We start from the raw sequence: 430,961 nt of genomic DNA on the forward strand, positions 1-430,961 counted from the left end.
ACCGAACCGGCGTGACGTGGCGGCAGACATCTCAGGCCGGCGCCCCGGCGCCACCGGGCCGTCGGCCCGGCCTCGTCTCGGTCGCGGGAGTTCCGGTCGCGCCGCCGCCGGAGCGCCCGGGGAATCCAGCAGGTCGGACAGCCGTCGCGGAGCGGAGGGGACTCCGTCGGTTCATCGCAAGGCCGTTGGGCCATCTCGCGGTTAACGGTTCTGGTACCCGGGAGGCGTCGGCGCTCGGTCGAAACGGACGGCTCGCCCGTCAGTCCCGGACCCGTCGACTCCGCGACCGCGCTGTCAGCACGCCTCACTGTGCAGTTAAGTCGTCAGCGGTCGTAGGTGTCGCCATGGTACTCGAGAACGTCACCCTGTTCGAAGTCCACCTCGACGACGCCCAGTTCACCGCCGACGCCGGCCGGGCCGACGACCGCGACGACGCCGGCGAGCGCGACCGCCCGACCGCCGCGGACGCGGAGCGAGTCGCGGATGTGGAGCGAGTCGGAGACGCGGAGGCCGCCGAGCGCGAGGGGTCGGCCGAGGGGTCGAGCGGCCCGGGCCGCTTCCTGAAGCTCACGGCGGCGAGCGTCGCTGTTTCGGTCCTGGCGACGGTCGTCGCCCGGCGGATCGCCGGGCGGGACGACGACCCGGTCGCCGTCGACCCGGCGGCCGCCGGCGAGTTCGGCGACGCCGACGACACCGACCCCTCCGAACCGGCGGTGTCCGCGAAGGCGACCGAGCGCGAGGAGTGAGCCGGTGACCCCCGTCCGAGGCCGACGCACCGGGGTGTCGGCTTCCGCCGGCCGGTTCGCCCGCGACCGTAGGCCGAAACTCAAACCCCTGTTTTAGTCACAGGAGGGGTTATGGTGGTACCGTCCCACGTATCGAGTGCGGTCGGCGCGCCCTCCACCTGGCGCGGGCGACCGCGTACCCGAAATCCCCACCCGCGACCCGACACGCCGCGGCGGTCGCCCGCCGCCGTGGCGACCCGCCCCGCCGCCCGCGGGGCGGTCGTTTCGCCCGGACGGACCCGTCGCCCGCGGGTCCGGACGCCCATTCCTGTCGTCCCCACGTCCCCGACGTGCTTTCCCGCCCAGCCCCCGATTCCGTATCCCTGCCCGATCGTACGTCGTCCAGACGCCCCGCCGGTCACACCTCGCCCAGTCGCTCGCGGAGCACCGACAGCCCGGCGTCCGGGTCGATGTCGGCGTCCTGCGCCGCCAGGGCCTCCGCCAGCGCCGGGACGAGTAGCGTCACGTTCGCCGGCCGCGCCGAGTGACCCATGCAGCCGATCCGGAAGATCTCCCCGTCCAGGTCGCCCAGCCCGGTGGCGATCTCCAGGTCGTAGCGGTCGAGCAGGTACTCGCAGACCGCGCCGTCGTCGACCCCCGCGGGCACCTCCATCGCGTTGAGGCTCGGGAGCCAGTGGGCCTCGTCGGGGTTCAGCGCGAGCCCCATCGCCGACAGCGACTCCTTCAGCGCGGCCGCGACACGACGGTGGCGCGCCCACCGCTGTTCGATGCCCTCCTCGGCGACGAGCCGCAGCGCCTCCCGGAGCGCGTAGACGTTCGTGATCGGCGCGGTGTGGTGGTAGGCCCGCTCGTCGCTCCAGTACCCCTCCAGCAAAGAGAGGTCGAGGTACCACGACCGTGCGGGCTCCTCGCGGTCGAGCACCTTCTCCATCGCCCGGTCGTTCAGCGTCAGCGGGCTCGCACCCGGCGGACAGGAGAGACACTTCTGGGGCCCCGAGTAGGCGACGTCGACGTCCCACTCGTCGACGCGTAGCTCGACCCCGCCCAGCGAGGTGACGCAGTCGGCGATCACGTAGGCGTCGTGCTCGTGGGCGATGCTCGTCAGCTCGGGCACGTCGGGCTGGCGGACGCCGGTCGAAGTCTCGGCGTGGACGAAGCCGAACACGTCGGGCTGGTACTCGGCGAAGGCCGCTTCCACGTCGGCGGGGTCGAGCGGCTCGCCCCACGGCGCGTCGACGTGGACGACCTCGCCGCCGGCGCGCTCGGCCATCGACGCCATGCGGCCGCCGAAGTAGCCGTTCGTCGGCACGAGCACGGTGTCGCCGGGTTCGACGAGGTTGCCGATGGCCGCTTCCATCGACGCCGAGCCCGTCCCGGAGACGGGGATGGTCCACTCGTTGTCCGTCCGGAACGCGTAGCGCAGTAGCTCCTGGACCTCGTCCATGATCTCGACGAACGAGGGGTCGAGGTGCCCGACCAGCGGCGTGCTCATCGCCCGGAGCACCCGCGGGTGTACGTCGCTCGGGCCGGGGCCCATCAGCGTCCGGTCCGGAACCGCGAGTTCGCCCACCTCGGGTCGTGTCATGGGTAGGCCCACCGCGCGGACGGACAAAAAGACTGCGCCGGAACCGGCCGTTCGACGCCGCTGCGGACGGTTCGCGACCGCAACAGGTTCCGCGTCCGCCGGGGCGGACTCGCAGTCCTTATTCGCCCGGCGCTCCCGGGTTCGGTCATGGAGCGCCGCCGGACGGTCGTCGCGTCGGTCATCGTCAGCACGTTCCTCGTCGGGCTCGGCGGCGGCGTCGTTTTCCCCATCCTGCCGAACCTCGGGAACGTCCTCGGCATCACGCCGTTCCTCGTCGGGTTCATCCTCAGCGCGAACCGCTTCACGCGCATCCTCGCCAACGCGCCCGCGGGCTCGCTCGTCGACCGCGTCGGCACCCGGACCCCCTTCGTCGTCGGCCTGTTCGTCGAGGGGCTGGCGACGGCCGGCTACGTCGTCGCGCTGCGCGCCCCGCTCCCGGAGGCGTGGTTCCTCCTCGCCCGGGTCCTCTGGGGGATCGGCAGCGCGCTGGTGTTCGCCACCGCCTACACCATCGCCGCCGACGTGAGCGACGGCGGCGACCGCGGCACGAACATGGGCGTCGTCCGCGCCGGCATCACGCTGGGGTTCCCCGCCGGCCTCGTCATGGGCGGGGTCGTCAGCGACGCCTACTCCGTGTTCGCCGCCTTCGCCGTCGCCGCCGGCTTCGCCCTGCTGGCCAGCGCGGTCGCCTACCGCACCATCCCGGAGACCCACGTCGACGAGGAGCGGGCCGCCGTCAAGCCCTGGGAGATCGACACCGCCCTCCCCACGCTGACGGTCGGACTCGTCAACTTCGGTCTCTTCTTCGCCTACCTCGGCGCCCTCTTCGCCACGCTCGTCCTCTTCGTCGAGGCGGAGGGCATCAGCGTCTGGGGCTACGGCCCGCAGGGGATGTCCGGCCTGCTGATGGCCGTGACCGTCCTCGCGGCGGCCGTGTTCACGCTCGCCGGCGGCAAGGTCAGCGACGACCTCGGCGCCCGCGTCCCCACGCTGCTCGTCTTCCTCGTCGTCTCCTGCGTCGGCTTCCTGGCCCTCTCGACGGCCGCCTCGCTGGAGCGACTCGTCGGCGCCTGCGTCCTCATCGGCGTCGGCCAGGGCGGCGCCAACGGCCCGCTGATGGCGCTGTTGGCCGACCTCACCCCGAACGACCGCACGGGCCGGGCGATGGCAACCAACAACGTCCTCGGCGACCTCGGCGGCGGCCTCGGCCCGATGGTCTCGCTCCCCGTCGTCGAGTCGGTCGGCTTCGCCCCCGTCTACGCCGCCTGCGCCCTGATCCCCCTCGTCGCCGGTGGCCTGCTCGTCGTCGGCGTCTACGCTCAGACCGGCAGCCTCAATCCACGGACGGCGACCATCTCCGGCGAATAGGTGTCCGAGTTCGTGACTGTTTTGTTTCCCGATCTATAATCGTGTTTTATCGAAATCCGACACAAGGGACCACGATCGGGTAAAAGCGACGATTGTGCGCATCTGAATCGTTCTTCGAGGCATCCCTACGCAATCGATACCCGAGAACAGATCGGATGCGTTATCGCGATAGATCGACGGAACCCGGATTTCGAATTGTCTGTTCGCCGCAAAACATACTTTATTTGTCTATGATACCTTCCGGATATGTATGCCTATCTGGACCGAGAATCGGAGATCGAGTCGGTTATCCGTGGGCGTCGGTGAAGACGGGTGTGACCTCCACCGAAACCGAGGATCCGGCGGATCTGGATCCCCTGACGACTGCCGCCTACCACGTCACCGTCGACGGCGGACGTGATTCCTTTTACGCGCTGAGCATCGAGCGCGAGGACAGCGACACGGCCTATCTGATGTCCGACACCGTCGTCGCGCTCGACGAGATGCGGTAGCCGACTCGAAACTATCCCGTTCTGACTAGCGTCCCAGCCACCCGCAGTTGCCCCTCCGCGGAGCCACAGATGGGTCTCGCGGACTTGCTTCAGTAGGAATGGGTTGGGGCGGAGTTGAACCGCCGACTTCCTCCGTGTGAAGGAGGTATCATAACCGGACTAGATCACCAACCCGGCCACTCGACGCTAATCCAGCACCGCCCTTAAGAATTGCTTTCCGCGGTCGTTACTGCGATCGGGCTCCGCCGTCGCGGTACTCGCCGACTGTCTCGCGCGCCTCCGCCACGGCGGTCCCGACCTCGTCCCGCGCTCGTTCCGGAACCGCCTCCAGCTCCGTCCGGACAGACTCGATCCGCCCCGGTTCGGGCTCTCGCTCCCGGCCAGTCAGCTCTCGCGCCCGATCCGCCACCGCCGCGAACTCCTCGCGCACGCCGCTTCGAGCCGTCTGACCCGCTCGCTTCAGGTAGTACAGGGTGTCTTCGAAGTGCCTGTTCATATCTGTCCCTACGAATCCAACAGATATATGCTTTCTCCCCCACCGCAACGTTTATGTTGTTTTAGGCCAACCTAAAGTACGTCGGCGCAGGGCCGAGGCGGCCCGCGCCGCTGTCTGTCCCATACTGTCAGGCCTGCACGCGACGGTGGGCATCGCCGTGTGCGGCCGCTCGTCGGGGTCGGCCGGGGGAGTCCACCCGCCACACCCTTACACTCGCGTCCTGTAGCAGGAGCCATGTTCGAACAGGTGACGGTGCCGACGCCGTTCCGGATCGGCCCCGTCAACGCCTACCTGTCCGGCCGAACGCTGGTCGACCCGGGACCCGACAGCGAGGAGGCCTGGTCGCACCTCACGGAGGCGCTGGCCGAGCGCGACCTCGCTCCCGGGGACATCGAGCAGTTGCTGGTCACTCACCCCCACCCCGACCACTTCGGCCTGGCCGAGCGCTTTCGCGACCGCGGCGCGACGGTCGTCGCCCACCCCGACGCCGCGGCGGTCCTGCGGGACTTCCCGGGCCGACTCGACGCCGAGCAGTCCTTCTTCCGCGACTTCTTCGAGCGCTGCGGGATGGCGCCCTCGACGGCCGACACGGTCACCGAACTGCCGGAGGCGTTCGTCCACTACGCGCCAAGCGTTGCCGTCGACCGGGAGGTCACGGCGGGCGACCGCGTCACCGTCGACGGCGTCGAGCTGCTGGTCGACGATCTGACGGGCCACGCCGTCGGGGAGGTCCTCTTCGCGTTCGACGGCCCCGCGGGCCGGGAGGCGCTCGTCGGGGACAACGTCCTCGCGGAGATCACGCCCAACCCGTTCCTCCAGCCGCCGCCCGACGCCGACTCCGACCGCCCGCGCGTCCTCCCGGCGTACAACGACTGTCTCACGGATCTGCGCGATGCGGGGTACGACCGATTCCATCCCGGCCACCGGGGCCGGATCGACGACCCCGCCGGGCGAATCGACGACATCCTCGCCGAGCACGACGACCGCACCGAGCGCGTCGCCGGCCTCCTGGACGAGCCCGCGACGCCGGTCGAGGTCATGACCGAGCTGTTCGGGGACCTGCCGGTCACCGAGCAGTTCCCCGGGATGAGCGAGGCCGTCGGTCACCTCGACGTGCTCGAAGCCGCCGGCCGCGCGACCGCGCGCGAACGCGACGGCGAGATCCGCTACGAGCGGAGCGAGTGACCGCCTCAGGGGAGCTTCACGGTTCAGTACGTCGGCTGTTCCTCGGGGACGCCCTCCCGCTGGTTCACTGCGCGGGCGAGCGTGAAGAGCAGGTCCGACAGGCGGTTGAGGTAGACGAGGGCGGTCTCGTTGACGCCCTCCTCGCTTTCGGCGAACGCGACCGCGCGGCGCTCGGCGCGCCGGCAGACCGCGCGCGCCCGGTGGAGCCGCCCGCCGGCTTCGGACCCGCCGGGGAGGACGAAATGTTCCAGCGGGTCGAGTTCGGCGTCGAACTCGTCGATGCTGTCCTCGACCGCCTCGACGTGGTCCTCGCGGACGCGGGGGTCGTCCTCGTCGGGGTCGGGGTTGGCGAAGTCGGCCTGTGCGACGTGGAGGTGGTTCTGCACCTCGGCCAGTAGCTCGTCCACGTCGTCGTGGCCGGTCGGGCGGACGGAGCCGACCATGGCGTTGACCTCGTCGACGGTGCCGTAGGCCTCGATTCGCGGGCTGGCCTTCGAGACCCGAGTCATGTCCCGCAGGTCGGTCTGCCCCTCGTCGCCGCGGCCGGTGTAGATCGTCATACGCGCCGCTCGGGCGGCCAGCGACTTAACTCCGGGTCCGAACGGATGAGCGGACGGGAGGGCGGCAGAAAATCGGGACGTTAAATTACCGTCGCCCGGAAGACGGGCGTATGAGCGAGGTCATCACCCACGAGTGTCCGAACTGCGACGCCGAGAAAGAGTTCTACCAGGCGGCCAGTATGCAGGTCCACATCGGCGAGAAGGTCAAGTGGCACTGCTGGGACTGCGACTACGGGTTCGTCCGCATCGACGAGACGGTCGACACGAGCAAAGCCACGGCGTAGACGGGCCGTCGGTCCCTGTTCCGGCGGGCCCGTCGTCGGCGGAGAGCGCCGCAGGAGCGGTCACGACATCACCCGCCCTCCGCGTCGGCGGGCGTCAGCGAGAGCACGACGGCGGTGCCGCCGAGGTCGCTCTCAGCGAAGCGCAGGCGGCCGCCGCAGGACTCGGCGACCCAGCGGGCGATCCAGAGGCCGAGCCCGCTGCCGTGTTCGAGCTGGGTGATCTCCGACGACTCGTCGACGACGGTCCGCTCGTAGTCGGGGATGCCGGGGCCGTCGTCGTCGACGCACAGCTCGACCCGGCCGCCAGCGCGGTCGGTCGCGACGCGGACGTGGACGCCGTCGCCGCCGTACTCGACGCTGTTCTCGACCAGTTCCGTCAGCGCGAGCTCGATCCGACCGTCGCCGACGACCCTCGCGTCGTCCACGTCGGTCTCGATGCGGGCGTCGGGGTGTTCCCGGCGGTACTCGGAGACGACGGCGTCGACGACCGAACCGACTTCGATCTCGCGGTCGCGCAGCGACCCCTCGCGCATCGTGCGGTCGAGCGAGCGGGCGCGGTCGCCGAGCGAGGCCACGTCGGAGGCCGTCTCGATGAGCGTCTCGGCCCACTCGTCGACGGTGTCGTCGTCGACGCGCGCGGCGATCATCTCCGCGTAACCCAGCACCACGTTGAGGTCGTTGCGGAGGTTGTGCCGGAGGACGCGGTTGAGCACCTGGAGCCGGCGTTCGCGCTCCTTCTGGTCGGTGATGTCGGTGTAGATACCGAAGCTGTCGACCGACCCGTCGCCGGTGTCGTAGGGGATCCCCCGGAAGAGGAAATCGCGGTAGCCGTCGGCGGTCCGGCGGCGGACCTCGCTCTGGACGGTCTCGCCCTCGGCGGCCCGCCGGTCGAGGTCGCGGCCGGCGTCGTACTCGTCGTCCGGGAGGACGAAGTCGTTGAGCGGCTCGCCGGTGAGGTCCTCGGCGTCGTAGCCGAACACCTCGGTGAACGCGTCGTTGACGGCGGTGACGACCGGCTCGCCGCCGGCGTGGGTCGCCTCGACGACCGCGTCGGGGAGGTTGTCGAAGAGGTAGGTGAACCGGTCGCGCTGGGTCTCCAGTTGCTCCCGGGTCTCGACCAGTTCCGTGCGGTCGCGGACCACTCCGACGGTCCCGGAGACGGCCTCGTCGGCCGGGAGCGACGACACCTCGACCTCCGCGGGGAGCGACGTGCCGTCGGCCCGCTCGAAGTCGGTCTCCAGCACGCGGCTGTCGGGTCCGTCGTCGCCCACCATGTCGGTTGCCGGGTCGAGGTCGCTACCGTCGTCGAGTACCGCCTCGACGGGTCGGCCGACCAGGTCCGCGCGGTCGACGCCGAGCCACGTCGCCAACGGGTCGGTCACCAGCGAGAAGCGGCCCGCCTCGTCGGCGACGTACACCATGTCCTGGACGTTCTCCATGACCGTCCGGTAGCGGGCGAGCTCCGCCTCGTAGGCGACGCGGTCGAACGCGACCGCCGCGTTCGAGGCGAGAATCTCGGCCAACTCGCGCGCCCGATCGTCGAACGCGCCCGGCTCGGTCGCGCCGATGCTCACGACCCCCTGGTCGCCCAGCGGGACGTACAGCGTCTCCACGGCCTCGCCCGGTAGCTCCGCCGGGGCGATGGCCAGCTCCTCGGGCGCGTGGCGGATCTCGCCGGCCTCGAAGGCGCGCCCGGGCCCGCCTTCCCCGACCGCGTAGTCCGGCCGGTCGTCGACCGACACCGCGTCGCTGTCGGGGGCCGCGAGCGGACGGAGCCGGTCGCCCTCGGCGTCGTAGATCCTGACGACGTTCATGTCGAACCCCAGCGTGTGCGCGACGGCGTCGACGACGATCTCGCCGACCCGCTCGGTACTGTGGGCGCCCAGCAGCGCCCGCGCGGTGTCGAGCAGTTCGGCGAACTGTTCGCGGGCCGCACGCAGTTCCCGTTCCCGTTCCTTCCGGTCGGTGATGTCGCGGATGACGCCCGCGGTCCCGGCGAACTCCCCGTCCTCGTCGGTCAGCATCACCATGTGGTCCTCGGCGTCGACCGGCTCGCCCGACTCCGGGACCAGGTCCAGCTCGAACGTCGTCTCGACGGCGTTGCCGTGGACGAGGTCCCGGAGCTTGTTCTCCGCCCGCTGGACGGTCTCGTCGTCCTTGACGATAGAAGTGTGCTCCCCGAGCAGTTCCGCCCGGTCGTAGCCCGTCAGTTCGACCAGCGCGTCGTTGACCACGTCGAACTGCCCCTCGTCGTCGAGCGCGTAGACACCGTCGTCGACCGCCTCGATGATCGACTCGTAGCGCTCGAGCTCGCGAGTCCGCTCGCGCTTGTCGGACACGTCCCGGAGCACGCCCGCGACGCCGACCACCTCGCCGCCCTCCTCGACGGCCGTCAGGTGGTCCTCGGCGGGGAACGGCTCGCCCTCGGCGGGGACGACCGTCGTCTCGACGGTCTCGGATGTCGTCTCCCCGCGGACCACCCGCCGGACCGCCGGGAAGACGCGCTCGGCGGCCGCCTCGGTCGTGATCGTCGAGACGTGCTCGCCGACGAGCGCGTCGGCGTCGCGGCCGGCCATCTCCGCCAGCGGTTCGTTGACGACGGCGAAGTTCCCCTGCAGGTCGAGCACGTAGAGCCCGTCGTCGACCGCGTCGAGCGCCGCGGCCGCTTCCCCGAGGGTCGCCGCCGAGACGCCCGCTTCCCGCGTCTCCACGCCCGTATTCTCCGGACCCTCGTCCGCGTCCCCCGTGTCGGCCGCACGACCGGTCGCCGCGGCGAACGTGTCGGATCCGCGTCCAGCCGCCGGGGCCGCTCGGTCACCCGCCTGCGCCATCTCGGGGGCGTTCGCCCGGACGCGGTCGACCAGCGATCCGTCGGTCGTCGCCCGGGGGACGTACTCCGTGACGCCGTGTCGGGTCGCGGCCGCCGCGAACTCGCCGTCGGGCTCCGCGGTGGTCAGCAGGACCGGCTGGTCGTAGCCGAGCTCGCGGACGCCGGCGAGCGCGTCGAGTGGGTCGACGGCCCCGTCGGCGTCGCCGTCGACGACGACACAGCGCACGTCCTCGGATCCCAGCGTCGAGAGCGCGGCCCGCGTCGACGCGGCCCGGGCCACGTCCCACCCGTCGGCTTCGAGTCCGTCCACCCACGGGCGGTCGCCCGCGGGACCGACCGCCAGCACCGTGCCTCCCATTCGTGACCCGGATCAAAGCGATCCCTCCATAAATCCGCTTCCCCCCGATTATCGAAACTGAGGCGCGAGCGGGAACGGCGCGCCCCGGACCGACCGCGCGCCGACTCGGTGACAGAGCAAGTAGCGCCGGTGCGGGTCAGTCGTCCAGCGCCTGCCAGGACAGGCGCGGCTCGCGGGCTGCCCGGACCTGGTCGATCCGCCGGGCCGCGGTCCGCTCGGGCGCCGCCGCCAGGGTCGCGTCGTCCTCGGCGGCGACGGCGTTGAACGCCGCCGCGAGGTCGTCGAGCGACTCCCTGGTCTCGGCCTCGGTCGGCTCGGTCATCAGCGCCTCGTCGACGATCTCCGGCCACTTGGTCGTCGGCGGGTGGACGCCGTAGTCGAGCATCCGCTTGGCCGCGTCGGCGGCGTCCTGCTCGCCCGCGCTCGCCACGAACTCGTGGTGGAAGGGCCCGTACGGCACCTCGTAGTCGATCCGACTCGCGAGGTAGTTGGCGTTGAGCACCGCCCGCGCGCTGGCGTCCGCGAGACCCTCGTCACCGAGCCGGGCGATGTAGGCGAACGCCCGCACCAGGACGAGCCAGTTGCCCGCGAAGCCGTGGACCTTGCCGATGGAGCGGGCGGGCTCGTACCGTTCGTAGCCGCTCCCGTCGGCCTGTTCGCGGACGTGGGGCGTCGGCAGGAACTCGGCCAGCCCCTCGGTGACGCCGACGGGCCCGGCGCCCGGGCCGCCGCCGCCGTGGGGCGTCGCGAACGTCTTGTGGACGTTGTAGTGCATCACGTCGAAGCCCATGTCGCCGGGCCGCGCCCGGCCGAGCAGGGCGTTGAGGTTCGCGCCGTCGTAGTACAGCAGCCCGCCCGCGTCGTGGACGATCCCGGCGATCTCCTCGATGTCGCGCTCGAAGAGTCCGAGGGTGTTGGGGTTGGTGAGCATCAGCGCCGCGGTGTCCTCGCCGACGGCGGCCTCCAGGGCGTCGACGTCGACGCGGCCGTCGTCGCCGCTGGGGAGTTCGACCACGTCGAAACCGGCCATCGCCGCCGTCGCGAAGTTCGTCCCGTGGGCGCTGTCCGGGATGACGACTTCCGTCCTGTGCTCGCCGTTGGCCTCGTGGTAGGCGGCCGCGATCCGGATGCCGGTGAACTCCCCGGCGGCCCCGGCCGGCGGCTGGAGCGTCACCGCGTCCATCCCGCCGATCCGCCCGAGGTAGTCCTGCAGTTCCGCCTGCAGTTCGAGCGTCCCCTGGACGCTCTCCTCGGAGCGGTCCGGGTGGACCGCCGCGTCGGGCAGGCCCGCCATCCGCTCGGTGAACTTGGGGTTGTACTTCATCGTACAGGAGCCGAGCGGGAACGGGCCGCTGTCGACCCCGTAGTTCATCTGCGAGAGCCGGGTGTAGTGACGGGCGAGTTCCGGCTCGGACAGATCCGGCAACTCCAGCGAGTCGCGCGTCAACTCGTCGGGTAGCGGCGCGTCGTCACCGATCTCGACCTCGGTCGTCCCCTTCTCGGCCAGCAGCGGCTCGTACTCGCCGTCCGTCGTCCAGCGGGCCTGGTCGTACAGCGTCCCCGCCTCGGGGGCGTGGTCGTCCTCACTCATCTCAGGCCACCTCCGCGACGGCGTCGACGAACCGATCGATTGCGGGTTCGTTCGCGTCGGTCACGCAGACCTGGATCCGGTGTTCGCCGACGACGTGGACGGCGAACCCCTCGTCTTCGAGGTCGCTCGCCACCGCCGCGGCGGGCTGGTCGATGTGAGCCTGGAACTCCCGGAAGTGGTGGCGGTCGTTGACGGGCGCCCGGAGCCCCGAAACCTCGTCGAGCCGAGCGGCGAGATCTCGGGCGAGGGTCACGCAGTCCTCCGCGAGCGCCACGAGGCCGTCCGGCCCGAGCGTCGCGGCGTGGATCGCCGTCCGCAACGCCAGCAGCGCCTGGTTCGTGCAGATGTTGCTCGTCGCCCGCTCCTTCCGGATGTGCTGTTCGCGGGTCTGCAACGTGAGGGTGAACGCCCGCCGGTCGGCCGCGTCCTCGCCCACCCCCACGAGCCGGCCGGGTACCTGCCGGAGGTGCTCCTCGCGAGTGGCGAAGAGCCCGGCGCCCATCCCGTAGGCGGTGCCGGCGCCGAGCGCGCTCGCCTCGCCGACGACCACGTCGGCGCCCGCGTCGGCGGGCCGCTCCAGCAACGCCAGCGCGACCGGGTCAGACCCAAGGACGAACAGCGCGTCGTGCTCGTCGGCGAGGTCACCAACGGTATCGAGTTCAGGTTCGATGGCGCCACAGGCGGTCGGGTTCTCGGCGTAGACCATCGCCGCGTCGCCGTCGAGGGCGTCGGCCAGTCCCCCGGTGTCGACGGTCCCCTCCGCGGTCGGGTACGTCTCGACCGCGAGGTCGGGGCCGTCGGCGTAGGCCTCCAGCACCTCGCGTTTGCCCTCGCGAAGCTGGTCGGGCACCAGGATCCGGTCGCCCGAGACCGACCGCACCCGCTGGGAGAGCGTCGCGGCCTCGCCCAGCGCCGTCGCGGCGTCGTACATCGAGCAGTTCGCCACGTCCAGGCCCGTCAGTTCGACCAGCATCGACTGGTACTCGAAGAGGGCCTGGAGGAAGCCCTGGGCGACCTCGGGCTGGTACTGCGTGTAGGAGGTGAGAAACTCCTGGCGGCTCGCCAGGTCGTCGACCAGCGCCGGGACGTAGTGGTCGTAGTGGCCCCGGCCCATGAACTCGGTCAGGTCGTCGTTGCGCCCCAGCGTCCGCTCGACCAGGCGGACGGCGTCGCGCTCGCTCCGCGCGTCGATGTCGAACTCGCCGTCGAAGCGGACGGATTCGGGGATGTCGAACAGCTCCTCCACGTCGTCGACACCGACCGCGTCCAGCATCGCCTCGGTGTCGGCGGCGTCGCCCGGCGCGTACGGGCTTCCGCGCGTCTCTCGTGTCATCGTCGTCCCTCGCGTGTCATAGTAGGCTCCCGTCGGGGATGGACGACCCTATCGGACGCTCGCACATGAGCCTCCCGTTTCGGTGGCTCGGTGAACAGCGCCGAACGGGTCTCCACTGACGTGCCTGGCGGAAAGCGTTTCACAGAGGCCCTCGTATCTCCGCACATGAGCGGCGGGGAACTCACGACCCCAGAGGAGGACGGGGCGCACTCGCGCGCGGCCGATGCGTTCGCCCGACGCGTTCGTACGGAGGTCGACGGCGTCGAGCGGCTCGTCCTGTTCGGATCGACGGCCCGCGGCGATGCCGCAGGACGGTCGAGCGACGTGGACTTCCTCGCCGTCGTTTCCGACGACGCGGACGGCCGATCAGCTGCGGACTCGCTCCGCGACATCGCCTACGACGTGATGCTCGAATTCGGCCCGGTCGTCGAAGTACACGTCCTGTCGCGCGCGGAGTTCGAACGGCGACGCGACCGGCCGTTCGTCCGCAGCGCGCTCGACGACGGTGAAACGTATGTCTGACGAGGTCACGTCACAGCTCCGGCAGGCGAGGGAAGCGCTCGACGACGCCACCGGGGCGCGCCAGGCGGACCTCTCGGACACGGTCGTAGTCAACCGACTCTACTACGCGTGTTTTCACGCCGCACAGGCGGTCCTGTACGACCGGGGCCACGAACCGGAGTCCCACGGTGGCGTGTTGTCTCTGTTCGGTTCCGAGGTGGTCGCCGCCGGCGACGCCGACCGCGAGCGCGGTCGCTTCCTCAACGACCTCTCGACGCTGCGGAAACAGGCCGACTACGGCTACGGCGAGATCGAGGAGGACATCGACCGACTCGTCGACGAGACGGAGGCGTTCGTCGCGGTGATGGATCGGCTCGTCGAATCGTGACGGCAGAGCCGACCGGCGTGACTCGCCAACTGCTACTGCCGGCCGTCAGGCGTCCTGCAGCCGTTCCAGCGCCTCGATGCACTCCAGCAGGGCGCGGCCGTTGTGGTAGGCGCCCTTGTACATCGCGCCTTTGCGGCCGACGGGCTCCAGGTCCTCGGTCACGCCGGAGTGCCACTCGCCGACCTCGCGGTCGACGTGGTACTCGTCGACGAAGTCGTAGGTCTCCGCGAACACGTCGGCGTAGCGGTCGTCGCCGGTCAACTCGTACATCCGGAGCGCGCTCGTCAGCGCCTCGGCCTGGACCCACCACGCCTTGATCCGGCTCGTGGCGGGCTCCTCGAAGGGACCGTAGAAGTAGAAGCCGCCGTGGTCGTCGTCGTAGCCGTACTCCAGCGAGTAGTCCCACAGCGTCTCGTACAGGTCGCGGTAGTAGGCCAGCGAGTGGTCCAGCGCATCCGCGGCGTCCATCGTCAACCAGACGTTCTCCACGTCGTGGCCGTAGGAGACGACCCGGTAGTTCTCGTCGTCGAGCAGTGGCTGCCAGTCGGGGGCGTACTTGTCAGTGCAGGCGCCCAGCTTCTTCCGGACGACGGTGTTGGTGTTGATGGTGAGCAGTTCCGAGAGCCGCTTGCCGGCCAGGTCGTGGCCGGTAGCCTGGTAGAACGTCGTGAACGCCTCCATGAGGTGGAGGTGGGTGTTCATCAGCTTCGTCGTCGGGTCGAGTTCGGCGTCCACGTCCTCCTTGGGCGACCAGTCGGGCTCGATGTTGTCGAGGTAGGTGCCGCCCTCGGTGACGGGCGTCCAGTCCGGTTCGAAGTACTCGACGTAGCCGCCGTGGTCGTCGTCGTAGGCCTCGGCCTCGAACCGGCCGAACAGGTCGACGGCGGCCTCGCGGGCGGCCTCGTCGTCGCTGGCGCGGTAGTACTCCGAGAGGCCGTAGAGGACGAACGACTGGCCGTACATGTGCTTGTTCGGCTTCACCACATCGCCGTCCCGTTCGACCTCCCAGTAGTAGCCGCCGTTGTCCTCGTCGCGCATCTCCCCGGTGAGGAAGTCGAACCCGCGTTCGGCGGCGTCGAGCAGTTCGTCGCCGTAGCCCGCCCGGTAGAGTCGGGCGGAGAACCAGAGCATTCGCGCCTGGGTGACGACCATCTTGCGGTCGTTGCCGGCGAACTCCCCCTGGGCGTCGTAGCTGGTGAGGAAGCCGCCGTGTTCGGTGTCGACCGCGCGGGGGTACCAGAAGTCGATCACCGTCTCGCGGAGGTTCTCCCGGAGTCGAGGCAGGTACGCCTCGGCGAGCGCCTCGGGGTCGCGTGTCATGATCCGCGGTTCGCCCGGCCGCTACTTGAACGCTCCCAACGCGGAAGCGAGCGGTGCGGGTCCACCGGCCCCAGCGTCGACGGCGGCCGGCGCCGATCCCCCGGCGAGCGGGAACCGCCGACTCCCTTATTTCGGTCCGGTCCCGTGTCCCGGTATGGAAGTCGTCGCGAGCGACGACCCGATGATCGACGCGGGACTGCTGGCCGAGCGACTGGGCGACGACGTGACCGTCACCGTCGCCGAAACCGGCACCGAGGAGGGGGTCCGCGAGGCCGCGAGCGGGGCCGAAGCGCTCGTCGCGAACGTGTCGACGCCGGTGACCGCCGCCGTGCTCGACGCGTGTCCGGACCTGCGGATCGTCGCGCGGGCCGGCGTCGGTATCGACACAGTCGACGTGAACGCCGCCGCCGAGCGCGGCGTGGTCGTGACGAACGTCCCCGAGTACTGCACCGAGGAGGTGGCGACCCACACCGTGTCGCTCGCGCTGGCCGCGCTGCGCTCGCTGGGGCGGTACGACCGCGACGTGAAGTCCGGCGGCTGGGACTGGCGGGCCGGCGGCGAGATCCACCGCCTGTCGGGGCTCACGCTCGGGTTCGTCTCCTACGGCCCCATCGCCCGCCGGGTCCGCGAGCTGGCCGAGGGGTTCGGGGTCGAGTTCGTCGCCTACGACCCGTACGTCGAGGCAGACGAGATGGCCGAGGACGGCGTCGAAAAGGCCGAATTCGAGGAACTGCTCGACCGGACCGAACTCCTCTCGGTGAACGCGCCGCTGACCGAGGAGACCCGCGGTCTGGTCGACGGAGCGGCCTTCGAACGGCTGGCCGACCACGCCGTCGTGGTCAACACCGGCCGCGGCGGCGTCGTCGACGAGGCGGCGCTGGTTGACGCGCTCGAACGGGACCAAGTGGCGACCGCAGGCCTCGACGTGTTCACCGAGGAGCCGCCGGAGAACTCGCCGCTGTTCGACCGCGACGACGCAATCTTGACCCCCCACGCGGCGTGGTACTCCGAGGAGGCCCGCGCGGACCTCCACGAGACCGTCGCGGCCAACGTGCGTACGGCGCTGGACGGCGAGCGGCCGCCCGACCGGATCGACCCCGACCTCGACTGGGTGTGAGACGGGCCGGCGAGCGCGGGTGAGGGACCGACGGGCGGTCGCCCGTCGGTTGTCAGACGGTTGCGCGCTACTCCTCGACCTCGATCCGCGTCCCGGGCCGGGCGTCGTCCCCGGAGACCGGGAGCCGGACGTTCAGCACGTCGTCGCGGTAGGTGGCCGTGATCCCGTCGGCGTCGATCCGCCGCGGGACCGAGACGTGGCGGTTGAACACGCGCGTCTCGCCCTCGTCGGTCCGGTGTTCGGCGGTGACGTGGAGTCGCCCGTCGTGCCAGCGCAGGTCGATGTCGGTCCGGTCGTACCCCGGCAGGTCGACGTACACCTCGTAGGCGCCCTCGTCTCTGAACAGTTCGACCTCGTGGTCCGGGTGGTGTGTCACGGGTTTCCCTCCACCTCGGACGACGGCGCCGAGCCATTTCAATCTCCACAGCGATTCCCGTCCGCCGGGAGCGAGTCACCTGCCGGTAGTCCAACCGTGGGAATTGTTGACTAACAGGTCAGTCAGTTCGGAACGTTTTTGACTGACCAGTCAGTTAAGAACGCTAATGACCGATACGACGGACAGCGCTGTGGCCGACGGCTCCACACCGGAGGCCATCATGGCGGCCACCTACCGCGCGCTGTGCGACCACGGCTACGCGGACCTGACGATGCAGGACATCGCCGACCAGTCGGACCGGAGCAAGGCGTCGCTGCACTACCACTACGATACCAAGGAGGAACTGCTGCTCGCCTTCCTCGACCACCTCTACGACGCGTTCACCGAGGACGTGAGCGATCCCGACGGCGACGACGCCGTCGCGCGGCTCGTGACGTTCGTCGACGAACTGCTCTGCCCGGCCGAGCGGGCCGACGAGCCGCGGGGCGAATCGTCGGGCGACGGGGAAGCCGTCGACGACGCGAACGACGGGACCGACGAGTTCGAGGAGTTCCAGACCGCCCTCCTGGAGATCAAGGCCCAGGGGCCCTACGTCGAGGCCTACCGCGAGCAGTTGGAGCGGGTCGACGCGTTCGTCCGCAGGCGCGTCCGCGAGATCGTCGCCGACGGGATCGACGAGGGGACGATCCGCGCCGACGTGGACCCCGACGACACCGCCGCCTTCGTCGCGACGCTCGTCGACGGCGTGAACACCCGCCGGGTCGCCCTCGGCGAGACCGACGGGAGCGTCCGCGACACCTTCCTCGCGTACGTCCGCGAGAACCTCCTCGCCCCCGACGCCGACACTGCGGTCGACCTCGGCGGCGACGCCGACGCTGAGGCGGACGGCGACACCGGGCGCGACCCGGACGAGGAGACGCGACCGGTCGCCACGGGAGGCGACGCCTGATGGCCGGCTCCCCGCTCGACCGCCTCGTCGCCGGCGTCCGCAGGCGGGTGAACATGGTGTTCAAGAGCCGCGAGGAGTTCGACCTCACCTCCGGCGACATTCCCCGCCCCCTGTTCTACCTCTCCCTGCCCATCGTCGTCACGAACCTGCTACAGACGGCGTACAACCTGGTCGACACCATCTGGCTCGGCCAGTACAGCGAGACGGCGCTGGCGGCCATCGGGATGGCGTTCCCGCTCGTCTTCTTCCTCATCTCGCTCGGGCTGGGTATCTCCATCGCCGGGAGCATTCTCGTCGCGCAGAACATCGGCGCCGGCGACGAGGACCAGGCGGAGTTCGCCGCCTCCCAGACCGTGACCTTCGCCATCGTCGCGTCGCTACTGCTCGGCGCCTTTGGCTACCTCAACGTCGGGACCCTGCTGGAGCTGATCGGCGGCCCCGACAACGTCGTCGCCGGCGCGACCGGCTACCTGCAGATCATCTCGCTCGGGATGGTGTTCATGTTCGCCTTCTTCGTGTTCATGTCGCTGATGCGCGGCTACGGCGACACGATCACGCCGATGCTGGTCATGTTCGTCACCGTCGTCGTCAACATGATCCTCGACCCGTTCCTCATCTTCGGCTGGTGGATCTTCCCCGAGTACGGCATCAACGGCGCCGCCTACGCCACCATCTTCTCGCGCGCCATGGCGACGGTCATCGGCATGGCCATCATGTTCCGGGGCAACCGCGGCGTCCAGATCCACCTCTCGGAGATGTGGCCCGACTTCGGATACCTCCGGAAGATCCTCCGGGTCGGCGTCCCCGCCTCCATCGAGAACACCGGCAACTCCATCGCCGTCGTGCTCATGCTGACCATCGTCACCCCCTTCGGCGAGACGGTCATCGCCGCCTACACCGTCGGCGTCCGGATGTTCTCGGTCATCTTCCTGCCCGCCATCGCCGTCGGCCGCGGCGTCGAGACGATGGCCGGGCAGAACATCGGCGCCGGCGAGCAGGAGCGGGCCGGCCGCGCCACCAACTTCGCCGCCAAGGCCATGTTCGGCACCCTCGCCGCCGTCGGCGTGCTCACCTGGCTCGGCGCCCCCAACATCGTCGCCATCTTCTCGGACGACGCCGAAGTCGTCGAGATCGGCCGCCTGTTCCTCCGGTACGTCGCCCCGACCTTCGGCTTCACCGGCATCTTCCACTCCTACAAGGGCGGATTCCGCGGCGCCGGCAAGACGCTCACCGCCGCCGCCATCTCGATCACCATGCTCGGCCTCGTGCGCCTCCCGGTCGCGTACTTCGCCTCCGGCGAGATGGGCTACGAGGGCATCTGGCTCGCGTTCGCCGTCTCCAACATCGCCGGCGCCGCCATCGCCTTCGCGTGGTACTCCCGGGGCACCTGGCGCGACGCCGACCTCACCGACGAGGCCCCCGGCGTCGGCCCCTCGCCCGAGCCCGACGCCGAACCCACCGACGACTGAGCCGGGACCACTCACCTGTTCTCACCCGTAAACGCGACCGCTCCGGTGCGCTCGTATCGATTCTCGATGGAGGCGGTAGCTGTTGCAGTGAGCGGTTGCGGGGCGGTCGGCGCGCGCTGGAGCGCGCGTTCATGCGCGCGACCGTAGCCGCGCGAGGGATGAGCGAGCGAGCGAAGCGAGAGAGCGAATCGGCTGGGGAGGTATGTGGCCGTCTGCGGTGCTGTGCGGGGCGGTGCTGTCCTGGTGGACTGAAAGGGCGAGGCGCGCTCGCGCCGATAGTCGCCTGAGCGGGCACTATCCGCGCGGGCGGTGCCGAGAGCGCGGATATCCCGCTCAGCGACCGCGAGCACGCCGAGGGCTTTCATCGCCTGCTGTCGAATGCAGTCGAGACAATTCAGAGCGAGCGCGCCGAGGGCTTTCAACGCTCACCGTCGAGCGCGGTCACCCAGATACGAGTTCGTTTCACGACACCACAAACAGAAACCACTGATACACTCGCAATACGAACTGAACGCGAGTCGCAGGTCCGGGAGCCAAGTAGCCTCCGGGTGAAGAACGGACACACCGTCAGCTACCCGCGGAACGAGTCGAAAAGATGCGAGGCGTTCAGTTCGAGCGATCCGCGTAGGCGTCGCGGAGCTCTTCGACGGCGGGGATGACCACCCAGAAGGTCAGCGCGCCGAAGACCGCGAACCACGCCATCACGTCCATGATAGCGACGCCGAGCTGTCCGTAGACGGTGTTGACCCCCTCGACCGGGGCGACGAGCTGGACGCCGCTCCCCTCGAAACTGGGCGTGCGATACCAGCCGGCGAGGGTCAGCCACGCCAGCCCCGCGGCCGAGAAGATCGCCATCCCTTTCGCGAATTCGTCAGCCATTGTCGGATATTTCGTCGGTTTCGTCTTTAGCGTTTCCCATTCCGTCGGCCCTGAATCGCGTCGAGAACGCGTAGGTGGCCCCGCCGACGACGATCAACCCCACGCCCGCCAGCGCGACCAGCGGCTGGACCTCCGACAGCTCCGCCGTCGCCCTGTCGGTCGCGGCGTCGAGCAGCAGGAACCCGACGACGACCGCGGCCACCGCGAACAGCGTCGAGAAGACCGTCACGCGCTTGTACACCGCGTCGGGGACGACCACTTCACGGGCGCGCGCGCCCTCCGGGTCGTCGCCGGCGGCGGACGGCTCGCCCGCCGCCTCCGACTCCCCGGACTCGCCGCTTGTGGACTCGTCAGTGGCAGACGCGGAGTCGGGGATAGAATCGGAATCGGCGTCGACGGCAGAATCGGTGTCGTCCGTCCCGTCGGCGGTCGCGTCGGCCGGGTCGCCGGGGCGGGACGGGTCGGCCATCTACTTCGGCGGCCGCAGGCGGTAGTACCGGCGGTTGAGGTTGAACATGTACCCCTCCCGCATCGTCCGGAGGACGGCGTAACTGAGGAACGCCGCCAGCACCGGGAGCAGGAAGGTCAGGTCGAAGATGAGATGGGAGTCCATCGGGATGAGGTTCTTGACCGACAGCGCGGCGATGGTGAAGGCGAAGACGACGCCGCTGACGCCGACGGCGGCCCAGAACGGTTGCTCGACCGGCCGGCGCGCGCTCCCCTTGTTGAGGAAGGGGACGATGGCGACGAAGCCGACGACGACCAGGTTGGCGATGACGCCGTACGTGCGGTCTGCCATGAGCTTCTGCCCGCCCAGCAGGCTGATGTCGGGGTTGAGCGGGCCGAGCTTCAGCAGGCCGAACGACCAGTAGAGGTACCAGTCGGGCAGGATGACCGCCGGCGTCGACGAGGAGTCGGCCGGCGGGCCGATGTGGGGCGGCAGGGCCGCCGAGAGGAAGATGATCATGCCGACGAAGAAGCTCGTCAGCGCGAGGTTGCGGATCATCTCGTGGGGCCACGTCGGGAACGCGAGCACGTCGCGTTCGACGTAGCTGGACTGCTGTCGCAGGTCCTGGTCCTCGCGCCGGGACCGCTCGAAGTACTCGTAGGTCAGCCGGGCGAGCCCCTGCTTGCGAGCCTTGCGCTCGCTCCAGGTCGGGGTCTCGTCGTCCGGCGGGACGATGCCCGTGCCGTCGGTGCGAACTTCCTCGGATTCGTTGTTCTCGCTCATGGTATCAGTGGGGTTCCGCGATGCCCTGCATCCAGACGATGCCGATGTGGACGGCGATCAGCCCCGTCGTGACGAACGGGAGCACGAACACGTGCAGGATGTACATCCGCTGTACCGTCGACTGGCTGAGGGTGAACCCGCCGAACAACAGCTGGGCCACCCACTCGCCTATCAACGGTATCGACAGGCTCATCTCGACGCCGATCTGCCCGGCCCAGAAGGCCAGCTGGTCCCACGGGAGCAGGTAGCCCGTGTACCCGAAGACCATCGTCAGCGAGATGAGCACGATGCCGATGATCCAGTTGAGCTCCCGGGGCTCCTTGTACGCGCCCGTGAAGTAGACCCGCAGCATGTGCAGGAACACGGCCGCGACCATCACCTGCGCCGACCACCGGTGGAGACTCCGGAGGAAGAAGCCGAAGTTCAGGTCGGTCATGATGAAGGTGATGGAGTTGTACGCCAGGTCCGGCGTCCCGTTGGAGGCGCCGGCGCCGGGCGCGTAGTAGAACCCGAGCAGGGCGCCGGATATCGCGGCGACGATGTACGCGATCGTCGAGAACGACCCCAGCGCGTACAGCGGGTACCAGTACCAGAACTTGTTGTCCAGGTTGTACTGCTCGGTGTGGCTCTTTGGCATCTGGAAGTTGACCTTGTAGTACATGTTCTCGAGGATCTCCAGATAGTCGACGATGCGGAGCCGTCTGTCGAGCCACAGCAGTACGGTCAGATAGATCTCCTCGATGGCCGTCAGGTCGCGACTCTCCATCCACGATTCGTGGTCGTGTTCGTCCTTGCGTTCAATGCTCATTGTTACTCATCCGGCCGCGGGCGGGCCACGAACTGCACCTGCGTCGGGCTGAACGGGTCGTAGACCGACTGGTGACACTGGCAGTACACCTCGTCCGCGGCGTTGAAGTTCGCGCTCCCTTCCAGTTGCTTGTAGCCCGGCACGCAGCAGAAGTGCGTACACTTGTTGATCCAGGCCATGAAGTCCTGCTCGGTCGCGGCGTCGATGAAGCTCTGTATCGAACTGGGGAGGTCGCTGAACTCCCCCTCGCCGTTGGCCATCTGCGAGACCTTCGGTGAGCGCAACACCTGCACCGGGATCGTCTTCGCGTCCTCACCCTGCGAGCGCCACGTGGCGCTGGCGGGCTTGCCGATGCCCTCGTTGCCGATGCCGTTGCCCCACGTCTCGTAGTCCTCGAACATGTCGACGGTGAGAACGGTGTCGCCCTCGACGTCCTGCTGCCAGTCGTAGGCGGGCGGCGGGCTCGCCGACGCGCGGATCATGTTGTCCGCGTCGGTCCCCGGCTGGACGCCCTGGTACTGTTCGAGCCCGCAGTACTGGAACCACTGCGAGGAGTAGGTCGTCCCGCCAAGGTCCATCTCGGCGACGGTCCGCTCGATGCCCTGGACCGTCTCCGTGGTCGCCTCGGGGAACAGGCCCCGCAGTTCGCCCGCGTCGGTCACCTCCAGCGGGACGATGGGCATCCCGCGCGGCGCGGGACCGTCCGTGTTCTCGATCGCGATGTACTGTGTGGGGCCGCCGCCGCCGCCCGACGCGGACGTGACCGTGTTCACGGCGGCCGCGCCGCCCGTGCCCACGCTGGCCAGCGCGGCGCTGCCGACGACGCCCTTCACGAAGCGGCGTCGGCCCGTCTCGCCCGGATACTTGTCTTCGTCCAGTGGCATTGTTATCGTTTGTAGTAGGGGTAGACAGCTCGTTTCACGCTCTCCAGCGGGTCGCCCTCCGCGAAGGAGGTCCCGTCGACGTCCTCCTCGCGGACGTACAGGTCCTCCCACTTGCGGCGCCGTTTCTTGACGATCATCACGTCCGGCAGGAACTCCTTGCGGTAGACCATCAGGATGAACGCCAGGTCAACGAAGATGATGGCGAGGATACCGCCCAGATACATGTTCCCGAGCGGGCTGTACCCCCAGCCGTTCACGAGGCCGAACGTGAACAGACCCACGAACACGACTTCGACGATGGTCAGCAGGACGAGCGCGACCGCCGCGGCCGTGCTCTCCCGGGCCGGTTCGTACCTGTGGATGTCGCCGTACGTGCTCCCTGACGAGGACATCAGTTGTTCCCTCCCTTTGCGTTGGGCGATTCACCGTACTTCAGCAGGAAGAAGGTGAACAAAAGCGAGACGACCATCATCACGATGGTCGAGATGCCGACGTAGTGAGGGTGGAAGGGCACGCCCATGTGCTCGGGGTTGAGCGGCGTCTGCCCGCCGCCGCCGACCTCCTCCGTCTCCACGTCCTCGCCGACGGCGATGGCGCCCTTCATGCCCTGGCTCTCGTGGGGGGCGCAGTTGTACGTGTACATCCCGCCGGTCTCCAGCGTGACCTCGTAGGTCTGACCCGCGGCGATCGTCGCGAACTGGCCGCCTTCCGTGCCGGCGAGGCCCCCGCCCTCGGGCTGGTCGTTGGGCTTGACGTTGTGGCCCGCCTCCACGAACTCGAAGACCACCGTCGTCCCCGAGTCGATCCAGGTGGTCGTCGGGCCGAACGCGAACCCACCGGATCCGACGCCCACCTCGATGGTCACCTCGGACTGCCCGCGCAGGTCCTCGTAGCCGGGGCCGTTCGCGTCACTCACGTAGGAGGGGAAGACCGGGCGTACGCTTCCGCCACCGCCCTCCTGTGCGGCGGCCGTGCCGGCGCCCGCGGCGACCGCGGACGCGCCGCCCGCGGCGCCGCCGGCGGTCCGCAGAAAGTCCCGTCTGTTCATACAAAGGGTGGTCGGTACCGAATTTGTATAAACCCACCGAATACGCACGCAGGCGCGCGATTAGCCCCGCGCCGGCCGGAGATATTCGGGCCGTCGTCGGGCCGACGCGGCCGGTCCGTGCGAACCGCTCTCACTCGGCTCGCGACCGCCCCGGCCCGCGACCCCCGACGCGCTCCACACGGCCGGCGGTCACGCCCCGCCGGCCGACCGCTGGTCCCCCGCCGGCCGACCGCTGGTCCGCTCAGACCTCGTCTGCCCCGCCGTCGTCGCCCTCCGACGGCCGTCCGTCCGCGCTGTCGCCCGGTTCCTCCTCCGAGGGCTCGCCCGGAATCTCCGGCGCGTCCCCGGTGGATTCCTCGTCGGGGAGGAAGTCCGGCCGCTCGCCGGGTTCGAGTTCGACCGCGCGCAGGCGGTTGCGGTACTCCTCGGCGCGGAACTTGTCCGACAGGCGGGCGTTGGCGACGACGCCGAACAGCAACAGCCCGATGGCCAGGAACACGACGCCGCCGAGCAACATCGCGACGACGTTCAGCGAGCGCACCGACCCGCCGCCCGGCGGGGAGACGATCCTAAGGAAGAACACGAACCAGCCGCCGATCAGCACGAGCCCGGCGAGCACCTGGATCCCGGCGACGACCTGCAGGACCGTGTTGCCGAACTCCCCGCTACCCTCCGGGACCTCCTGTGGTTCGGGCAGCAGTTCCTCGGGCGGCGCCTCGGGCACGTCGTACGACTCCATCGACGCGAGCGCGACCGTCGGCTTCACGTCCCGGAGGACGGTGCCGTGGCCCTCGACGGAGCCGTCGGCGTAGACGGTCGCGTACCCCTCGTCGGAGTAGGCCACGATGCGGTCGTCGTGGCGCTCGACGCGGGCGAACACCTCCCGTTCGGCGACCCGTCGCTTGAGGTCGGCCTCCGCGCGGTCGAGCAGTTCCTCGCCCGTGATCCACGACTCCGGGTCGAAGACGGCCTCCCACTCCTCGGCGGACATCGACGCCATCTCGTCCGGGCCGAAGTCGTCGAAGTCGTACTCGGCCTCGACCTGCTCGCGCAGCGCCTCGATGGACTCGGCGTCCTCGCCGGCCCCGGCACCGTCGGCCTCCGACGCCTCCTCGGCCCCGTCGACCCGTTCGTCGGCGGCGTCGCTCATTGTCGGAACTCCGGCCCCGAGGGGTAAAAGCGCCCCGACCCGGCAGCAGGCGACGGCACGCGCTCGGACGCACCCCCGGTGACGAAGGGGCGCACCCGTGTGCGCGAAGACGAACGGGAACCCCGGACCGACGATTCGAACACCACGTCGGTTCGCCCGTCGAATCCCGATCGCGATTCGGTTGAGAACTCACTCAATATCAGAACCCCACAGCTCGGGAGATTAACCCCATATCGAGACTTTAACCGACATAGATCGACCTGACGAAGTTCGACCGGAAATGTTAATTTAATACTCGTTCAACCGAACGGTGATGGCACAAGCGACCGAACGGCTCCGCCGATACCTCGACGACGAGCTCGGCGAGTGTCGGAGCGAAGATGTCGAGCGACGACTCGACGAACTCGGCACGCTCGAGGCGGCGCTCGGGACCGAGCAGGTCGAGGCGGAACTCGACGTGCTCTCGGCGCTCGCGAACGAGACGCGCTACCGGCTCGTCCGCGTGCTCGTCGCCGCGCGCGAGGAGCTGTGCGTCTGCGAACTGCACGCCGTCGTCGACGTGACCGAGAGCGGGCTCAGTCACGCCCTGTCGAAGCTCGTCGACGCGGGGCTCGTCGACGGCCGGAAGGACGGCCGCTGGAAGAAGTACCGGGCGACCAACCGCGCGGTGGCGCTGGTCACGGTCCTGGAGGGGAGCGTCAGCGACGAACTGCCGGACGGGAGCGACAGTCATGAGTAACGCCGAGGCCCACACCCACGGCCCGGACTGCGACTGCGAGTCCTGCGGCGACCCGCGGTCGATGGACTTCCTCGACAAGTACCTCACCGTCTGGATCTTCGGCGCGATGGCCGTCGGCGTCGGGCTGGGCTACGTCGCTCCCTCGGTGACCCGGCCGATCCGGGACCTGCACCTCGTCGAGATCGGGCTCGTCGCGATGATGTACCCGCCGCTGGCGAAGGCGGACTACTCGCGGCTCCCGACGGTGTTCCGCAACTTGCGGGTGCTGAGCCTGAGCCTCGTCCAGAACTGGCTGATCGGCCCGACGCTGATGTTCGGGCTGGCCGTCGTCTTCTTCGGCGGGGTCGTCCCCGGGCTGCCCGCGCGCCCGGAGTTTTTCCTCGGGCTCGTGTTCATCGGGATGGCCCGCTGTATCGCGATGGTGCTCGTCTGGAACGAACTCGCCGAGGGGTCGACCGAGTACGTCACCGGGCTGGTGGCGTTCAACAGCCTCTTCCAGATCGTCACCTACGGGGTGTACGTCTGGTTCTTCGCGCTCTTTCTGCCCCCGATTCTGGGCATGGAGACGCTCGTCGCCGGCATCTCGGCGTTCGACGTGACCCCGACGCAGGTGTTCGAGGCCATCGTCGTCTTCCTCGGGATCCCCTTCGCCGCCGGCTTCCTCACCCGGTACGTCGGCATCCGATGGAAGGACGAGGAGTGGTACGAGGACCGGCTCGTCCCGCTGATCGACCCGCTGACGCTGGTCGCGTTGCTGTTCACCGTCGTCGTGATGTTCGCGACCCAGGGCGAGAACATCGTCGCCGCGCCGGCCGACGTGCTTATCATCGCCGTCCCGCTGACGGTCTACTTCGTCGTGATGTTCCTCGTCAGCTTCGCGATGGGGAAGGGCGTCGGCGCCGACTACTCGACGACGACGGCGATCGGCTTCACCGCCGCGAGCAACAACTTCGAGCTGGCCATCGCGGTCGCCGTCGCCGTCTTCGGCGTCGGCTCCGGCGTCGCCTTCGCGACCGTCGTCGGCCCGCTCATCGAGGTGCCGGTCCTGCTCGCGCTGGTCAACGTCGCGCTGTACTTCCAGCGCAGGCTCGACTGGGGGACCGCCGCGGCGGGGAGCCCCGAACCGACCGACGACCGACCCGCGGCCAACGATTGAGACCCGAACGATGTCAACCGACTCCGACTCCACCGACCCGACCCGTATCGCCTTCGTGTGCGTCCAGAACGCCGGCCGCTCGCAGATGTCGGCCGCCTTCGCCGAGCGCGAGCGCGACCGCCGCGGCCTCGACGACCGCGTCGAGATCCTGACCGGCGGCACCCGCCCCGCCGACCGCGTCCACGGCGAGGTCGTCGACGCGATGGCCGAGGTCGGTTTCGACCTCACAGACCGGACGCCGCGGGAGATCTCGGCCGAGGAGCTGCGCGCCTGTGACTACGTCGCCACCATGGGCTGTTCGACGCTCGACCTCGGCGACGCCGAGGGGAACGTCGACGTGCGCGACTGGGCGCTCGACGACCCCGACGGCCAAGACGGCGAGCGCGTCCGCGAGATCCGCGACGAGATCGAAAAGCGGGTCCGTGCGCTGTTCGACGAGTTCAGCGACGCGGACGACGAGCCGGGCGGGTCGTAGCCGACGGACGAACGCCGAGCCGTCCACGCGGGCTTTCGGCACGTTTTAGCGCGACTGGCCGAAAGCACCGACCATGGTCACGGACAGGGTGGTCGCGACGGTCGTGCTGGTGGCCGTGACGGCGAGTTTCCCCTGTTTCGTCTACGGCGCCTGGTACATCATCGAGACCGAGCCGGTCACCTGGTCGGTGCTGATCCACCACCTGAAGTTCGTGGTGACGGGGCTGGTGCTGACGACCGTGCCGATGCTCGTCTGGATGGCGCCGCGCCTGCTGAGCCAGTTCGGGGGCTTCGCGATGGTCCACGCCTTCCTCGGCGCGCAAGCGTACGCCATGCTCGCCTTCGGCTTCACGGGGATCGTCCGCATCTTCACCGCCAAGCGGCGCCACGACCTGTACAACGACTACGACGAGGACGTGCTGCTCGACGAGATCGGCGGCGACCGGATGGACCACTGGCGGAGCCGCCTCCGGATCGGCGTGTTCGGCTACGTCTTCTTCTGGATCCTCGCCTACGGCGCCGGGTTCGCCCGCTACGTCCTCCGCTACGACGTGCTCGAACTCCTCGGGGTGTGAGACGGCATCCTCCGGCCAGCGGCCGGTTTTTTGCCCGCAGCGGTCGAACGCGCGACTATGACCGACGAGGCGACCGCCGACGCGCCCGACGTGCTGGTGTTGCGACAGAACATCCACGGCATCGCGCCCGAATCGTACGTCGCGGCCCTGCGGGACCGACTCCCCGACCGCGAGGTGGGCTACGCCGCCACTCCCGAAGAGGAGCGGGAACTGCTCCCGGAGGCGCAGGTCCTCGCCGGGTTCGAACTCGACGAGGAGCGCCTCGACCGGGCCGAGAACCTCGAGCTGTTCGCCTGCTCGTACGCCGGCGTCGACCACCTCCCCCTCGACGCCTTCCGGGAGCGCGGCGTCGCCGTCACGAACGCCTCCGGCGTCCACGGCCCCAACATCGGCGAGTACGCCCTCGGCGCGATCCTCTCGTTCACCCGCGACTTCCTCGAGTCCCGGCGCCGCCAGCGCCGCCGCGAGTGGCGCTCCCACCAGGGTCACGAACTCGCCGGCAGCACCGTCGCCGTCGTCGGCATGGGCTCGATCGGCCAGTCGGTCGTCCAGCGCCTCCAGGGGTTCGAGGTCGACACCGTCGGCGTCCGCTACTCCCCGGAGAAGGGCGGGCCGACCGACGAGGTGTACGGCTACGGCGAGATCGCCGAGGCCGTCGCCGACGCCGCCTACGTCGTCCTCGCCTGCCCGCTGACCGACGAGACCGAGGGTCTGGTCGACGAGGAGGTGTTCCTGACGATGCCGCCCGAGGCCGTCCTGGTGAACGTCGCCCGCGGCGGCGTGGTCGACACGGACGCCCTGGTCGACGCGCTCCGGTGGAACTCGATCCGCGGCGCCGCCCTGGACGTGACCGACCCCGAACCGCTCCCGGAGGACCACGAACTGTGGACCTTCGAGAACGTCCTGATCACGCCGCACAACGCCGGTCACACCCCCGAGTACTTCGAACGGCTGGCCGACATCGTCGCCGAGGCCGTCGACACCGCCGAGGAGTCCGGCGAGTGGGACGACCTCCCGAATCAGGTGGTCTGACCGGTCAGTCGCCGCTCGTCGACTCGCGGTAGCCGTCGCGAGCCTCGGCGAACAGGTAGCCGACGGCGACGGTTCCCGCGATCACCGCGAGCAGGCCGTCCGAGGAGACCGGCCCCACCGAGACCGGGTCGGTGAGAGCGACGATCGTACCGAGAACCACGACGGCCGCGACGGCGGCGACGAACCGCCAGCGGGCGGCGACCGGGACGAGGCCGTCCTCGCCGCGCCAGGCGAGATAGAGGTGTGCACCCGCGAGGACGGCGCCGTTGTAGAGGAGGTATCCGACGACCGCGACCGGACTCGTGACGTCGAACGCCTGCGAGACGAGGGCGACGCCGGCGAGCGCGAGGGCGACGACAGTCAGGTGGACCCTGGTGTCCCTGGAGACCATATCCCAGCGTCGCCCGGGCGTCGAATAAACCTTGAGGGAAGCGACGGCGCCGCGGACGGCAGGCCTCGGCGGTCGCGATTACTCGCGGTCCTCGACCGCTTCGGACCTGCTCGCCCGCGCGTCGTCGCCCTCCTTGATCGCCCGCGCCTCCTCCTCCATCGCGTCGATGTCGACCTGCGCCTCCTCGTCGATCTCCCCGATGATCTCGGCGATGTCGTCGAGGCCGAGCAGCTCGCGCGTCTCCGCGTCGAACCCCTGGCTGTCGAGGCTCCCCTGCCCGTCGGCGCCGACCGCGTCGCTCACGTCGCTGCCGGAGAGGTGCTTGCCGTAGCGGCCGACCAGCGAGGTGAGCTCCTGGGGCATGACGAACGTGGTCGACTCGCCCTGGCCGATGTTCTCGAGGGTCTCCATCCCCTTGTCGATGATGGCGCGCTCGCCCATCGACTCGGCGGATTTCGCCCGCAACACGGTCGAGATGGCGTCGCCCTGCGCTTCGAGGATCTGCGACTGCTTCTTCCCCTGGGCGCGGACGATGTCGGACTGTTTGGCCCCCTGTGCCTCCTCGATGGCCGAGCGCCGTTCGCCCTGCGCTTCGAGGATCATGGCGCGGCGCTTGCGCTCCGCGGAGGTCTGTTGCTCCATCGCCTGCTTGACGCCCGCGGCTGGGTTGACCTCGCGGACCTCGACGCTCTCGACGCGGATCCCCCACTCGTCGGTGGGTTCGTCCAGCTCCTCGCGAATGCGCTCGTTTATCATCTCCCGCCGGGAGAGCGTGTCGTCGAGTTCCATGTCGCCCAGCACGGCCCGCAGCGTCGTCTGCGCGAGGTTCGAGACGGCCCGCTTGTACTCCTCGACCTCGAGGAACGCCTTCTTGGCGTCCATGACGCGGACGTAGATGACCGCGTCCGCCGTGACGGGGGAGTTGTCGCGGGTGATCGCCTCCTGCTGGGGCACGTCGATCGTCTGGGTGCGCAGGTCGAAGGGGTACGTGCGGCTGACGAACGGCGGGATCACGTGGATCCCGGGATCAAGCAGCCTGCGGTACTCGCCGAAGACCGTCAGCGCCTCCTTCTCGTAGGCCTCGACGATCTCGACCGCCGAGTAGACGGCGGCGACGGCGAGCAGGAGGAGCAGTCCCCCGATCACCGTCAGCGGCGAGAGTCCGGGCAGCGACTGGAGGGGTGTGGCGGAGCCCGCGAGGGCGGCTCCGGCGGACGGGACACTCATACGTATGCTAGTGCGTTACAGACGGATAAGCTGTCGCACCGACGGACGTTCGGGGTGGGGTGTCGGAACAGCCGCGGCGACGGCGCGAGACCGAACGGGGCGGGGCGGATCCGTCTCCGCGGTACTCAGACCAGCGGCTCCGTCGGGTGGTCGCGCTCGTAGGTCTCCCGCATCGTCTCGGCGAAGCGGCCGCCCTTCGAGAGGGTGATCGTGACGACCGTGAACTCGCCGTCGGCGGGGTCGAGGACGAACACCTCGCGGGGTTCGGGCTCGTCGGGGCCGTCGTTGACCCGGTCGACCAGCGGTTCGATCGGACGGGCGCCGGACCGGAACTCGTCGAAGATGGCGGGCTGGCCCGAGTCGGCGAAGACGTAGCAGACGCCGTTGACCGCGTTGTCGGTGTTGTACGTCTGGGTGGCGTTCATGCCGTCGCCGGCCGCGCGGGTCTCCTCCCAGAGGCTCTCGGCGACCTCGTAGACCGGGTCGGCGTCGGCGACGTAGGTGTACAGCGTGGGCCGGTCCACCGAGAGCGTCCGGACCGCGGGCTCCTCGGACCCCCAGTCGAGGCCGGCCTCGACGAGGTAGCCGGGTCGGAGCTCCTCGACGGGCGCGTCGTGGCCCTCGCGGGCGACGGCGACCGTCTCGTAGGTGTCGCGGTCGAGAAAGCGCCAGGTCTCCTCGTCGCCGCCGGGCAACACGCGATAGGTCCCCTCGTCCATACCCGCGGTAGGGAGTCGGGCGGGATAACCTCCGTCGTTTCCGTTCGGTGGCGTCCCGAAAAGCGGCCGGACGCAGGGCACCCGAGACGACGGTCGGCCGCGAACCGTTCAGTTCGACAAAACTTATGCCGCGGGTGGACCCGATGCCGGTGTGCCCTCCCACTCGCGCAGGCAGTTCCTGGCGACCGCCGGCGCAGTCGCGCTCGCGGGCTGTGCGGTCGCCGACGGGCTCGACCTCGGCGGGACCGACTGGCCGGATACCGCCGAGGGGACGACCGAACCGCTCCCAGACGAGTCGGCGGGGTGGCCCCAGTTCGCCCGCGATACCGAGCGTTCGGGGTTCGCGCCCGAGGTCCGGATCGACGACCCGACCGAGGAGTGGGCCGTCGAGATGAGCGGCGGACTGGCGACGCCGGCGGTCGTCGGCGACCGCGTGTTCGTCTACGGGAGTACCGCCACCGAGTCCGGCGACGGAGACGGGGGATGCGTAGTCGATGCACGCCGAGCGAGCGACGGCCGCCGCGAGTGGCGGCGTCCGCTCCCCGGTTTCGGTGACGCGATCTCCGGCTGTCCGCCGCTCGTCTACCGCGGGTCGGTGTACGTCGGCAACGCCAGTCGGAGCGGTCTCTACGCCCTCGGCGCACGCGACGGGAGCCCTCGATGGGCCCACGAGACCGGAGACTCGATCAACGAGGCCGCGCTCGGCTATCGCGGCAACGTCTACGCGTCGACCGGGAGCGAGTTGCTGGCGTTCGACCAGCGGGGTCGCGAGCAGTGGACCTATCGGCTGGGCGACGACCGCCTCGCCAGCGAACCGCCGGCGGGTGCCGGCGGTCGCGTCCTCTACACCACGTCCATCATCGGGAGCGTCGTCGGGCTCGAACCCGGCGGGACCGGCTCCTCGGACTGGCGGTACGTCCGCGAGGCTTCGTTCGGAACCCCGACCGTCGCCGACGGCATCGCGTACGTGCCAACAGAATTTGAGGACCAGCGTATCCACGCCCTCGACCTCGCCGACGGCACGCATCGCTGGACGCGGTCGATCCCTCTCACGACGGGGGTCGCCACCGACGGCGACCGCCTGTACGGCGCGACCGACGGCGGCGACCTCGTCGCCCTCACCGCGGCTGAGGGGACCGAACGATGGCGGACGACGCTGGTCGAGAGCGAAAACGCGAAACTCGCCACTCGCCCGCTCGTGACCGACCGATCCGTCGTCGTCACGACGGACGCCGCCGACGCGAACGGGTCCGCGACGACCACTGCCGTCGACCGACGGACGGGAGGGGTACGCTGGACCGTCGACCATGCTGTGGACCGGGCGCTCGACGGAGCGGTCGCGGCCGGCGGACGCGTCTACGTCCCGCTGTACGCCAGCGACGGATCGACGTACCGGCTCGTCGCGCTGTCGGACCGGTAGATATCGGAGTCGCGAGATCGCCGACCGCAGAAGGCAGTTACAGGTAGCCGGAGTCGACCAGCAGTTCGCCGTTGAGCACGCTCGCGCCGGCCGCGCCGCGCAGGGTGTTGTGGGCGAGACAGTTGAACTGGAGGCCGTGGGTGGTCTCCTGAACGCCGCCGACGGAGACGGTCATGCCGTCGCCGAGGTTGCGGTCCATGCGGGGCTGGGGGCGGTCGGGCTCGTCGAAGACCTCGATGAGCCGGTCCGGCGAGGACGGCAGGTCCAGCGAAGGGTACGACTCCATCGCGTCCTCGGCCTCCGAGGGCGACAGATCCTCCTCGGTGTCGGCCCAGACGTTCTCCAGGTGGCCGTCGATGGTCGGGATGCGGTTACAGGAGGCGGCCACGTCGGCGTCGTGCCAGTGGACCTCGGCGCCGTCGAACTCGCCCAGAAGCTTGCGGGACTCGGTCTCCATCTTCCGCTCCTCCTTGCCGATGTGGGGGATGGCGTTGTCGATGATCTCCATCGAGGAGACGCCCGAATACCCCGCGCCGGAGACGGCCTGGAGGGTGGCGACCTCGATCCGTTCGAGGCCGGCGGCCTCGTCGAGGGCGGCCAGCGGCGGGACCATCGTGATCGTCGAGCAGTTGGGGTTCTTGATGAGCGCGCCGTCCCAGCCCCGTTCGTCGCGCTGGACCTCGATGAGGTCCATGTGGTCGGCGTTGACCTCCGGGATGACCAGCGGCACGTCGTCGTCGGCCCGGGCGTTCGAGGAGTTCGAGGAGACGACGTAGCCCGCCTCGCAGAAGTCGGGTTCGACGCGCTCGCCGACGCTGGAGGGCAGCGAGGAGAAGATAAGGTCCACGTCGTCCGGAACCGCATCGGGGTCGGTGGCGACGACCTCCGTCTCGGCTACCTCGTCGGGGATCGGCGTGTCGATGCGCCACTTGCTGGCCTCGCGGTAGCTCTTGCCGACGCTCGACTCGCTGGCGGTGAGCGCCTCGATCTCGAAGTCCGGATTCGGGTCGACGAGCTGGATGAGCCGCTGGCCCACGGCGCCGGTCGCGCCGAGGATGCCTACGCTGACAGTCATTGTTCCGGGATAGAGTCACCGCCATTCAAAACTGTTTGGATACGTCTACCACGGTCAGGGTCTATCATCCGCAATTCCGGAGCGGGCGCGGCCGCCGCTCGGGGCGGTCGAAGACAGAACAGAGAGAGAACGGCGCGCCGCCTATGCCTCGACGGTCTGACCCTGCTTGCGGGTGACGTAGCCGGCGATGCGGTTCCGGACGCCCTTCGACTCGACGTTCGTGAGCTCGGCGACGACGTCCTTGTTGTGCTCGAAGTCCTGGCCGAAGGCGTTCGGATACCGCTCCATCAGCAGCGTCGCCGTCTTCTTGACGTAGGCGGGTTTGATAGCCATACCGACCCGTTGACCGGTCGCGCCCTAAAAGGATTCGAATCGGCGGCGCCCGGGAGCCGCGGTCCGCTCCACGTCGGGTCACCCGCCGACTTCGACTTCTTCGAGCACCGCCGGCGTGTCGTTCGCGGGGTCGTTGACCGCCGCCGAGACGGGATAGGTCCGCATCGGTTCGTCGGGATAGGGGTCCAGCAGCGATGCGGCCTCGTCGGGGTCGCCGGTGAGCCACCGTTCTTCCTCCTCGGGGCTAAGGATCACCGCCATCCGGTGGTGCAGGTCCGCGACGGTGTCGTTCGGTTCCGTGGTGAGGACCGCGAACGTCTCGACCGGCTCGGGGTCGCCGTCGGGTTCCGACCCGCCGCCGAAGTCGCCGAGGCCGGTCTGGGTCTGTGGGGGCGTCCACCGCTCGTACAGCCCCGCCATCGCGAACAGTTCGTCGTCGCCGACGGTGACGCGGTAGGGCTGTTTGCCGCTCTCCCCGCCGAGGTCGGTCCACTCGTAGAAGCCGTCGGCGGGGACGAGACAGCGCCGCGACTCGTAGGCGTCGGCGAAGCTGCGCTTCTCTCGCACCGTCTCCGCGCGTGCGTTGATGAACTCGAACGCCGAGCGGTCGTCGGCCCACGCGGGGACCAGCCCCCACTCCATGCGCTGGATGGTCTCGGGCTCGTCGCCGGTGACGACCGGGAGTTGCTGGCTCGGCGCGGCGTTGTAGCGGGGTTCGAACGCGAAGTCGAACGTCGCGTCGAAACGCTCCTCGACGTCGTCGGGCGGGGCGAACAGGCTATAGCGGCCACACATGGGTCCGGCTACGGCCCCCACCGCAATAACGGCACAGTCCGGCGGTCGTCACTCCTCGAAGAGCGCAGCGGCGAGGATGTTGGCGTCGGCGACCACCTTGAACGCCGCGCCGACGACCCCGCCGAAGAAGAACGTGGCACCGACGAGGACGATCCCGAGTCCGATGACCTGGCGCACGATCTGCGCGAGCCCGCCGATGAAGGGCGGGTTCACGAACATCGAGAGACCGATAGGGAGCAACAGCGTCCCGACGAGATAGAGGATGATCAGCCGGCGCATCTCCGGGTGGAGCGCGTAGGCCACCGCGGAGTCGAAGTCGACGGGCGAGCGCGCGAGCGTGTCTTCCGGTTCTGCCATGGCACGGTAGTCGGTCGGAGGCCGGATAGGTGTACGGGGCCGTTCAGACGGTGCGGTCGCGGTGCCGGAGCGGTCGCGGGGTGGTCGCGGCGCGGAGCGGTGGCCGGGAGGCCGTCTCGTCGGCCGACCCGGGGAAAGGCAGGTCTACATCTCGCATCCGGCGCCGCAGGCACCGGTTCACCGGACGCGAGGGAGCGCAGCGACCGAGTCGTCCGGCTTTTTTCCCCAAGTTTTTTCGGCGGAGGATCCCCGCAGCGGCGCGAAGCGCCGCGAGGCGCTCTCCGCCGGAAAAAGTGGGTTCTAGATGGCCAGGAACTGCGTCACCAGCCACTTGGTCATGACGGCGGTGACCGAGCCGACCCAGGTGAGCGCGACGAAGTGGACGTAGGTGTTGATCTTGTGGCCGCCGTCGACGGTGCGGATCATCAGCGCCGACAGCATCGCGCCGAACATGATGATGACGATCAGCAGGAACTCGATGAGCGGGATGTTGTACACCTCGGTGTTGATGAGGCTGCCCACGTCGAAGTTGTCGGTGCCGCTCTGCAGGTCGAGGCTCATCGAGGCGAGGATGTTGACGACCTGGAGGCCGATGAAGAAGGCGAACGTGGAGGCGGCGGTGATCCCGTAGAGGAGGCCGATGAGCGTGGTGGTGGCCTGCGAGCGGCGCTGGCGCAACTGCTGGACCTCCATCATGTTCTCGGAGATGAGCTCGCCGAGCAGCTTGGGGTCGCCGCCCATCTCGCGGCCGATGAGGTACATCTCGGAGAACTTCTGGATGAGCGAGGAGCGACACTCGGCGGTGAAGTGGCGCCAGGCCTCGGTCGTCTCGATGCGCATGTTCAGCCGCTTGTAGAGGTTGTCGACGTTGTCGGTCAGCGGCCCGAAGTCCTTCCGGCGCAGGGTCTCCAGCACCGTCGAGGTGGTCGACTGCTTGGCGCCCTCGGTCGCCCCGAGTGCGCGGATGAAACTGGGGAACTCCTCGTCGCGCGCCTTGATCTTCTTCTCCTCGGCGCCGACGACGATCCCGGGGATCAGCAACGGTGTGATCGGGATGGCGGCGTAGAACGGCAGCGGGAGCGGGTCGAGGAAGAAGACCAGGTCCCCCAGCGTGACCGGCGAGAGGCCGAGCATCCCGGCCAGCGAGAAGGCCAGGAGGCCGACCGAGAGGGCGGTGCCGGCGACCGTGGCGTTGCGGATCTTCGACTCGACGGGGGAGGGCTTGTCCTCGGGGTGGTACCACAGCGGGTCGTGGGGGGCCATCGAACGGATGGCGAGGTAGAAGCCCGACTGGACGAACACGTAGAGGACGATGACGGCGCTGACGGTCATCGTCGGGTTCGTGCCCGTCAGGACCGGGAGAACGACGGCGAAGACGAGGGCGAACGTCATCGAGAGGATCATCGAAAGGTACAGGTCCTTCATGACCTCCAGGTTGTCCAGCGTGCCCTGGTAGACGGTCTTGTAGTTGGCGATGATCTGGTCCTGCTCGGAGACGAGGTAGTCGTCGAGCGCCTGGCCGGCGCCGAGCGTGTAGCCCAGGCGGTCGAAGAAGTCGGAGACGGCGTCGCTGGGGACCTGCTTGGCGCGGCGGCGGCAGGCGTCGTCGAGGCTCTGGTTCCAGGTGTCGACGAGTTCGACGACGCGGCCGATCTCGGCGGCCATCTCGCCGTACTGGTCCTGCCGGGAGAGCTGGCGGAACACCTCCATGCGGTCGATGTTCGTCGTCGAGAGGACCGTCATGTGGGTGACGACGAGGTGGAACTGGTTGTTGAGCTCCGCCTTGCGCTGGGAGAGCAGGATCTTGGGGTAGAAGACCGCAGAGGCGAGCATCAGGAATCCGAGCAGGGGGATCGGCCCGCGGATCATCAGCGGGAGGTCGAGCAGGAGTCCGACGGCGACGGTCGCGACGAAGAAGACGACGGAGGGGACGAGGATGACGCCGAGGTATCGGTTCAGCGGCATCGGCATCTGCTCGTAGGCGTCCGCGAGCCCGGCGAGGGCGGACGTGAGCGTGAGTTCGACGGTGCCAGCGGATTCGTCTGCCGACGCCATCACTCGGTCCTGTGGATGTCGAAGGGGAGGCCCTCCACGCCGTCGCGCTGGAAGTCCTCGATCAGCTCGTTGACCTCGTGGTACCCCAGGATGCCCTCTTGGATGGCGCGCTCGATGACGCTCGCCCGGAAGTTCAGGTCGTCGTAGATGTCGCGGGTGTCCTCGTAGCCGAGGAGGGTCGCGATCTGCTCCTCGAGGACGAAGGAGTTGTTCATGCCCTGGAAGACGATCTCGTCCTCGACGGGGTCCCAGTAGAAGCTCTGACGGGTGACGACCCCGTCCATCTCCTTGGAGTAGCCCTCGATCTCCTGGACGGAAGTCACCCGGCGAAGCACATCGTCGCCCTGCTTGACGCGGTTCTGGAACAGCGCCACGTCGGCCACGTCCATGAACGTCTCCGGGACGTTGATCGGTTCGCCGGTGAAGCGCTGGATCATCGAGACGATGTCGCTCGCGTGGAACGTCAGCATCACCGGGTGGCCGGTCTGTGCGGCCTGGAACGCCATGCGCCCCTCCTCGCCGCGGACCTCGCCGACGATGATGTAGTCGGGACGCGAACGGAGGGCAGCCGCGACGAGGTCGAACATGTCGACGCTGGAGCTCTCGTCGTCGCCCTCCCTGGTCAGGAGCTTCTGCCAGGTGTCGTGCGGTGGCAGGACCTCCGCGGTGTCCTCCGCGGTGTAGATCTTCGCGTCCCGGGGGATGAACGCCATGATGGAGTTGAGCGTCGTGGTCTTCCCCGAGGCCGTCTCCCCGACGACGAAGACGGTCTGTTCGTTCTCCAGGCAGAGCCAGAGGTACGCCGCCAGTTGCGGCGACAGCGTCCCCCACTTGGTGATCTGGAAGATCGACAGGGGCACCTCGTCGCCCTGGCGGATGGTCAGCGAGGGCCCCTTGACGGACACGTCGTCGGAGTAGATGAGGTTGAGACGCGAGCCGTCCGGCAGCGTGGAGTCGACGATGGGGTCGCTGTCGGAGACGGGGTCGCCGATGCGTTCGCCCATGTTCTTGAGCCACTGGTCGTACTCCTCGGGGGTGCCGAAGTCCACGGTAGTGGAAAGCATCCCGTAGACCGAGTGGTCGACGTGGCACTCGTGGGGGCCGATGACGTGGATGTCCTCGTTGGCCGGGTCGCGCATCACGGGTTCCAGCGGGCCGAGCCCGACGATGTCCCGATTCAGTCGGTAGAGGATGTTCTCGTAGGTCGACTCGGTGACCTCCACCTTCCCGAGGTTCGAGAGCTTGGAAAAGCGCGAGAGGACGCCGCGCTCGTCGCTGGCGCCGCTCTTGACCGCGGTCGACTCCTGGAGGAGTTCCTCGATGCGGTCGTCGTACTCCGTGTCGCTGGTGGGGGCGGGCTTGTTGACGCTCTTCTGGAGGAGCTTGTTGCGGACCTCCTCGAAGACGACCGACTCCTCGTCGTCGAGTTCCGGCTCGATGGCGTAGTATTTCATGTCCTGGCCGATGTCGCCGTAGATGTGACAGAAGATCGGCCCGCCGACGGGGTAGAGGACGTTCGGCCGGTCGGACTCGTAGTCGTCGTCGGCTTCCTCGATGAACGTGGGGAACTCCCCGGTGATCTGCTTGAACTTCTTCAGGTGGTCCATCAGGTGCGGCCGGCGCGACGCGACCTGCCTGAGTTCGTCCGAGGGTTTGGGTCGTCCGTGTTCTGTCATGGCTGTGCGAGTCTTTAGGCGACGCTGCGCGATTCGATCACGATGCCGGTCCCCGAGCGGACGGAGTAGCCGATGGTGTCCCCGACCTGCTCGCCCATGCCGGCGAATCGGAGGACGCTGATCTGTCGGCGCACGTCGTTGCCGACCTCGATCATCTCCAGTTCGAGGAACACGTCGGCGATCGCCCGGAAGGGGCCGATGGCCTCCTCGTCCAGCGTCGAGGGGTCGACGGTCAGCATGATGACCTTCCCCTGGGAGATGACGTCGCGGAAGAACGAAATTATCTCCAGGGCGGCCTGTCGCTCCTCGTTCTGTCGGACCAGCGCCTCGAACTTGGGGTCGTTGCGGAGGATGGCGTCGAAGGTGTCGATGATGACCACCTCCGAGTCCCACATCACCTCGGCGTCCATCAGCCGCTTGAGCAGTTCCTTCCGGTCGCCCTCCTCCTCCTGGCCGGAGAAGGTGTTCCCGTCGCCGATGTCGGCGTGGAGGAACAGGCAGTTCTCGTCGAGGAGGTGCTCGACCATGCCGTAGTCCAGCGAGTGCATCTGGTCGAGGAAGCTCCCGACCGTCAGTTCGGTCGAGAGCATCGTCACCGAGTGGCCCTCCTCGCAGAGGCCGTAGGCGAACCGCTGGCTGATGGCGGACTTGCCGGCGCCGTAGTCGCCCTCGACGAGGACGATGCTGCCCGGCGGGATCCCGCCGCCCAGCTCCTTGTTGATCCGGTCGCGCTCCTTCAGTCCCAGCGAGAACAGATCGTTGGTCGCGATGCTCATGTGCGGAACTCGAACACCTCCTCGTCGCCGTTGACGACCACTTTCACGCGGTGGTCCTCGTTGACCGGGAGGGTGTCGTCGGAGCGGTCGATCTCCAGTTTCAGGACCGACCCCGGCCCCCAGTTGGGACCCTCCCCGTACAGCGACACGCCCACGTCCGTCTCGAAGCGACCGTTGACGAAGACGTTGACCGCGCTCGGGTCGGCCGGTAACGTCTCCGAACCCGTGTTCTTGACGTGGAGCGTGATGTTGTTCGTGGTGTCGTCGTAGACGTTCGACGAGCCGCTGTCGCTGATGATCTCCACGTCGGTGCGCACGTCCTGGCTGACCTGCAGCCCCTGGTCGTCGATGGCGTTGCTCAGCTGGCCGACCGTGTCGGTGAACACGCCCGCGACGCTGGCGGCGACCAGCATCGACGCGATGAACAGGATCATGTGGGAGACGGAGACGCTAGCCACGGCGGACCACCTCCGTGCCGGCCGGTCCGGTGGCTCGGTGGGCGGGACGGACCGCGGGGCGTCGACTCGCTAGCACGCGCCGGTCACCTCCCGCGTGGCGGCGACGCCGGGGCCGGAGACCACCTTGACCGACCGGGGCGCCGCGTCGAGGTCGGACTGCTCGACGGTGAGCTGTTCGCCCGGTAGCCACAGATCCGTGTTGGGTTCCGAGCCGTTGACGGCGCCGTCGACGACGGCGTCGCCCGCCCAGCCGGTCCGGTACTGGTTGCCCAGCAACAGGTCTGTGTCGCTCAACAGGAGCTTGGTCGACCCGGTGTTGTTGACCTCGACGCGGATCCCGCAGGATGGGGTCGTGAACACGCTGACGCCGGTGATCGCGATGTCGGATCCGGCGATCCGGTCGGCGCGGTCGGCCGCGGCGTCCCGGGCCTCGGCGACCCGCTCGCCGGCGTTGGAGACGCTGCCGTAGAACGCCGACAGCGCGACGAACAGGCCCAGCAGGACCACGACCAGCGAGCCGCTGACGGAGAAGCCCATCAGGCGACCACCTCTGTGCCCGAGACGCCGTCCTCGGTGGCGAGCTTGACGCGGCTGGGCGTGGCGCCCGTGGCGATCTCGACGGTGAGCTGTTCGCCCGGGAGCCACAGATACGTCTCCTCGTCGCCGTCGACCGTGGCGTTCGCCCGCCAGTCGGTCTCGTATTCGTTGTCGACGAGGACGTCCGTCCGGTTGAGCGACAGCGCCGTCGAGCCGTCGTTGGTGGCCTCGACCGTGAGCGTCCCGTCGACGTACGTCGCGGTGAGGGCGAGCGCCGTGTTCTGCTGGTCGAGCAGGCGGTCCGCCCGGTCGCTCCGGGCCTCCGAGACCCGCTCGAAGCTGTCGGAGGCGGCGCCGTGCCACATCCCGAAGGCGATGAGCAGGCCGGCGAACACCAGCGCCGCGGAGCCGCTAACGCTGAATCCCATCGGCACCACCTCCCCGGGACCCCGCGAGTTTCGAGAGCGCGACGGACTCGGCGGCGTCGCCGTCGAGCTGGCTGATGTATCGCAGGCTCCGGGTGTGGTGGTCGATCGTGAGTCCGCCCTCGCCACCCGAGCCGTCGAACCCGCGCAGGTACGCCCGCAGGTCCTCGGCGACCGGCTCGGCCACCCAGTCGATCCGCTCGTAGTAGTCGATGGCCCGCGCCGTCTCGCGGACGCCCACCTGCTCGACGAGGTACTCCAGCCACTCGACGACCACGAGTTCGGTCGCCAGCCCCTCCGGCATCGTCTCCAGATACGGCTTGCCGTCCGAGTCGGCCCCGTCGGCCGCGGCCGTCGCGTCGGCCGCCCCGGTCGCCGCGTCCGCCCCGGTTGCGGACTCCGAATCCGTCCCGGAGTCGGCGGTCGCGGCGGCAGAATCGGTCGTCGCTTCCGGGTCGGCCGCCGCGTCCAGTTCCGCGTCGGCGTCGGGGGTAGCCGCCGAGTCGGGGTCGCCGTCGTCCTCGACTCCCTCTATCCCGTCGTCCTCGATGACCTCGTCGAAGAGGTCGTCGTCGGCCATGTCGCCGTCCGACTCCTCGTCGACGAGGTCATCGTCGGCCGTGTCGTCGTCCGACTCCCCGTCGTCCAAGAGGTCGTCGGCGTCCCCGAGGTCGTCCTCGACGTCCCCCTCGTCGTCTTCGAGTTCGTCGGCCCACTCGGCGTCGCCGGACTCGTACTCGTCTTTCAGTTCCGCGAAGGACTTGCCGCCCTCCCCGTCGGATGCGTCGCTCATGTCGTCGTTCCCTCCGTCGTTCGCGTCGTCGAAGTCGCCGTCCAGGTCCTCGTCGAGGTCGTCCATCCCGCCGAGGTCGTCGCCGTCGTCGAGCGCGCCGTCGTCGAACGTGCCGCCGTCGTCCTCGAAGCCGCCGAGGTCGTCGCCGCCACCGCCGCCCATCACGTCGTCGACGCCGTCCTCCGGGGCGCCGTCGTCCTCGACCAGGTCCTCGTCGAAGAACCCCTCCGCGTCGGCGTTGGCGATCTCGTCGTCCAGGTCCTCGTCCGCCTCTTCCTCGTCGCCGTCGTCGAACAGCCCGAAGTTCCCGCCACCGCCGCCGGCGCCCATCCCGCCGGGCTCCATGTCGTCGGCGAAGGGGTTGACCCCGCGGGTGACCATCTCGTAGATGTCCAGCAACTTCCGGACGTTCTCCTCGACGTCGTCGACGGTCTCGGCGATCTGCTCGTTCTCGTTGCGGACGGTGTTGACCGTCGAGGAGAGGCTCCCCACCTCGGTCTCCAGCTCGTCGAGGCGGTGCTCGAGCTCGTCGGTGTCGGCCCCGCCGTCGTCCATGTCGCCGAACTCGTCGTCGCCGAACTCGCCGAACTCGTCGTCGCCGTCGTCCTCGAGGCCGCCGAAGCCGCCGAGCTCCTCGTCGTCGCCCTCGTCGGCCATCAGCCCGCCGTCGGCCATGCTCTCGTCGTCCTCGTCGTCCCCGTCGCCGTCGCCGAAGATGTCGATCATCTGCCGGATGCTCATCCCGAGCACGCCGCTGGTCAACACGACCACCAGCGCGGGGAGCGCGTCCGACGCGCCCGGCACCGCCGGGACGAACGACTGAGCGACGGGACTCATTACGTGCGTAGGTCCGCTCTAACACCCTTCAATGTACCGTTTCTGATATCATTACTGATAACAAACGCGTTAATTCCGGCCTACTGGCGTTGAACTAACGGCGGAGACGCGGAAAGAAACGTCGGACGAAAATTTCCCGAGATTCGGCGGGAAAGAAGCGTGTTCCACGGAGCCCCGACCGCGCCCGCGTCGGACGGGCGTCGGACGAGCGGCCCCCATCCCGACGGCTACAGCGTGATCGGATCGCGTTTGGCACTTTTGACGATGAGATCGCCGGTCGTCGCCTCCATGCGCAGCGAGCGGCCGTGGTCGCCGCCCACGTCCTCGCCGACGACCGGGATGTCGAACTCGGCGAGGGTCTGCCGGCCCATCTCGACGTTGCGGACGCCGATGCCCGAGCCGTTCTCGGAGAAGTCGAGCATGTTGCTGCCGCCGGCGATCTTCGCCTCCATGCGCTCGCGGTCGGCCCCGTCCCGTTCCATGTCGGCGACGAGCGCGCGGATCCCCGAGTCGGCGAACTTCGCGTCGTTGCCGCCCTCCATCTCGTCGACCGAGGGCAGCATGACGTGGACGAGGCCGGCGACCGACGCCGTCCGGTCGTAGACGGCCACGCCCAGACACGACCCCAGCCCGCTGGTCGTGAGCACCGCCTCCCCGGCGGCGACCTTCGACTCGGCGATCCCGACCTTGATCCGCTCGGGGTCGGTCGCCGGTTCGCTCTCGGCCGTCGTCCCGTCGTACACTTTCATGTGTCAGAAGATCTGTTCGACGTCGGCCTCGGTCTCGTCGGCCCGTTCGACGAGCAGTTCGTCGAGCGCCTGCCGTAACTCCGTTTCGTTCGGCAGGGCGTGGATCTCGGCGCCGAAGGCGATGTCGTCGGTCCGCATCTCGGAGTCGATGATGAATGCGTGCTCCTGGTGCTGGCCGACCTGTGCGGCCAGCGGGTCGACGACCGCCCGGCCCATGTCGTGGACCAGCCGCGGGGGCGTGTGCTCGACGGAGGTCTGGAGGACGTTCGCCCAGCCGTCGACGAACCCCGAGGTCATGATGTTGCCCAGCTCCTCGATAGCGGCCTTGTGCTGGTCGGTCAGTTCGTCGGCGTCCATCTCGACCGGCATCATCGCCTCGGCGATGTGGACCGCCGAGGCCTCGTCGAAGAGCACGAGGAGGAAGCCGCTCGGGACGCCCGTGAACTCGACGACCGTCCCGACGTAGGTGTCCGTGCCGATCTGCTTTGGCACGTCCTCGATGGGCGCGAAGCTGAGCCGGGTGACCTCCGCCTCGGTCTCGATCCCGGTCATCATCTCGACGTTCTCGGCGGCCTGCTGGGTGCCGTCCTTGGTCATCTCGTTGAAGACCTCGAGCTTGTCGACCGGGATGGCGTCGTCCTCGGTGTCGGCGGTCCGGGCCATCACGTCCGCGAGCGGGTCGTACTCGGGGAACATGTAGATGTAGAAGCTCACCGACTCTCCGACCCACTCGATCTCGCTCTTGAAGACGAACACCTGGTCGCGCTCGGTGCCCTCCGGCGATTCGGGTAACATCGCCGAGCCGTCGCCGGTCACGTACTCGGGCGGGGAGTGCTCGATGGTCGTCTCCAGGAAGTCCGCCCAGCCGTCGATGAACCCGCTCATCATGATGTTGCCGATCTCCTCGACGCTGGAGCGGGCCATCGCCTCGTCGTCGGCGCCGCCGGGCACCAGCGATTCGACGATCGTCTCGCTGCCGGCCCGGTCGAACACGAGCGCCGTGTCGCCCGCGAGTTCCCCGTCGAAGGTGAACTGGACGCCGACGTACTCGCCGTCGGCCAGCTGCTCGCCCACGTCCGCGCGGTCGACGAGGGTGATCTTCGTCACGTCGACGACGGCGTCGAGCCCGGTCATCTGACACAGCGACCCGGTAGCCTGTTCGGCCCCCTCGTGAGCCAGGCGGTTGAACGTCCCGAGCGACTGGACGTCGACTTTCATGACGGGACGACGTCCTCGATGGCTTCCATGACGCTGGGCTTCTGGAACGGTTTCGTGATGTAGCCGTCCGCGCCGGCCTTGACCGCCTCCTTCATCTTCTCCTCCTGGCCGACGCTGGTGCACATGATGACGTTCGCCTCGGGGTTGGCGGACTTGATCTCGTCGGTCGCCTCGATCCCGTCGCGGATCGGCATCACGATGTCCATCATCACCAGGTCCGGCTGGGCTTCCTTGTACGTCTCGACCGCCTCGACGCCGTTCTCCACCTCCCCGACGATGTTGTGGTCCTCCTCCAGGATCTCCCGCAACAGGTTTCGCATGAACTCCGAGTCGTCGGCTATCAATACGTCTGACATGGGCCTATCACCTCTGTCGTACTGTGAAAACCCAGATAAAGCCTTCCCGTAAATTATCGGGATTGATAGCACCCGCGGCGGCGGATCCGCGGGGCTACACGCGGATCCGGGTGGGAAGTGACGGACGGCTCAGAGGCGGAAGCCGTCCTCGTCGCCGACGGCGGCGATGAGGTCCGCGATGGAGTCGTCGGGCGACAGCTCCGTCGATTCGAGCAACCGCCGGAGGCTGGCCGGCGGGTATCGGACCGGGACGTTCGCCTCCATGAGCAGGATGCCGAGCACCTCCTCGACGGGCGTCTTGCCGTCGATCTGCTGGGCGTACCAGAGGACGAGGCTCTCGAAGATCGTCACCACGTCGTTCGAGACCATCTGTCGCTGCTGGATCGACCCGTCGAACGTCGCCGTGATGTCGAAGCCGTACCGCGAGCCCGAGTCGGAGAACTGCGTCGCGAGGAACTCGTGGACGTCGTCCTCGGTCAGTTCCCGCGGGTCGGGAGCCGGCGCGGCAGTCGATTCGGCGGCCGCGTCCGGCTGTTCGGACGCCCGGTCCGTCGACGACCCGCCGGCGTCGACCGCCGGCACGTCCCCGATGGGGTCGCCCGGCGAGACGACGTACCGGCCGTCGTCGATCTCCGCGACGTGCTCGTCCTGGGTGATGTCGAGCTCGTCGGGCGAGAGGATGGGGCCGTCGTCCCCCTCGGTCGGTTCGTCGTCGCCCGTGGCCATACGGTGTTGTCCGCGATAAAAGGGTTTAATTCCGTCGAATGACGGCTCTTCGACAGGTTTAGAGCTGGACAGCTTCGGCGCCCGAGATCGTCTCGGGGACGGTCAGCTGTTCGCTCGTGGTCGCGCCGGACTTGGTGGTGATCTTGACGTTGACGGACGCCCCTTCGGGGACCTGCTCCCCGAAGTACGTCTCGCCGTCACCGCTGCCGGTGCCGGTCTGTCGACCCGCCCGCTCGGAGAGGTTCGTCAGGTCGTCGGGTTTGACGTCGTCACGGCCGAGGTCGAAGACCATGACCATGCGGTCGTCCGGGTCGTTGAGGACCGGGTGTGACTGGTCCGAGTCCTTGAACGCGACGATACCGAAGTGGCCGTCCGCACCGGCCGCCTCGACGCTCGCGTTGACCAGGTTGTAGGTGCCCGAGGGACCGACCCACTGGACGGTCGCGTTCTCGAGGTCGATGTTGCTCGCCCCCGGTGACTTCTTCAGCGTCAGGTTCACGACGCCGACCGAGGAGTCACTGAGGTTCGTCCCCGTCGCCGAGGAGACCTGCAGCCGGTTCGTCACTTGCTGCCCCGACTGCTGTCCCGTCTCTTCGGACTTCGTCTGCAGGAAGCCCGCCGTGTTGATCAGCACGCCCGCCGCGATCGCCGCCACCAGGACCATCGCGATGAACACGATGAGGGTCCCGATACCGACCTGCCCGCGGTCTCGTTCGTTGCGTTCGTTGTGTAGCATGGGATTCTCCGCCCGGGAGTCGTTGCGCGCCCCCGGACTCTACTCCGAGGATTCTACGCTTCCGTATTAAGGGTGATCCCCCAATTATCGATATTAAAATCAAGACCTACCGAAACGGGGAGCGTTTTCATCGAGGAAAAACGGCGCTTAGATAGTTTAAAACCGCTAATTTACAGATCCCAGGGCGAAGGTGGCCGGACGACGAGAAATCTAGTATTACTTGAGAATATGATAATGCTTCCGGCAACCTCACTCGTAGGTGACCAGGCTGTACATGACGAAGAGGTAGCCGAAGGTCGTCAGCCCGCTGTTGACGAGCAGTAGCGACCGCGGGCCCGCGAAGCCGGTCAGGAACGCGCTGATCATCGTCGCCGCGGCGCCGGCCACCGCCAGCGAGAACCCCAGCGAGAGGTGGAGCATCGCCTGTCGGGACGTCTGCACGTACGCGCGCATGGCCATTCCGACCATCGTCAGCCCGGCGACGACGAAGATGAGCGTCGATACGGCGTAGAGTAGTTCGATCACTGTGACCACGTTGGCTCGGGCTTCTCGATACCCTGTATTAAATCCACCCTCGAAAATATCTCTCGTGATAACAAACGCGTACCAGCGTGTGTCCGCCGGCGCGTCCGGATCGCGGAACCGGGCGAGCCGGCCGACGCCGACCAGCGGCGGACCGCGGAGTGTCGCGTGCGCGCGCGGACTAGCTCTCCGAGAGGGTCCGCCAGGCCTCGTCGAGCTTGTTCGTGACCTCCGTCCGCTCCTCGATCTCCACGGTGAGCGACTCCTCGAAGTCGATGTGGACCTGATCGACGTTTCGCCGGTACACCTTGATGCGCCGGCGGTCGTCCGAGAGGATGTTGTCGTGGAGTTCGAGCAGGTCGTGCTCGGTCAGCTCGTCGATCCGGCGATAACAGGTGGCGATCGGGATCCCGAGTTCGTCGCTCAGCTCCTGGGCGGACTGTGGCTCGTCGGTCGCGTCCAGGATCTCTGCGCTGTATTTGTTCCCCAGAGTCTGGAGGATCTCGGCTGAAGCCATCCGTTATCAAAACGTATATTCACCGCAGTATAAATCTATCGCTGCCGGTATCCGCCGGTTACTCGGTCGGCTCCCGGACCGCGAACGACGGAGGATTCCCGTCGAGACTGTTCATCGCTCGCGTTTTTCGAAGTAATAACCGATTACAATCGTGAGAACGGCCCGGTCAGAGCGGGTTGTCGTCCTCGCTCATCATCGAGAACGCGCTGGCGTTCTGGTGGACGCGGATCCCCCCGTGGGAGATCTCCATCGGGAAGATGTCGGTCTCGATGTCCTGCTTGCGCATCTTCGCCACCCAGACGTATCGGTTGACGCCCGATTCGGTCGGCGTCTGGATCAGGTAGATGTTCCCGTCGGTGAGGTAGTTCTCCAGTCCGATCTCCGTCTCCGGGAAGACGGCGCCCTGCTCGTTGGTCATCAGCGTGGTCAGCTCGTTCTCGCTGAGGATGTCCGTGAACTTCAGCAGGTAGGTGCGTTTCTCCTGCTCGGTCTCGAAGAACAGCTCGAACATCGCCAGCGAGTCGAGGACCACCCGGTCGTAGTCGTTGTCCTCGAAGTCGTCGAGCAACAGCTCCAACGACGACGAGAAGTCGTTCTCGCGCAGTAGCACCTTCTTGTCGTAGACCTTGATGTCGCCGTTGTCGACGTGTTCGCCCCAGTTGTCGAAGCCGATCGACTCGGCCGCCTCCCGCAGGTCCTCCTCGTCCTCCTCGAAGGTCAGGTAGATGCCCTTCTCGTCGAACTGCTCGACGCCATTATAGATGAACTGCAGACAGAGGATACTCTTGCCCGCCCCCGGGTTCCCGCTCACCAGGGTCGTCGAATTCTTGACAATACCACCGTTCAGGATCTCGTCCAACCCGTCGATGCCGGTTTTCGTTAGTTCGATCATGTCTTCCGTGGATCCTCGCGGAGTTCGGCTGGTGGAGCATCCGGCGGCTGTGGTAAAAAGTCTTGTTCATGCGATCACTTCCCGATCCGTGGCGAGAGGAGGACCGCGCGGTCACTGGTACGGGGCGGTTACTGGGCGGATCGGTCAGTCGGCGCCGAGCACCCGGTCAACCGGCGTGGACGGCCTTCGGGTCGACCCAGATGACGAACCCGTCGTCGCGCTTGACGACGCCGCGGATGGCGTCCGTGTCCCGCGAGGGGGAGTCGTCCACGTCGGACTCGTCGACCTGAACCACCTGATACACCTCGTCGACCAGCCAGCCGGCGGCGCCCTGGTCGTCGACGATCGCCGGGTCGAAGACGATGATCCGCCGCTCGGCGCCGCCGCCGTCGATGCCGAAGACGACCTTCGGGTCGACGATCGACGTCGTGCGCCCCCGCAAGTCCATGACGCCGCGGACGTGCGGCGGCGAGTTCGGGACCGTCGTCACCTCGCCGGCGTCGACGATCTCGGTGACGTAGTCGATGCTCGCGCAGTAGGTCTCCTCGCCCAGCGAGAACTCCAGGACCTGTCCGTCCGTCGCCGCCGTGTTCCGAGTTGATGCCATGGGTGCCGTTGCCCGAAAGAGCCCGCGACGGCGACTTAAGCGTGTCTTCCGGGTTATCAACGCTGATACGGCGGGCGGAGTCTTTATCCCGGCGCTGGCGCCACACGTGAGTAGGTATGGTGCCGGCTCCGGCTGGGTTCCGGCGACGCCGTTCGGGCCGCGCCCGAGCCGTCACCGGGGGCTCGACATGGTAGGCTCGCCGCGAGCGGTCGTCGCCGACGACTCGCACTTCATGCGGAGCGTCATCTCCGACATCCTGGAGGAGGGCGGCATCGACGTGGTCGCGGTGGCGAAAGACGGGCGGGAGGCCGTCGAGGCGGTGACCGAGACCGACCCCGACGTGGTGACGATGGACGTGGAGATGCCCGAGATGAACGGCATCGAGGCGACCGAGCGCATCATGTCGACCACGCCGACCCCGATCCTGATGCTCTCGGCTCACACCGACGAGAACGCCGACGTGACCTTCGAGGCTCTAGAGAAGGGCGCCGTCGACTTCTTCCGCAAGCCCGGCGGCGAGGTGTCGATGGAGATGTCCCGCCTGCAGGACCAGCTCGTCGAGGTCGTCGAGTCGGTCGCGGCCGTCGACCCGACCGACTCCTCGGACGTGGCCTCGGCCCGGACCGCGGGGTCCGGCGTCGGCGGGAGCGGCGGGGTCACGGACGGAACGGCCGGAGCGGACCCGGCGGGCTCCGCCGCGGAGGCCGCGGCGACGGAGTACGTCGACGACCCGACGGTCGTCATCGGCTCCTCGACGGGCGGGCCGACCGTCGTCGAGCAGGTCCTCTCGGACCTGCCGCTCGCCGCGGACCTGCGCGTGCTGGTGGTCCAGCACATGCCCGGCGGGTTCACCGGCCGGTTCGCCGAGCGGCTCGACGCCCGCAGCGAGTACGACGTCCGGGAGGCGGAAGACGGCGCCCGGATCGGCGGCGGCGAGGCGCTCATCGCCGCCGGCGACTACCACATGGAAGTGACCGGCTACCGGCGCGGCCGCCTGCGGGTCGGGCTCACGCAGGACCCGCCGGTCAACAACGTCAGGCCCGCGGTGGACGTGACGATGGAGACGGCCGCCGAGCGTATCACCGACCCCCTCGCCGGCGTCATCCTGACCGGGATGGGCGAGGACGGCGCGGCCGGTATCCGCGCCATCCACGGGGCCGGCGGCTACACCGTCGCGCAGGACGAGGCCACGTCCGCCGTCTTCGGGATGCCCAAGCGGGCCATCGAGACCGGCTGCATCGACGGCGTGGCGCCGGTCAACGACGTGGCGGCGGCGGTACTCGACGCATTCGAGGTGACCTAAATGGACGACCAGTATCTTGACGCGTTTATCCGCGAGAGTGAGGAAGCGATCACCGACCTGAACAACTCGCTGCTCGACCTGGAGTCCGACCCGGACGACCAGGCGGCGATGGACCAGATCTTCCGGACGGCCCACACGCTGAAGGGCAACTTCGGCGCCATGGGCTTCGAGGACGCCAGCGACCTGGCCCACGCCATCGAGGACCTCCTCGACGCCATGCGCCAGGACGAGATGGCGGTCACCCCCGAGCGGATGGACCTCATCTTCGCCGGCGTGGACATGATCGAGGCCATCGTCCGCGAGATCGAGGCCGAGGGCGAGTCGACGACCGACACGACGGAGACGGTCGCGCAACTCCGGGCCGTCCTCGAGGAGAGCGACTTCGACGCCGAGTCCGGCGCGACGCCCGATCCGGCGGTCGCCGGCGGCGACGCCGGCGCCGAGGACCCTGCAGGAGCGGCCGGCACGACGGACACCGACTCCGCCGCCGTCGAGGGCTTCGACGTGTCGGCCGGCGACGCAGAGGGGCGGGTCGTCCGCGCGGACGTGTCGGTCGGCGAGGGCGACATGCTCGGCGTCGACGCGATGCTCGGGCTCGACCGGATCACCGACGCGTTCGACCTGCTCGACGCCGCCCCCGACCGCGAGGCGATCGAGGACGGCGAGTTCGAGGACACCTTCGCGCTCGCGCTCGACGCGCCCGACGCCGACGCCGCCGCCGCGGAACTGGACGCCATCGGCGCCGTCGAGGGCGCCGACGTGACCGACGTGACCGAGGCGCTGGCCGGCGCTGGCTCCGACGCGGGCGCCGCCGGATCGAACGCGGACCGGACGGGGACGACCGCGGCCGGCGAGCAGGCCGGCGACGCGCAGCAGGCGGCCTCGGGCGACGAGGGGGCCTCCGTCGACGAGATCAAGTCCGTCCGGGTCGACGTGGACCAGCTGGACGACCTGCACGGGCTGGTCGAGCAGCTGGTCACCAGCCGCATCAAGCTCCGGCGGGCCGTCGAGACCGACGACCTGGCCGGCGCCTCCGAGAACCTGAACGAGCTCGACAAGATCACCGCGAACCTCCAGAACACGGTGATGGACATGCGGCTCATCCCGCTGAAGAAGGTCGTCGGCAAGTTCCCGCGGATGGTCCGGGACCTGTCGCGCGAGCTCGACAAGGACGTGGAGTTCACCATCGAGGGCGAGGACATCGAGCTCGACCGGACGATCCTCACCGAGATCTCCGACCCGCTGATGCACATCATCCGCAACTCGCTGGACCACGGGATCGAACCGCCCGCGGAGCGGGAGGCGGCCGGGAAGGACCCGACCGGCCAGGTCGAGCTGCGCGCCTCGCGGGAACGGGACCACGTCATCATCGAGGTCGAGGACGACGGCGCCGGCCTCGACGTGGAGGGCATCAAGCGCAAGGCCATCGAGAAGGGGGTCCGGTCGTCCGACGAGATCGAGGCGATGAGCGACTCGGCGGTCTACGACCTGATCTTCCACCCCGGCTTCTCGACGGCCGACGAGGTGACCGACACCAGCGGCCGCGGCGTCGGCATGGACGTGGTCCACGACACGGTCACGCAACTGGACGGGTCGGTCAGCGTCGACTCCACCCCCGGCGAGGGGACGACCGTCTCCCTGCGCCTGCCGGTGACGATGGCCATCGTCAAGGTCCTCTTCGTCGAGGTCGGGGAGGAGGAGTACGGCGTCCCGCTGAAGAACGTCGACGAGATCACCCGCACGACCGAGGTCAAGCAGATCAACGGCAACGACGTCATCAAGCACAACGACGACATCTACCCCGTGATCGACCTCGCCGAGCGCTTCGACGTGCCCGGCACCCACGCGACCGCCGAAGCCGACGGGGCCGAGACGGCCGCCACCGACGGCGGCGAGCCGACGGACGGGGCCGGCGAGTCCACCCGCGCGGCCGGCGGGACCGCGACCGAGGAGTCGACGGCGGGTAGCGACGGTGGCGCCGCGGCAGTAGCGGGCGCGGGCAGCGACGCGATGGCTGGAACAGTCGGCACGGGCGGCGACGAAGGGATGCTCGTCCGCATCCGCGAGTCCGAGCGCCAGGTCGCGCTGCGCTGCGACGCTGTAAATAGCCAGGAGGAGGTCGTCGTCAAGCCCCTGGAGGGAATCCTCAGCGGGACGCCCGGCCTCAGCGGGACCGCCGTCCTCGGCGACGGGAACATCGTCCACATCCTCGACGTGGTGACGCTTTGATGCTACTGGACCACGCAGGTATCGATATGACCGAACGCACGGGGGACACCGGGCCGGCGATGCGAACCCGACGGCGACCGCCGACCGACCGACGGACGACGACCGATCGGCGGACGACGCCGACCGGGGAGCGACCATGAGACAGGAGCGCGGCCAGGCGTTCGACGAGCTGTTGAGCTACATCGAGCGCGAACTCGACTTCGAGTCGGGCTTCTACAACGACGCCTACCTCGACCGGCGGATCAACGCGCGGATGCGCCGCACCGGCGCCGACGACTACCGGGCCTACCAGCGGCTGCTAGAGGACGACGACGGCGAGCGCGCCGAACTGCTCGACTCGCTGTCGATCAACGTCACCGGCTTCTTCCGCAACCCGGAGGCCTGGGAGTCGTTGCGCGAAGTGCTGCGCGACCTCACCGCCGAACAGCGGAGTGTCTCTATCTGGAGCGCGCCCTGCGCGGACGGCCGCGAGCCGTACTCGATCGCCATGCTCGCGCTGGACGACGACGAGATCGACGCCCGGCGGGTCGAGATCCTCGGCACCGACATCAACCGCGAGATCCTCCGGACCGCCCGCCGGGGCCGCTACGAGACCTCCCAGACGACGGACATCGAGGCGGAGCTGGAACCGCTCTCGGCCTACGAGCCGTACGTCGACCGCGAGGGCGACGTGTTCACCGTCACCGACCGCGTGTCGGACCTCGTGGAGTTCGAGCGCCACGACCTCATCAGGGGCCCGGAGAAGGGCCGGTTCGACCTCGTCTGCTGTCGGAACCTGCTCATCTACATCGACGCCGACTACAAGGTCCCGATCTTCGAGACGATCACCGGGTCGCTGTCCGAGGCGGGCTACCTGATGATCGGTATGACCGAGACCCTGCCCGCGGAGTTCCGCGACCGCTACGACCCGGTCGAGAAGAAACACCGCATCTACAGACGCGCCTGATGTCACTCTACCAGCTCGAACGGAACGGCGACGTGCAGGAACTCATCGGCGTGATGCGCCGCAGCGACAACCCGGAGCTGCGCGCCCGCGCCGCCGAGCTGCTGGGCAACTTCGACGACCACGACGACCGCGCGGACGTGGTCAACGCCCTGGTGAGCGTCGCGAGCGACGACGACAGCGCTGCGGTGACCGCCGCCGCGGTCGACTCGCTCGACCAGCTGGGCGGCGACGCCATCGAGCGGCTGATCGCGGAGATGGCCGGGATCGACATGGGCGAGGGGGCCGACTGGATGAAGGCCCAGGCGTTCGCGAAGGCGCTTGACGCCGCCGTCCCGGAGCTTCGGATGGCCGCCGCCAACGGGCTGGGCGCGCTCGAACAGGCCGACGCCGTCCCGAAGCTCGTCGAGCGGTTCGACGACGCGGACCCGCGGGTCCGGGCGCGCGCCGCCCGCGCCTGTGGACAGATCGCCGACTCCCGTGCGACCGACGGACTGGAGGGGCTGCTGACGGACTCGAACCCGAAGGTCCGCCGGGAGGCCGCCGAGGCCCTCGGCGCCGTCGGCAACCGGCAGGCGCTCTCGGCGCTGTTGCCCCTCTACGAGGACGGCGACGAGCGGGTCCGCCGGGTGGCCGTCGGCGCGTTCGGCAACTTCCCGAACGCCCGGCCCGTCGAGTACCTCGTCGCCTCGCTGACCGACGACGCCCCCGCGGTGCGCCGGACCGCCGTCTACTCGCTGGTCGAACTGCTCGCGAACGTCCCCACCGACCAGAGCCACGAGATCCGCGAGACCGTCGTCGAGCAGTTGAGCGAGACCGACGACCGCAACGTCGTCGTCCCGCTCGTCGAGATCCTGGAGGAGAGCCAGCAGGCCGCCCAACAGCGCAACACGGCGTGGCTGCTCGGGCGAGTCACGGAGGCCGAGGAGCGCGAGCGGGTCGTCGACGCGCTGGTCGAGGCGCTGGCCGCCGACGACCGGATGACGAGCCAGTTCGCGGCCACCAGCCTCGCCGAACTCGGCGGCGACGCCGTCGAGGACCGCCTGCTCGCGCTCGTCGACGACCGGGGCGCCCCCGAGGAGGCGCGCGCCCAGGCGGTGTTCACCCTCGGCAAGGTCGGCGGCGAGCGCGCCCGCCAGCGCATCGACGCGCTGCTCGACGAGACCGAGTCCGAGGCGATCCGCAAGCGGGCCTTCTCGGCCATCTCGAAGCTGGGTGGTCGGGGATGAACGGCGCCCGTCGACGCCCCCGCCCCGGGAGCCGGCCCGAGTCCGATCCGTCCGACGCGGGGGGTGACCGGCCGTGAGCGACGAGCGCGCGCTGGCGGACACCCAGGGTCGGTTCGTCCAGGTCGTCAACGAGGGCCGGAAGGTCAACGACCTGGAGTGGCTGAGCGGCCGGATCGTCCTGTCGAACAGGCGGCTCGTCCTCGCGAGCAACGAGGGCAAACGACAGATCGCGCTCGGGAAGGTCAGCACCGTCAAGAACCGCAAGAACGCCGAAGGGGCGATGGCCGCCGTCTCGGGGTACTTCTCGGTCCAGACCGGCGCGGACGTGTTCCTGGTCGCGCCGGCGGACGCCGACGCCTTCGAGGAACACCTCTACACGGCCCTGCTGGACGGCGAGGTCGTCCTCGTCAAACACCCCGCGGTCGAGGGCGGCGTCGTGCGGGAGACCGACTGGGAGAAGGGACGGGTCGACATCGAGTCCGACACGGTGGGGCTGGGCGTCGCCAGCGGCCAGTTCGTCGAGGTCGAACTCGTCGACGTGGGCGGGGTCACCGTCAGGGAGGGGACGGTCCGCGGCGACGAGCGCCGCGTCCTGGAGGTCGAGCACACCGACGAGGAGGGGACCAGCGTCCAGACCTACGTCTCCGGGACGACCCGCCACGTCTCCATCCTCGAATCGCTCGTCCGTCAGGGCGAACTCCAGAACGCGACCGACGCCGACCTGGACCAGACCGAGATGGAAGTCCTGATGGCCCTCTATTCGGGCGTCTCGCCCTTCGAAATCCCCGAATTCGTCGGGATTGACGTCGAGGAGGTCGAGGCGGTCTTCGACCGGCTCGTCGAGGAGGGTATCCTCCGCGAGAAGCGCGTCCGCCGCGACGTGCGCCTGAAGGCCCGCGGGCGCAACATCGCCAGCGACGTGATCAGCGACCAGTAGTCGTCGGCCGGCGGGGACGCGGCGACAGTTCGAGCCGCGAGCTACAGCGGCGTCCCGCCGCGCTGGCCGTCCTCGTCGGTCGCGGCGGCTGACAGCAGGTCGGTGACGGGTTCGCCGTACTCGTAGCCGGGGACGACGCTCTCGACGTAGGTCCCCTCGACGTACTCGACGAACGTCTTCGCGATCTCGACCCCCCGGGCGGCGTCGCCGTGGGCGAACTCGTAGGTGACGGTGACGGTCCCGTCGGCGGTCGTCACGTCGAACCCGTCGAGGTCGACCGAGGCGCGCGTGGCCATCGGCGCGTCTTCGAGCCGGCGTTCGAGCGTGTCGAGCCACCCCGACTGGACGGCCTCCCCGACCTCGCCGTCCTCGGTGGCAGCCCGGAGCGTCGGCACGTCGACGCGCACCCGGAAGTCCGTCGCGTAGTCGTCGCGCTCGCTCGCCGTCACCTCTGTATCGAAGACGGTCGTCGTCACGCGATAGCCCTCGTCGGCGGCCGCGAACGCGTCGTGGCCGTCGAAGGCGTCGCGGGCCTCGGTCGGGATGTCATCGGTCATCACCCGGTGTTGGGCGCTCCCCGGCAAAAGACCGTTGTGTCGCGTCGTGGGCGCGGTCGCCCCGAAGCGGTGAGCGACAGAATGCGAGGGGAGGGATTCGAACCCTCGGACCCCTTCGGGAGCGGGTCTTAAGCCCGCCGCCTTTGGCCTAGCTCAGCCACCCTCGCGCGTTCGTCCGTCGCCCCTCCGGCGGAATAGCGGTTACGGTCCGGTCGTGCGGCTCACGAATCGCGGCCGTCGGAAGGAGGGAACTGTTCGGAGGGCGCGCCGGCGGGTCAGACCTCGACGTGGATGTCGGTGAACGGGACCCGGACCATCAGGACGCGGGTCACCGGGCGGCGGCGCAGGCGGACCCGGACGATCACGGCCGTCAGCGCCCACGAGCCCGCGGCGAGCGCGACTGCGAGCGCGGCGGCGCCGGGGTACGCGACGACCAGGGCACCGACGACGACCGCGAGCGACATCGCCAGCGAGACCAGCAGGGTGCGCGCCAGGCTGTACTGCGTCGGCAGGCCGGCCGAGGCGACCGGCGGGCGGTTCGGTCTCATCACGTCTATCCCTACACCGGCCGCCACCGTAAAGGTAATCTGAAATACATTTCTGTAGGCGAGGCTACTGAACTCAGTTTCACGAGAGGCGTTGACACGGACGGTCCACAGCGCGTCCGGGCGGTCGCAGGGGGCGTCGGGTGGGGTGCCCGGAGGGACGCGACCGCCGTCGGGTCGGCCGGATGTCCGTCAGTCCCGGGTGTGTTCGGTGTTTTCGGTGATGTCGTAGGCGTAGAACTGCTCGGGTTCGGGGAAGAAGTCCGCGGGGTCGTCGTGGTGGACGGTGCCCAGTTCCGTCCCGTCGAGCGTCTTGAGGTGGGTGTACATCTCGTCGCGCTCGACGGCGGTGCGGACGAGTCCGGCGGAGAAGCGCATATCGTAGGAGCCGGCGACGAAGACGACGACCTCCTCGTCGTGGTCGATGCACTCGGTGACGACGAAGACGAACCCGCCGCTCTCCATCTGGTAGACGCCCGTCTCCTCGAAGTCGGACCGCTCGACGTACGCCTCGACGTCCTCGGCGAAGTTGTCCGGGACGACGTGGGAGAGCCCCCAGGTGTCGTCGTCGCCCATCGACGGCGAGAGCGTCGTCGTGTCGCCCGCGGGGACGGCGAGCGTCTCGTAGCCCTGGTCCTCGCGGTCCTCGGCCATCGCCTGCATGTCCTCGAGCGCCCGCTGCCAGTTGGTCTTGAGCTCCTCGCTGTGGTCGGCGACGACTTCCTTCCGGTCGACGTCGTCCGGGCTGTCGGCGTGGTGGGGCATACTCCGGTCAACGCCGTTCACACAGTAAAGGGTGATGCACCGGGCGGCGAGGGAACCGTCGACCGGAACCCCGACTCGGCCGGTCAGGGGCGGATCCCGAAGCCGAACTCCATGACGAGCGAGACGCCGAGGACGATCAGGCTGGCGGCGAAGATCTTCTTGTCGCGGCTGACCCGCTGGTCGAACGGGACCCGTTCGTCCCGCAGCGGCGGGATCTCCTGCAGCCGGGCCTCGAAGCCGGTCTGGCGCTTCGACTCCAGGGTCACCCGCTTCTCGTCCTTGTAGGATGGGGTCGGCTGGATGCCCAGGCTGCCGACCCCGAACAGGGCGACGCCGACGACGAACACGGCGTACTTGGCGGCCACGAGCGTCCCGCCGACGAGGTAGCCGACGGCGATCGCGCCCGCGGCGACGAGCCCGCCGACGGCGAGCACCCAGACGACGAACTCCGCGAGCAGGAGTCGCTTACTCGCCATCGGACCCGCGACCGAGCACCGAGTCGACGCTCTCGTACTCCCCGGAGTGGCGGTGGCAGTAGCTCAGCCGGTCGGTCTCGCCCACCGGGTACAGCTCCGGCCGCTCGGTGTCGCAGACGCCGTCGAACTGCTCGCTCATGTACTCGCGCGCCCGGTCGGGATACCCCTCCTTGACGTACTCGGCGGCCCGGTCGACGTGGTCCCGGATCTCGTCGGGGACGTCGTCGCCGAACATGTCGGCGACCGTCTCGTCGATGTCGTCGAACCGGTGGAAGGCGCCGAGCGACCGGCGGATCCGGTCGCGGACCGACAGGTCGATCCGGCTGCGCTCGCGGATCACCTCGCGGAACCGCTCGATGTCGTTCCACGTCCCGGTGTCGACGTGGTCGTACTCCTCGGGGTGGATCTTCGCCGGACAGCGGGTCGTCAGCTGACACCCCGTCGGCGGGTCCCGCGGGCTCGGCGGCGTCCCCGGCAGCGTGATCCGCTCCTTCTGGACGGTCGGGTCGGGCTCGGGGATCGCCGACAGCAACGAGTGGGTGTACGGGTTGGCGGGGTCGGTGTACAGCTCCTCGGTCGCCCCGATCTCCATGATCTTCCCGAGGTACATCACCGCGACGCGGTCACAGATGTGCCGGACCACCGAGAGGTCGTGGGCGATGAACAGGTAGGTCAGGTCGAACTCGTCCTGCAGGTCCTCAAGCAGGTTGAGGATCTTCGCCTGGACGGAGGTGTCCAGCGCCGAGACGGGCTCGTCGAGGACGACGAACTCCGGTTCCAGCGCCAGCGCGCGGGCGATCCCGATCCGCTGGCGCTGGCCGCCGGAGAACTGGTGGGGATACCGGTAGTAGTGCTCGGGCTGGAGGCCGACCTGGGCCAGCAGGTCCTTGACCTTCTCGCGGCGCTCGGCCGGCGTGCCCTCCTCGTGGACGTCCAGCGGCTCGCGGACGATCTCGCCGATGGTCATCCGGTCGTTGAGGCTGGACTCGGGGTCCTGGAAGACGATCTGGGCGTTGCGCCGCCACTGCTTGAGCCGCTTGCCGGTCAGCTCGGTCACGTCGGTGCCGTCGAACTCGACGGTCCCCTCGGTGGCCGTCTCCAGCTGGACGAGCGTCCGGCCGAGCGTCGTCTTCCCGCAGCCGGACTCGCCGACCAGCCCGAGCGTCTCGCCGCGCTGGATCTGGAAGCTCACGCCGTCGACGGCCTTGACCGGCGGGTCGGCGAAGACGCCGTCGCCGCCGTAGTACTTCTTCAGTCCCTCGACCTCGACGAGCGTCTCGCCGGTTCCCCTCGGTTCGGTTCGACTGCGTTGCTGGGTCATCTCGCTCATCGTCGGTCACCTCCGTCGGCCGCGACGTCGTCGCCGGCTGTCGCCGGTCCCGACCCTTCGTCCGCGTCCCCGCCGTCGCCGTCGGCCCCGCCCAGTCGCTCGTGGTGGGCGACGGCCTCCGGCGTCGTCATGTGTTCGGGGTAGAGCAGGCAGGCGGCCGTGTGGTCGGCCGTCTCCTCGTCGACCTCGACGAGCTCGGGGTGGACCGCCTCGCACTCCTCGAAGGCCTTCGGGCACCGCGGCGCGAACCGGCAGTGGGTCGCCGCCTCGTTTGGCGTCGGCACCTCGCCCTCGATGGTCCGCAGGCGGTCCTCGTCGGCGTGCTGGCCGGGGATCGCCTCGAGCAGCCCCTCCGTGTAGGGGTGGCGCGGGTTCGCGAACAGCTCCTCGGTCGGGGCCTTCTCGACGATCTCGCCGGCGTACATCACGTTCACGCGGTCGGTGACGTCGGCGATGACGCCCATGTCGTGGGTGATGAACAGTATCGACAGGCCGCGTTCTTCCTGCAGGTCCCGCAGGAGCTCCAGGATCTGCGCCTGGATGGTCACGTCCAGCGCGGTCGTCGGCTCGTCGCAGATCAGCACCTCGGGTTCGCAGGCGAGCATCATCGCGATGACCGCCCGCTGGCGCATTCCGCCGGAGAACTCGTGGGGGTACTCCCCCAGCCGGCGGGCCGCGTCGGGGATCTGGACCGCCTCGAGCAGCTCGATGGCTTCCTCGCGGGCGGCCTCACCGGTGATCCCGCGGTTGACCTTCAGCGCCTCCTTGATCTGGTTGCCGACGGTGAACACGGGGTTCAGCGACGACAGCGGGTCCTGGAAGATCATCCCGATGCCGCTGCCGCGCAGCTCCTGGTACTGGGCGGTGTCGTAGCCGGTGATCTCCTCGCCTTTGAACCTGATCGACGAACCGGGGAGGACCTCCCCGGGCTCCTCAACCAGGCCCATGATCGACCGGGCGGTGACGGACTTGCCCGAGCCGGACTCGCCGACGAGCCCGACCGTCTCGCCCTCGTAGAGGTCGAGGTCGATGCCGTCGACGGCGTGGATGGTCTCCCGGTCGGTCCTGAAGACCGTCCGGAGGTCCCGCACCGAGAGGACCGGCTCCTCGCCGTCCCGGTCGCGGGCCGACTCCCCGGCGCCGTCGCCCGAGTGCTGGGCGGTCATCCGGCGGCACCTCCCGCGGCCGCCTCGTCTTCGGCGTCACCTTCGCTCTCGGGGTCGATGGCGTCGCGGATCCCGTCACCGAAGGCGTTGAGCCCGGTCACGAGCACGACGATCAGTATCCCCGGGATCAGCGCGATGTGCCACGACTGGGTGGAGACGTAGTTGCGCCCCATGTCGATGGCGCGTCCCCAGGCGGGGGTCGGCGGGTTGATGCCGAGCCCGCTCCCGATGAACGACAGCGCCGCCATCGAAATGATGACGCCGCCGACGGTCATCGACCCGTAGACGAGCAGGTACGGCACCACGTACGGGAGCATGTGCTTGCGCATGGTCGTTCGCGGCCGCTGTCCGAAGCTCTTCGCGGCGTCGATCCACTCCTCCTCGGAGACCTGGAGCGCGGGGCCGCGCACCGACCGCCACAGTCCCGGGAAGAGGATGATCCCGAACGTCACCGCGTAGAGGAACCCGCCGTGGAGCACGCCCGTGAGCCAGTGACCCTGGAAGGCCATCCCGACCATCAACAGCAGGAGCAGCCCCGGTATGGAGGTGATCCCGTCCGCGAGGAGGATCGTCACCAGGTCGACGAGCCCCTTGTAGTACGCCGACGTCATCGACGCGATGACTGCGAGCAGCGACGCCAGCACGATGGACAGCCCCCCGATCATCATCGAGATCCGGGCGCCGGCCACCGAGAACGTGAACAGATCCCGGCCGTTGGTCAGAGTCCCGAACGGGTGGAACCGGCCGTAGTCGTCGTAGGTCATCGGCCCGACGTTCTGGTCGCCCTGTCCCTTCGACTTCGAGTTGAAGTTGGCGTCGCCGGCGTAGACCGTCTCGACGCTTCCGCTCTCGGCGTCGTAGTACTGGATCTCGTGGCTGTACGGCGACTGGATGTTTTGCTCGACGGTGGTCGGTCCGAGCGCCGGGGCGAACAGCGCCATCGTCACGAACACCAGGACGACGACGATACCGAACTGACCCCAGCGGTGGTCGCGCAGGCGGTCGACCACGTCGTCGCGGGGCGTCCAGTCGACCTGGCGGTAGTGGTCGCGGAAGACCAGCCAGCCGCGGTACAGCCAGTAGAACACGACCGCAGCGTACAGGTAGACGAGCACCAGCCGGATCGCCCATGCGGCCGCCGGCTGGAGCCCGAGGAACGTGCCCTCCCAGGGCCCGTTCGGCCCGGTCTTGTACCCCTCGTTGGGGATCGTCTCCCGCGACAGCAGCGTCGGGATGTTCCCGGCGGCGGTCCGGAGCCCGTCGAGGAAGCCGCTGGCCGCCTGCTGGGCGGCGTAGACCGACTCGCCGGCAGTCGGGGAGAAGGCGCCCAGCGTCACCTCGAGCAGCGCCGTGACCCCGATGAGCGCCGCGTCGAGCAGCAACAGGAGCCCGCCGGCGAGCGCGCCGAACTCGACCGCGACCAGCACGAAGGCGACCGCGCCCCACCGCAGCGCCGGCTCGGGGTTGGCCAGCACCCGGTCGCGCAGCCGCGTCTCCTCGTGCCGGTCCCGGTCGCGGGCCGAGTCGGTGATCGTCGCACACATGGTCTCAGTCCTCCCGGCCCTCCAGACCGATCCGCGGGTCGATGATCGTGTACGCCACGTCCTGCGCGATGTTGAAGAACACGAGTATCAGGATGAACACGTAGGTGAGCGCGCCGATGATCGGCACGTCCGACGCGAGGACGGCCGAGAGGAAGAGGTTCCCGAGCCCGCGGATCCCGAAGATGAGCTCGACGAGCACGGACCCGCCGATGAGCAGGTAGAACTCGCCCATGATCACCGGCAACAGCGGGATCATCGCGTTGCGCGCGACGTGTTTCCCGATGATCACCCGCTCGGAGAGCCCCTTGGCCTTGGCCGTGTCGATGTAGGGGGAGTTGAGGCTCTCGAGCACCGCGGTCCGGCCGATGCGGACCTCGTTACCCATCGACGAGGAGCCGAGTACGAGCGCGGCCGGCAGGATCCACTTGAACGCCACCGCCCAGTTGTAGGGGTCCGGGACCGGGATCCCGACCGGCCCCAGCGAGTAGCTACCGAACAGGTGGCCCAGCGCGTCCGGGGTGCCGATCACGTCGGTCGGTATCAGGAACCCCCGGTAGAACGACAGCGCCCCGCCCGCCGACAGCAGGCCGGCGAGCATCACGGCCAGCCAGAAGTTCGGCATGGCGCGCCAGACGATCCCGCCGAAGGAGGCGGTGTAGTCGCCCCAGGTGTTGGCCCGGAGGCCGGCGTACAGCCCCAGCGGGATCCCCAGCGCCAGCGCGATGACGACCGACCAGATGCCGAGCCACAGCGTCGCGGGCATGCGCTCCCAGATGAGCTGGGCGGCCGACTGGCCGCGGGTGACGACCCACGACTGGCCGAAGTTGAACGTAATCGTGTCGATCAGGAAGTCCCTGTACTGTATCCACAGGGGAACCGGCTCGCCGTTCGGGTACCGGAGGCCGAGCGAGATGGCGAGCTGTCGGGCGGTCTGGGGGTCCGCGTCGCGACCCAGGATCGCGGTCATCGGGTCGAACGGCGACAGGTAGAGGATGACGAACGTCATCGTGAGCCCGAACAGGACCACCGGCACCCCGAGGACGAGCCGTTTCGCGATATACAGGAGTTTGTTCATGGCGTGTCTCCGTTATGCGTGTAGTTGTCTCTCTGTGTGGGCCGCACCGTAATACGTTCGTCGTCTGAGCGGGGAGTTCATCGAGAGCGGCCGGGGACCGGCTCGCTTACTCGGAGCCGCCGACGTGCTCGTCGTAGGCCTCGATCCCGCCGGGGAAGATCTGCGGCGGCGTCAGGTGGTAGGCCGGCTCGAACCGGTCCTTGAACACGTTCGCCATGAACTCCGGCTGGTTGACGACGTAGGCCATCGCCTGCCGGACTGCCCTGGGCACCTGCTCCATGTTGAAGCCGACGTAGTAGGTGCCGATGTCCGGGGTGCGTGAGTAGTTGACAGTGGTCCCGTTCTCCAGGTCGTAGGTCCCCAGGTCCCGACCCAGGTCGTCGGTCTCCTCGATGTTCACGCTGTCGGCGCTGTACTGGGCCGTGGGCACGCCGCCCACGTCGGCGTTCTCGTTGAGGAAGTAGTTGTACTGGGCCTGGGTCTCGGTGAGGATCGCGGCGTCGATGCCGTCGAAGGAGGCGCCCTCGCCGTGGTAGTCGTCGTAGGCGTCCATGACGAACTCGCCGCCGTTGCCCGACTCCCAGTTGACGAACTCGAAGGGACCGGCGCCGACCGGGCTCTGGGAGAACTCCGACCACTCCATCTCGCCCTCGTAGCCCTCGAGGTCGCCGACGATTCCCTCGGGCACCGCGGAGAACGCGGAGTAGGCCAGCACGGACAGCGAGAAGGCGAACGGTTCGTCCGTCGTGATCTCCAGCGTGTAGTCGTCGACCGCCTCGACGCCGATCGAGTCGGGGATGATCCGGGTGGTCGTCTCCGGCTCGCCGGAGGCGGTGTCCGTGACGGTGTCGCCCTCGTCGTCGGTCACCGTGACCTCCTCGGTCTCGTGTTCGATCCCCATGACGCTGACCGGGAACCGCGCGTTCGTGGAGTTGTCCGAGACCATCAGCCGCTTGATGGAGTACTCGAAGTCCTGTGCGGTGACCTCCTCGCCGTTGTGGAAGGTGGCCCCCTCCTTCAGCGTGAACGTGTAGGTCCGGAAGTCCTCGCTGACCTCGTACTCCTCGGCCAGCAGGTTCTCGACCTCCGTCGTCCCGTTGGCGTAGTTCATCAGCGCGTCGAACATATCCATGATCTTGCCCCCGGAGGCCGTGTTCCCGGAGGCGATCGGGTCGAGGCTGCTGAACGTCGAGGAGATAGTGCTGAGGCGGTCCTTGCCTTCCAGGCCTGCGACGGAGTTGCTGGCCTTCGCCCGGGAGGGGCCCATCGGTCCCGGCGGGTTGTAGTCGACGTGGTCGTACCACATCGCCTCCGTGACGCCCTGGAAGATCGGGATGAGCGCGGCCTCCTGCCACATCCCTTCCTCCATCTTCACCGCGGCGTCCCCGCGGACCTCGGCGGCCTCCTCGGTGTCCTCGGGGTTGTTCGAGATCCGCTCGAACTGGTCGATCATGTACTGGCGGACCTCGGGGTCGGCCTCGGCGTCCTCCGACCAGAACAGCCGGGCGCCGTTGGCCGCCGCGTTCTCGTCGTAGACCGTGTTCCGCGGGTCGACCAGCTGGACGAAGTTCTGCGGGCCGGGGTAGTCGGCGATCCACCCGAGGGTGTACGCCTGGTGGTTGCCGTTCCGGGTGGCCTCCAGCAGCGGCGAGAACGCCGCCGAGCTCTGGTTCATATCGATGTACGCCGACTCCAGCCGGCTGGCGATCGTCGACGCCATCTCCGACCAGGTCGGGCTCTCGTACTGGAGCCAGTCGAGCTCGAAGCGGTTGTCCGGGCCGTAGCCCGCTTCCTCCATCACCCGCTGGGCCTCCCCGACCATCGTCTCGCCCACGCCGTAGGGGTACTCGCTTACCGTCACCGGGCCGGTGTCGGTTCCGGTGTCGGTCCCGGTCCCGTCGCCACCGTCGTCGCCACCGTCACCGTCGTCACCCGGCGTGGCAGTGTCGCCGCCGTCGCCACCACAGCCCGCAACTGCCGAGGTGAGCGCGGCTGCGCCGGTCGCTTTCAGAAATCGTCGTCGGCTGGTGTCCGAGTCGTCGGTATCGCGAGGCATACGTGCCCTTTACCGACCTTGATACTTAAATTGCGGTGGAACTTGCCGTAAGTTGTTTCCGAAACCGCAGTACCACGGCGGTCGAAAATTATCTTAAATTATATTCTATCCCCTGGTATTATAACGGAGAATTACAGGATCAGGGGGGATGTCCGGGACACACTAATGGCTTAAGGAAATAAAAGCGTACCGGGCAAAAGCTGCGATGAACGTCCGGTATTACCGGTGAATCTCGACCGATTCGAGCACGACCGTGTCGATCGGGCGATCACTCGGGTCGGTGTCGACCGAGCCGATGGCCTCGACCACGTCCATCCCGTCGACGACCTCGCCGAAGACGGCGTGTTTGTCGTCGAGGTGGGGCTGGGCGTCCAGCGTGATGAAGAACTGCGAGCCGTTGGTGTCGGGGCCGCGGTTGGCCATCGAGAGCTTGCCCGGTTCGTCGTGGCGGAGGTCCTCGTGGAACTCGTCGTCGAAGGTGTAGCCCGGGCCGCCCCGGCCGGTGCCGGTCGGGTCGCCGGTCTGGATCATGAAGTCGGCGATGACGCGGTGGAACTCGATGTCGTCGTACAGCGGGTCGACCCGCTTCTCGCCGCTCTCGGGGTCCTCCCAGGCGCCCTCGCCGGGGCCGACCTCGGCCGCCTCGTAGTCGGACTCGGTCGCGTGGTCGACGAACGCCTCGACGGTGTCGGGCACCCTGTCCTCGAACAGTCGCACCTCGATGTCGCCCTCGGAGGTGTGCAGCGTCGCAGTCAGGTCGTCACTCATACCCGGTCGGAAGCCCGCCGCGGAGAAAACGCTGGTGGTACCGCCCGCACAGACGGGTATCGACCGACGGCGACGACCTCCCGGCGACCCGGCCGTCCCCGCGCCCGTCCCGGTTCACATCGAGGGGCCGACCCGCGTGATCGCCGACGAGACGAGTCCGTGTTCCTCCGCGCGCACGCGCTCGCCGCCCGCCACCGCCCGCAGGCGCCCGAGCAGGTCCGCGGGGTCGGCCGCCGTCGCGTCCACGTCGATGTCGTCGCCCACGGCCGCCAGCGTCGTCCGATCGCCGGAGACCTTCACCACCGGCGCGACGGGATGGCCGGTCGCCACGCCCTCGCCGGTGACGTGGACGACGACCTGCGCCCCGGCCGCGACGAGGGCCGTCGCCGCCTCCTCGAACCGCGAGGGCGCGTCGACGACCGCCAGCCCTTCCTCGTGGGTCGCCCGCTCGCCGTAGTCCAGCACCGCCCGGACCGGCCGGTCGCCCCACGCCCGCGTCACCGCCTCGAACTCGTGGTCCCGGGCCTCGCGCCCGACCCGCGACGCCCGCGCGGGCTGGCCGCGGTGGCGCTCGGCCAGGTCGCGAAAGCCCGCGGCCGCCGCCTCGTCGCCGGCCCGCGCGGCCGCCGCTTCGGGGTGGGCCGCCACGCGCTCGCTGCCGGCGGCGACCACCCGCGCGCCCGCGTCGACGAGCTCGTCGACGACCGCACCGACCAGCGGGTCCGCCGTCTCGCGGGTCGACTCGGCGAGGTCTCCCGAGACGACGCCGACCGTCAGGTCCGAGAGGTCCGCCGTCGTCGTCCGCCGTTCGTCGCCGGTAGACTGCCCGCGCAGCGCCTCGACGGCTTCGACCCCCGCCTCGACCGTCGCGTCGGTCCCGCCGGCGTCCTGGATCGCGACCTCGCGGACGGGGACGCCCAGATCGGCGAGGTCGGCGGCCACGTCGTCGCTCTGGATCGACTCGCAGCCGAGGCCGACGACGACGGTGCCGGCGACGTTGGGGTTCGACCCGACGCCGAGGAACGCCCGCAGCGTCTGGGCCTTGTCGTCGCCGATCTGCCCGCAGCCGTGGTCGTGGGGCGCGCTGACCGCGCCCTCCACCCGGTCGGCGATCCGGTCGGCGACCTCCCGCGAGCAGATGACCGAGGGGAGCACGAGGACCTTCTCGCGGACGCCGACGCCGCGGTCGCCCCGGTCGACCGCCTCGAACCCCTGCCGCAGGCTCACACCGACTCACCTCCACCGGGTCCGTCCGCCGTCGCCTCGGCCGCCCGGTCGCCCCGCCCGCGTGTGCTCTCGCAGTTGTGGGTGTGGACCCACTCGCCGGCGGCTATCGGCTCCGTGGCCTCGCCGATCACCTCGCCGTACTTGCGGACCGGGTCGCCGGCCGCGATGTCCGCGAGCGCGACCTTGTGACCGAACGGGACTTCCTCCGCGACGGTCACCGGCGGGTCGGCGTCGGCCAGCCGGTCGCCCGCGTCGAGATCCTCAAGGGCCGTCGCCACGTTGTCCTCGGGGGCCATCACCAGCGCCGTCCCGTCGAGGACTCGCCCCTTCATCGCGGGCACCCCCGCGGCGCTCGCCCGCCAGTCATCGCTGCCCCTCCGCCGCGAGTTCGCGCGGCTGGCGCTCGTTGATCGCGAACTCCTCCAGCCGGCGGGTCTCGGCGGCCGTCTCCGCGCCGCCGGCCACGGACAGCAACGTCCGGTAGATCCGCTGGCCGGCCTCGCCGAGCGGTTCGCCGTCGATGACGGTGCTGGCGTCCACGTCCATGTTGGAGGCGAGCCGCTCGGCCGTCCGAGGGTTGCCCGTCACCTTGATCACCGGCGCGATCGGGTTGCCGGTCGTCGACCCGCGACCCGTGGTGAACGCGACGACCTGCGCGCCGCCCGCGACCTTGCCGACGACGCTCTCCACGTCGTAGCCCGGCGAGTCCATCACGGCCACGCCGCCGCCGACCGGAATTTCCTCGCCGTAGTCGACGACGTGGCGGATGTCCCGGGTGCCGGACTTGGCGAGCGCGCCGAGGCTCTTCTCCTCGATGGTGGTCAGCCCGCCCTCCTGGTTGCCCGGCGAGGGCTGGGCGCCGCGCATGTCCACGCCCATCAGGTCCGCGAGTCGCTCGCGACGGTCGACGCGGTCGAGCAGTTTCTCGCGGGTCGCCTCGTCGGCGCACCGCTCGGCGGCGACGTGCTCGGCGCCGATGAACTCCGGCGTCTCGGAGATGCAGACCGCGCCGCCGGCGTCGACCAGCCGGTCGGCGGCGTCGCCGAGCGCGGGGTTCGCCGCGATGCCGCTCGTGGCGTCGCTGCCGCCACACTCGACGGCGAAGACGAGTTCGCTCGCGTCGGCTTCCTCCCGGGGCTGGTCGCGGACTTCCTCCCAGAGGTCCGCGAGCACGTCGGCGCCGGCGTCGAGTGCGCCCGCAGTCCCGCCCGCGTCCCGGGTCGTCAGCGTCTCCACCGGCTTGCCCGACCGGGCGATGTCGTCGGCGATCTCGTCGGCGTCGATGTCCTCGGTTCCGAGTTCGACGACCAGCGCCGCGCCGACGTTCGGGTTCCGCCCGATCCCCCCGAGTACCTCGCGCGTGCGCTCGCGCCCCTCGTCGGGCTGGCTCGTCCCCATCTGGTGCGGTGTCGCGCGCGCCCATCGGCCCGCGTCGCCGGCGATCCGGTCGGCGACCGGGCTCGCCGCGACCGACGTGGGCAGGACGGCGACGTGGTTCCGGACGCCGACCCGGCCGTCCGGTCGGCGGTAACCGTCGAAGGTGTCCATGCGGAACGAATATCCTTCCACTCGCAAGAATCTGTCGCGAGCGGGGCCCGGACCGCTGGAGCCCGGCAGTCCGATCGGTCGGCCCGTTCAGAACTCCCGCAGGTCGTCCAGCACCGCCTCGGCCTCGCCGCTCTCCAGAACGTCGCGGGCCGCCTCCAGGCCCTCGTCGATCGAGTCGGCGTCCTCGCGGGCGTAGATGCGCAGCGCGGCGTTGAGCGCGACCGCGTCGGCGAACTGGTCGTCGCGCTCGCCGGCCAGGACCGCCTCGGTGATCTCGGCGGACTCCTCGGCCACGTCGTCGACGGCCAGGTCCTCGCTCTCGAAGTCCATGCCGTACTCGGCGGTCTTGATCTCGAAGTCGTCCAGTTCCTCGTCGCCCTCGTTCCACTCGCCCACGACCGTCGTCCCGGGCCGCACGTCGTCGTACCCCTCCATCCCCTGGAAGAACAGGGTGCGCGAGACGTCCTGGCTCTCGGCGGCCTTGAGCGTGTCCGTCATCTTCACCGCGAACGGCAGGTGGTAGAACGAGCCCAGGTGCACGTCGGCGTTCGCGGGGTTGGCGAGCGTCTCGACGGTGTTGACGAACGACCGGACGCCCATGTTGTCCCGCCGCTCGTACAGCGCGTGGACCCCGGGATTGGACTCGGGCTGGTAGTAGTAGCCGAAGCCGACCTCGTCGACCATGTCGGCGCTCTCGGACGGGTCGATCTCGGTCCGGACGCCGAGTTCGTCGAGCACGTGCTTGTAGCTGTCCTGTTTCTGCGTCGGCACGCGGTCCCCGCTGTGGACGACGACCGGCGTCCCCGCGGCGGCGGCGACGACGCCCGCGGCGACGCCGAGGATGGCCGAGCGGCCCTTGCCGTCGTAGTTGGCCCCGCAGTCGACGGGGTCGGCGTCCGGTTCGGCGGTGACGACCGACTCCTCGCGCATCACGTCGACGTACGCGCCCAGTTCCTCGGCGTTGTTGCGCTTCCAGCGGTTAGCGAGCCAGAACGCCCCCAGCGTCGTGTGGTCGGGTTCGCCCGCCAGGATCCGCTGGAACGCCTCGCGGGCCTGCCCGCGGGTCATGTCGTCGGCCGATTTGTGTCCCGAGCCCACGACCTCGGTCATCAGCCGCTTGAGCGGCCAGTCGCCGAATTCCTGCGTCGCTTGAGCCATGCGAAAGGGTTCGGACTGGCGATTATAAAACGCCCCGCTTCTTCCACTCCGTCAGGAGGCGACCGCGTATTTTTGTCTGTTTCGGACGTTATGGCGGCGTTTGTCGACGGTTCTGAATTTCCCTCGGAGATCCGGTCGGACGTGGCGACCGACCGGACCGCGCGACCGATTCCGGTCTCCGATCGTGCTCGGTTCTCGTTGCGACCCCACTTTTTCCAGCGGAGGATTCGCGCGCCTGCGGGAATCCTCCGCTGGAAAAACGTGGGGAAAAAGGCCGGACGGCTCGGTCGCTGTGCTCCCTCGCGTCCGGTGTCTGCGGGAGTGAGCACCGCGACCGACCGCAGGCTCGTCAGCGCTCGCTCTGACGGCGAACCGCCTCGCTCCCGCCGGTCGCTCGGCGGATGCTTGCGTGATATCTACGTCCCCTGTACTGAACACTTCCCTCTCGGTCCTCTTCCGAAGAATTGCGACCTGCGGTCACTCCGCGGTGTCGACGGGGGCTTCGAAACCGACGGCGGCGGCGTCGTCGGCGGCGCGGTCGACAGCGGCGTCGAGGTCGAACCCGCGGACCACCTCGCCGTCGCGGACGAGCGGCTGGAGGAGCGGTTCGCCGTCGTCCGGCGCGTCGGCGTCGGCCAGCCGGACGTGGTGGCCGCCGTCGTCGGTGCGGTACACCGCCTTCTTCCCGGTGAGCTTGCCGCGCTTGGCGGCGAGTTCGCCCTCGACTTCGACGATGTCCAGCGAGAAGTCCGTCGGGTCGGCGTTGCTGACGTAGCTACCGACGCCGAAGCCCGCGACGTGCTCGCGCAACTCGCGCAACTCCCGGGGGCCGAGCCCGCCGCTGACGAAGATGCCCACATCGTCGAACCCCTCGGCGTCGAGCGTCCAGCGCACCTCGCGGATGATGTGTTCGAAGTCGCCCCGCCGCGAGGAGGTGGTGTCGATCCGCACCGAGTCGAGCGCGTCGACGGCCTCGGCGGCGCGGACGGCCTCGTCGACCTCGTCGCTGTAGGTGTCGACCAGGGCGACGCGGGGCACGTCCGGGCCCACGGCCTCGTCGAAGGCCCGCCAGGCGGTCTCCTGCTCGCCGCGGCCGAAACAGATGAGCAGGGCGTGGGGCATCGTCCCGCCGGCCTCGCGGCCGATCACCTCGCCCGCGGCGACGTTCGAGAAGCCGTCGAGCCCGCCCAAAAGCGCCGACCGTTCGACCATCGCGCCGATCGAGGGGTGGACGTGCCGGGAGCCGAAACTCAGGACGGTCGAGTCGGGCGCGGCGTGGCGGGCCTCCAGCGCCGCAGTCGCGACGCCGGTCGCGTGCGAGAGAAAGCCCAGAAGCGCGGTCTCCAGTCGACAGAACTCCAGGTACGGCCCCTCGATGCGCATGACGGGACCGCCGTCGAACAGCCGCCCCTCCCGGAGCGCGTCCACGTCGACGGCCCGCCCCTCGAACAGTCGGGCGGCGTCGCTTACCCCCGCGAACAGTTCCCACTCGCCGGTGGGGAACTGGTCCGCGGTCACCTCGGCGACGATGCGGGGGTTGCGGTCGGCGTGCTCCAGCGTCTCGACCGTCCGGTCGAAGTAGGCGTCCGTGGCCCGCCCCTCCCTGATGGCCTCGGGCGGGACGATGTCGAAGCCCGACTCGTCGGTCATGAGGAGTGCTTTCGGGGCGAACGCCAAAAACCGTCCGCGTTCGGTCCGCGCGTGGCATCGCGGCCGTGACGTGTCGGCTGGCTCACTCGCTGTCCGCTACCCGGACCGGGAGTGGACGGCGTCGAGCCCGTCGACGGTGGGGGCGTTGACGATCCGGACGCGCTCGCCCGACCGGACCACGCGGAAGGCGTCGGCGAACTCGCCGTCGGGGACGACGTAGACGTTCCCGCGGGGGTTGCGGGCGTCGTGGGCGGCCAGCACGTCGAGATAGGCCTCGTGGAACTGCCGGGCGTCGCGCTCGGAGTCCCAGGCGGTCTCCCAGACGTAGGCGCCCGCGGTCCCGTTCGTGTAGGGGACGACGCTGTCGCCGCCCCAGCCGGCGGACGGGTCCGAGTCGTAGCCGTAGCGGTCCTCCGGGTCGACGGCGCCGTTGTGGACGAGCATGGCGTAGATCGAGGCCTCGCCGACGGTGTCGGCGACGGGGTCGATGTCGAAGCGGCGCCACGCCCCGTTCGAGCGGTCGGGGACCGTCACGTCGACCGGGTCCTCGTCGGGGTAGAGCTGTGGGTGAATGAGCTGTTCGGTGCTCTCCGGGCGGGCGTCGTAGAGTTCGTTGACCCCCGCCCAGCCGCTCTGGGCGCGCACCTGGTCGACGAACTGCGACCCCGCGGCGTAGGGCGTGTAGATGGTCAGGAACAGCCCGCGGTTGTAGTCACTGCCCCCGGAGCCGCCGCCGTCGCCGCTGCCGGGCGGGGGGATGCAGCGCCAGTCGCTCTCACACCGGTTCTCGTAGATGATGTCGACGTAGCTGGCGTCGCCCTCGGTGACGCCGCGGTTGGCCAGTTGCTGGTCCTGGGTCTCCCCGTCGGCGCCGAAGCCGAAGTGCTGGTCCTGCAGGGCGTGGACGAGTTCGTGAGCCAGCGTCGTCCGGTCGATGGTGGGGGTCTCGGAGTCGCTGACGAGGACGATGGCGTCCCGTCCCGGCGAGTAGTAGCCCTGGACGGTCTGACCGAGCGTGTCGTCGGAGCTGTTCGAGTACGACGAGGACTCGCCGACGATAAAGATCGACTCCCAGACCTGGTCGTTCCAGCGGGAGTGCGTCTCGTTGCCGCCGCCCCCGCTCCGGTTGGCGAGGTACTGCTCGCGGCTGACCACGTCGACCGGGACCGTCTCGTTGAACTCCAGGTCGCGGATCCGCTCGACGCGAGCCATCGTGCGCGCGACGACGGCCTCGCGCTCGCTGGCGTTGTAGCCGTCGCCCGGCGTCACGTTCACCGGGTCGTCGTACCAGTAGCCGTTCTCCCAGCCGATGCGGTCGCTTGCGGGGTCGCCCTCCGGGTGGCCGCCCGACTCCAGGGCGGTACAGCCCGCGAGGAGCGCGAGCGCGGCGACCGCCGCGAGGGCGATCCGCAGGCGGGCCGAGCCGGATCCGTGCCGCCCCATCGAGAGAGTCACTCCCTCCGGCCCGCGAGGAGGCCGGCGAGCGCGAGCGCGGCGAGCGCGCCGGCGAGCCCGAAGCCCGGACCCCCGGATGCGGTGGTCCCGTCGGGCGCGTCGGTCGCATCGCCATCACCGCCGTCGTCTCCGTCACCGCCGTCGCCCGCGCCGCCGTCGGCGGGGAGCGGCGTCCCGGTCGCCGTGTCGGTCGCGGTCTCCCCGTCGCCGGGTTCGGTGGTCGCCGTGTCGGTCGCGGTCTCCTCGTCACCGGGTTCGGTCGTCGGGTCGTCGGTCGCCGTGTCGGTGTCGGTCGGGGTCTCCGTCTCGCCGCCGCTGTCGTCGGGGCCGGCACCGGCGCGGACCTCGCTCAGCTGGTCGACCGTCGGCGCGTTGACGAGCGTCACCGTCGTCCCGGTGTGGTTGACGTGGAAGGCGTCGGCGTAGGGGCCGTCGGGGACCCGGTAGGTGTTCTCGCTGTCGTTGACGGGTTCGGCCCCGTAGTAGTCGAGCAACATTCCGTACCCCTCGACGAAGTCGGCGGCGGCGCTCTCGGAGTCCCAGACGGTCTTCCAGACGTAGCCCGTCTCGTTGGTCTCGGCGGAGTCGTCGGTGACGTAGGGGTACAGCCGGTCGCCGTCCCAGCCGTCCGTGTACTGCGTCGAGTAGTTGATCGGGTCCGTGGAGCCGCCCGTGATGAACGAGCGCGGGTCGATGACCGGCGCGGCCCGGCCGCCGGAGTCGTAGTAGGGGTAGAACAGCATCGTCGCCAGGCCCGCCTCGCCGAACTGGGCGTAGTCGACGGTGCCGTTCGCCAGGTGCGGCACGGTCCAGTTAGCCCCGGAGGTGTCCGTGAAGCTGACGTTGGTCGGCGAGTCCTCGCCGTACTTCTCGGGGTGGATCGTCTGCTCGGTGCTCGCGGGCGGGTTCTCGTAGACCTCGTTGACGCCCTCCCAGCCCTCGGACTCGTAGATGCCCTGCACGAAGGCCGGGCCGTCGCTGTAGGGCTGGTAGGTGACGAGCAGCAGTCCCTGGTGGATCGAGCCCGCGGCGCCGGCGCCGGGCTGGGTCTGGGGCATCAGGCAGTCCCACTCGCCCGCGCAGCGCTGGCTGTACAGCCGGTCGACGAAGTTCCCGTCGCCCTCGATGATGCCGTCTTTCGCGTTGTGGAGCTCCTCGGTGTACTGGTCGTACGCGGAGATGTTGTACCGCTGGTCCTGCAGCGCGTGGAACAGCTCCTGGGAGAGCGTGATCTCGTTCATCTTCGGCGAGGTGGCGTTCTCCGAGACGACGACGATCCGCTCCTCCTCGGGGCTGTAGTAGCCGCCGACGGTCGCGCCGGTGTTGGACTCCTGGACGGAGAGGGCGTCGGTGTCCTCGCCGACCATCAGCATCGCCTCCCACTTGACGTTCTGGTGGAGGCTGCCGTTCGTGGTCGCGTTGAAGCTCGTGTTCGCGCGGAACTGCTCGCGGCTGATCACGTCGACCGGGACCGTCTCGTTGAACTCCAGCTCGCGGATCTGCTCGACGCGGGCCATCGCGCGGGCGACGACGGCGTCCAGCTCCGTCTCGTTGAGCCCGTCCGAGCGGTCGACGTCGATCGACTCGTTGTACCAGCAGCCGTTCTCCCAGCCGAGCCTGTCCGCGTCGGGGTCGTCAGGCGCCGACCCGTTCGAGACGGGCGCGCAGGCGTCGTCGCCCTGGAGGGCGCCGGCGGCCGACGTGCCTGCGGTGTTGGGCGACCGATCCGTCGTCGCTGCGTCGGCCGAACCGGCGGCGCCCGCGGCGGGGACGGCGGCCACCGCGGACAACAGCACCAGCCCGGCGACGACTGCCGAGAGGGCGGAGCGCATACGTACCGGAGTCATGGGGTGGCGGACATAAAAATCGCCCCACTGCCGGCCGACGCCGGTCCGCGGACCGACGGGCTTAATCCCCGGTACCCGCTACCTGTCACCGGCAGAGGGAGCCCGGCCTCCGTGCCCCGGCCCGTGTCGACTTCGTCGGCGCGCCAGGGGCATGAGGAAAGTCCCCCCACCGTCCGGGCAGGTGACCGGGTGCAAACCCGGAGCGGGAGACCGCTGGCGCTGGAACAGAAACGAGACCCCTCTCCCCGACCGATGACGTGCGCGAACCCCGAGCGAGGCCTCGCCGAAGCGAGGGGGAGCTAACCCACAGAGGGTCGAAGGGAGAGAACGGATGGAACGGCGAATCCTCACCGGTGCAAGTCCGCGCGGCAAGGTAGCCCGGACGCGAGCGCGGACGCTCAGCCGAATGCCGGGTCGAACAGAAGGGGGCTTACTCCCCTCAGCCGTCTCCACTCGCCGAGCGGCGGCGCCGCTCTCGCGAACCCCGCAGTCACCACTCAACAGCAGTTCTCGCTGTCCGTCCGCTCGACGGCCCACTCGACCAGCGGCTCCAGTCGCTCGCCGAGCTGTTCGCCCTCGTCGCTGAGTTCGTACTCGACGCGCGGCGGGATCTCGGCGTAGCGCTCCCGCTCGACCAGCCCCGCCTCGACCAGTTCGTCCAGCCGCGTCGACAGCGTCGACGTGCTCGCCCCGGGGAGGTGGTCCTCGATCTCCCCGAACCGGACCGTCCCGTGGTTGGCGACGACGCAGACGATGTCCATCACGTACTTCCGGCCCAGCAGTTCCATCGGCTCGGCCAGCAGACAGTGACACGCCGGGTCCTCGCACGCACAGCCGTCCTCCGCCAGCGCTTCGGATCCTCCCATCGGGTTCGATACTTTGGACTTGACAGCTTAATAACTTTGGTCTCGAAAGCGTAGTCGTATGTGGCTCGAAGCAGTCGATTACGACGGAACCGAGGCGAACGGATCGGCCGAAGACGTTTCGCTCCCGGCGGACGTGGGCGAGGCGTTCGGGCGTCTCTACGGGAGCGACCCGCCGGCGACGGTCGGCGAGTGGGTCGAGACGACCCGGGCGGCGATCGAGGACGAGCGCGGCCGTGCGCCGACCGTCGACGACCTCTGTGCGACCGACGACGGCGACCACGCGTTCGTGGGCGAGGAGACCGAAGAGACGTACATCTGCGTGCTGGACCCGCTCGTCTACCCGTATCTGACCGGCGAGGCCGGGACCGTCCGCTCGACGACGCCGGTCCGCGGGGCCGAGGTCACCTTCGACGTCGGCGACGACGGCGTAGCCGTCTCCCACGACGACGCCGTCGTCTCGATCGGCGTCTCGGTGGACCCCGACCGGATCGACGAGGCGCCCGTCGAGACCGTCTACCGGGAGGTCTGCGGGTACATCCAGACCTTCGAGGACCGCGCGGAGTACGAGCGGTGGGCCGAGGGCGCCGACGCCGCGACGACCGCCGTCCCGGCGGCGGTCGGCGTGGCGATCGTGTGGGAACTGACCCAGACGCTGTTCGACGGCGGGACGAGCGACGCGCCGGAACGAGCCGACGCGAGCGACGCGGGAGAAGGGACCGGGGCGACCTGCACGGCCGAGAGCGACTGCTGTTGAGGGGTGGGTCGGTCCGTCCGGCCGTCGGCCAAGTGTAGGGGGGGCGGAGAAGCGTCGGTACCCGTGGCGTCAGCGTCCGTCGTCGCCGTTGGTGATTGTCGTGTGGGCGCCGATGAGCGCGCCGGCGAGGTCCAGGTCTTCGAGGGTGGTCTCGCGGTCGATGATCGACTCGCGGACGTCGCAGTCGCGCAGGGTCGCCCCGGGGAAGACGATGGAGTCGTCGAGGCTGGAGTCGACGACTTCGGCGTCGTCGAGGACGTGGACGTTCCCGCCGAGCGTCGAGTCCTCGACGGTGGCGCCGTCGGCGACCAGGTTCTCGCCGTCGAGGTAGTAGGCGACGGCCTCCAGGTAGCTCTCGGGCGTGCCGATGTCGAACCACGCCTCGTCGAACGCGTAGGCGTAGACCTCGTCGGTGTCGACGAGCCACTGGATGAACCAGCCGGGCTCGTCGGGGTTGTTGCCGTCCGCGAGGTACTCCTCGAAGCGGACCTGCTCGGCCGGGAAGACGTAGCAGGCGATGGAGACGAGCGTGCTCGCCGGGTCCTCGGGCTTCTCCTGGAAGTCGACGACCTCGTCGCCGTCCAGCGTGACGAGGCCGTAGGATCTGGCCTTCTCCAGCGACCCCACGTCGTAGGCCGCAAGCGTCGTCGCGCCGTTTTCCTCGTAGGCGTCGATGAAGTCGCTCACGTCGAAGCTGATGAGGTTGTCGCCGGCGATGACGAAGAGATCGTCGTCGATCCCCTCGCGGTCGACCAGCTGGCCGAGCGCGCCGACGACGCCGAACTTCTCGTCCTCGCCGGTGGTGTCCTCGACGGACAGCCGCGGCTTCTCGTAGTCGCGGTCGGCGAGGAACGACTCGAAGTCGTCGGCGAACCGCTCGTTGGTGCTGACGTACACGTCGTCGATCCGGTCGTCGGACTCCAGCTCCGAGAGCACCCGGTCGATGACGGTCGTCTCGCCGACCGGCAGCATCATCTTCGGCCGGTGGCGCGTGATCGGCCAGAGCCGCGTTGCGTAACCGCCCGCGAGTACGACAGCGTCCATACGACTCCCTGCACGGCGCCCCGTGAAGGCCTTTTTCATTGGAAAGACCGTCGACAGGACGCGTCGCCGGGCCGAGAAGCGGTCACCGGCGCCGCCGGCGGAACCGATTTGTGGGCGGTTCTCCAAGGCCCGGTATGCGCGAGGCAAGTCGGACGACCCGCCAGCGGATCGCCGACCGACTGCGGGAGGAACCGCTGCCCGCGAGCGCGCTCGCCCGCGAGTTCGACGTGCCGGCGGCGGACGCGCTCTCGCACGTCGAACACATCTCCCAGTCGCTCGAACCCACCGACGAGACGCTGCTCGTCGCGCCACCGACCTGCGAGGACTGCGGCTTCGAGGGGTTCGACGACCTCGTCAACCGCCCGGCGCGCTGTCCGGAGTGCAAGAGCGAGGCCGTCGCCGAACCCACGTTCGTCATCGAGTAGCCGCGCCCGTGTCGGGTTTCGGCCGGGTCGAGCCGACTACAGGATGACGTTCGACGAGGACGACAGGTCGTCGTCGCTCTCGACCGGGCCCTCGCCGACGTACTCGAAGTCGTCGTCGGCGAGATAGACGCCGCCGTCGGCGACCCGCACGTCGACCTCGTTCAGGAAGGCGCCCTCGCAGGGGCCGTACGTGCACTCGCCGGAGTCGGCGGCGAACAGCGCGCCGTGGTTGGCGCAGATCACCTCCCCGTCGCGGACCGGGGCGCCCGACCCCTTGTCGAGTTTGATGTGGGTCATGTGCTGGCAGTAGTTCAACCAGCAGACGACCGCCTCGGCGTCGTCGTCCTCGCCGCCCAGCTTCAGCAGGATGGCTTCCCGAACGTCGTCCTCGTCGTCCGTCATGTCGTCGGGCATCGCGATCCCGTCGTCGTTCGTCGCGGTGCCGGGAGCGGAGCCGTCGTCGGTCCCGGAAGCGGTGGCGCCGTCGGCTCCGGTCGCCGCGCCGCCGTCCGTCTCCGCGTCCGGGTCCGGGTTCTCCACGGCGTCGGCGGTCTGTTCGTCCGAGCGCAGCGCGGCGTCGCCGCTGGCGACGGCGTTTCCGTCGACCGAGCGCACGCGAAAGAGGAAGGTGTCGTCCGTCGAGAGGTCGCTCACGTCGGCGATCCGCGTCCCGTCCATACCGTCGCGTTGGTCCGTCGCCGCTTGAACGCACCGGTCGGGGCAGTTCGGGACGGATGGGTTGATCTCGGGGCGCGCGCAGTCGTCTCTGCCGCACTCAGCGGTGAGCGCTGAACGCCCTCGACGCGCTCGCTAGCTGGAGTCGGCACCGCAGTCGACGGTAAGCGGTGAACGCCCTCGACGCGCTCTCTAGCAGTAACCGCGACCGCACTCGACGGTGAGCGCTGAACGCCCTCGGCGCGCTCGCTCTGAACCGGATCGACCGCACTCGATAGCCGGTGCTGAAAGCCCTCGGCGCGCTCGCGGTCGCTGAGCGGGATATCCGCGCTCTCCGCACGGCCCGCGCGGATAGTGCCCGCTCAGACGACTAAAACGGACGCGAGCCCGCCTCGCCCTTTCAGTCCGCCAGGGACCGCACGGTACGGCACCGCAGACAGCCACGAGCCTCCCCAGCCGATTCGCGACACGCGAGTCGCGAATCCCTCGCGCGACTCCGTCGCGGCACGAGGCCGCCAACGTCAGAGCGAGCTCTGACGGCCCATCGGAATCGCGAGCGATTCCGAGACGACAGCGCGCGCCGACCGCACTCCCTGTGCCGTCTGCACCGATCCCCGTCGCGTCGGAGAGCCGAGACTTAACTGGTGGGCGTTCGTCGTCGGAGACATGACGAAGACGGCGCTGATAACGGGTTGCTCGTCGGGTATCGGGCGGGCGACCGCCGTCGACTTCCTGCGGCGGGAGTGGACGGTGTACGCGACGGCCCGGGACACCGAGGACGTGGCCGACCTCGCGGAAGCGGGCTGTGAGACGGCCGAACTCGACGTGACGAGCGACGCCGACGTCGAGCGGGTCGTCGACCGGATACTCGACGAGACGGGGCGCATCGACTGCCTGGTCAACAACGCTGGCTACGCCCAGTACGGCCCGATGGAGGACGTGCCCGTCGACGCCCTGCGCGACCAGTTCGACGTGAACGTCTACGGGCCCCACCGGCTCACACGGGCGGTGCTCCCGAACATGCGCGAGCGCGGGACGGGGACGGTCGTCAACGTCTCCAGCGTCCAGGGGCGGGTCGCCACCGGCGGGGCCGGCGCCTACAGCGGGTCGAAACACGCCCTTGAGGCGATGAGCGACGCGCTCCGCGTGGAGGTCGAGGACTTCGGGATCGACGTGGTGCTGGTCGAACCCGGTCCCGTCGCCACCGAGTTCGGCGCCCGCGCCGACGACGAGGTCGACCGCCTCGACCGCTCGGCGGGCTACGGCGACCTCTACGCCCTCTTCGAGGACACGGACGTCCTCGCCAGCGGCGGCGACTTCGGCGTCCACCCCTCGGCAGTGGCGGCGGTGATCGGCGACGCGGCCTGCGCCTCCGACCCCGACGCCCGCTACCCCGTCGGCACGCTCGCGACCGCGCTGATCGCCACTCGCCACCTCCCCGACAGCCTGCGCGACGCCGGCTACCGACTCGTCCGCTGGGTGCTCTCCTGACGATGGGTAGACCGCCTCGCGCACGACTTGGGGGACGAACGGGGGGACGCTGACGTGGTCGAGAGCGGCGTCCGCGACCGCGAGCGGCTCGCCCGCACCGACGCCCACGGGGTCGTCCTCGACTGCCTCGAAGCCGGGATCGCGGCCGCTCACCCATGTCGGGTCGTCGCGGACGCGCTCGCGCTGTCGGGCGACCAGCTCCGCATCGCCGGCGACGTGTACGACCTGGCGGCGTTCGACGAGGTCGTCGTCCTCGGCGGGGGGAAGGCGGCCGCGCAGGTCGCCGCCGCGCTCGAAGCCGTCCTGGGCGACGCCGTCGACGGCGGCGTCGTCGTCACCGACCACCCCGTCGAGACCGACCGCGTCGACGCGGTCGAGGGGACCCATCCGGTCCCGGACGAGGCCGGCCTCGCGGGCGCCGAGCGCGTCCGCGAACTGGCCGAGACCGCCGGCGAGCGGACGCTGGTCTTCGCGGTCGTGACGGGCGGTGGCAGCGCGCTCCTGCCCGCGCCGGCCGGCGACCTCGGGCTCGCGGACCTGCGGGCCGTTACCGAGGCGCTGCTGGAAGCGGGCGCCGCCATCGACGAGATCAACGCCGTCCGCAAGCACTGCTCGGCGCTCAAGGGCGGCCGGCTCGCGGCCGCGGCCGCGCCGGCGACGGTCGCCACCCTCGCGCTCAGCGACGTGGTCGGCGACGACCTCGGCGTGATCGCCAGCGGCCCGACCGCGCCGGACCCGACCACCTACGCCGACGCGCTCGCCGTGCTCGACCGCTACGACCTCGACGGTCCCGCGGCGGTCCGCGACCGCCTCGAAGCGGGCGCCGCGGGCGAGCGCCCGGAGACGCCGGCCGCCGAGGCGGCCCTCGACCACGTCCGGTATCACGTCCTCGCGAACGCGTGGACGGCCCTCGACGCCGCCCGCGAGGCGGCCGCGGACGCGGGCTACGATACGATGGTCCTGTCCTCCCGGGTGCGGGGCGAGGCCCGCGAGCAGGGGCTCGCTCACGCCGCCGTCGCCGAGGAACTCGCGGCGACCGGCAACCCCGCGGAACCGCCCGTCGTCGCCCTCTCGGGCGGCGAGACCACGGTGACCGTCCGCGGCGACGGCTCGGGCGGCCCGAACCAGGAGTTCGCGCTCCGCGCGGCGCTCGACGTGCCCGACGACGCCGTCCTGGGCGCAGTCGACACCGATGGCCGCGACGGCGGCACCGACGCCGCGGGCGCGCTCGTGGACGGCGAGACGGTCGCCGACGCCGACGACGCGGCGGCCGCGCGGGCGGCGCTGGCCGACAACGACGCCGAACCGTTCCTCGCGGACCGGGACGCGCTGGTCCGCACCGGCCGGACCGGGACGAACGTCAACGACCTGCGCGTCCTGCTGGTCGAGTGAGAGAGCGCCGGAACCGGCCTCACTCCTCCAGGCACGCCGCGACGACCCGCAACGCCCGCTCGCCGCGGACCTCGTCGGCGAAGAGGGGGACGCGGCGCACGTCGTGGCCGCGGAAGACCTCCTGGGAGCGCGACAGGGCGTCCCGTTGCACGTCCCAGCGGCGCTGGCAGAACTCGCAGTGCTCCAGGTCCGGCGAGACGAACCACTCGGCGTCCACGTCGGCCACGTCGGTCAGGTCCTGCATCACCCGGTTGACCACGACCGTTCCGACGGGCACGTCGAACTCCTCCAGCCGGCCGAGCAGCCGCTCGGATTCGAGCACCGACAGCTCCTCGGGCACCATCACGACGCGGAAGTCCGTCTGTGCGGGGTCCTGTAGCACGTCGCGCAGTTGCTCGATGCGGTCCGAGAGGACGCGCAGGTCGTCCAGCCCCTCCTCGGGATCCACCTCCTCGTCGTCGCCGCCGAACATCCCGCCGAGGTTCTCCATCATCCCGCCCATCCGCTCGCGCAGGGCGAGCATCTTCCCGACCATCGAGTCCATCACGTCGGGGAGTTCCAGCAGCCGCAGCGTGTGGCCCGTCGGGGCGGTGTCGACGATGACGCGGTCGAACCGCGGGTCGTCCATGTAGCGGATGAGCAGGCGGATCGCCGCGGCCTCGTCGGCGCCGGGCATCGACCCGCCCAGCGGGTCGACCATCTCCTCGCCCGCGCCGCCGAGCATCTCGCCCAGCCCGCCGAGCGCGCCGCCCGCGCCGCCCATCCCGCCGCCGCCCTCGGCGAAGGGGCCGTCCTCCAGCGCGGCCTCGGGGTCGATCTCCGCCGCGTAGAGCGGCACGTCCTCCCGGATCTGGGCCGGCTCGGCCGGGATCTCGGTCTCCAGCGTGTCCGACAGCGAGTGGGCCGGGTCGGTGGAGACGACGAGCGTCGCGGTGCCGTCGCGGGCGCTGGCCAGCGCCGTCGCGGCGGCCATCGTCGTCTTCCCGACGCCGCCCTTGCCCCCGTAGAGGACGTACTCCGGCGCGTCGACCCCGGACGGGACCGCCTCGTCGTCGATGTCCTCGACCGCCTCCACGTCGATCTCGCTCATGCCTCCACCTGAAGCCGGCGGGCGGATGTATCCGTCGGACCGCCGCTCGCGCTCGGACGCTCCCCTGTGGTTGTGACGGTCGTCACTCGGTGAGCGGGTGCGGTGCGGTTGGCGCGCGCTGTCGCGCGCATGAAAGCGCGCGACCGTAGCCGCGCGAGGTCTTCGCGAGCCCCGCGAGCGAAGGCTCGTCGGAGCTTGCTCCGACGGTGGATGAGGGAACGAGCGAAGCGAGTGAGCGAATCGGCTGGGGAGGTTCGTGGCCGTCTGCGGTGCAGTTGCGGTGTTGAGCGGCGCGGTTCCTGGCGGACTGAAAGGGCGAGGCGCGCTCGCGCCGATAGTCGCCTGCGCGGGCGCTATCCGCGCGGGCGGTGCCGAGAGCGCGGATATCCCGCTCAGCGACCGCGAGCGCGTCGAGGGCTTTCACCGCTTGCCGTCAACTGCGGTGCCGACTCCAGCTAGCGAGCACGCCGAGGGCTTTCACCGCTTGCCGTCGAGCACGGTCTCTCGGAATGCACAGACGAGTGCGGCAGCTATCGAACGAAGACCACACCACACGAACGGCGATCGGTCGGCCGTCCCCCCGGACGGCCGGCACGAGCGGTGGACAGGCGGGGTGCCTATGACCGCGACGACCGAGCCTCGCGCACCTCGGCGCCGTCACGGAGTTTGTCTTCGCAGAACGGACAGACGCGGGGGCCGGTGTGACCGTCGGGCGTGAATACGCGTACGTACGCCTCTGTCACGAACGACCCACAGTTCTGACACTCTGGCATCCCTTGAGTAACTGTAATCATCCGCCATATGCTTTCCGGCCGTCGACGGCGGTATAGACCGATTAACTCCCCCTCTCGACTCGGCAAGGCACCGCTTCCGACGGGTACCACCGCACTACCGGTAATACGACTGATACAACGAGCCGACCGCACGACGGCGAGCCGACAGGTCTCGGCGGGACGGTGAGCCGACAGGTGCTGGCGCGGCGGGGGGCCGACGGATCGTCGGGACGGTGGACCGACGGATCGGTGGGAGGGTGCCGGTCACCGCGGATCACTGCGGTCGCTCCAGAACCGGTCGAGTTGGCCGTCGAGGAACTCCGCGGTCATGCGGACGAACTCCTCGCGCTCGGCCGGCGAGAGGTACTCGTGGACCGAGCGGGGAGCGCCCGCCGTGTACCGCCGGTCGGCGAACACGCGGACCCCGACCTCGTCGGTCCCGCGGATGACGCGCCCGATGGCCTGGCGGGCCCGCCGGACCGCCGGGACCGTCAGCGCGTACGCGAAGGCGTTGTCCTCGCCGAACTCGTCGGCGTAGGCCCGCTGGACCGCCCGCACGCGGGGCGACCCGACGTTGACGAGAGGGACGCCGATCACGAGCGCCGCCGCCAGCTTCTCGCCGTCGTAGTCGACGCCCTCGGTGAGCGTCCCGCGGGTGCTCGTGACCAGCACCTTCCCGCCGCCGCGGAAGAAGTCGGCCTTGAGTTCCTCCGTGGCCTCGTTGCTCGAACTCTCGTCGACGAGGACGGGTTTGTCGACGGCGCCGTCGAGGTAGGCGCCGGCCCACTCGGCCTCCCGGTAGTTGGGCATGGCGACGAGGACGTTCCCCGGCGAGCGGGCGACCGACCGGAGGACGTGGGCGTACTCGTCGCGGGTGCGGTTCCAGCCGTCGCCCAGCGGGTCCATCTCCGCCGGGTTCCCGCGGTTCCGGGCGGTGAACGGCTCCGCGTCGACGACCCAGCTCGCGCGGTTCTCTTCGGGGAATCGCAGCGGGTAGCTCTTCGCCTCGACCGGCCGTCCGTGGTCGCCCTCGTCGGGCGTCGGTCCCGGGTTCGGGTCGCCCTCGCGCAGGGACTCCAGCCCCGAGACCTCGGTGAACACGTCGAGTGGCGAGAGGGTGGCGCTCATCAGCACGCCCCCGCCCAGCGAGTCGAAGATTTCCTTCAGTGACTCGGCGGGCATACAGTCGAACAGGACGAGCCCGGGGGTGTAGACGCGCTGGTAGTCCCTGTCTACGGCGTCGGCGGCCTGCCCCGTCTTGGGGGCGTACTCCAGTTCGATCTCCCGGAGGTACCGATCGTGGCCCCGCTCCCACCAGTGGCCCATCACGGCGCCGACGGCGGCGCAGACCGGCTGGCGAGCCAGTCCGAGGCCGTCGATGGCGTCCTCGACGGCGGCGCCGACGGTCGCGAGCGTCCGCCACACCTCGCCGTCGTAGCCCTGCCGCTCGGCCCACCGTGTCAGTTCGTCCGGTTCGGGCTCCTCGGGGTCTCGAAGGGGGACCTCCACGTCCCGCTCGGGGACGCTCTCGGCCGGGTCGCCGACGCGCCAGTCGCGTTCGACCTCCTCGTCGAGGTACCGCTCGACCCGCTCGTCGAGCCACCCCAGGAGGTCGTCGTAGAACTCCCGCGCCCGGTCGAGCGCCGAGAGGGGCACGTCGTGGGTCGCGAGGCGGTCGCGGACCTGCTGTTTCCGGTCCCGGCTCTCCCGCGCCCGCGAGAGGAGGTGGTTGCAGTCGTTGCGCGCCCGCTTGATCGTCGAGCGGCCCACGCGGTCGGAGAGCAGGTCCCGTACCCGCTCCTCCAGCCGGTGGGCCTCGTCGACGACGAGGAAGGTCGAGGAGTCGAGCGCGGCCGCCACGAGGGGTCGCGACCCGGGGTCGAAGACGTGGTTGTAGTTGCCGATTATCACGTCGGCGTGTTCGAGCATGACGCCCATCGCCCGGTGGGGGCAGGTCCCGCGCTCGACGCTGGCGGGCAGGTAGTCGTCGGCCGTCACGACGCGGGACTCCCCCACCGAGAAGTCGACGGGCGAGCCCTTGTTGCGGGCGAACCAGTCCGCCTCGAAGGGGCAGTAGAGGGGGTCGTCGTCGCCGGCGGTCATCGACTCCGGCGCGCTGGGCTGGCTCCGCGGGTACGGCGACTCGGCGCCCGCCGTTTCGAGTGCGCTGTCGAAGGTACGGTAGGTGTCGGCGTCCGTGCGGGCCTCCCGGACGAGGTCGCTCGCGAGGCTCGGGTCCCACCACACGTCGTCGGGGTCGGACGCCAGGGCGGCGTCGGCGGCGGGTTCGTCGCCCGACCGGCGGTCGGCTTCGACGAGGTCCGCGGTCGTCTCGCGCAGGTCCTCGCAGCGGTCGTGGGTCGAGGCGTCGTCGGGGAACGCGCCCTCCCGGCCGTACGGACAGAGGTCGCGTTTCCCGACGAGGGCGACACCGTCGAGCGGTTCGGGTCCGTCGGGGTCGGCTGCCAGCCGGGCGTTCATCGTCCGCAGGTCCTCGACGAACTGGAGCCGCTGCTGTTTGACCGGCGTGACGACCATCACGCGGTCGTACTTGCGGGTCGTCCGGACGAGCGTCGCGCCCGCGGTCAGCGCGGCCATCGTCTTGCCGGTTCCGCAGGGCCCCTCCATTGCGAAGTACCCGCCCCGCTGGCCCACCTCGATCGCCGTCTCGATCGCGTCGGTCTGACTCTCGTAGGGTTCGTCGAACCCGAACACCTCCTGCCAGGCGTCGGTCGGGTCGCCGGTCGACCACTCCTCGGAGCCGGCACTGTCCGGGGCGCCGTCGCCGGCTTCCGACTCGTCGCTACCTCCGGCGTCGGAACTGCCCGCGGCGTCGACACTCGTCGTCCCGGCGTCCCCCTTGCCGTCGCTCGCGGCCCGGTCGTCGGCCATCGTCGATCCCTGTGTCGGCCTCGCCTATGAACGCACGGATGCGTCGGCCCGACCGCGATCCGCCCCGGACCGGCCCCGGGATGTCGGTCCGACCCTCGATCCCGGTCGCAACCGCGGCGCTTCCGGCCGCCGTCGGGCGCTCACTCGCCCGACTCCGCGGGAGACTTAAGTTGGTGGAGGGTACAGTTCCGCCATCGACGGCCGATGACACGGGTTGGCAAGCGAACGCGGCGGTGGGGTCCGTGGAGGGCGGAGAGATGACGGCTTCCGACGACCCCGGCGACGGCGGATCGTCCGACGGCGAGCCGAGTGGCGGCGGGTCGGCCGGCGACGAGCCGAGCGACGGCGGCGGTCCCCCCGGCGGCGGCTCGACCGGCGGCGGCTCGACCGACGGCGGCGGGTCGACCGGCGGGACGGACGAGGGCGACGGCGACGGGCCGGTCGCCCGGATCCTGCACTTCGACCCCGACGAGACGGTGCTGTCGCGGCTGGGGACGGAGACCGCCGACGCCGAGGGAGTCGACTACGAGGGGACGAGCGACCCCGACCGCGTCCGCGAGCGCCTCGACGCCGGCGACCCGGACGTGTTCGTGGTCGAGCCCGACGCGCCGGCCGACGTGGCGGGGCTGGTCGAGGCCGCCGACGCGGCCGGCGCGGCGGTCGCCCTCTACACACGCGCGAACCCGGGCGACGTGGACCCGGGAGTGTTCGACGCGGTCGACACGCTCGTCGAGAAGTGGACGGCCGAGGAGGGGCTGGACTTCGTCGTCGAGAAGCTTCGGGGGGCGGCCCGGACGCCCGACGCGGCCTCGCGGTTCGCCCGCGCGTTCGAGCGGGTCGACCCGGACACCCAGTCGTCGACCTCGTTTCTCGTCTACGAGGACGGGACGGTCATCTGGGAGGCGACGCCGCTGGACGAGTATTTCGATCGTCGCGACGTCACCGCCGCGGTCCCGGACACGCCGAACTTCTACCGGCAGTTGACGGCCGCGCTCTCGCAGGACCCCGAGGCCATCCGGACGATCCGCGGCCCCGACGTGCCCGCCGAACCCACGGAGTTCGCCGTCCCGACCGGGGGCGGGGAGGCTCGCTTCCGCTACACGGAACACGAGTTCCCCGAGACGGTCGGGCCGCTCCGGCTGGTCCTCGTCGAGGACGTGACCTGGTCGGCCCGGTCGAGCGCCCGCCTGGAGCTGCTGGACCTGCTCGACCGGCACGTTCAGGACGGCATCTCCGTCGTCGACGCCAACGGCCGCGTCGAGTACCACAACGAGTCGTTCGCGGACCTGCTGGGCCACGACGACATGGTCGGCGAGCACACGGCGACGTTCATGACCGAGGGGGAACTCGAGGCCGGCCAGCGGACGATCCAGCAACTGCGGCGGGACGACCGCGACAGCGCCGTCATCGACATGACCTTCGAGACGGCCGACGGGGAGGAGCGGACCCTGGCCGTCCACTTCTCGGTCCGGGACGGCGAGGACGGCTACGAGGGGCTGGTCAACGTCGCCCGCGACGTGACCGACCGGCGCGACCGCGAGCGCACCCTCGAACGGTACCGCCGGCTCGTCGAGAGCGCCGGCGACCCGATGTACGTCCTCGACGACGACTCCCGGATCGAGATCTGCAACGACGCGCTCGTGGATCTGTTCGACAGCAGCCACGACGCCCTCGACGGGACGCCCCTGTCGGAGCTGCTACCCGACGCCGCCGCCGAGCGGATCGGGGAGGCGCTCGACCGCGCGACCGCGACCGGCGAGAGCGTCACCTGCGAGTTCGACCTCCCCGCGGCGGCGGGCGAGGTCCGGCAGTTCGAGGCCACCGTCGCCGGCCTCGACGCGGCCGACGACGCCGACGGCTCCGTGGGGATCCTCCACGAGGTGACCGCCCGCGAGCGCCGCGAGAGCGAGCTGGACCTGCTCAAGCAGGTGCTGACGCGCGTGCTCAGACACGACGTGCGCACGGGCCTGACCGTCGTCCGCGGCCAGGCGGAGGTGCTGGCCGAGCGCACCGACGGCGAACAGCGGCGGATGGCCGAGACCATCGTCGACCGCAGCGAGCAACTCGTCGAGACGACGGAGAAGGCCCGCGCCATCGAGCGGGTCATCGACAGCGACGAGGGGCGGGTCACGCTCGACCTCCGCTCGGTGGTCAACCGGAGCGTCGCCAACGTCGCGGCCGCGAACGGCGACGCCGAGTACGACGTGCGAATCACCGACCAGGTGCCGATACGGGTCCACCGCGCGTTCCCCTACGCCGTCGAGAACCTCGTCGAGAACGCCGTCACCCACGACGACGCGACCCCCTCGGTGACGATCACGGCGACCGACGACGACGAGGGGACCGTCGAACTCCGGATCGCCGACGACGGCCCCGGTATCTCACAGGCGGAGCTCGACGTGCTCGCCGACCGCGAGGAGACGCCGCTGAAACACGGCACCGGCGTCGGCCTCTGGCTGGTCTCGTGGGTCGTCGAGCGCTCCGGCGGCGAACTCGACTTCGACACCGGGTCGGACGGGACGACCGTCACCGTCCGCCTCGACGCGGGCGACGCCGACGACATCGAGTGAGTCCGCCGTCGGCCGGCGTCGACCCCATCGCCCCGTACGCGATCCAGTCGCTCCGCACCGCGATCCAGTCGCCCGTTCGCCCGAGGAGCGGCCGGCTCAACTCAGGTAGTCGGCCAGCCGCTCGGCCGCCTCGTCGGCGCGCGGGGTGACCAGCGCGAACCGGATCCAGTCGGCGCGCGACTCGCCGAACGCCTCGCCGGGCATCCCCGCCACGCCCGCCTCGTCGATCAGCCGCTCGACGTTGCCCATCGTCCCCGGGAACCCCTCGAAGCGGGCCATCACGTAGAAGGACCCGCCCGGCGTCGTGTACTCGGCGCCGGCCCGGTCGAGCGCCTCGGTGAACCGGTCGATGCGCTCGCGGAGCCGCTCGCGGTTGCGCTCGTAGTACTCGGGTGGCGTCTCCCGGAGCGCCCGCAACACCGCCGCCTGGGCCGGCCGGCTCCCTGTCACGTTCTGGATCATGTGTCGCGTCCGCGCCCGGTCGTGGAGGTCGCCCAGCGGCCCGTCCTCCGGGGGGAAGACGGCGTAACCCACCCGCAGGCCCGTGATCGCCAGCGTCTTCGAGAAGGAGTTGGTCGCGACGACGCGGGCCGAGTCCGTCGCGAGCGCGCTCTCGAACGCGCCGGTGAAGTCGTAGTGGTCGTACACCTCGTCGCTGACGAGCACGGCGTCGTACTCCTCGGCGATCCCCACCAGCGCCTCGATGGTCTCCGGCGGGTAGACCGCGCCCGTGGGGTTGTTCGGGGAGTTGACGACGATGGCGGCTGTCTCGTCGCCCGCGGCCGCCCGCACGTCCGCGGGGTCGAGCTGGCCGGTCTCGTCGGCGGGGACGTAGGTCGCCTCGGCGTCCAGCAGGTTCGCACGGCCGGCGTAGTAGGGATAGACCGGATCGGTCATGATCACTTCCGACCCCTCGCCCCGCTCCAGCGCGCCCGTCGTCGCGAGGTGGTTGGCCTCGCCGGCGCCGTTGGTCACGAGCACGCGCGAGCGGTCGACGCCGCGGCGCTCGGCGATCTCGGTCCGTAGCTCCGCGAGGCCGACGCTCGGGGGGTACTGGAACTCGCTCACGTCGCCGTCGGCGTAGTCGCGCAGGCCCTCGCGGAGCGCCTCGGGGGGCTCCCAGTCGGGGTTGCCGCTCACCATGTCCACCACGTCGCGGTCGGCGCGCGCCGCGTACTGCATCACCCGAAAGAACTGCGGCGTCTCGTAGTCCATCAAACAGGCACCTTGGAGTGAGACTCGGGGCAGAGAGTGGTTAATATTGTCCTCCGTCGGTACGATCGACTCACGCTGATCGAATCCTGAATCAATCGCCCACCAAGGGCGAGTTCTGAGTGGTTTCAGATCCCATCCAATTCCCTGATGTCCTCTACTGGGGAATAGTATTCGTTCTCCTCGACCCACATATCGAGCCATTCATTCGCGGTTTCGACGCTGATACACTCTTCAGAGACACAGCGTGCTAATACTCCAAGAGAGTCGGTTACACTGACTGAATAGCGTCTCGCGAGCTCTCTCGCATCCTGATCATCTGTAGCCACAGGGCGGTCCGTGATGTACCCCGTTAGAATAGCGCTCGCTTCACCACATTCAATCTCGTCTAGACAGTCTTGGACTAACTCTAACACACTCTCCCAATCGTACTCAGTCTCATACTCTTCCGAGATCAGACGTGTACTAAGTTCGATTCCTCTGAAAGATCTCGACCGATAGTCGTGCTCACTGATCGAATCGACCCGTGGAATCGTCGGATTCTCCGAACTAGATATATAACCGGCCTCGGGGAGATATTCGAGTGCATTCTGTAAAAACTCGTGTCCATCATCAACGCCGCGTTCAACTTCATTTATAACCGGATCCGTCGCCCTGACCTCCGGAAAAGCCTCACAAACAACGTCTAATGAATCGGTGTACGCAAAGTTCGAAATGACAGTGGAATCGAGGATGACGAAGTTTCGTGGTGTTCCTCCCATCCAAGTTATACGTCTAGAGCCGTATCGACTTCGTCCTGCGCGTCATCGAGGTCATTCGGGCCGACCCGAGCTTCAATAGATGTATTACTGAGAATCTCCCGGAATTCTTGCTGAGAAACATCGGCTTCCTGCGCCGCTTGCCCCAACGAGAGCTCCCCGAGCGCGTATAGTCCGATAATGGTCGCAAGGTCATTTTGGCTCTCTTTCGAAGCTGGACCGCTCATGCGACGCCCTACGCCGTGCAATTATTTGAATCTGGTCGTGTTATCATTCCGGATATCGGCTACCGTTCACCATGTCCACCACGTCGCGGTCGGCGCGCGCCGCGTACTGCATCACCCGAAAGAACTGCGGCGTCTCGTAGTCCATCGATTACCGGCCGTTGGCCGCCCGCGACGTAAACCCTGGCGCTCGACCCGTCCGGAAGGCCGGCCCCGTGGACCGGCCGCTAGCCCCCTCAGAACAACTCCGCGACCCGCCGTCGCGTCGCCGCCAGGTCCCCGGAGTTGTCGACGGTGACGTGGTCGCGTTCGAGGGGCTCGAACCGATCGCGGGCGTTCTCGTAGACCGACACGTCCGCCTCGCTGGGGTCGTCCTCGCGCTCGCGGATCCGCCGGCGAGCCACGCCGTCGTCGCAGACCACGCGGACGAGCGTCAGGTCCGCACCGATCGCGTCGGCCAGCGTCGCGACCTGGTCTCGGTGGTACCGCCGCTCGTAGGTCGCATCGAGGACGACCGGCTTCCCCGCGTCGAGCGCCGCCCGCGCCCGCTCCAGCATCGTCGTGTACACTCGCTCCTTCTCCGCGCGGTCGTACGTGGGGTCGTCGAACAGTTCCGCCCGGACCGCGTCGCTGCGGATCCGCTCGGCGTCGATCCGGTCGGCAATCTCCCTCGCCACGGTCGACTTCCCGACCCCCGGCAGCCCGCACTGGACGACGAGTCGCGGCGCCATCTACCCCCATCTCGAACCCCCCGCCTCAAGAACGTGGGTGTCCCGCCGTCGCTGTGTTTCCGGTAACGAAGGATTTTTATAGAACCGCGAACAACGATCTACCGAGCCGAGGTGAGAAGCCATGGCTCTTCCGGATCGACCAGTCAGTTCGTGGTTCCAGGGTATGGATCTGCCGAACCGGCTGTTCGAGACCGGCGGTAACGACTACGAGCTCTACGAGGAGGACGAGGAGTTCGTGTTGAGCGTCGAGCTGCCGGGGTTCGACCCCGAGGAGATCGACGTGACGTGGCACGAGGGCGTCCTGAACGTCGCCGCCGAGCACGACGACGAGACGCGCGGCACGCGCCGGACCTACCACCGGCGGTTCCGCTTCCCGAAGGGCGTCGACGACGAGGAGATCGCCGCCGAGTACCGCAACGGCATCCTCGAAGTGCGCCTGCCCATCTACGAGGGCGCCACCGCTCGCGGCACGCAGATCGAGGTCCAGACCTGACGACGGTCGGGGGACTGTCAGGCTTCCGCACGCGACCGTCGTCGGTACCGTCGCTCGCGCGGCGCGAGTTTTTTCGTGCCCCGCCCGGTATCGGCGGGTATGTCCGACGACTCGCGGACGCTCTCGCCGGACGAGGCCTTCGAGGTCCTCGGGAACGAGACACGGGTCGCCATCCTCAGGGCGCTGGGCGGCGCCGACGAGCCGGTGTCGTTCTCGGCGCTGCGCGACCGCGTCGGGACCGCCGACTCCGGACGGTTCAACTACCACCTCGACCGGCTGACCGGCCACTTCGTCCGCAAGCGCGCGGCCGGGTACGAACTCCGCAGAGCCGGCGAACGCGTCGTCGAGGCGGTCCTCTCGGGAGCGGTCACCGCGGCGCCCGTCCTCGAACGGACCGAGATCGACCACCCATGTCACTTCTGCGGTGCGCCGGTCGCCGTCCGCTTCCGCGAGGAGCGCGTCGAGGTGTTCTGCACCGACTGTCCGGGCACCTACAGCCGGACGAGTTCGCCGGCCGACAGCGGGAACGGCGATGCGGGGGACGGTGAAGACGAGGCCCGCGGTAGCGACGGGTCGGGCGACGACTGCGGGGCGGACCGCGCTGCGGCCGAGGGGTACCTCGGTTACCACCCGCTCCCGCCGGCCGGCGTCGCCGGCCGCGACCCCGAGGCGGTGTTCCGCGCGGCCTGGACCTGGGGCCACCTCGAACTGTTCGCCGCCGCTGCGGGCGTCTGTCCCCGCTGTTCGGCCGCGCTCGACCCCCGCCGCCGCGTCTGCGAGTCCCACGACGCCGACGCCCGCGACGCCGGCGCCCGTGATGCCGACGCCCGCGACGCCGGCGCCCGCCCCGACGGCGGCCTCTGCGACGACTGCGGCCGCCGCTACGCCGTCGCCGTCGACCTGGACTGCTCGAACTGCATCTACGAGGAGAGCGGCGCGGCCGTCGTCGCGCTGGCGGACTCGCCCGACCTCCTCGCCTTCCTGCTCGACCACGGCCTGAACCCGCTGGCCCCGACCGACGAGACGCTCCCGGCGCTGTCGGCCGCGTACAACGACTTCGAGGAGTCGGTCCGCTCGACCGACCCCTTCGAGGCGCGGTTCACCTTCGCCGTCGGCGACGACGAACTCGCGCTGACGGTCGACGACGACCTGCGGGTCGTCGGCGCCGAGCGACGGTGAGCGGGTCCCCTGCGTTTTTCCGGCGGCCGCCCGTCCGGTCGGTATGCGCGAATTCGCGGACGACCCGCCGGTCGAGCAACGAGTCGGCGACCTGCTGGCCGACCGCGCCGGGACCGTCGCCGTCGCCGAGACCGCGACCGGGGGACTCGTCGGGGCGCTGCTGACGAGCGTCCCCGGCGCGAGCGACTACCTCGACCGCGTCGTCGTCCCCTACGACTACGACGCGCTCCGGACCGTGCTGGCGGTCCCCCGCGAGACGCTCGACGAACACGGCGCCGTCAGCGAGCCGGTCACCCGCGACCTCGCCCGGGCGGCCCGCGACACCGCCGACGCGACCTGGGGAGTCGCCACCGCCGGCGTCGCCGGCCCGGGCGGCGGCACCGAGGAGAAACCCGTCGGCACCGGCTTCGTCGGCGTCGCCCACGCCGCCCCCTGGGAGTCGGGCGACTCGACCGCCAGCGTCTCCCGCTACGCGTTCGACGGCGACCGGGAAGCCGTCCGCGAGCGGCTCGCCCGCCGCGCGCTCCGGGACCTGGAGACCGCGGTCAGTTCACGCGACTGATCCCGTTCCCGGCGTCGCGACGCCCGCCGGGGCTTCGCCGACGGGAGCTCGCCGGTCACCGAAGGGCAACACTTGTGACCCGCGGGTCCATCGAATCGCCCCATGGACAAGCGCGGACACGTGTTGAACGCGGTCTTCCTGGCGGTGGGGCTGGGGTTCATCCTCGAACCGGCCGGCGACGTGGCGACGTTCCGGACCATCGCCGCGGTGTTCGTCCCGCTGGTGCTCGGGGCGCTGTTCCCCGACGTGGACACTCACTTCGGGAAACACCGCAAGACGCTGCACAACCTCCCGGTGCTCGGGATCGTCGCCGCCTACCCCATCTACTTCGCCAACCTCCACTGGGTGTGGCTCGGCGTGCTCACCCACTACGTCCTCGACGCGCTCGGGACGACCCGCGGGCTCGCCCTCTTCTACCCACTCTGGGACGAGGAGTTCGGCGCCCCTATCGGCGTCCCCGTCAGCAGCGACTACGCCGACGCCATGATGCTCGCCGTCACCGCCTTCGAACTCGTCGTCGCCGCCGGCCTCGTCCACGTACTCCCCGCCTACCTCCCCGAGGGCGTCGCCCTCCCGTTCTGAGTCGGTTTCGCGCCGACGCTCTCCCGGTGTGGCCGAAGGTGAACAGTGCCGCGTGCGCGGTCGGGTCGACGTGGACGCTATCGTCTACTGACCGCCGCCGGACCACGCTTAAGTTCGCACGGTTCCCACAAGCGAGGAATGCCATCCAGGCGGTCGGTGATCGCGGCCCTGCTCGGCGGGAGCGTCGGTGCGGCGACGCTCACGGACGCGCGGGGCTACCTCGACCGGTTCGCGCCGCTGTCGGGCGACGCCTGGGGCGCCGCGACCGCGGGCTCCCGCGAGCGGGTCGCCACGCCGTACGGCCGCGCGACCGTCCGCTACGACGACGCCGGGGTGCCGACGGTCCGGGGGACCGACGAGCGCTCGCTGTACTTCGCGGTCGGATACGTCCACGCGGCCGACCGGCTGTTCGAGATGGACCTGATCCGCCGGCGGATGCGCGGGACCCTCTCGGCGGCGGTCGGCGAGCGCACCGTCGACTCGGACCGCTTCCACGCGCAGATGGACTTCGCGGCCGCCGCCGAGGCCAGCTGGCGGGCCGTCCGCGACACGCCCACCGGCGACGCGATGCGGGCATACGCCGCCGGCGTCGAGGCCCAGCGGGCGAGCGAGCCGCTCCCGCTCGAATTCCGCCTGCTCGATTACGAGCCCGCCGCGTGGACGCCCGTCGACTCGATGCTCGTCGAGAAGCAGATCAGCTGGGGCCTGACCGGGAGCTTCCGGTCGCTCCGCCGGGCGGTCGCCGCCGACGCGCTCGGCGAGTCCGCCGCCGCGACGCTGTACCCCGAGCGTCTGGACCACGACGTGCCGATCCTGCGGAACGGCGCGGCCGGCGAAGGTACGAGCGCCGACTCGTCCGCAGCCGCGGTCGATTCACCGGGTGAATCCGGCCTCGCGCCGCTGTCGGCGTGGCTCGCGAGCTTCGAGTCCGACCCGGGCGTCGGCTCCAACAGCTGGCTCGTCTCGGGCGAGCACACCGCGAGCGGCCGGCCCCTGCTCGCCAACGACCCGCACCTGACGCTGATGGCGCCGCCGGTGTGGTACCAGATGCACCAGCGCCGGCCGGGGATGCGAGTCCGGGGCGTCACGTTCCCGGGCGTCCCGTTCGTCGTCATCGGCGAGAACGACGCGGGCGCCTGGGGGTTCACCAACGCCGGCGCGGACGTGCTCGACACCTACACCTACGAGACCCGCGACGGCGAGTACCGCCACGGCGACGAGTGGCGCGCGTTCGAGACCGAGGAGCGAACTATCGAGGTCGCCGGCGGCGACGACCGCTCCGTCACGGTCCGCAAGAGCGTCCACGGCCCGGTGCTCGAACGGCAGAGCCGGCGCGTCGGCGTCGCCTGGACCGGCCTCCAGGCCTCCCGGACGGCGATCGCGGTCCACGAACTCGACCGCAGCGGCGGCCGCGAGGAGGCCCTCGCCGCGCTCCGGAAGTTCGACACGCCCACGCAGAACGCCGTCTACGCCGACCGCGACGGGAACACTGCCTACTGGGTAACGGGGCTGGTCCCCGTCCGCGAGTCCGGCGGAGGTGACACGGACGACGGCGGGCCAGGTAGCGACGACGGGGACCCGGTCCGCGGCGACCGCGTCTTCGACGGCTCCGCCCGCGCGGGCGAGTGGCCGGGGTACGAGCCGTACGGCGAGCCCGACCTCGACACGGGGTGGATCCCCTTCGCGGAGAAACCGGGCGTCCGGGACCCCGACTACCTCGCCACGGCGAACCAGCGGATCGTCGACGGCCCCGACCACTATCTCGGCGAGGGGTACGCCGCGCCGTTCCGCGCCCGCAGGATCTACGACCTGCTCGATCAGCGGGCCGCGAGCGACGAACCATTCGACTTCGCGTACATGCGCCGCGTCCAGCGCGACGTGGTCGACGAGCGGGCCCGGCTGTTCGTCCCCGCCGTACTCGACGCCCGCGACGCGATGACCGAACCGGCGCGAACGGCCGCCGACCGCCTCGACGGCTGGGACTACCGGATGGACCGCGACTCGCGCGCCGCGCTCGCCTTCGAGCTGTTCGTCGGTCACTACCGCGAGCGGGTGTTCGATCCCGTCCTCGACGCCGCCGGCCTCGGGGAGGAGCACTACCCCAACGACTGGGTGTTGCTCACGCTCGGCCCCGAGAGCGAGTGGTTCGCCGACCCGCCCGTCGAGGGGGTCGACCCGCGGGCCCGCCGGGACGTGATCGCGGCGGCGATGGCCGACGCCGCGGGCGAGATCGACGACGAGGGGTACGAGACCTACGGCGACTACAACCGGACGGCCATCGACCATCCCTTCGACCTGGGATTCCTGAACTATCCGCGACTCCCGACCGACGGCTCGCCAGCGACGGTCCGCAACTTCCGAAAGGAGTCGGCGGTCGGGAGCAGTTTCCGCCTGCTCTCGCGGTTCGACGGCGAGCCCTCGCTCGGCATGATCCCCGGGGGCAACGACGGCGAGTACTTCTCCGACCACTACAGCGACCTCCTCGAACCGTGGGCCGACGCCGAGTACCGCCCGCTGGCCGCGACGACCGACGGCGACCCCGACGTGCGGTTCGAGGCAGGAGACGCCGGCGCCGCGGGAGGTACCGACGATGAGTGAATCGCTGGAGGACGCGTTCGGGACCGAGACCGACGACGCCTCGGCGGGTATCCGCGCCCGACTGTACCACGCGCAGACAGCCCCGCGCGAGCGGTGGGGGTTGACGGTCACGGCGACCGCGCTCGGGCTCGCCCTGGCGACCGTCCACTGGGCCGGCCTGCTGGTCGGCGGCGCGCTGGTCGGGTTCGCCCAGCCGACGCTCCGCCGGGCGCTCGTCGCCGGCCTCGCGTTCGGCGTCGTCGTCCTGCTCGCCGCGGCAGTCCAGTTCGCGCTCGCCGGGAGTCTCGACGCGTACCTCGCGATGGGTCAGCTGCTGGCGGTCAGCGTCGCCGTCCCGCTCGTCGCGGGCCCGCTCGGCGCCGCGGCGCGCGGGCTCGTTCCCGACGCGCCGGCCGATCACGGGTGACAACCCCGCGGTCCTGCCGGTTCACCCGTCCAGGTCCTCGATCAGCGCTTCGAGCGTCCCGATGTGTTCCTCGAACTTCTCGCGACCCAGGTCGGTGAGTTCGTAGGTGGTCTGCGGTTTGCGGTCGACGAACTGCTTCTCGACGGCGACGCAGTCGGCCTCCTCCATCTTCCCGATGTGGCTGGCGAGGTTGCCCTCGGTCACGTCAAGCGCCTCCTTGAGGTCGGGGAAACTCGTCTCGCCGTGCCGGTAGAGGTAGGCGAAGATCTGGAGTCGCGTCGGCTGGTGGACGAGTTTGTCGAAGTCCATGGGTCAGACCCGCGTCAGGTACACGTAGGCGCCTATCGCGTAGACGACGAAGAGGATGCCGAAGAGGCCGACGCCGACCCACCTGAGGACCTGGACGTAGGGGAGCCACGAGGCGTAGACGAGGATCCACGCCCCGCCGACGTAGAACACCAGCCGGTCGCGCCGGCGGACCCGATAGGCCGACAGGACGGCGCCGGTCAGCAGGAGTCCGAGCCCGACCGTCGCGATGACGAGCCCGAAGTACAGCAGCGCGCGGTCGAGCCCGCCGACCTGCCGGGCGGCCTCGCCGGCGACACCGGTCGCGGCGACGAGGAAGACCGCGAGCGACCCGAAGACCGCCCGCCAGCTCGGCGCCGTCTCCGGCGCGGTCGCGCTCGGGAGTCGCGAGGCCATCCACCAGGTCGCGACGCCGGCGACCGCGACGAACCCGAACCAGACCGCCGTGTACTCGGCGCCGCCCAGCCGCTCGTAGAGGAAAAACGTCGCCTGCGCGAGCAGCGCGGCGCCGCCGACGACGAACCCGGCGAGCAGCCACAGCCGCGCCCGGCCGGGATAGCGCTCCGCCAGCCCCATCGCGCCCTTGATCTCCGAGAGCTGGCGCTTCAGGTCGTCCGTGTCGACCTCCGGGTCCTCGACGGGGCCCGCCTCGGAGTCGTCGACCGGGTCGTCTCCCTCGTGGGCGTCGCTCACGGCGACCACCTCCGGCGGTCGCGCCGGCGGTCCGAGTCGGGGGCGGTCGCGCGTCGGTCCGGCGCCGTGGGGAGTGTGTCGGTCGTCGTCATTCGTGGTGCGCCGCGTTCGTTGCCGCGGTGTTGTCGGAGGGCCGGTAAGTCGGTTCCGGAAGCGTCGGCGGGGACGGGAGGGCTACCCCAGCTCCGCCGAGCGGAAGCGGAGGTAGCCGACGAGCGGCGCGCCCACCGTCCAGACCGCGAGGACGGCGGCGTTGAACCACACCTCGTACCCGAGGTAGTCGGGCATGTCGGCGAACTGGGCGAACACGTCGTACTCGCCGGGAGCGTCGGCCCAGACCAGTTCCGGGAGGAGGTTGAAGTAGGCGCCAGCGGGGGAGAGCGCGCCGATCACCGCACGCGTCGACTCGGGGATCGCGACGCCCGTGAGGGCGGCGACGGCGTCGAGCGCGGTGTCGAGGTTCAGGGCGGGGAGGGGGCCGATCCAGAACGCCGACAGGAGGAAGTACGCGCCGACCACGCCGACCATCGCGCGCGACCGGGAGGCGACCGAGGCGGAGACGGCGAGGAAGATCCCCACCATCGCGAGGGCGAACGCCGTCGAGAGGGCACCGAGGGCGAGGAAGCGGCCGGGGTCGGGGGCGTGCTCGTAGGTCGCGAGGGCGACGGCGACGGCGACGGCGACGCCCAGCAACGTCGTCCCGGCGGCGACGGCCGCCCGCGTGACGTACTTCCCGCGGAAGTACGCCGCTCGCGAGTTCGGCAGGCCGAGGTAGTAGGTGATCGTCCCGCGCGCGCGGTCGCCGGCGACCGCCAGGTACGCCAGCGGGGCGAGCAACAGCGGGAGGACCCAGGCGACCAGCGCCGCCAGCCCCCAGGTCGTCCGGACGGGGTGGGGGTGGACCTCGCTCGACCCGAGGAAGGCCAGCCCGACCAGCGCCGCGAACGTCGCGACCACGCCGACCACGACGTACGAGCGCCTGACGCTCCGGAAGTCCACGCCGGCGACGGTCCGCGTGCTCACGTCCCGTCACCCCCCGCGGTCGCCGCCGGGGTACCGCCGCCGCTCGCTCCGCTCGCGTCGTCGGCGTCCCGGGTCGGTTCGGTATCGCCGTCGGCACCCCGGGCGGTGTCTGGGTCGCCGTCCGCCCCTGGTCGATCGGTCGTGTAGGCCTCGAACAGGTCCTCCAGCGACGACTCCTCGATGGTCACGTCCTCGACGGTCGCGCGGTCGTCGAGCCGGCGGAGCGCCGCCATCTTCGCCCGGGGCGCCGCGCAGGACACCCGGACCGTCGAGCCGTCGGCGGACACGTCGGTGACGCCGTCGACCGCGGCGACCGGGTCGAGGTCGGGCACTTCGTCGACGGTCGCGGAGACGACCGCGCCCATCCCGAGGTCCGCGCGGAGGTTGTCGACGGAGTTGACGGCCGTCAGCTCGCCGTCCTGGAGGATCCCCACGCGGTCGGAGACCCGCTCGACCTCGTCTAAGATGTGCGAGGAGAAGAACACGGCCGCGCCGCGGTCGGCCTCCTCGCGGACGATCTCGCGGACCAGCCGGACGCCGTTGGGGTCCAGCCCCGCGGAGGGCTCGTCGAGCACCAGCAGGTCGGGTTCGCCGACGAGCGCGACCGCGAGCGCCATCCGCTGGAACATCCCCGTCGAGTAGTCGTCGGCGGGCCGGCGGGCGTCCTCGGGGTCCAGACCCACGCGGTCGAGGAGGGCGTCCGGGTCGTCGTCGGCCCGCTTGGTCTCGACCGCCGCCGCGACGTGCTCGCGCCCGGTGAGGTTCGGCACCGGCTCGAACGCCTCCGGGAGCAGTCCTACCCGGGCCTTCACCGACTGCGGGTCGGCCGTCACGTCGGTACCGAGCACAGACACTTCGCCCGCGGTCGGGTCGAGAAACCCCAGGAGGACGTTGATCGTCGTCGACTTCCCCGCGCCGTTGGGGCCGAGGAAGCCGAACACCTCGCCGCGGTCGACCGACAGCGACAGCTCCGAGACCGCGGTCACGTCGCCGAACCGCTTCGTGAGACCGTCTATCTCGATCGCGCTCATCCGCCCCGCACCTCCGCTGGGCGGGCGGCGGCGGGCGGGCTGTCCTGCTCGGCCGGAACGGGGACCGTCTCGGTCATGCCTCGATCCGAAAACTAGTTTCTACACCAATAAAGTTTGCGTAGCAAATTCCCTTTGCGTCGCAAAGTTTAGTTTGCGGCGGAAAGTGCGGTCCGGAGCGACGGGCGGCGCCGCCGGTGGGCCGACAAGGCGTGGGGTCGGCTGGGCGTGTGGTCGACCGGGAATATGGTCGCCTAGGCGTTGTGGTCGACCCGGCCGGCTCGCATCCCCGGGGCGGTGCCGGACCGACGCGAGACTTTTTGAACCCGGGCGACCGACTGTGTGGTATGACAACTTGGACCGACGACCCGTTCATGCGCCGGAGCGTGCTCATCACGCTCCTGTGGCTGCTCGCGATGCTCGTCGGGGGGGTGGTGCTGATACGCTTCGGCGACGTGATACAGAACGTCTTCGCGTAGCGACCGCCCGCGCGTCGCCGCCTGCCGGACGGGGAGCCCACGGTCCGCAGACTCGCCTGGCGATGCAGTTTCCGAGTGGGAATCGATAGATCGACGGGTCGTAGATACGTTGGCGGGTGGCAACTACCTGAAGGGTCGGTAGCAGCGACCGGATCGGAGAAAAACACATACGGGACGAGAGCGAGGGAGCGAACGATGGTAGAGATCGCGACCGACGTCAACCGGCCGTACGTGCCCGCCGGCGGGGCGACGCTGACGGCGACGGTCGACGTCGAGCCGGGGACGGCCAGCGGGTCCCACGAGCGCCACATCCTCCTCTGTCTGGACACGAGCGGCTCGATGGACGGGGCGAAACTCGACCGGGCCCGGGAGGGCGCCTCGTGGGTGTTCGGCCTCCTCGAACTCGACGACTACGTGGGCATCGTCGCCTTTGACTCCGACGCCGAGGTCGTCATGCGCCCCCAGCGGTGGGGCGATACCAGCCGCGAGGCCGCGATGCACCGCGTCGAGCAACTGGGCGCCGGCGGCGGTACCGACATGTACGACGGACTGGACTCGGCGCGCACCGCGCTGGATTCGCTGGGCTACCGCCCGGAGACCGACGACGCCGTCCGCCGGATCCTGTTGCTGTCGGACGGCAAGGACAACTCCCACGACCCCGCCGACTTCCGCGACCTCGCCGCCGACATCGACGAGTCGGGCATCCGGATCCTCTCGGCGGGGATCGGCACCGACTACGACGAGGAGACGATCCGGACGCTCGGGACGACCGCCCGCGGGGAGTGGACCCACCTCGAATCGCCCGGGGACATCGAATCGTTCTTCGGCGACGCCGTCGAGCAGGCCCAGTCGGTCGTCGCGACGGAGGCCAGCCTCGAACTCGACGCCGCCGCGGGCGTCGAGGTGAGCGAGGTCTACCGCGCCCTCCCCCAGGCCCAGGAGGTCGACGTGAACTGGTCGGGCAACACCGCAACGGTTCCGCTGCCGGATCTGGCCGAGCGGGAGAACCAGCGCGTGGTGCTGAAAGTCAACGCGCCCGCACGCGAGGATCTCGGCGAGCACTCGCTGGTGGACGTGACGCTCACGGCGTCGGGTCGGCGGGCGGGCGACCGGATCGCCGTCGAGTACACCGACGACAACGCGGCGCTGGCCGAACACAACGAGTCGGTGTCGCTCGACCACCGGCAGACGGTCGTGCGCACGGAACTCGGCAAGGGCAACGTCGAGGCCGCCGAGACGGAGGTCGAGCGGATGACCCGGATCCACGGCGAGGACACGGCCGTCGTCGAGGAGGCGAAGCGACAGACCCGCCTCGTCGACGAGGGCGGGCGAACGGAGCGCGAGAACGCGACCAGGATCGTCGACGACTCCCGGGTAGAATGACGGCCGCGCCGACGGAGGGGGATCTGGTCGTCGGTCGCTACGAACTCGGGGAAGTGGTCGGCGAGGGCGGGTTCGCCAAGGTGTTCGACGCCGTCGACACCGAGAGCGGCGAGGCCGTCGCGCTCAAGTACCCCAACTACGAGGGCAGTCAGAACGACCGCGACATCGTCCGGACCTACTTCGAGAAGGAGGCCGAGACGCTGGCGGCGATCCGCAATGCGGGCGGCCACCCCAACATCATGTCGCTGCGCGAGGTCGCGGAGGACGACGGCACGTCGGTCCTCGTCGTGGAACTCGTCGACGGCTACGAACTCGACGACGCGATCCGGCGGACGGGGCCGCTCGACGACATCGACGAGGTCCGCCAGATCGGGATCGACCTGTGCGACGCGATGAGCTTCCTCCACGAGAACGAGATCGTCTACCGCGACCTGAAGCCGGACAACGTGATGATCACCCACCGCGGGGGGACGGTGACGCCGGTGCTCATCGACTTCAACACGGCGACGGGGTTCGACGCGGCGGCCGACGCGGCCGACCAGACGACCATCGTCGGCCCGTACAAGCCCCGCGAGGTCGCCGAGGCCGACCAGACCGAGACTCGCCAGGGGCCGTGGTCGGACGTCTACTCCGTCGGGAAGATCCTGCTGTACCTGCTCAAGGGGACGGTCCCTCGCAAGGACGGGGTCGACCCGCGGGACTTCGGCGCCGACTGCGAGCCGTACCTCGCCGAGATCGTCGAGAAGGCGACCGCCTCGGACTACGAGGAGCGCTACCGCAACGCGACGGCGATGGAGCGGGTCCTCGAGGCCCGCGACCCCAGCCCGCCGCCGTCGGCGACGCTCCGCTACACCCAGGAGGGGGAGACCTACACCGTCTACCCCGGCGACACCATCGGCCGCCGGTACGCCGAGGGGCCGCGGTCGTCCATCGTGATCGAGGACGACGACGAGTACATCTCGACGGTGCAGGTGCAGTTCGACACCGACGACGACGGGGAGTGGTTCATCCGCGACCGGAGCCTCAACGGGACCTACGTCCAGACGGGCGGGGGCTGGCAGCGCGTGCTCAGCGAGGCCGGCCGCGAGCGGCTGGAACAGCGGGGCGAGGACGCGACCGACGCCGAGGGGGACGTGCCGCCGGAGCTGTACGGCCTGCGCGAGGGCGACCTGATCGCCCTCGTCCACCCGAGCTACGGCGTCACCTTCGAGTTCACCAGCGAGTAACCATGGACTACGCGACTCACTACGACGTGGGCGACCGCAAGCGCGACGGGGGTATCAACGAGGACAGCGTCGCGGTCTCCGTGTTCGAGCAGGGTCACCGCGAGGGCTTTCGCGGCTACGACTGCGAGGGTCGGGACGGCGAACGAGCGGACGATGGCCAGCCCGGCGAGGATTCGACTGGCGAGGATTCGACCGAGGATCGTCCGGACGGCCGAACGGACGGCCCGGACGACGCCACCGACGGGGACGACGCCAGCGACGACTCGCCCGAGTCGGACCGCGACCCCGACAACCGGAGCGCGGCGGTGTTCGCACTCGCCGACGGGGCGGGCGGCCACGACGCCGGCGACGCCGCCTCCTACATCGCGACGACGGCCGTCTGCGAGCGCCTCGCGGGGACCGCTGTCCGGGCGGCGCGCAGCGAGCCCGAGGGGTTCGACGTGGCCGTCGACGAGCCGCTGGCGGCCCCGCCGCGGGACGAGGACCTGGAGTCGGCGGTCGCCGAGGCGGTCGTCGCGGCCCACCGGGAGGTCCTCGAGTACGCCGCGGCCGCGGGCGAGCAGGCCCACGCGACCGTCGTCGCCGGGCTCGTCGTCGGCGGCCGCTGTCACTACGGGTGGGTCGGCGACAGCCGCGCCTACGTCGTCAACGCCGCCCGCGACGAGATCCTGCCGCTCACGACCGACCACGCCGTCGTCCAGCGGCTCCGCGAGGCCGGCGAGATCGACGACGTGGAGGCGCTGGTCCACCCGCGGGGCAACGAGATCACCCGCGCCGTCGGCGGGAGCGGCCGGGCGGACCCCGAGACCGCCACCGTCGACGTGGAGACGGCGACGGTCCCGCTGTACCGCGAGGACGTGCTGCTCGTGACCAGCGACGGCCTCCCGGACGCCCAGACGGAGGCGGCGAAGCTCTACGAGTGGTACGTCGACGCCGGCCGCGACGAGGAGATGGCCGCGGTGGTCCGCGACCGGGCGGTCACCGACGACGAGATCCGCGAGGCGGTGCTGTCTGCCCCGTCGCTGGCCGACGCGGCCGAGCGGCTGGTCGAGCTGGCCAACGACCGCGGCGGCAAGGACAATCTCTCGACGGTCCTGCTGCACGACGGGACGCTCCCGCCGACGCCCGAGGATCCGCCCGCCCGCGCGGCGGGTGCCGAGGCGCCGGTCGAGGACCGCGAGACACTCGTCGAGCACGACTGAGCGGCGGCGGACGGAGCGGGGACCGGCCGGCGGGTCGGCGACCGGCCGCGCCGCGCGGCGCCCACCGTCCGCCGCGACGACGGGACCCGGGGCAACTGTTTTGATGACCGGCCCGCATATCCCGACAGCTATGTCACACGGCACGAGCGGGACGGTCGAGTGCCCCCTCTGCGGGGAGGCGTTCGACCCGACCGCCGCGGGGGGCTGGTGTACGAACTCCGACTGCGGGGAATGGCAGTACGAGGCGGCCGCGCCCGAGGGGACGGACGGGGACGCCGAAGCGACGGACGACGGAGCGGACGCCGCGGGACCCGACGGTGCGGCGGACGCCGACCCGGCCGACGCGGACGACCCGCTGGCCGACCCCGAGGCCGGGGCCGATGACCCGACCCCGGACGCCGAGACGCTCGATACGAGCGACCGGAAGACCGACGCGCCCGCGGCTACGGACGGCGAACTCGACTCCAGTGACGAAGCGGCCGACGCCGGGGCCGACGACCGGGGTCCCGACACGGCGTCGGAGACGGCCGATACGGGACCGGCGGCAGCCGACACGGGATCGGCGGCCGACACGGCGTCGGGATCGGCCGCTGACCCGGCGGATACGGCCGACAGCGTCGCGGCCGCCGAAGCCGGCGCCGGCGTCGACACGTCGGACGCCGACGGGACGGAACCGGCCGACTCCGCGGCGGTGGACGACGGGTCCGCTGGAGTGGGAGACGACGAGCCGGCCGACGCGGGCGACGACGCGTCCGCCGAAGCGGCGGGCGACGGGCCCGAAGCCGCGGCCGAGGAGGGGGCCGACCTCGCGTGTCCGGGCTGCGGCGAGCCGGTCGACGCCGAGGACAACTTCTGCGCCAACTGCGGGGAGGACGTGTCGGCGCTGCGGCCGGGGCCGCTGACGGAGTGTCCCGCCTGCGATGCCGACGTGGACCCGGACGACAACTTCTGTGCCACCTGCGGCGAGGACCTCGACGCCCACCGAGCGGGTGACGGGACCGGAGAGGGCGGCGATGCGACGGCCGACGACGGCACAGCGGCCGACGCCGGCGGAGCGGCTGGAGACGACGCCGCAGCCAGCGACGCGGGAGCCGCCGACGCCGAGGGCGCCGGCGGCGGTGACGACCGAACGGTCGGGCGAGCCGGCGACGACGGCGGCGAGACGCCGACAGACGGAGCCGACGACGCGGCGGCCGAAGCGCCGGAATCGCTGGTGCTGGTCGTGCGCAACCGCGAGATTCAAGTGTGGGACGGGGATACCGTCGGGAAGACGATTCGCAGCATCGTGGTGAACACGGGCGGCGACGAGGAGGAAGCGCGGCAGATCCACCGCGAACACGTGCGGTTCGTCCGCGAGGACGGGCGGTTCCACCTCGTCGCGCTCGGCCGGAACCCGACGGTCGTCGACGGCGAGCCGCTCGACGAGGGCGAGCGCGTCCCCGTCTCGCCGGGCGACCGGATCGAACTCTCCGGCGTCGCCTCGATGCGCGTCGAAGCCCCCTGACCCCGCGGCACGGTCCGACGAGCGAGCATGGATACCAGAGACACGCGCCGTGAACTCGGCAGGTCGGTCCGCCTCCTCGCGGACGAGGAGCGGTGGCTGTTCGTCGGGCTGGTCGCCGGCGCCGCGGGCTACCTCATCTGGTTGGCCGGCACCGGCGTCGCCGTCTCCCAGGTCGCCGACGTGGTCGTCGGCGCCTACACCGTCGACCCCTGGTCGACCGAGGCGGCCGGCCTCGCCGCCGCCTTCGCCGTGCTCTGGGTCCTGCTCCCGTCGGCCGTCGCCGTCCGCTACGTCGTCGGCAACCTCACGAACCTGCGGGGCAACGTCGAGCAGTGTTACCGATTCGACCGGCCGCTGGTCGCGCTGGCGCCGCCGCTCGCCGTGCTGGCCGTCGCCGTCGGCGCCGGCGCGGTCCGCGGCGTCGCCACGTGGTACGTGCTCGCGCTGCTCGGGGTCGCGAACGTGCTGTTGCTCGTCCGCACGGTCGCCTACGGCTACCGGGTCTATTCCCTCTCGGCGCCGCGGCTGCTACAGGCGCTCGTGTTCGTCTCGGCGGTCGTCGCGACGACGGCGACCGTCTCGCGGGCCGCGTCGCTGGGCGGTCAGGCCGCGCTGGTCGAGGCGGCCGCCGCGCGCTACGGCGTCGGCGAACTGGTCTTCGGCGAGGTGACCCGCGCCGGGCTCACCGCGCCGCTGCTGCCGCTGGTCGCGGTCGCCACCCCGGCCGCCCTCGCGCTGGCGTACGTCTGGGTCCAGCTGTTCGCCAGCCTGCTCGTCCGGATCCGCCGGCCGGACGTGCCCCGCTCGGCGATCCGCGCCGGCCAGCGCTACCCCCAGGTCGTCCAGCCCGGCACGACCGACCGCCTGGCGATGGGCACCGCCCCCGACGACGGTTCGGACGCCGGGTCCGCCGACGGACCCGCCGACGCCGGTCCGGACGGGAGCGACCCGGGGAGCGACGAGTCCGGGTCCGCCGGGTCGGGCGAGGACCCCGTCGAGCCCGCGGGGCAGACGCGCGTGTTCACGCCGCCGGAGGACGCCGACGACGTGAGCCCCGAGGCCGCGTCGGGCGCGACCGGCGGGGCGGGCGAACGGGCGGTGAAAAACGAGTTCTGTCCCATCTGCGGGGAGACCTACGCCGCCGACGCCGACCGCACGAACTGCCCGAACTGCAACGCGGTCCTCGACCGGGACTAAGCCGCGGCCGCTACCACCGAAGGTCGCCGTCTCTGAAGTGTTGCCGGGCGAGGGCGGCTACCGCGCGTCCGCGACCTCCGCCAGCGCGTCGGGGTTCTCGATGGAGGACATGTCCCCGAGGTCCTCGCCGGTGTAGGTCCCCTCGATGGCCCGGCGGATGATCTTCCCGCTCTGGGTCTTGGGGAACTCGTCGACGAACAGCACCTCCCGCGGCCGGAACGGCTTGCCGAGTTCGTCGCCGACGAGTTCGCGGATCTCCGTCCGCAGTTCGTCGCTCTCCGCGACGCCGTCCTCGACGACGACGTAGAGGACGACCGCCGTGCCGGTGGTGTCGTCGGGGACGCCCACGGCGGCGGCCCGGTTGACCGCCTCGTGTTCGATGGCGGCGCCCTCGACCTCGGCGGGGCCGACCTTCCGGCCGGCGACGTTCAGCGCGTCGTCGGCCCGCCCGTGGAGGAACCAGAAGCCGTCCTCGTCCTTCTGGGCCCAGTCGCCGTGGTCCCACAGGCCCTCCCAGGTCGACCAGTACTCCCGGAGGTACCGCTCGTCGCCCGACCACAGCGACTTCGTCATCGACGGACAGGAGTCCCGGGCGACGAGATACCCGCGCTCGCCCGTGTCGGCAACGGTCTCCCCGTGTTCGTCGACGATGTCGACGTCCATCCCGAGGCCGGGGCCGCCGAGCGTGCAGGGCTTCAGCTCCTGGATGGGCATCGGCATGAGGAAACAGCCGCAGATCTCCGTGCCGCCGGAGATGTTGATGATCGGCGTCTCCCCGTTGCCCACCCGCTCGTAGAACCACAGCCACGACTCGGGATCCCAGGGTTCGCCGGTCGAACCGAGGATCCGCAGGCTGGAGAGGTCGTGGCCCTCCAGCCACTCGTCACCGTGTTTGCGGAGCGCCCGGATCGCGGTCGGGGAGATACCGAACTGGGTGATCCCGTGGCGGTCGATCATCGCCCAGTAGCGGTCGGGATCGGGGTAGTCCGGCGCGCCCTCGTACATGAAGACGGTGTTGCCGAAGTGATGGTTGCCGATGAGCGTCCACGGCCCCATCATCCAGCCGATGTCGGACACCCAGAAAAAGCGGTCGGCGGGCTTCAGGTCGAACCCGAAGTACAGCTCCTTGGCGCACTGGACGTTGACGCCGGCGTGGGTGTGGACGATCCCCTTCGGTTCGCCCGTCGTCCCCGACGAATAGAGGAGCATCGACTCCCGGCTCGCGTCGAGTTCGCGCGTCTCGAACTCGTCGTCGCGGGTCTCGACCGCGTCGGCCCACCAGCGGTCCCGGCCCTCGGTCCAGGGGATATCGTGGTCGCTCGAGTCCGCGTCGGCCGCGGATTCACCGTCCGTGGATCCCCCCTCCGCGTCGCCCCCGGCGCGGGTCCCCAGCCGGTCGTAGACGACGACCTCCTCGACGTGACCGGCCTCCGCGATAGCGTCGTCTGCGGTGCCCTTCAGCCGGACCTCGTCGCCGCGGCGGTAGAAGCCATCGCCGGTAAAGAGGACGGAACACTCGGCGGCGTCGATGCGGGTGGCGGTCGCGTCGACGCCGAATCCGGAGAAGATCGGGACGGCGATCGCTCCGACCTCGAAACAGCCGTAGAGGATCGAGACGACCTCGGGGACCATCGGCATGTAGAGTCCGACGGTGTCCCCCACGCCGACGCCCCGCGAGTCGAGGTAGTTCGCCACCTTGTCGGCCTGGCGGCTGAGTTCGTGGAAGGTCACCTCGCGGACCTCGGCGGCCTCGCCGTCCGGTCCCACTGGCTCGCCCTCCCAGATGCAGGCCACCTTGTTTCGCGTCTCGGCGTCGGTCGCGGCGTGACGGTCCAGCACGTTGTGCGCGATGTTCGTCGTCCCGCCGGGGCACCAGTCGGTGAACTGGGGACCCTCGCTGTCGTCGCGAACGCGGTCGTACGGCTCGAAAAAGTCCACGTCGAGGTACCCGGTCATCGTGTCCCAGAACCAGTCGACGCCCGAGGCGGGCTGGCCGGGGTCGGCCTCCGTCGTCCGGGCGATCAGCTCCTCGTAGTCGTCGATGTCGTAGGCCTGCATGAACTCCCAGACGTTCGTCGACTCGACGAACTCCGGGTCCGGCCGGTGGACCACCTCGTCGATGTCTCCGAGCGAGTCTGACGCCATACCGGCCGTTCGTCCGGTGAACCCAAAGAAGTTGCCCGGACGATCGTGTACGACCGCGCTGGCCACGGGCGTTCGGTCGCTTCCCCGCCGCGGTTCGCCACGGCGGACGCACGCGGCCCGTCGCCGCGGGTGCCCGGAGTCCGTCGCGGCGAGTGCCCGCAAGTTCTTTTCGCGTGGCCGTCCGAGAGTCGCGTATGTACGTCCGGGACGCGAAGAACCGCGACGAGGCCTGGTTGCTGGACCACATCGAGGCGATGGGGTTAGACGAGACAGCGTTCCGTTCGCGCGACTACGTGGTCGCCATCGACGAGGTGGACAACGTCAAGGCGGGCTTCGGCCGCTACCGCGTCCACAAGACCGACGACGGCGAGCACTGCGAGCTCACGAGCATCGGCGTCCTCGACGGCTGGCGCGGCCAGGGCGTCGGCGCCCACGTCGTCGAGCGGCTCGTCCGCACGGCCGCCGACGAGGGGTTCGAGACCGTCTACTCGCTGACCGACGAACCCGACTACCTCGCGCAGTTCGGCTTCGAACCCATCGAGGAGTCGGCGCTGCCCGAGCGGCTCCGCGAGCGCCTCTCCGAGAAGCGCGACGGCGTCGCGCCCGAGGCGGTCCCGATGCGCGTCGACCCCGAGGCGTTCCGCGTGCCCGACCGCCTCCGCGAGGCGTTCAAGGGCGCGGCCGCCGCCGAGACCGACGACGAGCCCGAGGAGGGGCCCGAGGACTTCGGGATCGACCCCGACGAGGCCACCTACAAGTACGACACCGGTCGCTGACCCCGTCCCCGCGGACAGCCCCGTCGCGTCGGCGACACGCTCCGGGCGCTCCCCGCCGCGGGAACGGAAGTTTAAAGACTGTATCACGGCCAGTTTCGGGACAAGAATGCTCCCGATCCCGCTCCAGCTGGTCGACGGGTTCCTGCTGAAGGTCAACTTCGGCGACGCGCTCATCGTCGGGTTCGTCCTGGGACTGTTCGCCGTGGCGACCCAGCGCTCGCGGAAACTGCTGACGCTGCATCTCATCGCGTTCGGCGCCCTGTTCCTCCTCAGCCCCGGCAGTATGTACGAGCCCGCGGAGCTGAGCCTCCTCAACAGCATCCTCCAGTACAAGCTGATCGGCCTCGTCCTGCTGGTCGTCTCGCCGGTCCTCTACACGACCGCCCAGAAGTGACCGCCCGGAAGTGACCGCCGTCCGTTCTCCCGTTCTCCGACTGTCCCCGCTCCCGACGGACCCCGCGACACTCCCCGACGCCGTCACTCTATCTTGCCGAGCGCCGCGAAGAAGTCCAGCGGCGGGCCGGCGATCCGGACCGGCCGCGCCGCGCGTTCGAGCGTCACCTGCGCGGGCACGTCGAGTTCCCGGCGCGCGCGGCCGTCGCTGACGACGAACCCGCCGTCGGCGTCCTCGACGCGGACGGTCACCGTGCTGTCGGCGTCGACCGCCAGCGGCGGCATCGACTCCTCGGCGCACATCTCCGTGAGCACGAGCGTCGACACGCTCGGGTGGACGAGCGGTCCGCCCTCGCTGAGGTTGTAGGCGGTGCTCCCCGTCGGCGTCGCCACCAGGACCCCGTCGGCGTGGCCGCTGGTGTACAGCGACCCGTCGACGCGCACCTCGACGGCCGCGCCGCCGCCGTGGCCCCTGCGCGGCCCCTGGACGACCACCTCGTTGAGCGCCGGCGGCAGCGACCACCCCTCGCCGCTCGCCTCGACGCGCGGCATGTCCCGCGTCTCGACCTCGCCCCGGTCCTGGTACTGTTCGACTTCCGCCGTGACGGCGTCGACGGCCTCCTCCGGCGGGACGGCGTTGAGAAAGCCCACCTCGCCGAGGTTGACCCCCATGATCGGCGTCGAGCCGGCCGCGCGGGCGGCGAACAGGAACGTGCCGTCCCCGCCGATGCTCACCACCAGGTCGCAGTCGGCCAGCTCGTCGACGGGGACGCCCAGCTCCGAGGGGTCGGGGTGGTCGCTCGGCCACGCCGCGGAGTCGTCCGCGGACTCCTCGTCGACCGCGACGGCCACGTCCATCCCGACCAGCCGCTCGTACAGGTCCGCGACGATCCCCGCGGCGCGGCGGTTGCCCCGCTGGCCGACGATTCCGACTCGCATTGGCCGCCGATTCGCGTTCCTCCCCAATAAACGACCCCTTCGGCGGCCGGCGGCCGCCGGCCGGACGACCGCGCGCTCTGACGGCCGGAGCGGTCGAATCAACTCCGATAGCTGGCGGACAACATTAATACCGCGGGAGACGCACCTTCACCGCATGAGTACCCCGGAGTCCGGGGAGGCGGACGGATGAGCGACGACGCGGACGACGACTGGTTCGAGGACGCGCTCCGCGACGAGGAGTCCGCGGAGACGGCCGACGGCGGGGACGAGTCGGCCGGGACCGACTCCGTCGGGGAGTCCGCCGACGACACCGCCGGGGAGTCCGCAGAGCCCGCCGCCGGCGACGATCGGTCGGCCGGAGCGTCCGAACCCGACGACCCGTTCGACGGCACCGAGAGCGGGTTCGCTGGCTCCGACGCCGAGGAGGGCTTCGACGATACCGGCGGTGCGGGCGGGTTCGGCGACGAGGGCGGGCTCGACGGGTCGGACGGCGACGGCGTCTTCGGCGGCGACACGAGCCCGTTCGGCGACAGCGGGACCGCCGGGAGCGCGTTCGGCGACACCGGGAGCGCCGACGAGGGGGCCTTCGGCGGCGGCGACGGCGGGGAGGGAGACCTCTTCGAGGACGACTTCGGCGACGCGATGGGCGGCGTGGGCGGCGGCGACGCCGACTTCGAGGACGAGGACTTCGAGTCGAACATCCCCTGCCTCGACCTGGGTATCGAGGGGCTCGACAACATGGTCCAGGGCGGCATCCCGCTGCGCCACCTCATCGTCATCGTCGGCGGCGCCGGGACCGGCAAGACCACCTTCGGCCTCCAGTTCCTCCAGCACGGCCTGGAGAAAGAGGACACCGACCGCGGCGTCTTCATCACCCTCGAACAGACCTACGACGACATCATGGCCACCGCCGAGGAGCGCGGCTGGGAGTTCGAACGCCACGAGCGGGAGGGGAACCTCGCCGTCATCGACCTCGACCCCGTCGAGATGGCCAACAGCCTCGACAACATCCGCGGCGAGCTCCCCGAGCTCATCGAGGACTTCGACGCCGACCGGTTCGTCCTCGACTCGGTCTCGCTGCTGGAGATGATGTACGACGACGTGTCCCGCCGGCGCACCGAGGTGTTCGACTTCACCCAGAGCCTGAAAGACGCCGGCGTCACCACCGTCCTCACCAGCGAGGCCAACGAGGACAACCCCTACGCCTCCCGCCACGGCATCATCGAGTACCTCACCGACGCCGTGATCCTCCTCCGGTACGTCCGCTCGGAGACCCAGGAGACCCGCCTCGCCGTCGAGATCCAGAAGATACGCAACGCCAACCACTCCCGAGAGACGAAACCCTACGAGATCACCATGAACGGTATCTCGGTGTACGAGCAGGCCAATATTTTCTGACCATCTTTTTCGACCGGGGATTCCCTCGGCGCACGGACCGCGCCTGCGGGGACTGCGTGGCGGCTACGCCGCCACGTCACTCGGTCGCGGGCACAGCCAGCGACCCGACCCCGGTGCAAAAACGTGGTGAAAAAGGCCGGACGCAAGCGAGCGAAGCGAGTGCGCCGTCCGGCGTTCTCGTGAGCGTAGCGAACGAGAACTCGTCGGAGCTTGCTCTGACGGTGTTTTCCCCCACGTTTTTGCGTCGAGGGTCCCCGCAGCGCGCCTCCGGCGCGCGAGGGACTCCCCGCTGGAAAAAGTGGATTTGCAACGCGAACTGAACACGAAACCAGAACCCAGCCAACGGCTAAGGGGCCGCCGTGCGAACACGGGGGTATGTTCGACTCCGACGACCTCGCGGCCATCCGCGAGGGCAAGGAGGAGTGGGAGGCCGAGACCCGGGGACCGACGGTCGACCGCTTCGGCGAGCGGAAGGACACGTTCGAGACCGACACCGGCGGTCAGGAGGTCGAACCCCTCTACACCCCCGCGGACGTGGCCGACCTGGACTACGAGGAGGACCTGGGCTTCCCCGGCGAGGAACCGTACACCCGCGGGGTCTACTCGACGATGTACCGCGGCCGGCTCTGGACGATGCGCCAGTACGCCGGCATGGGCACCGCCAGCGAGACCAACGAGCGCTTTCAGTATCTCATGGACGAGGGGCAGACCGGCCTCTCGATGGCGTTCGACCTGCCCACCCAGATGGGCTACGACTCCGACGCCGACATGGCCGCCGGCGAGGTGGGCAAGGCGGGCGTCGCCATCGACTCGCTGCGGGACATGGAGACGGTCTTCGACGGCATCCCATTGGACGAGGTGTCCACGTCGATGACGATCAACGCCCCCGCGAGTGTTCTGCTGGCCATGTACATCGCCATCGGCGACCAGCAGGGCGTCGACCGCGAGGAGCTCCGGGGAACGATCCAGAACGACGTGCTCAAGGAGTACATCGCCCGCAACACCTACATCTTCCCGCCCGAGCCGTCGATGCGCATCATCACGGACATCTTCGAGTTCTGTGCCGCGGAGGTCCCCAACTTCAACACCATCTCCATCTCGGGGTACCACATCCGCGAGGCCGGCTCGACGGCCGCCCAGGAGATCGCCTTCACCCTCGCCGACGGCATCGAGTACGTCGAGGCCGCACAGGACGCCGGCCTTGCCGTCGACGAGTTCGCCCCGCAACTCTCCTTTTTCTTCGCGTCCTACAACAACATCCTCGAAGAGGTCGCGAAGTTCCGCGCGGCCCGGCGGATGTGGAAGGAGATCATGGAGGAGCGGTTCGGCGCGGAGAAGCCCGAGTCCAAGCAACTGAAGTTCCACACCCAGACCGCGGGGTCGACGCTGACCGCCCAGCAGATCGAGAACAACGTCGTCCGGGTGGCCTACCAGGCGCTGGCGGCGGTGCTGGGGGGCACCCAGAGCCTCCACACCAACGGCAAGGACGAGGCGCTGTCGCTCCCGACCGAGCAGTCCGTCCGGACCGCCCTGCGGACCCAGCAGATCCTCGCCCACGAATCGGGCGTCGCAGACACCATCGACCCGCTGGGCGGCAGTTACTACGTCGAGTCGCTCACCGACGAGGTCGAGGCCGAGGCCCGGGAGATCATCGACGAGGTCGACGCCCGGGGCGGGATGGGCGAGGCCATCGAGGACGGCTGGGTCCAGCGGCAGATCCAGGACGTGGCCTACGATCGCCAGGAGGAGATCGAGAACGGGGAGCGGATCATCGTCGGCGTCAACGAGTACACCGTCGAGGAAGACGCCCAGGACCCCGAGATCGAGGAGATCTCCGAGGAACAGGAACGGGCGCAGGTCGAGCGACTGGAGTCGGTCCGGGAGGAGCGCGACGACGAGGCCGTCGACGCGGCGCTGGCGGCCCTGTCCGACGCCGCCGCGGGCGAGGAGAACCTCATGCCGTACATCGTCGACGCGGTGAAGGCGTACGCGACGACCGGCGAGATCTGCGACGCGCTGCGCGAGGAGTTCGGAGAGTACCAGCCCGGAGCGGCGATTTAGGCTGGCTTTGATACGGATTATTGCAGGTCAGTCCGGGATCGACCGCACGCAGTCGTGCGGTCGACCCGGGAAACGCTTGCAATAATCCGTATGAGTCCCCGTTCGCACGAACGTGGCCCCTCGTCCGGTCGTCATCTGGAGAGCCCGAACGTTCGATGCAGGGGAACTGTTGCGGTGAGCGGTTGCGGTGCTGTCGGCGCGCGCTGGAGCGCGCTTTCATGCGCGCGACCGTAGCCGCGCGAGGTCTTCCCGAACTCGTGAGAGAAGGCTCGTCAGAGCTTGCCTCTGACGGTGGATGAGGCGCGCAGGAGCTTGCGACGAGCAGCGAGGGACCTCCGGTCCCTCGGGCCGTGCGGGCGACGCTCGGGTCGCCCGCAGACATCGAATCGGCCGGGGAGGTTCGTGGCCCGTTGCGGTGCGGTCGCGGTGTCGTGCTGTGCTGTTCCTGGCGGACTGAACGGGCGAGACGCGCTCGCGTTCATCTCAGTCGCCTGAGCGCCCCTACCCGAGCGGAGCGAGGGTATGTCGCTCAGCGACCGCGAGCGCGTCGAGGGCTTTCACCGCCTGCTGTCTCCTGAGGTCATTCTCGCGCGACTTCATTTCACCATACGTTCGACAGAAACCACTGATACACTCGTACCCGCTCCGGACCACTACCCGAATCCGGTGCGGTCACAGTTCGCGACCGCGTAATCGAAGTTTCCAAGAGCGTCGGGCGGGTGCGTCACAGTATGAGCACGGACGACGCCGACGGAGACGGGGAACCTGCGGCCCGCACGGAGCGGTTCGCGGACGTGCCCGACCAGTACGACCCCGACGCGGTCGAGGACCGGGTGTTCGACTACTGGGACGCCGTCGACGCCTACGAGCGAACCGTAGAGCACCGCGCCGACGGCGAGGACTACTTCTTCGTCGACGGCCCGCCCTATACTTCGGGTGCGGCCCACATGGGCACCACCTGGAACAAGACGCTGAAGGACTGTTACATCCGCTACCTCCGCATGCAGGGCTACGACGTGACCGACCGGCCGGGCTACGACATGCACGGCCTGCCCATCGAGACCCGCGTCGAGGAGCGGCTGGACTTCGAGAACAAGAAGGACATCGAGGCGTTCGGCGAGGACGCCTTCATCGAGGAGTGCAAGGAGTACGCGAACGAGCAGCTGGAGGGCCTGCAGGAGGACTTCAAGTCGTTCGGCGTCTGGATGGACTGGGACGACCCCTACAAGACGGTCGAACCCGAGTACATGGAGGCGGCGTGGTGGGGCTTCGAGAAGGCCCACGGGCGCGGCCTCGTCGAGCAGGGCCAGCGCTCGATCTCCCAGTGTCCCCGCTGTGAAACCGCCATCGCGAACAACGAGGTCGAGTACGAGGACGTGGAGGACCCCTCCATCTACGTCAAGTTCGACCTCGAAGACAGGGACGGCTCGCTGGTCATCTGGACGACGACGCCGTGGACCATCCCCGCCAACACGTTCGTCGCGGTCGACGGCGAGGGGGAGTACGTCGGCGTCGACGCCGAGAAGGGCGGCGAGACCGAGCGGCTCTACGTCGCCGCGCCGAAGGTCGAGTCGGTCCTCTCAGCGGGCCGCTACGACGACTACGAGGTCGTCGAGGAACTGACCGGCGAGGATCTGGTCGGCTGGACGTACGAACACCCGCTTCGCGAGGAGGTCCCCGACGCGCCGGGCAGCGAGGGCGCGCTCGAAGTGTACACCGGCGACTACGTCGACACCGAGGGCGAGGGCACCGGCCTCGTCCACTCCGCGCCGGGCCACGGCGAGGAGGACTTCGAGCGCGGCACGGAACTGGGCCTCGACATCTTCTGTCCGGTGGGCGCCGACGGCATCTACGACGAGACGGCCGGCGAGTACGCCGGCGAGTTCGTCAAGGACGCCGACCGCGATATCATCGCGGATTTGGACGACAACGGCGCCCTGCTCGCCGAGGAGACGACGACTCACAGCTACGGTCACTGCTGGCGCTGTGACACCGGGATCATCCAGATCGTCACCGACCAGTGGTTCATCACGATCACCGACATCAAGGACGAACTGCTGGAGAACATCGAGGACAGCGAGTGGTATCCCCAGTGGGCCCGCGACAACCGCTTCCGGGACTTCGTCGAGGACGCCCCCGACTGGAACGTCTCCCGCCAGCGCTACTGGGGCATCCCGATCCCGATCTGGATCCCGGAGGACTGGTCCGGTGAGATGGACGACGCCATCGTCGTCGGCGACCGCGAGGAACTCGCCGAGCGGGTCGACCAAGACATCGACCCCGAGTCCGTCGACCTGCACAAGGACACCGTCGACGACCTGACGATCACCGAGGACGGCGTCGTATACGAGCGCGTCCCGGACGTCTTCGACGTGTGGCTGGACTCGTCGGTCGCGACGTGGGGGACCCTCGACTACCCCGAAGACCGGAGTCGCTTCGACGACCTGTGGCCGGCCGACCTCATCATGGAGGCCCACGACCAGACCCGCGGGTGGTTCTGGTCGCAACTGGGCATGGCCACCGCGGCGATGGGCGAGATCCCCTACGAGCAGGTCCTGATGCACGGCTACGCCAACATGCCCGACGGCCGCGGGATGTCCAAGTCCAAGGGCATCTTCGTCGACCCCCACGAGGTCATCGACGAGTACGGCGTCGACCCGATGCGGCTGTTCCTCCTGTCGGTGACCGCCCAGGGCGAGGACATGAACTTCTCGTGGGACGAGACCCAGGAGATGCAGCGCCGGCTCAACATCCTCTGGAACGTCGCCCGCTTCCCGCTGCCGTACATGCGTGCCGACGACTTCGATCCGGAGGCGACGACGCTCGACGACGTGGCCGACGACCTCGAACTCGTCGACGAGTGGGTGCTCTCCCGACTCCAGAGCGTCGAGGCGGAGATGACCGACGCGATGGACGACTTCGAGAACGACCGGGCGGTGAACGCGCTCATCGACTTCGTCGTCGAGGACGTGTCGCGGTTCTACATCCAGGTCGTCCGCGAGCGGATGTGGGACGAGTCCGACTCGCCGAGCAAGCGGGCCGCCTACGCCACCCTCTACACCGTCTTGGAGGAGGTCGCCGCGCTGTTCGCCCCCTTCGCTCCCTTCGTCGCCGAGGAGGTCTACGGCTCGCTCACCGGCGACGCCGGCCACCCGACGGTCCACATGTGCGACTGGCCCGAGCCCGACCGGGTGTGGCGCGACACCGCGCTGGAGCGGGACATCGAGGTCGTCCGCGAGGTCGAGGAAGCGGGGTCGAACGCCCGCCAGCAGGCCGAGCGGAAACTGCGCTGGCCGGTCCAGCGGGTCGTCGTGGACGTCGACCCCACCGGCGACGGGGGCGACGCGGCCGACGCGGCCGAGACGGTCCGGCGCCGCGCCGACCTGCTGGCCGACCGGCTCAACGCCCGCGCGGTCGAGGTCGTCGGTCCGGACGGCGAGTGGGGCGAACTCACCTACTCGGCCGAGGCCGACATGAGCCTGCTCGGCCCCGAGTTCGGCGACGACGCGGGTCGCGTCATGGGGGCGCTCAACGACGCTCGCGTCGCCGAGCCGACCGTCGGGGCGCTGGAATCCGCCGTCGCCGACGCACTCGGTGAGTCGGTCGCCCTCGACGAGGAGATGGTCGAGTTCGTCCGCCACACCCCCGACGCCGTCGCCGGCGCGGAGTTCGCCGCACTCGACAGCGAGGGGGTCGTCTACGTCGACACCACGCTCACCGAGGACATCGAGTCGGAGGGCTACGCCCGCGAGGTCGTCCGCCGCGTCCAGGAGATGCGCAAGGAACTGGAGCTGGACATGGAGGAGTCCATCCGTCTGGAGTACGCGGTCCGCGACGACCGCGTGGCCGACCTCGTGGCCGACCACGCCGACCTGATCGCCGACGAGGTCCGCGCGACCGAGGTCGGCGACGTGGCCGACGGCCACCGCAAGACCTGGGAGGTCGAGGGGGTCGAAGTGGAAATCGCGATCGCGCCCGTCGCGGCCGCGGAAGCGTCCGACTGACGCTCTCCGCCCGGAACCACGGTTCGGCGACGAACCCGACGTGAGATAGGTTCGCGTGCCGCCCAACCGCTTTTCACCCGGTGCCGAGAAACGCCGTCCATGAGACGCGACGACGTCGCCGCCGCCCTCCGCGACGACCACGAGCGCGACGGCTACCTCCGCCCCGACTACGACGGCTACTGCTTCGGCAACGTCGGCCCGACGGTGACCGACCTGTTCGGCGTCGATACCGGACGACGGCTCCCCGGGGACGTGTTCACGGGCGTCGACACCGACGTTTCCCACGTCGTCCTCCTCGTCGTCGACGGGTTCGGCCTCGACCGCTGGCGGACCGACGCCGACCGCTACGAACTCTTCGACGCGCTGGACACCCACGGGACGGTCACGCCCCTGACCTCCGTGTACCCCTCGGAGACGGGGTCGGCTATCCCCACGCTACACACGGGCCGGACGCCCGCCGAACACGGGATGCTCGGCTGGGAGTGGTACGACCCCGAAGTCGGCGCGGTCGTCCAGGGGCTCCCGTTCACCACGAAAGGCGACGGCGACTCCGCGACCGACGTGCTGGACCCGGCGGACCTGTTCACGGGCGACCCGATATACGACGCGCTCGCGGCCGACGGCGTCGGCGTCCACGCCGTCCAGCCGGAGTCCATCGCCGGCAGCCCCTCCTCGGAGGCGATGCTCGGCGCCGCCGAGGACCACCCCGCCGCCAACGCCGCCGAGATGGCGCTGGAGGTCCGCCGGACGCTCGAATCGGCGGACGGCCCGACGCTCTGCTACGCCTACTTCGGGATGGCCGACGCGGTCGCCCACTCCGCCGGCACCGACTCGGCCGACCACCGCGCGCAACTCGGCGCCGTCGCCGACGCCGTCCAGCGCCAGCTCGTCGAGGGGCTCGACCCCGAGACGGCCGCCGAGACGCTCCTGCTGGTGACCGCCGACCACGGCCTCGTCGACACCGACCCCGACGACTACGTGGACGTCTGCGCCGTCGACGGCGTGGCCGACTCGCTACGGACCGACCCCGACGGCGACCCCGTCCCGCCGGTCGGCAGCCCCCGGTCGGTCCACCTCCACCTCGACGGCGCTCCGCCCGACCGCGTCGCCGTCGCCCTCGACGAGGAACTCGACGCCTTCGTGACGACCGGGGAGGCGGCGCTCGCCGACGGCCTGTTCGGTCCGGACCCCTGCGAGCGGGCGCGCCGCCGCGCGGGCGACGTGGTCCTCAGCCACCGCGACCGCACCGCCTGGTACGACGACGAGGACCACCTGGGCCACGTCGGCAACCACGGCGGGCTCCACCCCGAGGAGATGCTCGTCCCCTTCGCCGCCGCTCGCGTCGACGCCCTCCGGTGATCGGAACGAAAACACGTCGACTGCGGCGCGACCTGTCGCCGCTGGAAGAGAATTCTTCGAGTATCGCAACCGCTTTTGGCCAGTATCGCAGACGCTCGACCAGTGACAGACACCGGGAAGCAGTTGCGCGCGCTCTACTTCACGCGGTTCGCGAGCGCGTTCGGGCTCATCACGCTGCTGACGCTGCTGTCGGACTTCATCGAACAGCTCGGCGCCGAGGGGTTCGTCCTCGGGCTGTTCGCGACGGGGTTGACCTTCGCACAGGCGGTCGGGATTGTCCCCATCTCGTGGGCGGCCGACCGCTACGACAAGCGGACGGTCCTGCTCGGCGGGATCGGGCTGGCGTCGGTCGTCTACTTCGCGTTCGCGTTCGTCGAGACGAGCTGGCAGTTCATCGGCGTCCGCGCGTTCCAGGGCATCGCGGCGACCGCCGGCGGGCTGATCGCGCTCGCGCTGGTCGGCGACCTCGCGCGGGAGTCCGAGCGGGCCAACACCATCGGGACCTCCAACTCCTGGCGGTTCGCGGCGGCCATCGGCGGGACGTTCTCGGCCGGCGCGCTCTACGACGCCTTCGGCTTCGACGCCGTCTTCGCCCTGCTGACGGCCATCTCCGGGATAGCGTTCGTCGTCGTCTGGCTCTGGGTCGAACCCGACGACACGCGGATCCGCGGCTTCCCGTTCAGCGACCTGGCGTTCAACAGGCGGCTCCTCACGATGACGAGCTTCCGGGCGCAGTACGCCGTGGCGGTGACGCTCGTCCGGACGTGGGTGCCCATCTACGCCGGGCTGGAGGCCGCCTCGGGCGGCCTCGGGTTCGAGGCGACCGTCGGCATCTCGGTCGTCATCGCCGCCGAGAAGTTCACCAACATGATCAGTCAGCCGTTCACGGGCAGCCTCTCGGACCGCTTCGGCCGGGCGCGGTTCGTCTTCGTCGGCGGGCTCTTCTACGGGGCCGTCGCCGTCGTCGTGCCGTTCACGCCGGCGATCGGCGGCGCGCTCGGGCTCCCGTCGGTCTACCCCGTCCTCGGCCACCTCTCGACGGGCTTCCTCCCGCTGGTCGCACTGAACGCCCTGCTCGGCTTCGCGGATTCGATCCGCGAGCCCGCCAGCATGGCGCTGTTCGCCGACGAGGGGAAAGGCCAGGGCGTCGCCTCCAGTTTCGGCGTGCGCGACCTGGTCTGGCGGCCCGGCTCCGTCCTCGCGCCGCTGGCCGGCGGCTGGCTGACGAGCAACGTCGGCATCGACTGGGTGTTCTTCCTCGGCGGCGCCTTCGCCTTCACCGGCGTGTTCGCCTTCCTCGGCATCCTCTCCTACAATCACGGCCGCGACGCGCTCGCTGCGTGGTGACGAGGATTCGGTAGGGCGATCGGAATCGGTACCGCGACTGCCGCTACTCCTCCCGCGAACAGCGTGAAAGCCCCCGGCCGCTCGTCGTCGGGGCGGCGACGAGCGGCCGGCCCCTTTCATTCCCGCCCGTGTCGGCCGGTCGGTCAGTCTGTGCGGGCGGGAATGAAAGGGGCCGCGCGCTGCGGGAAGACGGGCGCAGTAAGTGACGCGAGACCGAAGGTCTCGCTAATCTGAGGGCATCGCCCTCAGACACTGGAACGAGCGAAGCGAGTGAAGCGCGCAGCAAGCCCCTCGACCGCAGCGCGCGGGGGCTTTCACGCTGTTCTCGGGACCGATCACGAGAGCGCCCGAGTCGCTCGCTGCGGTCGCGACTCTGCTGTCGGAAGGTCAGATCCACAGGTCACCGACACCTACCCACGACCGCAACGTACACGGCGGCCCCCGACCACGGACACACCATGTCACCGACGGTCCACGCGCTGCGCAACGAGATCCGCGTCTCGGTCGGCCGCTTCGAACGAGAGGTCTCCAGCGCCTTCACGAAGGAGGCGCTCGCGGCCATCTGCGACGCCGTCGACGCCGATATCGACACGGACAGCCAGCCCTCGAAACCGGCGATGCGGACGGCGATCCGCGAGGCAGTCGACGGGCTGGACGGCGACGGCGAGGACAGCGGCGACTCGTTCAGGAAGGCGGACCTTCAGGCGATAGCGGAAGCGTTGCGGGACGACGAGCAGTAACCCCGCGACGGCGACGGTCGCTCAGAACTCCCGGACCATCACGAGCGCGTCCTCGCCGTTGGAGTAGTAGCCGGGGAGCCGGCCGCGGCGTTCGAAGCCGAACCCGCGGTAGAGCCGCCTGGCCGTGTCGTTGGACTCCCGGACTTCGAGTTTCACCGAGCCGACGCTCTCGGTCGCGAGGACGGTCAGCGCCCGCTGGAGCAGCCGGCGACCGACACCCTGCCCGCGACACTCCTCGGCGACGGCGATGTCCTTGATGTGCCCGAGCGAGTCGCCGTGCTCGGGGACCACGTCGGCGACGACGTAGCCGACGACGCGGCCGTCGTCGCCGACCGTCGCCGTCTCGCGGGAGTCGGCGTCGTCGCGGACCTGCGCGACCAGGAAGCCGGGCTCGTCGAGGAAGCGCTCGAACGCCGAGAACGGCCACGGCTGGGGGAACGCCTCCTGCTCGATGTGGAAGACCGCGAGCAGGTCCGCCCGCTCGGCCTCCCGGACGTGTACGTCCGAGCCCGCCTCCTCGTCCGCTGGGACGGTCGTCACTACCGCCGGGTAGGCGACGGCCCTACAAATGTCTACTGCCGGCCGACGAGTCCGCTGGCGAGGCACAGCCCGAGGGACGCCGATCCCTCACGAAAAACCACGCGACCCCGCGGTGATCAGAAAATTCTTAACCGCGACCTACCCACCGGCGAACGCACCCGCGATGGGTGCCACCCCACCCTCCCCACCCCACCCACTCTCTTTCCGTTTCCCCGGTTCGACTGATGGTTCCGACTGCCAGATCCGACTCGGGCCGACGTACCGCAATATCGCACCAGTCAGCAGGTTCGGAGGCTGTCCGGATCGGTCGTCAGGTGCTCGTAGTCTTCGACGGCCGCCTCGCGCCGGCGCTCCACCGATCGCATCTCTTCGGGATTATCGTGATGATACGTGAGCGCCCTGTACACGTCGGCTACGTCGAGGTCGTGGCGGTCGGCGACCGTCCGCGGGTCGAGCCCGCGGTCCTCGACCTGCGTCTTGACGAACCGGACGGTCGTCCGGCGGCCTTCGAGATGGGGCTCGTCGTGGAGTTCGTGGACGATCCGCCTCGTGACCTGGCTCATACCTGCTACTTGCTCGCCACCGTACTTGAACGTCCGGCTCCGCGGCGCCGCCGCTCGGCGGGTAGCGCGCGAAAGAATGCGAAGGTGTGGCGAGCCGGTCAGTCGTCGGCGGTCGCCGCGCCGTCACCGGACTGGTGCTGCTGTTTGACGTGGCTGAGCTTGCCGCCGTCGGCGAGGATCTCCCGTTCGCGCTCGGAGGCGTCCAGGTGGGCGGTGGCCTCCCAGTCGTCGTTGACGCGGACGGTGAACTCCTCCCGGCCGGAGCGGACGGCCTCGGCCAGGTCGTCGACGATCTCGACGGTGTCGCCCTGGTCGATGTCCTCGTAGGTGTCCTCGTCGATCGTCAGCGGGACGATGCCGAAGTTGAAGAGGTTCGCCTTGTGGATGCGGGCGAAGCTCTGGGCGAGGACGGCCTCGATACCGAGGTACATCGGGCACAGCGCCGCGTGCTCGCGCGAGGAACCCTGGCCGTAGTTCTCGCCGGCGAGCAGGACGCCGCCGTCGGCCTCCATGGCCCGGTCGGGGAACGTCTCGTCGACGCGGGTGAGCGTGAACTCCGAGAGTTTGGGGATGTTCGACCGGTACATCAGCACGTCGGCGTTGGCGGGGCTGATGTGGTCGGTCGTGATGTTGTCGGGCATCTTCAGCAGGATCTCGCCCGACAGGTCGGAGGCGAGCGGGTCCTTCAGCGGCACGTCGCCGATGTTGGGGCCCTTGATGAGCTCGTCGTCGACGGCCTCGTCGGGCGCGATGAGGTCGGACTCGCTGGCGCCGACGTAGTTGTCGCCCAGCTCGAAGCCGGGGTCCTCGAGGTCGCCGAGCTCGTCGGCCAGGTCGCGCGGGTCGACGATCTCGCCCTTGAGGGCGGCCGCCGTGGCGACCTCCGGCGAGCAGAGGTAGACGGAGTCGTCCTCGATGCCCGACCGGCCCTCGAAGTTGCGGTTGAAGGTGCGCAGCGACACGGAGTCGGAGGCGGGCACGTGGCCGTTGCCGATACACGCGCCGCAGGTCGCCTCGGAGAAGTTGACGCCGGCGGCCATCATCTCCGCGGTCCAGCCCTCGCGGGCCAGCATCTCGGAGGCCTGCTTGGAGCCGGGCGCGACGATCATCTCGGTCGTCTTCGCCGTGTTGCGGCCCTCCAGCATCTTCGCCGCGGGGAGGATGTCCTCGTAGGCGCCGTTCGTACAGGAGCCGATGATGACCTGGTCGACGTCCGTGCCCGCGACCTCGCGGACGGGCACGATGTTGTCGGGCATCGACGGCTCGGCGATCAGCGGCTCGAGCTCTGACAGGTCGACCGTGATCTCGTCGTGGTACTCGGCGTCCTCGTCGGGCGCGACCTCCTCGTAGTCCTCGGGGCGGCCGACGGCTTCGAGGTACTCCTCGGTCTTCTCGTCGGTCGGGAAGATCGAGGAGGTGGCACCGAGTTCGGTGCCCATGTTGGTGATGGTGGTCCGCTCGGGCACCGAGAGGCTCTCGACGCCGGGGCCGGTGTACTCGAAGATCTTGCCGACCCCGCCCTTCACGGAGAGGCGACGGAGCAGCTCGAGGATGACGTCCTTGGCGGTGGCCCACTCGGGCAGTTCACCCTCCAGGCGGACGTTGACGACCTCGGGCATGTCGATGTAGTAGGCGCCCCCGCCCATCGCGACGGCGACGTCGAGGCCGCCGGCGCCGATGGCGAGTTCGCCCAGGCCGCCGGGGGTCGGCGTGTGGCTGTCCGACCCGAGCATCGTCTTGCCCGGCGCGGCGAAGTTCTCCTTGTGGACGTTGTGGCAGATGCCGTTGCCCGGCCGCGAGAAGTGCGCGCCGAACTTGCCGGCCGCCGACCGCAGGAAGCGGTGGTCGTCCGTGTTCTTGAAGTCGAACTGGTAGGTCTGGTGGTCGCAGTACTGCGCGGCCACTTCGGTCTGGACATTGTCCAGATCGAGCGCGTCGAACTGCAGCCAGACGAGCGTTCCCGTCGTGTCCTGCGTCAGGACCTGGTCGATCTCGATCCCGATCTCCTCGCCGGGCTCGAGTTCGCCCTCGACGAGGTGGTCGTCGAGGATCTTCTCGGTGAGTGTCTGTCCCATAACGTCCCACAATGGCACACGAGCGGATATAAAACCCGCGAGTCGCCGCGAGTGTTGTCAGGTGTCACAGCCGCGCAGTCCCGCGATTTCGACCATCGTCGTTCGCAGTCACGACTACCGTCGCTGTCAGCCGTTCGGCTTCGGTGAACGCGGTCGTCAGTTCGCCGGGCGGTCCGGGGCGCCGGCGGAGGGCCGTGACCGGAGGTCCGGGTCGGCGGGATCGACGCCGAACCAGTCGCCGTCGTGGACATCTTCGGGGACGGGCGCACCCGAGATATCGCGGCCGTCGCCCGGCAGTTCCGGCACCCAGAGCGTGACGCGGGTGCCGTCGTCGGTCTCGAAGCGGACGGCGCCGCCGACCCGCGTGACGCCCCAGTGGATCGCCCACAGGCCCAGGCCGCTCCCGTGGGCGAGTTGCGTCTCGGTCCCCGCCCGCAGTACGTCGAGTTCCGCCCGCGGGATCCCGGGGCCGTCGTCCGCGACGCGGAGGAGCCAGCCGTCCGCCCGCCGGTCGGCCGACACGGCGACCCGTCCGGTCTCGTCGGTCCCATGCTCGACCGCGTTGGCGACGGCGTTCCGCACGACGAGCGAGAGCGTCCGGGGGTCGGTCCGGAGCGTCGGTCCGTCCGGCAGGTCGACGGTCGTCTCGACGACGTCGGGCGGATCGACGGCCGCCAGCGCGTCGTCGACGAGTCGCCCGACGGACACGTCGGCGGGTTCGACCGGGCGCCCCATCGCGTCCTCGATGTCGCGGACGGACTCGCTGAGGGCGACGACCTCCCGGCCCGCGTCCGCGACGGTCCGCGCCAGCTCGCGGTCCCTCTCGTCGACGCGGTCGGCCAGCATCGCCGCCGGGCCGACGACGGCGTTCATCGCGTTGCGGATGTTGTGCCGGAAGACCCGGTCGAGCACGTTCAGCCGCTGCTGGCGGCGCCGGTCCTCGGTCACGTCCCTGACGACGAGCGCGCGCCCGGTCGAGCGGTCCCGGGCGTCGCGCACGGTCGAGACCGACACCGACAGGACGCGCCGGCCCGAGCGAACGTCCGTCGTCCCGGCGTCGAGACCGTCCAGCGCCGCCGAGACCGCTGCGAGCGGCTCCCCGAGGACGGCGCCCCGCCGGCAGTCGAACAGCTCGCAGGCCCGCTCGTTGACCGCGACCACGTCGCCGTCGGTGTCGACGACGGCGACGCCCTCCCCGAGGTCGTCGAACGCCTCGGGGACGCCGATCCGCCGCGAGGCCGGCGTAAGGTCGAACAGCCGGTGTTCGAACAGGCTGTACCCGTAGCCGACGCCGAGCACCGAGAACCCGAGGGCGATGGCCGGAACCTCCGGCGGGAGGAGGTCGAGCACCGCCGGGACCAGCAGCGCGACCGGCGCGACCGACCCGAGGAGCAGGCCGGCCGCCTGCCCCGAGTAGAGCCGGTCGTGCTCCCAGAGCATCCGCGCGACCAGCCACAGGCCGGCGACCAGCAGGACGACCGCGTACGCGAGGTTGACCCACGCCAGCGGCCCCGGCGCGGCTTCGATGACGACCCCGCCGCCGTGGTCGACGAACCGGAACCGGGCGTAGTACAGATCCGTCACCGGCGAGGAGACGACCCCGAGCAGGGCCGCGCCGGGAACCGCCCACAGCGCGGCCAGCCCCCGGGCGTCGAGCAGGGTCCCGTGGCCGGTGTACTCGACGACGAAACTGAACCAGACCACCGGCACCGCGACCGCCGCGGCCGTGACCGTCAGGTGCGCGAACAGCTGGACGGGCCGGACGTGTACCAGTACCTTGACGACGGTGAGCGCCGTCCACAGCGTCGTCAACGCCATCGTTGCGACGAACCAGTCGACCCCGACCACGCGGCGGTTCCCCCACCCGGCGACCGCGAGCGCGGCCGTCGACGCGACCGAGCAGACCAGCACGACCAGCACCCACGTCGCGACTGCCATACCCCCAGAGGCGCGCCCAACCGCTTGAATGGTGGGGTCCGTCCGCCGGTCCCGGTCAGAGATCGGCCGGACCGCGCCCGGCGGCGCGCGCCCACGGGAACGAAACGGCTATGCGGGCGAGGGGTCCACGGCCCGTATGTTCAGGAGCGGGCGGTTCGTCGCCGACGCCCTCGGCGACGTGGACGACGAGCAGGTACAGCCCAACGGCGTCGACCTGCGACTGGGCGCCGTCTACGAGCAGGTCGAACCCGGACGGGTCGGCACGGACGGCAAGACGGTCGGCGAGCGCCGCGAACTCGACCCCGACGAGGCGGACGGGACCGCGGTCTACCGGCTGGACGCCGGCGGGTACGTCGTCGGCTACGCCGACACCGTCCGGGTCCCGGAGGGTCACGTCGGCTTCCTCTACCCGCGGTCGTCGCTGCTGCGCAACTCCTGTATGCTCGACACCGCCGTCTGGGACGCCGGCTACGAGGGCCGCGGCGAGGGGCTGCTGGAGGTCTACCACCCCGTCGAACTCGAAGCCGGCGCCCGGATCGCACAGCTCGTCCTCGCCGAGGCGAACCACGCCGACACCTACGACGGCGCCTACCAGCGCGAGGGGATGGACTGACCCGGTCGGATCCCGACACGGCGGCCCGCCGGCCGACACGCCATCGCCGACAGGCGGGCTGTTGCCGAACGGCGATATTTAACAGTGCATGGTCAGCCAGGCCGTAAGATTAATCGAAGCTGTGGCGAACGGTACGAACGGTGTTGGGGGGAGCCACCCGGACCGTGCCTCTGACATCCGACTTCCGGACGACGCCTCCAACACCGGTGTATCGGGGTGTCCCCCGATTTCTCTCGTGACCGGCGCCCGTCCGCGCCGTTCCCGTCGACCAGTCCTCGGTATCGGCCGGTCCGGCGGGGCGGGCGCGGGAAAAGCGGCCGCGCCAGCGAGCCGGTCGGCGGGTCGAGTCGCCGGACGGGCCGGGGCAGTTCTTTCAGAGCGTGAAACCGCAGTCGTAGTACTATATAGCGCTCCGGTGACGTACGGGGTATGCCAGCCAGCGAGGACCTGTACGTGCTCGCCCCAGGGGAGGGCGAGGACGAGAGCGACGGGTGGGTGAGTCCGCGACCGATAGACGAGGCCGTCGGGGCGGCGGTCGCCGACGCGACGGACCTCGACCCCGAGGGGATAGCCGACGCCGAATCGTACGTCGACCTCGACGACCTCGCGGCGCTGCTCGACGGCGAGGGCGAGGGCGACTCGCTGACCTTCACCGTGGAGGGCCACGAGGTCACCATCGACGGCGGCGGCCACGTCACCGTCGGCGCCGAGTGACCGCGCGACGGCGGCGTGACGGACCGACGGCGCCGGGACAGGCCTAACTCGCCGGGGCGAGAACCCCCTGTATGACGCGCCTGGCGCTGATCGCCCACGACGACGAGAAGCCCGAGATGATCGACCTCGCGGAGACCTACGAGTCGCTGCTCTCGACGTTCGATCTGGTCGGGACCGGCACCACGGGCAAGCGGGTCGCCGAGGCGACGGGCCTGCCGGTCGAGCGCAAGGAGTCGGGCCCGATCGGCGGCGACGCACAGATCGCCGCCGAGGTCGCCGAGGACCGCCTCGACGGGATCATCTTCCTGCGGGACCCGCTGACCGCCCAGCCCCACGAGCCGGACATCAGCGCGCTCCTGCGGATCTGTGACGTGCACGACACGCCGCTGGCGACGACCCGGACCTCCGCCGAGTACCTCCTCGACGGGCTGGCCGCCGACGCGGACCCCGACGCCTGAGCGGCGGCCGTCGACGACGGGAGTGCACTACGCCGAGAAGACGTAGACCGCGCCCGCGTTGGGTCCGCTCGCCTCGGTCTCGCCGTCGATCGCCCCGACGAACCCCCGGTCGGCCGACAGCCCCACGGACGTGCCGAACAGGTCGTGCGGATCGTGGTCGTCGTGGAGCAACCGCGCGTCCTGGCGCCACTCGCCGTCGTCGTCGCGCCCGAACAGGTACGCCGAGCCGGCGTTCTCGCCGTTCGAGTCGTCGTGTTCGGCGCCGACCAGCGCCCGGTCGCCCGACAGCGCCACGTCGCTGCCGAACACGTCCCGGGGGTCGCCGTCGGCGGCGGCGAGTTTCGTCTCCGGGATCCAGTCGCCGTCGACCCGCTCGAACGCGTAGACCGCGCCGCCGTAGAACCCGTTGGGCTCGCCGGCGCCCCAGGCGGCGACCAGCGCCGTCGACCCCTCGAGCGCGACCGAACTGCCGAGGTGGTCCCCGTCGCCGGGGTTCTGGTTCACCGCGGGCGCCAGCGCCGTCCGTCGGCGCCACCCGCCGCTCCCGCGCTCGAACAGGTAGGCCCGCCCGACGGTGTCGCCGTCCGCCGTCTCGTACTCCGGCGCCCCGACGAGGGCCGCGTCGCCGTCGAGCGCGACCGCGCGCCCGAAGTAATCGCTGTCCCCGGCGTCCGGAGAGAGCCGTGCCGTCCGGCGCCACTCGCCGGCCGGTCGACCGGTGGCGGTCGGTCCGTCGGCGCTCCCGCCTTCCAGACGGTCGAACACGTACACCGCTCCCGGTCGCTCGTCGCCGTCCGCTCCCCACGGCGCGCCGACCAGAACCGTTCCGCCGTCGACCGCGACTGCCCGGCCGAACGCCTCCTCGATCTCCGGCGACGCGCGGTCGGCGCGCAGCGTCGCGGTCTGCTCCCAGCCGTCGTCGCCGGCCGCGAAGACGACGGCCCCGCCTCTCGGGATGCTGTGGGGCCCGACCCGCTCCAGCGCGCCGACGACGAGCGTCCCGTCGGACACCGCGACGTCGGTCCCGAACCTGTAGTCGAAGGGGAACGACTCCGGGTCGGGCCGGAGTTTCGACCGCTGGCGCCACTCGCCGCCGGCCCGCTCGAACACGTACACCGACCCCTCCGGACCGCCGGTCTCGGAGTGGGCGTCGCCCGGCGCGGCGACGAAGAGGGCGTCCTCCGCCACCGCGAGCGCCGCCCCGAAGTGGTCGTACTCGCGTGAGTCCGAGCCCGTGAACGCCGCCACCTGTTCGCCCCGTCCGGGCGTCGCGGTGGGTGTTGGCGTCCGGGTCGGCGTTTCGGTCGGCGTCGCAGTCGGTGCAGGCGTCGCGGTCGGGGTCACCGTCGCCGTCGGTGTCGCCGACCCGGTCGCCGTCGCTCGCTCGCTCGCGGTCGGTCCGCCTGTGGGCTCCCTGTCGGTCGCCGTCCCGTCTCCCGGCTCGTCGCCGGGCCCGAGGTTACACCCGACGAGCGGGAGGGTCGCTCCCGCGGCCAGCAGGCGGAGGAGGGATCGGCGGCTTCGCATACGTCACCGGTCACACTCGTGTTACTAAAGGGGCAGGTTCCGATGCACGACCGACAGCGAACGGGGCGGAACGGAGGCAGTCGGGCGCGGCGACCGCGGGAGACGGAGCGGAGACCACCCGGAGATCGGGTGGGCGGGGACGGGGTGTGGGTGGAGGGCCGACAGCGGGGTGGGTGGGAAGGCGTCCCGTGCTACGCACCACCGTCTTAAACCCCTTCGCGAGACTCAAAGAGCCGTTGTACCTATCGACCGCCGCCCCGGACGGACGTGCTGGCGCCGTCCACCCGAGGACAGGATCCTACAGCCGGCTGCGTTCGGGTCGGACGTGAGCGATTCGTCCCTGCGGGCGCCGGCCGAGGCCGCGGCCGACGAGGTAGGCCGGGACGCCTACAACCTCGCGGAGCCGGGGATCGGCTCGAACCTCGCCGTCGAGGACCTCGTGGGGTCAGCCGCTGGACGAGACGGCCGCCGGACCGTCCACGTCGCGATCGGGGACGACCACGGCATCGGCGGCGACACCACGGCGCCCGTCCACTTCGGCGGGATCGTCACCGGCCCCACGGTCTACGCCGACGGCGAGGAGATCGAGTGCCGTCGGCCGAATAGTCTGCCGGCTAGACGCTTTCGACGCTACTTTCGGACTGTCCGCGCTCGGCGGGATAGAGCCAGTCGGTCCGGACGAACAGGACGGCCGCGACGGCGAGCCACGGGACGACGCCGACCAGGCCGACCGGCGTCGGCCCGAACACGGGGTTGGGGACGGCGGTGGCGAACAGCGTCGCGAGGCCGGCGCTGCCGTTTATCATCGCGTGGCCGACGACGGCGGGGAAGACGCTACCGCTCCGGAGGGTGACCCAGCCGAGGAACACCCCGAGTCCCACGGTCGCGACGGTCATCGCAGCCAGCCCGAGCCACGGCGCGCCCGTGTACGCCAGGCCGTAGTTGTGACCCATCGCGATGACCGGCCAGTGCCAGACGCCCCAGACGACGCCGTGGGCGAGCAGCGCGCGCCGCCATCCCAGCGGCGCGAGCTTCGGTAGCAGGTAGGCCCGCCAGCCGAACTCCTCGCCGAAGGTGGCGGCGCTGTTCAGCAGCGGCGCGGCGACGAGCGCCTGGACGAACTGGACGGCGAGAAACGCCGTCGGCGAGAGGGGGATCTCCTGGCCCGTCTGCGCCTCCAGCGCCGCGAGCAGGTCCGCGACCGCCGCCATCCCGCCGAACAGGTCCGGGTACACCAGGAAGTACAGGCCGGCGCCGACGAGGATCAGGAGGAGGGGACCGACCCACCCGACGATCCACGGGAGCGGGCGCGTCCGCACGCGGAGGAGCATCTCGCCGCGGTCGAACCCCTCGTCGGTCAGCCACCGGGTCGCGACGTGACCGACGGCCGGGCCCCACATATACGGACCGGCGAGCAGGACCAGCCACAGCGGGATCCCCAGCGCCAGCGTCGGACCGCCGTCGATCCCGCCCAGCGCGTAGATGACGGCCGCCGTCGCCCACGACACCGCGAACGTGACGCCGAGGAAAACGGCGATCCGGCGTCGCTGTAGCCGTTCCCCGCTCCCGAGGCCCTCCCCCCGACCGGACTCCGGGACCCCGGATTCAGTGTCCATGTCGCATCCGTTCGTCGTCGGGGACCGTGAACATTCGCCCGATGCCGTGGCGTCCGGGGTCGAATACGGCCGCTCTCCCGCCCGCTCCGACGGCGCGGGCCGGCCGAACGGTCCCCTGGAGCGTCGACTCAGCGGACTTTTACGCGTTCGGGGGCAACACGCGGATATGACAGAGTCCGCAGAGCGAGTCGCCGTCGCCTGCCCCTCGTGTTCGCCCTCGCTGGAGACGGTCCACGAGGTGCTCACGACGGGCGGCGGCCACGCCACGATCCGCTGTACCGAGTGCGGTCACACGCACAAGGACCAGCTGCCGTCGACCACGGAGTTCGAGCGCGAGGTGGTCGTCTCGCAGGACGGCGAGTCGTTCACCGCCACCGCCGACGTGCCCGAGGGCGAGCAACTGGCCGTCGGCGAGGAGTTCCTGCTGGAGACGGAGGAGGCGATCGTGACCGCGCGGATCACCAGCCTCGAACTCGGCGACGAGCGCCGCGCCGAGACGGCGTCCGCCGAGGAGGTCCGGACCATCTGGACCCGCGCGGTCGGCAACGTCAGCGTCGACCTGACCTTGCACCCGAAGGACGGCACGCACGACGAGACGGAGTCGGTGACCGTCCAGGTACCGGGCGACTACGAGTTCGTCGTCGGCGAGACCGAGGAGCTGGGCGACGAGGAGTTCACCGTCGAGGGGATCCACGTCCGCGACGACGCCGTCGGCTACGAGCACGACAAGCTCGACTTCGAGGGCGACAGCGCCGTCGCGAAGGACATCAAGCGGGTGTACGCGCGCGACGAGACCTCGTCGGCCTGGTCGGCGTGGTAGCATGGACTTCGCGGCCGCCCGCGAGCGGTTAGTCGAGCGACTCGACGACCGCGGCCGGGTCGACGACGAGCGCGTCCGGGAGGCGATGGCGACCGTCCCGCGCCACGAGTTCGTCCCCGAGGCCCGGCGCGAGGACGCCTACCGCGACACGCCGCTGTCCATCGGCGAGGGACAGACCATCAGCGCCCCGCACATGGTTGCGATGATGACCGACCTGCTCGACCTCTCGGCCGGCGACGACGTGCTGGAGGTCGGCACCGGCTGTGGCTACCACGCCGCCGTCACCGCGGAGGTCGTCGGTCCCGAAGGCGTCTACTCCGTCGAGTACCACGACTCGCTGGCCGAGGCGGCCCGCGAGCGACTGGACCGGCTCGGCTACGGCGCGGTGTCGGTCCGCGCGGGCGACGGCAAGGAGGGGTGGGCCGAGCACGCCCCCTACGACCGCGCGTACCTGACCTGCGCCGCTCCCGAGTTCCCCGAGAGCGTCGTCGAGCAGGTCCGCCCCGGCGGGTACGTGCTCGCCCCCATCGGCCGCCGCCAGCAGACGCTCGTCCGCGCCCGTCGCCGCGCCGACGGCTCGCTGGACCGCGAAGACCACGGCGGCGTCCGGTTCGTCGAGTTGCAGTAGCCCCCGGGTCATCTCCCGCTGCCCGCGTGCCCTCACCGCGCGAGGACGCCCGGGGGACGGGCCGGTCCGCGCCATTCATTACCGTCGAGGGCGGACGGGCGAGCATGGACCCCGCGGTGTTGCGCGACGACATGGTCGACAGCCTGGAGCACGAGAGCAAGGGCTGTCTCCGCAGCGAGGCCCTCTCGGTCGCGATGCGCGAGGTGCCCCGCGAGGCGTTCGTCGCGGAGGACCGCGGCGCCTACGCCGACCGGCCGTTCGAGCGGCTCGGGACGCGCGTGCTCGCGCCGAGCACCGTCGCGCGGTTGCTCGAAGCCCTCGATGTGCGGGAGGGCGACTCGGTGCTCGTCGTCGGCGCGGGCGTCGGCTACACCGCGGCCGTCGTCGCGGAACTGGCCGGCGCCGAGCGCGTCCACGCAATCGACATCACGCGCCGTCTGGTGATCGAGGCCCGGGGGAACCTCGCCGAGGCGGGGTACGGGGAGGTGCTCGTCGACCGCCGCGACGGCGCCGACGGGCTCCCCGAGTACGCCCCGTTCGACCGCATCCTGCTGGAGGCGGCAGCGATCAGCCCGCCCGCCGCGCTGGTCGACCAGCTCGCCGAGGGCGGCCGGCTGGTCATGCCCCACGGCGCCGGCGAGCAGGACCTCGCGGTCGTCGAGGACGGCGAGGTCATCGAGCGGCTCGGCGGCGTGGCCTTCCGGCCGATGCTCGTCGAGGGCGAGCAGGCCGACACGGTCGAGCGAAACCGCACCCGCCGCGAGGACCGCGAGTTCGCCCGCCGCAACGCCGAGGGCCGGACCGGCTGGGAACAGGAGTGGATCGACTGGGACGACGCCGTCGGGCGCTGAGCCGACGGCGGTCGCTCCGGTCGGGTGCTACCTCCGGCGTGAGCGTCCCCGGCGGTCGACCCAGTGTAGCGGCCCTATCACTTCACGACCAGCACCTCCGTGTTCCCGCGCTCGTCGGCGTACTGCCCGCCGGCGGGCGGTTTCACGTCGAACTGTATCGTCCCCTCTTGCTGGTTCGGCCCGAGCGACGGCGACAGCGACAGCGTCGCAGTGCCGTTGGCGTTCGTCCGCGCGGTCGTCACCGAGTCCAGCGTCGCGGTGCCGCCGGTGGCGACGACGGTCGCGTTGGCGACCCGGTCGCCCTGCGGTTCGACCACTTCGACGGTGATCTCGGTGCTGGCCTCGTCGATGACCTCGGGGGAGGGTTTCACGTCGAGTTCGGTGACCCCGAGGGTCTGGATGCCGCCGAGCGTGTTCATCATCACGCTGAGGCTGGCGACTCCGACGACCAGGGCGATGACGAGTCTGATGGGCAGTCCCTCGATGGCGCGTTCGTCTCCCGCGAGCGCTCGTGGCTCCATGGGCGGCCCTGGTCCCGTTACCCGGGATAAACGCTCGGACGAAGGTTCTTCACGGAGAGGCCGGCCAATCTTGCAGTCGTCGGTCCACGGTCGGCGGCGCGCGACCCGAACGGAAACACACGAGTACGAGCGGCGGGTCGGTTCGGGCGAATGAGCGACGACCGCGCGCTGACCCGACCGGAGTCGCTCGCGCTCGTCGCCGTCGGCGGGTTCGCGGGGGCGGCGCTGCGGTACGCGGTGGCGCTCGCGCTCCCCGGCGCCTTCCCCTGGGGGACGCTGGCCGCGAACGGGCTGGGGAGTTTCGCGCTCGGCGTCCTGCTGTACGAGAAACGCTTCTCCGACGCCGTGAGCGCGGAGGCGCGGCTGGTCGTCGGCACCGGCTTCCTCTCGTCGTTCACGACCTACAGCACGTTCGCCGCCGAGACGACGACGCTGGCCGGGACGGGCGGGCCGACGCTGGCTGCGGCGAACGTCGCCGCGAACTACGCGGTCGGACTCGCGGGCGTCCTCTGCGGTCGCCGGGTCGCGAGGTGGGTATCGTGAACCCGGTCGTGCTCGTCGGGCTCGGCGGCGTCGCCGGCGCGCTCGCGCGCCACCTGCTCGGGGAACGGATCGACGCGCGGACGGGCGACACGCTGGCCGTGAACGTCCTCGGGAGTCTCGCGCTCGGCGCGGTGCTGGCGGCTCCGGTCGGCGAGGGCGCGGTGCTCGCGCTCGGGACCGGCTTCTGCGGGGCGTTCACGACGTTCTCGACGTTCGCCTTCGAGACGGTGCGGCTGTTCGAGACGGGCGAGCGCCGCCGCGCGCTGGCGAACGCGACCGTCAACCTGGTCGGCGCGCTCGCGGCCGTCTGGGTCGGGTCGACGCTCGCGGCGACGGTGTGGTGACCGGTCGGAACGCGCGGGGACGAACCCCGGACCGCGCTACTCGCTGAGCGCGTAGAGGGTGCCGTCCTGGCTGCCGACGTAGACCCGGCCGCCGGCGACGACGGGGGCGGCCGTCTCGATGTTGTTGCTCGTGGCGAACGACCACTCCAGGTCGCCGCTGTCGGCGCTGACGGCGTAGACGCTACCGTCGCGGGAGCCGACGTAGACGGTGCCGTCGGCGACGACCGGCGGGGCGGTGACGCCGTCGCTGGGGTCGGTGAACCGCCAGCGCTCGCGGCCGTCGCTGGCCTCGAACGCGTACAGCGTTCCCTCGCGCGTCCCGGCGAACACCCCGTCGGCCGTCACGGCGGGCGTGGCGGCGAACGCTCCCGACCGCGAAGTCTCCCACTCGGTGCTGCCGCGTGCGTTGACCTGGGTGACGGTGTTGCTCTCGCTCGTGGCGAACAGGCGCCCCCGCCGGTGGGAGACGCCGTTGGCGCTCCCGCCGAGGTCCTTCGTCCACTCGAGGCTCCCCGAGACGCTGACGGCGTAGAGTTCGTGGTCGGCGCTGGCGGCGTAGACCGTCCCGTCGGCGTAGACCGGCGAGGCGGTGATCGCGCCGTAGGTGCTCTGGTTCCACTCCTGGCCGCCGTCGAGCGCGTCGAACTTGTAGAGGCGGCTGCTGGTCGACCCGACGTAGACGCCCCGGTCGACGACGACCGGCGCGGTGAAGTCCTCCGTCGAGCCCAGGTCCCACTCCCAGAACACCGAGCCGTCGTCGGTGTTCAGGGCGTAGAACACGCCGTTGGTCGTCCCGACGTAGGCGAACCCGCCGTCGATCGCCGCGGCGCTCGTGACCGGCGCGGCCACGTCCTTCGACCACTTCGTCTCCCCGGTGAGAGGGTCCAGCGCGTGGAACGACCCGTCGTCGTCGCCGGCCCCGCCGGCGCCGACGTACAGGGTCCCGTCGACCAGGACGGGCGTCGCGTTGACGGCGTCCTGGTCGAACTCGGCGCGCCAGTCGACCGAGACGCCGTCGTGGGGCCCGCTCGCGTCGGGATGGTGCCCCCAGTGTTCGTCGTTGCGCATGAACGTCGGCCACGCCGCGAACGACGACGCGTCCGGCGTCGCGGTCGCCGTCGACTCAGGCGTCTCGGTCGCCGTGGCGGTCGGCGTCTCCGTCGGCTCCGCGGTGGCCGTCGGCGTCGGCTCCGCTGTCGGCGTCGCCGTCGGCGTCCCCGTCTCGGTCGGCGCGTCGGTCGGCGTTGCTGTGCCCGCGTCCCCTGGAGTCGCCGTCGCGTCGCCGTCGGACCCGCAGCCGCTCAGTCCGACCGTCGACGCCCCCAGCACGGTCGCCAGGAACTGACGACGACTCGCCCGCTTCCGTGCCATGGCCGGCCTATCGGTGAACTACGCCATATGTCCTTGGGTTCGTTCGATCCGCCGCGGGCGACCGACTCGGCCTGTCTCCCCCGGTATCACCCCAGTTTCGGGTCCCGCCGGCCCGCCGTTCGTGTGCAAAGGTTTCGCATACCAATAGACCTATATGGTGGTGTGGTATAGCGTAGCACGTATGGCGTCCGCACCGAGCACCGACGACATGTTCGACGAGTTCCTGAGCGACCGTGGACACGACGTCGAGGAGGCGGGCTGGGAAGAAAACTACAACAAAAAGCAGTGCCCCGACTGCGGGGGACTCCACGACTCGGCCGCCACAGAGTGCTCGGTATGCGGCTGGTCACCGGCGTAGCATCCGCCGAACACCCGTTTTCCGTGTTCTCTCCGCCAGTAGCCCCTGCTCCGAACTCGGCCTGACTCCAGTGGCATTGTTCGGTACAGGAGGGAGCGGTTGCGGTGAGCGGTCGCGGTGCAGTTGGCGCGCGCTGGAGCGCGCGTTCATGCGCGCGACGACACCGCGCGAGGTCTTCTCGAACTCGTGAGAGAAGGCTCGTTAGAGCTTGCCTCTGACGGTGGATGAGCGAGCGAGCGAAGCGAGAGAGCGAATCGGCTGGGGAGGTATGTGGCCGTCTGCGGTGCTGTGCAGGGCGGTGCGGTTGCTGTGTGGTGCTGGTCCTGGCGGACTGAAAGGGCGAGGCGCGCTCGCGCTTGTGTAGTCGCCTGAGCGACCCCTATCCGCGCGGGCGGTGCCGAGAGCGCGGATATGTCGCTCAGCGACCGCGAGCGCGCCGAGGGCTTTCATCACTTGCTGTCGAGTGCGGTCACTCTCGCACGACTTCGGTTCACGACAGGTTCGACAGAATCACCTACTCAAATCGCACACCGAACATCACAGTCGCGCTCGTCGGGATCGCGGTCGCGCGCGTCGGCTTCCGACGCTGGCCCTCGGTGACCTCTCCGCCGTCCCGCCCGGAACGGTGCGGTACGTCTACGGTGAGGGAGGGTCCGAGAGCGTCGCTCGGTCGGGAACGCGACGCTTAACCGCGCAGGGCCAGTACGCCGGGGCAATGAGTCGCTCCGGCGAGTTCTGCCCCCGATGCGGGGACGAGATAGAGGCGAACCTCGACGCCCGGCCGGCGGCGCCGGGCGCGGCGGGGCCGCGGGACGGCGACAGCGTGCTCTGCGACGACTGTTACTTCGCGGCGTTCGACCTCGTGGACGCGCCCGACCGCATCGACGTGCGCGTCTGCTCGCGCTGCGGCGCGGTCCACCGGGGCAACCGCTGGGTCGACGTGGGCGCCGAGGACTACACCGACATCGCCGTCGAGGAGGTCTCGGAGGCGCTGGGCGTCCACCTGGAGGCCACCGACGTGAACTGGGAGGTCGCCCCCGAGCAGGTCGACGAGAACAACATCAGGATGCACTGCCAGTTCTCCGGCGTGGTCCGGGGGACGCTCGTCTCCGAGGAGGTGGTCGTCCCCGTCAAGATCGCGCGGCAGACCTGCGAGCGCTGCGGCCGGATCGCCGGCGGCTCCTACGCCGCCATCGTGCAGGTCCGCGCCGACGAGCGGACGCCGACCGACGAGGAGCAGGCGATCGCCCAGGAGGTCGCCGAGGCGTACGTCGCCGACCGGGAGGCCACCGGCGACCGCAACGCGTTCATCACGGAGGTCGACGAGGTCGACGAGGGGCTGGACATGAAGATCTCCACCAACCAGATGGGCCAGGGGATCGCGAAACGGATCGTCGACCGGCTGGGCGGCAGTTTCGAGGACTACGAGACGCTGGTCACCGAGGACGGCGACGGCAACGAGGTCTACCGGGTGACCTTCGCCGTCCGCCTGCCCCGCTACCGCGCCGGCGAGGTCATCGACCCCGAGGACGGCGACGGCCCGGTGCTGGTCCGCAGCGTCCGGGGCAACCTCAAGGGGACGCGACTCGCGACGGGCGAGGACTACGAGGCGAGCTTCGAGGACGGCGACGCCCCCGAGGCCCGCCGGCTCGGTACCCGCGAGGACGCCGCCGAGACCACCGTCGTCGCCGTCGAGGACGACAACGCCGTGCAGGTGCTCGACCCCGAGACCTACGCGGCCGAGACCGTCCCCCGGCCGGACTACTTCGACACCGACGCCGACGAGGTGCCCGTGATCAAACACCGCGAGGGCCTCCACATCCTCCCTGGGGACGCCGTCGGCGCCGACGAGGGCTGACCGCCTCCTTCTGACCGGGGAGCGGCAACTTTTTTCGTGGTTCGGCCGGTTGGCCGACGTATGCGCGAAGCCCTCCGCACGCTCGGGACCGTGACGCGCCGGTTCGTCGCGCTCCTGCCGGTGCTGATCGCCGTCGCGACGCTGCCGGTCGCCCTGCTGGCGCTGTTCAACGCCGGGGTCGTGACCGCCCTGGAGATCGCGGTGACGGGCTGGCTGTTCGCGACGCCGGTGACCGCCATCCTCGCGTGGGTCGTCCTCGACCTCTCGCCCGTGGACCTGCCGGGATCGCTCGGCGAACGCTCCGTCGACCTCCCGTCGATGCTCGACGGCGGAGCGTCGAACGGCGGGGGGTCGGCCGGCGACGACCCCGTCGAGACGCTCCGCGAGCGGTTCGCGAGCGGCGAGATCGACCAGGCCGAGTTCGAGCGGCGCCTCGACGCGCTGCTGGCGGCCGAGGACGCGACCGACGAGCGGGCAGCGGACGGCCGCCCGGGCGACGACCCGCCGGGGACCGCCGGGTCCGTCTCCGCGCGCGAGCAGGCCGACCCCGGCGGGTCACGGGTACGGTCCGGTGACCGCACGCAGGCGCCCGGCCAGGACCGCGAGCCCGAGTCGACCTGATCCCCCTCGGCCGCTCCCGACTCGAAACGGTTTCGGCCGTCGACCGTCTGGTGGCGAGTAGATGGACGAGCGCGACGAGCGACTGGCGGTGGTCGTCGACAAGTCCCGCGCGGAGGCGGTCATCGACGACCTGGAGCGGGTGGGCGTCTACGACGCCGACCGCTCGGTCCGCGAGTACGACGGGGGTAGCGTCTCGGTCCCGGTGACGGCGGTCCCCGACGCCGTCGACTACCGCGAGGTCGTGCGACAGGTGGGTGAACCACGCATCCGGGACCTGGCCGACCACCTCCGCGAGCGCGGCTGGACCGACGAGGAGGTCGACCGGGCGCCCTCGTCGTGGGCGGTGCTGGGGACGGTCGTCCTCGTCGACCCCGGCGACGCGCCCCGTCCGGAAGAACTCGGCGAGGCGCTGTTGGACCTGCACGGGGCCGCCGACACCGTCCTCGCGCGCGGGCCGATCACCGGCGCCCACCGCGAGCCCGACGTGACGGTGATCGCGGGCGAGGGCGACACCGAGACGGTCCACCGCGAGCACGGCACCGTCTACGCGATGGACCTGGCCGAGGTGATGTTCTCGCCGGGGAACAAGGCCGAGCGGGCGCGGATGGGCGAGGTCGTCTCGGAGAACGAGCGCGTCGTCGACATGTTCGCCGGGATCGGCTACTTCGCGCTCCCGATGGCCCGCGCGGGCGCCGAGGTGACCGCGGTCGAGCGCAACCCCGATTCGTTCGAGTACCTGCTGGAGAACGTCCGCCGGAACGGCGTTACCGACCGCGTCCAGCCCTATCGGGCGGACTGCCGCGACGTGCTGGAGCAGGTCGACGCGGCGACGGACGTGCGCGCCGACCGGGTCGTGATGGGGTACTACGAGGCCCACGAGTACCTCGACAGCGCGCTCGGGGCGCTGGAGCCCGGCGGCGTCGTCCACATGCACGAGGCGACCCCTGAGGCGCTGGTGCCCGACCGCCCCGTGGAACGGCTCCGGGACGCGGTCGACGAACGCGGGCGCTCGGTCGAAGTCCTCGACACGCGGCGCGTCAAGGGGTACAGCGAGGGCGTGGCCCACGTCGTCGTCGACGCGCGCGTCGAGTGACTGTCGATCCAGTGGGACCGAGCGGGTCGGTCCGGTGAGACCGCCCCGATAGCGTGGGGCGATTGCCGCTCGCCGTCACCACAGTAGTTTTTATCCCATGAGGAGGAAGGGTCGTACATGGCGCCGGGGCCGTACGAGCGGGTGCTTGAGACGCTGGAAGACCTAGACGCCCGTCTCGCCGGCCTGGAGGTCGGCTACAACGAGACCAACGCCTCGGCGGCCCGGGAACACGTCGCCGAGCTGGGCGACTTCTTCGAGAACGACCCCGACGACTTCGTCGCGCTCCGGGAGGCGGTCGAGCGGCTGGTCGAGACCGAGGACTCGACCCACGCCGCGACGGCCAAGGAACACGCCGACGCCCTGCGGGACCGCGTCGAGGCCCAGCTCGACGAGGAGTGAGTCGGGACCGAGAGACGCGACCCCGAAAGCCCTCGGCGCGCTCGCGGTCGCTGTCTCCGATTCGTTCAGTGACGAGAGAGCGAAGCTCTCTCGAACCACGAGGCGGTTCACCGGACGCGACCGCGGGGAGCGTCCGGCTTTTTCACCCATGTTTTCGGACCGGGGGCGGGTCGCGGGCACAGCCCGCGACCGAATGACGTGGCGGCGTAGCCGCCACGCAGTCCACGCAGGCGCGCTCCGCGCGCCGAGGGAACCGGCCGGGGAAAGATGGTTCGAAAGTAACAGGTTGGTGCGCTCGAACAGTCGGGCAATGACCGACTGGGGCGTCTATCTCGTCACGCAGGAGAGCCTGTCCGGGGACCGGACCACGCGGGCGGTCGTCGAGGCGGCCATCGACGGCGGCGTCGACGTGGTACAGCTGCGCGAGAAGGACCGGAGCGCCCGCGAGCGCTACCACCTGGGTCGGAAGCTCCGGGCGCTCACCCGCGAGGAGGGGGTCACCTTCGTCGTCAACGACCGGGTTGACCTCGCCGCGGCGGTCGACGCAGACGGGGTCCACCTCGGCGACGACGACCTGCCGGTCGCGGTCGCCCGCGAGCGACTGGGCGAGGAGGCCCTGGTCGGCCGGTCGGTGTCGTTCGTCGACGACGCCCGCCGCGCCGAGAGAGCGGGCGCCGACTACCTCGGCGTCGGCGCCGTCTACGCCACGGGCTCGAAGGGCGACATCGACGACGACGAGCACGAGATCGGCCCCGAGCGCGTCGGCGAGATCGCCGACGCCGTCGACATCCCGGTCGTGGGGATCGGGGGGGTCACCGCGGACAACGCCGCGCCGGTCGTCGAGGCGGGCGCCGACGGCGTCGCGGTCATCACGGCGGTCACCCGCGCCGACGACCCCGAGGCGGCGACCCGCGACCTGGCTGAGACCGTCGCCGACGCCCGCGAGGATTGACGGGTCCGATCGGGAGCAAACAGCGCCGAGGCCGACCCTAGCTATTCCCGCTCGCGGGCCGAACGGGCCGGCGTGCAGGACCCTCGCGCGGTGGGCGCGTCGCTCGCCGGACGCCGGCGGGCGCTGGTCGCGGTGCTGGCCGTCGTGTTCGTCGACCTGCTGGGGTTCGGGATCGTCGTCCCGATCCTCCCCTTCTACGTCCGCGACCTCGGCGGGACGGACGTGGTCTACGGCCTGCTCGCGGCGTCGTACTCGCTGATGCAGTTCGTCTCCGCGCCGCTGCTCGGACAGCTGTCGGACGCCCGCGGCCGGCGACCGGTCCTCATGCTCTCGCTTCTGGCGAACACCGTCGCCTGGACCGTCTTCGGGCTCGGCGGCGAGGTCGGGGCGGCCGCGGGGGCGACCGCGGCGCTGGCGACGCTCTTTCTCGCGCGGATGCTCGCCGGCGCGATGGGCGGCAACATCGCCACCGCGCAGGCGTACATCGCGGACGTGACGCCCGCCGACCGGCGGGCCGGCGCGCTCGGGCTGGTCGGCGCCGCCTTCGGCCTGGGGTTCGTCTTCGGGCCCGCGCTCGGGTCGGTGCTAGCGAGCGACGGCGTCGTCGCCGCCGCGGCGAGCGTCTTCCCGGAGTTCGTCCCGGCGACGCGCTTCTCGCTGCCGAGCTTCGGCGCGGCCGTCCTGAGCTTCGTCGCCTTCCTCGGGACGTGGGCGTTCCTGCCCGAACCCGAACGGCAGGCGCGGACGGCCGGCCCGCCGCGGATCGTCGGCCAGTTCGTCGACGCCGCCCGCGACGCCGCGCTCCGGCCGCTGGTCGGCGCCTTCCTCGTCGCCTCGGTCGCCTTCTCCGGGGTCCAGGTGGCGTTCATCCCCTACGTCGCGGACGTGTACGGTTACGACGCCTCTCAGGCGGGGCTCCTGCTCACGTACGTCGGCGCGCTCGCGGTGGTCAACCAGGGCGTCGTCGTCGGCCGGCTCGCCCGCGTGGTTCCAGCCCGGCGGCTCGCCGTCGCCGGCGCCGCGCTGCTGGTCGTCGCGCTCGCGGCGTTCCCCTTCTCTCCGGAGATCGGGCGGGCGCTACTGGGCGAGCGGGCGATCTTCGGGTTCGGCCCGCGGGTGGTCGCGCTGCTGGGCGCGCTGACGCTGCTGTCGCTCGGGAACAGCCTCCTGAACGTCTCGCTGACGACGCTGGTGTCGCTGGCGACGAGCGCCGACCGGCAGGGCGGCGCCTTCGGCGTCACGCAGGGGGCGGGCAGCCTCGGGCGGACGGTCGGCCCGCCGGTCATGACGGCGCTGTACGCCCTCGTCGTCTACTGGTCGCCGTTCGTCTTCGGCGCGGCCCTCACGGTCGGGATCGGCGCCCTGCTGACGACCGTCCGGGTCGTCGGCGACCCGGCCGAGGCGCCGGCCGAGCGGACCGACTGACGACGGACTGGTGAGCGGGTGGCGACGGGCGCCGCCCGTCTTCGTGCCACCGGACTCGTTTGGCGCCGGGCTTGAGTAGCGGGCGCCCGAACAGCGGGTATGAGCAACTGGACCGCCGCCGACGTGCCGGACCTGTCGGGGCAGACGTTCGTCGTCACCGGGGCAAACAGCGGCCTGGGCTACGAGGCGACCCGCGCCTTCGCCCGGAAGGGGGCGACCGTGGTGATGGCCTGCCGCAGCGTCGACCGCGGCGAGCGGGCGGCCGCCGAGATCCGCGACGAGGAGCGGCTCGACGGCGACTCCCTCGACGTGCGCGAGTGCGATCTGGGCGACCTCGACTCCGTCGCGTCGTTCGCGGAGGGCTTCCTGGCCGACTACGACGAACTGCACGTCCTCTGCAACAACGCGGGCGTGATGGCGATCCCGCGCTCGGAGACGGCCGACGGCTTCGAGACACAGTTCGGCGTCAACCACCTCGGCCACTTCGCGCTGACGGGCCACCTCCTCCAGCGGGTCGTCGCCACGCCCGGCGAGACGCGGGTCGTCACCCACTCCAGCGGCGCCCACCAGGGCGGGGAGATCGACTTCGCGGACATCAACCACGAGGAGTCGTACGGCAAGTGGGAGGCCTACGGGCAGTCGAAGCTGGCGAACCTCCTGTTCGCCTACGAACTCCAGCGCCGGCTCTCGGCGGCGGGGATCGACGACACGATCTCCGTGGCCTGCCACCCCGGCTACGCCGACACCTCGCTGCAGGCGCGCGGCCCGAAGGAGGAGGGGTCGACCGTGAAGCTGTACGCGATGCGGGCGATGAACGCCGTCCTCGGCCAGTCGGCCGAGATGGGGGCGCTCCCGCTAATCTATGCCGCGACGGAACCCGGCGTCGACGGCGGCGCCTACGTCGGCCCCGGCGGGCTGTTCGATATACGCGGCCACCCCGAACCCCAGCGCTCCAGCGACGCATCCTACGACACCGACCGCGCCGAACGGCTCTGGGCCCTCTCCGAGGATATGACGGGTGTCACCTACGACTTCGACGCGATCGCCGAGGCGGCAAAACCGGGGGCGGACGCCGCCCCGGGCGAAGCGAGCGACGAGGCCGCGAACGGTGCGGACTGACGGGGGAATGGGTTTCCTCCCCGTCAGTCGTCCGTCCCGTCCAGCGACCCGTTCAGGACCTTCGCCGCCGTCAGCACGGGGTCCCAGACGGGGGAGAACGGCGGCGCGTAGCCCAGATCGAGGGCCTCAACCTCGGGGACGGTGAGGTCGGCCTCCAGCGCGGTCGCGACGGTGTCGATCCGGACGGCCGCGCGGTCGGTGCCGACGATGGTACCGCCGAGCAGCCGCCCCGTCTCGCGGTCAGCCGTCAGCGTGACGACCGTCTCGGCGGCGCCGGGGTAGTAACTCGACCGCGACAGGTCGGTGATCGTCTCGCTCACGGGGTCGAAGCCGGCCGTCTCAGCCCGCTCGTGGTCGACGATCCCGGTCCGGCCGCACTCCTGGGCGAACGCCTTGACGACGGCCGTCCCGGCGACGTCGCCGGTCGGCTTCGGGTCGCCGGCCGACTTCGGGTCGCCGGCGACGGTCTGACCGATCGCGCGACCCGCGCGGTTGGCCGTCAGCCCGAGCGGCACCCAGTCGAACTCGCCGGTGACAGCGTGGCGCGCCTCGGCGCAGTCGCCCGCGGCGTAGACGCCCTCGACCGACGTGCGCCCGTGGTCATCGACCGCGACCGCGCCCGAGTCACCGAGTTCGACCGCCGTGTCGGCGACGAGTTCGACGTTCGGCCGGATCCCCACGCCGACCAGCGCCAGGTCCACGTCGAGGGCGGTCCCGCCGACACACGCCAGGCGCTCGACGCGGCCGTCGCCCGCCAGCCGTTCGACCTCGGTGTCGAGGTGGAGCGTGACGCCGCGGTCGCGCAGTTCGGTCTCGACCCGCTCGGCGACGGCCTCGCCGAAGGGGTCGAGGAGGTGGTCGCTCCGCTGGAAGACGTGTACGTCCAGGTCGCGGGCGGCGAACGCCTCAGCCATCTCGACGCCGACGTAGCCGCCGCCGACGACGGCGACCGTCTCCGGCGGTTCCCAATCGGCGTAGGGCTCGATTACGTCGGGATCGAGGAAGTCGCCGCCGCCGAGCGATTCGACGGTCGCCTCGCCCGCGGGTTCGAGCGCCGCGCGGATCGCCGCCGCGTCGTCCAGCCCGTGGAGCGACCGGACGCCGGCCAGGCCGGTACCGTCGACCGGGTCGGTCAGCGCGCGGGCGCCGGTGGCGACGAGCAGGTCGCCGTAGGGCCGTTCGCGGCGGTCGCCGTCCGGGCCGCGGACGGTCACGGTCCGGTCGTCGGTGTCGAGCCCCGTCACCTCGTGCTCGCGGCGGAGGTCGATCCCCCGCTCGTCGATGTCCTCGGGCGACAGCGACAGCAGGTCGGTCAGATCCGCGACCTCGCCTTTCACGTAGTAGGGCGTCCCGCAGTGGGCGTAGGACACCCACGGCCCCCGCTCGAAGACGACCACCTCGCGGTCGGGGTCCTCGCGGGCGCACTTGCTCGCAGCGCTCAGGCCGGCGGCGTCGCCGCCGACCACGACGAACGGCTCGGCTGTCATGGCTCGGGAATCGGCGCGGACCCACGTAGTCGTTGGCCCGTCGTGCGGCGCGCGCGGACGGGCGCTACCAGTTCCAGGGGCCGTGGTCGGGGTCGATCTCCCGGTGGCGCTCGTCGATGGAGTCGATCAGTTCGATATCTTCCTCGTCCAGTTTCAGGTCCAGCGCGGCGAGGTTCTGTGCCATGTGCTCGCGGCTGCTGGCCTTCGGGATGGCGGCGACGTTGTCGTGGGAGAGCACCCACGCCAGCGACACCTGCGCCGGCGTCGCGTCGTGTTTCTCCGCGACCTGCTCGATCTCGGGCACGTCCAGCGCTGTACCCTTCCCCAGCGGCGAGTACGCCACCAGCCGGTAGTCGTGCTCCTGAGCGTGCTCGACGAGTTCCCGCTGGGGGAGCAGCGGGTGCATCTCGACCTGGTGGGCAAAGAGGGGCGCGTCGAGCACCTCCCGGGCCTCGTCGAGCAGTTCCGGCGTGAAGTTCGACAGCCCGACGTGGCGGGTCTTCCCGGCCTCGTAGGCAGCGTCGAACGCCGGCAGGACCTCATCGTGGTCGTAGACCCCCGACGGCCAGTGGACGTACAGCAGGTCGACGGTGTCGACGCCCAGGCGGTCGAGACAGCCGTCGATCGCCTCGGGGACCTGCTCGGGCTCGGGCGGCACGTCGTGGTGGACGGTCTTGGTCGAGAGCCACACGTCGTCGCGGGCCACGTCGCTGTCGGCCAGTCCCTGGCCGACGTACCGCTCGTTCTCGTAGACCTGCGCGGTGTCGACGTGGCGAAAGCCCACGTCGAGGGCGGTCCGGACGTTCTCGCGCCACTGCTCGCGGTCGTCGTCGGAGTAGGTCCCCAGCCCGAGCTGCGGGAGGTCGTCGACTGGCATAGTCCGGCCTTGCGGCCGTCGGCGTTTGACCCTGCCGGTCGCGGAAGCCCGGGCGCGACCGACCCCGTGGTCGATCGCCGCGGTCGAGCGAAGGCGGCGCTCGCGGGGACCGCCGGCTCAGTAGATCGGCGGCACGTAGAGGTTCAGCGTCTCCAGGGGCTCGTCGCCGTCGTTCTCGATCTCGTGGGTCTCGCCGGCCTCGATGACGAGCAGATCGCCCGCCTCGAAGCGCACGTCCTCGCCGTCGACCGTCGCCCCGCCGGAGCCCGACACCACGTACAGCCACTGGTCGCTGTCGGCGTGGCGGTTGTCGGGGCCGCCGGTCGACTGGCCGGGCGAGAGCGTCATCTGGGCGGCCTGGGCGTCCTCGGTGGTCTCGCGCACGTCGAAGAAGTCCTCGAAGTCGAGGCTGGTGCGTCTCATGGTCGGCCGTTTGGCGCCGCGAGCGTTAGTTCCGGCGGTCGCGTCGGGGTCGACGGCGGTCGCGGGCGTCAGCCGTCCGCGTCGTCGCCGTCGTCCTTGCCGAACCCGGCGTCCTCGACGTTGAACTCGGCGACCGTGCGGCCGTCGACGAGCAGGTCCTCGACGACGAACTCGGCGATCCGGTCGCGCATCCGGCGGCTGGCGTGGCCGGCGCCGAGCGTCACCTGGTACATCCGGGCGCCCACGAGCGCGGTGTAGATGGTCTCGCCGACCTCCTCGGCGTCGGCCGGGCGGAAGACGCCGGCGTCGATGCCGTCGGCGATGATCTCCGCGACGGTGTCGATGTTCGTCTGGTAGTGGGTCGCGAGCTTCTCGCGGAACTGCTCGTTGTGGACGGCCTGGACGCGCAGTTCGAGCAGGGCGAGCGCGAACGTCTCGCGGTCCTCCTCGCCGGGCTCGATGACGAAGCCGTCGACGTACTCCTCCAGCCGCTCCAGGGGCTCCTCCGTGTCGGACTCGGCGAGGCGCGCGCCGACCCAGCCGACGGTGTTGTCGACGAACGCGAGCATCAGCTCCTCTTTGGTGTCGTAGTGGTAGTGCAGCAGCGAGCGGCTCTTGTCGAACTCGTCGGCGATGTCCTGCATCGTGAGGTGGGCGTAGCCGTGCTTGCACAGCGCGTGGTAGGTCGCACCCATTATCTCCCGGTGCGTGTCACCCTGCACGTCCACCTCGGAAGCCATACCCACGTGTTACCGGCCGCGGGCAAAAATCTTCCGCGCCGCTGGAACGTTCCCGCCCGACTAACAGGAGAGTCAGTCTTATCACCCCGTGGCCGATACGGGGGGATATGCCACCGGGCGGCCCCGACGACGAGGAGTTCGAGGAGTTGCGCGCCGACGAGGCCAACGCGATGGTGCGGCTGTTCGGGGAGTACGGCCGCGGCCAGCGCGCCCGGTTCGCCGTCGGCGGGTTCGCCAGCGTCTGCTCGACGCTGATGGAGCTCGTCCCGGCGTTCCTGCTCGGCGTCGCCATCGACTCCTTTCTCACCGCCGACCGGCCGTTCCGGCTGCCGTTCGTCCCGGCGGAGTGGCTCCCCGCGGCGCCGGTCGAGCAGTTCGTCCTGCTGATCGGGCTACTCGCGGGCTCGCACGTCCTCGGGGCGGGGCTGGGCTGGCTCAACTCCTGGGCGTGGAACGGCTTCGCCCAGCACTTCCAGCACGAGATGCGCGTCGACGCCTACGACGCCATGCAGCGCCGGGAACTGTCCTTCTTCGACGACAAGCAGACCGGCGAGGTCATGTCGATCCTCAACAACGACGTCAACCAGCTGGAGGGGTTCCTGACCAACAGCCTCAACCAGGGCATCGGCATCGTCTTCCGCGTCGGCGGGATGGGCCTCGCGATGCTCTTGATCAACTGGCGGCTGGGCATCGTCCCGACGGTCATCATCCCCGCGCTGGGCTACGCCAGCTACGTCTTCGTCCGGCGCATCCACCCGAAGTACCAGGAGGTCCGCTCGTCGGTGGGCAAGCTCAACTCCCAGCTGGAGAACAACCTCGGCGGCATCGAGGTGGTCAAGTCCTACACGACCGAGCGGTTCGAGACCGACCGCGTCGAGGAGTCCTCCCGGGAGTACCTCGACGCCCAGTGGGACGCCATCACGACGCGGATCGCCTTCTGGCCGACGCTACGGCTGGTGACCGCCGCCGGCTACACCGCAACCTTCCTCGTCGGCGGCTACTGGGTGATGGTCAACCGCGGGCTCGTCGCGGAGCCGCTCCCCTTCTTCAACGGCCCGCTGACGGCGGGGACGCTCGTCGTCTTCCTCTCGTACTCCCGGCGGTTCGTCTACCCGATGCGCCAGTTCGGGCAGATCATCAACGACTACCAGTACGCCGAGGCGGCGGGCGAGCGCATCGTCGGCCTGCTGGACACCCCCTCCGGCGTCACCGACCGACCGGACGCGGTCGAACTCGACGCGGTCGAGGGCCGCGTCGAGTACGACGACGTGCGCTTCGCCTACGAGACGGAGGAGGGCGAGGACGAGCAGGTCCTCGACGGCGTCTCCTTCGAGGTCGAACCCGGCGAGATGGTCGGGCTCGTCGGCCCGACCGGCGCGGGCAAGACGACGCTGATGAAGCTACTGCTCCGGCTGTACGACGTGGACGACGGCGCGGTCCGCGTCGACGGGACCGACGTGCGGGACGTGACGCTCCGCAGCCTCCGCCAGTCGGTGGGGTACGTCAGCCAGGAGCCGTACCTCTTCTACGGCACCGTCCGGGAGAACATCGCCTACGGCGTCCCGGACGCCGCCGACGAGGACATCGAGGCCGCGGCGAGGGTCGCCGGCGCCCACGAGTTCATCGCGGACCTCAAGGACGGCTACGACACGAAGGTCGGCGAGCGCGGCGTGAAGCTGTCGGGCGGCCAGCGCCAGCGCGTCTCCATCGCTCGCGCGGTGCTGAAAGACCCGGAGATCCTCGTCCTCGACGAGGCGACCAGCCACGTCGACAACGAGACCGAGGCCGTGATCCAGAACAGCCTCGACGACCTCATCGAGGACCGCACGGCCTTCGCCATCGCCCACCGCCTCTCGACGGTGCGCCACGCCGACCAGATCCTCGTCATGGACGACGGTGAACTCGTCGAGCAGGGGACCCACGAGGACCTGCTGGAAGCGGACGGCCTCTACGCGACCCTGTGGCGCGTCCAGGTCGGCGAGATCGACGCCCTGCCCCAGGAGTTCCTCGACCGGGCCGCCGGGAGTCGACCGCAACCGGGCGACCTCGACTGAGACGGGGACCGCCCGCCCGCCGACTGGCCGAGCTCGACTGAAACGTGACTGCCTGCCCGCCGACCGGCCGACCCGTCTGGACGGACGGTCGCCGGCCGACCGGCGACGCGGGACTAACACGAGAGTTAGTTATTTAAGGAGGGGGTTGCTATGCGGTGCTATGTCATGGGGTTTCTCCGGCGGGAACGACGACGCCGACGCGTTCGAGGACCTCCGTGAGTCGGCCGAGCGGCCGATGTGGCGGATATTCACGGAGTACGGGCGCGGCTACAAGGGCGAGTTCGCGCTGGGCGCGGTGGCGAGTATCGTCGCGCGCTTCTTCGAGCTGATCCCGGCGCTCATCCTGGGGATCGCCATCGACTCGCTGTTCGCGGGCACCCAGCCGTTCCGGTTGCCGCTGGTCCCCCAGTCGGCGATCCCCGCCACCACGGAGGGCCAGTTCTGGTTCGCCGTCGGCGCGGTGGCGGCCATCTACGTCCTGACGGCGACGCTGAACTGGGTCAACTCCTGGGCGTGGAACCGCTTCGCCCAGCACCTCCAGCACGAGGTGCGCGTCGACACCTACGACGTGGTCCAGCGGCTGGACATGAGCTTCTTCGACTCGAAACAGACCGGCGAGATCATGTCCATCCTCAACAACGACGTGAACCAGCTGGAGAGCTTCCTCACCAACGACCTCAACGCCGGCATCCGCATCGGCGTCCTCGTCGTCGGGACGGGTGCGCTGATGGTGTGGCTCAACGCCCAGCTGGCCGTCGTCGCCCTCCTCTCTATCCCCGTCCTCGCCGTGGCGAGCTACGTGTTCGTCCAGAAGATCGGCCCGAAGTACGGCCGCGTGCGGAGTTCCGTGGGCGCGCTGAACTCCCGGCTGGAGAACAACATCGGCGGCATCGAGGTCGTCAAGTCCTACGGCCGCGAGGGCTTCGAGCGCGACCGCGTCGAGTCCGCCTCCGAGGACTACCTCGACGCCAACTGGGACGCCATCTCGACGCGGATCAAGTTCTTCCCCTCGCTGCGGATCATCACGGGCTTCGGCTACGTGATCACCTTCCTCGTCGGCGGTTACTGGCTTCTCTTCGGCGCGCCCGGCCCGTTCTCGGGGACGCTCCAGCTCGGGACGCTCACCACGATGTTGCTGTGGTCGCGGCGGTTCCTCTGGCCGATGCGGCAGTTCGGCAACGTCGTCAACAACTACCGCTATGCGTTCGCCGCGGCCGAGCGCGTCGTCGGCCTGATGGACGACCCCGGGACGATCCACGAGGACGACGACGCGATCGACCTGGACGGCGTCGACGGGCTCGTCGAGTACGAGGACGTGCGCTTTCGCTACCCCGAGGCCGACGAGGACTCCGTCGAGGACGTGACCTTCACCGCCGAACCCGGCGACTTCGTCGGCCTGGTCGGCCCGACGGGCGCGGGCAAGACCACGCTCCTGAAGCTGTTGATGCGGCTGTACGACCCCCACGAGGGGACGATCCGGATCGACGGGACCGACGTGCGGGACCTGTCGCTGTCGAGCCTGCGGAGCCACATCGGCTACGTCAGCCAGGAGCCGTACCTCTTCCACGGCACCATCGAGGAGAACGTCGCCTACGGGCTGGAGGCGAGCGACGAGGAGATCATCGAGGCGCTGGGGATGGCCGGCGCGATGGAGTTCGTCTCCGACCTGCCCGACGGCATCGAGACGACCGTCGGCGAGCGCGGCGTGAAGCTGTCGGGCGGCCAGCGCCAGCGTATCGCCATCGCGCGGGCCATCCTCGAGGACCCCGAGATCCTCGTCCTCGACGAGGCGACCAGCCACGTCGACAACGAGACGGAGGTGCTGATCCAGCAGTCGCTGGAGAACCTGACGGCCGAGCGGACGACCTTCGCCATCGCCCACCGGCTGTCGACGGTCCGGGACGCCGACACGATCCTCGTCATGGACGACGGGGAGGTCGTCGAACAGGGGTCCCACGAGGACCTGCTGGAGGCCGACGGGCTGTACGCGAACCTCTGGAGCGTCCAGGTCGGCGAGGTCGACGCGCTCCCCGAGGAGTTCGTCGAGCGCACCGCCGAGCGCGAGCGCGCCAGCCTCGACGACGACTGATACGGATTATTGCAAGCGTTTACCGGGTCGACCGCACGACTGCGTGCGGTCGATCCCGGAATGTCTTGCAATAATCCGTATGAGCGGGCGCACGTCGGTTGCGACTCGCGGGTTCAGTCGTCCGAGACACCGACGACCGGGCGGCCGCCGTCGCCGGCGATGGGCGTCTCGACCGTCTCGACGCCGGAGAACACCACCTTCGCGCCGCCGCTCTCGCTGTCGGTCATCTCGACCGACCAGCCGTGGGCGCGGGCGATGGCCTCGACGATTGCGAGGCCCAGGCCGGTCCCGTCGTCGTCGGTCGAGTAGGCGTACTCGAAGACCTGTTCGCGCCGGTCGGGCGGGACGCCGGGGCCGTCGTCGGCGACGGCGAACCCGTCGTCGGTGCGCTCCACGGTGACCGTCACCGGCGCGCCGCCGTGGTCGATACAGTTGCGGTAGCAGTTCTCGAAGACCGACTGCAGGCGCGTCGCGTCGGCGTAGATCCGGACCGACGCGTCGGCCGCCACGTCCAGCTCGGCGTCGGCGGTGTCGACGGTGTCCCAGGCGTCGCGGGCGACCGTCGCCAGGTCGACCCGCTCCAGTTCGTCGATGGTCTGACCCTCCCGGGCGAGCGTGAGCGTGTCGTCGATGATCCCCTCGATCCGTTCGAGCGCGTCGCCGGCGGTGTCGAGGTGTTCGTCGTCGTACTGCTCGCGGGCGAGCTCGATCCGGCCGTAGGCGACGTTCAGCGGGTTCCGCAGGTCGTGGCTGAGCGTGCTCGCGAACCGCTCCAGCTGGGTCGTCTGCTGTTCGAGGTCCCGGACGTGCTGGCGTCGCTCGGTCACGTCCCGCAACACCAGCGTGTACCCCGCGACCGACCCCCGAACCTCCAGCGGCGAGACCGTCACGTCGTACTCCCGCACCTCGCCGTCCTCGAACCGCGTGAACGTCGAGACGAACGGCGAGTCCGGCGCGCCCTCCGCGGGGAGCACCGCAGTCGGCTCCCGCCCCGGCTCCGGGTTGGACGCCGCGCCGTCGACGACCCGCCGACGAGCGGCCGCCGTATCCGCCTCCCCGTCACCGTCGGCGCTGTCCCCGTCCCGTTCGGCGACCGGACAGAGCTCGGGGACGGCCCGTTCGACGGGCTCGCCCTCGTGGTCGGGGACGGCCGGAAACGTCTCGGCGGCCGCCGCGTTGTAGTCGAGCAGGCGGCGGTCGCGGTCGACGACCACGACGGCGTCGTCGAGCACTTCGAGGACCGACTCGCGGGCCAGCGGCGCCAGGTCGAACAGCTGGTGTTTGAAGACCGCCCAGGCCACGACGGCGAGGATCAGCGGCGACCCGATGACCAGCGCCCCGGTCAGCGGCCCCGGGATGGCGCCGCCGAACCACAGCGTGAAGATGGCGAACGTCGGGAGGTAGCCGACGAGCAGCGCGGCCGTCTGCTTGCGCCCGACGCTGGGCCCGACGAGGAGGTGCGCGCCCAGCAGCGCGATCGACGCGTAGTACAGCAACGTGCCCGGGAGCACGAGCGCGACCGCGAGCGCGGTCCCCTCCCCCTGGACGTACGGGAACGGCGACGCGAGGACCGTGTACTCGCTCCAGACCAGGTCGTGTATCGGGTTGGTGATCTCCAGGGCCGCGACCACGACGTTCCAGCCGACCAGCGCGTAGACGGCCGCCCGGGGGACCCGCCGGAGGTAGCCCGTGTACTCAAGGATGAACAGGAACCACAGCAGGGGGAGAAAGGCCGTGACGGCGCTCTCGAAGTTGTACGCCGCGATCATCCACATCCGCGACGGCGCCAGTAGCTCGCCGATCACCAGCAGTCCCGCCACCGCGTAGACGGCGACGATCCCCACGAACAGCCGCCCCTGCAGGTTCATCTCCTCGTCCCACAACCACCACGCGGCGACCGCCGCGATCGCCGTCGAGAGCGCGACCACCCCGACGTAGACAGTCTCCGAGACCACGATACCCTACCTGATACGCGTACTGACTAAAGAATTCTCGCCATGGAATCAAAATTGAGACTGACGGTAGAAGATGCGACGGATCATATCCGATTAATTCGCACATTCGGCGCCATAACCGAGGATATAGAACACCACAATATAATATCAAATATGATTCCGAGAATCGGAGCGGGTGCGAACGGAGGGGGGAGAGAGGCGACGGCGAACCGACGGACCCAAGCGGTCGAGGGCGGTAGGGAGGGCCGATGAACGTGCGGTTCCTGGGCGGCGCCCGCGAGGTCGGTCGGAGCGCGATACTGGTCGACGACCGCCTCCTGCTGGATTACGGGCTGTTGACCGGCAACCCGCCGCGGTTTCCCGTCGACAGCGTCGACCCCGAGGCGGTCGTGGTCAGCCACGGCCACCTCGACCACGTCGGCGCCGTCCCGTCGCTGTGCTCGGGCGACCGCCGGCCGCCGATCCACTGGACGCCGCCGACGCGGGAACTCGCCCTGACGCTCGCCCGCGACACGCTGAAGCTCCACGGCGGAACCTACGACTGTCCGTTCACCGAAACTGAGGTCAGACGGGTCACCCAGGTCTCCGAGACCCACGGCTACCGGGAGCCCTTCGAGGCCGCCGGCTACGAGGTCACCTTCTACGAGGCCGGCCACATCCCCGGCAGCGCCCACGTCCTCGTCGACGACGGCGAGACGCGACTGCTGTACACCTCCGACTTCCACACCGGCGACCAGCGCCTCGTGTCCGGCACGGCAGCTCGCCCCGATGCGGATGCCGTGATCTGCGAGTCGACCTACTCCGACGTGACCCACGAGGACCGGGCGGCCATCGAGGAGCGGTTCGCCGAGAGCGTCCGAACCACGATATGGCAGGGCGGCACCGTCGTCGTCCCCGCGTTCGCCATCGGGCGCACCCAGGAGGTCCTCCTGATATGCGAGGCCCACGACGTCGACTGCTACGTCGACGGGATGGGCAAGCGCGTGACGGAGATGCTGAGACGGCACCCCGAGTTCGTCCGCGACGCCGACGCGCTCGGGCGGGCCAAATCCAACGCTCGCTTCGTCGACGGCCGCGACGGGCAACGCCGACGCATCGCCGACGACAACACCGTCATCGTCACTACCAGCGGGATGCTCTCGGGCGGCCCGGCGATGACCTACATCCCCGCGATCCGCGGCTCGCCGACGAACAAGATCGCGATGACGGGCTACCAGGTCGAGGGGACGCCCGGCCGCGAGCTGCTGGAGACCGGGAGCGCCGAGATCGACGGCCGGCGGATGCCCGTCGCCGCGGGGGTCGAGCAGTACGACTTCTCCGCCCACGCCGACCGCGAGGGGCTGCTCGCCTTCCTCGACGAGTACCGCGACGCGGAGGTGCTGGTCAACCACGGCGACCGCTGCGAGGCCTTCGCCGCCGAACTCCGCGAGGACGGCCTCGCGGCGACGGCGCCCGCGGTGGGCGACGCCGTCGAGGTGTAACCGCTCGCAGTCACTGGTCAGCCCAGTATGCCCAGCTCGGCGAGTAGCACCAGTCCGGTGACCACGGGGAGGCTCCCGAGGATCGTGAGGAAGACGACCGTCCCGACGTAGTCGGCGGTCGAGACGGTCGCCGGCGCGCCCTCCGTCGGCCCGGTCGCAGTTCCCTCCCCGCTCGGATCGCTCGCGTCGTCGCCGAACTCGATGGAGAGCACGAGCGGGATGACCGCCGAGGGGCCGGCCGCGAGGACGACGAACGCGGCGGTCACGGCCGGGTCGCCGATGTCGACGAGTAGCGCGACCCCGACGGCGACGACCGGTGCGACGAGCAGTTTCAGCCCGACGGTCGGCAGCGTCTCCCTGACGGTGGCGGCGAGGTCCATCGCCTCGACCTGCAGGCCGAGCACGACGAGGAAGACGGGGATCGAGGCGTCGCCGACTAGCCGGAGGGTGTCCATCGCCGTGCCCCCTTCGGGCGGGACGACGCCGAGCGCGACCGCCGCGCCCGCCGCCACCAGCGCGTAGACCACGGGCTGGCGGGCGACGCGGCCGAGCGCGGCCCGGTCGCTGCCCTCCCCGCCCCGCGAGAGGAGGTAGACGCCGACGGTGTACAGGAGCAGGTTCTGGACGAGGACGAACAGGACGGCCGTCGACCGGCCGGCGGCGCCGAACGCGAACGTGGCGACGGGGATGCCGAAGTTGCCGGTGTTGGGGAAGGCGGCGGCCATCGCGGCGCCGACGACGACGGTCCCCTCCCGACCGCGCGCGCGGCTGACCGCCCACGAAAGCGCGCCCATGACCGCCGTGAATCCGACCATCGCGCCGACCGCGGCGGTGACGGTCCCGACTCCGACTTCGAGGGTGACGAGCGTCTCGAAGACCAGCGCCGGCAGGAGGACGTAGACGGTGACCGTGCTCAGCGGCTCGGTGTCGACCTCGCGGACGCGCCCGAGGAGGTAGCCCGCGAGGGCGATGGCGAGCGGCGGCGCGACCGACGAGAGGAAGACCGAGGGGATCGACCCGAGCGCGTCGAGTACCTGCACGGGTTGGTCGCCCCGTCGGTATCGCTGCCGATAACGCTATCGACTCGTCGCTGGACTGCGGCGGTCTCGGCGGGTCGCTCCCGTTTCTAAACCGTTTTCACCGTCGAGTCGAAACCCGGCGCGTGGTGTCCTGGTCCCGGTACAACCCCGTCCGCGCGCTCCTGCTGTGGGTCGGGTCCGTCGTCGCCCGCGCCGGCGTCATCGAGCGCGAGCGCGTCGAGCGGACGACCGACCTGGCGTGGCCCCGCATCGTCACCGGCCTCGCGCGGATGTCCCGCTCGACGGCCGACGTGGCGATGGTCGGCATCGCGCTCGGGTCGAACGCCATCGCCGGCGTCGGCTACGCCAGCCCCTTCTGGGGGCTGGCCTTCGCGCTGGGCGGCGGCGTCGCCGGCGGGACCATCGGCCTCGTCTCCCAGCGGTTCGGCGCCGACGCCCACGGGGAACTCGCCCGCTCGGTGAAGGTCAGCGCCCTGCTCACCGTCGCGATCACCCTCCCGCTCGTGGCCGTTTACTGGGGCCTCTCGGAGCCGCTGATCGCGCTCATCGGCTCCGGCGAGGCGGCCGTCGGCTTCGGCGCCGACTACCTCGCGGTCGTCGGCTTCGGCGTCCCGTTCGCGGCGCTGAACCTCATCGGCAGCCGCACGCTCGTCGGCGCCGACGACGCCTGGACCCCGATGGTGCTCCGCGGGGGCGGCGCCGCCCTGAACATCCTCGTCAACGCCGTGCTCATCTTCGGCCTCGGCTGGGGCGTCGTCGGCGCCGCCGTCGGGACCGTCCTCTCGAACGCCGTCGTCACGGTCGCGTTCGCGGTCGGCCTCGCTCGCGGCGGGCTCCCCGGCGTCGGGGAGTTCCCGGTGCAGATCCCGCTCTCAGGGCCCCACATCGACCGGTCGCTTCTGGGCGACCTCGTGGAGATGGCGACGCCGCTGATCGGGACCAACCTCGCCCGCAGCGGCGGCCAGTTCCCCAAGCTGTTCATCGTCGGGCTGTTCGGGTCGAACGTCGTCGCCGCCTACGTCGTCGCGATGCGGGTCCGCGCGCTGATGGACACGCCCAACTGGGGGTTCAGCATGGCCTCTTCCTCGCTCGTCGGCCAGGCGCTCGGCCAGGACGACGAGGACGACGCCGGCGCGTGGGCCCACGACATCATCCGCTTCTCGCTGGCCTGCTACGCCGTCATCGCCGTCGGCGTGTTCGTCTTCGCCCGCCCCATCGGCCGCGTGTTCGTCGACGACCCCGCGATCCTCCCGACCGTCGTCACGTTCATCCGCGTCGCCTGCTTCGGCGTCCTCTTCAGCGGCGTCTACGGCGGCTCGACCGGCCCCCTCAGGGCGAGCGGCGACACGCGCTGGCCGTTCTACGCCCAGCTCGCGGGACTGTACCTGTTCGCGCTCCCGATCGCCTACCTCGGCGTCGTCGTCCCGGAGGTCGGTCAGACGGCGCTGTACGCCGCCATCTTCGCCGAGATGGCCGTCCCCGCCTGCATCACCTACTACCGCTATCGGTCGGAGACGTGGAAGGTGGTCAGCCGCGACTACCGGCCCGACGCCGCCGCGAGCGACTGAGCGACGCGTCCGCCGTCGGCGGTCGACGACCCCCTTCCGGTTCGAACTCTCGGAACGCTGAGCCGCGAGGGCCAGTCTTTTGCGTGGGTACTCCCGAGGGCCACCTATGGAGTACACCACACTCGGCTCGACCGGGATGGAGGTCTCGAAGGTCTGTCTCGGCTGCATGAGCTTCGGCAGCGAGGAGCCCTGGATGCTAGACGAGGACGACGGCCGGGAGATCATCGAGCGCGCCATCGACCTCGGGGTCAACTTCTTCGACACCGCCAACGCCTACTCCGACGGCGAGAGCGAGGAGATCCTCGGCGACGCCATCTCCGGCTACGACACCGACGAACTCGTCGTCGCCACCAAGGTCCGGTTCCCCGTCGGCGAGGACGCGCCCAACGCCTCGGGGCTCTCGCGGAAGACCATCGAGCAGGAACTCGACGCCTCGCTCGACCGCCTCGGCCTCGACACGGTCGACCTGTACCAGACCCACCGCGTCGATCCGAACACGCCCCCCGAGACGACGCTCCGGGCGCTGACGGACGCGCGCCGCCGCGGGAAGATCCGCCACGCCGGCACCTCCTCGATGTGGACCCACCAGCTGGTCGACCAGCTCCGGACGAGCGAGCGCGAGGACCTCCTGAGTTACGAGACGATGCAGAACCACTACCACGTCGCCTACCGCGAGGAGGAGCGCGACATGCTCCCCCTCTGCGACAAGGAGGACATCGGCGTCGTCCCGTGGGGCCCGCTCGGCCAGGGCTTCCTCGCCCGGCCGTTCGACGAACTGGAGCGGACTTCTCGTGGCGACCCCGAGAACTTCCACAACCCGACGCCGGAGTACGAACGGGGCGGCGGCAAGGAGATCAACGAGCGGGTGCAGGAACTCGCGGCCGACCACGGCGTGACGATGGCCCAGATCGCGCTGGCCTGGCAGTATCAAAATGACTACGTCGACGCCCCCATCGTCGGCACCACCAGCGTCGAACACCTCGAACAGGCCGTCGAAGCGCTGGATATCGACCTCTCGGCCTCCGACGTGGCGTACCTCGAAGAGCCCTACGAACCGCAGCCGGTCATCGGCCACGAGTAGCCGGAGCCGAGTTCGGCACGGAGGCGGAACCACGCCCAACCTGTCGGCTGACCGGTGGTATTTTTTGTCACCTGAGCGATGTAGCGGTCATGGATCGACGCGCGTTCCTGGGGGGAGTGGGAGCGACGACGGCGCTGGGGGCGCTCTCGGGGCTGGGTCGGGCGGGCGGCGCTGGCAGCGAGAGCCGCCCGGACGCCACCAGCGTGGGGGACGCGGCCCGAACCGCCCCGGACTGGGCGGTCGACTGGCGCTCGCGGTGGCCGACGTTCGGCAGCGCGGGACCGTCGAGCGAGGTCAAGCCCGTCGTCGGCGACGGCCGGCTGTTTCTCACCCCGAGAGTCGCCGGCGTCCCCGGGCGCGCCGCGGAGTACGAGGGCGGAGACGCGGACTTCTTCGGGGTCGGGCTCGACACGGCGGACGGGTCGCACAGGGACGGCAACACGATCGAGATGGGTATCCTGTCGCGGATGCCCGCGGGAACGGTCCGGGCGGCCGGTCGGTTCGTCACCACCGGACTGGCGGACGAGGCCGAGCGGACGTTCGCGACCGTCGTGACGCTTCCCGACGAGCCGCGGGGGTGGACGACGAGAGTCGACGGCGTGCCGGCCGGACCGCCGGCCGCGACGGACGACACCGTGCTGGTCCCGGCGGGCGCGTCGGTGGCGGCGCTCTCCGCGAGCGACGGGAGCGTCGCGTGGACGGCGCCGTTCGACTCGCCGGTGACCGGCGTCGCCGGGGCCGACGGGACGGTCTACGCGGCGACCGAGGAGGGAGCGCTGTCGGCCGTCGACGCCGGGAGCGGTGAACCGCAGTGGACGGCCAGTCCGGTCGCGAGCGGACGGCTTCGGGGACCGGCGGTCGCTGGCGACCGCGTCCTCGCGCTCGACGGATGGGGCGGCGTCCACGCCCTCGAGACGGACGGGTCGCTCGCGTGGTCGACGGTCCCGGACGGCATCGAGATCCCCGACGAGAACGACGGCGACGAGGCCACCGACCCGCCGGGGACGGTCGGCCGGGTCGCCGCCGACGGCGACCGCTGTTACGTCACTGCGGTCCGCGGGCGGGAGGAGAACGAGCGGGCGGCGGTGACGGCGGTCTCGCTGGCCGACGGGACCGAGGCGTGGACGTACGAGTTCGCGAGCGCACCCCGAAACGACGTTCACAGCGTCCGGAACGGACCGACGCTCCAGCCGCGGGTCGTCGAGGGGAGCGTCTGGGCGGCCGGAAACCGGAGCGCGGTCGCGCTGGACGCGGCGAGCGGCGACCTGCGGCGGCGCTGGGGGTTCGGCTACCCGCTCAGGGCGACCCCGCTCCCGACGCCGGCGGCCGTCTACTTCCTCGACGGGTTCGGCGTCTATCGCCTCGACCGCTCCGGGAGCGACTGCGGCCCCTACGAGGTCTCCACGGCGGGCGTGAGCTACGAACGCGGGATGGACGGCGAGGAGTTGAGCGTCGGCGGAGGGGTGACCGCCGACGGCTGTCCGGTCGTCGGGACCGTGGACCTGCTGGTCGACGGCGAGTACCTGGCCTCGGCCGGCGGCTACGTCGCTGCCGAGGAGGGGACGACGCCGTATCTCGCCTACGGCTGGGAGGATCTCCCGGAATCGCTCGACCGCGCGACCCTGCGATTCAGGGGGACGGACGGCACCGTCGTCGACACCCGGCGCGTGGCCATCGACGACTACCGCGAGGAGCCCCCCGATTTCAGTATCCACTGTCCGTCGATGGCGACCACCAACCTCGGGGTCGGCACGGGCGTGACCGTGACCGCCGAGGTGTCCAACTCCGGGGCCGACCCCGGCTACGTGGCGACGCTCGAAGCCGACGGCTCGGTCGTCGCCCGACGGACCGGCGAGATCGCCCGGGAGTTCCACGACGACGGCGCGCCCTGCGACGGGACGATGCTCCGGCTCTCGAACCGCTTCGTCGGGTTCGAGCGGCGGGACCTCCAGGTACGGGTCGAACCGACCGCCGACGAGGGTAGCGGCGACGTGGAGGACCTCGGCACCGTCCGGTCGGGCGACCCCTACGCGCTGGGCGGCGGGGTCGCCGGGCTGGCGCTGCTGGGTACCTACGTCCGCAGAAAACTCGGCGCCGGTCCGGACTAAACCGCCGACCGGCACTTCGAGACCGCGGGCCCGACCCGCTTCGCGACGCGCTTGCTCGCCAGCCCGGAGACGATCGAGCAGGCGATGTACCAGACCGTCCAGACCTGCAGCGGGCCGACCAGCTTGGCCGTCCAGACGACCCGGCCGGCGATCGGCAGTACCTGCACAGCCGGCGTGATCGCCGCGGCGGGGTTGACCGTCAGCCACGATATCCACAGGAAGACCGGGACCGTGACCAGCATCGCGTAGACCATCGGGCGAAGCATCTGTTTCATCGCGCCCAGCTGTTCCAGCATCAGTTCCTGCTGGCGCGACTGCAGCCGTTCGACGGCCTCGTCGTCGCCGCGCTCGCGGGCCGCGTCGAGTCGCTCCTTGACCGTCTCCAGCCGCTCTTTCGCGACTTTCTGGGGGTTCCCGTCGGTCAGTCGGCGGCGGAGCGTCGTCGAGACGAGCGTCGTCGCGACCGCCAGCAGCGCGACGGTCGCGCCGAACGGCAGGGCGGCCTCGACCGGGCCGAGCAGGAGATGGGCGGTGCTCCCGACCGTATCCCGGGCCACCGGCACCTGGTAGCTGGCCATCAGTCCGAGCGCGGCGACGCCTGCGAGTTTGTCGGCGGCCGACCAGCCGCCAGTGTCGGCGTCGTCTGCGTCGGCGGGTCCGTCGTCGGAGTCGGCGGCGGCGTCGCGGTCCTCGACGGCCGCTCGGACGGCGTCGGGGTCGTCAACGACGAACCCGGCCTCCGTGGCGACCAGCAGTTCGGATTCGAGCAGTCGGCCCCACTGCTCGGCGAGGACCGCGTCGCTCACGTCCGCCCAGGAGACGGTGCCGTCGCCCGACTCCGCGCGGTCGAGGACGGTCGCGGCGGCGTCGGCGAGCGCCTCGTCGCCGTCGAGTCGCTCGCGGAGGGTCTCGTCCATGCGGGAACCTGTCAGCGCGCCTTTGTCAATCTTGCTCTCGCGGTGTCACGCTTCCGACCGTCGGAGTCGCGCGGCGGCGGGCAGGACGAGCCGGAGCGCGACGACGTGCCCGGCGATCAGGACGAGGACGGCGGCGACGATGAGAAACCCCTCGCGGACGGTCGGGAGGAGCCCGAGTGCGACGATGAGCGTGGTCGCGCACGCGGGCGGATGGACGGCGTCGAACGCGAGCATCCCGGTGCTCGTCAGGACCAGCGCGAGGACGCCGCTGGCGACGACCGCCGCGAGCGCGGGCGACCTGGGCGCGAGGTCGGCCGTGACGACGACGCCGCTCGCGAGGAGGTGGTACGCGAGGAGCCCGGCGGCGACGCCGATACCGTGGCCGGCGACGATCCGGCGGAGCCGCTCCGGGGCGAGCGGCCGCTCGCTGACGAGGACGTACGCCGTCGGGCCGAGGCTGGGGAAGACGAACGGCGTCCCGGTCAACCACGCGACGACCCCCGTCACCCCGAGGAGAATCCCGGCGTGGACTCCCGTCAGCACGGCGTGGCGGTTCACGTCCGTCCGTCCTCGTCGCCGGCCAAGAGGGTGACGTTTCGTGGACGTTCGATCAGTTCTCGGCGCTGGTCCGGTCGGTACGGCCGCCGACTCACCTCCCGCGCCGACGCCCGCAACGCCAGCGACTATGACCCCGGAGAGCGAACGGTCGGGTATGTCCGAGTACACCATCCGCTACACGGTCGACGGCGAGTTCGAGGAGACTGTCGACGCGGCCGTCGACACGCTGGGCGAGGAAGGGTTCGGCGTCCTCTGTGACATCGACGTGCAGGCGACGCTGAAGGAGAAGCTCGACGAGGACTTCCGGCAGTACCGCATCCTCGGGGCCTGCAACCCGCAACTGGCGCACGAGGCCATGGGCGAGGAGCTGGAGCTGGGAGCACTGCTCCCCTGCAACGTCATCGTCTACGAACGCGACGACGGATCCGTAGGGGTGAGCGCCGTCGACCCGGGCGTGATGCTGTCGGTCGTCGACAACCCCGAGCTAGATCCCGTCGCCGACGAGGTGGCCGACCGGCTCTCGGCGGCCGTCGAGCGGTTGCCCGGCGCGACCCGCGTGCCGGCCAGCGCGGACGACTGACGCGGGCGGCGACGAGAAGCGGCGCTACCCCGTTCGCTCGGTCTCCGCATCGCCGTCACCACGTAGTTCCCGTATCGCGACGAGCGCGACGGCGCCGACGACGAACGCGAGCGTCCCCATCGCGAGCGCCGAGACGGCCGTCAGCAGGACCGACGACCCCTCGGCCAGCGTGATGGCGTCGGGACCGAGCAGGACGGCGACGACGGCGGCGGTCGCGAGCAGTCCCGCGGTCTCCTCGCGGGACAGCGGCTCCCGGAAGGCCGATAGCTCCATGTCCCGGCGTTCGTCGGCCGGGCTGAAAATGGTTGGGACCGGGGGGCCAGCGGCTCACGGATCGCGACACGCGGACCGGCGGCTACCGGCTACGGCGTCGAAAAAATCGGATCGTGAGCGACCTTACTCGCCCTTCTCGATGGGGGCGCCGACGAGGTTGCCCCACTCCGTCCAGGAGCCGTCGTAGTTGATGGCGTCGTCGTAGCCGGCGAGCTCGTGCAGCGCGAACCAGGCGACCGACGAGCGCTCGCCGATGCGGCAGTAGGCGACGGTCGTCTCGTCGCCGTCGATGCCTTCCTCGGCGTAGAGCTCCTCGATCTCCTCGCGGCTCTTGAAGGTGCCGTCGTCGTTGGTGACGGCGGCCCACGAGATGTTCGAGGCGCCCGGGATGTGGCCGCCGCGCTGGGCGGTCTCCTGGAGTCCCGGCGGCGCGAGGACCTCGCCGGAGAACTCCTCGGGCGAGCGCACGTCGACCAGCGGCAGGCCGCGCTCGATGGCGTTCTCGACGTCCTCGCGGTAGGCGCGGATGGACTCGCGCGGGCCCGAAGCCTCGTAGTCGACCTCGGAGAACTCGGGGACCTCGTCCGTCAGCGGGTAGTCGTTCTCGACCCAGTAGTCGCGGCCGCCGTCGAGCAGTTTCACGTCGTCGTGGCCGTAGTACTTGAACTGCCAGTAGGTGTAGGCCGCGAACCAGTTGGCGTTGTCACCGTAGAGGACGACCGTCGTGTCCTCGCTGATGCCCGCCGAACCGAGCAGGGCCTCGAAGTCCTCCTTGTCGAGGATGTCGCGCTCGACCTGGTCCTGCAGGTCCGTCTCCCAGTTCCAGCCGACCGCGCCCGGCGCGTGGCTCTCGTCGTACAGCTCCGTGTCCACGTCGACCTCGACCAGCCGATAGTCGTCGTCGTCGCTCTCGAAGTCGTCGAGGTGGTCTTCGACCCAGTCCGCCGAGACGAGCACGTCTTTCGCGTAATCGCTCATGGTCATCGAACCATTGGTCCACCGACTATATACCTCTAGGACCTTCGGCATGTCCCGCCCCTTGACAACTATGGCGGAAACTGTTGCCGCTTCTAGCCGTGTCTATGGTTCTCACGGGCTCTGTCTCGCGCTCTCGCTGGACCGGCCGGACCGGGGGACGGGTGCGACCACCCGAGGCGCCCGCCGGTCGACCCGGCCTTTATGTCGCGGGTCGGCCGCTCCCGACCCGGCCAAAATTGCCCCTACCTCCGACCGGGCCGGAAGGACATCTTGAAGCGTCCGCTCTCCCGAACCCGAGACATGAGCGAGATCGTCGTCCCCGCCGGGTGGGTGGCCGACCGCCGCGACGCGGTCCGGATCGTCGACGTGCGCGACGCCTGGGAGTTCGACGGCATCGGCCACGTCCCCGGCGCGGTCAACATCCCGTTCGACGCCTTCCGCGCCGACGAACACGCCGCGGAGGGCGACGGCCCCGGGGACAGTTCGGGTGACGGCCAGGGGATGCTCCCCGGCGCCGACGCCTTCGCCGAGTTGCTGTCCGAGGCGGGGATCGCCAACGGCGACCGGATCGTCGCCTACGACGACACTCACGGCGTCTTCGCCGCCCGGTTCCTCGTGACCGCCGAGCTGTACGGCCACGACCCAGGGCGGCTACACCTGCTCGACGGCGACTTCTCGTCGTGGCGGCTCGACCACGAGACCACGAGCGAGGCCGCCGAGTTCGAACGCTCCGAGTACGTCGTCGACCCGCCAGCGGAGACGCCGCTGGTCGGGATCGACGAGGTCGCGGCGGCCACCGACGACCCCGACACCGTCGTCGTCGACACCCGCGAGGACTGGGAGTTCGCGGAGGGGCACATCCCCGGCGCGGTCCGGCTGGACTGGCGGGAACTCGTCGACGACGAGACGCGCGGGCTCAAGCCCCGCGGGGAGATCGAGTCGATCCTCGACGAGCGGGGGATCGTCCCCGACAAACGGGTCCTGCTGTACTGCAACACCGCCCGCCGGATCAGCCACACCTACACCGTCCTCCGCCACCTGGGCTACCCGGATCTCGCCTTCTACGAGGGGAGCCTCACCGAGTGGGAGGCCGCCGGGCGCGATCTGGAGACCGGCGAGTGAACGCGCGATTCTCGAACGCTGCCCGTTCGTCGACCGCTCAGTCGTCGGTCGGGTCGCCGACGGCGTCGTCGGGCGTGTCCCCGACGTGAGGGTCGGCGGCGGCGTCGTCCCCGGTATCCGCCGGCGGGCCGTCCGCGGCGGTCGCGTGTCCGTCGTCGCCGTCGCCGGATTGCGACCCCGCGAATCCGGGGTCCGGGTCGGGCGGCTCCGCGTCGCCGGAGCCGCCGTCGGGGTCGAGTGCGGTCCCGTCGAGCGTCTGCTGGACGGTCGTGCGCTCGTCGGTGACGAGTTCGACCACCTCGACGAGCATCGCGACGACCAGCGGGCCGGCGATGATGCCGACGACCCCCAGGCTGAGGGTGCCGCCGGTGAACCCGACGAAGTAGAGGCTGGCGGACATTCCGGTCGTCAGCGAGGCCAGCCGCGGGCGGATGAGCGCGTCGGGGAGGAAGCCGATCAGGACCAGGCCCGTGCTCGCCACGAGGAGCGCGGCGGTGATCTCCCCGGCCAGCGCCTGCCCGACGGCGACGGCGGCGATGAGCAGGCTCGGCCCGAGGATGGGGATGAACTGGAGGAGCCCGGAGAAGACCGACAGCGTGAACGCGCTGGGGTAGCCCAGCAGCGAGAAGACGACGTAGGCGACGGCGAAGGTACCCAGCGCCGTCGCGGCCTGCAGGACGTACAGCGCGTACAGCGTGTCGCGCACGCAGCGGTGCAGCGCGAGCACCACGTCGTGGTACTCCCCGGGGACCAGCCGCAGCGTCGCCCGGCGGACGTTCCCGGGTCGCAACAGGAGTCCGTAGACGAGGAAGACGAACAGGAACCCCTTCAGCGCCAGCACCGGCGCAGCCCCGGCGATCTCGAACCCCAGATCCACGACGGCATCCCGCGCCCGCACGATCAGCGCGCTCACGTCGATCACGTAGGTCATCCCGAACAGCGTGACCGGCTGCTCGGCCGGGATCGACCGCAGGAACTCCAGCAGTAGCTCCTGGCGGCCGTACAGCGCGTAGACGAGCGGCCCGACGATGAGCGCGACGAACAGGAACCCGACCACCGTGGCCGCGCCCGCGGCGATCCGCCGGTGGGCACCCCTGGCGACGAGCCCCCGGCGGACGGGGTAGAGCACGTACGCCACCGTGATGGCGAAAAAGACGGTGCCGAGGACCCGCGAGAGGATCAACAGCGTCAGCGCCGCCATCCCCACGAAGAGCAGGCCGAGGACCTGCTGTCGCCGCGTCAGCGCCATACTCCCCCCTGAACGCGAGGCCTACAAAACGTTTGGTACGGCCGGCCCGCGCGGACGGTCCTCCGCGGCGGACCCGCCGGCCGCGCTCGGCCGCACACGCCTCGCCCGCTCCCCGGTTCCAGTCGGTCAGGGGACCACGCCGACGGTCAGCAGCGTCCCGTGCTCGCGGTAGCGCTCGACCATCGCCTCGCGGGTCTCGAAGTCCTCGGTCGGGAACTCGTCGGCCGGCGGGATCTCCGTCTCCGTGTCGGGGATCCGGTCCTGAGCGGCGACGTGCAGGCCCGCGTCGCGGAAGCGCTCGCGGTACTCGGCCTCCGTCCAGCGGACCATCGGCACCTCCACCAGGTCGTCCCACTTGTGCGTGTGGACGCTCTCCTCCCAGTAGTTGACCGCGCAGTAGAAGATGCCGCCGGGCCGCAGGACCCGCCGCAGTTCCGCCAGCACGGCGTCGGGGTCGCGCGCGTAGAAAAAGGCCTCCATCGACCAGCAGTGGTCGACGCTGTCGTCCGCGAACGGGAGGTGCTCGAAGTCGCCGTTCAGGAACCCCGAGCGGCGGTCGTCGGTGTACGCGCGGGCGTTGCGGGCCATCTCGGGCGAGGCGTCGATACCGTAGGTGCGTGCCGCGCCCTTGGTCTCCCGGAGCGCCCGGCCGGCGTAGCCGCTGCCCGAACCCAGATCGAGGACGGTGTCGCCGTCCTCGACGGGCATCCGGGCGAGCGCGTGCTTGGCGGTGTGCCAGTGGCGTTCCTCCATGCCCTCGTCGCGGCCGTCGCGGGCCCACTCGTCGAACTCCTCGCTGACGCTCATGGTCGGGGCGTGGTGGGGCGCGAGGAAAACGGTTCTGTGTCCGGCGCGGCGACCCGGTCGACGGATCGTCGACATCGCGGACAAAGCCTATGGCCGCCGCGGCGGAACGACCTGGCCGTGCAACTCCCGCCCTTCCTGACCGAACGGCCGCTGGTCGCGGTCGCCGTCGGTCTGACCGCGCTCGTCCTCTTTGCCGACCTGTTCGTCCTCGCCTACTGGGCGCGCAGCGAAGCGCGGGCCGGGGACTCGTCGACACTCAACGTCTTCCTCTACTTCGCGACTGCCGTCGGAGCCGTCCACTACTGGTACGTCCGGTTCGTCCGCGGCGATTCGGACCCGCGCGAGGCCGCGCCCTCCCGGCGCGAGCGACTCGCCGGCACGTACGCGACGGCGGTGGTCGTCGCCTTCCTCGTCGGAGCGGTCGTCTCGCCGCCGGACCCGGTCACGCAGGTGGTGTACTTCCCGCCGCTGTTCGTCGGGTCGTTCGCGGCCGCGTGGCTGGTGAGTTCGGTCGCCGGCGACCCGCGCTCGACGGTGACGGGTTGAGCGACGGGTGACGAGTCGAACTGTCGGGGAGATATCGACCGCCGAGCACGGTCGGCGCCGCTGACCGCCGCGTCCGCCAGCGTTTTCCCGGTGCCCGGGGAACCCCGGAGCATGGCGCGGACCCCGAAGTACAGGCTCGCCGACACCGCCCAGCAGGTCGTCGGCGGATTCCTGCTCGCGGGGCCGTTCGTCGTCACCGAGGAGGTGTGGACGCTCGCGGAGCAGATGAGCTGGTTTCACACCGCCGTCACGGTCGCCATCGTCTTCGCCATCGGCTACGGCGCCCTCTACGAGGCCGACGACGACCGCGACCCCGACCGCGAGGCCGAGGTCGCCGGCGTCCCCGTCCGGTTCGTCTCGCTCATGCTCGTCTCGTTCGGCTCGGTCGCCGTCCTCGCGCTGACGCTGACCGCGCCGAGCACCTTCGTCGACGGGTCGACGGCCGAACGCGCCGAGGTCACCGCCCGCGCCGTCAGCGTCGGCGCCATCTTCAGCGTCGTCGGTGCCGCGACCGCAGACTCCGTGTTCTGACGGTCTGTCCGTCGTGCGAGTTGAGTAGTGGTTTCGAGTTGGGTCTTCGTGGAAGAAACGAGGGAGACCGCAACCGACAGCGAGCGCTGAAAGCCCTCGCCGCGCTCGCTAGCAGTGACCGTGACCGCCGGAGACAGCGAGCGCTGAAAGCCCTCGGCGCGCTCGCGGTCGCTGAGCGGGATATCCGCGCTCTCGGCACCGCCCGCGCGGATAGTGGCCCGCTCAGACGACTATCGGCGCGAGCGCGCCTCGCCCTTTCAGTCCACCAGGGACCGCACCGCCCCGCACAGCACCGCAGACGGCCACGAACCTCCCCAACCGATTCGCTCGCCGTCGGCTCCCTCATCCCTCGCGCGGCTACGGTCGCGCGCATGAACGCGCGCTCCAGCGCGCGCCGACCGCACCGCGACCGCTCACCGCAACAGCTAGGCCTGCATTGAACACTCGGGGAGCGGCCACCAAAGACTCTCCTCGCGGCGCTCGAAGTGCGGGTATGGTCGAGTGCGCGGAGGACGGCTGCGAGGCGGAGGCGGTCGTGGAGTTGCACGTCCCCTGGGCCGACAACCGGCGGGTCTGCGCCGGTCACGCGCGGGTGGCCGCGCGGCAGGACGGGGTGGTCGCGGATCCGCTGGACGGGCACGACGACGAGTGGCCCTGAACGGCCACCGGCGAGGCCGTACCCCCGGCTCAGTCCGTCGTCGAGGAGCGGTGTAGCCACTGGTCCGAGCGGTACGACTGGGCCACGTCGAGACACCGCTCGACGAGCGGGTGCGGGTCGTAGCTGACGACGCCCGCCTCGCGGTCGAACTCGACGACGCCGGCGTCGTCGAGCTTCGGGAGGTGGCGGTGGTACAGCGTCGACGCGATCGCGTCGGGATCCCCCTCGCCGTCCGCCGCGACGGCGTCGACGAGTTCCGAGAAATCGACCACCCCGCGGGGCGCCGCGCGGAGCACCTCGACGACCGCCCGCCGTCGACGGTCGGCCAACAGCTCGAACGCCGTATCGAGTTCGTCCTCGTCGTCGGCCGTCATCGACTACGACTTTGTGAGAACGCCGTATAAAAGACTACCGTGGTGACTCAGGGTCGCTCCCGGGAGCCGGCGGGACGACGACCGGCCGCCGACGAGCGGTCGGCAGGCCGACGGATTCTGCGGCCGGTCGGCCTTCGCGCCCGAACGGCTTAGACCGTCGTCGCGAGCATCACCTCGTCGAGGTACTCGCCGTCGATCTTGTAGTGGTCCTCGCGGACGGCCTCGACCTCCCAGCCGTGGGCTTCGAGGAAGTCGATGGCGCCCTCGTTGGCGTCGGGGACGCTATTGTAAATCTTCTCGTAGCCGCTGTCGCTGGCCCACTCGACGCCCCGGTCGAGGAGTTCGCTCCCGATGCCGTGGCCGCGGTACTGTTCGAGGACGCCGACCGTCAGTTCCGCCGTGTGGTCGAGCTTCTCGGTCTCGTGGGTAGTGAGGTTGACCCAGCCGACGACTTCGCCGTCGACGGTGGCGACGAAGAACACCCGGGACTGCAGTTCGTTGTGCCGCAACAGCACCTCCTCGGACTCGACCACGTCGGCGACCGTCTCGGCGTCGACGTAGGTGCCGTCGCCGATGGCCTGGCGGATCACGCCCACGAGCCCCGTCAGGTCCTCCTCGCGGGCGCGGCGGATCGTCACCTGGAGCCCGTCCGAACTGAACTCCGCCTCGAGTTCGTCGTCGTGGGCGATCCGCAACTCCCCCTCCGACTCCAGCAGGACGCCGTCCCGTTTCAGGATAGCGACGTGGTGGCCGAACGCCCGCGGATCCATGTCCAGCGCCCGCCGGACCTTCTGCGGCTTCACCGACCCGTGGCGCTCGACGTAGTCGTAGATGTCGCGCCGGTCGTCGTGGTCGAACGAAAGCTCCGCTGTGAGATCCATGGTACTCGATACCACGCCCCGATACATAATTGTTGATCACGATATTTCCCGGTCGCCCGGCCGCCCGACGAGCCGGTGGCCGGTGGGGCCGGGACCGATATCGGGAAAGAGCTCCGTCCGCACTCGGTTCCGAATACCGTCCCGCCGATCGGTCACTGCATTTATCTGCGTTCGTAGATAGGTCCCGCCAATGGACGGGAACTCGGGAGACGGGTCCGACGCGGAGGATCGAGGTGGACAGCGAGACGCCGACGCGCCCAGCGATGTCCGGGACGAGACCCCGTCGGGCGGGCCGGACGCCGGTGGGACGGCCCCCGACGCCCGCGCCGGTGCCGCTCAACCGGACGGGCGGGGGGGCCAGCGGTCGCCGGGGACCGCCGACCGACCGGCCGACAGTCCGCCGGCGCCGGGCGACGGGCGCGAGCCGCTGACGGCCGTTCTCTCGAAACGGACCACGAAGTCACAGATCAGGGTAGCACTGCTGTACTACGCGGCGATCGGCGCCGGAATCGGGCTCTCGCTGTACAGCGCGGCGAGCACGCTGGGCGGGGGACTGGTCGGGAGCGCGATGCGACGGTTCGTCACCGCCGGCGGTCTGGTGTCGGCGCTGGCGATCGGTCCCGCGGTCGGGGGCCCGCTCGGGTTCCACGTCGCCCGGCAGTTGGGGGACGAGGAGACCGACCGACAGCTGTACGCGACCGCCGGCCTCGGCGCGTTCGGCGGACACGTCGTCATGGTCGTCCTCGTCGTCGTCTTCATCGGGCTCGGCACGTCCGGTGGCGGGGGGTTCGACGTCGACCAGATCCTGGTCCCGGTCACGGTCGGCGGCCTCGGTGCGGCCGTCGCGGCCATCGGGGCGGCCTACGCGACGCTGAACGACGACGGCGCGGCCCCGCCGGGCGAGGTGCGGAACGGCCACGTTGAGGACGACTGAACCGGCGCTCCGGCCCCGGGTTCGTCCCTTCCGGCCCGCGACGGGCCGAGGCCTGCGTCGTGGCGTCGCCGGGGCCTGCGTCGACACCCGACTGCGCCGGCATATCTGTTCTCGACCGCGTACTCGCGGTCCGTCCCCCGCTCGGATACGCGCGTTCCGGCGGCCACGAGCGGTCGCGACCGGGCGGGTGCGGCGAGTGACCGGGCGGCTGGCGGGTCGCTACCTGGTCTGGGACTGCTGGCGGTACTCCGGGGCAGTGTCGCGGGTCTCGTTTCGCAGTGCGAGGAGGCCGCCGCTACCGCCGAGAACCACCGGGTACGCGACGGTGCTCAGGAAGAGGTCCTCGACGAACTCACCGACCCCCGTGAACGGAGGGATGATTGGTCGGGCCCTGGTGTTCGAGAGGACGACGCCCAGCGCGTCGCTCTCCGTCGCCGCGCTCACGACCGGGTACGCGTCGGGGATCGCCTCGACGACGAGGTAGGGGCTGGCGAACAGCGAGGCGACGGTGAAGAACACGCTCGCGACGACGACGTGCGTCGGCGCGAGCGCGGCGCCCCTGACGAACGCGTCGCCCGCGGTGTCGACTCCGGCGTCGCGGTCTACCAGCAGGAAGCCCGCGCCGGCGAACAACACCCCGAGCACGAGGTACGGAACGGCCCCCAGGCCGGACGCCCCGAGGTCGAGGGTGAACGCCCCGTGAAGGGCGAAGGTGGTGGTGATGGCTCGTCCGAGCAGTTCCTCGGCTCCCTCCGGTATCTCCTCGATCGTCACGTACGTCGACAGGAACACCAGGACCGCGGACAGGAGCCCGACGGCGAGCGCGTACAACTGCCCGACGCGGAGTTCGCCGCGCTGGTACCCCGCGGCGACGAGTCCGCCGACCGCCCCGAACGCGACCGGGTACACGATCCCGGTGCGCACCAGCGCCGAGTTCGTGTCGACCGACAGCGGGTCGGCGGGAACGAGCAGCGTTGTGACGCCCATGACGGCGAAGTACCCGACTGCGACGGTCGCGCCGGTGAGACCCCACTGGAGGAGCGAGTTGCCGCTGTTGGCGTACCGTTGGCCCAGTAGCTTCCCGCCACGGTAGAGCAACAGGATCGGAACGACGTACAGCAACCCGAGCACCGAGTTCGGGGGACGGAACTCCTCGAAGTGCTCGAACAGGACCGTCGTCAGGACGACCGATCCGGACTCGGAGTGGATCCCGACGAACTGCAGTTCGAACAGGGTCAGTATCGCCACCTCCGTCTCCGAGAACGGCTGTCGTGTCAGTATCGGTATACCCATCTCCGAGAACAACTGCAGAATGCCCTGCGGCGGGTACGCCACGGTCACCAGAAGCGCGAGCACGAGCACACAGCACCCGACACCGGCGCCCACGACCGCGCCCGCCTTCAGCGGGAGTAACCTGATCCGGTCCCCGACGCTCATTCCGCCCTGGCCCCCGCCGTGGTCGGCTCCCGCGGAGCCGCGTGGCCGTTCAGACTGTGGGGTCCGGCTCTCCGGATTCCCCGCCGGCTCCCGCGTCCCGGTGTCACCGTGTCGGTGACTCTCCACCTGCTCGCCGGTCCCCGCGTGTGCCCGCTCGTCGCCGCCTGCCGACTCGTCCGGCTCGAACGTGGCGGGGATCTGTGTCCCGCAGTCTGGACAGCGATTCACTCCGCTCGACAGCGACCGCCCACAACCCGGACACTCCATGTCGCCTGCGAGCACTCGCGTTTTTATAAAAGTACAGGCCGTTTACATCATCGGCGGCGCGGGTCCGGATTCCCCGGCGATCCGCCGAACCGCACGGTCGCGGGCCGCGGGAGGTGTCGGTTCGAGCGGGCCGGGGGCCTCGCCAGCGTGTCGGGAGTCATACGGATTATTGCAAGCGTTTACCGGGTCGACCGCACGCAGTCGTGCGGTCTATCCCGGAATGTCTTGCAATAATCCGTATCAGTCCTGGCGGGAGCCGACGCCGCCGTCCGAACGGAGCCCGTCGATCAGCGTCCCGTATCGGTCCGTGACGGTCGGCGCCTCCGGGCCGTCGCCGCCGAGTTCGACGGTTTCGGACTGCTCGCCGTCGAGGAACGCGGTCAGGTGCGTGGCGAGGCGGTCGAACGCCTCGAGGTTGTGCGTGGAGACGACGACGCCCCCGCCGGCGTCCACGTACGCGTCGAGGATGGACCGGACGCGTCGCACGGACACGTCGTCGATGTCGGTGAGCGGCTCGTCGAGCCAGAGGAACGTCGGGGCCGCCAGGAGCGCGATCGCGAGGTCCAGCTTCTTCTTGAACCCGCCGGACAGCTCCCCCGCGATCTGGTCCTCGACCCGGGAGAGACGGAGCGCGGACAGGATCGTCGTGACCCAGTCGCTCCGCGGCGAGACGCCGTCGACCCGACAGAACACGTCCACGTTCTCCCGCACCGAGAGGTCCGGGTAACACTTCGGCTGCTGGAACCCGTACCCGACCGCCCCGCGCGGGGCGGCGACCGCCCCGCGGGTCGGTCGCGTGAGCCCGACGACGAGCCGACCGAGCGTCGTCTTTCCGGAGCCGTTCGGCCCGGCCAGGCAGTGGAACTCCCCGCAACGGGCCTCGAACGTGACGTCGTTCAGCGCGACGACGTCCCCGTATCGCTTCGTCACGCCGCGGACCGCGACGGGGTCGCGGTCCGTCCGCAGCCTGTCCGCCAGCACCGACTCCAGTCCGTCGGTGACGGCCGCGCTCGACCGCCGCCGCGGCCCCGGCGGCGTATCGGTGTCACTGTCCATGGGTCTCACTCGCCTGATAGCGACGCATACTCGACCAGAACAGCAGCCCCACAGCGGCGGTAAACAGCGCCAGCAGCGCGACGCGGTGTCCGAACAGGGACAGCGGGGTGTCTTTCAGCATCGTGCTCCGGGTCAGGATCATCGAGTGGTAGGTCGGGAGGGCGGTCGCGATGCTCTTCCGGACGCCCGAGAAGTAGCCGACCGGGTAGAAGAGGCTCGAGAACGTCAGGACGCCGAGCAACAGCCCGACGTTGACGAAGGCGCCGACCTGTCTCAGCCCCGTCGAGAACATCACCGTCCCGCTCACGGCCGCCGTGTACGCGAACGTGAGGGCGATCAGGACGACCGTCGAGAGGGCGAAGTGCTCGACCCGGTACCCGAGGGAGAGACTGACCAGCTGGAACACCGAGAGCGGAACGACCAGCAGCGCTCCGTGGACCGCGAGCTTGGCGGCGACGGCGTACTCGATCCGGGATTTCAGCGCCACGCGCTCGAACACGTCCCGTTCCCGGCGCAGTTCGAGCGGGAAGTACAGAAACGAGAAGAGGACGACGATACACATCAGTATCGACGGGACGAGGTACTCCGAGAGGGTCTTCTTGACGCCGATCCGCTCGTGGTCGACGGTCACGTCGGCGGGCAGTCGGTTGTTCAGCTGCCAGGACAGGGTCGACTGCGTGTAGTTCGCCGCCTCCTGGAACGGGGTGATCCGCTGGTCGGACAGCAGCCTGACCGTCACGTCGGCCCCCTCGTCCTGCAACCCGTGCGGGACGACCAGGACCAGGTACACCTCCTCGCGGGTGAGCGCCGTCCTGGCCGCGTCGGGGGACGCGTACCGGATCGGCGACGCGTACAGGGCCGCGCCCGCCTGGACGCTCAGCAGCTCGTCCTCGGTGGTCGCGTCCGCCGCGGGGGTGACCCCGACGGGGATGTCCTCCGGTATCGTGTGCTGGAAGGTGGCGGTACTCATCGCCGCGGCGCCCGGCAGGAGGACCAGCAGGACCAGCAGCACCGCGAGGCTCCGCCGGATCTGGTACCACTCCTTCGCGAGGAAGGCGCGGAGACTCATGGGCGGAGCGGAGGACCCGTCGCGGGACCGCACCCGTCCCGGGCCGGGAACGCGTCGCTACCCGGTCGCGCCCCGGGAGCGGACGCCTCGACGAGGTCATCGAGCGCGCGGCCGTCCGAGCGGGAAAGCGCCGCGCCGATCAATGGAAGAAGTTCTCGTCGAAGTAGACGACTGCGGCGGCGGCGACTCCCGCGGGGACGGCGACGGCGATCGAGTTGATGAGCGTGGTGCCGACGTCGATCGATCCGAGGCTCATCCCCTCGATGAACTGCTCCTGGTAGCCGACGGCCGACGCGCCGGGGAGCGCCTCCTGAGCCGCGATCAGGTCGGACGCCGACGGCGTCGTCAGCGACGAGAACAGGACGACGAGGAAGACGAACGCGATCGACCCCAGGGCGACGCCGACACCCGCGCTGCCCATCTTCGCCTCGGTCGTGTCGTCCAGCCTGTACGCGACGAGCGCACCGAAGACGGGGGCCATGAGGAACGCCAGGTAGATGGCCAGTTCGTTCGCGATGTAGGCCATCACCAGCTGGTGGCTGAACGCGAGCGACTCTTCGACCCCAGCTGTCCCGGAGAACTCCTGGACGATCCCGGGGAACAGCGACCGGCCACCGAACGAGGCGATCAGATACACGGCGACGCCCAGCAAGGCGCCCATCGCGGCCATCGACCCCGCTATCCCCTTGACGTAGCTCTTCGGAAGCGGGCGCTGGACCGCATCGATCACCGATTCCTGCTGGCGGCTGGCGCCCGGCCTGTCCGGCTGAGCGGCCCCGGGCTGGCCGCCGGCCGCCTGACCCTGCTGACCGCCGGCCGCCTGGCCCTTCTGACCGCCGGCGGCCTGACCCTGCTGACCGCTGGCCGCCCGGCTCTGCTGGCCGGCGTCGGGTTGACCGCCGGCGGCCTGACCCGACTGGCCGGACGGCTGACCCTGCGGTTGTCCACCTCCCGATCGGGTCCCCGATTGCCCGGACTTCTGACCTGTTGCCCGTCGCCCGTCGCCCGTATCGTCACCTGAGTTCTCAGTCACGCCCTGACATGTCTGCCCATTGTATATAAAACTAGCTGTTCGATCGGGTGATAGACGGGATCAGATGGAACCGGGATCGATAGCGAGCTATCCGTCCTCGGCGAGATGCCGGGAGTGATACCGACGAAGCGAAGCGTACGGATTCCGACACGGGGCAGGGCGAGCCGGCGAGCGGCGGCGTCCGGTCACCGCTCGGGCACGCCGGTCAGGATCCGGGCCACGTCGGCGACGTCGTGGGTGTCGAGCAGCGCCTCGGCGGCCGTCCGGACGGAGTGGTCGGCGTCGACCTCGACGCCGTAACAGCGGGCGTACAGTTCGAGGTAGGTGTTCAGCGCCCGCTCCAGCCGGTCGAACTCCGCCTCGTCGAATCGGTCCCACTCGCCCGAGCGGGCGTCGACGTAGACGGCGACGGCCGCGCCCACGCCCTCCCGGCAGAAGGTCATCGCGCGTTCCTCGTCGGGCGGGTCGGCCGGCGGGTCGAACGACTCGCGGGCGGCCGCCGCCTCGTCGGCCAGGTCGTCGATGCGGTCGCGGTACTGTGATGGCATAGCGCGCGAGAGGGGTGGAGAGTCGGGAACGACGGTGTCAGCCCTGTTCGTACTCGACGCCCTTGCCGCCGCGGGGGTGGGTCCAGTCGGTGTCGGCGACGACGGCGCAGGTGCCACACTCGACGCAGGGCTGGGTGTCGAGGCTGACGACGTGTTCCTCGGTGCCGTTCGACCCGACGTACTCGTCGCGGTAGCAGCCACCGCCGAAGTCCTTCGCGCTGACCGGACAGGCCGTCACCGCCGTGCCGCTGGCGGCGAAGGAGTTGTCCCGCAGCTCGATGTGGGGGTTGCCCTCGTCGATGTCGTAGGTCAGGTCGCCGATGCGGTCGTCCAGCTCCGGCGGCTCGACCGTGTTGACCCCGTCGACGGGCTCGCCGAGTTCCTCCGCGATGACGGTCGGGACGGTGACGTAGCCCATCCGCGTGTCCGGGAGCATCCCCATCAGGAACGGGGAGTTGAACAGCGACTCGGCCCGATCCCCGAGCGCCGAGACGGCCGCACGGCCGACCGCGGAGTCGGCCACGGTGTTCATCGCCGAGGCGACCGGGCCGACCTCGCCGAGCTTGCCCAGGGTCTTGTACCGGGTCGGCCGGAGCTTGTCCATCACGCCCTCGTTTTCGAGCTTGCTGACGTAGCGCTCGCCCGCGGCCGACGCGTCCCCGCGGGACTTCGCGTCGACGAACGCCTCGGCGGCCAGTGCCCCCGCGGTGACGGCGTGGTTCATCCCCTTGATGATCGGCCCCTGGGCCTGCATCTGCCCGGCCGCGTCCCCCACGAGCAGGAGCCGGTCGCGATACGGGGAGGGGTGGGCCACCTTCTTCGAGTCCGGGACGAGCTTCGCCGAGTACTCCAGCTCCTCGTACTCGTCGCCGAGCCAGTCCGCCAGCAGCGGGTGGGTCAGCAGGTTGTCGAGCAGTTGCTGGGGCTCGGCCCGTTCGTCGGCGATCGAGTCGAGGTGGAACACCGTCCCGATCGACAGGGACTGGTCGTTCGTGTAGAGGAACCCGCCGCCGCGGACGTTCTGGAACAGATCGCCCGAGAACAGGTGGGCGACGCCCTCGCCCTCGTCGACGTTGAACCGGTCCTCGATGGCGCCCTCGGGCATCTCAGCGACGGCCTTGACGCCCTGGAACCACTCCTCGGGCTCCTCCCAGTCCATCAGGCCCGCGTCGCGGGCCAGCTCGGAGTTGACGCCGTCGGCCGCGATGACCACGTCCGCCTTGATCGGGTCGAGTTCGTCGCAGGTGACGCCGACGATCTCGGCGCCCTCGCGAAGCAGGCCGTTGACACGCACCTCCGTCAGGAGGCCGCCGCCGGTCTCGCGGGTCATCTCGTGGACCTCGCGGGCGAGCCACGAGTCCATCTTCCGCCGGAGGACCGAGTCGGCCCACTCGGTGTCGTGGTGGTGCAGATCGCCCAGGTCGAACGTCTTGACGTCCCGCCCCGAGATGTTGTGGATGTAGTGGTCCGTGACCTCCCGGTCGCTGGCCTCCTCGCGGAAGCCGGGGAACAACTCGTCGATCGTGTACGGCGAGGACTCCTCGGCGTAGAGCAGCCCCCCGGACACGTTCTTGGAGCCGGCGTCGACCCCCCGTTCGAGGACCAGCGTCTCGATACCGTTGCGCGCCAGCGTCGCGGCCGCCGCGGCGCCGCCGGGGCCCGCGCCGACCACCACCGCCTCGTAGTGTTCGTAGTCGTCTGTCATTGTCAGTCGTCGCTCGCCTCCGCGACCGCCGCAGCCAGTTCACCCGACTCGACCGCCTCGGTCAAGCGGGGGAGCACCTCGAACAGATCGCCCTCGATGAAGTAGTCGGAGAAGCCGCGGATGTCCGCGTCGGGGTCGGTGTTGACCGCGATGATCGTGTCCGACTCGTCCATCCCGACCTTGTGCTGGATCGCCCCGGAGATGCCCGCAGCGACGTACACGTCGGGCTCGACGACCTGTCCGGACTCGCCGATCTGTCGGTCCTCGCCGATGTAGCTCTCGACGTGGCCCTCGAAGCTGTACGAGGAGGTGATCACCCCCCGCGAGAGGCCGAACGCGGCGTCGTCGAACGCGTCCACGAGGTCGAGCCCGAGTTCGATCCCCTCGGTCGGGGCGTCGCCGATCCCGCGGCCCATCGCGACGACCACGTCGTGGCCGGTCAGGTCGACGCCCGAGTCGAGCGTGTCGAACTCCGTCACCTCGACCTGGAACCAGTCGTCGTCCAGGTCCATCTCGTACTCGACCACCTCGCCCTCCCGTTCGGGGTCGGGCTCGGGCAGGTCGAAGCTGCCCGGGATCACCGACGCGCCCTGCGGGTGGAAGTCCCGGAAGGGCTTGTCGATACAGAGGATCGTCGAGTACTCGAACCCGGAGAAGTCCGGCCGCTTCATGTGCAGGATGCGGTCGAACTCCTTGCTGTCGCCCGGTTTCCCGGTCTTCGCCGGGTTGGATATCATCGCCTCCTCGATGTACAGGCCCGAGCAGTCCGAGGCCAGCCCGGAGTCGAGTTCGCCCTGCACGAGCGCCGAGAGGTCCCGGCCGTTGTTCGTCGCCGGGAAGACCGTGTACCGGGGTTCGTCGTAGTCCTTCCAGTCGACCGCCTCGTGGCCTTCGTCGGCGACCTGCCCGCCCGCGCGGGCCATCGAGCAGAAGATCTCCGTGTACGGCTTGTGTCGGAACCGCTCCAGCCGGTCGTCTTCGAGGTAGACGACCCGGTCAGCGCCGTACTCGATGGCCTGCTCCGTGAGGTCGCTCACCTCGTCGCCGATCAGGACGGCGACCACGTCCTCGGGCTCGCCGTCCTCGTCGCCGTACTGGTCGTTGTAGTCGTCCATCAGCTGGCGGGCCTTGCCGAGCATCTCCATCGACACGTCGATGAGCTCGCCGTGCTGGGTCTCGCAGTAGACCCACATGTCGCGGTACTCGGCGTCGTCGAGGCTCTCGACCCACTGCTTGTCGTTGGTCGGGTGGTCGAGGTCCGGGTGTTTCTCCTCGGGCGGGACGTACTCCAGCTGTTCGCCCTCCTCCTCGTCGCTGCCCTCGACGGACTCGATGCGGTCCTCGATCTGTCCCTTCGCGGTCTTGCGGTCCTGCCCCTCCTTCTCCCGTTCGAGCAGGTCTTCGAGGACCTCGACGTCGTCGATGTCGCGGACCATGTTGGCGATGTCCGCGACGGTCAGGTCCTCGAGGTCGACGGACTCGGGGTCGACCTCGCCGTCGTCGCCCTCGACCTTCTCGATGCGGTCCTCGATGAGCGTCTTCACGGGAGCGCGGTCCTCGCCGTCTTCCTCCAGCTCCAGCATCTCCCGCAGCTCGTCGGCGTCGTCGATGTCCTTGATCTCCGGGCCCAGTTCGGCGATCTCGTGGTCTGTGGGGTCTATCTCGGGCATGGTCAGTCACCCGCCGCGTACGGTTCGAGTTCCTCGACGACGCTCTCCATGGCCGCGTCGTCGTCGGGGTCGACCACCGTGGCCTCCCGTTCGCTGGGGGCCTTCGGGATGGGGTCGACGCCGGCGACGATGGTCGGCGAGCCGTCGAGTCCGATGTAGTCGGGGTCGAGGTTCAGCGCCTCGTGGTCCCACATCGTGAAGCGATCCCAGTCGGTCGGGTCCAGGTCGGAGTCGTCGTCGAGGTACTCCCCGAACTCGTCGGCCCGGTCCTGCGTGGTCTCCCGCAGGTCCTTGTGTTTCAGCCGGTGTTCGGCCCGCCGATACGTGGGCTCGAACTCGGGGTCGGCGACGACGAAGGCCGGCAGCGGCGCCTCGACGGTCTCGATCTCCTCCACGTCGCCCTCGACGAGGCGCTTGGCGCGGAGCACGCCCGCCTCCTCGTCGATGTCCAGCGAGATGACGTGTGTCACGAGCGGCATGTCGAGACACCACTCGGTCTGGGGGCCGGTGTGGCCCGTCTCCCCGTCGGCGGTCTTGAAGCCCGCGAACACCAGATCCGGCGGGTCCTCCAGCTTCTGTATGCCGGTCGCGACGGTCATCGCCGTCGCCCAGGTGTCGGCGGCGCCCATCTCGCGGTCCGAGAGCAGGTACAGGTCGTCGGCGTACACGTCACGCATCCCCTCCTGCAGGACCTCCATGTAGCCGGGCGGCCCCATGCTCATCAGCGAGACGGTGCCGCCCCGCCGGACCTTCGTCTGCAGCGCCGCCCTGAGCGCGTGTCTGTCGTTCGGGTTCATCACCGTCGGCGTCTTCCCCCGCTCCAGGTGGCCGTCCTCGTCGAACGAGACCTGGCCCTCCCTGAAGTCGGGGACGCCTTTGGTCAGTACGACACTATGCATATTGATAGCACACAGTTTGGTAGCCGAGTGGACAGTGGGTAAGTTTTTCGTCCATCGAAACCCCGCAGACGGGACGCGTCTCGCATTCGTTACGGACCCGAACCGGGTTGCCGACACCGATCGGTCGCGACAGGAACGGACGGCTACTCGGCGCGGTGACGGCGAGAAGAGAACGGGGTCCGCGGGAGCGGCGGGGCGGCGGGACTGCGGTGGGACCGGTCGTCCGGAGTTAGATGCGGCCGGCGCGGCCGGGATCGACGTCGATGGCGTCGACCGGGCAGACGTCGACACAGAGCATGCAGTCGATGCACTGGTCCTCGTGAGCGGGGTCGGCCTTGATCTCGCTCTCGGGGTGACCGGGAGTGTCGACCCACTCGAACACGTCGACCGGGCAGTCCTCCAGGCAGGCGCCGTCGGCGAGGCAGATGTCGAAGTCGACGGCGACGTGCGTGCCGTGGATGCCCAGCGTCTCCGGTTCCTCGACGGGCCCCCAGACCTTGTGACCCTCGTGTTCATCGGCGATCTCGCGGTTGGTCTCGAACTCCGGGTCGATGGCCATTGGTACCTAACGACACCACGCGGTCGCACGTAAACCTTGTCCCGAAGGAACCGCACGACTGCGGCCGAATCGGCGGCGAGCGGCGCGAACGGGGCCGGTGCCGCCGTTCCCTCCGGTTCGTTCGCGGTCTCAGGTCTCGGGGGAGGTGAGGATGGTGTTGGTGACGAGCCTGACGATCGCCCGCCGGAGCCGCTCGGTGACCGCCTGGTCGGAGATGCCGAGTTCGTCGGCGAGTTCGACCGTCGTGCAGTCGCGCGGGATGTCGTAGTAGCCCTCCTCGACGGCGAGGACGATGGCCTCCCGCTGGCGCTCGGTCAGCCCGAACCACGGCCCCAGGTCCGGCTTGCTGGGGTTGTAGACGCGGATGACCTCGAAGCCGATGTCGCCCTCGCGGCACCGCTCCTGGAATGCCGACATCGCGTCGTGGGAGGGAAAGCGCAGCTCGAACCGCCAGGAGTCGTCGGTTCCGGTCGCGTTGAGGATGTAGGCGTTGACCGACCGGATCGCCCGGAAGACGGCGTCGTTCTCGACCGACCACTCGAAGGTGTAGAGGACCCGGTCGTCGTAGGTGTCGATCTGGACGAGGTCGTCGACCGAGGGCGCCTCGAAGACCGTCTCCTCGAACGCCTCGAAGTCCGCACCGTAGACCCAGAAGAAGGGGACCGCCCGCTCCCCGGTGGGAACGAGCGACTCCAGCTCGACCGTCCCGGAATCAGACACGTCCATGATACGCCCCAGCTCGAACTCCGTCGCGGGAATGCTGATCTCGGCGATGACGCTCATATAGACAACGCTTCCGTGTTACACGTCCCGCCCGAAAGCGAGTCAGCATGACACATCATGCCGCGTTATCATTCGTGATTGCCTTCGCGTCAATCGAGATCACTGTTTTATATATCAACTAGCTGTTGGGTGTGCGGGCCCGGCGTTCGACCGCTCATGCGCCCGATTTCGGTGACACTACGCCGATCACGGGTGGGCGTAGTAGGCGACGGCCGGGTCGCTGTCGAGGTCGTCGAGCCGGGCGAACCCCACCCGTTCGAACTGGACCATCTCGCCCTCGTCGTAGTCGCGGACGCCCGGTTCTGCGACGCCGGTCACGTCGCCGTCCATCGTCCGCAGGCGCAGGCGCGGCCCCTCGGCGGGCGCCCAGTGGATCACGTCCACGTCGCCCTCCCGCACCACGTCGAGGTCGTCGCCCGTCGCGACGAACGCGTCGCCCTCGTAGCGGACGGCGCCGTACCCCTTGAGCCACACGCGGTCGCCCTCGGCCGGCAGGTCGGCCGTCTCGACCACCACGCTCCCCTCCACGGGGATCGACCGGCGGCCGCGCTCCTCGTGGTTGGGGTGGACGAGCGGTTCGCCCGCCTCCGGCCCGTCTCGGACGGGCAGTTCGACGGCGCCGTCGGTGCCGGGGCCGTCCTCGCGGACGAAGAACGCGCGGTCGGTCCCCTCGTCGATCAGCTCGCGGTTGTTCGCGTAGACCGACGACATCGCCAGGTCGACGTTCGAGGAGGAGGTGCCCAGTTCGACCATCGCGTCGACGATGGCCTCGCCGCGAATGCCCCGCCGGCGCAGGCTCGCGATAGTCGGCGCGCGCGGGTCGTCCCACCCGGTGAGTTCGCCGGCCTCGATCTGCTCGATGATGGTCGAGGTGCTCATCGGCACGTCGTAGGCGTCGATCTGGACGTGGCCCCAGTGGACGACTTCGGGGTACTCCCAGCCGAAGTAGTCGTAGACGAACGCCTGCCGTTTGGCCGAGTCCTGCAGGTCGATCCCGCGGATGATGTGGGTGATCCCCGTGAGGTGGTCGTCGATCCCGCTCTGGAAGTCCAGCATCGGCCAGCAGCGGTACTCGGCGGCCGCCTCGCGCGGGTGGGGCGTGTCGATCATCCGGAACGCCACCCAGTCCCGCAGCGCGGGGTTCTTGTGCTCGATGTCGGTCTTGACCCGCAGGACCAACTCGCCGCTGTCGTACTCCCCGTCGACCATCGCCTCGAACTCCTCGCGGACCGTCTCCGGGTCCTTGTCGCGGTGGGGGCAGGGCTCGCCCGAGTTCTTCAGTTCGGAGAACTCCTCGCCCGGACACGAGCAGGTGTAGGCCCCGCCGAGGTCGATGAGTTCCCGCGCGTGGTCGTAGTAGATGTCGAGGCGATCGCTGGCCTTGATAACCTCGTCCGGCTCGAACCCGAGGTAGTCGATGGCCTCGATGATCTCGTCGTAGGCGTCGGGGTCCGGCCGCTTGGTCTCGGGGTCGGTGTCGTCGAACCGGCAGAGCATCCAGCCGTCGTACATCTCCTTGTAGGTCCCGATGACCGCGGGCATCCGCGCGCTCCCGAGGTGCCACGGCCCGTTAGGGTTCGGCGCCAGCCGCATCCGTACCTCGTCGTACTCATCTACGTTGGGCAGGTCGGGGAGCGCCTGGTCGTCCTCTTCGTCCTCGGCCTCCAGTTCCTCGACGCGCTCGGGGGCGAGTTCTTCGAGTCGCTCGCGCTTCTCGGCGGCGCTCATCCCGTTGACCCGCTCGACGACCGGCGCCACCACGCCGGCCATCTCGTCGCCGTACTCGCGGAACTCGGGGTGTTCGCCCATCAGCGGGCCCATGATGGCCCCGACCTGCGCGTCGCTGCCGTGTTTCAGCGCGTTGTAGAGGGCGTTTACCTCCGCGGCCTCCTCGGCCTGCTCGCGTACGTCGTCGTCCATTGACTGTGGATTCAGGCCCCCGCGTAAAAACCGCGTTGGGTTCGGCCGCGGGTCATACGGGTTATCGCAAGCGTGTACCGGGTCGACCGCACGCAGTCGTGCGGTCGATCCCGGAATGACTTGCAATAATCCGTATCAGTACTCGCGCTCGATGAGGTAGTCAGCGATGTCCTCCAGTCGGGCGCGAGCCTCGTTGTCGGGGAGGACCCGGAGGTTGTCCTTGCCGCTGGCGATGAGGTCCCGGGCGGTCTCGCGGGCGTACTGGATCGACCCCGCCTCCCGCAGGCGTTCGACCGCGGCCTCGATCTCGGTCTCGTCGACGGCCTCGACGGAGTCGGTCTCGACGAGGCCGTCCACGTCGACGCCCTGCTCGCGGGCGTGGAGGGTGATCAGCGTCTGCTTGCCCTCGACGAGGTCCGACCCGCGCTGTTTGCCCAGCTTCTCGCTGGGCGTCGTCAGGTCGAGCAGGTCGTCCTGGATCTGGAAGGCCCGGCCCACGTCGAGGCCGTAGCCGTGCAGCGAGTCGACGGTCCCGTCGTCGGCGCCGACGAGCATGGCCGGGATGGCCGCGCTCGCCGCGTACAGCACCGCGGTCTTGAGCTCGACCATCTCGAGGTACTCGTCGGTGGCGACTGCGTCGCGGGACTCGAAGTCGATGTCCAGCGACTGCCCCTCGCAGATCTGGGTGCAGGTGGTCGACAGCTCCATCAGCGCGGCGTTGGTGCGCTCGGGGGCGGCGCCCGTCTGGACGAGGTACTCGAAGGCCTTCGAGAAGAGGGTGTCCCCGGCGAGGATCGCCGTCGAGAGGTCGTACTCGCGGTGGACCGACGGGACGCCGCGGCGGAGGTCGTCGTCGTCCATGATGTCGTCGTGGATGAGGGTAAAGGACTGGATGACCTCGACGCCCACCGCGGCCTTGAGCACGTCGACTGTCCCGCCCTCGGCGGGGAACGACCGGTAGTCGGCGGTCTCGGGGTCGACGTCGGCGTCGGCCAGCGACTCCGCGACCAGCAGCAGGACGGTCGGGCGGAGCCGCTTCCCCCCGGCGTCGAGCAGGTACCGCGTCGCCTCGTAGAGCCGCTCGGGCTCCTCGACCGGCAACTCCTCGGGGATGGCGTCGTTGACGCGCTCGCGGCGCGCGGCGATGGCCCGCTCGACGGCCGCCTGGGACTGTCTGCTCATGCTACTCGACCAGCTGGATCAGGTTGCCGTTGCGCGTGACGTGCAGGTCCCGCCCCATCTTGTACCCCTCGCTCTCGGCCAGGTTGACGTAGTCCGAGAAGCCGGACATGTCCTGGTGAGCGGGGATGACGTTCTGGGGCTGGAGCGCGTCGAGCATCTCGTAGTGGCCCTCCTTGTTCAGGTGGCCCGAGACGTGGATGTCGTCGTAGATGCGCGCGCCCTGCATTCCCAGCAACTTCTCGGACTGGTAGCGCTGGCCCTCGTTCGTGGGTTCGGGGATGACCCGCGCCGAGAAGATGACCTTGTCGCCGTCGTCGATCTCGTAGGGGGTCTCGCCGCGACCCATCCGGGTGAGCATGGCGCGCGGCTCGCCCTGGTGGCCCGTCACGATCGGCAGGAAGTTCTCCTTGCCCTCGTTCATGATCCGCTTGAACGTCCGGTCGACGGACTTGCGGTGGCCGTACATCCCCAGGTCCTCCGGGAAGTCGACGAAGTCCAGCCGCTCGGCCGTGCCGGAGTACTTCTCCATCGACCGGCCCAGCAGGACGGGCTGGCGCCCGATGTCCTCCGCGAACTCGACCAGCGAGGTGACCCGCGCGATGTGGGAACTGAAGGTGGTGGCGACGATACCGCCGTCGTAGTCCTCCAGGGAGTACATCACGTCCTTGAGGTGGCGGCGCGCGACGGACTCGGAGGGCGTGCGGCCCTTCTTGTTGGCGTTGGTGCAGTCCTCGATGTAACAGAGGACGCCCTCGCGGCCGATCTCCCGGAACCGCTTCATGTCGATGGGGTCGCCGATCACGGGGGTGTGGTCCATGCGCTTGTCCAGCCCGTAGACGATGGCGCCCTCGGGCGTGTGCAGGACCGGGTTGATGGCGTCGATGATGGAGTGGGTGACGTTGACGAACTCCAGCTCGTTGCGCTCGCCGATCCCCATCGTCTCGCCGGCCTCCATCTTCTGGAGGTCGTTCTGGACGCCGAACTTCTCCTCGCTTTTGATCTGCTGTTTGACCAGCTCGATCGTAAAGGGCGTGCCCACGACGGGCGCGTCGTAGCGGTGGGCCAGCTTGGAGATGGCGCCGATGTGGTCGAGGTGGCCGTGGGTCGGCACGATGGCCTTCACGTCGCCCTCGAGCTCGGACATGACGCGGTCGTCGGGGATCGCGCCCATGTCGATCAGGTCGAGGCTGTGCATCCGTTCGGTCTCGACGTTGTCGTGGATGAGGACCTTCGAGAGGTTGAGGCCCATGTCGAACACCACGACGTCGTCGCCTGCGCGAACTGCCGTCATCTGGCGGCCGACTTCCTCGTAGCCGCCGATCGTTGCGATTTCGATTTCCATGGTTTGCACTCCGAGGAAGGCTCGCCCGCAGCGGCGGTGGCGACCGGCGAACAGTGGACGCTCGCGTGACTGGCCCGCTCCGGACCGTCCCGGTCCGTCGACCCGCGAGCCGTCGGGCGGTCCCGGCGGCCCCCGCGTCACCGGCACGGTCGGAGCGGCGTCCGCATCGGCGCCCGATGCGTCAGCCGGCCGCCCTCTCCGCGACCCGGGCGGCCGTATGCTCGGTTACCTCCACCTATACGGCGAGGTTTTAAAAAGCGTGCGGCTCGTCTCCGCGAGCTGTCACTCCACTTCCGCGTCCCGGTCACTCCCCGCTCACGTGGCCGGGGCCGGTCGACCAGCCGTTCCCGTCGTCGCCGTCGCCGCCGGCCTGCTCGTCTCCGTCGGCCGCGTCCCCGTCACCGCCCTCACCGCTCCCGTCTTCGTCGCTCCCGTCTCCGTCGCCCCCGGTCGGAGCCGGCGGATCGCCGGGCTCGCCCTCGTCGGCGGGAGCGTCGCCGCCGCCCGCGGCCGAGCCGTCGTCCGTGTCCGGGGCCAGCGGGTCCTCGGACTCCTCGCCATCGGTGCCCGCCAGCGGGTCGCCGGACGGGTCGCCCCCCGCGGGCGCCAGCGGGTCGTCGCCCTCGTCCGCCAACGGGTCGTCGCTCCCGCCCGGAGCCAGCGGGTCCCCGCTCTCCTCCGGCGCGGGCGAGTCGCCGCCGGACTCGTCCCCGTCGGCGGGAGGGAACGGCTCCGGCTCCTCGGCCGGGTCGTCCGGGACCGCGGCCGGCGTCCCGTCTCCGGCCTCGCCCGGGTCGTCGTCCGCACCGTCGCCGTCGGCATCGGTCTCCTCGCCCGAGGAGACCGTCCCCTCGCGGGACGGCGCCGATCCGCCGTCGTCCGCGTCGTCCCCCGCCGGCGGGTCACCGGAGTCGCCCCCGCTACCGGGCTCGACCGGGTCCCCGGACTCGTCATCGCCACCGGGGGCCAGCGGGTCGTCGCTCTCGTCGGGTGCCCCCGGATCGTCGCTCGCGTCCGGGGCCAGCGGATCCGCGGCCTCGTCGGGCGCCAGCGGGTCGGTCTCTCCGGTGTCGCCGGACGCGGCGTCGCCTGGGCCTTCCTCCGGTGTCTCCGCCCCGGCGTCCGGATCCGAACCCTCGTCCGCCCCGGTGTCGTCTGCGGACTCCCGCGCCGGGTCACCTGGCTGGCCGAAGCCGAGTTCCTCGGCGATGCCGCTCTCGCTGGCCACGTCCTCCGGCGACGCCTCCCCGTCTCCGGCAGTGTCGCCCGCCGTACCGCTCGCGCCGTCGGCGTCGCTCGGGTCGGTGGCGTCGTCAGCGTCGGCGTCGTCGGTCTCCGTCTCGGCGTCGGCGTCGTCTGTCTCCGCTACCGGCCGCTCGGCCTCGGCCGCGCCGTCGGCCGGCGACTCCCGCTCGCTCATGCTCCCGGGTGACACCCACTCGTCGGCCGTCATCTCTTCGGGCCCGTCGTCCGCGGCCGCGTCCCCAGGCTCGTCTACGCCCGCCGCCTCGCCGCTCTCGCCGGCGGTCGGGCCGTCTGAGTCCTCGCCCGTAGCGAGCGTCGGGTCCGACGCGTCGCCCGACGGCGCTTCGTCGACCCCGGACTCGCCCGGGGCGCCCGCGCCGGACGCGGCGGGCTCTCCCTCGCCGTCACCCGTTTCCGGGTCGACGCCGGGCGCCCGCTCCGAGTCGGCGTCGACACCTTCGTCCGACGGCGCGACGGCTCCGTCGCTCGGTTCGTCACGGTCCTCGTCGGTGCCGGGGCCCTCGTCGGTCGCGGCAGGGCCGGTCCGCGGCGCGGCGCTCGATCGGTCCCGCGGCTCCGGTTGCGGCGGTTCGTCGGCGCTCGCTTCGCCGCCGGCCAGCGGGTCGTCGGACGCATCGGCCGTCGCGGCGGCGGCGCCGTCCTCGTCCGTCCCGGCCGACTCCGCCGCCGCGTCCGCCTCCTCGAGCGCGTCACTCTCGGCGTCCTCCGCCGGGGCCACGGCGCCGGCGACGCCCGCCCGCGTGCCGTCGGCGACCAGCTTGTAGGCGAGGCCGGTCTGCCCGGCGCCGTAGACGAGGGCGCCGAGGACGACCGCGAAGCCGCCGGCGGCCGCCCGGGCGCCGTCGGCGGACACGTCGAGCGCCCCGAGGTTCCCGTCGGTGAGCAGCCAGGCGCCGCCGCCGACCAGGGTCGCGCAGACGGCCACCAGCACGAGCCAGTACGAGAAGAGATAGAAGCCGTATCCGAACGCCGCTCGGCGGGGAACCGGTGTCATATCACTTCCATTGCATAGCCCGGCCTAATAGGTTACGCCGGTCGACGCGGCCGCGACCGCCGGACGGCGCCCGCGGCCGGTCCGTCCCCGCTGGGGCCGCCCGCCCCCTCGCGGTCCAGCCTCACTCGCCGCCGGCGACGACGGTCCCGGGCGACCCGCCGGCGAGGAACGCTTCCAGCCCGTCCGGGCCGAAGACGTGCGCCGGCGCGTCGAGCGCGAGCAGTTTCTCCACCTTGGCGGCCATCCCGCCGGTCACGTCCGTCGCGTCGCTCCCCCCGAGCGCGTCGGCGGCGTCCGCGAACCGCTCGATCCGCCCTATCACCGCACCCTCGGCGTCGAGGACGCCCGGAACCGTCGAGCAGAGCCCGACCCGGTCGGCGTCGAGCGCCCCGTCGTCGGCCAGCGCCACGACCAGGTCGTCCCCGCTCGTGACCGTGACACCGGACCCCGACTGGACGACCCCGTCGCCGTGGAGCACCGGGACGAACCCCTCCGCCAGCATCGTCGCGACGCTCCCCGTCGGCACCGAGAGGTCGCCGCTGGCGTCGCGGCTGGCGAGCGACAGGGGTCGCACCGGCAACGCTTCGACGCCGGCCCCGTGGAGCGCGTCGAGGACCGCGGCGTTGAGCCGCCCCATCGCGTCGTGGACCGCGCGGGCGTCCGCCGCCGAGCGGGTCCCCGAGTCGGTGCCGACCCCGCGCTCGGCGGCGGCGTGGTGGCCGAAGCTCCCGCCGCCGTGGACGACGACGAGGTCGCCGTCGAAGTCGGCCACCGCCTCGGCCGCCCGGGCGAGGGCGTCGGCGTCGACCGTCTCGGGGGACTCTTTCTCGGTGACGACGCTCCCGCCGAGTTTCAGCACGGTGGTCATTCGAGGCGGACTCCCTCGGTGTCCAGCGCCGCCCGGAACGTCTCCTCGCAGCCCGGGAGGTAGCGCAGCGCCGTCTCGGTCTCCTCGGTCTCGTCGAGCGCGACGACGCAGCCGCCGCCGCCGGCGCCCGTCAGTTTCGCCCCGAGCGCGCCCGCGTCGCGGGCCGCCCACACCATCGCGTCCAGCGACCGCGAGGAGACCCCCAGCGCCGACAGTAGCCCGTGGTTGAAGTCCATCAGCTCCCCGAGTTCGTCGAGGTCGCCGGCCGAAAGCGCCGCCTCCCCGTTGCGCACCAGGTCGCCGATGGCCGCCACGGTGTCGGCGGCGAAGTCGTAGGAGTCCTTCAACTCGCGCACGCCCGCGACGAGTGCGCCCGTGTCGCCCGCGCCGCCGTCGAAGCCGACGACGAACGGGAGCTCCGGCGCGTCGAGCGAGCGGCAGTCGTCACCCTCGACGCGGACGGCGCCGCCGGTCGCCGAGCAGAACGTGTCCGCCCGGGAGGCGTTTCCCTCCTGGACCGCGAGTTCGGCCCGGTAGGCCCGGTCTGCGACCTCCGCCGGGGTCAGGTCCGTCCCCAGTTCCTCGGCAGCGGCGTAGATGCCCGCAGCGGTGACCGCTGCGGACGACCCCAGCCCGGCACCGAGGGGAATCTCGCTCTCGATGGTGATGTCGAAGCCGGCATCGGGCGCGTCGGCGGCCTCCCGCGCCTGCTCGACCGCGGCGTCGACGTAGCCGGTCGCCGCCTCGACGAGCGACCCCGGTACGTCCACGTCCGGGTCTGCGTCGGTCCGTCCGCCGTACTCGACGGTGAAGCCGTCGAGGCTGAGGTCCTCGGCGTGGACGCGGAGGTGGTCGTCGGCCCGCCGCTCGACGGTCACCCGCGCGCGGCGGTCGATGGCGCAGGGCACCGCCGGTTCGCCGTAGACGACTGCGTGCTCCCCGAAGAGATACACCTTCCCGGGGGCGCTCGCGGTAACCATGTCCGCTCATCGCACCTGCGGGGAAGTAATGGTTTCCGAAGGGCGGGGGACGGCGCCTGCCGGCCGCCCCACCCGGCTCAGAGGTCGATGTCGGTGTCGTACTTGACGTAGTTGCCGATCCAGCCGCCCAGGGCGCTCAGACCGACCGTGTAGACGAGGACGAAGAGGAAGATGATGACGACCACGAATCCCCCGACGGCGAACGGTAGCGCCTCCCCGCTCCCGAGCGAGACGAATCCGAGGAAGCTGAAGATGAGGACGGCGATCCCGACGAGCGGGATCGACGCGATGGCGCCGGAGACGGCGCCGACCTTCAGCCCGTCCGAGCGGGTCCCGCCCTGGAAGTAGCCCGAGAGCGCGCCGCCGAGTACCGGCGCGAACGGGATGAAGCTACTCGCGACGGCCGTGACGACCGCCCCCACCAGCGCGTTGACGAACGTGTTGCCTTCCTCCATGCGCCCCCGTTCTCCCACCGGCGACTTAAAAGTGCCACTCGCTCCGACAGGTCAGGGCGCCGGACGGAGCGACGGGGGCCGGGGACTGGTCACCCCGCGAGTCCAGTCACAGCGAGACGGTGACGCTGTGCCAGCCCGTCGACCCGCCGGGGTGGGCGCCCGTCTCCTCGCGCGTCTGTCGCTCGCCCGTCCCGTCGGTCGCGCGGACGACCACGTCCTTCGGCCCCGAGTCCGGCAGGTCGGCGACGTGGCGGAAGCGCCGCCACGCGTGGGGTGACGGGGGGGCTTCGAGGTCGGCGTCGGCCCACGTGTCGCCCCCGTCGAGGCTCACCTCGACGCGGTCGATCCCCCGTCGGCCGGCGTAGGCCACCCCGCCGACCGCCACGCGGTCGCCGCGACGCTGGACTCCGCGGACGTACGACAGCGTGTTGACGACCGCCTCCTCGACCCACCCGCGGACCTCCCAGTAGGCCTCGTGGTCGCCGGCGCTGACCTCGATGGTCTCGACCCACTTCGTCGACTTCATGCCGTAGCGACCGGGGATCAGGAGCCGCGCCGGGAAGCCGTGTTCCCTGGGCAGAGTCTCCCCGTCCATCCCGACGGCGAGCACGATGTCCTCGCGGTCGCGCACCGCGTCCCACGGGATCGCCTCGGTGTAGCCGTCCGCCGCGCGGGTCACGACATCACCGGCGGCGTCCGGGACGCCCGCCTCCTCCAGCAACGCGCGGACCGGCACCGCGCGCCACTCGGCGGTGCTGATCAGGTCGCCGCCGACGGAGTTGGAGATGCACGCCATCGTGACCGTCATGTCGCGTGCCTCGGGGTGGGTGACCACGTCCGAGAACGACAGCTCGTAGGACTCCTGGACCGCGCCGCGGACCGACAGCGACCACCGGCCGGCGTCGACGCTCGGGTTGGAGACGTTCTTGTCGACGACGTAGTGGTCGGCGGCGGTCCCGACCGCCGGGGGCATCCCCGCGAAGTCGTAGCCGAAGGCCGGGTCGGCGCCGGACTCGGCGACCGAGACGACGACGTTCTCGGTGGTGCTGCGGGATTCGAGGCGCTCGTCGTCCCCGGCGGGCGTCCCTGTCCGCCCGGAGTCGGGCGTCGTCGTCCCCTCGTCGCGCTTCTCGGCGACCGCGTCCAGCGACTCGCCGGGCTGGGGTCCGTCACCGGAGGTCGCCGGCCGACCGAGGCTCCGGGCGACCAGCCCGCCGCCCGCCGCCAGCCCGACCGCACCGCCGAGGTTCCGGAGCGTCCGCCGCCGTCCCACGGACGGCCGCCGCTGACCACCGACGACGCGGAGGAGCCCCGGCGGCAGCAGCGCCAGTGCCGTCGCGAGCGTCCACCGCCACAAGGCGCCGTCGGCCGCCGCGCGAAACCCCGCCGCCGTCAGGACGACCACGAGCACGGAGACGCCGGTGGCGAGATAGCGCTCCTGCGTCCGGGTCGTCCCGTACCCCTCCGCGAAAGCCGCGATCCCCGCCGCGACGGCCACGGCCGCGATGGCGATCCCGGCCATCAGCGCCGGCTGGGCGGCCGCGCCGAGCGTCTCGATGGCCAGCGTCGCCACCGCGCCGGGGGAGGCCTCGATCACGACCTGTGCGGCGACCGCCAGCGGGTGGCCGCCCACCAGCGGCGCCGCCGCGAGGATCCCGACCAGCCACGCGGCCGCAGCTACGGCCCAGCCGACTGCGGCGCGCTCCTGTCCGTCCATGCCCCGGTCTCAGGACTGGCGCCGGTAATACTTTGCGCGCCGCGGAACCGCTCGCGCGCTGTGGCCGCCGGCGCGGTCGGACCCCTCGCCCGCTACGCCGGCGCGAACTGCTCCTTGTAGGTCGCCGAGAGATAGATCAGGACCGGCGTCCCGACGACGGTCGGCCCCAGCCACCGCGCGGCGGTGGGGAGGAACCCGAAGTTGACGGTCGCGAACGCGGTCACCGTCGCGATGTAGGCGGCGCCCATCCGGGTGACGTGCTCGGGCACCCAGGCGCCGGGGTCGCGCTCGCGGCGGAACTTCAGGGCGTCCGTCCCCGCGAAGACCGCGCCGATCCCGCCGAACACCAGTGCGACCGGCCCGAACGGGTCGCCGTCGACGGCCATCACCCCGCCCATCGCGAGCAGCGCGACGCTCGCTGCCCCCACCAGCCCGACCGCGAGCCAGTCGACCGTCGCCGCCCCGTCGGCCGGCCGCTTGCGCCCCAGCACCCGGTATCCCGAAAAGGCGAAGTAGAAACTGAACACGGCCACCAGCGCGAGGAACCGCCGCAGGTCGGTCGCGTCGAAGGCGAACAGCGCCAGCGCCGACCCCGAGACGAACGCCATCGCGTAGACGTACCCGCGGCCCAGGCGGCGGTGGCGCCGTCCGCCCTTCTCCGTGAGGAACGCGCCCAGCCCCGCGAACAGCGCGACGAACCCCGCCGCGATGTGCGCCCACAGCGTCAGCTCCTCGGGTGTCATTCCCGGACCTCCGCCGGATCGTCGGCTCTCATACCTCCCCGTTGGACGACCGCCGCCTTAAATTTACTGAGTGAGTACTTACTTTGTTCCGCCGACGGGAACGTCACTCGGCCGGGACGCGTCGGGCCTCCGAGAATCCGGTCGAGCGGGGTTCAGTCGGCGAGCAGTCCGTCGACGTAGCTCGACCACCCCGTGCGGAGGTCGTCGCCCACGTCCATGCCGAGCGCGACGTGGATCCCGGTCGAGCCGTCGCCGGCCGCGAGGAGGAACGCGGCGGTCGCCTCGGGGTCGACCGGGCGGAAGACGCCGGCCTCGACGCCCTCGCGGACCGTCTCGGCGAGCACGTCCAGTTTCGCCGACTGGAGCGCGACGAGCGGTTCGCGCAGCGTCTCGTTGTGCGGCGCGTGCGAGAGCAGTTCCATCACCGCGACGTGCAGGTCCGCGCCCTCCTCGCCCGGGGAGAGAAACATCCGCTCGCACGCGGCGCGGAGCCGCGCCTCGGGGTCGGCGGCCTCGATCCCGTCCAGCTCCTCGCCGAACCGGCCGACCGCGAACTCCAGGAACGCCGCGATCATCTCGTCTTTCGCGTCGTAGTAGTAGTACAGCCCCGCCTCGCTCTTGGGGTACTGCTCGGCGATCTTGGCCGTCGTGAGCCGTTCGTAGCCGTGTTCGGCCAGCGCGTCCCGCACCGCGAGCGCGACCTCCGCCCGCGCCTCGGCCGGCACCGCCTCGTCGCTCATACCGGTGAGTGAGCGCTCACTCGTGTTCAGCGTTGTGCTACGGCTGGCCGGGGCGGGAAAACGGGTCGAAACGCGTCGAAGAACGGGTTAGATCTCGGTCTCGAAGTCGTCGAGACCGTAGCTGGGTTCGGCGCCGCGGCGGTCGAGCGTCTCGTTGGCCAGCAGCCAGTAGACGACCGACAGCGCCTTGCGCCCCTTGTTGTTCGTCGGGACGACCAGGTCCACGTTGGAGGTCTGGTTGTTGGAGTCGCACATCGCGATGACGGGGATGCCGACGGTGATGGCCTCCTTGACGGCCTGGGCGTCGCCGATGGGGTCGGTGACGACCACGACGTCGGGCTCGATGTACCCCTCGTAGTCGGGGTTGGTCAGCGTCCCCGGGATGAAGCGGCCGGTGCGGGCGCGAGCGCCCACGGCGTCGGCGAACTTCTCGGCGGGGAAGCGACCGTACTGGCGCGACGACGCCACGAGGATCTGCTCGGGGTCGTAGTTGGCCAGGAAGTCCGCCGCGGTCCGGATGCGCTTGTCCGTCATGCTCACGTCGAGCACGTACAGCCCGTCCGTCCGGACGCGGTGGATGAACCGCTCCATGTCCTTGGTCTTCTGCTGGGTACCGATGTGGACACCCGCGGCCAGGTAGTCCTCGACGGGGATGAGGAGGTCCGCCTCGTCGTCGGGCATGACGTCCTCGTCGAGGGCGGGCCCCTCGTCGGCCTCCTCGGCCGGCTCCTCGTCGGCCGCCTCGTCGGCGACCCGCTCGTCGGCCCCAGCGGCCGGTTCCTCAGTCTCTGTCTCGGCCGCCGCGCCCTCGTCGACCTCGGGGTCGACCTCGGAGTCGCTGGCGTCGAGACCTTCGTTTTCGTTTCCGCTCATACTGCGTTGTCCTCGATTCGGATGAGTTCGTTCAGCTTGGCAGTGCGCTCGCCCGCGACCGCGCCCGTCTTGATGAACGGGGCGTCCGTCGCGACTGCGAGGTGTGCGATGGTGGTGTCCTCCGTCTCGCCGCTACGATGCGAGACCACGTGTCCGTAGGCGTTCTCGACGGCCAGTTCGATGGCGTCGAACGCGTCCGACAGCGTCCCGATCTGGTTCGGCTTGATCAGGATGCTGTTGGCCGCGCCCCGCTGGATGCCGTCGCCCAGCCGGTCGGTGTTGGTCACGAACAGGTCGTCGCCGCAGACCAGCGTCCGGTCGCCGACCCGCTCCGTGAGGTCGGCGAAGCCCTCGTAGTCGTCCTCGTCGAGGGGGTCCTCGACGTACTTGAGGTCGTACTCGGCGACGAGGTCGGCGATGTACTCGACCTGCTCCTCGGTGGAGCGCACCTGGTCGCTGTACACGTAGCCGCCCTCGTCTTCGTCGTACATCTCCGCGGCGGCCACGTCCAGCCCGAAGCGGATCTCGAAGCCGACCTCGTCGGCGACGGCCTTCGTCGCCTCGTCCACGATCTCGAAGGCCTCGCCGTCGTCGATCGAGGGGGCCCACGCGCCCTCGTCGCCCTTGCCCGCGGGCTCGTCGCGCTCGATCAGGATGTCGTGGACCTTCCCGTGGACCGCGGCGTTGGCGAAGATGGCCTCCGACACGGAGGGCGCCCCGACGGGCGCCGCGAGGAACTCCTGGATGTCCGTCGCGTCGGCGGCGTGTTCGCCGCCGCCGACGATATTCCCGAGCGGGATCGGGAAGGTGTTCCCGCGGAAGGTCCCGCCGAGGTGCTGATAGAGGGGGGCGCCGGTGACGCTGGCGCCGGCCTTCGCAGCGGCCATCGAGATGGCGACCGCGCTGTTGGCGCCGACCCCCGAGAAGTCGTCGGTGCCGTCGGCGGCGTGGAGCGCCGCGTCGACCTCGCGCTGGTTGCCCGCGTGGACCTCCCCGACGAGTCGGGGCACGGCGTCCTCGCGGGCGGCGGCGATGGCCTCGGCGGCCGGCAGCTCGATGGCCTCGTACTCGCCCGTGGAGGCGCCGCTCGGCGCGGCCGCGCGGCCGAAGCCGCCCTCCTCGGTCAGCACGTCGGCCTCGACCGTCGGGTTGCCCCGCGAGTCGAGCACGCGACGGAGCCGCACGTCGGTGACGAGCGTCATCGCTCACCCCGCCGCACGGTGAAGGGGAGCGCGCCCGCGTCGTACTCCTCGGCGGCGATCAGGATGGGCTGGGTCTGCTCGGTGTCGACGAGCACGGGCGCCCCGTAGGCCACCTGCAGCGCTCGCGCGCCGATGATGCGGGCCTTCTCGTAGCGGTTGTACTGCTGGCTCATTGGTAGGGGGCGACGATGTCGACCAGGTCCTTGTGCGAGACGAGCATCCGCCGACAGCAGTGCCGCTCGACGCCCAGCTCGTCGAGGACCTTCTCGGGGTCCTCGGGGTCGTCGGCCTCGCGGGTGCGGGCCTTGAACTCCTCCCAGTGCTCGCCGACGACGTTGCCGCACGTGAAACACCGGACCGGGACCATCATGGCGAGATCACCTGTAGGACTTCTGGTAGCGGGCCCGTGCTCCGGGGCCGCCCCACTTCTTGGACTCGCTCTGACGCACGTCGTTGACGAGCAGCGAGCGGTCGAACTCCATGTAGGCGTCGCGCAGCTCGGCGTCGTTGGTGTGCTGGACCAGCCCGCGGGCGATGGCGGTGCGGGCCGCGTCGGCCTGCCCCATCACGCCGCCGCCCTGCACGTCCACCTCGACGTCGACGCCCTCGCGGAGGTCGTCGTCGGCCAGGCGGAACGGTTCGAGCATCTTCAGCTGCGCCAGCTCCGGCTCGGTCAACTCGACTGGCTGTGCGTTGATGCGCACGCGGCCCTCGCCCTCGCGGATCGTCGCGCGGGCGACGGCCGTCTTCTTCTTGCCCGATGTGTTCGTTACCATGTTTGCTTGGCTCCCAGCGCCTCGCTCACGTCGCCGAGCGAGACGAACTTGATGTTCGACAGTCGGTCCAGCGAGGTCCCGTCGAGGACTTCGCCGTCCTCGTCGTAGGGGTTGCCCACGTAGACGCGGACGTTCTCGAACGCCTCGCGGCCGCGGTCGGTCTTGTAGGGCACCATCCCGCGGATCGACCGCTTGAGGATGCCGTCCGGCCGCTTGGGGTAGGCCGGCCCCTGGTCGGAGCCGACCTCCCGGCGCGTCTCGAACGTGCCGATCACGTCGTCCTCGCTGCCGGTGACGACCGCCGCCTCGGCGTTGACCACCGCCACGCGCTCGCCGTCGAGCGCGCGCTCGGCGACCTGCGAGGCGACGCGACCGAGGATGCAGTCCCGCGCGTCGACGACCACGTCGGCCTCGAACTCGGCGAGGCTCATCGGATCACCCGCACGTTCGATCCCTCGGGATTGTCTTCGAGTACCTGTTCTAGCGGTGCCGCCTCGCCGACCTGGTCGATCTTCTTCTCGGCGGTGCCGGAGAAGTCGACCGCGGCCACGGTCACGTCCTTCTGCAGGACGCCACTGCCGAGCACCTTGCCGGGCACAACCACGGTCTCGTCCTCCTGGGCGTATCGCTCGATACGGCCCAGGTTGACTTCCGCGTGGGTGCGCCGCGGGCTCTCCAGGCGCTCGGCCACGTCGCCCCAGACGTCGCCGCCCGAGTTCCGGGCGGTCGCCTTGAGGTCGGCGATGAGGCTACTGAGTCTCGGATTGCTCTTGCTCATACGTTTCTAGAAAAGTGCAGGGAGCAGGATTTGAACCTGCGGACCCCTACGGGACAGCGCCCTGAACGCTGCGCCGTTGGCCTGACTTGGCTATCCCTGCTCGCGATTTCTACTTTCGTCGGCCCCTTCAAACCGCTTTCGATCCCGGCGCTCGCCGCGCCGGATCGACGCTCACGGCGCACTGCGCCGTTCGCTTCGAGGTGCGCCCGCCGGGCGCACCTCGCACGCCCAGTCCGCGCGTTCGCAGCCGGACGGGCGGGACGCTCGTGGCCGTCGGAACTGCTGCCCGACGACCGGATGCGAGCGCCGTGGGTCTGAAGAGGGGCGTTCATCGTTACAGTTGGACCGACTGTCGCAGTTCGTCCGCGCGGTCGCGCAGCGAGCCGACCGCCCGCGTGACGAGTTCGTCGACCGTCAGCGACCCGTCCGTCTCGACGTGGAAGACGAATGCGTTGGGCACGTCCTCCACCTCGATCTCCTTGCCTGGGTATCGCTCAGACAGGTCGTGGTCGAACTCCTCCGTGGGGACGAGTTCGCCGTCGTCCTCGATGACCCCGCGCAGGATGTTGGGCTCGTCGTCGGCGAACTCGCCCTTGTCACCGACCACGTTGACGCGCTGGAGGTGCCGGTAGCCGACGGCCACGCCGCCCTGGTGTTTGGCGTGTTCCCGACCGCGGTCCAGCACCGCGTCGGCCTCGACTTCGAGCCGCTGACCGGCCTTGAGGTCGATGATCGGGATGTTGTCGTCGGCGGGCCGCACCATCTCGTCGCTGGAGACGATGTCGCCCGAGTACGCGGTGACGGTCTCGGTCGTCTCCTCGCGGCTCGGCCCCTCCACGTCCAGCGCCAGCGTCACCTCGTCGCCGATCTCGAACTCGCCCTCGGGCGTGGTCAGCGGGACCAGCCCGAGCCGGAGTCCGATCTGCTCGTCGAACATGACGCTGGAGTTCTCCACGACCCGCAGCTGGTCGATGGAGAAGGTGGGCACGTCCGCGATCATCGCGCGGCGGATCCCGTTGGCGAACGCGGGGCTGATCCCCCGCACCAGGAACCGCGCTTCCCGGTCGCCGCGTTCGACGAACTCGACCTCGTAGTCCTCCATCGTTAGAATCCCGCGTTCTTGGGTCCGCGGGTGCCGTCGTGGGGGATCGGGGTCACGTCCTCGATGCGACCGATCTCGAGGCCGGCTCGCGCCAGCGCTCGGATGGTCGCCTGCGCGCCCGGTCCGGGGTTGGTCTGCTGGTTGCCACCCGGCCCGCGCACGCGGACGTGGACGCCCTCGACGCCCTGTGCCTGGACCTCCTCGGCGACGACCTCGGCCATCTGCATGGCCGCGTACGGCGAGGCCTCGTCGCGGTTCTGCTTCACCACTGTGCCGCCCGAGGACTTGGCGAGCGTCTCGGCGCCCGTCTCGTCGGTGATCGTGATGATCGTGTTGTTGAACGATGCGTGTACGTGGGCGATGCCCCACTTGTCGTCTTGGGTCTCGCTCATGTTATTGGTCCTCCGCGCGTTCGGGGTGGAGTTCGTCGGTCAGCGGGCTCGCCGAGTCGAACTCGATGGCGCCCTCCTCCTGGACGGTCACCTTCTTCGAGGGGCGCGTGACGCGCTGACCCTCGACGGTGATGTGGCCGTGGGAGACGAACTGGCGGGCCTGGCTCGTCGTGTTGGCCAGCCCTTTCCGGTAGACGACCGTCTGGAGCCGCCGTTCGAGGATGTCCGTCACGTCCAGCGACAGGATGTCGTCCAGCGAGTCCGTCTCGTCGAGGACGCCGATGCGCTTCAGGCGGGCGAGGAACTCCTCGGTCTCCCGGCCGGCGCCCTCGGCGTCGGTCTGCCCCAGCAGCTTCCGGGCCTCCCGGCGATAGGCGCGCAGCTCGGAGCGGGCACGCCACAGCTCCTCCTTGTTCTTGAGGCCGTACTGGCCGACGAGGCCGGACTCCTCGCTGATGCGCTCGCCCTGGTAGGGGTGGTTGGGCGTCTCGTAGAACTTGGTGTTGCTACCGAGCGCCATTACTCCTCATCCCCCTCTTCGGCGGCGGCTTCCTCGGCCTGCTCCTCCTTGATGGCCTCGACGTTGACGCCGATGGTGCCCTCGGAGCGGCCGGTGGACTTGGTTCGCTGGCCGCGGACCTTCTGCCCGCGCTTGTGTCGGACTCCCTTGTAGGAGTCGATCATCTTCATGCGGTTGATGTCCTGGCGACGGGTCAGCTCGAGGTCGTTGCCCGTCTCGTGGGTGGTCTCGCCGGCGAAGAAGTCGTTCCGGTGGTTCGCGAGCCACTCGGGCGCCTCCTCGGCGAAGCCCTCCACGAGCGAGACGACCTCGTCGATGTCCTCCTCGTCGAGTTTGCCGAAGACTGCCCGGCGGTCGATGCCGGCCTCCTCGGCGATGATGCGGGCCGCGCGATGGCCGATACCGTTCATGTCGGTGAGCGACCGCTCGACGGACTTCGTGCCGTCGAGGTCGGTCTGTCCGATGCGGACGAAGTACTGGATGTCCTCCTCCTCGTCTCCGTCCGGGTCTTGGTCTTCTGCACTCATGTGTCTGTGATTCGGGTGTGAGCGTCGTGGCGGGGATTCGAACCCCGGAGGCTGTACGCCACAGAGTTAGCAACCCTGCGCCTTGGGCCAGGCTTGGCTACCACGACACGCACTTGCCGCGTGCGGTTGTATACTGGCGCCCTCGCGTCGCGTGACCGTCGGTCACGTGCGGGACTCGGGACCCGGTGCCCCTGCACGAGCGTACCTGAATTACCTCTCCGCCCCTATTTAAACATCACGGAGTGGTCCCGACGCGGGAACCCCTGTCACGGGCCGCGGTCGGACCGACGCCACCGCTTTGTCCGTCCGCGCCCAAGCGCCCGTGTGACCGACAGCCACCCGGCGGCCGTGATCCGACCGAGCTAACACGTCGGGGGCCGACCGCCCGGCGATGACGAACTACCCGCCCGACTACTGTGGCTACTGCGGGAGCGAACTGCGCGACGCGGACCTCGCGCCCGGCGCGTACGTCTGCGAGTCCTGCGACCGCCACGTCTTCCACAGCCCCACGCCCGGCGCGAGCGTCACCGTCGTCGACGGCGAACGGGTCCTGCTCGTCCAGCGGGCGGTCGGCGACGACGCCGGCCAGTGGGGGACGCCCGCCGGCCACGTCGACTGGGGCGAGTCCCCCGACCGCGCGGCCGCGCGAGAACTTGAAGAGGAGACCGGCCTCTCGGTCGACCGCCGGGACCTGACGCTAGTGGCCGGCCGCGGGACCTGGCCCGAGGCGGGCAAGCACATGGTCGCCTTCGAGTACGCCGTCCACCGCGATGCGACCAGTGGTGTGCTGGACGCGGGTTCCGACGCGCAGGACGCCCGGTTCTGGTCGGCGGAGGAGTGGCGGACCGCCGACGAACGGATGCGCGACGTGTCTCGAAAGCGCTACGGGACGACCGACGTGGACGAGATCGTCGCGAAGACGCTCGCAGAATTGAGGGAGTGACTGGTTCGCTCTGCCCGCTCGCCAGGGGTTGCTTCAACCGTAGCCGACAGCAAGCGCTGAAAGCCCTCGGCGCGCTCGCGGTCGCTGAGGCGGGATATCCGCGCTCTCGGCACCGCCCGCGCGGATAGTGGCCCGCTCAGGCGACTAAACTGGACGCGAGCGCGCCTCGCCCTTTCAGTCCGCCAGGACGGCACCGCGACCGCCCCGCACAGCACCGCAGACAGCCACACACCTCCCCAGCCGATTGCGCTCCGCGCGCCTGCGGCGTGCGGTGCTCATCCCTCGCGCGGTTTGCGTCGCGCGCACAAGAGCGCGCGACAGCGCGCGCCACGTGGAGGGGTACCCGGGCCGACACACGTTCACGCGGAAGAGGTAGTTGTAAGAGGAGGCCGGGGGAACTCCGGGCAAGAGATGACGGGTCCGGACGAGACGGTAGACAGGAAAGACGACCACGTCAGGATCGTGCGGGAGGAGGACGTGGAGGAACCGGGGACCGGGTTCGCCGACGTGTCGCTGGTCCACGAGGCCCTCCCGGAGATCCACCGCGACGAGGTCGACCCGAGCGTCGACTTCCTCGGGCACGAACTCGCGGCGCCGGTCGTCATCGAGAGCATGACCGGCGGGCACCCGAACACGACCGAACTCAACCGGGCGCTGGCCGCTGGGGCCGAGGAGGTCGGCATCGCGATGGGCGTCGGCAGCCAGCGCGCGGGCCTGGAGGACGCGGACACCGTCGAGTCCTACTCGGTGGTGCGGGAGGCCGCGCCGACGGCCTTCCTCTACGGGAACATCGGCGCCGCCCAGCTGGCGGAGTACGGCGTCGCGGGCGTCGAGCGGGCGGTCGAGATGATCGACGCCGACGCCGTCGCCGTCCACTGCAACTTCCTGCAGGAGGCCGTCCAGCCCGAGGGCGACGTGGACGCGCGGGGCTGTCTCGACGCCATCGAGCGCGTCGCTGAGGGCCTGTCGGTCCCCGTGATCGTCAAGGAGACGGGCAACGGCTTCTCCCGAAGCACGGCCCGCAAGCTGGCGGAGGCGGGCGTCGACGCCATCGACGTGGCCGGCAAGGGCGGCACGACGTGGTCCGGCGTCGAGGCCTACCGGGCCGCCGCCAGGGACGAGCCCCGCGGCGAGCGCCTCGGCGAGCGGTTCCGCCGGTGGGGGATCCCGACGGTCGCCAGCACGCTGGAGTGTCTCGAAGTCCACGACACGGTGATCGCCAGCGGCGGCGTCCGCTCGGGCATCGACATCGCGAAGGCGGTCGCGCTCGGGGCGACCGCCGGCGGGCTCGCCAAGCCGTTCCTCTCGCCCGCGGCCCGCGGGACCGAGGCCGTCGTCGAGGCCGCCGAGGACCTGATCGCCGAGCTGGAGACCGCGATGTTCGTCACGGGGTCGCGGACGGTCGCGGACCTCCGGGACGCCGACGTGGTGGTCGGCGGACCCACGCGTGAGTACCTCGACCAGCGCGGCGTCGGCTACTGAAAGTTCGGGGCCAACGCCTGTGTGACCGCCGGGGCTGCGCCGCCACGGCCCGACCGGCGGTCGGTCGTCTGTTTCGGGTGGTCGTCAGTCGTCGGTCTCTGCGGGGGTTTCGTCGACGGTCGGGTACGCGTCGCCGGGCGAGTCGTCCAGGTACTTTTCGTTGACGACCCACTCGCCGTCCTCTTTCACCATGTACTCGCCGTAGTAGGGGACGCGCTCGGCGACCGTCTCGCGGAACGTCTCGCGGATCTCCGGGCGGGTCATCTCCCCCATCGGTCGCAGGTCGTCGTTGCGGTTGAGACAGCCCTTGAGGTACCCCTCGTGCGTGACGCGCACGCGATGACAGTTTGCGCAGAAGGTGGGGTTCTCGACGGGGTCGACGATTTCGACCATCCCCGCCTTCGACTCGTCGACCGTCCCGTCCCCGTCGAGAATATCGTCGCCGCCGAGGTCGCTCCCCTCCGGTGTGACCCAGTAGCGCCGCCGGTCGTGCATCTCGCGGCGCTCGACCCGGTCGGCCTGTTCTTCGAGCCAGTCGTGGACTCGGCCGATGTCGACCGCCCACTCCGGGTGGCCGGCGATCTCCGGCATGTACTCGATGAGTTGCAGGCGCAATCCATCGTTCTCCGCGACGTGCTCGACCATCTCCGGGACGTACCCGGCCGTCTGCTCGAAGACGACCATGTTGAGCTTGACCGGCGCGAGCCCGGCGGACAGCGCCGCGTCGACGCCGTCCATCACCGCGTCGTACGCGCCGGCCTGGGTGACCTGTTTGAACGTCTCCCGGTCCAGCGCGTCCTGTGAGACGTTGACCCGTTCGAGGCCGGCGTCGACCAGGTCCCCGGCTCGGCCCGGGAGCATCGTCCCGTTCGTGGTGAGCGAGACCTCCATCGCCTCGGGCGTGCGGGCGACGATCTCCTCCAGGTCGTCGCGCAGGAGCGGCTCGCCGCCGGTGAACTTCACCGAGTCGACGCCGAACTCGGCGGCGACCTCCAGGAACCGGACCACGTCGTCGGTGCTCATCTCGTGCTCGCGGGGCGCCATGGGGCCGCGGGTGTCGCCCAGGCCCTCGTTGTGGCAGTAGACGCAGTCGAAGTTGCACCGGTCGGTGAGCGAGACGCGCACGCCCGTCACCTCCCGGCCGAACTCGTCCGCGAGCATACCCGCACTTTCGGCCCGGCGGTAATAAGGCCGGTGCCCGTTGCAAGGTTTCTGGGGACCCGACAGCTGCGGGTAAAGCCCGACACCCGCCAGGCAGGGATCGCCGCCGGCGACAGGTTCAAACCGCCGTGGCACGCAGTCACGTGTCATGACTTCCGGGCGGCCGGACGAAGACCGAGCGTCGGACCGAAAGTCGGCGGACGGAGCCGCGACTGCCGCCGCCGACCCGAACGCGCCGGCACCCAGCGACGCCTTCGGCGCGCTGGGCGGGGAGACGCGGCTGACCGTCGTCGAGGCGCTCGACGAGGCGTCGCCGCGGACCTTCTCCGGCCTCGTCGACGCGACCGACGCGGACACCTCCGCCGGGTTCGCCTACCACCTCCGCCAGCTCACCGGCCGGTTCGTCCGCCAGCGGGCCGACGAGCGCTACGAGCTGACCGACGCCGGCCGGTCGGTCGCCCGCGCGCTCGCGGCCGGTACCTACACCGCGAGCATCGACCGCGACCCCGTCGCTCTGGAGGACCCGTGCCCGCTCTGTGACGAAGAAGACCTCGTCGCCGCCGTCGCGGACAACGTCACCGAGGTCCGCTGCGAGCGCTGCGGCGGGACGGTCCTCCGGCTCTCGCTCCCGCCGGGCGGCTACGCGGACCGAGACGCCGACGGCTTCGCCGACGCGCTCGACGCCCACCACCGCCGCCGCATCGAGACGTTCGACGACGGCGTCTGCCCCGAGTGCGCCGGGACGGTCTCGACCCGAATCGAGCCAGTCGTCGATAGCGCCGACGGCGACAGCGGTGCCGAGGAGCACCACGAACCCGACCGGGAACACGAAGACCGCGAGCACGTCCCGGCCCAGGCGGTCTACGAGTGCGACACCTGCGGGGCGGACCTCCGGTGCCCGGTCGCGCTGACGCTGCTCGACCACCCCGCCGTCGTCGCGTTCTATCACGACCACGACCGGGACGTACGCGACCGGCCCGTCTGGAACGTCGGCAGCGAGTGGCGCGAACGGGTCGTCTCCCGCGACCCCTGGTGCGTCGTCGTCAGCGTCCGCCTCGACGGCGAGGACCTCGTGTGCTACGTCGCCGGCGACGGCCGCGTCGTCGATTACCGACGAGCCTCCCACGACGGCGGTCCGGACGCGGGGGCCGGTACAGCCGACGGCGAACCCACCGACGTGACTGCCGACGCCGAGTCGGACGCGGCGACGACGGACTCCGAAGCCGTGAGCGCCGACGACACCGCTACGGAGTCCGGCACTGCCGAATCCTGACGCCCGGTCGCGATCGCCCGTCCGGCGTTACGACGCCCCGCCGAACCCGGCGTCGGCCAGCGCCGACTCGCGCTGGCCGCGGTCGAACGCGTCGAATCCCGCTTCGTCGAGCACGGCTACGTCCACTTCCTCCGGAGTCGGCGTCTCGTCGCTGCTCTCGGCCAGCGCGGTGAGCGCGAGCGAGAGGCCCGCCGGAGTGTCCAGCCCGCGCTCGTACTCGGCTTCGAGGTGGTCGCGGACGGCGTCGCTCTCGCGGCCGACCGCCGTCGCGCGCCACTCGGTCGGCGTCCCCGACGGGTCGATCTCGTAGAGCCGCGGGTCGGCATCGGTTTCGCCAGCCCCCTCCGTCGCCGGTGACGCCGCCGGAACGCCACCGACCAGGAGCGCGGCGCCGAACGGCCGCGTCCCGCCGGTCTGGGTCGACTCCTGGATCCGGTCGGCGACGGCCTTCGCCAGCGGTTCGACGCCCGGCGGTTCGCCGTAGCGCAACCGCTCGCGCTGGGCGAACTGCCGCCCGAAGTCGACCAGCCGGCGCGCGTCGGCGACGTGGCCCGCGGTCGCGACACCGAGCCGTCCGTCGAGGTCGTGGACCTTCTCGATGCTGTCGGCCTCCATCAGCGGCGACCGCGTCCGCGCGTGGGCGGCGAACACCACCGCGTCGTCGGTCGCGACGCCGACCGCGGGGCTGCCGCGCTTGACCGCCTCGCGCGCGTACTCGACCTGGTACAGCCGGCCGTCGGGCGAGAACACCGTCACCCCGCGGTCGTACGCCCGCTGGTCGTTCGACTGCATCAGGCCACCTCCCCGCCGGCGGTGTCGGCGCCGCCGGCGTCTCCCGTCTCGTCGTATCCCTCGATCTCGACCCCCTCGTCGGTCACCGTCGCCACGGTCACGCCGTTGCCGCTCGCGGTGTCGCGCTCGCTCGCCGCTTCGACCGCCGCGACGGCAGTGTCGGTCGCCCTGTCGAGTTCAGCCCCGGGGTCGAACCGGCGTTCGAGCACGCCGTAGGCGACCTGCATCCCGCTCCCGCCCGCGGCGTACTCGGTCGCCATGACGCTCCCGCCGCCGTCGAGTTCGTAGACGCGTCCGCCCTCGTCGTCGACCCCGCCGAGGATCGGCGCGACCGGTAGCCCGCGTACGAGATGCCCAGCGGTCTGCGAGAGCGCCCGCATACTCATCCGCTCGTCCCGGCGGGACTCGTAGAGGCTCGTCTCCGCGCGCAACGACCGAACGAGGTTCTGCGCCGGCCCGACCGACCCCGAGATCGCCAGCGCCGCGGTCGGGTGGACCCGCGAGATCTTCTCGGCGTTCTTGTTCGTCGTGAACTTCCCGCCGACGCTCGCTCGCTGGTCGGCCGCCATCACCACGCCGTCGGCGGCGGCGATAGCGACGATGGTCGTCCCGGTGTCGAAGGTGGGCGCGCCGTGGTCGGATCGGTTGGCTTTCGAGAGGTTGTCGTGCGACAGTTCGTGCAGTCGTTCCCCGTCCCGGGGTTCGAATTCTGGTGGCGTCATCGACAGGCTGTCGGGGCTGGCCGAGAATATATGTTATCTAAAAAATATTTTAGTCAGGTCTGAAGCAGTAATACCCTAATCCAGAGTAATCAACCAGCAGTTTGATTGTGGAGAATTACATCTTCTGTCCCATTATCTAACCAATTCACAAAATCAATCTCTTCGGAGGTCATATTTCTTTCAGTCTCCCAGTATTCTTCAGTGAATTCTACAGCATTGATCTGTCCTGTATAGTATTCCCGAGCCAACGACGTGTTAATGTAGAGTGTCTTAGGAGGGGCGCCAGTGTTGTTAATTTCCGCAATTCGAAGTCTATCTGTTATTTTCCCACCAATTTTTCCAGTATCGTGATGAGCCACCGCTTGAGCATAACCACTAGTTACGAGTGTATTTACAGCCTTGGCTCTTTTTAAATCGTCTTCTGTCTCAGCAGTCAAATTCAGAATCACTATTAGGGAGTTTCCTTCGGCTACGGTCCAAGCACGGATCCGAATTGGCGTTGCCGCATCAACCTCTGTTTCTCCGAAAACCGCACCGACGAATTCATCATACTTCTCATTGTCGTATGGACTTGAGTTCGGAGTTGAAGTTGGTGAAGATGTTGGCGATGGTACTGGCGAGGGGGTTGAAGTCGGGAACGGTGTAGATGTCTGTGAGGGGATCGAAGTTGAGAACCGCGTAGGTGTTGGAGATTGAGAAGGAGTTGATATTGCTGTTGCAGTGAAAATATGTTCCGAAGTGTGCGTTGGTGAAATATTATTCTCTGAAACAATTGCAGAAGTGGTCGTTATCGATGTATCCTCTACATCTCCTGACGTATTCTCTCCAGTAATACCGATAATACCCGGAGATAACATAGCTGCGAGGGAGATAATTGCGATTAGTCCGATTATTATCGAAACAAGCAACTTCCCTCTATGACTGCTAAAATCAGTCATTCTTCATTAGTTCTTAATTTAGATTACGGGGCTATTCAGATCTGGCGGCACGCGTACAGTTCTGGTATTTGTTCCATTACCAGTGTTACCCGTTGAACCAGATTTGTTCTTTTCCTCCTGTATCCGCTCAATTACTCTCTGAGGTATGTTATTTGTACTCTCAGATCCCTGCTCAGACGACGAGTTGGAATCTTCTTCCTCGGTCGAAGACGAAGAGGACTCTTTGGAAGAACTGTTCCCTTCAGATTTGTCTCCTGTATCTCCACCACTCCCAGAGAAGGAATTCTGATCAGCCTCTTTTTGGCTGGAATCTAAACCTTCGTCATTAACATCAGCCTCCGGATTCACGTTCACGGACTCCACCTCCAGCGCCTCTCTGTACGCCTCCTGGCTGTCGAACTCCGCGACGCCGTCGACCGAATCGTAGGACACGCCCTCGTGATTCTGCGCGAACTCCTCGTCCAGTTGGACCCCGGCCCAAGAGGTCAACCCGTCGTTGTCGGCGTCGGAGACGACGATACCGTTGCTATCCATCGTCATCCGGTCGTTGCCGCAGTAGCGGTCGTCGTCCCTGTCGTAACGCGAACACTCCGTTTCGTCGTCGTTTCCGCTCTCGCCGTCGGAACCGCCGCCGGAGTACGGTGGCCCTCCATCGGACCCGTCGCTGGGGCCGGCCGTCCCGCCACCGTCGCTGTTGTCGGGCGACGGGTCGGTGACGGTCACGTTCTTCGAGGCCGTCCGCTGGCGACCGAGTCGATCGACGGCGGTGACGCTGAGCGTGAACCGCCCGTCGCGCCTGAACGCGTGGATGTGGTCGACGGACGCGCTCGTACCCGTGAGCGTCGTCCGGTTTAGCCGCCGACCGTCCACCCTCCAGACCACCGCAGCGAGGTCGTTCGCACCGGCCGACACCGACGCCGAGAAGTCCGCCACCCCGCCCTCGACGACGCTATCGGGCCCGGAGAGCGTCACGGTCGGTCCATTCGACCGCTCGACGGACACGCGGAGCGTGTCGGTGCTCGTCGCGCCGTCGTCGTCGGTCACCTCGACCGTTGCGTTGTACGTCCCGGGCTCTCGCGGGACGAACTTCGTCCGACCGCACCGCTCGCACGACGGCGTCGTGAAGTGGCCGTCCGGGCGCTCGATCCGCCAGCGATACCCGGCGATCTCGCCGTCGGGGTCGCGCGACCCCGTCGCGTCCAGATACACCGTCGCGTTCGTCGACACGTCCCGGTCCAGTCCGGCGTCGGCCAGCGGCGCTTCGTTGTCTCCGGTCCCATCCGCACCCGCGGCGCTCGCGACCGAAACGCCGGCGAGCGCCACGCTAACCACCAGCACAGCGCCTGCCACCACCGTCGGAACTCCCTGTCCCCAGCGCATCGTTCCGTTGCCGGGACGTTCTGCCCCTCCCGCATAAAAATGTTTGTGGTAATGGACGAGTGTGGATTACTTTCTTTCAGACGACTATATCTGGGGCGGTCGCGCAGACGGTGGATGACTGGCTCCACAACCCTTTTCGCCGGGACCACCGGAGACGAGGGTATGGACGAAGACGACGTGCTGGACCTGCTCGGGACGGTCGAGGACCCGGACCTGGGAGACGATATCGTCTCGCTGGGGCTGGTCAACTCGATCGAGTTAGACGAGGAAGAGGTACGCGTCTCGCTGGCGCTGGGGGCGCCGTACTCCCCGACCGAAACCGACATCGCGGGACAGGTCCGCGAGGCGCTGTCGGGGCTGGACCGTCGGGTCGAACTCGACGCCGAGGTCGACAGCGGGCTCGTCGCCGAGGGGTCGGTGCTACCGGGCGTCGAGAACGTCATCGCGGTCGCGTCGGGGAAGGGCGGGGTCGGCAAGAGCACCATCGCGGTGAACCTCGCGGCGGGGCTGGCGCAGCTGGGCGCTCGCGTGGGGCTGTTCGACGCGGACGTGTACGGGCCGAACGTGCCGCGGATGCTCGACGCGGATCAGCAGCCCCAGGCGACCCCCGACGAGACGCTCGTCCCGCCCGAACAGTACGGGATGAAGCTGATGAGCATGGACTTCCTCGTCGGCGAGGACGACCCCGTCATCTGGCGGGGGCCGATGGTCCACAAGGTGCTCACCCAACTGTGGGAGGACGTGGAGTGGGGGAGCCTCGACTACATGGTCGTGGACCTGCCGCCGGGGACCGGCGACACCCAGCTCACCCTCCTCCAGAGCGTCCCCGTCACGGGCGCGGTCATCGTCACGACGCCCCAGGAGGTCGCCATCGACGACGCCCGGAAGGGCCTAGAGATGTTCGGCGAGCACGAGACGCCCGTGCTGGGCATCGTCGAGAACATGAGTTCGTTCCGCTGTCCGGACTGCGGCGGCGAACACGCCATCTTCGGTGAGGGGGGTGGCGAAGCCTTCGCGGAGGAGGCGCAGATGCCGTTCCTCGGCGAGATCCCGCTGGACCCCGCGGTCCGGGAGGGCGGCGACGCCGGCGAACCGATGGTGCTCGACGAGGACAGCGAGACCGGCGAGGCGTTCCGGTCGTTCGTCGAGAACGCGGCGAACAACCAGGGGATCGTCCACCGGCGGCGCCACGCCGACCGGCGCTGAGCGGCTACTCGTTCTGTCCGGGATACTCCAGCGCCTGCTGGTCGACGCGGTAGACGGTCGCGCCGTCCCACTGCCGTTCGACGGTGACGCCGTTCATCGACTCGAAGACGGCCAGGTCGTCGCTCGTGTAGGCCGACCGCTCGTTGGACCCGACGTAGACGTACTCGACCTCGTAGGCGTCGAGGTAGTAGGCCCGCTGTTCGGCGGTGCCGGTGTAGATGGTGTTCACGTCGTCGACGCGGGCGCGGTAGGCCTCGCCGCCCCGATACCCGACCTCGTGGGCCCACCCGGCCAGCGTCGGGACGCCGGTGAGACTCGCTATCGGGTTGGTCCACCGATACATATCCTGTCCGGGAGCCGACGCGATGTTGGGCTGGCCCTCCAGGTCCTCGAACCACTGGATCGCGGCGTACTCCTCGGGGTGAGTCTCGTTGATGTAGGTGAATCCGTCGAGCGTCGGGTCGTCGGGGTGGTTGTAGCGGCTGAAGTAGCCGTCGCCGGTGAAGTGGCCGCCGAGGGCCAGGGCGCCGTACAGGGACGTGGAGACGACCAGGACCACCGCGAGCGCGCGGAAGACGCCCGCCCACTGCTCGCCGGACAGCGCCAGCTCGGGCGAGTGGTTCTCGACGAGGTGGGCGAGGACGGCGCCGGCCGCGACCGCCCAGAGGACCCACACGTCCGCGTAGGTCTTGAACACGGTGTTCATCCGGCCGGGGCCGGCCTGCTCCTTGACGTAGACGAACTCGACGATGACGACGATGCCCGCGCCGGCGACGATCAGGAGCGTCTCGAACCCGACCACGTCCCGGAGTCGCTCCGGCAGTCCGGGAGCGGTGGCGTCGTCGGCCTCGGGCGTCGAGGCGGTGGCGGTCCCGCCGTCGGTGACGGCCCGGCGGGCGGTGCCGGCGGCCCGCGCGGTCGCCCGGTGGACCACGTCAGCCTGCGTCCGGAGGAGCACCCACGCGACGACGATCATCGGCCCGAAGATCGCGAGGGCGGCCGCCGACCCGCCGAGCCACGCGATCAGGACGGCGACGGCGAGCATCACGACCGCCTCGCCGACGTGTTCGCGTTCGATCTCCGGGAGCGCGTGGCGGGACAGGTGCAGCGCGAACAGCAGTACGAACACCCCGTGGGCGAATACCAGGCCGCCGAGCGAACTGCGGTCGGGGAAGAAGGCGACCGACCGGCCGCTGGCGGTCCCGAGCCAGAACGGTAGCGACCAGACGAGCCCGAGCGCGACGACGGCGACGGCGCCGCCCAGCGCGACGCCGTGGCGGGCGAGTTCACGCTGGTAGTCGTCCCGCCGGGGGATCCGGTCTGCGACCGACCCGGGGAGTAGTGTCACCGGGTCCGCCGGCGCGAGCGCGAGCGTCAGGAACGTCAGCCCGCCGGCCGTCGGGAACGACCACGTGTTGACGACGGCGAGCATCCCTGCGAGGGGCGGGACGACGGCGAGCACGAGCAGTCGCCGCCGAGTCAGGTCGGTCTCGGGCGTCCGGTAGTAACTAAAGAGGAGGGCGGCGACCAGCAGGACGAACGGCGTCGACATCATGTGAGCGTGCATATCGCCGTTGAGCCAGGCGAACAGGGGGAACTCGTTGATCGTCCCCTCGATGACGCGGCTGGCGTCCCAGTATCTGAACGCGGTCGGCCCCTCCCTGGCGACTCGACCCAGGTTCGTGCCGAAGAGCCCGGCGAAGAAGGAGGCGATCCCGTCGGGAAGCAGCCAGGCGACGAAGTACACGGGCGTCGAGGCGTTGCTCGCGAACCCGACGAAGAAGGCGCCGAACGCGCCCGCCCGGACCCGCGAGACGCCGCGGCTGGCGGCGACCGACCCGGCGAGCCCGTAGGCGGCGGTGACGACCATCCCGTAGAAGCCCGCGAGCGCGAGGTTGTAGGCGAAGCGGGGCTCGGTGCCGGTGATCTTCGTCAGCAGCGCGGCGATCAGGTGGCCGCCGTAGTAGTACTGGACCGGGCGGCCGGCGAACCACATGTCCTCCGGCGGGAGCCGGTCGGCGCGCAGTAGCGACTGCAACATCCCGAAGTCGAGGAACTTCTCGCCGAGGAACGGGTGGACGCCCGCGTCGACGGCGCGGACGGCGATCATGAGGAGGAACGCGACGGTGAACACCGCGGCGGCCTCGCCGTAGCGCCGGCGGTCGAACAGCGGGGCGCCGTCCGTCTCACTGGCGCGGTAGAGCGCGGCGCCGGCGGCGGCCGCGAGCGCGGCGAGGCCGACCAGCAGGCCGGCGGTCAGCGAGAGGTGGCCGACGAGGTAGGCCACGACCCAGAGGACGGCCAGCGCCGTCGGGAGCGCGACGCCCGCCCCGCGGTCCGCGAGGCGGGGGAACAGGGTCGCCGCCAGCGGCATCCCCACGGCCAGCAGGGCGAGGTAGGCCACGAGCCACCAGAGGACCAGACCGTACTCCATTACCAGTGTGGCCGTCTCCGGGGCCTATACCTCTTGTGGACCGTCGGACGGCACGGCCGCGCGACGGGGGACCGGGACCGCGACACCCGGGGTCGGCCCCCGGTTTCGAACGGTTTTTACTCGCCGCGGTGGTCACGGCAGACAATGAGCGCGTCCGTCGGTATCGTCGTCCCCGCCTTCCGTCCGGACGTGGACCGGCTTGCCGACTACGTCCGGGCGCTCGACGAGGAACTCGCGCCCGAGGCGATCCGGATCGAACTCGACGACGCCGACGAGCGGGTCGTCGCCGCGCTGTCGGACCTCCCGGCGACCGTCGGCGTCTCGCCGTACCGCCGCGGCAAGGGCGCCGCCGTCACCGCCGGGTTCGAGGCGCTGGAGGCCGACGTGCTCGGGTTCGTCGACGCCGACGGCTCGACCGCACCCGGCGAGTTCGCGGACGTGCTGGCCGCCATCGAGGACGGCGCGGACGTGGCCGTCGGCTCGCGGCGCCACCCCGACTCGACGATCACCAGCCACCAGACGTTCGCCCGCCGCTTTCTCGGCGACGGCTTCGCCTGGCTCGCCCGCCGGATGTTAGACGCCGATCTGTACGACTATCAGTGCGGCGCCAAGGCCATCACCGCAGAGTCCTGGGAGGCCGTCCGCCGGCACCTCTACGAGCCGGGGTTCGCCTGGGACGTGGAGCTGGTCGCGATGGCCGGCGCGCTGGAACTCGACGTGGCGGAGGTACCGATCACCTGGGAGGACAAACCCGGTTCGACCGTCTCGCCGGTGCGCACGTCGCTGCGGCTCGCCCGCGCGTTGCTCTCCTCGCGCCACCGCGCGAAACAGATCCGCAACAGCCGCGTCCACAACGCCATCGCGGCGACCCGCGAGGACCCGACGGCGCTGGTGGACAGGCATGACTGACGGCTCGGCGCGGACCCGCCTCGCGTCGCTGGTCTCGGGCATCCGGTTCGGCAAGTTCGTCTCGGTGGGCGTCGTCGGCGCAGTCTGCGACACGGCCGTGCTGGTCTTCCTCTCCGAGGTCGTCGAAGCGCCCGCGACACTCGCCTGGGCGGCCGGCGTCGAGACGGCGATCCTGATCATGTTCCTCGTGAACGAGAACTGGACGTTCGCAGACCACGGCGGCGGCGGGCGGGAGTCGTTTCTCTCGCGGCTCAAGCGCTCGCACTTGGTCCGCGCGGGCGGCGTGACGACGCAGTTCGTGGTCTGGTGGACCATCTACAATCCGCTGTACGTCGACCTGGCGTTCGGCGACGTGGAGGCCCTGTCGAACGCGGCCGGACTCGTGGGGCTGGCACCGGCGCTCGCCGGGTTGGACCTGTGGCTACTCGTCGCGAAGGGTAGCGGTGTCGCCGTCGGGATGGTCGTCAACTACGTCTTCGAGAGCCTGTTCACCTGGCAGGTCCACGAGGGCTGACCCCGGGACTAATTCACGGACGGCGAACGAATCACAACCCTTAATGGGCGGTCGGGGTTATGAACGGGTAGCGGGATGGGATAGCCAGGAGATTCCGGCGGGCTCATAACCCGCAGATCGGTAGTTCAAATCTACCTCCCGCTATGATTCTGCCGCGAACTACACGGCGAGCACCGCCTCGCGTGTGCTCCCATCGTGAGCGGCGATCATATCCGAGTAGATTTGAACTAGACGAGTCGCGCGCAGCGAATGCAATGAGCGAGCACGTCTCGACGTAGTTCAAATCTACCTCCCGCTATCATTCTGCGACGCGTTCCTCGCGAGGTGTTTTATTGCCGAGCGACCGTGAAGTCGTGATTATCGCCCGGAGTAGATTTGAACCAGGCGAGTCGCGCGTAGCGAACCCGTCGATGGATCGGTCACCAGGCATCGCCCAACGGTCAGTTCTCCAGCACGTGCCCCGAGGTCGACTTCACGGTCGATTGACGACAAGCGGAGGGTTCATAGGTCGTCGCGACACAGACACGTCACGTATGCGTCACCCGAGTCTCACCGCGCGGATGGCGATCGTGGGATCGATCCTGTTCGCGTTCTACGCCGTCGCCGCGGTCGTGGCGATGGCCGCGTTCTCGGTCCCGCTGTGGCTGGTACTGGTCGGCAGCGTCCTGTTCGTGGGCGTCCAGTACAAGATCGGCAAGTGGGCCGCGATCCGCAGTGTCGGGGCCGAAGACATGCCCGAGGAGCAGTACCCGGAGATCCACCGCCAGGTCGAGGCGCTCTCCGAGGAGATGGGCATCGACAAGCCCCGGCTCATGATCGCGCGGATGGGCGTGCCCAACGCCTTCGCCGTCGGGCGGAAGGGCGCCGGTACGGTCGTCGTCTCGCGGGAGCTGCTGGCGACGCTCGACGCCGACGAGGTCGAGGGCGTGCTCGCCCACGAGCTGGCCCACATCGCGAACCGCGACGTGGTGATGATGGTGCTCGGGCAGGGGATCGCCTCCATCGTCGCCATCGTCGCCCAGTGGGCCGTCCTGCTGACCGGCGACAACGACATCGCGGACTTCTTCCTGGCCATCGTCGTCGGGCAGATCGTCCAGATGCTCGTCATGCTGTTCGTGATGGCCATCTCGCGGTACCGCGAGTACGTCGCCGACAGCGACGCCGCGGGCGCCATCGGCTCCGGCGAACCGCTCGCACGCGCGCTGGAGAAGATCAGCCGCGGCAACGAGCGCGCCAGCGACTCGGCCATCGACGAGCAGGTCAACGCGCTGTGTATCTTCGGGGAGGAGCGCGGCCTCGCGCGGCTGTTCGCCACCCACCCGCCGATGGAGAAGCGCATCGAGAAGCTGCGGGGCTGAGATGGACTACCGCACGCTCCTGGCCGCGGTCCTCGGCGTCGGCCTCGGTGCCGTCCTGATCGCGGCGCCCGAGGCGATCGTCCGCGCGCACACGGTCGGGCGCGTCCCGGGCGACCGCGGCGGCGAGTACGGGGCCGACAGCGAGTCCGACGACCGGATCCGGCGGCTCGTCCAGGTCGTCGGCGCGGCGCTGATACTCGCGGGGCTGTACTTCGGTGCGGTCGCGGCGGGAGTCGCGTAGAACGGAGACCGAATCAGTCGTCGCCCTGTTCGTCGACGATGACGACCTCGCCGTCCTCGACGACGACGTTGATGAGCGTCTTGGCCTCGTAGCCGGCGTCGGCGAGCTTGTTCGGGCCGTCGTCCTTCTTGATGACGCAGACGATGTCGACGATGTCGGCGCCGATCTCCTCGAGGGCGCCGGTGATGCCCGAGAGGGTGCCGCCGGTCGAGAGCACGTCGTCGAGGACGAGCACGCGGTCGCCCTCGTAGACGTCGTTGACGTACATCTCCGACTCGGAGTAGCCGGTGACCTGCGAGAGCGCGACCTCCCCCTCCAGCCCGTACTGGCGCTTGCGGACGACGACGATGGGGATGTCGGTCATCAGGGAGACGGCGGTGGAGATGTGGATGCCCATCGCGGCGGGCGTGACGATCTTGTCGACGTTCTCCAGCTCGGCCTTGCGGATGATCTTGATGACGATCTCCCGCAGCAGCTCGGGGTGGAGCATCGGCACGCCGTCGCTGATCGGGTGGACGAAGTAGTGGTAGCCCTCCTTTTCGACGATGGGGGCGTCGAGCAGCGACTGCTTGAGGCGGTTCATGCCCGGGGAATGACCACGGGGGGCAAAAAGCCTGACTAGCTACGCCGACGCCAGCAGGTCGGCGAGGTAGTCGACCGCGGGGAGCGCGTACGGGCCGTACTGGAAGTAGACGAGCCCCGCGAGGACGAGCAGGTCCGTCCCGAGCGCCGCGGCGAGCCCGCCGGTCACCGCCGTCGCCCGGTCGAACCGGTCGTCGAGGGCGCTGCCGACGGCCGAGGCGGCGAAGAGCCCGCCGACGGCGAGGCCGACGACGGCGTGTAGCTGGAAGGCGCCGCCGCGGCCGAACGCGCCGACGGTGACGACCACGAACAGGAGCTGCGCGCCCAGCAGGACGCCCGCGAGGTAGCTCCACAGCGCCGTCCGGCCGCGGTCGGCGAGGACGCGGCGGGCCCACGGCTGGCGGGCCAGCGCGTAGACGCCCAGCGCGTAGACCGGCAGCAGGTAACGGACGGTCACCTGGGCGAACAGCGGCAGCCGCGGGATGTACACGAGCGTGAACAGCACGGCGGCGAGGGCGACGAACGCGTCCGTCGCGGCCGTCGGGGAGCTCCGGACGGCGCGGGCCCACCGCCGGAGCCGGTCGGCGAGCGACGGGCCGGACGACCGCCGAGCGGCGTTCGCGCGGCGGCCGCCGCTCGCGACGAGCGCGGCGACGCCCGCGAGGACGGGCGCCGATTCGAGGACCGAGAGGTTGATCGCCTGGTTGTTGTCGTGGCGGCCGATGTACCCGTCGTACCCGGCGCGGACGAAGGTCCGGTAGAGCGATTCGGGGTCCGTGACCGCCGACTTCGCGCCGGCGACGAACGGGCCGAACAGGAGAGCGAGTCGCTCCGACGCGACCGCGGCGAGGGATCTGACCATCGGTGGGAGGATGGGTTCGGAGCCCCCGTCCGCGGTCGGTCCCGCGCTCCCGCCGAACGCGGACTCGCCGACCGAGGCCCCGAACTCCGAGAGCATCCGCGGCGGCCGGACCGGGTCGCCGGAGATGAGCGCGTTCGTCAGGAAGAAGGGGACGAGCGACGCGGCGAAGGCGAGCCCGACGACGGCGAGCGTCCGGCGGTCGTTGGCCGGCGCGGTCGGCAGGTCGACGGCCGCGAGCGCGAGGAAGACGACGAACGCCTCGCCGGCGTGCACCCAGGTGTACAGGCCGACGAGGGCGTAGGCCAGCCCGCGGAAGCCGGTCGGGGAGAGCAGCGCGTCGCTCCCGTCGCCTCTTTCGCCGTCCGACCGGCTACGGTAGAAGGCGTAGACGACGCCGAGGAGGAGCGCGGTGGCGGTGACGTGGCGCTTGGGGATGGTCGCCCAGAACCCGACCGGCGTGGCGAGGACCGTCACCGCGGCCGCGGCGACGCCGACCCGTCGGTCGTGCATCCGGGCGAGCAGCCGATACGCCGTCGTCGCGACCAGTGCCGTGACCAGCACGGACCCGAGCTGGAGCGCGGCCAGCGGCAGGAGTCGCGCGGGGATCGGTTCCGCCAGTGCGGCGTGGGCGACGAACCCCGCGAGCGCGGTCGCCGCACCCGCCGACGCGCAGAGCGACTCGCGCCCGGTGAGGCGGCCGACCTGGACCGCGAAGGCGAGCACCAGCAGCGACCAGCCCGCCGCGAAGACGAGCCCGGGGTCGGCGACGGTCGTGGCCGCGCCCAGCGCCCACAGCAGCGGGACCGCGACCGCCACCTGGCCGTAGTTGCGGCCGTAGAGCCGGCCGTCGTAGGTCTTCATCCCGGGCGCTTCCAGCGACCCGTAGACCGCCTCGTCGACGACGAGGCTCCCGTCGGCGAGCGCGACCACGGCGTTGGCCAGCGTGTAGTTGTCGGTGATGAACACGCCGATCCGCCAGGTGAGGGCGACAGCGAGGACGGTCCCGAGAAAGCAGACCAGCCCGAGGCGGTCCCCGACGAGCGCGCGGACGAGTACCGTCCGCGCCCCGGCCAGTCGCTCCCGCGCGTCGGCGGGGGTGAACCCGCGAAGGCGCCCGACGCTCATCCGGTCACCTCCACCGACACCGTGCGGTTCGCGACGACGGTCCGCCCGTCGCTGTCCCGGAGGACCAGCGACAGCTGTCCGTCGTACCGCTCGGCGTCGACCGCGTCGTCGGCGAGCGTGTCCTGGCGGAGCGACAGCGAGGTCCAGCCGTCCGTCCCGTCGCGCAGGAAGTGGGTCGTCGAGCGGGAGTAGCCGAGCGCGGGGATGTCGACGCCGTAGGCGACCGTCGGTTTGCCCTCGACGGCCGCGAAGCGGACCCGCGCGTCCGGGACCGTGAGGTAGTACGACTGCGACTGGTACCCCCGGTCGAGCGCGACCGACGACGGGAGTTCGACCTCGTCGACGGCGGCCGACCCCTCGCCGAGACCGGACATGTCGTAGCGTGGCGTCGTCAGGTCGACGAGGCCGATCGCGGGACCGCTGAGGAGGGTCACGCCGAGGATGATCCCGGCGGCTGCGTAGACGGCGGCGCGGCCCCGATCCATTGGCGGATGACTGCGCCCGACCGAGATAAAGCCGACGGCCGCGGAGCGGCGACCGTCGACCCCGGTCCCGGCGGCGCTATCTTGGTTCAGCGAGAGAATCCCGCCGTTCACGGCGGGCGTGAATCGCGTAAGCCCGGTGCCCCAGTCCACGTGGGGCTGCTCAACTGAATACCCACCTCCACAATAGTTATTGAAATTGGGTGTCTGAATTTGGTAAGGCCAAATGGAGTATCACCTGCAATCCGGGTCGCATACGGTATACGCACTCCAATACCACTTCGTGACCGTCACGAAGTATCGCGCCGACATTCTCACCGACGAGCGGTTGGAGCGCGTCGCCGAAGTTGCTCACGAGATTGCAGAGGACTTCGAGGCCGACATCAAGAACGTAGACGGCGGCACCGATCACGTTCACATCTTGTTCACGACCAAACCCACCACCGACCTCACGAAGTTCATCAACTCGCTCAAAGGTGTCACCTCGCGCCGGATTCGGCAGGAGTACCCGGAGGTGAAACAGACGCTCGAAGATGCCTTCTGGCAACCGGGATATTTCCTCGCGACGACCGGCCAAGTGAGCATCGACGTGCTGATGGACTACGTGGACGACCAGTAGCATGACCGCAACAACCACGAAAACGCTGGAGGCGACGCTCGCCCCGCCGACAGCCCACAAAGAGCGCAAACTGTGCGACCTGCTCGACACCTACCGGGCAGGACTCCACGAGGCGTTCGAGGCCGGGTGCGAGACGATGACCGCCACCAGCGACGTGGTGACGCCCTACGACCTGCCGTATCAGGCGAAGGCGGCCCTGTGCAACTACGTCCCGCAACTGCACGGCACCTACGACGCACAGGCGTTGGACGACGACCATCCGGTTCGGCTCACCAACCAAGCTGCCGAGTTCGACCACTCGGCGGCGCGTGACTACGAGTTTACGTGGTGGGTGCCACAGCCCGGTCGCGGCACCAACTTCTGGATACCACTTCGGATTAATCCCGCCCAGGAGGGACTGTGGCACGACCTCGTGGACGGTGCGGCGTCGGCAGGCCAACTCCGCCTGCAACGCCACCGCACGTCGTGGACGCTCCACGTCACCGTCGAGTTCCCGGTCGAAAATCCGGGCTACGAACCCACCGACGACGATGTAACACCAGTTGGCTTCGACATCGGCGAAGCACACCTGCTCGCGGGCTGTGCCTGCAAGCAGGGCACTCCGACTGACCCACTGCTCATCACCGGTGGCCGCGCTCGTAACCTCCGCAAAGAGATGTTCACGACGCTCAAGCGGTTGCAAGAGCGCGAAGCCGCCCAGTGGCGGATTGACGAGCGATTCGATCACTACCAGAACGCACTCACAGACATCATCGAGAAGGCATCCCGACAGGCCATCGAGTACGCTCGCCGGTTCGAGAAGCCTGTGATCGTGCTGGAAGACCTCTCGGACATCCGCGAAGACCTCGATTACGGCGAGTGGATGAACCGACGCCTCCACGCATGGGCGTTCGCTCGCTTGCAGGAGCGCATCGAGGACAAAGCGCGAGAGTCTGGCATCCCGGTCGAATACGTCGAACCGTCCTACACGTCGCAGACGTGCCACGAGTGCGGCCACATCGGATATCGGGACGGCGATGAGTTCCGGTGTCAGAACGACGAGTGTTGGGTGTCGGAGTATCACGCAGACATCAACGCGGCGGTCAATGTTGCTGACCGCCACGACCCGTGGGGTGAGAGCCTGCCGCTGAAACCGGCGGGCGATGACATCCCACGGGATGGGAGCGCCTGTGACAGCGCCGCGACCCCCACCGAGCAGAGTCAACCACGACAGATGACGCTCGGAGAGGTTGGGTCGGAACCCACTGCCGGTAGTTAGCTGGTATTCCCATGCAGGGAAGCCGCGCCGTTCACGGCGCGGAGGATGTCACCGGTCGAACTCGTCGGGGACGTACTCGTCGTCGCCGAGTTGCATGTCGGCGCCGCTGTAGGTGTGGTAGGCGGCGGAGACGGTGAACGTGGCGGCGATGACGGTCGCCCACTCCAGGGGCGTCAACAGCGTGAGGGGGTAGAGCCCGGTCCACAGCGCCGCGACGATGGCACAGCTGATCGACCCGAGCGAGAGGTAGAACTCCCGCCAGGGGAACTCCGACCCGGGAACGATCTCCAGGTAGACGGTCAGTTCCTCGGTGTGGGGCGTCCGCGCGACCGTGTTGTCGTCGGTGTCGTACTCGACGATGCCGGCCTCCTCCATCCTGCAGAGGTGGGTCTGCTGGAGGGTCGTGTAGACGCGTTTCTTCTGGTCGTTGGTCACTTCCTCGACCGGCGTCTGGTACTCCCAGGCGGCGACCTGCCTGGCCAGGTCGCTCAGCTCCACCGGCTCCTCGAAGCGCTTCAGATACTCCAGGACGTAGCGGCGCCGCTGGTTCTGCAACACGTCGAATATCTCCCCTTTCGACAGCTCCTCGTCCCCGTCCGTGCCGGCCGGAAACCGTCTCGTCTCGTTGCTCATGGTGTCAGACCCGTCTTCGCGCGAGGCAAAATCCCCTGCGCGTCCGTCGATAGTGTGTGATTCTACGGGCATATGCTAAGAGCGTTTCGGAGCCGCCACTCCGGTGACACACCGCTCCATCCTGACCCGAGAAGCCTCTCCGGAGCCGTACATCCCGTTTTCGCGGATGATATCGCAGTTCAGTATCAATACGAAAAATGCGGATTCGGATCTACTACCTCCGCGAAGTGGCCGCGGTCGTCAGGCGTCCGGACCGGTCCACGTTTTCAGCGTGGACGAACTCTCGCCGGCCGAACTCTGCCAGACCAGGCTGATCTCGCCGTCGGAGCCGATCTGAGAGAGTTCAACCGACATCCCCGCCTGGACCTCCGAAGTCGGGTCGACATCGGTCTTGTAGTTGTCCCAGCTCTGACTTAGCGGCGAGGGGGAACCGCCCGCATTGTCTCCCGCCGATCCGCGAAGGTAGAGGTTCTGCGCCTGGATCGTCTCACCGCCGTCATGAGTGACAGTGAGCGGGCCGTGGTCGTCGGTATCGACCTCCCACTGGAAGCTGAACGATGCCTGCGGGGAGCTGTTGCTGACCTGGTCGCCGAGTCCGAGGACGAACGTCGCGATGACGGCCGCGAGGATCACCGTGATCGCCACCATCAGGATGACGCCGATGACCGGCGACACCGCGTCGTCGTCGTTGAGTAGTCGGTTGAGTTTCATGGGTTGTCGTCACGCCCGATACGTGGGGTTGTCCCCCGTTGCGTCGCCGTCGGTCCGAGCCATCCACGACGGGCCCGACGACGTTCGGTGCGTGTCACCTGTGAGTCTCCCGTCCCGATACATAAGCCTCACCACCGTATTATCAAAATCGCAAATTCAAGCCGCGACTTCTCCGTATCATCTTTGATTCTCGGACGTATCGCTCCGCTTGAAACGCCGCGGGGGACGGTCGCCCCCGACGGTTCGGACGTTCGGACTCGGACCGGCCATATATCGTGTCAATTTCGCTCGGACTGTCAACAGATACGCGGTTTGATTGACGGACCGGCGGCCGGAGCGGTCCGGGCGGCGACCGAAGTTGGGAAGGATTAAGTCGCGTCTCCCGACACAGACGGGTGTGCAACCGGACCGGCTCGCGCTGCTCGCCGTGGTCGCCCTCCCGTTCCTCGGTGCCGCGGTCGCACCGCTGGTCTACCGGGTCCTCGGCGAGCGGACCGCCTACTTCGCCGCCGCCGTCGCGGCCGCCTGTCTCGGGCTGGTCGGCTTCGTCGCCGACGCCGTCGGCACGGGGGGGACCGCGTACGTCGTCGAGTGGATCCCCAGCTACGGCGTCTCGCTCGCGTTCTACGTCGACGGCCTCGCCCTGCTGATCGGCACACTCGCCAGCGGCGTCGGCGTGCTCGTGTTCACCTACTCCGGCGGGTACATGCACGGCGAGCCGGGCCAGGCGAAGTACTACGCGACGCTGCTGGCGTTCATGGGCTCGATGCTCGGCGTCGCCTTCGCTGCCGACCTGATCGCCCTCTTCGTCTTCTGGGAACTCACGAGCGTCTCCTCGTTCCTGCTCATCGGCCACTACCAGGACGCCGACGCCTCCCAGTACGCCGCCCGCAAGTCGATGCTCATCACCGTCGCCGGCGGGCTGTTCATGCTCGTCGGCTTCCTCCTGCTCGCCGTCGTCGCCTCGGGAGTTCCGGGCGTCGGCTCGGCGTTCCGCCTCGCCGGCGAGGGCTCCATCCTCGCCAGCGCCGGCCCGATGGTCGACGCCCTGCGCGCCCAGGGGCTGTTTGTCCCCGTCCTCCTGCTGGTCGGCGTCGGCGCCGCCACCAAGTCCGCCCAGATCCCCTTCCACATCTGGCTCCCGAACGCGATGGAGGCGCCCACACCCGTCTCGGCCTTTCTCCACTCGGCCACGATGGTCAAGGCCGGCGTCTACCTCGTCGGCCGGTTCCGCCCGCTGCTGGTCGGTGACGAGTGGACCCTCGTCTTCGGGCTGCTCGGGCTCGCGACGATGACCGTCACCGCCGTCCTCGCCGTCGGCGCCAGCGACATCAAGGAGCTGCTGGCCTACTCGACGGCGTCGCACCTCGGGCTCATCGTCGCCGGCTACGGGATGTCCGGCTACCTCGGCGCCGAGACCGGCGCCTTCCACATCCTGAACCACGCGCTGTTCAAGGCCGCCCTGTTCCTCGTGGCCGGCATCGTCGCCCACGAGGCCGGCACCCGCGCCATCGACGAACTCGGGGGGCTCGCGAGGGACCTCCCGATAACGGCGGGGGTCACCGTCGTCGCCGCGCTCGGGATGGCCGGCGTCCCGCCGTTCAACGGCTTCTACTCCAAGGAGTTCCTCTTCCACGCCGTCTACTACACCGCCGAGCACGCCGTCGCCGACGGCGGCTCGGTCCTCTGGTGGGCGCTGCCCGTCGTCGCCGTCCTCGGCAGCGTCTTCACCTTCCTCTACTCGATACGGTTCCTGATGCTGTTCTTCGGTGACAGGCCCGACGCCCTGGGCGACGTCCACTCGCCGCCGGTGGCGATGTGGCTACCGGCGGCCGTGCTGGGCGCGCTCGCGCTCGTCGTCGGCCTCGGGGGGGTGACCGGCACGTTCGGCGTCCACCTCACGCCAGTCGAGAGCTTCGTCCGGGCGGTCATGGACAGCTCGCTGGCCCCCGCCGAGGTCGGCGAACACGAGTTCGCCTACTACCTCCCCACGGAGGTCACGCCGTGGCTGATCATGAGCGCGGCGACCATCGGCGTCGGCGCGGTCGCCTACCCCTTCTTCGACCGGATCCGCGACGGGGTTCGCGCCGTCCGGTCGGTCGATCCGCTGCGGCCCAACTGGTACTACGACGGGGTCACCGAGGGCCTGGACCGCTCGTCGGCCATCGACCTGGTCCAGACCGGGGACCTCCGCACGTACGCGGTCGCGCTCTCGCTCGCGCTCGCGGCGCTCGCGCTCGGCGCGTACGCGGCCGCCGGCGTCGCGGCGCCCGCGCTCGACCCCGCCGGGCTCGAACTCGCGCTGGTGGTCGTCCTCGCGGTCGCCGTCGTCGCCGCGCTCGCGGTGGCGGCCGCGCCCTCCCACATCGCGGGCGTGCTGACCCTCTCGATCCTCGGGTTCATGGTCGCCATCTTCTACATCCTCGGCAGCGCGCCGGACCTGGCGCTGACCCAGCTGGTCATCGAGACCCTCGTGCTGGTGATCTTCCTGCTGGTGCTCGACAAGCTGCCGGCCTTCTACGGCACGGTCGACCGGTTCCGGGCAGCCCGCGACGCCGTCGTCGCCGGCGCGGTCGGGCTCACCGTCACCGTGACGGTCCTGCTGTCGACGGCGGGGACGCCGGACGACGTGATCGCCCAGTACTTCGTCGAGCACGGCCCCGTTCCGGCCGAGCACGACCCGGTATTCGTGAACGCCGGGGGCGGGGGGAACATCGTCAACGTGATCCTCGTCGACTTCCGGGCGTTCGACACGCTCGGGGAGATCTCGGTGGTCGCGATGGCCGCGCTGTCGGTCGTCACGCTGATCGCGATGCGCGAACGAGGTGAGATCCAGTGACACAGGACAGACAGCCGACCGTCATCGCCCGCACCGTAGTCAGACTGGTCGTGCCGCTCATCCTCGTGACGGCGCTGGCGCTGCTCTTCCAGGGCCACAACCTGCCCGGCGGCGGCTTCATCGCCGGCGTGCTCACGGTGACGGCCTTCGCGCTCGTGTACATCATCTTCGGGCTCGACTACCTGGAGACGGAGCTGCTCGACCGCACCCCCGGCGTCCGGTCGGAACCGGAGTCGGGGATCGTCCGCGAGTACGGCCTGGTCTTCGCGTTCGGGCTCGCCCTCGCCGCCGGCAGCGGCATCGCCGCCATCGCCCTGGGCTATCCGTTCCTCACGCAGGCGGTCGCGTTCGTCGAGCCGCTCCCGGTCTACGGGTATCTGGAGGTGGCGTCGGCGCTCGCGTTCGACCTGGGCGTCTACGCAGTGGTCGTCGGCGCGCTGTTGACGATCCTCGCGGAGGTGGGGGCGGAATGACGCAGGTGGTCCTCGCCGTCGTCCTCGGGCTCCTGTTCGCGCTCGGGACCTTCCTGATCCTCCGGCGGGACGTGGTCCGGGTCGTCTGGGGCGTCACGATCATCAGCCAGTCGGCCAACGTCTACCTCGTCACGATGGGCGGGCTGACCGGCCGCGCGCCGGTCCTCGGCCACGGCGACGGCCACCCGGTCGCCTGTTCGGTGCCCGACGCGGGCGCCAACTGCGTCACCGACCCGCTCGTCCAGGCGCTGGTCCTGACGGCCATCGTCATCGGCTTCGGGACGACGGCCTTCGCGCTGGTGCTCACCTACCGGCTCTACGAGGAGCACGGCACGCTCGACCTGGCGGAGGTGACCGTCGAATGAGCGCCGATCTGGCCGTGACGACGACCCACGTCGTCGTCGCGCCGATGCTCGCCGCGCTCGTGACCGCCATCGCGACGCTGGCGACCCGCCGCTACGACCGCCTCCAGCGCGGGCTCAGTCTGCTCGGGATCGGCGCCTACGCCGTCTTCGTCGGCCTGCTGACCGACACCGTCCTCTCGGGCGGGCCGCTGACCTACCAGCTGTCGGCCTGGCGGGCGCCCTTCGGCATCTCGCTGGTCGCCGACGCGCTGGCCGTGTTCATGCTCTCGCTGGCCGCGCTGGTGACCGTCGCCATCCTCGTCTACTCGGTCGTCTACGTCGACGACCAGGGCCAGCGCGTCTCCTACCACCCCCTGTTCCACTTCATGCTGCTCGGGGTCTCCGGATCCTTCCTCACCGGCGACGTGTTCAACCTCTTCGTCTGGTTCGAGGTGATGCTCATGCCCAGCTACGTGTTCGTCGTCTTCTACAGCGGCCCGCGGCACACCGCCGCGGCGCTGCAGTACGCCGTCCTCAACCTCGTCGGCAGCGCGCTGATGCTCGTCGCCATCGGCGGCCTCTACGCGACGACCGGGACGCTCAACATGGCCGACATCGCCCGCCGGCTGGCCGCCCCCGCCGCGTTCGGGATCGACCCCGCGCCCGTGCTGGGCCTGTCGGCCATCCTCTTCGTCGTCTTCGCGCTGAAGGCCGGCATCGTCCCCTTCCAGTTCTGGGTGCCGCCCGCGTACCGGGCCGCGCCGGCCCCGATCTCGGCGTTCCTCGCGGGCGTCACCAAGAAGGTCGGCGTCTACGCCGTCGTCCGCCTGTACTTCACCGTCTTCGCGGTCGGCGCCGTCGACGGCGGGCTCGGCCTCCCCGGGCTGTCGGGGGCGTCGTTCCTGGCCTTCTTCGGGCCGGTGATGTTCCTGATGGCGCTGGCGAGTATGCTCGTCGGCGGGGTCGGCGCCGTCAGCCGGGAGAACTTAGACGACGTGTTCGCCTACTCCAGCATCGGCCAGGTCGGGTTCATCGTCCTGCCGCTCGCCGTGGTCGCGACGGTCGGCGACCACTCGCTGGGCGCGCCGGCCACCGACCTCCAGGTACTGGGGATCGTCGCCGCGCTGGTCTACTCGCTCAACCACGCCGTCGCCAAGTCGCTCCTGTTCCTGGTCAGCGGCGCCGTCCACGACATCGCGGGCACCATCGAGCTCGACCGGCTCGGCGGGATCACGACGCGGTTCCCCGTGCTGGCCGGCTCGTTCTTCGTCGGCTCGCTCGCGCTCGTGGGCATCCCGCCGCTGTCGGGCTTCTTCGGGAAGCTGCTCGTCTTCGACACGGGCGGGCGGGCGCTCGCCGCAGGCGCGCCCGGGGCCGGACTCGCGCTGGCGGGCGCGCTCGTGGGCGCGATCTTCACCATCGCGTACCTCTCCCGGACGTGGACGAACGCCTTCTGGGGCGGCGTCACGCCGGGCGTCGAGCACGGGAGCCGCTCGGCGGTCCTCGTCGCCGTCGTCGCCGCGCTCGCGCTCGCGGTCGTCGCCATCGGCGTCGGCTTCGACCCGGTCTACGCGTTCGCCGAGTCCGCCGCCGAGGCGGCGCTGGACACCGAGGGCTACGTCGACGCCGTCGGCCCGGAGGTGGTCTCCCGTGAGTGACGCGCCGGTCGCCCCGGACGGCGGTCCGCGGACCGTGCCCGGCGGTCCGGCGAGCCGGGAGGTGAGCCGATGAGACGCTGGATCGGCGTCGGCGCCGGCCTCGCGGTCGCCTGGCTGTTCGTCCGCGGCGTCACGCCCGACGAACTGCTCGGCGAGTTCATCATCGGCCTCGCGGTCGGGCTCCCGATCGCCTACGCGTTCCGCCGGTTCTACCTGCCGGACCTGGCCCTGGGCGACCGCCTGCGCGGGCTCCCCTACGCCGGGATCTACCTGGGCCACTTCGCGAAGGAACTCGCGACGGCGAACGTCGACGTGGCCTACCGCGTGCTCGCCCCGTCGATGCCCATCGAGCCCGACGTGTTCGAGCTCCCGCTCCGGGTCGAGACGGACCTCGCGGTCACGACCATCGCCAACAGCATCTCGCTGACGCCCGGGACGCTGTCGATGGACTACGACGCCGAGCGCAACGCCCTGTACGTCCACGCCATCGACGGCCGCGACCGCGAGTCGATCGTCGACCCGATCCGCACCTGGGAGGACCTGGCGCTGCGGATCTTCGACGAGGACCGCGACCCCGGCGACCCCGTGCCGGACCCGGACCGGACCGAGTCGGAATCGACCGGCGACCACACCGGCGAGGACAGCCCGACCGGCGCGGGCGAACAGCCGGCCGACGCGGGGGGTGAGACCGATGGCGAGTGAGGTCCCCGCGTTCGTCGAGACGGCCGTCCTCGGCGGGCTCCTGCTGGCCAGCGGCGTGACGCTGCTGGCGGGCTACCGGGTCATCCGCGGGCCGACCGTCCCCGACAGGGTGGTCGCGCTGGACACCATCGGGACGAACGTCGTCGCCATCGCCGCGCTGTTCGCGCTCCAGACCGGGCGGGGTCTGTTCGTCACGGTGAGCCTCGTGCTGGCCATCATCGGCTTCATCAGTACCATCGCTGTCGCGCGGTTCATCACCGAAGGAGACATCATAGAATGATGCCGACCGTCCAGGCCGTCGTCGTGACCGCGCTCGTCGTCGTCGGGAGCTTCTTCCTCCTCGTCGGCACGGTGGGACTGCTCCGGCTCCCGAACGTCTACAACCGGATGCACGCCACCAGCAAGGCCGCCACGCTCGGCGCCTCCTCGATACTGCTGGCCGCGACCGCCTACTACGGCCCGGTCGGCCCCGGCCTGACCTCGCTGGTCGGGATCGTCTTCCTCTTCTTCACGGCCCCGACCGGCGCGCACGTCATCTCGCGGGCCGCCGGGAAGATGGGCGTCCCGTTCGTCGAGACCGCCGACTGGCCCGGGACCGTCCCCCTGCGCGACGACGAGGGCTCGAACGACGACTGAGTCAACGAGCCCCGGGCCGGAATTTGTTACCGTCTCGCATACCGCCCCGCCCCTTTTCACGTCCGGCGTCGATCCGCCGGTATGACCCACTGGACCGAATCGGTCTACCGCGAGAACCCCGAGGTGTTCCGTCGCCACCTCGAGGGCCGCCTCGACGACGCGGCCGAGGAGACCGAGGACCTGCTCGCCCTGCTGGCCGACCGCGGGATCGAACCGGCGTCGGCGCTCGACGTGGCCTGCGGCATCGGCCGCCACGCGGTCGAACTCGCCGAGCGCGGCGTCGCGGTCCGCGGGATCGACATCTCCGAGTCGTATCTCGACCGGGCGCGCGAGCGGATCGACGAGCGCGGGGTCGGCGACGCGGTGACCGTCGAGCGCGCAGACATGCGTGACCTCGCCGGGCGGACGGACGAGTACGACCTCGTCGCCAACATCTGGACCTCCTTCGGCTACTACGACGAGGCGACGAACCGCGAGATCCTGGCCGGCATGGCGGAGCGCACCGCCGAGGGCGGCGCGCTCGTCGTCGAACTGGTCAACCGGGAGGGCGTGCTCGCGGACTTCCGACCCGCCGCCGTCCCCGAAGACGACGACGCCCTCGTCGTCGAGTCCGTCGAGTACGACCCCGAAACCGCCCGCATGGAGACGACCCGCCGCGTCTTCGCGGAGACCGACGAGGGGTACGACTACGAGGGCGAGATGGTCTACGACGTGCGGCTGTACGCGCCCGCCGAGCTCGCGACGCTGTGTCGTGACGCCGGCTTCGGGTCGGTCTCGCTGTACGCCGGCCTCGACGGCGCCCCCCTCGAACGGGAGTCGACGCGCCTGGTCGTCGTCGCCGAGCCCTGAGCGACGCCGTCCGGCGTCGCGCCCGCGGCCCTCCTGCGCCCGCGGAACCGCCCGACTGCGGTGGATCAAAGAGCCGTTTGATTCGAGAGAAGACATTCATCAGACCGGACAGTACCGGCGGATATGTCGATCCTGGGACGGCTGTGGGCGCGCCGCCGCGAGCGCCCGGCGCTGGTCGCCGTCGCCGCACTCCTCGCGGTCTCCCTGTCGGCCTACCCGGTCCTCGACTGGTGGTTGCGGGCGAACGTCGAGTTCGCCTCGGCGTTCCGGTTCGGCGACTTCGGCGCCTACACCGGCGCCGTCGACCGCTGGCGGGCCGGCGAGCCGCTCTACCGGCGGACCGAGGACGGCGGGTTCTGGGGCACGTACCTCTACCCGCCCGTGGTGGTCCTGCTGTTCTGGCCGTTCGAGGCGCTGCTGGCGTTCCGCGACGGGGCGATGGCCTGGCTGCTCGCGAGCGGCGTCTTCCTGTGGCTCGGCCTCCAGGCGCTGGTCGCGGCGCTGGGCTACGACCCCCGGTGGTACGAGCGGCTCGGGCTGGCGTGGCTCCTCGCGGGCTTCCACCCGGTCCTCCTGACCGCGAAGCTCGGGCAGACCGCGCTGTTCATGGGCGGACTGCTCTCGTTCGCCGCCGCGGCGCTGGTCCGGGACGGGCGCTCGCGCCGGAAGGCGGCCGAGGCATCCGACGCCGACCCGTGGGACCGCCCGCTCGCGCTGCTCGCCGGCGCCGCGACGGCCGCCGTCGGGGTCGTCAAGTTCGCCTACGCTCCCGTCGGCGCGCACCTCCTCCACGACCGGCGGCGGCTGGTCGGCGCGCTCCTCGCGGTCCCGCCGGTCGCCTGGCTGTCGATCCGCTTTTTCGGGGTCGGCGCGCACCTGACCTACCTCGACGTGCTGCGGTGGGGCGTTGCCCAGGGGAGCGACGGCGCCCGCTCGCCGACGCTGTGGCTCGCGCCGTACTACAAGCCGCTGGCGTGGCTCCCCGCCGCGCAGGTGTTCCGACTCGCCGCCTCCGCCGCCACCGCTGGTCTCGCCGTTCTCGCACCGCAACGGGCCCGCCGGGAGGTGTTCGCGCTCGGCGTCGCCGCCGTCCCGCTCGTTACCCCCCAGACGTACGCCTACTACTTCGTCGCCCTGCTACCCGCCGCCGTCGTCCTGCTGGCCGGCGAACTCGACGGCGACGGCTACCCCGAACTCGTCCTCCTGGGCGTCCTCCTGGTACACTTCCACTCCTACGGGCTCCGGTTCCTGGTCGTCACCGTCCCGAACGCCGTCCCCGCGTTCGAGGCGCTGCGGCCCGTCTACCTGCTCCTCCAGCCCGGCCTGTGGGGCAACGCCGTCCTCGTCGGCCTCGCGGCCGTCCGGGTCGTTCAGGCCACCGACCTCCCCGAACTCGCGGCGGACCGCCTGCCGGCCGGGGACCGCTCGACGGCCGGTCCGACGGACGGCGACTGAAACGCACTGGACCGGGCGGAAAACCGAACCGCGTCATACGGATTGCTGTAAGTCATTACCGTATCGACCGCCCGCTGTCGGGCGGTCGTCGCGGTAACAGTCACAGCAATCCGTATCAGTCGAGTTCGGCGGCGAGTTCCTCGGCGATCCGGGCGCCGAGCCCGGCCTTCTCGCCCTCGTACTCGGTCACGCCGTCGGCGCGGACGAGAAGCGCCCGGGTTCGGTCCTCGGCCATCACGCTCGCGTCGTTGCCGACGACGAAGGCCGCCCCCGCCCGCTTCAGCAACTCACGGGCCCGCGAGACGATGGCGTCGTCGTCCCCGCCGGTCTCGGCCTTGAACCCCACGATGGGGAGGTCGGGGTGCTCGTCGCGAACTGCGTCGACGAGCTTCGGCGTCGGTTCGAGTTCGAGCGTCAGCGACTCTGCGCCCGACCGGATCTTCGACTCGCGGCGCTCGACGGTGTAGTCGGAGATGGCCGCCGCCGAGACGAGCGCGTCGGCGCCGTCGGCCGCGTCGCGCGTCGCTTCGAGCATCTCCGCGGCCGACTCGACGGACTCGACGGCGGCGTAGGGCACGTCCGCCCCGTCGTGGACGAGGGTCACGTCGGCGCCGCGGACGTAGCAGGCGCGGGCGACGGCGCGGCCGGTCTTGCCCGACGCGCGGTTCGAGAGCGTGCGGATCGGGTCGATCGACTCCGTGGTGGCGCCGCTGGTGACGACGACGCGGCGGCCGGCGAGCGGGTCCGGCGTCGCCGCGCGGGCGGTCGCCAGCGCGATGGCGTCCGCCGTGGCGATCTTGGCCTTGCCCTCCTCGATTCGCGGGTCGACGAACTCGACGCCCCACGACTCGACGCGGTCGATGGCCGCCAGCACGCCCGGGTGGTCGTACATCGGCTCGTGCATCGCGGGCGCGACGACGACCGGCACGTCCGCGCCCAGGGCGGTCGTCGCGCACGTGGTGACCGGCGTGTCGTCGACCGCCGCCGCGATCTTGCCGACGGTGTTGGCCGTCGCCGGCGCGACCAGCAACACGTCGGCCCATCCCTCGCGGCCGCAGAGTTCGACGTGTTCGACGGCGCCGGTGATCTCGGTGACGACCGGCTCGTCGGTGGCGAACTCCAGCGCCCAGGGGTGGACGATCCCCTCGGCGGCGTCGGTGGTGACGGCCCTCACCTCGGCGCCGCGACGGCGCAACTCGTGGGCGAGTTCGACCGTCTTCACCGCGGCTATCGAGCCGGTCACCCCCAGCGCGACGTTGACGCCGTCCAGCATCGCCCGCACCTTCTCGCCGCCGCGACTTATAAGGGGCGGCTCGCGCGGCCGCGAAGCGGGCGAGCGCGGTCCGAGAAACCCAACGCTCGACGGGTCGAGAGACGAGAGCGGGGACCGAGAGGGGGGAGAGTGGGTGCCCGATCCGATGGGGGATGCCTCTGACACCCATCGGATAGTCGTCGCGAGCGACCTATTCAGTGTTCCGTTCGTTCACCGGCCGCGCACGACCGCGAAATCGCGGATGTCTGGCGCTCCGGGGCCGCTGCGACGCGATTCTCGGTCCCGCCGTCCCGCCGGCCCGGTCGCGGCCGCGTCACTCCTCCGTCACGCTGGGGTGCATCGTCGGCTCGTCGGGGTGGGGGTCGGCGACCGACTCGCGGATGGCCGCGCGGGCCTCGTCCTCGCGGCGGCGCCGCTCGGCCTCGTCGATCTCCTCGCAGCCCGGCGGAACCTCCCGGTCCCGGCCGGTGAAGTACCCCTCCGGGGCGACCCAGTCGTGGTAGAAGGGGCGGTCCGAGTCCTCGATGAGAGTGATCGCCACCTGGGCGCCGTGGCCGGCCGCGACGACCGCCTGGTGGTACTGCTTCGCCAGGCGGCCCGCCGCGTACAGCCCGTCGACCTCCGTCCGCCCGAGGTCGTCGACCCCGACGAACTGCTTGGACCCGCGCTGGACCAGCGACACGTCGAGTCCGTCGAGATACGACGGGTCCGACCACGACGCCGCGACGACGTAGGTGGCCGTGAGCGCGTCGCCGTCCGCCAGCGAGACGGTGAACCCCGCCACCTCGTCGGCCGGGCCGAGGTCGCCGTCCCCGGGGTAGGAGGGGTCGTCGGGGTCGAGCGGTGCGACCCGCTCGACGCGGGCGTCGGTGAACCGGACCCCGTTGCGCTCGGCCTGTTCGCGCGTCGAGTCGAGCAGCAGCCGCGGGTTGACGCCGGCGGGGAAGCCCGGGAAGTTCTCCAGGTGGGCGTTGCGCCGGAGGATCGGTTCGCCGGTCGAGACCACGCGGGTGTCCAGGCCCGCGCGGGCCGTGAACAGCGCCGCCGTCAGGCCGGCCAGGCCGCCGCCGACCACGAGCACGTCCTCGTCGGTCATGGGCGTCGGTTCCCCGGGCGTCGGGTTAAGCGATGCGGCCGCGGCTACTCCCGCAGCGCGACCGCGAAGGCGACGACCGACACCATCACCAGCGCCAGCGCGACCGTCGCCCGCTCGTCGGACACCCGGAGCGGGACCGCGAGGTACCCGACGACGAGCGCGACGGCGGTGGCCGCGACCAGCACGCCCCCGGTCGCGGTCGCGTGGACCAGTTCGGTCCGCGTCGGCGGCCGAACGCCGCCTAGGTCCCGCTCGAACCCGTCGGCGTGGACGCCCAGGTCCCAGACAGCGAGCGCGGCCGCCGCGGCTGCCACGACGACGAGCGTCGGGAGCGCGTCCGCGAGCAACGCCGTCCCGACCAGCACGAGGCCGGCCCCGACCGCGAACGCGCCCGCGCGCGGAGCGACCTTCGTCGCAGCGAGGCGCAGGCCGTGGACGAATGCCAGCGTCGCGACGAGCGCGCAGATGGCGCCGACGAGCGCGGGCACGACCACGGTGATCGAGTTCGGGACCGCGACTCTGCCGACCGGGAAGTCGACGGCGCGCGCGACGGCCGCGAGAGCGCCCCCGGCGACGGCGACGGCCACGGCCGCGAACCCGCCGGCGGCGTAGGCCACGGTGTCGCCCGGCGAGGGGCCGGTCCAGAAGACGACCGCGCGGTGGACCGCCGGCGCGGCGGCCACGCACAGCGACACCGCGGCGGCGGCCCCGAGCGCGGCGTGGACGGCGCCGCCGAGCAGGACCGCGTCGACGACCCGCGCGACCAGGGGCCGGGCGGCAAGCGCCGCGGCGACGGTCTCGCGGACGAGCGCCGACGCGCCGAACAGGCCGACGACGACCAGCGCCGCGACGTACCACCGCGGCACGTCGTCGACGGTCAGCCGGAACGCCGCTGCGAGGTCGCCCTCCGGGCCGGCACGGCCGGGCACGAGGGTCTCCAGCGCCCGCGCCGCCCGGTCGGCGGCGAGCCCGGCCGCGAGCGCGGCGACCTGGAGCCAGACCGCCGCCAGGACCGGCGTCGCGGTCGCGCCCGCGAACGCCCACGCGGCCAGCCCGGCCGCGAACCCGGTGCCGACCAGCAGGTACCACGTCACCGCCAGCCCGAGCGCGACCAGCGCGACGAACCCCGACTCCGAGGCGACCCGGGTCAGCCGACCGGGCGCGTCGCCGGCGGCGCCCGCCAGCGCCGCGACCGCGCCGGCCGCGACCCCGGCGAACAGCACCGCGTGACCGACCCGTCCCGTCGTCACTGCGAACCCGCCGACCGCCACGATCCCCGCGGACCCGACCAGGACCGCCACGCTCCCGAGGGCGAGCCGGCGGGTCCGGGAGGGGTCGAGCGCGCCGACGCCCCAGCCGAATACGAGGGCGCTCGCGACGCCGGCCGCTCCGAGCCGTGCGGGGCCGGAGAGCGCGACCGCGACCAGCGTCACGCAGGCGGCGACGGCGAGGGCGCCGCGGGCGGAGACGACGCCGGCCCGCGGTGGGTCGTCGCTCGTCGCGCTCATCGCTCCCACCTCGCGGCCGCACGGTCGACGGCGGCCTGGAGCGGTTCGTCGGGCGACCAGTCGACGACCCGCGCCCGCTCGGTCCCGGTGAGCGACCCGACCCGCTCGGCCCGCTCGATCCGCTCGACCGCGGTGCCGACCGTTCCGCGGTCGGTCAGGTCCGGGCTGACGACGGTCGTCGCGTGCTCGTGGGCGACCAGCCGCTCGACGGCCCGGACCGCGGCGTCGTCGAGCAGCGGCGAGACGAACACCACCTGCGCGCCGGCGGGCACCGCGTCGGCCAGCCGGCGGTTCGCGCCCGGGAGCCGCGGGAGCGACCGCCCCGGACGGCCGGCCGCGCCGGCGTCGCCGGTCGCCGCCGCGAACGACCGCCCGACGGTCACGTCCAGGTCGTCCACCGTGACGCCGAGTTTCGTCCGCAGTAGCGCTCGCAGGCGCAGCGACTGCTCGGTTCCGGTCGCCGGTTCCAGCGTCCCGTCGGTCCCGAACCGGCCGCCCCGGGCCGCCGAGAGGACCGACGCGCCGACCGCCGTCCCGCTGTCGAGGAGGTCGTCGGCGAGCCGGACCGCGGCGTAGCCACAGAGGTCCCGCGCGTCCGTGTCGCCCGGCGCGGCCCGCCGCTGGAGCCGGCCGTCGACGACGGCGACGACGGTCGCCGCCTTCGACTCGCGGTAGGTGACCGTCCGGAGCTCGCCCGTCGACGCGAAGCGGTTCCAGTCGACCCGGCTCGCCGGGTCGCCCGACGCGTACTCGCGGGTGGCGTAGAACTCGACGCCCTCCCCGCCGGAATCGGTCTCCACCCGGCCCGCGCCGATCCCGGTCTGGGCGGCCAGCGGCAGCGAGTCGACCGGGGTGTGACAGACCAGCGACTGCTCTGCCTCGAAGACCGTCCGCCGGACGGCCTCGCCGACCGCGCTCCGCGCGGCGACGGTCACGTCGCCGAACTCGTGTCGCCCCCGTGCGGCCGTCAGATCGTAGGTTAGAGTCGCCCGCTCGCCCGCTTCGAGCGTCGCCGCGCCGCGGGCGTCCCCGTCGACCACCGTCAGACCGGCGGGCGGGTCGTCGGCGACGCGCACGTCGGCCAGCGGCCGGTCGCCGGCGTTGCGGACCGCGACCGTCACGGCGAGGCGGTCGCCGGGGTCGGGGTCGACCGGGTCGACGCGGCGGTCGACGACCAGCGACGGCGACGGCGGCCGCGACAGCGACGCGGCGCCCGCGTACGCGAGCCCGACGACCGCGGCCAGGAACAGCCCCGTGTTCGACAGGAAGACGCCCAGCGCGACCGCCGCGAGCGCGAACGCCGCGCCCGCGGCCCAGCGGTTCTCGACGCCCGCGACCGTCGTCTCCGCCCCGGTCGTCGCCGCCAGCGTCTCGGCCGACCCGTCGTCCGCGAGCGGGGCGAACTCCCGCCCGTCGGCGTCGGCGTCGGCCGCCGCCGTCTGCGCCTCCGCGTCGGCCTCAGCCGCCCGGGCGTTGGCGTCGGCCTCCGCTGTCTGTTCGTCCGAATCGGATTCGAGTATCTGGGCGTCCGCGTCGGCGTCTGCCGCCCGCGCGTCCGGTTCGGCGTCGGCGGTCGATCCGGTGTCCGCGTCGGGTTCACCCGTGCCGGGTTCGGCCGTTCCGGACTCGGTCACCTCGGGTTCGTCGGCAACCTCGCGTCCGTCGGCGGTCGTCTCGCCGGCGTCGCTCACGCCTCGGACACCTCCGTCTCGACGCCGGTGACGGCCGCCAGCTCCGCGACGGTCGCCTCGACCCGCCGGCGGTACGGGTCGCCGCTCGCCCAGTCGGCTACCCGGACGCGCACCGGCGCCGTGACATCCTCGCCAAGGTAGGCCGCCGCGCGCGGGTCGTCGGTCCACTCGCCCGTCTCCAGCAGTTCCACCGCGTCCTCGGCGTCGGCGCCGGTCTCCGATTCGAGCACCTCGACGGCGAGCTCGCGGACCCGGTTCTCCACGTCGACGCGCTTCCAGCCGTCCCTCGACGCTTCGGGGTCGGTGAGCGCGTCGAGCGCCCCGTCGACGTCCTCGCCGACGAGGTGGTCGACGGCGTCGTCGCCGTCCCCGGGCGGGGGTAGCGTCGCGTCGCCCGACTCGGCGGCCGTCCGGCTCCGCCACAGCGACCACGCGCCGAGGACGAGCGCGAAGTGCGCGACGAAGTAGACGAGCGGACGGGCCGGCCAGACGACCGCGGCGACCGCGTCGGCGAAGCGCGGTCCGCCGACCCCCGCGACGAGCGCCAGCGCCGTCGCGAGCGCGACGACGCCGACGAATCCGGCGCCGAACCGGACCCGCCGCCCGCCGAAGTCGCGGTCGAGGTCGAAGTCGAGCTCGAACGAGGAGGGGTTCCGGTCGCGGTCGGGGCCGACGGACGGCGGGGCGTTCATTCCTCGTCCTCCCGCCGCGCGAGCACGGCCCTGGCGGCCTCGACGGCGGTCCGCGTCCGGTCGTCGGTCGCCGGCGCGCCGCCGTAGCGCACCTCCCTGAACACGTCCCTGAGCCGCTCGACGGGCTCGCTCGGGTCGCCGCGGTCGACCGCCGCCCGCGCCAGCTCGCCCGGCGTCCGCGCCTCGGGGTCGGCGACCGGGAGCGGGTCGGCGAACGCCGCCCACGCGTCCTCGACGGTCCGGATCGGGTCGTCGCCCGACTCCGGTTCGACCGCGGCGGCCGCCCGCGCGTCCGCGTCCGGTGCGCGCCCGCCCGCGACGCCCGAGCCGCCACCGCCCAGCCCGGACAGGACGCCCGACACGGACAGGAGCGACCCGCCCGAGACCGAGAACAGGCCGCTCAGCCCGGCGAACAGCCCGCCGGTCGCCGCGCGCGAGCCGTCGAGGACGGTGGCGAGCCCCGAGACCGCGTCGCTCGCCACCGAGCCGGTCGTCGACAGCAGGCGCGCCGTCCCCGTCGACGCGCCGACGAGCGCGACCATCGTCGCCTGGGGCACCCGCTTGACCAGCCCGGCGGGCGAGACGCCGCCGCCCCCGCCGAACGACCAGGGCAGGGTGAACGGGCCGAGGCTCGACCCGCCCCCGGAGCCGCCGCCCGAACCGAAGGACAGTCCGCCGAGCGCCGCCGCGCCCGCGAGTGCGACACCGACGCCGGCGATCGACCACAGCACCAGCCCGAAGCCGCCACCGCCGCCGTCGCCCCCGTCGGCGGGGACAGGCGTCGGAGAGGGCGTCGGCGTCGCGTCCGGCGTCGGGGAAGGCGTCGGTCCGTCGTCGACGACGGTCGACGGGACGGTCGTCGCGGTCTCCGGCGCGTCGTTCGCCGTCTCGGGTGCGTCGTCATTCGCCGATCCCGGCGCGTCGGTCACCGCCGGACCGGCCGCGTCGGGCGTCGTGTCGGCGACCCCGGCGGAGCCGCCGGCGCCGATCAGGTCCGTCTCGTCGGCGGGCGCCGAGCCGAACCCGGAGGCCGGGAAGAGGGCGCCGCCGAGCGCGACGGCGAGGACGGCCAGCGCTACGAGGACGGTGCGGGGACCCGTCTGCTTCACATCGGACAGTCGGGACAGCCCGTCAAAACCTTTCCGTCCGGCACACAGTTCAGCGACCGCACAGCTTTTGCCCCGCCGGCGAGTACCGGGCGGCGTGTCCCTCCCGAGCGACCGCGGGCTCGCGGTCCGAATGGCGGCGGCGCTGGCCGTCGTCGTCGCCGCGAACGCCCTGTTCGCCGGCGTCGTGCTCGTCCTGGCGGCGCCGTGGCTCGGCGCCGCCGCCGAGCGGGCCGCCCGGGCGGTCGGCGTCCCCGGCTCGGTCGCCGCGCTGTGGTGGCTCCCGCTGGCGGCCGCGCTCGTCGCCGCCAGCGTCTGGGCGCAGCTGCGCTACGTCCGCCGGGAGACGCTCGCCGCCGTCGACGCCGAACCAGTCGACCCCGGGACCTACCCGGACCTGGACAGCCGGCTCACCCGGCTGGCCGCCCAGGCGGGCGTCCCCGCGCCAGACTGCTACGTCGTCGACAGCGAGACGCCCAACAGCTTCGCGGTCGACGGCGCCGGCCCGCCCGCCGTCGTCGTCAGCACCGGCCTGCTGGCGACGCTCGACGGCGACCGGCTGGACTGCGTGCTCGCCCACGAACTCGCCCACCTCCAGCACCGCGACGCGACCGTCATGACCCTCGCCTCGTTCCTCCCGGCGCTGACCGGCGACCGCTACTCCCTCCTGGACTCGCTCGGCCCGTGGGCGCGTAGCCGCGCCGTCTGGGCCGCCGGCGTCGCCGCACTCTACCTCCTCGGCGCCGTCGCCACGGGGACGAGCCCGTTCGACCCAGGCTACGCGCTGGGGTTCGCCGGCGGACTCGCCGCCGCGATCGTCCTCGGCGGCGTCGCCCTGGGCGTCTTCGCGACGGCGACGACCGCCGTCGCCCGCCGACTGTCCCACTACCGCGAGTTCGCGGCCGACCGGGCGGCCGGCGAGCTCACCGGCGACCCCGCTGCTCTCGCCGATGCGCTCGCGACCCTGGACGACGAGACGGCCGCGGCCCCGACCGTCGACAAGCGCCTCGCCTACGACGAGGTGCGCGGGCTCTGCCTGCTCCCGGCGGGCTTCGGGACCGACGAGCCCGACCCCGACGAGTTCCACGTCGAGACGCGGTCGCACCCGCCGACCGACGAGCGGGTCGCGCGGCTCCGCGGCCTCGTCGACCGGCAGTGAGAGCGGCGGTGCGACCGCGGGCGGGCGACCGCCGAACCGTCAGGACAGGTCGAACTGCTCGGCGGCGGTCTCCATGTCCTTGTCGCCGCGGCCGCTTAGATTGACGAGAATCGTCTCGTGGTCGGTCTCCTCGGCTACCCGCTTTGCCATCGCCAGCCCGTGGGCCGTCTCCAGCGCCGGGATGATCCCCTCCTCCTCACTGAGCGCGCGGAACGCTTCGAGCGCCTCCTCGTCTGTGATCGCCCGGTACTCGGCTCGCCCCATCTCGCGGAACATGGCGTGTTCCGGGCCGACGCCGGGGTAATCGAGGCCCGCGGAGACCGAGTGGACCTCGGTGTCGTCGTCGATGACGCGGGTCTTCATCCCGTGGAGCACGTCCTCGCGGCCGTCGTCCAGCGGCGCGGCGTGGCGGCCCGAATCCGCCCCCTCCCCGCCGCCCTCGCCGCCGTAGAAGGCCACGTCGTCGTCGCGGAACGCGTGGAACAGGCCGATGGCGTTCGACCCGCCGCCGACGCAGGCGACGGCCGCGTCGGGCAACTCGCCCGTCCGCTCGCGGAACTGCTCGCGGGCCTCGCGGCCGATGACCGACTGGAACTCCCGGACCATCCGCGGGAACGGGTCCGGCCCCACCACGGAGCCGACGAGGTAGTGGGTGTCGTCGATGTTCTCGACGAAGTCCTCCAGGGCGGCGTCGACCGCCTCGGAGAGGCCCTGACCCTCGCGCTCGACCTCGTTGACCTCCGCGCCCATCAGGCGCATCCGGAAGACGTTCATCCGCTGGCGCTCGACGTCTTTCTTCCCCATGTAGATCTCGGTGTCGAGGTCGAAGAGGGCGCCGACCATCGCCGTCGCCGTGCCGTGCTGTCCGGCGCCGGTCTCTGCGATGAGCCGCGACTTGCCGGCCTTCTCCGCGAGCAGTGCCTGCCCGACGGCGTTGTTGATCTTGTGGGCGCCGCCGTGGAGCAGGTCCTCCCGCTTGAGATAGATCTCCGCGCCGTAGCGCTCGCTGAGGTTCTCCGCGTGGTAGACCGGCGTCGGCCGCCCCGCGTACTCCTCCAGGACTGACCGAAACTCCGCGCGGAACTCCTCGGTCTGTGCCACCGTCTCGAAGGCGTCGGCCAGTTGCGCCAGCGGCTCCTGCATCGGTTCCGGGACGTGTCGGCCGCCGAACTCGCCGAACTCCTCGCTGTCGCTCATACGCCCCCCTGTCCACGCTCTCGATAATAGGTCTGTCGGGCCGGCGCGGCGAGCGCGTCGGGCCGCCGCCCCCGGAGTCTCCGGGCGGCCACCGCGGGTCCCGTCCCCGTTCTCAGCGAGGGGGAACGGCCGGAGGCGATTATACCGTCGGCGGCGAACGGTCGGGTATGCACTACCTCGTCGCGACCGACGGGTCGACAGTCAGCGACCGGGCCGTCGAACACGCCGCCGACGAAGCGAGCGTCCGGGACGCGGACCTGGAGGTCGTCCACGTACTGACCCCCGAGACGAAACTGGTCGACGGGGACATCGTCCTGCCGGGCGAGGCTTCGGCCGTCGACCACGCCGAGGAGATCCTCGACGCCGCCGTCGAGACGGCCGCGGACGCCGCCGAAGGCGGTGACATCACGATCGAGACGCAACTGTTGACCGGCCGGCCGGCGACCGCGATACCCGAGTACGCCGAGAACGCCGGCGTCGACGCCATTTTCGTCGGTCACCGCGGCCGCTCCGAGACGCCGGGCGCGGTCGGGAGCGTCGCCAAGAGCGTCATCGACAGGGCGTCGGTCCCCGTGACCGTCACGCGGTGACTGCCGACGCGGCCGGACGCAGAATATCGGGCCACAGAGCTCGCAATGGGGACAAACTGGCACATAGCTTTATCGTGTGAGCGAGCGTATACTTCCTCATGGCTACGAGATCCGACTCGTTCGTCGAGCGCCGCGAGGGTGACTTCTGGGTAAACGCGCTGATCGGCGCGGTCGTGATGGTGGTCCTGTCGTGGATCCCGTTCGCGACGGTGCTGGGCGGCGGCGTCGCGGGATACCTCCAGCGGGGCACCCGCACGGAGGGCGCCAGGATCGGCGCGGTCTCCGGACTGATCGCCGCCGTGCCCGTCTTCGCGGTGCTCCTGGGAGTGTTCAGCGTGTTCAGCTTCGGCGCAGTCGCCGGCGGCGAGGCGTTCGGGGCCGCCGTCTTCGTCGCGATCGCCCTGTTCGCGCTCGCGGTCACCGCCGCGGTCGTCGCCGGGACCGGCGCCGTCGGCGGCTACCTCGGCGTCTACCTCCGGGAACGCACCGACGAGGACACCGACGACCACGGCCCGGCCGCCGTCGACCCGACCGTCGAGGCCGACCCCGAGACCGCGCCCTGAGCGGCGACAGACCCCGTTTTCCTTCCGACATCGTTCCGTGCCACCGTCGAAGCGGAGCGCCCGCCGGCGAGGCTATTAGTACCAGCGGGCCCCAGGGCGGGTGTGGACGAAGTCGAGGTCAGCACGGTCATCCACGTGCCGCCCGCGGAGGCCTACGAGTTCATCGTCGACTTCCCGCGGTACGCCGACTACTCCGAGTACCTCGAGGAGGTCCGTCGCGACGGCGACGGCTCGCCCGGTACCCGGTACGCACTGCGCTTCGCCTGGTGGAAGCTCACCTACACCGCCCACACCGAGGTGGTCGACGCCGACCCGCCCGAGCGCCTCGACTGGCGCGTCACCAGGAACATCGACGCCGACGGCCACTGGCGCGTCGAGGAGGCGGCCGGCGAGGCGCCCGACGGGGTCGAGGCGGCCTCGCGCGTCTCCCTGCGCATCGAGTACGACCCCGGCTCGGTCAACGCCGGCAGCATCGACCTCCCGCGATTCGTCTCGCTGTCGTGGGTCGTCGAGAAAGTCAAACCGCTGATCCAGAAGGAGGCCGAGCGGGTCGTCGAACGGATCGTCGCGGACATCGAGGGCCAGCCCCGCGAGGTCGACCTGACGGTCCACACCCGCCCGGACGCTATCTGAACTGCCGCCGAACGTCGACAGTCAAGAGCTGCGAGCCTACTCGTCGTACTCGCCGTAGTCGCCGCCGTACTTGATGAAGAAGTACGCGAGCCCGAGCGTCGCGGCCATCCCGAAGCCGGTGGCGATGCCCAGGGACTTCGCCGCGGCCGGGACTTCCGGGCGTGAGCCGCCGCCGCCACCCGTGTCGAGTTCCTCGGTTTCCACGTCGCTGCCGACGGCGATGGCGCCCTTCATGCCCTGGCCCTCGTGGGGAGCGCAGTTGTACGTGTACATCCCGCCGGTCTCCAGCGTGACCTCGTAGGTCTCGCCCTCGGCGATCGTCGCGAACTCGCCGCCTTCCGTGCCGGCGAGGCCGCCGCCCTCGGGCTGTTCGGTCGGCTTGACGTTGTGGCCGGGGGAGGCGAACTCGAAGACGACCGTCGTGCCCGAGTCGATCCAGATGTCGGTCGGTGCGAACGCGAAGCCGCCGGAGCCGACGCCGACCTCGACGGTCGCCTCGGACTGGCCGCGCAGGTCCTCGTAGCTGCCACCGTTCGCGTCGCTGACGTAGGATGGGAAGACGGGCTTGACGTTGCCGCCGCCACCGCCGCCGGAGTCAGTCCCCTCCTGGCCCGCGGCGGTGCCCGCCCCGGCCGCGACTGCTGTGGCGCCTGCGCCGGCGCGCAGGAACGCCCGCCGTGACACGTCCGCGCTCTGGTCGCTCATGCCCGGCCGTATGGACCCGCCCGTAGTGAATCCACCGGAACGGCGCCGGACGCACGGCGATATCTCCCGGGCCCGCTGTACACCGCAAAAGTCGTCGCTGAGGGGGTCTCAGCCTATCAGGCCTCCTCGAACTCGCCGTAGTCGCCGCCGTACTTGATGAAGAGGTACGTCAGCCCGAGCGTCGCGGCCATCGCGACGCCCGTGGCGACCCCCAGCGTCCGCGCCGCGTCGGGTACCTCCGGGATCCCCGGGCCGCCCCCGCCACCGCCGCCGGTGTCGACCGTCGGGTAGTCGGTCCCGACGACGACCGCCCCCTTCATCCCGAGCTGGACGTGCGGCTCGCAGACGTACGGGTAGATGCCGTCCTCCTCGAAGGTGTACTCGAACGGTGAGGCCCCCTCGCAGCCGGGCTCCCCGGAGTCGAAGACCTCCTCGTCCTCGACGACGTTGTGCGGACAGCCCTCCCCGGTCCACGTCCAGGTGAGCGTCGCGCCGTTCTCGACGTGGACCGCCGGCGGGCCGAACCCGAAGGCCCCGCCGTTGGCCTCGGTGCCGACCTGGACCTCCGGGTCCGACTCGCCGCGCAGGTCGACGACCTCGCCGGTGTAGTTGCCGACGCCCTCGAACCAGCCGTCGAAGTCCGGCTGGCCGCCCCCGCCACCGCCGGCGGTCCCGTCGCCCGGAGTCCCGTCCCCGCCGGCGGCAGTCCCCTCACCCGTCGCCGTGCCGGCCGCCGTCCCGCCGTCGGTCGCGGTCGCTGTTCCGTTTCCCGTCGCCGTCCCGCCGTCGTCGGTCTCGGTCTCCTGCGCGACCGCCGGTGTGGCCGCCGCTCCGGCCGCCCCGGCGCCGGCGAGACCCGTCACGAACGCCCGTCGCGTGGTCTCTCTGGTCATACCCGTGATCGGACGCCGAAGCGCGTGAGTGCGCGGCTTGCAACGCCAACCACTCCGAATACCGGGCCACCGGCGTGGTCTCGGCGGTTGCGCCCGCAGCCGTCGGTCGAAACGCCCGCGGTGCGGTGCCTTTTTGCCGAGTCACCGCCACGCTCCGGTGATGAGCGACAGTCCGCTCGTCGGCGTCGTTGGCGCCGACGCCGAGGCGGCCGTCGCGGCCGTCGAGTCCGCGGGCGGCCGGGCGACCGCCGGGGCGGCCAGCCGGGTCGTCGACGGGAGCGACGCCCTCGTCGCCGTCGGCGAACCCGCACTGCTCGCCGTCGCACGGACGGGCACGGACCGCCCGGTCCTGCCGGTCGCCGCCGGCCGCGGCGTCCGGTCGGCGCCGCGCGAGGCGCTCCGCGACGCCGTCGCGGACCTGCTGGCCGGCGACTACGAGTCCGTCCCCCACCCGCTCGTCGACGTGCGGGTCGCGGACCGGACCCGGGCGACGGCGCTGTTCGACCTGATGCTCGTCAGCGCTGAGCCCGCCCAGATATCGGAGTACGCCGTCGACAGCGGCGACGACCGGGTCGCGCGGTTCCGCGCCGACGGGGTCGCCGTCGCCACGCCAGCGGGCTCTTCGGGGTACGCCAGCGACGCCGGCGGTCCCGTCCTCGCGCCCGACACCGACGCGGTCGCCGTCGTCCCCGTCGCCCCCTTCGAGACGGACATCGACCACTGGGCCCTCCCGCCCGACGGCCTCGGCGTCACCGTCGAGCGCGACGAGACGACCGTCCACCTGCTCGCCGACGACAGGGTCGTCGGTCCGGTCGAGCCCGACGACCCCGTCCGCGTGGTCCCCGCGGGGTCGATCTCGGTCGCCGTCGTCGCGGCCGGCCGGTCGCCGTACCCGCCGGCCTGACCGGCCCCGGACTCCGCCGCGGGCAAGTCGGGGCGGTCCCGAACGGTCCCGACGCCGTTCGCACACGTTCGGCCCGCGAACGGCGACGAGACCGCGCTGGATTGGAAAAGCTCTAATGTGCGACGGACGGATCCACCGGGTATGGTTGCATACGAGCTGTTCGGACCGGTCGACGCGGTCCTCGACAGCCACATCACCGAGGAAGTGCTCGTCATCGAGGCGGTGCTCCTCGGTCTCGTGGTCCTGAACATCGCGGCGCGCGCGCTGGCGCACCGACGCCACCTCTCGCAGGCCGAGAGCGGCGACGCCGACGAACTCTCGCGACACCCCTTCCACGTCCTCACCAACGTCGCCCTGGTGCTCGGCGGCTTCTACTACCTCACCGTCGCCCACCACCCCGGCATGGTCACCTCCGTCATCGCCATCTTCGTCCTCCTGACGGACATCTTCGAGTTCGAGTCCCGCAAGGTCGAGGTCCGCCGCGACATCGAGGTCGAACGCCCCAAGGCCGCCATCGGCGCCTCCGTCGTCGCGTTGCTGTACGTCGCCTACGTCACGTTCTTCTACGGGCCCCTCGGGCAGTTCCTGTAGGTCCGCTCTCTCGGCGGTTCCCCGTTCGCCGGTCCCCACGCGGGCGTCTCACGCCACGAAACGCCCGCGGAGCGCCCCCTGTCCATCGCTTCGCTTAGGGTTTGCTCAGTACAGGCAGTAGCTGTTGCGGTTGCGGTGCGGTCGGCGCGCGCTGGAGCGCGCGTTCATGCGCGCGACCGTAGCCGCGCGAGGGATTCGCGACTCGCGTGTCGCGAATCGGCTGGGGAGGCTCGTGGCCGTCTGCGGTGCTGTGCGGGGCGGTCGCGGTGTGGTTGCGGTCCTGGTGGACTGAAAGGGCGAGGCGCGCTCGCGCTTGCGTGGTCGCCTGAGCGGGCACTATCCGCGCGGGCGGTGCCGAGAGCGCGGATATCCCGCCTCAGCGACCGCGAGCGCGCCGAGGGCTTTCAGCGCTCACCGTCGAGCGCGGTCGCGGTTACTGCTAGAGAGCGCGCCGAGGGCTTTCATCGCCTGCCGCCTCCTGCGGTCGCCCTCGCAAGATCACTTCACGACACGCTCGACAGAGACAACCGAGACATTCGCAGACGAGGTCGAACGCTCAACGCGCGAGAGCTTAAAAGGCATGGCGCCCTATCACCGGGCGAGGCGACCACATGACGGCGCGCGACCCCTCGTTCGCCATTCCGGGGCGGCCCGAGCGGCGGTTCCCCAGGGGCGGCGGCGTCGAGTACGAGGGCGAGACGGTCTTCGTCTGCACCCCGGAGGCCGACCGATCCGACGGCGAGCTCGAATCGCTCGTCGCCGACGTGCTCGACGCCGACGCCTACCGCTCGGGCGACTTCATGGAGCTGCCCATGCCGCTGTATCTCGTCCGCGACGAGGGGACCGCCGACGTGTTCCGCGTCACCGTCCGGAACCGCGCCGTCCAGTTGCACGTCCTCCCCGAGACGGAGTCCGAGGGGTTGCGGCGGTTCTACGACCGACTCGTCGAGGTTTCGGACTGCGAGTGGTCCGTGGCCTGTCGGACGGACTTCGGGTGACCGAGACGGTTACCGCCGACGGAGTCGCGAGCGGACTTCCCGCGGAGTCGCGAGCAGGCGCCCCGCGGTGCTGTCGGGAACACGAGCGCACCGTCAGCGCGCGGCCCTCCGTGGGCCGCCGGTCCGGACCGGTCGAGCGGTCGGTCCGTCAGACCCACTCGACGGCGGCGTCGAGGTCGAGGGGCACGTCGCCGTGGCGGTAGCCCTCGCAGCGGCCGTCGGGGCGGTAGCGGAAGACGACGGTGGGCCGGTAGCCGACGGAGGGGCGCTCGGCGCGGATGGGGTTCCACTCGTCGTCGCGGAAGGAGGTGCAGTCGACGAACAGGACGGCGTCGTCGTGGATGGCCAGCTGGTCGCGGGTCTTCGAGTCGACGGTGCGCCGCAGCGCGGCGATGGGGGTCCCCGCGGGGCGATTGCGAGGGGCCATCGGGCGGGTGACCTCGACGAGCCGTTCCCCGCCGGGGGTCTCGACGGCGAAATCGAGGGCGTGGCCCGAGTCCTGCTCGGACTCGGGGACGAACTGGATGTCGGCATCCGCGAGCAGCTTGGCGGCGTCGAACTCGCCCATGGTGGCGCGCATCCGGCTGAACTCGTTGCGCTCGCTGGTACCGAGCTTGGCGGCCATGGTGTAGCGGTGGTCGTCGAGGACGCCGGTCTTCAGGAACCGCTCGTAGAACTCCAGTCCCTCCTCGCGGGTGGCGTCGGGGAAGCCCGCGGCGTCGCGGTCGAAGAAGGCGCGGGTCGTCTCGCGGCCGTCCTTCGAGAAGAGGACGGGGAGGAAGAACCACGAGACGTACTCGTAGGCGGCGAGCCAGGGGGCCTGGCGCTGGAGGTCGTAGGTGAGTTCGCGCTGGGCCCAGCGGGCGACCTCGTAGGGCGCCTCGTCGAAGGTCTCCTTGTCGGTGCGCCACAGCGTCTCGGGCGTCTCGGTGTTGCCCAGCCAGTAGGCGCCGTCGTCGTTCCAGGCGAACAGGGCCAGATCGCCGTTGTCCATCTCGAGCCGGCGGGCCTCGTAGCCCTGCGGCCCGTCGATCTTCGGCGTCGTCAGTCGCGCGCCGAAGCGGTCGTCGAGCGGGGCGAGCAGGTCCCGCCTGACCCGCTGCTCGTCCCAGCGCCCGGTCGACCGCCGAAAGCGAACCGGTCCGGCCATATCGGGGGGAGGGGCGGCCAGCGGTATACACTGTTCGGACTCGCCGCCCCGGCCGACGCGACGAGGGGACCGACGCGACGAGGGAGCCGACCTGCCGGGATCGCGCACCTCGGGGCCGCTCGGTGAGGAATCGCGCCGACCGTTACATTGATAGGTGTTAACTCACAAGTGTGGGTGTGATACACAATGTCGATGGGTGCATACGACGAAGTGGAGCATGAGCGCCGCGAGCGCAAGCACAGCGAGGTCGAGGTGAGCGACGACGACCAGCGGACGGAGTACCGCGGGACGGTGGAGTACGACAGCGACGAGTCGACGGAGGAGCTACTCGACCAGTTCAAGGAGATAAATTCGTAATCGCCCCGGTTCCTTCCGTGCGACTGTAGAGGACGACCAGCGACAGCGTCGTCACGGTCGCGACCGCGAGGACGTGCCCGACCACCGCGACCAGCAGGACGGTGTGGTCCAGCAGGAACGGGACCAAAAGCAGCTGGAGGAGTCCGAAGCCCATCGTCTCCAGGTCGGCGCGGGCGAGGACGCGGGTCTGCTCGGGGGAGAAGCGGAAGCGGGCCGACCGCCACAGCGCGGCGACGCTGGCCCACCAGCCGGTGCCGATGCGGTAGCACACGTCCCACAGCACCAGGAGGGTGAGATACGTCGCGGCCAGCGGCGGCTCCGGCCCCAGCAGTTCGGTCACCAGCGGGCGCGGCGTGCGCGGGTCGACGACGAGCAGGTAAGTCAACAGGGCGACGAACGCCAGCACGCCGAGGACGACCTCGATGCTGGAGCCGAAGACGAGCCGGCGGTACGGCTCCGGTGGGTCCGCCCGGCGGACGAGCTTGCTGATCCGCAGCATCTCCAGGCTGCCGGCGGTCGCCACGAGGACGGCGACGGTCCCCGCGATGGCCCCCTCCGGAAGCCCGTAGATCGCGGCCAGCACCAGCACGCCGGCCTCGAACAGCGAGAACTGGATGACCAGCGCGAGCCGCTCGGAGATGTGGACCCCCGGGAGCGCGCCGACGATGCTCTCGTAGACCCACGTCTCCCCGTACTCCGGGACGAGCGGGTCGGTCGCGGTATCGTCGGAATCGGTGCCGTCCGGCGACGGGTCACGGGTCGCGGCCTCGTCGGGCGGCGGGTCGCGGGTCGCGGTTTCGTCGGACGGCGGATCGCGAGCTGCGTGGTCGTCCGGCGACGGGCCGCTCCCCATCAGGTCCGCCCCCCGCGCTCGCCCGCCGTCGGACTCCCGCCGGGGGCGGCCGCGGTCGTCCCCGTCTCGGGGGCGAGCGCCTTCCGGACGGCGTCGTCGAACGACGTTAGATCGACGTCGACGTGGTCGCGGATCGCGTCGTCGGTGACGACGACCGGGTTCCTCAGCCCGAGCACGAGCGGCCGGGCGACCGCCGTCGGCACGTCGGTCACGAGCCCGATCCAGTACGAGGAGAGCTTCGGCGTGAGGACCGGCACGGAGAGGACCAGCGGCCGGCGCCGGCCCATCGCCTCGGCGGTCCGGGCGAGCATCTCGCGGTAGGTCAGCACGTCGGGGCCGCCGATCCCGTAGGTCTCGCCCGCGGTCGCCGGCGCGTCGAGGACGCCCACGAGGTACGCGACCACGTCGTCGACGGCGATGGGCTGGCACTCGTTTTTGACCCACCGCGGGGTGACCATCAGCGGCAGCCGCCGGACCAGCTGGCGGACCATCCGGAAGCTGGCGCTGCCGTCGCCGACGATGACCGCCGCCCGTAGCGTCGTCAGCGCGTAGTCGGCGTCGGCGAGGATCCGCTCGACTTCGCGGCGCGACCGGAGGTGCGGCGAGAGGTCGTCGGCGTCCTCGCCGAGCCCGCCGAGATAGACGACCCGCTCGACGCCCGCATCGTCCGCGGCGGCCGCGAAGTTGCTCGCGGCCTTGCGGTCCCGCTCCTCGAAGTCGTCGCCGGCCCGCATCGAGTGGACGAGGTAGTACGCCGCGTCGACCCCATCGAAGGCGGACGCGAGCGTCCCCGGTTCGAGCAGGTCGCCCTGGACCACCTCGACGCCCGGCGGCGGGTCGTAGGCCGACGGGTCCCGGACCAGCGCCCGCACGTCGTGGCCGGCGCCGGTCAGCGCGGGGACGAGCCGCCCCCCGACGAACCCCGTCGCCCCCGTGACGAGCACGTGCATACCCGCACCAGGGACTGTATCCCCTTAACGACCCGAGCCGATCGCGCCGGTTCGGCCGGCGTTCGACGGCTCAGCCGTCCCAGCCCGGCGTCCCCGGCGCGCCGCGGTCGCCCTCGACGGTCGCGGCGGCCGCGGGGTCGGGCGGCTCGTCGCCGGCGCGGTCGGTCCACTCCTCGACGGCCCCGTCGACCCACGAGTCCGCGTCGAGCGCCCGCTCGCGGGCCCGCTCGTAGCGCTCGTCGCTGACGGCGAGCGTCCCCGGCGCCGAGGCGGCGGCGACGGCCACGAGCTCCGCGTGGTCGGCCCGCGTCGCCTCGCCCGCGGCGAGCCGCTCGACCGTCCCCTCGATCCGGTCGGCGTCGGGGTGGCCGAACACCCGCGCGCCCACCGCCCCCGGCCCCAGTACCGGGCCGGCGTCGTCGGGCGGTTCGTCGTCGAGCAGTCGCTCGCCGCCGTGGGCGCGCTCGACCCGCTCGCACTCCGTCTCGGCGTCCAGCGCGAGGTTGTCGCCCGGGTAGGTCGAGCAGGTCTCGGGATAGACCTCGCTCCCGTGGATGCGACACTGGAGCGTCTCCGGGTCGAGGAAGGCACAGGTCGGGAGCCAGCGCGGCTCGACGTCGAAGGGCTCGACGGGCTTTGGGACCTTCCGCAGGCCGACGAGGAAGGCGGGACGGCCCCGGACGGCGGCGACCTCGACGCCGCCGACGGCGACGCTCGGGCCGTCCTCGATCCGGAACAGCCGGGCGACCAGCGCGCCGGCGAGGCCCGCGTCGAGGAACGCGCGCACCTCGTCGCTCGACAGCGGCGCGAGGTTGGCGACGTCGTCGAGCGGCCGGTAGCTGCCGCGGCGCTCGTGGCCGTGGTCGGCGTCGTCGGGCGCCAGCGCGCGCCAGTCGAGACAGCAGCCGGCACACCCCTCGCAGTTCACCTCCATATCGGTCGGTTGTGCGCCGACCGGCAAAAGTCCGCGCCCGCCCCGCGTCCGGCGGCGACCGGCGACTGGCCCCGCGCCGGGTCCCGCCGCGTCAGGCGTCGCCCGCGCCGGTCCGTTCGTCCGTCGCCCCGTCGTCAGTCCCGTCCTCCGAACCCGCGTCCGGGAGGCCGTCGCCGCTCACGTCGCCGAACTCGAAGCGGGCGCCGCCCGCGTCGCCCTCCGTCACGTCCGTCTCCCAGCCGTGGGCCTCCGCGATGGTCCGGACGATGCTCAGTCCCAGCCCCGTGCCGTCGTCGTCGGTCGAGTAACCCGGGTCGAAGACGCTGTCCCGGTGGCCCTCGGGGACCCCGGGACCGTCGTCGACGACGTAGAAGCCCTGGCGCTGTCCCAGGTCGCCGACTGTGACGGTCACGTCCCGGCCGCCGTGTTCGGCCGCGTTCCTGAAGACGTTCTCCAGCAGTTGCTGGAGGCGGCTGTCGTCGGCAAGCATCGTCGCGTCGGTCTCGACGGTCAGCGTCGCCTCGTCGGTCTCGACGACGGTCCAGGCCCGGCGGGCCACGTCGGCCAGTTCGACGGGCTCGGGGTCGCTGACGGCCTCGCCCTCGCGGGCGAGCGTCAGCACGTCGTCGATCAGGTCGTCGATCCGGTGGAGCGACCGCTCGACCGCCTCGAAGTGCTCGGCGTCCCCGTCCTCGCGGGCGAACTCCAGCCGACCGAGCGCCACCTCCAGGGGGTTGCGCAGGTCGTGGGAGACGACGCTCGCGAACCGTTCGAGCCGCTCGTTCTGTCGTTCGAGCTGGTTCTCGTAGCGCTTGCGCTCGGTGATGTCCCGCGTCACGCCGACCACCCCGAGAATCGTCCCGTCCTCGTCGCGCCAGGGCGCCTTCGAGGTCGTGACGTAGGTCTCCTCGAGGTCGTCCCCGTAGGCGTGTTCGATCCGGTCGTCGATGGACTCGCCTGTCTCGACCACCTGCCGGTCGTCGGCGACCGCCTCCTCCGACAGGTCCGGCGGGTACAGGTCGAAGTCCGTCTTTCCGACGATGTCCGCGGGCGCGTGGTGGCGCTTCCCGTCGGGGCTCTCCAGGTAGGGCGGGCCGTTCAGCCGCGGCACCTCGTCGCTGACCCGGACGTGGCGGCTCCGGCGGTCCTTGACGTAGACCGACAGCGGGAGGTTCTCCAAAAGCGAGTCGAGCATCGTCGACTCGCGGCGCGCCTCGCTGCGGCGCTCGATCAGCGGCCGCAGGTCCGCCAGCGCGTCGACGCGGTCGGCGTCGGCGTCGACCTGCAGGTACGCATCGACGCCGAGGTCGGTCGCGGCCGCCGGCGGAAGCGCGCCGTCGACCGAGAACGCGACGACCGGCAGCGACGCCGAGTGGTCCCGGGCCGCCGCGACCGCCGCCCGGCCGTTGAAAGTCCCGTCGCAGTCACAGACGACAGCGTCGAACGACCCGTCGGCGAGCCGCTCCGGGAGATCGGCGTCGGGGGTCGCCCCCTGGACCGCGAGCCCGTCGCCCGGCTCCGACTCCGCCCAGGCGTCCGCGACCGCCGCCGCGTCGGTCCCGACGTACAACACGGTTGGTCGACTGTACATACGGTCAGTTCGATGTACCTGTTACTCGTTACTCGTGATAAGTGGCGGGGTCGTGTCATGCGGTGGCGGGTGTCCCGCCCGCGTCGCTTTTCCCGGTGCCCGCCCTACGGCGGGTATGACCACCCGGCCGTGCGACGGCTGTGGCGACGACGTGAGCATCACCGGCGGCATCGCGAACATCTGGACGCTGGAGAAGCGGACGACCGACGGGCTCTCCCTGGAGCTGGCCGACGGGTCCGAGCACTTCCTCTGTTACGACTGCATCGAGCGACTCCCCGACGAGCGCGAGCCGACGGCCGACGACGTGGCCGACCTGTAGGGCGGCTCCGTGGTCGCCGCCCGGCCTCCGCTCAGGCGTCCGGTCCCTCGTGGGTCGCCAGCGTCGCCGACTGGTCGGAGTCGGGCGGGCGCCAGACGACGGCTATCTCGTAGTCGCTCGCGGCGCCGACCGTGACCAGGTCGCCGGCGACCACCGAGCCGCCCTCCCCGCTGACCGATCCCTGCCAGACGCCGGGACCCCGCTGGTCGACGCCGTCGACCTCGGCGAACCCCTCCCCGCGGATCTGGACCGCCTCCCGGGGCACTGCGTCGCCGCCGTCGTGGGTGACCGTGAGGGTGCCGACGCCGTCGCCGGCGGGCTCGTACTCGAAGCCGAACGCGACGGTCGGCGGGCCGTCGGCGCCGGAGTCCCGGTCCATCTCCGGCCCGGGGTACCCGCCGGGGAACTCGGTCACGTCGCCGGTCGGCACCGTCGCCGTCGCGGTGACCGCGGAGCCGTCGGTCCGGAGCGTCACCTCGCCGCCGAGCAAGGCGTCGGTCTCGCCCGCCCACTCGGCCATCGCCGAGCGGTTCGCGCTCCCCTCGAACAGCGCGGCGGCGCGGACGCGCGTCCGGTCCTCGGCGACGTGGTAGCCCATCCCCTCGCCGAGACCCCGCTCGAAGGTCTCCCCGGTCCCGTGGGTCCGGCCTTCGAGGATGTGGGCGCTCCCGATCGAGTCGAGGAGCCGCCGGCACTCGGGGACGGCGTCGACGTAGCGGTCGGCGTTGCCCGTCCGCGCGTCGACGACGGCCTCGACGACGGGCTTCTTGTCGGCCGTGTCCTCGCTGGAGACGGCCCCGGCGGTGACCAGCATCCCGTCGCGGACCGCCGCCGCCCGCGGGTCGCCGGGGCTGAAAAGGCGGAACCCGCGGTGGGCCTCCCCCGCCTCGAAGCCGTACTGGCGCAGGCCGTCCTCGACGGCCGTGCGGTCGAACTCGCCGATCAGCACCGACACCGACCGGGCGAACCGGAACAGCGCCCGCTGGTCGCCGAGTCGGCCGACGCCCGGGATCGGGTACCGCTCGTCGAGCTGCGCCAGCGTGCCCGAGCCCAGCGCGCCCTCGAACTCGCCGAGCGCCGTCGGCGCCATGCCGAGGAAGGCGTAGCCCGAGTCCCCGGTCTGGTCGAGTAGCGACGGGTCGGGCATCCACCGCGTCAGCGTTGCGACCGGCGTCTCCGGCCGGGCCGGCGCCGGCGTCACCGTCGGCGTCCCGGTCGGCGTCGACTCGTCCTCGTCCCCGCCGTCCCCCCCGTCACCGCCCCCACCGTCGTCGTCCGAGGACCCGTCGTCGGGCGCCTCGGTCGGCGTCCCTCCGCCGAGGACGCCGCCGAGACAGCCCGACAGCGCCGACAGGGCCGCGATCGTTGCTCCCCCTCGCTTCAGTGCGTTCCGTCGCGTCTCCGGCATCGACCCCGTGTTTTCCGACCCCGTGCAAAATGGTTACGGATCTGATAGTGTCGGTGTCAGGTCGCCTCCGGCCGTCAGGCGTCCGGCCCCTCGTCGTCGCCGATCGTCGCCGACGTGTTCTCGTCCTCGGGCTCCCAGACGACGCTGATCTCGTAGTCGGCCGCGACGCCGACCTCGACGTAGTCGCCGGCCACGACCGCCGCGTCGTCGCCGCTGGCGGTCCCCTGCCACTCCCCGGCGGCGGCCTGGTCGACGCCCTCGACGTCTGCGAATCCGCTCCCGCGCACGAACAGTTCGGCCTTCGGGACGGTGTCGCCGCCCTCGTGGGTTATCTCCAGCCGTCCGACGCCGTCGCCGGTCGGCTCGTACTCGAAGCCGAACGCGACCTGCGGCGCTCGCGTCCTGCCGCGCGGCGACTCCCCGGGCATCCCCTGGCGGAACCGCTCGATGTCGGCGCTGTCGACCGTCGCCCGCGCCGTGACGACCCGGCCGTCGGCAGCCGTCTCGGGCTCCCGCCCGTAGAACGCCTCGGCGTCGGCCGCCCAGTCGGCCACCGCCGCCTCGTCGGCCTGCCCCTCGCGGAAGACCGCCGAGGTCCTGACCGCCGTCTCCGACCCCTCGACCTCGTAGGCGATGCCGCCGGCGACGGCGCCGTCGAAGGTCGCGCCGGCCCGGTAGGTCCGCCCGGCGAGGAGGTGCCCGCTCCCGAGCGCGTCGACGAGGCGAGCGCAGTCGGCCGACGCGTCGGCGTAGCGCTCGCCGTCCCCGGCCCGCGCCGCGAGGATCGCCTCGACGGTGGCGGTCGCGCGGTCGCCGTCGTTGAACGCCGGCGCGGTGACCAGCGTCGACTCGCCCAGCGCCGCCGCGCCGCCGCCCTCCCGGGCGAAGACGGCGAAGCCGTGGGCGGTCTCCGTCTCGCCGTACCCCTGGCTCCGCAGGTCCTCGGCGGCGGCGCCGCGGTCGACCCCGCCGTCGAAGACGAGCACGCCGAGGCCGAGCTGGACGAACGACGCCGCGTCGGCGTACGACTCGACCCCCGGGACCCCGGATCCGCCCCGGAAGGTCTCGACCGCGCCGTCGCCCAGTTCGGACGCGTGGTCGAGCAGCGCCGCCGGCGCGGCCGACGTGAACGCGTAGTGGTCGCGGTCGAGCGCGGCCGGCGCCGGGAGCCACGCCGCGTAGTCGGCGTTCGGCGGCCCCTCCGGGGTCGCCGTGGCCGTCTCCGTCGCCGTTGCGGTCGCCGTTTCCGTCGGCATGGGCGTCTCGGTCGGCGTGGCCGTCGCCGTTGCGGCCGCGGTGTCGGTCGACGCGCCGGCCGGTTCGTCCGTCGCGGTACTCGTATCGTCGCTCAGACAGCCGGCCGTCGCGCCAGCCAGGAGGGCGGCCGCGCTCCGTCGGAGGAAGGTCCGTCGCGGGGATGTCATCGTCCCCGCGTTTCCGACCCCGCCGGTAAATACTTGCTGTCCGACACGGTCGCCGCGCCCGGCCCCGGGCCTTCCGGCAGTTTTACGCTCCCGGGACCGGTGTCGTCTGACGTGCAACCGGGTCGGATCTCCGACGAGTTCCCGGCGCCGTCCTACCGCGGCGCCCAGGAGCGGGCCCTGGCCGACATCCGCGACGCCTTCGCGGCCGGCAACGACGTGGTCCTCGTGCGCGCACCGACCGGCAGCGGCAAGTCCCTCCTGGCGCGGGCCATCGCCGGCTGCGCCCGCACCGCCGGCGAGAGCGAGGCCGGCGAGCCCATCGACGCCTACTACACCACCCCGCAGGTCTCACAGCTCGACGACGTGGCGAGCGACGACCTCCTCGCCGACCTCAAGGTGATCCGCGGGAAGAACAACTACGACTGCATCCTCCCCGGCGAGACGGACACGCCCGTCGACCAGGCGCCCTGCGCCCGCGAGCGGATGTTCGACTGCCAGGTCCAGCATCGGTGTCCCTATTTCTCCGACCGCGCCATCGCCGCGAACAACCGCATCGCCGCGATGACGCTCGCCTACTTCATGCAGACGGCCGGCTCGGACGTGTTCGGCCAGCGCGACGTGCTCGTGATCGACGAGGCCCACGGCCTGGGCAACTGGGCCGAGATGTACGCCACCATCGACCTCGGGCCGGACACCGTGCCGGTCTGGGACGCCTGCGACCCCCCCGAGATCGACGGTCTCGACGACGCCGTCAAATACGCGGACACGCTCCACACGATGGCCGGCCGGCGGCTGACAGAGGTGCGCCAGCAGGCGGAACTCGACCCCGAGGAGGCCGCCGAGCGCGACAAACTGGTCCAGTTGCAGTCGGACCTGTCGTGGTTCGCCGAGGACTACCGCGACGACGAGAGCGCCACGACGTGGGTCGTCGACCAGGCCGACGGCGCCGGGACCAGGGTGACGATCAAGCCGATGGCGCCCGAGAAGTACCTCAAACACACCGTCTGGGACCGCGCGAGCAACTTCGCGCTGCTGTCGGCGACGATCCTCAACAAGGACGCCTTCTGCGCCAACGTCGGCCTCGCCCCCGACCGCGTGGCCCTCGTCGAGGTCCCCCACACCTTCCCCGTCGAGAACCGCCCGCTGTACGACGTGACACGGGGGAAGATGACCTACGAGGCCCGCGACGAGACCATTCCGAAAGTGGCCGAGACGCTCGTGCGGATCATGCAGGCCCATCCCGACGAGAAGGGGCTGGTCCACTGCCACTCCTACGCCATCCAGGAGCAACTACAGGGGCATCTTCGCGAGTACGGCGTCGATTCGCGCGTCCGCGCTCACGACTCGGAGGACCGCGACGCCCAGCTTTCCACGTGGAAGCGCGTCGACGACCCCGACGTGTTCCTCTCCGTCAAGATGGAGGAGGCGCTGGACCTGGAGGGCGACCTCTGTCGCTGGCAGTTGCTCTGCAAGGCCCCCTATCCGAACACCCGTGACTCCCGCGTCGCGGCGCGGCTGGAGGACGACCAGTGGGGCTGGTACTACCGGACCGCCCTCCGCACGGTGATCCAGGCCTGCGGCCGCGTGGTGCGGGCGCCCGACGACTACGGCGCGACCTACCTGGCCGACTCCTCGCTGCTGGACCTCTTCGAGCGCGCCCGCGTCGACATGCCCGACTGGTTCGCCGCACAGGTCGACCGCATGAGCGAACCCGACCTGCCCGCCGTCGATACCGCGGCCGCGACCGGGTCGAGTTCCGGCGGCGCGTCCCGTTCCCGGTCCCGGTCGGCGGGCTCGACCGACTCGGACGGATCCTCGTCGGGGTCGTCCGGCGCCTCGGCGTCGGGGTCGGGGTCCGGATCGGAGTCCGGATCGAGCGGCGACGACGGCGGTTCTCGGGGCGGTCGCCGCCGTTCCCGCCGCTCGGGGTCGAAGTCCAACCCCATCGCGGACGTGTGGGACACCGAGTGACCGCGCGCCGGGCCACCCCCGGCGCTTCCGTGCCGACCGCACGTTTTTCCAGCCCGGGCGCCCTCCCTGGGGCTATGACCTGGGGCGACCTCTTCGAGCGCGCCGCCGACCACGAGGTGACGAGCGAGGCAGTGCGGGCGGCGCTTCACGAGCGCCGGGTGGAGTCGGGTGAGGAGCCGTGACCGAGGCGAGCCCGGCCCGGGTCGTCGCGGACGCCGACGTGCTCGCGGCGGACCTCCTCGTGGGAGGCGACGCCCGCGAGGCGCTCGATCACGTCCGCTCGCACTCGTGGGTCACCCTCGTCGCGAGCGACCCGCTGCTGGGCGACGCCGAGGCGGTGGTCGCCGACCTGGCCGACCCGGACCTGGCCGCAGACTGGCGCGACCGCATCGAGGCGCTTCGCGAGCCGGTCGACCACCCCTCCGGCGACCACCCGGCGCTCGCCTCGGCATTGCACGGCGGCGCGATGCACGTTCTCAGTTTCGACGAGGACTTGCAGTCGGCGGCCGCCGGGGCGGCGATCCGGGGGCGCGTCGAGGCGAGCGTCAGGTCCCCGCGTGCGTTCGCGGCGGTCTTCGACCCCGAGTCGCTGTACGAGGCCGTCGAGGGCGGCGAGTACCCCGGTCCCGACCGGGACCCGCGGGCGTAGGAACCGCTGGACCGTGCGGTCCGCGCCGTCGTCCACTCTCGGCGTATCGCGCTCGGCGACTCACTCGGGCGTGTCGCGCTCGGCGAGCCAGTCGGCGAACTTCGCCAGGGCGCGGCCGCGGTGGGAGACGGCGTTCTTCTCGTCGGGGTCCATCTCCGCGAACGTGCGGTCGTCGTACTCGAAGATGGGGTCGTAGCCGAACCCGCCGTCGCCGCGGGGCGCGACGATCTCGCCCGGGACCACGCCGTAGAAGAGCTTGACCGGCAGGTCCCCGTCGCCGTCGTCGGTCCGGACCTGCTCGTCGGTCGTCGCCGCCGCCCGTTCGTCCGCGGCCTGGTCCTGCCCGCGGCGGTCTTCCCTGTCCACGGGCTCGGGCGTCGCCTCGAAGTCCCCGCCGTCGCAGTAGGCGACGACCCCTCGAAAGCTCGCGGCCCGATCGTCCTCCGCTTTGGCGAGCCGCCAGACGCGCTCGACGCCGACGGTGTCGTGGACGTACGAGGAGTAGGGGCCCGGGAAGCCGTCGAACGCCTCGACGAAGAGGCCGGCGTCGTCGACGAACACCGGCTCGCCGGCGTGCTCGTAGGCCGCTCGCGCCTTGTGGGCGGCGACGGCGCCCAGGTCGGCGCTCTGGATCTCCGGCGTGTCGAAGTCGAGCTGTTCGACCGGCTCCGCGAGGTACTCCCGGGCCTCGTTGACTTTCCCGGGGTTGGTCGTGACGAAGGTGACGGTCATACCCGAGGCCTGCGCTCGGGCGGCCAAAGTCGCGTCGATCCCCCGTCGACCGCCGCGCGGCGCCGTCGCTGGCGACGAAGTGAGCGGCAAAACGGCTGTCGGAACTCAGTCCTCGACGACGACTTCCACGGGCTCCTCGTCCTCGTCGTCGAACTCGGCCTCGCCGGCGCTCTGACTCCCCTGCCACCAGAGGGCGCCGGCGACGGCCAGGACGACCCACGAGCGCCAGGAGGCGAGGTTGAGCGTGTAGCCGACGCCGAACGGTTTCTCGACGAGCATCCCCTCGCCGGGCTGCCAGTGCGTCGAGAGCATCCGCTTGAGACTCGGCTGCTCGAAGTTGTACGGGATGCCGAACAGCGACCCGGAAGTGGGCTTGTCGACCATGTGCCAGGATACGGGCGGCCCCGTTAAGTCGTTTTCCACCGCAAGCGACGGGGCGAGACCGCGTCGCCGCCGAGCAGTCGTCCGCTCCTGTCAGCTTCCGCTCCGGTTCGACGGCGGGCCGCCCCGGCCCTCACTCGCGGCCGCCGTCGCCACCGTCGGGGTCGGCTCCGCCGGCCCCGTCGGCTCGAATCCGGTGCCAGGCGCCGAGGCCGAGGCCGGCGAGCGCGCCGAGAGCGCCGAAGCCGGACCCGCCGTCGGAGGTGGTTCCCTGGCTGTCGCCCGACTCCCCCGTGTCGGGCGTCCCCGACGGCGACCCGCCGGTCCCGTCGGTGTCGGCCGGCGGCGTCGCGCTCACCGATTCGCCGCCGGACGGGTCGCCGACCGCGTAGACGAAACTGTCGCTGCTGCCGACGAAGACCGCGCCCGCGGTCACCGCGGGCGAGGACAGCACCGCCTCGCCCGTCTCGACGGTGAACCGCTCCCGGCCGTTCGCGCGGTCGACCGCGTGGAGGCGTTCGTCGCTGCTCCCGACGTAGACGGTGTCGCCGGTGACCGCCGGGGAACTGAGGATCTGGTCGCCGGTCGCGTACGACCACTCGATGTCGCCGTTGCTCGCGTCCATCGCCCACAGCGTCTCGTCGAAGCTCCCGACGTAGAGGGTGCCGTCGACGACGACCGGCGAGGCGAGCACCTGCCCGCCCAGCTGGCGCCCCCAGACGAGTTCCGCCGTGCCCGTGTCGATGGCGTAGACGACGCCCGCGTAGTCGCCGAAGTAGACGACGCCGTCGCGGACCGTGGGCGAGCAGGCGACCCGGCCGCGGGCCGCGTACTCCCGGACCTCCTCGCCGCTCTCGGCGTCGAGCGCGACGACGCTGCCGGTGCGGTCGTCGTTCCAGCGGCCGACGTAGACGGTGTCGTCGACGACCGCCGCCGTCGAGTCGACGCGGTCGGCGACCGACGCGCTCCAGACCTCCTCGCCCGCGGTGTCGACCGCGTACATCGTCCCGGCCTGGCTGCCAACGTAGAGGACGCCGTCCCGGTACGTGGGCGAGGCGAAGACGGCGCCGTCGGCGTCGAAGGTCCACTGCTCCTCGCCCCCCTCGGCGTCGACCGCGTGGAGGCGGGCGTCGTGGCTCCCGACGTAGACGGTCCCGTCGACGACCGCCGGGGAGGACATCACCTCCTCTCTCGACTCCGGATCCGAGCCGGTGCCGTAGCGCCACTGCTCCTCGCCGGAGACGGCGTCGATCGCGTAGAGGTGGCCGTCGTTGCTCCCGACGTAGACGGTCCCGTCGACGACCGCCGGCGAGGAGACGACGTTGTCGGTGGGGTCGTCGGGCGGGTCGCCGGTCGGCGTGCCCGTGCCCGGAGCGGCCGCGGTCGCCTGTCCCGGCGCGCCGGTGTCGAACGTCCAGGCGGTCGACGCCTCGGTCGGGCCGAGCGTCTCGGTGTACCCGCTGTTGGTCGGGTCGGCCTGGAACTGCGGCCAGCGGCTCGGTCCCGCCGAGACGGTCGACTGCCGGTCGAGCGCGGCGGCCGGCGCCGACGAGTCGCCGGCCGGGTTGCGTTCGGAGTCCGACCGGTCGGCGACTGCGCCGCTGTCGGGGACTGTCGATGCGGCGCCGGTGCCGGCGGCGCCGAGCGTCGCCAGGGCGAGCGCGCCGGTCCCGGCGCGCCGGAGGAGGGTCCGTCGCCGCCAGGGCTGGGTGTCGTCCATCGTGTCCGGCCAGCGCGTCGGCCGGAGTAAGTCTTCCGTTAGCCGGGCAGGCGACCGTCCGTCAGCCCAGCAGGCTCGTCACCGGCCCGTCGAAGTTGAGGATGATCGACTGGACGCGGTCGCCGAAGACGGCCTTCCCCGTCGGCGAGCGCTTCTGCCCGGTGATGAACACGTGGTCGACGCTGTTGTCGTCGGCCACTTCGAGGATGCGGTCGGCCTCGCTCTCGCCGTCGCCGATCCGCGCGCCGACGATGCGGTAGTCGACGTCGTCGTCGAACAGCTCCTTGGCCGTCTCGCGGGCCTGTTTCTTCGCCGCGTCGATGACCACGCTGTCGTCGTAGGCGGTGTGTTCCTCCTTGGCGACCACGTCGAGCGCCTCGCGGGCCTCTCTGAACTCGTCGGCCGTCATCAGCGAGAGGACGATCAGCTGCGCGTCGACGCCCGCGGCGATCTCCCCCGCCTCCTCGAGCAGTTCCGTGTTCTCGTCGTCGTAGACCACAAGCGGTCGGTCCATACTGTTCGTATGTTCGCCGACTGCTATTTAAAACTCATTGGTGGCGACCGACAGGAACGCGATCCGCCGGCCCCGGTCGGGACCGGGCGCCGGCCGTTCAGTGCCGGACGCCACCGGTCACTGGTAGCGGCCCCGCCCCTCGACCGCCCGCAGGCGGTCGATGACGGCGTCTTCGCGCTCGCTTTGCTCGCGGTAGGCGTCCTCCGCAGCGGCCTGCAGTCGGTCGGCGTCGTCGGCCGTCCCAGCCAGGCTCTGGGCGAACACGTGGAGGTCCATCGCGTGGTCCTCCTCGTGGCCGGTGTGATAGCCCAGCCCGAAGTCGATGAGGAACACGCGGTCGCCCTCGGAGGTGCCCCCCTGGTCGGGGCTCCCGTCGGCGCCGCCGGTCGCCGCCACAGCCTCATCGGCGCCCGCCCGTTCGCCCGACGCGACGCGGACGTTCCGGGTCGTCGGATCGCCGTGGACGAACCCGGCGTCGTGGATCGCCGCGAGGTGGCGACCCACCGCCCGCGCCCGCCCGGCGGTCAGCCCGGCGTCGAGGTCGCGGTCGCCGACCCGCTGGAAGGTGATCGTCGACTCCGCGGTGTCCACGTCGAGTACGAGCGGCGTCGGGACGCCACAGCGCCGCGCCTCGCTGGTCAGCCGCGCCTCCGTGCGCGTCCGCTCGCGGCGCAGCCGCTCGTCGAGATCGGGGTGGCGATAGGAGCGGGGCACCCGCCGCTTGACGACGCGGTCGCCCTCGACCCGGACCGTCGCCTCCGCGCCCTGCTGTTCGGCGGCCGCGCCCGCGTCGACGCGCGTCGAGGCCGCAGGCGTCGGGTCGGGCTCGTCGGCCCGCCAGGTCACGGCCACCTCGTCGGGCCGGAAGTCGGAGTCGATGCTCGATTCCTCGACGGCGAGCGTGTCGCCCGCAGCGGCCATCTTTGCACCCAGTACCGCGATCATGCCCGCGTTGTCCCGCAGAAATCGGTCCTCCGGGACGTGTAGCTCGGCGCCGCGTTGCTCGCACATCTCCCGGAGCATCCCCTGGAGGCGCTCGTTCTGCCCGACGCCGCCCCCGAGGACGAGCTCCTCGCGGCCGGTCAGCGACAGCGCCCGCTCGCTGACCTCCGTCAGCATCGCGAAGACGGTCTCCTCCAGCCCGCGACACACGTCTTCGACGGGCGTCCCGGCGTCGTACTCGTCTTTCGCCGCGCTCATGATCCCCGAGAACGAGAAGTCCATCCCCTTGACGACGTAGGGCAGGTCGACGTACTCGCCCGATTTCGCGTGTTCCTCCACCTTCGGCCCGCCGGGGTGGGACCAGCCGACGTGGCGGGTGAACTTGTCCAGGGCGTTACCGACGCCGGTGTCCATGGTCTCGCCCAACACCCGATAGCGGCCGTTGCGGTAGGCGAGGACGTGCGCGTTGGCGCCGCTGGCGTTCAGACAGACGGGGGCCTCGAATCCCGAGTAGTGGCGGCCGATCTCCAGGTGGGCGACCATGTGGTTGACGCCGACCAGCGGCACGTCGAACCGCTGGGCGACTGCGCGGGCCGCCGTCCCGACGATCCGCAGACATGGGCCGAGCCCCGGACCCCGGGAGAACGCGACCGCGTCGATGGGGGGATCGTCGGGGCTGCGGTCCTCGTCGTCGGCCGCCCGCGCCCGGGCCTCGTCGAGCATCGTCTCGACGACGCCCGGGACGGCCTCGCTCATGTGCTCGGCGGCCTCTCGGGGGTGGATCCCGCCGCTGTCGGGCTGGTAGGGGTCGCTCTCGATGCTCACGTCGTCGGCGTCGACCTCGTAGACGGCCGCACTGGCCGCCCAGGCGGTGCCCTCGATACCGAGGACTCGCCGGATGTCGCCGTCGGCGTCGGTCGGGGACGAGGCGGGAGCCATTCGCTTGCTACCGGGTCGGCCGGCCAGCGAAAAGACGACTTCGGTCCGCGGCGGCGTCGGCGGTCTCCCCGGGGCCCCGGGCCCTCGGGCTCGATGTCGGAGACGCCTCCCGACCGACCGCGCCCTACAAGGGGTCACGTCCGGTAGCCCCGGCCGATGGAGTACGTCATGCTGGGGTGGCCCGAGGACGGGCCGACGCTGACGCTGGACTGGCGGGCGTTCAGCTACGCCGGCAAGTTCGTGATGTCGTCGACCGGGAAGGCCGTCGCCCGGACCGGCGAGGCGTCTGGCCCGCCGGTGACCGACGACGGGGAGGCGGCCGACGACGTGGTCGCCGCCGCGGCGTTCAACGAGGACCGCACGGACGCGGGGACCTGCTGGATCCGCTACATCACCGTCCGCGAGGACCGTCGCGGCGACGGGATCGGCCCCGACCTGGCCGCGTTCGTCGCCGCACGCGCCCGCGAGCGGGGTTACGACCGCGCCCGCATCGCCGTCAACAACCCGTTCGCCTACCAGGCGCTGTACCGCGCCGGGTTCCACTTCACGGGCGAGGAGACCGGCGTTGCCGAACTCGTCCTCGACCGGCCGCTCGCCGGCGGGGGCGGCACCGGAGAGCCGGCCAGCGGACCCGCCGAACCGCCCGGCGACCGCTCGCGGGCCACCTACCAGGCGGGGCTCGACGTCTACCGCGAGCGCGGCCGCTCCGAGGCGGGACCCGATCTCTCCGACGCGGAGCGCGAGTTCCTGACCGAGAAGGAGGGGGAAGATCCGCCCGATCCCGTCGACCCGCCGGCCTGAGCGCGCCCGGGCCGGAGCACGTCCGTCCCGCTCAGGCCGCGACCTCCTCGTCGTCGACGGGCGACTCGAAGACGCGGGCGCCGCAGTCGTCGCAGGTCACCGCGGCGACCGTTCGGCTGGTACAGCACGACTCGACGGTCTCGGTGCCGAACGACACCGGACTGCCACAGCCCGGACACCGTTCGAGGAAGATGCGGAGGCCGTTGCAGACCTGCCCCCGGTCCCGCGCCGACAGCGACTCCCACTCGGGGAGCCGGTCGGCGAGCAGGCTCGCCCCCGCGAGGTCGGCGCGGAAGGCCGCCCGCGACTCCCAGGTGCCGACCCGCCGGCCGTCGACGCTGACCGCGAAGGCGTCGCTCAGTTCCCTCGTCGTCACCTCGCCGTCGGCCAGGCCGAGCCCGTCGAGCCACGGACCGAGTTCGTCGCCCCCGACGGCGTCGATCTCGGCGTGCCACGCCCGCTCGAAGTCGTCGGTCAGACAGCGGTCGTCGCCGCGGCAGGGCTCGATGGCACCGGCGCGTTCGAGCAGTGGCTCGGGATCGGCCCGATCGCCCGCTTCCGGAGTCGGGTCCGATCCGGCCGCCCTGTCCCCGGTTCCCTCGCCCCCCTCGGTCGCCGCGGTCGCGCCGCTCGCGTCCGCGTCCGCGTCCCTCCCCGCTCCGGCACCGACGCCAGCGGCGACCCCCTCCGGCGACGACTCGGGCGCCTTCCCGAACGCCGCGAGGACGGGGGCGGGCAGGTACCGCTTCGTCAGCGTCGGCGTCCCGGGGACGAGGTACCCCCGCAACCAGATCGCCGCCAGCGAGGCGGCCAGGACGGCGGTGGCGACGGCCCCGGCCGCCGTCCGGTAGCCGGCCGCGACGAGCCAGGCCCCCAGCATCGTCGCCCCCACCGACGCGATCCCCACGTTGAGCACCGTACACGGCAGACAGCGGTTCTCCCCCGTGTACTCCGGGCGGCGCAACCGCGCAGCGAGTGACCGCAACATATCGCTCCCTTCGCGGCCCTCCGAATTGAATGTGCCGGGCGAGCGAGACCGCGGTCGCGAGACGCGTCCGGTCGGTCCCCGGCCGACCTCGACCGCCGCGCGGGTCGGGGGATTCAAACCGGGGGTGGACCTATCGGGGGGTGATGGGAAACGCAGACCTCCGGGACCTGGCCGCTATCGAGGAGGTGCCGTTCGACGACCTCTCGGGTTCGGTCGTCGCCGTCGACGCGCACAACTGGCTCTACCGCTACCTGACGACGACCGTCCGGTGGACGAACGACTCGATCTACACGACCGCCGACGGCGACGAGGTCGCCAACCTCGTCGGCGTGGTCCAGGGGCTCCCGAAGTTCTTCGAGCACGACATCACCCCCGTGTTCGTCTTCGACGGGAGCGTCGTCGACCTCAAGGACGACGAGGTCGAACAGCGCCGCGCCGACCGGGAGAAGCGCGAGGAGCAACTGGAACGGGCCCGCGAGGAGGGCGACGAACTCGCCGTCGCCCGGCTGGAGTCCCAGACCCAGCGGCTCACCGACACGATCCTCTCGACCACCCGCGAGGTGCTCGAACTGCTCGACGTGCCGGTGATCGAGGCGCCCGCCGAGGGCGAGGCCCAGGCCGCGCACATGGCCCGGGAGGGGAGCGTCGACTACGTCGGCACGGAGGACTACGACGCGCTCCTGCTGGGGGCGCCGCTGACGCTGCGTCAGATCACCAGCAAGGGCGACCCCGAACTGATGGACTTCGAGGCGACGCTCGACGACCACGACATCAGCTGGGAGCAACTGGTCGACGCCGCCATCCTGATGGGGACAGACTTCAACGAGGGGATCTCGGGGTACGGGCCCAAGACCGCCGTCACGGCGGTCCGCGAGCACGGCGACATCTGGGCGGTGTTCGAGGCCGAGGACGTGTACGTCGACGACGCCGACCGCATCCGCGAGTTGTTCCTGAACCCCGCCGTGACCGACGACTACGACTTCGACCGCGGGATCGAACCCGACGTGGACGCCGCGCGAGCCTTCGTCTGCGAGGAGTGGGAGGTCGACGAGAACGAGGTCGAACGCGGCTTCGAGCGGATCGAGCAGTCGGTCGTCCAGACCGGCCTCGACCGGTGGACCTGACCGCCCGGTTTCGACTCCCGATCGCCCACTGCCGACACGCGCACGCAAGGCCGCCGGGACGGAAAGCCGCCGTTACTCGCGTGAAACCGGTCTTACTCGGAGTAGCCGGCGCTACCGAGCGCTACCCCGAGGTTACCGGAAAAACGGTTTCCCCGGTTTATTGACGGGACTTCCCAACGGCCGGTTGGAGTCTCAGCGATGACAGACGAACCCACAGACCGACCAGCCACAGGTGAAACGAGCCGACGAACGTTCCTCAAGAGCGGCGCGCTGGCGACCGGCGCGCTCGCCGTCGGGACCGGGGCCGTCGTCTCCGGGCAGAGCGGCGACGACGGAGACGGCGGTACCCAGGAGACGGGCGACGGCTTCGCCTCGGTGCAGTTCGCCAACCAGACCTCCGACGGGACGAGCGTGACCGTCGACCAGGCGACGCTGTCCCAACCGGGGTACGTCTCCTTCCACGACGTGACGCTCTTCGAGGGGGAGGTGACCGAGAGCGTCGTCGGCGTCTCCGAGCGCCTCGACGCGGGCGTCCACTACGGCGTCGACACGACGCTGTTCGACGTACCGGGCGCCGACTACGAGACCGAGAGCCTGGAGGGGACCGGCGCGCTCGTCGCGATGCCCCACCGCGAGACCGGCGACGACGACACCTACGACTTCGTCGACAGCGCGGGCGAGGAGGACGGCCCGTTCGTCGAGGCCGACCTCCCCGTCGTCGACCTCGCGTTCGTCGTCGCGGACGGCGAGGAGGGGACCGCCACCGAGACGCCGGACGGGACGCCGACGGGGACGCCCGACGGGGACGAGTCGCCCGAGCAGGTGCTGTCGGGGACGCCCGACGGAACGCCGACGGGGACGCCCGGCGGGACGGACACGCCCACCGACACACCCGACGGGACGCCGACCGGGACGCCGGACGGCGAGGAGCCGGCGCCGTTCGCGACGGTCGACTTCGAGAACCAGGCGGTGACCGACGACGCCGTGACGGTCGGCGAGGCGCTGCTCTCGGAGGGCGGGTTCGTCGCGCTCCACGACGCGCGCCTGCTCACCGGCGAGGCGCTCGCGAGCGTCGTCGGCGTCTCCGAGTACCTCGACCCCGGCCGCCACCGCGCGGTCGAGGTCGCGCTCGACGACCCGGAGGGGCTCGCCGGAGTCACCTTCCCGCCCGCGCCCGCGAGGCCGCTGATCCCGATGCCCCACCTCGACACCGACGACGACGAGAGCTACGACTTCGTCGACACCGAGGGCGAGGACGACGGCCCCTACACCGCCGAGGGCCAGGCCGTCGTCGACCTCGGGTTCGTGACGACCGAGGCCGAGGGCACCGACACCGAAACCGGGACCCCCGAGGGGACCGACACCGAGACGGGAACGCCCGACGGGACGGACACGCCCACGGAAACCGGAACGCCGGACGACACCACAGACACGCCGACGGAAGCCGGTACGGACACGCCGACCGAGGCCGGCACGGAGACGCCGACCGACGCGTCCTGACGGGGCCGCCCGGGTCCTGACGGGGCCGCCCGGGTCAGTCCCGCGTGCGGGCTACCCTGGACAGCCCGCCCCCCACGTCTCCTCGTCGGGGATCGCGGGCACGTCGACCGAGAGATCCGCGCCGTAGTCGGCGAAGGTCATCTCGATCCTCGCGGTCGCCGTGTTTCCGCCCCGCGACACCTCGAACCGGACCGCCGACCGCAGCGGTCGGTAAGTCTCGGGGTCGATCCAGACGCGGACTTCGGCGTCGTCGACGCTCGGACCGCCCAGCAGCGACCGATCCCGGCGCTCCTGGTACTTCGTGAGCGCGTCCGTCGTCGGGCGGCCGACCAGCAGGACCGCCTCCCGGCCGTCGAGCGTGCGGGTGCCGTTGTGGAACAGCGACCCCGACTCCAGCAGCGCCAGCTGGCGCGCGGCGGGGGTCCCCATCCGCCAGTCGTCGGCGGTCACGTTCTCGACGCCCCACATGTCCATCCCCATCGGCCCGCCGCACTCCTGGTAGGCGGTCCCGTCTATCACGTACGACTCGTAGGTCTCGCCCCCGCGGACGGCGGTCGAGTGCATCCGGCGCTCGGCGGCGTCGACGGTGCCGTTCATATCGATCCCGACCCGTTCGGTCTCGCCGTCGGCGGTCGCGACGACCCGCAGGTCGCCGTCGAAGCGATACGTGTCGGTGTCGTTGACGGCCTCGCGGGCGTCGGCGAGCGCCGCGACGGCGCGCTCCTCGCGGGTGTGGTCCGGACCGAGGACGGAACACCCGGCGAGGAGGAGACAGGCGGCGACCGCGAGGTGCAGGGCGGGGCGGTCCATGTCGGTGAGGGACCGGCCGGGCGACAAGTGTCTTGGGGACGCTCGACCCAGTTCTCCCGAGCGCGTGGGAGACTTCGGTGGCTTTTACGCCTCTCGAATCGACGCTTCGACCATGTCAGACGAGGAATTCCGCACGGAGGAGGACAGCCTCGGCGAGATGCAGGTCCCGGCCGACGCCTACTGGGGCGCCCAGACCCAGCGCGCCGTCGGGAACTTCCCGATCAGCGAGGAGACCTTCGGGCGACGCTTCATCCGCGCGCTCGGGGTCGTCAAGAAGGCCGCCGCGCTGGCCAACGACGACCTGGGTCTCGTCGAATCGGAGAAGGTCGAGGCCATCGTCGAGGCGGCCGACGAGGTCATCGCCGGCGAGCACGACGACCAGTTCCCCGTCGACGTGTTCCAGACCGGGTCGGGCACCTCCTCGAACATGAACGCCAACGAGGTCATCGCCAACCGCGCCACCGAGATCTACGGCGCCGAGATCGGTTCTCGGACTATTCACCCGAACGACCACGTCAACTACGGCCAGTCGTCCAACGACGTGATCCCGACGGCGATGCACGTCGCCAGCCTGGAAGCGGTCGAGAACGACGTGCTCCCGGCCCTTTCGACGCTCGCCGACGCCCTCGGCGAGAAGGAGGCGGAGTTCGACGACGTGGTCAAGACCGGCCGCACTCACCTCCAGGACGCCACGCCCATCACGCTCGGCCAGGAGTTCTCGGGCTACCGCACACAGATCGAGAAGGGCATCGAGCGCGTCGAGGGCGTCCGCGACCACCTCTCGGAACTCGCCCTGGGCGGGACGGCGGTCGGTACGGGCCTGAACACCCATCCCGAGTTCCCCGCGAAGGCCGCCGAGTACATCAGCGAGGAGACGGGCATCGACTTTCGCGAGGCGGACAACCACTTCGAGGCCCAGGCCGCCCACGACGCGATGTCCGAGGCCCACGGCGCCCTGCGGACCGTCGCCGGTTCGCTGAACAAGATCGCCAACGACCTGCGGCTGCTCGCCTCCGGTCCACGGAACGGCCTCGGCGAGATCGACCAGCCGGAGAACCAGCCCGGTAGTTCGATCATGCCCGGGAAGATCAACCCGGTCGTGGCGGAGGCCGTGAATCAGGTCCACAAACAGGTCGTGGGCAACGACGCCGCCGTCTCCGCGGGCGCCGCGGAGGGGCAGATCGACCTCAACCTCTACAAGCCCATCCTGGCGAACAACTTCCTGCAGTCGGCGCGGCTGATCGCCAACGGGAGCGAAGTCTTCGCCGAGAAGTTCGTCGCGAAACTCGAAGCGGACCGGGAGCACTGCGAGGAGCGCGTCCAGCAGTCGATGGCGCTGGCGACCGCGCTGAACCCCGCCATCGGCTACGACAAGGCCAGCAAGGTCGCCAAGCAGGCCATGGCCGAGGGCAAGACCATCAAGGAGGTCGTCGTCGCGGAGGGCTACCTCAGCGAGGCGGAGGCCGACGAGGTGCTCGACCCGGCGAAGATGACCGAGCGGGTCATCCTGGGCGACGAGGAGTAGCGAGTAGAGCGGTCCCGGCGGTGGTCGCAGTTGCGGTCCCGGCACCGGTCGTCCCGCTCGCGGCGGAGTCGCTCCCGCCGCCGACGGCGGCCCGGGCCTCGGGCAGCCAGTCGGGCGGGGAGACCGAGACGTTCCCGACCCGCCGGTAGGCGTACTCGTACTCGATGCGGGTCGGCGTCCCGCGGCGCTCGGTGGTGTAGGTGACGGCGAGCCGGCGGACGAACCCCTCGGGAGTGACGACGGCGCCGACGGAGTAGTTGGCGGCGTACTCGCCGTCGACGACGCCGTCGCCGCCGCTCTCGACCCAGTAGCGCCGCTCGCCGTCGACACGCCCGACCGACACGGAGACGTTCCGGAGCGACAGGTACGACTGGACGCGGTTGGCGGCGACCAGCGCGATCGCCTGGCTGTCGTTGGTGGCGGGGCGGGCGCGGTAGACCGGCCCGTCGGTGTCCCCCTCGCGGACGTAGCGGGTGTCGCCGTCGGAGTAGCGGTCGAGCGCGGGCCGGTAGGTGAGCGTGAGCCCGGTCCAGATCACGCGCCGCGAGCGACTCCAGCGGTAGGTGCGGCCGTCCTCCAGGCGGACCGACCGGGTGCGGTTGCGCGCGACCGTCCAGTTACCGTCGCCCGTGGCCGTCAGCGTCCGCCGGCGCTCGGTCCAGACGTACGACCGCCCGGTGACCGCCCGGACGTGGGCGGTCGCGAGCGCGCTCGGACTGACGGTCCCGCGGGTCGTCACGCCAGGCGGGAGCGGCGAGGGCGCGGCCGTGTCGGTCGGCGCGGTCGTGGGTATCGGGGCGGGTGTCAGTGTGTCGGTCGGATCGGGTCCGCCGCCGTCGGCAACGACCGAACAGCCAGCGAGGGTGACGAGGGCGACGACGACCAGCGCGCGCCCGTCCATGGCCGCGGCTACGGCCCGGACCGGCAAAACACCTCGGCGCCGGGCCGGACGTGCGTCGTCCGGTCGGTCCGCTCACCGACCGAACCGGCGAACGGGGTGATGGCCGACGTAGGGGGTCACCGCACCGACGGTCGCGGCCGCGAGCAGGTAGCCAGGCGTGAACGGCTCAGACTGGCGACGACCGTCCCGGCGACCGCACCGACCGCGCCGGCCGTCTCGTCGGAGTCGGTTTCGCTCATTCGAACTCCCACCCGAAGTACCGATAGACCGGGTACACGGCCGCGAACTGGCAGGCGAGGACGAGATTGAAGAATATCATAATCTGCGGGAACTCGGCGGGGTACCCCAGCACCACGTAGATGCTGTACGCGGTCAGTATCCCCCACACCGAGGCGACGAACGTTATCAGCCGCTTCCTGATCGATTCCGGCATCGTACGGGCACGTCGGAAGTGATTCCTCGTGTGTAAATCCTTTCCGTTGACCCGTCAGTGGTTCCGTCGCGGTCGGGCGTCCCGAACGCGGGCGTCCCGGGCGATCCGATCCCGCGACCGCGGCGAACCGTCGAGACGGAGTCCTTTTTGTCCACCCGGTCGCACACACGCCCAATGAGCGACGCAGACTACGACTACGAGGACCTGGGGCTGGTGGCGGGACTCGAAATCCACCAGCAACTGGACACGGAATCGAAGCTGTTCTGCCCGTGTCCGACGGACCTCAGGGAGCCGGAAGAGTCCGAGCGGACCTTCACCCGCTATCTCCACCCGACCAAGAGCGAACTCGGCGAGATCGACGAAGCGGCGCTCGAGGAGAGCATGGTCGACCGCGAGTTCGAGTATCTGTCCTACGACACCACCTGTCTCGTCGAGGAGGACGACGAGCCGCCGGGCCGCGTGGATCGGGAGGCGATGGACGTGGCCATGGAGATCGCCCAGCTGCTCGACGCCAGCGTCGTCGACCAGGTCCACGTCATGCGGAAGATCGTCGTCGACGGGTCGAACACGACGGGCTTCCAGCGGACGATGCGCGTCGCCGGCGAAGGCGCCATCGAGACCGACGAAGGACAGGTCCGCATCGAGGACCTGATGCTCGAAGAGGAGTCCGCCCAGCGCGTCGAAGAGACCGACTCGGGCGTCCGCTACTCGCTCGACCGACTGGGCATCCCGCTGGTCGAGATCGGGACCAAGCCGGACATCCGCTCGCCCGAGCAGGCCCGCGACGCCGCCGAGCGCATCGGGATGCTGCTGCGCTCGACCGGCCAGGTCAAGCGCGGTCTCGGGACGATCCGCCAGGACGTGAACGTCTCCGTCGCCGAGGGCGCCCGCGTCGAGATCAAGGGGGTCCAGAGCCTCGACGACATCGACGACATCGTCCGCAACGAGGTCCGCCGGCAGGTCGAACTGCTGGAGATCGCCGACGAACTCGACGAGCGGGACGCTGCGGTCGGCGAGCCGCAGGACGTGACCGAGGTCTTCGCGGACACCGACTCGGGTGTCATCGGCGGCGCACTCTCCGACGGCGGGAACGTCATGGCACTCCGCCTGGCGGGCTTCGACGGGCTCGTCGGCCGGGAGATCCAGCCCGACCGGCGCCTCGGGACGGAGTTCTCCGACCACGCCAAGCGACACGGCGCCGGCGGCATCTTCCACACCGACGAACTCCCGGCCTACGGCGTGTCCGAGGCCGAAGTCGCGGACCTGCGCGAGGCGGTCGACGCCGGGGCCGGGGACGCGGTCGCGCTGGTCGCCGACGACCCGGAGACGACCGACCTCGCGATCGACGCGGTCGCCGAGCGGGCCGAGGTCGCCCTTAACGAGGTGCCCGAGGAGACCCGCGGCGCCAACGAGGACGGCACGACCCGCTACCTGCGGCCGCTGCCCGGCGCGGCGCGGATGTACCCCGAGACGGACGTGCCGCCCGTCGAGCCCGACCCCTCCGAGGTCGACCAGCCCGAACTCCTCACCGAGAAGGTCGAGCGCTATCAGGCCGAGCACGGCCTCGACTCGGGGCTGGCCGAGCAGGTCGCCTACGGCGAGTACATGCCGCTGTTCGAGCGGGTGGTCGACGAGGGGGTCGACCCGACGCTGGCCGCGGGGACGCTGGAGTCGACGCTGACGGAACTCCGCCGCGACGACGTGGCCGTCGGGAACCTGACCGACGACCACCTCGCGGACGCGCTCGCGCTGGTCGACGACGGCGAGGTCCCCCAGGAGGGGCTCGACGACCTCCTGCGGGCGCTGGCGGCCGACCCCGACCTCACGGCCGAGGCGGCCGTCGAGCGGGAGGACCTGGGCGGCGTCGGCGAGGACGAGGTGCGCGAGGCGGTCGTGCGCGTCGTCGAGCGCAACGCCGAGCAGGTCGAGGCCGAGGGCATGGGCGCGTTCTCCGGGCTGATGGGCGAGTGCATGGGGGAGCTGCGCGGGAAGGCCGACGGCGACACGGTGAGCAGCGTCCTCCGCGAGGAGATCCAGGAGCGGGCATAGATGGACGAGACCCGGCGCCGCGGGCTGGCCGCGCTCGTTGCGACGGGCCTGCTGGGAGCGGCGACGCTGGCGCTGGCGTCGGTGCCGCCGCGGCCGCTCCGGAGCGTCGTGACGCTCGTCCACTCCCTGAGCCTGCGGGTCGCGGCGGACTGGCTGGCCGTCGTCGCGCTGCTCGCGCTGGCCGAGCGGGCCGCGACCGGCGACGGGTCGGTGACGCGCGCGGGCGTCCGGCGGCTGACCGCGGCGGTGTTCGCCGGGGGAGTCGCCATCGAAGCGTCGCCGCTCGCGCGGCTGGTCGTTGCACCCGACCCCGTCGAGACCGCGGCCGTCGCCGAGGGCGCGGCGGACGCGGTCCAGAGCGGGCTGTTCGCGGCCGCCCTCGTCGCCGCGACCGCGGCGGGCGGCGCGGCGCTCCGCGAGGCGCTCGGCGACGAGGCCCGGCCGGGGCTACCGATGGCGCCGACCGAGCGGCTGCTCCCCCGGGTCGCGCCGCGGGCGGTCGTCCGGGCCGGGCGGGTGCTGGGCGTCGCCGCGGCGCTGTGGCTGGGCGTCGAACTCGCGACGCGACTGGCGCTGGGGGTCCCGTACTTCTGGTTGGCGGTCGCCGACGGCGCCGTCGCGGCGCTGGGCGGCGCCGTCGACTACGGCGTGCTGGCGGTCGCCGGCCTCGTCCTCGCGGTCGACGGCGCGGACGCTCGCACGGTCGTCGGCGGGACGGCCGTCGTCTGGCTGGCGCTCGTCGTCGCCGGTATCGCGGTCGCGGTCCTGAGCGCGGGGGTCGGCGTGGTACTCGTCGGCGCGACGGCGACGCCGATGGGCGCCGTCGAGGCCGCCGGGATGGGGCTGTGGCCCGCTCCCGATTCGTGGACGCAACTGCTCGGGACCGGGACCTTCCTCGCCGGCGCCGTCGGGCTGTCGGTCGTCCAGCGGACCGCCCCCGCCTCCGGACCCGGGACCCGCGGGGCTGAATCGCCGGTCGACGACTCGGGTTCGCCCCGATGAAGTCGGGCGCCCACGCCGCGATATCGCTGGTCGTCGCCGCCGGGGCGCTCGCCCTCACGACGCCGCCGATCCCCGCGTGGGCGGTCGTCGCCCTCGCGCTCGCCGTCGGCGTCGGGATCGACGTCGACCACTTCCTGCTGGCGTGGTACAACACCGGGAGCCTGGAGCCGGTTCGCCGCTGTCTCCGCGACCCGCGGATCGTCGTCGCCGCGCAGGAGGAGATCTTCGACGAGGGGTCGGTCGGGGCGCTGAACCGCCTGCTGAGTCACGTGGTCGTCGGCGGCCTCGTCGTGCCGCCGCTGTGGCTGTCCTCGCCGTACGTCGCCGGCCTGGTCGCTACCGCGCTGTACGCCCACGTCCTCGCCGACCTGGTCTCGACGGCGCGGTGGGGCGTGGTCGTCGAACGGGAGACCGTCGACCGCGAGCGGTGACCGACGGCCGACCGTCACCTCCCTCCTCGCGTCTCCGACTCGCCGCGGGTCCTCGCGCCTTCGTAGTCCGGTCAGTCCCCGCCGTCGTCGTCGGCTTCGAGCCGGTCGACTTTCTGCCCGGCCCGCCGGAAGATGCCCCGGAGCGTCTTCGCCTCGCGGCCGGTCGGGTGGGCCCGGCCGACGAACCGCCGCCAGAGCCGCCGCGCCTTCCCCCTCTTTTCCTCGGGGTGGTCGATGGCGTCGAGGAACTCGCCGAACTGCTCGTGCAGGCCCTCGACGGCGCGCTCGTCGGCGCGCTGGTGGTTCGACTCGGGGTGCTGGGTCTCGTCGACGGTCAGCTCCCGGAGCTCGTAGAGGACGACCGTGGCGGCCTGGCCGAGGTTGAGCACGGGGTACTCGCCGGAGGCGGGGATCGAACACACCTCGTCGAGGCGGGCGATCTCCTCGTTGGTGAGCCCGACCCGCTCGCGGCCGAAGACGACGCAGGTCTCGGCGTCGACGCTGCGGAGGCTGTCGGCCAGGTCCGCGGGCGTCCTGAACGGGTAGCGGGTGTGGCTACGCTCGTCCTCGTTGGTGACGGCCGTGCAGCCGACGGTGTGGAAGTGCTCGACCAGGTAGTCGAAGGTGACCTCGCGGGCCGACGGGAGCACGTCCTCGCGGGCGTGGCCGGCGAACCCCCACGCCTCGCTCTCGGGGCCCACGTCGGGCGGGTCGACGAGGTAGAGGTCGGTGATCCCGAAGTTCTTCATCGAGCGGGCGATGGTGCCGACGTTGCCCGAGGTCTCCGCGTCGACGACCGCGACCGAGACCGAGGGACCGCCGTCGCGGTCCGTAGCGTTCCCGTCCACCGCGTCGCCGCTCGCCGTGTCGCCGTCTCCGAGTTCCTCCCCCTCCGTCGCGCCGTCCGCCCCGGCGGGGCCGGTCGTCGCGTCGTCGGTCATCCGTCGAACTCCAGGTCCGAGAGGTCCAGATCGAGCGCGTCGAGCTCGTCCTCGTCCATCTCCTCGATCTCCTCCTCCAGGCCGGGCAGCTCCTCGTCGGGGTCGGGAGCCTCGGGCACGTCGTCGGGGTTCTCCTCGACGTGTTCGAGTTCGAACCCGTCGGGGGCGCGGCCGCCGTCCGCGAACCACTCGTGGAACCGCCCCTGCAGTTCGCGCTCGCCGGCGTAGCGCTTGCCGCCCTCCTCCTGGAACCAGTAGACGAAGTCGGCCTCGTGGTCGTCACAGAGGAGGACCTCCCCCAGCGCCTCCCCGTAGATGGCCTGTGCGGGGTTGCACCGCTGGATGGCCTCCTCGCCGTGGATCAGGTAACAGCAGTCGCAGGGCTCGCCCATCATCGCCGAGAGGCGGACGATCCGCTCGCGCGTGTCGGCGTCCATGTTGTCCAGCGGCCGGATCGTCCCGTCGTCGGCGAACACCGCCTCCTCGTCGAATCGCCAGCCGCGGAGCCCGATCGAGACCTTTCCCATGTCTCCGGGTAGACGGCCGCCCGACAAAAAGCGCCCGAGTCGGCGTCGGCTGCCCGTGAGCCGGGGAGCGGGACCCCGGCGATCAGACAATTTATAATCACGTGGCACAGAGTGTCACGCATGGTCAGTTTCGTGACCGTCATCACGTTCGCCACGCTGGCGGCGCTGGGACTGGGCTTGGTCGCGTTCCTGGGGTCGCTGCTGGTCGGGGGTGCCGGGTCGCTGTTGCCGCAGAAGGAAGCGTCGATGCCGTCCCACTACGCCAGTCTCGTCAACACGACGCCGTCGAAGTACCCGGGGTACTGCCCCGAGTGCGGGACGAACAACGACCCGGACTACACCGTCTGCCGGAACTGCTCGTCGAAGCTCCCCGAGTCGCGCTACGAGCGCGAGGAGCGGACGACGAGCACCCTCTTTGACGAGCAGTAGCGTACGTCGCGCGGAGGGACCGATCGGAAGCCGCCGGGCCGGCGCAGTCGACGAGCCGACGGGCCCCGCCGCGGGCGCATCGCACCGCTTTTGCACCCATAGTCCTCAGCCCCGCGTATGCAGAACGTCGACGCCGCGGGTCTCGGGATCGGGGACGACTATCCGCCGCGGGTCATGGGCGTGCTCAACGTCAGCGAGGAGTCGCCCTACGACCCGAGCGTCTTCGACGACCCCGCTGAGGCCGCGGCGTACGTCGACGACGAGCTGATCGACGAGGGCGCCGACATCGTCGACGTGGGCCTCGAATCCGCGAACAAGAAGTTCGACGTGCTCTCGGCCCAGGGGGAACTCGACCGGCTCGACACGGCCGTCGAGACGCTCGAATCCACGTCCGGCGACGCCGTCTGGAGCATCGAGACCCGCTACGCCGAGGTCGCCGAGGCCGCGCTGGACCGCGGGTTCGACATGGTCAACGACATCGCGGGCTTCGCCGACCCGGAGATGCCCGAGGTCTGTCGCGAGTACGACGTGGCCGTCGCGAAGATGGCGAGCCCGCCGGACATCGAGAAACCGGGGGCCGTGCGGGCGACGCCGTGGGCCGACCGGAAGTCCGAGTCGTGGGCGGAGGGAGCCGACTACGTCGACCAGGTGTACGAGGCGCTGAAACAGAACGGGCTGACGGACAAGACCATCGTCGACCCCGCCTTCGGCCGGTGGTCCGACGAGCAGACGATCGAGGACGACCGCGAGACGTTCCGCCGGCTGCGGGAGTTCCGCGGGCTCGACAGGCCGACGCTGGTCTCGATCAACCGGAAGACGTTCCTGCGGACGCTGGCCGACCGCTCGACGGAGGGCGCGCTGCCGGTCAGCCTCGCCGCCACGTCGATGGCCGTCGAGCGCGGCGCCCACGTGATCCGGACCCACGACGTGAGCGAGACGCGCGACGCCGCCCTCGTCGGCGACGCCTTCGCGCGTGAACGGGGCCGTAGCGGCGGCCGGGGAACCGACGGTGGCGGCGACATCGCCGCCGCGGAACTCGACGTGACCACGCCGGGGGAGGCGGCGCGCCACTTCGAACGGGCGGGCGTCGACGCGGACCCCGCAGCGGCGGTCGGCCGCGTCTACGCGGTCAGCGGGCTCGACGCGGCGGCCCGCGAGGCGCTGCGGTCGGCCGCCGCCGCGACGGACTGCCGGTTCGTCGCCGCCGGTGGGGAGGGGTTTTTGTGGGGGTCGACCGGCGCGCTGGCCGACCTGGCGACCAGAACCGACGTGCCACGGGCGCTCGCCCGGACCCTGCCGGGCCGACGGCGGGGTGACAGGTGAGAAAACTTATACCGGATGCGCCAAAACGGGTTGGTGACGGCCGAAAGGGCACCTGGGTAGGGGTACCTTGTACGTGCCATTTCGGCTAATCCGGTTTATTGGGGCGCAACTCGGGTAGCTACTGCCATGGAATTCCACGACTGGGAACCCGTCTACGCGGCGATCCTGGCCGACATGGGGTTCGACCGGGCCGGCGACGAACGGGCACGCGACCTGCTCGCCGACCTCGTGAGCGACGGAGTCGACGGGGGTGGAGACGCCGGCGACGGGGGCGCGCGCCCGTCAGACGCCGGCGCGGATCCGTCGTCGAGCGGCAGCCGTCGGGGCGGACCGCTCGCCCCCGCTGACCTCGACTTCACCGGCGAGGCGGTCGCCGTCGTCGGCGCGGGACCGTCGCTCGGCGACGAACTCGACGCCGTCCGGGCGGCCGACGCGGTCGTCGCGGCCTCCGACGCGGCCGCCGTCGTGCGCGAGGCCGACCTGGCCGTCGACTGCATGGTCACCGACCTGGACGAGAAGGGCGACGTGGCCCGCGAGTTGACCGTCGAGGGGACGCCCGTGGCGGTCCACGCCCACGGCGACAACCGGCCGGCACTGCGCGAGCGGGTCCCCCGTCTCGCGGTCGAGTGGGTGTTACCGACGACCCAGGCCGCCCCCGCCGGCCCCGTCGTCAACACGGGTGGGTTCACGGACGGCGACCGGGCGGCGTTCCTCGCGGACCACTGCGGCGCCGACGCCCTGGTCTTCGCCGGCTGGGACTTCGACGACCCCGACGTGGGCCCGCTGAAGGCGAAGAAACTCGACTGGGCCGAGCGACTGCTCCGCTGGCTGGAGCTGCGGCGCGGCGAGCGGTTCGCGGTGCTGGACGGTCGGCGGGAGGGGATCAACGAGTCGTCGCTGCCGGTGTGAATCGCCGGCGGGGCGGCAGTCGTTCGCGAGATAACCCGTCCGGATCCGGTTCTACTCGGACCGGGGACGTTCCACCAGGCGATCGGTGTCCCCGTGACCGACGACCCGACGCGCGGCGACCCAGGCCCCGACTCCGACGACACCGAGTACGGCGGCGTCCACGGCCGCCTGCGGGAGCGCGTGTTCCACCGGCGTCCTGAACCCGACCCCGGCCGCCCGGGCCCGGACGTAGTACGCGGGAAACAGCAGCGCGAAGTCGACGGCGAGGACGGCCCCGACGCCGAAACGGAGCGCCAGCAGCCCGACCGAGACCGCGACCAGCGAGACCTGAGCGGTCGCTCCGGCGTACCACGGTATCCCGGGAAGCGGCAGCGCCGCCCCGACGAGCGCGGAACACGCGGCGCCGAGGGCGACACCGACGACCAGCCACCGCCGCTCGTAGACCGGGTCAGACCCGATGATCGTCCGCGTATCCATCTTCGCCGTCTCCTACTCGTCGTCGGTCCGTAGTTCCTGGGTTCCCACCCCGACCGTGGCCCCGCTCGACGACCGCGGCGTCCCGTGGTATCTGTTCACACTCTCCGGACGACCGCAAACCTTCTGTCGGTCGCCAGGCGAGTGGCGGTATGGTATCCGACCCCGTCTCGCCGTCCGACCGCGAGGTGTCCGACGAGGCGGTCCGCGGGATGGTCGCCGCGATCCGACCCGAGTGGACGGTCGAATCCATCGAGCGGAGTCCCCACGGGACGGACTTCGTGGCGACGCTCGACGTGCGGACGCCTGCGGGCCCGCGCAGGGCCGTCCTGAAGGCGACGACCGCCGACCTCGTCGACCCGCCGGTCGCCCGCGCGGAGCCGCGGCTGTTCGAACTCGCGGGGCGGGAGACGAGTATCCCCGTCCCCGAAGTCTTCGGCTACTGCGACGCTCACGACGAGTTCCCCGCCCCGTTCTACCTCGCCGAGCACGTCGAGGGCGCGAATCTGGAGGACGACCCCGGCCGACTCGATCCGGCGGCCCGCGAGCGCGTGGTCCGGGAAGCGGGCCGGAACCTCGCCGAGTTGCACGAACTCGGACCGCTCCCGGCCGTCGGGACCGTCGGCGTGCAGGACGGCGAACTGACGGTGCTCGACACCGACGACCACCCGCGTGCCGAGGACTTCCGCGAGCGACTGCTCGAAGACTACGAGGGGACGCTCGACCGGCTCACCGAGGGCGGCTACTTCCCGGACCTCGCCGACGACCCCGAGCGGTTCGCCGACCTCGTCCCGGCTGTCCGCGAGCACCTGCGCGACGTGATCCCCACCCTTCCCGAGCCGGACCCGCCGACGTACAACCACTGGGACTACCGCTACGGCAACCTCCTGGTCGATCCCGAGAGCGGCGAGACGCGGGCGGTGCTCGACTGGGCGAACCTCTCGGCGGCCGAGCCCGCCTACAACCTCGCGAAGGTCGAGTTCCACCTGCTGAAGCCGGTCCGGGACGACCCCGGGCGGACGGCCGCCCTGCGGGAGACGTTCCGGGCGGCCTACGCCGAGGGCCGCGAGGAGTGGTCGTTCGACGAACCGACGCTGGAGCGGATGGCGACCTACCGGCTGGTCGACCGGCTGGACGCGATGGCCTGCCTGCCGCTGTGGTACGAGGACGCGACGCCCGCCGAGCGCGACGAGCGCGCCGCCGAACACCGGGCGTTCCTCGCCGAGCGCGTGCCCGGTGTGGAGCGGTAAGCCCGGGGCTCGTTGCCGTGCGGGTCCGCCGGCGCGCGGTCCCGGCACCGCGCGGTGCCGCTGCCGACGGAGCTAAACCCCCGCGGCCCCGCACCTCGCCCATGACCGACCTCGACTTCCTGCGCGAGGCCGTCGACCCCAACCGGGTGTCGACGGACGAGTACGCCCGCGAGGAACACGCCGGCGACTGGGGCACCCACCCCGAGGACGAGGTCCGCCCCGACGCCGTCGTCTGGCCGACGAGCACCGCGGAGGTGTCGGCGGTCCTCGCCGGCGCCCACGAGCGCGGCATCCCCGTCACGCCCTACGCCGCCGGCACCGGCCTGGAGGGCAACGCCGTTCCCGCCCACGAAGGTATCAGCCTCGACACCACCCGGATGGACGCGATCCTGGAGGTTCGGCCCGACGATCTCCAAGTCGACGTGGAGCCGGGCGTGCTGGGCAGCGCGGTCGACGAGGCCGCGGCCGAGCACGGGCTGACGTTCCCGCCGCTACCCTCGTCGGGAGACATCTCGACGGTCGGCGGGATGATCGCGACCGACGCGAGCGGGATGCAGGCGGTGAAGTACGGCGTCGTCGGCGACTGGGTGCTCGAACTCGAAGCCGTACTCGCGGACGGCACGGTCGTGACGGCGGGCAGCGGGGCCGTCAAGTCCTCGGCGGGCTACAACCTGAAGGACCTGCTCGTCGGCAGCGAGGGGACGCTGGCGGTGATCACGCGGGCGACGCTCGAACTCGCTGGACGGCCCCAGCAGGTCCGGGGCGGCCGGGCGGTGTTCGAGACGTTCGACGACGCGGCGGGCGCCATAACCGACGCCGTCCAGTCGGGCGTCGACGTGGCGAAGATCGAGCTGATGGGCTCGTTCGCGGCCGAGGTCGCCAACGAGTACGTCGGTACCGATCTGCCCGACGCGCCGATGGTCTTCGTCGAGTTCCACGCCGACCACGGGATCGAAGAGGAGATCGACTTCTGCCGGACGGTCTTCGCCGACTACGACCCGGTCTCCTTCGAGATCGCCGCCGACGAGGAGATGGCTCGGCTGTGGGAGTTGCGGCGCGAGATGGCCTACGCGCTCGACGAGTACCGCGAGGATCTCCGGCCGCTCCACCCCGGCGACGTGACGGTCCCGATCGGCTCGTTCCCGGAGATCGTCCGCGCGGCCCGCCGGGAGGCCGACACGCGGGACCTCCCGATGGCCTGCTACGGGCACGCCGGCGACGGCAACCTCCACTACGAGATCCTCGTCGACCCCGACGACGAGGGGATGGTCGAACGCGGCGAGGCGGCCTACGCGGCCGTCGTCGAGGCGGCCATCGATCTCGGTGGGACGGCGACCGGCGAGCACGGCGTCGGCCTCGGCAAGCGGCAGTTCATGGAGCCCGAACACGGCGCAGCGTCCGTCGCGGCGATGCGGTCGGTCAAGGACGCGCTGGACCCCGAGGGGATCCTGAATCCCGGGAAGGTCTTCCCGGACGAGTCCGGCTGAGCGCGGCGGGCCTCAGCGGCCACCGTCGCTCCGGGTCGCGGCGTCGTACAGCGCGAGCGCACCCAGCGGGAAGGCGAGCAGACCGAACCCCGCGGTGGCGGCGCGTCCGAGTCGCGAGTCGCGCGGCGCGAGCCAGCCGCCGACGCCGAGCAGGACCGTCCCGACGGTGACCGCGCTCCACAGCGGCGCGTAGGTCTGACAGTAGACGTAACAGACCGCGGTGACCGCGGGTTCCCACGGCGTGGGTGTCGGCTGCGGGAAGACGAGCGCGCAGTAGGCGTGGAAGCCGAGCGCGACGACGGCGGGGAGGCCGACGAGCGCGGCGCGCCGCGCTCGTTCGCCCGTCAGTTCGGCCCTGTCGGCCGCCCACAGTATCGAGAGCGGGAACGTGAACTCCCACAGCCAGAGGCCGAGCGTGTAGCTGGCCGGGTAGTGGCCGAGCGTCGGCTGGTCGGGCAGCGGCGCGACCGGGAGCGACGCCCACGGGTAGTACGGCATCGGATCGGGATCGGTGAGAAACGCCAGGCCGACGAGCAGGTTCGCCAGGACGAAGCCGACGGTCCCGACGCCGGCCGTGCGACGGATCGACGGCGGGAACGCTTCGCCCGCCCCGGTACGGCCAGTTCGGAGTGATGCGGTCCCGGACACGTCTGTTTCTTCGCCCCCCTGATTTTCCGCGATTTCGGTTACGCGATGCGACGCCGAAATCACGCCTCTACGGCACCGACGCGGCGTATTCGTCGTGCCCGACGGCGGACGAGCGCTCATCGGCTTCCCGATCCGTATCGCCCGGTGGTCGCGAGTTCGGATCGCGAACTGTCCCGTTCAAAAGGCTCGTCACTCCGGCGCGAGCGCGCGCATCGTCGCCGATATCTCGTCGGGTTCGGCACCCCGCGGGAACGACACCGAGACGGCGTCGACGCCGTCGATATCTTCCCACTCGGCGTAGCGCTCGCGACACTCCTGGGGGGTGCCGGCGATCCCGAGGTCGTCGAGCAGTTCGTCGGAGACGGCGGCCAGCGCGGCCTCCCGGTTCCCGTTGGCCCACTCGCTGGCGATCTCGACGGCCTCCTCGTCGTAGCCCTGCCGTTCGAGCGCCTCGCGGTAGAAGGTACCCATGGCACCGACGTAGAACGCCAGGTGGTTTCGCGCGAGCCGCCGCGCCCGCTCGCGGTCGTCCAGCGCGATGCAGGGCAGCGAGAGCGTCACGCGCAACTCATCGGGATCGCGGTCGCCGAGTTCCGCCCCCCGTTTCAGGTCCGCCAGCCGGTCGCGCAGTCCCGCCTTCGTGAGCATCAGCGCGTGCCAGCCGTCCGCGAACCGGCCCGCCAACTCGACGGATTTCGGTCCCATCCCGGCGGCGTCGATCCCCGGGACCGTCTCCGGCGGGTCACAGCGGAGACGCAGCCCCGAGAGCGTGAATATCTCGCCGTCGTACTCGACGGGCTCGCCCGAGAGCACGAGCCGGACGACCTCGATAGTCTCGCGGGTCCGCCGCAGCGGGCGGTCGTAGTCGACGCCGTGCCACCCCTCGACGACGGCGGGGCCGCTGGGGCCGAGACCGACGCGTAGTCGCCCGTCCGAGACCTCCTGGAGCGTGGCCGCCGTCTGACCGATCAGCGCGGGCGAGCGGGAGTAGACGTTCGCGATGGAGGTCCCGATCCCGATCTCGTCGGTGCGCTCGGCGATGGCCGTCAGCGTCGTCACGGCGTCGCGGCCCCAGGTCTCGGGGAGCCAGGCGCGCTCGTAGCCCAACTGCTCGGCCTCGCGGGCGAACTCGACGAGCTGATCGACCGACGGCTGGGCGGCGACCGGGAGGAAGGCGTCGCGGGTCGGGCCGTCGTCGGTCACGGCGGACCCTCCGTGCTATCTCGTGGCATACCCCTACTCGGGCGTGAAGGCCCAAATAGACCCGTAGCACTCGCGACAACCGGCGCGGCGTTTGAAGCTGTCGGGAGAGCGGACTTCAGTCGTCCGCCGGCTCCTCGTGACCGTAGGGGTCGACGAACTTCGGGAGGTCGGGCACGTCGGCGCCGTCGTGTTCGCCGACGGGCGGGCGGTTCACCTCGGCAGCGGGCGACTCTTCGAGATCGGTCTCGTCGTCGATGGTCTCCATCTGCCCTTCGCCCTCCTCGGCGGCCTCGCGGGCGTCCTGGTCGATGCGCATCGAGCAGAAGTCGACGCCGCACATCGAGCAGAAGCGGGCCTCCTTGTAGTTGTCGCCGGGCAGCGTCTGGTCGTGGTAGTCGCGGGCCCGCTCCGGATCCAGGGCGAGTTCGAACTGCCGGCGCCAGTCGAACTCGTAGCGCGCCTCCGAGAGCGCGTCGTCCCAGTCGCGGGCGCCGGGACGGCCGTTGGCCACGTCGGCGGCGTGGGCGGCGATCCGGTAGGCCGCGAGGCCGTCGCGCACGTCCTCGGCGTCCGGGAGCCCGAGGTGCTCCTTCGGGGTGACGTAGCAGAGCATCGCCGCGCCGGCCCGCGCCGCTTCGGTCGCGCCGATGGCGCTGGTGATGTGGTCGTAGCCCGGCGCCACGTCGGTCACGAGCGGCCCGAGCACGTAGAACGGCGCGCCGTCACAGACTTCCTGCTGGCGCTCGACGTTGTCAGCCACCTCGTCCATCGGCACGTGGCCCGGCCCCTCGACCATCACCTGGACGCCGCGGTCCCAGGCGGTGCGGGTGAGTTCACCGAGCGTGTCGAGTTCGGCGAACTGCGCCTCGTCGCTCGCGTCGGCCAGCGAGCCCGGGCGGAGCCCGTCCCCCAGGCTGAAGGTCACGTCGTGCTCTGCGAATATCTCGCAGATGTCCTCGAATTTGGTGTACAGCGGGTTCTCCATCCCGTTTTCCTCGATCCACTGGGCGAGGATCGACCCGCCCCGCGAGACGATGCCGGTCTTGCGGCCGTCCGTGAGGGGGAGATGCTCCATCTTCACGCCGGCGTGGATCGTCATGTAGTCGACGCCTTGCTCGGCCTGCTTCTCGATCACGTCCAGCAGGAGTTCGTGGGTGAGGTCGGCCACGTCGTCGACCCGCGTGACCGCCTCGTAGATGGGGACCGTCCCCACGGGCACCGGCGAGTACTCGACGTTCGCTTCCCGGATCTCGTCGAGGTCGCCCCCCGTGGAGAGGTCCATCACCGTGTCCGCGCCGTAGTGGACGGCGGTGTGGAGCTTTTCGAGTTCCTCGGCCAGGTCGCTGGTCGTCTCGCTCGCGCCGATGTTGGCGTTGACCTTCGTTCCGAACTCCCGCCCGATGACCATCGGGTCCAGCGACTCGTGCCCGTGATTGGCCGGGATCACCGCCTGCCCTTCGGCCACCTGCTCGCGGACGAACTCCGGGTCGCACTCTTCCCGCTCGGCGACCCGCTCCATCGCCTCCGTGACCGTTCCCTCCCGTGCGCGCTGTAGCTGCGTCGTCATCGATTACTAGGTTGTACTACTGGATTATAAACGCTAGTGGTCCGACGGATCGCGGCGGGACAGCGGTCGCTATCCGGGTGTCGGTGGAAGGAGAACGGAACGGAATGAGGTCGCGCGTCGCGAGCCGGTACGGTGGTCGGCGCGCTACCAGTCCAGGATGAATCTGCTGGCCGCGTCGGAGTCGTGGTCCGGGTCCTCCGAGGGCGGGACAGCGTCACGGCGGGCGACGGTCCGGAGGACGAGATAGCCGACGGCGAAGACGGCGAGGCCGGCCGCCCCTTTCCCGATACCGACGCCCGGCGCCCCCAGCACCGGCCCCTCCGCGATCAGGAGTTCGAAAGCGGTCTCGACCGTTACGGCGCCGCCGACCAGGAGTAGCGCGAGCGCGACGACCGTTCCCGCGGCCGAGACGAGCCGTCCGTCCGAGGGGAGGCGGGATCCCATACCGGCGCTTCGACTCGTCGACGTATCAACCTTGTCACGCGCCGGACCTCGCCGGACGGCGGACCGGCCGGTCGCCGGGGAGGGGACGGCAATGAGTGAGGGCTCGCCTTCGGACGGGTCGGCCGACACCGGGCGGAGAGGGGCGCTCAGGTGTCGAACTCGTAGGCGTCGGCCTTGCGGGCTTCCGAGGGCTCGACGTCGGGTTCGTCGGGGTCCGCGTCCCTGTCGAGGGTCCGCCTGAGCAGGAGATAGCCCGCGGCGCCGGCGACCAGACCGACGACGGCCAGGGGACCGACGCTGACGGGCGTTTCGAGTGCCCGCCCGGAGGCGAACAGCAGCTGGTACCCGGTGAGGCCGACCATCGCGACGCCCAGCGCCAGCAGCGCGTAGCCGAGGAGCGTGCCGCCGACCGATGCGAGTCGCTCGCGTTCGATGGAGCGCTCCATACTGTCGCTTCGGACGGGTCACATATTAGACTTGTTGTCGGGCGGACCGCTTCGGGTCGGTCGACCTCCCGGGAGCGGCGACGAGCGGTCGGCGCCGCCGCGAAAACCCTAACCGTGCCGGCGACAACCACCGGATATGAACCCCCTCGAACTGGACCGCCAGCAGGTCCTGGCGCTCATCATGGTGTTCCTGATGATCGGGTCGGCGGTCGTCTACGTGCTCGCGTACGCGCTCGGGTGACCGACCCGACCGCGGGGCACTGCCGGGTCAGTGGTCGTCGATTTCGTCGTCGCCGTCGCCGTCGCCGCCGTCGTCGCCGTTAGCTCCGTCCTCACCGTCTGCGCCGGTAGTTTCGTCCCCGTTTTCGTCGGCTTCCCGGCCGGGGTCGAAGCGGGCGACCCAGTCGTCGAGGGTCTCCAGCCGGTGGATCTCGCGGTCGGGGTCGCCGACGTTGTGGTGCTCGTCGGGATAGACGACGAGTTTCGACTCGACGCCGCGTTTCCGCAGGGTGCGGTAGAGCTGCTCGGACTGGGTGGGCGGACACCGCCAGTCGTTCCCGCCGGCGGTCAGCAGGAGCGGCGTGTCGATCCGGTCGGCGTCGGTGATCGACGAGGCCGCGTCGTAGGCCTCGGGGTTCTCCCACGGGAGGCCGAAGTCGTTCTCGATCCACCTGTGGGAGTCGTCGGTGCCGAACGCCGAGCGCATATCGTAGACGCCGTGTTCGGCGAGGCCGGCGGCGAAGCGGTCGGTCCGGGTGAGCACGTAGGCCGTGTTGACCCCGCCCTGTGAGAAGCCGCCGACGAACAGCCGGTCGGGGTCGGCCCACCCCCGGTCGACGAGGTCGTCGGTGCCCGCGAGCAGGTCCTCGACCTCGACGGTGTTCCAGGCGCCCCGCAGCGCCTCGCAGAACGCGCGGCCGTACGAGGTCGACCCGCGGTAGTTGACGTTGTAGACGAGGTAGCCGCGCGTCGTCCAGAACGTCGTCGTGAGCGCGAACTGCGGCCGGTCGTAGGCCATCGGTCCGCCGTGGATCCACAGCAGTACCGGCCGCGGCTCGGGGTCGTGAGGGTCGAACCCCGGCGGGTGGTAGGCGATCCCCTCGATTTCGGTCCCGTCGTCGCTTTCGAACGTCAGCCGGGTAGCCTCGGGGTGGTCGTAGTCGGCGACGAGGTCCGGGTTCAACTCGGTGAGCCGGCGCCGCGGGTCGGCGTCGTCCGGCCCGGCGTCGAGAGCCCCGGCGTCCATCGCGTGAACGTCGACCCCCTCCGCGGGGTCGCTGCGGACGAGCGCGACCGTCCCGCCGTCGGCGTCGAACTGCCGCAGCGTCTCGTCGCGAGGCTGGCGGTCGAAGACCCGCTCGTGGCCGCCGTCGGCGTCGACCGTCGCGAACCGGGTCCAGCCCTCGTCGGCGACCGACGCCAGCAGCCGGTCGCCGTTGAGCCACGCCGCGCTCCCCAGCAGGCCGAGCGTCCGGTCGAGCTCCCCGGTGACGACACCGTACTCGCCCGTCTCGGCGTCCGCGACGCAGAGGTCGGTCGGCGCGTACCAGTTGGTCGGGTCGCTCGCGCCGAAGGCCAGCCGGTCCCCCTCGGGGCTCCAGGCGGGGGCGGTCGCGGTGTACTCGCCGTCGGTGAGTCGCTCGGCGTCCCCGCCGTCGGCCGAGACGAGGTAGACGTCGTGGACGTACGTGTCGTCGGGGTCCTCGCCGCGGTACGCGCAGAAGGCGATCCGGTCGTCGTCGGGGTGCCAGGCGGGCTGGAGACCAACCAGCGCCTCGAAGATGCCGCCCCCGCTGGCGTCGTCGAGCCGGCGCTCCTCGCGGGTCGCCACGTCGACGACGAACAGGTAGGTCGTCACCGTGTCGAGCCACCCCTGGCCGTCCATCTTGTGCTGGAGCCGCTCGGTCTCGACGGGGCCGTCCTCGCGGCGCTGTTCGAGATACTCCCGCTCCGACTCGGTGGGGTCCCGGGCCGAGACGACGACCCGTTCGCCCTCGGGGCCCCAGTCGAAATCGCGCACGCCCTCCTCGCGGTCGGTCACCTGCCGTGCGTCGCCGCCGCGTTCGAGGTCGTACACCCAGACCTGCGGTTTCGGCTCGTCGCCGTTCGCGCCGTTCTCCTCACCGTCCTCGCCGTTCTCCTCGCCGTCAGCGTCGTCTCCGTTCTCGTCCTCGTCGCGGCCGACGCGCATATCCACGTCCTCGTCGCGGACCATGACGACGCCGAGTTTCGAGCCGTCCGACGGCCACTCGATGTTCCACGCGCCGCTGGCGCGAGTGAGCCGGTGCGGGTCGCGGCTCCCGTCGGCGGGGACGACGAACACCGATTGCAGGGTCTCGTCCTCGCCGGGGTCGGCCTCGCCGGCGGCGAACGCGACCCGGTCGCCGTCCGGCGAGACCGCGAGTTCCGTCGGTCGCGCCCGGTCGTAGACCGCGTCTGCGGGGAGTTCGTCCATGCCCCCGCGTCGGCCGGCGGTCACTTACCAGTTCGGGCAGTCCGAGTCGGGGCCACACTCGCTCCGGGCGGTCAGTCGCCGCCGGCCGCGGTCGGTGATTACTATCAGTCCCCGACGACCGGCACTTGCTCGACCCGTTCCTCCCAGAACGCGTCGTCGAGGTACCGCTCGTCGATACCGGAGTGGCCGAGCGCCCGCGCCGCGCGCCCGACCGTCGCCCAGAGCGCACGCTGGACGGGGACGGGCGCGACCGTCGTCACGGTGTCGGGATACACGTCTTCGCTGATCGGCAGCGCCGCGAGGAGTCCGGGCTCGCCGTAGTCGCCCTCGCCCCCGAACGCGCCCTCGACGTCCAGCCCCCAGACCGTGTAGAGCGAGGCGGCAGTCCGCATCGACGGCAGTTCCGCCCAGAACGCGACCGTCTCGTCGGTCTCGTTGCGGAACGCGTGGTCGACGCTGGCCCCGATCGTGACCGAATCGCCGGGACCGAGCCGGCGCACCTCGCCGTCGACATCGACGGTCAGCGTCCCCTCGACGGCCTCGAAGGTCTCGCTCACCCGGTGGTAGTGGGTCGGCGGCTCTGCGGCGTCGGGGCCGAGCCACTGGAGAAGGACGGGCCGCTCGGTCTCGCCTTCGTCCGGCCGTTCGAGCAGCGTCGCCCAGGTGCCCGCACCGGGGCTGGCGACGAGCGCCCGCGGCGACTCCGCCAGCAGTCGGGCCGCCCGTCCGTCCGGATCGAGTTCCAGCGCCGGTCCCGTCGCCGGTCGGCCGTCGTCGTCGAGCGGCCGTCCGGTCAGCCGAGTCGCTCCCCGCGATGTCTCACCCATCGTCCGAGTCGTGGCCCTCCCGTGAGGAGGGCGTTTGGTGCAGTACACTGCATAAATTTAAGTAAAACCGCGCGTCGCTTCCGTTGATGAAACGGCTCCGGGTCACTGCCGCGGTCGACGGGGAGAGCGCGCCGGCGTTCTACGGGATGCTGGCGGACTCGCCGCGCGTCGCGGAGACGCACCTGCTGGAGTGGAACACGACGAGCGAGGGCGTCGAGACAGTGCTGTTCGGCATCCGGGGGGATCCGGGGCAGTTCGCGGCCGCCGCGCCGCAAACGGACGGGATCGGGTCCGTGACACTCTCCCCGGCGAGCGGTGAGTGGACCTACGCACTGGTAGACACCCGCCCGCTGTCGACCTCGCTGTTCGCCGCCATCCACCGGGCCCGGGCCCGGCCGGGCCTGGTCGTCCGGAAACCGATCGTCTACCGCGACGGGGAGATGCACTTTCGCGTCGTCGGGGAGAGCGATGCGCTGCAAGCGGCGCTGGCGGAAGGGCCCGAGGCGATGGACGTCCGGGTCGAGTCGGTGGGGACGTTCCGCGGCGCGCTCGACCACCCCGGGACGCGACTGAGCGAGCGCCAGCGCGAGGCGCTCGCCGCCGCTCACGACCTCGGCTACTACGAACGCCCACGCGGGGCGACCCACGAGGACGTGGCCGCCGCGCTCGACTGCGCGCCCTCGACCGCGAGCCGCCACCTCCAGGCCGCCGAGGCGAAACTCGTCGACGCCGCGCTCGATGAGTTCGGCCCCGCGGTCTGAGTTCGGACACGCGCTCCGGGTCTCCGGTCCCGCTCGCCCGTTCAGACCGCCTCGGCGCTGCTGGCCCGCGCGAGCAACCGGACGGCCACGGCGCCGACGACGAGGTTCAGCGCGGCGAGGACGGCGACGGCGGGGACGACCGTGTCGGCGACGCCGCCGAACCGCGAGACCGACAGCACCGTCGACACGTCCCGGCCGAGGACCAGTGCCCGGACCGCGTCGACGCCGTAGGTGACGGGATTGAACGCCGCGACGAACTCGATGTCCTCGGACAGCGGGACGAACGCCGGCGAGAGGAAGAGGAGGGGGAACATGAACAGCATCGAGGCGGCGTTGACGACCTCGTCGTCGCGGGCCAGCAGGCCGACGACGTTCGAGACCGCCATGAACAGCAGGCCGACGAGCAGACAGACCGCGACGACCCCCGCGACGCCGGCCGCGCCGGTCTCGATCCCGGCCCCCAGCGCGACGGCGAGCCCGAGGACGACGAGCAACTGGACGACGACCCGGGCGAGTTCGGCGGCGGCTTTCCCGGCGAAGACCGCGGTCCACGACATCGGCGTGACGACCGTCTTCTCGAACATCCCGCTCTCCAGGTCGCTCACGAGCCCCATCCCCGAGGAGAACGCCGACCCCATCGTCGCCTGCATGAGCACGGCGGGCAGGAGGTAGGTGACGTACGCCACGTCGGCAAAGCCCGCTCGCGCCAGCGCGACGCTCCCCACGTCGCCGAACACGGCCGCGAAGAGGACCAGCGAGAACGTCGCGACCACGATCTCCAGCAGGAACGCGGTCGGGTTGTGGACCGCCTTGCGCGTCCACCGCTTCGCGTTGACCCAGGCGTCCCCGAGGAACGTGTTGCCCGTCTCCGGTGTCGCCGGTGCCGGCCCGCCAGCCCCCGGCGCATCCGCCGCCGAGTCCGGAGCGCTCACGCGTCCGCCTCCGGTCGCTCCCCCGACTCGGGGGCGGTCCCGCTCGTCCGGCCGGCCTCCCGGTCGGACGGGTCGTCGGCCGACTCGTCGGCGATGGCGAGGAACACGTCGTCCAGCGTCGGTTCCTCGACGGCGAAGCCCGTCACCGACAGGCCGGCATCGCGGAGCGCGACCAGCAGGTCCGGACCGACCTCCCCCGCGTCGGGCGCCGTAACGCGAACGGCGTCGTCAGTCGTCCCGACGCCGGGTTCGACCGGGGCCGGGTGCCCCGTGTCCCCGTCCGGGCCGTCGACGCCCGCCGACTCGCGGACGGCCCCGGCCACCGACTCACGGACGACTTCGGTCGTCGACTCGCGGACGACCGCCGCGGCCGATTCGACGGCGTCGGGGCCGCCGTCGATTTCGAGTTCCAGCCGCTCGCCACCGACCCGGCGTTTGAGGTCGGCGGGCGACCCGTCGGCCACGACCCGACCGCCGCGGAGCACGGCGAGTCGGTCGCAGAGGCGGTCGGCCTCTTCGAGGTACTGCGTGGTCAGGAAGACCGTCGTCCCGCGGTCGTTGATCCGCCGGAAGTAGTCCCACAGGCGGTTGCGGGCCTTCGGGTCCAGCCCGGTCGTCGGCTCGTCGAGGAAGACGAGCGCGGGGTCGTGGACCAGCGCCGTCGCCGCGTCCAGTCGCTTCTTCATCCCGCCGGAGAAGTTCCCCGCCGGCGTGTCGGCCGCGTCGGCTAACTCGACCAGGTCCAGTAGCTCGGTGATGCGGTCGGCCCGCTCGCCGCGGGGGACGCCGTAGGCGTCGCAGGCGAACGCGAGGTTCTCGCGGGCGGTGAGTTCCTCGTCGACGCTCGTCTCCTGGGCCATGTAGCCGACCGAGGCCCGCACCCGCGTGCGCTCGCCGGTCACGTCGTACCCGTTGACCCGGACTCGCCCCGCGGTGGGCTCCAGCAGCGTCGCGAACACCTTGATCGTCGTCGTCTTCCCGGCGCCGTTGGCCCCGAGAAAGCCGAAAAACTCCCCCCGCGGGACCGAGAGCGTCAGCCCCTCGACGGCCCGGGTGCCGTCGGCGTACGTGAGTCCGAGTCCCTCGGCGTCGACGGCGAGCGGTCGGTCGCCGTTCGCAGTGTCTGTGTCTCTCCCGTCCCGATGCATCCGTCGCGCTGTCTCGTCGGGCATACACCGGTGGTGTGGCGCCCCCTGGGAGGGCGTTCCGGGCGGTATAGAACCGGGATTTATTACCCCATCGCCGGACCGTTCGGACGTGAAACACGTCCGCGTCACCGCCGGGGTGGACGGCTCGCGGGCGCCGCCGCTGCTCGACCGGCTGGCGACGGCGGCGGCCGTCGACCGCGCCCGCGTCATCGATTGGAACCTCGTCGCCGAGGAGGCGACCCTCCTGCTGGCCGTCGACGGCGACCCCGCGCCGCTGGTCGACGCCGCGCCCGAGACCCCCGGCGTCGAGCGCTGGGAGGTGGTCGATTCGAGCGCGGACCTAAACGACGGGCCCGCCCGCCTTCTCCTCCACGTCGATCGGTCGACGGTGCCGGTCTTTAGCTGTCTCGCAAGCGCGCTCGAATCCGGCGGGCTGGTCGTCCGGACGCCGGTCGTGTTCCGCGACGGCGACGTCCACGCGACGGTCGTCGGTGACCCCGCCCCGCTCCAGGCCGCCTTCGAGCGCCGGGACGACGACATCGACGTGCGGATCGACGAGATCTCCTCGACGCCGGCCGCCCCCGAATCGACGGGCGGGTCGCTGACCGACCGCCAGCGGGAGGCCGTCGCGGCGGCGGACCGGCTGGGCTACTACGAGACGCCGCGAGCGGCGACCCACGCCGACGTGGCCGCCGAACTCGGCTGTTCCCCCCAGACCGCCGGCGAGCACCTCCGGCGGGCGGAGGCGAAACTCGTCGACGCCGCGCTCGACGAGGTCCGCCCCGGACGGTGAGTCGGCTGGCGGCGGGCGGGGATATAAACGACCCTCACAGTTCTCGCAGCAGCCCCACACGGGCGGCGCCCCTCGGGCGAACTGATGGCAACGGATACGACGGGATCGGCGGAGTCCGCGACTGCTCCGGTCCGGACGTGGCTCGTCCTCGCGGCGCTGTTCGGTGCGCTGGTCGGCCTCCCCGCGCTGGTGCTGGCCGAGACGGAGTTCGGCGCGCTGAGCGACGTCGGCGTCTTCGCGGCGCTGGGCGTCCCTCGCGCGCTCGCACTCGGCGCGGTCGCGCTCGTGCCCGGGTTCGCCCTCGGCGGGCTGTCGGTCGTCGCGATGACCGGCTGGGAGTGACGGCGGCCCGGGCGGGGCGCCGCGCCGGTATCGTTTTGTCGGCCGGCCGCCCATCGGCGTGCGTGAAACGCGTCCGGGTCACGCTCGATCCCCACGAGGCGGCGCGTCCGCCGGTCTACGAGCGGCTGACGGGAGGAAACGCGCTGGACTCGGTGCGGATCGAGAACTGGAACGTCGCGACCCCGCCGACGGCGTTCCTGCTGCGCCTGGCGGGCGACTACGAGGCGTTCGCCGCGACGCTAGCGAGCGACGAGGCCGTCGACGACTACGAGCTGTTCCCCCTCGCCGACCGGGCGTGTCACTGCTACCTGACCGGGCGGGTCGGCCCCGCCGCGCGGGCGCTGTTCGAGAACTTCACCCGGGGGAGCCTGCTGACGGTCCCGCCGGTCGAGTGCCACGACGACGGCAGCAGCACGTTCACCATCGTCGGCGCCGACGCGGACGTGCAGGCGGCCGTCGACGGCGCCCCCGAGGGCACGTCGGTGACCGTCGAGCGCGTCGGCGGGACGCGGGTCGCGCCCGACGGCGCCGTCGGCCGCCTCTCCGCCCGCCAGCGGGAGGCCGTCGCCGCCGCCGTCGCCCTCGGCTACTACGACGGCGAGCGGTCGGCCACCTGCGAGGCCGTCGCCGAGGAGCTGGGGTGTGCGACCGCGACCGCCGCCGAACACCTCCGCAAGGCCGAGGCGAAACTCGCCCGCGCCGCGCTCTCCGAAGTCGACCCCGACCCGTGAGTTCGAGTCCGCGTCAGCCGTCCGTCTGACGGGTCTTTACGACGGTGGACCGAGCAGTCTCACGCGGGCGCGCAGCGACGGCCTCATTCCCATCCTCCCCACCGCGCGCCCGACCCACTCCAAGGCGCCCCGCGGTCGCGACACGCGACCGCACCGCTTTCGCGACGCCGCACCGCTCGCTCAGGCAGCGGCGGCCTCGTCGCCCCGGAGGAACGCCCGGATGTCCGGCAGGTCCGCGGGCGCGGCCATCAGCGCCACGCTGTCGCCGGCCTCGATGGCGGTCTGGGGCAGCGGGATCTCCATCGGCTCGTCGCTCCGGCCGTGGGCGTAGATGTGGGCGTCGCCCTGGAGGTCGACGTCGACGACGCGCCGGCCGATCAGCGGCGACCCCTCGGGGATGGTGACCGTCGCCACGGAGAGTTCCTCCGTGAGGTCCGCGAGGACGTTGAAGTCCCCGCCCAGAAGCGCGGTCTTGGCGCCGGCGGCGCCCAGCCGCTCGGGGTAGATGATCTCGTCGACGTCCTCGGCGTACTTCTCGTAGATCTCCTGGCGGTAGTCCTCGTCGATGCGCAGGGCGGTCCGCAGGCCGTGGTGTTTGCCGAGCATACACGCCGAGAAGTTGGTGTTGAGATCGCCCGTCAGCGCGCCGACGGCGTCGGCGTCGGCGATGCCGGCCTCCTCCAGAGTGGACTCCTCGGCGCCGTCCCCCTCGACGACGGTGAACCCCTCCTCGCGGGCGCGTTCGACCTTGACCGGATCGTTGTCGACGATGACCAGGTCGTGTCCCTCGCTCCGAAGGATGCGGGCGGTCCGCATCCCGACGCGACCGAAGCCGACGATGACGAACTTCATGGGAATTCGTACCACGCCCGGCCACAAAACTGTACTCCCGTCGACTGGGGGACGCCCCGCCGGCCGCCCGCGCGGCAGGGGATACCCGGCCCGTCGCCCGCGCGGCGTGTGCCTCCGTGGGGTCCAAGGGCGTCGCGCTCCAACGTTCGGGTATGGGACAGCGGATCACCGTCACCGGCATGAGCTGCGGCGGCTGCGAACAGTCCGTCGAGGAGGCGCTGGAGGGCGTGGAGGGCGTCACCGACGCGACGGCCGACCGCGAGAGCGAGACGGCGACCGTCGAGGGCGACGCCGACGCCGACGACCTCGTCGCCGCGGTGGAGGACGCCGGCTACGAGGCGTCGGCCTGACCCGCGGACCGCCCGACCGCGTTCGGACCCGTGGGCTTGCAGCGCCCGGGCGGAGGCACTTGCTCGCCGCGCGGCTAGCCCGGCCACCATGAGCGCCATCTCGCGTCGCGAGGTACTGGCTGCGACCGGACTCGCAGCGACGGGCGGGCTCGGCGGCTGTCTGCTCCGCCAGCGCGGCCCGGGGACCGGCCACATCTACATCGAGAACACGGACGACACGAGCCACCGCGTCGCGCTGTGGGTCGCGCCGCGGTCGGTCGACGCCGAAACCCCCGGCGAGACCGGAACTGACGGGGAAACCGGGACCGGCGAGGGGACCGGCGACGCGGACCCGATCGTCGCGGCCTGGTACCGCGTCCCCGAGGGCGACGCGGTGGAGTTCCAGGACGTGATCGAACCCGACCAGGGGTACGAGGTGCGCGCGGCGCTCCCCGACGCGCCGCCCGCCGACCGGGTCACCGGCGTCGTCGACCCCTGTTCGGGCGAGGCCGCGGGCGAGCGCGTCGTGAGCGTCCGTATTCGTCCGGACGGCCTCGGGATCATCCCGTGGGGCTGCGAGGACAGCTACACGAAGGGCGACATGAACTACGTCGACGCCAGCGAGCGCCGGATCGAACCGGTCGAGGGGACGGTCGCGGCCCCCTCGACGTAGTCGCGTGGCGACGGCGACGCGAGACAGTCCGGAGCGGGAAACGACGGCGAGAACGGACGGGTCAGTCCTCGAGCGCGACCGACGCGAGCAGCGCCTCCAGCTGGATGCGCTCGTTGGCGCCGGTCGTGATCCGGTACTCGGTCTCGCCGATGCGGTCGAGCAGCCGGACCGCGGCCTCGTCTTCGAGGTCGAACTCCCAGACCGAGCGGTGCAGCTGGTCGATCACGTCGCCGCCGGCGATGCCCTCCTCGGTCAGCAGCCGGTCGAGCGTCGAGCGGGCGGCCGTGAAGTCGCCCTCCAGCGCCCGGTCGACCATCTCCCTGATCTCCTCGGGCTTGGCCGTCGAGGTCAGCGCGTAGACGGCCTCCTCGTCGACCACGTCGCCGGTCACCGAGGCCGCTTGCAGCGCGTTGATCGCCTTGCGCATATCGCCGTCGGCCGCGTACACCAGCGCGTCGAGGCCGTCCTCGGTGACCTCGATTCCCTCCTCGGCGGCGATGTGGCGCATCTCCTCGGCGACCGCCTCGTCGCTCAGCGGCGAGAAGCGAAAGACCGCACACCGGGACTGGATCGGGTCGATGATCTGACTGGAGTAGTTACACGAGAGGATAAAGCGGACGTTGTTCGAGAACTGCTCCATCGTCCGACGGAGCGCTCCTTGGGCGTCTGAGGTGAGCGCGTCTGCCTCGTCGAGAAATATGATCCGGTACTCGTAGCCGCCGAAGGAGGTCCGCGCGAACGACTTGATGCGGTCGCGCACCACGTCGATCCCCCGCTCGTCGGAGGCGTTGAGTTCGAGGAAGTTGTCCCGCCAGTCGTCGCCGTACAGTTCGCGGGCGATGGCCGTCGCACTGGTGGTCTTCCCGATACCGGCCGGCCCGCTGAACAGCATATGCGAGAGGTCGTTGCGGTCGACGTAGCTCTGGAGGCGTTCCACGATGTCCTCCTGTCCGACGATCTCGTCGAGGGTCTGGGGGCGGTACTTCTCGATCCAGACCTCCTCCCGTCCCGCCCGCGACCCAGAATCCGTGTCGGCCTCGCTCATGCCCGGAGGGAGGCGACCGCCGCCCGTAAACCTACCGAGTGGCCCCCGACCGGCGACCGGGCGAAACCGTCCAGCAATTACCTGGCTGACATCTTTATCCGCACGTCCGTCGTAGAGCGGGCCATGAGACGGATCGCAACGGGGCTCGTCGTACTGGTCGTCGTCCTGTCGGTGCTACCCGGCGTGGCCGCAGCGGCGTCGCGGACCGGCGGGACCGTCGTCGTCGGGGCGGGCGAAACCGTCGACGAGGACCTGCAGGCGTTCGGGGGGACCGTCGTCGTCCGCGGGACGGTCGACGGCGACCTGCAGGCGTTCGGCGGGTCGGTCGTCGTGGAGGGGGCCGTGACCGGCGACGTGGATGCCACGGCGGGGAGCGTCCAGATCCTCGGCAGCGTCGGCGGGGACGTGACCGCGGCGGGCGGCGCCGTCGACGTGGGCGAGGGCGCGCAGATCGGCGGGACGCTCGAAGCCGGCGCCGGGAGCATCGCGGTCGACGGGACGGTCGAGGGCGACGCGCGCCTGGGCGCCGACAGCATCAGACTCGGCGAGGACGCCCGTATCGACGGGGATCTGATCTACGACGGCGACCTCGTCCGCGCCGACGGCGCCGTCGTCGACGGGACCGTCACCCAGGACGACGGGCTGTCGGTCGGCACCGAACCGGACTTCACGATCCCCGGCGTCGTGTTCACCGTCTACGGCGTGTTCGTCGCGCTGCTCGTCGGCGCGATACTGCTGCTCGTGTTTCCCGGGACCGCCGCCGAGGTGGCCGACCGCGCGACCGGCGACCCGCTGCGGACCGGCGGGATCGGCCTGCTGGCGACGATCGGGGTCCCGATCGTCATCGGGGTCGTCGCGGTCACGATCGTCGGCATCCCGCTAGCGATCGCCGGCACGCTCGCGTTCGGTCTGCTCGCCTGGCTGGGCACCGTCTACGGCCGGTTCGTCCTCGGGACGTGGCTGCTCTCGCTGGCCGACGTCGAGAACCGCTGGGCCGCGCTGGTGGTCGGCGTCGTCACGGTCGCACTCCTGCGGTTGGTCCCCGTGGTCGGGGCGCTCACCCGCCTGGTCGTCTTCCTGCTCGGGTTCGGCGCGCTGGTCGCCGTCCTCGCCGACGCCTACCGCGACCGCCGCGGCCGCCGCGAACGGACCCCCCGCGCCCGCGACACTGATGAAACCGGGGCCGAACCCGCGGACTGAACGGACTCGGCGCCCGATGATCGGCCGGTCGTCGGGCGACACGCTCAAGCCGTCGGGGACGGATCGACCGGTATGCGCGTCACCGTCGCCGTCGCCGGCGAGGACACCCGCGAAGTCGAGGTCGACGACGGGGCGACCTACGCCGACCTGCTGGAGCCGCTGCCCTACGGCGCCCACGAGGTTTCGGTCCTCGTCGACGGCCGCCCCGTCCCCGAGGACGCCCCCGTCGAGGCCGACGAAGTGGAGGTCCTGCGGCTCGTCAAGGGCGGGTGACCGGCGGCTCGCGGGCGTCGCCCGCCGTCGGCCGCTTACGCAGTGTTCTTGAGGGCGCGGCGAGTATCGGGGGGTGATGAGCGGTACCCAGCCGGCGCCGGAGTTCGAGCTGCCCAACGTCGGGGCCGGTCCCGACCCCTGTTCGCTGGCGACGCTCTCGGGGGCCGAGTCGTTCGTCGTCCTCCTCTTTCACCACGACGACGAGTGTCACGACTGCCGCGCCCAGGCCAAGAAGGCGGGCGAGCGCTTCGCCGCGCTGCGCGCCCGCGACGCCGTCGCGGTCTCCGTCCTCCCGCGGGACCGCGAGCGGGCCGAGGACTGGCAGGAGCGGTTCGACCTCCCGCACCCGCTGCTGGTCGACCCCGAGGGGACCGCGGGGGCCGACTACGGCCAGCCAGTCCGGCTCCCGATGTTCGCGGAACTCCCGGTATTCGGCCGCCTGCCCGCGGTCGCGATCGTCGACACCCGCGGCGCCGAACCGGAGGTCGCCTGGACCTACCGCGGGCGGTCCACGTGGGACCACCCCTCGATGACGACCGTCCTCGAAGGCCTCGACAGCGTCCGGGAGTGAACTCGATGCGTCCCGAACTCCGCCGATGGCCCGCGACGTGACCGTCCGCCCGGCGACGACCGAGGACCTGACCGGCGTGCTCGGCGTCCTCGACGCCGCCGCGCTGGAGACGGACGCCGACCGCGTCCGCGCGAGCGTCGCGGGCGGCGACTCGTTCGTCGCGGTCCGGGACGGGAGCGGAGAGTCTGCCGGCGGCGGAACCGTCCTCGGTGCGCTCGTGCTGGTCGACTGTGAGGGGGCGGCCAGCGCCGAGATCGACGCGGTGGCCGTCCGGCGGCGCCGCCGCGGCCGGGGGATCGGCCGGGCGCTGGTCGCGGCAGCCGCCGACCGCTACGACCGACTGGTCGCCGAGTTCGATCCGAAGGTGCGACCGTTCTACGAGTCGCTGGGGTTCGAGATCGGCGCCGCTGAGGGCGAGCGCGACCGCTATCGAGGGGTACTGCGCGGTGCGATAGCGGACGAGGGCGGCTGAGGGGGCGTCGCCGTCTCAGACCAGTGGTTCGACCAGTTCGCGACCGGCCGCGAGCAGTTCGTCGACCCGCTCCTGTGAACTCGCCTCGGCGTAGACCCGCAGTTTGGGTTCCGTGCCACTGGGACGCATCAGCAGCCAGGTGCCGTCGGCGAGGAAGACCTTGAAGCCGTCGACGGTCGACACGTCCTCGACCGCCGAGCCGGCGAGTTCGTCGGGCAGCGCGTCCTCCAGGTCGGCCAGCACCGGCGCCTTGCGCTCGTCGGGGCAGTCGACGCTGACCCGGTCCTGGACGATGGCGCCGTGGCGCTCCAGCAGGCCGTCGACGCGGTCGTCGTACGGTTCGGCGGCGGCGACGGCCGCGGCGAGGACGGCCACCGCGACGCCGTCCTTGTTGCGGACGTGGGTCGTGATGCCGAACCCGCCGCTCTCCTCGCCGCCCATCAGCGCGTCGTTCTCGGCCATCGCCTGCGCGACCCACTTGAACCCGACCGCCGTCTCGTGGACGGACTGGCCGCCCGCCTCGGCGACGCGGTCGACGATGCTGCTGGTCGAGACCGTCCGGACCACGTCGCCCGTCGGGTCGTCGCCGGTCCCGTCGTCGACGGACCAGAACCCGCCGTCGAGCAGCGCCTCGTAGGTCGCAGCGAAGAAGAGGTTCGGGTCGAGGACGCCCCGGTCGGGCGTGACGACGGCGATCCGGTCGGCGTCGCCGTCGTTGGCGACCCCGAGGTCGGCGTCCGACTCGGCGACGCGGTCGGCCAGGTCGCCGAGGTGGGCGGCCGTCGGCTCGGGCGAGTCGCCGCCGAACTCGGGGTCCCGGTCGCAACGGATCCGCTCCACGTCCGCGCCAGCGCGTTCGAGGAGGAGGTCGGTGACGCCGCGGCCGCTGCCGTGCATCGCGTCGTACACCACGGAGAGGTCCGACAGGTCGGCGTCGACCGCGTCGAGCACGCGGTCGGTGTAGGGACTGACGAGGTCGGCCTCTTCGACGCCGCCCCACTGCGCTTCGGGGAGCGGGTCGGGCTCGGCGAGGCGGTCGGCGAGCGCGTCGGTGACCTCGGGGAGCGCTGGCGCGCCGCCCGCGGGGAGGAACTTCACGCCGTTGTACTCCGGCGGGTTGTGCGAGGCGGTCACCATCAGCCCGCCGGCGAGGTCGCGCCGGCGGACGGTCCAGGCGACGACCGGTGTCGGGCAGTCGCGAGGGGGGACGAGCACGTCGAAGCCGTTCGCGGCGAGCGCGCGGGCGAGTTCCTCGGCGAACCCGCGGGAGGTCTCGCGGGCGTCGTAGCCGACGGCGACGGTGCCGGTTCCCTCCTCGTCGGCTCCGCCGGAGTCGGCCTCCTCGCGGAGGTACGTCGCGACGGCCTGGCCGACCATGCGGACGCGCGGCTCGGTGAACTCGTCGAGCGTCGCGCGCCAGCCGTCGGTGCCGAACTCGATGGCGTCGGCGTCTGCGGTCATGCCCGGAGGGAGCGCTCCCGGCCGGAAAAAGGTGTGTGCGTGGCGTGCTATCACAGCTTGCGGTAGCAGTCGGCGGGCCCGTGCGACAGGCGGTTTATCCCGCGTCGTCGGCCAGCAGGGCCGCGGGCAGGTCGACCGACTCGGGCACGCCCCCCTCGGCGACGATGTCTTCCTTGGCGGTCCGGGAACCCTCCTTGATCTCGTACTCGCGGGACATCGCGGCCGACTGCGAGTCGAACCCCTCGACGTGGACGAGTTCGACCGGCGTCCGGCCGCGGGTGTACTTCGCGCCCGCGCCGTCGTCGTGCTCGCGGACGCGCCGCTCCACGTCGGTGGTGTAGCCCGTGTAGAAGGTGTCGTCAGCGCACCGCAGGACGTAGACGAAGTGGTCGGGGTCGGCGGTCCGCGGGTCGGTCATCGGGCTGTGCGGGGACTACGCTTCGGGGGCGCGCTCTCTCGCGACTTCCGCGATACCCGCGTTCGCCGAGCAGCTCGGACAGGCGTGGACCGCACCGCTCTCGTCGGCGAAGACGCGGGCGAACTGGTCGGAGACGTGCGCACCGCAGTGATTACACGTTGGCATTCGTTTGGCCCGGCTGTCAACCGGTACCAGTCCCTTGGCCCGCCCCGGATATAACGAGTGTACCAACGCTGTTTGGTGTCGTCCGTGTAACCAGGTGAAAGGGGCCGTACCGGCCGTCTCTCGGTCATCCGTCGCTCCGTGCGTCGTCGATGCGACGGGCGATCAGCCCCGCCTGCGCGCCGGCGGTGAACCCCGCGTCGACGTTGACGACCGAGAGGGCGGTACACGACTGGATCATGCCCGAGAGCGCGGCCTCGCCCTCGCCGGCGTGGCCGTAGCCCGTCGAGACCGGGAGACCGATGATCGGCACGTCGACCAGCCCCGCGAGCACGGTCGGGAGCGCGCCCTCGCGGCCGGCGGCGACGACGAGGGCGTCCTGCTCCCGGAGAACTTCGAGGGAGTCCACCACGCGCGCGAGCGAGGCGACGCCCACGTCGTCGACGCGCTCGACGGTCGCGCCCATCTCGCGGGCGACGGCGGCGGCCTCCCCCGCCGGGACGGCGTCGGAGGTGCCGGCCGTCACGACCCCGACGGCGGCGTCCAGGTCCGGCCGCTCGAAGTCGGGCGTCGTCGCGACGACGACGCCCGACCGGCCGTCCGCCTCGACGGTCGCTTCGGGGTGGTCGGCCGCCAGCACGTCCTCGACGGCCTCGGCGACCGCCTCGTCGGCGCGGGTCACGATCGCCCTGCCGGTCGTCTCGACGGCCGTCGACGCCAGTGCCGCCACCTCCGCGGGCGTCTTCCCGTCGGCCAGCACCGCCTCGGGGACGCCGCTGCGGGTCGTCCGGGCCGCGTCGAACCGCCCGGCCTCGCCGGTGGCGTAGCCCGCCAGCTCCGCCTCGGCCTCGGCCGGCGAGAGTTCGCCCGCCGCGACCGCCTCCAGTAGTTCGCGCATACCCCCTCTGGGCGTTCGATCCACTTGACCGTCCCCTTCCGAACCGGCGCCCGCGACCCCCGCGCTCGGCCCCGGCTGAGCGCGCGCGAGCGGTCCCACACCTCCGGAGGGACCGATTTCCGCCCGCCTCGACCCCGGCCGCCCCAAAAGATACTTAAACCCCCGTCGTTCGAAGGGGCCGACCGCGCCGGAGCGACGCTCAGACCCCCGACAAAGCCGGCGAGACTGCGCATATTTGGGAAAGTTTATAAACCATCCATTTGTTCAAGCGACTTGTATGGCAGACCTCATTGTCAAGAACTCGGTCAAGGAAGCGCTCGAAGACATGAACGTCTCCCGCGACTTTTACGACGCCCTCGACGAGGAAGTCGAGGAGCTGCTCGACGAGGCGCAGCGACGCGCCGAGGCTAACGACCGGAAGACGGTTCAGCCGCGCGACCTGTAAGGTCGCCTAACCAGCGAATTTTTTCGGGGGAGTGGCGTCACGGCTCGAAGACGGTCACGTCAGTCTCCGTCCCGACGTAGACCTCGTCGGCGAAGTCGACGAACAGTCCGTGCTCCACGACTCCCGGCAGCGCCGACAGGTCCGCCGCCAGCCCGGCCGGGTCGGGCATCGCGCCGAACTCGCAGTCGAGGATCAGGTTGCCGTTGTCCGAGACGACGGGGCCGCTCTTGCGGTCGGCCCGCCTGAGTTCCGGCCGGCCCCCCAGCCGGCGGACGGCGTCGGCGACGGTCGACCGGGCGTCCGGCAGTACCTCGACGGGCACCGGGTCGTCGAGCACGTCGACCTCCTTCGCGGGGTCGACGACGACGAGCAGCCGGTCGGCCGCGGCGTCGACGACCTTCTCGCGGGCGTGGGCGCCGCCCCCGCCCTTCACGAGGTCGGCGCCCGCGATCTGGTCGGCGCCGTCGATCGCCAGGTCCACGTCGGCCTCGTCGAGGGTCGTCAGCGGGATCTCTTCCTCGACGGCGATCTCCCGGGCCTGGAAGGACGTGGGGACGCCCTCGATATCGAGCCCCGCGTCGACCTCGCGGCCGAGCGCGCGGATGGCGTGAGCCGCCGTGCTGCCGCTCCCGAGGCCGACGACGGCCCCGTCCTCGACCGCTTCGGCCGCGCGCTCGCCGGCGCGGCGCTTGGCCGCCTCGCGCTCGCTCTGGTTCATACCCCGCCCATCGCCGGGGCGCGGCAAAAACGCTACCGACCGCAGACGGACGACGGTCGGCAGGCCCTCACCGCGGCCGCCGTACCGACGGCGGTCAGCCGCTCCAGCCGCCGCGGAGGTCGCCACCGACGCGGTCGCGCCACGTCTCGAACTTCGCCTCGCACTCGGGGCGCTCGGCCGTGTGGTCGACGAAGCCCGCGCCGGGTGACGCGAGCGCCTCGCCGCAGAACGGACACCGCTCGGGGTCGCTCCAGGTATCTGTCGCTGCCATACCTGGATCGGCCGGCTCCACTGACATAAGGTTTCCCGGAATACAATATAGGTGCATGGTGTGATGATAATACACCCTATTACAAAACACACATACGAGGAATTATCTCGGATCCGAGTCCCAGAAATACGTGAACAATCCACAATATCCCGCGAGACGGTCACACGGTTCACGACATGTGACCTTATATTCTCAAGTCGGAATAATAGGAACGCTTAAACCGGAAAACGATCTGCACTCCGGTAATGGCAACGCAACAGTACACGGCCGTCGGGGCGTATCGGTGTCCCGACTGCGACGGCGAGATCACGTTCGAACACCAGTCCTGGGAGTGCAGCGACTGCGGGCACGCGCCGCGCCACGGCGCGGACTGATCCCGGGACGACCACGGGCGCACAGCCACCCGCACGAGCGGCGACCCACTGGATACTGTCAGGCATCCACCCTCCTCCGGCGACACCGCCCCGCGAGCGGGCGGTCCGGCGGCCGAGTTTTTTGGTCCGACCCGCCGACGGGTCGAGCATGTTCGGAACCAGCGGCATCCGGGGACCGGTCGGCGACGGAGTGACTGCGGAACTGGCGCTGTCGGTCGGCCGGGCCGTCGGCGTCGACGCCGACCGCGTCGTCGTCGGCCGCGACGCCCGGGAGAGCGGACGCCTCCTGGCGGACGCGCTGGCCGCGGGGCTCCGCGAGTCCGGCGTCGACGTGGTCGACCTCGGCCTGGCCGCGACGCCCACGGTCGCCCGGAGCGTCGCCCGCGAGGACGCCGACGCCGGCGCCGTGATAACCGCTTCGCACAACCCCGCGCCCGACAACGGCATCAAGCTCTGGCAGCCCTCCGGGCAGGCCTACGACGCGGACCTGCGCGCGGAGATCGAACGACGGCTCCGCGAGGACGCCGCCGATCTCGCTGCGTGGGACGGCCTGGGCGACCGGGTCGCCCGCGACACCGCTGACGAGCGCCACGTCGACGCCCTCGTCGACGCGGTCGACGTATCGGAGCCGCTGTCGGTCGTCGTCGACGTGGGCAACGGCGCGGGAGGCGTCACCGTCGACGCCCTCCAGCGGCTGGGTTGTACGGTCGAGACGCTCAACGCCCAGCCCGACGGATCGTTCCCCGGCCGGCCCAGCGAACCGACCAGGGAGAACTGCGAGTCGCTGGCGGCGCTCGTGGCGGAGACGGACGCCGACCTCGGGATCGCCCACGACGGGGACGCCGACCGGATGCGCTGTGTCGCCGCCGACGGCACCTACGTCTCGGGCGACGTGACCCTCGCGCTGCTGGCCCGCGAGGCCGCGAGCCCGGGCGACCGCGTCGCCGCGCCCGTCGACACGAGCCTCGCCGTCGACGACCACCTCGCCGAGGTCGACGTGTCCGTCGAGCGCACGCGGGTGGGCGACGTGTACGTCGCCGAGCGGGCGGGCGAGGACGGCGTCGCCTTCGGCGGCGAGCCCAGCGGCGCCTGGATCTGGCCCGCGGAGACGCTCTGCCCGGACGGCCCGCTCGCGGCCTGCAAGGTCGCCGCCCTGGCCGCCGAGCGGCCGCTGGCTGACCGCCTGGCCGAGGTCGAGACCTACCCGATCCGCCGCGACTCCGTCGAGACCGCCGAGAAGGGCGCCGTCATGGAGCGGGTCAGCGAGCGGGTCCTCGCGGAGTACGACGACGTGACGACGCTGGACGGCGTCCGCGTCGACCTGGGCGACGCGTGGTTCCTCCTGCGGGCCAGCGGCACCCAGCCGCTCGTCCGGATCACCGCCGAGGCCCGCGACGCCGACCGCGCCGAGGCCGTCTTCGCCGAGGCGCGGGACCTGCTGGGCGACGCGCTGGACGGCTGACCGAGCGCGGGCTGTCGACCGTCGCTCGACGGAGAACGGAACAGGAGAAGCGTCCTGGCAGCGTTTCGGGCGGGTCCCCCCGAACCCGCCAGGCCGTCTCCCCCCGGTGGTTCACGACGATACAGGACCCTAGCCGCGACGGGTCGAGCGCGCCTCGCGGACGTCGGCCCCGTCGCGGATCTTGTCCTCGCACTGAGGACAGACGCGCGGCGACTCGACCCCGTTGGGCGTGAACACCCGTGCGTAGTCAGCCGTCACGAAGGAACCGCAGTTCTGGCATTCCGGCATACGGTGTACCTGTTCGGGTACTGGACCTTAATGGTTGGTGATTTGGTAGTAGGGCGCACGCCCCGACGAAGCGCGGTCTGACGGTGTCAGCGCCGGATCCGGATCCCGCCCTCGCCGGGGACGGTCCACCAGTACGGTCTCCCCCTCGCGGAACACGTCTCAGTGACACGACCGGGGCGTTCAGTCGGCGAGGGCATACTCGTCGTCGGCGGTCGGTCGCGGCGGGACCGCACCAGAACGGTACGGTTATTACCGAGAGACGGCTGGGACCGGACAACCGGACGGCGTCTCCGGAGGTCGTCGCATGGACCTGGATCTACCCGAACTCACGCGCCCGCTGGTCGCCCGCCTCTGCGTAGTGGCCCTCGTCGCGGCCCTGCTCGTCCCGTCGGGGGTCTCGGCACTCACGCACGAACCCGTCGAGCTCCAGCCGGGGGCCATCGACGAGCCCGCCAACGGCACCACCGTCATCGCCGTTCAGGGGTTCAAGGGCCGGGGGCAGAACAGCTCCAAGAAGCCCGCGCGACTCGTCGGCGTCGGCCCCGAGGGCGACCTCGAGTGGCACTACGAGCCCAAAGACGACGTGACGTGGTTCTACGACGTGGATCCGCTGGAGGACGGCACCCTGCTGGTCGTCGGCGCCCGCCGCGACGGCACGACCGTCTTCAAGTACGACCCCGACACGAACAGTCGCGTCTGGACCGAACGGCTCGACATCCACGACACCCACGACGTGGACCTGATCAACGGCGATCAGTTGCTGATCGCCAACATGCGCAACTACAACGAGACGACCGGGACGAACAACGACCGCATCTTCGTCTACAACCGGACGACCGGCGAGACGGAGTGGGAGTACCGCTTCGAGCGCATCTACGACCGCGGCGACGGCGGCGGCTACACCGGCGACTGGACCCACGTCAACGACGTGGACAAGATCGGCGAGGGCCGGTACATGGCCTCGCCGCGCAACATGGACGAGGTGGTCGTCATCAACCGTTCGACCAAGGAGGTCGAGCTGTCGCTCGGCGCGCCGGGCAACCACAGCGTCATCTACGAGCAGCACAACCCCAACTACATCGAGAGCGAGGACGGGACCCCGACCGTCGTCGTCGCCGACAGCGAGAACGACCGCGTCGTCGAGTACGAGTACGCGGGCGGCGAGGGGCGCAACGCAACCTGGGAGCGCACCTGGAACCTCGGCGTCGACGGCAACCTCAACTGGCCCCGCGACGCCGACCGGCTCCCCAACGGGAACACGCTGGTCACCGACTCCCTGAACCACCGCGTCATGGAGGTCACCCCCGAGGGGGAGGTCGTCTGGGAGTACTACGCCCCCTGGGGCACCTACGAGGCCGAGCGGGTTCACCTCGGCGACGAGCCCGGCGGTCCGACCATCGCGGACCAGAACGCCACCGGCGCCTACGCCCTGAACGGCAGCGCCGCGCTCACCCCCGGCGCGACCGAACGGGCGACCTTCGCCTCGTGGCTCCACAACACGTTCGCCGGCACCCCGATCTCGGGCCAGGTCGACTGGGTCGCCGAGCGGTGGGCCCACATCGCTCCCTGGGTCCGCCCCGTGTGGATGGACCCGTGGGCGTTCGTCGCCTTCCTCGGCGCCGGCCTGCTGACCCTCGGCTGGGTCGGCACGGAGGCCGTCTATCACCGCCGCCGGATCGCCGGCGGCCTCCGGGCGGGTTACGAGCGCGTGCGCCCCTCGGACGGCGGGTCGGCCCGCTCGGACGACTGACGGCGCCGCGGCGCCTGAAAGTATTTACCGACGCGCCGAAAGTGTCTGTGGTGATGGATATCGGACGGCGACGCGCGATCGGCGTCCTCGGTAGCGCGCTCGTCGGCGGTTGCGTGACGGGCCTCGGGTCCTCGGCCGGACCTCGCTCGCGGACGCCGGGACCGTTCGAGTGGACCGTCGAGGACGGACCGGCCGACGTGACGGCCGACCCCGACGAGCGACCGGCGCCGGGTTCGTGGCCGATGGCGGGCTACGACGCCGCCGGGACCGGGGCGGCGCCGGCCGAGAACGCACCGGAGGGGTTCCCGCTCGAACGGACGTGGATCCACACGACCGCACAGCACGTGCTGCGGGGGCCCGCCGTCGCCGGCGGAACGGTGCTCGCCCAGACCGCCTATCAGGACTCGGTGCTGTTCGCGACGGACGCCGACGGCGAGGAGCGCTGGTCGGTGACGCGCGACGACCTCGGCCACGCGGCGCCCGCGGTCGCCGGCGACACGGGGATCGTTCCGCGGGGGTACCTCGAGACCGGCGAGTACCTCGACGGGGTGTCGCTCTCCGACGGGGGCCGCCTGTGGCGTCACGAACTCCCCGAGGCCGTGTCGGCCCCGCCGGTCGTCGCGGGCGACACCGTCTTCGCCGGTCGCGGGTTCGACGCGACCGCACTCGCGATCGACGCCCGGTCGGGTGACCTCGGTGTACGACTCACGCTCTCGGAACCGAGTATCGAGGTCGTCCGCGTGGCCGCGGCCGACGGTCGCGCGTACGTGGGTGTGAAGGGATCGGACACGGACTACCCGAACCTCGGGTGGGTCCTGGCCTTCGATCCGAACGCGGGTGTAGTGGAGTGGGTGTACCCGGCGGACGCGCCGGTCGCCGACCTCGCGGTCCGCGGCGGGAGCGTCTACGTGGTGAACAGGGAGGGCCTCGCGTCGCTGAACGCGGACAGCGGCGAGGTCGAGTGGAACACACGTGACGACGAGGAGATCCGGGGCGCCGAATCGGTCGCGGTCACCGAGGACACCGTCTACGCCGGGACCACCGAACGGGTGTTCGCGTTCGAGGCCGCCTCGGGCGACCGCCGCTGGACCGCACCGGTCGGCGGGTCGAACGTCATCGCCGTCGCCGGTGATACGGTGTTCACGGGTGGCCGACGCCTCGACGCCGACACGTGGGCGTTCGCGGCCTTCGCGACCGCGGACGGCCGCGAGCGGTGGCGCTACGACCGCAACGCGAGGCCCACGGGCGGCGCCGTCGCCGCCGGGCGCTTTTTCGTCGGGACCGAACGCGGGACGCTCCACTGTTTCGGTTGAGCCCCGCTCGTTCCGTTGTCGCGCGGGCAGAACGGCGACGGTCGAACGCGGCCGCGCTCAGAACTCGGCGTCGACGGAGCCGTCCTCGGAGAGGTCGACGACGCCGTCGAACCGCGCGCGGAAGTCCGCCAGTTCCGCGTCGTCGTGGACTCCCTTCGCGAGGTGGAACAGGCCGACGGCGTCGTGTTCCTCGAGCAGTTCGAGGATGGCGTCGACGGCCTCGGCGGCCCGCTCGGCGTCGGAGTAGTACACCATCTCCGTCACCGAGTCGAGGCTGACGCGCCGCTTGCCCTCGGTCGATTCGAGGAACACCCGCGTCTCGTCGACGATGCCGTCGAGGTCGTCCGGCGCGGAGACGTACTTGACGTTCTCGGACTGGCGGCGGGTGTACCCCCGCTCGACCGACAGCGCGTCGAGGATCGTCGCGCGCTCCTCGTCGACCTCGTAGTGTTCGAGCTTCTGTCGCACCTCCCGGGCCGTGGTCCGCGTCGAGATGACCAGCATCTCGTCGGTGTCCGTGCTCAGAAACTCCGTGTCGATGCGGTCCGTCTCGCCCGTGCTCGGGTGCAACAGGAGGATGCCCGTCCCCCCGGGCACCGTGTCCGGCGTGTTCTCGATGGCGAGCTGGTAATCCATGTACACGGGAGCGGCCGGAGTCGCCTTAAGCCTGCGGGACCCGCTCCATCCGTTTCCCGTCCGGGTGTCCGCGCTCGCCTCGTCCGCACGAGTGCCCGGTACAGGTGACGGCTGTTGCAGTGTGCGGTCGCAGTGCGGTTGGCGCGTTAGAGCGCGCTTTCGTGCGCGCGGCCGAGCCGCGCGAGGTCTGCTCACGGCGCTTCGCGCCCGGTCGCACGGCCCGAGGCATCGGCGGTCCCTCGGGCCGTGCGGGCGACGCTCGGGTCGCCCGCAGACACCGAATCGGCTGGGGAGGCTCGTGGCTGTCCGCGGTGCCGTGTGGGGCGGGTGCTGTCCTGGTGGACTGAACGGGCGGGGCGCGCTCGCGCTCATGTAGTCGCCCGAGCGACCGCGAGCGCGCCGAGGGCGTTCACCGCTCACAGCTAGCAGACGTGATCGGGAAGTCCCTCGAAGGGGGAGGGGGAACGTTTTTACAGAGCGGCGGGCATCACTCGGGTATATGGCCTCCTGGGAGTGTGCGATCGACGGCGACGACGAGCAGTTCGACCGGGTCGAGGACCTGATCGTCCACCAGTCGACGGCACACGAGCGCATCGAGTGCAAGGTCTGCGGGACCGTCCTCCCGGACGGCTACTTCGCGATCCGCCACGCCTTCGACGAGCACAGCCGCGCCGAGTACGTCCGCGCCTACGACGCCACCGCCAAGGAGGTCCGGCGCCGCGAGAACGTCAAGGAGAACATCGAGGAGGAGGCGGACATCCGCGAGGTCATCGACCGGCTCGAAGGCGGCAACGGGGCTATCTGAGACGGTTCCTGCCCGCGTTCCCCGTCAGCTGTCGACCACCGATAGCGGCGGCCTCGCCGGTTGGCCTCCGAAAGAGCAGCCCGACGACGACGCCTACCTCGAGGAGAGCAGGTAGCCGCCGACGCCCAGCGAGAGGACCGCCAGCAGGACCGAGGCGAGCCGGAGCAACTGCGGGGTCGCGCCCAGCGGCGGCTCGCTCGTCTCGGTCCGCATCGCGTCGTACCGGAGAGTCGCCTCGGCCCGCTGCCGTTCCTCCTCGCTGACGTTCTCGCCCGGCGGCGGGCGGAAGTCCGGCTCGTCGGCGGGCGGGAGGTCCCCGCCCTCCTCCGGTCGCTCGATGACGACCGGCTGGACCGCGCTCGCGTTGTCGTTCTCGTAGGCCTGTCGGCGTTCGGTCTGGTTGAGGTAGCTGAACTCCGGGGCGCCCTCGCCGACCGGGACGCGGTACTCGCCGTCGTTCTCCAGGGCCTTCCGGTACAGCTCCTGGCCGCGCTCCGAGAGGTTCCCGTAGGCGATTATCTCGTGGCCCTCCTGACGGAGTTCCTCGGGGGGGCCGGTCGCGTACGAGCCGGTGTCGTGGAGGAGCATCGCCTGGACCGGGAAGACGGCGGGGACCGTGAACAGGACGGCTGCCAGGACGACCAGCGCCGTGCCGATAGTGTTGCGTCGGTTCATTCCAGATCAGCCCTCTCGAACAGCAGGTAGCCGATCAGCAGCGGAACCACCAACCAGAAGGCGAGGACGACCAGCGAGAACTGGTCCTGGAGGTACATCGGCAGCGCGTCGTTGGCCCCGGCCGGCTCGAACCGCAGGTCCTCCGGCAGGCTCGACCGGAAGACGTTCTGTCGCATCTCCGCCGGCATCACGAGGTTGACGGCCTTGCGGTAGGCCAGGTAGGGACTGGTGTACTGGACGGCGTTGTACAGGTCGGGGTTGGGGTCGGCGCCCAGTAGCGTCGTGTGGAGCCAGCGGGCGATGTCGCCGACCGACGCGACCGGGAAGACGTACAGGATGACGAGCACGAAGTACGTCCCGAACGCGCCCGCGATGGCGCGGCTCCGCGACGCGGCGGCCGAGGACATCGCCAGCGCGATGCTGACGAACGACGCCCCGTAGACCAGCGTCACCAGCAGCGTGCCGAAGACGACGGCTGCCGGGAACGCGCCGTGGCGGGTCAACGCCGTGCTGATCGCCGCGACGTACATGAACGCGACGCCGCCGGCGACGATGCCGTTGCGGCTCAGCAGTTTCCCGACGAAGACGCTCCGGCGCGTGTTCGGCAAGGAGAGCAGGAACTTGATCCCGCCGCCCTCGCGCTCGCCCGCGATGGCGAGGTAGCTCGCCACCAGCGCGACGATGGGGAGGAGCACGGCCAGTAGCATCGTCAACACCCGGAACAGCGCCCGCACCTGCTCGGCGTCCGCGCCGGGCGCGCCGCCCGAGACGTAGCCGACGAACGCGGCGATCAGTCCGAGGACGATAGCCGCCGCCCACAGCAGCTTCGACCGCCGGGCGGCCTTGAAGTCCTTCTTCGCGACGGTGACCGTGCTCATGCCGAGGCCTCCCGGGAGTCGTCCAGATCGGCCCCCTCACCGACGGACCGATCGGCGTCGCGGCCGCCGCCGGTGAACTGGTTGAACAGCTCCTCCAGCGAGGTGTTGTCCGCGAGGATGTCGACGACCTCGGCCCGGTCGTCGACCAGCCTGACCACGTCGACCTTCGCGCTCGGGTCCGAGCACTCCGCGACCAGCGTCCGCTCGGTCACGTCGACCGCGGAGACGCCCGGGATGTCGGCCACGCCGTCGACGCGGGGCGGCTCCGTACACTCCAGTTCGATGGTGGCCTGGCCGCTCGCGCTCTCGCGCAGCCCCTCGATGGAGTCGACGGCGACCAGCTCCCCCTCGTTCATCACGCCGACGCGGTCGCAGACCGCCTCGACCTCCGAGAGGATGTGACTGGAGAAGAAGACGGTCGTCCCGTCTTCCGCCCGGTCGCGGATGACCGACCGCATGTGCTGGATGCCGTTCGGATCCAGCCCCGTCGAGGGCTCGTCGAGGATCAGCAGGTCGGGGTCGTCGGCCAGCGCCATCCCGAAGGCGAGGCGCTGTTGCATCCCCTTCGAGTAGCCCGCGGCGACGCGGTCGGCGTCGTCGCGGATGCCGACGAGGTCGAGCAACTGCTCGGGGTCGTCGTCGGCATCCTTGGTCTCGATGGCCCACTCCATGTACTCGCGGCCGGTGAGGTAGTCGTCGAAGCCGTACCCTTCGGGGAGGACGCCGATGCGCTCGCGGATGGCCGCACACTCGCTCTGGGCGTCCATGCCGAACACCTGCGCCGACCCCGCGGTCGGCCGGATGAAATCGAGCAGCATGTTGATCGTCGTCGACTTCCCCGCGCCGTTGGGGCCGAGGAAGCCGAAGATCTCCCCCTCCTCGATGGTGAGGTCGAGGGAGTCGACGGCGACCACGTCCTCGCCGAAGGTCTTCGTCAGTCCGTTCGTCTGGATGGAGGGCATCTGTCGTTCTCGTCACCCGGAAGACAGGGCCGATGTAAGTGTCTTTTCGTTGGGCGAGCGCCGACGGGACGGTCCGGGCCACGCTCGAAGCTAAGTGCCTCGGCGCACAGGTCGGCGTATGCGACGGCGCCGGTCGGTCACCGCGCTCGCGCTCGCGGCGCTCGCAGTCGCGGCGGTCGCCGCGCCACTGGTCGCCGGGTCGGTCGTCGGAGCGGTCCCCGGCGGCCCGTCCGGATCGGGAACCGGGCCGTCCGTGGTGGACCCCCTCAACCGCACCTCGGCGACCCCGTCGGCGGATCGGCTGGTCTCGCCGGCCGGGGTCGAGGGCGCGGTCTGGCCGTACACGAGCAAGCGGCGGTCGACCGCCGCCCGGACGCTGGCGCTGAACGTCGTGGTCCGCGGCGACGCCGACCGCGTCCGGCGGGCCTTCGAGGACCGCTCGGGCCGCAACTGGACGGCCGTCGACGGCGAGGGGAACGTGACCGAGCCCGTCTGGGACGGGAGCGACGCCCCCGGCCCCGAGTGGGGGCGCGCCCGCGGGAGCGCCCGCTACACCTACGTCGCGGCGGCCGACGGCCGGCGGGGACGGTGGGTCGAGTCGACCTATCAGCTCGGCGTCGGCGCCTACCTCGGCCAGCGGACGCACGTCCGGGCCTACCCCGCACACGTCGGGAACTGGACGGCTCTGCAGGTCCACACGGAGTACTGGGACTGGTACCGGCTGCGCCACACCGTCACCGGCGTCGAGGCTGGCGCCGAAGTGGTCGAGCGCGACCTCCGCGACGAGCGGTTCGTCGCCGGGCTCACCCGCGAGTACCACGGGTTCGGCGGCGGCGGGAGCGACGGGTGGATCACCGTGGTCGAGTTCGTCCCGGCGGTCCTCGTCGGCGCGGCGCTCCCGGTCGCCGTCCGCCGGCGCCGGCTCCCGCTGGCCGAGACGCTGATCCCGGCCGCGCTCGCGGGGGTCGTCCTCGGGGTCCGGAGTGCCGGCGTCGCCGCGGAACTGCTGCTCCCCGCGGTCGATCCCAACCTGATCGCGGCAGCCCTGTACCCCGTCCTCGTCGCGGGACCGCCGCTCGCCGTCCGCGCGCTCGGGCGCGACCGCGACCCCGACCGGGTCGCGCTGCTCGCCGCGGGCGGCCTCGGCGCCGGCTTCCTCCTCGACTTCGGGCTCGTCAGCGTGCAGGTGGTCCCGATCCGCCTCGTCGTCCACCGGCTCGCGCTGCTGGGCGCGATCGCCGTCTTCGCCTACGGCGTCGCCCGCGACGACCGCCGGACGACCGCCGTCGGGCTCGGGACGTGGGTCCTCGGGCTCGCCGGGGCGGTGCTCGGCGTCTTCTGACCCCCGTCTCTACGCGGACGCGGCCCGGCGCCGGACCGAGCCGGGAGCCGGCGGGGTTTCGGCCGCCGTCGCGACCGCCCGCGGCTCAGCCGTCAGCTCCGCGCCCGGCGGCCCGGTAGACGACGACGCCGTCGGTCTCGTGGGCGCGCGTCCAGCCGTCGGCGACCGCGAACGAGCGTTCGAGCGTCCCGAACTGGACGACGGTCTCCCCGCGGACGGTGTACCGGCCCTTCGGGACGAGCACGTAGTCGGGGTCGGCGTCGACGGTCGCGGCGGCCGACTCGACGCAGGCGGCGCTGTTGCACGTCGAGGCGTCCTCGAACGCCGCCAGTTGCCGGTCGTACGCGCCGGCGCTGGCCCACTCGACGCCCCACGGGCCGACGGCGATCGACCGCCCCGACAGCGCGGGGAACCACTCCGCGGCGTCGCCGAGCACGAGGAACCGGGCGTCCTCGGGCGTCTCGGCGGCCGCCCACTCGGCGGCCGCGACCGACTCGTCGTCGAGGAACGAGGGCGTGGTCCCGTCGGTCGTCGAGGTCGTCTCGGCGGCGAGATACGCGCCCCCGACCGCGCTCGCGAGAACGACGAGCGCCGCCGCGGCCCCAGCCCGCCGTTGCGACGAGGAGAGCGCCGGGGGCCAGCCGCCGGCAGTGACCCGTTCGGCGACGCCGAGGCCGGCGACCGCGACGGCCAGCGCGCCGACCGCGTAGGGGAACCGGAGCTGGAAAAAGATCAGCGTCGCGGCGACGGTCCAGCCGGCGACGACGGCGTCGCGGCGGGCGGCGAGCGCCGCCGCGGCCGCCGCGAACGGGGCCAGCCGGTAGACCGAGGGGCTCTCGACGAGCTGAGCGAGCCCGCCGCCGATCCCGCCGTGGGTCCCGGCTGCGGCGGTGAACACGCCGGGACCGTGGGTCGCGACGACCCACGCGAGCCAGGGGCTCGCCAGCGCGAGCGCCCCCAGGCCGACGGCCAGTCCGCGCGCGATCCCGCGGAGCGAGCGGTCGAGCCCGGCCCAGAACACGAGGTAGCTCGCGACGACGAACAGCGCGTAGGTGGGGTGGGTGAGCCCGGTCAGCGCGACCGCGACGGCGCCCGCGAACAGCGCCCGCCGACCGTCGCCGGTGAAGACGTGGTAACCGGTGTAGACCGCGGTCAGCGCGTACAGGAAGGCGAACCCGCGGACGACGCCGCCCGCGGAGACGTGCCACTCCAGCACCTGCGGGTTCAGCGCTATCAGCGCCGCGGTCGCGGTCCCGGCCGCCCGCCAGCCGGTGTAATCCCGCCCGAGCAGGTACGCCGGCACCAGCCCCGCGACGACGGCGACGGCGGGCAACAGTCGGGTGACCGCCAGGGGACCGAGCCCCAGGTCGAGGGCGAGCGCGAAGACGTAGAACTGAAGCGGCGGGTACGCGAAGGGGACGGGGAGGGCGTAGCCCGGGACGGTCGCCGGCGGCGCGTAGCCGTTCGCGGCGATCTCTGCGGCGATCTGGGCGTACAGGCCGCCGCCGTAGGCCGGGTACGGGTTCGTCGCCAGGTAGACGGCGACGGCGACGACGCCGGGGAGGACGGCCAGTCCGAGCCAGCGCGTGTCTCGCCGGTCCAGCGGCGCGGCGCGCCGCAGTCGGCCGACGAACGCGAGCGACCGGTCGCTCTCGCGGGTACCGCTCGCCGTCATCTCCGGTCGATCTGGAAGGGGTTGCGGACCCCGACGGACACGTCCGACCAGCGGTACTCCAGGCGCGCCCAGAGCGGGACGGCGACGACCAGCGCGAGGATGGCGACGGCCTCGACGGAGCCGACCCAGCGCGGGAAGACGTAGGCGATCCCGTTTTCGACCGACGGCGGCAACGCCGCCATGACACGGCCCGACAGCGACAGGTTCGACGGATCCGGCTCGCGGTCAGGCAGGTCGAGCGCGGCCGCGCTCTCGCCGCCGGCGCTCTCCTCGCCGGTCCCCAGCCGCTCGGCCTCGTAGGGGAACCCGATGGTGGCGGTCCAGACCACCTCGCCCGACCGGTCCACCTCGAACACCCGGTCGCCGTTGGAGTCGGTGACCAGCGTGTGGCCGTTCGGCAGGCGGTCGGCGTCGCGGGGCCACTGCAGCCGCGCGTCGCTCCAGGTCCACGACCGGTTCCACGTTCCGCCCTCGCGCTGGTACTCGACGACCCGGCCGTTCTCGGAGTCGGCCACGAGCAGGGCGGGGCCGCCCCGCTCGGGCGGGATGTAGTCGGGGTTGTGCTGCTCGTAGAGGGTGTCGTGGTCGCCGTCGCTCCCGAGCGTCCACTCCTCGACCAGCCCGCGCTCAAAGTCGACGAACGCGACCTGGTCGTGGTTGCGGAGGCTGACCATCGCGGCGTCGCGGCCCTCGATCTCGACGTGCTCCACGTCGTTGAGGTGCGTCCAGTCCTCGGGGAACGGACCGCCGCTGTCGACGTCGAAGGCGGCCTGGGCGTCCCACTCCCAGGTGATCAGCTCGGTGGTCGTGTTGACGACGAACACGCGGTCGCGGTCGATGTCGGCGACGAGCAGCCGCTCGTCGTCGATCCGGTCGACGTCGTGCCACCGGGTCGAGTGCTTGCCGGGCGTGATACGGCTGTACACGTCCGTCGACTCGCCAGTGGTGAGGTTGACGCGCTCGACGCCGTTGCGCGTGCAGACCGAGCCGTCGCACTCGTCGGCGTCGAGGTGGTCGGCGTAGACGAACTCCACCGTCGAGTCGGTCCCGGCGACGGGGTCGACGTCCCAGTAGCGGGTGTGGTCGTTCTCGTGGTAGTAGATCCCCCCGTCGGTATCGAAGGCGACGAGTTCGGCCTGGGCGCGGGGGCCGTCGTTCTCGTCGCTGACGAAGGCGTTCGAGTCGGTCGCGACCACGGTGCGACCGTCGCGGGGGTCGACGACCGGCCCGCGGTCGCCCGAGCGCAGGGCCTGTTCGACCGACGGGTCGCCGGTCACCCGGTCGCTCGACCGCTCGGCCGCGACGTAGCCGACCGCGACCGTCCCCGTCGCGAGGACGACGACCGCGGCCAGCAGCAGGCGGAGCTTCACTCGGCGTGACACTGTCGGTGAATCGGGTCCGCGGTACATAGGGTGATCGTTGCACCGGGCGTCCGGGATGGTCGACGCCGCCCGCGCTCGCTGCACGAGGGTGGTCGCGACCCCCGAACGACGGTGACTGCGGCCGCCGAACGGCAGTGGGTCCCGCGTTCGCCCGACGGCGGCGTTTCCCAACAGATAATGCCGTCGGTGCCGAACTGGCGGAGAGATGGGGGATCGACCGGACGCGCCGTCCTCGAACCGGCGGCGCAGGCTGCTGGGCTCGCTCGCGGCCGGGGCCACCCTCGGGACCGCCGGGTGCATGCGCCGGCTGCGCGCGGCCACCGGCTGGGAGTCGGTGACGCCGGTGTCGGTCGGGATCAAGACGCTCCCGGCCGACGCCGACCCCTACGCCCTGCGGGTCGCCCAGTCGGTCGCCGGGTGGTTCCGGGCGGCCGGACTCGAGGTGTCGGTCACGCCGGTCGCCCCCGAGGAACTGTACCGCCAGGTACTCATCCGGAACGACTTCGACGCGTTCGTCGGGCGGATCCCCGCCCGCCTCCGCGACGGCGACGGCCTCTACCCGCTGTTGCACTCTCGCTTTGGCTCCGAGCCGGGCTGGCAGAACCCGTTCGGCTACGCGAACCTCGACGTCGACGACCGGCTGGTCGAGCAGCGCACCGCGACCGGCGAGGCCCGTATCGAGGCCCTCGCGGCCGTCCAGCGCAGCGTCGCCCGCACACAGCCGTTCTCGCTGGTCGCGTTCCCCGACGAGATCCGGGCCGTCCGCGACGGCCGCTTCGACGGGTGGCACGGGAGCGACTTCGAGTCGCCGCTGGGGTACCTCTCGCTCGGCGAGGGGTCCCGGGGGGCGGCCAGCGAGGGCGCCACCGCCACCACCACCGCGACCGCCACGCCCGGGGACGCCGCGACGCTGCGCACCGTGATCACCGACCGCCGGCCCACCGAGAACCTCAACCCGCTGGCCGCGGAGTTCCGGTGGACCGGCGTCCTCACCGGACTGCTGTACGACCCGCTGGGCTACGAGACCGACTCCGGCGGGGTCGAACCGTGGCTGGCCGACACCTGGGAGTTCGAGACCGAGGGCGACCGGCCGCGGGCGCGCGTCCGCCTCCGAGACGGCCTGACCTGGCACGACGGCGAACCGCTGACGGCCGCCGACGTGGCGCTCACCTACGCCCTGCTCTCGGACGTGACGCTCGGTCGGACGACCGGGGGGACCGACACCGCGACCGAGGACGACGCGGCGGTGGCCGCTCCCCGGTTTCGCGGGCGGAGCAGTCTCGTCGCCGACGCCGAGGCGCTCGACTCGCGGACCGTCGAGATCCGGTTCACCGACTGCACCGCCGCGGTCGCGGCGCGAGCGCTCACGGTCCCGGTCTTGCCCGAGCACGTCTGGCGCGACCGGGCGAGTCCGGCCTCCGTCGGCGGCGTCGACTTCGGCGCCACCTCCGAGGCGCTCGTGACCAACAACGTCCCGCCGGTCGGGAGCGGCCCGTTCGCCTTCGAGCGGAACGTCCCCGGCGACCGCCTCGTGTTCGAGCGCTTCGACGACCACTTCCTCGCCGACGCGTCGCCGGCGGACCTCCCCGGCGACGTGGACGGGCTTCCGCCGTACGAGCGCCTCGACGTGACCGTCGTCGGCACCGACGAGACGGCCGTCTCGATGGTCGCCAGCGGCGACGCGGACGTGACCGGGACGGCCGTCAGCGCCGGGACGATCCCGCGGATCGGCCGCTCGGAGGGGGTCGACCTGGTCGTCGGCCGGTCGCCCTCGCCGTACGTCGTCGGCTACAACGCGCGGCGGCCGCCGCTGACGAACCCGCGGTTCCGGAACACGCTCGGCCACCTGGTCGACCAGCGGGCGCTGGTCGACGACGTGTTCGACGGCTACGGCTGGCCCGCGGCGACCCTCCTCGACGGGACCGATCTGGTCCCCGCGGACCTCCGGTTCGAGGACGAACACCCGGTGACACCCTTCTTCGGGTCCGAGGGCACGGTCGACGTCGACGCCGCGCGGGCCGCGTTCCGCGAGGCCGGCTACGAGTACGACGACGGGACTCTCGTGGAGCGCGACTGATGGGACTCGTCACCGTCCTCGGGCAGGTCGCCGCCGGCGTCGTCGCCCTGCACCTGCTCGGACTCGTCGCGGTCGTCGGCCGCGACGGCCTGGCCGGCGCCCCCGGACGAGTGCGGGCGAACCTCCGCGCGGTCGCGCCGACGCTGGGCCTGCTGGTCGTCGTCCTCGCCGTCAACGGCGTCGTCCGCGACGTGGGCGTCGAGATATCCTGGCTCATCGGCGTCAACATCACCGGCGCGATCCACGCGCTGGAGGGCGGGTTCGTCGCCTGGGTCCAGTCGTTCGCCGCCCCGCCGCTGACGACCTACTTCAGCGCCGTCTACGTCTTCGGCTACGCCTTCCTGCTGACCTTCCCCGTCGTCGCCTACCTCGCCTGCCGGAACGACCGGCCGGTCCGGACGCTGCTCGTCGCCTACGCGGTCAACTACGCGCTCGGGCTCGTCTGTTACGTCCTCTTCGTCTCCTACGGGCCCCGGAACGTCACGCCCGAGGCGGTCGACTCGCTGCTGTACGCCCACTGGCCCCAGGCCCAGCTGCTGACCGGCCGGGTCAACCGCAACACGAACGTCTTCCCGTCGCTGCACACCTCGCTGTCCGTGACGGTCGCGCTCGTCGCCTACCACTACCGCGATATCTTCCCCCGCTGGTACCCCGTCGCCACCGCACTCGCCGCGTCGATCGGCGTCTCGACGATGTACCTCGGCATCCACTGGGCGACCGACGTGGTCGCCGGCGCCGCCCTGGCGGCGGTCGCCGTCGCCGTCGGCCTCCGGGTCACCGCCGACTCGCAGGAGGGGACCGTCGACCGGGCCGTCGCCCGCCTGACCGACCGGCTCACCGGGTGGATGCGGGAGTGACGCTCGGCCGGAACGGGTATCCTCGTTCGCTCCGCTCACGGTTCACTGCGTTCACCGTTCGCATCGAGGTGCTCCCTGCGGTCACACCTCGCACCGCTCACTGCGGGTACCCGCCTCGAAAAAGATGGGGCAAAAAGGCGCGACTCACGCCGTTCGTCGCGGGAACCGGCGGCTGCGCCGCCGGATGCTGGAACGCTAGCCTACCGCTCTTCGGAGTCGAGGACGCGGATCTGGTCGCCGCGGACCGTCACCGGGATGGGGACCGTCGCCTCGTACAGCTCGACGGTGACCTGGTCTTTGCCCTCGTCGATGCGCTGGACCTGGGCCTTCTCGCCCTTGAACGGGCCGGCGATGAGCTCGACGATGTCCCCCTCGGCGATGCCCTCCACGTCGGGCTTGGGCGAGAGGAAGTGCTCGACCTCGCTGAGCCCGGACTCGCCGGGGACGACCCCGCGCATGTGGGGGATCTCGTCGGAGATGCGCTCGAAGACCGCGGAGTCGTCGGCCTCGACCATGACGTAGGAGGTCAGCGAGTCCGGCGCGAGCGCGGCGTGGATCGACTCCTCCTCGCGGTTCATGATCATGTCCGCGACGGTGCGCTCCTGGCTGGCCGTGGTCTTGACGGCGAAGATACCCATCTCAGGGCCCCCCCGGCACGAAGTTCATGATCACGAAGATCAGGAAGCCGAGGATGCCGACGAGGATGATGCCGGCGCCGGCGATCTTCGCGACTTGCGAGAACTCGTCCCACGACGGCGTGCTGGCCAGTTTCAGCACGCGGACGTAGGAGCTCAGGTCGTAGGGAACGTTCATGGGCGGCAGTTGCCCCCGCGGGCTTTTCTATCTATTGATGCCGAGCGGGTCGGTCGCCGGTCCGTCGACTCGGGTCCCCCGATCCCGCCGTACGGGGCCCGCTCCGGGCGATCCGTCTCCCAGAACCGTTTTAGGGGCGAGCGGTAACCAAGCGGGTATGAACACGTGGCAGCGCCGGTCGGTCGTCTACACCGGCGTGCTCGCCCTCTCGATGTACGCCTTCGCGGTCGTCTACCAGTACGGGATGGCGGCCTTCGAGGGCGACCCAAAGACGTTCCTGGAGGCGCTGCAGTTCGTCGTCGAGACGTTCACGACGACCGGCTACGGCTCGCAGGCGGGCTGGGAGTCCGCCCCGATGCTCGCCCTCGTCATCGTCATGGACGTGACCGGGACCGTGATGATCTTCCTGGCGCTCCCGGTGGTTGCGTTCCCGGCCTTCGAGGAGGCGCTGTCGACGACCGTCCCCACGGCGGTCGAGAACGGCCACGAGGACCACGTGGTCGTCGCCACCTACACTCCCCGCGTCGAGACACTCATCGCCGAACTCGACGCCCGCGGCGTCGACTGGGTGATCGTCGAACCGGACCGCGACCGGGCGACCGACCTCTACGAGGACGGTTACGAGGTGATCCACAACGACCCCGACTCCGCCGACGGGCTCCGCGCCGCGAACTTCCCTGACGCGCGGGCGCTGGTCGCCGACGTGTCCGACCAGGTCGACGCCAGCATCGTCCTCACCGCCAAGGAGATCGACGAGTCGACGCGCGTCGTCAGCGTCGTCGAGGAGCCCGACCGCGCCCGCTACCACGAGCTGGCCGGCGCCGACGCGGTGCTGTCGCCCCGCCCGCTGCTGGGCGAGAGCCTCGCCCGGAAGGTCACCGCCAGCGTCTCGACCGACCTGGGCAGCAAGGTCGAACTCGGCGAGGACTTCGACATCGTCGAGCTGCCGGTCCACAGGGGCGCCGACGTGGCCGGGCGGACGCTGGCCGAGAGCGGGCTCCGCGAGCGGGCCGGCGTCAACGTCATCGGCGCCTGGTTCGACGGCGAGTTCGAGAGCCCGCCGACGCCGGACTCGGTCATCGAACCCGGGACCGTCCTGCTGATGACCGGCCCCGACGCGCAACTGGAGGCGCTGGCCGACCGCACCCGCTCGGAGGTGCGCCGGCACACCTCCGGCGAGACGGTCGTCGTCGGCTACGGCGAGGTCGGCCGCACGATCACCGAGGTGCTCGACGACGCAGACCTGCCGTACACTGTCGTCGACAAGGAAGAGGGTCCGGGCGTCGACGTGGTCGGTGACGCCACCGACCCAGAGGTGCTTGAGCGGGCCGGCCTGGGGGACGCGCGGTCGGTCATCCTCGCCATCCCCGACGACACCGCCGCGGAGTTCGCGACGCTGGTCGTCCGCGACGAGAGCCGGCGCGTCGAGGTCATCGCCCGCGCCGAGGAGGCCGAAGCGGTCCGGAAGATGTACCGCGCCGGCGCCGACTACGTCCTCGCGCTGGGGACCATCACCGGCCGAATGGTCGCCTCCGCGGTGCTGGAGGACGAGGACGTGATCTCGCTGGACACGCAGGTCGAGGTCGTCCGCACGAGCGCGCCGGGCCTCGTCGGCACCACGCTCGGCGAGGCGGACGTGCGCGCCCGCACCGGCGTCACCGTCGTCGCCGTCGAGCGCAACGGCGAGGTCGTGACGGATCTGGGCCCCGACTTCCGCGCCCACAGCGGCGACGAACTCATCGTCGCCGGCCCCGACGAGGCCACCAACCGGTTCACCGAAGTGTTCGGCTGACCGGTCAGCGGCGACTGCCGCGACGGGCCACCAACAGCACCGCTCCGACCAGTCCGGCCAGCGCCGCGAGTGCGCCGAAGCCGGGACCGTCGGCGGCGGTCGCCCCGCCCGTCCCGTCGGGTCTCGACGTGTCCGTGGTCGACGGGGGCGTGGGCGTCACTCCGGTGTCGACGTGGACGGTGGCCGTCGACGGCGGTGGTGCGGTCGGGTCACTCGGCGTCGCCGTCGGGGATCCGGTCGTCACCGACGGCTGGAACGGGGTCGGTGTCGCCGTGGCCGTCCCCGTCGGCGGCGAGTCGGTCGTCGAACCCGTCCGCGGGACCGTCGCGCCGACCGCTCGCATCGAGTCGGCGTACGAGCGGTCTGCCGAGGCGAAGTAGGTCCCGTCGCCGTCGGAATCGTGTGCCAGGTAGACCCGGAGGCGCGAGTCGCCGGCTGTGGCCCCCTCGCTGACCGGCACCCGGAGCCCCTCGTGGGCGCCCGCGTCGAGGTACTCGGTACTGCCGACGACCGTTCCGTCGGCCGCCCGCTCGACGGCGACGAACCCGCCGTCGGGCAGGGTCGCGCTCGCGACGCGGACGGTCCCGTTCGCCACGGGGTCGTCGGCCGACTCGACGCTCGCCCGCGGGGAGTCGACCGGCGCCCGATGCTCGTCGAAGCGGTGCTCGCCGGGGAAGTCGGGGTCGGTCGGCGCGAGCGCGAGGTCGACCTCGGTACCGGGCTCGACGCCGGAGAGGTTCAGCGACGCCCGGAAGACCCGTCTCCGGGACCCGTAGTTACCGATCTCGGCGGTCTCGCGAGTCACGACGGCGGTGGCGTTGCGCGGCGTCTCGATCCCGGTGGCGTCCGTGACGCTGACGGTCACCGCCGTCCCGGGCGCGACGGTGGTGTAGCCGGTGACCGTCTGGTTCGGCTCCGCGGCGAAGCCGGGGGTCAGACGCGCGTCCTCGCTGTGCGACAGCGTCGCCTCCGGCCAGGTGACGTGAAACTCGGCGGTCCGGTTCGGCTCGCCGATGTCCCCCGGGTTCAGCCGGCGCTCGCCGTCGACGACCAGCTGGGGCACCATCTCGTTCTCGTAGTAGTTCGGCTCGTCGGTCCGGCGCTTCCCCTCCAGGCCGTAGGAGTGGGGCACGCCCGCCAGCCGCGCGACGACGTAGTAGGTGTCTCTCTCGGGGTCTGCGACGACCGCGTCCGCCGTCGAGCCGTTCAGGTGCGAGTACTGCCGGGCCCGCATCGGCGTCGGGTGCTTGATCGCGACCCGGACCGAGGTGTTCGGCCGGTCCAGGAACGCGCGGAACCGCGTCTCGTCGCTGATCCCCGGCTCGTCGGCGACCGCGCCGGCGATCCCGGGGGCGGTCAGCCGGAGGACGAGCGCGTCCGTCTCGGCGACGCGGTCGGTCCGCGTGAGCCACCCCTCGGCCCGACCGCGCTCGACCGCGGCCCGCGAGTCGATCCGGTCGACCGCGTCGCCCGGCGCGACCATGACCGTCGCGTTCGCGAGCCCCGGGTCGGTCAGCCGCAGGTCCGCGGCGTCGGCGGGGTCGCCGTCGGTATCGTTCGCGTAGGCCGCGACGCGGTAGGAGTCGTCCGGGAGCGCGCCCGTGTCGTTCCCAACGACCGAGAGCGCGTCCCGGCCGTCGACGGCGAACACGTCGCTCGCGTTCGCGCCCGACCCCGCGCGGTAGGTGTTTATCGACAGCCCGATCCGCCCGTCGGCGATCCGGTCGGTGAGGTTCAGCCGGTGGCGGTCCCCGTCTGCGCCGTCGAGCACGAGCGTGACCGACTCGCCGCGCGGCACCGAGAGCGTGAACTCGGCCACGTCGCCGCGGGCCTGCTCGACGGTGTCCTCCTCGATTGCGACCTGGGAGTCGGCGGCCCCGCCGGCGGCGACGGTGACCGCGACGACTCCGAGCGCGACCGCGAGACCGACGGCGACCGCGACGGTGGAGGGCGAGCGGACGGTGACCATGGCCCCGGGTTCACGATCCGCTCAAAAGTGTCTTGTGGCTGTCAACGAGTGCGCGACGCCGCGGCTCCCGACCGGAGGAAAACGCGGAGAATCCCGGGAGAGATTACTCGACGTAGTCGATGTCGTCGCCGAGTTCCTTCGAGGCGCGTTCCTGCTCGGCCTCCGACTTGCCGTAGATCTGGGGGCTCTCGACGCCCGTCACCACGATCATCGTCTCCATCTTGCCCTCGAACTGCTGGTTGACGCTCGCCCCCCAGATGATGCGTGCGTCGGGGTCGATGCGGTCGTAGATTTCCTCGACGACGCCCTCGGCCTCCTCGATGGACATGTCGGGGCCGCCGACGACGTTGACCAGCGCGGAGTTGGCGCCGTCGAACTCCACGTCGAGCAGGGGCGAGCGCAGCGCCGAGCGGATGGAGTCCTGGGCCTTGTTCTCGGAGTCCGACTCGCCGAGGCCGATCATGGCGACGCCGCCGTTCTCCATGATGGTCCGAACGTCGGCGAAGTCGACGTTGACGAGGCCGGGCTTGGTGATCAGCTCGGTCATGCCCTTGACCGACCGCATCAGGACGCGGTCGCAGATCTTGAACGCGTCCTGCAGGGGCATCGACGGCGCGTAGTCGAGCAGGCGGTCGTTCGGCACGACGATGACGGTGTCCGAGACCGCTCGCAGTCGCTCCAGACCGGCGTCGGCGTTGGCGCGCCGTCGCTCGCCCTCCGCGGTGAAGGGGATAGTGACGATGGAGATGGTGAGCGCGCCCTGGTCCTGGGCGGCCTGGGCGACCACGGGGGCCGACCCCGTCCCCGTGCCGCCGCCGAGGCCGGCGGTGACGAACACCATGTCCGAGCCGTCGATGGACTGCTGGATGTCCTCGATGTTCTCCTGGGCCGCTTCCTCGCCGATCTTGGGCACCGAACCGGCGCCGCGGCCACCGGTGCGCTTGCGGCCGATGAGGATCTTCGTGTCGGCCTTGACCTCGTCGGCGAGGTGCTGGGCGTCCGTGTTGGCCGCGACGAGCTTCGCCCCGTGGATCCCCTCCTCCATCATCCGGGTGACGGTGTTGCCGCCGGCGCCCCCGCAGCCGACGACGGTGATCTTCGTCTCCAGATCCTTGACCACGTCGGCCAGTTCCTCGTCGGACATCTGCCCCGAGGTGGACATCTCGTCTGTCCCCGACGAACCCCCCGTCTCCCCCCGCTGTTGGGGCTCCTGGGGCTCCTGTCCCGCCGCCTCCTCCCGCTCGGCCTCGGCCTCGTCGATCGCGTCGTCGATTATAGAGTCCATATTTAAGTTTCCGTTGCTGGGCAACATTTATTAAGCTTCTCCCGCGCGTCAGACGCCTGACTGACGCGCGGTAGCACGCCCGTACTACACCGTTCACCCGTGTAAGCCGCCCTTACTCCCGCGGGCGGCAGTCTCGGGGGTGATCTCCAGGTGAAACGGAGGTACTGCGGGTCACGCGTCGGGTGCGTTTCGACTGGCGATCGGATACGTGCGCGGTAGTTGCGGGATCGAAACGGGGCGCGGTCGTGGGGTAGTCGCGAGGGCCGGTTGAGCGACGGACTACTCCGACAGGCCGTCGACGGGGAAGCGGTGCTCGCGCTCGACGTGGACCACCGCGGGGTCGATCTCCTCGCCGTCGACGGTCACGGGCTCGCCCTCGGCGAGTCTGCCGAGCTTCGGCCCGTCGGGGACGCCGAGCGTGCGGGCGCGCTCGGGGTCGAACGCCGACTCCCGGGCGACGACCGCCCCGTCGGCGCGCTCGACGGTCTCGTATTTCGCTTCGAGGACGGCCGCGAGTTCGTCGACCAGCGCCGCCCCGTCGCGGTCGGCGTCGACGAGCGCCCGGCCCTCCGCGCGGGTGCCGCTCTCGGTCGTCTCGAAGGCGACCGTCGCCCGCTCGACCGCCGCGCGAGCCGCCTCGTGGTCGATCCCTTGCGCCTCGCCGAGCAGATCGTCGGGCAGGGTGACTGGCTCCAGGTCCCCGCCGTCCGGGTCGCCCTCGTAGCCGGCCGCGCGCTCGCCGAACCGGACGCCCTCCTCGACGCTCCCCAGTCGGTCCTCGACGGCGGCCACCAGATCCAGCGGGACGCCCGTCGTCTCGCGGACCCAGGTCTCGCTCACGGCGCGGTAGCCGAGGTCCGCGACGACCCGTTCGAGGGCGGGGCGGTCGCCCTCGACGACGGCGTAGTCGGCGGCGCTCGCCTCGAACGCCCGGCGGACCACGTCGCGGTTGCGCTCGGGGTCGCCCATCGCGTCGAGCCCCCAGTCGGGGGCGATATGGCCGACCGCCCAGTCGGTCTCGGCGAGGATCCGCTCGAAGCGGGGGGCGTAGTGGCCGCCGCCGAACCCGACGAGGTGCCGGCGGGTGCCGTCCTCGTCGGGCGCGTCGGGGTCGGTCTCGCGGAGCGCGAGGATGGCTCGCGCGACCGCCTCGGCCGCGTCCGGGTCGTCCCACTGCGGTTCGTCGCTGCCGACCTCGACGAACATCGAGGGGACGCCCGCGTCGGTCGGGCCGTGGTGGGTCGCCTCCATCCCGACCTCGTAGCCCTCGGGGGCGTGCTCGCGCAGGGCCGCGAGGACGCGCCGGTGGGCGTTCGGGCAGGCGCGGGCGAACGCGCCCGGCTCGCCGCCGTACTCGGCGGGGCCGAAGTTGCCGGTGTGGTGGGCGGTCAGCAGCGGCCCCGTCTCGCCGGCGTGGCGGGAGGCGAAGACGAGCAGGTCCGGCTCCGCCCGTTCGGGGCCGCCGTCCACGCGGCCGAACGCGTCGGCGACGCCGTCGAGTTCCAGGTGGAGCGCGTCGAACTCGCGGAGTTCGATCGAGTCCGTGCGGTAGACGGTTCCGCCGCCCTCGGCGTCGGGGCGGGAGCCGTCGGTGTGCTCCGACCAGTCCGCGACCGCGCGCAGGCGCTCGCCGATGTGGACCGAGGCGGAGTCGTCGCGGGAGACGGCGACGGCGAGCATCTCAGTCGGCGAACTCCGGGTGGACGGGCTCGCGGCCGAGCGCGGTTCGGCCGGCGTCGGCGGCCAGTCCGAGCATCCGTTTCAGCGCCTCGCGGCGGAGAGCGAACAGCGCGGTCCCGATGAGCCCGTAGGCGGCCGCGTAGACCAGCAGGAGCTCGTAGCTGGACACCGGCATCGCGAACAGGTCGCGGATGATGACGAACTCCAGGGCCACCTGCGAGATGAAGAGGACGAAGATGGTGACTGCCTCGCGGACGCTGATCTCGAAGTTGACCAGCACCGCCAGGGCGAAGTAGCTCTGGGCGGCGGTGATCCAGATCTCGGCGGCCTGCTTCTGGTCGAACGGGAGCACGCCGTACTGGCCGTAGGCGAGCGAGAAGACGACCGAGAGCGTCCCGATGAGTAGCGTCCACTGGTTGAGCTTCGAGGAGATCAGCGCGTTGAACCCGGCGGTCGAGCGGGCCTTGTTCACGAGGACGACCACGACGATCAGCTCGGGCGATTCGCTGGCCAGCGGCGCGATCCACTGGATCATGAAGAACTCGGGGATGCCGTTGTTGACCCCGATCTGTTCGAGGCCGTGGGCGAACGGCTCGACGGCCGAGAAGATCATCGCGCCGGAGTAGCCGAAGAGGGCGAGCACGACCATCGGGCGCCAGGGGAGCGACCACGACTGGAAGTAGTTGGGGACGCCGACGTGTTCCTCCTCGGTGTCGACATCGCCGCGGATGATGATGAGGATGTAGGTGACGTAGAGGCCGACGAGCAGGGCGGTGTCGAGCGCGTCGATGCCGCCGAACAGGGGGACGAAGAAGGCCCACAGCGTCGCGAGGAAGAGGAAGGCGACCTCGGTGGCGATGCCGCGGTCGAGCGTGACGGCGTCGGCCAGCCACCCCTCGCGGTCGCGGACCGCGGGGTCGCGGGTCTTGGCGGCCCGGTAGACGGTGAAGACGGCGATGCCGGCCCAGCCGACCCCGATGAGGATGCGGTTGGCGCCGGTCATGTTCGCGACCGCGAGGTTGGCGTCGTGGCAGGCCTGCGCGAGGGTCGTCGCGCCGGCCTCGATCTCCGCCGGCGTGAGCTGGTTACAGGCCGCGGTCGTCGCGCCGCCCGACCCGGCGCTCCAGGCGTACAGCGCGTCGACGGCGTACTCGGGGGCGACCGCCAGCACCGCCAGGACGGCGATGGCGAACGCCCGGGGCACGTCCTTCTCGGCGGTCTCGGCGCCCCACGCGAGCAGGAACGAGGCGCCGAGGACGGCCACGCCGCTGACGACGACGGTCGGGACGGTTCCCAGGTCCGTGCCGGTGAGGACGGCCGCGACCCACCCGGCCGTCAGGGCGAGCGCTCCGGCGACCTGCACCAGCGGATGACTGAGGCGACTCACTGTATCGGGCCACGACACCTCCGCTTGAAACAGTTGCGAATCCCGTGCTCCCGACCGCCCTCGCATCCCCGGCCGTCCTCGCGGTCCGGGCCGGACGGGACGGACCGCGTCGCCGGTCCCCGCGGTCCTGGCCCACGTCGTCCGTCCGCGGCGGGCCGAGACGGAACACGTTTTGTCGGCGGCCCCGCTGGAGCCGGTATGGACGTCTACGGACTCATCGGCAACCCGGTGGGCCACTCGCTGTCCCCGCCGATGCACGAGGCGGGCTACGAGGCGCTCGACGTCGACGCCCGCTACGTCACGTTCGAACCGCCGAAGGACGGGGCCGCCGCGGCGGTCGAGGGCGCCGCCGACCTCGGCGTCGCCGGGCTGAACGTCACGATCCCGTTCAAACAGGACGTGCTGGCGGCGGTCGAACCGGACTCGCTCGCCCGCCGCATCGGCGCGGTCAACACCGTCGACTTCTCGGGGGGCGAGCCGACGGGCCACAACACCGACGCCGTCGGCGCGACGCGGGCGCTCCGGGCCCACGACGTGGCGCTCTCGGGGACGGCCGTCGTCGTCGGCGCCGGCGGCGCCGGCCGCGCGGTCGCGTTCGGCCTCGCCGACGAGGGGATGACGGTCCGGGTCGCCAACCGCACCGAGTCGAAGGCACACGACCTCGCCGACGAAGTTCGGGAGGCGACGGGCCACAGCCTCGACGCTCTCCCCGAGTTGCTGGCCGACGCGGACGTGCTGGTCAACGCCACCAGCGTCGGGATGGAGTCCGACGAGTCGCCGGTCCCAGCTGACGCGCTGCACGGCGACCTGGGCGTGCTCGACGCGGTGTACCGGCCGCTGGAGACGCGCCTGCTCCGCGACGCGGCCGACGCCGGCGCGACCACCGTCGACGGCGCCTGGATGCTGCTGTATCAGGGCGTCGAGGCGTTCGAGCGGTGGACCGGCCGCGAGGCGCCGGTCGACGCGATGAACGAGGCGCTACGCGAGCGGCTCTGAGTCCCGAGAGGAACCACTCACGACCCAGTCAGCGGGCCGCCGCGGCGGCCGCGGTCCAACCGACCGCCGAGCCGTCGGCGGAAACGACGGGTCCTGCCCTCCCCGGCGAGTGCAGAAAGAGGTTAAGTGATGGGGTCCGCTATTGCTCCCCATGGGGCTCATCGAGCGTATCAAGTCCGCACTCGGGCTGGGCGCGTCTTCTTCGACTTCCCAGCCGGCAGCGTCCTCCACCGACGGCCCGTCCCCGGGCGACGACCCCGGAGCGGGCGGCGGGGCGTCCGGCGACGGCGTCGACGTGACCGTCGAGCACGAACCCGCGACCGCGAGCGAGGACGCGGTCAAGGGGACCGACACCGCGACCGAACAGACTGCTTCGACCGACACCGGAGCCGAGGCGGAGGCCGACACCGAAGTCGAGACGGAGGCCGACACCGAAGTCGAGACGGAGGCCGACACCGAGGACGCTGGCGACGCCGAAGCCGAGGGTGATGACGCGGGCGACGCCCAAGCTGAGGCCGACGACGCCGAGGCGGACGCACCGACCGATCCCGCACCCGACGCGGAGCTGGAGGACATCAAGGGGATCGGGCCGACCTACGCGGAACGGCTGCGCGAGGCGGGCGTCGACGGCGTCGGCGGCCTGGCCGGGGCCGACCCCGCGGCGCTGGCCGAGGAGACGGACATCGCCGAGTCGCGCGTCGAGAACTGGGTCGAGCAGGCGAAGCTCTACTGACCGCTCCCCTTGCGGGGACCGAAAACCGATTACCTCCCCCGTGCTTCTCCCGTAGTAATGCCCAGGGTCGTGACCGACCGGGACGCCTTCGAGCGGGCCGCGGCGGACGCGCCGGCCGGCGCCCGCGTCCCCGTCGAGGTCCGCGTGTCCGTGACCGACCCGTTCGACGCCTACCGCCGCGCCCGCGACGGCCCCGGCGGGTTCCACCTCGAGACCACCGGCGGCCAGTCCGGCTGGGGCTACTTCGGCGTCGACCCCGTCGACCGCCTCACCGTCTCGGCCGACGACGCCGCGGGCGCCCCCGCCGGCGAGTCACCGAGCATCGGCGCGCTGGTCGACCGGCTCGCCGCCGAGTCGCTGGTCCGGGGCGACTGCGACGTGCCCTACCCCTGTGGCGCCGTCGGCTGGCTCTCCTACGACGTGGCCCGCGAACTCGAGGACCTGCCCGACTCCGCCGACAGCGACCGCGAGCTCCCGCGCCTGCAGGTCGGCGTCTACGACCGGATCGCCGCCTGGGAGGAACCCCGCGAGGGCGAGGAGACGACGCTCCGGGTCACGGCCTGCCCGCGGGTCGATACCGACACCGCGCCGACTGACATATACGACCGCGGCCGCGAGCGGGCGCTCGAACTCGCCAGGGCGGCCGTCGAGGGCGACCCCGAAGTGGGGGACCCGCCGGTCGCAGCCGACGAGGCCCGCTTCGAGAGCGACTGCGGCCGGGCGGCCTTCGCCGACCGCGTGCGCCGAGTCAAGGAGTACATCCGCGACGGCGACACGTTCCAGGCCAACGTCTCCCAGCGGCTCACCGCCCCGGCGGCCGTCCACCCCGTCGCCGCCTTCGACGCGCTCCGAACTGTGAACCCCGCGCCCTACTCGGCCCTGCTGGAATTTCCGGGGGTCGACCTGGTGAGCGCCAGTCCGGAACTCCTGCTGGAACGGGAGGGCGAGCGGCTCCTGACGGAGCCGATCGCCGGCACGCGCCCGCGCGGCGAGACCGACGAGGAGGACGAGTTCCTGGCCGAGGACCTGACGAGCGACGAGAAGGAACGGGCCGAGCACGCGATGCTGGTCGACCTGGAGCGCAACGACCTGGGGAAGGTCAGCGAGTACGGCTCCGTCGACGTCACCGAGTACCGCCGCGTCGACCGCTACTCGGAGGTGATGCACCTCGTCTCGCTCGTCGAGGGCCGCCTGCGCCCCGAGTTCGACCTCGGCGACGCCGTCGCGGCCGTCTTCCCCGGCGGGACCATCACCGGCGCGCCCAAGCCCCGGACGATGGAGATCATCGACGAGGTGGAGGCGACCCGCCGGGGCCCCTACACCGGGAGCGTCGGGATCTTCGGGTTCGACGGCCGCGCGACGCTGAACATCGTCATCCGGACCCTGGTGCGCTACGGCGAGGAGTACCACCTCCGGGTCGGCGCCGGGGTCGTCCACGACTCGGTTCCCGACCGGGAGTTCGAGGAGACCCTCGACAAGGGCCGGGCGCTCGTGACCGCCGTCGACGCGGCGCTGGGCGACCGCGCCGCCTTCACCGTGGAGGACCATGACTGAGCCGTCCGCGCCCGGCGTCGGGAGCGTCCCGTCGGTCGACCCCGACGCCACCGCCGACGGCGACCGTCTCGCCGCGGACGCGACTGCCGTCGACCGCGTCGAGGGGATGACGGTCCTCGTCGTCGACAACTACGACTCCTTCGCCTACAACCTCGTCCAGTACGTCGGTGAAGTTGTCACTTCACCGGGCCCTGCGACGCGGTCGCAGGACGTCGGCGAGGTCGTCACGACCGCCGACTGGCTCCCCGAGGTCACCGACGGCGAGGTCCTCGTCCGCCGCAACGACGCGGTTGACGTGGCCGAGATCCGAGAGATCGACCCCGACGCTATCGTCGTCTCCCCCGGTCCCGGCACCCCGCAGGAGGCGGGCGTCTCGATGCCGATCTTCCGCGATCTGGAGTACCCCACGCTCGGGGTCTGCCTGGGCCACCAGGCGCTGTGTGCGGTCGCCGGCGCACCCGTCGGCCACGCCGAGGCGGTCGTCCACGGCAAGCCCTCCACCGTCGGCCACGACGGCCGCGGCGTCTTCCGGGCGCTGCCCGACCGCTTCGAGGTGGGCCGCTACCACTCGCTGGCCGTCGAGCGGGCGGACCTGCCCGACTCGCTGGTCGAGACCGCGCACACGGACGACGAGGCGGGCGTCCTCATGGGCGTGCGCCACCGCGAGCGGCCCCACGTCGGCGTCCAGTTCCACCCCGAGAGCATCCTCACCGAACACGGCAAGCAGATGATAGAGACGTTCTGCCGCATGAGCCTGGAGGGATCGCTGTGAGCGACGATGAGTCTGGTAGTGGGGCCGACGACCCCCTCACCTACCACGTGAACGGCGACCTCATCCCCGCCGACGAGGCGACCGTCTCCGTCCGCGACCGGGGGTTCATGTACGGCGACGGGGCCTTCGAGACGCTGCGCGTCTACGGCGGTGAGCCCTTCGAGTGGGCGGCCCACCGCGACCGCCTCCGGCGGACCGCCGAGACGCTCGGGTTCGCCGGCGCCGTCCCCGACGACCTCCGCGAGCGGGTGGCGGAGACGCTGGCCGCCAACGAGCTCGACGACGCGTACTGCAAGGTGTCGGTGACGAGGGGCGTCCAGCCCGGCAAGCTCACGCCCGACCCCGACGTGGACCCGACGGTCGTCGTCTACGTCGCGCCGCTGGGCCGCGGCGGCGTCGACGGCGATCCCGTCTGGGACGAACCGGCGACCGTCCAGACTGTCCGGACGCGGCGCCCGCCCGCCGAGTCGGTCCCGGCCGACGCCAAGACCCACAACTACCTCCCGGGCATCCTCGCCCGCCTGGAACTCCGACGTGCCGCGACCGAGGAGTTCGCCGCCGACGAGGCCGTGATGCGGACGACCGACGACTACCTCGCCGAGGGCGCGGCGAGCAACCTCTTCTTCGTCGACGGCGGGACGCTGAAGACGCCGAGCGCCGACCTGCCGATCCTCCCCGGCGTGACGCGGTCGGTCGTCATGGAGCTGGCCGAGTCGGAGGGGTTCTCGGTGCGGACGAGCCGGTACACGCTCGACGACCTGCGCGGCGCCGACGAGGTCTTTCTCACCAACTCCACCTGGGAGGTTCGCCCCGTCACGAGCGTCGACGGCATCGAGGTCGATGTCGGCCCGATGACGCGGCTGCTCGCGCGGCTGTTCGACGAGCGCGTCGAGCGCGAGCACTACGGCGGCGACGGGAGCGAAGAAGCCGCCGATGGCGACGCGGACGACGGGTCAGCCTGACGACTCCGGTGACTCGTCGGCGGTGTTCTCGATCGGTTCGTCCGTTCGCTCGACGCCTTCGATGTCGAGGATCAGGTCCGGGCCGAAGGCGCCGGCGGGCGTCCGGAACCCGGTCGGCGCCTCGCCGTCGGCGACGCGCTCGGCGATCTCGACGGCCGTCAGTTTCGTCAGCCGGTACGTCTCGGGCGTGACGAGTCGGGAGACCGCGCGGTCGCCGTCGGCGGTCTCGACCTCGCCCCGCTCGCGGCCCTGCCGCTCGCTTCGAGGCGCTTCCGATCGTCGCGCCTCGCCCCAGACGTAGCTCTCGCCCTCGCGGCGCTCGCGCTCGTCGGGACCCTCGACGCTGGCGTCGACCAGCGAATCGAGCAGCGACCGCACGGGACCGGCGCCGGCGACCGACCCGAGGAACCGACTGACGCGGACGACCGGCGGCGCCCACGACGGGACGGCGGTGTAGACGGCGACGTTCCCGATCCCGGTCGTGTGGTAGGCGGTCGACACGTCGCCCCAGGGGATCGCCATCGCGGTCCGCTCGCCCCGGCCGAAGTCGATCCGCCGTGTCTCATCGCCGATGGGGACTGACTCGATGCGACCCGCACGCCGGACGGCGCCGCCCTCGCCGAGGCCGCGGACGGCCGTCTTCGCGGTGCCCGGGGAGATCCCGCCCGACGCCTCGAACCCCAGCGCGAGGCGGTCGGCGTCGGGTAGCCGCTCGGCGAGGTGGGCCGCGAGGCAGTCGGTGGGGACCACGTCGAAGCCGACGCCGGGGAGGACCGTGATCCCCGCGTCTTCGGCCTGTTCGCCCTCCCTCGCGAGTCGCTCGAACACCTCGATCTCGCCGGTGATGTCGAGGTAGTGGGTGCCGGTCCGCAGACACCCCTCGACCACCGGCTCGGCCGTCTCCGCGAACGGCCCCGCGCAGTTGAGGACCGCCTCGACCTCCTCCAGCGCGAGGTCGAGCAGTCGCGGCTCGTCCAGCGCGAACACGCGCTCCTCGCAGCCCCGCCGGATCGCCTGGTTCTCGACGGCGTTGCGGTCGCGGCCGGCGACGACCACGTCCAGCCCGCGGTCGGTCGCCTCCTCGACGACCAACCGCCCGGTGTAGCCGTACGAGCCGTAGACGAGGATGTCTGCCATGGGCGCAGGTTCGCCGGAGCGAGGGTTAAGGGTGGGGGTCAGTGTTCAGCGCAGGCGACGGAGTTACCCCCATCGGCCCGAGAACGTTCTGCCGTCTATCGAGACCGGTGTACCGACTACGGAGCGTACGTCGGTAACTGATCGTCCCTATCCGCCACAGTCGGACAGGGGTCGCCGCTCGTCGGGCGGTTATCGTAGCGCCCTGTAGAGGGTCGTGAGTGCGAGACCGCCGTACACGACAGCGACTGTGCCCCACAGCCCGATCGGCCGCCAGATGAGCGGGAGGAACAGCAGCGCGAAGACGAGCGCTGCGGCCAGTTGATTGCCGAATGGTCCGAAAGCGGTCCCGCCGCCGCCGTGACTGATGGGTCCTTGGCCCCCTCCTCCCCAGAGCACGAAAGCGAGCATACACCGGAACTGTCAGCGAGTCCGGGTAAGTATTTTGCCCGTCAGTCCTGACGAGTATTCGGGCGGCTGTATCGCCGATCCCGGAGCCGACGAGCCGAAAACGGTCGCTACTACGCGGAAAACCGAACACCGCTGTCGTGGCGTGCCGGGACCTATATCACCGCGCGGCCGCAACTCCGAAGCGATGGGTCACCACACGTTCCCCGCAGACGACGCCGACCGACTGGAGGACGCCGCCCGCCGGTACCGCAACTGCTCGGCGGAGGAACTCCTCTGGGCGCTCGACCCCGGGGCCGACGACGCGGTCGTCGACGTGGGGAGCGGCACGGGCTTTTTCACCGACGACGTGGCGCCCCACGCCGGCACGGTCTACGCCCTGGACGTGCAGGCGGCGATGCACGACCGCTACCGCGAGAAGGGCGTCCCGGAGAACGTCGAACTGGTCACGAGCGGCGCCGACGACCTGCCGTTCGACGACGGCGCGCTGGACGGAGCCGTCGCGACGATGACCTACCACGAACTCCCGGGCGAGGCGGTCGAGGAACTCGGCCGCGTCCTGCGACCGGGCGGCCGCGTGGCGGTCGTCGACTGGACCGCGGTGGGGCCGGGCGAACGCGGCCCACCTGTCGAAGAGCGCTACGACGCCGACCACGCCGCCGCGGCGTTCGAGGACGCGGGCTTTTCCGTCGACTTCCGGGCGACCCGCTCGGAGACGTTCCTGCTCGCCGCGACGCTCGGCGGGGAGTGACGGACCGCGCTACTCCAACTGCTCGCGGACTTCGGCCTTGACCTCGTCGGCGTAACCGTCGGCGAGCCTCGTGGGTTCGGGCAGCTTGTAGCCGGCGGCGCAGGCCAGCACGACATCGGCGGCGGTGTCGGCGCTCACGCGGTGGCCGGGGCTGACGACGAGGGGGTTGACGTACCGGTCCGAGTTCTCGAACTGGCGAGTCTGGACGGCGTCGCCGATATGCGTCCCGGGTTCGGCGGTCTCCACGTCCGCGTCGGCCTCGATGGCGACGCGGGTTCCCTGAGGGAGTTTCCGGTCGAGCGACTCGCGGGGGGTACCACAGAGCGGGTTCTTGGCGACACCCACGGTGGGCAGATCGAGCGTGACGCCGACGTGAGTCGCGATGCCGGCCTCGCGGAAGTGGATGCGGCCGCTGCCGTCGACGAGGGCGATATCCGGGTCCCGTTCCAGCGCCGCGAACGCCGAGAGGATGGCCGTCCCCTCGCGGAAGCTCAGCAGGCCCGGGATGTAGGGGATCTCGACGGGTTCGACGGCGTAGGCGCGCTCGACCACCTCGCCGCCGCGCAGGGCGACGACGGCGCTGACGGCGTGGTCGTCGACGAACGCCTGGTCGACGCCGGCGACCAGCGGGGGGTCGTCCGCAGGGCCCCCGCCTTCGGTCGCGTCGGCGTCGTCGGCGTCCGCACCGACCGCGTCGAGGCTGGCCTGTGCGTCGTCGGTGGCAGCGTCGGTGCCTCCGGCCTCCCCGCAGATCGCGGCGGGATCGACGGACAGGTCGTCCTCGAAGGCGGCGACCTCGGCGATCTCCCGCTGGAGGTCCTCCATGTCCTCCCGGGAGAGCGAGGCGTCGGGGACGAACTCTGGGCGGACGACCTCCATCAGCGGGCCTCCGTCGGAACGGCCGCCCTCAGAACGATCGCCATCGGAACGAACCTCATCAGAACGGGCCGCGGCCGCCGGGGCCGCCCGGACCACCGGGACCGCCGGGGCCGCGTCCGCCGGCGCCGAACTGTAGCTGGTCGGGGATCCGGTGGCGGCCCTTGACGTGCTGGCCGTACAGCAGACCGATCCCGAGCCCGAGGAGGTGGGCGAGCTGTGCGGTGCCGCCGGCGCCGATGCCGGCCGAGAGGATCTGGAAGACGGTGTAGCCGGTGTAGCCGACGGTCAGCAGCCACAGCGGCACGGGGAGGAGGAAGTACAGGTACACCGTGAGGTTAGGGTTGAGGACCGTGAGCACGGCCATGATAGCCAGGGCCGCGCCGCTGGCGCCGACGACCCCCGGGGCGGCCTCCGGGATCCCGCCGTACTGGTAGATCTGGAAGCCGACCTGGCCGAGGCCGGCGAGCGCGCCGCTGCCGAGGAAGAGGAGGGTGAAGTCCCGCGAGCCGACGTAGTCCTCGACGAGGCGGCCGAAGAAGTAGATCACGATGCTGTTGACGGCGATGTGGCCGAAGCCGCCGTGGGCGAAGATGGAAGTGAACCACGTCCAGACGTACTCGGGGTGAGCCGGCGAGAGCACGAAGATCGCCTCCGCGAGCCCGGGCGCGATCAGCTCGACCACGAGCTGGAGGAAGAAGGTGATCCACATCAGCCCGAGGAACACGTAGGTCATGTTCCCGCGGAAGTAGCCCAGCGGGCCGCCGGGGCCGGTGTCGATCCCGAGGCGGTCGCTCAGACCGCCCCCGCCGGCGTCGTCGGCGACGCTGTCGTCGAAGCCGCTGTCGAAGACGCCCCCGGGGTCCGACCAGTTGTCCAGCCCCGGACAGCCGTGGTTCTCGGGGAGGCGGTGTTCCGCACAGAACGTGCCGCCGCAGTGGCGACACTGGTACGGCATGTTCTCCTGCTTGCCGCACTCGTCGCACCTCGACATTACCCGGTCTTGGGAGGGTACCGGCAAAGGGATTGTGTTTGGCCCACCCTACCGCGGTCGAACCGCGCGCCGACGCTGTCGCCGCCGGCCGGGTCGGCCCGGTGACCCCGTCGACTCGGTGGTCTCGTCGACCCCGCGGTCCTGTCGGTCGGGAGACCCGAACCCGTTCGCCCCGCGCGGACCGCCGGCAGACCGCCTGAGAACCGGCGGCCGTTGGCCGACACCCACGCACTTACATAGGATCGTCGCATCAGATCGGGCCGTGAACGAGACGAGTACCGAGCCGCGGGTGCTCATCGTCGACGACGAGGCCGAGGTCGCCGACGTGTACGCGCTGCGTCTCCGCGACGAGTACGACACCGAGACGGCCTACGGGGGCGAGGAGGCGCTGGAAGCCGTCGACGAGTCGGTCGACGTGGTCCTGCTCGACCGGCGGATGCCGCAGGTGTCCGGCGACGAGGTGCTGTCGACGATCCGCGAGCGGGGCCTGGACACGCGGGTCGTCATGATCACCGCCGTCGACCCGGACTTCGACATCGTCGACATGCCCTTCGACGACTACCTCTGCAAGCCCGTCCAGAAGGACGACCTGGTCGCCGCCATCGAGCAACAGCTCACCGCCAGCCGCTACGACGACCGGCTCACCGAGTACCTGGAGGTCACCTCGAAGGTCGCCCTCCTGGAGGCGGAGAAGACCGACGCGGAACTGGACGACAGCGACGAGGTCGCCCGACTGCGCGACCGCGCCGAGTCGCTGCGCGCCGAGATGGACGACGCGCTCGCCGAGTTCGACGACTTCCAGGCCGCGTTCAACGAGATCAGCCGCCACGCCGAGTGACCTCCCTTTTCCGCCGGCCGCTCGGTCTCCCCGCCGGCTGATCGGCCCCCCGCCGCTATCGAGAACGACCCGCGCGCCTTCCGAGTTGAAACCGCCCGTCGAAGACCGTCCGGACCGAACGGCGCTCCGCCGGTTCAGCAGACGTTCGCCGTGACGAACACGTCGTTCCGTCGGGTGATCTCGACCCCGACGCCGATCTCGTCGGCGTTCGGGTAGGTCAGGCGCGGGCGGTAGGTGTCCGTCTCCCACCACGACTCGACGATGGCCCGGGCGACCGCGCTCTCGTTGCCGTTGAACTGGCGGCTCCCGTTGACTCGATGGTCCGGGTCGCCCGCGACCGTCCGGCCGACCGCCTCCAGCGCGTTGTCGTCGGCGGTCCGGAGCGTGTTGCCGTCCGGCGACGACCAGCGACAGCGGTCGTAGAGCTCGTGGTCGCGGTAGCGTTCGGCGCTGGTGACACCGTCGATCCGGTGGATCGCCTCGCCGACGTTGGCCATCTGGACGCTGTGCTCGCGCGCCATCTCGGTGAGGCGGTCGACCCCCTTGCCCTCGTTGTCGAGCGGGTCGAGCCCCTCGCTCGCCCGGCGGTCGTTGACGTACTCGCCGACCAGCCGCTCGATCTCCCGCTCGTCGAACGCCTCGGCCGGGATCTCCGTCAGGGCGGGCGTCGCAGTCGGCGTCGCTGTCGGCGTCACTGTCGGCGTGAGCGTCGGATACGCCGTCGGCGTCGCGGTCGGCGTGGGCGTCGGCGTCGCCGCGGCGGTGGCCGTCCCCCCCGCCGTCCCCGTCACCGTCGGCGCCAGCGTCGGCAGGTCCGTCGCCTCGACGGGCGTCGCGGTCTCCGGCTCCCCCGTCACCGGCGCGTTCGGCTGGCTCAGGGCGGCGCCGACGAGCACCGCGACGACCACCAGCGCCACCGCGCCGCCCCCCGCGACCAGCAGCGTCGGCTTGTTCACGTCTACGTCCATCATAGTCGGGAGTCTGTACGACCCCCATTAACTGTTGTGTCCACGAACGACGGCGATCGGCCGACGGTCGTCGCTCGGCTCCGCTCTCCGGTTGCCTCTGCCGCTCAGTCGTCGGCCGAGACCGATCCGTCGAGCGCCCGCCGGACGCCGGCCGCGACCGTCTCCGGGGTCGCTCGCACCGCGGCCTCGACCGGCGGCCGGTCGCCGCCGGGTCCCGTCCGAGGGCCCGCCGACCCGTCGTCGCGCTCACCGCCGTCTCCGGTTCGCCCACCGCTCCCCGGTCGCCCGTCGTCCGCGCCAGCGCCGTCGAGTTCCGCCGCCGCGCTCGCGGGGTCGTCGTCGGCCGCGACGCGGACCACCGGGTCGCGGTCGCGGGCGAGCGCCGCGAGCGGGGGAGCGAGCGGCTCGACGACGACGACCGCGTCGGCCGCCGCCAGGCACTCGCGGGTCGCGGCCTCCGCCTCGCCGTCCAGTCCCGCGAAGGCGGGCGCGGTCACTACCTCGGCCGCGAGTTCGCGGGCCGTCTCGGCGGCCACGTCCCCGGCCGGGAGCGCACCGGCGGTCACCGTCGCGCCCGCGGTCGCGAGCGCCGAGACCACGCGGGCCGCCCGCGGGCCGGTCCCGAGGACGTGGACCCGCCGGTCCAGCTCGCCCGGCTCCGGCAGCGCCGTCACCGCCGGCGTCCCGGTCACCGGGTTCGGCAGGACGGCGGCGTCGGTGTCGAAGGCGACCCCCAGGGTGTCGGCCGTCAGCACGTCCTCGGGCGGGCCGACCGCCAGCAGGTCGCCGTCGGCGAGGACGGCCAGCCGGTCGCAGAAGCGGGCCGCCAGGTCGAGGTCGTGGATCGCCGCCAGCGCCGCCTTGCCCTCGGCGTCGACCATGTCGGCGACGAGTTCGAGCGTCCGGACCTGGTGGTTCACGTCGAGGCTCGCCGTCGGCTCGTCGAGGACCAGGGCGGGCGTCTCCTGGGCGAGCGCGCGGGCGAGGACGACCCGCTGGCGCTCGCCGCCGCTGAGCGAGGCGACCGACCGGTCGCGGAATCGCTCGGTCTCGGTCCGTTCGAGCGCGCGGTCGACCGCTTGCCCGGCGTCGGGGTCGCCGCTGAACCGCCCGTGGTAGGGGGTCCGTCCCATCTCGACGATGTCCTCGACCGCGAAGTCGAAGGCCACGGTCGTGTCCTGGGGGACCGTCGCGACCAGCCGGCTCGCCGCCCGGGAGGACAGATCCGCGACCGTCTCCCCGCCGACGCGGACCCGCCCCGAATCCGGCGCGAGCACGCCGTTGATCGCCTGCAGGAGCGTGGTCTTCCCGGCGCCGTTCGGCCCGACGAGGCCGACGAACTCCCCCGACGCGACCGACAGCGACACGCCCGACAGGACCGACAGGTCGCCGTAGGACAGCGACACGTCCTCGACCGCCAGGAGCGGGCCGTCGGCGGCCGTCGGGTCGGTGCCGGCCGGCGTGGACTCCTCCCCCAGGCGACCCCGGCCGTCGCCGAGGAACCCGTCGAGCGCATCGGGAAGGGCCGGCGTCACAGCGAGTGCACCTCCCGGGTGCGGAGGAGATAGAGGAAGAAGGGGGCGCCGAGGACGGCGGTGACGATGCCGACGGGGACCTCGACGCTCCCCGAGCGGGCGACGGTGTCCGTGGCGACGAGGAAGGCGCCACCGGCGACGGCGCTCGTCGGCAGCAAGATCCGGTGGTCGGGGCCGACGAGCAGGCGCATCATGTGCGGGACGACGAGGCCGACGAAGCCGATGGAACCGGCGACGGCGACGGCCGCCGCGGTGGCGACGCTGGAGACCGCCAAGAGGATCCGCTTGGTGCGCTCGACCTCGATCCCCAGCGTGTGGGCGTCGGCCTCGCCGAGCAGGAGGACGTTGAGGTCCCGGCCGTAGGCGAGGAGGACGGCGAAGCAGACCGCCGCGACGGGGACGGTGACGGCCACGTCGGTCCAGACGGCGTTGCGGAGCAGGCCGCCCATCAGCCAGTACAGCGCCTGTTCGAGGCTCTCGCCGGCCCGCAGGAGGAGGTAGGAGACGACCGCGCCGAGCAGGGTCTGGATCGCGACGCCCGCGAGCAGTAGCGTCGCCGTCGGCGTCCGGCCGCCTTCCGTGGCGACGAGGTAGACGACGAACGCGCTGACGACGGCGCCGACGAACGCGGCCGTCTGTAGCGCGTACGGCCCCGAGAAGGAGAGTGCGATGGTCGCCACGGCGCCCACCGCGGCGCCGGAGGAGACGCCGATGATCGAGGGGTCGGCCATCGGGTTGCGGAAGAAGCCCTGCATCACGGTCCCGGCGGCGGCCAGCGCGAAGCCGACCGTCGCCGCCAGCGCGATCCGCGGCAGGCGGATCCGCCGGACGATGGTCTCGCTCGTCGCGTCGACCGGGAACGAGAACAGGTAGGTGTAGGAAGGGTCCGGAACCGGCACCGTCGCGGTGGCGCCGAACAGCGCGACCGTGCCGCTGCCGACGCCGAGGCCGGTGGGGACGCCGACGGCGTTGAGCGCCGCCTTCGCGACGGCCGGCAACGGGACGCTCACCGGACCGATCGTGGCGCTGACGAGCGCGACGGCCACCAGCAGGCCGGTCAGTCCCGCCGACCACCCCGCGGCCCTCCTCCGGACTGCCATGCTGACATCAAGTCTGGTTGCAGTAGGTAAATATTTATTGCAAAAGCCCGCACCGCCGGACGCCATGAGAGACGCGACGGCAGTCGTCGGTGCGGCGCTACTGGTGCTGGCGGCGGTGGGCGCGGTCCCCGCCGCGGCCGGCGCCGGCGCAGTCGCGGGTGCGTCGGAGGCGGGTGCGGCGAGCGCGGGCGCGCTCGCGGACACGCACTGCACGTACCCGATGACCGTCACCGACGCGACGGGAACGGAGGTAACGATCGACGAGGACCCCGACCGGCTCGCCGCGCTCGCGCCGAGCGCCGCCCAGATCCTCTGGAGCATCGGCGCGGACGACGAGACGGTCGCGATGCCCCAGGACTACTACCTGGGTTACCTGAACGACACCGAGGGCAAGACCGACGTGGTCAACGACGACGGCTCGATCAAGGTCGAGTCCGTGATCGGCGCCGAGCCGGACCTGGTGCTCGCGCCGAACGTCGTCCCCGACGAGACCGTCGAGACGCTGCGCGCCAGCGACCTGACGGTCTACAAGTTCGAGGGCGCGGCCTCCCTGGAGGACGTGTCCGACAAGGTCGAGCTGTACGGGCAGCTGACCGGCAACTACGAGGCGGCCGGCCAGGTCAGCGCCCGGATGCAGGGCGAGGTCCAGGCGGTTCGTGACGCCGTCAGCGGCCAGGAGAACCCCGACGTGTTCTTCCATCTCGGCGGCGGCTGGACCGCCGGCGAAGAGACGTTCGTCGGCCAGATCGTCGCCGCGGCGGGCGGGGACAACATCGCCGCCGGCGAGATCAACACCACCAACAACTACGGCACGCTCAGCAACGAGATCATCACCGAACGCGACCCCGAGTGGATCATCCAGAACGGCCAGTACGGGTCGGTCCCGAAGACACCGACGTTCAACGAGACGACCGCGGTTCAGGAGGGCAACGTCGTCCGCGTGAACCGCAACTTCATGACCCAGAACGGGCCGAAGAACGTCGAGGCGCTGAAGACGATCGCGCAGGCGCTCCACCCCGAGGCCTACGAGAGCATCGACTTCTCGGCGGTCGAGACGCCCCAGCCCGCGACGTGTACGACGCCGACGCCGACCGCGACGGCCGGGATGGACGCCGACGAGACAGTGACGGCGACGATGATGGACGCCGACCAGTCGATGTCGCCCACGGCGAGCGACACCACCGGTGTCGACGAGACCACCAGCGGCGACGGCTCCGGATTCGCCGCGGCGACGGCGCTCGTCGCCCTGCTGGCGGGTGCGCTCGTCGCTCGACGCCGGTAACGCTTCGAAACCCCTCTGATTTTTCGCGGAGTGCCCGGTGACGCGAAGGATCGGTGCGACTGGCGAGTGAACCACCGCAACCGCAGACAGCGTGAAAGCCCCGGCCGTCTTCGGTCGCGCGCCTCGCTGCGCGCTTCACTCGCTTCGCTCGTTCCAGTGCTTGCGTCGTCGGGCTTCCCGAAGACGGCCGCCCCTTTCATTCCCGCCCGTGCCAGCCGGATGGTCAGTCTGTGCGGGTGGGAATGAAAGGGGCGACGCGTTCGACGAACCCCGGAGAAGCAAGCACCGCAGGGCGAAGCCCGAGGAGCGCAGCGAACCGCGGGAGTCGAACGCGTCGGGGCTTTCACGCTGTTCGCGGCGGTTCGGTCCCTCGCTGTCGAGACCGACGTTCTCCCGCGGTCGCGGTCACGTTCCCGAGAAACACTCCACGATCGAGTAGCGACCGGAAAGACCCTTACGTAGCCGGGTTCTCACCGTCGGGTATGGTCGAGAACGTCATCTGGCCGGCGGCGCTCGACGCCACCTGCACGCGCAGCGAGGGGCGTCGGGTGGCGTCGGACCTCGCGGTGCCGGAGCCGACGGTCGACGAGATCGCACAGGCCGTCCAGCAGGTGGGCTACGACGCCGTCATCGAGCGCGAGAAGACCTACCCCCGGGAGTACGAGCCCCGCGGGCGCGTCCTCGTCAAGGACGCCGACGACGCGAGCAAGACCGACCTGCTGGGCGCCGTCGCCGCCTACCTCGGCGTCATCCGGGAGTGACCGCGGTGGAGGGATCGCGGTGAGACGCGTCGGCGAGGTCGTCCGGATCGCCCAGCACCTCGCAGTCGTCCGCGCGCCCGACGCCGACCACGTCGACATCGGGACGCCCGTCGTCGACGAGAACCTCGACGACCTGGGTCGGGTGGTCGACGTGTTCGGCCCCGTCGAGCGGCCGTACCTGGCGGTGACGACCGACGACGAGGTGCATCTCCCCGGGCTTGTGGGGTCGGCGCTGTACGCGCGCTGACTCGGGGTCCGCCTCGCTCGGCTTCGAAGCCCGATAGCTTACACGGCTGGGGATCCAACCGACGTGGCGATGCAGTTGTTTCCGAACGGGCGCGGCGTCGGGGTCACGGAGACGCTCCACGGGCTGGCCGAGTGGCCGGTCGTGGTGCTGTTCGGGCTGGTCACCCAGCTCGGCGACGGCTGGCTGCTCTTTCTCCTCGGCGGGACGCTGTTCGTCGCCGGCGAGGAGTTCCCCGTCCTGGGCGTCGACCGCCGGCGCGCGCTGTTCGTGTTCGCCCTCGCGCTGACCTACGTCGCCGTCATCGGCGCGCTGAAGGGCTTCTTCGGGCTCGGCCGCCCGCCGGGCGCGGCCGACCCGCCGGCGCTGGCGTGGGCCCCGGGGGCGCTGTCCGCCCTGCTGGAGAGCGCCACGACCGCCGACGGCCCCGGGTTCCCGAGCGGCCACGCGCTCGGGACGACGATGGTCTGGGGCGGGCTGGCGCTGGTCGTCGACTGGGGGACGGCACGCCAGCGGTTCGGCGTCGCCGCCGGAGTAATCACCCTCGTCGCGCTCTCGCGGCTCGTCCTAGGGGTCCACTACCTCGTCGACGTGGTCGTCGGGGCCGCGGTCGGCGCGGCCCTGCTCGGCACGCTCTACCGGTTCGCCGACGAGGGGACCGACCCGGGGCGCGTCCTCGGGGTCGCGGTCGCGGTCGGCCTCGTCGGCCTGCTCAACGGGTTCACGTTCGACAGCGTGGCGGCCATCGGCGGCGCCCTCGGCGGCTGGGCCGTCTGGCGGGGCGTCGCCGACTCGACGGCGGCCCACCCGACCCACCGCGGGGAGATCTTCGCCGGGTTCGGCGTCCTCCTCGTCTCGGGACTTCTGTTCGCCGCACTCGAAGCGTTCGAACCGGCGCTGGCGCTGGCGTTCGTCGGGACCGCGCTGGCGGTCGGGGGCGCCGTCGGCGCGCCGCTTCTGGGCGAGCGGCTCGCGTGACCGCAGCGTAACCCTCAAACGCGTCGTGGCCGAGGTGTCGGCATGGACCAGCGGTCGCGCGCGTACGTCGCTTCGGGGGCCGTCGTCGGGATCTTCCTGCTCGTCCAGCTGGGGGCGCTCGCGCTGGTCGGGCCGTTCCAGTCGGCGGGCTACCAGGCCACCGCCGACCCCCAGGACCCGACGAACAGCCTCGTCTACATCGGGTTCATCCTCGTGATGACCGGCGTCATGCTGGCGATCATCCGCTTCGGCGTCGACTGGCTGCTCCGGCTCCTGCTCGTGGGGACCGGCGCGTACATCGGCCTGTTCGTCCTCCGGGTGCTCGTCCCGCCGGTGGTGACGATACCCGTCGGCGGCTTCTCGCTCAACGCCATCGCGTGGGCGGGGGGACTCCTCCTGGGGGTCGCGCTGTGGGTCCACCCCGAGTGGTACGTCATCGACGCCGCGGGGATCGTGATGGGCGCCGGCGCGGCCGGCCTGTTCGGCATCAGCTTCGGGATCCTCCCGGCGCTCGTCCTCCTGACCGTGCTCGCCGTCTACGACGCCATCAGCGTCTACGGCACCGAGCACATGTTGACGCTGGCCTCCGGCGTCATGGAACTCAAGGTGCCCATCGTCCTCGTCGTCCCGCTGTCGCTATCCTACTCCTACCTCGACGCCGGGACGCCCGCAGCCGTCAGCGACGCGGACGACGACGAGGCGGCGGAGGGAGACTCCGACGGGACGCCCGAAGGAGACGGCACCGAGGGGTCGGCGACCACAGTCGCCAACGGTGGACCCGCCGACGAGTCGACGGCGGACACCGACGCGACGGAGGGGTCCGACGACGAGTTCGAACTCGACCGCGAGGCGCTGTTCATCGGCCTGGGCGACGCCGTCATCCCGACGGTGCTGGTGGCGAGCGCGGCCTTCTTCGCGCCGGCGGGCGTCCCGACGGTCGACCTGCTCGGGATCCCCGCGACGCTCCCGGCGGTCACCGCCATGGTCGGGACGACCGCCGGCCTGGTCGTCCTGCTGTGGATGGTCCTCAAGGGCCGCGCCCACGCCGGGCTCCCCCTGCTCAACGGCGGCACCATCGCCGGCTACCTCCTCGGCGCCCTCGCCAGCGGCCTCACGCTCGCGCAGGCGACCGGGATTGCCCCCTACCTGTAGTCGATACCGGCGGACATCCGTCTCTCGACGGGAGAAACGATCGATACGATCCGATAGAGAGAAAATTCGAAACGCGTATAGAGAATATTAGGGTATTCGGGGACGTATGCCCACAACGCTTTAGGTAGTGTGCGACCCGTTCACAGACAGGATGAGCGAGAGCGAACTACCGACGGCGAACGGTCCGGAACGGTCGGCCCCGCCCCGGCTCAGCTTCCGCGACGGGAGCGACCGCGGCTGTCCGCACTGTGGCGACGTGGCACTGGCGTTCGACCCGGGTACGGGCCGCGCCCGCTGCCGGAACTGCGGGGAAGCCGCCTGACGGAGGACGATCATGCGAATCGGCGACCGACTGCGTGACCGGATCGGCAACGGACTCGTCGACCGTATCGACGTTCGGCTTCCCGAACGGCGCGACTCCGACCGGCCGGGATCGTGTCGATACTGCGGCCACCCGTTCGACGGACCGCGACGCAACTGCCCCGCGTGCGGCGTCACGGTCGAGGAGGGCGGCTGAGCGGTCCCGCCGCGGACCGCTGTCACTCCTCGAAGGCCCGACTGGCGGGCAGAAACTCGATCTCCCGGCCGAGTCCGGCGTCGACGGCCCGCTCGTAGAGCAGATGGGCGGCGGCGACCGTCTCGATGGCCGTGCCGCCGCTGTCGAACAGCGTCACCTCCCCGGGGTCGGTGCGGCCGGGCTCGACGCCGGCGACGATCTCGCCGAGCTCCGCGTGGACGTGGTCGTCGTCGATCGCGCCCTCCTCGCGGGCGAGCAGGAACGCGCCGGCGTCGCGCTCGACGCGCTCGCGGAGATCCGGGACGTAGGTCGCCCGGGCGACCGTCTCGGCGTCGACCTCGCGCTTCTTCGGGTGGTACTGCCCCATGCAGGTGACGTGGGCCCCGTCGGCCAGGTCCGCGCCGTCGAACACCGGCTCCGAGGCCGTCGTGGCGGTGACGACCGCGTCGGCGCCGGCGACCGCGGCGCCGCTGGAGTCGACGGCCCTCACCGTCGGGCCGAGTTCCTCGTCCATCGCAGCGGCGAACGCCTCGCGGTGCTCGCGGGTCGGCGAGTAGACGCGGACGGTCTCGAACTCGCGGACGGTGACGGCCGCGCGGAGCTGGCCGCGGGCCTGCGAGCCGCTGCCGATCACCGCCAGTTCCGTCGCGTCCTCGCGGGCGAGCGCGTCGAGTCCGACCGCGCCGGTCGCGCCCGTCTTGAACGGGTTGAGGCTCGCGCCGTCGAAGACGGCCAGCGGCGCGCCCGTCTCGGCGTCGAACAGGGGGAGGACGAAGTGGGCGTCGCCGGAGCCGAACCCGCCGGTGTACATGTACCCGCCCATCGCGCCGGTCTCGGGCAGGATGGCCGTGTAGCCGGTGAGCATCCCCGGCGGATCGCCGCCGGTGAGGCGGGTCCTCGGGCGAGCGGGGGCGCCCTCGCCGCGCTCGCGGTATCCCTCGCGGACCGCGTCGACGTACTCGGCGGGCGTCGCGAGCCCGCGTACGTCGTCGCTTGTCAGGAACAGCGCCGTCCCGTCGGTCATACCCGCCGGTAGGGCCAGCGGCGGCTTATGCGTACGGGAACGGGAAGGAAGTGGGAGAACGTGAACCGCAGAGCGTAGACGGAGAACCGGGAGTTCAGTCGGCCGGCTGGAAGCCGCCGTCGTCGGCCGCGGTCGAGCCCGACGTCGAGTCGACGGGGCCGTTGACGAACATCGCGTGACCGATGAGGCCGACGGCCACGAGCGAGGCGACGGGGACGGCCGTCGTGAGCGCGACGCCGAAGACGGTGAGCAGGGTCGCGATACCGCCGAGCGCGAGCGGGATGAGGCCGAGGACGATGTCGTAGTATCCAGTCATAATCTATCGCAAAATACAGGGTAGTAATACATAAGCGTTTCCCAGAATGCGCGTTTCTATTCTGTGTTACCCGTGTATATTTGCTCTGTCGCCATAGCAAATATAATTCGTAACTTATGAGGAACCTATGTGACAGAACCGGTCGCGCGATCCCTCCGAGACCGACGATTTCGGTGGTTTCGTGATGTGACCACGGATCAGTCGGTCCCGTCGAACTGTGGCCGTAGCTGGGAGCCGCCCGGGAGATCAGATCGCGAAGCATACTTCGTGACGGCCCTCATCACAATATCACAGTTGAAAACCACGATGGGCGTAACGGGTCGGACACGGCCGGCCACGATAGCCGAAATCTGTGTTGATTCCCCATCTGACGCCCTGAACCCGCTATTATCCCGTGTGATACTTTGACAAGTGTACTTATAGTGGGGTATCGGGAAGGTACGGGTGGAGGGAGGCGGCGCGCGCCGGCTCTCGATACAATGACCCCAGACGCAACGGACGACCCCGAGGGACGGACCGGATCGGACGAGGAGCGGCGACGGTACGCCGAGCTCAACGTCGGCGACGAGGAGTTCGTCATCTACGACCGCGAGAACCACCAGGCGTGGATCCAGTCGACCGTCGCCGTTCCGGTCGAGGAGTCGCAGTGACGACGGACCCCGACGGGGCCGCCCGCGGCGCGGACGTGTCCCTCCGGTATCGCGAGACGAACTGACCCCCCACTGCCACACTCACCGCAGCGAACGTACCCCCCTGTGACGACCGTCGCTGTACGGTACTGTCGGGCGCGGCCGTCCGCCGCGCCTCTCTGTCTCCGACCGTCCAGCGGTGGGACCGCTCAGGAGGCGAGGACGGTCACGGCGACGCGCCACGGGACCAGCAGCGCGAGGGTGACAAACACGGAGACGGCGAAGAACGTGACGGCGGCCCCGCCCGGGACGGGAGCGGTCGCGCGCAGCGCCTGGGCGACCAGCGCCGCGCCGACCCAGGCCGGCACCGTCCGCGCGACCGCCCGCTTCGCGGAGCCGTAGGCCCCGCTCGCGTAGACCCCGGCGAGCAGCGACGTGACCGCCCAGCCGACCCCGAAGGGCAGGACCGTGACCGCGACGTGGGCGGGGTCGACCCCCGGGTCCCCGCCCCCGTGGCCGACCGTCAGGCCCAGCAGGACGAACGCCGTGATACAGGCCAGGTCCCCGAGCGCGACCAGCGCCGTGAACGGCGCGGGCTCGACGCGGCGGGACAGCGCCGTGCGGACGGATGTCATCGCTCGAAGCGAGGGGCCGTTGCCCCTTCACTGGTTCGATAGGTCGGAGCGGCGGCCGCCGTCGTCCAGCGTGACGGCCACCGACGTGCCCGCCTCGGCGAAACGGTTCGCCGCCGCTGCTCCGATACCGCCGCTCGCACCCGTTACGATCGCTGTCTTGCCGTCGAAGTCTGCCATTGGTTGTCTCCCCGTTCGACCTTCGAGCGGGGGCGGCGTGAAGGTGTCCCCGAGTGACGATGTTTTCGGGGGGAGACGCTCGGCTACGACCGGACTCGGCCGCCGAGGCCCACGACGACGCCGACGAACGCCAGTTGCGCGGCGAGGCCCGAGACGACCGCGGTTCCCAGGGTGATCCGAGCCCACCGGACGACCAACCACGAGGTGCCGTCGCCCGCCAGCAGGTCGACGACGACGGGGACGATGTAGTCGTAGCCGACGAGGACGCCGACCGGGAACAGCGCGGCGCCCGCGACGACGAGAAACGCACGAACCGTCCCGGGGAGCGGATCGCCGGGCCACCAGCGGTCGCCCAGCAGCGCGCCGCGAGCGCGGTAGCAGACCGCCTCGACAGCCAGCAACAGACCGACCGCGGCCGCGACCTGCGCCTGGGCGAGGATCACGTCCCACACCGTGGTGGCGACGACGGTCACGTCGACCAACGCTGTCAGGTCGGCCTCCAGCACCGCCCAGGCGGCGACCCTGAGCGCGTACCACGTCGTGACGCTCCCGACCAGGAACGCGGCGATCGCGGCCAGCAGCGTGACGGGGTTCCGCGCTTCGCCGAGGACGGCCCGGACGACCGACCCGCGGCCGGCCGAGCGCCGGGTGGGGGAACTGATCATTCGTGACGAAGGTCCGGCGCCACGGGTATCAACCTTCTGTGAGGATCGGCTGCGGCGCGCTCCCCGTCGGTGACGGGAAACGAGCCGCTACGCGGCGGCGAAAACGGCGGAAAAGACGGGACCTACTCCCACTCGGTGTAGCCGCACTTGCCGCAGTGCTGGCGGTCGCCGTGGTCGGCGAGGAACGTGTCGCCGCAGCGGGGGCACTGCTCGCGGTCGGTACTGCCGTCCTCGTCGTAGAACTCGTGGCGGGGCATCTACGCTTCCTCCGCCTGTTCGCCCTCGCCCTCGTCGGCGACGATCTTGTTGCGCTCGAGCATGTGGTCCTGCTCGACGTCGCGGGCGTACTCGGCGTCGTCGTAGACCTTCGCGTAGCCGACGGTCTTGCGCATCCCGAACTTGGTGTCCAGCTCGTGGACGACGACCTCCTCGGCGTCCTTGTTGAGCTTCGCCGCGAGCGAGTCCCGGACCGAGAGCCGCGAGGGGGTCGCCTCCTCGTGGGTGACCTCGAAGCGCACGTCCGTCCGATGCAACATCGGGTTCTCGTCTTCCTCGATGATGTCGATGTCCATGGTTCGTTGCCCAATACTCCCCCCGAAGCGCGTAAAAGGATTTCGAACCGGCCACCCCTCCCGGCGGGCCGTGCGACCCGTCTGATCCGGGAGTCCGGAGTGGGGTCGCCCGGCGTCCGTGCCCCGTCAGGTGTGCATCTCGCCGAGTTCAGCCAGCAGGTGCGAGACGTGGATGCGGTCGCTCGTCCCCTCGTGGAGGTCGGCGTCGATCTCGCCGGCCAGCCGGTGGACCCGGGCGAGGTCGGCGCCGGAGTACCGCGAGCGGGCGACCGCGAGCACGTCCTCCAGCACCTCCTCGCCGCTGTGGCCCTCGTCGACGAGCAGGTCGTCCAGCGTCGACCGGGCGTCGGTGAACTCGCCGGCCTCGGCGGCCGTGACCATCTCCTGGACGCGCTCGTCGGCGCCAAGCGACCCCAGCACCTCGTAGGCGGTGTTCATCGTGATCTCCCCCTCCTGTTCGTAGGTGGTCTGGGCAGCGAGGATCGCCTCACGGAGGTCGCCGTCGGCGTAGCCCGCCACGTACTCGATCCCCTCGTCGTCGTGGTCGACGCCCTCGCTCTCGACGATGTCCTCCAGCACCGCCACCGTCTCGTCGTGGGTCGGCTTGCGGACGGCGACGGGGAAACACCGCGAGCGGATCGGCGGGATCAGCGCCGAGGGCTGGCGCGTCGCGATGACGAACTGCGTCGCCTCGTAGTACTGCTCCATCACCCGCCGGAGCGCCTGCTGGAAGTCCTCGCGCACGCCCTCGGCGTTGTCCAGCAGGACCGTCTTGTAGCTGCCCGAGACGGGCTGGTAGCTCGCCGACTCCTTGAGGACGTGGTTGATGAGGTCGGCCTTCGAGGACTCGCGGCGGCGCTTGCTGTCGATGAACCGCGAGAAGCGGTCGTCCTCGCTGACCTCCTTCTTGGTCATGTCGAAGAAGTCCGCGACGTTGATCTCCACGAGGTCCGCCTCGGGGTTGTCGTGGAGTTCGTCGGCCAGCGCGCGGACCGCGGCGGTCTTGCCGGCCCCTTTCGGCCCGTGGACCAGGAGGTTCATCGGTTCGGAGACGACGCTCTCCAGGTGCTCGCGGACCTCGGACTGGGGGAGGTCGGCCAGCGCCGGCGCGTGCGTCTCGGTCCACAGCGGGCCCTCGACCGCGGCCGCCCCGTCGTCGCCGTCGTCGTCGGCCATCGCCCGCCGGTAGGTCGCCCCGGCGTATGAATCCACCTCTCTCGATCCGACACCGTACCGCGGTGTCCGCACTCCGGTCGCGCAGAAGACTTATCCCCGGGAAATCATTTTCGGGGGGTATGGACGGAGCCGGCGGAGAGGACACGGGGGAGGCGCCACACGGATCGAAAGCCACCGGCGCGAGCGCCCCGGACGCGGTCGCCAAGGGCGAAGCGGCCAGTCGATCCGAGGAGACCGAGGAGGTGTCGGGGATCACCGGCTCGTCGGTCGTCAGGACCGTCGTGGGGTTCCTCGCCGGGATCGGCGTGTTCTTCGCACTGCTGTACGCCCTGTCGATCGTTCTGAACTCGTACTGAGCGGTTCGACGCTCGCCGGCTGGAACTCCGCAGTCGCCTACCGCCCGGAGTGGGGGTCGAACAGTTCGTCGAACACCTTGCGCTGGGCCGCGCGGAGGTGCTGGTGGTAGGTCGGCCGGGAGATGTCCATCGACTCGGCGAGGTCGTCGCCGTCGACGTCGCGGGGCCACTCGAAGAAGCCGCCGAGATAGGCCGTGCGGATGGCCGTCTCCTGGCGGTCGGTGAACCGATCCGTGACCGCCTCGCGGAACTCCTGGCGGGTGCGGACCGGGCGCTCGTGTTCGTGGTATCCCACCAGGTCGGTGCCGCGGTAGCGGTCGGCGACGAGTTCGAACAGCTCCCGCGCCTCCGCCTCGTAGGGGAGTTCGATGGTGTAGCGGACGAGGCCGTCCTCGGCTGTGACCGAGCGGGTGACCGCGCCGTGGTCGGCCAGGAGTTCGACCAGCGAGTCGTCGACGACCGCCTCGAACAGCACCTCGCCGCCGTGGTCCGCGATGATACTCGACGCGGCGACCCGGTCGTCGCCATCGAGGACCGACTCGATCTCGTCGGCGTCCGCGCCGCTGGCGGTGACGTACAGCCGGAGGCTACCGTCCGACTCGTGGACCGACCCCGTCAGTTCGAAGGTCGCGTCTGTTTGCGCAGAGAGGCGGTTGAAGAGGAGATCGTCGTCCCGGACGGTGAACTCCAGCTCGACGACCCGGTCGGTCGAGAGGATGCGGCCGCTCTCGATGGCGTTGACGGCGTTGGCGACGGCCCGCCCGAGCGCGTCGAGGACGACCTGTTCGCGGTCGGCGAAGGCGTCGGGGGCCGGGGCGTAGACGCAGAGGACGCCGTAGCTGGCGTCCTTGTAGGTGAGCGGGACGGCGATCATCGAGCCGAGGCCGGCCTGGCGGGCGGCCGCGTGGACGCTCCCCTCGGGCGCGTCGCCCAAGTCGTCGACGATGTGGATGCGCTCGTCGTCGAGCGCGAGCGCGGCGGGGTCGGCGGCGTCGCGGGCGGCCGACCGATCTAGCGACAGGTCAGCGACGGCCTCGGCCAGCTCGGGCACGTCGCCGTCCCAGGCGGTGGCCTCGATGCGCTCGGCCGCGAGGTCCGGCTGACCGATCCAGGCGAACGCGTAGGGGTCGGTGGCGACGAGCTGCTCGACGACCCCGGTCTCGAGTTCCTCCCGCGTCCCCGCCTGGACGAGCACCTCGACGGTGTTCTCGATGAGACCGTTGATGCGGTCGACGAGCGTGTCGACCCGCTGGCGGGCCTCGCGGACCTCCTGTTCGCGTTTGGCGCGGTTGGCGGCGGCGGCGGCGCTGGTCGCCAGCAGCTGGGCGGCCTGGCGGTCGGTGTTCGAGAAGGCGTCGACCCGCTCGGCGCCGATGCTGACGGTCCCGTGGACGCCCATCGGGACGTGCAGCGCCGAGCGGACGATGTCGTGCGGGTAGTCGTCGTCGGCGGTCGCGGTGTCGGAGACGACGACCATCTCGCCGTCGACGAACGCCCGGCCGGGGCCGCCCTCGTCGACGTCGTAGGTCGGGGTACGGACGCCGCGCTCGGCGACCGCGTCGGTCGTCCCCGCGGGTTCGAGGCGGTCGGTCTCGCGGTCGAACAGCCGAACGGTGTTCAGCTCGAAGCCGAGCACGTCCGCGACCGCCTGGGCGGCCATCTCGGCGACCTCCTCGCGGTCGCGGGCCTGCATGAGCGACCGCGAGGAGGCGACCAGCTCCGAGAGCATCTCGCGGTGGGCCTTCTGCTCGGTCACGTCGCGGACCACGCCGACGACCCCCCTGACGGAGTCATCGCCGGTCAGGACCGTCAGGCTGTCCTCGCAGGGGACCGGCGGGCCGCGCCTGCGCTGGACGGCCGACTCGACGGTCCGCTCGGTCGCCTCGCCGGCCAGCAGCGCCTCGACCGCCTCGGCGGTCGCGTCGTCGTCCTTGACCACCGAGACGTGCTCGCCGACGAGTTCCTCGGCGTCGTAGCCGGTGATCCGGCACATCGCCGGGTTGACGAAGGTGAACTGCCCCTCCTCGTCGAGCTCGTAGACGCCGTCGTCGACCGAGCGGACGATGGTCTCGTAGCGGCCCAGCTCCCGCTCGCGCTCGCGGCGCTCGATCTCGTAGCTGACCCACTCGACGAGCAGCTCGATGAACGTCTCCTCGGCGTCGGTAAAGGGCGCCTCGCGGGCGTCGGCGGCGCCGAAACAGAGCGTCCCGTACAGCTCGCCGTCGACCAGCAGCTTCCCGCCGAGGTAACACTCCATCCCGTGGCGCTCGTAGGCGGGGTCGCCGTCCCACCCCTCCGCCCCGGCGTGTTCGAGCGCGAGCAGGCCGTCGGTCTCGACGGCTCGCCGGCAGTAGCTCTCCGCGACGGGCTGGCGTGTGCCGGGCTCGACGGCGTCGCCGTGGGCGGCGACGACGGTCTGGGTGTCGCCGTCGATACGCGTCAGGTACCCCACTGGCAGGTCGAGCCGCTCGCAGCCGACCGCCAGCGCCCGCTCCAGCTTCTCGTCGACGGACAGGTCCCGCGAGGAGGCCAGCCGCTGGAGGTCCCGCAGCGCCCGCTCGTTGCGTTCGAGTTCCGCCTCCGTCCGCTTGCGCTCGGTCACGTCGCGGACGTACACCGACAGCCCGTCGGCGGCGGGGTAGACCGACACCGCCAGCCAGCTGTCCTCCGGGTCGTAGCGGGTCTCGAACGTCCGGACCTCCTGGCTCGCCAGCGCCTCGCGGTACTCCCGCTCGAAGACGGTCCCCTCGACCTCGGGGAACGCCTCCCAGACGACCTCGCCGCGGACCGCGTCGGCCGGCTCGCCCAGCGCCTCCGCCGCCGGCTCGTTGAGGTAGGTGATCCGCCAGTCGTCGTCCAGCCCCATGACCGCGGCGTCGACGCGTTCGAGGACCCGCTCGGCGCTCGCCGCCGGCGGCGTCGCCGCCTCGACCCCGCCGCGCTCGCCGCTGCCGTCGGTCGCCGCTCGGTCCGCGGACGCGCCGTCCGTCCCTCCCGCGCCGTCGGTCTCTGTCAGCAATCGTTCGATTCGCCGGGCCAGCACCGCCGTCTGCCCCTCCCCTTCGCCCCCACGCACGACATCGGCGACGCCAGCCTCGAAGGCCGCCGCCGCGTCGAGGTTTCCGTCGTCCCCGTCACCGACAACCACGACCGGAATCCCGCCCGGTCCGCCGGCGCGCTCCACGAGCGTCCCCAGGTGGTCGGCCGTCGCCGGCCCGACCCAGACGACGCAGTCGGCGCCGTCCGGGTCGACCTCGGCGGGGTCCGCCGCGGTCGCCGCTTCGACGGTCACCCCGTCGACCGCCCCGAGGTCGTCGGCGACCGCACGGCCGTCGGCCGGCCGACCGGCTACCAGGACCTCGTCGCGCTCAGCCATTGGCGCCGTCTTTCGCTCGGAACGGCTTAAACCCAAGTATCCGGTAACCGACCGGGGAGACCCCGACGGACTGCAGGACGCCGATGAAAACGGGGGTCGATGCGCCGTCCGGGAATTGAACCGGAGGGAGACGTTCCGGGCGTGCGGTCTCACTCCGTTCGACCGTTCCGGGACTGCGACTCCCAGGGTTCAATTCCCGTGACCGCAGACACTCGGAGCAGTCCGCGGCGCGATGAAACGCGCCGCTTGGTATCTGCTCCGATAGAACTGCGCCGTCCGGGAATTGAACCCGGGCTATTAGCTTGGGAAGCTAATGTCCTACCACTGGACCAACGGCGCTCCCTTCGGGTGGAACTGGCGGTCCCGATCACTTGAACGTAGCGCTTCGGGCGAGTGGACGGACGGTCACCGATCCGGGGGGACGCGAGGGTATTAGTCGCCGCCGTTCCAACGTCCCATCATGACTGCGTCTCAGGAGATCGCGCGGGCGGAGCGGCCGCTCGACCTGTCGCTCTCGACCGAGGAACTCGACGCGCACCGCGACCACGTCACCGACTTCGTCCGCGAGCAGTACGAGGCCGCCGGCGCCGAGCAGGCGGTCATCGGCCTCTCGGGCGGTATCGACAGCACGCTCACGTCCTTCCTGCTCGTCGAGGAACTGGGTGCCGGGAACGTCCACGCGCTGGTGATGCCGAGCGAAGTCAACCGCGAGGAGAACATGAGCGACGCCGAGCGGGTCGCGAGCGAGCTGCTGGACGTGGAGTACGACGTGGTCGCGATCAACCCGCTGGTCGACGCCGTCCTCGACGAGTACCCCGCGGTCGAGGACGACACGACGGCGGTCGGGAACCTCCGGGCGCGGCTCCGCGGGGTCCTCAACTACCTGGTCGCCAACCACGAGGACGGCCTCGTGGTGGGGACGGGCAACCGCAGCGAGGCGCTGGTGGGCTACTTCACGAAGTACGGCGACGGCGCCGTCGACTGCCACCCGATCGGCAACCTCTACAAACAGCAGGTCCGCCAGCTGGCCCGCCACGTCGGCGTCCCCGAGGACCTGGCGGCCAAGCAGTCCAGCGCGGAGCTGTGGGCCGACCAGACCGACGAGGGCGAGCTCGGGATGGACTACGACACGCTCGACTCGATCCTCGCGCTCCACGTCGACGGTCCGCTGTCGGTCTCGGCGACCGCCGACCAGATCGGGGTCGACGCGGAGACCGTCGAGCGGGTCCGCGGGCTCTACGAGGCGAGCGAACACAAGCGGGCGGCGCCGCCGGGGCCCGAGCCACTGTACTGAGCTGCGAGAACGAGACCGGCGTCTTCCCCTCCGGAGCCGACCGCTATCGGACCGGGTTCTCCGGACCGCGACCGATGTACTCGGCGACGAACGCGCGGACCGCGTCGTCGTCGTACTCGTCCATCGTCATGCGCTTGGTCCAGGCGGTGAGGACGTACGCCGACTCGGGGTCGTCCTCGGGGTGGGGGACGGCGATGAAGCTCTGCCAGTTTCCGGTCTGGTTGTTCGCCCAGCCGCGCAGGTTCTCCTCGGCCTGGGGGCTCAGCTCGGCGGGGTCGTAGTAGACGACGACCGCGCCGTGTTCCAGCGAGTGGACGAGCGACTCGAGGGGCGGCTGCTCGCTGTAGAAGCCGGCGCTCTCCCACGTGCCGCCCCAGTGGGGGCCGCTGGTCGGGGGGACCCGCTCGTAGTCGATCTCCGTGCCCTGTTCGCGGTGTTCGAGCCCGTTGGACTCCTCGGTCTGGACCTCCGAGATGACCGACTGGTCGCCGCTGTCCGGCAGGCCGCTCGCCGCGGCGGTCCCGCCCGACCCGCCCATGAGGAAGGTGACGTAGACGACCAGCCCGCCGGCGAGCGCGAGCAGGCCGACGAGGATCGCCGGACCGACCGGGATCCCGCCGCCGTCGTCGCCGTCGCGCTCGGCGACGCGCCGCTCGTCGATCGGCCCCAGCTCCCCCTCGTGTTCGGCGGCGAGGTGGTCGAGGTAGGCGTCCTCGCCGTCGACGGTCGCCCCGCAGTAGTCGCAGTCCGGCATTAGCCTCCTATGAGGGGTCACCGCTCTCGAAGGTTTCGGTCGTGGTAGCTGTATCGGGTCCGTCTCGCGGCCGCGCGTCCACTACCGCTCGAAGTCGGCGTGCAGGTCGGCGAACGCCTCGGCCTCGCGGCGCTCCCGGATCGCGCGGTCGGCGCCGTCCCGGAGTCGTTCCTTGACGACGCACAGCGCCGCCGGGTCGTTGCCGGCGATCTCGTCTGCGACCGCGCGGGGGTCGTCGACGACCCGGGAGACGAGTCCCGACCGGAGCGCCTCGTCGGCGTCGAGCACCCGACCCGAGAGGGCGATGTCCATCGCCTCTCCGAGGCCGACGACCTCGGGGAGTCGGTGGGTCCCGCCCCAGGCGCCGAACAGGCCGATGGCCGCGCCCGACTCGGCGAACGTCGCCCCGGGCGTCGCGACGCGCACGTCACAGGCCAGCGCGAGTTCGACACCGCCCCCGCGGGCGGCGCCGTCCACGCCCGCGACGACGACCGACTCGCCGTCGGCGATGGTCGCCGCGACCCGCTGGCCGTGTCGCGCGAACGCCTCGGCCGCTTCGCGGTCGGGCAGGTCGGCGACCGCGTCGAGGTCGGCGCCGGCGCAGAACGCCGACCCGGCGCCGCGGAGGAGGACGACCGGCGCGTCGGCGCTCTCGACGGCGGATTCGAGGTCGTCGAGGGCCGTCGGCGTGAGCGCGTTGCGGCGGTCGGGGCGGTCGAACGTGACGACGCAGACGTCGCCGTCGGACCCGGTCTCGATCACGGACGGGCCTCCGAGTTCGGCGGGCGACTCGGCGCCTGCACGGGGTCGAACGGCCACTCGCTCGCGGTGTACGCGGTCATATCGGACGGTTCGGTGAGTCGTTTCCAAAGGTCTTTGCCCTTCCCACCGTTAGCCGACGGCAATGGAGGAAGCCGCGGCGGTCCGCGGGGCCGCGCTGGAGGCCGTGGGCGACGTCGAACCCGACCGCCTCCGCGAGCGGATCCGCGAACGCCTCGAAGACGGGTCGATGGCACCGGGCGTGTTGACGGTGTTGAGCGCCCGCGCAGTCGCCGACCGCGAGCCGGACGACCCGGCGGTCGACGCCGACGCCGTCGCCGACCGCGGGGCCGGCGTCCAGCTCATCTACGAGGGACTGCGCCTGACGCGCGCGCTCTCGCGGGACCCGCCGTGGGAGCGCGACGCCGCGCTCGCCGGCGAACCCGACGAGGAGCGCACGGACGGCGGCACGGCCGGCGGGACTGCCGCCGACAGCGACCAGCGGGAGCGGACCGACGGCGGCGACGTGGCCGTCACCGACGGCGTGACCGCCGGCCCGGCGGCGGCGACGGACGCCGACGACGCCGACATGGACATCCTCGTCGCCGACGTGATGGTCGCCCGCGGGTTCTACCTGCTCGCCCGCACCGAGGCCGCCGGCGAGGCCGTCGCCGTCGTCCGCTCGTTCGGCGGCGACCAGACCCGCCGCCGCACCACCGGCGACGACCGCCTCGACGGCAACCTGGAGGCCGACGTGTTCGAACTCGCCGCCGTCGCGGGCACGACCGCCGCCGGCGGGTCGGTCACCGAGGACCTGCGGGCCCACGTGGGCGGCCTCGCCCGGACCGACGGTCCGCTACCGCTCGCAGCGTCGCTGTTCACCGACGGGACGGCGGCCACCCTCGCCGAGCGGATCTGATACGGATTATTGGGAGCGGTTCCCGGGTCGACCGTACCAGTCGTGCGGTCGGCCCCGGAATGACTCCCAATAATCCGTATGAACGGTCGCCGCGCCGTCCCCGACTCGCCGTGCGGGCGAGCCACACGGCGGGGGTGAATCGAAACGCCTAAAGACGAATCACGGCAACTCGGAAACGCGCCTGGGTAGCTTAGAGGTAAAGCGCGTCCTTGGTAAGGACGAGAGCCCGGGTTCAAATCCCGGCCTAGGCTTCGACGCTTTTCGTACCGCCCGAACCGAGGTTCCGGCGCGAAGTCGGTTTACTTCGCAGATACTCCTTCGAGCGGGATCTATAGCCGCGCTCCCTGTGCGCGATCGATAGCGTTCAAATCCCACGACGGCGCACACTGGATCCAGAACGCGGCGCGATGAAACGCGCCGCTTGCCAGTTGGATTCAGAGAAGCGCCCGAGGCGGGATTTGAACCCGCGTCACGACCGTGACAGGGTCGTATGATGGGCCACTACACCACCCGGGCACGCATTCACCGCTTTGCCGGAGGTGAATTTAAGACTTTCCAAACGCCGCCCCCGTGGCACGTCAAGCCACGCCGCGACGTGACTCTCGCCGCTGTTGGCTCAACCACGGCCCGAACCAACCGCCGGTGATGTCACCCGAAATTTGTCGTTCACTGGTACTGAGCATACAGACGACATCTCAGTACTGATAACGCCAGCGGAACTTACTTGCGTAGCGAACACGCCTGTCTCAGGTAGCGGAGTTACGACGAACGGGCTCCGGGGACATCGCCATGAGTACGACACCCGAAGACAGCGGGAGTACAGGGACGCCGATGAACGTGTTGCTGTTGGCGCCGTCGGTCGGCAGCCACGAGGACGAGGTCTGCGGGGAGCTACTGCACGGGCCCGACGAGCGCGAGCGCGCGCTGTTGGTCACCTGCATGGAGTCCCCGGCGGACCGGATCGCGGTCTGGACGGACCACGAGGACGGACGAGCGACCGACGCGACCGTCGTCGACGTGGAGACCGCCGCCCGGTCGACGGCGGCCGCCGGGGCGGACGGGACAGTCGCCGGGGCGAACGGGGCAGCCGACGCGATGGTGGAGTCCGTCGACGCCGAGACCGACCTGGCGGGCCTCGGGGACGTGGTCGACCGGCACCTCTCGTCGCTCGCCGCCGACGGCGACACGGCGGTCTGTGTCCACTCGGTGTCGGACCTGCTGCAGCGCGGCGAGGAGGAGGCCGTGTTCAAGTTCCTGAAGGTGCTGACGAGCACGGTCGAACGCGCGGGCGCGGTGGCCCACTACCACATGAACCCGGACGTCCACGACCCGGAGACGGTCCGGACGTTCGAGGTGCTGTTCGACAGCGTCGTCGACCTCCGGACCGCCAATGTCGCCGACGAGTGAGCGACCCGGCCAGCCGCCCCAGATGAACCGGGACGAACGGACCGACGGGGCTGCGCGGCGGAACAGCCCGCGCGAGCGGCGCCTCGCCGAGCGGGTGGTACTCGTCGCCGACCGCGACCCGGCCGTCACCGACCGACTGGCCGGCGTGCTCAGAGAGCGGTTCACCGTCCGCTCGGCCTACGACAGCGCCGACGCGCTGGCGAGTCTCGACCCCGACGTGAGCGTCGCGCTGCTCGACCCGGAGATCCCGGGCCTCTCGGCGCGGCGGGTCGTCGACCGGGTCCGGACGGACGAGGCGGACTGCCAGGTCGCCGCGCTGACCGACGAACCGCTCGACGTCGAGTCGACGGCCTTCGACGACTACCTCGTCAAGCCGGTCGCGGCCGACCACCTCACCGAGACGGTCGAGCGGCTGAGCCGGCGGGCGACCTACCGGACGACCCTCGAACGGTACTACCGCCTCGCCAGCGAGCGCGCCGACGCCGACCCCGAGGAACGCGACCGACTCGACGAGCGGCTCGCCGAACTCGACGAGCGACTCGACGAGGTGGTCGGCTCGCTCGACGGTCCCGACGCCTACGACGCCGCGCTCCGCGAACTCGACGCCGACTCCTGACCGACTCCCCGGACCCGACGGGTCGGCCTTTGCATGGCAAGCCCGACCGCTATGCGCTGTCCACCCCTCTCTCTAGTCGACCTGCCCACACCCATGAGTTTCCTGCAACTCACCGAGGAGACCTGGCTCGACCTGACGGTGAACCTCATCCCGATCGGGATCCTGGCCGTCCTCGATATCATGTTCTGGGTCTACAACCCGTGGGGGTGGGACCTGTGGTTCGTCTTCTGGGCGCACGTGCTGACGTTCGTCCCGCTGGTGCTGCTGACGATCCTCACCTACGTCAGCGGCCGCGTCATCCAGCGCGACGAGCGCGCCGGACCCGGCGGCGAGGGGGCGGAGCGAGAGACGGAGGCCGCCGATGCGTGACGGGCCGACCACGCCCGCGTGGCGACCGTTCGCGCGGAGGCTCAAATCCCGGTTTGAGCGTTCGTCGACTTTTGGGGGACGCCCGTCGAAGGAGGTGTACGGATGAGCGCACCCCCCGCTACCCTCGCCGTCCGTCGGCGTCTCGGCCGCCTGGTCGCCGACGCCGCCGCCGTCGCCGAGCGCCTGGCCTTCTGGGCCGGCGTCGCCCTCCCCTGTCTCCACCTGCCGCTGCTCGCGGTCTACGGCGTCACGCCCGACACCACACCGGTGCTCCTCGCGCTCTGGGCGCTCCACGCCGCCGCCCTGCTCGCCGGTCGGCGCCACAGCCCCGAGGAGCGCCACGACCAGCGCGACCGGCGCGCTCGACGCAACGGCGCGGCGGACGACCGCCGCGACCGCCCCGAGCGGTCGACCGACCCGTAGCGGCCCCTCGGTCCGCCGGGTGCCACGCTCGTCCGTGTGGCCGCCGGGTCACCTCCCATCCGTGCGGCCCGCCGGATCACGCCCCGTCGGTGCGGCCGGGTCCGGTGCGGAGCGGTCGATTTATCCCGTCACCCGGCCCACGTCGAGGTATGGACGTGAAGTCGCGCCACCACCTCCGGGCGGACGCGATCGCCGACATCGAGGACGCCGTCGCCGACAGCCTCGGGGTCGAGATCGACGCCGACAGCTACGAGAAAGTCGAGTTCGAGGACAGCGACTGGAACGTCGTGCTCGTCGACGGCGACCCCCTCGTGCTCTATATCGAGGACGAGGCCGGCGAGGACGAACCCTTCCTCACCGTCCAGGGCGCCAACGCCTACCCGCCACAGCGCAACGTCGTCACCGTCGACGCCGGCGCCGTCTCGTTCGTCTCCGACGGCGCCGACGTGATGCGCCCCGGCATCGTCTCCGCCGACGACTCCATCGAGGCCGGCGACCTGGTCGCGATCAACGAGGAGAGCCACGGCAAGTTCCTCGCCGTCGGCCGCGCGAAGACCGACGGGTCGGACATGACCGGCGACTCCGGCAAGGTCGTCGAGTCGATCCACCACGTGGGCGACGACCTCTTCGAGTTCACGGTATAGACCTCCGTGAATCGGAGGGGGGTCGGGCGTTTCTACCCCGCGTCCTCGTCGTCGGCGTACTCCTCCTCGTATCGGGCCATCGCCATCTCGTACCCCTCGGCGGCCAGTTCGTACGTCTCGCGCAGGTCTTCGATCGGCGTCTCGGTCGCGTCGACGCGCAGGTCGTCGTAGTAGGGCGCCATCTCGCGGTCCTCGGTCGAGCGGACCAGCAGCGCCGCGCTCTGGACGTGCAGGTCCTCGCGCTTGTCGCCGCCGAGTTCGTGGCCGGCCGCGAGCGCCTCGACCAGCCGCTTGGCCAGCGGCGTCTCCGGGTCGCTCTCGGGGTCGTCCGGGTCATCGGCGGCCGTCGCCTCGTAGGCGGTCGCGACCGCCTCGACCACGTCGCCGCCGGTCAACAGGTTGCCGGCGACGGTGTAGTTGTCGCCGACGATGTCCCCGTACCAGGGCCGACACTCCTCCCCGGAGAAGGCGAACTCGCCGTCGGCGCCGACGCCGTGGAGCTGGCGCTGTGGCCGCCCGTCGTCGGCGTTGAGCAGGCCTTCCAGCGCGTCCTCGACGGCGAGGCCGTCCGCGAGGTACTCGACGCCCTTCCGCCCGAGGTCGACGTTGACCAGGCTCTGGGTGGCGACGGCCCCGTGTTCGCTGGCGAACGGACACAGCGTCCCGACGCCGGCCAGCCGCGTCGTCACCGCGACCCCATAGCGGGTCTGTGGTTCGCCCGACTCGTCGGTGTAGGCCTCCCGAACGCAGATGCTGAAGGTCACGAGCGGGGGATAGGGAGCGGGGACCGTCAGTGTTGGGCCGGGCGTCGGCCGAAGGTTCAAGTCCGAAGCCGGGGCCACCGGTCCCCGTGACGTTCGTCATCGGACGCGGGCCGGAGTCGGACGGCGACGCGCCCGCGGGTCGGCTCGGCTCGTATCGGGCCCGCGACGGCTCCAGCGGCGCGCCGCTGCACGTCGACTTCGACGGCCCCCACGCGGCGCTGGTCGTCGGCAAGCGCGGCTACGGGAAGTCCTATACGCTGGGCGTGCTCGCGGAGGGGCTCGCGCGGACCCGGGGCGTCGCGCCCGTCGTCGTCGACCCGATGGGCGTGTTCCCGACGCTGGCCCGGCCCGCCGACGGCGAGCCCGTGCCGGCCGAGGTGATCGACGACCCGCGGATCGCGGCGACGACGCTGGACCCCCGGTCGTGGTGTGCGCTGCTCGACCTGTCGCCCGAGAGCGGCGCGGGCGGGCTCGTCTGGCGGGCTGCACGGGAAGCGTCGACGCTCGCAGCGATGCGCGGGCACGTCGAGGCGGCCGACGCGCCGAGCGTCGACAGGCGCGCGGCGGTCAACCACCTTGACCTGGCCGACTCGTGGGGAATTTTCGACCCCGAGGGGCTCTCGGCGGCGGACCTCGCCGGTGGCGCGGTGACCGTCGTCGACGTGTCGGGGATAGACGCGGCGCCGATGAACGCCGTGGTCCGGGGCATCGGCGAGGCGCTGTACCGCGCCCGGGTGAACGGGACGGTCGCCCGGCTCCCCTGGTACGTGATCGACGAGGCCCACGCCTTCTTCGGGGGCGTCGGCGAGGCCGCCCTCGGAACTATCCTCACACGCGGGCGCGCCCCGGGTGTCAGTCTCGTGCTGGCGACCCAGCGACCCAGCGCCGTCTCGGCGGTCGCCGTCTCGCAGTCGGACCTCGTGGTCGCCCACCGGCTCACCTCGGAGGCCGATCTCGACGCCCTGGAGGCCGCTCGGCCGACGTATATGTCGAACTCGCTGACCGAGCGACTCCCCACGAGTCCCGGCGAGGCCGTCGTCGTCGACGACGCGACCGAGACGGTCCACGCGGCGACCGTCCGCCGGCGGGACACGCCCCACGGCGGGGACAGCCCCAGCGCCGGCGACGTGGACCTCGACGCCGACGGGGTCGCCGACGACTGATCCGCCGCCCGGGCCCGCGAGGCGTGTCCGCCCGGCGAGGGATGTCTGACGTAAAATACAAAGCCACAGCGACCGGGAGGGAGTGTATGGGACTAATGAGCAAGATCCTCGGCGAGTCCGGGGGTAGCCGGCAGAAGGAGGACTACGTCGAGATCGAGAGCGACGGCGTCGACACGGGGACGACGGCGGCCGCCCGTCAGGTTCGGATCGCGAAGATCGGCGACAAGCAGGACGTCATCGACATCAAGGACGCCGTCTACGACGGCGACGTGGTGATCGCCGACATCACGCGCCACTCGACCCAGGACCGGGAGATGGAACACATCACGGACGAACTCAAGCAGGTCGTCACCGAGGTCGGGGGCGACATCGCACAGAAGGGCGACGACCAGCTCATCATCACGCCCAACGGCGTCGCCATCAACCGCGACCCGCTCGGTCAGTAACTCGGTCGTCGGAACCGACCGCCGGCGCGCGGTGTCCCGGGACCGCACGCCGCCGCCCGCGTTCACGACCGCCGGGCGCGCAGGGGAGGGGACGACCCGGCGGTCGATGTGGATCTTTCTCCCGACGCTGTCAGGTGACGGAAAGCATTTACCGGAACCGCCGGATCCCGAGTGTGACCGCCTCGTCGGAGGTGGTCCGGACAGGAACTGTGGGTCGGCCCTACCCATGACCACAGTTCCGGCGGCTCAGGCCGGGATACTTCGTACTCGCCTCCGGGCAGGCGACGTGTGCCACTACGTCACACACGCATTTAGGTCTGCCGCGCCGGTTCGCGGCGGTGAGAACGGTCTCAGACCTGGTCGGCCTCGTCGGGGCTGTCCTCGACGGAGCGTTTCATCGAGTCGCGCCGGCTCTTGGCGTCGCGGCCGGTGGCCTCCAGCAGGAAGTCGTTTTTCGCGTCGACCGCGTCCGCGGCGGCGTCGGCGTTGCCCTCCGCGATGACGTCCTCGGCGTCGCGCTCGACGAAGTCGACCGCGAGTTTGTCTTTCTTGCCGCTGTACTCGACCGCGCCGGCCGTGATGCGCTCGAACACCGGATTGTCGGGGTCCTCGACCACGTGCAGGTCACTCCCCTTGTACTCCTCCGTGGTCGAGATGGTTCCGAAGTAGTCCTCGATCGTCGCCTCCATGTCTTCGATACGCTCGTCGAGGTGCTCTCCCCGGCGCATCTTGTACTCCCGCATGGGCGACCCTTTGCGAGCACCGTTCTTACGTTTTTCGAGCGCGCCGGAGCGTCCCGGCCGACTCCGCGACGGCGCTGCCGCTCGCGGGCGGCAGTGAGGTGCGGACCGAGGGAGCAGTGGAGCGCAGACCGAGGGAGCAGTGGAGCGCGGATCGAGGGGTGCGACCGCGCGGCCGGTCGTCACTCCTCGTCGACGGTGTCGGCGTGTTCGAGCAGCGTCCCGCGGTGGCACTCGGGACAGAAGTCGCCGGCGCGCAGCGAGGTGGCGTCGGCCTCCGTCGAGAAGTCGCAGTTCGAACACTTGAACGTCCCCTCGGGGACGGTGATCGACGGCGTCTCCTCGCCGTCGAGCGACGGGCCGGCGGCGCCGGGGTCGGTCGGCTGGTCGCGTTTCGTCTCCTCGGGCCAGTCGCCCATCGACTCGCCGGCAGCCGACGGCGTCTCCTCCTCCGGCCAGGCGCCGACGGCGTCGCCGCTCGCCCCGCCGGTCCCGCTCTCCGCGGCGTCCGCCGCCCCCGTCGCAGCCGCGTCGACGGCGGGGTCGGCCTCCGCGTCGACCGCGGCCGGTTCCCCGGACCCGGAGCGCCCGCCGCTCCCGGCGGTGTCGGCGCTCCCCTTGGTATCGGCGCTGTCGCCGTCGTCGTCCCCGAGGATCTCGACCTCCGCCGTCTCGCCGGCCCGCTCGGCCGGGTCCGAGGGCTCCTCGGGCCACTCCCCGGGGTCGCGGTCGTCACCGTCCGCCTCCGCGTCGCGGTCGTGGTCCGCCTCGTCGCTCACGCTTCCCTCGCGGTCTGTACTCCCTTCGTCGTCGTTCCCGCCATCGTCGCCCACCTCGCCGTCGGACCCGCCCGGTTCGTCGTCCTCGTCGGGCCACTCGCCGGGGTCGCGGTCGTCCCCGGCGTCGTCGATGATGACCGCGTCGTCCTCGTCGGCGCCGCCCTCGGCCGCGGGGGTCGCGTCGCCCTCGGCGTCGGGGATCGCCGTCTCGGCGCCGCGGGCCTCCGCCTGGGCCGAGGACTCGCCGCCGCCGTCGTCGTCGAGGATGACCGCGTCGGTGGCGTCGCTCCCGCCGACCGCGTCGTCGGTCGCGGCCGACTCCCCCGCGTCGGCCGTCGCGCTCGGCTCCGCCGGCTCGCTCGCCCCGGTCGCGTCGCCCCCCTCGTCGGGCTCCTCGCCCGGCGTGGCCTCGAACTCGTCGGCGCCGCCCTCGGGCGTCTCGAGGGTCGTCACTTCCTTGTTCTCGGAGACCACTCGGGTCTCGCCGCAGCGGGAACAGGTCTCCATCTCGGTGATGGTGATGACGACTTCCGTCCCCTCCTCTTCGCGCTCCCGCTCGACGGTCGTCTCGCCGAAGCTGTGTCCCAGGAGCGAACACTTGATACTCATTACCACGTGTTCGACCCGTGCGGACCATAAGCGTGCTGTTTGTCCGAACGCCGAGCAGTCGCGCGGTCCGACGGGTTCGAGCGCCGCCGCGGGGCCCCGACCGGGGGATACACGTAAGACCCGGCCAGCCGAAGGGGACGGTATGAGGGCGAAACCGGAGTACCGCGACCGCGACGAGGCCGAGGTCGCGGTCCTGGACGCGCTGGCCGACCGGCGCGAGGAGGGGATGACCGTCTTCGAACTCCGGTCCCGCGTGGACGCCGACATCGACACCCTGGAGGACGCGCTGGCCGACCTGAAGGAGGACGGCCTCATCGAGGCCCACCAGGAGGAGCGCCGCACCGTCATCGTCCCGGAGGAGGGCGTCGTCGGCCCCGTCGACCCCGACGACGACTCCGTCCTCGGTCAGATCCGCGAACGCCTCCCGTTCTGACCGTCGGTGGTCCCGCGGTCGTCCCGTGGTCGTCCCGCTCCGAGCGCCCGGTGGTTCCCCCCAGTGACACCGTCCTCGCTCCCGTCGAGCGCCGGCGTCCGCTCCCGGGGCGTCTGCTCCTGGCAGCGTCTGCTCTCAGTGGCGCCCGCTCTCGGTGGCGCCCACTCCCGGCGTCCCCTCAGTCGTCGGCCGGCGCCGCCGCGCAGTTGTTCGGCCCGAGTTCGAGTTCGAACGCCGACGCGTCGTCGGCCGACTCGCGGCCGAGGTTGACGGCGACGATCTCCGCGTGGTTGGCCGGCCGCGGCGGCGTCCGCTCGGTCACCCGCTCGACGAACTCGGCCTCGCTCAACTCGAAGACGGGCAGGTCCCGACAGTCGCCCAGCCGCGCCGTGAACGCACCGTCCTCGCCGGGCGCGGCGCCCTCGCCGTGGTGGCCCGGTGCGACCAGCGTCCCGTCGGGGAAGCGAGCGAACCGCTCGGTGAGCGTCCGGTAGAGCTCGCGGGCGAACGCGGGCGCCTCCCCGGATCCGTCCTCCAGGTCCGGCCGGGCGACCCCTGCGAGGCGGCTCCGCCGCCTCGATCCGTCGCGGTCGGCTCTGCCGACCGCGCCGTCGACGAACAGGCTGTCGCCGGTCAGTAACGCGTCGCCGACGGCGAAGGCGGTCATCCCGGTGGTGTGGCCCGGCGCGTGGACGGCTTCGACCGTCAGGTCGCCGACCGCGATCGCGTCGCCGTCGGCGACCGTCTCCACGTCGTAGGTCACGCCCCGGTCGACCGCCGGCGCCGGCATCACCGGCGTCGCGCCGGTCCGCTCGGCCAGCGCGCGCAGGCCGCTGACGTGGTCGGCGTGGACGTGCGTGTCCGCGACGGTCGTGACTTCCGCCCCCCGCTCGGCCGCGTCGGCGACGTACCGGTCTGCGAACGCCCGCAACGGGTCGACGACCGCCGCTTCCTCGCCCGAGACGAGCATATATCCGAGACAACCGCTGGACGGGCGGCGGTACTGGGCCAGCGTCGCCCCGGCCGTGCCGGGGAGCGCGCCCTCGACCTCGGTCGCGACCAGCAGCCGCGCCCACGCCTCCATCCCGCCGGTGAGGTTGCGCGCGTCGACGCCGGCGGCGGCCAGTTCCCGCGCGACCTCCGCGCTCGCCTCGCCGCGCGCGCAGACGACGGTGATTGGCCCTTCCCCGTCGACATCGGCGGCGAACCCCTCCAGGTCGCCCGTCACGGTCGCCTGGACGAAGCGGTTGTACGGCTTCCCCGTGACTGTCACGTCCGGTCCGGCGAGGCGCCACTCCTCGATCTCGTCGCGGTCGCGCAGGTCGAGCACGCGCACGGGGTCGCCGGCGTCGATCCGCCGCTGGAGCGACTCGGGCGAGACCCCCGGCGTCTCGTCGGTCATGTCGCCGGATAGGAGTCCCGTCGGGTTAAGCCCGCGGCCGACCGCGAGAGTGTACCATTCGTTTGCAAACCCACTTTTTGCGGCGGAGAGCTCCTCGCGGCCCTGCGGGCCGCTGCGGGGATCCTCCGTCTGCGTACCGTTCAGCCTAAAATCAGTTACCGGAACGCTCGCGTTTCACCGATCACCCTCTCATCATCGTTGTGACGCCAGAGTACCTTCACAACGTCAGGAAACGCTATCGGAACTTGAAGCGATTTCCCGGCGATACCATCGTCCTGATCAGATTCGTCATCATATTCGTGCCACCCAACCGTCTCAATCTGATCTTCTCGGTAATCAACAGCTACATTTGTGATATACACTTCGTTTGCAGGGAGATTATCCCCACCAATATGCTCAATTGATAGTATATCTGGATTATCATCATAGCCGTCATGCTCGAATGAAAAACAAGCGATTTCTGCATTACAGGCATCACGATTTGAGCATCCAGCACATCCCAAACCCGCAAGACAGATTCCAAGACGGAGAACTGATCGTCGCTGAACCCCCATGCATGGTAATCAACCATCAGATTTATTTAAATATTGTTGCTGAACAATCATCATTGACCTCTCTTGCAGCACCGGTTGCTACGTAGTTCTCCTCAACTTACAGACGCTGATTGAGATCCATGGTGGTGTAGATTCGCACCTCCTCGGGTGTAATGACGACTCGGTAGCCCCAAATCCGTGTACTTAGATACAGCGGGTGGTCAGAGGTCCAGTGAATGGACTCGAACACGTCAGTGTTGACCCAATCATCAAGCCGTGTCGATTTCTCAAATACATCAATGTTGGCCGCGTGGAAGGCGTTTACTATGGCCACACTCATCTCCTCTCCACTACTGAGCGAGTAGCACACCAGGAGATCGAGTTGTTTCTCGTTCAATAGCGGCAAGGAGTGCATTAGGAATTGGTATTAACTCAACAATAAAGACACCCTCGTTTTTCATTCAGTTTTTCAATTCTAATAATATCAATAGATAGCAGACAATGAGGGGCCGCTGTTGGTGAATATCTGTTGAATAGAGACTCTGTACTGAGCATCCGGCGCGGGAGACCGCGGGGAACCCGGGTGGCAGAAGGATGGTCCCGACAGTTTAAATCACGGAGCGCACTACCACGCTCGTAATGGACGTCGCGGACATCCCGGGCGTGCCCGAGTGGTTGCCCGACCACCTGCGCGGGGACGGCATCGAGTCGCTGTACCCCCCGCAGGCCGAGGCCGTGGAGGCCGGCGTCACCGAGGGCGAGAACCTCGTCGCCAGCGTCCCCACGGCCAGCGGGAAGACGCTCGTGGCGACGCTCGCCATGCTCGCCTCGGTCGAGCGCGGGGGGAAGGCGCTGTACATCGTCCCCCTGCGCGCGCTCGCCAGCGAGAAGCGCGAGGAGTTCGAACAGTTCGAGCAGTACGGACTCGACGTGGGCGTCTCGACCGGCAATTACGAATCGGAGGGCGGCTGGCTGGCGACGAAAGACATCGTCGTCGCCACCAGCGAGAAGGTCGACTCTCTCGTCAGGAACGACGCGCCGTGGCTCGACGAGTTGACCTGCGTGGTCTCCGACGAGGTCCACCTCGTCGACGACGGCGAGCGCGGCCCCACGCTGGAGGTGACGCTGGCGAAGCTGCGCCAGCTCAACCCCGACCTGCAGACGGTGGCGCTCTCCGCCACGATCGGCAACGCCGAGGCGCTCGCCGAGTGGCTCGACGCCGCGCTCGTCGACTCCGAGTGGCGGCCAATCGACCTGAAGAAGGGGGTCCACTACGGGCAGGCGCTACACCTGGAGGACGGGTCCCAGAGCGAACTCCCCGTCCGCAACTCCGAGAAACCGACCGCGGCCATCGTCCGCGACACGCTGGAGGACGAGGGGTCGACGCTGGTGTTCGTCAACTCCCGGCGCAACGCCGAGGCCGCGGCCGGGCGGCTCGCGTCGACCGTCGAACCGCACCTCACGGCCGAGGAGCGCGACCGGCTGGCCGACATCGCGGCGGAGATCCGGGAGGTGAGCGACACGGACACCAGCGACGACCTGGCCGACGCCGTCGAGAGCGGCGCCGCGTTCCACCACGCCGGCCTCGCCAGCGGGCACCGCTCGCTCGTCGAGGACGCCTTCCGCGACCGGCTCGTCAAGGTCGTCTCGGCGACGCCGACGCTCGCGGCCGGGGTCAACACCCCCTCGCGGCGCGTCGTCGTCCGGGACTGGCGCCGCTACGACGGCACCGCCGGCGGGATGCAGCCGCTGTCGGTGCTGGAGGTCCACCAGATGATGGGCCGGGCGGGCCGACCCGGCCTGGACCCCTACGGCGAGGCGCTTCTGATCGCCAACAGCCACGACGAGCTCGACGAGCTGTTCGAGCGCTACGTCTGGGCCGACCCCGAGCCCGTCGAGTCGAAGCTCGCCGCCGAACCCGCGCTGCGGACCCACATCCTCGCCACCGTCGCATCCGGGTTCGCAAACTCCCGGGAGGGGCTGCTGGAGTTCCTCGAGGGGACGCTGTACGCCTCCCAGACGACCGAGCGCGGCCGCCTGGAGCGCGTGATGGACGACATGATCGAGTACCTGGAGCGCAACGAGTTCATGGAGCGCGACGGCGGGGACCTGACCGCGACCTCGCTGGGCCACACCGTCTCGCGGCTCTACCTCGACCCGATGAGCGCCGCGGAGATCATCGACGGCCTGCGCGCCTGGAAGCGCGGCGACGGGCGAGCGCGCTCCGAGGACGGACCGAACGCGGCCGAGCGCCCGGCCGCCGGCGACGCCGAGGCCGACGCGCTCGCCGACGGCGAGGAGCCGCCGGGATTCACGACCGCGAGCGACCTCGCTGACGAGGGCGACGAGGAGGGGGCCGAGCGGCCGGACCCGACCGCGATGGGGCTGTACCACCTCGTCGCGCGCACGCCGGACATGTACGAGCTGTACCTGCGCTCGGGCGACGAGGAGGAGTACCAGATGCTGGCCTTCGAGCGCGAGGAGGAGTTCCTGGGGTCGATGCCCAGCGAGTTCGACCCCGCCTTCGAGGACTGGCTCTCGGCGCTGAAGACCGCGCGGATGCTCGAAGACTGGGCCAGCGAGGTCGACGAGGAGGAGATCACCGACCGCTACGACGTCGGCCCCGGCGACGTGCGCGGCAAGGTCGAGACCGCCCAGTGGCTGCTCGGCGCGGCTGAGTCGCTCGCGGGGGAGCTGGGCCTCGGGCTCGCGCCGGCGATCCGCGAGGCGCGCGTCCGGGCCGAGCACGGCGTCCGCGAGGAGCTGACCGACCTGGCCGGCGTCCGCGGCGTCGGGCGCAAGCGCGCCCGCCGGCTCTACCAGGCGGGTATCGAGGACCGCGCCGACCTCCGGGAGGCCGACAAGTCGGTCGTGCTGGGCGCCCTGCGCGGCCGCGAGCGCACCGCCGAGACGGTCCTGGAGAACGCCGGCCACCGCGACCCGTCGATGGACGACGTCGACCCCGACTCGGACGCCCGCCCCGACGAGGACGGCGGCGCGAGCGGCGACGGCGGGGCGGCGGACGCGGGGGTCGAACCGGCCGACGAGGAGGACCAGTCGAGCCTGGGTGACTTCTGATGGGCGGAGAGAGTGGCCCGGGTACTCCGCGGTGGGGTGAGATTCGATGGAACTGATCGAGGGGGTCGCGGCCGTCGACGACCTGGACGCGTTCGCCGCTCGGCTGGGCGAGATCGGCGACGAGCACGGCGTGACGGTCCAGGCGTTCGACGCGCGCTACGTCGTCGACCGCGCGCACCTCGCCCGGGCGGTCGAGCTGGCCGACCGGGCGCTGGCCCGCGGCGAGAACGTCGCCCGCGACCGCGCGGTGGAGATCCTGCTGTACGCCGCCGGCACGCGACAGATCGACCGCGCGCTCGAACTCGGCGTCGACGAGGGCGAGTGCCCGGCGGTCGTCCTCGTCGAGACCGACGGGGAGTCGGAAGACCCCGTAGCGGCCGAAGGGCGAGCGGCAGCGGCCGTCCGCGACCTGGACGGGCCGGGCCGGATCGAGCCCGGGGCGACGCTCGGCGAGTACGACCCTGACCGCGTCCGCGAGTACTTCGAGGTGAGCGACGCGGAGCTGGCGGCGGTCGAGGGGACGCTGGCAGACGCCGTCCGCGAGCGGGTCGCACTGCTCGACGTGGAGAAGTGAGTTCCCGGCGGGCGGGAACGGCCGCCAGCAGTTTACCTCCGGGAGCCGAACCGTCGCGCATGTACGAGGACATCCTCGTTCCGACGGACGGGAGCGCGGGCGCGAGCGCGGCGCTCGACGAGGCCATCGAACTGGCAACCCAGTTCGACGCGACGGTCCACTCGCTGTACGTCGTCGACGTGGCGTCGGTCGGCACCGAGGTCGGCACCGTCGACCTGGTCGAGTCGTTCGAGCAGATGGGCGAGGACGCGACGGAGGCGGCCGCGACGCGGGCGCGCGACGCCGGCGTCGAGGCGACGGGCTCGGTCGCTGCCGGGAGCCCCCACCGCGAGATCCTCGACTACGCCGACGACCACGGGATCGACCTGGTCGTCATGGGCACCCACGGCCGCACCGGGCTGGAGCGGTACCTCCTCGGGAGCGTCACCGAGAAGGTCGTCCGCACCGCCGACGTGCCGGTGTTGACCGTCCGGGCGGACGAGGGCGAGGGCGAGGAGGAGTCGGACGCCGAGGACACGGAGGAGGCCGGCGAGTAGCGACGGTCGGGCGCGAGCGGACCGCCCGGACAAAGGCTCAGGGCCGTCGGCCGCGTAGGACCGGGTATGCGCTTCGCAGTGGCGATAGACGGCTCGGCGGAGAGCGACCGGGCGCTCGACCACGCCGTCGAGATGGCGACCGCCGCCGGCGCCGAGCTGACGGCCGTCCACTCGGTCGACCCCGACGTGTACGACGCCGGCGGGGCCGAGCCGCCGGCCTCCGCCAGCGAGTACGACGACCGGCTGATCGTCGAGAGCGTCGACGACGCCGAGCGGCGCGGCGAGCGCCTGCTGGACGACGCCGTCGAGCGCGCGGCCGACGCCGGGCTGGAGGTCGACGCCGAGTTGCTGTACGGCGACCCGGTCGAGACGATCCCGGACTTCGCGACGGCCGAGGGCTACGACGGCGTCTTCGTCGGTCACCGCGGGCTCTCGGAGGCCCAGGAGCGCGTGCTCGGCAGCGTCGCGAAGGGGGTCGTCGAGCGGTCGTCGCTGCCGGTGACCGTCGTCCGCTGACTCACTCGGTGGCAGACCGTTCGGACCCGGCGCCGTCGCTCGCCTCCTTAGAGGGGGAAACCTCCCCGTGTTCGTCGATCTCGCCGGCGACGAGCCGGGTCGAGGAGATGCGCTCGCCGTCGGCAGCGCGGACGAACGGGACGACGAACCCCTCGATCGGGTCGAGGTCTCGACGAGCGCGCTCGGCGTTGATGTCGGCGATCTCGTGAGCGGTCTCGGGCGAGACGACCAGCGCGTCGAGCGTCGGGTCGGTCGACGCGATGCCGTGTTCGTCGTGCAGTTCCCGGATCTCCACGTCCCGTCCCCACTCGTCGAGCGCTTCGAGTTCCTGCCGGACCCGTTCGCGCCGGTCGGTGAAGTCGGGGACCGGGCGCTCGCGCTTGCCGCGGGCGAACGCGTCGCCCGTCAGCGCGACGAGGACGCCCTCGTCGCCGCGTTCGAGCGCCTTTCGGAACAGCGCGCGGTGCCCGTCGTGGATCGGTCCGAACGTGCCGGCGACTGCGACGCGCATACCCGTCCCTCGGGCGCGGGCGAGAAGTGTCTCACGCCTGCGCGGGAAACGGCGCGCGGGTGCTCACCGCCCGACGACGGCGCCGGGCGCGACGACGGTGTCGGCGATCCGTTCGAGTTCCCGGCGGACGCGACCCGGGCGGCGACGGCCGGCGAGGACCACCGCGTCGGCGTCGATCTCGGCCGCGTAGGCGGGCAGTTCCTCGTTGGGTCGCCCGTGACAGCAGCGAGTGAGGACCGTGACGCCGCGCTCGCGGCCGCGGCGGTCGACGACCGCCAGCAGGTCGTGTCCCGCGTCCTCAACGCCGTCGACGACCAGCTCCGCGCTGGACAGCGCCGGCTCGCCGTAGCGACCCGTGTCGACGACGTACAGCGCGTGGACGGTCCCGCCGCCTCGCTCGGCCAGGTCGAGCGCGTGGTCTATCGCCCGGTCGACTTTCCCCGCTCGGTCCCCCTCGGTCTCTCCTCCCCTCCCGTCCGCGGTCGCGCTCCCGTCCAGCGAGAGCAGGATGCGCTCGGTCATCGTCCGGAGGGAGTCGTATGGGCGGTAAATAGGTGCGAGACGGTTCGCGCGGCCGAGCGAACGGTAGTCACTGCCACACGCCGGGGGTAGGCTTTACTTGTCCGCTCGGCTAGCCGCGGTATGCCGACGCTCGACGACCCCGTCTCGGTCGGCGGGGTCTCGGTTCCGAACCGCCTCTACCGCGCGCCGCTGCTGGAATGCGCCGGCAACGGCCCCGACGCGGTCGACACCCTCCTCGACGAACTCGAACCCACGGCCGCGTCGGGCGTGGGGCTGATCTTCCAGGGCGCTAGCATCGTCACCGCCGAGAGCGGCTGCGCCGCCCCGAACATGACCCGCTTCCACGACCCCGCGTTCGTCGAGCGCTGCTCGCGACTCACCGACGCCGTCCACGACCACGGCGGCCGGATCTTCGTCCAGCTCGGCCACGGCGGCCTGCGGAGCCTGGCGGTCTGGCACACCGAACACCGGGCCCAGAACCCCGACCACGAGGAGCTGGCCGTCTCGCGTCCGCCCGCGCAGTTGCGCGCGCTCGACGCGCTCGGCCTCGTCGACTTCCAGCCCCGCGTCCTGACGACGGGGGAAGTGTACGATCTCGCCGAGCAGTTCGGGAAGGCGGCGGGCTACGCGGCCGACGCGGGCTACGACGGGGTCCACCTCTCCGGGGCGAACATGGGGATCGTCCAGCAGTTCTGCTCGCCGTTCTACAACCGCCGGGACGACGAGTTCGGGACGGGAGCCGACGAACCGCCGGGCAGCGGCGGGGTGCGGTTCCTCGAAGCGGTCCACGACGCCGTCCGCGAGCACGCCGGCGACCTGGCGCTGGTGACGAAGGTGCCGGCCGAAACCGCCGCACCGCGGTTCGTCCGCCGGCACCTCTCGCGGGCGGACGCCGTCCGGATCTGCGAGCGGGTGGCGGCGATCGGCTACGACGCCGTGGTTCCCGTCGAGGTCTCGACGTTCTGGGACATGAGCGTCGTCCGGGGCGCCTACCCCGAGCGGGCGTGGGAGCACGCGGACCTGCAGTCGGGCTACGCCGGGGCGTTCGGGGGCCCGCTGAAAGCGAGGGCCGTGGCCGCGCTCAACCGGCTACAGAGCCGACGGTTCCCCGAGGAACCCGGGTGGAACGCCGCGCTCTGCCGGCGGGTGCGCCGGCGGGTCGACGTGCCCGTCCTCTGCGAGGGCGGGATCCGCGAGCGGCAGACCTGCGAGGACCTGCTGGGCGGCGGGGCCGACGGCGAACCCGCCTGCGATCTGGTGGGGATGGGTCGACCGTTCTACGCCGAGCCGCGACTGGGCGCGCGGCTGCTGGGGAGGGACGCGGAACCGGGCGAGCGCGGCGACGCGCGTGCGCTCTGTGAGAGCTGTAACAACTGCACCGTGCCGCAGGTGACGGGCGCGCCCGGGGTCTGTCGGACGCCCTCGGTGGTCCGGGAGCGCGCTCGACTCGAAAGCGAGGGGGTCTACGATCTGGAGGAAACGGGCGCCTCCGAGCGCGAGGAGTGAACGGGGGGCCCGGTGGCGGAGAAACGGAGACGGTCGGCGGAAACGGAGACGGAGCGGTCGCGGCTTACTCCTCGTCGGGCAGTTCGTCGACGAGGACGACGGCCTCGCCGTCGATGATGGTCTCGCCGTCGTCGACGACGCGGGTGGTCAGGCGGTACTGGTCGTCGCCCAGGTCCTCGACGATCTCGCAGACCGCGGTCAGGCGGTCGCCGAGGCGGACGGGGTTGTGGAACTCGAGGTCCTGGGAGAGGTAGATCGTGAGCCCGGGCAGGCGCGCGAGCCCGGCGGAGATGAGGCCGCCGACGAGCGTCCCGTGGGCGATGCGGCCCCGGAAGCGCGTCTTGCTCGCGAACTCGTCGTCGAGGTGCAGCGGGTTGGTGTCGCCGCTGGCGGCGGCGAACGACTGCACGTCCCGGTCGGAGATGGTCTTGGTGAACTCGACGCGGTCGCCGACGCCCAGCCGACCGCGGTCGTGTTCCGTCAGCTCGACGTGCCACTCGGGCAGGTCCTCGTCGGCCTCGATGCGGTCGACGGCCTCGACGCCCTCCTCGTCGTCCGACGGCGTGACGCCGAAGGCCGCGAACGCCGCCCGATTGGCCGCAACGACGCTGTTGAACATGTGCGAGGACGTCTCCGCCCACGTGTCAAGCAGCGCGTTCCGGTGCGGTTGGGAACTCATCGATACCCGCGTTTAGGTTTGATGCTATTAAAACGTAGTGGTACGAGAACGTCGAAACCCGCCCATACGCGCCCTCTCGACCCTCTACGCGGGATACGCGCCGCTTACTCTCGGCAGTTTTCGCGGGGAGGGAAACCGCCGACCCTCCACCGGATCGGACCGGCCGCAGCCGGACGGTAGCACCGGGTTACCGCCACCGCTGGGTGATCGCGTCGCCGTCGCCGGCTCGCCCCGACGCACCGCCGTCCGAACCCGTCACCGGCACGCGGTGGGGTCGGTTCCGAACGGCCCCGGACCGCTTCGGACCGTCCCGGACGACTCCGCTGTCCGCACCGTCCCGGACCGTCTCGAGATGCTTCGATCCATGCAGTGGTATCGAATGGTATCTGATGGTATTGAGCGCAACCCTTATGTAACTGAGGGGTGTAGGTGTACTCGACCGATGACCGACGAGAGCGACGGTCCGACGTGGCCGCCGATGTTCAGCGGGATGCAGGAGATGAGCGAGCAGGCGATGGAGAGCCAGCAGGAGTTCATGGAGCAGATGCTACAGGCCGGTGCCGGCGGGCTGGACATGAACCAGCTCGGCGCGATGAGTCAGACGGCGACGTTCAAGACGCGCGTCCAGTCGGGCGGCCGGATATCTATCCCCGACGCCGAGCGCGAGGCGCTGGACATCGAAGAGGGCGACATCGTCCAGACCGTCGTCATCCCGGTCAAGCGGAACAGAGAGTGATACACATGGCATACACGACCCCCATCACCACGGCGTTCGAGATGCAGCGCGCGACGATCGAGCAGAGCCAGAAGGCCTTCGAGCAGACGCTGGAGCTCCAGCAGACGATGAACGAGGCCGTCGTCGACAGCTTCGACAGCCAGGAGTCGGCCCAGCGGCGCGGCGTCGAGCTGACCCAGACGCTCGTCCACAGCTACCTCGACGTGATCGAGTCCTCGGTGCCCGGCGCCGCCGGCACCGTCGACGAGGTCCGCGCGGCCGTCGACGAGCAGTACGACTTCCTGCTGGAGAACCACGCGGAGGTCTTCGAGACCGTCGCCGGCGAGTACGAACAGGGCGCCGACGCCTACGACGAGCTGACCGAGGACTACGTCGAGGCCGTCGACGAGCAGGTCGCGATGCTGGTCGAGGCCCACGAGGAGCTGGAGGCCCAGTCGGTCGACGTGGCCGAGGAGTGGGGCGACCAGCTCGAGGAGCTGCAGGGCCAGGTCGAGGACCTGCAGGACCAGGTCAGCGACGTGCAGGAGCGGGCCGCGGCCGCCGTCGACGCGTAGGAACACGGTTTTTCTTTCAGTACACACGAGACATACCCATGAGCAACACAAACGAGATACAGGAGCAGTGGACGGAGATGGTCGAGGAGATGAACGACGCGGTCGCCGACTCCCTCGAACAGAACATGAAGGCCCAGGCCGCCTTCGTCGAGTCGTGGGCCGAGGCCGTCGAGGACTCGGTGCCCGAGGACGAGGCGATGGCCGAGGGCATCCAGGGGTACAACCGCGCCTACGAGGTGTGGATGGACGCCGCCGAGCAGATGTTCGAGCGGACCACCGACGCCGCCCAGGGCGAGGACGTGGCCCCCTCGGAGTACCGCGACATCTGGCTGCAGTCGGCCAACGAGGCGTTCAAGGAGGTCATGTCCACGAGCGCGTTCGCCGCCGCCAACGGCCAGCTCGTCGAGCGCATGATGGAGATGCGCCGCGAGGCCGACGACGTGAGCCAGGAGACCATCGCCCAGCTGGGTTTCCCCACGCGCGACGACGTGGACGAGGTCGGCGAGCGACTGGTCGAGCTGGAGCGGCGCCAGCACGAGGTCGAACAGAAGCTCGACCGCATCCTCGAGCACCTGGAGGAGTAACATGGCCAGCGAACGCGGAGACCCATTCAACCCCATCTCGCTCGCACTGGACGCCCAGCGCACCGCCCTGGAGACGATGACTGACGCGACCGAGCAGAACGCCGAACTCCCCGAGGCGCTCGCGACCGTCGAGAGCGTCGACGTGGGGGGGACCCCCAGCGAGGTCGTCTACGAGGAGAACAAGCTGGAACTGTTGCACTACCAGCCCGAAGAGGCCGGCATCGAGCCCGAGGAGACCCACGACGTGCCGATCCTCATCGTCTACGCGCTGATCAACAAGCCGTACATCCTCGACCTGCAGGAGGAGCGGTCGGTGGTGCGTCGCCTGCTGGAGGCGGGCCACGACGTCTACCTCATCGACTGGAACGAGCCCTCGCGGCTGGACCAGCACCTCACGCTGGACGACTACGTCAACCGCTACATCGAGAACTGCGTCGACGAAGTCCGCGAGCGCTCCGGCCAGGACAAGATCAACGTCCTCGGCTACTGCATGGGCGGCACGATGTCGGCCATGTACGCCGCCTTGCACCCCGAGAAGGTCAACGCGCTGGGCCTGATGGCCGCGGGCCTCTGTTTCCAGGGGACCGGCGGCGTCCTCGAACAGTGGGGGTCCGACGAGTACTACGACCCCGAGGAGGTCACCGACACGTTCGGCAACGTCCCGGCGGAGTTCCTCGACGTGGGCTTCGCGCTGATGGACCCCGTCGACAACTACGTCTCGAAGTACGTCCGGTTCTACGAGAACCTCGACAACGAGGACTTCGTCGAGAACTTCGGCCGCATGGAGCGGTGGCTCTCCGAGGGCATCGACGTGGCCGGCGAGGCCTACGACCAGTTCCTCACCGACCTCTACCAGGAGAACAAGCTCTACAACAACGAGATGGAACTGGGCGGCGAGCACGTCGACATCGAGAACATCGACATGCCCGTCCTGCAGATCATGGGCGAGTACGACCACCTCATCCCGGCCGACGCCTCGAAGCCGTTCAACGAGGTCGTCGGCAGCGACGACGTGACTACCATCGAGTACTCGACGGGCCACATCGGCCTCTCGGTGTCCTCGTCGTCCCACAAGGAGGTCTGGCCCGAGGTCTGCGAGTGGTACGCCGACCGCTCGGAAACCGCCGAGGAAGAAGCCGAAGGGGCCGCCGACGCGGCCGACCCCGACGACGTGACCGCGGCCGAGGAGGCCGTGGAGGAAGACGCCGCCGAGGACGGCCCGGCCGCCGAGGAGGAGGCCGTCGCCGAGACGACCGCGGAGGGCGAGCCCGACAGTCCCGACATCGAGGGCGTCGACGGCATCGGTCCGACCTACGCCGACCGCCTGCGCGACGCCGGCATCGAGACGGTCGCGGACCTGACGGCCAGCGACGTCGAGGAAGTCGCCGAGGTCACCGGCGCGCCCGTCTCGCGCGTCGAGGACTGGTTCGAGCAGGTCGAGTAACTCGCTCTCCGTTTCGTTTTTTCCCGCGATTCGGTGGACTCGCTCAGACGAAGTCGACGTCGAGTAGCTCGTCGATCCCCTCGACGTCGAAGTCGGAGTCGGCGACCGCGAGCGGTTCGCCGAGGTGTTTCGCCGTTCCGGCGACGAACGCGTCGCGAGCGGCGAGCAGGTCGCCGCAGTCGTGAAGTTCGTCCTGCAGTTCCGCGGCCGCGCGAGCGATTCCGGACGGGTCCTCGACGACCGAGAGCCAACCGAGCGCGTCGTCGACCGCGTCGAAATCGGGAGTGCCCGATTTGAATAACTCTCCCTGATACACCTCGAACAGCACCAGTTGCGGTGCGATCGCACGCTTATCCTGTCGGCGCTCGACGTAGTCGACCGCCTCGTCCTCGCCGGCGAGGTAGTCGATGAGGACGCTGCTGTCGTAGACGGTCATCGGTCGCCGACAGCGCGTTTCATCTCCTCTCTCGCCTCGCGCGCTCTCTCGGCAGCGTCGGTGCCCTCCCAGAGGCCGGCGCCCTCCCGAACGCGCTCCCGTCGATCCTCGATGAGGCGCGAGAGCACGTCGTCGAACGTCTCGTCGTCCCCTTTTAGCGCCGCGAGCGCCGCGTGGGTCTCCTCGTCGACGCGGATGCTCTTGCTCATGCCCTACTGTATACAGACGCGTATACAAGTTCGTTGCGACGGACTGTCCCTGATATTCACTGCACGTCCGAAAGGCGCGCCGCCGCGAACGGGAGCGACTTAGGTAACTCCGCGCGCCACTCTCCGGTATGCGAGTCAGCGTCATCGGCGGCGGACGGGTCACCGACGAGGAGGCGGCCACGGCGGAAGAACTCGGCCGGGAACTCGCCGAGCGGGGCCACGAAGTTGTCTGCGGCGGCCTCGGCGGCGTGATGGCGGCGGCCTGTCGCGGCGCGAGCGAGGCCGGCGGCCACACCATCGGGATCCTCCCGACGGAGCGGCGCGCGGACGCCAACGACTACGTCGACACGGCCGTCGCGACCGGAATGGGCAACGCCCGCAACGTCCTCGTCGTCATGAACGGCGACGCCGTGATCGCGGTCGACGGCGGCACGGGCACGCTCTCGGAACTCGGTCACGCGCTGGATGTCGACAGGCCGGTCGCCGGTATCGGGACTCACAGAATCGACGGCGTCGAGGGTATCGACCACGTCGAGACGGCCGAAGCGGCAGTCGAGTCGGTCGAGCGGCGCGCCTGAGAAAGCGAACCGACCGCCCCGGAAACCGCACGTGGGCGGCGACGGCGCGGCTACGCGGCGTCGAGCGCGGCCAGCGCCTCGTCGACGGCGGCGGGGACGGCGCCGGCGATCACCTCGATCTCGAGGTAGAGAGCGATCTCGTCGGCGACCCACTCGAGTTCGATCGGGTCGTCGCCGGCCGACCGGTCGATGTCGCGGGCCGCGTAGTCGAACCAGCCCGCGAGCGATGCGAGTTCCGTCCGCGCCAGCCGCTCGTCGGCGCTGTCGGCCAGTGCGTCCTCGACGGCCGTCACGGCCGCATCGCGCAACTCGCTCACGTCGTCGACGCTCTCGACCGTCCGGTGCTCGTCGGCCGCGATCCGGTCCCGGAGCGTCTCGAAGGCGCCGATCCCCGCGAGCGTCTCGACCTGCCGGAGGAGTTGCCCGGGCAGGTCGGTCTCCGGGACGAACTGCCCCTCGTAGGGGAGGTCGGAGTGCAACTGCCGGAGCGCCGAGCCCGCGACCGTCCCCTCCAGGTCGCCGCCGCCGTCGACGAGGTCCGGTAGGTCCGCGTCCTCGGCGGGCTTGTCGGCCATCCGCGAGTCGACGGTGTCGGCCAGCGAGTCGCGGGCGCCGGCGAAGGTCGACTCCAGCGACCGCGGGTCCGACAGCGAGGCGGCGAACTGTTCGTCGACGTGGCGGGCATTACCCAGCGCCGCCCGGGCCTGTTCGACCTCGCTCGCCCGCTCGCCGAGGACGAGCGGCGTGACGGGCGCCCGGTCGTCGCTCGCTCCGTCGCTGGCGTGGCGCTCGGCCTCGCGGACCCACTCCCCGACGATCGCGTGGACGATCGCCGCCCGGACCGGGTCCTCGGGGTCGCCGACGAGCTCCTGACCGTCGCGGAACTCCCCGATGTCCTCGCGGACCGACGCCCGGGCCGAGCGCACGTCCGCCGCGGTCAGGTCGTCCTCGACGGCGGCCCACGCGGCCTCGACCGCGCGGGCGGGGCCGCGGGCGTGGGCGAGCAGTTCGAGCCGCTCGCGCGTGTCCGTCTCGCGGACCGCCTCGGCGAGGTGCTCGCGGGCGTGCTCGGCGTGCTCGGCGATCTCCTCGCGCATCGCGCCGTTGGGGAGCTCGTCGGCGGACAGCGGGAGCGGCGCCGCGTCGAGCATCGCGTGGGCGCGCTCCCGGGAGTCGGCGACGTGGGGGTCGGCCACCGCGACCGGCAGCGGGTGGTCGACCGTCGGTCCCCCGCGGTCGGCCACCCGTCCGAGCGCCGCCCCGTCGAGCTCCACCGGGTCCGGCTTCAGGGGGTTGGGCAGGGCGCCACAGCCAGCCAGCAGCGTCGCGCCGCCGAGCGCGAGCGCGCCGCGGCGAGTGACACGCGGGCCGTTCGGCGCCGAGTCGTCGTCCGTCATCGGGACCCCCCGCCGGTGTCCGTCAGGTCGGTAGTGTCGGCCGAGGCGTCTCCGGCGGTCCCGGAGGGGGCCTCTGTCCCGGACGCGGCGTCGGTCCTCCCTGCCGTCGCGGTCGCCGAACGGGGCCTCGGCGTCCCCAGGGGGGCCTCCGGCCGGAAACACCGGCCGCTGGCGACGCCGGTCGCGCCCATCTCGAACTCGGCCGGGTCGAGCGAGACCGGGAGGCGGGCGATGGTGACGTGGGCGTCGCGCGCGTCGGCCTCGCAGGCCGCGTCGGCGTCGCGGAGGAAGCGGCCGTAGCGGGTCTCGACCTCGCCGTCCTCCCAGAAGACGGAGCACAGCACCAGGCGGTAGCACTCCCCCACCGAGCGTCCCTCGACCAGCAGCGTCTCGCTGTCGAAGTCGGTCCCGGCGACGAACCGTCGGGCGGTCTCGGGGGCGACCGACGCCTCCGTCTCGGTCGCGCGGTCGGTCACCCGGAGCGTCTCGGCGGTCGGGGCGTCGCCGATCAGTCCTTCGAACGCCCGGTCGGACGGGTCGACCGTGCCGCCGGCGGTCGCCCGGTCGCGGGGGTCGGGAACGAACCACGCGAGCGGGTCGTCGTAGCCGGCATCGTCCGCGCGGAGCGTCACGGATTCGATGTCGTCGGCGCCCTCGTCGCCCCCGCTGGCGGGCGGCGTCGGCGAACCGACGGCGGTACCGGCGTCGCCGCGGCCGGCGTCGGTCTCGCCGTCGGGACAGCCGGCCAGGCCGGCGGCCAGTCCGACCGCTACCTGGAGGGCGCGGCGGCGAGTGAGTCGGGGCATCGGTCCCAGGATCGGCACTCGGCGGTAAATATCTCGTGGCTCGGCGCGCTCGGGTGTCCCACGGTCCGCACCGCCCCCGAGTGTCCACGCTCCACGTTGCGCCCGAGTGCCGCACGTTCAAGTACCGGGGCGGCCGAACGAGGTGGTATGTCCGGCTCCGAACTCGCGGCTCGCGTGCGATCGGCCAAGGACGTCGATCCGGAGGACTTCGACCGCCGGGCCGCCGAGGAGGCCGACCGGCTCAAGACGGAGGTGCGCGACGGCACCTTCGACAACACGGAGGCCATCGTCGGCCTCGAACTCGAACTGTACGCCGTCGACGCCCGCTCGGGGTCGCTCCGGCGGGTCCCCCGCGGCCTGCTCGATCTGATCGGCTTCGAGAAGGAACTCGGGCTACACAACGCCGAGATGCAGACCAGCCCCCAGCCGCTCAACGAGCACGGCCTCGCCGCCCAGGAGCACGAGCTCAAGGCCAACCTCGCGCCCGCGCTCGAGCGGACCGCCCGCGAGGACATCCGACTGGTCAGCGACGGGATGTGGACCGTCCCGCCGACGGGGGAGACCTCGACGGAGTACCTCTGTGACTCGGTCGAACAGGACGGCGTCCGCATCGCGACCAACATGTCCGACGCCGCCCGCTACCACACGATGGCCAACACCGACTACCCGACCGGGATGCGGGTCGAGGCGCCCCACGTCTCCCTGCGCGCCGACACCGTCATGCCCGAGAGCCTCATCACCTCCATCCAGCCCCACTACCAGATCCCCCACGCCCCGGACCTGCCGGAGTACTTCCGCTACGCGCTGCGGGTGGCGGGGCCGCTGCTCGCGCTCGGCGTCAACGCCCCCTTCTTCCCGCCGGACCTGTACGACGACGCCGACGACGAGGAGATCGTCGCCGACGCCTGGATGGAGAACCGCATCACCGTCTTCGAGGACGTGCTCAACCCCGCGGGCGACGAGGCGCCGGACAAGGTGCGGTTCCCGCCGGACTTCGACAGCGTCGAGGAGGCTATCGACGACATCGTCGCCGACGAGACGATCGTCCCGATGGAGGTCGAGGCCGGCCAGCGCTTCGACGACGCCTTCGCCCACTTCCGACACAAGCACGGCAGCTACTGGCGGTGGATCCGCCCGGTCTTCGACGGCGCGACCGAGGCCCAGGCCAACGCCCGCATCGAGTTCCGCCCGCTGCCCGGCCAGCCGACCGTCCGCGACGCCGTCAGCTTCCAGGCCGTCTTCGCAGGCCTGCTCGCCGCGCTCGTCAGCATCGAACACCCCGTCCGCGCGATGGAGTGGGAGACCGCGCGCGAGAACTTCTACGCCGCCAGCCGGGAGGGCCTGGAGGCCGACCTCACCTGGATCACCACCGACGGCGAGGAGACGACCGACCTCGACCACATCTACGGCGAACTGTTCGAGGCCGCCCGGCAGGGCCTGGAGCGGCAGGGCCTCCCGACCGACGCCGCCCGCCGCTACGTCCGGCCGCTGCGCGAGCGGGCCGACCGCCGGGTCACCCCCGCCCGCTGGAAACACGACCACGTCGCCGCCGCCGTCGACGGGAACGCTCCCCTCGCCGAGGCCATCTGGGGGATGCAGTCGGCCTACGTCGACCACCAGGAGGAGACCCTGCTGGAGGGCACGTTCATCGACTGGCTCTGAGACGACGGCCCGCCCTCACCGTCTTCCGAGTGCGCTGTACGACGGGTCTCGCACCCGTCTGCCGCTCCCGGTCTTCGCTCAGTATAGCGAACAGACGTGACACATAGTGCAAGAGAACTCCCTATCACGAGGTCTCAGCCGCATCGAGATGGTCTTTCGCCTCACCCAGTAGCGAGTGAAGATCGTCTGGTGCTGTCTCTAACTCACGGAGGATTTGTCCATATTGCTCGGATCCCGCCTCCGAATAGGAGAAGCGATGATACAGGTCCGTCACCGCGTCAAAGACTAGCTCTGTCGTATCGTGGTGCTGTAGGAGGTGAATCACGGGCGTCGTGTCGTCGTCTCGTAGATCTCGTTCTACGTCACGGATATCTTTGAACAGGAGGCGACGCGCACGGTACGTGCGGAGATCGCGGCGAAGTCGCTGCTTGGTTTCAGTATTCAGCTCAGTTACAACAGCGGCAATGTCTGTGAACGCATCGATATCCCGGGATCGATATGCATAGATCTGTGTGGCCGCTTCGTGGCGCTGAGCTTCGTCTGTTGCAGCTGCCATGGACGCGAATAGACGCTGCTCAACCAGGGGAATTTGGAACAGAGCGGTGAAGTAATCACGTAGCAAGTCGCGGATCTCGTCACGTGCGTCTGACGGGCAGTGCTCAGCGAGGAGAACTGCTGAAAACGCCGCGTTGACCGTCAGGCCGATCCTGAGTTGTGGGGAAAGATCCCGTGTATCTATGACATCATCGAGAACGTTGACATTGGCATCAAGCCCCGCGAGCAATTTTTTCAACGACTCTTCAATCGGCCTGTCGAGTTCATGAGCATATGCCGTACAGACTGGGGCCGTCCGAAGCGATTTCCGTCCCGTTTCCCAGTCATCGACGGTACTATGCAGGTGTGTATGAATCTCCGCGGTCGTCTCAATCGGGAGTTCCTCTCGAAGACGCTCTTCTCGAACAGACACGTCCTTGGCGAGATCTGCGTAGATCTGACCGATCTCCTCCGAATTTATCGACTGTCCATCCACACTGACACACGATCTTAGCTGATCCCGTATAGAACTGGCCTTTCAGGAGATATTGATGGACCCACTCGCTCAACTCGCACGTCCGACAGTTCGGAATCTGGGTATCGCCGGAGTCGTCGCTTCACTGTCGGGCGGAGTCCCGGGAGGCGACCGTCGACCGCAGCGAGTAGCCGACGAGCGTGATCCCCGCGGCGGCGAACACCCCGACCACAAGTCCGTCGAACCCCGCCGGCCACTTCCCGCTGGACCCGTACAGACAGACCGCCGCCAGCGCCGCGACGAGCAACAGCACCCCGACGTTGCGGGCCGACCAGAACCGTTCGTCGGGTCGGTCGTCCGAACGTTCGTCGGGTCGGTCGTCCGAACGTTCGTCGGGTCGGTCGTCCGAGCGCGACATATCGATCCCCGGATCGCGGTACGGCGTCGGGAACCAAAACTCGTCTCCCAAAACAGCTAGCCGCCCGAACCGTCCGGTCCGAGACGGGGAGACCACCACTCACGGGGCCGCACTCGCGGTCCCTCGCCCGCGGGGAGTCACCGGGCGTCGGCGAACCGGAACGAGACGGTACTGCCGTCCTCGTCCACGTCGAACGACAGGTCGGCGTCGCAGCGGTCGGCGACCCAGGAGACGATCCAGAGGCCGATGCCGCTGCTGTGGGCGAGCGGCGTCTCCTCCCGGCGTCCGATGACCTCCCGTTCGTGCTCGGAGATGCCGGGGCCGTCGTCGCTGACACGGATCTCCGCGCCGCCGCCGGCGCAACCGACGGTCACGCGGACGGTCGGGTCGGCGGCGTCGTTGTGTTCGACGGCGTTCTCGACGAGACACTCGACGGCCGACTCGATGCCGGACCCCGTCTCGACGGTACAGGCCTCGGCGCCGTCGACGGTGTAGGTCGCGCCGGGGTACCGCTCGCGGACCCGCCCCACGACGCGTTCGGCCACGACACGCAAGTCGTAGGTCGCGGTCTCGTCGGTCCGCTCGACCAGGTCCTCGATGGTCCGGGCCTTCTCGCTGAGGGCGATCAGCTCGTCGCTGGCCTCGACGATGCGGTCGACGCGGGCGGCGTCGTCGCCCGTCGCCGTCTCCGCGAGCAGGTCGGCGTTGCCGCGGATCGTCGTCAGCTTGTTGCGGATGTTGTGGCGCAGCACCCGCGAGAGGATCTGCCTGAGCAGGTCCAGCTCGGCCTCCCGCTCCTCCAGCTCGCGCTCGCGGCGCTTGATCGGCGTGATGTCCCTGAGGACGACCACGCGGGCGACGGTGCTGCCGCCCTCGACGACCGGCGAGACCGACACCGAAAACGAGTGGCTCTCGCCGTCGACGGTCGCGGTGACCACCGCCGGGTCGAGCGATTCGGCGTCAGTCGGGGAGCCGTCGCCGTCGGCGGTGACCGTTCCGCTGTCGGTCGGGACGGGGCCGTCGGACGCGCCCAGCCCGTCGAGCGACGGGAGGTACCGCTCGACGGGGTCGCCGGCGTACGAGGCGGGGATGTCGAACCGCGCGCGGGCGGCGCGGTTGCAGTCGACGACGCGGTCCTCGTCGTCGAGCGTCACGACGGCGTCCTGCATCTCGGCCATCGCCACCTGGCGGGCGACGGGGACGATGTCGAGGAACTCCGCGCGGTACAGCGCCCACGACAGCAGCAGGCCGCTGCCGACGAGGCCGAACGGCGTCAGGTCGTGGACCGTCGGGACCGGGCCAAAGAGCGTCGCGAGGTTCGCGACGATCGGTGGGATCACCGCGACCGAGAGGACGGCGGTCTGACGCCGTCTGAGCCCGCTCGACCGCGACCACTCGACGACGAGCAGTCCCGTCCCGACGGCGATCAGTCCGTAGTTGACGGCGGTCTGGACCCAGAACCACGGGCCGTACGCGACGACCGGGATCGTCCCGTCGAGAGTCGTCGCCGGCCCGAAGACCAGGCCGTGGGCGCCGTTGGTCACCACCAGCAGGAGTTCGACCAGCACGTACGCCGCCGACGCGGCCGCGACGGGGAGCGACGGCGACAGCCGGCCGGTCACCTCCCCGGCGACGAGGACCCAGCCGACCGAGATGATCGACGCCGCCGAGAGCCGGAGCGTCCACAGCCCCAGCGAGGGGCCGGCCCCAGCCACGAAGTAGTTGACCCCCTGGCTCAGCGGCCACAGTGAGATCCCCAGGACGGCCAGCGCGAAACCCGTGCTCCCGGGCTTGTCCGGGCGGCGGATCGGTTCGCGCAACAGGACGAGTAGCCCGGCCCCCGTCAGGAGGTACGCGACCCCCACGATCGCCGTCGCCGTCGCCATTCCCCGACCGTTGCACGGGGAGCTACAAAACACGTCCGGTCAGTTCAACCGCGACGGGCGCTCTGCAATCGGATATCGGCGCAGCCGACGGATCGAACGACGGCGACGGTATCAGGATGTGAACCGGGCCGGAGCCCGGCGGTCGCCGCCGGCCAGTCGGTGAGCGTCCGGGCGTTACCGCCGTCCGGCCGACCGCGACGCCCGGTCGGCCCCGCGGCGCCCGCTCACCAGTCGACCGACAGGGTGCCGTCGCCGTTCGGGTCGGGCGCGATCTCCTCGTCGGTGCGCCGGTCGACGACGTGGATGACGCCCCGATCCTTCTTCGCGGGGCAGGCCTCCGCGGCGCGGACGTTCTCGTCGAGGTCGTCCTCGCCGATGAAGTACGCCTCCGGCCTGGCGATCCCCGTCGAGATGTCCAGCTTCCAGTTGTCCGAGACCTCCGCGCACTTCCCGGCGCCGAAGCACTTGTTCGCCTCGAAGATGATCTTGTAGGGCTTCTCCTCGACGGGGGGCGCGTCGCGCTCGCCGATCGTGGCCGGGTCGACGGGACCGTCCTCTGCCATACGGTCCGATCGGCGGCGACGGACCTTTCGTCTGTCGCTTCGGGCGAGTCTTCGACCGGCCGCCGGCTGCCGGCCGGCACCGGCTCCGCAGCCGACCGCCGGGACGGGTCCCCCACCGGCTATAAGACGCGGGCGGACCCACCACGAGACATGACCTATCTGGTGCCCTTCGACGGGTCGGCGCTGGCCGAGGCCGCCCTCCGGCGGGCGACGGAGTTCGGCGACCTCACGGACACGGAGGTCGTCGCGCTCGTCGTCATCCCGCTCGACGAGCGCGATTTCGCCGTCGAACGCGGCTGGATCGACGAGGACGAGCGCTACGACCCCGACGAGATCGAGTCGGCGCTGGAGGCGACGATCCGCGCCGTCGCCCCGGACGCGACGTTCCGCTGCGAGCGCCCCGAGGACGTGAGTTCGGTCGCCTCCATCACGACCGACGTGGTCCGGACGATCCGCTCGGTCGCGGAGGAGGTCGACGCCGAGATCGTCTTCATCGGCAGCGAGAACGCCGGCCGCGTCTCGACGCCGGTCTCCAGCGTCGGCGCGCCCGTCTCCGAGGACCCCCGCTACGACGTACACATCGTCCGCCACGTCGACGACGCCGACACAGACTGACCGGCACCGCGCCTCGGCGCGTCACGGCCGCCTCAGCGCACGACGGTGACGGGGACGGGCGAGCGCCGGACGACCGCCTCGGCGACGCTGCCGAGAAGAATGCGGGTGACGCCCGAGCGGCCGTGGCTCCCCATGACGATCTGGTCGACCCCCACCTCCTCGGCGAACTCGACGATGACGCGGATCGGCTTGCCGACCTCGATCTCCCGCTCGATCGACAGGTCGGTGCCGTCGGCGAGGTCGGCGATCTCGTCGAACAGCTCCTCGGCGGCGGCCCGCTCGCTCTCGTACCACTCCTCGGAGAAACTCGGGATGGAGGCCTGGGCGCTGTAACCGGCCTCAGCGGGGTTGACGACGTGCAACAGCACCACCTCCGCGCCGCCGAACTCCTCGGCGACGAACTCGAACGCCCTGTGTGCCTGCTCGGACCCGTCGACCGGGACCAGGATGCGCTTGCCCATGCCCCACGTACGACCCGGCCAGGGCTTCAATCTTCGGCGGGCGACCGACCCGAGCGGCCACCGTCGGACCGACAACCCTTAGGGTCGCTCCCGGTCTACGCGATGACGTGTTCGAGACGCTCGCCGCGGCGCCGCCGCAGTCGACCGGGGCCGTGCTCGCGGCCGCGCCGATGCAGTCGGCGGCGACCTACGCCGCGGCGGCCGCGTTCCCGCTGCTCACGTGGGTCGCGCTGGTCGTCTGGGTGTACCTGGACGCCCGGGCTCGCGGGGGCGACCACCCGGTCCGTTCGACGCTCACGGTCGCCGTGTTCCCGCCCGCGCTGGTCGCGTACGTCGTCTACCGGCCCGAGCGAACGGCCGCACCGTCCGACCGCGAGCGGGCCGCGCTGACCGTCCTGCTCGCGCTGCTCTCGGCGATGATGGCCGGCACCGCCTTCTCGCCGCCCGACGTGTTCGCCCAGCCGCGCAACACCTTCGGCGCCGTGCTGGTGACGCTGCCGCTGTTCTACCTGCTCGTCTACCGCGAGGACCCCGAGGGCGCCGACGCCGACGCGGCGTCCTGAGCGGAGCGAGCGTCCCAGGCCCCGACGGCCGCAGAACCGCCGCTAGTCGTCGCCGTTGACTTCCTCGCGCAGGGTCGCTACCTCGGCGACCCGCTCGGCGTGGGCGTTGTGCTGGTGGATGGACTCGTCGTTTGACTGCTCCATCCGGACGACGGCGCCGTCGTCGAGGTCGGGGAACTCCTCGACCACGCCCTCGGCCATCGCGCGGACGCAGTCCTCGACGAACTTCGCGTCGAGGTGGGACTGGTAGGTCATGTGGTCCTCGTCGGGCCGCTTGGCGAGGTTGTAGATGCGCGCGCTCATCGAGTCGCGGGCCACCTCGATCAGTTCGACCAGATCCACGTCCGGGCCGCCCTCGCTCTCGACGGTCAGGGTGGCGTGGCCGCGCTGGGAGTGGCCCGGCTGGGGCACCTCCTCGAGGAACTCCTCGATGGTGCGGTCGTCGACGCCCTGCTCGCGCAGTTTCTCGCGGGCGCGGGCGGCGGACATCCCCTGCGAGCAGGGGCAGACGGTCATGCCGGTGACCTCGGCGCCGATCTCCTCGCGGATCCCGTCTTCGGTGGCGGTCGCCGAGGCGATCACGTCGGCCGTCGACTGGGTCGGGAGGTCGCTCTCGGGCGTCCGCTCGCGCGTGACGAACTCCGCCTCCATGCGGACCTCCGCCTGCTCGGTGTAGTCGTGCTTGTCGAGCAGGCGCTCGGCGGCGGCCCCGCAGATGTCCTCGATCCGGAGGTCGCTGTGGCTGACCGCCTCCTCCAGCGTCTCGTCGACGACCTCCATGTTGCGGCTCATGTCGGCGCCCTTCCGCCAGGAGGGCAGGTCGACGAACACCTCGAACTCGGCCATCAGGACGTAGGGGCGTTTCTCCTCGCGGCTGATCTCGACTAACTTCTCGACGCCGGTGACGCCGACGCGGTTGAGGCCGACGGTCACGTCCGGGCTCGACGCCTGGACGTCCGGCAGTTGCGGAGTCATTGCGCCCGGCTTAGGACCTTCCCCGAATAGTGTTTACGAAAGGCTCGATACCCGCCTCGCTCGGTGACGACGCGCCGCTGTCGCGGGGTGCGCCGACCCGGGCGACCTCCTCGACGGCGGCCGTCCGTGTCGAGCGCGTCCGTCGGCGGCCGCCCGTGTCGTCCGTGGTCATCCTCGGCGTCGCCGTCGCCGCCGACACCCGGCGACGGCAGCGGTCGCTGCCGGCCCGGTCACTCCTCGAGGTCGCGGAACAGCGCCTCGAAGTCGTCGTCGGCCAGCCGCTCGGCGGCGTCCGACAGCGAGTCGCGCAGCTCCGCGCGGCGGTCCTCCAGCCGGCGGAACTCGTCGCTGTCGGCCAGTTCGGCGTCGTCTTTCGTCGACCGGAGCGCGACGTAGGTGCGCGTCACCCGGTAGTACTCCCGGAGTCGCCGCTCGTACTCGGCGCAGCGCAGGAGCCGGTCGACGGTGTCGAGCAGCTCCTCGCCGCTGACCGGCTTGACGACGTAGTCGTCGAACTCCATGTCGACGATGTCGAAGTCGGCGTCGACCGCGGTGACCATCGCCACCCGGCAGTCCAGCCCCCGCTCGCGGACCGTCTCCAGGACCTCGTCCCCGACAAGGTCCGGCATCCGACGGTCCAGCAGGACCACGTCCACGTCCTCGTCGAGCTTCGACAGCGCTTCCTCTCCCCCGTAGGCCGTCCGCACGTCGTAGGTGTCGCGGACGTGTGCGGCGTAGGCGTCGGCGACCGCCTCCTCGTCGTCGGCTATCAGCACGACAGCCCGCTCAGGACCCGTCATACGAACGTGGACATATGGAGTGAGGGGGCGCAAAAAGCTTCCGTCGGTTCGCACGCGGGTTCCGAGCCCGGATCTCGGCGGTCTCGGCGGTCACTCGTCGGTCCGCTCGTCGACGAGGTCCTCGTAACGCGCGCCCGTCTGCTTCAGCGTCTCCGTCGAGTAGAGCCGTTCGTGCTCGAAGGGCAGGTACTCGGCGGCCAGCTCGTCGATCTTCGCGTCGACGGCGTCCTGCTCGCGGCCGTGGATCATCGTGAACAGGTTGTACGGCCACTCCCGGTCGGGCCGGCGCGGCCGGTGGTAACACAGCGTCACGTACGGGAGCTTCCCCACGTCGACGCCGCGGTCGTCGAGTTCGTCGTCGGGCACGTCCCAGACGACCATGCAGTTGGCGTCGAACCCGGTCACGAGGTGGTTGACGACGCAACCGATCCGCTTGATGCAACCGTCGGCGCGCAGCTTCTCGACGCTCGCCAGCACGTCTTCGACCGGCGCGTCGACCGCCGCGGCCACGTCCCGGTAGGGGGTCGCAGTCAGCGGGAACCCGCCCTGCACTTCGAGGAGGACGCGCCGGTCCAGCGCCGACAGGTCCGCGGCCGCCCGCTCGCTGATGGTCGTCGCCGACACGCCGGTCTCCGACAGGCTCTCCCGGGCGAAGCGGTCGCCGTTGACCACCGGGAACTCCAGGTCGATGTAGAAGTCCGTCAGCATCGGGAGGACGAGGACCTCGCAACCGGTCCGTTCCTCGATCTCCACGAGGATGGCGTCGCGGCGCTCCTTCGAGGCGGCGGTCACGACGAACCACATGTTCCACTCGTGGTCGCGGGCGTAGTTGTGGTTGACCTGCTCGTAGCCGTTGATCACGGCGGCGACCTCCTCGAAGCGGTCGGCCGGCGCCCGCACCGCCGCCAGCGTCGAACTGCCGATCACCGGCGGGTTCAACACGGGGCCGAACCGCCGGAAGATCCCCTCGTCGTAGAGCCGCCGGACCCGGTCGAGCGCCTCGCTCTCCTCGACGCCCACGTCCGCCGCGACGGCCTCGAAGGGCCGCTCTCGCACCGGGAACCCGCTCTGCCACCCGTCGATGAGGGCCGCGTCGACGGCGTCCACCTGTGCCCGCCAGTCGGCCGTCCCCTGACTCATTCGTCGGAGCTAGGGAACAGAAGCGTATCAAACCATCTCTTTCGTCGGGCTCGCCGACGGCGGTCCGGCCGTACACGGGCTCGGCGGACCGGCGCTCCGTCGCCGCCTCGACGGTCGTCGCTCTCGGCACGACGAGACAGCGCCACGTTCGGTTCGTTCAGTACAGGCGAAAGACTCACCCATAGCGGTGCGTCACATTTGGGGCTACTTATTTTTGCATGTTATCAATTGTCAATGACTGACTATCAGGAGCTATTCAAGAAGATTCCTGATGGCGTAACGCTTCACGATGCTGAGGATGGCTCAGTCCTCGACGCCAACGAAGAATTTTGTGAGATGCTCGGCTACGAGCGGACGAACTGCTCGAATTGAGTTTCGAGAATTTCATCGCTGATGAACAATTCAAGTCGATCATGCCCTCAGCCACACGGAGGACGGCACGATGATCTGTCTGATTCAAGAGCAGACTGCTAACGATATATAGGGAGATCTGCTTGTCAGCTTCTTCAGCAAAATGGCCGATGAAAAACCACCACCCTGTGAATGGTTCTAGGACCCCTCGCTAGTGATGTATCAATTCCAGTAGCTGCCTTCGAACGTCGTAGGCGGAGTCGTACGATTTGTTATCGGTTGCAGCAAGTACTTCATCGAGGGTTTCCGTCCCACCCTGCGTTTCGATCTCATAGTCGCCATAGGCCTCAACCAATTTATCCGTTGTCGTCGGATAGTCGTGGGTTTCGAGTGCTTCATCAAGGTCACCGAGCCGTTCACCAGAATCGGCGCGTATCGGCTCTTCTTCATCGGTGCGGCTACGTGCCTCCTCTTGCATTCGCTCTTGCTGGCGTTCCTCTTCACGATCCGCGTGCTCCTCTCGCCCCTGTCTATCCTCTGCCATGTCTTGGTGTTGGCTCTCTGGTCGGATAGTCCTGTGGGCGGTGACGGGTGCTCCCGAACGTAACAGATAGACTTCGAAAAGCAGGTTCAGCGAACGCCTCTCCACCGGTCAGCCAGTACGATCTACGGTCGCCAGACAACGAGAACGAAGGGCGAGTCCGGTGTCCGGCAAAAACTCGTTGAGTTCCTCTCGAACAAGGGTCGCAAGCGTCCGCTGGTCGAGCGTCGGGGACACCGGCCACCGCTCCATCCGGAGTCCATAAGTTGGCGATAGCTCCGAAGCGGCGAGATCACTGGATGGGGAAGACTCGCGGCGTTACTGCCATCGGTCGGGACGAGCACCGCGTCGTACACGTGGTACTGGACGCGACACCACTATGTGAGTCTCGGGCCGCGCTCCTCGTTCTGGTTGCCGACATTCGCGCTACTCGCCCTCGTCGCCGACATCCGCGCTCTCATCACTCTTCGTTTCGGGTTCGCCCCAGTCGAGATCGCGGGACCGGTCGGTCTCTCGGAGGATGAACGGTCCGATGGAGAGCGTACGCTTCGTCACGGTGACGATGCGAAGAATGTAGGACAATAGGAACGCGAACGGCAGCAGGGAGACGGCGACGCCCGCGCTCACCACCACGACGAGCGGGCGCACGCCGAACACGGTCCCTGGGAACAGCGCCGGTTCGAGGTAGACGACGCCCGCGACCGCCGTGAGGAGCGCGGGTATGGACGCATACAGCATCGTCCGGGAGAGGTCGATGAGCGCCCACTGGAAGTACAGCGTCTTGAAGTGCTCGCGCGCTGGCCCGAACAGTTCGAGCGCGTTGATGAGTTCGTCGAACGCGTGGTGCGCTTCCTCGGTGAGCACGTCCTCGTTCTCTGCGCGAATGCGGCGCGCCGCGTACAACTTCCACGAGTAGTTGAAGTTCAGCGCGGAGAACACCACGTCGAACTCCCCGAATTGGGAGCCTTCGAGATTGCTCTGGACGGCGTCCGCGTTCCGCTTCACGTTCTCTGTGAACGCGGCTACCTGATCGTTCAGGTTGTCGTCGTCGATGTCCGCGATGGCGTCCTGGAGGGCGTCCGTGTGGCGCTTCGTGAGTTTCACGAGCGACCGGAGGAACGCCGAGGGTTGGGCGGGACTCACTGGTTCCTCGATGACGTCCTCGACGTCCTTCCGAAACGCCATCGCGCCCTCCATGCGCTCGCGCTGGTCTCCGACCGGCCCCTGTTCCTGGGAGAGCACGAGCTGGCTGAGCGTGAGCACGAGCGTGACGCCCGTGATGATGGACGTGAGCAGCCCCTGGAACAGCGTCTCGATGGGGTCCTCCTGGCTGAACAGCGCCGGCGTCCCGGTCGGGTGGAGGTGCCCGATGAAGGCGAGCGTGAGGAACACGCCGCCCGCGATGCCGGCGGCGACTAGCCACCGGTTCGCGTTCAACAGCAACCAGAACTTTCGACTGTTCTCCGGTACGCGCTCCCGCATCGTGTCGCTCGGAGGACTTCCATCACTGTCGCTCATACGAGCCGTATTCCGCTCACGATGGCAAATGCTTGAGGGAGCCATAGAAGAGGTCTCACATCGTGATGATGCTGCTTCCCGGATTGTCTCCACGTTCGTAGTTGGTAATTACGACGCCGAGGCAAAGCCACAGTGCGAGGACCACCTGGGTTCGCGCGTGAATGCAGCACTTGGGCGCGGGGGCCCCGTGACCGCAATCCTTGGCCGATTTGTAGGTTCGCACCACGAACCGAGCGCTATCGATCTACGGGCCGGCAGCTCGTCACGGTGACCGGACGGTCAGAAAGGGGGGAACGTTGGGGGAAAGTAGGGGGGGAAGTCCACCGGGAGGCGGGCAACGGAGGCCGGCAGGGGGAGAGCCGGCGGGTCCGAAGACCCGTCCGTTCCCTGGCCGCGTCGGGGGAGACGCGTTGGGGGGAATGGCGCCGGGAACGGCCTCCGGCAGTGCGCTCGTGCCGGCGAGGACCGCATACGAGCCCGGGCGGCCCGAGCCGGACCGCGGGGGAACGCCGGGCGCCGGATGGCGCGGCCGGGTCCCCGCCGCGACCGGTCGAACCCACACCCCACCACAGGCACACACGGATGCGCACGGTGCGATGGGCCGTCCGGGCTCGTACTTGGTCCGCACTCGGTGGTAGCGAGGGGTTTCCTATAATGGGGGAGGCGCGTTTTCTGAGCCTGAAAGAGCCGCCCGCTCGAAAGGTCTTTGTAACACCTCGAGAGATCACACCAGTAGTGGACGACGAACGGGCCATCGAGGAGATCCTCGATACCATCGGCGACGAACACGCCCGCCGGGTGCTCGCCGCGATCAGCCGCGAGCCCCGGTCGGCCAAGGACCTCAGCGAGGAGTGTGACCTGTCGCTTCCGACGGTCTACCGGCGTATCGAGATGCTCAGCCAGTACGACCTCGTCAAGGACCAGACGCTGGTGGCCGACGACGGCAACCACTACAAGGTCTACGAGTCGAACTTCGAGTCGACGGTCATCTCCCTGGAGGACGACGAGTACAAGGTCCGGATCTACCGCGAGGAGAACCTCCCCGACCGGTTCAGCCAGCTCTGGGACGACCTGAACCCGGAGTGACCGGCACGGACGGCCCGGCACCGGGCCGCCCGCTCCGTCGCCGGCTGCGGGCGCCGTGCTCGCTCGTCGCCGTTCGGTCCTCGACCGCGACCCGCCCGGTTCCGCGCGCCGGACCGGCGAAATTATATGTCGGTGCGTCCTGGCGGACAGACGACGAATGGTAGAAGTCGTCGCGGTCATGCGGGGGGTCCTCGCGCTGATGCGAATGGCGGTGTTCGGGCTCTCGCTCGGGATCACGGTGATCAGTTTCCAGGCGTACCGACAGCGCCCCTCCGAGCGCCTGCAGTACGCCTTCATGGGGTTCGCGTTCATCAGCATGGGCGTCGCGAGCACGGTCATCGCCCAGATCGGTGCCCGCAACGCGACCGAAGCGGTCCGCCTGTTCTTCCGGATAACCGAGGCCATCCCCTTCATCATCGGGTTCGCGATGCTGTACGTCTCGCTGTACCGGGACTGAGAACTCACAGAGACGCCCGAGTGCGACGGCGACTCCAAGCCACGCCGTTTATGACCCACGGGCCCCACTAGTGGTCCAATGACTGAACCGTCCACCCAGGTGACGCGCCTGTTTGGTGGTCCCGGGAGCGGGAAGACGACGGCACTGCTCGACAGGGTCGAGACCCTGCTCGAAGAGAACGACGACCTGGAGTTCCGGGACGTGCTGGTGGTGTCGTACACCCGGGCGGCCGCCGCGGAGATCCGCGAACGCCTCGCGGAGCGACTCGGCGAGTCCCCCCGCGCGCTCAAGGGGAACGTCTGCACGATGCACGCGAAGGCCTACGAACTGCTGGACCTCTCGCGGGGGGACGTGGTCGGCGAGTCCGACAAGGAGGAGTTCTGCGAGGAGTACGGCATCGAGTACGAGGACGAGTACGAGGGCTCGCGCCGCCGGACGGCCCGCTCGACGACCATCGGCAACAAGATCATCGCCACGAGCCAGTGGCTCCAGCGCACCCGCAGGGACGTGGCCGACTGGTACGACGTGCCCTTCAAGTGGGACGAGGAGGTCGTGCGCCTCCCGCCGGAGATCGACGACAACGCCCAGACCGGCAACAAGTACACGCCCACGTGGCCCAGCGACGACGACCGCATCAGCGTCCCCGAGACGATCCGCGCCTGGCGCCAGTACAAGGGCGAGAACGACGTGGTCGGCTTCGCCGATATGCTGGAGCGGGTCGCCCAGCGGTCGCTACTGCCAAGCGTCGATTACCTCGTCATCGACGAGTTCCAGGACATCACGACCCTGCAGTACGACGTGTACCAGGAGTGGCGCCCGCACATGGAGACGGTGCTGATCGCCGGCGACGACGACCAGGTCGTCTACGCCTGGCAGGGCGCCGACCCCGACCTCCTGCTGGAGGAGGAGGTCACCGACGACAACATCCTCCCGAACTCCTACCGACTCCCCTCCCGGATCCTCAACGTCGTCAACCGGGAGGTCAGCCACATCGACAAGCGCCAGGAGAAAGACCTCAACCCGCGCAAGGAGGGCGGCCGCGTCGAGGGCGTCCAGAACCCCTCGATGATCGACCTCGTCCGCAACGTCCGCACCACCATCGAGGAAGACGAGGACGGCACCGCGATGATCCTCTTCCGGGCGCGCTACCAGATGTTCCAGTTCATCGACGAGTTCATCGGCGAGGGGATCCCCTTCACATGCCTGACCGACCAGCGGATGTGGACCGACCGGCTCACCCAGTACGTCCGCGCCATCGAGGCGCTGGACGCCGACGAGCCGGTCACGGGCCTGCAGGCCCGCCGGCTCGCGGACATGCTCGCCGACTCCGCGTTCGGGTCCGGCGAGCGCGACGACCTGTTCGACGAGCTCGACGCGATGGAGGAGGCTGCCGACGTCGAGGACCTCGAAGAGCTGTCGGTCGAACCCGACACCGTCCGGGACTACGCCCCGTTCGTCCCGGACCCGCGGGCGGCCGGGGATATGCTCCGGAAGGTCACCAGCTTCCAGGAACGCTCCGTCGAGGCGTACTTCGCCGGCGAGTACGAGGGCATGGAGGCCGACCGCGTGCGCCTGGGCACCATCCACAGCGCGAAGGGTCGCGAGGCCGACCACGTCTTCGTCGCCACCGACCTCACGGAGAAGGTCGTCGAGCAGATGGCCGCGACCGTCGACCAGTCCGACCGCGACGTGCCGGGCGACGAGGAGTTCACCAAGCGCACCTCGCCGGTCCCGACGCTCACCGACAACGAGCGCCGCGTCTTCTACGTCGGGATGTCCCGGGCCCGCGAACGGCTGGTCATCATGGAGAACCTCGTCGACGGCGCCCCCACGCTCCCCATCGACGTGCTCCTGAACAACGAACCCACCGGCGACTCCGTCGACGACGTGCTCGCCGAGGCCCAGGAGGCCGGCGACGCCGTCGCCGCCGACTGACGCCGGGGTCCGCTGTCTCGACCCGTCGAACCCCGCCGACTCACGTTCTCTGAGGCCAGCTGACCGGATCCGAACGGACCGATCGCCAGAGAGGGGCACGCTGGCCGGGCGAGCGGGGACGGCGACAGCGCGCCGGCCGTCGGCCTGCAGTCGCAAGGCCCGGGCTCAGGCGCTCGAAGCCCCTACGTTCGTCCGCTATGACGCCTGATATCGAAGTCACGGACGCGGACGAGGGGAAGACAGTCGTCGGTCCGAACGGGGACGAGTTCGGTCGCGTCGCCGAGGTGCGCCACGGCACGGCGTACGTCGACCCCGACCCGAGCATGGCGGACGCGATCATGTCGAAGCTGGGCTGGGGCGACAGCGACGAGGACACGTACCCCCTGCAGGAGGAGCGGATCGAGTCCGTCACCGACGACGAGATCCGCCTGGGCGACCTCTGAGGAGATCGCGCGGCCGTTTCTGCCGGTTTGTCCCGCCGAGCGACGCCGTTCGGCCGCCACTTCCGACCGCTGGGACGCCGCGACCCCGCTCAGTTCCGCGAGACCACGTACACCGCGGCGGCCCCGCCCATCAGCACCGCGAACACGTAGCTCGCCAGCCGGTAGACGATGGCGATGGAGAGGCCGGTGGCGAAGGAGAACCCACCGAGCGTCCCGAGCAGGCCGGCCAGCGCCGCCTCGACGCCGGCGAGACCGCCCGGTGAGGGAGTCAGGCCGGCGAGCGTGCTCGCGGGGACGATGAAGAAGACGAGGAAGATCGATATCGACTCCCCGAGCGCGCGGACGGCGGCGTACAGCGGGAGCGCGAAGAACAGCCAGCCGACGAACGAGTAGACGAGCGCGTGGGCCAGCGCCGCCCGGTCGGCGGCGATGCGCTCGAAGGCCGTGTTGAGTTCGCGCAGCCGCTCGCGAAGTCCCTCGACGCTGAGAAAGCGGATCCGTCGGGCGACCGGCGCGACGACGCGCAGGGCGAGGCTCCCGAGCCGGCGCCGCGAGCGCCACCCCACGACGGCGGCGACGGGGACGCCGACGGCGAAGATGACGAGGATGCCGGCGACGCCGCGGATCTGGTCCGAAAGCGTCGTCTGGACGACGAGGACCACGGTGCCGATCGCGGCGAAGGTGAAGAAGGGCAGGAGGTTCAGGAGGTCGGCGGTGACGACCGAGGCCAGCGAGTCCTCGTAGCTGGCCTCCGTGTCCCGCGAGAGGACGTAGGCAATGAACGGTTCGCCGCCGGCCTGGCCCAGCGGGGTGACGTAGTTGGCAAACGTCGCCGCGTAGTAGGTGACCACGAGCTTCCGGAAGGGAACGCGGTAGCCGACCACCCGGAGGACGACCTGCCAGGCCTTCGCCCACGCGACGAGGCCGACCGCCGTCGAGAGACAGCCGGCGGCCAGCCACGCCGGGTCGGCGCGGGCGAGTTCCGCGCGGATCTTCTCGATGCCGATGCCGTAGGCGATCAGCCCGAGCGCGACGAGCGCGATGGCGAACCCGCCGACGATCTTGATAGCCGTCTGCCGGTCGACGAAGTCGAACAGGTCCCGACTGGACTCGCTCACGGTTACTCGATGTATCCCAGGTCCGACAGCCGGTCTTTGGCCTCCTCGCCCATGTCGTCGAGCACGTCCTCGTCGGTCACGTCCGCCCACTCGCCGTCCATCTCCGACTCGAACGTGACCAGCGCCTCCTCCGTCGCGGCGACGACCTCGTCGTCCGTGCCGGACACGTCGTCCAGTTCGTCGGGGTCGGTGTCGAGCCGGTAGGCCTCGTCGGGGATGCGCTCGTTGCGGATGTACTTGCCGTCGGGCCGGCGGGCGGCGCGCATCCGCGAGTAGAACCGGGAGTCGGTATCGAGTTCGATCCCGGCCGCGCTGGCCTTGCTCTCCAGCTGGTTCAGCTCGACGACCGGCCGGTGGTAGTCGACGAACGCGTAGCCGTCGAGGTCACCGTCGTCGTGTGCTGAAAAGCGGGATTCGGCCCCGCGCGGCGCGTCGACGGCGGCGAACTCGCGGTAGTCGGCGTCGAGCAGCGACCGGGCGCGGTCGAACGGCTCGCCGTCCGCGTCGGCGTCGACGCCCGCGTGGTCCAGTACGGTGTGGTAGAGGTCCTGCAACTCGACCTGGGTCTCCGTGTCGCGCTCGGCGTCCAGCTCGGGGTGTTTGACCAGCAGCGGGACGTTCACGAGCGGGTCGTAGATGCCGAACTCGTGGCCGTAGAGGCCGTGCTCGCCGAACAGTTCGCCGTGGTCGGCGCAGACCACGACCAGCGTGTCCTCCCAGCGGCCCGTCTCCTGCAGCCAGTCGAACAGGCGGCCGAGGTGGTGGTCGATGTGGGCGATCTCGGCGTCGTAGAGGCCCCGAATATCCTCCCACTCGTCGTCGTCGATGTCCCGCGCGCCGGAGTTGTACTCCTTGGAGTTCTGACAGACCTCGGTGGAGTCGACCCCGGGGGCGAACTCCTCGGCGAACTCGTCGGGCGGGTGGTAGGGGAGGTGGGCGTCCATCAGGTTGATAAAGGAGAACCACTCGTCGCCCCGTTGCTCGCTCTCCTCGACGAACGCCTGGACGCGGTCGACGATCTCGGGGGTCTTGGTGTCGCCGCCGCCGCTCTCGGCGAAGTACTCGTGGGCGGTGTTGCCGAGTTCGACGAGGCGATCCGCGAGCGAGCGGAGCCGTTCGTTGTCGTTCATCGCCTTCCAGGCCCTCGCCAGCGGGCCCGAGAGGAAGTCGCCGGGCATGACCTGGAAGAAGTTGTCCTGGTCGTCGAAGCCGTCGGCGAGGTTGGTGTAGGGGGTGATCCAGGCGTTCGAGGAGTAGCAGGCGGTGGCGTGACCCGCCGCCGACAGCGACTCGGCGAGGGTGGTGGCGCCCTCCAGGTAGGGGTTCTCCTGGGTGGCGCCGTGCTGGGTGGGGTAGAGCCCGGTGAACAGCGAGGCGTGGACGGGCAGGGTCCAGGGCGCCGGGGCGACGGCCTCCTCGAAGACCCGCGCGTCGTCGGCGAAGGCCTCCAGGTTCGGCGTCGTCGGCCGGTCGTAGCCGTACACCGAGAGGTGGCTCTGCCGGACCGTGTCCATGACGACGAACAGGACGTTCCCCGGACCGTCTGTCTCGCTCATGGGTGGGTGAGCGCGACGCACGGAATTAAACTCCGTGATCCCGGGTCCGCCCCTCGTCCGTCCGCGCTTGCGGACGGGACCGACGGCGTGCGAACGGGCGCCAACACGGTCATGTACGCCGGAGCGCCTACCGTTCGCATGGACGCCGCCACCGGGCGCGTCGTCGTCGTGACGGGCGCCAACGAGGGGATCGGACTGCACCTCGCCGCGGCGCTCGCCGCGGACGGCCACCGCGTCGCGGGCTTCGACGTGAACGGCGAGGGCGTCCGCGCGCTCGCCGAGCGGTTCCCCGACCGCGTCGCCTACCACCGCTGCGACGTCACCAGCGACGAGGACGTGCGGACGGCGGTCGACGCGGTGCTCGACGAGTGGGGACGGGTCGACATCCTCGTCAACAACGCGGCCGTGTTCAACTTCGCGCCCTTCGAGGACGGGACCCTCGAAGACACCCGCCGGGAGTTCGAGGTGAACTACTTCGGCTACGTCCGGACGATCCGGGCCGTCCTGCCGCACATGCGCGCCCGCAACGCCGGGATCGTCCACAACGTGAGCTCCGGCGTCTCCCTCGTCGGCCACCCCGGCCTCTCCGGCTACGCCTCGACGAAGGGGGCGGTCGAGGCGCTGACCCGGTCGCTGCGGCTCGAACTCCGGAACTACGACGTCGCGTGCACGGTCGTCTACCCGCCGCTGACGGCCACGCGGTCGGCGGCGCGGATCGGCTACCCCGACTGGCTGCTGACCGACCCCGCGGAAGTCGGCCGGAAACTGGCCGACAGGATCGAGGCGAGGGGGCCGGTCGTCACGACCGACTGGGCGACGCGGATCGGATTGGCGGTCGCACGCCGGTTCCCGTGGCTCGTCGAGAAGGGCACCGAGCGGTTCGTCGCGAGCGAGGGCACGACCGCCGGTCGGACCGAGGGTCGGTCCGAGTCCTGACCCGCGGACGGCCCGCAATCCGACCGACGGTCCCCGCTCCCGTCACCCGACCGACTCCGGGAAGTATTTGCCGGCGGTGGCCCTCGTCGCAGACCATGCAACGGGTGCCGGCGCGCGCGTCGCCGACGACCGGGGCCGCCCGGGGGGCCGAACCGTGAGCGACCGAACTGTCGAGGCCTCCGGGGCTGACGACCCCGGCTTCGACGACACCGACGCCGACGACACCGGCTTCGACGACACCGACGCCGACGACACCGGCCCCGCCGTCGACGCCGACACGGCCGCCGAGACCGACGCGACCGAGTCGGGGGTCGGGATCCCGTCGGGGACCTACGCCTACGCCGGGATCGTCGCGCTCTACGCGGCGACGATCCTGCTGGGGCTGTCGCTGACCGACGAGATGGCCGAGCTGGGGCTGGTCATGTTCCAGGACCCCGGCGACGTGGGCAACGTCGGCGTCTTCGCGGCGATACTGCTGGTCGCGACCGGGGGGATGGTCGCCGCCTTCCGCTACGGGTACGGCGAGGCGCTCGTCCGCGCGTTCCTGCTCGGGTCCGCGGGGACGCTCACCGCCGCGGCGGTCGCCGCCCTGACCGGCCTCGGGGAGATCGCGACGGGCGGCCTCGCGATGGGGCTCCCGACGAGTCCCGCCTCGATAGCGGTCGCCACCGTCACGTTCGCCGTCCTCTGGAGCTACCCCGAGTGGTACGTCAACGACCTGGCGGCGGTGGTCTTCGGCGCCGCCGCCATCCCGATGCTCGGCCTCGGCTTCGGGCCGCTCCCGGTCGTCGTCCTCCTGGTCGCGTGGGCCGGCTACGACGCCTACGCCGTCTACGTCTCCGGCCACATGCAGGAACTCGCCGCCGGCCTGGGCGACCTGAAGGCCCCCATCGTCTTCGTCGTCCCTCACTCGCTCTCCTTTTCGATGCGCGACCCCGAGTTCGACCTGATGGGCGGCGGGGAAGACTCGACCGACGCCGACGGTGCCGGGACCGACACCGACGACGGGGATGCGGAGGGAGCCACCGAACGCCCCGCCCGCTCGGAGGTCGCCCTGCTGGGCCTCGGTGACGCGATCATCCCGGGGATGCTCGCCGTGAGCGCCGGCCACTTCCTCGACGCGCCGACGCTCGTCCCGGCGCTCAACGCCAACGCGCCCGCGCTCGGCGCGCTGCTGGGCGGCCTCGTCGGCATGGGCGGGCTCCTCTATCTCGTCCACCGCGTCGAGGGCGCCCACGCCGGCCTCCCGCCGCTGAACGCCGGCGTGCTCGGCGGATACCTCGTCGGCGCCGTCGCCGCCGGGGTCCCGGTCACGACGGCGCTGGGACTGTAGGCGTTCGGTTTCCGGCACGTGCGACCGACGGCGTCGCGACTCGGGGGCAGTGAAAAACGGGAGAAGGTGAACCGAGGGGACGACTTCAGAACGGCGCTTCGGGGCCTTCGTCGTCGTCGCCGCCGATCTCGCCGCCGCGGGACTCGCCGGGCATCGAGGGGCCGGTGTCGGCGCCCATCATGCCCTCCTCGCCGCCCATGCCGCCCGTGCGGGCGTTGACCGTCTCGATCTCGGGGATCTCCTTGGTCATGCGCGTCTTGATCGCCTGGATCGTCATCGGGGAGATGCCACACCCCGAGCAGGCGCCGCCCAGCTGGATCGTCACGGAGCCGTTCTCGCGGTCGATCTCCTCGATGGCCGCCGACCCGCCGTGCATCTGGATCTGCGGGAAGTTCCGCCGCAGGAAGTTCGAGATGCGCTCGCGCAGGTCGTCGCCGTCCTCGGTCTCTGTGCTCATAGTACCTCGTGGTTGGCGACGACGGGGCTTAGACCTTTGGACTCACTGGTTCGTCGCGCGACCGATCGCCGGGCGCGGCCGCGCCCCGTCCAGCCTCAATCCATCCAGTCGGGGTTCGCCCGCGGCGGCGCGAACACGTCGATCCCGTCCAGCGGCTCGTCCCCGGTCGCCTCGACGCTGTGGGGTTCCTCGCTCGCGAGGTGGTAGGAGTCGCCGGAGCTGACCGGGAACTCCTCGCCGTCGACGACGAACACGCCCGACCCGCTCGTGATGTAGCCGACCTGCTCGTGTTCGTGGCTGTGTTCCGGGACGACCGCCCCCGGCTCGATGTGGACGTGTTGCATGCTCATCCGGTCGCCGACCGCCAGCTGCGTGAGGTGGACGCCGTCGGTGACTTCGACCGTCTCGTTCGCCGAGTGTGCTTCGACCTGCATGGATCGGTCGTGGGCGCGTGCACACCTAAGCGTAGGTGGTGTTCTGGGAGGACGTGCGTGCGAGTTGAGTAGTGGTTTCGAGTTGGGCCTTCGTGGAAGAAACGGAGGTAGACGCGACCGCACTCGACAGCGGGCGATGAAAGCCCTCGGCGCGCTCGCGGTCGCTGTCTCCGAAAATCGGAGATTTTCGGGATCTCGCAGGAGCGGAGCTCCTGCGGACCTCGCGAATCTCCGATTCGCTCAGTGACGAGAGAGCGAAGCTCTCTCGAACCAAGCGGGATATCCGCGCTCTCGGCACCGCCCGCTCACGGCACAGCCGTTCGCTTCGAGGCGCACGGCGCCTCGCACCGCGCGGATAGTGGCCCGCTCAGGCGACTATCGACGCGAGCGCGCCGCGCCCTTTCAGTCCACCAGGACCAGCACCACACAGCAACCGCACCGCGACCACCCCGCACAGCACCGCAGACGGCCACGAACCTCCCCAGCCGATTCGCTCGTTCGTTCCACTCACTCCCTCATCCCTCGCGCGGCTACGGTCGCGCGCATGAACGCGCGCTCCAGCGCGCGCCGACCGCACCGCAACCACCCACCGCAACAGCCGTCACCTGTACTGAACAGTCCACTCACTCGCGACAGCAACTGTTAGGGGCGTCGACCGCGAGGCTCCGGGCATGACCGACGACTCCGACGCCGGGGACGCGAGGGCCGACGGGGGCGCCGACCCCGAGGCGCTGGCCGACCGCGTCACCGACGGCGACCTGCGGCTCTACGAACTCGACGACCACGCCGACGCCGAGACCGCGGCGACCGCCCGCCGGCTGGTCGTCGAGCGCGAGGCGGGCGTCGACCTCTCGGCGACCGGCGACTACGCGTTCGCCGCGGAATCGGCCGAGTCGAACATCGAGAACCTCGTCGGCGGGACGCAACTCCCCGTCGGCGTCGCCGGCCCCGTCGCGGTCCGCGGCGAGGCCGCGGACGGCGACTTCTACCTTCCGATCGCCACCACCGAGGGCGCGCTGGTCGCCAGCGTGAATCGCGGGTGTTCGGCCATCTCCGCAGCCGGCGGCGCGACCGCCCGCGTCACCAAGCGCGGGATGACCCGCGCGCCGGTCTTCCGCGTCGACGGCGTCGCGGAGGGCGCCGAGGTCGCCGAGTGGGTCGAGGACAACGAGGAGCGGCTCGCCGAGGCCGCCGAATCGACGACGAGCCACGGCCGCCTCCAGTCAGTGACGCCGTACCTCGTCGGCGACTCCGTGTTCCTGCGATTCTCCTACGACACGGGCGACGCCAACGGGATGAACATGGCGACCATCGCGACGCGGGCGGCCGCCGAGATCGTCGAAGACGAGACCCCCGCCTCGCTCGTCGCGCTGTCGGGCAACCTCTGCGTCGACAAGAAGCCCGCGGCCATCAACGCCGTCGAGGGCCGGGGTCACACCGTCACCGCGGACGTGACCATCCCGCGCGAGGTCGTCGAGGAGCGGTTCGGCACCACCCCCGAGGCCATCGAGGAGGCCAACACCCGGAAGAACCTGATCGGCAGTGCCAAGGCGGGGAGCCTGGGGTTCAACGCCCAGGCGGCCAACGTCGTCGCCGGCGTCTTCATCGCGACCGGCCAGGACGAGGCCCACGTCGTCGAGGGCTCCAACTGCATCACCACCGTCGAGGCCCGCGAGGACGAACTGTACGCCAGCGTCAACCTCGCCAGCCTCCAGGTCGGCACCGTCGGCGGCGGCACCGACCTGGCGACCCAGTCGGAGATGCTCGACGTGATCGGCGTCGGCGGCGGCGGCGACCCCGTCGGCTCGAACGCCGACGCGCTCGCGGAGGTCATCGCCGCCGGCGCGCTCGCCGGCGAACTCTCCTTAGTCTCGGCGCTGGCCTCGCGACACCTCTCCAGCGCCCACGAGGAACTCGGGCGATAGGGTCCACCTGACGACCACAGATCCTCTCGGTCCGAAGCGTCGGACCCGGTTTCACTTCCGCCCCGGGGACGGCTGGCGTTTACCTGCCTCCCCCCCGGTAGTTCGAGTGCGTCCGACCGGGAGCCCCGGCGGGCGCGCCCATACCCATGCACACGGACAGCACCGCGGACCGCAGCGTCCGCACGACGGCCGGAGGCGAGCCCCCGGCGCAAGGGGAGAGAAAGGGGAAGGGGGACGGCGACGAGCGCGCCACCGATGGGGGCGACAACCCGTCGGTACGCCGCCCGACCCGGATCATGCGACTGGTGAAGCTCGCGGCGACGACGCTGGCCGCACTGGCCGGCGCCGCGAAGGCGATCGGGCTGGTCTGAGCGCCGGCCGTCGGCCGACGACCGCGTGGCCGCTCGGACGCGTCGCCGGCGCCGCCGCCGGAGAAACGCCTATTGCGGTCGCCTCCCTCGATCCGACGATGGACGACAAGGCGCCGATCTACGCGGCGGCCGCGGGAGTCGTCGCGCCGGTGGCGACGGTCCGCCTCGTCGGCGGCGCCGTCGACGCCGGCGTCCTCCACCCGATCGTGGGCCTCGTCTTCCTCTTTCTCGGCCCCGTGCTCGGGATCGTCTGGATCGTCTCGGCGGCCTGGAAGCTCGGCCTCACGGGGTGGGACCCGCTCGACCGGTTCCGCTCGCGGGCCACCGTCCGCGAGGACATCCCCGCGCAGTTCCACGACGCCATCGACCACGAGACGCTCGACGAGGAGAAAGAGGAGGGGAAGATCCCCACGAACCTGTTCGTCTACGGCCTCGTCTACCTCGTCGGCGTCCCGGTATTCGCGGTCGTGTTCATCCTCTGAGCGCCCGCGGCGTCCCGTCTCAGCCGCCGACCGCTCCCCGGACGCGGTGGCCGTGGTCGGCCCAGAGGCTCACGGCGCCGCCGACCGCGATGAGCGTCCATCCCGTCCAGAGGGTCTGGTCCAGTAACCCGGTCGCCGCGCCGACGCTCCAGACCGCCCAGCCGACGGCCGCGACGACCATCCCGGCGGCGTCGAGCCCGTCTCCCTGCGTCAGCGACACCGCGGCGATGGCGACGAAGACGACCGCGAGGGCCCCGGTGAGCACGACCACCCACGCGTCCTCGGGCGCGATGACGACCGCCGCGCCGACCACCGCGGCGAGGCTCGCCAGCGTCGCCGCCCCCCACGCGTACCAGAACCGCCGACCGAGCGCCCGCAGCGATTCGGGATCCATCGGCCGAGAGTTAGACCGTCCGCCGCAAGTGTCTTTCCGTTCGATTGACCTCTCTGGTGTGGGCCTACAGCAGTCGGTAGACGCCCCGATTTTCGGTCGCCTCGCCGGCGCGGACGAGCTTCTCGAGCGCCGTCCGGGTGTACTCGGGGTCGACGCCGCGCTCGGCGGCGTAGTCGACGACCGCGTCCTCGGTCGCTTCGTCGAGTTCGCGGACGGCCTCGCGGACCCGCTCCTTCCGGCTCGTGGACCCGCCCGAGTCCATCGCCGCCTCGCCCGCCTCGGCGACCGCGTCGGCGTCGATCCCCGACCGCTCCAGGTACTCCTCGTCGGAGGGGCCGGCGTCGTCGATCTGCCCCTCCATCTCGGTGAAGGAGTCGAGTTCGGCGAAGGCGTCGCCGTGGCCCTGCCGGTTGGCGAGCATCGACGCGCGCACCTCGCGGGCGTGGTCCTCCTCCTCGGTCGTGACGAACTTCTTGCGCTTGGCGTACTGGCGGGTCGTCCCGCAGCGGGGACACTGGCTGGTCTCCGGCCGTCCCTCGACGACCCAGAGCATCGAACAGTCGCTACAGCCCACGACGGCGTACATCTACTCCGGAGTATCGCCCCCGCCGGTATCAACGTTCGGCAAGCGGGGCGGAAGTGGACGGGCGGGCCGGTGGCCGGATCGTGACGCGACCCCGTCCGTGGACTATCGCGGCGCTACTCGTCGACCGCCGCGACCGTCTCACGGATCGCCTCGACGTACTCCTCCCGGCTGTAGCCCAGCCGGCCGATCCACACCTCCTGATACGACGGATGCACGAGCGGCACGAGCGTCGTCCCCAGCCGCTCGCAGTCGACCGGCTCCAGCACCGAATCGAGAAAGCCGTCCAGCTCTCGACCCTCGACCGTCAGAACGGACTTCGTGGCGTGTTTCCCGGTCGCGAGCACGGCCGCGGGCTCGACTTCCCGGATCTCTTCGACCAGATAGGGTCGGCAGTTGGCTCGTTCCTCGGCGGTTGGCTCGCGGTTGTCCGTCGGGTCGTCGGGGTCCGCGGGGAAACACTTGACCGCGTTCGTGTAGTAGGCGTCGCCGGCGTAGCCCGCGTCGGCAATGACCTCGCGTATCTTCCGGCCGGACCGGCGCGAGGTGTAGGCCAGTCCCGTCAGGTTGCCGCCCCGCCAGCGGTCGGCGCCGGGGTCGCCCGCGGCGGGCGCCTCGCCGACGACCACGACCGAGGCGTCTCCGGGGCCGTTCCCCCAGGCGATGCGCTCGCGGCACTCCGCCAGCGCGGGGCAACGCCGACAGTCGTCGGCGAGCGCGTTCCGGTCGTCGGAGTCGGGAAACGTCGGCATAGTCGATCGGTTGCGGGATACCGGGAACTCACTCGGCGCCGGTAGCCTCGCGCCAGGCGCGGGCGGGCAGCGCGAGGACGGTCGCGAGGCCGGGGTAGCCGTCGGCCCGCCAGACGACGGCGGCGACGGCGACGAGCAGGAACTCGAAGTACAGCTCGGGCGAGGCGTCGATCAGCGCGAAGTGGGCCGTGAAGCTCTGCTCGACCTCGTGCTCCAGCGGCGGGACCGCTGGCCACAGCATGAACCCGGCCTCGCGGAACTCCAGCGCGACCAGCGAGTACAGCGCGTCGCCGAACGCGTGGACGACCGCGCCGATGCCGAACGCGACCGCAAGCGGCTCCTCGCCCTCCTCCCGGACCCGGGCCACCGAGTACAGCAGGGCGACCAGCGGGGCCAGGACGAGCAGCGAGTGGGCCAGCGACCGGCCGGACGGCAGGACCGACAGCGTCCACGCCAGCGGCTTGTCCACGAGGTCCGGGAACTGCGAGGCGAAGACGACGACCAGCGCGGTCGCGGCGGTCGGGCGGTGGCCCCGCCCGACCCGCGAGTAGAGACTGTAGGCGAGATACGCCAGCGCGAGGTGTCCCCAGGGCCACATCACCCGAGGGGACGGCCGTCCGGTCCTTACGTGTGTCGGCTTCCCGGCCAACCGCGAGGTCACGGCCCGGATCCGCCGCGGTCGTCGGCCGTCCTCGCCCACCGCGCTCGGCCGCTCGTGAAAGGCATATGCGCCTCGCGGCCGTCGGGGCGGGTATGGGCTACGCGTGTCCCGTCTGCGGCGACCCCCAGGCCGACGCCGAGCACCTCGCCAACCACCTCGCCTTCACGGCCATGCTCCGCGGGGGCGACCACGAGGCGTGGCTCGACGACCGCGTCGACGACTGGGCCGACCTGGACCCGCCGGACCTCGCCGAGCGCGTCGTCGACCACGCCGACGGGGAGGAGTTCCCGCAGGTCTTCGAGGACACGACCGGCGGCGACCACGACCACGGCCACGACCACCAGCACGGGGGCGGCCGGCAGGGCGCCGGCGGCCCGATGCCCGGTGGAGCCGACGCGGTCGAGAACGCGGCGCCCGGCGGCGTCGCCGACCTCGACGACTTCGAGGGCGAGACCGACGACGTGCTCGCCGAGGCGAAGGAACTGACGCGCCGGCGCCGCGCGAACGCGGCCGACGACGAGTCCGACGACGGCGCGGACGCCGACGGGACCGATGACGAGGAGGGGGCCGGCGAGGCTGCGGACGGCGACGAGGGCGCCGCGGAGGGGGACGCGGCCGACGACGAAACCGACGGTTCCTAAGTCGCGGGGGCCGAACCGGTGGGTATGGACACGGAGGGGACGCTCGCGCCGGCGACCGCCGCCGCGGCCCGGGAGCGCTACGAGGCGCTCGGGTCGACGGCCCAGGTCGTCGTCAAGGAGACCGCGAAGGCGATGGAGATGGACGCCGAGGAGTACCGCGACCGCGTGACGAGCGACGTGGTCGAGACCGCCCGCGACGCGCTGTTCGCCTCCATGCTGGAGGTCAGCGTCGGGTCGCGCGAGGAGTTCGACGAGTGGGTCGCCGACCGCGACGGCTACGAGGTCCACGAGGTCGGCAGCGAGAACGTCGACCGCGTCGTCTGGCACGCCGCGCCGGCCGCCGAGACGGTCGTCGCCGCCACGTTCCACGAGGAGCGCGAAGCCGCCGTCGGTACCCTCCGCAGGCAGGCGTTCGGTCGGATCTACCGCGACCTGGTGACCGAGAGCGACGAAGCCGCCGGTGAGAGCGGCGAACAGGCAGACGAGGGAGGAGCGGCAGCCGACGAGTCGAACGCCGAGTAGCGCGCCGCCGTCGCGTATCCGTGTCGTTTTCACGCGCTCGGCCGTAGCGAGGGGTATGCGTCGGGTCACTCGCAACGCCGTCCTGTTGATCCTCGGAACGGTGGTCGCGCTGCTCGCGCTCGGTGCCCTCCCGTCGCTGCTCGCCAGCGGCGACCCCTACTACGTCACCGCCGACCCCGTCGACGCGAACGGGTCTGCCGACGGCTCCGGCGCGGCGGCGGTCAACGAGAGCGCCGCCGTCAACGGCTCGACCCTCTCGGAGCGGCGCTATCCCTACACCACGCAGGCGCTCCGCAACGGCACCTCCGACCCCTACCGGAAGGGACCGTGGGGGCTGAAGGAGGCGTTCACCCACTCGCCGTTCGACGAGCGGTCGGCGCTGGCGGCGCGCAACGCGAGCGCCGTCTCCGAGTCGGGCGTGCTCGTCTCGTACAACGGCACGCTTTACCGCGTCGCGGTCGGACAGCGACCATGAGCGACCGCGACGACGCGGCGGAGTCACCGGCGACCGACGGCGACGGTCCCGCGCGCGACCCCGGCCACGAGTGGCGGGTCACCGAGCGCGAGGCCGAGTACGAGACCGGCTGGTACACCGGCGGCTACGACCGCGTCGAACAGCCGGACGGCTCGGAGAAGGACTACTACTGGGCGGAGCTTCCCGACGCCGTGGTCGTCGTCGCCCGCACCGGCGACGAACTCGTCCTCGTCGACCAGTACCGCCCCGTCATCCGCGAGCAGTGTCTCGAACTCCCCGCCGGCATCGTCGAGGACGGCGAGTCGTTCACGACCGCCGGCGCCCGCGAACTGCGCGAGGAGACCGGCTTCGACCCCGCCGGCGTCTCCCTGCTGGAGGAGTTCTGGTGTTCGACCGGCGTCCTGCGACACAGACGGGGCATCGTCTTCGCCGAGGGGCTCGAACCGGTCGAGCGGAAACTCGACGGCAACGAGTTCCTCTCGGTGACCACGGTACCAGTGGACGACGCGCTGGCCGTGGCGCGGCGCCAGCCCGCCAACGACGCCACCATCGAAGGGGTGTTGCTCGCGCAGGCGGAGGGGCTGCTGTGACCGGTGACGGCGACTCGGGGGCCGACCCGACGGGCGAAGCCGCGATGCACCCCTGGGAGCGCGAGGACCCCGCCTGGCCCGTCCACGACCGGGAAGTCACCTGGGAGACCGACTTCTTCGAGGCCGGTCACGACGTGGTCGAGCGGCCCACCGGCGAGCGAGCGGAGTACTACTGGCTCGAACCGGGCGACGCGGCGGTCGTCGTCGCGTTCACCGACGACGAACTCGTCCTCGTCGAGCAGTACCGCCCGCGCCTGCGTCGCTACTCGCTGGGGCTCCCCGGCGGCGGCGTCGAGGACGGGGAGGATCCCGGGGCCGCCGCGGCCCGCGAGTTGCGCGAGGAGACCGGCTTCGTCGCCGGCGACCTGCGGAAACTCGACGCCTACGTCCCGACGCCGTGGACGCGCTACACCCGCCACGTCTTCGTCGCCCGGGACCTCGACCGCGGAGAGCGCGACCTCGACGACGCCGAGTTCGTCGAGTGGGAGACGGTGCCCGCCGACGAGGCGGTCGACCGCCTGCGCGGCAGCGAGGGGCCGGCGAACGGCATCTCGCTGACGCCGCTGCTGCTCGCCCGCGAGGAGGGGCTGCTGTGACCGGCGGCGACTGGCGCGTCGAGTCGTCGGTCGTCGAGTACGAGAACGAGTACTTCGCGGCCGGCTACGACGTCGTCCGGCGACCCGACGGCACGACCGCGCGCTACCACTGGATCGACCCCGCCGACGTGGTCGCGGTCGTGCCCGTCACCGACGACGGCGAGGTCGTCCTCGTCGAGGAGTACGAACCTCAGCTCGGCGGGACCGTCCTCGGCTGTCCGGCCGGCGGCGTCCATCCCGACGAGTCGCCCGTCGACGCCGCGGTCCGCGAACTGCGCGAGGAGACGGGCTATCTCGCGGCCGACCCCACGGCGCTGCTCGCGTACCGGCCCGAGCAGTGGGTCCGGATGGAGTGTACGGTCTTCCTCGCCGACGACCTCGACCCGGTCGAGCGCGACCCCGACGAGGGGGAGTTCGTCACCGTCCACACGGTCCCGGTGGCCGACGCGCTCGACGCCGTCCTCGACGCGGACGTCGTCCACGGGGCGCAGCTGACGCCGCTGCTGCTCGCGCTCGCGGAGGGGCACCTGTGACCGACGGCGGGGAGTCCACCCGGCCTCGCCGCGCTGCTGGTCGCCCGCGACGAGGGGCTACTGTAGGGATCGTTGCACACCCGCCGGAGTCCGACGAACCTATGCCGTCCGGCCCCCGATCCCGACTCAACGATGGACGGCGAGATCTCCTGCGAGGAACTGCAGGCGCTACTGGACGACGGCGACCGCGAAGCCGCGGACGCCCTCCGGATCGTGGACATCCGGAACCCGGGGTCGTTCGAACGCGGGCACATCCCCGGCAGCGAGAACATCCCGGCGAACGAACTCACGGACCGCGTCGAGGAACTCGACGGCGCCGAGCGCGTCGTGACGGTCTGTCCGAAGGGCAAGTCCAGCGTCCAGGCGGCCCGCCTGGTGGGCTCCTACGAGGGCGTCGACGGCCCGGTCGAGAGCCTCGCCGGCGGGCTCAGCGAGTGGGACGGTCCGCTGGCGGCCGCCGACGCCGGCGAGTCCGGCGACGGATCGGCGCCGTTCTGACGCTGTCGCTGTGCCTCGGTCACCTCCGTCGGTCCGCCCTACAGCGCCGCCGCTGGCGGACGTGAGACGGTGGCTCGGTGAAAGTCCTCGTCACAAGGGGCTCAGTGGGGGTAACTGCTCGTCATCGCCACCACGAGTGGGTAGTCCGGCACCAGTCAAAAGCCCGTTCGTTCGCGGCGGGCGGATCAACTACGTCCCCACCACCATGTGCAAGTTCTGTGTGCCGGGCGGAGCACTTATCACGCTATGTGCAAAACGTGCATACGAGATGAGCGCGAGTGACGACCCCAAGCGGGTCCACTTCCAGTCGCCCGAATCCCTCGTCGAGCGCCTGGACGCCATCGCGGACCTGTTCGGCACGGATCGGACGGATCTCCTCGTCGAGGCGATGCGCGAGTACATCGAAGACACCGCCAGCGACGAGCGGTTTCAGGAGTTGGTCGCCCGCCGCTACTACGAGGACGACCTCGACTTCGAGACGGTCAAGCGGCTTGTCGACCCCGAAACCGCCCAGCGGTTGCGACTTCTCAAGGCCGACCTCGACGAGGAGCCGTACGACCTCGCTGCGCCCGACGATACGGACATCTACGACGACGACCGCCGTTCCGTGACGCCCGACGCGGCTGACGAGTCGACAGACGAGTGATGAGCGGTCGCACACGCCTGCGGGCGGTCGTCGCGGACACGAGCGCGCTCGTGAGTCTCGCCGTCCCGAGCGCCGACCGGACGTACGACACGCAGACGGAACCGGACCCGCTACAGTACGTGCTCACCTCCTGTGACGTTTCGGTTCCACCGTCGGTCGTCACGGAACTACGGGAACTGGCACAGTACAGCGACATCCACGCGGCGGCCGCCGACAACGTCCTTGCCGCACGGTCCCACTACGATATCGAGGACCCGTACCAGCGCACCGCGACACCGGAACCGCGTCCGACGTTCGGGCTCGACGACGGCGAGACGGACGGCATCGTTCTGGCGAACGCGCTCGAAGTCGACGGGTTTCTGACCGACGAGTTCGGCGGCAACAACTTCGCGCTCGTCCACGCGGCACTAACCGGACCACGGATCGTTCCGACGCCTCGCTTGCTCTGTGACTACGCTCGCGACGGTCACATGAGCGTCGAGGAAGCACGCGCACTGATTCGGACGATCGGTCCACACCGGAGTTGGGACAACAGTCCCTACGTCGAACAGTTGCTCGGTTCACTCGATTGATACGGATTATTGCAAGCGTTTCCCGGGTCGACCGCACGACTGCGTGCGGTCGATCCCGGAATGACTTGCAATAATCCGTATGAATGCTCGGCCCCTTGACCGGGCTTCGGCCGGACTGCGAGCACGGGCGGACCCGCCGCTCGTCGTACCGACCGAAACTGACAGAGGACCTGCCTGTGTATCGCGACTATGGACCGCGCTCCCGGGTCGTTCGCCGAGGCGCTCGCCTCTGGCGACACCGACCGCGTGAACGAGGCGATCGATGAGGTCGAGGCCGTCGACGCGACCGAGCGCGTCGAGCGGTATCCGGCGCTGTTCGACGAGTGCTATCCGGTCTACGGGAGCGACGACGGCTACGTCAGACAGGCGGTCGTCCGCTTCCTGCGGGACGCCTACCCGATGCTCGAACTCCAGATCGCCGCCGTCGAGGGCGACCGCGTCGACGGGTACACGACCGACGATCTCGCCGAGATCAGGACCCGACTCGTCGAACTCCTGCTCGAAGCGCTCGAAGACGACGACGGCAGGGTCCGGACGGCCGCAGTCGACGGCTTCGACACGCTCGGCGTCGCGCTCGACGCGGCGGAGCTCACCGCCGAGCGAGCGGCGCTGGTCGAGGCGCTCGAAGACCTGTCCGACACCCTCCCCGACGAGAAGGCCGAGCACGCCGAGAGCGCGAAACGCTCGGTGGAACGCATGGGGTTCGTGGGCGGTCTGATGTCCGACATCGATATCGATTCTCCGTGAACGCGGAGAAGAAGTGTATACGATAGAAGTCAGCGCATACGTACACGTTCGGTCGACAAGCACCCGACTTATGTGGGTTCGGTCGCGTAGGTGGAGCAATGACCGTGCGCCACGACGGGATCACCGTCGAGTGGCTGGGCTACGCCACGCTGCGGTTCGCGGGCGAGGACACCGTCGTCTACACCGATCCCGGGCGATACGGCGTGCTCACCGGCGAGTGGGAACCGGACACGGAAGGCGTCGGCCACCCGCCGGCGCAGGATTATCGCCCGGAGGACGCCGACGTGGTCTGTCTCACCCACGTCCACCACTACGACCCCGACGGCGTCGAACGAGTCGCGGGGCCGGACACCACCATCGTCGCGTTCGAGGCCATCGAGGACGGCGTCGAGGACCGCGAACTCCCGCCGCTCGACTCGCTGCCGTACGACGTGGTGACCGTCGGCGACAGGGAGTCGCTGACCGTCGACGGCGTCCCGCTCTGGACGGTCCCGGCGTACAACGAGGAGAACGGCCCCCACACCCGCCCGGACGGCACGCCGTTCCACCCGGAGGGGTTCGGCTGCGGGTTCGTCGTCGACGTGGAGGGCAAGCGCGCCCTCTACCCCGGTGACACGGACGCGCTCGGCCCCCACCAGAACGTCGAGGTGTCGGTGTTCTGCCCGCCCATCGGTCCACGGTTCACGATGGACCGCCACGAGGCCGCCGCGCTCGCCGCCGCGATGGAGCCCGAGCTGGTCGTCCCGGTCCACTACAACACCTTCTCGACGCTGGAGACCGACTCGCGGGGGTTCGCCGCCGACGTAGCCGAGGCCGGCGTCCCCGTCGCGCTCGACGAGCGCTGAGCGGCGGGATCAGCTGTCGTCCGACGGGGGCTCGGGGTCGCCGTCTTCGGCCGGTCGGAACGCGAGCTCCGTCCCCTCACCTACGCGGCCGCCGCCCTCGACGGATTCGACGGTGAGCGTCACGTCCGCGGTCGCGCCGCAACCGCGGCTCACGAAGTGTTCCCACTCGTCGCCGGCGGCCACCGGCCCCGACTCCGCCCGCCGGAGGTAGGCGCTGTACCGCGACTTCGAGAGTTCCTCGGCGATCCGGTCGGTGACCGGCGCGTACCGGACGACGACGCGCTCGGCGACCCCGTCGGCGGTGGCGTCGGCTGTCACTGGTCTATCAGAGGTGGTTCTCGGTGAAAACGGTTGCGCGGTCCGGTGCGGTGGCCGGCCGAACGCGGCGGCCTCCGCTCAGCCGTCCCACCCGGCCAGCGAGCGGTGTTCGTCGGCGACGGCCCGGATCCCGTCGGCGTCCAGCGCGCCCCGCTCGGTCAGGACCGCGTCGACCAGTTCCGGCGGCGTCACGTCGAAGGTCGGGTTCGCGACCCCGACGGCGGCGTCGCCGTCGTACACCTCGCGGGGGTCGCGCTCCTCGCGGTCCACGTCGGCAGTCGCCTCCGCCTGGTCCCCACCGTTCGCGGCCGCTATCTTGTCGCTCGCGGCGACGACGTAGCAGTCGATCCCCTCGGCGGCCGCCGCGGCGGCCGCGCCGCGCGTCCCGACCTTGTTGACGACCTGTCCGTCCGGCAGGATCGTGTCGGCGCCGACGACGACCGCCCCCACGTCCATCGCCGCCAGCCGGTCGGCCAGCGCCGCGTCGGTCGTCAGCGTCACCGCGGCGTCGGTCGTCCCGGCGAAGCGCTCGGCCGTCCCGACACCCTCCCGGCCGGGCCGGGACTCGGCGACCACCACCGCGTCCGGGTCGGCCCGCTCGACCGCCGCCGCGACCGTCCCCGACCGCGAGAGCGTGGCGACGCGGCCGGGGACCCGGTCGGCGGCGAGCGCGGCCGCGTCGGTGTCAGCGGCGCTCGCACGCTCGATACCTTCGAGGGCATCCGCTTCGAGCGCGGCCGGGGTGGCGTCCTCGCTCGCCGCGTCCATCGCCCGGTTGACGCGATTGGCGACGACGGCCATCGACGGCCGAGCGTCCAGCAGGGCGCGGGCGACGGCGACGAGGCCCGTCCAGGCGGCCGGAGGGCTGTCCGCGTCCTCGCCGCCCGCCCCTTCGACCGCCAGCGCGGCCTCGTCCCGGAGGACTTCCAGCGCGCGCAACGATATCCAGGCCGACCCGTGCTCGGCGTCTTCGGCGACGGTCTCGACGGTCGGTCGCACCCGGTCGTAGGAGGTCCAGAGGTCCGGCACCGTCTCGCGTCGCAGGATCGCCGTCGGCGCGGTCCACTCGAACTCGTCGGTCTCCTCGTTCGGTTCGACGGCTCGCACTTCGCAGTCGAACAGATAGGGGTGGACGACCCACCGCCGGCCGAGGTCCTTGTCGACGACCGCGAAGGGGTCGCCCCGCCGGACAAGCGCGGTCTCGGCGCCTGGGTCGATTCCGGTCTCCTCGCGGACCTCCTCCTGGGCGGCAGCGGCGGGGTCGCCCTCGGCGTGGCCCGCGACGGCGCCCCACCGCCCCGCGTAGGAGCCGACCGCGCCGCTCCGCCGCAGGAGCAGTACGTCCCCCTCGTTACGGAGAAACACTGTCACGACGTGGGTCTCGTCGAGAGCGTCCTCGGGAGCTCCGTCGGCGTCCCCGCCGCTCTCTCCGGTCATGGGCCACACGTTCGCGCGCCGGCCGTATCAGCCTCGGGGGTCGGCCCCGGGCGGTCGGCGACGGCGCCGCGGCGGTCTCCGAGCACGACCCGCCGGTCCGCGAGGGGGAACCGACTTGGGCGTCCCGGCCGAACGCCGCCGTATGGAGATCGCCCTCGTCAGCGACACGCACATCCCCTCGCGCGCCAGTCGGATCCCAGACGCGTTCCGCGAGCGGATCCGCGCGGCCGACCACGTCGTCCACGCCGGGGACTTCGACTCGAAGGGGACGCTCGCCGACGTACAGGACCTGGCGCCCGAGTTGACCGCCGTCGCGGGGAACATGGACCCCCGGGTCGGCCTCCCCGAACGGGCGACCGTCGAGTTCGGCGGCGTCACCTTCGTCGTCCTCCACGGCACCGGTTCCAAGCACGGCTGGGAGGACCGCGTCGCCGCCGCCGTCCGCGAGGAAGCGGACGAACCGCGGGTCGGGGTCGCCGGTCACACCCACGAGGTGTTCGACCGAGGGGTCGGCGGCGTCCGGCTCCTGAACCCCGGGAGCGCGACCGGCGCCGCACCGGCCGACCGGGCGACGATGATGACCGTCGACGCGGCCGACGGCGACCTGAACGTGACCGTCCACGAGGCCTGAACGGCGCCGAGAGAACCGGAGCGCCCGCCGGTCACTCGGCCAGCGCGCCCGTCGCGGCGTCGAACAGGGCGTCGCGGATCTCCCGGTCGGCGCCGAAGACGGTCAGCGGTCCCCCCGAGTGCGCGACGGCGCCGGCCTCTCCGGCGAGCAGCGACCCGGCGACCTGCTCGCGCTCGGCGGGGTAGTAACAGACGAACCCCTCCAGTTTTCCGCGGGCGAGCAGCCCCCAGTAGACCACGGGCGCCCACATCTGGATGGCCCGCTTGGGGACTTCCTCGACCGCGTCGGTGATGGCGTCCCACTCGCGGCGCTCGGCGCCGCCCGAGACCACCTCGGGGCCGATTATCATCCCGACAGTCGCCTTCTCCGCCGGGAGCGTCGGCCCGTCGGTCACCGCGACCGGCGTCCCGTTGTACTCGACGCCGCCGCCCCGGGTCGCGACGTACGTGTCGTCGAGAACCGGCACGTGGACAGCGGTGGCGACGGGTCGGTTCTCCGGGCCGTCCGGGCCGGCCCGGTCGCAGGCCGTCGCGGCGACGCCGAAGGTCGGGATGCCGGCAGCGAAGTTGTTCGTGCCGTCGAGGGCGTCGACCACCCAGCGGTACGCCCCGTCGCCGTCGTGGTCGCCGGACTCCTCGGCGGAGATCCGGTGGTCCGGGTGGGCGTCGGCGATCGCGTCGAGGACGCGTCGCTCGGCCTCGCGGTCGGCCTCGGCTTTCACGTCCTTGGCCGTGTAGTCGGCCGCCGTGCCGCCGTCCGCGAACGCCTCGCGGAGGTAGTCGCCGCCGGTCTCGACCGCGCGGCGGGCGGTGTCGGCCAGCGCGTCGGCGTCGACAGTGGGATCGTCGTCGGTCGCGTCGGGTTCGACCGTACCGGCGCGGTCGGCACCTGCGTCGGCGCCTGCGGAGTCGTCGGGCATAGCCTGGCGTGTGGACCGCCGTCCTACGAGCGTTTCGGATCGGCGCCTGTCGGCGTCGGTCCCGCCGCGGCGTCGCGGTGACCCGTGGCCGCGCCGCACCGGTAGGCCGGCCGTCACCGACTCGGGCGATCCCTGCTCGTAACGGGGCGCTTTTGACGGGGCACGACCCATTCAAGGTATGGAACTGTTCGCGGTCGAGGGACTGCCGGAAGTCCGTCCAGGCGACGACGTGGGCGAACTCGTCGCCGACGCCGTCGACCTCCGCGAGGGCGACGTGGTCTGTGTCTCTCACTCCATCGTCTCGAAGGCCGAGGACCGGGGCGCCGACCTCGACGAGTTCGACCCCGGACCACGGGCCCAACGCATCGCCGAACGCATCGGTGACCTCGCGGGCGAGGAGAAAGACCCCCGCTTCGCCCAGGCGGTCCTCGACGAGAGCGCGGAACTGCTCACCGAGGAGCCGCTCATGCTCGCCGTCACGCGGTTCGGTCACATCTCCGTCAACGCCGGCATCGACCGCTCGAACGTCCCCGACTCGGACCTGCTCCTGCTCCCCGAGGACCCCTCGGCCAGCGCCGAGCGGGTCTCGGAGACGCTGAACGCGCCGGTCGTCGTCACCGACACCTCCGGGAGACCGTTCCGCCAGGGCCAGCGCGGCGTCGCCATCGGCTGGGCAGGCATGCCGGCGGCCCGCGACTGGCGCGGCGAGACCGACCGCGACGGGCGCGAACTCGGCGTCACCGTCGAGGCGGTCGTCGACGAACTCGCCGCCGCCGCCAACCTCCTGACCGGCGAGGGCGACGACGGCCTCCCCGTCGTCGTGGTCCGGGGCTTCGAGTTCGGTGACCACGAGCCCCACGACGGCCTGTTCCGCTCGCCCGAGGGCGACTACGTCCGCGACGCGCTGCGGGAGTGGGAGTACGACAGGGCGCGGTTGCGCGAGGGCGGCGACGACCGGGCCGGCAGAGACGACGACGGCGACGACGGGGACGGCGGAGGGGACACCGAATGAGAGCGATAGAACTCACGCCGGAGCGGCCGGTCTCGACGATAGCACAGCTGGGCGCGACCGCGGAGCGGGTCGGCTTCGACGCCGCGTTCGTCAGCCACCACTACAACAACCGCGACCAGTTCGCCGCGCTCACGGCCGTCGCCGGCGAGACCGACGAGATCCGGGTCGGCCCGGGCGTCGCCAACCCCTACGAGACCCACCCGGTGACGCTGGCCTCCCGGATGGCCACGCTCGACGAGTACAGCGGCGGCCGCGGCGTCTTCGGCGTCGGTCCCGGCGACGCCTCGACGCTCGCCAACCTCGGCATCGACCCCGATAGCCCCCTCCGCCGGGTGCTGGAGACGTTCAAGGTCGCCCAGCGGCTGTGGGACGGCGAGCGCGTCGACCACGACGGCACCTTCCGGGCGGACGACGCCGGCCTCAACTACGACGCCGGCGACATCCCTGTCTACGTCGGCGCGCAGGGGCCGCACATGACCCGCATGGCCGCCAAACACGCCGACGGCGTCCTCTACAACGGCGCCCACCCGCGCGACTACGCGTGGGCCAGCGAGCGGGTCACGGAGGGACTGGACGAACGGCCGGACGCCCGCGGCGAGTTCGACTTCGCCGCCTACGCCGCCGTCAGCGTCGCAGAGGACGGCGAGGCGGCTCGCGAGGAAGCGCGCTTCCCGGTCGCGTTCGTCGCCGGCGGCGCGCCCGCGCCGGTGCTCGAACGCCACGACATCGACCGCGAGGCCGCCGCAGCGGTCGGCGAAGCCGTCTCGGCCGGCGAGTTCCGCGAGGCGGCCGGCCTGGTCACGGACGCGATGCTCGACGCCTTCTGCATCGCCGGCTCGCCGGCGGAGGTCGAGGCCGAGGTCGACGCCGTGCTGGAGTACGCCGACAGCTTCGTCGCCGCGTCGCCGCTCGGCCCCGACGCCGAGCGGGCTATCGAACTGCTCGGCGGGATGGACTGAGGCGGGAGAAGGTCCGTGTGGCCGCGACGGCTATCGGGCTATCGCGCTTCCGGCGGCGGCGAACTCGCGCCGGTGAACAGCGAGAAGAAGGCGCCGAGCGAGAGGTAGCCGAACACCGCGGAGGCGCCGGCGACGAACAGCACGCCGAAGGCGATCAGGACGTAGTTGAGGGGGTCGTGGGCCGCGACGTCCTGGAAGTGGCTCGGCATCTCGATGATACTGTTGACCAGCTGCGTCGCCGACTCTGCGAGGGTCACCATGCGCGAGCGTTCGGACCCTCCCTACTTCGAGGTTTCGTGTGCGAGTCGCCGGCGATGTCGGTGGCCCGGACGCTCCGGGGCCGGCGGCTGCGAGCGGTCTCACTCGATGTCGCGCGACCGGAACCGCCAGTAACCGACGGCGACCGGGACGACGAACCAGAACACGAGCACGCCCGCCAACAGCAGGCGGCGCGACCCCGAGACGACCCCCAGCGAGCCGTAGGCGTTCGCGGGGTTGGCCCACTGGAGGTAGTGGTACCACTCCGCCGGCGACCCGGGGGCGTACGCGAGGTCGCCGCCTCGCGGGAACTCCCCCTCGACCAGCCAGTAGGGGACGCCGACGAGCGTCCGCCACAGCCGAGTGATCAGCAGGATCGCGCCGAACGACGCCCCGATGGCGGTGATCCGCCCGCCGGCGAACGCGGAGATACCGACCGAGATCCCGAACACCGAGAGCCCGACCCCCACCATGGCGGCGACCCCCAGCGCGAGCGGCCCGGGGTCGACCGCCGTCGGCCGGACCCACAGGATGGCCACCGCGGCGAGGGCGCCGACGAGTACCGCGGCGACGTAGAGCGCGGCTCGACCGGCTAGCTTCCCGACGATCACGTCTCGCCGGGTGACCGGATACTCGGTCACGACCTTGAGACGGCCGGTCTCCGTCTCGTCGACGATAGCGAGCGCGCCGAGCAGGACCGTCGCGATGACGACCGGATACGGCGTCCCGAGTTCACCGAACAGCGGGCCGTACGCCGTCCCCAGCGCGGGGAGCGACGCCTCCCCAGCCGCGCTCGGCCCCGGCACGCTCAGCGCGGCCAGGACGAACTCGCCGACCAGTACGACCACCAGCGCCGGGACCAGCCAGGACCGCCCGATCGCGGCCAGGTCGGCCAGCGCGTAGCTCAGCGCCGGGCGCTCGGGGACCGACACCGGGAGCGAGGGCGTCGGGAGTTGCGGTCGAGACACCGAGACCGCGTCGAGCCGCCGGCGGAGCGCCGCGAGTCGGCCGCCCGCCCCGGCGTCGAGGTCCTGGTTCCGGAACCGGAGGTAGCCGACCGCGACCGGAACGACGCCCCACGCGACCAGCACGCCGAGCGAGAACCAGTCGATGGCTCCCTCGAAGTAGTTGGCCCCGCTGTAGGCGTTGTTCGGGTTGAGCACCTGGAGGTACTGGATCGTCCCCGGGTCGGCCGCGATGACGAAGTCCAGCTCCCCCTGGACCGGGGGACGCCCGTTCAGGAGCCCGAAGACCGGCCGGACGACGACCCGCTCCCAGTAGTTCGCGAAGAAGACGTACACGCCAAGCGCCAGCGCGAGCGCGCGGAGGCGCGTACTCGTGACCAGCGAGGCGCCGACGGCGATGCCGAAGTACGCGAGCGCGAACAGGAGCGTCAGCACGGTCGCGAGCGCGAGCGCGGACGGCGAGACCCCTTCGAGGCGGACGACGAGGATCCCGACGGCCAGCGCCTTCGCGGCCAGGACGACCGCCGCCAGGACGAGGCCCCGACCGAGGACCTTCCCGACGACCAGGTCGCGCCGGGCCAGCGAGACCCCCGAGAGGACGCGCAGGCTGCCGCGCTCGCGCTCGGCGGCCACCGCGAGCGCGCCGACCAGTATCGCCGCCAGGGCCACCGGCCGCTCGAAGCCGTTCAGCAACACGAGCGCCATCCGGTCCGCCGAGGAGTTGGCGAACAGCCGTTCCGAGGCCCGCACGACCAGCGGGAGGGTGACGACCCCGATCAGCCCGACCAGCGCCCACACCAGCCGCGACCGCCGAGCCTCGCGGAGTTCCTTGCCGGCGACCGTCAGCGCGTTCACGGCCGTCCCTCCGCGACCGCGGTCCCGCTCCCGGATTCCCGGTCGGTGTAGGCGGCGAACAGGTCCTCCAGCGACGGGTCCCGGACCGTCACGTCCTCGGCCGCCATGCCCGCCGACTCGACCCGCCGGATCACCGCCGCCTTCGCGGCCGGGTCGCGGCAGCGTACCCGGAGGGTGCCGTCGTCGGTCGTTCGCCCGGTGACGCCCTCGATGTCGTCGAACTCGACCGGCCGGACCTCGTCGACGTGTACCGCGACCCGGGACTCGGCGCCCAGCGACCCCCGCAGCCCGGCCAGGGTGTCCTCGGCGATGAGCTCGCCGTCGCGGAGGATGCCCACCCGGTCGCAGAGCCCCTCGACCTGGTCGAGGATGTGACTGGAGAAGAAGACGGTCGTCCCGCGGTCGAGTTCCTCGCGGACGATTCCCCGCAGGTCGACCATCCCGTTGGGGTCCAGCCCCGACGACGGCTCGTCGAGCACGAGCAGGTCGGGGTCGCCCACCAGCGCCATCCCGAGGGCGGTCCGCTGGGTCATCCCCGTCGAGTAGCCGCCGACGCGCCGATCCCTGTCCTCGGGGGCCAGGCCGACCCGCTCCAGGACCGCGTCGGGGTCGTCGTCGGCGCCCTGGAGGTCGTTGGCCAGCTCGATGTGCTCGCGGCCCGTCAGCCGGTCGTAGAGGGCGTACCCCTCCGGGAGGATCCCGGTGCGCTCGCGGACGGCCGTCGACTCGCGCCCGGCGTCCAGCCCGAACACCGTCGCGCTGCCCTCCGTCGCCGTGGCGTACCCCAGCATGACGTTGATCGTCGTCGACTTGCCGGCGCCGTTCGGACCGAGGAAGCCGTAGGCCTCGCCGGCCTCCACTTCGAGGTCGAGGTCCTCGACCGCCGTCGTCCCGCCGTACGTCTTGGTCACCCCGTCCAGGTTGATGACAGCCATCGGTACGTTCTGCATTGTATGCTATTATCGAGCACACATTAACCCACGGACGTATCCGTTCGAAGTCACGACCGGGCCGGCCGGGCGGGGACGGATCGTCGGCGCCGCCGAGGGCGAAGCCTTTACCGGGCCGGCCGCGTACTCGCTCGCAAATGGTACTCGACGATCTGGGCACGTCGCTCCGGAGCACGCTCAACGACCTCCGGGGCCAGTCCCGCATCTCCGAGGAGGACGTCGAGGCGGTCGTCAAGGACATCCAGCGGTCGCTGCTGCAGGCCGACGTGGACGTGGACCTGGTGATGGAGCTGTCGGACTCGATCAAGACCCGCGCGCTGGAGGAGGAGCCGCCTGCCGGCACCTCCGCCCACGACTGGGTGCTCCGGGTCGTCTACGACGAACTCGTCGACCTCGTCGGCGACTCCACCGAACTCCCGCTCGAATCGCAGACGATCATGCTCGCCGGCCTC

449 protein-coding genes, 8 tRNA genes, 1 other RNA gene and 2 pseudogenes (2 of these 460 only partly in view) are annotated in these 430,961 nt (G+C 70.7%); 202 read left to right on the forward strand and 258 right to left on the reverse strand.

From position 1 onward, the window contains the following. On the reverse strand, positions 1 to 30 hold the 5' end (the start) of the coding sequence (locus ACMGFI_RS01790; protein ID WP_436906923.1) for a DUF7282 domain-containing protein. It extends 1,008 nt beyond the left edge of the window; 30 of the gene's 1,038 nt are visible here — the first part of the coding sequence; the start codon lies at positions 28 to 30; the stop codon falls past the left edge of the window. 314 nt (positions 31 to 344) lie between these two features. On the opposite strand from ACMGFI_RS01790, the gene ACMGFI_RS01795 reads away from it, so the two are divergent. After that, positions 345 to 746, forward strand: coding sequence for a hypothetical protein (locus ACMGFI_RS01795; RefSeq protein ID WP_436906925.1), 402 nt, complete (start codon positions 345 to 347; stop codon positions 744 to 746). A gap of 397 nt (positions 747 to 1,143) precedes the next feature. Here the strand turns inward: ACMGFI_RS01795 and ACMGFI_RS01800 are convergent, their stop codons facing one another. Further along, the gene (locus tag ACMGFI_RS01800) at positions 1,144 to 2,283 is read right to left on the reverse strand and encodes a pyridoxal-phosphate-dependent aminotransferase family protein (RefSeq protein ID WP_436908828.1); all 1,140 of its coding nucleotides are present in this window, start codon (positions 2,281 to 2,283) and stop codon (positions 1,144 to 1,146) included. 195 nt (positions 2,284 to 2,478) lie between these two features. Between ACMGFI_RS01800 and ACMGFI_RS01805 the strand changes: the two genes are divergently transcribed. Further along, positions 2,479 to 3,699, forward strand: coding sequence for an MFS transporter (locus ACMGFI_RS01805; protein WP_436906927.1), 1,221 nt, complete (start codon positions 2,479 to 2,481; stop codon positions 3,697 to 3,699). 314 nt (positions 3,700 to 4,013) lie between these two features. Beyond that, complete coding sequence (locus tag ACMGFI_RS01810; RefSeq protein WP_436906929.1) at positions 4,014 to 4,190, forward strand: hypothetical protein; 177 nt, start codon at positions 4,014 to 4,016, stop codon at positions 4,188 to 4,190. A 99-nt stretch (positions 4,191 to 4,289) separates the two neighbouring features. Here the strand turns inward: ACMGFI_RS01810 and ACMGFI_RS01815 are convergent. Both ACMGFI_RS01815 and ACMGFI_RS01820 read right to left on the reverse strand, forming a co-directional pair. Next, positions 4,290 to 4,364, reverse strand: a tRNA-Val gene (locus ACMGFI_RS01815). Positions 4,365 to 4,416: 52 nt separating this feature from the next. Next, the gene (locus ACMGFI_RS01820; RefSeq protein ID WP_436906930.1) at positions 4,417 to 4,686 is read right to left on the reverse strand and encodes a DUF7553 family protein; all 270 of its coding nucleotides are present in this window, start codon (positions 4,684 to 4,686) and stop codon (positions 4,417 to 4,419) included. Positions 4,687 to 4,920: 234 nt separating this feature from the next. Between ACMGFI_RS01820 and ACMGFI_RS01825 the strand changes: the two genes are divergently transcribed. After that, positions 4,921 to 5,871, forward strand: coding sequence for an MBL fold metallo-hydrolase (locus tag ACMGFI_RS01825; protein ID WP_436906931.1), 951 nt, complete (start codon positions 4,921 to 4,923; stop codon positions 5,869 to 5,871). Positions 5,872 to 5,894: 23 nt separating this feature from the next. On the opposite strand, the gene ACMGFI_RS01830 is transcribed toward ACMGFI_RS01825, so the two are convergent. Further along, positions 5,895 to 6,431 carry a cob(I)yrinic acid a,c-diamide adenosyltransferase gene (locus ACMGFI_RS01830; RefSeq protein WP_436906932.1) on the reverse strand — a complete coding sequence of 179 codons (537 nt, stop codon included), beginning with the start codon at positions 6,429 to 6,431 and terminating at the stop codon, positions 5,895 to 5,897. A 110-nt stretch (positions 6,432 to 6,541) separates the two neighbouring features. Here ACMGFI_RS01830 and ACMGFI_RS01835 point away from each other — a divergent pair, with 110 nt between their 5' ends. Next, on the forward strand, positions 6,542 to 6,715 hold the full coding sequence (locus ACMGFI_RS01835; RefSeq protein WP_436906933.1) for a DUF7838 family putative zinc beta-ribbon protein: 174 nt from the start codon (positions 6,542 to 6,544) through the stop codon (positions 6,713 to 6,715). Between the two features lie 68 nt (positions 6,716 to 6,783). Here the strand turns inward: ACMGFI_RS01835 and ACMGFI_RS01840 are convergent, their stop codons facing one another. The 3 genes from ACMGFI_RS01840 to gcvPA form a co-directional block, all read right to left on the reverse strand. After that, positions 6,784 to 9,903, reverse strand: coding sequence for a PAS domain S-box protein (locus ACMGFI_RS01840; RefSeq protein WP_436906934.1), 3,120 nt, complete (start codon positions 9,901 to 9,903; stop codon positions 6,784 to 6,786). A 136-nt stretch (positions 9,904 to 10,039) separates the two neighbouring features. Continuing rightward, positions 10,040 to 11,494, reverse strand: a complete 1,455-nt coding sequence (gcvPB, locus tag ACMGFI_RS01845) for an aminomethyl-transferring glycine dehydrogenase subunit GcvPB (RefSeq protein ID WP_436906935.1) — start codon at positions 11,492 to 11,494, stop codon at positions 10,040 to 10,042. Position 11,495: 1 nt separating this feature from the next. Continuing rightward, positions 11,496 to 12,827 carry an aminomethyl-transferring glycine dehydrogenase subunit GcvPA gene (gene gcvPA, locus ACMGFI_RS01850; RefSeq protein WP_436906937.1) on the reverse strand — a complete coding sequence of 444 codons (1,332 nt, stop codon included), beginning with the start codon at positions 12,825 to 12,827 and terminating at the stop codon, positions 11,496 to 11,498. 165 nt (positions 12,828 to 12,992) lie between these two features. Here gcvPA and ACMGFI_RS01855 point away from each other — a divergent pair, with 165 nt between their 5' ends. Continuing rightward, a complete protein-coding gene (locus ACMGFI_RS01855) occupies positions 12,993 to 13,349 on the forward strand; it encodes a nucleotidyltransferase domain-containing protein (RefSeq protein ID WP_436906938.1) in 357 nt (118 codons plus the stop codon). Further along, positions 13,342 to 13,716 carry a HEPN domain-containing protein gene (locus ACMGFI_RS01860; RefSeq protein WP_436906939.1) on the forward strand — a complete coding sequence of 125 codons (375 nt, stop codon included), beginning with the start codon at positions 13,342 to 13,344 and terminating at the stop codon, positions 13,714 to 13,716. The genes ACMGFI_RS01855 and ACMGFI_RS01860 overlap by 8 nt, the downstream gene beginning before the upstream one ends. A 45-nt stretch (positions 13,717 to 13,761) precedes the next feature. Here the strand turns inward: ACMGFI_RS01860 and ACMGFI_RS01865 are convergent, their stop codons facing one another. Next, on the reverse strand, positions 13,762 to 15,036 hold the full coding sequence (locus ACMGFI_RS01865; RefSeq protein ID WP_436906940.1) for an AGE family epimerase/isomerase: 1,275 nt from the start codon (positions 15,034 to 15,036) through the stop codon (positions 13,762 to 13,764). 154 nt (positions 15,037 to 15,190) lie between these two features. On the opposite strand from ACMGFI_RS01865, the gene ACMGFI_RS01870 reads away from it, so the two are divergent. After that, the gene (locus ACMGFI_RS01870) at positions 15,191 to 16,153 is read left to right on the forward strand and encodes a C-terminal binding protein (RefSeq protein ID WP_436906941.1); all 963 of its coding nucleotides are present in this window, start codon (positions 15,191 to 15,193) and stop codon (positions 16,151 to 16,153) included. Between the two features lie 67 nt (positions 16,154 to 16,220). Here the strand turns inward: ACMGFI_RS01870 and ACMGFI_RS01875 are convergent, their stop codons facing one another. Further along, a complete protein-coding gene (locus ACMGFI_RS01875) occupies positions 16,221 to 16,529 on the reverse strand; it encodes an Hsp20/alpha crystallin family protein (protein ID WP_436906942.1) in 309 nt (102 codons plus the stop codon). 166 nt (positions 16,530 to 16,695) lie between these two features. Here ACMGFI_RS01875 and ACMGFI_RS01880 point away from each other — a divergent pair, with 166 nt between their 5' ends. Next, the gene (locus tag ACMGFI_RS01880) at positions 16,696 to 17,478 is read left to right on the forward strand and encodes a TetR/AcrR family transcriptional regulator (protein ID WP_436906943.1); all 783 of its coding nucleotides are present in this window, start codon (positions 16,696 to 16,698) and stop codon (positions 17,476 to 17,478) included. Then, the gene (locus tag ACMGFI_RS01885) at positions 17,478 to 18,947 is read left to right on the forward strand and encodes an MATE family efflux transporter (RefSeq protein ID WP_436906944.1); all 1,470 of its coding nucleotides are present in this window, start codon (positions 17,478 to 17,480) and stop codon (positions 18,945 to 18,947) included. Before ACMGFI_RS01880 ends, ACMGFI_RS01885 begins: the two co-directional genes overlap by 1 nt. Positions 18,948 to 19,553: 606 nt before the next feature. Here ACMGFI_RS01885 and ACMGFI_RS01890 read toward each other — a convergent pair. The 8 genes from ACMGFI_RS01890 to ACMGFI_RS01925 form a co-directional block, all read right to left on the reverse strand. Next, positions 19,554 to 19,826, reverse strand: coding sequence for a DUF7314 family protein (locus ACMGFI_RS01890; protein WP_436906945.1), 273 nt, complete (start codon positions 19,824 to 19,826; stop codon positions 19,554 to 19,556). After that, complete coding sequence (locus ACMGFI_RS01895; protein WP_436906946.1) at positions 19,819 to 20,295, reverse strand: DUF7315 family membrane protein; 477 nt, start codon at positions 20,293 to 20,295, stop codon at positions 19,819 to 19,821. The genes ACMGFI_RS01890 and ACMGFI_RS01895 overlap by 8 nt, the downstream gene beginning before the upstream one ends. Beyond that, positions 20,296 to 21,057: a cytochrome b family protein gene (locus ACMGFI_RS01900; protein ID WP_436906947.1), complete on the reverse strand. Its 762-nt coding sequence runs from the start codon at positions 21,055 to 21,057 to the stop codon at positions 20,296 to 20,298. Between the two features lie 4 nt (positions 21,058 to 21,061). After that, the gene (locus tag ACMGFI_RS01905) at positions 21,062 to 21,865 is read right to left on the reverse strand and encodes a cytochrome b (protein WP_436906948.1); all 804 of its coding nucleotides are present in this window, start codon (positions 21,863 to 21,865) and stop codon (positions 21,062 to 21,064) included. 2 nt (positions 21,866 to 21,867) lie between these two features. Continuing rightward, entirely contained in the window at positions 21,868 to 22,749 is an 882-nt protein-coding gene (locus ACMGFI_RS01910; protein ID WP_436906949.1) for a ubiquinol-cytochrome c reductase iron-sulfur subunit, read from the reverse strand. Positions 22,750 to 22,751: 2 nt separating this feature from the next. Next, positions 22,752 to 23,141 carry a DUF7318 family protein gene (locus tag ACMGFI_RS01915; protein WP_436906951.1) on the reverse strand — a complete coding sequence of 130 codons (390 nt, stop codon included), beginning with the start codon at positions 23,139 to 23,141 and terminating at the stop codon, positions 22,752 to 22,754. After that, entirely contained in the window at positions 23,141 to 23,797 is a 657-nt protein-coding gene (locus ACMGFI_RS01920; RefSeq protein WP_436906952.1) for a plastocyanin/azurin family copper-binding protein, read from the reverse strand. Before ACMGFI_RS01920 ends, ACMGFI_RS01915 begins: the two co-directional genes overlap by 1 nt. A gap of 241 nt (positions 23,798 to 24,038) precedes the next feature. Further along, entirely contained in the window at positions 24,039 to 24,947 is a 909-nt protein-coding gene (locus ACMGFI_RS01925; protein ID WP_436906953.1) for a DUF7319 domain-containing protein, read from the reverse strand. A gap of 313 nt (positions 24,948 to 25,260) precedes the next feature. Between ACMGFI_RS01925 and ACMGFI_RS01930 the strand changes: the two genes are divergently transcribed. The 5 genes from ACMGFI_RS01930 (at position 25,261) to ACMGFI_RS01950 (ending at position 28,923) form a co-directional block, all read left to right on the forward strand. Then, entirely contained in the window at positions 25,261 to 25,686 is a 426-nt protein-coding gene (locus tag ACMGFI_RS01930) for an ArsR/SmtB family transcription factor (protein WP_436906954.1), read from the forward strand. Beyond that, the gene (gene arsB, locus ACMGFI_RS01935) at positions 25,679 to 26,842 is read left to right on the forward strand and encodes an ACR3 family arsenite efflux transporter (RefSeq protein ID WP_436906956.1); all 1,164 of its coding nucleotides are present in this window, start codon (positions 25,679 to 25,681) and stop codon (positions 26,840 to 26,842) included. The genes ACMGFI_RS01930 and arsB overlap by 8 nt, the downstream gene beginning before the upstream one ends. A 10-nt stretch (positions 26,843 to 26,852) precedes the next feature. Further along, positions 26,853 to 27,317 (forward strand): arsenate-mycothiol transferase ArsC, encoded by a 465-nt coding sequence (locus ACMGFI_RS01940; RefSeq protein WP_436906957.1) that lies wholly within the window; start codon positions 26,853 to 26,855, stop codon positions 27,315 to 27,317. A gap of 73 nt (positions 27,318 to 27,390) precedes the next feature. After that, entirely contained in the window at positions 27,391 to 27,891 is a 501-nt protein-coding gene (locus ACMGFI_RS01945) for a DUF7321 family protein (protein ID WP_436906958.1), read from the forward strand. A gap of 57 nt (positions 27,892 to 27,948) precedes the next feature. Continuing rightward, entirely contained in the window at positions 27,949 to 28,923 is a 975-nt protein-coding gene (locus ACMGFI_RS01950) for a D-2-hydroxyacid dehydrogenase (RefSeq protein WP_436906959.1), read from the forward strand. A gap of 4 nt (positions 28,924 to 28,927) precedes the next feature. On the opposite strand, the gene ACMGFI_RS01955 is transcribed toward ACMGFI_RS01950, so the two are convergent. The 3 genes from ACMGFI_RS01955 to ACMGFI_RS01965 form a co-directional block, all read right to left on the reverse strand. Then, the gene (locus ACMGFI_RS01955) at positions 28,928 to 29,314 is read right to left on the reverse strand and encodes a hypothetical protein (RefSeq protein WP_436906960.1); all 387 of its coding nucleotides are present in this window, start codon (positions 29,312 to 29,314) and stop codon (positions 28,928 to 28,930) included. Positions 29,315 to 29,392: 78 nt separating this feature from the next. Continuing rightward, a complete protein-coding gene (locus ACMGFI_RS01960; RefSeq protein WP_436906961.1) occupies positions 29,393 to 30,541 on the reverse strand; it encodes an SPFH domain-containing protein in 1,149 nt (382 codons plus the stop codon). A 125-nt stretch (positions 30,542 to 30,666) separates the two neighbouring features. Further along, positions 30,667 to 31,260 carry a DUF6663 family protein gene (locus ACMGFI_RS01965; protein ID WP_436906962.1) on the reverse strand — a complete coding sequence of 198 codons (594 nt, stop codon included), beginning with the start codon at positions 31,258 to 31,260 and terminating at the stop codon, positions 30,667 to 30,669. A gap of 151 nt (positions 31,261 to 31,411) precedes the next feature. On the opposite strand from ACMGFI_RS01965, the gene ACMGFI_RS01970 reads away from it, so the two are divergent. After that, positions 31,412 to 32,680 (forward strand): outer membrane protein assembly factor BamB family protein, encoded by a 1,269-nt coding sequence (locus tag ACMGFI_RS01970; protein ID WP_436906963.1) that lies wholly within the window; start codon positions 31,412 to 31,414, stop codon positions 32,678 to 32,680. A 37-nt stretch (positions 32,681 to 32,717) separates the two neighbouring features. On the opposite strand, the gene asd is transcribed toward ACMGFI_RS01970, so the two are convergent. The 20 genes from asd to ACMGFI_RS02070 form a co-directional block, all read right to left on the reverse strand. Then, entirely contained in the window at positions 32,718 to 33,755 is a 1,038-nt protein-coding gene (asd, locus tag ACMGFI_RS01975) for an aspartate-semialdehyde dehydrogenase (RefSeq protein WP_436906964.1), read from the reverse strand. Positions 33,756 to 33,896: 141 nt separating this feature from the next. Further along, positions 33,897 to 34,088: a 30S ribosomal protein S17e gene (locus tag ACMGFI_RS01980; RefSeq protein ID WP_436906965.1), complete on the reverse strand. Its 192-nt coding sequence runs from the start codon at positions 34,086 to 34,088 to the stop codon at positions 33,897 to 33,899. A gap of 78 nt (positions 34,089 to 34,166) precedes the next feature. Further along, positions 34,167 to 34,883 (reverse strand): SOS response-associated peptidase, encoded by a 717-nt coding sequence (locus ACMGFI_RS01985; protein WP_436906966.1) that lies wholly within the window; start codon positions 34,881 to 34,883, stop codon positions 34,167 to 34,169. Positions 34,884 to 34,931: 48 nt separating this feature from the next. After that, a complete protein-coding gene (locus ACMGFI_RS01990) occupies positions 34,932 to 35,240 on the reverse strand; it encodes a hypothetical protein (RefSeq protein WP_436906967.1) in 309 nt (102 codons plus the stop codon). Positions 35,241 to 35,540: 300 nt separating this feature from the next. Then, the gene (arlJ, locus tag ACMGFI_RS01995; protein WP_436906968.1) at positions 35,541 to 37,295 is read right to left on the reverse strand and encodes an archaellar assembly protein ArlJ/FlaJ; all 1,755 of its coding nucleotides are present in this window, start codon (positions 37,293 to 37,295) and stop codon (positions 35,541 to 35,543) included. Then, a complete protein-coding gene (gene flaI / locus ACMGFI_RS02000; protein ID WP_436906969.1) occupies positions 37,295 to 38,971 on the reverse strand; it encodes an archaellum flagellar ATPase motor FlaI in 1,677 nt (558 codons plus the stop codon). Before flaI ends, arlJ begins: the two co-directional genes overlap by 1 nt. Before the next feature lie 14 nt (positions 38,972 to 38,985). Beyond that, entirely contained in the window at positions 38,986 to 39,747 is a 762-nt protein-coding gene (gene arlH, locus ACMGFI_RS02005) for an archaellum protein ArlH (protein ID WP_436906970.1), read from the reverse strand. Then, on the reverse strand, positions 39,744 to 40,205 hold the full coding sequence (gene arlG, locus ACMGFI_RS02010) for an archaellum stator protein ArlG (RefSeq protein WP_436906971.1): 462 nt from the start codon (positions 40,203 to 40,205) through the stop codon (positions 39,744 to 39,746). The genes arlH and arlG overlap by 4 nt, the downstream gene beginning before the upstream one ends. 69 nt (positions 40,206 to 40,274) lie before the next feature. Continuing rightward, entirely contained in the window at positions 40,275 to 40,742 is a 468-nt protein-coding gene (arlF, locus tag ACMGFI_RS02015; RefSeq protein WP_436906972.1) for an archaellum stator protein ArlF, read from the reverse strand. Beyond that, positions 40,742 to 41,170, reverse strand: coding sequence for an archaellum stator protein ArlF (arlF, locus tag ACMGFI_RS02020; RefSeq protein WP_436906973.1), 429 nt, complete (start codon positions 41,168 to 41,170; stop codon positions 40,742 to 40,744). Before arlF (ACMGFI_RS02020) ends, arlF (ACMGFI_RS02015) begins: the two co-directional genes overlap by 1 nt. Next, positions 41,154 to 42,797, reverse strand: coding sequence for a FlaD/FlaE family flagellar protein (locus ACMGFI_RS02025; RefSeq protein ID WP_436906974.1), 1,644 nt, complete (start codon positions 42,795 to 42,797; stop codon positions 41,154 to 41,156). Before ACMGFI_RS02025 ends, arlF (ACMGFI_RS02020) begins: the two co-directional genes overlap by 17 nt. Before the next feature lie 227 nt (positions 42,798 to 43,024). Further along, positions 43,025 to 43,546 (reverse strand): chemotaxis protein CheD, encoded by a 522-nt coding sequence (locus tag ACMGFI_RS02030; protein WP_436906975.1) that lies wholly within the window; start codon positions 43,544 to 43,546, stop codon positions 43,025 to 43,027. Positions 43,547 to 43,549: 3 nt separating this feature from the next. Further along, complete coding sequence (locus ACMGFI_RS02035) at positions 43,550 to 44,764, reverse strand: chemotaxis protein CheC (RefSeq protein ID WP_436906976.1); 1,215 nt, start codon at positions 44,762 to 44,764, stop codon at positions 43,550 to 43,552. Then, positions 44,761 to 45,120, reverse strand: a complete 360-nt coding sequence (gene cheY / locus ACMGFI_RS02040; protein WP_436906977.1) for a chemotaxis protein CheY — start codon at positions 45,118 to 45,120, stop codon at positions 44,761 to 44,763. Before cheY ends, ACMGFI_RS02035 begins: the two co-directional genes overlap by 4 nt. A gap of 129 nt (positions 45,121 to 45,249) precedes the next feature. Continuing rightward, positions 45,250 to 45,846 (reverse strand): DUF7500 family protein, encoded by a 597-nt coding sequence (locus ACMGFI_RS02045; protein ID WP_436906978.1) that lies wholly within the window; start codon positions 45,844 to 45,846, stop codon positions 45,250 to 45,252. Between the two features lie 58 nt (positions 45,847 to 45,904). Then, entirely contained in the window at positions 45,905 to 46,582 is a 678-nt protein-coding gene (locus ACMGFI_RS02050) for a flagellin (RefSeq protein ID WP_436906980.1), read from the reverse strand. A gap of 249 nt (positions 46,583 to 46,831) precedes the next feature. Continuing rightward, the gene (locus tag ACMGFI_RS02055) at positions 46,832 to 47,107 is read right to left on the reverse strand and encodes a DUF7521 family protein (protein WP_436908829.1); all 276 of its coding nucleotides are present in this window, start codon (positions 47,105 to 47,107) and stop codon (positions 46,832 to 46,834) included. 178 nt (positions 47,108 to 47,285) lie between these two features. Then, positions 47,286 to 47,621 carry an ArsR/SmtB family transcription factor gene (locus ACMGFI_RS02060; protein ID WP_436906981.1) on the reverse strand — a complete coding sequence of 112 codons (336 nt, stop codon included), beginning with the start codon at positions 47,619 to 47,621 and terminating at the stop codon, positions 47,286 to 47,288. 166 nt (positions 47,622 to 47,787) lie between these two features. Further along, complete coding sequence (locus ACMGFI_RS02065) at positions 47,788 to 48,513, reverse strand: RAD55 family ATPase (protein WP_436906982.1); 726 nt, start codon at positions 48,511 to 48,513, stop codon at positions 47,788 to 47,790. 166 nt (positions 48,514 to 48,679) lie between these two features. Then, a complete protein-coding gene (locus ACMGFI_RS02070) occupies positions 48,680 to 49,120 on the reverse strand; it encodes a chemotaxis protein CheW (protein ID WP_436906983.1) in 441 nt (146 codons plus the stop codon). A gap of 187 nt (positions 49,121 to 49,307) precedes the next feature. Here ACMGFI_RS02070 and cheB point away from each other — a divergent pair, with 187 nt between their 5' ends. The 5 genes from cheB to ACMGFI_RS02100 all read left to right on the forward strand — a co-directional run bounded on the left by cheB (position 49,308) and on the right by ACMGFI_RS02100 (position 55,761). Next, positions 49,308 to 50,423 (forward strand): chemotaxis-specific protein-glutamate methyltransferase CheB, encoded by a 1,116-nt coding sequence (gene cheB / locus ACMGFI_RS02075; RefSeq protein ID WP_436906984.1) that lies wholly within the window; start codon positions 49,308 to 49,310, stop codon positions 50,421 to 50,423. After that, positions 50,424 to 52,652 (forward strand): ATP-binding protein, encoded by a 2,229-nt coding sequence (locus ACMGFI_RS02080; RefSeq protein ID WP_495849316.1) that lies wholly within the window; start codon positions 50,424 to 50,426, stop codon positions 52,650 to 52,652. A gap of 136 nt (positions 52,653 to 52,788) precedes the next feature. Next, positions 52,789 to 53,598, forward strand: a complete 810-nt coding sequence (locus ACMGFI_RS02090) for a CheR family methyltransferase (protein ID WP_436906985.1) — start codon at positions 52,789 to 52,791, stop codon at positions 53,596 to 53,598. Then, positions 53,598 to 54,824 (forward strand): HEAT repeat domain-containing protein, encoded by a 1,227-nt coding sequence (locus ACMGFI_RS02095; protein ID WP_436906986.1) that lies wholly within the window; start codon positions 53,598 to 53,600, stop codon positions 54,822 to 54,824. Before ACMGFI_RS02090 ends, ACMGFI_RS02095 begins: the two co-directional genes overlap by 1 nt. Positions 54,825 to 54,897: 73 nt before the next feature. Next, entirely contained in the window at positions 54,898 to 55,761 is an 864-nt protein-coding gene (locus ACMGFI_RS02100; RefSeq protein ID WP_436906987.1) for a CheF family chemotaxis protein, read from the forward strand. A gap of 41 nt (positions 55,762 to 55,802) precedes the next feature. On the opposite strand, the gene ACMGFI_RS02105 is transcribed toward ACMGFI_RS02100, so the two are convergent. The 18 genes from ACMGFI_RS02105 to ACMGFI_RS02190 all read right to left on the reverse strand — a co-directional run bounded on the left by ACMGFI_RS02105 (position 55,803) and on the right by ACMGFI_RS02190 (position 74,913). Then, entirely contained in the window at positions 55,803 to 56,318 is a 516-nt protein-coding gene (locus tag ACMGFI_RS02105; protein ID WP_436906988.1) for a DUF5813 family protein, read from the reverse strand. Between the two features lie 82 nt (positions 56,319 to 56,400). Then, positions 56,401 to 56,485: transfer RNA gene (locus ACMGFI_RS02110), tRNA-Leu, on the reverse strand. Between the two features lie 108 nt (positions 56,486 to 56,593). Beyond that, positions 56,594 to 56,866, reverse strand: coding sequence for a hypothetical protein (locus tag ACMGFI_RS02115; protein ID WP_436906989.1), 273 nt, complete (start codon positions 56,864 to 56,866; stop codon positions 56,594 to 56,596). 189 nt (positions 56,867 to 57,055) lie between these two features. Further along, a complete protein-coding gene (locus tag ACMGFI_RS02120; protein ID WP_436906990.1) occupies positions 57,056 to 57,628 on the reverse strand; it encodes a DUF7529 family protein in 573 nt (190 codons plus the stop codon). Between the two features lie 83 nt (positions 57,629 to 57,711). Further along, positions 57,712 to 58,104, reverse strand: a complete 393-nt coding sequence (locus tag ACMGFI_RS02125) for a DUF7555 family protein (RefSeq protein ID WP_436906991.1) — start codon at positions 58,102 to 58,104, stop codon at positions 57,712 to 57,714. Then, the gene (locus tag ACMGFI_RS02130; protein WP_436908830.1) at positions 58,094 to 59,425 is read right to left on the reverse strand and encodes an ABC transporter ATP-binding protein; all 1,332 of its coding nucleotides are present in this window, start codon (positions 59,423 to 59,425) and stop codon (positions 58,094 to 58,096) included. Before ACMGFI_RS02130 ends, ACMGFI_RS02125 begins: the two co-directional genes overlap by 11 nt. 5 nt (positions 59,426 to 59,430) lie before the next feature. Continuing rightward, the gene (locus ACMGFI_RS02135; RefSeq protein ID WP_436906992.1) at positions 59,431 to 60,600 is read right to left on the reverse strand and encodes an ABC transporter ATP-binding protein; all 1,170 of its coding nucleotides are present in this window, start codon (positions 60,598 to 60,600) and stop codon (positions 59,431 to 59,433) included. Continuing rightward, complete coding sequence (locus tag ACMGFI_RS02140; protein ID WP_436906993.1) at positions 60,597 to 62,144, reverse strand: ABC transporter permease; 1,548 nt, start codon at positions 62,142 to 62,144, stop codon at positions 60,597 to 60,599. Before ACMGFI_RS02140 ends, ACMGFI_RS02135 begins: the two co-directional genes overlap by 4 nt. 4 nt (positions 62,145 to 62,148) lie before the next feature. Then, positions 62,149 to 63,219: an ABC transporter permease gene (locus ACMGFI_RS02145; RefSeq protein ID WP_436906994.1), complete on the reverse strand. Its 1,071-nt coding sequence runs from the start codon at positions 63,217 to 63,219 to the stop codon at positions 62,149 to 62,151. A gap of 106 nt (positions 63,220 to 63,325) precedes the next feature. Continuing rightward, the gene (locus tag ACMGFI_RS02150; protein WP_436906995.1) at positions 63,326 to 65,275 is read right to left on the reverse strand and encodes an ABC transporter substrate-binding protein; all 1,950 of its coding nucleotides are present in this window, start codon (positions 65,273 to 65,275) and stop codon (positions 63,326 to 63,328) included. A gap of 219 nt (positions 65,276 to 65,494) precedes the next feature. Then, the gene (locus tag ACMGFI_RS02155) at positions 65,495 to 66,043 is read right to left on the reverse strand and encodes a peptidylprolyl isomerase (RefSeq protein WP_436906996.1); all 549 of its coding nucleotides are present in this window, start codon (positions 66,041 to 66,043) and stop codon (positions 65,495 to 65,497) included. Positions 66,044 to 66,157: 114 nt separating this feature from the next. Continuing rightward, positions 66,158 to 67,270: a UxaA family hydrolase gene (locus tag ACMGFI_RS02160; RefSeq protein ID WP_436906997.1), complete on the reverse strand. Its 1,113-nt coding sequence runs from the start codon at positions 67,268 to 67,270 to the stop codon at positions 66,158 to 66,160. Further along, a complete protein-coding gene (locus tag ACMGFI_RS02165) occupies positions 67,267 to 67,602 on the reverse strand; it encodes a UxaA family hydrolase (protein ID WP_436906998.1) in 336 nt (111 codons plus the stop codon). Before ACMGFI_RS02165 ends, ACMGFI_RS02160 begins: the two co-directional genes overlap by 4 nt. Before the next feature lie 31 nt (positions 67,603 to 67,633). Then, a complete protein-coding gene (locus ACMGFI_RS02170; protein ID WP_436906999.1) occupies positions 67,634 to 68,818 on the reverse strand; it encodes a UxaA family hydrolase in 1,185 nt (394 codons plus the stop codon). 87 nt (positions 68,819 to 68,905) lie between these two features. After that, the gene (locus ACMGFI_RS02175) at positions 68,906 to 69,976 is read right to left on the reverse strand and encodes an anthranilate phosphoribosyltransferase (protein WP_436907000.1); all 1,071 of its coding nucleotides are present in this window, start codon (positions 69,974 to 69,976) and stop codon (positions 68,906 to 68,908) included. 477 nt (positions 69,977 to 70,453) lie between these two features. Next, positions 70,454 to 71,626 (reverse strand): nicotinate phosphoribosyltransferase, encoded by a 1,173-nt coding sequence (locus tag ACMGFI_RS02180; RefSeq protein WP_436907001.1) that lies wholly within the window; start codon positions 71,624 to 71,626, stop codon positions 70,454 to 70,456. Between the two features lie 96 nt (positions 71,627 to 71,722). Continuing rightward, the gene (locus tag ACMGFI_RS02185) at positions 71,723 to 73,069 is read right to left on the reverse strand and encodes an Hvo_1808 family surface protein (RefSeq protein ID WP_436907002.1); all 1,347 of its coding nucleotides are present in this window, start codon (positions 73,067 to 73,069) and stop codon (positions 71,723 to 71,725) included. Between the two features lie 8 nt (positions 73,070 to 73,077). Beyond that, on the reverse strand, positions 73,078 to 74,913 hold the full coding sequence (locus ACMGFI_RS02190) for an Hvo_1808 family surface protein (RefSeq protein ID WP_436907003.1): 1,836 nt from the start codon (positions 74,911 to 74,913) through the stop codon (positions 73,078 to 73,080). A gap of 105 nt (positions 74,914 to 75,018) precedes the next feature. On the opposite strand from ACMGFI_RS02190, the gene rnpB reads away from it, so the two are divergent. Next, an RNA gene (rnpB, locus tag ACMGFI_RS02195) (RNase P RNA component) lies at positions 75,019 to 75,373 on the forward strand. Between the two features lie 52 nt (positions 75,374 to 75,425). Here rnpB and ACMGFI_RS02200 read toward each other — a convergent pair. Then, complete coding sequence (locus ACMGFI_RS02200; protein WP_436907004.1) at positions 75,426 to 75,794, reverse strand: winged helix-turn-helix transcriptional regulator; 369 nt, start codon at positions 75,792 to 75,794, stop codon at positions 75,426 to 75,428. A 58-nt stretch (positions 75,795 to 75,852) separates the two neighbouring features. On the opposite strand from ACMGFI_RS02200, the gene merB reads away from it, so the two are divergent. Next, entirely contained in the window at positions 75,853 to 76,548 is a 696-nt protein-coding gene (gene merB, locus ACMGFI_RS02205) for an organomercurial lyase (protein ID WP_436907006.1), read from the forward strand. Positions 76,549 to 76,617: 69 nt separating this feature from the next. Here merB and ACMGFI_RS02210 read toward each other — a convergent pair whose 3' ends face one another. Further along, the gene (locus tag ACMGFI_RS02210) at positions 76,618 to 77,592 is read right to left on the reverse strand and encodes a nucleotidyltransferase family protein (protein WP_436907008.1); all 975 of its coding nucleotides are present in this window, start codon (positions 77,590 to 77,592) and stop codon (positions 76,618 to 76,620) included. Between the two features lie 134 nt (positions 77,593 to 77,726). Here ACMGFI_RS02210 and ACMGFI_RS02215 point away from each other — a divergent pair, with 134 nt between their 5' ends. Beyond that, positions 77,727 to 78,017, forward strand: a complete 291-nt coding sequence (locus ACMGFI_RS02215; RefSeq protein WP_436907009.1) for a transcriptional regulator — start codon at positions 77,727 to 77,729, stop codon at positions 78,015 to 78,017. Between the two features lie 36 nt (positions 78,018 to 78,053). On the opposite strand, the gene ACMGFI_RS02220 is transcribed toward ACMGFI_RS02215, so the two are convergent. Next, positions 78,054 to 78,431 carry a Rieske (2Fe-2S) protein gene (locus tag ACMGFI_RS02220; RefSeq protein ID WP_436908832.1) on the reverse strand — a complete coding sequence of 126 codons (378 nt, stop codon included), beginning with the start codon at positions 78,429 to 78,431 and terminating at the stop codon, positions 78,054 to 78,056. A gap of 927 nt (positions 78,432 to 79,358) precedes the next feature. Between ACMGFI_RS02220 and ACMGFI_RS02225 the strand changes: the two genes are divergently transcribed. Together ACMGFI_RS02225 and ACMGFI_RS02230 are read left to right on the forward strand one after the other, a co-directional pair. After that, entirely contained in the window at positions 79,359 to 80,183 is an 825-nt protein-coding gene (locus ACMGFI_RS02225; protein ID WP_436907011.1) for an SDR family oxidoreductase, read from the forward strand. 54 nt (positions 80,184 to 80,237) lie between these two features. After that, complete coding sequence (locus ACMGFI_RS02230; protein ID WP_436907013.1) at positions 80,238 to 81,575, forward strand: glycerate kinase type-2 family protein; 1,338 nt, start codon at positions 80,238 to 80,240, stop codon at positions 81,573 to 81,575. Positions 81,576 to 81,594: 19 nt separating this feature from the next. On the opposite strand, the gene ACMGFI_RS02235 is transcribed toward ACMGFI_RS02230, so the two are convergent. From ACMGFI_RS02235 to ACMGFI_RS02245, 3 genes are all read right to left on the reverse strand, one after another. Then, entirely contained in the window at positions 81,595 to 82,665 is a 1,071-nt protein-coding gene (locus ACMGFI_RS02235; RefSeq protein WP_436907015.1) for an ArsA family ATPase, read from the reverse strand. 617 nt (positions 82,666 to 83,282) lie between these two features. After that, the gene (locus ACMGFI_RS02240; protein ID WP_425484368.1) at positions 83,283 to 83,438 is read right to left on the reverse strand and encodes a DUF7563 family protein; all 156 of its coding nucleotides are present in this window, start codon (positions 83,436 to 83,438) and stop codon (positions 83,283 to 83,285) included. Positions 83,439 to 83,702: 264 nt separating this feature from the next. Further along, entirely contained in the window at positions 83,703 to 86,330 is a 2,628-nt protein-coding gene (locus ACMGFI_RS02245; protein ID WP_436907016.1) for an ATP-dependent DNA helicase, read from the reverse strand. A 257-nt stretch (positions 86,331 to 86,587) separates the two neighbouring features. Here ACMGFI_RS02245 and ACMGFI_RS02250 point away from each other — a divergent pair, with 257 nt between their 5' ends. Next, a complete protein-coding gene (locus tag ACMGFI_RS02250; RefSeq protein WP_436907018.1) occupies positions 86,588 to 88,900 on the forward strand; it encodes a PAS domain S-box protein in 2,313 nt (770 codons plus the stop codon). Positions 88,901 to 88,996: 96 nt separating this feature from the next. On the opposite strand, the gene ACMGFI_RS02255 is transcribed toward ACMGFI_RS02250, so the two are convergent. The 4 genes from ACMGFI_RS02255 to ACMGFI_RS02270 form a co-directional block, all read right to left on the reverse strand. Further along, on the reverse strand, positions 88,997 to 90,115 hold the full coding sequence (locus tag ACMGFI_RS02255; protein ID WP_436907020.1) for a pyridoxal phosphate-dependent aminotransferase: 1,119 nt from the start codon (positions 90,113 to 90,115) through the stop codon (positions 88,997 to 88,999). Between the two features lie 125 nt (positions 90,116 to 90,240). Next, a complete protein-coding gene (locus tag ACMGFI_RS02260; RefSeq protein ID WP_436907021.1) occupies positions 90,241 to 90,873 on the reverse strand; it encodes a PIN domain-containing protein in 633 nt (210 codons plus the stop codon). 5 nt (positions 90,874 to 90,878) lie between these two features. Further along, positions 90,879 to 91,097: a DUF7317 family protein gene (locus tag ACMGFI_RS02265; protein WP_436907023.1), complete on the reverse strand. Its 219-nt coding sequence runs from the start codon at positions 91,095 to 91,097 to the stop codon at positions 90,879 to 90,881. A 233-nt stretch (positions 91,098 to 91,330) separates the two neighbouring features. Further along, positions 91,331 to 91,825, reverse strand: coding sequence for a P-loop nucleotide/nucleoside kinase family protein (locus tag ACMGFI_RS02270; RefSeq protein ID WP_436907025.1), 495 nt, complete (start codon positions 91,823 to 91,825; stop codon positions 91,331 to 91,333). A 121-nt stretch (positions 91,826 to 91,946) separates the two neighbouring features. Here ACMGFI_RS02270 and ACMGFI_RS02275 point away from each other — a divergent pair, with 121 nt between their 5' ends. The 6 genes from ACMGFI_RS02275 (at position 91,947) to ACMGFI_RS02300 (ending at position 97,645) form a co-directional block, all read left to right on the forward strand. Then, on the forward strand, positions 91,947 to 92,318 hold the full coding sequence (locus tag ACMGFI_RS02275) for an Hsp20/alpha crystallin family protein (RefSeq protein ID WP_135366288.1): 372 nt from the start codon (positions 91,947 to 91,949) through the stop codon (positions 92,316 to 92,318). A 99-nt stretch (positions 92,319 to 92,417) separates the two neighbouring features. Continuing rightward, positions 92,418 to 93,497, forward strand: coding sequence for a winged helix-turn-helix domain-containing protein (locus tag ACMGFI_RS02280; protein WP_436907027.1), 1,080 nt, complete (start codon positions 92,418 to 92,420; stop codon positions 93,495 to 93,497). A 43-nt stretch (positions 93,498 to 93,540) separates the two neighbouring features. Further along, complete coding sequence (locus tag ACMGFI_RS02285; RefSeq protein ID WP_436907028.1) at positions 93,541 to 94,059, forward strand: CinA family protein; 519 nt, start codon at positions 93,541 to 93,543, stop codon at positions 94,057 to 94,059. Positions 94,060 to 94,161: 102 nt separating this feature from the next. Beyond that, positions 94,162 to 94,641: a metal-dependent hydrolase gene (locus ACMGFI_RS02290; RefSeq protein WP_436907030.1), complete on the forward strand. Its 480-nt coding sequence runs from the start codon at positions 94,162 to 94,164 to the stop codon at positions 94,639 to 94,641. Positions 94,642 to 94,779: 138 nt separating this feature from the next. Further along, positions 94,780 to 97,239, forward strand: coding sequence for a penicillin acylase family protein (locus tag ACMGFI_RS02295; protein WP_436907032.1), 2,460 nt, complete (start codon positions 94,780 to 94,782; stop codon positions 97,237 to 97,239). Then, positions 97,232 to 97,645 carry a hypothetical protein gene (locus ACMGFI_RS02300; RefSeq protein WP_436907034.1) on the forward strand — a complete coding sequence of 138 codons (414 nt, stop codon included), beginning with the start codon at positions 97,232 to 97,234 and terminating at the stop codon, positions 97,643 to 97,645. The genes ACMGFI_RS02295 and ACMGFI_RS02300 overlap by 8 nt, the downstream gene beginning before the upstream one ends. Before the next feature lie 21 nt (positions 97,646 to 97,666). Here ACMGFI_RS02300 and ACMGFI_RS02305 read toward each other — a convergent pair whose 3' ends face one another. From ACMGFI_RS02305 to ACMGFI_RS02320, 4 genes are all read right to left on the reverse strand, one after another. After that, the gene (locus ACMGFI_RS02305) at positions 97,667 to 97,954 is read right to left on the reverse strand and encodes a transcriptional regulator (protein ID WP_436907035.1); all 288 of its coding nucleotides are present in this window, start codon (positions 97,952 to 97,954) and stop codon (positions 97,667 to 97,669) included. Between the two features lie 3 nt (positions 97,955 to 97,957). Next, positions 97,958 to 98,644, reverse strand: a complete 687-nt coding sequence (locus tag ACMGFI_RS02310; RefSeq protein WP_436907036.1) for a hypothetical protein — start codon at positions 98,642 to 98,644, stop codon at positions 97,958 to 97,960. A 174-nt stretch (positions 98,645 to 98,818) separates the two neighbouring features. Further along, the gene (locus ACMGFI_RS02315; protein ID WP_436907038.1) at positions 98,819 to 99,667 is read right to left on the reverse strand and encodes an ABC transporter permease; all 849 of its coding nucleotides are present in this window, start codon (positions 99,665 to 99,667) and stop codon (positions 98,819 to 98,821) included. Next, on the reverse strand, positions 99,664 to 100,698 hold the full coding sequence (locus tag ACMGFI_RS02320) for an ABC transporter ATP-binding protein (protein WP_436907040.1): 1,035 nt from the start codon (positions 100,696 to 100,698) through the stop codon (positions 99,664 to 99,666). The genes ACMGFI_RS02315 and ACMGFI_RS02320 overlap by 4 nt, the downstream gene beginning before the upstream one ends. Positions 100,699 to 101,042: 344 nt before the next feature. On the opposite strand from ACMGFI_RS02320, the gene ACMGFI_RS02325 reads away from it, so the two are divergent. From ACMGFI_RS02325 to ACMGFI_RS02350, 6 genes are all read left to right on the forward strand, one after another. Next, a complete protein-coding gene (locus ACMGFI_RS02325; RefSeq protein WP_436907042.1) occupies positions 101,043 to 101,174 on the forward strand; it encodes a hypothetical protein in 132 nt (43 codons plus the stop codon). Between the two features lie 195 nt (positions 101,175 to 101,369). After that, complete coding sequence (locus ACMGFI_RS02330) at positions 101,370 to 102,557, forward strand: vWA domain-containing protein (protein ID WP_436907043.1); 1,188 nt, start codon at positions 101,370 to 101,372, stop codon at positions 102,555 to 102,557. Continuing rightward, entirely contained in the window at positions 102,554 to 103,783 is a 1,230-nt protein-coding gene (locus ACMGFI_RS02335; RefSeq protein WP_436907044.1) for a serine/threonine protein kinase, read from the forward strand. Before ACMGFI_RS02330 ends, ACMGFI_RS02335 begins: the two co-directional genes overlap by 4 nt. A gap of 2 nt (positions 103,784 to 103,785) precedes the next feature. Then, positions 103,786 to 104,985: a PP2C family protein-serine/threonine phosphatase gene (locus tag ACMGFI_RS02340; RefSeq protein ID WP_436907046.1), complete on the forward strand. Its 1,200-nt coding sequence runs from the start codon at positions 103,786 to 103,788 to the stop codon at positions 104,983 to 104,985. A 130-nt stretch (positions 104,986 to 105,115) separates the two neighbouring features. Beyond that, positions 105,116 to 106,489 carry a double zinc ribbon and FHA domain-containing protein gene (locus ACMGFI_RS02345; protein WP_436907047.1) on the forward strand — a complete coding sequence of 458 codons (1,374 nt, stop codon included), beginning with the start codon at positions 105,116 to 105,118 and terminating at the stop codon, positions 106,487 to 106,489. Positions 106,490 to 106,516: 27 nt separating this feature from the next. Further along, positions 106,517 to 107,686 (forward strand): hypothetical protein, encoded by a 1,170-nt coding sequence (locus ACMGFI_RS02350; RefSeq protein ID WP_436907048.1) that lies wholly within the window; start codon positions 106,517 to 106,519, stop codon positions 107,684 to 107,686. Between the two features lie 57 nt (positions 107,687 to 107,743). Here the strand turns inward: ACMGFI_RS02350 and ACMGFI_RS02355 are convergent, their stop codons facing one another. Further along, positions 107,744 to 109,831, reverse strand: a complete 2,088-nt coding sequence (locus ACMGFI_RS02355; RefSeq protein WP_436907049.1) for an AMP-binding protein — start codon at positions 109,829 to 109,831, stop codon at positions 107,744 to 107,746. A gap of 194 nt (positions 109,832 to 110,025) precedes the next feature. Here ACMGFI_RS02355 and ACMGFI_RS02360 point away from each other — a divergent pair, with 194 nt between their 5' ends. Continuing rightward, positions 110,026 to 110,607 carry a GNAT family N-acetyltransferase gene (locus tag ACMGFI_RS02360; RefSeq protein ID WP_436907050.1) on the forward strand — a complete coding sequence of 194 codons (582 nt, stop codon included), beginning with the start codon at positions 110,026 to 110,028 and terminating at the stop codon, positions 110,605 to 110,607. A gap of 106 nt (positions 110,608 to 110,713) precedes the next feature. Further along, on the forward strand, positions 110,714 to 111,001 hold the full coding sequence (locus ACMGFI_RS02365; RefSeq protein ID WP_436907051.1) for a DUF8006 family protein: 288 nt from the start codon (positions 110,714 to 110,716) through the stop codon (positions 110,999 to 111,001). An 83-nt stretch (positions 111,002 to 111,084) separates the two neighbouring features. Here the strand turns inward: ACMGFI_RS02365 and ACMGFI_RS02370 are convergent, their stop codons facing one another. Further along, positions 111,085 to 111,939, reverse strand: a complete 855-nt coding sequence (locus ACMGFI_RS02370; RefSeq protein WP_436907052.1) for an NAD(+)/NADH kinase — start codon at positions 111,937 to 111,939, stop codon at positions 111,085 to 111,087. 186 nt (positions 111,940 to 112,125) lie between these two features. Between ACMGFI_RS02370 and ACMGFI_RS02375 the strand changes: the two genes are divergently transcribed. The 6 genes from ACMGFI_RS02375 (at position 112,126) to ACMGFI_RS02400 (ending at position 122,848) form a co-directional block, all read left to right on the forward strand. Continuing rightward, entirely contained in the window at positions 112,126 to 113,337 is a 1,212-nt protein-coding gene (locus ACMGFI_RS02375) for a KaiC domain-containing protein (RefSeq protein ID WP_436907053.1), read from the forward strand. Positions 113,338 to 113,712: 375 nt separating this feature from the next. Next, the gene (locus tag ACMGFI_RS02380; protein WP_436907054.1) at positions 113,713 to 115,398 is read left to right on the forward strand and encodes an acyl-CoA mutase large subunit family protein; all 1,686 of its coding nucleotides are present in this window, start codon (positions 113,713 to 113,715) and stop codon (positions 115,396 to 115,398) included. A gap of 731 nt (positions 115,399 to 116,129) precedes the next feature. Then, entirely contained in the window at positions 116,130 to 119,402 is a 3,273-nt protein-coding gene (ileS, locus tag ACMGFI_RS02385; RefSeq protein WP_436907055.1) for an isoleucine--tRNA ligase, read from the forward strand. Positions 119,403 to 119,501: 99 nt separating this feature from the next. After that, entirely contained in the window at positions 119,502 to 120,761 is a 1,260-nt protein-coding gene (locus ACMGFI_RS02390; RefSeq protein ID WP_436907056.1) for an alkaline phosphatase family protein, read from the forward strand. Between the two features lie 102 nt (positions 120,762 to 120,863). After that, positions 120,864 to 122,108 (forward strand): MFS transporter, encoded by a 1,245-nt coding sequence (locus tag ACMGFI_RS02395; RefSeq protein ID WP_436907058.1) that lies wholly within the window; start codon positions 120,864 to 120,866, stop codon positions 122,106 to 122,108. A 458-nt stretch (positions 122,109 to 122,566) separates the two neighbouring features. Further along, a complete protein-coding gene (locus tag ACMGFI_RS02400; RefSeq protein WP_436907059.1) occupies positions 122,567 to 122,848 on the forward strand; it encodes a hypothetical protein in 282 nt (93 codons plus the stop codon). 21 nt (positions 122,849 to 122,869) lie between these two features. On the opposite strand, the gene rimI is transcribed toward ACMGFI_RS02400, so the two are convergent. From rimI to ACMGFI_RS02420, 4 genes are all read right to left on the reverse strand, one after another. Continuing rightward, entirely contained in the window at positions 122,870 to 123,388 is a 519-nt protein-coding gene (gene rimI / locus ACMGFI_RS02405; protein ID WP_436907060.1) for a ribosomal protein S18-alanine N-acetyltransferase, read from the reverse strand. 278 nt (positions 123,389 to 123,666) lie between these two features. Further along, entirely contained in the window at positions 123,667 to 123,951 is a 285-nt protein-coding gene (locus tag ACMGFI_RS02410) for a DUF433 domain-containing protein (RefSeq protein WP_436907061.1), read from the reverse strand. Positions 123,952 to 124,049: 98 nt separating this feature from the next. Further along, positions 124,050 to 126,026, reverse strand: coding sequence for an aconitate hydratase (locus ACMGFI_RS02415; protein ID WP_436907063.1), 1,977 nt, complete (start codon positions 126,024 to 126,026; stop codon positions 124,050 to 124,052). Between the two features lie 156 nt (positions 126,027 to 126,182). Continuing rightward, positions 126,183 to 127,964 carry a sensor histidine kinase gene (locus ACMGFI_RS02420; protein ID WP_436907064.1) on the reverse strand — a complete coding sequence of 594 codons (1,782 nt, stop codon included), beginning with the start codon at positions 127,962 to 127,964 and terminating at the stop codon, positions 126,183 to 126,185. A gap of 136 nt (positions 127,965 to 128,100) precedes the next feature. Between ACMGFI_RS02420 and ACMGFI_RS02425 the strand changes: the two genes are divergently transcribed. From ACMGFI_RS02425 to ACMGFI_RS02435, 3 genes are all read left to right on the forward strand, one after another. Continuing rightward, entirely contained in the window at positions 128,101 to 128,577 is a 477-nt protein-coding gene (locus tag ACMGFI_RS02425; RefSeq protein ID WP_436907065.1) for a deoxyuridine 5'-triphosphate nucleotidohydrolase, read from the forward strand. A gap of 429 nt (positions 128,578 to 129,006) precedes the next feature. Further along, complete coding sequence (locus tag ACMGFI_RS02430; protein ID WP_436907066.1) at positions 129,007 to 129,291, forward strand: HalOD1 output domain-containing protein; 285 nt, start codon at positions 129,007 to 129,009, stop codon at positions 129,289 to 129,291. Between the two features lie 71 nt (positions 129,292 to 129,362). Then, positions 129,363 to 129,749 carry a methylglyoxal synthase gene (locus tag ACMGFI_RS02435; RefSeq protein WP_436907068.1) on the forward strand — a complete coding sequence of 129 codons (387 nt, stop codon included), beginning with the start codon at positions 129,363 to 129,365 and terminating at the stop codon, positions 129,747 to 129,749. Positions 129,750 to 129,776: 27 nt separating this feature from the next. On the opposite strand, the gene ACMGFI_RS02440 is transcribed toward ACMGFI_RS02435, so the two are convergent. Next, positions 129,777 to 131,276 carry a hypothetical protein gene (locus ACMGFI_RS02440; protein ID WP_436907069.1) on the reverse strand — a complete coding sequence of 500 codons (1,500 nt, stop codon included), beginning with the start codon at positions 131,274 to 131,276 and terminating at the stop codon, positions 129,777 to 129,779. Between the two features lie 614 nt (positions 131,277 to 131,890). Next, on the reverse strand, positions 131,891 to 132,892 hold the full coding sequence (locus ACMGFI_RS02450; RefSeq protein ID WP_436907070.1) for a CPBP family intramembrane glutamic endopeptidase: 1,002 nt from the start codon (positions 132,890 to 132,892) through the stop codon (positions 131,891 to 131,893). 166 nt (positions 132,893 to 133,058) lie between these two features. Here ACMGFI_RS02450 and ACMGFI_RS02455 point away from each other — a divergent pair, with 166 nt between their 5' ends. From ACMGFI_RS02455 to ACMGFI_RS02465, 3 genes are all read left to right on the forward strand, one after another. Beyond that, positions 133,059 to 133,712 (forward strand): HVO_0476 family zinc finger protein, encoded by a 654-nt coding sequence (locus ACMGFI_RS02455; protein ID WP_436907072.1) that lies wholly within the window; start codon positions 133,059 to 133,061, stop codon positions 133,710 to 133,712. Between the two features lies 1 nt (position 133,713). Continuing rightward, entirely contained in the window at positions 133,714 to 134,340 is a 627-nt protein-coding gene (locus tag ACMGFI_RS02460; protein ID WP_436907073.1) for a protein-L-isoaspartate(D-aspartate) O-methyltransferase, read from the forward strand. Positions 134,341 to 134,444: 104 nt separating this feature from the next. Beyond that, positions 134,445 to 135,191 carry a protein-L-isoaspartate O-methyltransferase family protein gene (locus ACMGFI_RS02465; protein ID WP_436907074.1) on the forward strand — a complete coding sequence of 249 codons (747 nt, stop codon included), beginning with the start codon at positions 134,445 to 134,447 and terminating at the stop codon, positions 135,189 to 135,191. A gap of 77 nt (positions 135,192 to 135,268) precedes the next feature. Here ACMGFI_RS02465 and ACMGFI_RS02470 read toward each other — a convergent pair whose 3' ends face one another. Next, a complete protein-coding gene (locus ACMGFI_RS02470; RefSeq protein WP_436907076.1) occupies positions 135,269 to 135,712 on the reverse strand; it encodes a DUF7382 domain-containing protein in 444 nt (147 codons plus the stop codon). Between the two features lie 150 nt (positions 135,713 to 135,862). On the opposite strand from ACMGFI_RS02470, the gene ACMGFI_RS02475 reads away from it, so the two are divergent. Both ACMGFI_RS02475 and crcB read left to right on the forward strand, forming a co-directional pair. Then, the gene (locus ACMGFI_RS02475; protein ID WP_436907077.1) at positions 135,863 to 136,255 is read left to right on the forward strand and encodes a fluoride efflux transporter FluC; all 393 of its coding nucleotides are present in this window, start codon (positions 135,863 to 135,865) and stop codon (positions 136,253 to 136,255) included. Continuing rightward, positions 136,243 to 136,599: a fluoride efflux transporter CrcB gene (gene crcB, locus ACMGFI_RS02480; RefSeq protein ID WP_436907078.1), complete on the forward strand. Its 357-nt coding sequence runs from the start codon at positions 136,243 to 136,245 to the stop codon at positions 136,597 to 136,599. Before ACMGFI_RS02475 ends, crcB begins: the two co-directional genes overlap by 13 nt. A gap of 36 nt (positions 136,600 to 136,635) precedes the next feature. On the opposite strand, the gene ACMGFI_RS02485 is transcribed toward crcB, so the two are convergent. Beyond that, positions 136,636 to 137,970: an outer membrane protein assembly factor BamB family protein gene (locus ACMGFI_RS02485; RefSeq protein ID WP_436907079.1), complete on the reverse strand. Its 1,335-nt coding sequence runs from the start codon at positions 137,968 to 137,970 to the stop codon at positions 136,636 to 136,638. Between the two features lie 181 nt (positions 137,971 to 138,151). Between ACMGFI_RS02485 and ACMGFI_RS02490 the strand changes: the two genes are divergently transcribed. From ACMGFI_RS02490 to ACMGFI_RS02525, 8 genes are all read left to right on the forward strand, one after another. Next, entirely contained in the window at positions 138,152 to 138,328 is a 177-nt protein-coding gene (locus ACMGFI_RS02490; RefSeq protein WP_436907080.1) for an HVO_0416 family zinc finger protein, read from the forward strand. A 715-nt stretch (positions 138,329 to 139,043) separates the two neighbouring features. Continuing rightward, positions 139,044 to 140,186 carry a 60S ribosomal export protein NMD3 gene (locus ACMGFI_RS02495; RefSeq protein ID WP_436907081.1) on the forward strand — a complete coding sequence of 381 codons (1,143 nt, stop codon included), beginning with the start codon at positions 139,044 to 139,046 and terminating at the stop codon, positions 140,184 to 140,186. 60 nt (positions 140,187 to 140,246) lie between these two features. Further along, on the forward strand, positions 140,247 to 140,807 hold the full coding sequence (locus tag ACMGFI_RS02500) for an SHOCT domain-containing protein (RefSeq protein ID WP_436907082.1): 561 nt from the start codon (positions 140,247 to 140,249) through the stop codon (positions 140,805 to 140,807). Positions 140,808 to 140,868: 61 nt separating this feature from the next. Continuing rightward, the gene (locus tag ACMGFI_RS02505; protein ID WP_436907083.1) at positions 140,869 to 141,900 is read left to right on the forward strand and encodes a class I SAM-dependent methyltransferase; all 1,032 of its coding nucleotides are present in this window, start codon (positions 140,869 to 140,871) and stop codon (positions 141,898 to 141,900) included. Positions 141,901 to 142,017: 117 nt separating this feature from the next. Beyond that, on the forward strand, positions 142,018 to 142,299 hold the full coding sequence (locus tag ACMGFI_RS02510) for a hypothetical protein (protein WP_436907084.1): 282 nt from the start codon (positions 142,018 to 142,020) through the stop codon (positions 142,297 to 142,299). Positions 142,300 to 142,609: 310 nt separating this feature from the next. Then, the gene (gene thiE, locus ACMGFI_RS02515) at positions 142,610 to 143,251 is read left to right on the forward strand and encodes a thiamine phosphate synthase (protein ID WP_436907085.1); all 642 of its coding nucleotides are present in this window, start codon (positions 142,610 to 142,612) and stop codon (positions 143,249 to 143,251) included. Positions 143,252 to 143,323: 72 nt separating this feature from the next. After that, entirely contained in the window at positions 143,324 to 144,676 is a 1,353-nt protein-coding gene (locus ACMGFI_RS02520) for an MFS transporter (RefSeq protein ID WP_436907086.1), read from the forward strand. Between the two features lie 99 nt (positions 144,677 to 144,775). Further along, positions 144,776 to 145,795 (forward strand): oxidoreductase, encoded by a 1,020-nt coding sequence (locus ACMGFI_RS02525; protein WP_436907087.1) that lies wholly within the window; start codon positions 144,776 to 144,778, stop codon positions 145,793 to 145,795. A 23-nt stretch (positions 145,796 to 145,818) separates the two neighbouring features. Here ACMGFI_RS02525 and ACMGFI_RS02530 read toward each other — a convergent pair whose 3' ends face one another. The 4 genes from ACMGFI_RS02530 to ACMGFI_RS02545 all read right to left on the reverse strand — a co-directional run bounded on the left by ACMGFI_RS02530 (position 145,819) and on the right by ACMGFI_RS02545 (position 149,322). Beyond that, positions 145,819 to 147,282 carry an FAD-dependent oxidoreductase gene (locus ACMGFI_RS02530; protein WP_436907089.1) on the reverse strand — a complete coding sequence of 488 codons (1,464 nt, stop codon included), beginning with the start codon at positions 147,280 to 147,282 and terminating at the stop codon, positions 145,819 to 145,821. Between the two features lie 64 nt (positions 147,283 to 147,346). Beyond that, positions 147,347 to 148,159: an aldo/keto reductase gene (locus ACMGFI_RS02535; RefSeq protein WP_436907090.1), complete on the reverse strand. Its 813-nt coding sequence runs from the start codon at positions 148,157 to 148,159 to the stop codon at positions 147,347 to 147,349. Positions 148,160 to 148,276: 117 nt separating this feature from the next. Then, entirely contained in the window at positions 148,277 to 148,582 is a 306-nt protein-coding gene (locus ACMGFI_RS02540; RefSeq protein WP_436907091.1) for a cupin domain-containing protein, read from the reverse strand. Positions 148,583 to 148,650: 68 nt separating this feature from the next. Then, positions 148,651 to 149,322, reverse strand: coding sequence for a TetR/AcrR family transcriptional regulator (locus ACMGFI_RS02545; protein WP_436907092.1), 672 nt, complete (start codon positions 149,320 to 149,322; stop codon positions 148,651 to 148,653). 107 nt (positions 149,323 to 149,429) lie between these two features. Between ACMGFI_RS02545 and ACMGFI_RS02550 the strand changes: the two genes are divergently transcribed. Next, positions 149,430 to 151,376, forward strand: coding sequence for an ABC transporter ATP-binding protein (locus ACMGFI_RS02550; RefSeq protein ID WP_436907093.1), 1,947 nt, complete (start codon positions 149,430 to 149,432; stop codon positions 151,374 to 151,376). Between the two features lie 160 nt (positions 151,377 to 151,536). After that, the gene (locus ACMGFI_RS02555) at positions 151,537 to 153,465 is read left to right on the forward strand and encodes an ABC transporter ATP-binding protein (protein ID WP_436907095.1); all 1,929 of its coding nucleotides are present in this window, start codon (positions 151,537 to 151,539) and stop codon (positions 153,463 to 153,465) included. A gap of 113 nt (positions 153,466 to 153,578) precedes the next feature. Here ACMGFI_RS02555 and ACMGFI_RS02560 read toward each other — a convergent pair whose 3' ends face one another. After that, on the reverse strand, positions 153,579 to 155,420 hold the full coding sequence (locus ACMGFI_RS02560; protein ID WP_436907097.1) for a sensor histidine kinase: 1,842 nt from the start codon (positions 155,418 to 155,420) through the stop codon (positions 153,579 to 153,581). Between the two features lie 248 nt (positions 155,421 to 155,668). Here ACMGFI_RS02560 and ACMGFI_RS02565 point away from each other — a divergent pair, with 248 nt between their 5' ends. Further along, complete coding sequence (locus ACMGFI_RS02565) at positions 155,669 to 156,901, forward strand: MBL fold metallo-hydrolase (protein ID WP_436907098.1); 1,233 nt, start codon at positions 155,669 to 155,671, stop codon at positions 156,899 to 156,901. Positions 156,902 to 156,918: 17 nt separating this feature from the next. Here the strand turns inward: ACMGFI_RS02565 and ACMGFI_RS02570 are convergent, their stop codons facing one another. Continuing rightward, positions 156,919 to 157,941, reverse strand: coding sequence for an AEC family transporter (locus ACMGFI_RS02570; protein ID WP_436907099.1), 1,023 nt, complete (start codon positions 157,939 to 157,941; stop codon positions 156,919 to 156,921). Between the two features lie 125 nt (positions 157,942 to 158,066). Between ACMGFI_RS02570 and ACMGFI_RS02575 the strand changes: the two genes are divergently transcribed. The 3 genes from ACMGFI_RS02575 to ACMGFI_RS02585 all read left to right on the forward strand — a co-directional run bounded on the left by ACMGFI_RS02575 (position 158,067) and on the right by ACMGFI_RS02585 (position 162,698). Further along, the gene (locus ACMGFI_RS02575) at positions 158,067 to 159,509 is read left to right on the forward strand and encodes an MATE family efflux transporter (protein WP_436907100.1); all 1,443 of its coding nucleotides are present in this window, start codon (positions 158,067 to 158,069) and stop codon (positions 159,507 to 159,509) included. A gap of 106 nt (positions 159,510 to 159,615) precedes the next feature. Further along, positions 159,616 to 160,590 carry an aldo/keto reductase gene (locus tag ACMGFI_RS02580; protein WP_436907101.1) on the forward strand — a complete coding sequence of 325 codons (975 nt, stop codon included), beginning with the start codon at positions 159,616 to 159,618 and terminating at the stop codon, positions 160,588 to 160,590. 89 nt (positions 160,591 to 160,679) lie between these two features. Next, positions 160,680 to 162,698, forward strand: a complete 2,019-nt coding sequence (locus ACMGFI_RS02585) for a PQQ-binding-like beta-propeller repeat protein (RefSeq protein WP_436907102.1) — start codon at positions 160,680 to 160,682, stop codon at positions 162,696 to 162,698. Here the strand turns inward: ACMGFI_RS02585 and ACMGFI_RS02590 are convergent. Continuing rightward, on the reverse strand, positions 162,695 to 163,615 hold the full coding sequence (locus tag ACMGFI_RS02590; protein WP_436907103.1) for a DUF106 domain-containing protein: 921 nt from the start codon (positions 163,613 to 163,615) through the stop codon (positions 162,695 to 162,697). The genes ACMGFI_RS02585 and ACMGFI_RS02590 overlap by 4 nt on opposite strands. 45 nt (positions 163,616 to 163,660) lie before the next feature. Next, positions 163,661 to 164,173 carry an HPP family protein gene (locus tag ACMGFI_RS02595; RefSeq protein ID WP_436907105.1) on the reverse strand — a complete coding sequence of 171 codons (513 nt, stop codon included), beginning with the start codon at positions 164,171 to 164,173 and terminating at the stop codon, positions 163,661 to 163,663. A gap of 154 nt (positions 164,174 to 164,327) precedes the next feature. Here ACMGFI_RS02595 and ACMGFI_RS02600 point away from each other — a divergent pair, with 154 nt between their 5' ends. Continuing rightward, a complete protein-coding gene (locus tag ACMGFI_RS02600) occupies positions 164,328 to 164,753 on the forward strand; it encodes a DUF302 domain-containing protein (RefSeq protein WP_436907106.1) in 426 nt (141 codons plus the stop codon). Positions 164,754 to 164,777: 24 nt separating this feature from the next. Here ACMGFI_RS02600 and ACMGFI_RS02605 read toward each other — a convergent pair whose 3' ends face one another. Both ACMGFI_RS02605 and ACMGFI_RS02610 read right to left on the reverse strand, forming a co-directional pair. Continuing rightward, positions 164,778 to 165,026, reverse strand: a complete 249-nt coding sequence (locus ACMGFI_RS02605; RefSeq protein ID WP_436907108.1) for a hypothetical protein — start codon at positions 165,024 to 165,026, stop codon at positions 164,778 to 164,780. 123 nt (positions 165,027 to 165,149) lie between these two features. Continuing rightward, positions 165,150 to 166,004 (reverse strand): sulfurtransferase, encoded by an 855-nt coding sequence (locus ACMGFI_RS02610; RefSeq protein ID WP_436907109.1) that lies wholly within the window; start codon positions 166,002 to 166,004, stop codon positions 165,150 to 165,152. A gap of 300 nt (positions 166,005 to 166,304) precedes the next feature. On the opposite strand from ACMGFI_RS02610, the gene ACMGFI_RS02615 reads away from it, so the two are divergent. Further along, positions 166,305 to 167,126, forward strand: a complete 822-nt coding sequence (locus ACMGFI_RS02615; RefSeq protein WP_436907110.1) for a sulfurtransferase — start codon at positions 166,305 to 166,307, stop codon at positions 167,124 to 167,126. A 37-nt stretch (positions 167,127 to 167,163) separates the two neighbouring features. Here the strand turns inward: ACMGFI_RS02615 and ACMGFI_RS02620 are convergent, their stop codons facing one another. Beyond that, positions 167,164 to 168,375 (reverse strand): AI-2E family transporter, encoded by a 1,212-nt coding sequence (locus tag ACMGFI_RS02620; RefSeq protein WP_436907112.1) that lies wholly within the window; start codon positions 168,373 to 168,375, stop codon positions 167,164 to 167,166. A gap of 126 nt (positions 168,376 to 168,501) precedes the next feature. Further along, the gene (locus ACMGFI_RS02625; RefSeq protein ID WP_436907113.1) at positions 168,502 to 169,182 is read right to left on the reverse strand and encodes a class I SAM-dependent methyltransferase; all 681 of its coding nucleotides are present in this window, start codon (positions 169,180 to 169,182) and stop codon (positions 168,502 to 168,504) included. 117 nt (positions 169,183 to 169,299) lie between these two features. Here ACMGFI_RS02625 and ACMGFI_RS02630 point away from each other — a divergent pair, with 117 nt between their 5' ends. The 3 genes from ACMGFI_RS02630 (at position 169,300) to ACMGFI_RS02640 (ending at position 170,917) form a co-directional block, all read left to right on the forward strand. Further along, on the forward strand, positions 169,300 to 169,728 hold the full coding sequence (locus ACMGFI_RS02630; protein WP_436907114.1) for a DUF7534 family protein: 429 nt from the start codon (positions 169,300 to 169,302) through the stop codon (positions 169,726 to 169,728). 111 nt (positions 169,729 to 169,839) lie between these two features. Further along, a complete protein-coding gene (locus ACMGFI_RS02635; protein ID WP_436907117.1) occupies positions 169,840 to 170,259 on the forward strand; it encodes a DUF2391 family protein in 420 nt (139 codons plus the stop codon). 493 nt (positions 170,260 to 170,752) lie between these two features. Then, positions 170,753 to 170,917, forward strand: coding sequence for a DUF8014 family protein (locus tag ACMGFI_RS02640; RefSeq protein WP_436907119.1), 165 nt, complete (start codon positions 170,753 to 170,755; stop codon positions 170,915 to 170,917). Between the two features lie 29 nt (positions 170,918 to 170,946). On the opposite strand, the gene ACMGFI_RS02645 is transcribed toward ACMGFI_RS02640, so the two are convergent. Next, positions 170,947 to 171,291 carry a DUF7344 domain-containing protein gene (locus tag ACMGFI_RS02645; protein ID WP_436907122.1) on the reverse strand — a complete coding sequence of 115 codons (345 nt, stop codon included), beginning with the start codon at positions 171,289 to 171,291 and terminating at the stop codon, positions 170,947 to 170,949. Between the two features lie 149 nt (positions 171,292 to 171,440). Beyond that, positions 171,441 to 172,172, reverse strand: coding sequence for a GNAT family N-acetyltransferase (locus tag ACMGFI_RS02650; RefSeq protein ID WP_436907123.1), 732 nt, complete (start codon positions 172,170 to 172,172; stop codon positions 171,441 to 171,443). Positions 172,173 to 172,362: 190 nt separating this feature from the next. On the opposite strand from ACMGFI_RS02650, the gene ACMGFI_RS02655 reads away from it, so the two are divergent. Next, entirely contained in the window at positions 172,363 to 173,106 is a 744-nt protein-coding gene (locus tag ACMGFI_RS02655) for a hypothetical protein (protein WP_436907125.1), read from the forward strand. A 219-nt stretch (positions 173,107 to 173,325) separates the two neighbouring features. Here the strand turns inward: ACMGFI_RS02655 and ACMGFI_RS02660 are convergent, their stop codons facing one another. From ACMGFI_RS02660 to ACMGFI_RS02820, 33 genes are all read right to left on the reverse strand, one after another. Continuing rightward, positions 173,326 to 174,543, reverse strand: a complete 1,218-nt coding sequence (locus tag ACMGFI_RS02660; protein ID WP_436907126.1) for a DUF7978 family protein — start codon at positions 174,541 to 174,543, stop codon at positions 173,326 to 173,328. 507 nt (positions 174,544 to 175,050) lie between these two features. Next, positions 175,051 to 175,866 (reverse strand): ATP-binding cassette domain-containing protein, encoded by an 816-nt coding sequence (locus tag ACMGFI_RS02665; protein ID WP_436907127.1) that lies wholly within the window; start codon positions 175,864 to 175,866, stop codon positions 175,051 to 175,053. After that, the gene (locus ACMGFI_RS02670) at positions 175,856 to 176,935 is read right to left on the reverse strand and encodes an ABC transporter permease (RefSeq protein ID WP_436907129.1); all 1,080 of its coding nucleotides are present in this window, start codon (positions 176,933 to 176,935) and stop codon (positions 175,856 to 175,858) included. The genes ACMGFI_RS02665 and ACMGFI_RS02670 overlap by 11 nt, the downstream gene beginning before the upstream one ends. Before the next feature lie 139 nt (positions 176,936 to 177,074). Continuing rightward, positions 177,075 to 177,968: a hypothetical protein gene (locus ACMGFI_RS02675; protein WP_436907131.1), complete on the reverse strand. Its 894-nt coding sequence runs from the start codon at positions 177,966 to 177,968 to the stop codon at positions 177,075 to 177,077. 185 nt (positions 177,969 to 178,153) lie between these two features. Further along, positions 178,154 to 178,516: a DUF8055 family protein gene (locus tag ACMGFI_RS02680; protein ID WP_436907132.1), complete on the reverse strand. Its 363-nt coding sequence runs from the start codon at positions 178,514 to 178,516 to the stop codon at positions 178,154 to 178,156. 37 nt (positions 178,517 to 178,553) lie between these two features. Further along, positions 178,554 to 180,221, reverse strand: coding sequence for an FAD-dependent monooxygenase (locus ACMGFI_RS02685; RefSeq protein ID WP_436907134.1), 1,668 nt, complete (start codon positions 180,219 to 180,221; stop codon positions 178,554 to 178,556). A gap of 2 nt (positions 180,222 to 180,223) precedes the next feature. Beyond that, entirely contained in the window at positions 180,224 to 181,891 is a 1,668-nt protein-coding gene (locus tag ACMGFI_RS02690) for an electron transfer flavoprotein subunit alpha/FixB family protein (protein ID WP_436907136.1), read from the reverse strand. 2 nt (positions 181,892 to 181,893) lie between these two features. Next, the gene (locus ACMGFI_RS02695; RefSeq protein ID WP_436907138.1) at positions 181,894 to 182,790 is read right to left on the reverse strand and encodes an electron transfer flavoprotein subunit beta/FixA family protein; all 897 of its coding nucleotides are present in this window, start codon (positions 182,788 to 182,790) and stop codon (positions 181,894 to 181,896) included. A gap of 229 nt (positions 182,791 to 183,019) precedes the next feature. Further along, the gene (locus ACMGFI_RS02700) at positions 183,020 to 183,349 is read right to left on the reverse strand and encodes a 4Fe-4S dicluster domain-containing protein (protein WP_436907139.1); all 330 of its coding nucleotides are present in this window, start codon (positions 183,347 to 183,349) and stop codon (positions 183,020 to 183,022) included. Between the two features lie 129 nt (positions 183,350 to 183,478). Beyond that, on the reverse strand, positions 183,479 to 184,132 hold the full coding sequence (locus ACMGFI_RS02705; protein WP_436907141.1) for a helix-turn-helix domain-containing protein: 654 nt from the start codon (positions 184,130 to 184,132) through the stop codon (positions 183,479 to 183,481). A 186-nt stretch (positions 184,133 to 184,318) separates the two neighbouring features. After that, positions 184,319 to 186,052: a glutamate--tRNA ligase gene (locus ACMGFI_RS02710; protein ID WP_436907143.1), complete on the reverse strand. Its 1,734-nt coding sequence runs from the start codon at positions 186,050 to 186,052 to the stop codon at positions 184,319 to 184,321. 135 nt (positions 186,053 to 186,187) lie between these two features. Beyond that, positions 186,188 to 187,234, reverse strand: coding sequence for a geranylfarnesyl diphosphate synthase (gene idsA3, locus ACMGFI_RS02715; RefSeq protein ID WP_436907145.1), 1,047 nt, complete (start codon positions 187,232 to 187,234; stop codon positions 186,188 to 186,190). 1 nt (position 187,235) lies between these two features. Next, complete coding sequence (locus tag ACMGFI_RS02720; protein ID WP_436907147.1) at positions 187,236 to 188,576, reverse strand: RNase J family beta-CASP ribonuclease; 1,341 nt, start codon at positions 188,574 to 188,576, stop codon at positions 187,236 to 187,238. Positions 188,577 to 188,880: 304 nt separating this feature from the next. Beyond that, positions 188,881 to 190,836, reverse strand: coding sequence for a hypothetical protein (locus tag ACMGFI_RS02725; protein ID WP_436907150.1), 1,956 nt, complete (start codon positions 190,834 to 190,836; stop codon positions 188,881 to 188,883). A 121-nt stretch (positions 190,837 to 190,957) separates the two neighbouring features. Beyond that, on the reverse strand, positions 190,958 to 191,704 hold the full coding sequence (locus ACMGFI_RS02730) for an isopentenyl phosphate kinase (protein WP_436907153.1): 747 nt from the start codon (positions 191,702 to 191,704) through the stop codon (positions 190,958 to 190,960). Further along, complete coding sequence (gene mvk, locus ACMGFI_RS02735) at positions 191,701 to 192,684, reverse strand: mevalonate kinase (RefSeq protein WP_436907154.1); 984 nt, start codon at positions 192,682 to 192,684, stop codon at positions 191,701 to 191,703. Before mvk ends, ACMGFI_RS02730 begins: the two co-directional genes overlap by 4 nt. 77 nt (positions 192,685 to 192,761) lie before the next feature. After that, positions 192,762 to 193,139 carry a DUF5518 domain-containing protein gene (locus tag ACMGFI_RS02740; RefSeq protein ID WP_436907156.1) on the reverse strand — a complete coding sequence of 126 codons (378 nt, stop codon included), beginning with the start codon at positions 193,137 to 193,139 and terminating at the stop codon, positions 192,762 to 192,764. A gap of 106 nt (positions 193,140 to 193,245) precedes the next feature. After that, entirely contained in the window at positions 193,246 to 194,856 is a 1,611-nt protein-coding gene (locus ACMGFI_RS02745; protein WP_436907157.1) for a molybdopterin-dependent oxidoreductase, read from the reverse strand. 92 nt (positions 194,857 to 194,948) lie between these two features. Next, on the reverse strand, positions 194,949 to 195,599 hold the full coding sequence (locus tag ACMGFI_RS02750; protein WP_436907158.1) for a hypothetical protein: 651 nt from the start codon (positions 195,597 to 195,599) through the stop codon (positions 194,949 to 194,951). A gap of 152 nt (positions 195,600 to 195,751) precedes the next feature. Then, positions 195,752 to 196,339, reverse strand: a complete 588-nt coding sequence (locus tag ACMGFI_RS02755; RefSeq protein WP_436907159.1) for a TetR/AcrR family transcriptional regulator — start codon at positions 196,337 to 196,339, stop codon at positions 195,752 to 195,754. 87 nt (positions 196,340 to 196,426) lie between these two features. Further along, positions 196,427 to 197,212, reverse strand: a complete 786-nt coding sequence (rpsB, locus tag ACMGFI_RS02760) for a 30S ribosomal protein S2 (RefSeq protein WP_436907161.1) — start codon at positions 197,210 to 197,212, stop codon at positions 196,427 to 196,429. After that, a complete protein-coding gene (gene eno / locus ACMGFI_RS02765) occupies positions 197,209 to 198,414 on the reverse strand; it encodes a phosphopyruvate hydratase (protein WP_436907163.1) in 1,206 nt (401 codons plus the stop codon). Before eno ends, rpsB begins: the two co-directional genes overlap by 4 nt. Beyond that, entirely contained in the window at positions 198,411 to 198,587 is a 177-nt protein-coding gene (locus ACMGFI_RS02770) for a DNA-directed RNA polymerase subunit K (protein ID WP_436907164.1), read from the reverse strand. The genes eno and ACMGFI_RS02770 overlap by 4 nt, the downstream gene beginning before the upstream one ends. Beyond that, on the reverse strand, positions 198,584 to 198,784 hold the full coding sequence (locus ACMGFI_RS02775) for a DNA-directed RNA polymerase subunit N (RefSeq protein WP_135362633.1): 201 nt from the start codon (positions 198,782 to 198,784) through the stop codon (positions 198,584 to 198,586). The genes ACMGFI_RS02770 and ACMGFI_RS02775 overlap by 4 nt, the downstream gene beginning before the upstream one ends. Before the next feature lie 7 nt (positions 198,785 to 198,791). Beyond that, positions 198,792 to 199,190 (reverse strand): 30S ribosomal protein S9, encoded by a 399-nt coding sequence (locus ACMGFI_RS02780; protein WP_135362634.1) that lies wholly within the window; start codon positions 199,188 to 199,190, stop codon positions 198,792 to 198,794. Beyond that, the gene (locus tag ACMGFI_RS02785; protein WP_135362635.1) at positions 199,184 to 199,621 is read right to left on the reverse strand and encodes a 50S ribosomal protein L13; all 438 of its coding nucleotides are present in this window, start codon (positions 199,619 to 199,621) and stop codon (positions 199,184 to 199,186) included. The genes ACMGFI_RS02780 and ACMGFI_RS02785 overlap by 7 nt, the downstream gene beginning before the upstream one ends. Continuing rightward, positions 199,618 to 199,968: a 50S ribosomal protein L18e gene (locus tag ACMGFI_RS02790; protein ID WP_436907166.1), complete on the reverse strand. Its 351-nt coding sequence runs from the start codon at positions 199,966 to 199,968 to the stop codon at positions 199,618 to 199,620. The genes ACMGFI_RS02785 and ACMGFI_RS02790 overlap by 4 nt, the downstream gene beginning before the upstream one ends. Positions 199,969 to 199,983: 15 nt before the next feature. Then, positions 199,984 to 200,068, reverse strand: a tRNA-Leu gene (locus ACMGFI_RS02795). A gap of 234 nt (positions 200,069 to 200,302) precedes the next feature. Beyond that, the gene (locus tag ACMGFI_RS02800) at positions 200,303 to 201,070 is read right to left on the reverse strand and encodes a DNA-directed RNA polymerase subunit D (RefSeq protein WP_436907168.1); all 768 of its coding nucleotides are present in this window, start codon (positions 201,068 to 201,070) and stop codon (positions 200,303 to 200,305) included. A gap of 2 nt (positions 201,071 to 201,072) precedes the next feature. Next, entirely contained in the window at positions 201,073 to 201,462 is a 390-nt protein-coding gene (locus ACMGFI_RS02805; RefSeq protein ID WP_135362638.1) for a 30S ribosomal protein S11, read from the reverse strand. 1 nt (position 201,463) lies between these two features. Further along, entirely contained in the window at positions 201,464 to 201,982 is a 519-nt protein-coding gene (locus tag ACMGFI_RS02810) for a 30S ribosomal protein S4 (RefSeq protein WP_436907169.1), read from the reverse strand. Beyond that, positions 201,982 to 202,509 carry a 30S ribosomal protein S13 gene (locus ACMGFI_RS02815; protein ID WP_436907170.1) on the reverse strand — a complete coding sequence of 176 codons (528 nt, stop codon included), beginning with the start codon at positions 202,507 to 202,509 and terminating at the stop codon, positions 201,982 to 201,984. The genes ACMGFI_RS02810 and ACMGFI_RS02815 overlap by 1 nt, the downstream gene beginning before the upstream one ends. A gap of 22 nt (positions 202,510 to 202,531) precedes the next feature. Further along, a tRNA-Ser gene (locus tag ACMGFI_RS02820) sits at positions 202,532 to 202,616 on the reverse strand. Between the two features lie 284 nt (positions 202,617 to 202,900). Between ACMGFI_RS02820 and ACMGFI_RS02825 the strand changes: the two genes are divergently transcribed. Both ACMGFI_RS02825 and fni read left to right on the forward strand, forming a co-directional pair. Next, entirely contained in the window at positions 202,901 to 203,452 is a 552-nt protein-coding gene (locus tag ACMGFI_RS02825; protein ID WP_436907172.1) for an NUDIX domain-containing protein, read from the forward strand. A gap of 411 nt (positions 203,453 to 203,863) precedes the next feature. Beyond that, positions 203,864 to 204,934, forward strand: a complete 1,071-nt coding sequence (fni, locus tag ACMGFI_RS02830; protein WP_436907174.1) for a type 2 isopentenyl-diphosphate Delta-isomerase — start codon at positions 203,864 to 203,866, stop codon at positions 204,932 to 204,934. A gap of 84 nt (positions 204,935 to 205,018) precedes the next feature. Here the strand turns inward: fni and moaA are convergent, their stop codons facing one another. Beyond that, entirely contained in the window at positions 205,019 to 206,095 is a 1,077-nt protein-coding gene (gene moaA / locus ACMGFI_RS02835; RefSeq protein WP_436907176.1) for a GTP 3',8-cyclase MoaA, read from the reverse strand. 148 nt (positions 206,096 to 206,243) lie between these two features. On the opposite strand from moaA, the gene ACMGFI_RS02840 reads away from it, so the two are divergent. Then, a complete protein-coding gene (locus ACMGFI_RS02840) occupies positions 206,244 to 207,368 on the forward strand; it encodes a DUF7351 domain-containing protein (RefSeq protein WP_436907177.1) in 1,125 nt (374 codons plus the stop codon). A gap of 27 nt (positions 207,369 to 207,395) precedes the next feature. Here the strand turns inward: ACMGFI_RS02840 and ACMGFI_RS02845 are convergent, their stop codons facing one another. The 4 genes from ACMGFI_RS02845 to ACMGFI_RS02860 all read right to left on the reverse strand — a co-directional run bounded on the left by ACMGFI_RS02845 (position 207,396) and on the right by ACMGFI_RS02860 (position 211,170). Then, entirely contained in the window at positions 207,396 to 208,160 is a 765-nt protein-coding gene (locus ACMGFI_RS02845; protein WP_436907178.1) for an archaeal proteasome endopeptidase complex subunit alpha, read from the reverse strand. Further along, positions 208,160 to 208,882 (reverse strand): proteasome subunit beta, encoded by a 723-nt coding sequence (locus ACMGFI_RS02850; RefSeq protein WP_436907180.1) that lies wholly within the window; start codon positions 208,880 to 208,882, stop codon positions 208,160 to 208,162. Before ACMGFI_RS02850 ends, ACMGFI_RS02845 begins: the two co-directional genes overlap by 1 nt. Before the next feature lie 89 nt (positions 208,883 to 208,971). Continuing rightward, on the reverse strand, positions 208,972 to 209,820 hold the full coding sequence (locus ACMGFI_RS02855; protein ID WP_436907182.1) for a hypothetical protein: 849 nt from the start codon (positions 209,818 to 209,820) through the stop codon (positions 208,972 to 208,974). Between the two features lie 18 nt (positions 209,821 to 209,838). Then, complete coding sequence (locus ACMGFI_RS02860; protein WP_436907184.1) at positions 209,839 to 211,170, reverse strand: PKD domain-containing protein; 1,332 nt, start codon at positions 211,168 to 211,170, stop codon at positions 209,839 to 209,841. A 192-nt stretch (positions 211,171 to 211,362) separates the two neighbouring features. Here ACMGFI_RS02860 and ACMGFI_RS02865 point away from each other — a divergent pair, with 192 nt between their 5' ends. Next, the gene (locus ACMGFI_RS02865) at positions 211,363 to 212,406 is read left to right on the forward strand and encodes an Mrp/NBP35 family ATP-binding protein (protein WP_436907186.1); all 1,044 of its coding nucleotides are present in this window, start codon (positions 211,363 to 211,365) and stop codon (positions 212,404 to 212,406) included. 4 nt (positions 212,407 to 212,410) lie between these two features. On the opposite strand, the gene ACMGFI_RS02870 is transcribed toward ACMGFI_RS02865, so the two are convergent. Beyond that, positions 212,411 to 214,840 carry a DUF2298 domain-containing protein gene (locus tag ACMGFI_RS02870; protein WP_436907187.1) on the reverse strand — a complete coding sequence of 810 codons (2,430 nt, stop codon included), beginning with the start codon at positions 214,838 to 214,840 and terminating at the stop codon, positions 212,411 to 212,413. A 144-nt stretch (positions 214,841 to 214,984) separates the two neighbouring features. Here ACMGFI_RS02870 and ACMGFI_RS02875 point away from each other — a divergent pair, with 144 nt between their 5' ends. From ACMGFI_RS02875 to ACMGFI_RS02895, 5 genes are all read left to right on the forward strand, one after another. Further along, positions 214,985 to 215,749 (forward strand): glycosyltransferase, encoded by a 765-nt coding sequence (locus ACMGFI_RS02875; RefSeq protein WP_436907188.1) that lies wholly within the window; start codon positions 214,985 to 214,987, stop codon positions 215,747 to 215,749. Then, positions 215,742 to 216,263, forward strand: coding sequence for a GtrA family protein (locus ACMGFI_RS02880; RefSeq protein WP_436907190.1), 522 nt, complete (start codon positions 215,742 to 215,744; stop codon positions 216,261 to 216,263). The genes ACMGFI_RS02875 and ACMGFI_RS02880 overlap by 8 nt, the downstream gene beginning before the upstream one ends. A 69-nt stretch (positions 216,264 to 216,332) precedes the next feature. After that, positions 216,333 to 216,407, forward strand: a tRNA-Met gene (locus ACMGFI_RS02885). Positions 216,408 to 216,796: 389 nt separating this feature from the next. Further along, complete coding sequence (locus tag ACMGFI_RS02890; RefSeq protein WP_436907192.1) at positions 216,797 to 217,621, forward strand: M48 family metallopeptidase; 825 nt, start codon at positions 216,797 to 216,799, stop codon at positions 217,619 to 217,621. A 1-nt stretch (position 217,622) separates the two neighbouring features. Beyond that, complete coding sequence (locus ACMGFI_RS02895; protein ID WP_436907193.1) at positions 217,623 to 217,862, forward strand: hypothetical protein; 240 nt, start codon at positions 217,623 to 217,625, stop codon at positions 217,860 to 217,862. Between the two features lie 13 nt (positions 217,863 to 217,875). On the opposite strand, the gene hpt is transcribed toward ACMGFI_RS02895, so the two are convergent. The 3 genes from hpt to ACMGFI_RS02910 are packed head-to-tail and all read right to left on the reverse strand — an operon-like array spanning position 217,876 to position 220,916. Next, entirely contained in the window at positions 217,876 to 218,445 is a 570-nt protein-coding gene (gene hpt, locus ACMGFI_RS02900) for a hypoxanthine/guanine phosphoribosyltransferase (RefSeq protein WP_436907194.1), read from the reverse strand. A gap of 39 nt (positions 218,446 to 218,484) precedes the next feature. Then, positions 218,485 to 220,431 carry a hypothetical protein gene (locus ACMGFI_RS02905; RefSeq protein WP_436907195.1) on the reverse strand — a complete coding sequence of 649 codons (1,947 nt, stop codon included), beginning with the start codon at positions 220,429 to 220,431 and terminating at the stop codon, positions 218,485 to 218,487. Next, positions 220,428 to 220,916 carry a hypothetical protein gene (locus ACMGFI_RS02910; protein ID WP_436907197.1) on the reverse strand — a complete coding sequence of 163 codons (489 nt, stop codon included), beginning with the start codon at positions 220,914 to 220,916 and terminating at the stop codon, positions 220,428 to 220,430. Before ACMGFI_RS02910 ends, ACMGFI_RS02905 begins: the two co-directional genes overlap by 4 nt. 223 nt (positions 220,917 to 221,139) lie before the next feature. Here ACMGFI_RS02910 and tnpA point away from each other — a divergent pair, with 223 nt between their 5' ends. Together tnpA and ACMGFI_RS02920 are read left to right on the forward strand one after the other, a co-directional pair. Continuing rightward, positions 221,140 to 221,532: an IS200/IS605-like element ISNph5 family transposase gene (gene tnpA, locus ACMGFI_RS02915; RefSeq protein ID WP_436907198.1), complete on the forward strand. Its 393-nt coding sequence runs from the start codon at positions 221,140 to 221,142 to the stop codon at positions 221,530 to 221,532. Position 221,533: 1 nt separating this feature from the next. Further along, entirely contained in the window at positions 221,534 to 222,790 is a 1,257-nt protein-coding gene (locus tag ACMGFI_RS02920) for an RNA-guided endonuclease TnpB family protein (protein ID WP_436907200.1), read from the forward strand. A gap of 48 nt (positions 222,791 to 222,838) precedes the next feature. Here the strand turns inward: ACMGFI_RS02920 and ACMGFI_RS02925 are convergent, their stop codons facing one another. Both ACMGFI_RS02925 and ACMGFI_RS02930 read right to left on the reverse strand, forming a co-directional pair. Then, complete coding sequence (locus ACMGFI_RS02925) at positions 222,839 to 223,423, reverse strand: DUF7344 domain-containing protein (RefSeq protein ID WP_436907202.1); 585 nt, start codon at positions 223,421 to 223,423, stop codon at positions 222,839 to 222,841. Positions 223,424 to 223,663: 240 nt separating this feature from the next. Continuing rightward, positions 223,664 to 224,134 (reverse strand): type IV pilin domain-containing protein, encoded by a 471-nt coding sequence (locus tag ACMGFI_RS02930; RefSeq protein WP_436907203.1) that lies wholly within the window; start codon positions 224,132 to 224,134, stop codon positions 223,664 to 223,666. 397 nt (positions 224,135 to 224,531) lie between these two features. On the opposite strand from ACMGFI_RS02930, the gene mbhE reads away from it, so the two are divergent. The 9 genes from mbhE to ACMGFI_RS02975 all read left to right on the forward strand — a co-directional run bounded on the left by mbhE (position 224,532) and on the right by ACMGFI_RS02975 (position 233,090). Then, a complete protein-coding gene (gene mbhE / locus ACMGFI_RS02935; RefSeq protein ID WP_436907205.1) occupies positions 224,532 to 226,973 on the forward strand; it encodes a hydrogen gas-evolving membrane-bound hydrogenase subunit E in 2,442 nt (813 codons plus the stop codon). Then, the gene (locus tag ACMGFI_RS02940; protein ID WP_436907206.1) at positions 226,970 to 227,446 is read left to right on the forward strand and encodes an MnhB domain-containing protein; all 477 of its coding nucleotides are present in this window, start codon (positions 226,970 to 226,972) and stop codon (positions 227,444 to 227,446) included. Before mbhE ends, ACMGFI_RS02940 begins: the two co-directional genes overlap by 4 nt. Beyond that, a complete protein-coding gene (locus tag ACMGFI_RS02945) occupies positions 227,443 to 227,811 on the forward strand; it encodes a sodium:proton antiporter (RefSeq protein ID WP_436907207.1) in 369 nt (122 codons plus the stop codon). Before ACMGFI_RS02940 ends, ACMGFI_RS02945 begins: the two co-directional genes overlap by 4 nt. Further along, positions 227,808 to 229,448, forward strand: coding sequence for a complex I subunit 5 family protein (locus tag ACMGFI_RS02950; RefSeq protein WP_436907208.1), 1,641 nt, complete (start codon positions 227,808 to 227,810; stop codon positions 229,446 to 229,448). Before ACMGFI_RS02945 ends, ACMGFI_RS02950 begins: the two co-directional genes overlap by 4 nt. A 69-nt stretch (positions 229,449 to 229,517) precedes the next feature. Further along, positions 229,518 to 230,150: a Na+/H+ antiporter subunit E gene (locus ACMGFI_RS02955; RefSeq protein ID WP_436907210.1), complete on the forward strand. Its 633-nt coding sequence runs from the start codon at positions 229,518 to 229,520 to the stop codon at positions 230,148 to 230,150. Beyond that, entirely contained in the window at positions 230,140 to 230,430 is a 291-nt protein-coding gene (locus tag ACMGFI_RS02960; RefSeq protein ID WP_436907211.1) for an MrpF/PhaF family protein, read from the forward strand. The genes ACMGFI_RS02955 and ACMGFI_RS02960 overlap by 11 nt, the downstream gene beginning before the upstream one ends. Beyond that, positions 230,430 to 230,786: a monovalent cation/H(+) antiporter subunit G gene (mnhG, locus tag ACMGFI_RS02965; RefSeq protein ID WP_436908833.1), complete on the forward strand. Its 357-nt coding sequence runs from the start codon at positions 230,430 to 230,432 to the stop codon at positions 230,784 to 230,786. The genes ACMGFI_RS02960 and mnhG overlap by 1 nt, the downstream gene beginning before the upstream one ends. 81 nt (positions 230,787 to 230,867) lie before the next feature. Next, positions 230,868 to 231,635, forward strand: coding sequence for an SAM-dependent methyltransferase (locus ACMGFI_RS02970; protein WP_436907213.1), 768 nt, complete (start codon positions 230,868 to 230,870; stop codon positions 231,633 to 231,635). Positions 231,636 to 231,758: 123 nt separating this feature from the next. Beyond that, positions 231,759 to 233,090: a glycosyltransferase family 87 protein gene (locus tag ACMGFI_RS02975; RefSeq protein ID WP_436907214.1), complete on the forward strand. Its 1,332-nt coding sequence runs from the start codon at positions 231,759 to 231,761 to the stop codon at positions 233,088 to 233,090. Between the two features lie 115 nt (positions 233,091 to 233,205). Here ACMGFI_RS02975 and coaBC read toward each other — a convergent pair whose 3' ends face one another. From coaBC to ACMGFI_RS03005, 6 genes are all read right to left on the reverse strand, one after another. Beyond that, entirely contained in the window at positions 233,206 to 234,363 is a 1,158-nt protein-coding gene (coaBC, locus tag ACMGFI_RS02980) for a bifunctional phosphopantothenoylcysteine decarboxylase/phosphopantothenate--cysteine ligase CoaBC (RefSeq protein ID WP_436907216.1), read from the reverse strand. A 313-nt stretch (positions 234,364 to 234,676) separates the two neighbouring features. Then, positions 234,677 to 235,459 (reverse strand): NAD(P)/FAD-dependent oxidoreductase, encoded by a 783-nt coding sequence (locus ACMGFI_RS02985; RefSeq protein ID WP_436907218.1) that lies wholly within the window; start codon positions 235,457 to 235,459, stop codon positions 234,677 to 234,679. 44 nt (positions 235,460 to 235,503) lie between these two features. Beyond that, positions 235,504 to 236,967: a hypothetical protein gene (locus tag ACMGFI_RS02990; RefSeq protein ID WP_436907221.1), complete on the reverse strand. Its 1,464-nt coding sequence runs from the start codon at positions 236,965 to 236,967 to the stop codon at positions 235,504 to 235,506. Next, positions 236,964 to 238,658 (reverse strand): DUF58 domain-containing protein, encoded by a 1,695-nt coding sequence (locus tag ACMGFI_RS02995; RefSeq protein ID WP_436907223.1) that lies wholly within the window; start codon positions 238,656 to 238,658, stop codon positions 236,964 to 236,966. Before ACMGFI_RS02995 ends, ACMGFI_RS02990 begins: the two co-directional genes overlap by 4 nt. Continuing rightward, positions 238,655 to 239,350, reverse strand: a complete 696-nt coding sequence (locus ACMGFI_RS03000; protein ID WP_436907225.1) for a DUF7269 family protein — start codon at positions 239,348 to 239,350, stop codon at positions 238,655 to 238,657. Before ACMGFI_RS03000 ends, ACMGFI_RS02995 begins: the two co-directional genes overlap by 4 nt. Continuing rightward, a complete protein-coding gene (locus ACMGFI_RS03005; protein ID WP_436907227.1) occupies positions 239,347 to 240,459 on the reverse strand; it encodes a DUF4129 domain-containing protein in 1,113 nt (370 codons plus the stop codon). Before ACMGFI_RS03005 ends, ACMGFI_RS03000 begins: the two co-directional genes overlap by 4 nt. A 94-nt stretch (positions 240,460 to 240,553) precedes the next feature. On the opposite strand from ACMGFI_RS03005, the gene ACMGFI_RS03010 reads away from it, so the two are divergent. Continuing rightward, positions 240,554 to 241,615, forward strand: coding sequence for a M48 family metallopeptidase (locus ACMGFI_RS03010; RefSeq protein ID WP_436907228.1), 1,062 nt, complete (start codon positions 240,554 to 240,556; stop codon positions 241,613 to 241,615). Between the two features lie 39 nt (positions 241,616 to 241,654). Here ACMGFI_RS03010 and trpB read toward each other — a convergent pair whose 3' ends face one another. After that, on the reverse strand, positions 241,655 to 242,812 hold the full coding sequence (gene trpB, locus ACMGFI_RS03015; protein WP_436907229.1) for a tryptophan synthase subunit beta: 1,158 nt from the start codon (positions 242,810 to 242,812) through the stop codon (positions 241,655 to 241,657). 167 nt (positions 242,813 to 242,979) lie between these two features. Between trpB and ACMGFI_RS03020 the strand changes: the two genes are divergently transcribed. The 3 genes from ACMGFI_RS03020 to ACMGFI_RS03030 all read left to right on the forward strand — a co-directional run bounded on the left by ACMGFI_RS03020 (position 242,980) and on the right by ACMGFI_RS03030 (position 244,598). Continuing rightward, positions 242,980 to 243,402 (forward strand): universal stress protein, encoded by a 423-nt coding sequence (locus ACMGFI_RS03020; protein ID WP_436907231.1) that lies wholly within the window; start codon positions 242,980 to 242,982, stop codon positions 243,400 to 243,402. Positions 243,403 to 243,500: 98 nt separating this feature from the next. Beyond that, the gene (locus ACMGFI_RS03025) at positions 243,501 to 243,965 is read left to right on the forward strand and encodes a DUF5518 domain-containing protein (protein ID WP_436907232.1); all 465 of its coding nucleotides are present in this window, start codon (positions 243,501 to 243,503) and stop codon (positions 243,963 to 243,965) included. A 102-nt stretch (positions 243,966 to 244,067) separates the two neighbouring features. Continuing rightward, positions 244,068 to 244,598: an SRPBCC family protein gene (locus ACMGFI_RS03030; RefSeq protein WP_436907233.1), complete on the forward strand. Its 531-nt coding sequence runs from the start codon at positions 244,068 to 244,070 to the stop codon at positions 244,596 to 244,598. Between the two features lie 36 nt (positions 244,599 to 244,634). Here the strand turns inward: ACMGFI_RS03030 and ACMGFI_RS03035 are convergent, their stop codons facing one another. Continuing rightward, on the reverse strand, positions 244,635 to 245,303 hold the full coding sequence (locus ACMGFI_RS03035; protein ID WP_436907235.1) for a plastocyanin/azurin family copper-binding protein: 669 nt from the start codon (positions 245,301 to 245,303) through the stop codon (positions 244,635 to 244,637). A 116-nt stretch (positions 245,304 to 245,419) separates the two neighbouring features. After that, positions 245,420 to 246,196 (reverse strand): halocyanin domain-containing protein, encoded by a 777-nt coding sequence (locus ACMGFI_RS03040; protein WP_436907236.1) that lies wholly within the window; start codon positions 246,194 to 246,196, stop codon positions 245,420 to 245,422. A gap of 160 nt (positions 246,197 to 246,356) precedes the next feature. Between ACMGFI_RS03040 and ACMGFI_RS03045 the strand changes: the two genes are divergently transcribed. The 3 genes from ACMGFI_RS03045 (at position 246,357) to ACMGFI_RS03055 (ending at position 248,689) form a co-directional block, all read left to right on the forward strand. Further along, positions 246,357 to 247,100: an NAD(+)/NADH kinase gene (locus ACMGFI_RS03045; RefSeq protein ID WP_436907237.1), complete on the forward strand. Its 744-nt coding sequence runs from the start codon at positions 246,357 to 246,359 to the stop codon at positions 247,098 to 247,100. Between the two features lie 141 nt (positions 247,101 to 247,241). Then, positions 247,242 to 247,691: a DUF7313 family protein gene (locus tag ACMGFI_RS03050; RefSeq protein WP_436907239.1), complete on the forward strand. Its 450-nt coding sequence runs from the start codon at positions 247,242 to 247,244 to the stop codon at positions 247,689 to 247,691. Between the two features lie 611 nt (positions 247,692 to 248,302). Further along, positions 248,303 to 248,689, forward strand: coding sequence for a hypothetical protein (locus tag ACMGFI_RS03055; protein ID WP_436907240.1), 387 nt, complete (start codon positions 248,303 to 248,305; stop codon positions 248,687 to 248,689). A gap of 148 nt (positions 248,690 to 248,837) precedes the next feature. Here ACMGFI_RS03055 and ACMGFI_RS03060 read toward each other — a convergent pair whose 3' ends face one another. Beyond that, on the reverse strand, positions 248,838 to 249,839 hold the full coding sequence (locus ACMGFI_RS03060) for a DUF5784 family protein (RefSeq protein ID WP_436907243.1): 1,002 nt from the start codon (positions 249,837 to 249,839) through the stop codon (positions 248,838 to 248,840). Positions 249,840 to 250,025: 186 nt separating this feature from the next. On the opposite strand from ACMGFI_RS03060, the gene ACMGFI_RS03065 reads away from it, so the two are divergent. Continuing rightward, positions 250,026 to 250,196, forward strand: coding sequence for a DUF5786 family protein (locus ACMGFI_RS03065; RefSeq protein ID WP_436907244.1), 171 nt, complete (start codon positions 250,026 to 250,028; stop codon positions 250,194 to 250,196). Here the strand turns inward: ACMGFI_RS03065 and ACMGFI_RS03070 are convergent. The 4 genes from ACMGFI_RS03070 to ACMGFI_RS03085 all read right to left on the reverse strand — a co-directional run bounded on the left by ACMGFI_RS03070 (position 250,177) and on the right by ACMGFI_RS03085 (position 254,524). Continuing rightward, positions 250,177 to 251,049 (reverse strand): DUF7530 family protein, encoded by an 873-nt coding sequence (locus ACMGFI_RS03070; protein ID WP_436907246.1) that lies wholly within the window; start codon positions 251,047 to 251,049, stop codon positions 250,177 to 250,179. The genes ACMGFI_RS03065 and ACMGFI_RS03070 overlap by 20 nt on opposite strands. Beyond that, entirely contained in the window at positions 251,049 to 251,999 is a 951-nt protein-coding gene (locus tag ACMGFI_RS03075; protein ID WP_436907248.1) for an NAD(P)H-binding protein, read from the reverse strand. The genes ACMGFI_RS03070 and ACMGFI_RS03075 overlap by 1 nt, the downstream gene beginning before the upstream one ends. Positions 252,000 to 252,069: 70 nt before the next feature. After that, a complete protein-coding gene (locus ACMGFI_RS03080) occupies positions 252,070 to 252,933 on the reverse strand; it encodes a YkgJ family cysteine cluster protein (RefSeq protein ID WP_436907250.1) in 864 nt (287 codons plus the stop codon). 91 nt (positions 252,934 to 253,024) lie between these two features. After that, positions 253,025 to 254,524, reverse strand: a complete 1,500-nt coding sequence (locus ACMGFI_RS03085) for an ATP-binding protein (protein WP_436907251.1) — start codon at positions 254,522 to 254,524, stop codon at positions 253,025 to 253,027. Between the two features lie 115 nt (positions 254,525 to 254,639). Here ACMGFI_RS03085 and ACMGFI_RS03090 point away from each other — a divergent pair, with 115 nt between their 5' ends. Next, positions 254,640 to 254,843 (forward strand): DUF7561 family protein, encoded by a 204-nt coding sequence (locus tag ACMGFI_RS03090; protein WP_436907252.1) that lies wholly within the window; start codon positions 254,640 to 254,642, stop codon positions 254,841 to 254,843. A gap of 31 nt (positions 254,844 to 254,874) precedes the next feature. Here the strand turns inward: ACMGFI_RS03090 and ACMGFI_RS03095 are convergent, their stop codons facing one another. Together ACMGFI_RS03095 and ACMGFI_RS03100 are read right to left on the reverse strand one after the other, a co-directional pair. Beyond that, on the reverse strand, positions 254,875 to 256,251 hold the full coding sequence (locus ACMGFI_RS03095) for a hypothetical protein (RefSeq protein ID WP_436907253.1): 1,377 nt from the start codon (positions 256,249 to 256,251) through the stop codon (positions 254,875 to 254,877). A 74-nt stretch (positions 256,252 to 256,325) separates the two neighbouring features. Continuing rightward, a complete protein-coding gene (locus ACMGFI_RS03100) occupies positions 256,326 to 257,675 on the reverse strand; it encodes a hypothetical protein (protein WP_436907256.1) in 1,350 nt (449 codons plus the stop codon). Between the two features lie 111 nt (positions 257,676 to 257,786). On the opposite strand from ACMGFI_RS03100, the gene ACMGFI_RS03105 reads away from it, so the two are divergent. Both ACMGFI_RS03105 and ACMGFI_RS03110 read left to right on the forward strand, forming a co-directional pair. Beyond that, entirely contained in the window at positions 257,787 to 259,646 is a 1,860-nt protein-coding gene (locus ACMGFI_RS03105; RefSeq protein ID WP_436907258.1) for a helicase C-terminal domain-containing protein, read from the forward strand. A gap of 178 nt (positions 259,647 to 259,824) precedes the next feature. After that, positions 259,825 to 260,295, forward strand: coding sequence for a DUF7384 family protein (locus tag ACMGFI_RS03110; RefSeq protein ID WP_436907260.1), 471 nt, complete (start codon positions 259,825 to 259,827; stop codon positions 260,293 to 260,295). A 60-nt stretch (positions 260,296 to 260,355) separates the two neighbouring features. On the opposite strand, the gene ACMGFI_RS03115 is transcribed toward ACMGFI_RS03110, so the two are convergent. The 5 genes from ACMGFI_RS03115 to ACMGFI_RS03135 form a co-directional block, all read right to left on the reverse strand. Continuing rightward, positions 260,356 to 261,027 (reverse strand): non-canonical purine NTP pyrophosphatase, encoded by a 672-nt coding sequence (locus ACMGFI_RS03115; RefSeq protein WP_436907262.1) that lies wholly within the window; start codon positions 261,025 to 261,027, stop codon positions 260,356 to 260,358. Positions 261,028 to 261,132: 105 nt separating this feature from the next. Further along, on the reverse strand, positions 261,133 to 261,411 hold the full coding sequence (locus ACMGFI_RS03120; protein ID WP_436907264.1) for a DUF5808 domain-containing protein: 279 nt from the start codon (positions 261,409 to 261,411) through the stop codon (positions 261,133 to 261,135). Positions 261,412 to 261,541: 130 nt separating this feature from the next. Next, positions 261,542 to 263,128 (reverse strand): beta-alanine-activating enzyme beta-propeller domain-containing protein, encoded by a 1,587-nt coding sequence (locus ACMGFI_RS03125; protein ID WP_436907266.1) that lies wholly within the window; start codon positions 263,126 to 263,128, stop codon positions 261,542 to 261,544. A 61-nt stretch (positions 263,129 to 263,189) separates the two neighbouring features. After that, positions 263,190 to 263,642 (reverse strand): universal stress protein, encoded by a 453-nt coding sequence (locus ACMGFI_RS03130; protein WP_436907268.1) that lies wholly within the window; start codon positions 263,640 to 263,642, stop codon positions 263,190 to 263,192. 117 nt (positions 263,643 to 263,759) lie between these two features. Continuing rightward, positions 263,760 to 265,523, reverse strand: a complete 1,764-nt coding sequence (locus ACMGFI_RS03135) for a bifunctional N(6)-L-threonylcarbamoyladenine synthase/serine/threonine protein kinase (RefSeq protein ID WP_436907271.1) — start codon at positions 265,521 to 265,523, stop codon at positions 263,760 to 263,762. A 156-nt stretch (positions 265,524 to 265,679) separates the two neighbouring features. On the opposite strand from ACMGFI_RS03135, the gene ACMGFI_RS03140 reads away from it, so the two are divergent. Then, the gene (locus ACMGFI_RS03140) at positions 265,680 to 266,324 is read left to right on the forward strand and encodes a GNAT family N-acetyltransferase (RefSeq protein ID WP_436907272.1); all 645 of its coding nucleotides are present in this window, start codon (positions 265,680 to 265,682) and stop codon (positions 266,322 to 266,324) included. Positions 266,325 to 266,355: 31 nt separating this feature from the next. Here the strand turns inward: ACMGFI_RS03140 and ACMGFI_RS03145 are convergent, their stop codons facing one another. Continuing rightward, positions 266,356 to 267,312 carry a DUF8054 domain-containing protein gene (locus ACMGFI_RS03145; protein ID WP_436907274.1) on the reverse strand — a complete coding sequence of 319 codons (957 nt, stop codon included), beginning with the start codon at positions 267,310 to 267,312 and terminating at the stop codon, positions 266,356 to 266,358. Positions 267,313 to 267,455: 143 nt separating this feature from the next. Between ACMGFI_RS03145 and fen the strand changes: the two genes are divergently transcribed. Further along, positions 267,456 to 268,436, forward strand: coding sequence for a flap endonuclease-1 (fen, locus tag ACMGFI_RS03150; RefSeq protein WP_436907276.1), 981 nt, complete (start codon positions 267,456 to 267,458; stop codon positions 268,434 to 268,436). Positions 268,437 to 268,634: 198 nt separating this feature from the next. Then, complete coding sequence (locus ACMGFI_RS03155) at positions 268,635 to 269,936, forward strand: DUF7282 domain-containing protein (RefSeq protein WP_436907277.1); 1,302 nt, start codon at positions 268,635 to 268,637, stop codon at positions 269,934 to 269,936. A gap of 51 nt (positions 269,937 to 269,987) precedes the next feature. On the opposite strand, the gene ACMGFI_RS03160 is transcribed toward ACMGFI_RS03155, so the two are convergent. Beyond that, the gene (locus ACMGFI_RS03160) at positions 269,988 to 270,746 is read right to left on the reverse strand and encodes a LolA-like protein (protein WP_436907278.1); all 759 of its coding nucleotides are present in this window, start codon (positions 270,744 to 270,746) and stop codon (positions 269,988 to 269,990) included. Positions 270,747 to 270,858: 112 nt separating this feature from the next. Here ACMGFI_RS03160 and ACMGFI_RS03165 point away from each other — a divergent pair, with 112 nt between their 5' ends. Further along, on the forward strand, positions 270,859 to 272,271 hold the full coding sequence (locus tag ACMGFI_RS03165) for a class II fumarate hydratase (protein WP_436907280.1): 1,413 nt from the start codon (positions 270,859 to 270,861) through the stop codon (positions 272,269 to 272,271). Here the strand turns inward: ACMGFI_RS03165 and ACMGFI_RS03170 are convergent. From ACMGFI_RS03170 to ACMGFI_RS03180, 3 genes are all read right to left on the reverse strand, one after another. Beyond that, on the reverse strand, positions 272,249 to 273,172 hold the full coding sequence (locus tag ACMGFI_RS03170) for a DUF7537 family lipoprotein (RefSeq protein ID WP_436907281.1): 924 nt from the start codon (positions 273,170 to 273,172) through the stop codon (positions 272,249 to 272,251). The two genes, ACMGFI_RS03165 and ACMGFI_RS03170, sit on opposite strands and share 23 nt — an antisense overlap. Before the next feature lie 116 nt (positions 273,173 to 273,288). Next, the gene (locus ACMGFI_RS03175; RefSeq protein WP_436907282.1) at positions 273,289 to 273,411 is read right to left on the reverse strand and encodes a hypothetical protein; all 123 of its coding nucleotides are present in this window, start codon (positions 273,409 to 273,411) and stop codon (positions 273,289 to 273,291) included. Next, on the reverse strand, positions 273,408 to 273,605 hold the full coding sequence (locus tag ACMGFI_RS03180) for a hypothetical protein (protein ID WP_436907283.1): 198 nt from the start codon (positions 273,603 to 273,605) through the stop codon (positions 273,408 to 273,410). The genes ACMGFI_RS03175 and ACMGFI_RS03180 overlap by 4 nt, the downstream gene beginning before the upstream one ends. Positions 273,606 to 273,779: 174 nt before the next feature. Here ACMGFI_RS03180 and gatE point away from each other — a divergent pair, with 174 nt between their 5' ends. Genes gatE through ACMGFI_RS03195 form a run of 3 tightly spaced genes read left to right on the forward strand, consistent with a single transcriptional unit; the run spans position 273,780 to position 277,087 of the window. Beyond that, on the forward strand, positions 273,780 to 275,654 hold the full coding sequence (gene gatE / locus ACMGFI_RS03185; protein ID WP_436907284.1) for a Glu-tRNA(Gln) amidotransferase subunit GatE: 1,875 nt from the start codon (positions 273,780 to 273,782) through the stop codon (positions 275,652 to 275,654). Then, entirely contained in the window at positions 275,655 to 276,656 is a 1,002-nt protein-coding gene (locus ACMGFI_RS03190; RefSeq protein ID WP_436907286.1) for a hypothetical protein, read from the forward strand. It abuts the gene before it with no gap. Continuing rightward, positions 276,653 to 277,087 carry a hypothetical protein gene (locus ACMGFI_RS03195; protein ID WP_436907288.1) on the forward strand — a complete coding sequence of 145 codons (435 nt, stop codon included), beginning with the start codon at positions 276,653 to 276,655 and terminating at the stop codon, positions 277,085 to 277,087. Before ACMGFI_RS03190 ends, ACMGFI_RS03195 begins: the two co-directional genes overlap by 4 nt. A gap of 71 nt (positions 277,088 to 277,158) precedes the next feature. Here the strand turns inward: ACMGFI_RS03195 and ACMGFI_RS03200 are convergent, their stop codons facing one another. Together ACMGFI_RS03200 and ACMGFI_RS03205 are read right to left on the reverse strand one after the other, a co-directional pair. After that, positions 277,159 to 278,028, reverse strand: a complete 870-nt coding sequence (locus ACMGFI_RS03200; protein WP_436907290.1) for an RNA methyltransferase — start codon at positions 278,026 to 278,028, stop codon at positions 277,159 to 277,161. Further along, entirely contained in the window at positions 278,025 to 278,555 is a 531-nt protein-coding gene (locus ACMGFI_RS03205) for a DUF8114 family protein (protein ID WP_436907291.1), read from the reverse strand. Before ACMGFI_RS03205 ends, ACMGFI_RS03200 begins: the two co-directional genes overlap by 4 nt. A 120-nt stretch (positions 278,556 to 278,675) precedes the next feature. On the opposite strand from ACMGFI_RS03205, the gene ACMGFI_RS03210 reads away from it, so the two are divergent. The 3 genes from ACMGFI_RS03210 (at position 278,676) to ACMGFI_RS03220 (ending at position 281,216) form a co-directional block, all read left to right on the forward strand. Continuing rightward, entirely contained in the window at positions 278,676 to 278,984 is a 309-nt protein-coding gene (locus tag ACMGFI_RS03210; RefSeq protein ID WP_436907293.1) for a DUF7577 domain-containing protein, read from the forward strand. Between the two features lie 117 nt (positions 278,985 to 279,101). Next, entirely contained in the window at positions 279,102 to 280,307 is a 1,206-nt protein-coding gene (gene folP / locus ACMGFI_RS03215) for a dihydropteroate synthase (RefSeq protein ID WP_436907294.1), read from the forward strand. 126 nt (positions 280,308 to 280,433) lie between these two features. Continuing rightward, complete coding sequence (locus tag ACMGFI_RS03220; protein ID WP_436907296.1) at positions 280,434 to 281,216, forward strand: 6-hydroxymethylpterin diphosphokinase MptE-like protein; 783 nt, start codon at positions 280,434 to 280,436, stop codon at positions 281,214 to 281,216. A 51-nt stretch (positions 281,217 to 281,267) separates the two neighbouring features. On the opposite strand, the gene ACMGFI_RS03225 is transcribed toward ACMGFI_RS03220, so the two are convergent. Further along, on the reverse strand, positions 281,268 to 281,693 hold the full coding sequence (locus ACMGFI_RS03225) for a hypothetical protein (protein WP_436907298.1): 426 nt from the start codon (positions 281,691 to 281,693) through the stop codon (positions 281,268 to 281,270). A gap of 149 nt (positions 281,694 to 281,842) precedes the next feature. On the opposite strand from ACMGFI_RS03225, the gene ACMGFI_RS03230 reads away from it, so the two are divergent. Then, on the forward strand, positions 281,843 to 282,940 hold the full coding sequence (locus tag ACMGFI_RS03230) for a phosphotransferase family protein (RefSeq protein ID WP_436907300.1): 1,098 nt from the start codon (positions 281,843 to 281,845) through the stop codon (positions 282,938 to 282,940). Between the two features lie 101 nt (positions 282,941 to 283,041). After that, a complete protein-coding gene (locus tag ACMGFI_RS03235; protein WP_436907301.1) occupies positions 283,042 to 284,427 on the forward strand; it encodes an FAD-binding oxidoreductase in 1,386 nt (461 codons plus the stop codon). Positions 284,428 to 284,439: 12 nt separating this feature from the next. Here ACMGFI_RS03235 and ACMGFI_RS03240 read toward each other — a convergent pair whose 3' ends face one another. The 7 genes from ACMGFI_RS03240 to ACMGFI_RS03270 form a co-directional block, all read right to left on the reverse strand. Further along, complete coding sequence (locus tag ACMGFI_RS03240) at positions 284,440 to 285,075, reverse strand: hypothetical protein (protein WP_436907302.1); 636 nt, start codon at positions 285,073 to 285,075, stop codon at positions 284,440 to 284,442. Between the two features lie 189 nt (positions 285,076 to 285,264). Beyond that, positions 285,265 to 286,278, reverse strand: a complete 1,014-nt coding sequence (locus tag ACMGFI_RS03245) for a TIGR04024 family LLM class F420-dependent oxidoreductase (protein ID WP_436907303.1) — start codon at positions 286,276 to 286,278, stop codon at positions 285,265 to 285,267. Positions 286,279 to 286,393: 115 nt separating this feature from the next. Then, complete coding sequence (thiC, locus tag ACMGFI_RS03250; protein WP_436907305.1) at positions 286,394 to 287,845, reverse strand: phosphomethylpyrimidine synthase ThiC; 1,452 nt, start codon at positions 287,843 to 287,845, stop codon at positions 286,394 to 286,396. A gap of 144 nt (positions 287,846 to 287,989) precedes the next feature. Continuing rightward, a complete protein-coding gene (locus ACMGFI_RS03255; RefSeq protein WP_436907306.1) occupies positions 287,990 to 288,289 on the reverse strand; it encodes a hypothetical protein in 300 nt (99 codons plus the stop codon). 146 nt (positions 288,290 to 288,435) lie between these two features. After that, on the reverse strand, positions 288,436 to 288,735 hold the full coding sequence (locus tag ACMGFI_RS03260; protein WP_436907307.1) for a hypothetical protein: 300 nt from the start codon (positions 288,733 to 288,735) through the stop codon (positions 288,436 to 288,438). 268 nt (positions 288,736 to 289,003) lie between these two features. Beyond that, a complete protein-coding gene (locus ACMGFI_RS03265) occupies positions 289,004 to 291,190 on the reverse strand; it encodes a S9 family peptidase (RefSeq protein ID WP_436907309.1) in 2,187 nt (728 codons plus the stop codon). A gap of 104 nt (positions 291,191 to 291,294) precedes the next feature. Next, entirely contained in the window at positions 291,295 to 292,017 is a 723-nt protein-coding gene (locus ACMGFI_RS03270; protein WP_436907311.1) for a cupin domain-containing protein, read from the reverse strand. A gap of 86 nt (positions 292,018 to 292,103) precedes the next feature. On the opposite strand from ACMGFI_RS03270, the gene ACMGFI_RS03275 reads away from it, so the two are divergent. Next, the gene (locus ACMGFI_RS03275; protein WP_436907312.1) at positions 292,104 to 292,778 is read left to right on the forward strand and encodes a helix-turn-helix domain-containing protein; all 675 of its coding nucleotides are present in this window, start codon (positions 292,104 to 292,106) and stop codon (positions 292,776 to 292,778) included. Positions 292,779 to 292,819: 41 nt separating this feature from the next. Here the strand turns inward: ACMGFI_RS03275 and ACMGFI_RS03280 are convergent, their stop codons facing one another. Further along, a complete protein-coding gene (locus tag ACMGFI_RS03280; protein ID WP_436907314.1) occupies positions 292,820 to 293,710 on the reverse strand; it encodes an ABC transporter permease in 891 nt (296 codons plus the stop codon). Continuing rightward, on the reverse strand, positions 293,707 to 294,882 hold the full coding sequence (locus ACMGFI_RS03285) for an ABC transporter ATP-binding protein (protein ID WP_436907315.1): 1,176 nt from the start codon (positions 294,880 to 294,882) through the stop codon (positions 293,707 to 293,709). The genes ACMGFI_RS03280 and ACMGFI_RS03285 overlap by 4 nt, the downstream gene beginning before the upstream one ends. A gap of 85 nt (positions 294,883 to 294,967) precedes the next feature. Here ACMGFI_RS03285 and ACMGFI_RS03290 point away from each other — a divergent pair, with 85 nt between their 5' ends. From ACMGFI_RS03290 to ACMGFI_RS03300, 3 genes are all read left to right on the forward strand, one after another. Then, the gene (locus ACMGFI_RS03290; protein ID WP_436907316.1) at positions 294,968 to 295,651 is read left to right on the forward strand and encodes a helix-turn-helix domain-containing protein; all 684 of its coding nucleotides are present in this window, start codon (positions 294,968 to 294,970) and stop codon (positions 295,649 to 295,651) included. An 84-nt stretch (positions 295,652 to 295,735) separates the two neighbouring features. Continuing rightward, positions 295,736 to 295,993 (forward strand): hypothetical protein, encoded by a 258-nt coding sequence (locus ACMGFI_RS03295; RefSeq protein WP_436907318.1) that lies wholly within the window; start codon positions 295,736 to 295,738, stop codon positions 295,991 to 295,993. Between the two features lie 62 nt (positions 295,994 to 296,055). Then, on the forward strand, positions 296,056 to 296,724 hold the full coding sequence (locus tag ACMGFI_RS03300; protein ID WP_436907320.1) for a helix-turn-helix domain-containing protein: 669 nt from the start codon (positions 296,056 to 296,058) through the stop codon (positions 296,722 to 296,724). 180 nt (positions 296,725 to 296,904) lie between these two features. Here ACMGFI_RS03300 and ACMGFI_RS03305 read toward each other — a convergent pair whose 3' ends face one another. Then, the gene (locus tag ACMGFI_RS03305) at positions 296,905 to 297,576 is read right to left on the reverse strand and encodes a potassium channel family protein (protein WP_436907322.1); all 672 of its coding nucleotides are present in this window, start codon (positions 297,574 to 297,576) and stop codon (positions 296,905 to 296,907) included. A 152-nt stretch (positions 297,577 to 297,728) separates the two neighbouring features. Here ACMGFI_RS03305 and ACMGFI_RS03310 point away from each other — a divergent pair, with 152 nt between their 5' ends. Together ACMGFI_RS03310 and ACMGFI_RS03315 are read left to right on the forward strand one after the other, a co-directional pair. Beyond that, on the forward strand, positions 297,729 to 297,926 hold the full coding sequence (locus ACMGFI_RS03310; protein ID WP_436907323.1) for a heavy-metal-associated domain-containing protein: 198 nt from the start codon (positions 297,729 to 297,731) through the stop codon (positions 297,924 to 297,926). Positions 297,927 to 298,014: 88 nt separating this feature from the next. Next, entirely contained in the window at positions 298,015 to 298,578 is a 564-nt protein-coding gene (locus tag ACMGFI_RS03315; protein ID WP_436907325.1) for a hypothetical protein, read from the forward strand. A 61-nt stretch (positions 298,579 to 298,639) separates the two neighbouring features. On the opposite strand, the gene ACMGFI_RS03320 is transcribed toward ACMGFI_RS03315, so the two are convergent. Beyond that, complete coding sequence (locus tag ACMGFI_RS03320; RefSeq protein ID WP_436907326.1) at positions 298,640 to 299,623, reverse strand: replication factor C small subunit; 984 nt, start codon at positions 299,621 to 299,623, stop codon at positions 298,640 to 298,642. Positions 299,624 to 299,746: 123 nt separating this feature from the next. Here ACMGFI_RS03320 and ACMGFI_RS03325 point away from each other — a divergent pair, with 123 nt between their 5' ends. From ACMGFI_RS03325 to ACMGFI_RS03340, 4 genes are all read left to right on the forward strand, one after another. Beyond that, positions 299,747 to 300,823, forward strand: a complete 1,077-nt coding sequence (locus tag ACMGFI_RS03325; protein WP_436907328.1) for a bactofilin family protein — start codon at positions 299,747 to 299,749, stop codon at positions 300,821 to 300,823. 72 nt (positions 300,824 to 300,895) lie between these two features. Continuing rightward, a complete protein-coding gene (samp2, locus tag ACMGFI_RS03330) occupies positions 300,896 to 301,096 on the forward strand; it encodes a ubiquitin-like small modifier protein SAMP2 (RefSeq protein WP_436907329.1) in 201 nt (66 codons plus the stop codon). A gap of 76 nt (positions 301,097 to 301,172) precedes the next feature. Further along, positions 301,173 to 301,667 (forward strand): redoxin domain-containing protein, encoded by a 495-nt coding sequence (locus ACMGFI_RS03335; RefSeq protein ID WP_436907331.1) that lies wholly within the window; start codon positions 301,173 to 301,175, stop codon positions 301,665 to 301,667. Positions 301,668 to 301,692: 25 nt separating this feature from the next. Beyond that, on the forward strand, positions 301,693 to 302,139 hold the full coding sequence (locus ACMGFI_RS03340) for a GNAT family N-acetyltransferase (RefSeq protein WP_436907333.1): 447 nt from the start codon (positions 301,693 to 301,695) through the stop codon (positions 302,137 to 302,139). Positions 302,140 to 302,154: 15 nt separating this feature from the next. On the opposite strand, the gene ACMGFI_RS03345 is transcribed toward ACMGFI_RS03340, so the two are convergent. From ACMGFI_RS03345 to larB, 4 genes are all read right to left on the reverse strand, one after another. Further along, positions 302,155 to 303,600: a phosphohexomutase domain-containing protein gene (locus tag ACMGFI_RS03345; RefSeq protein WP_436907334.1), complete on the reverse strand. Its 1,446-nt coding sequence runs from the start codon at positions 303,598 to 303,600 to the stop codon at positions 302,155 to 302,157. 94 nt (positions 303,601 to 303,694) lie between these two features. Then, positions 303,695 to 304,018 carry a GIY-YIG nuclease family protein gene (locus ACMGFI_RS03350; RefSeq protein WP_436907336.1) on the reverse strand — a complete coding sequence of 108 codons (324 nt, stop codon included), beginning with the start codon at positions 304,016 to 304,018 and terminating at the stop codon, positions 303,695 to 303,697. Between the two features lie 15 nt (positions 304,019 to 304,033). Continuing rightward, on the reverse strand, positions 304,034 to 304,183 hold the full coding sequence (locus ACMGFI_RS03355; protein WP_436907337.1) for a DUF7563 family protein: 150 nt from the start codon (positions 304,181 to 304,183) through the stop codon (positions 304,034 to 304,036). A 124-nt stretch (positions 304,184 to 304,307) separates the two neighbouring features. Further along, positions 304,308 to 305,078, reverse strand: a complete 771-nt coding sequence (gene larB, locus ACMGFI_RS03360) for a nickel pincer cofactor biosynthesis protein LarB (RefSeq protein ID WP_436907339.1) — start codon at positions 305,076 to 305,078, stop codon at positions 304,308 to 304,310. A 277-nt stretch (positions 305,079 to 305,355) separates the two neighbouring features. Here larB and ACMGFI_RS03365 point away from each other — a divergent pair, with 277 nt between their 5' ends. Then, entirely contained in the window at positions 305,356 to 305,523 is a 168-nt protein-coding gene (locus tag ACMGFI_RS03365) for a DUF1931 family protein (RefSeq protein WP_006883199.1), read from the forward strand. A gap of 37 nt (positions 305,524 to 305,560) precedes the next feature. On the opposite strand, the gene rpiA is transcribed toward ACMGFI_RS03365, so the two are convergent. Continuing rightward, positions 305,561 to 306,241 carry a ribose-5-phosphate isomerase RpiA gene (gene rpiA / locus ACMGFI_RS03370; RefSeq protein WP_436907342.1) on the reverse strand — a complete coding sequence of 227 codons (681 nt, stop codon included), beginning with the start codon at positions 306,239 to 306,241 and terminating at the stop codon, positions 305,561 to 305,563. Between the two features lie 94 nt (positions 306,242 to 306,335). Then, positions 306,336 to 306,512 carry a DUF7501 family protein gene (locus tag ACMGFI_RS03375; protein WP_436907343.1) on the reverse strand — a complete coding sequence of 59 codons (177 nt, stop codon included), beginning with the start codon at positions 306,510 to 306,512 and terminating at the stop codon, positions 306,336 to 306,338. A 245-nt stretch (positions 306,513 to 306,757) separates the two neighbouring features. On the opposite strand from ACMGFI_RS03375, the gene ACMGFI_RS03380 reads away from it, so the two are divergent. Both ACMGFI_RS03380 and glmM read left to right on the forward strand, forming a co-directional pair. Then, positions 306,758 to 306,886 carry a hypothetical protein gene (locus ACMGFI_RS03380; RefSeq protein ID WP_436907345.1) on the forward strand — a complete coding sequence of 43 codons (129 nt, stop codon included), beginning with the start codon at positions 306,758 to 306,760 and terminating at the stop codon, positions 306,884 to 306,886. Between the two features lie 148 nt (positions 306,887 to 307,034). Then, entirely contained in the window at positions 307,035 to 308,348 is a 1,314-nt protein-coding gene (glmM, locus tag ACMGFI_RS03385; RefSeq protein ID WP_436907346.1) for a phosphoglucosamine mutase, read from the forward strand. Positions 308,349 to 308,477: 129 nt separating this feature from the next. Here the strand turns inward: glmM and ACMGFI_RS03390 are convergent, their stop codons facing one another. Then, on the reverse strand, positions 308,478 to 308,636 hold the full coding sequence (locus ACMGFI_RS03390; protein ID WP_006883194.1) for a DUF7563 family protein: 159 nt from the start codon (positions 308,634 to 308,636) through the stop codon (positions 308,478 to 308,480). Between the two features lie 304 nt (positions 308,637 to 308,940). Here ACMGFI_RS03390 and ACMGFI_RS03395 point away from each other — a divergent pair, with 304 nt between their 5' ends. Continuing rightward, complete coding sequence (locus tag ACMGFI_RS03395; RefSeq protein WP_436907347.1) at positions 308,941 to 310,386, forward strand: aryl-sulfate sulfotransferase; 1,446 nt, start codon at positions 308,941 to 308,943, stop codon at positions 310,384 to 310,386. A 53-nt stretch (positions 310,387 to 310,439) separates the two neighbouring features. Then, entirely contained in the window at positions 310,440 to 311,699 is a 1,260-nt protein-coding gene (locus ACMGFI_RS03400) for a PQQ-binding-like beta-propeller repeat protein (protein ID WP_436907349.1), read from the forward strand. 57 nt (positions 311,700 to 311,756) lie between these two features. On the opposite strand, the gene ACMGFI_RS03405 is transcribed toward ACMGFI_RS03400, so the two are convergent. Next, a complete protein-coding gene (locus tag ACMGFI_RS03405; RefSeq protein ID WP_436907351.1) occupies positions 311,757 to 312,335 on the reverse strand; it encodes a DUF7090 family protein in 579 nt (192 codons plus the stop codon). A 499-nt stretch (positions 312,336 to 312,834) separates the two neighbouring features. On the opposite strand from ACMGFI_RS03405, the gene ACMGFI_RS03410 reads away from it, so the two are divergent. Next, complete coding sequence (locus tag ACMGFI_RS03410) at positions 312,835 to 313,140, forward strand: DUF7565 family protein (RefSeq protein WP_135366293.1); 306 nt, start codon at positions 312,835 to 312,837, stop codon at positions 313,138 to 313,140. A gap of 93 nt (positions 313,141 to 313,233) precedes the next feature. On the opposite strand, the gene ACMGFI_RS03415 is transcribed toward ACMGFI_RS03410, so the two are convergent. The 3 genes from ACMGFI_RS03415 to ACMGFI_RS03425 are packed head-to-tail and all read right to left on the reverse strand — an operon-like array spanning position 313,234 to position 315,655. Then, positions 313,234 to 313,815: a hypothetical protein gene (locus ACMGFI_RS03415; protein ID WP_436907353.1), complete on the reverse strand. Its 582-nt coding sequence runs from the start codon at positions 313,813 to 313,815 to the stop codon at positions 313,234 to 313,236. Further along, on the reverse strand, positions 313,812 to 314,693 hold the full coding sequence (locus ACMGFI_RS03420) for an ABC transporter permease subunit (protein WP_436907354.1): 882 nt from the start codon (positions 314,691 to 314,693) through the stop codon (positions 313,812 to 313,814). The genes ACMGFI_RS03415 and ACMGFI_RS03420 overlap by 4 nt, the downstream gene beginning before the upstream one ends. Beyond that, entirely contained in the window at positions 314,690 to 315,655 is a 966-nt protein-coding gene (locus ACMGFI_RS03425) for an ABC transporter ATP-binding protein (protein WP_436907355.1), read from the reverse strand. Before ACMGFI_RS03425 ends, ACMGFI_RS03420 begins: the two co-directional genes overlap by 4 nt. 118 nt (positions 315,656 to 315,773) lie before the next feature. On the opposite strand from ACMGFI_RS03425, the gene ACMGFI_RS03430 reads away from it, so the two are divergent. Further along, the gene (locus ACMGFI_RS03430; RefSeq protein ID WP_436907357.1) at positions 315,774 to 316,997 is read left to right on the forward strand and encodes a hypothetical protein; all 1,224 of its coding nucleotides are present in this window, start codon (positions 315,774 to 315,776) and stop codon (positions 316,995 to 316,997) included. A gap of 85 nt (positions 316,998 to 317,082) precedes the next feature. On the opposite strand, the gene ACMGFI_RS03435 is transcribed toward ACMGFI_RS03430, so the two are convergent. Further along, on the reverse strand, positions 317,083 to 318,672 hold the full coding sequence (locus ACMGFI_RS03435) for a glycosyltransferase family 39 protein (RefSeq protein ID WP_436907358.1): 1,590 nt from the start codon (positions 318,670 to 318,672) through the stop codon (positions 317,083 to 317,085). Then, positions 318,669 to 320,081, reverse strand: a complete 1,413-nt coding sequence (locus tag ACMGFI_RS03440) for an arylsulfotransferase (asst) (RefSeq protein WP_436907359.1) — start codon at positions 320,079 to 320,081, stop codon at positions 318,669 to 318,671. The genes ACMGFI_RS03435 and ACMGFI_RS03440 overlap by 4 nt, the downstream gene beginning before the upstream one ends. A 178-nt stretch (positions 320,082 to 320,259) precedes the next feature. On the opposite strand from ACMGFI_RS03440, the gene ACMGFI_RS03445 reads away from it, so the two are divergent. Next, positions 320,260 to 322,131, forward strand: coding sequence for an ABC transporter substrate-binding protein (locus tag ACMGFI_RS03445; RefSeq protein ID WP_436907360.1), 1,872 nt, complete (start codon positions 320,260 to 320,262; stop codon positions 322,129 to 322,131). Further along, on the forward strand, positions 322,131 to 322,988 hold the full coding sequence (locus ACMGFI_RS03450) for a phosphatase PAP2 family protein (RefSeq protein WP_436907362.1): 858 nt from the start codon (positions 322,131 to 322,133) through the stop codon (positions 322,986 to 322,988). The genes ACMGFI_RS03445 and ACMGFI_RS03450 overlap by 1 nt, the downstream gene beginning before the upstream one ends. 200 nt (positions 322,989 to 323,188) lie before the next feature. Here the strand turns inward: ACMGFI_RS03450 and ACMGFI_RS03455 are convergent, their stop codons facing one another. Continuing rightward, positions 323,189 to 323,626 carry a transcription elongation factor Spt5 gene (locus ACMGFI_RS03455; RefSeq protein WP_436907363.1) on the reverse strand — a complete coding sequence of 146 codons (438 nt, stop codon included), beginning with the start codon at positions 323,624 to 323,626 and terminating at the stop codon, positions 323,189 to 323,191. Between the two features lies 1 nt (position 323,627). Beyond that, entirely contained in the window at positions 323,628 to 323,801 is a 174-nt protein-coding gene (locus ACMGFI_RS03460) for a protein translocase SEC61 complex subunit gamma (RefSeq protein ID WP_135366304.1), read from the reverse strand. A 157-nt stretch (positions 323,802 to 323,958) separates the two neighbouring features. Here ACMGFI_RS03460 and ACMGFI_RS03465 point away from each other — a divergent pair, with 157 nt between their 5' ends. After that, on the forward strand, positions 323,959 to 325,593 hold the full coding sequence (locus ACMGFI_RS03465; RefSeq protein ID WP_436907365.1) for a potassium channel family protein: 1,635 nt from the start codon (positions 323,959 to 323,961) through the stop codon (positions 325,591 to 325,593). 4 nt (positions 325,594 to 325,597) lie between these two features. Here ACMGFI_RS03465 and ACMGFI_RS03470 read toward each other — a convergent pair whose 3' ends face one another. The 4 genes from ACMGFI_RS03470 to ACMGFI_RS03485 all read right to left on the reverse strand — a co-directional run bounded on the left by ACMGFI_RS03470 (position 325,598) and on the right by ACMGFI_RS03485 (position 331,914). Next, positions 325,598 to 327,562 carry a DUF7282 domain-containing protein gene (locus tag ACMGFI_RS03470; RefSeq protein WP_436907367.1) on the reverse strand — a complete coding sequence of 655 codons (1,965 nt, stop codon included), beginning with the start codon at positions 327,560 to 327,562 and terminating at the stop codon, positions 325,598 to 325,600. 103 nt (positions 327,563 to 327,665) lie between these two features. Continuing rightward, positions 327,666 to 328,847: a cell division protein FtsZ gene (ftsZ, locus tag ACMGFI_RS03475; RefSeq protein ID WP_436907369.1), complete on the reverse strand. Its 1,182-nt coding sequence runs from the start codon at positions 328,845 to 328,847 to the stop codon at positions 327,666 to 327,668. Positions 328,848 to 329,126: 279 nt separating this feature from the next. Beyond that, positions 329,127 to 330,527 carry a D-aminoacyl-tRNA deacylase gene (locus ACMGFI_RS03480; RefSeq protein WP_436907370.1) on the reverse strand — a complete coding sequence of 467 codons (1,401 nt, stop codon included), beginning with the start codon at positions 330,525 to 330,527 and terminating at the stop codon, positions 329,127 to 329,129. A gap of 1 nt (position 330,528) precedes the next feature. Next, positions 330,529 to 331,914: a calcium:cation antiporter family protein gene (locus ACMGFI_RS03485; RefSeq protein WP_495849317.1), complete on the reverse strand. Its 1,386-nt coding sequence runs from the start codon at positions 331,912 to 331,914 to the stop codon at positions 330,529 to 330,531. Positions 331,915 to 332,112: 198 nt separating this feature from the next. On the opposite strand from ACMGFI_RS03485, the gene ACMGFI_RS03490 reads away from it, so the two are divergent. The 5 genes from ACMGFI_RS03490 to ACMGFI_RS03510 all read left to right on the forward strand — a co-directional run bounded on the left by ACMGFI_RS03490 (position 332,113) and on the right by ACMGFI_RS03510 (position 336,931). Beyond that, positions 332,113 to 332,910 (forward strand): shikimate dehydrogenase, encoded by a 798-nt coding sequence (locus tag ACMGFI_RS03490; RefSeq protein WP_436907372.1) that lies wholly within the window; start codon positions 332,113 to 332,115, stop codon positions 332,908 to 332,910. Positions 332,911 to 333,061: 151 nt separating this feature from the next. Beyond that, positions 333,062 to 333,643, forward strand: a complete 582-nt coding sequence (locus tag ACMGFI_RS03495) for a helix-hairpin-helix domain-containing protein (protein WP_436907374.1) — start codon at positions 333,062 to 333,064, stop codon at positions 333,641 to 333,643. A 57-nt stretch (positions 333,644 to 333,700) separates the two neighbouring features. Further along, a complete protein-coding gene (gene pabB, locus ACMGFI_RS03500) occupies positions 333,701 to 335,197 on the forward strand; it encodes an aminodeoxychorismate synthase, component I (RefSeq protein ID WP_436907375.1) in 1,497 nt (498 codons plus the stop codon). After that, entirely contained in the window at positions 335,190 to 335,969 is a 780-nt protein-coding gene (locus ACMGFI_RS03505; RefSeq protein ID WP_436907376.1) for an anthranilate synthase component II, read from the forward strand. The genes pabB and ACMGFI_RS03505 overlap by 8 nt, the downstream gene beginning before the upstream one ends. After that, a complete protein-coding gene (locus ACMGFI_RS03510) occupies positions 335,966 to 336,931 on the forward strand; it encodes an aminotransferase class IV (RefSeq protein ID WP_436907377.1) in 966 nt (321 codons plus the stop codon). Before ACMGFI_RS03505 ends, ACMGFI_RS03510 begins: the two co-directional genes overlap by 4 nt. Here the strand turns inward: ACMGFI_RS03510 and ACMGFI_RS03515 are convergent. Continuing rightward, on the reverse strand, positions 336,923 to 338,068 hold the full coding sequence (locus ACMGFI_RS03515) for a saccharopine dehydrogenase family protein (RefSeq protein ID WP_436907379.1): 1,146 nt from the start codon (positions 338,066 to 338,068) through the stop codon (positions 336,923 to 336,925). The two genes, ACMGFI_RS03510 and ACMGFI_RS03515, sit on opposite strands and share 9 nt — an antisense overlap. A 592-nt stretch (positions 338,069 to 338,660) precedes the next feature. Here ACMGFI_RS03515 and ACMGFI_RS03520 point away from each other — a divergent pair. Next, positions 338,661 to 339,224, forward strand: a complete 564-nt coding sequence (locus ACMGFI_RS03520) for a class I SAM-dependent methyltransferase (RefSeq protein ID WP_436907381.1) — start codon at positions 338,661 to 338,663, stop codon at positions 339,222 to 339,224. 9 nt (positions 339,225 to 339,233) lie between these two features. On the opposite strand, the gene ACMGFI_RS03525 is transcribed toward ACMGFI_RS03520, so the two are convergent. Then, positions 339,234 to 340,103 (reverse strand): endonuclease V, encoded by an 870-nt coding sequence (locus ACMGFI_RS03525; protein WP_436907382.1) that lies wholly within the window; start codon positions 340,101 to 340,103, stop codon positions 339,234 to 339,236. Between the two features lie 58 nt (positions 340,104 to 340,161). Beyond that, a complete protein-coding gene (locus tag ACMGFI_RS03530; protein ID WP_436907385.1) occupies positions 340,162 to 341,094 on the reverse strand; it encodes a rhomboid family intramembrane serine protease in 933 nt (310 codons plus the stop codon). A gap of 262 nt (positions 341,095 to 341,356) precedes the next feature. Here ACMGFI_RS03530 and ACMGFI_RS03535 point away from each other — a divergent pair, with 262 nt between their 5' ends. After that, entirely contained in the window at positions 341,357 to 341,932 is a 576-nt protein-coding gene (locus ACMGFI_RS03535; RefSeq protein WP_436907387.1) for a response regulator, read from the forward strand. A 134-nt stretch (positions 341,933 to 342,066) separates the two neighbouring features. On the opposite strand, the gene ACMGFI_RS03540 is transcribed toward ACMGFI_RS03535, so the two are convergent. The 3 genes from ACMGFI_RS03540 to btuC form a co-directional block, all read right to left on the reverse strand. After that, a complete protein-coding gene (locus ACMGFI_RS03540; RefSeq protein WP_436907389.1) occupies positions 342,067 to 342,903 on the reverse strand; it encodes a CAP domain-containing protein in 837 nt (278 codons plus the stop codon). Positions 342,904 to 343,004: 101 nt separating this feature from the next. Beyond that, complete coding sequence (locus tag ACMGFI_RS03545) at positions 343,005 to 344,435, reverse strand: ATP-binding cassette domain-containing protein (RefSeq protein ID WP_436907390.1); 1,431 nt, start codon at positions 344,433 to 344,435, stop codon at positions 343,005 to 343,007. Continuing rightward, on the reverse strand, positions 344,432 to 345,535 hold the full coding sequence (gene btuC, locus ACMGFI_RS03550; RefSeq protein WP_436907392.1) for a vitamin B12 ABC transporter permease BtuC: 1,104 nt from the start codon (positions 345,533 to 345,535) through the stop codon (positions 344,432 to 344,434). The genes ACMGFI_RS03545 and btuC overlap by 4 nt, the downstream gene beginning before the upstream one ends. 64 nt (positions 345,536 to 345,599) lie before the next feature. On the opposite strand from btuC, the gene ACMGFI_RS03555 reads away from it, so the two are divergent. The 6 genes from ACMGFI_RS03555 (at position 345,600) to ACMGFI_RS03580 (ending at position 350,274) form a co-directional block, all read left to right on the forward strand. Then, positions 345,600 to 346,817, forward strand: coding sequence for a PGF-CTERM-anchored ABC transporter substrate-binding protein (locus ACMGFI_RS03555; RefSeq protein WP_436907394.1), 1,218 nt, complete (start codon positions 345,600 to 345,602; stop codon positions 346,815 to 346,817). Positions 346,818 to 347,299: 482 nt separating this feature from the next. Then, on the forward strand, positions 347,300 to 347,578 hold the full coding sequence (gene srp19, locus ACMGFI_RS03560; RefSeq protein ID WP_436907395.1) for a signal recognition particle subunit SRP19: 279 nt from the start codon (positions 347,300 to 347,302) through the stop codon (positions 347,576 to 347,578). Positions 347,579 to 347,597: 19 nt separating this feature from the next. Beyond that, positions 347,598 to 347,825 (forward strand): H/ACA ribonucleoprotein complex subunit GAR1, encoded by a 228-nt coding sequence (locus ACMGFI_RS03565; RefSeq protein ID WP_436907396.1) that lies wholly within the window; start codon positions 347,598 to 347,600, stop codon positions 347,823 to 347,825. A 69-nt stretch (positions 347,826 to 347,894) separates the two neighbouring features. Continuing rightward, positions 347,895 to 348,800, forward strand: a complete 906-nt coding sequence (locus ACMGFI_RS03570; RefSeq protein WP_436907397.1) for a phosphatase PAP2 family protein — start codon at positions 347,895 to 347,897, stop codon at positions 348,798 to 348,800. A gap of 42 nt (positions 348,801 to 348,842) precedes the next feature. Continuing rightward, the gene (locus ACMGFI_RS03575; protein ID WP_436907398.1) at positions 348,843 to 349,952 is read left to right on the forward strand and encodes a presenilin family intramembrane aspartyl protease PSH; all 1,110 of its coding nucleotides are present in this window, start codon (positions 348,843 to 348,845) and stop codon (positions 349,950 to 349,952) included. A 151-nt stretch (positions 349,953 to 350,103) separates the two neighbouring features. Continuing rightward, positions 350,104 to 350,274, forward strand: coding sequence for a hypothetical protein (locus tag ACMGFI_RS03580; RefSeq protein WP_436907399.1), 171 nt, complete (start codon positions 350,104 to 350,106; stop codon positions 350,272 to 350,274). Positions 350,275 to 350,491: 217 nt separating this feature from the next. Here the strand turns inward: ACMGFI_RS03580 and ACMGFI_RS03585 are convergent, their stop codons facing one another. Together ACMGFI_RS03585 and ACMGFI_RS03590 are read right to left on the reverse strand one after the other, a co-directional pair. Continuing rightward, positions 350,492 to 351,493, reverse strand: a complete 1,002-nt coding sequence (locus ACMGFI_RS03585; RefSeq protein ID WP_436907400.1) for an ornithine cyclodeaminase family protein — start codon at positions 351,491 to 351,493, stop codon at positions 350,492 to 350,494. A gap of 94 nt (positions 351,494 to 351,587) precedes the next feature. Further along, positions 351,588 to 351,809, reverse strand: a complete 222-nt coding sequence (locus ACMGFI_RS03590; protein WP_436907403.1) for a DUF8015 family protein — start codon at positions 351,807 to 351,809, stop codon at positions 351,588 to 351,590. A 479-nt stretch (positions 351,810 to 352,288) separates the two neighbouring features. Here ACMGFI_RS03590 and ACMGFI_RS03595 point away from each other — a divergent pair, with 479 nt between their 5' ends. Beyond that, on the forward strand, positions 352,289 to 352,459 hold the full coding sequence (locus ACMGFI_RS03595; RefSeq protein WP_436907404.1) for a DUF7331 family protein: 171 nt from the start codon (positions 352,289 to 352,291) through the stop codon (positions 352,457 to 352,459). A gap of 188 nt (positions 352,460 to 352,647) precedes the next feature. On the opposite strand, the gene ACMGFI_RS03600 is transcribed toward ACMGFI_RS03595, so the two are convergent. The 6 genes from ACMGFI_RS03600 to ACMGFI_RS03625 all read right to left on the reverse strand — a co-directional run bounded on the left by ACMGFI_RS03600 (position 352,648) and on the right by ACMGFI_RS03625 (position 355,663). Then, positions 352,648 to 353,073: a DUF3054 domain-containing protein gene (locus ACMGFI_RS03600; RefSeq protein WP_436907405.1), complete on the reverse strand. Its 426-nt coding sequence runs from the start codon at positions 353,071 to 353,073 to the stop codon at positions 352,648 to 352,650. A 27-nt stretch (positions 353,074 to 353,100) separates the two neighbouring features. Beyond that, positions 353,101 to 353,250, reverse strand: coding sequence for an SDR family NAD(P)-dependent oxidoreductase (locus tag ACMGFI_RS03605; RefSeq protein ID WP_436907407.1), 150 nt, complete (start codon positions 353,248 to 353,250; stop codon positions 353,101 to 353,103). Between the two features lie 83 nt (positions 353,251 to 353,333). Then, on the reverse strand, positions 353,334 to 353,915 hold the full coding sequence (locus ACMGFI_RS03610) for a twin-arginine translocase subunit TatC (RefSeq protein ID WP_436907410.1): 582 nt from the start codon (positions 353,913 to 353,915) through the stop codon (positions 353,334 to 353,336). A gap of 122 nt (positions 353,916 to 354,037) precedes the next feature. Further along, on the reverse strand, positions 354,038 to 354,172 hold the full coding sequence (locus ACMGFI_RS03615; protein WP_135365666.1) for a 30S ribosomal protein S27ae: 135 nt from the start codon (positions 354,170 to 354,172) through the stop codon (positions 354,038 to 354,040). Then, the gene (locus ACMGFI_RS03620) at positions 354,173 to 354,487 is read right to left on the reverse strand and encodes a 30S ribosomal protein S24e (protein ID WP_436907411.1); all 315 of its coding nucleotides are present in this window, start codon (positions 354,485 to 354,487) and stop codon (positions 354,173 to 354,175) included. Between the two features lie 126 nt (positions 354,488 to 354,613). Then, positions 354,614 to 355,663, reverse strand: a complete 1,050-nt coding sequence (locus tag ACMGFI_RS03625) for an AAA family ATPase (protein ID WP_436907412.1) — start codon at positions 355,661 to 355,663, stop codon at positions 354,614 to 354,616. Between the two features lie 119 nt (positions 355,664 to 355,782). Here ACMGFI_RS03625 and ACMGFI_RS03630 point away from each other — a divergent pair, with 119 nt between their 5' ends. Beyond that, on the forward strand, positions 355,783 to 356,019 hold the full coding sequence (locus ACMGFI_RS03630) for a hypothetical protein (RefSeq protein ID WP_436907413.1): 237 nt from the start codon (positions 355,783 to 355,785) through the stop codon (positions 356,017 to 356,019). A 37-nt stretch (positions 356,020 to 356,056) separates the two neighbouring features. On the opposite strand, the gene ACMGFI_RS03635 is transcribed toward ACMGFI_RS03630, so the two are convergent. Further along, complete coding sequence (locus tag ACMGFI_RS03635; protein ID WP_436907415.1) at positions 356,057 to 359,395, reverse strand: bacterio-opsin activator domain-containing protein; 3,339 nt, start codon at positions 359,393 to 359,395, stop codon at positions 356,057 to 356,059. 268 nt (positions 359,396 to 359,663) lie between these two features. After that, a tRNA-Gly gene (locus tag ACMGFI_RS03640) sits at positions 359,664 to 359,734 on the reverse strand. 121 nt (positions 359,735 to 359,855) lie between these two features. Here ACMGFI_RS03640 and ACMGFI_RS03645 point away from each other — a divergent pair. Further along, positions 359,856 to 360,689: an NAD+ synthase gene (locus ACMGFI_RS03645; protein WP_436907416.1), complete on the forward strand. Its 834-nt coding sequence runs from the start codon at positions 359,856 to 359,858 to the stop codon at positions 360,687 to 360,689. Between the two features lie 43 nt (positions 360,690 to 360,732). Here the strand turns inward: ACMGFI_RS03645 and ACMGFI_RS03650 are convergent, their stop codons facing one another. Both ACMGFI_RS03650 and ACMGFI_RS03655 read right to left on the reverse strand, forming a co-directional pair. Then, positions 360,733 to 361,443, reverse strand: a complete 711-nt coding sequence (locus ACMGFI_RS03650) for a thioredoxin-like domain-containing protein (RefSeq protein WP_436907418.1) — start codon at positions 361,441 to 361,443, stop codon at positions 360,733 to 360,735. A gap of 81 nt (positions 361,444 to 361,524) precedes the next feature. After that, positions 361,525 to 362,205 (reverse strand): enoyl-CoA hydratase/isomerase family protein, encoded by a 681-nt coding sequence (locus ACMGFI_RS03655; RefSeq protein ID WP_436907420.1) that lies wholly within the window; start codon positions 362,203 to 362,205, stop codon positions 361,525 to 361,527. Between the two features lie 142 nt (positions 362,206 to 362,347). On the opposite strand from ACMGFI_RS03655, the gene ACMGFI_RS03660 reads away from it, so the two are divergent. Further along, a complete protein-coding gene (locus tag ACMGFI_RS03660) occupies positions 362,348 to 363,121 on the forward strand; it encodes a DUF7114 family protein (protein ID WP_436907421.1) in 774 nt (257 codons plus the stop codon). A 179-nt stretch (positions 363,122 to 363,300) separates the two neighbouring features. After that, positions 363,301 to 363,372 (forward strand) — tRNA-Thr (locus ACMGFI_RS03665). Positions 363,373 to 363,564: 192 nt separating this feature from the next. Here ACMGFI_RS03665 and ACMGFI_RS03670 read toward each other — a convergent pair. Further along, positions 363,565 to 363,637, reverse strand: a tRNA-Asp gene (locus tag ACMGFI_RS03670). A gap of 273 nt (positions 363,638 to 363,910) precedes the next feature. On the opposite strand from ACMGFI_RS03670, the gene ACMGFI_RS03675 reads away from it, so the two are divergent. The 5 genes from ACMGFI_RS03675 to ACMGFI_RS03695 all read left to right on the forward strand — a co-directional run bounded on the left by ACMGFI_RS03675 (position 363,911) and on the right by ACMGFI_RS03695 (position 366,580). Next, positions 363,911 to 364,528, forward strand: coding sequence for a DUF7504 family protein (locus ACMGFI_RS03675; RefSeq protein ID WP_436907422.1), 618 nt, complete (start codon positions 363,911 to 363,913; stop codon positions 364,526 to 364,528). Further along, the gene (locus ACMGFI_RS03680) at positions 364,512 to 365,144 is read left to right on the forward strand and encodes a response regulator (RefSeq protein ID WP_436907423.1); all 633 of its coding nucleotides are present in this window, start codon (positions 364,512 to 364,514) and stop codon (positions 365,142 to 365,144) included. Before ACMGFI_RS03675 ends, ACMGFI_RS03680 begins: the two co-directional genes overlap by 17 nt. Positions 365,145 to 365,237: 93 nt before the next feature. After that, positions 365,238 to 365,513: a DUF6684 family protein gene (locus ACMGFI_RS03685; protein WP_436907424.1), complete on the forward strand. Its 276-nt coding sequence runs from the start codon at positions 365,238 to 365,240 to the stop codon at positions 365,511 to 365,513. Between the two features lie 102 nt (positions 365,514 to 365,615). Further along, positions 365,616 to 365,936 (forward strand): DUF8028 family protein, encoded by a 321-nt coding sequence (locus ACMGFI_RS03690; protein WP_436907425.1) that lies wholly within the window; start codon positions 365,616 to 365,618, stop codon positions 365,934 to 365,936. Positions 365,937 to 366,085: 149 nt separating this feature from the next. After that, positions 366,086 to 366,580, forward strand: coding sequence for an RNA-binding protein (locus ACMGFI_RS03695; RefSeq protein WP_436907427.1), 495 nt, complete (start codon positions 366,086 to 366,088; stop codon positions 366,578 to 366,580). A gap of 32 nt (positions 366,581 to 366,612) precedes the next feature. On the opposite strand, the gene ACMGFI_RS03700 is transcribed toward ACMGFI_RS03695, so the two are convergent. Beyond that, on the reverse strand, positions 366,613 to 367,344 hold the full coding sequence (locus ACMGFI_RS03700) for a DUF1028 domain-containing protein (protein ID WP_436907429.1): 732 nt from the start codon (positions 367,342 to 367,344) through the stop codon (positions 366,613 to 366,615). Positions 367,345 to 367,430: 86 nt separating this feature from the next. Between ACMGFI_RS03700 and ACMGFI_RS03705 the strand changes: the two genes are divergently transcribed. Together ACMGFI_RS03705 and ACMGFI_RS03710 are read left to right on the forward strand one after the other, a co-directional pair. Further along, entirely contained in the window at positions 367,431 to 368,507 is a 1,077-nt protein-coding gene (locus ACMGFI_RS03705; protein ID WP_436907430.1) for an ATP-binding protein, read from the forward strand. A gap of 86 nt (positions 368,508 to 368,593) precedes the next feature. After that, the gene (locus ACMGFI_RS03710) at positions 368,594 to 368,953 is read left to right on the forward strand and encodes a cell division protein SepF (protein ID WP_436907431.1); all 360 of its coding nucleotides are present in this window, start codon (positions 368,594 to 368,596) and stop codon (positions 368,951 to 368,953) included. A gap of 350 nt (positions 368,954 to 369,303) precedes the next feature. On the opposite strand, the gene ACMGFI_RS03715 is transcribed toward ACMGFI_RS03710, so the two are convergent. Next, positions 369,304 to 369,696, reverse strand: coding sequence for a DUF5611 family protein (locus ACMGFI_RS03715; RefSeq protein WP_436907432.1), 393 nt, complete (start codon positions 369,694 to 369,696; stop codon positions 369,304 to 369,306). Positions 369,697 to 369,875: 179 nt separating this feature from the next. Next, entirely contained in the window at positions 369,876 to 371,081 is a 1,206-nt protein-coding gene (locus ACMGFI_RS03720) for a DUF7093 family protein (RefSeq protein WP_436907435.1), read from the reverse strand. A 142-nt stretch (positions 371,082 to 371,223) separates the two neighbouring features. Here ACMGFI_RS03720 and ACMGFI_RS03725 point away from each other — a divergent pair, with 142 nt between their 5' ends. Continuing rightward, entirely contained in the window at positions 371,224 to 371,514 is a 291-nt protein-coding gene (locus tag ACMGFI_RS03725; protein WP_436907436.1) for a DUF6432 family protein, read from the forward strand. 178 nt (positions 371,515 to 371,692) lie between these two features. On the opposite strand, the gene ACMGFI_RS03730 is transcribed toward ACMGFI_RS03725, so the two are convergent. The 3 genes from ACMGFI_RS03730 to ACMGFI_RS03740 all read right to left on the reverse strand — a co-directional run bounded on the left by ACMGFI_RS03730 (position 371,693) and on the right by ACMGFI_RS03740 (position 373,864). Further along, positions 371,693 to 372,916 (reverse strand): MBL fold metallo-hydrolase, encoded by a 1,224-nt coding sequence (locus ACMGFI_RS03730; RefSeq protein ID WP_436907437.1) that lies wholly within the window; start codon positions 372,914 to 372,916, stop codon positions 371,693 to 371,695. 155 nt (positions 372,917 to 373,071) lie between these two features. Continuing rightward, on the reverse strand, positions 373,072 to 373,470 hold the full coding sequence (locus ACMGFI_RS03735; protein ID WP_436907438.1) for a hypothetical protein: 399 nt from the start codon (positions 373,468 to 373,470) through the stop codon (positions 373,072 to 373,074). Between the two features lie 97 nt (positions 373,471 to 373,567). Further along, entirely contained in the window at positions 373,568 to 373,864 is a 297-nt protein-coding gene (locus tag ACMGFI_RS03740) for a hypothetical protein (protein WP_436907439.1), read from the reverse strand. A 224-nt stretch (positions 373,865 to 374,088) separates the two neighbouring features. Between ACMGFI_RS03740 and ACMGFI_RS03745 the strand changes: the two genes are divergently transcribed. The 4 genes from ACMGFI_RS03745 (at position 374,089) to ACMGFI_RS03760 (ending at position 378,153) form a co-directional block, all read left to right on the forward strand. Further along, entirely contained in the window at positions 374,089 to 376,527 is a 2,439-nt protein-coding gene (locus tag ACMGFI_RS03745; RefSeq protein ID WP_436907440.1) for an ATP-dependent DNA helicase, read from the forward strand. Positions 376,528 to 376,573: 46 nt separating this feature from the next. Further along, a complete protein-coding gene (cgi121, locus tag ACMGFI_RS03750) occupies positions 376,574 to 377,101 on the forward strand; it encodes a KEOPS complex subunit Cgi121 (RefSeq protein WP_436907441.1) in 528 nt (175 codons plus the stop codon). 59 nt (positions 377,102 to 377,160) lie between these two features. Then, positions 377,161 to 377,637, forward strand: a complete 477-nt coding sequence (locus tag ACMGFI_RS03755) for a universal stress protein (protein WP_436907443.1) — start codon at positions 377,161 to 377,163, stop codon at positions 377,635 to 377,637. 66 nt (positions 377,638 to 377,703) lie between these two features. Continuing rightward, positions 377,704 to 378,153: a universal stress protein gene (locus ACMGFI_RS03760; protein WP_436907446.1), complete on the forward strand. Its 450-nt coding sequence runs from the start codon at positions 377,704 to 377,706 to the stop codon at positions 378,151 to 378,153. Position 378,154: 1 nt separating this feature from the next. Here ACMGFI_RS03760 and ACMGFI_RS03765 read toward each other — a convergent pair whose 3' ends face one another. Then, positions 378,155 to 378,664, reverse strand: coding sequence for a phosphopantetheine adenylyltransferase (locus ACMGFI_RS03765; RefSeq protein WP_436907449.1), 510 nt, complete (start codon positions 378,662 to 378,664; stop codon positions 378,155 to 378,157). 63 nt (positions 378,665 to 378,727) lie between these two features. Then, complete coding sequence (locus ACMGFI_RS03770) at positions 378,728 to 379,186, reverse strand: universal stress protein (protein ID WP_436907451.1); 459 nt, start codon at positions 379,184 to 379,186, stop codon at positions 378,728 to 378,730. A 120-nt stretch (positions 379,187 to 379,306) separates the two neighbouring features. Here ACMGFI_RS03770 and ACMGFI_RS03775 point away from each other — a divergent pair, with 120 nt between their 5' ends. Beyond that, positions 379,307 to 380,692, forward strand: coding sequence for an oxidoreductase (locus ACMGFI_RS03775; protein WP_436907453.1), 1,386 nt, complete (start codon positions 379,307 to 379,309; stop codon positions 380,690 to 380,692). Between the two features lie 64 nt (positions 380,693 to 380,756). On the opposite strand, the gene ACMGFI_RS03780 is transcribed toward ACMGFI_RS03775, so the two are convergent. Beyond that, a complete protein-coding gene (locus ACMGFI_RS03780; protein ID WP_436908836.1) occupies positions 380,757 to 381,311 on the reverse strand; it encodes a MaoC family dehydratase in 555 nt (184 codons plus the stop codon). Between the two features lie 502 nt (positions 381,312 to 381,813). Here ACMGFI_RS03780 and ACMGFI_RS03785 point away from each other — a divergent pair. From ACMGFI_RS03785 to phaC, 4 genes are read left to right on the forward strand one after another with little or no spacing between them, the layout of a single operon-like run. Next, positions 381,814 to 382,107: an AbrB/MazE/SpoVT family DNA-binding domain-containing protein gene (locus ACMGFI_RS03785; protein WP_436907455.1), complete on the forward strand. Its 294-nt coding sequence runs from the start codon at positions 381,814 to 381,816 to the stop codon at positions 382,105 to 382,107. 5 nt (positions 382,108 to 382,112) lie between these two features. Continuing rightward, complete coding sequence (locus ACMGFI_RS03790; protein WP_436907457.1) at positions 382,113 to 382,661, forward strand: hypothetical protein; 549 nt, start codon at positions 382,113 to 382,115, stop codon at positions 382,659 to 382,661. A 38-nt stretch (positions 382,662 to 382,699) separates the two neighbouring features. Beyond that, positions 382,700 to 383,245: a poly(R)-hydroxyalkanoic acid synthase subunit PhaE gene (locus ACMGFI_RS03795; protein ID WP_436907459.1), complete on the forward strand. Its 546-nt coding sequence runs from the start codon at positions 382,700 to 382,702 to the stop codon at positions 383,243 to 383,245. A gap of 1 nt (position 383,246) precedes the next feature. Beyond that, positions 383,247 to 384,689, forward strand: a complete 1,443-nt coding sequence (gene phaC / locus ACMGFI_RS03800) for a class III poly(R)-hydroxyalkanoic acid synthase subunit PhaC (protein WP_436907460.1) — start codon at positions 383,247 to 383,249, stop codon at positions 384,687 to 384,689. Positions 384,690 to 384,732: 43 nt separating this feature from the next. On the opposite strand, the gene ACMGFI_RS03805 is transcribed toward phaC, so the two are convergent. Together ACMGFI_RS03805 and ACMGFI_RS03810 are read right to left on the reverse strand one after the other, a co-directional pair. Further along, positions 384,733 to 385,125 (reverse strand): PIN domain-containing protein, encoded by a 393-nt coding sequence (locus ACMGFI_RS03805; protein ID WP_436907462.1) that lies wholly within the window; start codon positions 385,123 to 385,125, stop codon positions 384,733 to 384,735. After that, on the reverse strand, positions 385,122 to 385,334 hold the full coding sequence (locus tag ACMGFI_RS03810) for a DUF7557 family protein (protein ID WP_436907464.1): 213 nt from the start codon (positions 385,332 to 385,334) through the stop codon (positions 385,122 to 385,124). Before ACMGFI_RS03810 ends, ACMGFI_RS03805 begins: the two co-directional genes overlap by 4 nt. Before the next feature lie 128 nt (positions 385,335 to 385,462). Between ACMGFI_RS03810 and ACMGFI_RS03815 the strand changes: the two genes are divergently transcribed. After that, complete coding sequence (locus tag ACMGFI_RS03815; protein ID WP_436907465.1) at positions 385,463 to 385,912, forward strand: TIGR00725 family protein; 450 nt, start codon at positions 385,463 to 385,465, stop codon at positions 385,910 to 385,912. 50 nt (positions 385,913 to 385,962) lie between these two features. Here the strand turns inward: ACMGFI_RS03815 and ACMGFI_RS03820 are convergent, their stop codons facing one another. Both ACMGFI_RS03820 and ACMGFI_RS03825 read right to left on the reverse strand, forming a co-directional pair. After that, positions 385,963 to 387,309, reverse strand: coding sequence for a hypothetical protein (locus tag ACMGFI_RS03820; RefSeq protein WP_436907467.1), 1,347 nt, complete (start codon positions 387,307 to 387,309; stop codon positions 385,963 to 385,965). Then, complete coding sequence (locus tag ACMGFI_RS03825; RefSeq protein WP_436907468.1) at positions 387,306 to 388,115, reverse strand: hypothetical protein; 810 nt, start codon at positions 388,113 to 388,115, stop codon at positions 387,306 to 387,308. Before ACMGFI_RS03825 ends, ACMGFI_RS03820 begins: the two co-directional genes overlap by 4 nt. 147 nt (positions 388,116 to 388,262) lie before the next feature. On the opposite strand from ACMGFI_RS03825, the gene ACMGFI_RS03830 reads away from it, so the two are divergent. Then, positions 388,263 to 389,777, forward strand: coding sequence for a glutamate-cysteine ligase family protein (locus ACMGFI_RS03830; RefSeq protein ID WP_436907470.1), 1,515 nt, complete (start codon positions 388,263 to 388,265; stop codon positions 389,775 to 389,777). A 124-nt stretch (positions 389,778 to 389,901) separates the two neighbouring features. Here ACMGFI_RS03830 and ACMGFI_RS03835 read toward each other — a convergent pair whose 3' ends face one another. The 4 genes from ACMGFI_RS03835 to ACMGFI_RS03850 all read right to left on the reverse strand — a co-directional run bounded on the left by ACMGFI_RS03835 (position 389,902) and on the right by ACMGFI_RS03850 (position 393,653). Further along, positions 389,902 to 390,807, reverse strand: a complete 906-nt coding sequence (locus tag ACMGFI_RS03835; protein ID WP_436907471.1) for a hypothetical protein — start codon at positions 390,805 to 390,807, stop codon at positions 389,902 to 389,904. A gap of 121 nt (positions 390,808 to 390,928) precedes the next feature. After that, the gene (locus ACMGFI_RS03840; RefSeq protein ID WP_436907473.1) at positions 390,929 to 391,204 is read right to left on the reverse strand and encodes a hypothetical protein; all 276 of its coding nucleotides are present in this window, start codon (positions 391,202 to 391,204) and stop codon (positions 390,929 to 390,931) included. Positions 391,205 to 391,341: 137 nt separating this feature from the next. Beyond that, positions 391,342 to 393,090: a sensor histidine kinase gene (locus tag ACMGFI_RS03845; protein WP_436907475.1), complete on the reverse strand. Its 1,749-nt coding sequence runs from the start codon at positions 393,088 to 393,090 to the stop codon at positions 391,342 to 391,344. Between the two features lie 224 nt (positions 393,091 to 393,314). Then, on the reverse strand, positions 393,315 to 393,653 hold the full coding sequence (locus tag ACMGFI_RS03850) for a ferredoxin (protein WP_436907477.1): 339 nt from the start codon (positions 393,651 to 393,653) through the stop codon (positions 393,315 to 393,317). A gap of 150 nt (positions 393,654 to 393,803) precedes the next feature. Here ACMGFI_RS03850 and ACMGFI_RS03855 point away from each other — a divergent pair, with 150 nt between their 5' ends. Beyond that, complete coding sequence (locus tag ACMGFI_RS03855; RefSeq protein WP_436907479.1) at positions 393,804 to 394,268, forward strand: universal stress protein; 465 nt, start codon at positions 393,804 to 393,806, stop codon at positions 394,266 to 394,268. Between the two features lie 32 nt (positions 394,269 to 394,300). On the opposite strand, the gene ACMGFI_RS03860 is transcribed toward ACMGFI_RS03855, so the two are convergent. Next, positions 394,301 to 394,729: a universal stress protein gene (locus ACMGFI_RS03860; protein ID WP_436907480.1), complete on the reverse strand. Its 429-nt coding sequence runs from the start codon at positions 394,727 to 394,729 to the stop codon at positions 394,301 to 394,303. Between the two features lie 107 nt (positions 394,730 to 394,836). Here ACMGFI_RS03860 and ACMGFI_RS03865 point away from each other — a divergent pair, with 107 nt between their 5' ends. Then, complete coding sequence (locus ACMGFI_RS03865) at positions 394,837 to 395,292, forward strand: hypothetical protein (RefSeq protein WP_436907481.1); 456 nt, start codon at positions 394,837 to 394,839, stop codon at positions 395,290 to 395,292. Between the two features lie 42 nt (positions 395,293 to 395,334). Here ACMGFI_RS03865 and mptA read toward each other — a convergent pair whose 3' ends face one another. From mptA to ahbB, 3 genes are all read right to left on the reverse strand, one after another. Beyond that, entirely contained in the window at positions 395,335 to 396,267 is a 933-nt protein-coding gene (mptA, locus tag ACMGFI_RS03870) for a GTP cyclohydrolase MptA (RefSeq protein ID WP_436907482.1), read from the reverse strand. 230 nt (positions 396,268 to 396,497) lie between these two features. After that, positions 396,498 to 397,067, reverse strand: coding sequence for a response regulator (locus tag ACMGFI_RS03875; RefSeq protein WP_436907484.1), 570 nt, complete (start codon positions 397,065 to 397,067; stop codon positions 396,498 to 396,500). A gap of 90 nt (positions 397,068 to 397,157) precedes the next feature. After that, a complete protein-coding gene (gene ahbB / locus ACMGFI_RS03880) occupies positions 397,158 to 398,207 on the reverse strand; it encodes a siroheme decarboxylase subunit beta (RefSeq protein WP_436907485.1) in 1,050 nt (349 codons plus the stop codon). Positions 398,208 to 398,441: 234 nt separating this feature from the next. Between ahbB and ACMGFI_RS03885 the strand changes: the two genes are divergently transcribed. After that, positions 398,442 to 398,579: a PAS domain-containing protein gene (locus tag ACMGFI_RS03885; RefSeq protein WP_436907488.1), complete on the forward strand. Its 138-nt coding sequence runs from the start codon at positions 398,442 to 398,444 to the stop codon at positions 398,577 to 398,579. Positions 398,580 to 398,769: 190 nt separating this feature from the next. On the opposite strand, the gene ACMGFI_RS03890 is transcribed toward ACMGFI_RS03885, so the two are convergent. From ACMGFI_RS03890 to ACMGFI_RS03905, 4 genes and pseudogenes are all read right to left on the reverse strand, one after another. After that, on the reverse strand, positions 398,770 to 399,102 hold the full coding sequence (locus ACMGFI_RS03890) for a DUF5789 family protein (RefSeq protein WP_436907489.1): 333 nt from the start codon (positions 399,100 to 399,102) through the stop codon (positions 398,770 to 398,772). Positions 399,103 to 399,276: 174 nt separating this feature from the next. Further along, positions 399,277 to 399,419: pseudogene (locus ACMGFI_RS03895) on the reverse strand (site-specific integrase); the annotation flags it as partial. A gap of 106 nt (positions 399,420 to 399,525) precedes the next feature. After that, a complete protein-coding gene (locus ACMGFI_RS03900; RefSeq protein WP_436907490.1) occupies positions 399,526 to 400,617 on the reverse strand; it encodes a DUF7972 family membrane protein in 1,092 nt (363 codons plus the stop codon). Positions 400,618 to 400,672: 55 nt separating this feature from the next. After that, positions 400,673 to 400,843, reverse strand: a pseudogene (locus tag ACMGFI_RS03905) (IS5/IS1182 family transposase); the annotation flags it as partial. A gap of 509 nt (positions 400,844 to 401,352) precedes the next feature. Between ACMGFI_RS03905 and ACMGFI_RS03910 the strand changes: the two are divergent. The 4 genes from ACMGFI_RS03910 to ACMGFI_RS03925 all read left to right on the forward strand — a co-directional run bounded on the left by ACMGFI_RS03910 (position 401,353) and on the right by ACMGFI_RS03925 (position 404,538). Continuing rightward, entirely contained in the window at positions 401,353 to 401,703 is a 351-nt protein-coding gene (locus ACMGFI_RS03910) for a winged helix-turn-helix domain-containing protein (RefSeq protein ID WP_135366341.1), read from the forward strand. A 157-nt stretch (positions 401,704 to 401,860) separates the two neighbouring features. After that, positions 401,861 to 402,160, forward strand: a complete 300-nt coding sequence (locus ACMGFI_RS03915) for a DUF7521 family protein (RefSeq protein WP_436907492.1) — start codon at positions 401,861 to 401,863, stop codon at positions 402,158 to 402,160. Positions 402,161 to 402,238: 78 nt separating this feature from the next. After that, positions 402,239 to 404,095, forward strand: a complete 1,857-nt coding sequence (locus ACMGFI_RS03920) for a UvrD-helicase domain-containing protein (RefSeq protein WP_436907494.1) — start codon at positions 402,239 to 402,241, stop codon at positions 404,093 to 404,095. A 197-nt stretch (positions 404,096 to 404,292) separates the two neighbouring features. After that, positions 404,293 to 404,538 carry a DUF8593 domain-containing protein gene (locus ACMGFI_RS03925; protein ID WP_436907495.1) on the forward strand — a complete coding sequence of 82 codons (246 nt, stop codon included), beginning with the start codon at positions 404,293 to 404,295 and terminating at the stop codon, positions 404,536 to 404,538. A gap of 89 nt (positions 404,539 to 404,627) precedes the next feature. On the opposite strand, the gene ACMGFI_RS03930 is transcribed toward ACMGFI_RS03925, so the two are convergent. Both ACMGFI_RS03930 and ACMGFI_RS03935 read right to left on the reverse strand, forming a co-directional pair. Further along, positions 404,628 to 405,656, reverse strand: a complete 1,029-nt coding sequence (locus ACMGFI_RS03930) for a lysylphosphatidylglycerol synthase transmembrane domain-containing protein (RefSeq protein WP_436907496.1) — start codon at positions 405,654 to 405,656, stop codon at positions 404,628 to 404,630. Positions 405,657 to 405,658: 2 nt separating this feature from the next. Further along, the gene (locus ACMGFI_RS03935; protein ID WP_436907498.1) at positions 405,659 to 407,212 is read right to left on the reverse strand and encodes a sulfatase; all 1,554 of its coding nucleotides are present in this window, start codon (positions 407,210 to 407,212) and stop codon (positions 405,659 to 405,661) included. A 138-nt stretch (positions 407,213 to 407,350) separates the two neighbouring features. Here ACMGFI_RS03935 and ACMGFI_RS03940 point away from each other — a divergent pair, with 138 nt between their 5' ends. Both ACMGFI_RS03940 and ACMGFI_RS03945 read left to right on the forward strand, forming a co-directional pair. Continuing rightward, the gene (locus ACMGFI_RS03940; RefSeq protein WP_436907500.1) at positions 407,351 to 408,148 is read left to right on the forward strand and encodes an SDR family NAD(P)-dependent oxidoreductase; all 798 of its coding nucleotides are present in this window, start codon (positions 407,351 to 407,353) and stop codon (positions 408,146 to 408,148) included. 154 nt (positions 408,149 to 408,302) lie between these two features. Then, a complete protein-coding gene (locus ACMGFI_RS03945; RefSeq protein WP_436907501.1) occupies positions 408,303 to 409,481 on the forward strand; it encodes a presenilin family intramembrane aspartyl protease PSH in 1,179 nt (392 codons plus the stop codon). Positions 409,482 to 409,566: 85 nt separating this feature from the next. Here the strand turns inward: ACMGFI_RS03945 and ACMGFI_RS03950 are convergent, their stop codons facing one another. Together ACMGFI_RS03950 and ACMGFI_RS03955 are read right to left on the reverse strand one after the other, a co-directional pair. Further along, entirely contained in the window at positions 409,567 to 409,938 is a 372-nt protein-coding gene (locus ACMGFI_RS03950) for a NifU family protein (RefSeq protein ID WP_436907502.1), read from the reverse strand. 95 nt (positions 409,939 to 410,033) lie between these two features. Then, positions 410,034 to 410,372, reverse strand: a complete 339-nt coding sequence (locus tag ACMGFI_RS03955) for a cupin domain-containing protein (protein WP_436907504.1) — start codon at positions 410,370 to 410,372, stop codon at positions 410,034 to 410,036. Positions 410,373 to 411,043: 671 nt separating this feature from the next. Here ACMGFI_RS03955 and hmgA point away from each other — a divergent pair. From hmgA to ACMGFI_RS03970, 3 genes are all read left to right on the forward strand, one after another. Next, a complete protein-coding gene (gene hmgA, locus ACMGFI_RS03960; protein ID WP_436907507.1) occupies positions 411,044 to 412,297 on the forward strand; it encodes a hydroxymethylglutaryl-CoA reductase (NADPH) in 1,254 nt (417 codons plus the stop codon). 146 nt (positions 412,298 to 412,443) lie between these two features. Further along, a complete protein-coding gene (locus ACMGFI_RS03965) occupies positions 412,444 to 412,668 on the forward strand; it encodes a hypothetical protein (RefSeq protein WP_436907509.1) in 225 nt (74 codons plus the stop codon). Positions 412,669 to 412,766: 98 nt separating this feature from the next. Beyond that, complete coding sequence (locus ACMGFI_RS03970; protein WP_436907510.1) at positions 412,767 to 413,150, forward strand: hypothetical protein; 384 nt, start codon at positions 412,767 to 412,769, stop codon at positions 413,148 to 413,150. A gap of 19 nt (positions 413,151 to 413,169) precedes the next feature. Here the strand turns inward: ACMGFI_RS03970 and ACMGFI_RS03975 are convergent, their stop codons facing one another. The 4 genes from ACMGFI_RS03975 to ACMGFI_RS03990 all read right to left on the reverse strand — a co-directional run bounded on the left by ACMGFI_RS03975 (position 413,170) and on the right by ACMGFI_RS03990 (position 415,477). Beyond that, the gene (locus ACMGFI_RS03975) at positions 413,170 to 413,544 is read right to left on the reverse strand and encodes a hypothetical protein (RefSeq protein ID WP_436907512.1); all 375 of its coding nucleotides are present in this window, start codon (positions 413,542 to 413,544) and stop codon (positions 413,170 to 413,172) included. A gap of 64 nt (positions 413,545 to 413,608) precedes the next feature. Beyond that, on the reverse strand, positions 413,609 to 414,130 hold the full coding sequence (locus tag ACMGFI_RS03980; RefSeq protein WP_436907513.1) for a DUF5817 domain-containing protein: 522 nt from the start codon (positions 414,128 to 414,130) through the stop codon (positions 413,609 to 413,611). Between the two features lie 113 nt (positions 414,131 to 414,243). Then, positions 414,244 to 414,879 carry a uracil-DNA glycosylase gene (locus ACMGFI_RS03985; protein ID WP_436907514.1) on the reverse strand — a complete coding sequence of 212 codons (636 nt, stop codon included), beginning with the start codon at positions 414,877 to 414,879 and terminating at the stop codon, positions 414,244 to 414,246. 28 nt (positions 414,880 to 414,907) lie between these two features. After that, entirely contained in the window at positions 414,908 to 415,477 is a 570-nt protein-coding gene (locus tag ACMGFI_RS03990; protein WP_436907516.1) for a metal-dependent hydrolase, read from the reverse strand. A 155-nt stretch (positions 415,478 to 415,632) separates the two neighbouring features. Between ACMGFI_RS03990 and ACMGFI_RS03995 the strand changes: the two genes are divergently transcribed. The 11 genes from ACMGFI_RS03995 (at position 415,633) to ACMGFI_RS04045 (ending at position 422,205) form a co-directional block, all read left to right on the forward strand. Further along, a complete protein-coding gene (locus ACMGFI_RS03995) occupies positions 415,633 to 416,181 on the forward strand; it encodes a DUF5810 domain-containing protein (protein ID WP_436907517.1) in 549 nt (182 codons plus the stop codon). Between the two features lie 24 nt (positions 416,182 to 416,205). Beyond that, a complete protein-coding gene (locus tag ACMGFI_RS04000) occupies positions 416,206 to 416,703 on the forward strand; it encodes a DUF5809 family protein (protein WP_436907518.1) in 498 nt (165 codons plus the stop codon). A gap of 55 nt (positions 416,704 to 416,758) precedes the next feature. Then, complete coding sequence (locus ACMGFI_RS04005; RefSeq protein WP_436907519.1) at positions 416,759 to 417,178, forward strand: hypothetical protein; 420 nt, start codon at positions 416,759 to 416,761, stop codon at positions 417,176 to 417,178. Next, positions 417,175 to 417,768 carry an NUDIX hydrolase gene (locus ACMGFI_RS04010; RefSeq protein ID WP_436907521.1) on the forward strand — a complete coding sequence of 198 codons (594 nt, stop codon included), beginning with the start codon at positions 417,175 to 417,177 and terminating at the stop codon, positions 417,766 to 417,768. The genes ACMGFI_RS04005 and ACMGFI_RS04010 overlap by 4 nt, the downstream gene beginning before the upstream one ends. Further along, positions 417,765 to 418,364, forward strand: a complete 600-nt coding sequence (locus ACMGFI_RS04015) for an NUDIX hydrolase (RefSeq protein WP_436907522.1) — start codon at positions 417,765 to 417,767, stop codon at positions 418,362 to 418,364. The genes ACMGFI_RS04010 and ACMGFI_RS04015 overlap by 4 nt, the downstream gene beginning before the upstream one ends. Further along, on the forward strand, positions 418,361 to 418,897 hold the full coding sequence (locus tag ACMGFI_RS04020; RefSeq protein WP_436907524.1) for an NUDIX domain-containing protein: 537 nt from the start codon (positions 418,361 to 418,363) through the stop codon (positions 418,895 to 418,897). The genes ACMGFI_RS04015 and ACMGFI_RS04020 overlap by 4 nt, the downstream gene beginning before the upstream one ends. Before the next feature lie 132 nt (positions 418,898 to 419,029). Continuing rightward, a complete protein-coding gene (locus tag ACMGFI_RS04025; RefSeq protein ID WP_436907526.1) occupies positions 419,030 to 419,395 on the forward strand; it encodes a rhodanese-like domain-containing protein in 366 nt (121 codons plus the stop codon). A 268-nt stretch (positions 419,396 to 419,663) separates the two neighbouring features. Then, the gene (locus tag ACMGFI_RS04030; RefSeq protein WP_436907529.1) at positions 419,664 to 420,041 is read left to right on the forward strand and encodes a hypothetical protein; all 378 of its coding nucleotides are present in this window, start codon (positions 419,664 to 419,666) and stop codon (positions 420,039 to 420,041) included. After that, entirely contained in the window at positions 420,041 to 420,613 is a 573-nt protein-coding gene (locus tag ACMGFI_RS04035; RefSeq protein ID WP_436907530.1) for a hypothetical protein, read from the forward strand. The genes ACMGFI_RS04030 and ACMGFI_RS04035 overlap by 1 nt, the downstream gene beginning before the upstream one ends. A 189-nt stretch (positions 420,614 to 420,802) precedes the next feature. Beyond that, the gene (locus ACMGFI_RS04040) at positions 420,803 to 421,360 is read left to right on the forward strand and encodes a hypothetical protein (protein ID WP_436907532.1); all 558 of its coding nucleotides are present in this window, start codon (positions 420,803 to 420,805) and stop codon (positions 421,358 to 421,360) included. Positions 421,361 to 421,458: 98 nt separating this feature from the next. Further along, positions 421,459 to 422,205 (forward strand): MBL fold metallo-hydrolase, encoded by a 747-nt coding sequence (locus ACMGFI_RS04045; RefSeq protein WP_436907535.1) that lies wholly within the window; start codon positions 421,459 to 421,461, stop codon positions 422,203 to 422,205. A gap of 9 nt (positions 422,206 to 422,214) precedes the next feature. Here the strand turns inward: ACMGFI_RS04045 and ACMGFI_RS04050 are convergent, their stop codons facing one another. Further along, a complete protein-coding gene (locus ACMGFI_RS04050) occupies positions 422,215 to 422,523 on the reverse strand; it encodes a DUF7968 family protein (RefSeq protein ID WP_436907537.1) in 309 nt (102 codons plus the stop codon). 78 nt (positions 422,524 to 422,601) lie between these two features. Further along, complete coding sequence (locus tag ACMGFI_RS04055) at positions 422,602 to 423,960, reverse strand: eIF2B alpha/beta/delta subunit family protein (RefSeq protein WP_436907538.1); 1,359 nt, start codon at positions 423,958 to 423,960, stop codon at positions 422,602 to 422,604. A 142-nt stretch (positions 423,961 to 424,102) separates the two neighbouring features. Between ACMGFI_RS04055 and ACMGFI_RS04060 the strand changes: the two genes are divergently transcribed. Then, positions 424,103 to 424,591 carry a metallophosphoesterase family protein gene (locus tag ACMGFI_RS04060; protein ID WP_436907539.1) on the forward strand — a complete coding sequence of 163 codons (489 nt, stop codon included), beginning with the start codon at positions 424,103 to 424,105 and terminating at the stop codon, positions 424,589 to 424,591. A 31-nt stretch (positions 424,592 to 424,622) separates the two neighbouring features. Here ACMGFI_RS04060 and ACMGFI_RS04065 read toward each other — a convergent pair whose 3' ends face one another. Continuing rightward, positions 424,623 to 425,510, reverse strand: a complete 888-nt coding sequence (locus ACMGFI_RS04065; protein ID WP_436907540.1) for an inositol monophosphatase family protein — start codon at positions 425,508 to 425,510, stop codon at positions 424,623 to 424,625. A 178-nt stretch (positions 425,511 to 425,688) separates the two neighbouring features. On the opposite strand from ACMGFI_RS04065, the gene ACMGFI_RS04070 reads away from it, so the two are divergent. Together ACMGFI_RS04070 and ACMGFI_RS04075 are read left to right on the forward strand one after the other, a co-directional pair. Next, complete coding sequence (locus ACMGFI_RS04070) at positions 425,689 to 426,522, forward strand: coenzyme F420-0:L-glutamate ligase (RefSeq protein WP_436907542.1); 834 nt, start codon at positions 425,689 to 425,691, stop codon at positions 426,520 to 426,522. Then, entirely contained in the window at positions 426,519 to 427,481 is a 963-nt protein-coding gene (locus ACMGFI_RS04075; protein WP_436907544.1) for a 5,10-methylenetetrahydromethanopterin reductase, read from the forward strand. The genes ACMGFI_RS04070 and ACMGFI_RS04075 overlap by 4 nt, the downstream gene beginning before the upstream one ends. Positions 427,482 to 427,519: 38 nt before the next feature. Here the strand turns inward: ACMGFI_RS04075 and ACMGFI_RS04080 are convergent, their stop codons facing one another. From ACMGFI_RS04080 to ACMGFI_RS04090, 3 genes are all read right to left on the reverse strand, one after another. Beyond that, a complete protein-coding gene (locus ACMGFI_RS04080; protein WP_436907545.1) occupies positions 427,520 to 427,741 on the reverse strand; it encodes a DUF8024 family protein in 222 nt (73 codons plus the stop codon). Between the two features lie 99 nt (positions 427,742 to 427,840). After that, positions 427,841 to 429,559 (reverse strand): ABC transporter permease subunit, encoded by a 1,719-nt coding sequence (locus ACMGFI_RS04085; protein ID WP_436907547.1) that lies wholly within the window; start codon positions 429,557 to 429,559, stop codon positions 427,841 to 427,843. Then, on the reverse strand, positions 429,556 to 430,494 hold the full coding sequence (locus ACMGFI_RS04090; protein ID WP_436908837.1) for an ABC transporter ATP-binding protein: 939 nt from the start codon (positions 430,492 to 430,494) through the stop codon (positions 429,556 to 429,558). The genes ACMGFI_RS04085 and ACMGFI_RS04090 overlap by 4 nt, the downstream gene beginning before the upstream one ends. A 152-nt stretch (positions 430,495 to 430,646) precedes the next feature. On the opposite strand from ACMGFI_RS04090, the gene ACMGFI_RS04095 reads away from it, so the two are divergent. After that, positions 430,647 to 430,961, forward strand: the start of a protein-coding gene (locus tag ACMGFI_RS04095) for a signal recognition particle protein Srp54 (RefSeq protein WP_436907548.1). 1,098 nt of this gene lie beyond the right edge of the window; 315 of the gene's 1,413 nt are visible here — the first part of the coding sequence; it begins with the start codon at positions 430,647 to 430,649; its stop codon lies off the right edge, out of view.

It is taken from the genome of Halosimplex marinum (assembly GCF_051414075.1).
In the GTDB taxonomy this organism is placed as follows: domain Archaea; phylum Halobacteriota; class Halobacteria; order Halobacteriales; family Haloarculaceae; genus Halosimplex; species Halosimplex marinum.

What these genes read in the sequence shown, in the direction of transcription:
- ACMGFI_RS01795 (WP_436906925.1), top strand. Translation starts at nt 345, where the DNA reads ATGGTACTCGAGAACGTCACCCTGTTCGAAGTCCACCTCGACGACGCC.
- ACMGFI_RS01800 (WP_436908828.1), bottom strand. Translation starts at nt 2,283, where the DNA reads ATGGGCCCCGGCCCGAGCGACGTACACCCGCGGGTGCTCCGGGCGATG.
- ACMGFI_RS01805 (WP_436906927.1), top strand. Translation starts at nt 2,479, where the DNA reads ATGGAGCGCCGCCGGACGGTCGTCGCGTCGGTCATCGTCAGCACGTTC.
- ACMGFI_RS01820 (WP_436906930.1), bottom strand. Translation starts at nt 4,686, where the DNA reads ATGAACAGGCACTTCGAAGACACCCTGTACTACCTGAAGCGAGCGGGT.
- ACMGFI_RS01825 (WP_436906931.1), top strand. Translation starts at nt 4,921, where the DNA reads ATGTTCGAACAGGTGACGGTGCCGACGCCGTTCCGGATCGGCCCCGTC.
- ACMGFI_RS01830 (WP_436906932.1), bottom strand. Translation starts at nt 6,431, where the DNA reads ATGACGATCTACACCGGCCGCGGCGACGAGGGGCAGACCGACCTGCGG.
- ACMGFI_RS01835 (WP_436906933.1), top strand. Translation starts at nt 6,542, where the DNA reads ATGAGCGAGGTCATCACCCACGAGTGTCCGAACTGCGACGCCGAGAAA.
- ACMGFI_RS01840 (WP_436906934.1), bottom strand. Translation starts at nt 9,903, where the DNA reads ATGGGAGGCACGGTGCTGGCGGTCGGTCCCGCGGGCGACCGCCCGTGG.
- gcvPB (WP_436906935.1), bottom strand. Translation starts at nt 11,494, where the DNA reads ATGAGTGAGGACGACCACGCCCCCGAGGCGGGGACGCTGTACGACCAG.
- gcvPA (WP_436906937.1), bottom strand. Translation starts at nt 12,827, where the DNA reads ATGACACGAGAGACGCGCGGAAGCCCGTACGCGCCGGGCGACGCCGCC.
- ACMGFI_RS01855 (WP_436906938.1), top strand. Translation starts at nt 12,993, where the DNA reads ATGAGCGGCGGGGAACTCACGACCCCAGAGGAGGACGGGGCGCACTCG.
- ACMGFI_RS01860 (WP_436906939.1), top strand. Translation starts at nt 13,342, where the DNA reads ATGTCTGACGAGGTCACGTCACAGCTCCGGCAGGCGAGGGAAGCGCTC.
- ACMGFI_RS01865 (WP_436906940.1), bottom strand. Translation starts at nt 15,036, where the DNA reads ATGACACGCGACCCCGAGGCGCTCGCCGAGGCGTACCTGCCTCGACTC.
- ACMGFI_RS01870 (WP_436906941.1), top strand. Translation starts at nt 15,191, where the DNA reads ATGGAAGTCGTCGCGAGCGACGACCCGATGATCGACGCGGGACTGCTG.
- ACMGFI_RS01880 (WP_436906943.1), top strand. Translation starts at nt 16,696, where the DNA reads ATGACCGATACGACGGACAGCGCTGTGGCCGACGGCTCCACACCGGAG.
- ACMGFI_RS01885 (WP_436906944.1), top strand. Translation starts at nt 17,478, where the DNA reads ATGGCCGGCTCCCCGCTCGACCGCCTCGTCGCCGGCGTCCGCAGGCGG.
- ACMGFI_RS01890 (WP_436906945.1), bottom strand. Translation starts at nt 19,826, where the DNA reads ATGGCTGACGAATTCGCGAAAGGGATGGCGATCTTCTCGGCCGCGGGG.
- ACMGFI_RS01895 (WP_436906946.1), bottom strand. Translation starts at nt 20,295, where the DNA reads ATGGCCGACCCGTCCCGCCCCGGCGACCCGGCCGACGCGACCGCCGAC.
- ACMGFI_RS01900 (WP_436906947.1), bottom strand. Translation starts at nt 21,057, where the DNA reads ATGAGCGAGAACAACGAATCCGAGGAAGTTCGCACCGACGGCACGGGC.
- ACMGFI_RS01905 (WP_436906948.1), bottom strand. Translation starts at nt 21,865, where the DNA reads ATGAGCATTGAACGCAAGGACGAACACGACCACGAATCGTGGATGGAG.
- ACMGFI_RS01910 (WP_436906949.1), bottom strand. Translation starts at nt 22,749, where the DNA reads ATGCCACTGGACGAAGACAAGTATCCGGGCGAGACGGGCCGACGCCGC.
- ACMGFI_RS01915 (WP_436906951.1), bottom strand. Translation starts at nt 23,141, where the DNA reads ATGTCCTCGTCAGGGAGCACGTACGGCGACATCCACAGGTACGAACCG.
- ACMGFI_RS01920 (WP_436906952.1), bottom strand. Translation starts at nt 23,797, where the DNA reads ATGAACAGACGGGACTTTCTGCGGACCGCCGGCGGCGCCGCGGGCGGC.
- ACMGFI_RS01925 (WP_436906953.1), bottom strand. Translation starts at nt 24,947, where the DNA reads ATGAGCGACGCCGCCGACGAACGGGTCGACGGGGCCGAGGAGGCGTCG.
- ACMGFI_RS01930 (WP_436906954.1), top strand. Translation starts at nt 25,261, where the DNA reads ATGGCACAAGCGACCGAACGGCTCCGCCGATACCTCGACGACGAGCTC.
- arsB (WP_436906956.1), top strand. Translation starts at nt 25,679, where the DNA reads ATGAGTAACGCCGAGGCCCACACCCACGGCCCGGACTGCGACTGCGAG.
- ACMGFI_RS01940 (WP_436906957.1), top strand. Translation starts at nt 26,853, where the DNA reads ATGTCAACCGACTCCGACTCCACCGACCCGACCCGTATCGCCTTCGTG.
- ACMGFI_RS01945 (WP_436906958.1), top strand. Translation starts at nt 27,391, where the DNA reads ATGGTCACGGACAGGGTGGTCGCGACGGTCGTGCTGGTGGCCGTGACG.
- ACMGFI_RS01950 (WP_436906959.1), top strand. Translation starts at nt 27,949, where the DNA reads ATGACCGACGAGGCGACCGCCGACGCGCCCGACGTGCTGGTGTTGCGA.
- ACMGFI_RS01955 (WP_436906960.1), bottom strand. Translation starts at nt 29,314, where the DNA reads ATGGTCTCCAGGGACACCAGGGTCCACCTGACTGTCGTCGCCCTCGCG.
- ACMGFI_RS01960 (WP_436906961.1), bottom strand. Translation starts at nt 30,541, where the DNA reads ATGAGTGTCCCGTCCGCCGGAGCCGCCCTCGCGGGCTCCGCCACACCC.
- ACMGFI_RS01965 (WP_436906962.1), bottom strand. Translation starts at nt 31,260, where the DNA reads ATGGACGAGGGGACCTATCGCGTGTTGCCCGGCGGCGACGAGGAGACC.
- asd (WP_436906964.1), bottom strand. Translation starts at nt 33,755, where the DNA reads ATGACTGTCAGCGTAGGCATCCTCGGCGCGACCGGCGCCGTGGGCCAG.
- ACMGFI_RS01980 (WP_436906965.1), bottom strand. Translation starts at nt 34,088, where the DNA reads ATGGCTATCAAACCCGCCTACGTCAAGAAGACGGCGACGCTGCTGATG.
- ACMGFI_RS01985 (WP_436906966.1), bottom strand. Translation starts at nt 34,883, where the DNA reads ATGTGTGGCCGCTATAGCCTGTTCGCCCCGCCCGACGACGTCGAGGAG.
- ACMGFI_RS01990 (WP_436906967.1), bottom strand. Translation starts at nt 35,240, where the DNA reads ATGGCAGAACCGGAAGACACGCTCGCGCGCTCGCCCGTCGACTTCGAC.
- arlJ (WP_436906968.1), bottom strand. Translation starts at nt 37,295, where the DNA reads ATGGCGTCGGCAGACGAATCCGCTGGCACCGTCGAACTCACGCTCACG.
- flaI (WP_436906969.1), bottom strand. Translation starts at nt 38,971, where the DNA reads ATGACAGAACACGGACGACCCAAACCCTCGGACGAACTCAGGCAGGTC.
- arlH (WP_436906970.1), bottom strand. Translation starts at nt 39,747, where the DNA reads ATGAGCATCGCGACCAACGATCTGTTCTCGCTGGGACTGAAGGAGCGC.
- arlF (WP_436906972.1), bottom strand. Translation starts at nt 40,742, where the DNA reads ATGGGCTTCTCCGTCAGCGGCTCGCTGGTCGTGGTCCTGCTGGGCCTG.
- arlF (WP_436906973.1), bottom strand. Translation starts at nt 41,170, where the DNA reads ATGGGATTCAGCGTTAGCGGCTCCGCGGCGCTGGTGTTCGCCGGCCTG.
- ACMGFI_RS02025 (WP_436906974.1), bottom strand. Translation starts at nt 42,797, where the DNA reads ATGAGTCCCGTCGCTCAGTCGTTCGTCCCGGCGGTGCCGGGCGCGTCG.
- ACMGFI_RS02030 (WP_436906975.1), bottom strand. Translation starts at nt 43,546, where the DNA reads ATGAAAGTGTACGACGGGACGACGGCCGAGAGCGAACCGGCGACCGAC.
- ACMGFI_RS02035 (WP_436906976.1), bottom strand. Translation starts at nt 44,764, where the DNA reads ATGAAAGTCGACGTCCAGTCGCTCGGGACGTTCAACCGCCTGGCTCAC.
- cheY (WP_436906977.1), bottom strand. Translation starts at nt 45,120, where the DNA reads ATGTCAGACGTATTGATAGCCGACGACTCGGAGTTCATGCGAAACCTG.
- ACMGFI_RS02045 (WP_436906978.1), bottom strand. Translation starts at nt 45,846, where the DNA reads ATGGCCACGGGCGACGACGAACCGACCGAGGGGGACGACGGCCCCATC.
- ACMGFI_RS02050 (WP_436906980.1), bottom strand. Translation starts at nt 46,582, where the DNA reads ATGCTACACAACGAACGCAACGAACGAGACCGCGGGCAGGTCGGTATC.
- ACMGFI_RS02060 (WP_436906981.1), bottom strand. Translation starts at nt 47,621, where the DNA reads ATGGCTTCAGCCGAGATCCTCCAGACTCTGGGGAACAAATACAGCGCA.
- ACMGFI_RS02065 (WP_436906982.1), bottom strand. Translation starts at nt 48,513, where the DNA reads ATGATCGAACTAACGAAAACCGGCATCGACGGGTTGGACGAGATCCTG.
- ACMGFI_RS02070 (WP_436906983.1), bottom strand. Translation starts at nt 49,120, where the DNA reads ATGGCATCAACTCGGAACACGGCGGCGACGGACGGACAGGTCCTGGAG.
- cheB (WP_436906984.1), top strand. Translation starts at nt 49,308, where the DNA reads ATGGTAGGCTCGCCGCGAGCGGTCGTCGCCGACGACTCGCACTTCATG.
- ACMGFI_RS02080 (WP_495849316.1), top strand. Translation starts at nt 50,424, where the DNA reads ATGGACGACCAGTATCTTGACGCGTTTATCCGCGAGAGTGAGGAAGCG.
- ACMGFI_RS02090 (WP_436906985.1), top strand. Translation starts at nt 52,789, where the DNA reads ATGAGACAGGAGCGCGGCCAGGCGTTCGACGAGCTGTTGAGCTACATC.
- ACMGFI_RS02095 (WP_436906986.1), top strand. Translation starts at nt 53,598, where the DNA reads ATGTCACTCTACCAGCTCGAACGGAACGGCGACGTGCAGGAACTCATC.
- ACMGFI_RS02105 (WP_436906988.1), bottom strand. Translation starts at nt 56,318, where the DNA reads ATGACCGATGACATCCCGACCGAGGCCCGCGACGCCTTCGACGGCCAC.
- ACMGFI_RS02115 (WP_436906989.1), bottom strand. Translation starts at nt 56,866, where the DNA reads ATGAGACCGAACCGCCCGCCGGTCGCCTCGGCCGGCCTGCCGACGCAG.
- ACMGFI_RS02120 (WP_436906990.1), bottom strand. Translation starts at nt 57,628, where the DNA reads ATGCCCCACCACGCCGACAGCCCGGACGACGTCGACCGGAAGGAAGTC.
- ACMGFI_RS02125 (WP_436906991.1), bottom strand. Translation starts at nt 58,104, where the DNA reads ATGGCGAGTAAGCGACTCCTGCTCGCGGAGTTCGTCGTCTGGGTGCTC.
- ACMGFI_RS02130 (WP_436908830.1), bottom strand. Translation starts at nt 59,425, where the DNA reads ATGACCCAGCAACGCAGTCGAACCGAACCGAGGGGAACCGGCGAGACG.
- ACMGFI_RS02135 (WP_436906992.1), bottom strand. Translation starts at nt 60,600, where the DNA reads ATGACCGCCCAGCACTCGGGCGACGGCGCCGGGGAGTCGGCCCGCGAC.
- ACMGFI_RS02140 (WP_436906993.1), bottom strand. Translation starts at nt 62,144, where the DNA reads ATGTGTGCGACGATCACCGACTCGGCCCGCGACCGGGACCGGCACGAG.
- ACMGFI_RS02145 (WP_436906994.1), bottom strand. Translation starts at nt 63,219, where the DNA reads ATGAACAAACTCCTGTATATCGCGAAACGGCTCGTCCTCGGGGTGCCG.
- ACMGFI_RS02150 (WP_436906995.1), bottom strand. Translation starts at nt 65,275, where the DNA reads ATGCCTCGCGATACCGACGACTCGGACACCAGCCGACGACGATTTCTG.
- ACMGFI_RS02155 (WP_436906996.1), bottom strand. Translation starts at nt 66,043, where the DNA reads ATGAGTGACGACCTGACTGCGACGCTGCACACCTCCGAGGGCGACATC.
- ACMGFI_RS02165 (WP_436906998.1), bottom strand. Translation starts at nt 67,602, where the DNA reads ATGAAGGGGCGAGTCCTCGACGGGACGGCGCTGGTGATGGCCCCCGAG.
- ACMGFI_RS02170 (WP_436906999.1), bottom strand. Translation starts at nt 68,818, where the DNA reads ATGGACACCTTCGACGGTTACCGCCGACCGGACGGCCGGGTCGGCGTC.
- ACMGFI_RS02175 (WP_436907000.1), bottom strand. Translation starts at nt 69,976, where the DNA reads ATGGCTCAAGCGACGCAGGAATTCGGCGACTGGCCGCTCAAGCGGCTG.
- ACMGFI_RS02180 (WP_436907001.1), bottom strand. Translation starts at nt 71,626, where the DNA reads ATGACCGACGAGTCGGGCTTCGACATCGTCCCGCCCGAGGCCATCAGG.
- ACMGFI_RS02185 (WP_436907002.1), bottom strand. Translation starts at nt 73,069, where the DNA reads ATGGGGCGGCACGGATCCGGCTCGGCCCGCCTGCGGATCGCCCTCGCG.
- ACMGFI_RS02190 (WP_436907003.1), bottom strand. Translation starts at nt 74,913, where the DNA reads ATGCGCTCCGCCCTCTCGGCAGTCGTCGCCGGGCTGGTGCTGTTGTCC.
- ACMGFI_RS02200 (WP_436907004.1), bottom strand. Translation starts at nt 75,794, where the DNA reads ATGGGAGGATCCGAAGCGCTGGCGGAGGACGGCTGTGCGTGCGAGGAC.
- merB (WP_436907006.1), top strand. Translation starts at nt 75,853, where the DNA reads ATGTGGCTCGAAGCAGTCGATTACGACGGAACCGAGGCGAACGGATCG.
- ACMGFI_RS02210 (WP_436907008.1), bottom strand. Translation starts at nt 77,592, where the DNA reads ATGGACGCTGTCGTACTCGCGGGCGGTTACGCAACGCGGCTCTGGCCG.
- ACMGFI_RS02215 (WP_436907009.1), top strand. Translation starts at nt 77,727, where the DNA reads ATGCGCGAGGCAAGTCGGACGACCCGCCAGCGGATCGCCGACCGACTG.
- ACMGFI_RS02220 (WP_436908832.1), bottom strand. Translation starts at nt 78,431, where the DNA reads ATGCCCGACGACATGACGGACGACGAGGACGACGTTCGGGAAGCCATC.
- ACMGFI_RS02225 (WP_436907011.1), top strand. Translation starts at nt 79,359, where the DNA reads ATGACGAAGACGGCGCTGATAACGGGTTGCTCGTCGGGTATCGGGCGG.
- ACMGFI_RS02235 (WP_436907015.1), bottom strand. Translation starts at nt 82,665, where the DNA reads ATGAGCGAGATCGACGTGGAGGCGGTCGAGGACATCGACGACGAGGCG.
- ACMGFI_RS02240 (WP_425484368.1), bottom strand. Translation starts at nt 83,438, where the DNA reads ATGCCAGAGTGTCAGAACTGTGGGTCGTTCGTGACAGAGGCGTACGTA.
- ACMGFI_RS02245 (WP_436907016.1), bottom strand. Translation starts at nt 86,330, where the DNA reads ATGGCCGACGACCGGGCCGCGAGCGACGGCAAGGGGGACGCCGGGACG.
- ACMGFI_RS02250 (WP_436907018.1), top strand. Translation starts at nt 86,588, where the DNA reads ATGACGGCTTCCGACGACCCCGGCGACGGCGGATCGTCCGACGGCGAG.
- ACMGFI_RS02255 (WP_436907020.1), bottom strand. Translation starts at nt 90,115, where the DNA reads ATGGACTACGAGACGCCGCAGTTCTTTCGGGTGATGCAGTACGCGGCG.
- ACMGFI_RS02260 (WP_436907021.1), bottom strand. Translation starts at nt 90,873, where the DNA reads ATGGGAGGAACACCACGAAACTTCGTCATCCTCGATTCCACTGTCATT.
- ACMGFI_RS02265 (WP_436907023.1), bottom strand. Translation starts at nt 91,097, where the DNA reads ATGAGCGGTCCAGCTTCGAAAGAGAGCCAAAATGACCTTGCGACCATT.
- ACMGFI_RS02270 (WP_436907025.1), bottom strand. Translation starts at nt 91,825, where the DNA reads ATGGCGCCGCGACTCGTCGTCCAGTGCGGGCTGCCGGGGGTCGGGAAG.
- ACMGFI_RS02275 (WP_135366288.1), top strand. Translation starts at nt 91,947, where the DNA reads ATGGCTCTTCCGGATCGACCAGTCAGTTCGTGGTTCCAGGGTATGGAT.
- ACMGFI_RS02280 (WP_436907027.1), top strand. Translation starts at nt 92,418, where the DNA reads ATGTCCGACGACTCGCGGACGCTCTCGCCGGACGAGGCCTTCGAGGTC.
- ACMGFI_RS02285 (WP_436907028.1), top strand. Translation starts at nt 93,541, where the DNA reads ATGCGCGAATTCGCGGACGACCCGCCGGTCGAGCAACGAGTCGGCGAC.
- ACMGFI_RS02290 (WP_436907030.1), top strand. Translation starts at nt 94,162, where the DNA reads ATGGACAAGCGCGGACACGTGTTGAACGCGGTCTTCCTGGCGGTGGGG.
- ACMGFI_RS02295 (WP_436907032.1), top strand. Translation starts at nt 94,780, where the DNA reads ATGCCATCCAGGCGGTCGGTGATCGCGGCCCTGCTCGGCGGGAGCGTC.
- ACMGFI_RS02300 (WP_436907034.1), top strand. Translation starts at nt 97,232, where the DNA reads ATGAGTGAATCGCTGGAGGACGCGTTCGGGACCGAGACCGACGACGCC.
- ACMGFI_RS02305 (WP_436907035.1), bottom strand. Translation starts at nt 97,954, where the DNA reads ATGGACTTCGACAAACTCGTCCACCAGCCGACGCGACTCCAGATCTTC.
- ACMGFI_RS02320 (WP_436907040.1), bottom strand. Translation starts at nt 100,698, where the DNA reads ATGAGCGCGATCGAGATAGACGGTCTCACGAAGCGGTTCGGCGACGTG.
- ACMGFI_RS02325 (WP_436907042.1), top strand. Translation starts at nt 101,043, where the DNA reads ATGACAACTTGGACCGACGACCCGTTCATGCGCCGGAGCGTGCTCATC.
- ACMGFI_RS02330 (WP_436907043.1), top strand. Translation starts at nt 101,370, where the DNA reads ATGGTAGAGATCGCGACCGACGTCAACCGGCCGTACGTGCCCGCCGGC.
- ACMGFI_RS02335 (WP_436907044.1), top strand. Translation starts at nt 102,554, where the DNA reads ATGACGGCCGCGCCGACGGAGGGGGATCTGGTCGTCGGTCGCTACGAA.
- ACMGFI_RS02340 (WP_436907046.1), top strand. Translation starts at nt 103,786, where the DNA reads ATGGACTACGCGACTCACTACGACGTGGGCGACCGCAAGCGCGACGGG.
- ACMGFI_RS02345 (WP_436907047.1), top strand. Translation starts at nt 105,116, where the DNA reads ATGTCACACGGCACGAGCGGGACGGTCGAGTGCCCCCTCTGCGGGGAG.
- ACMGFI_RS02350 (WP_436907048.1), top strand. Translation starts at nt 106,517, where the DNA reads ATGGATACCAGAGACACGCGCCGTGAACTCGGCAGGTCGGTCCGCCTC.
- ACMGFI_RS02355 (WP_436907049.1), bottom strand. Translation starts at nt 109,831, where the DNA reads ATGGCGTCAGACTCGCTCGGAGACATCGACGAGGTGGTCCACCGGCCG.
- ACMGFI_RS02360 (WP_436907050.1), top strand. Translation starts at nt 110,026, where the DNA reads ATGTACGTCCGGGACGCGAAGAACCGCGACGAGGCCTGGTTGCTGGAC.
- ACMGFI_RS02365 (WP_436907051.1), top strand. Translation starts at nt 110,714, where the DNA reads ATGCTCCCGATCCCGCTCCAGCTGGTCGACGGGTTCCTGCTGAAGGTC.
- ACMGFI_RS02370 (WP_436907052.1), bottom strand. Translation starts at nt 111,939, where the DNA reads ATGCGAGTCGGAATCGTCGGCCAGCGGGGCAACCGCCGCGCCGCGGGG.
- ACMGFI_RS02375 (WP_436907053.1), top strand. Translation starts at nt 112,126, where the DNA reads ATGAGCGACGACGCGGACGACGACTGGTTCGAGGACGCGCTCCGCGAC.
- ACMGFI_RS02380 (WP_436907054.1), top strand. Translation starts at nt 113,713, where the DNA reads ATGTTCGACTCCGACGACCTCGCGGCCATCCGCGAGGGCAAGGAGGAG.
- ileS (WP_436907055.1), top strand. Translation starts at nt 116,130, where the DNA reads ATGAGCACGGACGACGCCGACGGAGACGGGGAACCTGCGGCCCGCACG.
- ACMGFI_RS02390 (WP_436907056.1), top strand. Translation starts at nt 119,502, where the DNA reads ATGAGACGCGACGACGTCGCCGCCGCCCTCCGCGACGACCACGAGCGC.
- ACMGFI_RS02400 (WP_436907059.1), top strand. Translation starts at nt 122,567, where the DNA reads ATGTCACCGACGGTCCACGCGCTGCGCAACGAGATCCGCGTCTCGGTC.
- ACMGFI_RS02410 (WP_436907061.1), bottom strand. Translation starts at nt 123,951, where the DNA reads ATGAGCCAGGTCACGAGGCGGATCGTCCACGAACTCCACGACGAGCCC.
- ACMGFI_RS02415 (WP_436907063.1), bottom strand. Translation starts at nt 126,026, where the DNA reads ATGGGACAGACACTCACCGAGAAGATCCTCGACGACCACCTCGTCGAG.
- ACMGFI_RS02420 (WP_436907064.1), bottom strand. Translation starts at nt 127,964, where the DNA reads ATGGCAGTCGCGACGTGGGTGCTGGTCGTGCTGGTCTGCTCGGTCGCG.
- ACMGFI_RS02425 (WP_436907065.1), top strand. Translation starts at nt 128,101, where the DNA reads ATGTTCAGGAGCGGGCGGTTCGTCGCCGACGCCCTCGGCGACGTGGAC.
- ACMGFI_RS02430 (WP_436907066.1), top strand. Translation starts at nt 129,007, where the DNA reads ATGCCAGCCAGCGAGGACCTGTACGTGCTCGCCCCAGGGGAGGGCGAG.
- ACMGFI_RS02435 (WP_436907068.1), top strand. Translation starts at nt 129,363, where the DNA reads ATGACGCGCCTGGCGCTGATCGCCCACGACGACGAGAAGCCCGAGATG.
- ACMGFI_RS02440 (WP_436907069.1), bottom strand. Translation starts at nt 131,276, where the DNA reads ATGCGAAGCCGCCGATCCCTCCTCCGCCTGCTGGCCGCGGGAGCGACC.
- ACMGFI_RS02450 (WP_436907070.1), bottom strand. Translation starts at nt 132,892, where the DNA reads ATGGACACTGAATCCGGGGTCCCGGAGTCCGGTCGGGGGGAGGGCCTC.
- ACMGFI_RS02455 (WP_436907072.1), top strand. Translation starts at nt 133,059, where the DNA reads ATGACAGAGTCCGCAGAGCGAGTCGCCGTCGCCTGCCCCTCGTGTTCG.
- ACMGFI_RS02460 (WP_436907073.1), top strand. Translation starts at nt 133,714, where the DNA reads ATGGACTTCGCGGCCGCCCGCGAGCGGTTAGTCGAGCGACTCGACGAC.
- ACMGFI_RS02465 (WP_436907074.1), top strand. Translation starts at nt 134,445, where the DNA reads ATGGACCCCGCGGTGTTGCGCGACGACATGGTCGACAGCCTGGAGCAC.
- ACMGFI_RS02470 (WP_436907076.1), bottom strand. Translation starts at nt 135,712, where the DNA reads ATGGAGCCACGAGCGCTCGCGGGAGACGAACGCGCCATCGAGGGACTG.
- ACMGFI_RS02475 (WP_436907077.1), top strand. Translation starts at nt 135,863, where the DNA reads ATGAGCGACGACCGCGCGCTGACCCGACCGGAGTCGCTCGCGCTCGTC.
- ACMGFI_RS02485 (WP_436907079.1), bottom strand. Translation starts at nt 137,970, where the DNA reads ATGGCACGGAAGCGGGCGAGTCGTCGTCAGTTCCTGGCGACCGTGCTG.
- ACMGFI_RS02490 (WP_436907080.1), top strand. Translation starts at nt 138,152, where the DNA reads ATGGCGTCCGCACCGAGCACCGACGACATGTTCGACGAGTTCCTGAGC.
- ACMGFI_RS02495 (WP_436907081.1), top strand. Translation starts at nt 139,044, where the DNA reads ATGAGTCGCTCCGGCGAGTTCTGCCCCCGATGCGGGGACGAGATAGAG.
- ACMGFI_RS02500 (WP_436907082.1), top strand. Translation starts at nt 140,247, where the DNA reads ATGCGCGAAGCCCTCCGCACGCTCGGGACCGTGACGCGCCGGTTCGTC.
- ACMGFI_RS02505 (WP_436907083.1), top strand. Translation starts at nt 140,869, where the DNA reads ATGGACGAGCGCGACGAGCGACTGGCGGTGGTCGTCGACAAGTCCCGC.
- ACMGFI_RS02510 (WP_436907084.1), top strand. Translation starts at nt 142,018, where the DNA reads ATGGCGCCGGGGCCGTACGAGCGGGTGCTTGAGACGCTGGAAGACCTA.
- thiE (WP_436907085.1), top strand. Translation starts at nt 142,610, where the DNA reads ATGACCGACTGGGGCGTCTATCTCGTCACGCAGGAGAGCCTGTCCGGG.
- ACMGFI_RS02525 (WP_436907087.1), top strand. Translation starts at nt 144,776, where the DNA reads ATGAGCAACTGGACCGCCGCCGACGTGCCGGACCTGTCGGGGCAGACG.
- ACMGFI_RS02530 (WP_436907089.1), bottom strand. Translation starts at nt 147,282, where the DNA reads ATGACAGCCGAGCCGTTCGTCGTGGTCGGCGGCGACGCCGCCGGCCTG.
- ACMGFI_RS02535 (WP_436907090.1), bottom strand. Translation starts at nt 148,159, where the DNA reads ATGCCAGTCGACGACCTCCCGCAGCTCGGGCTGGGGACCTACTCCGAC.
- ACMGFI_RS02540 (WP_436907091.1), bottom strand. Translation starts at nt 148,582, where the DNA reads ATGAGACGCACCAGCCTCGACTTCGAGGACTTCTTCGACGTGCGCGAG.
- ACMGFI_RS02545 (WP_436907092.1), bottom strand. Translation starts at nt 149,322, where the DNA reads ATGGCTTCCGAGGTGGACGTGCAGGGTGACACGCACCGGGAGATAATG.
- ACMGFI_RS02550 (WP_436907093.1), top strand. Translation starts at nt 149,430, where the DNA reads ATGCCACCGGGCGGCCCCGACGACGAGGAGTTCGAGGAGTTGCGCGCC.
- ACMGFI_RS02555 (WP_436907095.1), top strand. Translation starts at nt 151,537, where the DNA reads ATGTCATGGGGTTTCTCCGGCGGGAACGACGACGCCGACGCGTTCGAG.
- ACMGFI_RS02565 (WP_436907098.1), top strand. Translation starts at nt 155,669, where the DNA reads ATGAACGTGCGGTTCCTGGGCGGCGCCCGCGAGGTCGGTCGGAGCGCG.
- ACMGFI_RS02580 (WP_436907101.1), top strand. Translation starts at nt 159,616, where the DNA reads ATGGAGTACACCACACTCGGCTCGACCGGGATGGAGGTCTCGAAGGTC.
- ACMGFI_RS02585 (WP_436907102.1), top strand. Translation starts at nt 160,680, where the DNA reads ATGGATCGACGCGCGTTCCTGGGGGGAGTGGGAGCGACGACGGCGCTG.
- ACMGFI_RS02590 (WP_436907103.1), bottom strand. Translation starts at nt 163,615, where the DNA reads ATGGACGAGACCCTCCGCGAGCGACTCGACGGCGACGAGGCGCTCGCC.
- ACMGFI_RS02600 (WP_436907106.1), top strand. Translation starts at nt 164,328, where the DNA reads ATGTCCGAGTACACCATCCGCTACACGGTCGACGGCGAGTTCGAGGAG.
- ACMGFI_RS02605 (WP_436907108.1), bottom strand. Translation starts at nt 165,026, where the DNA reads ATGGAGCTATCGGCCTTCCGGGAGCCGCTGTCCCGCGAGGAGACCGCG.
- ACMGFI_RS02610 (WP_436907109.1), bottom strand. Translation starts at nt 166,004, where the DNA reads ATGAGCGATTACGCGAAAGACGTGCTCGTCTCGGCGGACTGGGTCGAA.
- ACMGFI_RS02615 (WP_436907110.1), top strand. Translation starts at nt 166,305, where the DNA reads ATGAGCGAGATCGTCGTCCCCGCCGGGTGGGTGGCCGACCGCCGCGAC.
- ACMGFI_RS02620 (WP_436907112.1), bottom strand. Translation starts at nt 168,375, where the DNA reads ATGGCGCTGACGCGGCGACAGCAGGTCCTCGGCCTGCTCTTCGTGGGG.
- ACMGFI_RS02625 (WP_436907113.1), bottom strand. Translation starts at nt 169,182, where the DNA reads ATGAGCGTCAGCGAGGAGTTCGACGAGTGGGCCCGCGACGGCCGCGAC.
- ACMGFI_RS02635 (WP_436907117.1), top strand. Translation starts at nt 169,840, where the DNA reads ATGGCGCGGACCCCGAAGTACAGGCTCGCCGACACCGCCCAGCAGGTC.
- ACMGFI_RS02640 (WP_436907119.1), top strand. Translation starts at nt 170,753, where the DNA reads ATGGTCGAGTGCGCGGAGGACGGCTGCGAGGCGGAGGCGGTCGTGGAG.
- ACMGFI_RS02645 (WP_436907122.1), bottom strand. Translation starts at nt 171,291, where the DNA reads ATGACGGCCGACGACGAGGACGAACTCGATACGGCGTTCGAGCTGTTG.
- ACMGFI_RS02650 (WP_436907123.1), bottom strand. Translation starts at nt 172,172, where the DNA reads ATGGATCTCACAGCGGAGCTTTCGTTCGACCACGACGACCGGCGCGAC.
- ACMGFI_RS02655 (WP_436907125.1), top strand. Translation starts at nt 172,363, where the DNA reads ATGGACGGGAACTCGGGAGACGGGTCCGACGCGGAGGATCGAGGTGGA.
- ACMGFI_RS02660 (WP_436907126.1), bottom strand. Translation starts at nt 174,543, where the DNA reads ATGAGCGTCGGGGACCGGATCAGGTTACTCCCGCTGAAGGCGGGCGCG.
- ACMGFI_RS02665 (WP_436907127.1), bottom strand. Translation starts at nt 175,866, where the DNA reads ATGGACAGTGACACCGATACGCCGCCGGGGCCGCGGCGGCGGTCGAGC.
- ACMGFI_RS02670 (WP_436907129.1), bottom strand. Translation starts at nt 176,935, where the DNA reads ATGAGTCTCCGCGCCTTCCTCGCGAAGGAGTGGTACCAGATCCGGCGG.
- ACMGFI_RS02680 (WP_436907132.1), bottom strand. Translation starts at nt 178,516, where the DNA reads ATGCCATCACAGTACCGCGACCGCATCGACGACCTGGCCGACGAGGCG.
- ACMGFI_RS02685 (WP_436907134.1), bottom strand. Translation starts at nt 180,221, where the DNA reads ATGACAGACGACTACGAACACTACGAGGCGGTGGTGGTCGGCGCGGGC.
- ACMGFI_RS02690 (WP_436907136.1), bottom strand. Translation starts at nt 181,891, where the DNA reads ATGCCCGAGATAGACCCCACAGACCACGAGATCGCCGAACTGGGCCCG.
- ACMGFI_RS02695 (WP_436907138.1), bottom strand. Translation starts at nt 182,790, where the DNA reads ATGCATAGTGTCGTACTGACCAAAGGCGTCCCCGACTTCAGGGAGGGC.
- ACMGFI_RS02700 (WP_436907139.1), bottom strand. Translation starts at nt 183,349, where the DNA reads ATGGCCATCGACCCGGAGTTCGAGACCAACCGCGAGATCGCCGATGAA.
- ACMGFI_RS02705 (WP_436907141.1), bottom strand. Translation starts at nt 184,132, where the DNA reads ATGAGCGTCATCGCCGAGATCAGCATTCCCGCGACGGAGTTCGAGCTG.
- ACMGFI_RS02710 (WP_436907143.1), bottom strand. Translation starts at nt 186,052, where the DNA reads ATGGACGACGACGTACGCGAGCAGGCCGAGGAGGCCGCGGAGGTAAAC.
- idsA3 (WP_436907145.1), bottom strand. Translation starts at nt 187,234, where the DNA reads ATGAGCAGACAGTCCCAGGCGGCCGTCGAGCGGGCCATCGCCGCGCGC.
- ACMGFI_RS02720 (WP_436907147.1), bottom strand. Translation starts at nt 188,576, where the DNA reads ATGGAAATCGAAATCGCAACGATCGGCGGCTACGAGGAAGTCGGCCGC.
- ACMGFI_RS02725 (WP_436907150.1), bottom strand. Translation starts at nt 190,836, where the DNA reads ATGACACCGGTTCCCCGCCGAGCGGCGTTCGGATACGGCTTCTATCTC.
- ACMGFI_RS02730 (WP_436907153.1), bottom strand. Translation starts at nt 191,704, where the DNA reads ATGACCACCGTGCTGAAACTCGGCGGGAGCGTCGTCACCGAGAAAGAG.
- mvk (WP_436907154.1), bottom strand. Translation starts at nt 192,684, where the DNA reads ATGGTTACCGCGAGCGCCCCCGGGAAGGTGTATCTCTTCGGGGAGCAC.
- ACMGFI_RS02740 (WP_436907156.1), bottom strand. Translation starts at nt 193,139, where the DNA reads ATGGAGGAAGGCAACACGTTCGTCAACGCGCTGGTGGGGGCGGTCGTC.
- ACMGFI_RS02745 (WP_436907157.1), bottom strand. Translation starts at nt 194,856, where the DNA reads ATGGACGGACAGGAGCGCGCCGCAGTCGGCTGGGCCGTAGCTGCGGCC.
- ACMGFI_RS02750 (WP_436907158.1), bottom strand. Translation starts at nt 195,599, where the DNA reads ATGACACCCGAGGAGCTGACGCTGTGGGCGCACATCGCGGCGGGGTTC.
- ACMGFI_RS02755 (WP_436907159.1), bottom strand. Translation starts at nt 196,339, where the DNA reads ATGAGCGACGAGGCGGTGCCGGCCGAGGCGCGGGCGGAGGTCGCGCTC.
- rpsB (WP_436907161.1), bottom strand. Translation starts at nt 197,212, where the DNA reads ATGAGCGGAAACGAAAACGAAGGTCTCGACGCCAGCGACTCCGAGGTC.
- eno (WP_436907163.1), bottom strand. Translation starts at nt 198,414, where the DNA reads ATGACGCTCGTCACCGACGTGCGGCTCCGTCGCGTGCTCGACTCGCGG.
- ACMGFI_RS02770 (WP_436907164.1), bottom strand. Translation starts at nt 198,587, where the DNA reads ATGAGCCAGCAGTACAACCGCTACGAGAAGGCCCGCATCATCGGCGCG.
- ACMGFI_RS02775 (WP_135362633.1), bottom strand. Translation starts at nt 198,784, where the DNA reads ATGATGGTCCCGGTCCGGTGTTTCACGTGCGGCAACGTCGTCGGCGAG.
- ACMGFI_RS02780 (WP_135362634.1), bottom strand. Translation starts at nt 199,190, where the DNA reads ATGGTAACGAACACATCGGGCAAGAAGAAGACGGCCGTCGCCCGCGCG.
- ACMGFI_RS02785 (WP_135362635.1), bottom strand. Translation starts at nt 199,621, where the DNA reads ATGAGCCTCGCCGAGTTCGAGGCCGACGTGGTCGTCGACGCGCGGGAC.
- ACMGFI_RS02790 (WP_436907166.1), bottom strand. Translation starts at nt 199,968, where the DNA reads ATGAGCAAGAGCAATCCGAGACTCAGTAGCCTCATCGCCGACCTCAAG.
- ACMGFI_RS02800 (WP_436907168.1), bottom strand. Translation starts at nt 201,070, where the DNA reads ATGGAGGACTACGAGGTCGAGTTCGTCGAACGCGGCGACCGGGAAGCG.
- ACMGFI_RS02805 (WP_135362638.1), bottom strand. Translation starts at nt 201,462, where the DNA reads ATGAGCGAGACCCAAGACGACAAGTGGGGCATCGCCCACGTACACGCA.
- ACMGFI_RS02810 (WP_436907169.1), bottom strand. Translation starts at nt 201,982, where the DNA reads ATGGCGCTCGGTAGCAACACCAAGTTCTACGAGACGCCCAACCACCCC.
- ACMGFI_RS02815 (WP_436907170.1), bottom strand. Translation starts at nt 202,509, where the DNA reads ATGAGTGCAGAAGACCAAGACCCGGACGGAGACGAGGAGGAGGACATC.
- ACMGFI_RS02825 (WP_436907172.1), top strand. Translation starts at nt 202,901, where the DNA reads ATGACGAACTACCCGCCCGACTACTGTGGCTACTGCGGGAGCGAACTG.
- fni (WP_436907174.1), top strand. Translation starts at nt 203,864, where the DNA reads ATGACGGGTCCGGACGAGACGGTAGACAGGAAAGACGACCACGTCAGG.
- moaA (WP_436907176.1), bottom strand. Translation starts at nt 206,095, where the DNA reads ATGCTCGCGGACGAGTTCGGCCGGGAGGTGACGGGCGTGCGCGTCTCG.
- ACMGFI_RS02840 (WP_436907177.1), top strand. Translation starts at nt 206,244, where the DNA reads ATGACTTCCGGGCGGCCGGACGAAGACCGAGCGTCGGACCGAAAGTCG.
- ACMGFI_RS02845 (WP_436907178.1), bottom strand. Translation starts at nt 208,160, where the DNA reads ATGCAGTCGAACGACCAGCGGGCGTACGACCGCGGGGTGACGGTGTTC.
- ACMGFI_RS02850 (WP_436907180.1), bottom strand. Translation starts at nt 208,882, where the DNA reads ATGACGCCACCAGAATTCGAACCCCGGGACGGGGAACGACTGCACGAA.
- ACMGFI_RS02855 (WP_436907182.1), bottom strand. Translation starts at nt 209,820, where the DNA reads ATGACTGATTTTAGCAGTCATAGAGGGAAGTTGCTTGTTTCGATAATA.
- ACMGFI_RS02865 (WP_436907186.1), top strand. Translation starts at nt 211,363, where the DNA reads ATGGACGAAGACGACGTGCTGGACCTGCTCGGGACGGTCGAGGACCCG.
- ACMGFI_RS02870 (WP_436907187.1), bottom strand. Translation starts at nt 214,840, where the DNA reads ATGGAGTACGGTCTGGTCCTCTGGTGGCTCGTGGCCTACCTCGCCCTG.
- ACMGFI_RS02875 (WP_436907188.1), top strand. Translation starts at nt 214,985, where the DNA reads ATGAGCGCGTCCGTCGGTATCGTCGTCCCCGCCTTCCGTCCGGACGTG.
- ACMGFI_RS02880 (WP_436907190.1), top strand. Translation starts at nt 215,742, where the DNA reads ATGACTGACGGCTCGGCGCGGACCCGCCTCGCGTCGCTGGTCTCGGGC.
- ACMGFI_RS02890 (WP_436907192.1), top strand. Translation starts at nt 216,797, where the DNA reads ATGCGTCACCCGAGTCTCACCGCGCGGATGGCGATCGTGGGATCGATC.
- ACMGFI_RS02895 (WP_436907193.1), top strand. Translation starts at nt 217,623, where the DNA reads ATGGACTACCGCACGCTCCTGGCCGCGGTCCTCGGCGTCGGCCTCGGT.
- hpt (WP_436907194.1), bottom strand. Translation starts at nt 218,445, where the DNA reads ATGAACCGCCTCAAGCAGTCGCTGCTCGACGCCCCCATCGTCGAAAAG.
- ACMGFI_RS02905 (WP_436907195.1), bottom strand. Translation starts at nt 220,431, where the DNA reads ATGAGCGTCGGGCGCCTTCGCGGGTTCACCCCCGCCGACGCGCGGGAG.
- ACMGFI_RS02910 (WP_436907197.1), bottom strand. Translation starts at nt 220,916, where the DNA reads ATGGATCGGGGCCGCGCCGCCGTCTACGCAGCCGCCGGGATCATCCTC.
- tnpA (WP_436907198.1), top strand. Translation starts at nt 221,140, where the DNA reads ATGGAGTATCACCTGCAATCCGGGTCGCATACGGTATACGCACTCCAA.
- ACMGFI_RS02920 (WP_436907200.1), top strand. Translation starts at nt 221,534, where the DNA reads ATGACCGCAACAACCACGAAAACGCTGGAGGCGACGCTCGCCCCGCCG.
- ACMGFI_RS02925 (WP_436907202.1), bottom strand. Translation starts at nt 223,423, where the DNA reads ATGAGCAACGAGACGAGACGGTTTCCGGCCGGCACGGACGGGGACGAG.
- ACMGFI_RS02930 (WP_436907203.1), bottom strand. Translation starts at nt 224,134, where the DNA reads ATGAAACTCAACCGACTACTCAACGACGACGACGCGGTGTCGCCGGTC.
- ACMGFI_RS02945 (WP_436907207.1), top strand. Translation starts at nt 227,443, where the DNA reads ATGACGCAGGTGGTCCTCGCCGTCGTCCTCGGGCTCCTGTTCGCGCTC.
- ACMGFI_RS02950 (WP_436907208.1), top strand. Translation starts at nt 227,808, where the DNA reads ATGAGCGCCGATCTGGCCGTGACGACGACCCACGTCGTCGTCGCGCCG.
- ACMGFI_RS02955 (WP_436907210.1), top strand. Translation starts at nt 229,518, where the DNA reads ATGAGACGCTGGATCGGCGTCGGCGCCGGCCTCGCGGTCGCCTGGCTG.
- ACMGFI_RS02960 (WP_436907211.1), top strand. Translation starts at nt 230,140, where the DNA reads ATGGCGAGTGAGGTCCCCGCGTTCGTCGAGACGGCCGTCCTCGGCGGG.
- mnhG (WP_436908833.1), top strand. Translation starts at nt 230,430, where the DNA reads ATGCCGACCGTCCAGGCCGTCGTCGTGACCGCGCTCGTCGTCGTCGGG.
- ACMGFI_RS02970 (WP_436907213.1), top strand. Translation starts at nt 230,868, where the DNA reads ATGACCCACTGGACCGAATCGGTCTACCGCGAGAACCCCGAGGTGTTC.
- ACMGFI_RS02975 (WP_436907214.1), top strand. Translation starts at nt 231,759, where the DNA reads ATGTCGATCCTGGGACGGCTGTGGGCGCGCCGCCGCGAGCGCCCGGCG.
- coaBC (WP_436907216.1), bottom strand. Translation starts at nt 234,363, where the DNA reads ATGCTGGACGGCGTCAACGTCGCGCTGGGGGTGACCGGCTCGATAGCC.
- ACMGFI_RS02985 (WP_436907218.1), bottom strand. Translation starts at nt 235,459, where the DNA reads ATGACCGACGAGGACGTGCTCGTGGTCGGCGGCGGCCTGGCCGGCCTG.
- ACMGFI_RS02990 (WP_436907221.1), bottom strand. Translation starts at nt 236,967, where the DNA reads ATGAGCGCGACGAGCGACGACCCACCGCGGGCCGGCGTCGTCTCCGCC.
- ACMGFI_RS03000 (WP_436907225.1), bottom strand. Translation starts at nt 239,350, where the DNA reads ATGAACGCCCCGCCGTCCGTCGGCCCCGACCGCGACCGGAACCCCTCC.
- trpB (WP_436907229.1), bottom strand. Translation starts at nt 242,812, where the DNA reads ATGAGCGACAGCGAGGAGTTCGGCGAGTTCGGCGGCCGACACGTCCCG.
- ACMGFI_RS03020 (WP_436907231.1), top strand. Translation starts at nt 242,980, where the DNA reads ATGCACTACCTCGTCGCGACCGACGGGTCGACAGTCAGCGACCGGGCC.
- ACMGFI_RS03025 (WP_436907232.1), top strand. Translation starts at nt 243,501, where the DNA reads ATGGCTACGAGATCCGACTCGTTCGTCGAGCGCCGCGAGGGTGACTTC.
- ACMGFI_RS03035 (WP_436907235.1), bottom strand. Translation starts at nt 245,303, where the DNA reads ATGAGCGACCAGAGCGCGGACGTGTCACGGCGGGCGTTCCTGCGCGCC.
- ACMGFI_RS03040 (WP_436907236.1), bottom strand. Translation starts at nt 246,196, where the DNA reads ATGACCAGAGAGACCACGCGACGGGCGTTCGTGACGGGTCTCGCCGGC.
- ACMGFI_RS03045 (WP_436907237.1), top strand. Translation starts at nt 246,357, where the DNA reads ATGAGCGACAGTCCGCTCGTCGGCGTCGTTGGCGCCGACGCCGAGGCG.
- ACMGFI_RS03050 (WP_436907239.1), top strand. Translation starts at nt 247,242, where the DNA reads ATGGTTGCATACGAGCTGTTCGGACCGGTCGACGCGGTCCTCGACAGC.
- ACMGFI_RS03055 (WP_436907240.1), top strand. Translation starts at nt 248,303, where the DNA reads ATGACGGCGCGCGACCCCTCGTTCGCCATTCCGGGGCGGCCCGAGCGG.
- ACMGFI_RS03060 (WP_436907243.1), bottom strand. Translation starts at nt 249,839, where the DNA reads ATGGCCGGACCGGTTCGCTTTCGGCGGTCGACCGGGCGCTGGGACGAG.
- ACMGFI_RS03065 (WP_436907244.1), top strand. Translation starts at nt 250,026, where the DNA reads ATGTCGATGGGTGCATACGACGAAGTGGAGCATGAGCGCCGCGAGCGC.
- ACMGFI_RS03070 (WP_436907246.1), bottom strand. Translation starts at nt 251,049, where the DNA reads ATGGGGAGCGGCCCGTCGCCGGACGACCACGCAGCTCGCGATCCGCCG.
- ACMGFI_RS03075 (WP_436907248.1), bottom strand. Translation starts at nt 251,999, where the DNA reads ATGCACGTGCTCGTCACGGGGGCGACGGGGTTCGTCGGGGGGCGGCTC.
- ACMGFI_RS03080 (WP_436907250.1), bottom strand. Translation starts at nt 252,933, where the DNA reads ATGGAGGTGAACTGCGAGGGGTGTGCCGGCTGCTGTCTCGACTGGCGC.
- ACMGFI_RS03085 (WP_436907251.1), bottom strand. Translation starts at nt 254,524, where the DNA reads ATGTACAGTCGACCAACCGTGTTGTACGTCGGGACCGACGCGGCGGCG.
- ACMGFI_RS03090 (WP_436907252.1), top strand. Translation starts at nt 254,640, where the DNA reads ATGACCACCCGGCCGTGCGACGGCTGTGGCGACGACGTGAGCATCACC.
- ACMGFI_RS03095 (WP_436907253.1), bottom strand. Translation starts at nt 256,251, where the DNA reads ATGCCGGAGACGCGACGGAACGCACTGAAGCGAGGGGGAGCAACGATC.
- ACMGFI_RS03100 (WP_436907256.1), bottom strand. Translation starts at nt 257,675, where the DNA reads ATGACATCCCCGCGACGGACCTTCCTCCGACGGAGCGCGGCCGCCCTC.
- ACMGFI_RS03115 (WP_436907262.1), bottom strand. Translation starts at nt 261,027, where the DNA reads ATGACCGTCACCTTCGTCACGACCAACCCCGGGAAAGTCAACGAGGCC.
- ACMGFI_RS03120 (WP_436907264.1), bottom strand. Translation starts at nt 261,411, where the DNA reads ATGGTCGACAAGCCCACTTCCGGGTCGCTGTTCGGCATCCCGTACAAC.
- ACMGFI_RS03125 (WP_436907266.1), bottom strand. Translation starts at nt 263,128, where the DNA reads ATGGACGACACCCAGCCCTGGCGGCGACGGACCCTCCTCCGGCGCGCC.
- ACMGFI_RS03130 (WP_436907268.1), bottom strand. Translation starts at nt 263,642, where the DNA reads ATGGACCGACCGCTTGTGGTCTACGACGACGAGAACACGGAACTGCTC.
- ACMGFI_RS03135 (WP_436907271.1), bottom strand. Translation starts at nt 265,523, where the DNA reads ATGGCTCCCGCCTCGTCCCCGACCGACGCCGACGGCGACATCCGGCGA.
- ACMGFI_RS03140 (WP_436907272.1), top strand. Translation starts at nt 265,680, where the DNA reads ATGGAGTACGTCATGCTGGGGTGGCCCGAGGACGGGCCGACGCTGACG.
- ACMGFI_RS03145 (WP_436907274.1), bottom strand. Translation starts at nt 267,312, where the DNA reads ATGTTGCGGTCACTCGCTGCGCGGTTGCGCCGCCCGGAGTACACGGGG.
- fen (WP_436907276.1), top strand. Translation starts at nt 267,456, where the DNA reads ATGGGAAACGCAGACCTCCGGGACCTGGCCGCTATCGAGGAGGTGCCG.
- ACMGFI_RS03155 (WP_436907277.1), top strand. Translation starts at nt 268,635, where the DNA reads ATGACAGACGAACCCACAGACCGACCAGCCACAGGTGAAACGAGCCGA.
- ACMGFI_RS03160 (WP_436907278.1), bottom strand. Translation starts at nt 270,746, where the DNA reads ATGGACCGCCCCGCCCTGCACCTCGCGGTCGCCGCCTGTCTCCTCCTC.
- ACMGFI_RS03165 (WP_436907280.1), top strand. Translation starts at nt 270,859, where the DNA reads ATGTCAGACGAGGAATTCCGCACGGAGGAGGACAGCCTCGGCGAGATG.
- ACMGFI_RS03170 (WP_436907281.1), bottom strand. Translation starts at nt 273,172, where the DNA reads ATGGACGGGCGCGCGCTGGTCGTCGTCGCCCTCGTCACCCTCGCTGGC.
- ACMGFI_RS03175 (WP_436907282.1), bottom strand. Translation starts at nt 273,411, where the DNA reads ATGAGCGAAACCGACTCCGACGAGACGGCCGGCGCGGTCGGTGCGGTC.
- ACMGFI_RS03180 (WP_436907283.1), bottom strand. Translation starts at nt 273,605, where the DNA reads ATGCCGGAATCGATCAGGAAGCGGCTGATAACGTTCGTCGCCTCGGTG.
- gatE (WP_436907284.1), top strand. Translation starts at nt 273,780, where the DNA reads ATGAGCGACGCAGACTACGACTACGAGGACCTGGGGCTGGTGGCGGGA.
- ACMGFI_RS03190 (WP_436907286.1), top strand. Translation starts at nt 275,655, where the DNA reads ATGGACGAGACCCGGCGCCGCGGGCTGGCCGCGCTCGTTGCGACGGGC.
- ACMGFI_RS03195 (WP_436907288.1), top strand. Translation starts at nt 276,653, where the DNA reads ATGAAGTCGGGCGCCCACGCCGCGATATCGCTGGTCGTCGCCGCCGGG.
- ACMGFI_RS03200 (WP_436907290.1), bottom strand. Translation starts at nt 278,028, where the DNA reads ATGACCGACGACGCGACGACCGGCCCCGCCGGGGCGGACGGCGCGACG.
- ACMGFI_RS03205 (WP_436907291.1), bottom strand. Translation starts at nt 278,555, where the DNA reads ATGGGAAAGGTCTCGATCGGGCTCCGCGGCTGGCGATTCGACGAGGAG.
- ACMGFI_RS03210 (WP_436907293.1), top strand. Translation starts at nt 278,676, where the DNA reads ATGGTCAGTTTCGTGACCGTCATCACGTTCGCCACGCTGGCGGCGCTG.
- folP (WP_436907294.1), top strand. Translation starts at nt 279,102, where the DNA reads ATGCAGAACGTCGACGCCGCGGGTCTCGGGATCGGGGACGACTATCCG.
- ACMGFI_RS03220 (WP_436907296.1), top strand. Translation starts at nt 280,434, where the DNA reads ATGGAATTCCACGACTGGGAACCCGTCTACGCGGCGATCCTGGCCGAC.
- ACMGFI_RS03225 (WP_436907298.1), bottom strand. Translation starts at nt 281,693, where the DNA reads ATGGATACGCGGACGATCATCGGGTCTGACCCGGTCTACGAGCGGCGG.
- ACMGFI_RS03230 (WP_436907300.1), top strand. Translation starts at nt 281,843, where the DNA reads ATGGTATCCGACCCCGTCTCGCCGTCCGACCGCGAGGTGTCCGACGAG.
- ACMGFI_RS03235 (WP_436907301.1), top strand. Translation starts at nt 283,042, where the DNA reads ATGACCGACCTCGACTTCCTGCGCGAGGCCGTCGACCCCAACCGGGTG.
- thiC (WP_436907305.1), bottom strand. Translation starts at nt 287,845, where the DNA reads ATGACGACGCAGCTACAGCGCGCACGGGAGGGAACGGTCACGGAGGCG.
- ACMGFI_RS03255 (WP_436907306.1), bottom strand. Translation starts at nt 288,289, where the DNA reads ATGGGATCCCGCCTCCCCTCGGACGGACGGCTCGTCTCGGCCGCGGGA.
- ACMGFI_RS03260 (WP_436907307.1), bottom strand. Translation starts at nt 288,735, where the DNA reads ATGGAGCGCTCCATCGAACGCGAGCGACTCGCATCGGTCGGCGGCACG.
- ACMGFI_RS03265 (WP_436907309.1), bottom strand. Translation starts at nt 291,190, where the DNA reads ATGGACGAACTCCCCGCAGACGCGGTCTACGACCGGGCGCGACCGACG.
- ACMGFI_RS03270 (WP_436907311.1), bottom strand. Translation starts at nt 292,017, where the DNA reads ATGGGTGAGACATCGCGGGGAGCGACTCGGCTGACCGGACGGCCGCTC.
- ACMGFI_RS03275 (WP_436907312.1), top strand. Translation starts at nt 292,104, where the DNA reads ATGAAACGGCTCCGGGTCACTGCCGCGGTCGACGGGGAGAGCGCGCCG.
- ACMGFI_RS03285 (WP_436907315.1), bottom strand. Translation starts at nt 294,882, where the DNA reads ATGCCCGACGAGACAGCGCGACGGATGCATCGGGACGGGAGAGACACA.
- ACMGFI_RS03295 (WP_436907318.1), top strand. Translation starts at nt 295,736, where the DNA reads ATGGCAACGGATACGACGGGATCGGCGGAGTCCGCGACTGCTCCGGTC.
- ACMGFI_RS03305 (WP_436907322.1), bottom strand. Translation starts at nt 297,576, where the DNA reads ATGAAGTTCGTCATCGTCGGCTTCGGTCGCGTCGGGATGCGGACCGCC.
- ACMGFI_RS03310 (WP_436907323.1), top strand. Translation starts at nt 297,729, where the DNA reads ATGGGACAGCGGATCACCGTCACCGGCATGAGCTGCGGCGGCTGCGAA.
- ACMGFI_RS03315 (WP_436907325.1), top strand. Translation starts at nt 298,015, where the DNA reads ATGAGCGCCATCTCGCGTCGCGAGGTACTGGCTGCGACCGGACTCGCA.
- ACMGFI_RS03320 (WP_436907326.1), bottom strand. Translation starts at nt 299,623, where the DNA reads ATGAGCGAGGCCGACACGGATTCTGGGTCGCGGGCGGGACGGGAGGAG.
- ACMGFI_RS03325 (WP_436907328.1), top strand. Translation starts at nt 299,747, where the DNA reads ATGAGACGGATCGCAACGGGGCTCGTCGTACTGGTCGTCGTCCTGTCG.
- samp2 (WP_436907329.1), top strand. Translation starts at nt 300,896, where the DNA reads ATGCGCGTCACCGTCGCCGTCGCCGGCGAGGACACCCGCGAAGTCGAG.
- ACMGFI_RS03335 (WP_436907331.1), top strand. Translation starts at nt 301,173, where the DNA reads ATGAGCGGTACCCAGCCGGCGCCGGAGTTCGAGCTGCCCAACGTCGGG.
- ACMGFI_RS03340 (WP_436907333.1), top strand. Translation starts at nt 301,693, where the DNA reads ATGGCCCGCGACGTGACCGTCCGCCCGGCGACGACCGAGGACCTGACC.
- ACMGFI_RS03345 (WP_436907334.1), bottom strand. Translation starts at nt 303,600, where the DNA reads ATGACCGCAGACGCCGACGCCATCGAGTTCGGCACCGACGGCTGGCGC.
- ACMGFI_RS03350 (WP_436907336.1), bottom strand. Translation starts at nt 304,018, where the DNA reads ATGACCGACCCGCGGACCGCCGACCCCGACCACTTCGTCTACGTCCTG.
- ACMGFI_RS03355 (WP_436907337.1), bottom strand. Translation starts at nt 304,183, where the DNA reads ATGCCAACGTGTAATCACTGCGGTGCGCACGTCTCCGACCAGTTCGCC.
- larB (WP_436907339.1), bottom strand. Translation starts at nt 305,078, where the DNA reads ATGCGCGAACTACTGGAGGCGGTCGCGGCGGGCGAACTCTCGCCGGCC.
- ACMGFI_RS03365 (WP_006883199.1), top strand. Translation starts at nt 305,356, where the DNA reads ATGGCAGACCTCATTGTCAAGAACTCGGTCAAGGAAGCGCTCGAAGAC.
- rpiA (WP_436907342.1), bottom strand. Translation starts at nt 306,241, where the DNA reads ATGAACCAGAGCGAGCGCGAGGCGGCCAAGCGCCGCGCCGGCGAGCGC.
- ACMGFI_RS03375 (WP_436907343.1), bottom strand. Translation starts at nt 306,512, where the DNA reads ATGGCAGCGACAGATACCTGGAGCGACCCCGAGCGGTGTCCGTTCTGC.
- ACMGFI_RS03380 (WP_436907345.1), top strand. Translation starts at nt 306,758, where the DNA reads ATGGCAACGCAACAGTACACGGCCGTCGGGGCGTATCGGTGTCCCGAC.
- glmM (WP_436907346.1), top strand. Translation starts at nt 307,035, where the DNA reads ATGTTCGGAACCAGCGGCATCCGGGGACCGGTCGGCGACGGAGTGACT.
- ACMGFI_RS03390 (WP_006883194.1), bottom strand. Translation starts at nt 308,636, where the DNA reads ATGCCGGAATGCCAGAACTGCGGTTCCTTCGTGACGGCTGACTACGCA.
- ACMGFI_RS03395 (WP_436907347.1), top strand. Translation starts at nt 308,941, where the DNA reads ATGGACCTGGATCTACCCGAACTCACGCGCCCGCTGGTCGCCCGCCTC.
- ACMGFI_RS03400 (WP_436907349.1), top strand. Translation starts at nt 310,440, where the DNA reads ATGGATATCGGACGGCGACGCGCGATCGGCGTCCTCGGTAGCGCGCTC.
- ACMGFI_RS03405 (WP_436907351.1), bottom strand. Translation starts at nt 312,335, where the DNA reads ATGGATTACCAGCTCGCCATCGAGAACACGCCGGACACGGTGCCCGGG.
- ACMGFI_RS03410 (WP_135366293.1), top strand. Translation starts at nt 312,835, where the DNA reads ATGGCCTCCTGGGAGTGTGCGATCGACGGCGACGACGAGCAGTTCGAC.
- ACMGFI_RS03415 (WP_436907353.1), bottom strand. Translation starts at nt 313,815, where the DNA reads ATGAACCGACGCAACACTATCGGCACGGCGCTGGTCGTCCTGGCAGCC.
- ACMGFI_RS03420 (WP_436907354.1), bottom strand. Translation starts at nt 314,693, where the DNA reads ATGAGCACGGTCACCGTCGCGAAGAAGGACTTCAAGGCCGCCCGGCGG.
- ACMGFI_RS03425 (WP_436907355.1), bottom strand. Translation starts at nt 315,655, where the DNA reads ATGCCCTCCATCCAGACGAACGGACTGACGAAGACCTTCGGCGAGGAC.
- ACMGFI_RS03430 (WP_436907357.1), top strand. Translation starts at nt 315,774, where the DNA reads ATGCGACGGCGCCGGTCGGTCACCGCGCTCGCGCTCGCGGCGCTCGCA.
- ACMGFI_RS03435 (WP_436907358.1), bottom strand. Translation starts at nt 318,672, where the DNA reads ATGACGGCGAGCGGTACCCGCGAGAGCGACCGGTCGCTCGCGTTCGTC.
- ACMGFI_RS03440 (WP_436907359.1), bottom strand. Translation starts at nt 320,081, where the DNA reads ATGTACCGCGGACCCGATTCACCGACAGTGTCACGCCGAGTGAAGCTC.
- ACMGFI_RS03445 (WP_436907360.1), top strand. Translation starts at nt 320,260, where the DNA reads ATGGGGGATCGACCGGACGCGCCGTCCTCGAACCGGCGGCGCAGGCTG.
- ACMGFI_RS03450 (WP_436907362.1), top strand. Translation starts at nt 322,131, where the DNA reads ATGGGACTCGTCACCGTCCTCGGGCAGGTCGCCGCCGGCGTCGTCGCC.
- ACMGFI_RS03455 (WP_436907363.1), bottom strand. Translation starts at nt 323,626, where the DNA reads ATGGGTATCTTCGCCGTCAAGACCACGGCCAGCCAGGAGCGCACCGTC.
- ACMGFI_RS03460 (WP_135366304.1), bottom strand. Translation starts at nt 323,801, where the DNA reads ATGAACGTTCCCTACGACCTGAGCTCCTACGTCCGCGTGCTGAAACTG.
- ACMGFI_RS03465 (WP_436907365.1), top strand. Translation starts at nt 323,959, where the DNA reads ATGAACACGTGGCAGCGCCGGTCGGTCGTCTACACCGGCGTGCTCGCC.
- ACMGFI_RS03470 (WP_436907367.1), bottom strand. Translation starts at nt 327,562, where the DNA reads ATGGTCACCGTCCGCTCGCCCTCCACCGTCGCGGTCGCCGTCGGTCTC.
- ftsZ (WP_436907369.1), bottom strand. Translation starts at nt 328,847, where the DNA reads ATGGACTCTATAATCGACGACGCGATCGACGAGGCCGAGGCCGAGCGG.
- ACMGFI_RS03480 (WP_436907370.1), bottom strand. Translation starts at nt 330,527, where the DNA reads ATGCTCGCCGTCGCCGTCTCCCGCGACGACTCCGCCTCGGTCCACATC.
- ACMGFI_RS03490 (WP_436907372.1), top strand. Translation starts at nt 332,113, where the DNA reads ATGGACGTCTACGGACTCATCGGCAACCCGGTGGGCCACTCGCTGTCC.
- ACMGFI_RS03495 (WP_436907374.1), top strand. Translation starts at nt 333,062, where the DNA reads ATGGGGCTCATCGAGCGTATCAAGTCCGCACTCGGGCTGGGCGCGTCT.
- pabB (WP_436907375.1), top strand. Translation starts at nt 333,701, where the DNA reads ATGCCCAGGGTCGTGACCGACCGGGACGCCTTCGAGCGGGCCGCGGCG.
- ACMGFI_RS03505 (WP_436907376.1), top strand. Translation starts at nt 335,190, where the DNA reads ATGACTGAGCCGTCCGCGCCCGGCGTCGGGAGCGTCCCGTCGGTCGAC.
- ACMGFI_RS03515 (WP_436907379.1), bottom strand. Translation starts at nt 338,068, where the DNA reads ATGGCAGACATCCTCGTCTACGGCTCGTACGGCTACACCGGGCGGTTG.
- ACMGFI_RS03520 (WP_436907381.1), top strand. Translation starts at nt 338,661, where the DNA reads ATGGGTCACCACACGTTCCCCGCAGACGACGCCGACCGACTGGAGGAC.
- ACMGFI_RS03525 (WP_436907382.1), bottom strand. Translation starts at nt 340,103, where the DNA reads ATGGAGGTCGTCCGCCCAGAGTTCGTCCCCGACGCCTCGCTCTCCCGG.
- ACMGFI_RS03530 (WP_436907385.1), bottom strand. Translation starts at nt 341,094, where the DNA reads ATGTCGAGGTGCGACGAGTGCGGCAAGCAGGAGAACATGCCGTACCAG.
- ACMGFI_RS03540 (WP_436907389.1), bottom strand. Translation starts at nt 342,903, where the DNA reads ATGATGGACGTAGACGTGAACAAGCCGACGCTGCTGGTCGCGGGGGGC.
- btuC (WP_436907392.1), bottom strand. Translation starts at nt 345,535, where the DNA reads ATGGCAGTCCGGAGGAGGGCCGCGGGGTGGTCGGCGGGACTGACCGGC.
- ACMGFI_RS03555 (WP_436907394.1), top strand. Translation starts at nt 345,600, where the DNA reads ATGAGAGACGCGACGGCAGTCGTCGGTGCGGCGCTACTGGTGCTGGCG.
- srp19 (WP_436907395.1), top strand. Translation starts at nt 347,300, where the DNA reads ATGGTCGAGAACGTCATCTGGCCGGCGGCGCTCGACGCCACCTGCACG.
- ACMGFI_RS03570 (WP_436907397.1), top strand. Translation starts at nt 347,895, where the DNA reads ATGCAGTTGTTTCCGAACGGGCGCGGCGTCGGGGTCACGGAGACGCTC.
- ACMGFI_RS03575 (WP_436907398.1), top strand. Translation starts at nt 348,843, where the DNA reads ATGGACCAGCGGTCGCGCGCGTACGTCGCTTCGGGGGCCGTCGTCGGG.
- ACMGFI_RS03580 (WP_436907399.1), top strand. Translation starts at nt 350,104, where the DNA reads ATGAGCGAGAGCGAACTACCGACGGCGAACGGTCCGGAACGGTCGGCC.
- ACMGFI_RS03585 (WP_436907400.1), bottom strand. Translation starts at nt 351,493, where the DNA reads ATGACCGACGGGACGGCGCTGTTCCTGACAAGCGACGACGTACGCGGG.
- ACMGFI_RS03590 (WP_436907403.1), bottom strand. Translation starts at nt 351,809, where the DNA reads ATGACTGGATACTACGACATCGTCCTCGGCCTCATCCCGCTCGCGCTC.
- ACMGFI_RS03595 (WP_436907404.1), top strand. Translation starts at nt 352,289, where the DNA reads ATGACCCCAGACGCAACGGACGACCCCGAGGGACGGACCGGATCGGAC.
- ACMGFI_RS03600 (WP_436907405.1), bottom strand. Translation starts at nt 353,073, where the DNA reads ATGACATCCGTCCGCACGGCGCTGTCCCGCCGCGTCGAGCCCGCGCCG.
- ACMGFI_RS03605 (WP_436907407.1), bottom strand. Translation starts at nt 353,250, where the DNA reads ATGGCAGACTTCGACGGCAAGACAGCGATCGTAACGGGTGCGAGCGGC.
- ACMGFI_RS03610 (WP_436907410.1), bottom strand. Translation starts at nt 353,915, where the DNA reads ATGATCAGTTCCCCCACCCGGCGCTCGGCCGGCCGCGGGTCGGTCGTC.
- ACMGFI_RS03615 (WP_135365666.1), bottom strand. Translation starts at nt 354,172, where the DNA reads ATGCCCCGCCACGAGTTCTACGACGAGGACGGCAGTACCGACCGCGAG.
- ACMGFI_RS03620 (WP_436907411.1), bottom strand. Translation starts at nt 354,487, where the DNA reads ATGGACATCGACATCATCGAGGAAGACGAGAACCCGATGTTGCATCGG.
- ACMGFI_RS03625 (WP_436907412.1), bottom strand. Translation starts at nt 355,663, where the DNA reads ATGGCCGACGACGACGGCGACGACGGGGCGGCCGCGGTCGAGGGCCCG.
- ACMGFI_RS03630 (WP_436907413.1), top strand. Translation starts at nt 355,783, where the DNA reads ATGGACGGAGCCGGCGGAGAGGACACGGGGGAGGCGCCACACGGATCG.
- ACMGFI_RS03635 (WP_436907415.1), bottom strand. Translation starts at nt 359,395, where the DNA reads ATGGCTGAGCGCGACGAGGTCCTGGTAGCCGGTCGGCCGGCCGACGGC.
- ACMGFI_RS03645 (WP_436907416.1), top strand. Translation starts at nt 359,856, where the DNA reads ATGACTGCGTCTCAGGAGATCGCGCGGGCGGAGCGGCCGCTCGACCTG.
- ACMGFI_RS03650 (WP_436907418.1), bottom strand. Translation starts at nt 361,443, where the DNA reads ATGCCGGACTGCGACTACTGCGGGGCGACCGTCGACGGCGAGGACGCC.
- ACMGFI_RS03660 (WP_436907421.1), top strand. Translation starts at nt 362,348, where the DNA reads ATGGAGGAAGCCGCGGCGGTCCGCGGGGCCGCGCTGGAGGCCGTGGGC.
- ACMGFI_RS03675 (WP_436907422.1), top strand. Translation starts at nt 363,911, where the DNA reads ATGAGTACGACACCCGAAGACAGCGGGAGTACAGGGACGCCGATGAAC.
- ACMGFI_RS03680 (WP_436907423.1), top strand. Translation starts at nt 364,512, where the DNA reads ATGTCGCCGACGAGTGAGCGACCCGGCCAGCCGCCCCAGATGAACCGG.
- ACMGFI_RS03685 (WP_436907424.1), top strand. Translation starts at nt 365,238, where the DNA reads ATGAGTTTCCTGCAACTCACCGAGGAGACCTGGCTCGACCTGACGGTG.
- ACMGFI_RS03690 (WP_436907425.1), top strand. Translation starts at nt 365,616, where the DNA reads ATGAGCGCACCCCCCGCTACCCTCGCCGTCCGTCGGCGTCTCGGCCGC.
- ACMGFI_RS03695 (WP_436907427.1), top strand. Translation starts at nt 366,086, where the DNA reads ATGGACGTGAAGTCGCGCCACCACCTCCGGGCGGACGCGATCGCCGAC.
- ACMGFI_RS03710 (WP_436907431.1), top strand. Translation starts at nt 368,594, where the DNA reads ATGGGACTAATGAGCAAGATCCTCGGCGAGTCCGGGGGTAGCCGGCAG.
- ACMGFI_RS03715 (WP_436907432.1), bottom strand. Translation starts at nt 369,696, where the DNA reads ATGCGGGAGTACAAGATGCGCCGGGGAGAGCACCTCGACGAGCGTATC.
- ACMGFI_RS03720 (WP_436907435.1), bottom strand. Translation starts at nt 371,081, where the DNA reads ATGAGTATCAAGTGTTCGCTCCTGGGACACAGCTTCGGCGAGACGACC.
- ACMGFI_RS03725 (WP_436907436.1), top strand. Translation starts at nt 371,224, where the DNA reads ATGAGGGCGAAACCGGAGTACCGCGACCGCGACGAGGCCGAGGTCGCG.
- ACMGFI_RS03730 (WP_436907437.1), bottom strand. Translation starts at nt 372,916, where the DNA reads ATGACCGACGAGACGCCGGGGGTCTCGCCCGAGTCGCTCCAGCGGCGG.
- ACMGFI_RS03735 (WP_436907438.1), bottom strand. Translation starts at nt 373,470, where the DNA reads ATGGGGGTTCAGCGACGATCAGTTCTCCGTCTTGGAATCTGTCTTGCG.
- ACMGFI_RS03740 (WP_436907439.1), bottom strand. Translation starts at nt 373,864, where the DNA reads ATGCACTCCTTGCCGCTATTGAACGAGAAACAACTCGATCTCCTGGTG.
- ACMGFI_RS03745 (WP_436907440.1), top strand. Translation starts at nt 374,089, where the DNA reads ATGGACGTCGCGGACATCCCGGGCGTGCCCGAGTGGTTGCCCGACCAC.
- cgi121 (WP_436907441.1), top strand. Translation starts at nt 376,574, where the DNA reads ATGGAACTGATCGAGGGGGTCGCGGCCGTCGACGACCTGGACGCGTTC.
- ACMGFI_RS03755 (WP_436907443.1), top strand. Translation starts at nt 377,161, where the DNA reads ATGTACGAGGACATCCTCGTTCCGACGGACGGGAGCGCGGGCGCGAGC.
- ACMGFI_RS03760 (WP_436907446.1), top strand. Translation starts at nt 377,704, where the DNA reads ATGCGCTTCGCAGTGGCGATAGACGGCTCGGCGGAGAGCGACCGGGCG.
- ACMGFI_RS03765 (WP_436907449.1), bottom strand. Translation starts at nt 378,664, where the DNA reads ATGCGCGTCGCAGTCGCCGGCACGTTCGGACCGATCCACGACGGGCAC.
- ACMGFI_RS03770 (WP_436907451.1), bottom strand. Translation starts at nt 379,186, where the DNA reads ATGACCGAGCGCATCCTGCTCTCGCTGGACGGGAGCGCGACCGCGGAC.
- ACMGFI_RS03775 (WP_436907453.1), top strand. Translation starts at nt 379,307, where the DNA reads ATGCCGACGCTCGACGACCCCGTCTCGGTCGGCGGGGTCTCGGTTCCG.
- ACMGFI_RS03780 (WP_436908836.1), bottom strand. Translation starts at nt 381,311, where the DNA reads ATGTTCAACAGCGTCGTTGCGGCCAATCGGGCGGCGTTCGCGGCCTTC.
- ACMGFI_RS03785 (WP_436907455.1), top strand. Translation starts at nt 381,814, where the DNA reads ATGACCGACGAGAGCGACGGTCCGACGTGGCCGCCGATGTTCAGCGGG.
- ACMGFI_RS03790 (WP_436907457.1), top strand. Translation starts at nt 382,113, where the DNA reads ATGGCATACACGACCCCCATCACCACGGCGTTCGAGATGCAGCGCGCG.
- ACMGFI_RS03795 (WP_436907459.1), top strand. Translation starts at nt 382,700, where the DNA reads ATGAGCAACACAAACGAGATACAGGAGCAGTGGACGGAGATGGTCGAG.
- phaC (WP_436907460.1), top strand. Translation starts at nt 383,247, where the DNA reads ATGGCCAGCGAACGCGGAGACCCATTCAACCCCATCTCGCTCGCACTG.
- ACMGFI_RS03805 (WP_436907462.1), bottom strand. Translation starts at nt 385,125, where the DNA reads ATGACCGTCTACGACAGCAGCGTCCTCATCGACTACCTCGCCGGCGAG.
- ACMGFI_RS03810 (WP_436907464.1), bottom strand. Translation starts at nt 385,334, where the DNA reads ATGAGCAAGAGCATCCGCGTCGACGAGGAGACCCACGCGGCGCTCGCG.
- ACMGFI_RS03815 (WP_436907465.1), top strand. Translation starts at nt 385,463, where the DNA reads ATGCGAGTCAGCGTCATCGGCGGCGGACGGGTCACCGACGAGGAGGCG.
- ACMGFI_RS03820 (WP_436907467.1), bottom strand. Translation starts at nt 387,309, where the DNA reads ATGACGGACGACGACTCGGCGCCGAACGGCCCGCGTGTCACTCGCCGC.
- ACMGFI_RS03825 (WP_436907468.1), bottom strand. Translation starts at nt 388,115, where the DNA reads ATGCCCCGACTCACTCGCCGCCGCGCCCTCCAGGTAGCGGTCGGACTG.
- ACMGFI_RS03830 (WP_436907470.1), top strand. Translation starts at nt 388,263, where the DNA reads ATGTCCGGCTCCGAACTCGCGGCTCGCGTGCGATCGGCCAAGGACGTC.
- ACMGFI_RS03840 (WP_436907473.1), bottom strand. Translation starts at nt 391,204, where the DNA reads ATGTCGCGCTCGGACGACCGACCCGACGAACGTTCGGACGACCGACCC.
- ACMGFI_RS03845 (WP_436907475.1), bottom strand. Translation starts at nt 393,090, where the DNA reads ATGGCGACGGCGACGGCGATCGTGGGGGTCGCGTACCTCCTGACGGGG.
- ACMGFI_RS03850 (WP_436907477.1), bottom strand. Translation starts at nt 393,653, where the DNA reads ATGGCAGAGGACGGTCCCGTCGACCCGGCCACGATCGGCGAGCGCGAC.
- ACMGFI_RS03855 (WP_436907479.1), top strand. Translation starts at nt 393,804, where the DNA reads ATGACCTATCTGGTGCCCTTCGACGGGTCGGCGCTGGCCGAGGCCGCC.
- ACMGFI_RS03860 (WP_436907480.1), bottom strand. Translation starts at nt 394,729, where the DNA reads ATGGGCAAGCGCATCCTGGTCCCGGTCGACGGGTCCGAGCAGGCACAC.
- mptA (WP_436907482.1), bottom strand. Translation starts at nt 396,267, where the DNA reads ATGACTCCGCAACTGCCGGACGTCCAGGCGTCGAGCCCGGACGTGACC.
- ACMGFI_RS03875 (WP_436907484.1), bottom strand. Translation starts at nt 397,067, where the DNA reads ATGACGGGTCCTGAGCGGGCTGTCGTGCTGATAGCCGACGACGAGGAG.
- ahbB (WP_436907485.1), bottom strand. Translation starts at nt 398,207, where the DNA reads ATGAGTCAGGGGACGGCCGACTGGCGGGCACAGGTGGACGCCGTCGAC.
- ACMGFI_RS03885 (WP_436907488.1), top strand. Translation starts at nt 398,442, where the DNA reads ATGACTGACTATCAGGAGCTATTCAAGAAGATTCCTGATGGCGTAACG.
- ACMGFI_RS03890 (WP_436907489.1), bottom strand. Translation starts at nt 399,102, where the DNA reads ATGGCAGAGGATAGACAGGGGCGAGAGGAGCACGCGGATCGTGAAGAG.
- ACMGFI_RS03900 (WP_436907490.1), bottom strand. Translation starts at nt 400,617, where the DNA reads ATGAGCGACAGTGATGGAAGTCCTCCGAGCGACACGATGCGGGAGCGC.
- ACMGFI_RS03915 (WP_436907492.1), top strand. Translation starts at nt 401,861, where the DNA reads ATGGTAGAAGTCGTCGCGGTCATGCGGGGGGTCCTCGCGCTGATGCGA.
- ACMGFI_RS03920 (WP_436907494.1), top strand. Translation starts at nt 402,239, where the DNA reads ATGACTGAACCGTCCACCCAGGTGACGCGCCTGTTTGGTGGTCCCGGG.
- ACMGFI_RS03925 (WP_436907495.1), top strand. Translation starts at nt 404,293, where the DNA reads ATGACGCCTGATATCGAAGTCACGGACGCGGACGAGGGGAAGACAGTC.
- ACMGFI_RS03935 (WP_436907498.1), bottom strand. Translation starts at nt 407,212, where the DNA reads ATGAGCGAGACAGACGGTCCGGGGAACGTCCTGTTCGTCGTCATGGAC.
- ACMGFI_RS03940 (WP_436907500.1), top strand. Translation starts at nt 407,351, where the DNA reads ATGGACGCCGCCACCGGGCGCGTCGTCGTCGTGACGGGCGCCAACGAG.
- ACMGFI_RS03950 (WP_436907502.1), bottom strand. Translation starts at nt 409,938, where the DNA reads ATGAGCACAGAGACCGAGGACGGCGACGACCTGCGCGAGCGCATCTCG.
- ACMGFI_RS03955 (WP_436907504.1), bottom strand. Translation starts at nt 410,372, where the DNA reads ATGCAGGTCGAAGCACACTCGGCGAACGAGACGGTCGAAGTCACCGAC.
- hmgA (WP_436907507.1), top strand. Translation starts at nt 411,044, where the DNA reads ATGACCGACGACTCCGACGCCGGGGACGCGAGGGCCGACGGGGGCGCC.
- ACMGFI_RS03965 (WP_436907509.1), top strand. Translation starts at nt 412,444, where the DNA reads ATGCACACGGACAGCACCGCGGACCGCAGCGTCCGCACGACGGCCGGA.
- ACMGFI_RS03970 (WP_436907510.1), top strand. Translation starts at nt 412,767, where the DNA reads ATGGACGACAAGGCGCCGATCTACGCGGCGGCCGCGGGAGTCGTCGCG.
- ACMGFI_RS03975 (WP_436907512.1), bottom strand. Translation starts at nt 413,544, where the DNA reads ATGGATCCCGAATCGCTGCGGGCGCTCGGTCGGCGGTTCTGGTACGCG.
- ACMGFI_RS03980 (WP_436907513.1), bottom strand. Translation starts at nt 414,130, where the DNA reads ATGTACGCCGTCGTGGGCTGTAGCGACTGTTCGATGCTCTGGGTCGTC.
- ACMGFI_RS03985 (WP_436907514.1), bottom strand. Translation starts at nt 414,879, where the DNA reads ATGCCGACGTTTCCCGACTCCGACGACCGGAACGCGCTCGCCGACGAC.
- ACMGFI_RS03990 (WP_436907516.1), bottom strand. Translation starts at nt 415,477, where the DNA reads ATGTGGCCCTGGGGACACCTCGCGCTGGCGTATCTCGCCTACAGTCTC.
- ACMGFI_RS03995 (WP_436907517.1), top strand. Translation starts at nt 415,633, where the DNA reads ATGGGCTACGCGTGTCCCGTCTGCGGCGACCCCCAGGCCGACGCCGAG.
- ACMGFI_RS04000 (WP_436907518.1), top strand. Translation starts at nt 416,206, where the DNA reads ATGGACACGGAGGGGACGCTCGCGCCGGCGACCGCCGCCGCGGCCCGG.
- ACMGFI_RS04005 (WP_436907519.1), top strand. Translation starts at nt 416,759, where the DNA reads ATGCGTCGGGTCACTCGCAACGCCGTCCTGTTGATCCTCGGAACGGTG.
- ACMGFI_RS04010 (WP_436907521.1), top strand. Translation starts at nt 417,175, where the DNA reads ATGAGCGACCGCGACGACGCGGCGGAGTCACCGGCGACCGACGGCGAC.
- ACMGFI_RS04025 (WP_436907526.1), top strand. Translation starts at nt 419,030, where the DNA reads ATGGACGGCGAGATCTCCTGCGAGGAACTGCAGGCGCTACTGGACGAC.
- ACMGFI_RS04030 (WP_436907529.1), top strand. Translation starts at nt 419,664, where the DNA reads ATGAGCGCGAGTGACGACCCCAAGCGGGTCCACTTCCAGTCGCCCGAA.
- ACMGFI_RS04035 (WP_436907530.1), top strand. Translation starts at nt 420,041, where the DNA reads ATGAGCGGTCGCACACGCCTGCGGGCGGTCGTCGCGGACACGAGCGCG.
- ACMGFI_RS04040 (WP_436907532.1), top strand. Translation starts at nt 420,803, where the DNA reads ATGGACCGCGCTCCCGGGTCGTTCGCCGAGGCGCTCGCCTCTGGCGAC.
- ACMGFI_RS04045 (WP_436907535.1), top strand. Translation starts at nt 421,459, where the DNA reads ATGACCGTGCGCCACGACGGGATCACCGTCGAGTGGCTGGGCTACGCC.
- ACMGFI_RS04055 (WP_436907538.1), bottom strand. Translation starts at nt 423,960, where the DNA reads ATGACCGGAGAGAGCGGCGGGGACGCCGACGGAGCTCCCGAGGACGCT.
- ACMGFI_RS04060 (WP_436907539.1), top strand. Translation starts at nt 424,103, where the DNA reads ATGGAGATCGCCCTCGTCAGCGACACGCACATCCCCTCGCGCGCCAGT.
- ACMGFI_RS04065 (WP_436907540.1), bottom strand. Translation starts at nt 425,510, where the DNA reads ATGCCCGACGACTCCGCAGGCGCCGACGCAGGTGCCGACCGCGCCGGT.
- ACMGFI_RS04070 (WP_436907542.1), top strand. Translation starts at nt 425,689, where the DNA reads ATGGAACTGTTCGCGGTCGAGGGACTGCCGGAAGTCCGTCCAGGCGAC.
- ACMGFI_RS04075 (WP_436907544.1), top strand. Translation starts at nt 426,519, where the DNA reads ATGAGAGCGATAGAACTCACGCCGGAGCGGCCGGTCTCGACGATAGCA.
- ACMGFI_RS04080 (WP_436907545.1), bottom strand. Translation starts at nt 427,741, where the DNA reads ATGGTGACCCTCGCAGAGTCGGCGACGCAGCTGGTCAACAGTATCATC.
- ACMGFI_RS04090 (WP_436908837.1), bottom strand. Translation starts at nt 430,494, where the DNA reads ATGGCTGTCATCAACCTGGACGGGGTGACCAAGACGTACGGCGGGACG.